The sequence below is a fragment of the Kaistia geumhonensis genome (assembly GCF_030815145.1).
Classification (GTDB): Bacteria; Pseudomonadota; Alphaproteobacteria; order Rhizobiales; family Kaistiaceae; genus Kaistia; species Kaistia geumhonensis.
The window spans coordinates 2,646,194-3,096,988 of the sequence record NZ_JAUSWJ010000001.1 but is presented as its reverse complement, the minus strand read 5'-3'; the positions used below and the strand labels follow the sequence as shown (position 1 = coordinate 3,096,988).

Sequence of the window (450,795 nt, the reverse complement as noted above, 5' to 3'; positions counted from 1 at the left end):
GCCGCTTCGAGGTCGCGAAGGGCTAGGCGCCGGCTGCCGGGCCTCCGTCATGGCCGCATGCGCTGCGGCCATCCGCGACCTGCCCCGGCGACACGCCTCACCGCCAGAAACGTAGATGCCCGGGACAGGCCCGGGCATGACGCTGCGTGGTTCTCAGGCTTTACCGCCCGAGGTGTTACCGCCCGATCCTCAGGCGGCCTGCTTGCGCGGCTGGATCAGCTTGCGGTTGACCAGCACCTCGGCGATCTGGACGGCGTTCAGCGCCGCGCCCTTGCGCAGATTGTCCGAGACGACCCAGAGATTGAGGCCGTTCTCGACCGTAGCGTCCTCGCGGATGCGGGAGATGTAGGTCGCGTCCTCGCCGGTCGCCTCATAGGGCGTGATGTACTGGTTCTCTTCCGGATTATCGATGACCAGGCAGCCCGGCGCCTCGCGCAGGATGTCGCGCGCCTCGTCCGCGGTGATCGGCTTCTCGAACTCGATGTTGACCGATTCCGAATGCGAGATGAACACCGGCACGCGCACGGCGGTGCAGGTCAGCTTGATCTTCGGGTCGAGGATCTTCTTGGTCTCGGCCATCACCTTCCATTCTTCCTTCGTGTAGCCGTCCTCCATGAAGACGTCGATGTGAGGAATGAGGTTGAAGGCGATGCGCTTGGTGAACTTCTCCATGACGATCGGATCGTTCACGAAGACCGCGCGGGTCTGCGTGAAGAGTTCGTCCATGGCTTCCTTGCCGGCACCGGAGACCGACTGATAGGTCGAGACCACGACGCGCTTGATCGTCGCGACGTCGTGCAGCGGCTTCAGCGCCACCACGAGCTGCGCCGTCGAGCAGTTCGGGTTGGCGATGATGTTCTTCTTGGTGAAGCCCTTGATCGCGTCAGCGTTCACTTCCGGCACGATCAGCGGCACCTCGGCGTCGTAGCGCCAGGCCGAGGAGTTGTCGATCACGACGCAGCCGGCGGCCCCGATCTTCGGCGACCATTCCTTCGACACCGTGCCGCCCGCCGACATCAGGCAGATATCGGTATCGGAGAAATCGTACTGGTCGAGCGGCTTGACCTTGAGCGTCCGATCGCCGAACGAGACCTCGGTGCCCTGGCTGCGGCGCGAGGCGAGCGCCACGACCTCGTCGGCCGGAAAGCCCCGCTCGTCCAGAATGTTCAGCATCTCGCGGCCCACATTGCCCGTGGCACCGACGATGGCGACCTTGTAACCCATGGTGATCCTCATTCCTTCGTTCGCGTCGCTCTCCCGCGCCGCCGGACGCTTCCCGCTGCGGGAAGTCGTCGGCCGGCTCATCTCCCCCTCGGACCCCAAGGGAGAGACGATGGGGCACGGGAGGGACGATCAGCCGGTCGTCGCGGTTTTCGGGGTGGTGGTGACGGTTTTCGGGCGCGCGGGCGCGTGCGGGCGCGCCCCGGTGACGGCAGCCACCCGGCCCGTTAGGATCGCACTGGCACGAAGAGGCGCGGCCATCGGCAAGCCCGATTGAGATTGCGCTGCTTGTGACGCCAAATCGGCGCCGGAGTCAACAGCGAGCCGAAGGTTCGCCGCTGGGAGGTTTCCTTGCATCGCCCGTTCCGGATCCTCGCGCTGGTCGCCTTGCTCGCCGCTTCCCCTGCCGCATTGGCCGGCGAGAAGCTCGGCGAGGCCGAAATCGCCCCGACCTTCCGCGGCATGACGCTCGACGGAATCTATCGCGACGGCGAGTTCTTCAGCGAGACCTACAACGAGGACGGCTCGATCCGCTATCACGGCCAGACCGGCGCCGACAGCGGCGAGTGGACGGTGGAAGACGGGCGGTTCTGCACCTTCTACGAGGGAGCCGAGGGCGCCTGCTTCTTCGTCGAGCGCGACGGCGCCAACTGCTTCACCTTCACCGCGCCCGAGGACAGGGACGGTCCGCCGGTGCCGCAGAAGGACTGGACCTCGCGCGGCTGGGACCGCACGAAGCCTTCGACCTGTCCCACGGCACCGGAAATCGAGTTGTAGCCGTCAGGCGACCTCCGCCAGATCCTCGATCGTCTCGAGTTCCGCGCGCGTGAGGGACGCGGCGCTCGCCGCGGCGGCGTTGGCGGCGATCTGCTCGGGCCGCGTCGCGCCGGCGATGACCGAGGCGACGGAGGGTCGCGCCAGCAGCCAGAGAAAGGCGATGTCGAGCAGCGAGCGGCCGTTGACGGACGCGAAATCCTCGATCGCGGCCGCGAGCTCGCGGTTTCGCTGCGTGAGATAGCGGTCGCCGAGACCCGTCCAGGCTGCGAAGCGGGTGCCCTCCGGGCGATCCTCGCGGCGATACTTGCCGGTGAGCAGCCCGGCGGCCAGAGGGAAGTAAGGGATGAGCGACAGGCCTTCGGCCTCGATCTCGGGGAGAAGCTCCGCTTCGATGCCGCGCGCGACGAGGCTGTATTCGTCCTGGCTGGAGACGAAGCCTGTCGCGCCCGCGGCCTTGGCCGCAGCCTTCGCGGCGCGCAGGCCCTCGGCAGTGAAGTTCGAGGCGCCGTAGAAGCGGATCTTGCCCGCCGCGACCAGTTCCTCCAGCGCGCCGATCGTCTCCTCGATCGGCGTCTCCGGATCCGGCTCGTGCATCTGATAGAGATCGATGCGTTCCGTGCGCAGCCGCTTCAGCGACGCATCGGCCGCCTTCAGGATATAGCCGCGCGAACCGCGCCGCGGCTCCGCACTGCCGGCGATCGGCTTGCCGAACTTCGTCGCCAGCACGACCTTGTCGTATCGCCCTTCCAGGACCTCGCCGATGATCGTTTCCGAGCGCGTGTCGGCATAGATGTCGGCGGTATCGAGGAAGGTGACGCCATGGTCGAGGGCGGCGTCGATTACGCGGCGCGACTCTGCCGCGTCGATGCGGCCGCCGAAATTGTTGCAGCCGAGGCCGAGGACGGAGACGAACAGGTCTGACGACCCGAGGCGGCGGGTTTCCATGGCGGGCTCCTTCGCGATGACGGGATGGGCAGTCGCGACGGAGGATAGTGCGCCGGTCGTCAGGCTGCCAGACTTTCCGCCCGCGTCTCGTAGACGTGATCGACGAGGCCGAAAGCCTTCGCTTCCTCGGCATCGAGGAAGGTGTCGCGGTCGAGGGCGCGCTCGACCTCCTCGAGCGTGCGTCCGCAATGCCTGGCATAGAGGGCATTCAGCCGCCGCTTGGTGCGGGTGATGTTTGCGGCATGCCGCTCGATGTCCGAGACCACGCCCTGGAAGCCGCCGGACGGCTGATGCACCATGATCGAGGAATTCGGCAGCGCGATGCGGCGGCCGGGCGTCCCGGCCATCAGCAGGAAGGAACCGGCCGAGCAGGCCGTGCCCATGCAGACCGTCGAGACCGGACTGCCGATGAACTGCATCGTGTCGTAGATCGCGAAAGCGCTGGTGACCGAGCCGCCGGGCGAGTTGATGTAGAGCGCGATCTCGCGGCTCGGGCTCTCGGATTCGAGGAACAGCAGCTGCGCCGAGACGAGCGCCGACACCGTGTCGTCGATCGGCCCGTTGAGAAAGACGATCCGCTCGCGCAGGAGCCGCGAATAGATATCGAAGGCGCGGTCGCCGCGGCTCGACTGTTCGACGACCATCGGGACGAAACTGGTCATGGCGCTCTCCTCAGGCGGCAAGGCGGAGGGTGGTCGGACAGGCGCCGCGATGGCGCGCCTGCGGGCGGGGACGGCGGATACGGCGGCGCCCGACAAGGGTGGCGAGCGGCAGCAGCACGACGGCATCCTCCTCGATGGTGACGACGCGATCGACCGGCTGCTCGACCGGGACGACGAAACCGTCATGCACAAGCCGAAGCCGGCTACGGCGCTCGTCGATCGGCGTGAGCTCGAAGCGCACCGTGCTGTCGAGGCGCGTGCCACCCTCCTCGTGCCGCCAGCGCCAGACGAGACGATGCGGCCGGTTGCTCTCGACGATCTCCGCGGTGATGCCGTCGCCGAGCGCGGGATCGGCGAGGCGCAGGACGCCGTCCGGGCCCGGCGTCGCCGCCATCAGCCATTGCGAGACGATGGATGCATCGGTGAGCGCCCGCCACACCCGGTCCGCCGGCGCATCGAGATCGGTCTCGAGCACGAGTGCGACGGTCTTCGTCTCCCTTGCCGGCTCACGATCATTCATCGTCCAGTCCTTTCAGGATGTCCTTGAGGCGATCGATCCGCTCCGGCCAGAAGCTGCGATAGCGGTCGATCCAGTCGGCGAGTGGCGCCAGCCCTTCCGGCGCCGCCCGGTAATAGGCGAAGCGGCCCTCGCGCCGCTCGGTGACCAGGCCCGCCGCCTTCAGCGTCGCGAGATGCTGCGAGATGGCCGGCTGCGAGACATCAAAACGCGCCGTGAGCTGGCTGACGCTCATCTCGCCCGTCGCGAGCCGCTCGAAGACGGCGCGGCGGGTCGGATCGGCGAGGGCGCGAAACGTATCGGGCAGCATCATGCGCAATACATAAGCCACCACTTATGTGATTCGCAAGCGCCCGGTGGCACGACGCTACGTTGGGAGCGACGGTCCGAGCGTTGCACGAATCAGAACAATCGCCGCCAGAGGCCCGCGGCGCCTGCGATCCGCGCCTGGCCAAAGCGCAGGCACGGAAGGCCGTGCCTTTCGCGTTGACATTCATCGACGCGCATTCCTAAATGCGAATAGTTCGCATTTTCATCTGGGATAGGACCATGCGCGTGCTGGACAGTGAGCAGCAGGGCGAGGCGACGGGCTGGCGACGAGCGCGCGGCCTCCCCTCGATGTCGGAGGTGCATGGTTCGGTCGCGGTCGCGGCGTCCGGACCCGGCTGGCGCAAGGCAGCCGCCTTTCTCGGGCCGGGCTATCTCGTCGCCGTCGGCTACATGGATCCCGGCAACTGGGCGACGTCGCTCGCGGGCGGCTCGTCCTTCGGCTATGCGCTGCTGTTCGTCGCGCTGCTCTCGAACATCATGGCGATCATCCTGCAGGCGCTTGCGGCCCGGCTCGCCGTCGCGACCGGCCGCGATCTAGCCCAGGCCTGCCGCGACGCCTATCCCGCCCCAGTCGCCTTCGTGCTGTGGATCCTCGCCGAGATCGCCATCTGCGCCACCGACCTGGCAGAGGTGATCGGCACCGCGATCGGCCTGAACCTGCTGTTCGGCATTCCGCTCGAAATCGGCGTCATCATCACCTCGCTCGACGTCTTCCTCGTCTTGTGGCTGCAGGCGAAGGGCTTCCGCTTCGTGGAGGCGCTGGTCATCACGCTGCTCGGTGTGATCGCCGCTTCATTCTTGGTGCAGATCATGATGGCGAGCCCGGACTGGGGCGGCGTCATCCGCGGTTTCGCCCCGACCACCGAGCTCGTCACCAACCCGGACATGCTCTATCTCGCGCTCGGCATCATCGGCGCGACGGTCATGCCGCATAATCTCTATCTGCATTCCGGCATCGTGCAGACCCGAGCCTATGCGACGGACGAAGCCGGCAAGCGCGACGCGATCCGCTATGCGACGATCGACTCGACGCTCGCGCTCATGTTCGCGCTGACGATCAACGCGTCGATCCTGATCCTCGCCGCCTCCGCCTTCCATGCGCGCGGCGAATACGACGTCGTCGAGCTCGACAAGGCCTATGCGCTGCTGCATCCGCTGCTCGGATCGGCGCTCGCCCCGACGCTCTTCGCCGTCGCGCTGCTCTGCTGCGGCCTCAACTCGACAGTGACGGCGACCATGGCCGGCCAGATCGTCATGGAGGGCTTCATCAATATCCGCCTGCAGCCATGGCTGCGGCGGCTCATCACGCGCGGCATCGCCATCGTGCCGGCAGCGGCGGTGACGATCGCCTATGGCGCGGAGGGAACGGGAAAGCTGCTGATCCTGTCGCAGGTCATCCTCAGCCTGCAGCTTCCCTTCGCGGTCGTGCCGCTGGTGATGTTCACGGCCGAGCGCCGCAAGATGGGCGTCTTCCTGGCGCCGCGATGGCTGACGGCGGTCGCGGCCGTGACGGCGGCGATCATCATCGTGCTCAATCTGAAGCTGCTCTACGACGTCGCGACGGGCTGAACGTCCGCCGCGACCTGAGAGAATGCGCCGCGGCTGCCCACCGCCGCGGCGCGACTCGAGGCGAGCCCTACTTCACGAACTCGCTGACATTGGCGGCCGTGACTCGATCGAGACCGGTATAGATGATCTCGTCGACCTTCTCGCCCTTCTTCAGCTTCAGCAGCGTCTGCATGGCGACGACGCCCATCTCGTGCGGCCGCTGGCCGACCAGCGCGTTGGCGTAGCCGTCCCGGAGCAGCTCGAGCTGGACCGGCAGCGTATCGGCAACGACGAGCGCCAGCTTCTTCGAGGCGACATCGGCCTTGAACGGCTCGACGAAGTTCTTCCAGCCGTCGGGCGCGAACATCGGCCAGCCACCGACCGGCACGATCGCGGCGATGTCCGGATTGGCGGTCTTGAGATCACCGGCCTGCTGGACGGCGAGCGTCACGTCGTCGTTCGAGAAGGTGGGCGAACCGGGCACTTCGGTCCACTTCGAGCCCTTGAGCGCCTCGCGGACGCCATCGACGCGAAGGGCGAGGTTCGGAGCAGCGGCGCCGCCCGAGATCATGCCATAGGTGCCGCCTTCCGGCTTCAGCTTCAGCAGCTCCTCGCCGAGCGCCTTGCCGAACTCCTTGTTGTCGGTCCCGACATAGGCGGAGCGCTTCGATTCGGCCGCGTCCGAATCGAAGGTGATGACCGGAATGCCGGCTTCCACCGCCTTGTTGATCATCGTCGTCGCGGCGGCCGCATCGGACACCGAGATGGCGAGGCCGTCGACCTTCTGCGTGATCAGATCGTCGATGATCTGCGCCTGCGTGGCCGGCTCGTGCTCGACCGGGCCCTGGTAGATGCACTCGATATTGCCGAGCTTCTTGGCCTCTTCCATGCAGCCGTCGCGGGCGAGATCGAAGAACGGATTGTTCATCGCCTTCGGAACGACGGCGAACCTGTAGCTGTCGGCGGCATGGGCGACGCCCGACAGGGCGACCGACGCGAGCGCGACGGCCGCGAGCGATTTCAGGATGTTCATGCTCTCCTCCTTGTGACCCGGATGTGCCGGGCTCCCCCACATATGCGGGCGGCGTTCGGCCGCCCGCTCGCTCCGCCGCGGCCCCTCAGCCGCTGCGCAGTGATCTGAAGCGGTCGACGAGGACCGCCGCGACGATGATGCAACCGACGAGCGTCTGCTGCCAGTACGGATCGACCCGCGCGAGCACCAGGCCGTTGCGGATGACCTCGATCAGGATGCAGCCGATGATCGCGCCCGAGGCGCCTCCCACGCCGCCGGCGAGGTTGGCGCCGCCGATGACGGCCGCCGCGATGATGGTGAGTTCGTAGGCCTGGGCGAGATTGGCCGGCGCCGAGCCCAGCCAGCCCGAGATGATGATGCCGTTGAAGCCGGCCGCCAGCGAACAGAGCACGTAGACCTGGATCTTCACCCGGTCGACGGCGACGCCTGTCAGCCGGCCGGCCGCCTCGTTGCCGCCGATCGCATAGACATGGCGGCCCCAGGCGGTGTGGTTCAGCACCACCCACATCAGCACGGCGAGGATGACCAGATAGAGGAAGCTGACGGGAATGCCGCCGACCTGGCCCGAGGTGATCGCGAGGAACAGCGCCTTGTCCGGCCCGGTCGGCGCCGTTCCCCGCCCCTGCGTCGCGACATAGGTCAGGCCGCGCACGATCGACAGCGAGCCGAGCGTCGTCACGAAGGGCGACAGCTTCAGCTTGGCGATCGCGAAGCCGTTGGCGAAGCCGATGATCGCCGCGGTTCCGAAGCCGGCGAGAAGCGCGAGGATCAGCTGCGATCCGGGAAACGGATAGAAGCCGGCGGCGCTGAGCCCGACCATGGTCAGCGAGGTCGTCGTCGCCGACAGCGCCATGGTCGATCCGACCGAAAGGTCGATGCCGCCGGTGATGATCACCAGCGTGATGCCGAGCGTGGCGATGGCGATGAAGGAGAAGTTGCGGACGATGTTCGAGACATTGCCCGGTGAAAGGAAATTGTCCGACGCGAAGCTCATCGCGACGATGAGGACGACGAGCGCCAGCAGCACATAGGCCGTCTGGCTGGCGAAGAACCCACGCTGCCAGAAGCGGCTGCGACGGACGTTGGAGAAACCCTGGACCGTATCGACCATCATGCCGCCTCGAGCGCACCGGTGATGAGCGCCGTGACTTCCTCGGGCGAGGAGCCGGCGATGGGCTTGTCGGCGACCTTGGAGCCGCGCCGCATGACGATGACGCGCTCGCAGACGGCGAACACGTCCGGCATGCGATGCGAAATCAGGATCACGGCGATGCCCGCGTCGCGCAGGCGGTGGATGAGGCCGAGCACCTCGGCGACCTGGCGAACCGAGATTGCCGCCGTCGGCTCGTCCATCAGGATCACGCGCGCATCGGTGAGACGGGTGCGCGCGATCGCGACCGCCTGCCGCTGCCCGCCCGACATTTGTCTGACGAGATCGTCGGCGCGGGTCTCCGATTTCAGCTCGGCGAACAGCTCGACCGCCCGCGCGTTCATCGCCCGGTGGCGCAACAGCTTGAACGGACCCAAGCCGGCCTTCAGCTCGCGCCCGAGAAAGATGTTGGCCGAAGCCGTCAGGTTATCGGCGAGTGCGAGATCCTGGTAGACGGTCTCGATACCGAGACGCCGTGCCTCGCCCGGCGAATGAATGTGGGCCCGCTCACCGCCGAACAGCAGTTCGCCATGCGTCGGCTGGTAGATCCCCGACATGATCTTGACGAGCGTCGACTTGCCGGCGCCGTTGTCCCCCATCAACCCGACGATTTCGCCCGGCTTGACGGTGAAGCTCACATCGTTCAGCGCACGGATGGCGCCGAAATCCTTGCTGACATTGCGTAGTTCAAGAAGCGCCAACTCTCCCTCCCCGGTTGGCAGATCGCCTCCGCCTGCGCCCGTCGGGCAGCCGCCGGGTGCCGCGGCACCCGATCACGCAGAGGCATGCCGGACAGGGCCTCCTCTCCCGGCCCGGCAACTAGTACTATTATAAGACGGATATTGCCCAAGCGGTCAACCGCCTTGATGAGCGTACCTCAAAATGGGGTTCGAGTCGCCGCCCGCCGAGCAGGCGCGGAAGGGTGCCGAATGCCGGCGGAACACGAAAAAAGCGGCCACGACAGGTCGTGACCGCTTCCTTGATGGTCGAATAAGGCGTGAGGCCTGCGCCGCAGGCGCTACATCACGGCGCCGATCTGCCAGGGCACGAACTCCGCATCGCCATAACCGAGTTCCTCGGACTTCGAGTGCTTGCCGGAGGCGACGGCGATGATCTCCTCGAAGATCTCCTCGCCCTTCTTCTCGATGGAGACACCCTCGAGGATGTCGCCGCAATTGATGTCCATGTCTTCGGTCATGCGCGCATAGAGATCGGAATTGGTGGCGAGCTTGATCGAGGGCGTCGGCTTGTAGCCGGCGGCCGAGCCGCGGCCGGTGGTGAAGACGATCATGTTGGCGCCGGACGCGATCTGGCCGGTCACGGCCGCCGGGTCGTAGCCGGGGCTGTCCATGTAGACGAAGCCATGCGCGTCGATTGGCTCGGCATAGCGGTAGACGCCGCGCAGCGTCGCGGTGCCGCCCTTGGCGGCGGCGCCGAGCGACTTCTCGAGGATGGTGGTGAGGCCGCCCGCCTTGTTGCCCGGCGAGGGATTGTTGTTCATCTCGCCCTGGTTGCGCTCGGTGTAGTCTTCCCACCAGTGAATGAGATCCACCAGCTTCTCGCCGACCTCGCGGTTGGCCGCGCGGCGGGTCAGCAGGTGCTCGGCGCCATAGATTTCCGGCGTCTCCGAGAGAATGGTCGTGCCGCCATGCTTCACGAGGAGGTCGGAGGCATAACCGAGCGCCGGATTGGCGGTGATGCCGGAATAGCCGTCGGAGCCGCCGCACTGCAGGCCGACCATGATGTCGGCGACTGGCTGCGTGGTGCGGGTGAAGGCGTTCGCCGCCGGCAGCATTTCGCGGATCATGTCGACGCCGCGCTCGATGGTCCGACGCGTGCCGCCCGTCTCCTGGATCGTCATGGTCCGGAAGCCGTCATGCTCGACGAGATTGTAGGACTTCATCAGCCGCGGGATCTGGAATACCTCGCAGCCGAGCCCGACCACCAGCACGCCGGCGAGGTTGGGATGGCTGGCATAGCCCCACTGCGTGCGCTCGAGCGTCTCGTAGCCCTCGCCGGAGCCGCCCATGCCGCAGCCGGTGCCATGCACGAAGGGCACGACGCCGTCGACATTGGGGAACGCATCGAGCAGGCCCGAGCGGTTGAACGCTTCGGCGATATGGCGCGCGACGGTGGCCGAGCAGTTCACGCTGGTCAGGACGCCGATATAGTTGCGCGTGCCGACCTTGCCGTTCGGACGCTTGTAGCCCTCGAAGGTGCGGCGCTCGCTCTCCGGCAGCATGCCGTCGTCATGAGCCCCTTCCGCGAACTGATAATCGCGGTCGAAGTCGTGCATGCCGCAATTGTGCTCGTGAATGTGCTCGCCGGGCGCGATCGGCTGCTTCGCGAAACCGATGATCTGGCCGAACTTCAGCACCGGCGCGCCTTCCGCGATCCCGGCGATCGCCATCTTGTGGCCCTTGGGGATGCGCTGGACCGCGGCGATGCCCTCGACGAGCGTGCCCGGCATGATGGTGTCGATCGCGACGCGCACATTGTCGGCGGCGTTGAGGCGAAGCGTGCGGGGCGGAGCTGTCGTGGTGGCGGTCATCGGGTTCTCGATCGGCTGGCGTTCGGCCTGGTGTCAGACGGCATATCGGGATCGCGGCTGGCCGCCGCAATGGAAACGACGCCCACGGACGCAGAATTCATTCACTGGTGAACTGAATGGAATCTCTACAGGAAGTGCCGGCCGCTTGTCACGGAAAAGAAGGGGCTCCGGCCAGCGCCTCCTCGATGGCGGCGCGGCGCGGGAAACTGGGCTGGGCTCCCGCCTTCGTGCAGGACAGCGATCCGGCCGCCGCGGCGAACTGCAGCGCCGTCTCGAGGCTCTCGCCCTGGTCGAGCAGAGCCGCAAGCACGCCGGCGAAGGTGTCTCCCGCCCCGGTGGTGTCCACGGGAACCACTTCGAGCGCCGGAACGGCGATGGTCGCGCCCTCGCTCGCGGCGACGGCCCCCTCGGCACCGAGCGTGGCAATGACCGCGCATCCGAGCGCCCCGGAGAGGGTCGCCACCGTCTCCGCGCCGCCGGAACCGACGGGGAGGCCGAGATGGCGCGCGAGATCGGCGGCTTCCGTCTCGTTGACGAGGATGATGTCCGCCTCTGCGAGCGCCTCGCGTTCGATCGGCAGGAAGGGCGCGATCGACAGAAGCACACGCGCGCCCGCGGCCCGGGCGGCCCGCGCCGCAGCGAGGCTCTCCGCGAAGGGCACTTCCATCTGAAGGAGCAGCGTATCGCCGGCGCCCGGGCGAACGGCGTCGAGATCGGATGCCTTCAGGCGCGCATTGGCCCCCGGCGAGAGCACGATGGTGTTCTCGGCATGCGAATCCACCGTGATCACCGCCATGCCGGTCGTCGGGCCGCGCCGCACCAGCGCGCCGAGATCGACGCCGTCGCGCTCCAGTTCGGCCAGCGCGATCGCCGCCATGTCGTCGCCGCCGACCGCCCCGACCATGCGCACCGACGCGCCGGCCCGCCGTGCCGCGAGCGCCTGGTTGGCGCCCTTGCCGCCCGGGATCAGCTCGTAATCCGAACCGGGCACGGTCTCGCCCGGCCGCGGCAGATGCGCCGTGCGGCAGACGAGATCGATGTTGATGGATCCGAAGACGGTGATCATGTCGTTCCCTCGCGTTTTCTCGCGCGAGGGTGTCGAGACGCCGCGGCCCGGTCAAGCGGGCGGCGGCGCGCTGGGAGAAGCGGTCGCCGGCTCGTTGATTTCGCGACGCAGCATCGGCATTTCGCCGCCGGCGAAATGCCGCTAGGATCGCCACATCGGGACCCTCGCTCGACATGCGGAGGGAAGGTCCGGAACCATCGACGAGGTGAACCAAATCGGCTACGCCATAGCCGAGTTTGGAGATCGTCGAGAGTTTGCCACGATCATCCCGTTACTGCGACTTCGGTCCGGACCAGACAGACAAGATGATGACAGCTTCGTATCAACTCACCCGTCGGCGTCTCCTCGCTTCGGCAGCGGCCACCGCGGCGGCGGCCGCGCTCGGCACGCTCCTGCCGGGTCAGGCGCTCGCCCAGACGACCAATGTCGCAGCCTCGCTGGCCACCGATGGGCCGTTCACGCGCTCGACGGTGACAGAGATCGCCCGCCGCCTGTCGCGCGTGCCCTTCGCGGCGCCGGCCTCGCGGCTGCCCGACGTGCTGCAGAACCTCACCTACGACCAGTATCGCGACATCCGCTTCAAGACCGCCGCCTCGGTCTGGCAGGGCTCCGGCCTTCCCTTCACGCTCCAGCTGTTCCATCCCGGCTTCTACTTCAAGGAGCCGATCGAAGTCGCGATCGTGAAGGAAGGCGAGGCGAAGCACCTTCCCTATTCGACCGACCTGTTCGATTTCGGGCCCCTGGTGCCGAAGGGCATTCCCAATACCGATATCGGCTTTGCCGGCATCCGCATCCACGGGCCGCTGAACAAGCCGGACTACTTCGACGAGATCGTCGTCTTCCAGGGCGCGAGCTATTTCCGTTCGCTCGGACGCGGCCAGGTCTACGGCATCTCGGCGCGCGGCCTCGCCGTGAAGACCGCCGAGCCCGAGGGCGAGGAGTTCCCGATCTTCCGCGCCTTCTGGGTCGAGACGCCGATCCAGGACAGCGACACCATCGTCCTCTATGCGCTGCTCGACAGCCCGAGCGTCACCGGCGCCTATCGCTTCACGATCCGTCCCGGCCTTCCGACGGTCATGGATGTCGAGGCGGACCTCTTCCCGCGCGTCGACATGGCCAAGGTCGGCCTCGCGCCCGGCACCAGCATGTTCTTCTTCGGCCCCAATGACCGCACCAATGTCGACGACTTCCGGCCCGAGGTGCATGATTCGGACGGCCTGCTGATGGTCAACGGCCGTGGCGAACGGCTGTGGCGACCGCTCTCCAATCCTTCGACGCTGCAGATCAGCGCCTTCGTCGACGCCGGTCCGCGCGGCTTCGGCCTCATCCAGCGCGACCGCGACTTCGTCACCTACGAGGATCTCGAGGCCGTCTACGAGAAGCGGCCGAGCCTCTGGGTCGAGCCGGTCGGCGACTGGGGCACGGGTGCCGTGACGCTCGTCGAGATCCCGACCAATTCCGAGATCCACGACAACATCGTCGCCTACTGGCAGCCGAAGGACCCGATTCCGGCCGGTTCGGAATACTCCTTCGCCTACCGCCTCTCCTGGGGCGGCGACCCGGCCTATGTCGCCGGTGGCATGGTGGTCCATGGAACAATGGTGGGCCGGGCACAGTTGGAGGGCGACGGCCCCGCGCGCCGGTTCGTCATCGACTTCGCGCCCTACCAGGTCCTGGAGGGCAAGCCTGCCGAGGAGCCCAAGGCAACCGTGACCGCTTCGGCCGGCAAGGTCAGCAATGTCGTCGTTCAACCGAACCCGCTGATCGGCGACGGCCAGGGTTGGCGCGTCAATTTCGAGATCGATCCGGAAAGCGCCAATCTCATCGAGCTGCGCACCGTGCTGACCTTCCCTGACGGCCGCGCCTCGGAAACCTGGGTCTATCGATGGACGGCAACGGCGTGACGGAGGTTCTGGCGGAACGGAGGGCGGACGCGGACACCGCATCGCCCCCGCCGCCGGATTCGGTTGTCGCCGAGAAGCCGAAGCCGCCGGCCGCCGAACCGCGGGGCATGCCTCCCGAGGTCGCGTCCGACATGCCGGTTCAGTCGTTGTGGCGGTTTCGCCGCCGCAACCGCCGGAGTTTCGTCGATCCCCGCCGCTCGCGTTCCTCGATCCTGCGGCGCGTGTCGGTGCTTGGCGGCGCCTTCGCGCTGGCCGCCATCGCCGTCTACGAGATGGAGCAGGTCCTGGAGGTCGGAGGTCTCACGCCCGTCGAGATCGCGGTCCTCATCCTCTTCGCGCTCAATTTCGGCTGGATCGCGATGGCCTTCACCAGCGCCATCGCCGGTTACGGAATGATCATCGGCCGTCTCGGCGCGCCGCCGGTCGGCCCGACGGGGCCGCTCGCCTCGCGAACGGCGATCCTGATGCCGACCTACAACGAGGACCCGTCCCGGGTCTTCGCGGGCATCGAGGCCATGGCGGAAGGACTCGCCGCGCTCGGCCATGGCGAGGCCTTCGACTGGTTCGTGCTCGCCGATACGACGGATCCCGATGTCGCGCTCGCCGAGGAAGCCGCGGTGATGGCGATCCGGGAGCGTCTCGGGGATCGGGCACGCATCTTCTATCGCCGCCGCCGCCGCAACGTCGCCCGCAAGGCCGGCAACGTCGCCGATTTCTGCATGCGCTGGGCCGGCGCCTACGAGTATATCCTCGTACTCGACGCCGACAGCCTCATGGCGCCGGAAACCATCGTCGAGCTCGCGCGGCGCATGGAACGCGATCCCGACGCCGGACTGATCCAGACCATTCCGAGCCTCGTCAACGGCACCACGATCCTCGCACGCCTGCAGCAGTTCGCCGGCCGCGTTTACGGGCCGATCGTCGGCGCCGGGCTCTCGTTCTGGACGGGATCCGAAGGCAATTACTGGGGCCACAACGCGATCATCCGCAGCCGCGCCTTCCTCGACGCCGCCGGATTGCCGGACCTTCCCGGCCGTCCGCCCTTCGGCGGCCATATCCTCAGCCACGACTTCGTGGAAGCGGCGCTTCTGCGGCGCGCCGGCTGGACGGTCCGCATCGCCGACGATCTCGTCGGATCCTACGAGGAAAGCCCGCCCTCGATCATCGATCTCGCCGTGCGAGACCGCCGCTGGTGCCAGGGCAATCTGCAGCATCTCTTCGTTCTGCCGGCCCGCGGCCTCCACTGGGTGAGCCGCATCCATCTCCTGACGGGGATCGGCTCCTACCTGGCCTCGCCGCTCTGGCTGCTGCTGATCCTCGCGGGCCTCGCCTTGTCGCTGCAGGCGCATTTCATCCGTCCGGAATATTTCACCGACGAGTTCCAGCTCTTCCCGACCTGGCCGGTGATCGATGCCGAGCGCGCCCTCCGCCTGTTCGCCCTGACGCTGGCGGTCCTCTTCGCACCGAAGATCATGGGCCTCATCGCCTTCCTGCGCGATCGCGACGCCCGGCGCGCCGTCGGCGGCTTCCGCACCATCGCGAGCTTCTTCTTCGAGATCCTCGTCTCCGCGCTGATGGCGCCCATCATGATGCTGGTCCACACCGGCGCCATCGTCTCGATCCTGATCGGCCGCGACTCGGGCTGGAAGCCGCAGCGGCGCGACGACGGCGGCGTTCCGCTGCGCTCGCTTGTCATCCGCCATCGCTGGCACGTCCTGACGGGCCTCGCTCTCCTGTTCGCCGCCTCGCTCGATTCCTGGGTGCTGGTCGCGTGGCTGGCGCCGGCACTGCTCGGCCTCATCCTGGCCGTGCCGATCTCCGGCATCACCGGCTCCAACCGGGTCGGCCGGATCGTCAGACGGATGGGCCTCTTGCGCACGCCCGAGGAAGCGCAACCGCCGCCGATCGTGAGCGCCGCGACGGCGCTTCGTCCCGTCTACGAGACTGCGGTCGCCAACAGGCCGTCCATGGCAGATCTCGTCGCCGACCCACGCTGGCGCGCCGCCCATCTTGCGCTGGTCGACCGCGTTCCGGAACGTCCTCGCGGTGTGATCGATCCCGTCGAAGCGCTCGCCGCCGCAAAGATCTCCGAAGCCGACACCGCCACGGAAGCCGTCGCCTTCATGACGGAAAAGGAACGCGCGATGGTGCTCGCAACGCCCTTCCTCCTGGTTCGGCTCGCCGAGCTGCCGGCAGGCTAGTCCTTTTCCGCAACGCCAAACTGCCGCATCTGTGGGCAGTGCAGCGCAACTGACTGATCTTTTCGCACTCGCACAAAACCGCTAACATCGGGCCGGTCGTCCGCCATGCCGGGTGGATCGGAATCGGGGGTTCTGGTGGCAATCAAGAAGATTCTCGTCGCTAACCGGTCGGAAATCGCCATCCGCGTGTTCCGCGCCGCCAACGAATTGGGGCTAAGGACGGTCGCGATCTTCGCCGAGGAAGACAAGCTCGCGCTGCATCGCTTCAAGGCTGACGAGGCCTATCAGGTCGGCAAGGGCCTCGGTCCGATCGAAGCCTATCTGAACATCCCCGACATCATCCGCATCGCGCGCGAGGCGAAGGCCGACGCCATCCACCCCGGCTACGGCCTCCTGTCCGAGAGCCCCGAATTCGCCGAAGCCTGCGCCGAAGCCGGCATCACTTTCATCGGTCCCTCGCCGGACACGATGCGCATGCTCGGCAACAAGGTCGCGGCGCGAAACCTCGCCATCGCCGCCAGCGTGCCTGTCATGCCGGCCACCGACCCGTTGCCGGACGATGTGGAGTTCATCAAGGCCGAGGCGAAGCGCATCGGCTACCCTGTGATGCTCAAGGCCTCCTGGGGTGGCGGCGGCCGTGGCATGCGCGTCATCCGCGACGAGGAAACGCTGCTCAAGGACGCCGTGACGGCGCGGCGCGAGGCCAAGGCGGCCTTCGGCAAGGACGAGATCTATCTCGAAAAGCTCGTCGAGCGCGCCCGCCATGTCGAGGTGCAGATCCTCGGCGACCGGCACGGCAACATCGTCCATCTGTTCGAGCGCGACTGCTCGGTGCAGCGCCGTCACCAGAAGGTCGTGGAGCGCGCGCCTGCGCCCTATCTTTCCGACGCCGAGCGCAAGGAACTCACCGACTACGGCCTCAAGATCGGCCATGCCGCGGACTATTACGGCGCCGGCACGGTCGAATTCCTGATGGATGCCGATACGGGCAAGTTCTATTTCATCGAGGTCAATCCGCGCATCCAGGTCGAGCATACCGTCACCGAGCAGGTGACGGGCATCGATATCGTCAAGGCACAGATCCACATCGCCGAGGGCGCCACGATCGGCACGCCCGCGTCCGGGGTGCCCGCCCAGGTTGATATCCGCCTCAACGGCCACGCGTTGCAGTGCCGCATCACGACCGAGGATCCGGAGCAGAACTTCATTCCGGACTATGGCCGCATCACCGCCTATCGCGAGGCATCTGGCTTCGGCATCCGCCTCGACGGTGGCACGGCCTATTCCGGCGCGGTGATCACCCGCTTCTACGATCCGCTGCTGGAGAAGATCACGGCCTGGGCGCCGACGCCCGAGGAGGCGATCGCGCGCATGGACCGCGCGCTGCGCGAGTTCCGCATCCGCGGCGTAGCGACCAACCTGACCTTCGTCGCGAACATCATCAACCACCCGAAATTCCGCGACAATTCCTATACGACGCGATTCATCGACACGACGCCGGAGCTGTTCTCCTCGGTGCGCCGGCGTGACCGCGCCACCAAGCTGCTGACCTATATCGCCGACGTGACGGTCAACGGCCATCCGGAGACGCGCGGCCGCGTGAAGCCGAAGGCCGATGCGCTCGCCAAGGTCATCCCGCATTTCGCGGCAGAGCCGGCGCCGGGCACCAAGCAGTATCTCGAGGCGCATGGCCCCGAGGCGCTGGCGAAATGGATGCGCTCCGAGACGCGGACCCTCGTCACCGACACGACGATGCGCGACGCGCACCAGTCGCTGCTGGCGACGCGCATGCGCACGCACGACATCGTCGGCATCGCCGACAGCTATGCCCGCGGCCTGCCGGGCCTGTTCAGCCTCGAATGCTGGGGCGGCGCGACCTTCGACGTCGCGATGCGCTTCCTCACCGAGGACCCGTGGGAGCGCCTCGCGATGATCCGCGAGCGGGCGCCCAACATCCTGCTGCAGATGCTACTCAGGGGCGCGAACGGTGTCGGCTACACCAACTATGCCGACAATGTCGTCAAGTTCTTCGTCAAGCAGGCGGCAGCCGGCGGCATCGACGTCTTCCGCGTGTTCGACTGCCTGAACTGGGTCGAGAACATGCGCGTCTCGATGGATGCAGTGCGCGAGGAGGGCAAGGTCCTCGAGGCCGCCATCTGCTACACCGGCGACGTCCTCGATCCGGACCGCGCGAAATACGACCTCAAATACTACGTGTCGCTCGCGAAGGACCTCGAAAAGGCCGGCGCGCACATCATCGGCATCAAGGACATGGCCGGCCTGCTGAAGCCGGCCGCGGCCAAGAAGCTCGTCTCGACGCTGCGTTCCGAGACCGACCTGCCGATCCACCTGCACACGCATGACACGTCGGGCATCTCGGCCGCGACTGTTCTCGCCGCCGTGGAAGCGGGCGTCGATGCGGTGGACGCGGCGATGGACGCCCTGTCGGGCCTCACGTCGCAGCCCTGCCTCGGCTCGATCGCCGAGGCGCTCAAGGGGACCGACCGCGACACCGGCCTCGACCCGGACGCGATCCGCCGCATCTCCTTCTACTGGGAAGCAGTGCGCGCGCAGTATGTCGCCTTCGAGAGCGACCTCAAGGCCGGTGCATCCGAGGTCTATCTCCACGAGATGCCGGGCGGCCAGTTCACCAATCTCAAGGAGCAGGCCCGCTCGCTCGGCCTCGACACCCGCTGGCACGAGGTCGCGCAGGCCTATGCCGACGTGAACCGCATGTTCGGCGACATCGTGAAGGTGACGCCTTCGTCCAAGGTGGTCGGCGACATGGCGCTCATGATGGTGAGCCAGGGTCTCACCGTCGCCGATGTCGAGGACCCGGCCCGCGACATCGCCTTCCCGGATTCCGTCGTGCAGATGATGCGCGGCGATCTCGGCCAGCCCCCCGGCGGCTGGCCGGCCGGCATCCAGAAGAAGGCGCTGAAGGGCGATACACCGTCGACGGCCCGCCCCGGCTCGCTGATCAAGGCGGCGGATCTCGAGGCGGAGCGCAAGGCAGCGGCCGAAAAAACCGGCAAGCGCGTCATCGACGATTTCGCCCTCGCTTCGTACCTCATGTATCCGAAGGTCTACACCGACTTCGCTAAGACCGAGGATACCTACGGCCCGACCAGCGCGCTGCCGACTCCGGTCTATTTCTATGGCCTGCCCGTCGGCGAGGAGATCCATGTCGAGCTCGAGAAGGGCAAGACCATGGTCATCCTCTGCCAGGCGATCGGCGACGCCGACGAGGAGGGGCTCATCCGTGTCTTCTTCGAACTGAACGGTCAGCCGCGCGTGGTGAAGGTCCCCGACCGCGCCAATGCCGGCGCCGTCGTGGCGAAGCGCAAGGCCGAGGAAGGCAATCCGAATCATGTCGCGGCGCCGATGCCGGGCGTCGTCTCGACGCTGGCAGTGCGCGCCGGCCAGGCGATCAAGGCGGGCGACGTGCTGCTCTCGATCGAGGCGATGAAGATGGAGACCGCCATCCACGCCGATCGCGACGGCACGATCGCCGAAGTGCTGGTCCACGCCGGCAGCCAGATCGACGCGAAGGATCTGTTGGTCGTTCTGGGCTGAGTGCCAAACCCAACCGGAAGACATGTGCCGGGACCCTGTCCCGGCACTTTGTTCTTGTCGGCCTGCGATGCGGAGACCGCCGGCGTGGCGCGCCGGAGACGCGCGCGAGAAAAGGCCGATGCGGAGCGTTGCGCCTGCCCCCGGCGATGCCTCTTCGCCATTGACAGGCTAGATCGACAGTCTATTTACCACGCGCCTTCAGGATCATTGCCCGGCAGCGAGTCGGCTGACGTGGATTCTGTTCATTCGGCCGCGGCAGACATGAGCGGCCGATGCGGAGCGACGAGAACCGGAACATGGCCGTGTCTTCCGACGATCATTCCATGTTCGATCTGGCGCCGATCCCGCTCTGGCTCGAGGATTACAGCGCACTCCGCACTCTGTTCGACGAATGGCGCGCTGCGGGCGTCACCGACATCGTCGGCTTTCTTCGAGCCGACCCGTCGCGCATCCAGGCCTGCACCAGCCGGATCCGTCTCGTCGGCGTCAATCGCAAGACTCTGGAGCTCTACCGGGCGCCGGACGTGGAGACGCTGCGCGGCTCGCTCCCAAGCGTGTTCCGCGACGCGATGTTCGAGGCGCATATCGGCGAACTGGAGCGGCTCTGGCACGGCGAGCGCGACTTCGCCAGCACCACGGTCAACTACACGCTGACGGGCGAGCGGCTCGACATCCAGCTCAAGGGTACGGTGCTGCCGGGCTCGGAGGACAGCTGGGCCCGTGTCCTGGTATCGACAGAGGACGTGACGGAGCGCGAGAGCGCGCGCCGCAGCCTCGCCGCCAGCGAGGCCTATGCGCGCGGGCTGTTCGACCATTCGCCGGTCTCGCTTTGGGTCGAGGATTTCAGCTCCGTCAAGCTGCTGCTCGACGATCTCAGGATGCGCGGCATCGTCGATTTCCGCATCTTCACCGACGTGCATCCCGAATTCGTCACGCGCTGCATCAGCGAGATCCGGGTCATCGACGTGAACCGCCACACGCTCGAGCTCTTCGCCGCGCCCGACAAGCCGACGCTGCTCCACCGCCTCTCGGACGTCTTCCGGGACAATATGGAGCCGAACTTCCGCGAGCAGCTGATCGACCTGTGGAACGGCAAGCTGTTCCAGTTGCGCGAAGTGGTGAACTACACGCTGGACGGCCGCGAATTGCACGTGCTGCTGCAGTTCTCGGTACTGCCGGGCCATGAGAAGGACTGGTCGCTGGTCCAGGTCGCGCTGACCGACATCACGGCGCGCAAGGCCGCGGAAGCCTATCTCGAATTCCTCGGCAAGCACGACGCGCTGACGAAGCTCTACAACCGCTCCTTCTATATCGACGAGATGAGCCGGCTCCAGCGCAACGCGCCCTATCCGGTGACCATCATCATGGCCGATCTCAACGGTCTCAAGGAGACGAACGACCGGCTCGGGCATGCGGCGGGCGACGAATTGCTGCGACGCGTCGGCGAAGTCCTCGGCAAGATCGTCGAGAAGCCGGCCCATGCGGCCCGGATCGGCGGCGACGAGTTCGCGATCATCCTTCCCGGCGCCGACGAGCGCGATGCCGAGACCATGATCGACAGCGTGCATCGGCTCGTCGACATCAACAACCAGTTCTACTCGAACCTGCCGCTGACCCTCTCGATGGGCGCCGCCACCGGACGTCCCGGCGAGCGTCTCGACGATGTCGCCAGGCGAGCCGACGCTCTCATGTACGAGGCGAAGCGCGCCTTCTACCAGATGGCCTGACGCCGTCCCCGTCAGCCCCCGCGCGGACGCGGCAGAGGCGTGGGCGGCGGCAGGGGTTCCGGCGGAAGGGGCGGTTGCGGCATCGGGGCCGCATAGGGCTGCGGCTGCGCCAGACGTCCCGGCGGCACTGGCGGTTGCACGGGCGCCCGAGCCTGCGTGGCGGCAGGGGACTGCGGGACGGCGGGAAGCTGCGGCACGACCGGAAGCATCGGCGCGGCGGGTGGTGGCTGTGCCTCCGTCGAGCGACAGACCGAGCCGAAGAGATAGTCCGGAAACGGCATGCCGCGGATGCCGACCAGATCGACGAGCCGCGGCAGCCAGAAGACCACCGCCTTGCCGAGGCGCATCGCATAGTCGCGGTCGGCCCCGAGCCGGATGAGGTCGATCGGCGGACCGAGTGGCGGTGACGCGCCGTCGTCGAGCACGACGGGGGCGCGGCAGGGCGTGTTGTTGATCTGCACGAACAGGATCCCGGCCCCGAAGAGGCAGTAGAGAAAGGCCAGCCGGATGAGATCGAACAAGGCGCGGCTCCGCTGCCGGTCAGATGCGCATCGGGCGGCGACGCGGAAGCGGGACCATCGAGCCCCTCAGGCCGTGCCGAAGCCGAGCCGTTCGATCATGCCTGCGCCCCAGCCCCAGAGGAAGATGCTGAGCTCGGCGCCGAAGAAGATGATTGCCCCGTTCCAGGCGAGAGCGAGGACCGAGATGATGGCGCCGGCCAGGATCGCGACGCCATCGCGCTCGATGAAGCCGAAAGCGAAAGCGATGACCGCTAGCGCCGGCAGCTGGTTGCCGAGCGGGATCGGCAGCAGGATCATCACGGAATGGACGAAGATCGGCAGAGCCAGAATAAGCTGCGCGCGCCGTCCCGACAGCCCGCTGAGGCGGGGCCGGAGCATCCACTCGATCTTGCGGAACCAGGGCGCGATGAACGCGCCGCCCCGAACGACCGGATCGCGCGGCATGCTGAACCTGCGGATCCAGCCCGGCAGGATCAGCTTGTCGGCGCCGGTCAGCACCTGCAGCGAGAGAATGGCGAGGGCCGTCCCGAAGACGAAGCCTGTGGGCAGGCCCGGGATGGGAATGAAGGAGGGCAGCGCCAGCATCAGGATCGTGATGCCGAGGCCAGAGCGCCCCAGCGCATCGCTCATCGCGCCGACCGATATCCTTTCGCCATCGATCAATTCGTCCAGCTTGCCCAGCAGAGTCGATGCCGAGCGCGGTCGCGACATGTCCTCTGCGTCCGCCGATGTAATGCCTTCGCTTGCCAAATCCTTCTCCGGTTCCCTCGAACCTCGTGACGGCGCATATGGGCAACGCGGATGGCGCCGTCCAGTCGCAGGCCGCCCGAATCTGATACGCCTCGTGCTTGAAGATCTGATTGCAAAGGCGGCCGCCCTGATGTCGTCATCATTGCCCCTAAGGTCGGCAGGGCCGGCGAAAGCGGCAGGGAGGGCGGCGTGACGCGCATCGAAGGCATCGGATCGGCGATCCGGCGGGTCGTGCTCGCGCTCGTGACGCTCGCCATGCTGGCGGTCGACGTCGCGCCCGCGCTCGCCGTCATCGACACGTCCGCCGATGCTGCCGATACGCAGGCCCTGCTCGACCGCTGGAACTCCGATCTGACGCGCATCGACATGGCGCTCGATCGCGTCGGCGTCAGCGACTACGATTTGAGGAACCTGCGCGAGCAGACGGCCGCGATCGTCAACAGTGCATCGGCCTTTGCCGACGGGTTGACGCCGCAGGTCGCCGCCGCCGCGGCTCAGGTCAAGGAACTGTCGCCGGTGCAGGGCGCCGATGCCGCCGTGTCGGACGCGATCAAGGACGAACTCGCGTCGGCGCAGAAGCTCTATGCCGATCTGTCCGGCAGCCAGCAGCAGGCGCAGGCGATCGCGGTACACGGCACTTTCACGAACAGCCAGATCAACGACCGTCGCCGTCGCCTGTTCACCGGCCGCCTTTTGGAGCGCAATGCGAGCCTGATCGATCCGACGCTGTGGAGCGACGCCGCTGCCGAGGTTCCCGGCGTCGCTGCGCGCTCCAACGAGCTCATCTCCGGATGGGTTCGCGTCCTCCAGGTGCGCAACGACCGCACCGCGATCGCCCTCGTCCTCGCTGTGATCGCGGCCATGTTGCTGCTGCTCGTCCCCGGACGGCGAATGCTCATCCGCCGCGTCCGCAGCGCATTGCCCGAGCCCGGCAAATCGAGCGACCGGCGATCGCGCGTCATGGTGGCGACGACGGTCGTCGCGCTCAACACGCTGGTGCCGACCGGCGTGCTCGTGGGCGGCCACGCGATCCTCGACGCGCTCGACCTCTCGCCGGGCCGTATCGACCAGCTCTGGTGGGGCGTCACCTCCGCGGTGGCGCTGTTCTCGCTCGGATTCGGCGTCTCGCGCGCTCTTCTGGCGCCATGGCGTCCCGATCTTCGCCTGGTCGAGATCGAGCACGCGATCGCGCGGCGCATCTTTCATTTCACGGTCGCGATCGCGGCGATGCAGGCCCTTTCGGTCTTCATCGAGCGCTTCTCGCGCGTCGCCTATACCGGCCTGCCGCTGATCATCGCGGCCGACGGACTGCTGTCCACGGTGAGTTCGGTGCTGATCATCATGACCGTGCGAATGCTGAACCACCGCCCGCCGGCCGAGGAGGAAGAAGAAGACCCGGCCGAGGAGCCGATCCTGCGCCGCATGGCGCTGGTCGTTGCCGCCATGGCCGCCGCCGTGGCCATCGTCGCCAACCTGATGGGCTATGTCGCGCTCGGCCGCTTCATCACGGCACAGATCGCCTGGGTATCGACCATCGTCGCGCTGCTCGTACTCCTCATCATGCTCGCCGACGAGCTGACCAGCGCCTGGTTCCGCCGAGAGGGTGTCGTCGGCAGCCGCCTCATCGCCTCGATCGGATTCGCGCCCCGCTCCATCACGCAGGCCGGCGTGCTCTTCAACGGACTCGTGCGTGCGCTTCTCGTCGCCGGCGCGGTGCTGGTGGTGATTGCGCCCTGGGGCGTCGATTCGACCTCGGTCTTCGAGAGCGTCCGGCAGGTCTTCTTCGGCTTCCGCGTCGGATCGATCTCGATTTCCTTCTCGACGATCATCGCTGCGCTTGCCGTGTTCGCCATCGGCTTCGTGATCACGCGGGCGATGCAGAACTGGCTCGAGACCCGCTTCCTGCCGACGACGCGGCTCGATTCGGGCCTGCGCAATTCGATCCGCACCAGCGTCGGCTATCTCGGCACCATCGCGGCGGCAGCTTTCGCCTTCGGCTATGCCGGCCTCGATCTCTCCAACGTCGCCATCGTCGCCGGCGCGCTCTCTGTCGGTATCGGCCTCGGCCTGCAGGCGATCGTCAACAACTTCGTTTCCGGCCTCATCCTGCTCGCCGAGCGGCCCATCCGGGCCGGCGACTGGATCGCCGTCGGCGCCGAGGAAGGCATCGTCAAGCGCATCAACGTGCGCGCCACCGAGATCGAGACCTTCGACCGGGCCACGCTGATCGTGCCGAATTCCACGCTGATCACGGGCCAGGTCAAGAACATGGTGCTCCGCGACCGGTCCGGTCGCATCATCCTGCCCGTGACGGTGGCGAAGACGACCGATCCTGAGCGGGTGCGGGCCGTCCTGCTCGAGATCGCGAAGGCGCATCCGCTGGTGCTCGCCTATCCGGCGCCGAGCGTGCTCTTCACGGCTTTCAACAATGTCTCGCTCGATTTCGAGCTCAGATGCTATCTCTCCGACATCGCACAGGGCATGCAGGTCCGCTCCGACATCCGCTTCGAATGCCTTGCCCGCTTCCGCAACGAAGACATCTCGCTCCCGTGAGCCCCGTTGCCCCGCCACGCCAGATCGGCCACACCCGCGCGCATTCCGCGCCTCCTGCCCGGCACCGGGCCAACCGCCCAGCAGGGTTTGTCCCGAAGAAGGTCCATCCATGAAGACATCGCTCCGCCGCGCGGCCCCGCTCATCGCCGCAGCGTCGCTCATCGTTCTCCTCGCGGCCTGCGCCAAGGAGCCGGAGGCGCCGCGCTCGCCGGTATTCTACGATCGGCTGGACGCGGCCGGCGCCACGGTCAGCCCGGAAGCGGCCGCGAGCATGATCAGCGGCTATCGTGCGACGCGCGGCCTCTCGGCGGTGGTTGCCGACCCGGTGCTGAACAAGCTGGCCGCCGACCAGGCCCGCGCGATGGCCGCGGTCGATCAGGTCGGCCACAACGTGAAGGGTGGCGGCAGTTTCGAGAAGCGTCTCGCCGCCTCGGGCTTTGACGCCGGCGTCGCGGTCGAGAATGTCGGCGCGGGCTACAGAACCCTCGCCGAGGCTTTTTCGGGATGGCGCGATTCGCCCTCGCACAACGCCAACATGCTGAAGGCCGGTGTTACCCGGCTGGGGATCGGCACGGCCTATGCGCCGAAGAGCAAGTACAAGGTCTACTGGTCGCTGATCCTCGCCAAGCCCTACGAGCCGCCGCCGGCAGCCGCGGCTGCCGCGCCGCTGCCGGCCGATGGCCGCACCGTGGTTTCGATCGGCGGAGCCGTCGTCTCGCAATAGCGATCCCCCATTCAGCGTATGATCGTATTTTATCCCGCCGCCGCCGCCCCCGCCGGCGGCGGGCGATCGATTGCGCCTGCGCGCTTCCCCGATTCCCATTGACGGCCGGCCTTCGCCGCAGCTAGCTAGCCGGGCTGCGCGATTGGTCCGGCCTGCCGGCGTCGGGTCGATGATGGGGATGCGCTGCCCACGGAATGTGCTGGCAAATTATCGAGAGTCGAATTAAAGAGAGTTCGCGTATGGCGCCGGCCGTGAATTCGCGGCGAAACGTCATACAATTGGGGAGAGGATACATGAAGCTTATCAAGTCAGCGCTCGCCGCGCTTGCGCTCGGCGTGGTCGCTCTGTCGCCGGTTGCTCACGCCGAGGACAAGGGCCTCATCGGCGTCCTGATGCCGACCAAGACCTCGCAGCGCTGGATCAATGATGGCGACGCCGTCAAGTCGCAGCTCGAGGCCAAGGGCTACACCGTCGACCTGCAGTACGCCCAGGACGACATTCCCAACCAGCTCAGCCAGCTCGAGAACGTGATCACCAAGGGCCCGAAGGCCCTGATCATCGCCTCGATCGACGGCACGACGATGGGCGACGCGCTGCAGAAGGCGGCCGATGCCGGTGTCGTGGTGGTCGCCTATGACCGCCTGATCAAGAAGACCCCGAATGTCGACTACTACACGACCTTCGACAATTTCGGCGTCGGCGTGATCCAGGCCAATTCGCTGGTGAAAGGCCTCAAGGAGCGCTTCCCGGACACGAAGCCCTGGAACGTCGAGCTGTTCGGCGGCTCGCCCGACGACAACAACGCCTTCTTCTTCTACAACGGCGCCATGTCGGTCCTGCAGCCGCTGATCGACGACGGCTCCATCAAGATCGTGTCCGGCCAGACCGGCATGGACAAGGTCGGTACCCTGCGCTGGCTCGCCGCCACCGCCCAGGCCCGCATGGACAACCTGCTTTCGGCCTACTACTCGGACGGCAAGCGCGTCGACGGCGTCCTGTCGCCCTATGACGGCCTGTCGCGCGGCATCATCGCCTCGCTCCGCGGCGTCGGCTACGGCACCGCCGACCAGCCCTGGCCGATCGTGACCGGCCAGGACGCCGAGACCGCTTCGGTCAAGGCGATCATCGCCGGCGAGCAGTATTCGACCGTGTTCAAGGACACGCGCGACCTCGCCAAGTCGACCGTCGAACTCGTCGACACTGTCCTCTCGGGCAACACGCCGGCCAATCTCGACACGACCACCTACAACAACGACGTCAAGGTCGTTCCCTCGATCCTGCTGACGCCGGTCGAGGTCGACAAGACCAACTACGAGAAGATCGTCGTCGAGTCGGGCTACATCAAGCCCGACGAGCTGAAGTAATCTTCCAAACGACCTTGAGGCCCCGCCCCGGCGGGGCCTCTTCTCGTCAGGCGAGCGAGACGCTAACCTCGCCCGGTCCGTAGCCCCTTCGGGAGCGGCTATCCATGCCCTCATACATTCTCGAGATGCGCGACATCACCAAGACCTTTCCGGGGGTCAAGGCGCTGTCGAACGTCAACCTCAAGGTCGAGGAAGGCGAGATTCACGCCATCTGCGGCGAGAACGGCGCCGGCAAGTCGACCCTCATGAAAGTCCTCTCCGGCGTCTATCCTGCCGGCGACTACGAGGGGCAGATCATCTATCGCGGCAAGGAATGCCAGTTCCACGGCATCCATGACAGCGAACAGATGGGGATCGTCATCATCCATCAGGAACTGGCCCTGGTCCCGATGCTGTCGATCACCGAGAACATCTTTCTCGGCAACGAACAGGCCAGATGGGGCGTCATCGACTGGAACGCCAATGAGCGCCGCACCCGCGAGCTGCTCGGCAAGGTCGGCCTCGTCGAAGACCCGAACACCCTCATAACCGATATCGGCACCGGCAAGCAGCAGCTCGTCGAGATCGCCAAGGCGCTCAGCAAGAATGTCGAGCTTCTGATCCTCGACGAGCCGACCGCCAGCCTCTCCGAGAAGGACAGCCAGGCGCTGCTCGATCTCCTGCTCGAATTCAAGAAGCAGGGCATCACCTCGATCCTGATCTCGCACAAGCTGAACGAGATCAACCGCGTCGCCGACCATGTGACCGTCATCCGCGACGGGCGCACCATCGAGACGCTCGACCGCAGCGAGATCTCCGAGGACCGCATCATCACCTCGATGGTCGGCCGCTCGCTCGAGGACCGCTATCCGCCGCGCGATCCGAAGATCGGCGACGTCATCTTCGAGGTCCAGAACTGGTCCTGCTATCACCCGCTCCATGCCGACCGGCAGGTGATCAAGAACATCGACATCAAGGTGCATCGGGGCGAGGTCGTCGGCATCGCCGGCCTCATGGGCGCCGGCCGAACCGAATTCGCGATGAGCCTGTTCGGCCGCAGCTACGGCCGAAAGATCTCCGGCGAGGTGCGCCTCAAGGGCAAGCCGATCGACGTCTCGACGGTCGGCCGTGCCGTCGACCAGGGCATCGCCTATGTCACCGAGGACCGGAAGGTCTTCGGCCTCAATCTGATCGACGACATCAAGAACAACATCACCCTCGCCAATCTGAAGGGCGTGGCGCGTGCCGGTGTCATCGACGAGCTGCGCGAGCTCGACGTCGCCAACGACTACCGCAAGAAGACGAACATCCGCTCGTCGAGCGTCTTCCAGAAGACCGGCAATCTCTCGGGCGGCAACCAGCAGAAGGTCGTGCTCTCGAAGTGGCTGTTCGCCAGCCCCGAGGTCCTGATTCTCGACGAGCCGACTCGCGGCATCGACGTCGGCGCCAAATACGAGATCTACACGATCATCGCCCGCCTCGCCGCCGAGGGCCGGGCCGTCATCGTCATTTCATCCGAGATGCCCGAGCTGCTGGGCATCACGGACCGGATCTATGTGATGAACGAAGGGCGCATCGTCGGGGAGATGGCCGCCAGCGAGGCCAGCCAGGAGAAGATCATGCGCGCCATCGTGCGCGGAGAAGGAAGAGCTGCATCATGACCGACACTCCCACCCCGCAGTCCGGCGTCGCTCAGGACGTGCCGAGCGGGCCCCGCGTGCCCGTCTCGTCCGTCGTCGCCAATATCCGCGACTACGGCCTCGTGCTGGCGCTGATCGCCATCATGGTGTTCTTCCAGCTCACGACCGGCACGCTCTTCAAGCCGGTCAACCTTTCCAACCTCGTGCAGCAGAACAGCTTCATCATCGTGATGGCGCTGGGCATGCTGCTGGTCATTGTCTCGGGCCATATCGACCTCTCGGTCGGCTCCGTCGCCGGCTTCATCGGCGCGCTGGCGGCGATGATGATGGTGATCTGGCCACTCGGCTTCCTGTCCAATCCGCTCATCGTCTCGATCGTCTGCCTCGTGATCGGCGGCGCGATCGGCGCGGCGCAGGGCTACTGGATCGCCTATCACCGCATCCCGAGCTTCATCGTCACGCTGGCCGGCATGCTCGTGTTTCGCGGCATGTGCCAGGGCCTGCTCGGCGGCGGCTCCTCCGTCGGCCCGCTGCCCGACAGCTTCAAGCAGCTATCCTCCGGCTTCCTGCCGGACGTCTTCGGCCCGATCACCATCGTTCCGCCGATCGTCAACGCCGCGGGCAAGACGATCGTCGGCTCGGGTATCGTGCTGCATTCGACGACCATGCTGCTCGGCCTGATCGGCGTCGCGCTGTTCATCATCGCCGGCATCCGCGCCCGCCGGACGCGCGAGCGTCACGGCTATGCCGCCGAACCCTTCCCGCTCTTCCTCGTGAAGACGGTGGTCGTCTCGGCGCTGGCGCTGTTCCTCGTCTACCAGTTCGCGCTCTATCGCGGCTTCCCGATCGTCCTCGTCGTGATGGGCATCCTGATCGCGATCTTCGTCTTCATCACTAAAAAGACGACGGTGGGCCGGCGCGTCTATGCGATGGGCGGCAACATCAAGGCCGCGCAGCTCTCCGGCATCAAGACCGAGCGGCTGACGCTGCTCGTCTTCGTCAATATGGGCGTGCTGTCGGCGCTGGGCGGCCTCATCATCGCCGCCCGCCTCGGCCAGGCGGTCCCTGCGGCCGGCCTCGGCAGCGAGCTCGACGTCATCGCGGCCGTGTTCATCGGCGGCGCCTCGGCGATGGGCGGCGTCGGCCAGGTGATCTCGACCGTGGTCGGCGGCTTCATCATGGGCGTCATGAACAACGGCATGTCGATCATGGGCGTCAATGTCGACTGGCAGCAGGTCGTTAAGGGCCTGGTGCTGCTCGGCGCCGTCATCTTCGACGTCTACAACAAGAACAAGGGCTGACGCGGCAGCGCCGCCGGCCTGGGAAACGACAAAGGGGCGGCCCGCGGGACCGCCCCTTTCCATTTGGAGCCGCTCGATCAGGCCTTGCTTCCGTAGAAATAATTGGCCGAGCGGCCGAACAGCAGGCCGCGCAGCGCGCGGCGCATCGCCTCGCCCCGCCGGAGCGGCTCCAGCGGAAGCCGCGCGATGTCGTAGAGTGCCACCTTGGCGCTATCGAGCGCCGGCACCTTGCCGGGGGCGGGCTGCGGCATGCCGAGACGGCGCAATACGGCATTGGCGAAATAGAGCTTGTTCAAGCGGAGATCGGCGGCCGATTTCCAGGTGATGGCCATCGAGATCGACCAGTCGGCGCCCGTCTCCACCCAGTGCGGCCAGGTATAGGGCAGGAACATGCCCTCGCCCGCCTTGAAGGAGAACACCGTCTCGCGCGCCGCGAAGGCGTCACGGTAGCGATGGTTGCGGTGCTTGCCGGGGAAGGATTCGAGGCCCTCCTCGTCGATCACCGAGCGGTCGCGGTTGTCGAAGACATGCATGGCCTTGTCGCCGTGCAGGTGGACGAAGAAGTTCTCCTCGTAGTCGAGGTGGAACGGCGTCACCGAATGGGCCGAGGACACGAAGATGAAGCCCATCGGCTCCTTCATCCCGGCGGCGCGATGATCGGCATGGCCGGCGGCGCGGGCGGCCTCGTCGAGGACACGGTGGATCAGGCGTCCATATTCGGGAATCGTCTCGACGTTTTTCAGGACCATCCAGGCGCCGGCCGTCTCGATCTGGCGCACGATCTCCGTCGGCTCGAGATCGACGGTAGGGGTCTCTTCCGGCTTCTGGTCCACCTTGAGGCGGCCGGAATTGTATTCGAGGCGGTCGCGCGGCAGGCGCCCGGCGAGGGCAGCAAGGGCGCCGAGCTGAAGCAACGGTTCGGCGGCGAGGGCGTGGCGATAAGCGAAGGGTTCTGCGGGGAACTGGCGCGCCATCAGCGCGGGATCGAGCGCGATCAGCCGGGCGGACGCGGCTGCGGCGTCGGGACGATCCGTCATGAGGTGTCCTCCTTGGCTCGGCCGGACCGTGGGGTCCGGCGGATCAGCGCGCGCAAGTTCGCGCGTGCGCGGACTTCCCCATGAGCAAGAAGGACGCCAGCCCGGAAGGCAGTGCTGCCGCCGACCGGCCCGAGCACGGCGAGGCCCATCGACTGCCGGTCCGGCCAGAGCCGGTCGATCATCGGATGGCCGGCGCTCGCCAGCGAGTCGACGAGCAGCACCGATGGATCGGCCTCGAAGATCTCCGACGCCTGGAGCATGACCTGAACACCCGGCGAATAGCGGCCGAGCGCCTCGTCATGGGCGATCTTCCATGTCACCACGGTACCGCCCGTGCGGAGCGAGCCGAGCATCGCGACCGCCCGTCCTCCGATCGTCAGCGCATCGATCCGGGCCTCGCCCGGCGCCGCCCCCTCGAAGACGGCGCGCGTGAAGGCGAGTGCGTCGGCACGGTCGCGCAGGGCCGTCCGGCGCCGGCCCTTCCACCCGGCGGCTTCGAGAGCGAGGAACGCGTCGAGCAGTTCGGCGCGCTCGCCGGGCGTCGTGGCGCTGCACCAGTCGAGCCGACCGAGATCGCCGAGACGGCGCAGTTGCCGCGCGAGTTCCTTGCGCGACTTTCCCGGCAGGCCCGAGCGGACCCGCTCGGCCATCACTCGCGGCCGGAGGATGGCGCGCTCATGGCCGCCGATCACCGCGAGAGGCCGGCCGGTCCTGGCGGCGAGAGCGCACAGCGCCATCCCGGCAACACCGTCGACCGGCAGGTCTGGAAAGAGCAGGATCCGTCCGCCGGGCCGGCCGCCGTCCATGACGCCGACGAGGCGCGCCATCGCCCCGTCCGGATCGGCCGGATCGAGCAGCGGCGTTCCGAGCGGGCCGTAGAGATGGGTGTAGACGGAGAACGCCGGGACGAGCCGGCCGAGCCGGGCCGGGCCGACCGGCACCAGTGCGAGCAGACGGCCGGCGTCATCCTCCGCGACGGCGATTGAGACAGCCGCCGGAGCGAGGTGTTCCAGCGCCGCACCGAGGATCGCAGGCGAAAAGAACGGATTGGCCTCGGGCGCGTCCCGGGCGAGGCGCCGCCATTCGGTCATGAGGCCCGCCGGCGGCAGTGATCGCTTGGCAGGCTCGGACAGCCTGCGGGGCTCAACCGGCTCGGATGGCGCTTCGCGGGCACTCATGACGCCCTCCCCTCGCGGATGACGATGGAGCTGCCCGGGACCAGCACATGCACGATCGAGCAGCGCAGCCGCATGCGCCAGCGCACCGCGAGATAGACGGCGATCGCTTCCACGGCGAGCGCCGTCGAGGTCGCGATCGCCGCGCCCTCGAGGCCGAGATGCGGGATCAGCGTGTAGTTGAGCACGAGATTGACGACGAAGGTGCCGGCATAGACGGCGGCGCAGATGCGCTGCTCCCCAGCCATGGTCAGGATGCTCTCGGCCGGCCCGATCGAGGCGCGGAAGAGAAGCCCGATCGAGAAGATGAACAGGAGGCCATAGCCGGCGACGAAGCTCGCGCCGAAGAAGGAGAGGAGCAGCCGCCCGGCGACGAGCAGCACCAGCACGGCGCCGACCGACGGCCAGAACGTCCAGTGCAGCGAATCCCGCACCACCGCCTCGAAGCGCAGCCGGTCGCCGGCGGCATAATATTGCGAGAAGCGTGGCATCAGCGCCGCCCGCACCGCGAAATAGACGAAATGGACGAGCGCGAGCGTCTTCACCGCCGCGAAATAGACCGCGACCTCCTCCGGAGGGCGCAGTTGCCCCACGATGAGGATGTCGACATTGGTCAGGAGGTTGAAGAAGCCTTCGACCAGGAAGATCGGCAGCGCGATGGTGATCCAGGCGAGCGAAGTGAAGCGGCGCGGACCCGTGGGAACAGCCCTGGCCGTGCGCCGGCGGATCGCCCACATCTGCCAGAGCGCCGTCGCATAGGTGGCGACGATCGCCGTCGCCATCGCGGTCGTGGCGTCGGGCGCGGCGCCGAGCCGGATCGCCGTCCAGGTGAAGAGAATGATGAGGATAGGCCGGATGATGAAGGTCGGCCACAGTGCGAGGTCCGGCCAGTTGAAGCCGCGCGCGAGCCCGTCCTGGATTTCGCCGATCGCCAGCATCGGGATGCAGATCGCCGCGAGATAGAGCGGCATCACATAGTAGCTCTCGACATGCTCGCCAAAGAGCAGCAGTCCGACGATGCCGAACCCGGCGATCGCGGTCGAGGTGACGATCCCCTGCACGCGGCTGCCGAGAAGGATGCCGCGCAAGAGGTCGAGTTCACGCCGCTCGCCATATTCCGGGATGAAGCGGACGATCGCCGTCTGGATACCGAAGCAGGCGAGGCCGCCGATGATGACCGCGCCGACCCAGACCACGACATAGACGCCATAGTCGAAGTCGCCCATCCAGCGGGCGAGCAGGACCTGGCTCAGATAAGCGATGAAGGCCGAGACGACGCGGACGAGGAAGGTCGTGACGGCGATCCGCTGCGTAACCGCCCGCTCGTCCTTGCCCGAAGCGATGGAATCGATCCCCGACGCCAGGCCCGAAAGCGGCGCCTTCAGCCGGGCCGGAGCCCAGCGATCGACGATGCCGGCAAAGGATAGGCGCAACGGGTCGCGGCTCCTCGACGAAGTCGGCTGCCCTTGGAGGGAGGCCGTCGCTGAAATGCCTATAATTTTCTGCTTTAAGAAAGCGTTGGCCGCGCCGAAATCGAACAGGGTCCAGGCGCGCGGACGGCCAACGTCGCTAAATTTGCGTAAAGGAATCGATGTGCAGGCGGATGCGGAGCTGGATGCGATCGGGCTCGAATGCCCGCTACCGGTCCTGAAGGCGCGCAAGCGCCTGTCCGCCATGCGGCCGGGGACGCGTTTGCTCGTTCTCGCCACCGACCCGATGGCGGCGATCGACCTGCCGCATTTGTGCACCGAAGACGGCCACCGGCTGCTGTCACGGACCAGCGAGGAACGCTACGGGACCACGGTCCTCGCATTCCTCGTGGAACGCGGTCCGGACCGCGCGGCCTGATCTCGACCGGACGCGGCTTTTTGCCTAGCTTTGGGCAGATCAGGATTGGCCCGCCGGTCGGCGGCGCGGAGGACATATGACGAAACGCAAGATCGCGATCATCGGGCTCGGCAAGATCGCGCAGGACCAGCATCTTCCGGTCATCGACAAGAGCGACAGCTTCGAGCTCGTGGCGGTGACCAGCCAGCGCGGCCTCACCCATCGCGGCGTGCCGACGTTCAAGACGCCGGCCGAGATGTACCGCGCCATCCCCGATCTCGAGGCGGTGTCCATCTGCACGCCCCCCGATGTCCGGCACGGCTTCGCCATCGAGGCGCTCGACGCGGGGAAGGACCTCCTGCTCGAGAAGCCGACCGCGGCGACGCTCGCCGAGGCGGCCGACATCGCCGCCCATGCGAAGAAGCGTGGCCGGGTGATCTTCGCGACCTGGCATTCGCAGTTCAATCCGGCCGTCGACGAGGCGACGGCGCTGCTCGCCGGCGCGGGCGTCAAGTCGCTGCGCATCGAATGGCGCGAGGATGTCCGCAAATGGCATCCGGGACAGGACTGGGTCTGGGAGCCCGGCGGCTTCGGCGTTTTCGATCCCGGCATCAATGCGCTGTCGATCTTCGTGAAGATCCTGCCTTTCACGCCCTTCGTGAAGAGCGCCGAGCTCACCTATCCCGCCAATCGCCAGACGCCGATCGGCGTCAAGGTCGCCTTCTCGGGCACCGATCCGGACTCGCCCGCGCTCTCGGCCGATTTCGACTGGCGCGAGCAGGGCGACGAGAAGTGGCATATCGAGATCGAGTCGAAGGGCGGCCACAAGCTGCGCCTCTTCCGCGGCGGCGCCTCGCTCAGCGTCGACGGCCATGTGACCGTCGAGCAGCCGAGCGAGGAATATGAGCGGATCTACGAGCGTTTCGCAGAGCTTCTCGATCGCCGCGAGAGTGACTACGACACCTCGCCGCTCCAGCTCGTCGGCGACGCGATGATGGTCGGCCGCCGCCTCACCACCGACCCGTTCGACTGGTAGGCGCAACCCCGCGCCGCCGCCCCGCGTTCTTGTCTTTTGCAGGGGACGGGGGAGGCGGCGGCATGGCATCGACATCAAGACGGGCGGTCATCGCCGCCGCGGTGATCGCCACCCTCGCCGGTGCCGATGCTTCGCCCGCCTTCGCAGTCTCCGTGAAGGACATCCTGCAGGAGATCATTCCGAAGCAGCCGAAGGCGCAGACCGGAAGGCCGCGGCCCTCGGCGCCGCGCCCGCCGCTGCCGCAGCCGAAACCCGATCCTGCCCTCGCCGGCCAGGAGGCTCTGCCGCCGCTGCCGCAGGCGGATCCGACCTCGGCCGGCAAAGATGCGGCGACACCGCCTCTGCCGGAAGCCGACCCGCGCGGTCCCGAGGCCCCGCCTCTGCCGCCGCCCTCGCCGCAGCCGGCCGAGGCACCCGCCCCTCCGCCGGCGGAGGCCGAGGCGCCCGCGACCGTCGAGGAGCCGCCTGCGCTTTCGGTCGGACCGGTCGTGGAGCCGACACCGCCGCATGTCGAGGACGGGACGCCGGCCCTTCCGGCGGCGCCCGGACCGGCCGGAGCGCTCGGCCCCACAGTCACGCCGGCCCCTGCCGCGCCCTCCCCTGCCCCGCACACCGAGCCGGCAATGGCACTGCCAGCCCCGCCCGAGCCTGCCGGCGAAACGGCGCCGCCGCGCATCCTGCCGACGCCCGAGGAACTGGCCAGCTGCAAGGCCGGCATGGCCGCGCTGGGCATCGTTTCGGAAGCGCAGCCCCCGCTCTTCGAGGGCGAATGCGGCGCAGCCGATCCCTACCGTGTCACTGCGCTGTCGGGCGGAGCCGTGACAATCGAGCCGGCCGCAACGGTGGACTGCGCCGTGGCGAGCGCCCTCGCCCGCTGGGTCGACGAGGATATCCAGCAGGCCGCGAAATCGGCCTATGGCGTGCCGTTGACGCGCCTCTCCATCGCCGGCTCCTATGTCTGCCGCACCCGCAACCATGTGCCCGGTGCCCGCATGTCGGAGCATTCCTACATGAACGCGATCGATATCGGAGGCTACACCATCGCCGGCCGGACGATCACCATTGCCGACGACGGCAAGCGGACCGCGGCCGACGGCACCTTCCTCGATGCGGTGCGCAAGGCGGCCTGCGCCCGCTTCACGACCGTCATCGGCCCCGGCACCGATGCCGATCACGAGGACAATCTCCATCTCGACATGATCCGCCGCGGCCGCAACGGCGACGGGCGCATCTGCGAGTGAGCCGCATGGCCGATGCGGCTCGCCTCCTGTAGCCTCGCCGTATGAGAGAGCGATCGATCCTCATAACCGGGGCCTCGTCCGGCATCGGCGAGCACGCTGCGCTGACGCTGAAGGCGCGCGGCTGGCGGGTATTTGCGACGGCGCGCAAGGACGAGGACCTGGCGCGGCTGCGGGCAGCCGGCATCGAGGCTGTTCCGCTCGACTATGCCGACGAGGCCTCGATACTCGCCGCCGCGACATCGGTGCTCGAGGCGACGGGCGGCCGGCTCGATGCGCTGTTCAACAACGGAGCCTATGGCCAGGTCGGCGCCGTCGAGGATCTCACGACCGCCGTCCTGCGGCGCCAGTTCGAGGTGAACCTCTTCGGCTGGCACACGCTGACCTGCGCGGTTCTGCCGGCTATGCGGCGGGCGGGACACGGCCGCATCATCCACTGCTCCTCGGTGCTCGGGATCGTGGCCGGCAAATACCGCGGCGCCTATGTCGGCTCGAAATTCGCGCTGGAAGGCCTCGCCGATTCGATGCGCATCGAGCTTGCCGGCTCCGGAATCCACGTGGTGCTCATCGAGCCGGGGCCCATCGCCACGCGCTTCACCTTGAACGCGCTCGCGAATTTTCGCGCCACCATCGACATTGAGGCGTCGCCGCACCGCGCCGGATACGAGGCCCAGCTCGCCCGCCTCACCGGGGCGCGGCGGCCCTCGCGCTTCAGGCGCGGCCCCCAGGCGGTCACGGCCGCGCTGATCGAAGCGCTGGAGAGCCCGCGTCCGCGGCTGCGCTATCGCGTCACCACGCTGACCACGCTCGCTGCGCTAATGAAGCGGATCCTTCCCGGCCGCTGGCTCGACATCCTGATCGCGCGGAATTCGTGAGGGAACCGGTCATCACACGGCGCGTTGGCCATCGTTGCAGCGCAGAATCGAGTAGCCCATGTCCGCCCCGACCACCGGCCCCCGTCTCGCGTCCACACGGGGGACGTCCATGAGCGGCCGCAATGCGTCGGCCGTGACGCTCATCGTCTGTCTTCTCGTCACCTTCGCGGCGGCGGCCATCGGTTCGGCGGCGACGCTGCCTTCGATCCCCACCTGGTATGCGGGTCTCACCAAGCCGGACTTCAATCCGCCGAACTGGGTGTTCGGCCCTGTCTGGACGCTGCTCTATGCGCTGATGGCCGTGGCGCTCTGGCGGGTGCTTGGACGCTCGGAAGGCGGCGAGCGCCGGCGCGCGGCGGCGATCTACGGTGTTCAGCTCGTCCTCAACGCGGCCTGGTCGGTCGTGTTCTTCGGGCTGCACTCGCCGCTCGGCGGCCTCGTCGTGATCGTCGCGCTGGCCGGGGCGATCATCGCCACCATCGCCGCATTCAGCCGCATCGACAGGCTGGCCGCGGGCCTGCTGGTCCCCTACCTTCTGTGGGTCGGATTCGCCTCGCTGCTCAACCTCGCCATCCTGATCCTTAACTGAGTGGTCGGGCACTTGAGGGTCCGAACGGGCTGATCCGGCCGAGCACGGTCCGGAGCCTGAGACCAACGGTGCCTCGATGAACAGCTTTCTCCACTACCTCGTGCCGATCGCGCTCGCCGCGGTCGCGATCGTGCTTCTCCTCGGCCTCTTCAACATGATGCGCGGCGGCTCCTCCGAGCGCTCGCAGCAACTGATGCGCTGGCGCGTCATCCTGCAGTTCGTCGCGATCGTCATCATGATGGCGACGCTCTATTTCGCGTCGCGCTGACGGAGACATCATGGTCGCGCTCAACCGCATCTACACCCGCACCGGCGACGACGGCACCAGCGGCCTCGTGACCGGCGAACGCCGATCCAAGTCGGACCTGCGCTTCGAATGCATCGGCACCATCGACGAGGTGAATGCCTTCATCGGCGTCGCCCGCTGCGATCTCTTCGAGGAGCCCGTGGTCGACGCGATGCTCGGCCGCATCCAGAACGACCTCTTCGATCTCGGGGCCGATCTCGCAACGCCGGAGGAGACGCTGAAGGAAGGCCGCGACGCGCTTCGCGTCGTCGAGCGGGAAGTCGAGCGCATCGAAGGCGATATCGACGAACTGAACGCGGACCTGACGCCGCTGCGGTCCTTCGTATTGCCCGGCGGGTCGCGGGCGGCGGCCTCGCTGCATGTCGCGCGCACCGTCGCCCGGCGTGCCGAGCGCGGCATGGTGGCGCTGGCGGAGCGGGAGAGCGTCAATCCGTCCGCATTGCGCTACATCAATCGCCTGTCGGATTTTCTTTTCGTTGCGGCCCGATTCGTGAATGATCGGGGAACAGGCGACGTCCTCTGGGTGCCTGGCCAGAATCGCTGACCCCCGAGCCCCCGGCGACCGATGTTCGTTCCGCTGCACGACCAGAATCCGCTGCGCTTCATCCGCTTTCCGTTCATCACGCGCAGCATCGTCGTGCTGAACGTGCTGATCTTCATGTTCTACCAGCGCGGCGGCAACGCCGAGGCCGAGGCGGCCTCGGTCATGGCCTTCGGGCTCATCCCCTCGACGCTGATGGGCGTGCATGTCCGAACACCGGGGATCTTCCACGCTCCGGAATGGGCGACCTTCATCACCTCCAGCTTCCTGCATGGCGACATCTGGCACCTCGCCGGCAACATGCTGTTTCTCTGGGTCTTCGGCGACAATGTCGAGGACGCCATGGGCCACTGGCGCTTCCTGCTGTTCTACATCCTCTGCGCCATCGGAGGCGGCCTCGCCCATGTCGCGGTCGCGCCCGGTTCCGATCTGGCCCTGATCGGCGCCTCGGGGTCGGTCGCCGGCGTGATCGCCGCCTATTTCCTGCTCCACCCGCGCGTCAAGATCTGGATCCTGCTGCTCTTCCGCATCCCGCTGCGCCTACGAACGGTCTGGGTGCTCGGCTTCTGGATCCTGCTGCAGCTCTACAATTTCCTGTTCGGGCCGCCCGGAGAGATTTCCTGGGCCGCGCATCTCGGCGGGCTTCTCACCGGCGCCGTGCTCATCCTCCTGATGCGCCGTCGCGGAGTTCCGCTGCTCGCCCGCGAGGAGCCGGAGCTGATCGCCGCCGAACCGGTCGTCTAGCCGGCGCGTTGACGCGCCCGCCCCTCGCCGATACGGTCGCCGCCCGATCGAGGCCGCGCGCGGTCGTCGAGAGTTGACGTCGAAGCCCCCACCGATTGAAGCGCCCATGAAGATTCTCGTGCCCGTCAAGCGGGCGGTCGACCGCAACGTCAAGGTCCGCGTCAACGCGGACGGCACCGGCATCGACCTCGCCAATGTGAAGATGGCGATGAACCCCTTCTGCGAAATCGCCGTCGAGGCGGCGCTCCGTCTGAAGGAGGCCGGCCAGGCCAGCGAGGTCGTCGTCGTGTCCATCGGAACGGAGAAATCCGCCGAGACGCTGCGCACCGGCCTCGCGATGGGCGCCGATCGCGGCATCCTCGTGAAGACCGACGCGCCGCGCGTCGAGCCGCTCGCCGTCGCCAAGCTCGTCAAGGCGGTGATCGACGCCGAGGCCCCGCGCCTCGTGATCCTGGGCAAGCAGGCGATCGACGACGACAGCAACCAGACCGGGCAGATGCTCGCCGCGCTGATGGGCTGGCCGCAGGCGACCTTCGCTTCGAAGATCGAGCTTTCGGCCGACGCCGTGACCGTCACCCGCGAGGTCGACGGCGGCACCGAGACACTGCAGCTCGCCCTTCCGGCGGTGATCACCACCGATCTCCGCCTCAACGAGCCGCGCTATGCCTCGCTGCCCAACATCATGAAGGCAAAGAAGAAGCCGCTCGACGAGACGACGCCCGAGGCGCTCGGTGTCGACATCGCGCCGCGCCTCGCGGTGCTGAAGGTCGCCGAGCCGCCGCGCCGCGCCGGCGGCGTCAAGGTCGCCTCCGCCGCCGAGCTGGTCGCGAAGCTCAAGGAAACGGGAGTGCTGTGATGCGCACGCTGCTCATCGCCGAGATCGACCCGGCGGGCCTCAACGAGGCGACCGCCAAGGCACTCACCGCCGCCGCGAAGCTCGGCAGCCCCGTCGACATCCTCGTCGCCGGCAGCGGCGACCGGGCAGCGGCCGAGGCTGCCAGCCGTCTCGACGGCGTCGCGCGCGTGCGCCTCGCCGACGATCCAGCGCTGGCTCACCGTCTCGCCGAGCCCCTCGCCGAACTCGTCATCTCCATCGCGGCGGACTATGACGCCATCGTCGCGCCGGCGACCGCCGCCGGCAAGAACGTCCTGCCGCGCATCGCGGCGCTACTCGACGTAATGCAGGTCTCGGAAGTGACGGCTGTGCTCGGCCCGGACACGTTCGAGCGGCCGATCTATGCCGGCAATGCGATCGAGACGGTGCAGTCGCGCGATCCGGTCCGCGTTCTCACCGTGCGCACCGCCGCCTTCCCGCCGACGGCGGAGGGAACCGGCGCCGCTCCGATCGAGACGCTCGGCGTGGCGCCGACGCCGGCGCTGTCGAACTTCGTCGGCGAGGCGCTGACGACATCGGCCCGGCCGGAACTGGCCGGCGCCCGCATCGTCGTCTCGGGTGGCCGCGCGCTCGGCTCGTCGGAGGGCTTCGAGACCGTGATCGCGCCGCTGGCCGACCGCCTCAACGCCGCGATCGGTGCCTCGCGCGCCGCCGTCGACGCCGGCTTTGCCGGAAACGACCTGCAAGTCGGCCAGACGGGCAAGGTGGTCGCGCCGGACCTCTATGTCGCCGTCGGCATCTCGGGCGCCATCCAGCACCTCGCCGGCATGAAGGATTCCAAGGTGATCGTCGCGATCAACAAGGATCCCGAGGCCCCGATCTTCCAGGTCGCGGACTATGGCCTGGTCGAAGACCTCTTCACCGCCGTCCCCGCTCTCGTGAAGGCGCTGGACGACTGAGCCCTTCGCCTTGGACGCAGCCTCTCCTTTGCACTAAAGTCTCCGGCAAAGGGCAGGCAAGGGGCGGCGTAGGACAATGGCAGAGGCGATATCGAAGGTTGGGGTGATCGGCGCCGGGCAGATGGGCAATGGCATCGCCCATGTCAGCGCGCTCGCCGGCTTCGACGTCGTGCTGCACGACATCGCCGAGGAGCGGGTCCGCAAGGGCCTCGCCACGATCGACGGCAACCTGTCGCGCCAGGTCCATTCCGGCCGCATCACCGAGGAAGACCGCAAGGCCGCTCTGGCGCGCGTGACCGCCGCCCCTTCGGTGGACGCGCTCGGCAGCTGCGACCTCGTCATCGAGGCGGCGACCGAGGACGAGCAGGTCAAGCGCAAGATCTTCGCCGGCGTCTGCCCGGTGCTGCGCCCCGATGCGATGCTCGCGACCAACACCTCGTCGATCTCGATCACCCGCCTCGCCTCGGCCTCCGACCGGCCGGAGCGCTTCATCGGCATCCACTTCATGAATCCGGTGCCGGTGATGCAGCTGGTCGAGCTCATCCGCGGCATTGCCACCGGGGACGAGACCTTCGAGGCCGCCAAGGCCTATGTCGCCCGGCTCGGCAAGACCGTGGCGGTCGCCGAGGATTTTCCCGGCTTCATGGTCAACCGCATCCTGCTGCCGATGATCAACGAGGCGATCTACGTTCTCTATGAGGGCGTCGGCTCGGTGGACGCCATCGACACGGCGATGAAGCTCGGCGCCAACCATCCGATGGGACCGCTGCAACTGGCGGATTTCATTGGCCTCGACACCTGCCTCTCGATCATGCAGGTGCTCTATGAGGGACTGGCCGATTCCAAGTATCGACCATGTCCGCTGCTGGTCAAATATGTCGAAGCCGGCTGGCTCGGCCGCAAGACCAATCGCGGCTTCTACGACTATCGCGGCGAGACGCCCGTCCCGACCCGGTAGCACTGGGGGCGCCCGCCGCGCCCCACCCGATCCATCTGCACATTTAGACGGAGGTCCGCCATGACGCGGTCCCTCAACCCGCATGCGCTGTTCGCCCTCGTGGCCGGGACGACGCTGCTCGGCATCGCCGGAACAGATCTCGTCCTGCCGGCCGTCCCGAGCCTGCCGGAGGCCTTTGGAAGCTCAATCGAGCGCGCGCAGATGGTGCTGGCCGCCTATGCGCTCGGCACGCTCGTCGGGCTCCTCGCCTTCGGCGAACTCGGCGCGCGCCATGACCCGCGGGGCCTCCTCGTCTGGTCGCTCGGCCTCTTCACGCTGGCCTCGTTCGCCGCAGCCTTCGCGCCCTCCATGGAATGGCTCGTCGCCCTCCGACTGGCGCAGGGCGCGTTCGGAGCGGCGCCTGCCGTCTTCGCGCCGGGCTTCATCAAGGGCATGTTCGCGGAGGACCGCGCCGCGGCCGCCATCGGCCGCCTGGGCTCGGTCGAGGCGCTCGCGCCCGCGCTGGCGCCCATCGCGGGAGCCTCGCTCCTGACGCTCGGCGGCTGGCAGGTTTCCTTCTTCGTTCTCGGCGGGCTCGGTCTCGTCCTGACGCTGACGCTGGTGGCCCTCTCGGGCAGGCTTCCGGGACGGGCCGAGGCGCTGGAGCGTCACAAGACCTATTGGACGATTCTCTCCAGTCGGCGTTTCCTGCGCTATGCGCTCAGCCAGTCCTTCGCGCTCGGCGGGCTGCTCGTGTTCGTCTTCGGCGCACCGGCGGTCATCACCGGACCTCTCGGCCTCGGAATCCGCGAATTCGTCATCCTGCAGGTCGTCGGCATCACGTCCTTCATCGTCGGCGCCACGCTGTCGAGCCGTCTGGCCGTCCGCTTCGGGGTCGAGCGGGTGATCGTCTCCGGCACCGCGCTCCTTGCCGCCGCTTTCCTGGTGCTGCTGCTCTATGCGGCGACAGGCGGCACGAGCCTCGTCGTGGTGGTAGCGATCTGGATCTTCGTCAATCTCGGCTTCGGGGTGCGGGGACCGGTCGGCTTTCACCAGGCGATCATGGCCGCGGAAGGCGATCATTCGCGGGGTGCCGCACTGGTCGTCGCCGGCATCCTCGCCACCGCCGCCGCCGGAACGGCGCTCGTCGCGCCGTTCATCGCGCTCGGTCTCTGGCCGCTGGCGCTCGGCGGCGCGGTCATCACCGGGCTGGCGACGCTCCTGCTGGGGGTGCTCGCGGACCGTTCCTGATCCAGCGACGTCGGGCGCCCCGGCTGTGACGCCTGTCATAGCCGGGCGTCCGGCCTTGGGCTTTCCTGCTCTGCATCAACCTTTTCGCTGATGCACATTGCAGGATGGGAAGCCGACCATGGACGCCCTCGTCAAGCCTGCCTTCGTCGACGTCGCCGCCGACCGCCGCGTGGCGGCCGCCCTGATCGCCTCCGGCCAGCCGCTGGCGCATGCCTTCGGCAATATCTACGCGCTGTCGATGCGGCCGGATGCCGGGAGCGTCGCGCGCGCCAATCTCATGAAGGGCCGCCCGGCCGGACAGACAGGCAGTGCGCTGACGACGCGGCGGCACATGGAGGCCCTGTTCGACTGGGACGCCGTGCCGCGCGTCTTCCCGCGGCCGGCCCTGCTCTCGCTGTTCGACGAGCTTCTCGATGCTGGACCGATCGGCCTGCGGGGCCCGGCGGCGGCATCGATCCCCACCCATCTCGCCGGCGAGGACGGCGGCCGGCGCACGGTGCAGTTCGTGTCGCCCGGCAGCCGATGCCCCTCCAACATCATGGTGGCGGCAGCGACGGAGATGCTGGGCACCCGCTATCTCTGCGTAACCTCCGCCAACCGGTCACATCATGCGACCGGCGCGGCCGAGGAGCCGGCCCATTTCGAGGCGCTGCCGCTGGCGCTCGACTTCGCCGGCACGCGGCTACCGATCCTGCGTCATCGCGACGAGGCCGCGGTCCGCGCCGCCCATCCGCGCCATGCGCCGATCTCGACATCGATCCTCGCCTTTCATCGCTATGCCGGGCTCGGCCCCGAGGGCTGCCCGGCGCTGACGCTCGAGCGGCACGGCTCGCTCGACATCGTCGATCTCGTGCCGATCCTCGCCCGGCACGGGTTCGCGCTCGCGATCGGCGCCGGGGCGAGCCGGCGGCTCGGCCAGCGCCCGCTGTTCTCGCTCGGCGCCGCGGCCTGACGGGGATCAGGCGCCGTTGCGCGCGGCGGCGATCAGCGCCTTCGCGTCGGCCGAGTCCCATTCCGCAGGCCCCGAAACGACGCCAAGCGCGCAGCCCTTGCCGTCGATCAGCACCGTCGTCGGCAGGCCGACGGCCATCGCCTCGCCCTTCAGCGCCGAGAAGATCTTGGTGCTCGGATCGACATAGAGCGGCAGCGCCTTGACGCCGATCTCGCCGAGGAAGGCCTTCGGCTTGCCGGGGTCCTGGGTGTCGATCGAGACCGGGACGACGGCGAAATCCGTTCCCCCTTCCGCTTCCGCCAGCCGGTCGAGGGCGGGCATCTCCTTGCGGCAGGGCACGCACCATGTCGCCCAGAGATTGAGAAGAACCGTCTTGCCGGCGAAGTCGGCGAGCGTCGCAGCGCTGCCATCCGCCTTCTGGAAGGCGAGATGGGCGAGCGACACCGGACGGTCGGCGACCTGGAAGGCCGCCACCTCGCCCTTGGCCAGCGGCGCCAGAGCCGCCGCGGCCTTGACGGCACCGGCGCAATCCGAAACCGCGGTCGCGGCTTGGTTGCCACGCCCCCCTTCCCTCACGTATACGACCGCCACACCCGCGGCGATCCCTGCGACCGCCGCCAAGCCCAGCACCAGAGGAAGGCGCTTCCCGCCGCCTCTTGTCACCATGTCGGATCATCCTTCCCGAAGAGAGCGTTCATGAGCAATGCGATGTGGGGCGGCCGCTTCTCCGAAGGGCCCGCCGCGATCATGGAAGAGATCAACGCGTCGATCGATTTCGACCGGAAGCTCTACCGCCAGGACATCGCCGGCTCGAAGGCCCATGCGATGATGCTCGCACGCCAGGGTATCATCGGCGCGGACGATGCCGAAAAGATCGTCGCAGGTCTAGACACGATCCTGCGAGAGATCGAGGAGAGCCGCTTCAACTTCTCGCGTGCGCTCGAGGACATCCATCTCAACATCGAGTCGCGCCTCAAGGAACTGATCGGCGATGCCGCCGGCCGCCTGCACACGGCCCGCTCGCGCAACGACCAGGTCGCGCTCGACTTCAAGCTCTTTGTCCGCGACTGGCTCGACGGCGTCGACGTGGCGCTCGCCGCGCTGCAATCCGCCCTCGCCGACAAGGCCTTCGAGCATGCCGGCCTTGCGATGCCGGGCTTCACCCATCTGCAGAGCGCGCAGCCGGTAACCTTCGGCCATCATCTCCTCGCCTATGTCGAGATGATCGCGCGCGATCGCGGCCGCTTCGCCGATGCCCGCGCCCGCCTCAACGAGAGCCCGCTCGGCGCGGCAGCGCTCGCCGGCACCTCGTTCCCGATCGACCGCGCCATGACCGCGAAGGCGCTCGGCTTCGACAGGCCGACCGCCAATTCCCTCGACAGCGTCTCCGATCGCGACTTCGCCATCGAGGCCCTCGCGGCGGCGAGCCTCTGCGCCATCCACCTGTCGCGCTTCGCCGAGGAGATCGTGATCTGGTCGTCGGCGCAGTTCCGCTTCATCCGCCTTTCGGACCGCTTCACCACCGGCTCCTCGATCATGCCGCAGAAGCGCAATCCCGACGCGGCCGAGCTGGTGCGCGCCAAGACCGGGCGCATCATCGGCGCCGAGACGGCGCTGAAGATCGTGATGAAAGGGTTGCCGCTCGCCTATCAGAAGGACATGCAGGAAGACAAGGAACAGGTCTTCGACGCCTTCGAGAGTCTGGAACTCGCCATCGCCGCCACGGACGGCATGGTGCGCGACATGGAGCCTGAGGCCGCCGTCATGAAGAAGGCCGCCGGCTCGGGCTTTTCCACCGCGACCGATCTCGCCGACTGGCTCGTGCGCACGCTCGGCATGCCGTTCCGGGAGGCGCATCACGTCACCGGCCGGATCGTGGCGCTGGCGGCCGAGCAGGGCGTCGAGCTGTCGCGCCTGCCGCTCTCGGCGCTGCAGGCCGTGCATGGCGCCATCGACGACCGCGTCTATTCCGTCCTGACCGTCGACAAGTCGGTGCGCAGCCGCACCAGCTATGGCGGAACCTCGCCCAAGAATGTCCGCGCGCAGGCGAAACGCTGGCAGCGTGCGCTGGAACGCGAGGCGAAGGCCAGGGGATGACATCCCCGCCGCCGCTGTCGATTTTGTCAATCGACAGCGATGGACAAAAGACTACGATGCGCGGCCGTTCGTCAGACCTCGAGGATCCGCCTTGGCCATGGTGACCCGCCTTCTCCTCCTCGCCGCCGCGCTCGCGCTTTCGGGCTGCGGCGTCAAGGGCGCGCTCGAGCCGCCGCCAGGCGGCGCCCAGGCGAAACAGGCCGAGGAAGCACAGAAAACCGGTCAGAAACTCGACACCACGGCGCCCATGGTCCCCGACCGCAAGCTCTGGATCGACCACCTGATCTGACGGGCGCCCGCGCGGCCCGAACCTCCGATCTTCCTTCCCTTCGAGCCTCGCCATGAACCATTTCGAATATCGCGACGGCGTCCTCTTCGCCGAGGACGTCCCGGTCGAGACGATCGCTGCGGCCGTCGGCACGCCCTTCTACTGCTATTCGACCGCGACCCTCGTGCGCCACTATCGTGTCTTCCGCGATGCGCTCGCCGGGCTCGACACGCTTGTCTGCTACGCCATGAAGGCGAACTCCAACCAGGCTGTGCTCAAGACGCTGATCCGCGAGGGCGCCGGCATGGACGTCGTCTCCGAGGGCGAATTGCGGCGCGCGCTCGCTGCCGGTTGCGATCCGGCGAAGATCGTCTTTTCCGGCGTCGCCAAGACCGACCGCGAGATCGCGCTGGCGCTCGACTCCGGCATCCACGGCTTCAATGTCGAGAGCGAGCCCGAACTCCTGCGCATCTCCGAGATCGCATCGTCGAAGGGCGCCACCGCCCGCATCTCGATCCGCATCAATCCCGATGTCGATGCCAAGACGCATGCCAAGATCACGACCGGCAAGGCGGAGAACAAGTTCGGCATTCCCTGGCAGCGCGCCAGGCAGGTCTATGCCGAGGCCGCGCGCCTCCCGGGCCTCCTCGTCTCCGGCGTCGACATGCATATCGGCAGCCAGATCACCGACATGGAGCCCTATGACGCCGCCTATGGCCTGCTCGCCGAGCTGGTGCTGATGCTGCGCGAGGACGGCCATGCGATCGACCATGTCGACGGCGGCGGCGGGCTTGGCATTCCCTACCGCCTCGACGATCCGCCGCCGCCCGATCCGGTCGCCTTCGCGGCGATCGTCCGCAAGCGGCTGGGCAATCTGGGCGCGAAGATCCTGTTCGAGCCGGGACGCATGATCGTCGGCAATGCCGGCATCCTCGTCGCCAGCGTCGTCTATGTGAAGGAAGGCTCGTCCAAGACCTTCGTCATCGTCGATGCCGGCATGAACGACCTGATCCGGCCGACCCTCTACGAGGCACATCACGACATCCAGCCGGTGCGCCTGCCGGCGGCCGGTGCGCGCCGCGTCGTGGCCGATGTCGTCGGCGGCGTCTGCGAGACGGGCGACTATCTGGCGCTGGACCGAGACATGGCAGTCCCTGTCGCTGGCGACCGCATCGCCGTGATGACGGCCGGCGCCTATGGCGCCGTGCAGGGCTCGACCTACAACACCCGGCCGCTGGCGGCCGAAGTCCTGGTCGACGGCGACCGATTTGCCGTGGTGCGCCCGCGCCAGACCTATGACGCCCTGATCGGCATGGACACGGTGCCTGACTGGCTCGCCTGACGCGGCGACTCTGATTCTTCGGCAGGGCTGTCGGCCCGCCTCTTCCCGCATCGTCCTTGGTCCGACGAGGCACGATGCGGGAGAGGGCGATGTCGCAATCCTATCGATGGGTGATGGTCGGGCTTGGAGCGCTGATGGGCTGCGTCGCGATCGGCGCGATGTTCTCCCTCGCGGTCTTCCTCGAGCCGATGGCGGCCAGCACCGGCTGGTCGCATGCCGGCATCTCGACGGCGATGACGCTGAATTTCCTGGTCATGGGCTTCGCCGGCTTCGGCTGGGGCATTGCGAGCGACCGGTTCGGGCCGAGGATCGTGGTGCTGATCGGCGCGGCGCTGCTCGGCCTGGCGCTCGTGCTGGCGAGCCAGGCGACCTCGCTGCTCGCCTTCCAGATTACCTTCGGCGTCCTGGTCGGCCTTTCGGCGAGCGCTTTCCTTGCCCCGATGATCGCCGCCGTCGCCGGCTGGTTCGATGCGCATCGCGGCCTCGCCATCTCGCTGGTCTCAGCCGGCATGGGCATGGCGCCGATGACGGTCGCGCCCTTCGCCCGCTGGCTGATCACCGCTTATGACTGGCGCTTCGCGATGCTGGCGATCGGTATCGGCGCCTGGCTCATCACCATCCCCGCCGCGCTTCTGGTGCGCCGCCCGCCCGTGGCAGGCGCGGCGGCACCGGGCGAGGCCGCCCCGGAAGCCGGCATGAGCGCCTCTGCCGCGCTGCGCTCGCCGCAGTTCCTCGTGCTCGGCCTTACCTTCTTCGCCTGCTGCGCCGCCCATTCCGGGCCGATCTTCCACATGGTGAGCTACGCCACCCTCTGCGGCATCGCGCCAATGGCCGCGGTCGGCATCTACAGCATCGAAGGTCTCGCCGGGCTCGGCGGCCGGGTGCTGTTCGGCGTCCTTGCCGACCGCATCGGCGTCAAGCCGGTGCTCGTCGCCGGGCTCTTCGTTCAGGCGGTCGCGATCTTCGCCTACAGCCTCGCGCGCGACCTCTCCCAGTTCTACACGCTGGCCGTCGTCGCCGGCGCAGCCTATGGCGGCGTGATGCCGCTCTACGCTGTGCTGGCACGCGACTACTTTGGACAGGCGCGGCTCGGCACCGTGCTCGGCGCCGCGACGCTGCTCTCGAGCCTCGGCATGGCGGCCGGCCCGCTCGCCGGCGGCTGGATCTATGACCGCTTCGCCGACTATAGCTGGCTGTTCATCGGCTCCGCGATCGTCGGCCTCGGCGCCGTCGCCGTGGCGCTCGCCTTCCCGAGGACCGGCACGCCGCGTCTCAGCCCGACCGGAGCCCACTGATGATCCCGAACGCGATCGAAGTGATCACCCTCTTCGTCGGCGACATCGCCGCCGCCAAGGCCTTCTACACGCGGGTCTTCGCCCCGGAGATCGTCTATGAGGACGATGTGTCCGCGGTGCTCGCCTTCTCGGGCGCCATGGTCAATCTCCTCGCCGCGTCGGAGGCGCCGCCGCTCGTCGAGCCGCGCCCCGTCGCGCCATCCACGGCCGGCGCCGGCATGCTGCTCACCATCCGCGTTGCCAGCGTCGACGACACCGCAAAGGCGCTTCAGGCCGCCGGCGTCGCGCTCCTGAACGGCCCGGTCGACCGCCCCTGGGGCCGCCGCACCGCCGCCTTCGCCGATCCCTCGGGACATGTCTGGGAGGTGGCCGAAGAGATCGCGTGACGGCTCCGCCCTTCCCTTTCCGCTCGCGCCGCCCCATTTCCGCTGCTAGTCTCGCAGCGGGCGGGCTTGGAGGACGAAGGACGCGGATATGGCCGAGCCTGCCGTCGACAGGCCGAATGCGACCGGCGGCATGCCGCCGAAGGATGGAAGCGTCGCCGCCGAGGCCGTGACGGCCGAGTCTCTGGCCGCCGCGCGGATCGAGGCGGCGCTGCTCCGTGCCCGTCTGGCGCTGGTCTGGGAGGCGCTCTGGCCGCGCCTCGTGCCGCTGCTATGCCTCGGCGCGCTGTTCCTCGTCGTCTCCTGGCTCGGTCTCTTCCCGGCGCTCCCCGATTTCCTGCGCTTCGGTCTTGTCGCCCTGTTCGGCGTAGCGGCTCTCCTGCTGCTCGTTCCCCTGCTCCGCATCCGCCTGCCGGACCGCGCCGCCGCCATGGATCGGCTTGTGCGCGAGAGCGGCACACCGCACCGGCCGGCCGCCGCCTTTTCCGACCGGCTTGCCGCGCCGAGCGATGACCCGCTGACGCTGGCTCTGTGGCGGGCGCATCGCGAGCGGCTGCTCGCCGGCCTCGGCCGCCTCAGGGCGGGCTGGCCGTCGCCCGGCATGGCGGCGCGCGATCCCTATGCGCTGCGCTATCTCGTGCCGCTGCTGCTGGTCGTCGCCTGGATGGCGGCGTCAGGCGACCGCGGGCCACGCATCGCCGATGCCTTCCGCCCCGGCATCACGCCGGTGGAGGCCGCTCCGCGCATCGACGCCTGGGTGACGCCGCCGGCCTATACCGGGCGTCCGCCCGTCTTCCTCACCGGCGACGCCGCCCGCGCCGCGTCAGGTGAGGGCCGCGTGACTGTTCCCGAAGGCTCGATCGTCACGATCCGCATGCCCGAGGACGGCACCATGGCCGTCGACGCCACGACGGCGGACGGCAAGCCGATCCCCCTCGAAGTCGCCCGCCCGGCGTTGAAGGGCGCAGCGGCAACGCCGGAAGGACCTGCACAGGGCGAGCGCCGCTTCGCTCTGGCGAGCTCCGCCGCCGTCGAGATCGCCCGCAGCGGCCGGTCGCTGGCGCGGTGGACCTTCGATGTCACGCCCGACAACCCGCCCTCAATCGAACTGACCCGCGAGCCGGGCGCGACCGCCTCCGGCGCACTTTCCCTCGCCTATGCCGTCAAGGACGACTATGGCATCGTCTCGGCGAAAGCGGAGATCACGAGCGCCGAGCCGCAGCCGGCGCGTGATGCGGCGCGGCCGCTGGTCGCGGCTCCCGAGGTTCCGCTGGCCCTGCCGCGCCTCCGCATGCGCGAGGGCAACGGCGAGACCATCCGCGACCTTTCGGCCCATCCCTGGGCCGGTGCCAGGGTGACGATGGTGCTGGTCGCCACCGACGAGGTGGGCCAGACGGGGCGTAGCAAGCCGGTCACGTTCGTGCTTCCGGCGCGCAGCTTCTCCAATCCGATCGCGCGGGCCGTCGTCGAGCAGCGCCGCCTGCTGGCGCTCGACGCCGCTCAGGCTTCCCATGTCGCCGACATGATCGACGCGATCACCATCGACCCCGCAAAATACGAGAATGGCGGCGCCTATCTGTCGCTCCGCGCCGCCTATCACCGTCTGACCGGCGCCCGCAGCGACGAGGACCTCGTCTCGGTCGTCGACTTCCTGTGGGAGATCGCGCTCGGCCTCGAGGACGGCGACATGTCGCTCGCGGCCGAGGACCTGCGGGCGGCGCAGGAGCGGCTGCGCCAGGCGATCGAGAACAACGCCTCCGATGCCGAGCTCGAAAAGGCGATGCAGGAACTGCGCGAGGCGATGAACCGCTATCTCGAGGCGCTCGCCCGCACCGCGCAGCAGAACCCGCAGCCGAACCGCCAGCAGGCGGACCGCAACACGCGGACGCTGACGCAGCAGGACCTGCAGAAGATGATGGACCAGATCGAGAATCTGGCCCGAAGCGGTTCGCGCGAGGCCGCCCAGCAGATGCTCTCCGAGCTCCAGCAGATGATGGAGAACCTGCAGGCGGGCCAGCAGCGTCAGGCGCAGCAGGGTCAGGGCGACCCGATGAACCAGGCGCTCGACAAGCTCGGCGACATGATCCGCCGCCAGCAGGAGCTGATGGACAAGACCTTCAAGCTCGATCCCGACACGGATGGCAGCGGCGCCACCGCGCCCGAGATGACGCCGGAAGAGCGTCAGCAGGCGCTCGACCAGCTTCGTCAGGGCCAGCAGGACCTCGCACAGGCTCTGGAGCAGTTGCAGAAGGACATGCAACAGCAGGGCATGCAGCCCGATGGCAAGCTCGGGCAGGCCGGCCGCTCGATGGAAGGGGCCGCGCGGCAGCTCGGCGAAGGTCAGCCGGGCGCCGCCGTCGGCCGCCAGGGCGAAGCGCTTCAGGCGCTGCGCGAGGGCGCACGCGGCATGGCAGAGCAGATGGCGCGCCAGAACGGCACCGGCACGCGGCAGGGCGCCAACGGCACGATGCCGGGGCAGGACCCGCTCGGCCGCGAGCGCGAGCAGAATGGCCGCGGCACCGATCTCGGCTCTTCGGTCAAGGTTCCCGACGCGATCGACGCCCAGCGGGCGCGTGAGATTCTGGACGCGATCCGCCGTCGCCTCGGCGACGCCGCCCGCCCGCTTCTCGAACGCGACTATCTGGAACGGCTACTGCAGCCCTACTAGGCGACAGCCCTTTCGCGGCCGGCGGCCAGCGCGCCGCCGACGGCGGTGCGGATCTCGGACAGCGAGAACGGCTTCGGCACCACGTCATGCACGATGCGATCGAGGCCGTCGGCGCGCTCGCGCTGGTCGGCGAAGCCGGTCATCAGGAGGATCGTGAGTTCGGGGAACTCAGGCGCCGCTTCCATGGCGAGGGCGATGCCGTCCATCATCGGCATGCGGATGTCGCTGAGGAGCAGATCGAAGGCGCCGCCGACCGCACGCAGCCGGTCGAGCGCGTCGGCGCCGTCCTCGGCGGTATCGATCTGATGGCCGTCCAGCGTCAGCGCCCGCGCGACGAAGGCGCGGACCGAATCGTCGTCTTCCGTGACCAGGATGCGCGCCATGCGCCTCTACTCCTCGACAACACCGACAAAAGGCAGTTCCCGGAAGGCATGCGCCGCATCCATGCCGTAGCCGACGACGAAAAGGTCCGGGCAGACGAAGCCGATATGCTCGGCATCGATGGCGACGGCGCGCTTGCCGGGCTTTTCCAGCAGCACCGCGATGCCGACGCGGCGGGCGCCGCGCTCCTCCATCAGCGAACGCGCAAAGGACAGCGTGCGGCCGGATTCGAGGATGTCGTCAATGAGCAGAACGTCGCGTCCGGCGACGTCGCTCTCGATATCCTTGACGACCCGGACGGAGCCGCTCGACTGGGTGCCGGCGCCGTAGCTCGACAGCGAGATGAACTCGACCTCGGGAGCGAGGCCCGAGTCGTGCAGCGCGCGGATCAGGTCGGCTGCGAAGACGAAGCTGCCCTTCAGGATGGAGATGACGAGCAGATTGTCGTAGCCGCTTGCGGCGATCTCGGCCGCCAGCTCGGCATTGCGGGCCTTGATGGCCGCTTCGTCATAGAGAACTCGGATCGAACGTCCGCGCACGACGGGCATCGGGTCATCCCTTCGTCCCGGGCGAGGCGAAGCTCACCGAGACTTTCCTGGCTTGATCGGGCGGCGAAGCGAGCCGCGTACGGAATTTCTGGCTTTCGCCGGGGGCGAGCCGCGTGAGGGTCGGCTCGGCCTGCCAGCCGCCGACGCGTTCGCCGGAGGCATCGAGAAGCGTCAGCCGAAGCGAGGGCACATCGACCTTTCGGCTCGTGACATTGACGATCGTGCCCTCGACGACGAGGCCGGGAGCCCCGCCCTCGACATCACGTGATGGGTAGATGTCGACGAGGTCGAGGCCGACGACGTTCACCGGCACGCCGACGGCAGCATAGAGGCGGGCGAGGCCCGGCGCGGCGCCGACGAGCGCCGTGCGGCCGAGGACCGCGACCGCCACCACGATGACGAGGAGGGCGAGCGACAGCAGCGTCGGAACGGCCGAACGCCGTTGCCCTGCCTTCTCACCTGCCGCGCCGCGTGCCGACACTCGAGCGTTCCCCGATCCGGACGGCATTCCCTCGCCGCCGCCATCATCATGCATCCGATTCGCTAAGGACAGCCTAGCGAGCGCTCCGCGCCGCCGCGTCTTCGCCTTGATCGGGTGCGATTTCCCGTTTCATCACGTCTTTCATTCCCATGACTGATGGGACGTTCGCAAATCGTTAACGCTGATATCCTCAAGGTCGGATGCGATGGCGGCAGCCGCCCTGGCGGCGGCGCGCCGGCTCCAGCGCGCGGAAAGCCCCGCGCGAGGGTGCAATCAGGGACGCAGCATTGATCCGCTTCGAGAATGTCGGCCTCAGATACGGAATGGGTGCGGAAGTGCTGCGCGACCTCTCCTTCGAGATCGCACCGCGCTCCTTCCAGTTCCTGACCGGTCCTTCGGGCGCCGGCAAGTCGACGCTGCTGCGCCTCCTGTTCATGTCGCTGAAGCCGACGCGCGGCCTCATCCAGATCTTCGACCGCGATGTGGCGACGCTGCCGCGGACGGAGCTGCCGGCGCTTCGCCGCCGCATCGGCGTGGTCTTCCAGGATTTCCGACTGCTCGACCACCTGACCACCTTCGAGAATGTCGCGCTGCCGCTGCGCGTGCTCGGCCGCGACGAGGCGAGCTACCGGGCGGACGTAATCGAGCTGCTGAAATGGGTCGGCCTCGGCGATCGCGTTCAGGCCCTGCCGCCGATCCTCTCGGGCGGCGAGAAGCAGCGCGCGGCGATCGCCCGCGCCCTGATTGGACAGCCCGAGATCCTGCTCGCCGACGAGCCGACCGGCAATGTCGATCCGCCGCTCGCGAAGAGGCTGCTGCGCCTCTTTGTCGAGCTGAACAAGCTCGGCACATCGGTCGTGATCGCCACCCACGACATCGGCCTCATGAACCAGTTCGACGCCCGTCGGCTGGTGCTGCACGAAGGACGGCTGTCGATCTATGAGTGAGCGAAACGCCATCCGCGCCCCCGTGATGGGCGGCCGCCGTTCCACGACGCGCTCCAAGGCGCCGCCGAGCCCGATCGTGCCGGCGGGATCGATCGCGGGACGATCGCTGATGATCGTCGTCGCCATCATGAGCTTTCTCGCCTGCCTGACGCTCGGCGCGGTGACGCTGGTGCGTGACGCCTCGCTCGACTGGCAGTCGGACATCGTGCGCGAGATCACGGTCCAGGTCCGTCCCGTGGACGGGATCGACACCGACGCCGAGGCCGCCAAGGCGGTCGCGATCGCAACGGCGACGACCGGCGTCGCCAGCGCCCGCCAGCTGTCGTCCTGGGAGAACGCGCAGCTGCTCGAGCCCTGGCTCGGCAGCGGTCTCGACATGAGCGACCTGCCGATTCCGCGCCTCATCGTCGTCGAGCTCGCGAGCCCCGATACCGTCGACCTCGCGGCACTGTCCGAGCGGCTCGGCAAGGAAGTGAAGGGGGCGAGCCTCGACGATCACCGCAGCTGGACCGACCGGCTGAAGGCGATGGCCAACGCCACCGTCATCATCGGCTTCTCGATCCTCGCGCTCGTCTTCGTCGCGACCGTGCTCTCGGTCGTGTTCGCGACGCGCGGCGCCATGGCCTCCAATCGGGACATCGTCTCGGTGCTTCACTATGTGGGCGCCGAGGCCGGGTTCATCGCGCGCGAGTTCCAGAGTCACTTCCTGATCCTCGGCCTCAAGGGTGGCCTCTGGGGCGCGGCCGGGGCGACGCTCCTGTTCCTCGTCCTCTCCTTCCTGTTCGGCCGATCGATCGCGACGCCCGAGGGCGATCAGGTCTCGGCCCTGTTCGGCCGCTTTGCCATCGGCCCGACCGGCTATCTCGGCGCGCTCGGCATCGCCATCCTGATCGCCCTGATGACGGCCATCACCTCGCGCCTCACCGTCTTCCGCCACCTCGCGAGCATCGAATGACCGCCTTCGCGCATTGGATGTCGTGCCGGGAGAGCGCCGGAGTTCCGGCCGGTCTCTTGGGCAATGGCCACGATCTGCTAGAATCGCGCGACTCATGACCGACGCCTTGCGCCCTCCCATGGATCTCGGGAGCCGCCGATCCGGCAAGGATCGGGCGGCGGGACCGGCGTCGCGGCCGGCGCAGACGCGCCGCCCGCCGCTCTTTTCGGGCCGCTTCCTGGTCTTCGCGCTCGTCTTCCTCGCCGGGCTCACGCTCTTCGATTTCGTACGCTTCTCGGACGGCGTTGCCCGCCTCGCCCCGCCCGCCGGAATCAAGGCCGAGGGCATCGTCGCACTGACGGGCGGCGCCGCCCGGATCGATGGCGCGCTGGCGCTTCTGGCCGACGGCCGTGGCGAAAGGCTGCTCATTTCCGGCGTGAACCCCGCCGTCGGCCGGCGCGAGATCGCAAAGAAGACGGCCGGCGACCAGATGCGCATCCTCAATGGCGACGTCGATCTCGGCCACGCGGCGCGCGACACGATCGGCAATGCCGACGAAGCCCGCGACTGGGCGATGAAGAACGGTTTTCGCTCGCTCATCATCGTGACGAGCGACTATCACATGCCGCGCAGCATGATCGAACTCGCCGGCGCCATGCCCGACACCGCGCTCATTCCCTATCCGGTCTCCAACCCGCAGCTCGACATGACGCGCTGGTGGCGACACACCGCCTCTCTCAAGCTTCTCATGGCCGAATACGTGAAGTATACGCTGGCGCGGGCGCGGCTCGCCGTCGAGTCGCCGTGGGGGGCAACACCGGCGGCGACGCCGGTCCGGTCCGCCGCGGCCAAGGCGGAGGCCGACGCCCGCTGACGCCGTCCCCTCGACGCCGGAGCAGGCCGTCCGAATGCTGATCGTCCGTTCGTTCCTGTTCCAGGTCGCGTTCTACGCGATCATGGCCGTCATCATCGCCGTCACCCTCCCCTTCTATTTCTTCCTGCCGCATCGGGCCGCGATCGGCGTCGTGAAGCTCTGGACCGGCGCCAGCATGTGGGCGCTGCGCGTCGTCGCCGGCACGCGGATCGAGATCCGTGGCCTCGAAAGGCTGCCGCACGGCGCCGCTCTGATCGCGCCGAAGCACCAGTCCGCTTTCGAGACCATGGCGCTGTTCCCCCTGCTCGACGACCCGACCTTCGTCATGAAGCGGCAGCTGATGATGATCCCGATGTTCGGCTGGTACACCTGGAAGGCCGGCATGATCGCGGTCGACCGGGCCGGCGGCTCCAAGGCGCTCCGCAAGCTCGCCGCCGACAGCCGCGAGGCCGCAGCGGCGGGTCGCCAGATCATCCTCTTCCCGGAAGGAACGCGCCGTCCGGTCGGCGCGCCGCCGGACTACAAGTTCGGCATAATCCACCTCTACCGCGAACTGAAGGTGCCAGTCGTCCCGATTGCGCTCAATGCCGGGCTCTACTGGCCGCGGCGCAGCTTCCTGCGCTATCCGGGCACGATCATCGTCGAGGTTCTGGAGCCGATCCCGCCCGGCCTCGATTCGAAGACCTTCCTCGCCCGCCTCATCGCAGCGATCGAGCCGGCGACCGATCGCCTCGTCACCGAGGCGCTGGCATCGCCGAACCCGCCGCCGGTGCCCGCCGCCACCGCCGGACACGGGGCCTGAAAGGCGTGCCGATCCGCTCAGGCGCTGCGACCGCGCTCGCCCGAGAGTTCGCCCGCCAGCCAGACGAGCAGCTGGTCGTTGATGCCGACGCTGGCGAGATGCTCGGCCGTCGCCAGCACATAATCGCGGTTATGGCCCGAGACGCCGGCACTCTCCCGCACCAGCGCGAGCACAGCGTCGCGGCCGAGCTTGCCGGCATATTGCGGATGGCTGCGGTCGACGACATAGGTCACCGCCCGCACCTCGCCGCCGCCGGCGAGACGGACCGGCCGCGTCACCTCGCGATAGACATTGGTGACGAGCTCGCGTTCGCGCAGATAGGACATCACGGCGTCGCGTTCGGCCTCGAGGATGCGAAAGGCGACGCCGCGGCACGAGCCGCCTTTGTCGAGCCCCAATACGAGCCCAGGCTTCTCGCGCGTGCCCCGATGGACGTAGGACAGGACACAGAGAGCGCGATGCTCGCCGCGAAGACGTGCCGGAACGGCCTCGGCATAGCTGAAGCCCGGCCGCCACATCAGCGAGCCGTAGCCAAACACCCAGAGATCGGACATCGGTGCGAATTCCGCGAAAGGCGCCTCCCGCCTAGCAGCGGAACCACCGGACTGCAACCAGGAGGCCGCCCGTGACCGACCAGTCCAAGACCAGCCCGTCCGGCGCAGGCGGCGCCACGCCGACCGCCCCGAAGGCGCGGGGGCGCCGACGCTTCCGGATCGTCGTCGGCGTCGTGGTCGCGCTTGCCCTGCTGTGGACCGCCGGCTGGTTCGGCCTCAGCCACTATCTGGGCGGCAAGATCGATGCCCTCGAGGCGCGCGCCGCGGCCGAAGGCGCCACGCTCTCCTGCGGCGGGCGGTCGATCGGCGGATTTCCCTTCCGCATCGACGTGACCTGCATGCCCGTCGCGGCGGCCTGCCCCGCCGAGGACGTCTCGATCGACCTCGCCGGCTTCGAGGCGCTCGGCCTCGTCTACAATCCCGGCCATGCGCTCTTCGCGGCCAAGGGCCCGATGACTCTGAAGGGCCCCGGCGGCGCGAGCCTCGACGCCAACTGGACGTCGCTGCAGTCGAGCCTCCGGCTCGGCCTTTCCGGCCTCAAGCGCTATTCGCTGGTCGCGGACGGGCTCGACGCCCGCATCGCCGCGCCGGCGCTCATGGACGGCGCGGTGCCGCTCAGCGCCGAGCATGCCGAGTTGCATCTGATGCCGGAAGACGGCGGGCTGCTGGACATTGCCCTCAGCGTGACGCGGCTCACGGCGGCTCCGCCCGGCCGCCCCTCGCTCCCCGCCATCGATGCCGACATCGCCGCGGCTGTGCCCGAGGCGATGGCGCGGGCTCGGAACGGCGAGGATGCCGCCGCGGCCTGGATCGCTTCCGGCCAGCCGATTCGTATCGATCGCCTGCTGACCACGATCGGCGGCGCCTCGGCCGACATCTCGGGTGCGCTCACGCCCGGCGCCGATGGGCTGCTCAATGGCCGGCTTACCGTGCGGCTCGACCAGATCGAGAAGCTGCCCGACGTCGTCGATGGCCTGAAGCCCGGCAGCGGCGACAAGGCGCGGCAGATGATCGGCCTAGTCTCGGCGCTGCTGAAGCCGGTGACCGTGGACGGCCGGACCTGGCGCGAGGCAACCGTCACCATCGCCTCGGGCCGCGCCTCTCTCGGCTTCATTCCGCTCGGAACACTGCCGCGCATCGGCCCGGCCCCGCTCGAGCCCGTAGCGCCGCCGCCGCCGGCCAGCGCGGAACCCGCACCGACCGGGCCAGTGGCAAGCGCGGAGCCCACCGGGCCTGCTGCCGCCATCGCGCCCGGCGGAGAGACCGCAGGCCGCTCGCTTGGGGAGATGTCCAGTCCCGAACCGGCGATCGAGGCGCCGGCTATGATGGCGCTGAAGCGCTGCGCCGTCTCGTCCTGAGCGAGCGACAGGCCGCGCTCAGCCCTTGAAGGGAACGAGCGGCAGTCCCTTCGCCCCGGTGCCGTGGATGGCGAACAGGCCGCCGGGGTTCTTCTGGCTGGCGAGGATATCGGCCGGGCGGCGCAGCGTCGCGCTCGTGACATAGAGCGTATCGAGCGCCTCGCCGCCGAACTCGCAGCAGGTCGGCAGGTCGACCGGCAGGTCGATCGTCAGCATCAGCCTTCCGTCTGGGTCATAGCGCATGACCTTGCCCTTGAAGGGGACGGTCAGCCAGTAGCAGCCGTCCGCGTCGACGGTGGAGCCATCGACGATGCCGTCCATGAAGGACAGGTCGACGAAGTCGCGCCGGTTGGCCGCTTCGCCGGTGACGGGGTCGAAGTCGAAGGCCCAGACGATCGGGGTGTGGCTGTCGGTGTAGTACATCGTGCGGCTGTCGGGGCTCCAGGCGAGCCCGTTCGAGCAGCCGACGCCCTCGACGACTTTGTGGCAGGAAAGGTCGGTGTCGAGGCGATAGAGCGAGGCGATCGGACGCATCGGCTTGCCGGGCGCCTCAAACATCGAGCCCGACCAGAAGCGTCCCTGCCGGTCCGTCTTGCCGTCGTTGAAGCGCGTATCGTCGATCCCGGTCTCCGGATCGACGATCGGCGTCAGCTGCCCGTTCGCCGGATCGAGGAAATGGAAGCCCGTCTCCATCGTGATGACGAGCCCGCCGGCCTCGCGCACGGCAAGGCAGCCGGGATATTCCGGAAGGGCGACCGTATCGTCCTGCCGCGTCTCGGGATCGAAGCAGTGGACGGTCTTGCCGTAGATGTCGATCCACCACAGCACCTGCTCGTCGACATCCCAATAGGTGCTCTCGCCGAGCAGCGCTCCGGCATCGACGACGCATTCGATCTCGACCATGGAACCCCCGTCCGTCAGGAAGCGGCACCGTCGCCGCGGCGCGCGCGGCGGAAGCTGCCGAGAAAGGCGGCAAGCGACTCGCTGCCGAGCGAGACGGTCACCAGGATCACGACGCCATAGACGACGAGCAAGGCGCCGTTGGAAAGATTGAGCGCGGGCAGGAGGCCGGTCAGGATCGTCAACACAAGCGCGCCGGCGATGGTGCCGATATAGTTGCCGCTGCCGCCGAGGATCGAGGCGCCGCCGATGGCCACCGCCGCGATCGAGGTGAAGAGATAGGGATCGCCCATGCCGAGATAGGCCTGCGCCGTGTAGCCCGTGAGCAGCATGCCGGCCAGCGCTGCGGCGAAGCCGGAGAGCGTATAGGCGGCGACCGTGGTCGCGAGCGTCGGCACGCCGGAAAAGGTCGCGACCGCGGCGCTCGAGCCGACGGCATAGAGATAGCGGCCGAAGGCGCTCCGCGATAGCAGCAGCGTCGCCACCACCGCGATCACGACCCACAGGATCAGGATGACGGGGAAGCCGGCGATGCGGCCGACGGCGAGAAACTGGATGGCCGGCGGCGCCGTCGCGGTCGGCGCGCCGCCCGTGAAGACGAGGATGCCGCCCTGCAGGATGACGTTGACGGCGAGCGTCATGATGATCGGCGGCACGCCGAACAGCGCCACCCCGAGCCCGTTGATCGCGCCGACCAGCGCGCCGGCGACGAGGAGGAGCGGCACGATATAGAGCAGCGGCCCGTTCTGGCCGGCGGCTGCCAGCGTCATGAGCACGGCCGCGGCGTTCAGCACCCAGGGTACCGAGAGATCGATGCCGCCGCCGATGATGACGAAGGTCTGCCCGAGCGCGACGATGCCGATGAAGGCAGCGAGAACCACGGTGCTGCGCAGATGCGCCGCCGAGAGGAAGCCCGGCGCGACCACGCTCGTGAGGAGCAGCAGCAGCAGCATGCCGAGATAGGCGAGCAGGATGGCGCGGTGGCGGCGCAGATTGATCATGTCAGGCTCCGCCGGGCCGAGCGTTCGGCGATCGAGCTGGCGAGAACGGCGATGAGCAGGATGACGCCGGAGACGATCGGCTGCCAGTAGCTGGAGATCGACAGCACGAAGACGAGATTGCCGATGATCGTCAGGATATAGGCGCCGATGATGGTGCCGATGAGCCCACCACGGCCGCCGAACAGGCTGATGCCGCCGATCACCGCCGCCGCGACCGAGGGCAGGATGTAGTCCTTGCCGATGGTCGGCGAGCCGGCGCCGGTCTGTGTCGTCAGATAGAGCGCCGCCATCGCCGCGAAGAGGCCGGACAGGGCATAGGTGGCGATGTTGATGCCGAGCGGGGAAACGCCGGAAAGGAAGGCCGATCGCTCGTTGGAACCTGTAGCGCGGATGGCTATGCCGAGCCGCGTGCGGCGGAACCAGACCCAGAACAGGACGAGCACCGCCAGCAGCCAGACGGCGCTCGAAAGGCCGAGCCAGTTCCCCGAGCCAAACGCCATCCAGAAGGCCGGCAGCCCGCCGCCGTCGATGGGCAGGATGATGAGCGCCGTGCCGGAAAGGATCGACCAGGTGGCCAGCGTCACCAGGAAGGGCTGCAACCTGAGCGCCGTGATGAGGACGCCGTTGACGACCCCGACCAGCGCGCCGATGACGAGGATGATCGCGGTCCAGAGGACGACATGGGCCGGATCGTCGCGAAACTGCGTCGCCGCGAGTACGGTGCCGAGGCTGATCGTGCCGCCGATCGAAAGATCGATGCCGCCGCGGAGGAGCACGATGGTCTGCCCGGTCGCCGCCAGCACCAGCGTCAGCGCCGCCGCGGTGTCGAGATTGAGTTCGTCCAGCGTGAACACGCCTTCGCGGAGGCTCGCATAGATCGCGACGAGCAGGACCAGCATGGCGACCGGGATCAGGATCGGCGCCCGGTCGACCAGCTTCGCCTTCAGCGAGGGAGAGAGATCCGGCATGGCGCGTCTTTCGCGGCGGTCGGCGGCGAGCATCGTCATGCGGCCCTCGGCTCGATCATGGCTGCGCGCAGGATGCCGTGCTCGGAATTGTCGTCGCCTTCGAGCACGGCGGCAAGGCGGCCGTTGCGCAGCACCGCCACACGGTCGGCGACATGCACGAGCTCGGCGAGATCGCTCGAATAGAAGAGGATGGCATAGCCCTCCGCCGCGAGGCGGCGCATCAGCGTGAAGATCTCGCCCTTGGTCCCGACATCAATGCCGCGCGTCGGGTCGTAGAGCAGCAGGATGCGGGCCTCGGTCAGCAGCATCTTGCCGAAGATGACCTTCTGCTGGTTGCCGCCGGAGAGCGTCCCGGCCGGCTGCTCGGGGGAATCCGCCTTGATGCGCAGCGTCCGGATCATCTCCTCGACGAGCGCCTGTTCGCGCCTCGGATCGGTGAGGCCGAAGCGGGTGAACCGCCGGACGACCGAGAGCGTCAGGTTCTCGCGGATGCTCTTCGCCAGCATCAGCCCATGACTGCGGCGATCCTCGGGGACGAGCGCGAGCCCGTCGCGCCCGGACAGCGCGGCGCGTGGCGAACGGATGTCGCGCGGCTTGCCCCAGAGCGTGACGGAGCCCTCGGCGCGGCCGAGGCCGAACAGCGCCTGGAACAGCTCACGCTGGCCATGTCCTTGAAGGCCTGCGACGCCGAGTACCTCGCCTTCCTTGAGGTCGAGATCGATGCCGGAGAGCTTGGACCCGGCCCCGAATCCCTTGAGGCCGAGCGCGACGCGGCCCGTCGATGTGGCGACGCGCGGAGGGTAGAGGCGGTCCATCCGGCGTCCGAGCATGTCGGCGATGATGGTCTCGTCGTCCACGGCCTGCGTCTCGTAGGCCGCGACCGTCTCGCCGTTGCGGAAAACGGTGATGCGGTCGGCGATCGCCCGCACCTCGCCGAGCCGGTGCGAGATATAGATGACGAGCGTGCCGGCGGCGGCGACGCTCCGCGCGAGGCCGAGCAGCCATTCGGTTTCCGCCGGGGGCAGCGCCGAGGTCGCCTCGTCGAGAATCAGCACGCGCGGATCGCGCGACAGCGCCTTGCCGATCTCGACCACCTGCCGCTCGGCAAGCGTCAGGCGGCGGACCTCGCGATCCGGCCGGATATCGGGAAAGCGGTAGCGCGCGAAGAGTTCGGCCGTGGCGGCGTTCAGAGTTGACGCGCGCACGGTGCCGAGCGGCGAGAGCGGCTCGTGGCGGAACCAGACATTCTCGGCCACCGTCAGGTCGGGGATCAGCGAGAGTTCCTGGAAGACCGCGGCGACGCCGGCGGCCTGCGCCGCTTCCGGGCTGCGCGGCCGATAGGCCTGGCCGCCGAGCGTGATCGTGCCGGAATCGGCCCTCACCGCGCCGGCGAGGATCTGGATGAAGGTGCTCTTGCCCGCGCCGTTCTCGCCGAGCAGGGCATGCACCTCGCCCGCCCGCGCCGAAAGATCGGCCCGGCCGAGCGCGACGATGCCGCCATAGCGCTTGACGACCGCGGTCGCCTCCAGGAAATCGGTCATGAATCCGCCGGCTCAGGGGCGCCGCGAGAGAGGCGCATCGTTGCGAAAGGGCGCCGCCCGGCCCGACGAGGACTGCGGGCGGCGCGATCGCGCGGGCGGCTCAGCCGCCGGCCGCTTCCTCGGCCGTGATCTCGACCCACTCGGGCGTGATCGGCAGCGTCAGGCCCGGCGGACGGTCCGGCCAGGCATTCTTGCCGATCTCGATCTTCTGGATGACGGCGTCGGGATAGAGCGTCGACGTCCACTCCCCGCCATTCGTGGCGAGGAAGTCGCCGTTGACGAGGATGTGGCGGTCGGCCGGCTTCGGCTTGCCGTCGAGGATGTCGACCGCGAGCTTGATCGCCTCTGACGAGAGATAGGCCGGGTTGGAGCCGAGGATGCAGGCGGCGCCTTCGGTCTGGGCGCAGGTCGTCGCAGCGACATTGTAGGAGAAGGCGGTGACCGGCACGATCTTGCGACCGGCATCCTGCAGCGCCTTGATCGCACCGCTGCCATAACCCTGGGTCAGGATGCCGTCGACTTCGGGATGTGCGGCGAGCAGCGAGGCGACGCCGGCCTGCTCCGGCCCGAGCGCATATTCGCCGTTGTAGTTTCCGATCACCTCGATGCCCGGATATTTCGCCAGAACATCGAGATAGCCCTTCTCGAGCTGGGCCGAGATCGGCGCGCCGGCGAGACCGCGGTCGACGAAGACCTTGCCCTTGCCGTTCAGCTGGCTCGCCATCCATTCCGCGAGCACGGCCGGGATGCGGGTCCAGTCGGATTCGAGCGCATAGGCGCAGGGCTCGCTCACCACCTGGTCGAAGGAGATGACGACGATACCGGCGTCGCAGGCCTTCTTGATGGTGGGGTTGAGCGCCTCGGCCGAGGCCGCGTCGATCAGGATCGCGTCCGGCTTGGAGCGGATGATATTGTTCAGCGAGTTGATCTGCGCCTGGACCGTGCCTTCGACATTCTCGATCTTGAGATCGACGCGTCCGGCGAGCGGCCCCTTCTTCACCGAGACCTCGGCGACGCGCTCCATCTGCTGGCGCCAGTCATTGCCGACGAAATTGTTGGAGAGATAGATCTTGTAGGGCTTGCCCTCGGCCATGGCAGGCGGGGCGGCGGCGAGCGCCGCCGTCGCAGTCGCCAGGGCGACAAGCGTGGCTTTCAGTTTCACGGCGTTCCTCCCTCGAGAGCGTTCCTCGACAATGCGGGCGCTTCTTGTGGGCACCTCGCATGATAACGGTACCATCATCGCCACGGCGTGCAAGCCCGGCTTTGTCGGCGGCGGCAATCGACGTCGTCCGCACGCCACAAGATAATGCTATTATAATCTTATGAGACTGTCCAGCGAACCGCTAGACGAGGTCGTTCGGAGCATCATAGGAAAGGCTGAACAGGTCGGCCCGATTGCGGTTGATGGTGAGTTCCACGGGATCGCCGGCTTCTGAGAGATAGAGCATCTCGATGACGAGGATCGGGCCTCCGACGACATAGTCGAGCGCCTTGGCAAGGCTCTCGTCGGCGACATCGGCGCGGACCGTGATCCGGGCGCCGGAGAGCTTGATGCCGAGATGGCGCTGCACCGAGCGGAAGACGACGACATCGTCGAAATCGGAGCGCTTCATACGCGCGCCGATCTCGGGCGGGAAATAGAAGGTCGTCAGCCCGGTTGGCACATTCTCCATGTGGAGCGTCGCGCGGAGGCAGTAGAGCGCCTCGTCGGAGTCGAGGCCGAGCGCCGCGCTGGCCGCCGCCGAGCGCTCCTTGCGATAGCTGTGAATGTCGAGCCGCCGGTCGCGGGTCGAGGCCGCGATCTCGGCGAAGCTCTGGAAGCCGAAGCTGCGCTTGCGGCCCTCCTGCGGCCCCGCCACCACCGCCGGCTTGGCGGCGCGCTTCTTGATGAGGCCCTCGTTCTCGAGGTCGCGCAGCGCCTGGCGGACCGTGATGAGGCTGATGCCGAAGCGCTCGGCGAGATCGGCCTCGCGCGGCAGCGACATGCCGGCCACGATCGTGCCCTCGGCGATGGGTGCGCGCAGGATGGCCGCGAGCTGCCGGTAGAGGGGTCCGTCATCGCGCGACAGTGCCCGCGGCGGGAAAAGCTCCAGCACCGCTCCGCCCTGCGCGTCCTCGGCGGCGCCGGCGCCTGATCGGGCGCCGTCCCTGCCGCTCTCCTCACGGTCGTTCACACGCACGTCCGCCACCCGTCTTCACCATTTCCTGCGAAACTAACGGAAACCGCCGTGCGCCGCCAATCGCGGTGACAGCCGCCGATCATCATTATAGTATCATAATAGTGAGAGCTTTTGGGGGAGGCTTCGACGATGCGCTGCGATCTTTCCGGCAGGGTGGCCTTCGTGACCGGCGCCGCCGGCGGCATCGGTCGCGCGATCGTCGATCGCCTGGCCGCCAACGGCGCCGCGATCGTCGTCGCCGATGTCGATGGCGAGGGAGCGGCGCGCGTCGCCGCCGGTCTGCCCGACGCGATCGCCGTCGAGGTCGACATCCGTAACGAGGCGGCGGTCGCCGCCGCCGTCGAGCAGACGACCAGGGCCTATGGCCGACTCGACATCCTCGTCAACAATGCCGGCGTCAATACACTCGCGCACCGCGTCGGCATCGATCAGTTTCCCGTCGAGGAATGGCACCGCATCGTCGGCGTCGATCTCGATGGATTGTTCCTGATGAGCCGCGCGGCGCTGCAGCCGATGATCGCGGGCGGTCGGGGCGGCAGGATCGTCAACATCGCGTCCGTGGTCGGCCTCGCCGCGATGCGCCTGCAGAGCCCGTTCGTCGCTGCCAAGGCCGGCATCATCCATCTGACGCGATCGATGGCGCTGGAGCTGGCGCCGCATGGCATTCTCACCAATGCGATCGCCCCGGGATCGATCATGACCGAAGTGACCCGCAAGCTCTTCTATGGCGAGGAAGGCAGCTTCCACGCCCGGACCGAGGCGTTCATGCGCCATATCCCCCTCGGGCGACCGGGCGCGCCTGAAGAGATCGCCGAAGCGGTCCTGTTTTTGGCCGCGCCCGAAGCGAGCTACGTCAACGGCCAGGTGCTCGCCGTCGATGGCGGCTGGACGGCCGGCTTCATGATGTGATCGCCGGTCGGGCGGCGGCGCTCGACTATACCAGCAGGCGGAGCGGCGCCTCGGCGAGCGCACGGATCTCGGAGAGCACTGCCGCCGCCTCCGCCGTAGGGATCGCCTCCTCGTCATGGACGAGCAGCAGGTCGGCCCAGGTCCCGTCGATGACGGCGATCAGCCGCAGCACGGCCGATGACGGCAGCGCCGCGCCGACCGGACGGATGCCGGCCGCCTCAACGATCTCGACGATCATCGCGGCATCGGCTTCCGTACCATCCGCATGCCGGGCCGCAATCGCGCGGGGAGAAAGGCCGCCCGCGTCCTCGACGAGGCTGGCCCTGCCGGCCCGATCGCGCAGCAGGAGGACCCGACCTAAGTTCCCTGCGCCGCGCGCCGCAGCCTTGGCGAGGAAGGGTTCGGTCGCGAGCTCCGTTCCCGAGGCAGCGATCAGCGTGGCGAGAGCCGAGAGATCGACGCTTGCCTGGAAAGCCCCGACGGCGCGCGTCGCGGCCGGAACGGGCGTCGCAGGCGCGGGTGGCGGCGAGACCAGCACTTCGGCCACGTTCGGCGCAGCCGGTTTGGGCACGAAGGCGAGGATATCGGCGGCGACGATGCGGCCATGTGGCCCGCTGCCGCCGATCTCGACGAGAGCGAGGCCGCGCTCGCGCGCCAGCCGCCGCGCATAGGGCGTCGCAGGGGTCCGCCGGGGAGCGTTCATGCTCAGCCCACCCTGACGCTGCCGATGCGCCCGCCCATCGGGACGACGGCGCCGGCATCCTGCTCGATCGGCCCGAGCCTGCCCGCGACCGGCGCCTCGATCTCGACCACCGCCTTGTCCGTCTCGATCTCGGCCACGACCTCGCCGGCGGCGACGCTGTCGCCTTCCGCTTTCAGCCAACGCACGAGACGACCCTCACTCACGGTGAGATCGCCGAACGGCATGGTGATCGGCTCGCCGTCTCCGGCGCCACCGGACTGCGGCGCGACAGCAAGTGGCGGCCTCGCCTGGGGTGGCGGCGCGGAAGGAGGAGGAGGCGTTGCCGCCGCAGGCGCGGTGCTGCGGCCCCCGAGTGCGCGCCAATGGCGCGGCACCGGCGCCTCGCCGGCAATCACCGAACGGATGGCGGCGACGAGCTTCGGCGTATCGACCAGCATGGCCCGCTCGAGGGCAGGCGCGAGCGGATGCGGCTGCGGGTCGCTGTGCAGCCGCGCCACCGGCCCGTCGAGATCGTCATAGGCGAGTTCGTTCATGGCCTGCGCCAGTTCGGCACCGACGCCGAACGCGCCCCAGCCCTCGTCGGCGACCAGAAGCCGATGCGTCTTGCGCACGCTCGCCGCCACCGTCTCGACATCGAGCGGCATGATGGTCCGCAGATCGATGACCTCAACCTCGACGCCCTCGGTGGCCAGTTGCTCGGCTGCCTCGAGCGCGCGATGGACGATCTGCCCGGCGGCGGCGATGGTGATATCGCGTCCGCTCCGCGCGATGCGGGCGAGGCCGAACGGAACCAGATGATCGCCGACCGGCACTTCGCCCTTGCTGGCGAACAGCGCCTTCGATTCCAGCATCAGCACCGGATCGCCGGCCCGGAGCGCCGTCTTCATCAATCCCTTGGCATCGGCCGGCGTTGAAGGCAGCGCGACGATCAGGCCGGGAATATGCGCCCAGGACGGATGATAGACGCCGGAGTGATGCGGGCCGGCGCTGCGCACCGTGCCGGCGCCGACGCGGACCACGAGCGGCGCATTCATCTGCCCGTTCGACATGTAGCGAAGCTTCGAGGCCTGCAGCACGATCTGCCCCGCCGCCTCGAACAGGAAGTCGGCGAACATCAGGTCGGCGATGACCCGCGTCCCCGTCGCCGAGGCGCCGATGGCAGCGGCGGTGAAGCCCTGCTCCGAGATCGGCGTATCGACCATCCGCTCGCCGCCGAATTCGGCGAAGAGGTTCTTCGTATGCGCGAAGGTGCCGCCCCGCTCGCCGGTGCCTTCGCCGAAATAAAGGATGCGCGTGTCGCGGCGCATCTCCTCGGCGATGCCGTCGCGGACGGCGTCGAGCCAGCTCTGCGTGACCGTCACCGACGGCGCCGCCTGGACGAGCGCGTCCGGCGGATTGATCGGCTCGGCGAAGACATGCAGCGAGGAGGTCGCGGCGTCCGGCTCGGGCGACTGCCGCGCGAAGGCGAGCGCGTCCTGCACCACCCTCTCGACCCGGGCATCGATCGCGGCGAGTTCGTCGTCGGTGGCGCAGGCGAAACCGCCGGTGAGGCGGGCGCGGAAGGTGGCGATCGGATCGCGCGCCGCCCAGGCATCCACCTCTGCCTGCGTCCGGTAGGTTCCCGTCACCGGGTCGCCTTCGTGATGGCCGACGGTGCGATAGGTCTTGGCCTCGATGAGCGTCGGACCATCGCCGGAGCGCGCGCGCCGGATGGCCTCGGCCATGACCTGCCAGACGGCGACGACATCGTTGCCGTCGACGGCGACGCCCGGGATGCCATAGGCGGCGGCCTTGGTCGCGATCTCCGTGTTGAGCGTCGCGGCGGCGAGCGGCGTCGCGGTGGCGTAGAGATTGTTCTCGCAGATGAAGACCGCAGGCGCCCGCTGGATGCCGGCGAAATTGAGCGACTCGTGGAAGCCGCCGTGATTGACGGCGCCATCGCCGAAAAAGGCGACGCCGACGCCGTCGGTTCCCTGCACGCGGGCGCTGATGCCGGCGCCGACCGCATGGCCGATGCCCGCGGCGACGATGCCGTTGGTACCGAAGAGGCCGACCGAGCGATCATAGAGATGCATCGTGCCGCCGCGCCCCCCGCAGCAGCCATCACGCTTGCCGAACAGCTCGGCCATCAGGATGTTGGGATCCATGCCCTTGGCGAGCGCATGGCCATGGCCGCGATGGGTGGAGGTGATCCAGTCGGTCGGCCGCAGATGGGCGCAGACGCCCACGGCGGTCGCCTCCTCGCCGATATAGAGATGCAGGAAGCCGGGCGTCTCGCCCTTGCGGCAGGCGACCTGCGCGACGCTTTCGAAGCGGCGAAGCAGCACCATGCGCTCGTAGAGATCGATCAATGCGGCGGCCGCGAGCCCGGCCGGCAGATTGCCCGCCCGCGTGGCGGCCGCGCGGCGTCCCGATGCCGGTGCGCTCATCTCTCTCCTCCCTCGGAGCCCTGCGGCGCAGCGATGGTCTGCGCTCAAGAATTATAATAGCATGATGTTATGTTACCCGCGGACGGCTTGCCAAGTCCGATTCGCCCGGAAATGCGAATTGCCTGCCGCCCGCTCTTGTCGCCGGTCGCTATCCGGCCTTTCATCACCCTCGGGAGGACGGCAATGCGGATCGATCTCGAAGGCGGGCGCGTCGTGATCGGCGGCTTTCGCCATGCGCTGGCGGAAGCGGCGGCCGCGGCCCTCGCGCAGAACGGCGCCACGGTCGCGTTCGGCGGCGAGAGCGAAGCCGACATCCTCGTCGTCGCGCATCCGCTCGATCTCGACGCGGCCTACCGGCCCGATGAACTGATTGCGCTCGCCGAGACGGCCGCCGACGCCATGATGGCGCGCGGCCGGGGACGAATCCTGCATCTCGTTCCGGCGGTGGCGGTGCTGGCCATGCGCCGCCATGCGGCGGCCGGTCCGGCGCTCGCCGCCGTCGTCGCCGCGATGCGCGGGCTCGCCATGCGCGCCGCGCCGACGGTGCTGGTGAACGCGCTCGCGACGGGATGGATCGGGGACGGCGCCTCGGGCGATCCGGCGATGGGGACGCATGTGCCGCTCGGCCGGCCCGGCCGGATCGAAGAAGCGATCGCCGGGCTGCTCTTCCTCGCCGATCCGATGAACACCTATACGACCGGCCAGGTACTGGCCGTGGACGGCGGCTGGACGGCCGGCTATGGCCGCGATTTCTGAGGGGGATGGAATGATCGAGCTTGCCCATGGCGGGGTTTCGCTGGGCCTCGTGCCGGAACTGGGCGGGAGCATCGCCTTTTTCCGCATCGAGGGCCGCGACGCGATGCGGCCGCTGTCGGCCGAGGACGCCGCCGCGGGCAATGTGCTCGGTGTCGCCAGCTTTCCGATGATCCCCTATGCCAACCGGATCGACGGCAACGCCTTCACCTTCGAGGGCCGGACCTACCGCGTCGCGCCCAACAACGGCGCCGAGCCGTTCAACGTCCACGGCAGCGGCTGGAAGAGCGCCTGGACGATCGAGGAAGCGACCGCGACGAGCGTTGTGCTCGTGCTCGATCACGACGGGGGCACCGAGGACCCCTACACCTACCGCGCCGTGCAGCGTTTCGCGCTCGCGGACGGCGCCCTGTCGCTGACGACCAGCATCGAGAACCGCGGGGCGGCGCGCATGCCCTTCGGCTTCGGACACCATCCCTGGTTTCCGCGCGATGCGGACGTCACCCTCAGGTTCCGCGCCCGCGACTTCTGGCTCGAGGGACCGTTCGGCGTGGTGAGCGACCGCATCAGCGTGGCGCCCGAGCTCGACTTCTCGGAGCATCGACCGCTGCCCGAGGGCTGGCGCAACAACGATTACGGCCGCTGGGACGGGCGCGCCGAACTGCGTTTCCCGGCACGCGGAGTCGGCCTCGCGATCGAAGCCGGCCCGCTCTACGAGAATCTCATGTTCTATGCAGATCCGAAGCGCGACGTCTTCTGCCTGGAGCCGCAAACCAACGCCTCCTGCGCCCTCAACAGGACGGAGCCCGATCTCGGCGTCATCGTCCTCGGACCCGGCGAGAGCATGCAGGAGCGGGTCGCTTTCAGGCCATTCCTGATCTGAAGCGTTCAGAGCACCAATGCCGTCAGCCCGCCATCGACGACAAAGCCGCTTCCCGTGACGAAGGACGCGTCGTCGGAGATGAGGAAGCCGATGGCGCGGGCGATCTCCTCGGGGTCGGCGATGCGCGGGGCGCGGTTCTTCTCGAAGGAGAGGCCGATCGCCTCGGCGCCGCCGGCGGCCTGGAGCCCGTCCAGCGTCATGCGCGTGGCCACCGAGCCGACGATCACCGCGTTCACGCGGATGCGGTCGACGGCATAGTCGAGCGCCATCTGCCGCGACAGGCCGAGCACGCCGGCCTTGGACGCCGCATAGGCCGGCACGCCGGGCACCGTCGCCAGCGCATGCACCGAGGAGATGTTGACGACCGAGCCGCCGCCGGCCGCGCGAATGTATGGCAGCACCGCCCGGCAGACGCGGAAGATCGCGGTCAGGTTGACGGCGATGGTGCGGTCCCAGTCGGCATCGGAGAGGTCCTCGAGACGCTTGCCGGTCTCGTAGATGCCGGCGGCGTTGACCACCGCGTCGATGCGGCCGAACGCGTCGATCGCCGCGGCGACGCCGGAACGCACGGCCGCTTCGTCGGTGAGGTCCGCCTCGCGGAAGCGGAAGGCGAGACCGGCGGCGGCGGCGCGCGCTTCGAATGCACGGCCCTCCGCGCCGTCGAGGCCGATTCCGAACACCGAGGCCCCGCCGGCGGCCAGATGCTGCGCCGTGGCACGGCCGATGCCGGTCGCCGCGCCAGTAACGAGCACCGACCGCCCCCCGAAACGCCCCTCGGCAAGACGCCCGCTCATGTCAGCCGATCCTTCCGCTCGCTGGAAGTGCCGTGGCCATGGTGGCTGCCGCCTGCGCCGCGGCGACCGCGCGCAGGACGCGATCCTCGCTGCCCTCGCCGCGCTTGAACTCGTCCACGATGCGGCCGTCCGCCACGACGAGGCATCGGTCGGCGATGCCGATGATCTCCTCCAGTTCCGAGGCGACCACCACCAGTGCGACGCCCTTCTCCGCGAGATCGACGATCAGCCGGTAGATCTCGTGCCGTGTCGAGGCATCGACCCCCTTGGTCGGCTCGTCGAGCAGCAGCACGCGCGGCCCGCTCATCAGAACCCGCGCGAAGAGGAGCTTCTGCTGGTTGCCGCCGGAAAGATGCGCGACGGAAGACTGCGGCGATCGCGCCTTGACCGCGAGCGAGCGCATCGCCGCGAGCACGGCGCTCTTCTCCTTGCGATCGCTGACGATTCCGCGCGACGCGAGCGGACCGAGATTGCCAATGGTGATGTTGGCGCCGACCGGCAGATTGAACAGGAGGCCGTCGCGCTTGCGGTCCTCGGTCAGGAGCGCGATCCCGGCGGCGCGTGCATCGCCCGCCTTGCGGATGGTGACCGGCCGGCCGGCGATGGCGATTTCGCCGGCAAAGGGAATGCGGCCGTAGATCGCGTGAAGGATCTCGGTGCGTCCCGAACCGAGCAGGCCGGCGAGGCCGAGGATCTCGCCCGGCCGGACGTCGAAGCCGACATCGCTGACGCCGCGATTGACGCCGAACCGACCGGCGATGGTGAGATTGCGCACAGAGAGCAGCGGCGGGGCGGGCGGGGGCGGCTCGTGATGGGGATAGAGTCGTTGCAGCCGCTGGCCGGACATGGCGAAGATGAAGCGCTCCGCGTCGAACGCCTCGCGGCCGATCTCGGCCGCGACCCGCCCGTCGCGCAGCACCGTCGCCCGGTCGCAGATCGCCAGCACTTCCGGCAGGCGATGGGTGATGAAGATCATCGTCGAGCCCTGCGCCTTGAGTCGCCGCAGCACGGCGAACAGCCGCTCGACCTCGACGCCCGAGAGGGAGGCGGTGGGCTCGTCCAGCATCAGCACGCGCGGGCGGAACGACAGCGCCCGCGCGATCATGACGAGATGGCGCTGCGCGGCGGTGAGGCTCGCCACCAGCGCCCTGGGATCGATGGCAAGGCCAATCTCGGCGAAAAGCGCGCGCGTCCGCTCCTCGAGCCGGCGCTGGCTGACGAGGACGCCGGCGCCGAGGCCGGTCTGGCCGGCGAAGACGTTCTCGGCAACCGTCAGCTGCTCGAGAACCTCGATCTCCTGCGGCACATAGCCGACGCCTTCGGCGCGCGCGTCGGAGGTCGAACGGAAGCTCACCGGCCGCCCGGCGACGCGGATGTCGCCGCTGAAGGATCCGGCGGGATGGACGCCGTTGAGGATCTTCACGAGGGTGGACTTGCCGGCGCCGTTCTGGCCGAGCAGGGCATGGATTTCGCCGGCACGCACCGTGAGATCGACCCCGCGCAGCGCCTGGACGCCGGCGAAGCTCTTCACGACGGCCCGCGTCTCGATGACGGGTGGCGACGCCGTGTCGCCGCTCACGCCAAGATACGCTGATGACGTCCTGTCTTCCATCATGGTCACCCGTCATGCCCGGACCTGTCCCGGCCATCCACGTCTTGCCTTGCCGCGGCGGAGAGGAAGTCGTGGATGGCCGGGACAAGCCCGGCCATGCCGACCTTCCAAGGCACTCTTCTTCGGGACGGACTACTGCCCGGCGCTGTCGAGCATCTTGTAATAGGGCTCAAGATCGCCCGCCGTCAGCACGGCCGCCGGCAGCGGATTGAGGTAGGGAACCGTCTTGCCCTCGGCGAGGTGGTTGGCGAGCTCGGCCGTCTTGGCGCTTTCCTCGTAGAGCGGCTGCGCCACCACGCCCCAGGCACCGCCCGCCTTCACGATGTCGAGGTTCTGGCGGATATAGTCCATGCCGACGATGACGAGACCCTCGCGGCCGGCCTTTCGCGCCGCGCCCGACCAGGTCTGGATGCCGTTGCCGGTCGTCGAGAAGGCGGCGTTGACGTCGGGATTGCCCTGCAGCAGGGCCACGGCCTTGGCCTCGGCGGAGGACGGCTCGAAGCCTTCCATCTGCGTGTCGAGGATTTTGATGTCGGGATACTTCTCGGCCATCGTCTTGCGGAACGAGTCCGACATGACGTTCTCGGTGTCGTTGGACGAGCCCTGAGTCAGCGCGATCACGCCCTTGCCGCCGAGCTTGGCGCCCATGGCCTCGGCCGCCGCCTTGCCGGCGCTCGGAATGTCCTCGCCGGTCGCGGCCTTGAGGCCGGGCACGCTGCCCTCGGCCGGCAGAACGTGCCAGGTCACGACCGGAAAGCCTTCCTGGCCGAGCTTGCCGATGAAGGGATAGATTTCCGGGCCGGGGCCATAGACGGCGATGGCGTCGAACTTGGTCCGGGCCATGGCCGCTTCCGCGAGCGGGATCGAGGCCGAGACGTCGTAGTTCGTCGCCGAGGGGTTGCCCACGACCTCGCAGGTGTTGCCCAGTTCCTTGCACTTGGCGAGGAAGCCGGCCTGCATCAGCCGGTGCACGGGATGGTCGCGCATCGGCTGGACCCAGAGGATGTTCTTGCCTTCGGCCAGCGCGGCGCCGCCGCTGCCCGCGAGCGCCGCCAGCGCCGTGAAGCCGGCCAGCGCGATGCGGATGGTCCTGGATGTGGTCTGCATGCTCTCCTCCCTGTGATCGGCCCGGCGCGACCGGGCCTTCTTCTTGGTTCCCTCCGGGCGTCGAAGGCCCGGTATTCCCTAGGGCTTGGCGGGGCTCGCCGGCTCGGCCGGCGGCTCGCTGCCGGAGCCGGCGATGAAGGTGCGGCGGCGCAGCACGTCGAGACCGACGGCGATCACCATGATCAGGCCGACGGCGATCTGCTGCCAGTTGGCGTTGACGCCGATCACCACGAGACCGCTGGTGACGACCTGCAACAGCAGGATGCCGATGAGGCCGCCCGCCATGGTGCCGGCGCCGCCGAACAGGCTGACGCCGCCGACCACCACGCCGGCGATGACGGTGAGCTCCCAGCCGGAGCCGATCGATGTGGTGCCGCTGGACAGATCGGCCATGACGAACATGCCGGCGACGGCCGCGAGCATGCCGACGGTGACGAAGGCGCCGATCTTCATGCGCGCGGTATCGATGCCGACGAGGCGGGCCACCTCGGGATTGCCGCCGGTCGCATACATGTTGCGCCCCAACACGGTGCGGCGGAGGACGAAATCGGCGCTGATGGCGGCGACGACGAAGAAGACGAAGCTCCAGCCGAGGCCGAACACGAAGCCGGCCATGCCGATCTCGCCGATCACCTTGGGCAGCGGATAGACCGGATAGCCATTGGTCACGACCTGGATCAGCCCCTGGCCGATGAAGAGCATGCCGAGCGTCTGGATGAAGGCCGGTATGCGCAGCCGCACGACGGCAAGGCCGTTGACGAGGCCGACGAGGCCTCCGACCGCGACGCCGCCGAGAAGCGCGATCGGCACGGGCAAGGCCAGCGCCGTCATCAGCTTGGCACTCACCACGGCCGAGAGGCCGGCGACGGCGCCGACGGAAAGATCGAACTCGCCGCAGACGAGCAGCAGCGTCTGGCCGATGGCGATGATGCCGACGAAGGAGACGACGCGCAGGATGGCGCGGATGTTGCGCTCCGACAGGAAGGCCGGCTCGAGCACGAAGAAGAAGGCGACAATGACCACGAGCGCCAGCAGGACGCCGACCTCGCCGACGGCGACGAGTCGCGTCAGCCGGTCACGCATCGCGCGGCCGGAAGTCTCGGCCGTGGCGGGCCGTCCGACAGTTCGTTCCATTCACCCCTCCCTCGCCGGCCTCGCGTCCTCCACGCATCCTGGCCGACAGAGGCCGGTCTGACGCCGGCCTGCTCACATAACATCATGCTATTATAATTTTCTCAACCGGATTCGTGGGCGTTGAAGCACGACGGACCCGCCCTTCCCTGCGCGGGCGGAGAGCCTACACTGGACCCGCCGATTCACCGCCGGCGCGGCGGGGCGGCGCGAAGGATCGGGGCGGATCGGACGACCATGGCCGACAAGGGCAGCGACGACAGCGGCGAGGCCGGATCCCGGCCGTCGGAGGGCGGCGCGGCGGATGGGGAAACGCCGAAGAGGCGCAGCCCCAAGGGGCAGCAGCGGCTCGGCATGCGCGAGATCGCGCGCCGGGCCGGCGTCGCGCCCATGACCGTGTCGCGCGCCCTGGCCGATCCCGACAAGGTCTCGCCCGAGACGCGGGCACGGATCATGGCGGTGGTCGAGCGCGAAGGCTTCATCCGCAACCAGCTCGCCTCCTCCATGTCGTCGCTGAAGAGCCGACGCCGCATCATCGGCACCATGGTGCCGCCGCTGATCAATTCCGGCATCGCCGAGCAGGTGCAGGGCATGTCGGATGCCTGCCACGAAGCGGGCTACCAGCTGCTGCTCGTCCAGGGCGATTTCGACCGCGACGCCGAGGATCAGGCAATCCGGGCGCTTCTCGGCTGGCAGCCGGCCGGCCTCATCCTGCAGGCCTTCGTGCAGGCGCCCGGCGCCCGCCAGCTTCTCGAGGATGGCGATGTCGCCGTGGTCGAGATCAGCGAGGTCCGAGGCCGCGATCCGATCGACATGGCGGTCGGCGTGTCGAACTTCGACACCGCCCATGCGATGACCTGCCATCTCGTCGACAAGGGCTATCGCCGCATCGGCTTCGTCTCGACGCCCGCCCATGGCAACGACCGTCTGCAACAGCGCCGCATCGGCTACCGCCAGGCGCTGATCGACCGCGGCCATGTCTATCCCGCCAGCCTCGAGATCGAGGTTCCGATCACCTCCGCCGGCGGCGCCGAGGCGGTATCGGCGCTCGTCGCCCGCGACGCGGCGCTCGACGTCATCTTCTGCTCGAGCGACACACTCGCCATCGGCGCCGTGCAGGAATGCCACCGGCGCGGTTGGGCAATTCCCGGCCGCCTCGCCATCGCCGGCTATGGCGATGTCGACCTCGCCGCCCAGCTCTATCCGCCGCTCACCACCGTCCGCGTCGATCGCTACGGCATGGGCCGTCTCGCCGTCGACCAGCTGCTGAAGCGGCTGCGCGGCGAGGAGAACCTGCCACGCATCGTGCCGGTCGGCTTTTCGATTGTCGACCGCGCCAGCGCCTGACATCTAGCTGTTGCGCCGCGAACCGAGCCGCCGTTCCCACCCCTCCGAATGGATGTCGAGATAGGCCTTGGGGTCGTAGGGATGCGCCCGCGCGACCTCCTCGTTGAGCTCGATGCCGAGCCCCGGCGCATCGGGCAGCGAGAGATGGCCAGTCGCGGGATCGATCGACGGATGCCAGGTGACGAGGTCGCGCGTCCACGGGTCGTTGAAGGCGTCGAAATGTTCCTGGATCAGGAAGTTCGGCACCGCGGCGGCGAGCTGCAGGCAGACGGCGGTCGCGACCGGACCGCCCGACTGGTGCGGCGCGATGTAGCTGCCATGGGCAAGCGCGAGATTGGCGACGGCGAGCGTGTTGCCGATACCACCGAGCGACATCGGTTCCGGTTGAAAAATGTTGACTCCGCCTCCCTCTGCGAGCGTGAAGAACTGGCCCACCGTGTCGTACATCTCGCCGGTCGCGACCGGAATCGGGCTGGCGCGACCGACCGCATGCACCGTCTCCTGCCGGTCCCGCGTCGTCGGCTCCTCCCACCAGTAGAGATCGAGCGGCGCCAGCCGATGCGCGGCGCGGATCGCCTCGACCTCGGTGAACCGGGCATGCACGTCGATGAGCAGCAGCGTGCCGGCCGGAAGTTTCTCGCGCAGCGTCCGCAGGATGTCGTAGGCGAGGTCGAGGTCGTGCTTGCCGATGAAGCCGGAGGCGGTCCCGAACGGGTCGAGTTTCATCGCCTTAAAGCCCTTGGCGATCACCGCTTCGGCAGCGGCGAGAAAGGCCTCCGGGCTGCGCTCGGTCCGGTACCAGCCATTCGCATAGCCGAGCACGGTGTCGCGCATGCGCCCGCCGATGAGCTGGTGGATCGGTACGCCGAGCGATTTGCCCAGGATGTCCCAGCAAGCGACCTCGATCGTCGCGATCGCCGTGCGATGGATGTGGCCTCCGTCCAGCGAAACGCTGTCGAGCATCCGCTTGGCCAGCGCCGTGATGCGTCGTGGATCCTGGCCGATGACGAGATGCTCCAGCTCCCGGACCGCCGCCTCGGTGGTGCGAATGAAGCCGTTGAGCGTGCCCTCGCCGAGGCCGGTGATGCCGGCATCGGTGTGAACACGGACGAACAGCCAGTTCTTCCAACCCGCGCCGACGGTGAAGGTCTCGATCCCGGTGATCCTCATGCCCGTTCCTCGGCGCTGGCGACGATGTCGTCGACGGTGATGCGATAGCGTTTCTGCAGCGTCGGGACGGCGCCGCATTCCATGAAGCGGTCCGGCAAGCCGATGCGGCGGACGGAGCGCTGGATGCCGCGCTCGTGCAGCGCCTCGACGACCAGCGAGGCGAGGCCGCCGCGCATGACGTGGTTCTCCGCGGTGACGATGCGGTCGCAGCGCAAGGCGAAATCCGCGACCGCCTCGGCGTCGAACGGCTTCAGGCAGGGAACGTGGAGAACGCCGGCGGCAAGACCGAGCGCATCCAGCCGGTCGGCGGCGTCGAGCGCCCGCTCGGTCATGAAGCCCGTGGCGATGATGCCGACATCGCCGCCCTCGCGGAGCAGCCGCGCCTTGCCGATCTCGAAGAGGAAGCCTTCGGGCTGGAACACGACCGGCACCTTGCCGCGCAGCAGCCGCAGATAGACCGGCCCCGGATGCTCGGCCGCTGCCCGCGTCGCCGCGGCGATCTCGGTCGCGTCGCAGGGATCGATCACGACGAGGCCAGGAATGAGGCTCATCAGCCCAAGATCCTCGATCGCCTGGTGCGTGCCGCCATAGCCGGTGGTGAGGCCGGGCAATCCCGCCACGATCTTCACGGGAAGGCTTGAATGGGCGACGGCGATGGCGACGAAGTCATAGGCGCGGCGGGAGGCGAAGACGCCATAGGTCGTCGCGAAGGGCATGAAGCCGGTCCGCGCGAACCCGGCCGCGGCGGCGACGAGATTCTGCTCGGCCATGCCCATGTTGAAGAAGCGGTCCGGGAAGGCGTCGCGGAAGGGCAGGATGTCGGTGTATTTGCCAAGATCGGCCGTCATGCCGACGATCTCGGGCCGCTCGGCGCCGAGCGCCGCGAGGGCATGACCGAACGGCGCCTCGACGGTCGGGCGGACCCCGCTCACCTCGTCGACGCCCATCGCCCGGGTGAAGATGCGCTCAGTCATTGCGGACACCTTCCCGTTCCAGCTCGGCGGCGAGGGCGTCCCATTCGCCGGCATCGACGCGGATGAAATGGGCCTTCTCGCGGGCCATGAGGGTCGGAATGCCGAAACCCGGCCGCGTTCGGAGGACGATGGCATGCGGCCTGCCGTCTCGCTGCCGGGTGCGGGCGAGCGCGGCGACGACCGCTGCCATGTCGTTGCCGTCGATCTCTGCGGTCGAGAATCCGAACGCACGCCATTTCTCTGCCACCGGCTCCATGTCGAGCACGACGGCGCCATCGGCCTGGATGCCGTTGCAATCGATCAGGGCGACCATCCCGTCGAGGCCGAAATGCGACGCCGACATCGCCGCCTCCCAGGTCGCCCCCTCCTGCATCTCGCCGTCCGAAAGCTCGCAGAAGATGCGCGCGGGAGATCCGGCGAGGCGCAGGCCGAGTGCCATGCCGACCGCCTGGCCCAGCCCATGCCCGAGCGAGCCACCGATCATCTCCACGCCCGGCGTCGTGTCGAGCGTCGACATATCGAGCCGGCTGTCGTCCGCGCCATAGGTCGAGAGCTCGGAAAGCGGAAACACGCCGGCTTCCGCGAGCGCCGCCCAGAGCGCGATCGAGTAGTGCCCCGTCGAGAGCAGGAAGCGGTCGCGGTCGGGCGCGGCGAGATCACCCGGGTCCCAACGCAACTCGTGGAAATAGAGCGCCGCGAGCACGTCGGCGATGCCGAGCCCCTGCCCGACATAGCCTTGGCCGGGTCCCCGCGCCATGGTCAGCATGTGCCGTCGCATCGACAGCGCACGCGCGGCAAGCGCTCGGAGATCCGCACTTTCAGGCGGATGATTAGCTGGCAAAGCCATTGTCAGTCCCTGTCCAGTCCGCCGGAGAGGTTGAGCCGTTCGGCGGTCACATAGGGAGGCGCGTCCAGCGCGAGCCACAGGACACCTGCCGCGACCTCGTCGATCTCCGCGCGGCGGCCGAGGGGGACGCGGCGCGTGCGCTCGTCGAGGAAGGCCTCGACGTCGCTGCGGCCCTCGATCCTCGCGAGGTCGAGCTCCGTCGAGCGCTGCATCTCGGTGTCCATCATGCCGGGCGCCAGCGAATTGACGAGCACACCGAAGGGCGCGAGCGCCAGAGCGGCGGCCCGCGTCACCGCGTCGACACCTGCCTTGCTGGCGGCATAGGCGGTGTAGTTCGGCAGCGCCATGCGCGAGGCGGGCGAGGTGATGTTCACGATGCGGCCCGAGCGCTGGTCGCGCATCACCTCACCGGCCGCGGCCGTCATCATCGCCAGCGCGACGAGATTGATCGACAGCGTCTTGTGCCAGAGCGCAGCCGTCATGCCGAGAAACGGCTCGATGGCGCCATAGCCGGCATTGTTGATGAGGATGTCGAGGCGGCCGAACGCGTCGACGACCTGCTTTACGGCGGCGGCCGGGGCGCCGTCCGCGGTGAGGTCGGATGTGATGGCAATGGCAGAGGCATCGGCGGGGAGGAGCTTGAGCGTCCGCTCGAGGCCCGGGGCGCTGACATCGGCAAGGGCCACGGCGAGCCCCCGCTCGGCGAGCAGGGCGGCAAGGCGCTGGCCGAGCCCCGCCCCAGCGCCCGTTATCAGTACCGTTCTCACCTGATCCGTCACACCCGCCCCTCCATTTCGAGCGATGGTAACGGTACCATGTTCGCTTTGTCAACGCGGCAGACAGGCTCGACCGGCCACGCGCCTGATCGGCGGCAACACTTTTTGCGTGACTTATACAATTTAAGGTTGTATATCTGGTTGCAGATGGCGGGCACGTCACGTCAGACGCGTGGATCGCGCTCCGTCATCCCGAGAATCGGCGGACAGGATCGAGCCTGCACGCGATGTCTCCCGTGAGCGGCGCCCGCCATAGCGGCCCCCCGAAGAAGCAGAGGATTCCAATGCCATTCCGTGCCGACAAGTCCATCTGGCGGGGCAACAATTCGCCCGCCCTGGTCTGGACGATCCCCGAGGACGTGCCGATCACCGGCTCGACCTTCTATCTCACGATCGGCGCGTCGGGCTCGCTGCTCGTCGTGAAGGACACCGTGAGCGGATCGCTCGTGCTCAACCCGACATTGCGGGAGCTGCGCTGGACCTACACCACCGCTGAATCCCGGCTGATCCCCGCCGGCCAGATCGCCGAATACGAGATCGAGCGCCGCGCCGACGGGATCGAGATCACCGAGCTTTACGGCTTCATGACCGGCCTCGGTGGTCTCAACACCGATGCGAGTCCCGGCGAAGAGGCCTCGCTCGACTTCTCCAACCCCGACAATTCCAACCTCCAGCTGATGGGATGGATCTGACCATGACCGCTACGCTCACGACCAAGCAGATCAAGGACGGCGCCGGCAACGTCTTCGTCCAGCGCGTGCTCGACGTCTCCGGTACCGGCGAGGGTCCGTTCCTGCCGCTGACCGGTCTGGCGGACCCCGACGGCGACGGCCCGATCGATGTCGAGGCGCTCGCCAACGCCATCCTCGCCAAGCTCTCCGCCGACCCGGCCACCCAGACGACCCTCGCCGCCCTGCTCGCGGCGGTCCAGGCCCAGAAGACGGGCGCAGCCGGCGATCCGCAGGTCTCCGTCGGCCCCGCCAAGATCGTGACGGCGACGCTCACCCGTCCCGCCGATACCGCCACCTATGCTACCGGCGACCTCATTGCCAACTCGACGTCGGCCGGCTCGGTCACGCCGATCGCCATCGCCGCTGCGCGGGCCAACGACGCCACGGGTATGGTGCGCAAGGTACGCCTCGCCACCAGCAACGCCGCCTGGGCCAACAACACCGTCCGCGTTCATCTCTTCCGCAGCGCGCCGACGAGCTCGGTGGGCGACAACGGCGTCTTCGCCGGCTCCGTCAACGGCATCGCCTCGGTCCATCTCGGCTATCTCGACGTGACCTTCGACGCCGCCTTCTCGGACGGCGTCAAGGGCGAGGGCGTGCCGAACGCGGGCAGCGAGATCAACTTCGATCCCGCATCGGGCACGGCCAACATCTATGCCCTGCTCGAGGTGCGCGGCGCCTATGTGCCCGCGTCCGGCCAGACCTTCGCGCTCGCGCTCGAAGTCCTCCAGAACTGAGAGGGATCCATGTCTTCGCTCAACCAGAGGCGAGCGGCATTGTCCGGGGCGGCCAGACGGCCGTCCCGGTCCATGCAGTTCCGTGCCATGGCGGCGACCCGTCTCGTCGCCGAGATCGCCATGGGCAACAGCCAGCAGATGAAGGACGGCTACGGCTGGGACTATGGCTGGCCCTATGCGATGAACCAGTTCGTCCCGATCTACGCGACCTCGGTCTTCCCGCGTGGCGCAGAGAGCGCGGCCGGCTACAACGCCTCCTACGGTCAGCCCTCGAATGACGGCACGCGGCCGAGCCAGTTCGATCCGTTGCTCCTCCCCGGCCAGAAGGATCCGGCGCCGGGTCCGCTCGATGCCGGCTTCGGCTACCAGGAAACGGGCGACCCGGGCGACGGCGCCCGCCTCTTCGCCACGGGCGGCGGCGCCGACGGTCTCGACCACCGTCATCGTCTCCGGCTGCACTTCGCCTACGGCACCTTTCCGTCCGGCTCGGGAACGCTCCGTCCCCAGATCCGCATGGAAGCGTCGCCCTATACGCAGATCGCACAGTCGCCCGTCATCAATACCAATACAGGCGCCTACGGCATCACACGGGGCACGCTCGATCTGCCCGCCGATCCGGCGCGCACCTACGCGCTCGGCGCCCGGTGGCGCGCCACCGGATCGACGCTCACGGCGCCGGCGCTGCAATCCTGGATGCAGCTCGAGGACCGGGACGTTGCGGTCGGCTATTGCCTGACATCGATGTTCGCCGAGGGCGGACAGACGATCGAGGGAATGGCCGCCTACATCGCCAACATGGCCGATGCACAGCTGCGCAACATGATCACGGCCTGCGTGCAGATCCAGCTCGACCGCGGCCTGGTGCCGATGGCGATCTTCGCCATCCACGAGGGCGAGAACGCCCGCAACATGACGGACTCGAGCGCCGTCAACTATGTCGCGCAGTTCCGCATCATCTGGGAACGCTTCAAATATGGCTGGGAGAAGCTCTGCGGCTTCCCGCTGGCCAACCTCGCCTGCGAGGTCCGCTGCGGCGTGCCGATCTCCTTCCCGCAGGACGTCAAGATGGCGGCCTATGACGCGGCCATGGCGCGCTATTCACTGACCGATCCGATGGTCAGCCATTTCCGCTACGAGGATTCGACCTCGTACCAGTCCATGGTGGACAGCGGGCTGTTCCTCGACGGGCTGCATCTGACGCCGCTCGGCTATCAGGTGCTCGCGCTGAACGACCTGACGCGGAACATGCCGAAGGTGCCGGCGATCAACAAGGACCTTCCCGGCATCGGCGGCGTCCGCGGCCTCGGCCGCACGCTGACCGTGATCCCCGGCACCTGGTTCCAGTCGCCGACGCTGACCTATCAGTGGTTCGCCGACGGGATCCCGATCGCCGGCGCGACGGGATCGACCTTTGTCGAGACGTCCGCGGAGGCCGGCAAGGCACTGATGGTCGTCGAGACGGCAACGATCGCCGGCTTGCGGGCGACGGCGACGTCCCCGGAACTGCTCGACTTCACGTCGCTCGTCGCCAATTACCAGTCCGGGACCTACATCCTCGGATCGACGACCTATGCCGACGAAACGTCGTTCAACACGGCCGCCGGCATCACGAAGTCGGGCATCACCCGCGTCTCGACACCGGCGATCATCGGCCCCGAACTGATCGTGAACGGCACCTTCGACACCGACACGTCCGGCTGGACGGCGCAAGCCACCGTCTCGATCGCGGCCGTCTCCGGCAAAATGCGGGTCACCCGGCCCTCCGCAGGCCAGACCCAGTATGCCTACTACGGCGTCCCCGCCGAGATCGGCAAGGCCTATGTCGCCAAGTTCGATTCCTACTCGGTCAGCGGAAACATGGCAGACTGCCGGTGGGGCAACTCGGCCGGCAACAATCTGTACTTCAACACGGCTGTGCCGGTCGTCGGTTCCGTTCAGCACATTCCGAGCCGCGCAACGGCACTCTTCTTCGCAGCCGGCGACGCCAACGCGGCCCGTTCCGGTGTCAGCGATGTCGACAATATCTCGGCGCGCGAAGAGGCTCCGTTCCCGACCTATTCGGGCATCGCTCACACCGTCTATATCGAGGCGGTCACGGCCGGAACGCTTCCGAGCGGCGCCCACCAGGTTCTCTACCAGGAGGATATCAGCGCCGAGTCCAACAGGCGCCGGATCGTCTGGGAAACGGACGGCCACATCTGGGTGCGCTACACTGTGAACAATACGGATGTCGCCGCCCTGGATCTCGGAGCGGTCGCCGCCTCGACGGCGATCAGGATCGCCACGGCCTATGACCAGAACGACTTCGCGGCATCGTTGAATGGCGGCGCGGCAGTCACCGATACCGCCGGCAACTGCCCGGCGGCGGCGTTCCTGCGCATCGGACGGTCGTTCACCGGCGAGACCTGGGCGGGGAGCATCAATCTCGTCCACCACCGCAACACGCGTCTCTCGAACGCCAATCTCGTGCTGCTGACGAGCTGACGCGCAGGGAGGCGCCCCATGAGCGCCACGGACGCGCGGGCCGGCGGGACATCCTGCCGGCCCGCTCTTTTTTGGGCGTGCGCAGGCTCAGGACCGGCCGTGGTCGCGACGGCCGAAATCCGGCTCTGCCGTGTCCTGGCCGATCGCGACGATCGAGCGGCGGATCGCCCGGGTCCGCGTGAAGAGATCGAAGAGCGTGTCGCCGTCGCCGTTGCGGATTGCGCGGGTGAGCGTCGACAGATCCTCGTTGAAGCGGCCGAGCATCTCCAGCACCGCTTCCTTGTTGGCGAGGAAGATGTCGCGCCACATGGTCGGGTCCGAGGCGGCGATGCGGGTGAAATCGCGGAATCCGGAGGCCGAGAATTTCAGAACCTCGGACCGGATGCCCGATTCGAGATCCGAGGCCGTGCCGACGATGTTGTAGGCGATGAGATGCGGCAGATGGCTGGTGATCGCGAGGACCAGGTCATGGTGCTCCGCCGACATCATCTCGACATTGGCGCCCATCGCGCGCCACAACCGCGCGAGCCGGTCGACGGCCGCCGGATCGACGCCCGGCGCCGGCGTCAGCACGCACCAGCGGTTCTGATAGAGCTCGGCGAAGCCGGCATCCGGGCCGGAATGCTCGGTGCCGGCGATCGGATGACCCGGCACGAAGTTCACATGCGCGGGAAGATGCGGCGCCATAGCGCGGACGACGGCTGCCTTCACGGACCCGACATCGGAAACGACGCAGCCCGGCTTCAGATGCGGGCCGATCGCCTCGGCGACGGCGCCGCAGGCGCCGACGGGAACGCAGACGATGACGCAATCGGCGTCGCGCACCGCCTCGGCCGGATCGGCGAAATAAGCGTCGCCGAGGCCGAGTTCCTCGGCGCGCTTCAGCGTCGCCGGGCTGCGGGTGGAAATGGCGATCGAGCCGACGGTGCCGGCCTTGCGGCTCGCCAGCGCGATCGAGGCGCCGATGAGGCCGATGCCGATCAGCGCGAGGCGCGGGAAGATGATGTCGGTCATATGCGCCCGCCGTGGTTGCCGCCGCTCATGAATGCCTTCAGCCCCGCGATCGCCGCCTCGTTGGCCTCGGCCGAGCCGATGGTCATCCGGAGCGCGTTTCGAAGGCCGTAGCCCGCCACGCCGCGCAGCACGACGCCGCGCTCGAGCAGGAAGAGCTCCGCCTCGGCAGCCGTGTGCCCCGGTGTCGTCGGGAAGTGGATCAGCACGAAATTCGTGACGCTCGGCGTCACCTCGAGGCCGAGCGTCTCCAGGGCATGGCTGACGCGCAGCATCCATTCGTCGTTATGCGCGACGGACGCCTCGACATGGGCGCGGTCGCCGAGCGCCGCGACGCCCGCCTTGATGGCCGGGACCGAAATGTTGAACGGCCCACGGACACGGTTCAGCGCGTCGACGATCGCCTCCGGACCATAGAGCCAGCCGATACGCAGCGAAGCGAGGCCGTGGATCTTCGAGAAGGTCCGCGTCATCACCACGTTCTGCGACTGGCCGACCAGCTCGATGCCGCTCTCGTAGTCGTTGCGCCGGACATATTCGGCATAGGCCGCGTCGAGGACGAGCAGCACATGCGGCGGCAGCGCGGCATGCAGGCGGCGGATCTCGCTGAACGGCACATAGGTGCCGGTCGGGTTGTTGGGATTGGCGAGGAAGACGGCCCGGGTGCGGGGCGTCAGGCAGTCGAGGATGCCGTCGACATAGGTCGTGTAGTTCTTCTCCGGCGCGGCGACCGGTGTCGCCCCAGCCGCGCGAATGGCGATCGGATAGATGAGAAAGCCGTATTCCGTGTGGATCGCCTCGTCGCCCGGTCCGAGATAGGCGCGCGCAACCATGGCCAGCAGCTCGTCGGAGCCGTTGCCGCAGACGATGCGCGACGGCAAGATGCCGTGCGCGGCACCGATCGCATCGCGCAGTTCCGGCGCCGAGGCGTCGGGATAGATCTCGAGCCCGTCGCGGCAGGCGAGGAAGGCGGCGGCGGCTGCCGGGCTCGGCCCCAGCGGCGTCTCGTTGGCGGCGAGCTTGTAGAGCTTCGCCCCGCCGGTTGCCGTCGTGCGGCCCGGATCATAGGCGGCGATGTCGAGAATGCCCGGACGCGGCTCGGGGCGATCGCCCGGCTTGCGGATGTCGGGATCGCGCTTGGTCATCCGGTCAGTCTCCGTTCACGGCCCGGTACAGCACGGGATCGGCATCGGCCCCGCCGACGACGATACCCCGCGACAGCGCGCCGACGCGGGCGACATCCTCGAAGCCGGCATGCGCGGCGAGACTCGCCACCGCCGTCTCGACCGGCAGCGCGATCAGCAGTTCCCGTCCCGCCGCTGCGAGTACCGTTCCGCCGGCGCCGCGGATGGCACGTTCCGTCTCGCCGCCGATCGCCGTGACGGCGAAGACATGAAGATCGGGCGGCGTCGGATCGGCGAGTTCGGGGGCGAGCACGAGCGCGGGCGTCTCGGCCGGCCGCCCGGCGACGACGATGAAGGGCGAAAGGGCGATGATGCGTGGCCCCGAGGGGCGCCCGAGCGCCCGCCACCAGGCGCCGGCCTCCGGCGGCTGGCCGAGCGCGACCACGCCGAGATCGGTGCCGCTCTCGCGGATATGATTGACCGTGTCGAGCGCGCCCTGCTGGCGGTGCAGCGCGACCGTGAAGCCGAACAGGAATCGGGCGACGTCGCGCATGGCATCGGCATCGCCGCCGGCGTCATAGGCGACGTCGAACGGCGCCTGCATGCGCGTGAAGGTGGTGATGATCTCGCGCCAGATATGTTCGGCGGTCCACAGCGGCAGTGCCCCGGCATGGCGGCCGACCAGGCGGCGCATCATGTCGGCCTCGCGCCCGGGCCGGAAGGCGGCACCGGGGCGGCTGGTCCCCTTGACCTTGATGAGGGTGCCGATCGCCGTGCCGCGCTCGATCAGCCTCTGATGCATCTCGGCATCGAGCCGGTCGATCGTGGCGCGGATCGCGGCGAGATCCGCGGCGTCCTTTTCGGTTACGCTAGTCGTGTCTGTACCGGCCATCGGAGAGGGATTCTTCATGCGCGGGAATGCGGCGCGAGGACAGCCGCGGACGGGGGCCGATTCATAGGCAAGCGTCTGAACGAAAGCAAAGAAAACATTGACAGCGCCCGAGCCCGGACCCTAGCTAGGCGCCTCTTACCTTGCGGTCGCGAACCGAACCATGGCCTCTTCCAGGCACAGTCTTCCCGCCGGCGCCGGCGCCGCGCGCGGCGAAGCCGACACCCCCTCCAGCCATGTGATGCGCTTCGGGCTCGATCAGCCCCTGCGGCTCGATTCGGGCCAGAGCATCGCGCCGCTGCAGATCGCCTACCAGACCTACGGCACGCTGAACGCCGACCGCTCCAACGCCATCCTCGTCTGCCATGCCCTGACCGGGGACCAGCATGTCGCGAGCGACAATCCGGTGACCGGCAAGCCGGGCTGGTGGGAAACGGTGGTCGGGCCGGGCAAGCCGATCGACACCGACCGCTTCTTCGTCGTCTGCTCCAATGTCGTCGGCGGCTGCATGGGCTCGACCGGCCCGGCCTCGACCAACCCGGCGACGGGACAGCCCTTCGGGCTCGACCTGCCGCTCATCACCATCCCGGACATGGTGCGGGCGCAGGCGATGCTCGTGGACGCGCTGGGCATCGACCAGCTCTTCTGCGTCGCTGGCGGCTCGATGGGCGGCATGCAGGTCCTGCAATGGTCGGTCGCCTATCCCGAGCGCGTGTTCACCGCGCTGCCGATCGCCACCGGGCCGCGCCATTCCTCGCAGAACATCGCTTTCCACGAGGTGGGCCGCCAGGCGATCATGGCCGATCCCGACTGGCGCGGCGGCCGCTACCTCGCCGAGGGCACCAGCCCGCGCAAGGGGCTCGCGGTCGCACGCATGGCCGCTCACATCACCTATATGTCGGACGAGGGCCTGCACCGGAAATTCGGCCGCGCGCTGCAGGATCGCGAGCGCGTCGCCTTCGGCTTCGACGCCGACTTCCAGGTCGAATCGTATCTGCGCCACCAGGGTCTTTCCTTCGTCGAGCGCTTCGACGCCAACTCCTATCTCTATGTCACGCGGGCGATGGACTATTTCGACATCGCCGCCGACTATGGCGGCCGCCTCGCCAATGCGTTCCGAGGCTCGCGCACGCGGTTCTGCGTCGCGTCCTTCACCTCCGACTGGCTGTTCCCGACCATCGAGAGCAAGACGGTCGTCCGCGCGCTGAATGCGAGCGGCGCCTCCGTGAGCTTCGTCGAGATTGAGACAGACCGCGGCCATGACGCCTTCCTGCTCGACGAGCCGGTCCTCTTCGCCACCATCCGCGGCTTCCTGACCTCCGCCGCCGCGGCGCGCTGGGGCTGACATGACGCCAATCGACATTCATTCCCGCGCCGATGTGAAGCGCATCGACCTGCTGGTGATCGCCGGTCTGGTCGCGCCGGGCAGTCGCGTGCTCGATGTCGGCTGCGGCGACGGCGAATTGCTGGCCCTGCTCCAGAAGGAGCGCCGCGTCGAAGGACGCGGGATCGAGCTGTCGCAGGCGGGCGTCAACGAGAGTCTCGCCCGCGGCCTTTCGGTGATCCAGGGCGATGCCGATACCGACCTCGTCGACTATCCCGACGCCTGCTTCGACTACGTGATCCTCTCCGATACCATCCAGGCCATGGTCCGGCCGAAGCAGGTCCTGACCGAGATGCTGCGGATCGGCCGCAAGGCGATCGTGTCCTTCCCGAATTTCGGCCACTGGACGGTGCGCGCCTCGCTCGGCTTCAAGGGCCGCATGCCGGTCACCGAGAACCTGCCCTACAGCTGGTACGACACGCCCAACATCCATTTCTGCACGCTGCGCGATTTCACCGGCCTCTGCGGCGAGGTCGGCGCGAAGATCGAGACACCGATCGTCCTCGATGCCGGCGGCCGGCGGATGACGAGCGCCCCGTGGTGGTTCTGGAACCTTCTCGGCCAGCAGGCCGTCTTCCTGCTGTCGCGGTGAACCGCGTCGCAGGCCGGCGCGGCGACATGCTATAGTCGCCGGCGCAAGCGGGCTTCGACCGCGGGAGGAGGAGCCGATGCGTCGCCTTCGCCGAGCCATCGCGGCATCCGCCATCGCCGCCCTGCCGCTGGCCGCCGTTATGGCAGTCTTGCCGCTGCATGCGCTCGCCGTCCAGGCGCCGCGCCAGGAGACGACCTCGGCCGGGTCGGATGCGCGGTCGCGGGAAATCGCGGCGGCTGTCGTCACCTGCGAGACCGGCGCGGCCTTCCCGCTCGATCGCAAGGCCATCGCGCCCGCCATCCAGTTTCCAGAGCTTCTTTCAGCCGGCTTCGATCCCGCTCCGATCGAGGCGCTGATCCGGGCCTGCACGACCGCCCGCGATGCGCATCCCGACGACGACCGGCTGCGGCTGATGGCGCTGAGGGCCGAGGCGGCCAAACCCGGCACGTCTCCCGACCGACTGGTCGGCGCGCTCCGAGCGTTGTCGCTGAAGGGCTTCGCCGAGGCCGACTATCTCCTCTACGCGCTGCATCGCCTGCCCGTTCGGGATGACGAGCCCGAGGGTCACGGCATCGCCCGCGAGGAGGCAGTGGACGCCCTGCTCCGTGCCGCCAAGGCCGGACACCAGCAGGCCCTTCTCGACCGTCTCGACGAGCAGCGTCGCGGCCCGCTCATCCGCCGCGACCCGGCCGGCGCCATCGCCACGGCGCGCGCGCTAGAGACGCTGCCGCCGCAGGGGCCGAAGGGCGGCGTCTCGGAGGCGGAGGCGCGCGACCTCGGCACCAGTCTCCTCGCCACGCTCATCCTGACGACGCCCGGCCTCGATGCGACGACCTATGCCGAGGGCTACCGTCGGCTGACTGCGATCCGCACTGTCGATCCCGATGCGCTCGAATGGCCGCTCGCCGCCGCGCTCCGTTATGGACGGGGCACCGGGCAGGATCCCGCCGCCGCGCGCCGCCTGCTCGAAGGGGCGGTCGCGGACGGGCGCTTCCAGGGCGCAGGCATGCTCGGCGAGATGCTCGTCACAGGCGAAGGCGGCCCGGCCGATGGCAAGCGGGCGATCGCGCTCCTCTCTCAACCGAAGGCGGGCCGGTCGCCCGGCGCCGCGGCGCTGCTCGCGACCCTCCTCACCGACAATCGCTTCGTCGGCCCGGATCCCAACCGCGCGGCCGCGACGCTGGCCGGCTCCGGCGACATCGACGATGCGATCCGCGCCGTGTCGCTTCTCTCGGACTACGCGACCCCGCTGCCGCGCCCCGTCGTTTATCTCCGCCGCCTCGAGGACGCCGCCGATGCCGGCGAGCCCGGCGCCGCCCGCGCCCTCGCCGAATTGCGCCTCTCCGCTCATCCCGCGTTCCGCGACGAGACGGCCGGCCGCGCCATCCTGATCCGCCTCGCCGCATCGGGCGACGGCGATGCCGCCTGGCGTGTGGCCGAGACGCAATATGGCGATCTCGACGGGCGCAGCGGCCGGCCCTTCCGCCGCGATGGCGGCCCCTCGGACGACGCCATCCGCGCCATGATCGACAGGGGCATCGCCACGAAGGACGCCCGCGCCTATCTCCTCTATGCGAGGCTGGCGCGGCGCGGCACCGTCTATCCGCAGGACGACAAGGCGGCCACCAGTGCGCTGATCAGCGCCGCCAATCTCGGCAACGTCGAGGCGATGGTCCTGCTCGGCGACGCCTATGACCAGGGCCTCGGCATCGGGAAGGATCCGCGCGAGCGGCTCCGCGCCTGGCGGGAGGCGGCGAAGCAGGGCTCGCTCGCGGCGCGGCAGAAGATCGCCTCGGCCTTCACCTTCGACGGCTTCGACAAGCTGATCACGCTGCGCGAAGGCGTTTCCGAGCGGGTCGCGCTGCACAACAACGACCTTTCCGGCCAGTTCCCCGGCTTTTCCTCGGCCGCCGCCTTCGCAGGACTGTTCTCGGGCGGCCGCGCCGCCGATGCCGGTACGGTGGCGCTGGCCGGCGCGGTGCTCGACGGTTTCCGCCTGGCGCCGGCCGGTCTCGAGGAGGGCCCGCTCGTCGAGACGACGCGGGCGATGCCGGAAGAGATCCGCCTCGCGATGGAGGCGGCGCTGGTGCAGCAGGGTTTCCTGAAGCGGGCCGCCGACGGCACGTTCGGCCCCGACGGCCGCGATGCACTGAGGTCATGGGTCGAGGCGAAGGGACCGCTCGCCGATGCCGCGGCGCCGTCGGCCGCATCCCCGGCCGGGGCCGATGCGCTCGACCCTACGACGCTGGCGCGCGCCCGCGACCGCATCTACGCCGCCGTCAAGTCCGTCAGGTCCAGGGAAGATCGGAGGACGGCGGTCCGCGGCCTCAACAGCCTCGCCCGCTACGGCGACGCCTCGGCGCGCTGGGCTCTGCTCGTCAACTATGACGACGCCGATTTCGTCCGCAACAATGTGACGCCGGCCGAACTGACCCGCTACGGGCTCGACATCCTCGTCGCGCGCCCGGCCGGCATGGAGAAGCCGGATTTCGAATTCGTCTTCGCCCTCGGCACGCTGCTGTCGGCCGGCGAGATGGGCAGCTTCGGAACCGCCACGCTGGACGCGATCCGCGACGATCCGCGGCTGCAGGATCCGCTCGCCCTCGGCGGCGTGCTGCAGGCGCTCGTCTTCGCTCCCGGCGCCTGCGACGCCATTCTCGAAGCGGCGCGGAAATCGGGCGTGGCCGGGCTCGGTGCGGAAGGGTGCGACGAGGCGACGAAGGCGGCGCTGATCGGCTTCGCCCATGTCGCGGGTCCCGCCGGCGTCGCGGCCTCCGAAAGGCGAGCCGGCGCCGCGGAACTGGCGGCCATCGCCGGCGGGCCCTAGGCGTCAGCCCGACGGATCGGCCGCCCGCGCTTCGAGGCTCTCCCGCCGGCTGCCGGCCGGCAGCAGCGCCGGGGAGAGCACCGGCATGCGGCGACCGGTGCGGCGGGCGGGAACGCCCTGATAGACCAGCTTCACCGCCTCGACGATCAGCACGCCGGGAAAGGCCGGCCAGAGCAGGCGCCCGAGCCGGTCCCAGCCACGGCCCGAGCCGAGGAACAGCCGGCGCGAGGAGGGCGGCGCGAACAGCGCGCCCGACCAGGCGACCTCGCTGAACTGCGTCTCGCGCAGGAGGCTGGCGATCTGCCCGCGCGAGAAAGGCCGGCCATAGCCGAACGGCGTGCGCTCGACGCGCGCCCAGATGCCGCGCCGGTTCGGCACCGCGATGATCAGCCTGCCGCCCGGCGCCAGCACGCGCCAGAGCTCGCGCAGCAGATCGCGCACATTCGCCGTCGTCTCGAGGCAGTGGATCGCGAGAATCCGGTCCATCGAGGCATCGGTGAGCGGCAGCATGTCCTCATGCACCAGCGCCGCGACATTGCCGCCATCGGCCGACCAGTTGATGACGCCCTGAGCGGCCGGCATGAAGGCGAGCACCCGCTCGGCCCCGCGCGCGCAATGGCCGAGATAGGGCGTCGCATAGCCGATGCCGAGCACGCGGTCGCCGCTCGCATTCGGCCATAGCGCCTCGATGCGGGCCGCGATCAGGCCACGCGCCACCATGCCGAGCCGCTCGCCATAGAAGCTGCGCAGATCGATGATGTCGGGCGAGATCGTCTGGCCTTCTTCCACGCGGCACTCCCTTCGCAAGGGCATCGAATCTAGGCGAAGCCGGCGCGGCGCGCCACCGGCGCGCGGCGTGGCCGATGCGCGCTTTGCAACACCCTCGCCAGTGTCTAGTTAGGGAAGGAACCGAAAAGCGAATGGCGGAGCGTTCCATGGCCCTCTCGATCGTGCAGTTTCCTTGCCTCAGCGACAATTACGGCGTGCTGATCCATGACGAGGCCTCGGGCCGCACCGCGTCCATCGACGCCCCGGAGGCGGAGCCCGTTCTCGCCGCGCTGAAGGCGCAGGGCTGGAAGCTGACCGACATCTTCACGACCCATCATCATCCCGATCATGTGGACGGCAATCTCGAGCTGAAGGCAGCGACTGGCTGCACCATCACCGGGCCTCGCGAGGAAGCGGACCGCATCCCCGGCATCGACATCGAGGTCGGCGACGGCGACAGCTTCGACTTCGCCGGCCACCCCGTCCGCGTCATCGCGACGCCGGGACACACGCTTGGCCACATCATCTATCATCTGCCCGAGGACAAGGTGGCCTTCGTGGGCGACACGCTGTTCGCGCTCGGCTGCGGCCGCGTTCTGGAAGGAACGCTCGAGCAGATGTTCGAGTCCGTCGAGAAGGTCGGCGCCCTCCCCGAGGACACGGCCCTCTATTGCGGCCATGAGTATACCGAGGCCAACTGGCGGTTCGCGATCACCCGCGATCCGGACAATGCCAGGCTGATCGCCCGCGGCGACGAGATCCGCCGGCTTCGGGCCGACGGGCTGCCGACGCTGCCGACCACGGTCGCGATCGAGCTCGAGACCAACCCCTATCTCCGCACCCGCACGCCGGCGCTCGCCGTCTCGGCCGGCCTCCCGGCCGGCACGCCTTCCGAGATCTTCGCCGCCACGCGCCGCGCCAAGGACGTCTTCAAGGGATGACGCCGTCTGCGAACCTCTCCGCCGAGGCGGTCATCGCGATGCTCGGCCTCGCGCCCCATCCCGAAGGCGGCCATTACCGCCAGACCTTCGCCGACACGGTCCTGCTGGACGGACGCCCCGCCTCGACGGCGATCTACTATCTGCTCGCGGCCGGCGAGCGGTCGCACTGGCACAAGGTGGATGCCGTCGAGATCTGGCACCACCATGCCGGGGCGCCGCTGGCGCTTTCGCTCTCCGAAGACGGCCGGGCGCAAGATACCCTGACCCTCGGGCCGGACCTCGCCGCGGGCGAGCGGCCGCAGGGCATCGTGCCGCGCGGCTGGTGGCAGTCCGCCGTCTCGCTCGGTGCCTGGACGCTGGTCGGCTGCACGGTCGCGCCCGGCTTCCGCTTCGAGGGCTTCGAGCTCGCTTCGCCCGGCTGGTCGCCGGCGGGCTGAAAGGCGGCCATTTCGGCGCTTTCGGCTGGACTTTCGCGGCATGATCGGCTAAGTGCCCGCAGCCGTCCGGGGATAGTCGAAGGGCGGCGACCCAACTGAAAACAGCGCACCGAAACGCTCGCGCGGCCGGAAAGGTCACGCATCGGCAGGAGTTGAGACCATGGCAAACATCATCGACGAGCTCGATCGCGAGCAGATCGAGAAGATCACCGCGCTTCGCGCCGTTCCGGATTTCGCCCCCGGCGATACCGTGAAGGTCAATGTGAAGGTGGTGGAAGGCACGCGCAGCCGCGTCCAGGCCTATGAGGGCGTCGTGATCGCCCGCGCCGGCGGCGGCCTTTCCGAGAATTTCACCGTCCGCAAGATTTCCTATGGCGAAGGCGTCGAGCGCGTCTTCCCGGTCTATTCGCCGCTGATCGATTCGATCGAGGTTGTGCGCCGCGGCAAGGTCCGCCGCGCCAAGCTCTATTACCTCCGCGATCGCCGCGGCAAGTCGGCCCGCATCGTCGAGAAGACCGAGCCGCGCAAGGACAAGGCGAAGGTCTGACCTTCGGCCCGCCACGCGGCCAGGCAGTTTCGGGGCGGACCATCGGTCCGCCCTTTTTCGTTTCGGGATGGTCAATCATGGACGCCTTCAAGCTCAGCAACCGGCAGAACTGGGACGAGCGCGCGGACATCCACGCCGCCGACCGGACCGGCTTCTATGCCGTCGACGCATTCCTCGCCGGCGAGGATACGCTCTATCCGATCGAGCAGGCCGAGATCGGCGATGTCGCCGGCGCGCGGCTCGCCCATTTCCAGTGTCATATCGGCATCGACACGCTCTGCCTCGCCCGCCGCGGCGCCGAGGTGACCGGCATCGACTTCTCGTCCCGCGCCGTCGCCCACGCCCGCACGCTCGCCGACCGCGCCGGCATCGCGGCGACGTTCATCGAGGGCGAGGTCTATGACGCGCCGGAGCTCACCGGCGGCGGCTTCGATATCGTCTACACGACCTGGGGCACCATCACCTGGCTCGACGACATCCGCGCCTGGGCCCGGGCGATCGCCGGTACGCTCAAGATCGGCGGCCGCTTCTATTTCGCCGACACCCATCCCGCCGCCGCCGTGATGGAGGACCGCGACGGCGTGCTGCTGCCGGCCTATGACTGGCGGTCCGCCAAGGACACGCCGCAGCGCTTCGACGCACCCTTCACCTATACCGGCGACGACACACCTCTCGCGACGGCGCATAATTTCGAGTGGATGCGCGGGCTCTCGGACGTGATCGGCGCGCTGCTCGAGGCCGGCCTGCGGCTCGATTTCCTGCACGAGCACGAATTGCTGCCCTACAAGCATTTCTCGATCATGATCCCGGCCGGCCGGCGCATGTTCGCGCTGCCGCCGGGCCTGCCGAGGATGCCGCTCGCCGTCTCGCTGCAGGCGACGCGGACGCGATGACCGAAAACGGCCCGCGCGGCGGAGGATTGTCGTCTCCCGCCGCCGCTGCTATCTAGAACAGTTATGAACGCCGCCCGACCCAGGATGGAGCATTGCCCGACGACCGCGGATTTCGCGTCGATGGACGATCATGCGCGCCTGCCCTGGCGGTTCTTCGCGCGTCTCCAGGCGACCGAGGACCGCGGCCGACTTTGACGGGGCGGGCGCGAGCCCGGCCGGCTCCAGCCCTTCGTCGCCCCTCTTCCCGCGCCGCATCCTTATCCCTTCTGCCAGGAATGACGTCATGACCGCGTCCGAAAAGCCCCGCACCCTCTATGACAAGATCTGGGACGACCACGTCGTCGAGGAGACGCCGGACGGCACCGCGATCCTCTATATCGACCGACACCTCGTTCATGAGGTGACGAGCCCGCAGGCCTTCGAAGGGCTGCGCATCGCGGGCCGCAAGGTTCACCAGCCGAAGAAGACGCTCGCCGTCGTCGATCACAACGTGCCGACGACCGACCGCTCGCACGGCATCGCCAATCCGGAATCGGCGCTGCAGGTGGCGACGCTCGCCGAGAACGCCGCCGATTTCGGCGTCGAATACTATTCCGAGCGCGACCATCGGCAGGGCATCGTCCATATCGTCGGCCCCGAGCAGGGCTTCACGCTGCCCGGCATGACGATCGTCTGCGGCGACAGCCACACCTCGACGCATGGCGCCTTCGGCGCGCTCGCCCATGGCATCGGCACCTCCGAGGTCGAGCATGTGCTCGCCACGCAGACGCTGATCCAGAAGAAGGCGAAGAACATGCGCATCACCGTCGACGGGAAGGCTCCCGCCGGCGTGACCGCCAAGGACATCATCCTCGCCATCATCGGCGAGATCGGCACGGCCGGCGGCACCGGCCATGTCATGGAATATGCCGGCGAGGCGATCCGCGCCCTCTCCATGGAAGGGCGGATGACCGTCTGCAACATGTCGATCGAGGGCGGCGCCCGCGCCGGCCTGATCGCCCCGGACGCGACGACGTTCGACTACATCAAGGGCCGTCCGAAGGCGCCGACCGGCGCCACCTGGGACCAGGCGCTCGCCTATTGGGAGACGCTGGTCTCCGACGAGGGTGCGCGGTTCGACAAGGAGATCCGGCTCGACGCGGCCAACCTGCCGCCGATCGTCACCTGGGGTTCCTCGCCCGAGGACGTCATCGCCATCACCGGCGTCGTGCCCGATCCCGACGCGATCCCGGACGAGAACAAGCGCACCTCCAAGTGGCGCGCGCTCGACTATATGGGCCTGAAGCCGGGTACGCGGATGGTCGACATCCCGATCGACCGCGTCTTCATCGGCTCCTGCACCAATGGCCGCATCGAGGACCTGCGCGCCGCGGCCTCCATGATCGGCGGCAAGAAGGTGCGCGAGGGCGTCAACGCGATGGTCGTGCCGGGCTCCGGTCTCGTCAAGGAGCAGGCCGAAGCCGAGGGCCTCGACGCCATCTTCAAGGCGGCCGGCTTCGAATGGCGCGAGCCGGGCTGCTCGATGTGCCTCGCGATGAACGAGGATCGCCTGAAGCCGGGCGAACGCTGCGCCTCGACCTCGAACCGCAATTTCGAGGGCCGGCAGGGGTTCAAGGGCCGGACCCATCTCGTCTCGCCGCAGATGGCGGCGGCAGCGGCGATCGCCGGCCACTTCGTCGACATCCGCGACTGGCATTGATGGAACGCCGGGCCCGCGAGGCGGGTCCGGCATTCGCCTCTACCAGTAGGGCCGCGGGGGATAGCACCGCGTCCCGACCTTCACCGACTCCCAACCGCCGCCGAAGGGTCCGTAGACCCAGACCTGGCGATAGACGGGACGGCAGCGGGGCGGCGGGGGATACCAGGCCCGAGGCGGCGGCCCCCAGGCTGGCGGCGGTGGCGGGGGTGGACCCCAGGCCGGCGGCGGAGGGCCCCATCCGGGCGGGGGCGGCGGGGGCGGGCCCCAGCCGCCATAGGGCTGTGCCGACGCTTCGCTCGGCGACAGAACACCCATCGCGAGCGTCGTGGCGACACCAAGGGCGAGTAGCGCAGGCTTGAACATGATGGACCGTCCCTTTCGCATGTCGAGGCTGACGAGCATCGGCCGGTGGCCAGAGGAGCATCAGCCGGCTGAACCGGCGCTGATCGCCCCGTTCATTCGCCGTTCAACGGCCGCGATGGATGGCCCGAAGATGGGCGGAGAGAAGGCATGAGCGGGTCCGAGCCGTCACAGCATGGTGAACTCGCCGAGGCCAAGGCGCCGTCGCTCGACGATTTCGCCGCGCTCGGCCATGCGGCCCTGGCCTCGCTTCCGGAGGCGTTCCGGACGCTGGTGGGAACGGTGGAGATTCGCGTCGACGATTTTCCGACCCGGGAAGTGCTCGATGATCTCGGCATCGAGTCGGAGTTCGACCTGCTCGGCCTTTTCCACGGCGTCGGCCTCGCCCATGCCGAGGCGATCGCCGGCACCGGCGCGCTGCCGAACCGCGTCTGGCTCTATCGCCGGCCGATCCTCGACTACTGGGCTGAACATGACGAGACGCTCGGCGCCATCGTCACGCATGTGCTCGTGCACGAGATCGGCCATCATTTCGGCCTCTCCGACGACGACATGGAAGCGATCGAGGAAGCCGCAGATTGACCGACGCGCCTTACGGGCGCATCACCCTTTTGAACACCTCAGGACAGACCGAGGAACCGCCGATGGACAAGTTCACCACGCTGACCGGTGTCGCAGCGCCGCTGCATCTCATCAATATCGACACCGACATGATCATCCCGAAGGACTATCTGAAGACGATCAAGCGCACTGGCCTCGGCAAGGGCCTGTTCGCCGAGATGCGCTACAAGGATGACGGCAGCGAGAATCCGGACTTCGTGCTGAACAAGCCCGCTTACCGCCATGCGTCGATCATCGTCGCCGGCGACAATTTCGGCTGCGGCTCGTCGCGCGAACATGCCCCCTGGGCGCTGCTCGACTACGGCATCCGCTGCGTGATCTCGACGTCCTTCGCCGACATCTTCTACAACAACTGCTTCAACAACGGCATCCTGCCCATCCGCGTCTCGAAGGAAGACCTCGAGAAGCTGTTCGACGACGCCGAGCGGGGCGAGAACGCCCGCCTCACCGTCGATCTGGCGGCGCAGGAGATCCGCGGCCCTGACGGTGGCGTCGTCACCTTCGAGATCGATCCCGAGCGCAAGGAAAAGCTCCTGAACGGGCTCGATGATATCGGCCTCACCATGGTGAAGCAGCCCCAGATCGCCCGTTTCGAGGAGACGGTCTCCGAGGCTCGGCCCTGGGCCTGACGGAACCGCCGGCACAAACAGAAACGGCGTCCGGTCTTTCGACCGGGCGCCGTTTTGGGACTGACCGGAGAGGAGTCAGTTCTTAGTTGACGTCGCCGTCGCGCTGGGCCGGATGCGGATCGAAGGCACCGATGCCCTGCGCGCCGTTGGCCGTTACGCCGACTGCCTGGCCGGGAAGCAGGCCATAAAGGACGGTGCCGTTGGCGAACTGGAAGCTCTGGCCCGACTTCAGGGTCAGCGTGCCGGCAGCCGGATTGACCGTCTCGACGGTACCCTCGATCTGCTCGGCGGCGAAGGCAGCGGCGCCCGAGGCGAGGAAGGCGACCGAAGCCGCAGCGATGGCAAACTTGCGCATGATGATTATCCTTGAGTTCTCGTGTGTCGGAATGAGGCTGGCGACTTAGTTGACGTCGCCGTCACGCTGGGCCGGATGGGGATCGAAAGCGCCGATGCCCTGGGTGCCGTTGGCGGTCACGCCCACTTCCTGGCCCGGAAGCAGCCCGTAGAGCACGGTGCCGTTGGCGAACTGGAAGCTCTGGCCCGACTTCAGGGTCAGCGTGCCGGCGGCGGGGTTAACCGTCTCGACGGTGCCCTGATACTGCTCGGCGGCGAAGGCAGAGGCGCCCGTGGCGAGGAAGGCGACCGAAGCGGCGGCGATGGCGAACTTACGCATGATGAATGTCCTTATGTGTTGATTTTTGTGGATCGGGTGCGGGGATTAGTTGAAATCCGCGCCGTCACGATCCGCCGGATGGGGGTTGAAGGCGCCGATGCCCTGCGAACCGTTGGCGGTGACGCCGACGGCGTCGCCCGGCATGAGGCCGTAGAGCACGGTGCCGTTGGCGAACTGGAAGCTCTGGCCCGACTTCAGGGTCAGCGTGCCGGCAGCCGGATTGACCGAGGCGACCTGGCCTTCGATCTGCTCGGCGGCGAGCGCGGCTGCGCCCGAGGCGAGGAAGGCGATCGAAGCGGCGGCAATAGCGAACTTACGCATGATGTTGGTCCCGTATGTTTGTCTTCCTGGCGGCGCTCGTCGGGTTCTTTTCGAAGCCCGTCGGCTCGTCGCCGGTGACGCTGATATGGGGCCGGCAGTGGCAGCCGCAACTCACGCGATTGTGTGACACCCCCATCTTGAAGCGTGATGATGCACGTTTCTTCTACTGAACGCCCGATTTCGCGATCATTGCGCGTCATATCGGAGCGAGATTAGGAATGCAGTGCTCCCGCGATGCGGGATTGTTCACCATTCTCGCATCGTCTGTTTATGAAATAGCGACGCTTATCATAAGCTTCCAATATTTTCTGTAATCACATGTCTCGAGCCGTCTCGCCGGCGCGCCTCGCAATCGTCCTCGCGCGCGCGAGAAGGCGGCCCGCCGCCTCCGCATGCAGCCGCTCGACCATGCGCCCGTCATGCGCGACGACGCCCCGATCCCGGTTCTCCGGCCGGTCGAACAGATCCACGATGGCCTCCGCCGCAGCGATCGCGGCATCGGACGGCGCAAAGGCGCGGTTGGCGATCTCGATCTGCGCGGGATGGATCAGCGACTTTCCATCGAAGCCGCAATCGGCTGCAAAAGCGCATTCCGCGGCGAGCCCATCCAGATCGCCGATATCGTTGTGCACGGCATCGATGACGTCGAGCCCGCCGGCCCTTGCCGCCGCGAGCACACCCATCATCAGCGGCAGGAAGGCCGCCCTCCCCGGCGCCAGCCGCGTGCCGAGGGCGAGCGAAAGATCGTTGAGGCCGAGCACGAGCGCCGCGAGCGGCAGCACGCCGTCCTGCGCGAGGGCGATCGGCAGCGGATCGGCCACGGAGCGAGCGGTCTCGATCATGGCCCACAGCGTCGTTCCCGTCTCGACGCCTTGCGCCAGGGCGACCGCGCGGACGGCAGCAAGATCGTCGGGGACCGCGACCTTCGGCAGCAGGACGCCGTCCGGCGCCGCCGGCAGCACGGCAGCGAGGTCGGCCGCGCCTTCGCCCTCCGCCAGCGCATTGATCCGCACCACGAGCTCGGGACCGTTGTCGCGACGCGGCGCGCCCAACACCGCCGCGACACGGTCTCGCGCTTCCGCCTTCATATGGGGGGCAACGGAATCCTCGAGATCGAGGATCACCACATCGACGGCAAGGCCCGGCAGCTTGGCCAGCGCCCGTTCGTTCACGCCGGGAACATAGAGCACCGAACGACGCGGGCGGCTGGACGGCACGGCATCACCTCTCGGAAAGGCGCGGCCCTGTTCAAGCAAGGGGTCTGGCAGTAGGGTCCGCGCCGTCCAGCAAGGGTAGCAGCCGATGCCGACCGAACAGAAGCCCGCGATGCTCGTCGCAACCTCCGAAGTCGTTCGCGGCGCCGTCGGCGGACGGGCGGCCGGCTTCGCGCTGGAGCGGCTCGGCTTCCCGCTCTGGACGGTGCACACGGTGACGCTGCCCTGGCACCCGGGGCATGGCCGCGCAAGCCGTATCGTGCCCGACGACGCCGCCTTCGAGGCGCTCGTCGACGATCTGATCCGCGCGCCCTGGCTCGGCGAGATCGGCGGCGTCCTGACCGGCTATCTCGGCGCCGCCTCGCAGGCGCCCGCGCTCGCCCGCCTCGTCGATGCGATCAGGGCCGTCCGGCCCGACATGATCTATCTCTGCGATCCGGTCATGGGCGACAACGGCGCACTCTATGTGCCCGAGGCGACGGCGGCGGCGATCCGCGATCATCTTGCCCCGCGCGCGGACATCCTGACGCCCAATCTCACCGAACTCGGCTATCTAGCCGGCTCGGCGCCCACGACACGCGACGCCATCATCGCCGCCGCCCGCGCCCTGCCGGCCGGAAAGGTCGCCGTGACCTCGGCGCTGCGCGCCGGCGGCGAGACGGAGACGCTCCTGGTGACGGCAGACGGGATCATGGCGGCGCGCCATCTTCTCGTCGACGGGCGGGTACCGAACGGGACGGGCGATCTCTTCGCCGCATTGCTGCTCGGCCGCCAGGTCTCCGGTGCCCGCGACGCTGAGGCGCTCCGGCTCGCGACCGCGACGCTGGTCGACCTCCTCGGCGCCGCCCGCCGTCTCGGCGCCGACGAACTGCCGATCGCCGCGATGCAGGCGAGCATCGTCGCGCCGGAGGCGAAGGTGGCTCTGCTCGAAGAAGCAGGCCTCGCCCCGTGAGCGAAACCGCCTGCGGTATCGATGGCTGCCGCGCCGGCTGGATCGGCGTTCTACTGCCCGAGGCCGATGCGCCGATCGCCGCCGTGACGTCCGATCTCGTCGAGTTCCTGCATCACCCCCTCGCCCCGCCCGTCATCGCCATCGACATGCCGATCGGCCTGCCCGAGCGTGTCGGCGCCGGCGGTCGCGGACCGGAGCGCCATGCCCGCGCGGTTCTCGGCCCCCGCCAGTCCTCCGTCTTCTCGATCCCCTCCCGCGCCGCCGTCATGTCCGGGGATTATGGCGAGGCCTGTCGCTTGGCGCTCGCGACGTCGGAGCCGCCGCGCAAGGTTTCGCGTCAGGCCTTCGGTCTCTTTCCGAAGATCCGCGCGCTGGATGCGCTGATGACACCCGATCTGGAGGGGCGGATCTTCGAGAGCCACCCCGAGCTCGCCTTCCGCCAGCTGAACGGCGGCGCGCCGATGAGCCTGCCGAAGAAGGTAAAGAACGTTCCGCACCCGCCGGGCCTCGACGAGCGGCGCGCCCTTCTGGTCCGGCATGGCTATCCGCCGGCCTTCCTCGAACGCCCGCCGCGCGGCGCCGGGCTGGACGATCTCCTCGACGCGGCGGTGCTGGCTCTGGTCGCCCGGCGCATCGCGCGCGGCGAAGCGGAGTGCTTCCCGCCGGTGCCGGAGCGGGACGGGCGTGGACTGCGCATGGCAATCTTCGCCTGAGCCTTTCACGGCTTGACCGCGACCCCGCCGCCGCGCCAATGATCGTCGCCGGAGGCGGAGGGCGAAGAGTGCCGGTCCGCCCGCGCCACAGCCAGAGGACGTCAGCATCGCCATGAGCAGAGTAAAGATCACCGCCGGTCCCTACACCTTCTTCGGCCGCTTCGAGGAAGAGGCTGCGCCGAAGACCGTCGCGGTGTTCAAGAAGCTGCTGCCCTATCGCGAGAAGATCATCCATGTGCGCTGGAGTGGCGAAGGCTGCTGGATTCCGCTCGGCGACCTCGATCTCGGCCTCTCCTACGAGAACCACACCTCCTATCCGGCGCCGGGCCAGTTCATCCTCTATCCCGGCGGCATCAGCGAGACCGAGATCCTGCTCGCCTATGGCGGCGTGCATTTCGCCTCCAAGCTCGGCCAGCTCGCCGGCAACCATTTCCTGACCATCACCGAGGGGCTCGAGAATCTGGTTCCGCTCGGCAAGGCGACGCTCTGGAAGGGCGCGCAGGATATCCTCTTCGAGATGGTCGACTGAGCCCCGCCGGGAGGAGACTGCCATGACCGACGATGCGACTCTGCTCGAGACTCTGCTCGAGCAGGAGCGGCGGCTCGTCTTCGACCGCTTCGACAACGACACCGCCATCGCGCTTGGCCAGAAGATCCTGGAGCGGGCACGCGCCAACCGGCAATCGATCGTCGTCGACATCTCGCGCGGCGACCAGCGCCTGTTCTACGCGGCGCTGGCGGGGACCTCGGCCGACAACGAGTTCTGGGTGGCCGGCAAGGTCGCGGTGGTGAAGCGCTTCGGCCACTCGTCCTTCTATGTTGGTCAGAAGGCGCGCCTCAAGGGCGTCGATTTCGCCGACGGCGCGCTGGTCGACCGCGCGACGTTCCGCGCCCATGGCGGCTCGTTCCCGATCATCGTCGCCGGCGTCGGCATGGTCGGCACGGCGACGGTCTCCGGCCTGCCGCAGGCCGAGGATCATGCGCTGGTGGTGGCCGTGATCGAGGAATTCCTCGCCGAGACCGGCATGGGCGGCGGGCGGCCGGAGGTCTGGACCGCCTGAGGGGACCCGCTCAGTCCGCGACGATCTTGACCTTCTGGCCCGGGGCGGGCAGCGCGCCGCTCGGCGGGAGGTCGTTCAGGATGCGGAAAAGATCTTCCGGCCGGTCGACGCCGCGCATGCGAGCCGAGAGGGAGGCGACGGTGTCGCCTGCGCCCACCGTGACGATGCGGATGCGCAGGGGCTGCAGCGAGGCCGCTTCCTGCGGCGTCAGGCGGCGGAAGCTGGTGATCGTCGCCTCCGCGGCACGCTGCAGGCCGGGCGTGTCGCTCTCGTTCGCGAAGATGAAGCGATAGGTGGCGTTGTCGCCGGCCCGCACCACGGCGATGCGGAACACCCAGCCCTTGGCCTCGGCGCGCGCCGAGGCCGCCTCGAGACCGTTGATCGAGAAGGTCTTGATCGACGACGTGTCGAGGCCGTTCACCCAACCGGAATCGAGATAGGCGGCGAGCGACGAGCCAGACGGCAGGTTGGCACCGTCGAAGCGTAGCGCCGTGCCGTCGGGTCCCGTCGCCAGAACCGCGTCGGACGTATTGTCGAGCACGAAGCCGTCCGGCACCGTGAAGGCGACGCCGAGGCTCGGATGCAGGAAGGTGCGGCCCCGCACGAAGCCCTGCGAAGGATCGTCGCCATAGACGATGCCGTTGATGCCGGCGAGATAGCGGTCGCGGTCGACCTCGCCGATGCCGGGCGCGCCGAACTCGCGCGCGGCGCGGATCGCGAACTCGACGCGCTGCGGCGTCGCCGGATGGCTGGCGAGAAAATCGGGCCGCTTGTCCTGCACGCTGCCGGCCGACTTGTAGGCGGCGTAGCGGCCCATCAGCTGCAGGAATCGGGCGGCGGCGAAGGGATCGTAGCCAGCCTTGCCGATGGTGCGCACGCCGATGGCGTCGGCTTCCAGTTCCTGCTGCTGCGAGAAGGCGGCGAGCGTCCTCTGGCTGGAGGCGAGCGCCAGCTTGCCGGCCTCGCCGTCCTGCAGCACGTCGCTGACGACACGACTGACCAGCACCGCCGTCTGCGCCTTGTTCTGGCGCTGCATGGCGTGGTTCGCCGTGACATGGCCCATCTCATGCGCGATGACGGCCGCGACCTCCGAGGAGTCGTTGGCGAGCGCCAGCAGACCGCGCGTGACATAGAGATAGCCACCGGGCAGCGCGAAGGCGTTGACCGAGGGGCTGTTCAGGATTGTGATCCGGTAGGACTGCGACGGGTCGTCGGAAGCGGCGACGATCCGGCCGACGATGCGGGCGAGCGTCTGCTCCAGCTTGTCGTCGTGATAGACGCCGCCATAGCTGGCGACGATGCGCGGGTGCTGCTCCGCGCCGATGCGCGCCTGCTCGGGATCGACCGGAGGCGGCGCGGCGGCGCCGGCCACGGTGGGTGTCGGGCCATAGGTGCCTTCGAGCGACGAGGTCGTGCAGCCGGCGAGCACGAGCGCGGCCAGAAGCGCGGGCGCCAGCGCGGCCGCGATGCCACGCGTCCGCCTGCTCCTCGCCGATCCCCCCGCCTTAGCCCTGATCTCAGCCATCAACCACCGTCGTCCAACAGCTCGAGCTGGCCGGGATCTGTGATCCTGAGGCTCGGCCCGTCCTTCTGCTCGATCCATCCGCGCAGCCGCACGCGCCGGCCCTCGAGCGAGGAAACCGGAACGCCGCGCGCGGCGAGCGCCTCGCCCGCCGGGCCGCTGACCACCGCCGTGAAGTCGGTGCGCCAATCGCGGCCGAAATCGAGATAGGCGGTCGGCCCACGTTCACCGACGGAAAGGATTCGTCCCTCCACCAGATCGTAGGCGTCTTCGCGTTCGGCAAGGGCGGGATCGCGCGCGGCGCGGATGGCGTAATACGGTTCGGCCCAAAGGCCAAGCCGCTTTTCGCGCGCCTCGCGTTCACGTGAGAAGAGCGCGGCGAGGCAGGAGGGCGCCTCTCCGGCCGGCATTGCCCGCGCGAGCCCGATCGCGACCATCGCCTCGGAAAGCGACGCCGGGCCATCTACGACACCGACAAGGGCGACGCCGCGGCCATAGCGATCGGCGCCGGCGGGCGTTGCGGCGACGGTGACGGCGCGCCCGAGCGCCAGACTTCCGAGCGCTGTCCTCGCGGCCGTCGCGATCGGCCACTCCTCCGCGTCGCGGCCGAGCGGCGGCTCGGGGGCGAGAATGCCCGCCAGCCGTACGATCCGGCCACTATCGAGCGCCAGCGTCGCACCATCCAGGACGGCGGCCACGGTGGCCTGCTCCGCCGCCTGGCCGGCGCAGGCGTCTTCAGCAGCCGCGCCATGTACCATCGCTCCGGCAAGCCCGAGGCCGGCACAAAGGCCGAGAACGTGGCGGTGCAGGGCGGTGACGCGCATGACCCAAGTCTCGCATGCGCGTGGCGCGAATTGAACCGCGCCAGCCGCGCTGCGGCATTGCGTGCCACGCAGGACCGGCGATCGGGGGGCGAGGAAAGGGGTGCACGAGCCGCCGCGACCATGATAGACAGTCGCGCCGCAAGCACGCACCGGCCCGCGTCCCGGTAGCTCAGCAGGATAGAGCAACGGTTTCCTAAACCGTAGGTCAGGGGTTCGAATCCCTTCCGGGACGCCAATCCGGGTGGCGGGCCGAGTGGCGCTCCGGCTGCTCGTGGAACCGCCGCGGTCCGGCGGCCGCGCTCGACGTGCCGCGATCTCGACCTCTTCCCACGGCGTCCTCCTGACAGGATCAATCAGCGCTTGCTGCCGCTCCTTTCTTGCGAGCCACAGTTGACAGCCGGCGCCGCGTTTTTGACCATTGCGGGGATTCGCCGCCGCGAACCGTGTTCGCGGCACATCTTGTCGGTTTGGGGGCCGACTTCAGCCGGTCTGGGGGGACCGGAGCGGATCGTGATCCGCAACGGAGCTGGGAAAGTGCACGGGGCTCACATCTGGCTGGCGGCTTCAGTGGCCGTCGCTCCTCTAGCAGCGATCGCAACGGCCGAGGCGCAATCGGCTTCCGATTTCAGGACACCGGAATATTACGCGGGCCGTTTCCTGGACCCGCTCGATCTCGCCTCTGTCTATGCGCAGGGCATTACCGGCAAGGGTGTGATGGTTGGCGTTGCCGATAGCGGCATCGATGCCGGACACCCCGAACTCAGCGCCCGAATCGCCTATGGCTGGGACTTCGACAAGAACGCACCGATCCTGCCTGGCGAGGATCATGACACCCTGACCCATGGAACCCATGTCAACGGCATGATCGGCGCCGCCCGGGACGGCTATGGCATGCATGGCGTCGCCTTCGGAGCCACTCTCGTCCCCACCACGCTCGACAACACGGTAGACGACTACGACGATCTCGCACCCGGTGCGTGGCACCATCTCGCTGATGTCGGGGTACCGATCATCAACAACTCGATCGGTTACGACGATTGCAGGGCTGGACCGGATCGACGCTGCAACGTGACCGCGTTCACGACAGGCATTGTCGAAACGTTGTTTCCTCGGACGCTCGAGTCGTTCCGCTACGTCACCGAGCACGATGTGCTGATGGTATTCTCGGCCGGCAATTCCTCGGAGCCGCACGCCGGCGTGCTGGCGGGCATGCCGTATCTGTTTCCGGAGTTCGAGCGGAATTGGCTTGCCGTGGCTGCGCTGGATGAGGAAGGAACGATAGCCGACTACTCCAATCGCTGCGGTGTCGCGATGGGCTGGTGCGTCTCTGCGCCAGGCTATGGATGGTCGAGCGTTCCTGTCCGGTCCAATCCGAACGAGCCCTACGACTTTTACGATGGCACCTCCATGGCAGCCCCCATCGTCTCGGGCGTCGCGGCGCTGGTGAAGGAGGTCTATCCCTGGTTCACCGCGCATGACCTGCAGCAGACCATCCTGACAACCGCGACCGATCTCGGCCCGGTCGGCGTCGACCCAATCTACGGTTGGGGCATGGTCAATCCCGGTCGCGCCGTGCAGGGCTACGGCATGTTCGTCGAGACGGCATTTCTCGACACGCGTGGATATGATTCAACATTTTTCAACGATATTTCCGGTCCCGGCGGGCTGGTGAAGCTCGGCGAGGGCACGCTGTCGCTGACCGGCGCAAGCAGCTATCTCGGCACCACCTTCGTCGAGGAGGGCGGGCTCGCCGTACAGGGCTCGATCGAGAGCGATGTGGTGGTCGAGCGCTCCGGAACGCTGAGCGGCAACGGCCAGGTCGGCTCGACCTGGGTCGGGGCCGGCGGCACCATCGCACCCGGCAATTCCATCGGCACGCTGACGGTCGCCGGCGACTATGTCCAGGAGGCGGCCGGCACCTACGCATTCGAGTTCGACGGCGGATCGGGCGACCAGATCCGGGTCGGCGGCACCGCCTTCCTCGACGGCAGGCTCGACATGATCGCGCTGTCGAACGATTTCCGGCTCGGCACGCAATACGACCTCCTCCTCGCCGAGGCCGGCGTCACTGGCGGCTTCTCGGAGATCGTGGGCCCGTCCGCCTTCCTCGGTGGCGACCTCGCCTATGGTCCCGCCGGAGCGACGCTGACGCTGGTCCAGTCCCGCTCCTTCGCCGACGCCGCCGCGACCCGCAACGAGGCCTCGGTCGGCCGCGCGCTGGATACGCTGTCCGCCGGCGAGGTGCAGAACGCCTTCCTGATGCTGCCGACGCTGGAGGCGGCTTCGGCGGTGCTCGGTCCGCTCTCGGGCGAGATCAATGCCTCCGCGAAGACGGTGATGATCAATGACGGCACGCTCGTCCGCGACGCCGTCTTCGGCCGGCTGACCACGCTCGACGGATCCCCCGCAAGCTCGGGTGCGACCGTGGCACCCGTCGGCGGCGGAATCGGCGACGCCGCGGTCTGGGCACAGGGCTTCGGCGCCTGGGGCTCGATTTCCGGCGACGGCAACGCCGCCGGGCTCGACAGCGACACCGGCGGCTTCCTCGTCGGCGCCGATGCCGAGTTGCAGCAGGCCTGGCGTCTCGGCCTTCTCGGCGGCTACAGCCGCACCACCTTCGACAGCGAGGCCACTGCCGGCTCGGGAAGCACCAGCACCGTCCATCTCGCGCTCTATTCGGGCGGCGCGGTGGGGCCGGTGCGGCTGCGCGGCGGCGCCGCCTATGGCTGGAGCAGCGTCGAGACGGCGCGTTCGGTGATCTTCCCCGAGGCGGCCGGTTCCTCGGCCTCCTATGACGCCACCACGGGCCAGCTCTTCGGCGAGATCGGCTATGGCATCGCCGCCGGCCGGGCGGAGTTCGAGCCCTTCGCCGGGCTTGCCTATGTCAGCCTCGACACCGACGGCTTCACCGAGCAGGGCGGGCCGATGGCGCTTTCGGCGGGGAGCGGCACGACCGATACCGGCTTCACGACGCTCGGGCTGCGCGCTTCCTCCGCCTTCGACCTCGGCACGGCCAAGGCCGGGGTGAAGGGCATGCTCGGCTGGCGCCACGCCTTCAACGACGTCGTGCCGACCACGACCTACCAGTTCGCGGCCGGAAGCGCGGCCTTCGAGGTCGCCGGCCTTCCCGTCGCAAAGGATGCGCTGGTGCTCGATCTCGGCGTCGGCGTCGGCCTTATAAAGGCGGCGCGGCTCGATCTCTCCTATGCCGGCCAGTATGGCGACGGCGTCAGCGCGCAGGCGCTGAAGGGAAGCCTCGGCTGGTCGTTCTGAGCGGCGGCAACGATCCGGTCCCGCCGGTCCATCGAGACCGGCGGAGCCGATTGAACGGGCTCAGCCGAAACGGCCGCTGAAGCCGGAGATGGCGAGGGGATTGGCGGCGAGCGTCTCTGCGTCGGCGCGGTCGATCGCCGGCAGGCCGGCAAAGGCCTCGCCGATCGCCTGCTCGGCGGCCTCGCTCATGTCGTGGACGATGAGCACAAGGCGCGAGCGGCGGTCGTCGCTCGGCCAGGACTCCAGACGGGCCGGCGGATGAAAGATCGTCTGCGCCGCCTGCACCAACAGCGGACGCTCCTCGTCGCCGGCGATACGCACGAGCCCCTTCACGCGGAGCAGCGCCGGGCCGTGCTCGCGGGCCAGCCGATCGAGGAAATGCTCCAGCGCCGCGCGACCGATCGGCCGTTCGCGGATCGCCGTGAAGCTGCGAATGCGCGCGTCGTGGCGGCTGACGTCGTGGTGATGATGGTGATCGTGATGGTGGGCATGGTCATGGTGATGGCCGTGGTGGTCATGGCCGTGATCATGATCATCATGGTCATGATGCCCGTCGTCGGCCGCCGCTGACAGCCAGGCCTCGACATCGGCGATCTTGCCTTCGGTCGAGAAAGGCTGGCTGTCGAAGAGGCGGGGCGCGGCGGCCTCGCCTCGGGCCGCGTCGAGGATCGGCGCGGCGGGATTGAGCGCGCGGATCGCGGCCCGGGCCTCGGCGGCCCCCTGATCCGATGCGAGATCTGTCTTGGTCAGCACGATCCGGTCGGCCACCGCGACCTGCCGCGCTGCCTCCCAATGGGCGGCGAGCGTACGTGCGCCATTGACCGCATCGACCACCGTGACCACGCCATCGAGACGGTAGCGAAGCGACAGATAGGGATGCAGCAGCACGCTCTGCAGCACCGGCGTCGGATCGGCGAGACCGGTCGTTTCCACGACGACGCGATCGAGCCGGGCGATGCGACGGTTGTCGAGCGCGCGCAGGAGATTTTCGAGCGTCGTCGCGAGCTGGCCGCGGATGGTGCAGCAGAGGCAGCCCGACGAGAGCTCGACGATCCCGTCTTCGGACGCGCCGACGAGGAGATGGTCGAGCCCGACCGCGCCGAACTCGTTGATGATGACCGCCGTTCCGGCCAGCGCCGGATCGATGAGAAGAGCGTTCAGGAGCGTCGTCTTGCCGGCGCCGAGAAAGCCGGTCAGGACGGTGAGCGGAACCGGCGGCCGCCTGCCCTTCTGTCCCGCCGCCACGGCGCTCAATGCAGGCCGCCGGCTTCGGGAAGCGGCGCGATCTCGGTCGAATCGAACGGAACGCCGATCTCGAGCTTCACCGGCGCCTTGCCCGCCTTCGTGCCGCTCGCCTTGACGGGCGGCGTCGGGTCCGCATCGCCGGCCGCGCTCGCCGGCAGGACGGCGGCCTCGTCGGTGGCGGGCGCCGGATCGGCGGGCTTCTTCGTCTTCTTGGCGGTCTTGCTGGTCTTCTTGGCCGGCTCGGTCTTCTGGGCGGCCGTCTTGGCGGCCGGCTTCTTGGACTTGGTGGCGGCCGGCGCGTCTGCGACGTCGGTCGCCGCCTTGATCGAGCCGTCCGGCTTCACGACGCCGAGCGTGGTGACGGTGATCGGATCCATCAGCTTGAACTTAGGAACCAGCGCGCTGACCTGCTCCTCGTCGTCGGTCTCGTGCTCGCCGCGATCCTTTTTCATGCAGATCTCGGGCTTCATGTCGATGACATAGGGCGCCGGCGAATTGCCCTGGAGACCGGCCAGCGTCGGACCGGGCCGCGCCCGACCCTCGAAGCCGTCATTGAACAGCCGCGCCGCGAGTTCCGCCCGCTCCAGCGCGCTCGGCATGCCGAGCACCACGGCGAGCAGCACGCGGTCGCCTCGCTGCGCCAGCGCCACGACATTGAAGCCCGACGAGCAGATGAAGCCCGTCTTCATGCCGAGCGTTCCGGGATAGCGCTCCAGCAGGTTGTTGGCCGATTTCAGCACCCGCTTGCCGGACTTGATGGCGGTGATGCGATAGATCGGCCGCCACTCCGGAAAGTCTCTCCACAGCGCCTGACCGAGCACGGCGAGATCGCGCGCCGTCGTATACTGCCCGGCGCCAGGCAGGCCGTTCGGATTGACGAAATGCGTCGAGCCCATGCCGAGCCGCGCCGCCTCCGCGTTCATCCGGGCGATGAAGGCCGCCTCGCTGCCGCCCACCGTCTCCGCGACCGCCACGGCGATGTCGTTCGAGGAATGGACGAGCATCATCTTGATGGCGTTGTCGAGGTCGATCGCGGTGCCGACCTTGAAGCCCATCTTGCTCGGCGGCTCGGCGAGCGCGTTCTTCGAGACGACGACCCGCGTCGACAGCGAGACCTCGCCGGCCCTGATCGCCTTGAAGGTCACGTAGGCGTTCATCAGCTTGGTGACGGAGGCGGGATACCAGAGCTGGTTGGCGTTGCGATCGGCAAGGACGCGCCCGCTGCCGAGATCGAGCACCAGATAGGGCGTCTCGACCGCCCGGGCCGCCAGTGCCCCCGTCAGCGTGAACAGGAAGGCGGCGAAAAGGCGGGCGAGGCAACGCGTCACGGGCGGAATCCTGGTTGTTCGGGCAAGCAGGCAGAACAAGCGAAAAGGGCGATCGGCCAAGGGCTTTCGGGCCCCGGGCGGCCACGTTCCCGCCCTTCATAGACCAGAAAGGCGGCAATTGGCAAAAATGGGTACCGTTGCTGCCCGTCCGAAGCGCTTGCGCGGCCCCGGCCGGCGTGAAATCCTCATGGAAATTCATCCCCTTCGCCGCTGACGAAGGCCCATCGCCCCGCGAGGCGGAGACCCGATCACGACCATGGACGGCGAGACCATCCCCGCAGGGCGTCGCCCGGAGCCCGATGCGGCGCCGGTCCGCATGCAGCGCGCCGAGGGGCGGGCGCGGATCGGCTTCCGCCGGGACGGCCCGCATGTCCGCCTGACGGAATTCGTGCAGCAGGGCTGCTGCAAGATCCGCCTGCCGCGACCGGAGCCGGGCGTGCCGCCGGATGCCGTTCTTCTCAACACCGCCGGCGGCATCACGAGCGGGGACGTGCTCGTCTACGAGGCGGCGATCGGCGACGGCGTCGACGCCACCGTGACCACGCAGGCGGCCGAGCGCATCTATCGCGCGGTGCCCGGGGCGGCGCCGGCTCGGGTGGAGAACCGCGTCAGCATCGGCGCCGGCGCCCATATCGACTGGCTGCCGCAGGAAACGATCCTGTTCGACCGTTCGGCGATCAGCCGATCGCTCGAGGTCGACCTCGCCGCCGATGCGACGGCGCTGCTGCTCGAGGCCTATGTGTTCGGACGCACGGCGATGGGCGAGCGCGCGACGGCGCTGACCCTCGCCGACCGCTGGCGCGTCCGCCGCGCCGGAACGCTCGTCTATGCCGACGGCATCGCGGTCGACGGCGATGTCGCGGCGCTGATGGAGCGGGGCGCGACCGCCGGTGGCCAGGTGGCGATCGCGAGCCTCGTGCTCGTCGCGCCGGATGCCGAGGACAAGCTCGGCGCGGTGCGCGAGAGGCTCGAGACGTGCATGGGAGAAGCCGGGGCCAGCGCCTTTCGCGGACTGCTCAGCCTGCGTTTCCTCGCCCCTTCGGGGCAGGTCTTGCGGCGCGATCTCGAAAGCGTGATCTTGGCCTTGCGCGGGCGGCCGATGCCGCGCGTCTGGTCGTGCTGACCGGAATAGGGATGCTGGAGGCTTTGGACCGATGAATCTGACACCGCGCGAGAAGGACAAGCTTTTCATCGCCATGGCCGCGATCGTCGCCCGCAAGCGGCTGGAGCGCGGCGTCAAGCTGAACCACCCCGAGGCGATCGCACTGATCACCGACTATGTCGTCGAGGGCGCGCGCGACGGTCGCACCGTCGCCGACCTGATGGAGGCCGGCGCCCATGTCATCACCCGCGCGCAGGTCATGGACGGCATCGCCGACATGATCCACGACGTGCAGGTCGAGGCGACCTTCCCCGACGGCACCAAGCTCGTCACCGTCCACCAGCCGATAAGGTAGCGGCGATGCTCGAGCTCAGGCCCAATTGCGAATGCTGCGACCGCGACCTGCCGCCGGCGGCCGACGCGATGATCTGCAGCTTCGAATGCACCTTCTGCCCGGACTGCGCGGCGACCGTCTTCGGCGGCCTCTGCCCCAATTGCGGCGGCGAACTGGTCCGGCGGCCGGTGCGGCCGGCCGGCAAGCTCGCCGCCAACCCGCCCTCGGCACGCCGCGTGCTGGGGAACGACGAGCGCTGCACGGAACGGCGCGGCCTCGCGGCCTGACGGAACCAGGGGAAAGACACCATGATCCCAGGCGAGATCATCACCGGCCATGGCGACATAGAGCTCAATGCCGGCCTTGCGACCGTCACGCTCGACGTTTCCAACACCGGCGACCGGCCGATCCAGGTCGGCAGCCACTATCATTTCTTCGAGACCAACAACGCGCTCGCCTTCGATCGCGACAAGACGCGCGGCATGCGCCTCGACATCGCGGCCGGCACGGCGGTCCGCTTCGAGCCCGGCCAGACGCGCACGGTGACGCTCGTGCCCTATGGTGGCACGCGCACCGTCTACGGCTTCCAGAACAAGATCATGGGCCCGCTGGGCTGACGGAGACGGTCATGGCCAAGATATCCCGCCACGCCTATGCCCATATGTTCGGGCCGACCGTCGGCGACAAGGTCCGCCTCGCCGACACCGACCTCGTCATCGAGGTCGAGCGCGACCTCACCACCTATGGCGAGGAGGTGAAGTTCGGCGGCGGCAAGGTGATCCGCGACGGCATGGGCCAGAGCCAGGTGACACGGGCCGGTGGCGCCGTCGACACCGTCTTCACCAACGCGCTGATCCTCGACCACTGGGGGATCGTCAAGGCCGACGTCGCGCTGAAGGACGGCCGCATCGCCGCGATCGGCAAGGCCGGCAATCCCGACGTGCAGAGCGGCGTCGACATCGTCATCGGCCCCGGCACCGAGGTGATCGCGGCCGAGGGCAAGATCCTCACCGCCGGCGGCATCGACAGCCATATCCACTTCATCTGCCCGCAGCAGATCGAGGAGGCGCTGATGTCGGGCGTCACCACCATGGTCGGCGGCGGCACCGGCCCCGCGCATGGCACGCTCGCCACCACCTGCACGCCCGGCCCCTGGCACATCGCCCGCATGATCCAGGCGATGGACGCCTTCCCGATGAACATCGCCATCGCCGCCAAGGGCAACGCCTCGCGGCCCGAGGCGCTGGTCGAGATGATCGAGGCCGGCGCCTCGTCGCTGAAGCTGCACGAGGACTGGGGCACGACCCCGGCCGCGATCGACTGCTGCCTGTCGGTCGCCGACGACTACGACGTGCAGGTGATGATCCACACCGACACGCTCAACGAGTCGGGCTTCGTCGAGGATACGATCGCCGCCTTCAAGGGCCGCACGATCCACGCCTTCCACACCGAGGGCGCCGGCGGCGGCCATGCGCCGGACATCATCCGCGTCGTTGGACTGCCCAACGTCATCCCGTCCTCGACCAATCCGACGCGGCCCTATACGCGCAACACGCTCGAAGAGCATCTCGACATGCTCATGGTCTGCCACCACCTCGATCCGTCGATTCCCGAGGACGTGGCCTTCGCCGAGAGCCGCATCCGCAAGGAGACGATCGCCGCCGAGGACATCCTGCACGATCTCGGCGCCTTCTCGATCATGTCCTCGGACAGCCAGGCCATGGGCCGCGTCGGCGAGGTTCCGCTCCGGACCTGGCAGACGGCGCACAAGATGAAGGTGCAGCGCGGGCGCCTCGCCTCCGAGACGGGCGACAACGACAATGAGCGGGTGAAGCGCTACATCGCCAAATACACGATCAACCCGGCCATCGCGCAGGGCCTCGCCCGCGAGATCGGCTCGATCGAGGTCGGCAAGCGCGCCGATCTGGTGCTCTGGTCGCCCGCCTTCTTCGGCGTGAAGCCCGACTATGTGCTGCTCGGCGGCATGATCGCCGCGGCGCCGATGGGCGATCCCAACGCCTCGATCCCGACGCCGCAGCCCGTCCACTATCGCCAGATGTTCGGCGCCTTCGGCAAGGCGCTGACCGCGTCCTCGGTGACCTTCGTCTCCAAGGCGGCGGTGGCGAATGGCCTGCGCGACAAGCTCGGCGTCGACAAGGACCTCGTCGCCGTCGAGAACACGCGCGGCGGCATCGGCAAGGCGGCGATGATCCGCAACAATGCGACGCCCGACATCGAGGTCGACCCCGAGACCTACGAGGTGCGGGCCGACGGCGAACTGCTCACCTGCGAGCCCGCCGACGTGCTGCCGATGGCCCAGCGCTACTTCCTGTTCTAGATTGGGACGATGAGCACGCGGACCGCGACGAAAACAGCCTCTGCCTACGACGACGATTTCTATGCATGGACGCAGGACCAGGCCGAGAAGTTGCGGGCCCGCCGCCACAACGAAGTGGACTGGGAGAATGCCGCCGAGGAGATCGAGGGCTTGGGACGGAGCGACCGACGCAGCATCGGCAGCAATCTGAATGTCGTGCTCGCCCACCTCCTGAAATGGAATTACCAGCCGGATCGACGCGAGGGTGGCTGGGTCGCCTCGATCATCGAACATCGGGATCGACTCCGGCGTATCCTCGGCGACAGCCCGAGCCTCAGGCCCTATCCCGCCGAAATTCTCGCGGTGGAATATGTGAGCGCCAGACGTATTGCCGCCGCAGAGACCGAATTGCCGCTTCGCCTTTTTCCCGAAACCTGCCCGTTCTCCGTCGAGGAGGTTCTGGATCCGGCGTTTCCGCCTGACCTCTACCAGGATCTGCCAGAATGATCCGCGCCGTCTCCGTCTATCCCGCCGGCCTGTGGTCGAAGGCGGCCGTCGATACCGTCGTGCTCGATTTCGATGCGCGCCATCGCCGGCGCGTCGCGATGTCGGCGAAGGGCGGCACCGCCTTCCTGCTCGACCTGCCCGGCGCGGTGGCGCTGCGCCATGGCGACGGGCTGCTGCTGGAGGACGGGCGTATCGTCGCCGTCGAGGCCGCGCCGGAGGCGCTCGCGGAGGTGACCGCCCGCGACGCGGCGCATCTGGTGCGCGTCGCCTGGCATCTCGGCAACCGCCATCTGCCGACCGAACTCATCGGCGAGAAGCTCCGCATCCGGCGCGATCATGTGATCGAGACGATGCTGGAAGGGCTCGGCGCGACGGTCACCGCCGTCGAGGCGGCGTTCAATCCGGAAGGCGGCGCCTATGGCCACGGCCGGGTGCACGGCCATGATCACGGTCCCGCCCCTGTCGAAGAGCACGGCTATGCGCATGATCATGAGCATGGCGGGCAAGACCACGACCATGACCATGACCATGACCATCACGATCATGACCATCACCACGGTCACGACCATCACCACGGTCACGGCCACCGGCGGGATCGTCCGTGACGCTGCGCGAGGCTCCCCGGTCCGACCTCGTTGATCCGGCGGCGCTGCATCGCCTTCTCGCCTGGCTGTCGCCGTCCTTTCCGGTCGGCGCCTTCAGCTACAGTCACGGCCTCGAATGGGCGATCGAGGACGGGACGGTGCGCGACGCGCCGGGCCTGGAGGCCTGGATCGCCGATATCCTGCTCCACGGCGCCGGGCGCTCGGACGCGATCCTCTTCGCCCATGCCGCCGGGGCGATCGACGATCCGGACCGCCTGGCCGAGGTGGCGGAACTGGCAGCCGCGCTGGCGCCGGGCGCCGAGCGGCGGCTCGAATCCCTTGCGCAGGGCCGCGCCTTCATGATCGCCGTCACCGCCGCCTGGCCGAACGCCCCGCTCGCCAGGGCGGCGGAGCGGCTCGCCGGCGACGAGGGTCCCGCCTATCCGGTGGCCGTGGCCGTGGCCGCTGCGGCGCATGGCGTGCCGCGCCGGCCGGCCGCCGAGGCCTATCTGCACGCCTTCGCGGCCAATATCGTCTCGGCTGGCCTCAGGGCCGTCCCGCTCGGCCAGACCGACGGGCAGAAGATCATCGCGCGCCTGTCGCCGGTCGTCACCCGCGCGGTGGACCGGGCGGAAGGCCAGCCGCTCGAGGCGGTCGGCGGCGCGGTCTTCCGCGCCGACATCGCCAGCATGAAACACGAAACGCAGTATACGAGGCTGTTCCGCTCATGACCCGCTCCCCCAACGGCCCCCTGCGCGTCGGCGTCGGCGGCCCCGTCGGCTCCGGCAAGACCGCGCTCATGGATGCGCTCTGCAAGCGGCTCCGGGAGCGCTACGACATCGCGGCGATCACCAACGACATCTATACGAAGGAGGACGCCGAGTTCCTCACGCGCTCAGGCGCGCTGGCGGCGGACCGGATCCTCGGCGTCGAGACGGGCGGCTGCCCGCATACCGCGATCCGCGAGGACGCCTCGATCAACCTCGCCGCGGTCGCCGATCTCAACCGCCGCTTCCCCCGCCTCGACGTGATCCTCATCGAATCCGGCGGCGACAACCTCGCGGCGACCTTCTCGCCCGAGCTCGCCGACATCACGATCTACGTCATCGACGTCTCGGCGGGCGACAAGATCCCGAGGAAGGGTGGCCCCGGCATCACCCGCTCCGATCTCCTCGTCATCAACAAGATCGATCTCGCGCCGATGGTCGGCGCCTCGCTGGAGGTGATGGACCGCGATTCCCGCCGCATGCGCGGCCAGCGGCCCTTCGTCTTCACCAATGTCCGCGCCGGGCACAATGTGGACGAGGTCGTCGCCTTCATCGAGCGCGCCGGCGGGCTTCAGGCGGTGGCGTGATTTTCTGTTGCGGTGCAGCTAAAGTGGTCCTTTAGGACGCTCCGGAGTGCCCGATGCCGATCATCAACCGCCTCGCCGAGTTCCAGCACGACATCGTCGCCTGGCGGCATGATCTGCACCGCCATCCCGAACTGCTCTACGAGGTGCATCGCACGGCCGCGACCGTGGCCGGCCTGCTGCGCGACTTCGGTGTCGACGCGGTCGAGACCGGGATCGGTCGCACCGGCGTGGTCGGCGTCATCAAGGGGGCGAAGGGCGACGGCCGCGTCATCGGGCTGCGCGCCGACATGGACGCGCTGCCGATCCTCGAGACGACCGGCAAGGACTACGCTTCGACGGAGCCCGGCAAGATGCATGCGTGCGGCCATGACGGCCACACGGCGATGCTGCTCGGCGCCGCCCGCTATCTCGCCGAGACGCGCAATTTCGCCGGCACGGCCGTGGTGATCTTCCAGCCTGCGGAGGAAGGCGGCGGCGGCGGCCGCGCGATGGTCGAGGACGGGCTCATGGAGCGCTTCGGCATCGACGAGGTCTACGGGCTGCACAACATGCCCGGCCTCGATATCGGTCATTTCGCCATCCGCCCCGGCCCGATCATGGCCGCGACCGACGAATTCTCCCTCGAGATCACCGGCCATGGCGGCCATGCCGCGAAGCCGCACATCACGATCGACCCGGTCGTCATCGGCGCGCAGCTCGTCACGGCGCTGCAGACCATCGTCTCGCGCGGCGTCGACCCGATCGAATCCGTCGTCGTGTCGGTGACGCGCTTCAATGCCGGCCATGCCCACAACATCATTCCCGGCTCGGCGCGGCTGGGCGGCACCGTGCGCACGCTCAAGGCGGAGCTGCGCGACTTCGCCGAGGAGCGCATCATGCGCATCGCCTCCGGCATCGCGCTCGCGACGGGCGCGACCATCGCGGTGGACTATGACCGCAACTATCCCGTGACCGTGAACCACGCGGCGCAGACGGATTTCGCCGCGAAGGTGGCGGGCGAGGTGGCCGGCGCCGGCAATGTCGACACCGATGTCGCGCCGATGATGGGCGGCGAGGACTTCTCCTACATGCTGGAGAAGCGGCCCGGCGCCTTCATCTTCCTCGGCAACGGCGACACCGCCGGCCTGCACAATTCCGACTACGACTTCAACGACGAGGCGATCCCGGTCGGCTCGTCTTATCTGGCGCGGCTCGTCGAGCGGGCGCTGGACCCCGCCTGAGCGCCGCCCGGGGGGCTGACCCCGGACGGACCTTTGCCCTGCCCTTTTCCGGCACCGGCCGCCCCGTGACCGGGACGGCCGCGCTGCCGGTTGCGCGTCAGGAGCCGGCCTTGAGGTCGTGCGCGGCGGCCGCGGCGTCTTCCGCGCGCGTGCGCCAGAGCGAGACGATCACGCCGCCACCGAGCAGGCCGACCGTGAGGCCGAGCGAGACGAGGGAATCGACCGGTCCGACGAGATGCGTCCAGTAGATCTTGGCGCCGACGACGATCAGCACCAGCGCCAGGGCATATTTGAGATAGTGGAAACGGTGCACCGCGGCGGCGAGCGCGAAATAGAGGGCGCGCAGGCCGAGGATCGCGAAGATGTTGCTCGTGTAGACGATGAACGGGTCCTGAGTGATCGCGAACACCGCCGGCACGCTGTCGACCGCGAAGACGATGTCGATGATCTCGATCGTGACGAGCGCCAGGAAGAGCGGCGTCGCCGTCCAGACGAGCCGGCCGCTGCGCCGGCTCGGCGCGCGCACGAAGAAGTGATGGCCGTGCAACTCGCTGGTGACCGGGATGAACTTCCGCACCAGACGGACGACCCGGTTCTTCTCGATGTCCGGCTCCTCGTCGCCGGCCATCAGCATCTTGATGCCGGTGAGGACGAGGAAGGCGCCGAACACGTAGAGAATCCAGCCGAACTGGCTGATGAGCGCCGCGCCGAGGCCGATCATGATGGCGCGCAGCACGACGACGCCGACGATGCCCCAGAACAGCACCCGGTGCTGGTAGGCGCGCGGCACCGCGAAGGCAGTGAAGATCAGCGAAATGACGAAGATGTTGTCGAGCGCGAGGCTCTTCTCGACGACGAAGCCGGTCAGATAGTCCATGCCGGACTTCGGCCCCATCGACCACCAGACATAGCCGCCGAAGATCAGCGCGATGGCGATGTAGAGCGCGGAGAAGAGAAGGCTGCGGCGGATGCCGATCTCATGGTCGCCCTTGTTGGCGAAGCCGAGATCGAAGGCGAGCAGCGCGACGATGATGACCAGGAAGGCGAGCCACACCGCGACGGTCTGGCCGAGGAAATCGGAGAAAAGGAATACGGATAGGGCTTCCATGAAACGAGCCGCAGGTCGCCGTGCCTCATGGCCAAAGGGTCCGACATCGCGGTGGGCGACGCACCGCCAGAGGGGCCCGGACCCCGCTCGTTGGGCGGAAGATGGCGGTGTCCTCGCAGCCTTTCAAGAGGCCTGTCGCGGCCATTTTCACTCGACAGGCATCGTATTCTGGTGCAACGAAACTATCTTCCCGGTCGCGGCCCGCACCACCGGCCGCCGAGATGGTCCCCACGGGAACCCTGTTCGTCACGCGAGGTCTCCATGCCTGCCTATCGCTCCCGCACCACCACCCACGGCCGCAACATGGCCGGCGCCCGCGGCCTCTGGCGCGCGACGGGCATGAAGGACGGCGACTTCGGCAAGCCGATCATCGCGGTGGTGAATTCGTTCACGCAGTTCGTGCCCGGCCACGTCCATCTCAAGGATCTCGGCCAGCTCGTCGCGCGCGAGATCGAACAGGCGGGCGGCGTCGCCAAGGAGTTCAACACGATCGCCGTCGACGACGGCATCGCGATGGGCCATGACGGCATGCTCTATTCACTGCCTTCGCGCGAGATCATCGCCGACAGCGTCGAATACATGGTCAATGCGCATTGCGCCGACGCCATGGTCTGCATCTCCAACTGCGACAAGATCACGCCCGGCATGCTGATGGCGGCGCTGCGGCTGAACATCCCGGCCGTCTTCGTCTCCGGCGGGCCGATGGAGGCCGGCAAGGTCGTCCTGCACGGCCGCAAGGTCGCGCTCGACCTCGTCGACGCCATGGTCGCCGCCGCCGACGAGCGCACCTCGGACGAGGACGTCGCCACCATCGAGCGCGCGGCCTGCCCGACCTGCGGCTCCTGCTCCGGCATGTTCACGGCGAATTCGATGAACTGCCTCACCGAAGCGCTCGGCCTGTCGCTGCCCGGAAACGGCTCGACGCTCGCCACCCATTCCGACCGCAAGCGGCTCTTCGTCGAGGCGGGCCATCTCATCGTCGACCTCGCCCGCCGCTACTACGAGCAGGACGACGAGACCGTGCTGCCGCGCAACGTCGCCGGCTTCGGCGCCTTCGAGAACGCGATGACGCTCGACATCGCGATGGGCGGCTCGACCAACACCGTGCTGCACATCCTCGCCGCCGCCCATGAGGCGGGCATCGATTTCGGCCTCGACGACATCGACCGCCTGTCGCGCCGCGTGCCGGTGCTCTCCAAGGTCGCGCCGGCCAAGCAGGACGTCCACATGGAGGACGTCCATCGCGCCGGCGGCATCATGGCGATCCTGGGCGAACTGGCGCGTGGCGGCCTGCTCAACACCGACCAGCCGACGGTGCATACCGCGACGCTCGGCGAGGCCATCCAGCGCTGGGACATCCGGCAGACCAATTCCGAGAGCGTGCGCGAATTCTTCCGCGCCGCGCCGGGCGGCGTGGCGACCCAGGTCGCCTTCAGCCAGTCCTCGCGCTGGGACGAGCTCGATCTCGACCGCGAGGCGGGCGCCATCCGCGACATCCCGCACGCCTTCTCGAAGGACGGCGGCCTCGCGGTTCTGAAGGGCAATCTCGCGCCGAACGGCGCCGTCGTGAAGACGGCCGGCGTCGACGAGTCGATCCTGAAATTCACCGGCCCGGCCGTGATCTTCGAGAGCCAGGACGATGCGGTCCACGGCATCCTCAACAAGAAGGTCAAGGAAGGCGACGTCGTCGTCATCCGCTACGAGGGTCCGAAGGGCGGTCCCGGCATGCAGGAGATGCTCTATCCGACGAGCTATCTGAAGTCGCGCGGCCTCGGCAAGGCCTGCGCGCTCATCACCGACGGCCGCTTCTCGGGCGGCACCTCGGGTCTCTCCATCGGCCATGTCGCGCCGGAGGCCGCCTCGGGCGGCGCCATCGCCCTGGTCGAGCCCGGCGACATGATCGAGATCGACATCCCGAACCGCAGCATGCGGATCGTGATTTCGGACGAGGAACTCGCCCGCCGCCGCGCCGCGATGGACGCCAAGGGCAAGGCCGGCTGGAAACCCGCCGCGCCGCGCAAGCGGGCCGTCTCGACGGCGCTGCGCGCCTATGCCGCCATGGCGACCAGCGCCGACCGCGGCGCGGTGCGCGACGTCACGCAGATCGAATAGGTTCGGTAATCACGACGAGAAAAAGGGGCGCGGCTTCGACGGCCGCGCCCCTTCTTCGTTTTCACTCGTGGGTCAGAGCGGCCGCGCCTCGGGGCCATGGTCCCGCAGCAGCGCCGCCTTGAGCTTCTCAATCGCGCGGCTCTCGATCTGGCGGACGCGTTCCTTGGAGATGCCGAGCGCGGCGCCCAGTTCCTCCAGTGTCGCGCTCTCCTCGCTCAGGCGCCGGGCCTTGAGGATGCGGATCTCGCGCGGATTGAGTGCGTCCATCGCCTCGTGCAGCCAGGCCGACCAGCGCGCGCCGTCGATCGCCTCGCCGACCCGCTCGTCGGGCAGCGGGGTGTCGTCGACGAGAAAGTCCTGACGGTCGGACGCCGAGGCGTCGCCCTCGCCCACCGGCGCGTTGAGCGAGGTGTCGGAACCCGACAGGCGCGCATCCATCATCGCCACATCGTCGGTCGAGACGCCGATGGTCGATGCGATCTGCTGGTAGATCTCGCGGTTGCTGACCCCTTCCTGCGTCCGGGCGAGACGGGCGCGGAGCCGGCGCAGGTTGAAGAACAGCGCCTTCTGCGTGGAGGAGGTGCCGCCACGGACGATCGACCAGTTGCGCAGCACATAGTCCTGGATCGCGGCGCGGATCCACCAGGTGGCGTAGGTGGAGAAGCGGATATCGCGCTCGGGCTCGAAGCGGGCCGCCGCCTCGAGCAGGCCGACATTGCCCTCCTGGATCAGGTCGTTCATCGGCAGGCCGAAATGGCGGAAGCGGGCCGCGATGGCGATGACGAGGCGCATATGCGACTGAGTCAGCTCATGGAGGGCGGCCGCGTCGCTCTCGCCGCGCCATTTCTCGGCAAGCGACTTCTCTTGCCCGCGTTCGAGATAGGGGGCCTGCATGGCCGCCCGCACGAACTGGCGGCCGGAATTCGTCGACATCGCCATGGCGCTGCTCCCGTCCTTTGATCCGCTTGCTGTCCTTCGTCATACGGACGGGATCGTCGGTTGGTTGCGCGCGACGCGCACAAATCGGCGTGATGAGGGTCTTGAAAAAGCGAACGCCCGGCCTTGCGGCCGGGCGCTCTGCATCACTGTCGGCAGCCGCGCCCGGGGGCGCGGCGAAGCGGCTCAGGCCGCCTCGTCATGCGTCTCGTCGTGATCGTCCTCGGGCTCGGCCTCGCCGGTCGCGTCCTCGGCCTTGGCGCCGCGGCGCGGGCTCTTGGCGAGGTTCTGCTCGATCTGGCGCACGGCCTCGGTCTCGGAGATCTCGCTCACCGCCGCGATCTCGCGCGACATGCGGTCGAGGGCCGCCTCGTAGAGCTGGCGCTCGGAATAGGACTGCTCCGGCTGGCTCTCGGAGCGGAACAGGTCGCGCACGACCTCGGAAATGGCGATGAGATCGCCGGAATTGATCTTGGCCTCGTATTCCTGGGCGCGGCGGCTCCACATCGTGCGCTTGACGCGCGCGCGGCCGCGGATCGTCTCCAGAGCCTTCTTGACGGTAGCGGCATCGGACAGCTTGCGCATGCCGACGGCCGTCGCCTTGGCGACCGGGACGCGCAGCTTCATCTTGTCCTTCTCGAAGGCGATGACGAACAGTTCGAGCTTCATGCCGGCCACTTCCTGTTCCTCGAGACCGACGATCTCGCCGACGCCATGCGCCGGATAGACGATGCGCTCGCTCGTCTTGAAATCGGAACGATGAGTGGTCTTCTTGATTGCGGCCATACTCGTCTCAACTCCTTGCGGTTACGGTCCCGGCTCGCCAGACCGGAGGCCGGGCCGGGCGCACCCGCGCCAGGCCCATCGCTCCATGCGACCGGGCAGCTGCCGGGAAAAACGCATCCCGGCGGCGAACCACCCGGATCCGCCTCTCACACCTGTCAGCCGATGGAAAAAATCGCTGGCCCGCCGAAAGGCAGCTGGCGCCACGCACAATGGGTCGCGGATGTCCGCCGGCGGCGCCGGGGGGCACCACCAGAGGTTCATCGACTACCGAAAGTGGGGGCTTACCACCAACCAAACACCGATCTGGTGCGGCAACGCCGAAGGTTTTTACCGACTGTGTTGGTTATGTATCACAAAAGGGCGGAAAAACAAAGCTTTAACGCGCGGGTTCTCGCCCGCGCGCCGCCAGGAGGCGAATCGGTCGCAGTCCGGTGGCGCCAGCGGCGCCTGTCTCAGTCGCCCTCGCCGGGCTTCTCCGAGAAGTACTGCTCGAGCTTTCCATCGACGCCGTCAAAGGTCGCCGCGTCGGCCGGCGGCTCCTTGCGCAGCGTGATGTTCGGCCACTTCTCGGCATATTCGGCGTTGAGCTTCAGCCATTTGTCGAGGCCCGGCTCGGTGTCCGGCTTGATCGCCTCGGCGGGGCATTCCGGTTCGCAGACGCCGCAGTCGATGCATTCGTCGGGATGGATGACCAGCATGTTCTCGCCCTCGTAGAAACAGTCCACGGGGCAGACCTCGACGCAGTCGGTGTATTTGCAGCGAATGCAGTTATCGGTCACGACATAGGGCACGGCGATCTCCTCGCCCGCGGCGCGCCAGCCTCTCGGGCAGGGTTCTCGCAGGCAGGGTTTGGGTAAACAATTTGACCGGACGGTGCAAGGACGCCCCGGTGCGCCGGGACGCCGCGCCGAGAAAAGAACATCTAGTCTTCGCCCCCGTCCGCGACCGGCATTCCCGGAAAGCCGCCGCCCGCGCCATGAAGCGCATCGAGGGCCCGCCGGTCACGCTTCGTCGGCCGCGGACCGCCGCCGCTGCGGGCGACCGGGGCCGGCGGCGTCACTTCCTCATAGAGCTCCTGCGCCTCGCTGGCAGGGCCGCGACGCTCGCCGCTCGACAGCACCCGCACCACGCGGATCTGATGCTCGAGCGCGACCGTCAGCACGTCGCCCGGCTTCACCAGCCGGCTGGCGCTGTCGACCCGCTCGCGGTTCACGCGCACCGAGCCGGCCGCCACCAGCTTCTGGGCGAGCGTACGGGTGCGCGCGAAGCGTGCGAACCACAGCCACTTGTCGATGCGCTGCCGCTCTGGAGCCTCGGACATGGCCCTCCCGCGTCCCTGCCCTGCGCCGGGTCGGGCGATTCGCCGGCCTGACGCGGCGATGGTCGAGCGGTGGTGGCCAAATGTCCAGCGCAGGCTCAGCCGTGCCGAAGCACGATCCTCGGCGCACCATGGAGGGTGTTGCTGACAGTACAGAGCTCTTCCGCCCGCGCGGCGATCCGGGCGCGCTCACCCTCGTCGAGATCGCCCGCGATGGTGAGTTCCACGTGGAACGCCTCGACCCGGGACGGACCCTCCACGGCCTTTTCGCCATTCACGCGCGCCGTCGCCGTCTCGAAACGGTCGAGCAGCCCGAGTTCGCCCGCCGCGCTGCGGGCGCTGACGACGAGGCATCCGGCCAGCGCGGCGAAGAGCAGATCGAGCGGGCTGAAGCCGGCCTCCGACGGGCGCGTCGCGATCGGCATCGCGCCGCCGGTGACGCTCGTCACGCGCGGCGCGCCGAGGCGGCCCACCTCGGCCAGCGCGCCGGTCTCCCTCGTCCTGATCCTGCCGGGCACGCCGTCGCCCTTCCTCGAGCGCGGCTCAGCCGCCGCGCCCGGCTGACGCGCTCAGCTTCCGCGCTTCTTGGCCTCGAGATCCGCCTTCAGCGCCGCCAGCGCGGCGAAGGGCGAATTGGGATCGATCGGCCGCTCGCGGCGCGGCTCGTCGCGGCGCTGCTGCTGCGGCGCCGGGCCGCGACGCTGATCGCGATCGCCATGACGCTCGCCATGACGACGGTCTGGACGATCGCCCTCGGCCTCCGGGCCACGCTCGTTGTTGCGCCGATCCTGACGCGGGCCGCGATCCTCGCGGCGCGGACCCTTGGCCTCGCCACCGCGATTGTCCGGGCGGCGTCCCTCGGCGGGCGCGCCTTCCCCGCGCGGCTGGCCATGCTGCGGACGGCCGTCGCGACGCTGCTGTCCGCCCTCGCGGCGCTGCTCGCCGCCTTCGCCGCCAGCGGCCTGTTGCGGTCCGCGATGGCGATGGCCCCCGCGCCGCTCGTTCTGCTCGCGCGGCGGACGGCGATCGAAGCGGCCCGGCCGCCAGATCTCGATCATCGCCGGCTCCTCCGGCGCGGCCGCGGCGGCATCGTCCGTGGCGGCTGTCGCCGCCTCGACGGGCGCATCGGCCGGAGCCTCGGCTTCCGTGACCTCGGCGACGGGGGTATCCGCCTCGGCTTCTGCCGAAACGGCTTCGGCGGGCGCCTCGGCCGGCTCCGCAGGAGCCTCCGCAACGTCGGCCTCGCTCGCGGCCGGCACGGCGGCCTCGGCGGCCTCGCCCTCGGTCACGGCGTCCGAGACGGCCGCTTCTGCAGGCGCTTCGTCCGCCACGGGAGCGGCTTCGGACGCAGCCTCGACCGGCGCCGCGGGTGCCTCGACCGCGACAGGTGCGGCCGGCTTCGGCGGGGCCGGACGGCGCTCCATGCGGTAGCCGAGCGATTTCAGCACGCCGGCGAAGTCCTCGCCCGAGCAGCCGAGCAGCGACATCATCGAGACGGTGACGGTGAAGCCGTTGCCGTCGACCGCGCCATCGGGGGGCACCAGATTGTCGGGCGTCGGCTTCCAGGCGATCAGCGGGCGGATGATGTCGGCGAGGCGCTCGAGAATATCGAGGCGGACGGCGCGGTTGCCGGCGATGCGATAGCCGACGACCTTGTAGAGCGGCCGCGCGAAGGTGGGATCGACGAGGATCGTCGTGCGCCCGGACGAGGAGAGCTGCGGCAGTTCGGCGAGGCCGGGCGTATCGAGGCCCTGATTCTTCAGCGCCCAGAGCAGCGCGTTGAGCGCGCTCGGCGCCGGCTTCAGCAGCGCCGGCACATAGACATGGTAGGCGCCGAAGCGCACCCCGAGCTTGCGAAGGCCGGCGCGCGACTCCTGGTCGAGCGCCTTCAGGTCCTCGGCGATCTCGGACCGGTCGAGCACGCCCTGGCCTTCGACGAGGCGGAAGGCGATGCCGCGGGCGGGCGCGGTGAGCTCGGCGCCGGCAAGGAGGTCGAAGAGCGGCTTCAGCAGCGTCTCGATATGGCTCTTCAGCCAGAGATCGACCCGGTCCTGCACCCGCTCGCGCGACGGGCCGGTCAGCCCTTCATCGGCGAGAAGCAGGAGACGCGGCTTGAGGACATCGTCGGTCGAGATGATCTTCGCCACCGGCGCGCCCAGCCAGCGCAGGGTGCCGTCGCTCGACAGGGCGAATTCGGGATTGGGCGCCCGGCCGATCTTCTCGGCCCGCCGTTCCAGTTCGCCGGAAAGAGCCCGGTGCGCGACAGCCGCGATCGCCTTGGCGTCCGGTCCGTCGGCCTTGGGATCCGGCGTGAAGCGGAACCCCTGCAGGCTTCCGACATGCTGCCCCTCCACCAGCACGTCGCCGGACGAGGTGATTTCTGCTTCGAGCATCGCGTTTTCTCTCAGCCGCTTCATGAGGACGCTGGTGCGCCGGTCGACAAAACGCTGCGTCAATCGCTCGTGCAGCGCATCGGAAAGACGATCCTCTATCGCGCGCGTGCGCTCCTGCCAATGCCGAGGATCACGAAGCCAGTTCGGACGGTTGGCGGCGAAGGTCCAGGTCCGGATATGGGCGATGCGATTGGCGAGGGTATCGATGTCGCCGTCGGTGCGATCGGCGAAGGCGACCTGCCGGGCAAACCAGTCGTCCGGCACCGCCCCGTTGCGCGCAACGAAGCCGAAAATCTCTGTCACCAGTTCGGCGTGATTGGCCGGCGCGATGCGCCGGTAATCCGGAATCTGGCAGATATCCCACAAGAGCTGGACGCGCTCGCGCCGGTCGGCCAGCGCCTTGACCTCGGCATCACGCGCGACCCGCTCCAGAACGGCGACATCGACGGAAGGCGGCGCCTTGGAAAGGCCCTCCATCGCCGGCGGCTTCTCGAGGCTGATGCGCAGCGTGTCGAGCGTGCGGAAATCGAGTGACCGGTTGCGCCATTGAAGCGTACGCACCGGCTGAAACTGGTGATTCTCCAGCGCCTCGACGAGATCGTCGTCGAGCGGATCGACCTGGCCGGTGACGCCGAAGGTGCCGTCGCGGGTGTGACGGCCGGCGCGGCCGGCGATCTGCCCGAACTCGGACGCCGTCAGGCGGCGATACTGATAGCCGTCGAACTTCCGCTCCTGCGCGAAGGCGACATGATCGACGTCGAGATTGAGCCCCATGCCGATCGCATCGGTGGCGACCAGAAATTCGACATCGCCGTTCTGGAACAGTTCGACCTGGGCGTTGCGGGTGCGCGGCGACAGCGAACCGAGCACAACGGCGGCGCCGCCGCGCTGACGACGGATCAGCTCGGCCACCGCATAGACCTCATCGGAGGAGAAGGCGACAATGGCCGAGCGGCGCGGCAGGCGGGTGATCTTCTTCGAGCCGGAATAAGTGAGAAGCGACATGCGCGGCCGTGTGATGACGGTCACACCCGGCAGGAGCTTCTCGATGATGCCGCGCATGGTGGCGGCGCCGAGCAGCAGCGTCTCGTCGCGGCCGCGCAGATTGAGGATGCGATCGGTGAAGACATGGCCACGCTCGAGATCGCCGGCGAGCTGGATCTCGTCGATGGCGAGGAAGGACGCGTCGGTCTCCGACGGCAGCGCCTCCACCGTGCAGACCCGGTAGCGCGGATGAGCCGGAATGATCTTTTCTTCGCCGGTGATGAGCGCCACCGCCTCGGTGCCGACACGCGCGGCGATGCGGCCATAGACCTCGCGGGCAAGGAGGCGCAGCGGCAGACCGATGACGCCGCTCGAATGGGCGAGCATGCGCTCGATCGCGAAATGGGTCTTGCCGGTATTGGTCGGACCGAGAACGGCCGTAACGCCGCGGCCGCCTGCTCCGGCGCCCGTGGCTCTGATGCTGTCCGTCATGGGGCGGGTGGTCTCACCTCGGCATTGGGCGGAAGGATCGTCGGAGCGCCCGAAGACAGGACCACATCCGCCGCTACGAACAACTCAGGAACAAAAGCGGCCCGAATCGCTGACCGGCACGGCTTCCCGTTCTGTTCCCGCCGCGACATGAACAAGTATATGGGGAGTGCCGGGCCGCAATCTACCGCCAAACCGGCCCATGCGGAAAAAAGCCGGCGCGCCGCCTCGCCGCCGAAGGTTAAGGAAGGATGAGCGGGATCGCGACGAATTGAGCGATCGGCCTTAACCTTCGGTCCGGAGCGGGAACAGAGCGCGGACGAATCGCTGGGAACCCCGGTTTCCCGCTTCGTTCCTCCGATATCTCGCGGCTCTTCCCGAGCCGGCCACCATATCTCGACACAGCCCGACGGCGGTCGCGAGACGATGGATACGAGAACGCCGGCCGCGCGTTCACGAAGCGCGGCCGGCGTCCCGAAATCGGACAGGTTCAGTTGGAGGCGGCGCGCTTCACGTCGTCGCCGTTCGCCGCGAAGCGCGAGGCGTGGATGGTGAGCACGCCGGCCTCGGTGCCGATCTGCATGCGATAGGGCAGCATCACCCCGACATCGGCGGCGGGCGCGAGCCAGACCTCGAGATTGGTGTTGCGCTCCATGAACTTCACCGCCTCGCGGCTCGGCCGATGGCCGGCGACCGGCACATAGCGGGCGCCGCAGACATAGACCGTCCCCGAATAGGAGCCGTTCTCGCCCTTCACCTCGGCGGTCGACTTGTAGAAGAGGCGGATGTCGAAGCGCTGCCAGCCGTCGAAGACGGGAATCGTGCGGTTGCAGGCGCGCGCCATATTGGCGGGATAGAGCGGCGCGATCATCGCGGACAGCGGATCGACGATGTGGTGCTTGTGCTGCGGCAGCAGCGGCACGCGGTCTTCCCTGATCGGCAGGGGCGGCAGCGCCGTCGCCGAGACGATGGTGCCCGAGCGCATGCGCATGTCGACGATGCTCGAGGTCTCGCCGTTCTCGGTGGTGTCGAGGTAGTAGCTGGCCGGCAGGATGGCGCCGCCCGCGAGGCGGCCGCTGCTCTTGAGCAGGCCCGTGCCGTCGGAGACGAGGCGCGAGATGCCGCTCGTCGTTCCCTTGATGGTGATCGCATAATTCGGCTGGTCGACGGTGGCGTCCAGCCTGAAGCGGCCGATGGTGATGCCGTTGAGGCCCATGGTGTAGGTGGCGGAAACCGAACCGCTGCGCGGCGCGGCGAGCCCCTTCTTGGGCGAGGCGGCGTCGGCGGGGGCGCCGGCGGACACCATCAAGGCAAGCATCCCCGCGAGCGCCCCGGCCGCGAAGCCATGGCCGACCCTCCGCCGCTCAGCCGGCTGCGCCTCGTGCGTCCTCGCCATCGGGGTCATGCTTGCTGCTCCACGCTTCTACCCGCGCGCCGCAGCCGCGGCCCGCCATTCATGCTCGCATCACTTCATTAACCATGATGCGCGCAAAGTTCTGACCAAAGTGTTAGCCTTCCCGTATCGATCGATGAAGGAACGCGGCCGCGCCGGTCTCGCGCCGATACCCGGCAAAGCTTGACGGACGCGGCTTCCCTCTCTATGAGAAGCGCCACTTTCGAAAGAACTGGCCGTGTTGGATGCCGAGGCCGGCGCGCGCGGCAGATGAGAAGGATTTTCGTAATGTCGCGAGTTTGCGAGCTGACCGGCAAGGCCGTGCTGACCGGCAATACCGTCAGCCATGCCAACAACAAGAGCCGCCGCCGCTATCTGCCCAACCTCGTCAATGTGACGCTGATGAGCGATGCGCTGGGCCAGAGCTTCAAGCTGCGTGTCTCGGCCTATGGCCTGCGCTCGGTCGAGCATCGTGGCGGCCTCGACGCGTTCCTCGCCAAGGCCGACGAGAGCGAGCTTTCGGATCGCGCCCGCGTCCTGAAGCGCAAGATTGCCGACAAGCAGTCGGCCGCCGTCGCCGCCTGATCGGCCGGCACCAACGGAATTCGGAAAGGCCGCCGCGAGGCGGCCTTTTTGTTTGCGGGCGTCAGTTAAGCGCGGTGGACGGGCCGAGCCAGACGAATTCGAGCAGCAGCGTGCGCTGGAACGGGTTCTGGTTGTCGTCGGAGACGAGCGTCACGCGCATGCGGCCGTCGTCATCGGTCGAGACCGCGAGACCTTCCATGTTGTCGATCTGGTCGGCCATCGAGGCCTCCATCATCACCGGACCGTCGACCACCGCGCCGGGCCGGATCGCGCCGGCCGGAATGCGGCGGAGCCGCATGTTGACGCCGACCGGCAGCGCCGTGACGCGCCGTTCGAGCAAGAGCAGGTCGCCGTCCGGCATGAAGGCGCCGTCGGTCACGTCGTAATCATCGCTGCGGACGACGGAGAAGGCGCCGGCGCGCGGGCCGCGCACCACCCAGGCCCGATGATTGCCGGCGGCGTCCAGCGACTGCTCGGAGACGATGACCGGCGACCCGGCCAGCGGCCCCGAGGCGGGCGCGATCGCCACCGTCTCCAGCCCCTGGTTTCCCACCATGCCGCGCGCGCTCTTCGGCAGCGCGACGGGCGTCGCCCGCGCGAGCGAGGGATCGGTCTTGAAGCGGTAGAACTTCAAGGTGTTGCTCTGCTCGAAGGTGACATAGGCGCCGCTGCCGTCGGGCGCGAGGCGCACGGCCTCTGCATCCGCCCTGGAGCGGCGGAGAAGAGGGCGGCCCTTGTCGTCGAGCATGACGCCGGAGCGCGTCTCCTCGACGCCGACGAGATGGCCGCTGGCGCGCACGAGCCGACCCGTCAGCCAGCGGCCGATATCGGCGACGGCGATGAAGCGACTGCCGTCCGGGCCGATATCGATGCCGGAAAAGCTGCCGAAGCGGCGCTCGTTCGACGAGAGGATCAGCCCGCCGCGGAACTCGAACTCGCCGAAGCGGGTGGCGTCGCCATTGCGCTGGAAGCGCTGGATCGGTTCGGCATGGACCGTGACCGGCCGCATGCCGGGCTTCTGGTCGCTCGCGGCGAGGGCCGGGGCGACCAGCCCGGGAGCGGACGAAAGTGGCGCCGCGAGGGCGGCGGCCAGAGCTAGAGCCAGGGCGGCGCGAAGCGGATGCCTCACGCGGCCCGCCTCCCGCGACCGGGCTGCGCGCCGCCGGTCCCCTTCTCGTCGAAGAGCTCGGCGAGCTTCTCGGTCATCGCGCCCGCGAGTTCCTCGGCATCGACGATGGTGACGGCACGCTTGTAATAGCGCGTCACGTCGTGGCCGATGCCGATGGCGATCAGTTCCACCGGCGAGCGGTTCTCGATCTCGTCGATGACGAAGCGCAGATGCCGCTCGAGATAGTTGCCGGTGTTCACCGAAAGCGTCGAATCGTCGACCGGCGCGCCATCCGAGATCATCATCAGGATGCGGCGCTGCTCGGAGCGAACGAGCAGGCGCTTGTGCGCCCAGTCGAGCGCCTCGCCGTCGATGTTCTCCTTGAGGAGACCCTCGCGCATCATCAGGCCGAGATTGCGCCGCGCACGGCGCCAGGGCGCATCCGCCGCCTTGTAGATGATGTGGCGCAGATCGTTGAGCCGGCCGGGCGAGGCGGGCTTGCCGGCCTGAAGCCAGGCCTCGCGCGACTGGCCGCCCTTCCAGGCGCGCGTCGTGAAGCCGAGGATCTCGACCTTGACGCCGCAGCGCTCGAGCGTGCGGGCGAGAATGTCGGCGCAGGTCGCGGCAACCGTGATCGGCCGACCGCGCATCGAGCCGGAATTGTCGATCAGCAGCGTCACCACCGTGTCGCGGAAGTCGGTGTCCTTCTCGATCTTGAAGGAGAGCGGCTGCATCGGATCGGTCACGACGCGGTGGAGCCGCGCCGGATCGAGGATGCCCTCCTCGCGGTCGAAGTCCCAGGACCTGTTCTGCTGCGCCATCAGGCGGCGCTGCAGGCGGTTGGCGAGACGGCCGACCGCGCCCTGGAGATTGGCGAGCTGCTTGTCGAGGAAGCCGCGCAGCCGGTCGAGCTCGGCGGAATCGCACAGATCCTCGGCCTTGATCGTCTCGTCGAAACGGGTCGTGAAGGCCTTGTAGTCGGTCGAAGGCAGCGGCCGGGTCAGCGGCGGCTCGGGGCGGCGCTCCTCGCCGGCATCGCGGGCGTCCTCCGACTCCTCGCCCTCGGTGTCCTCCTCGGTCGAGCTCTCGGTCGTCTCGGTATCGCCGGCGTCGGTCTCGTCGCCGGTCGCCTCCGATTCCTCGGCCGCCTCGCTCTCGGCCTGCTCGGCCTGTTCCGACGCGCTCTCCTGCTCGGCGCCCGAATCGTCGCTCGCCTCGCCGTTCTGCTCGTTCTCGTCCTCGCCGCCCTCGCCGAGCTCGTCGCCCATCTCGAGCGAGGCCAGCAGCGAGCGGACGGCCGAGGCAAAGCGCTTCTGGTCGCCGACGGTGTTCTCCAGCCGGTCGAAGCCGTCGCCGGCCTTGTCCTCGATCCAGTCGCGCCAAAGATCGACGATCTTCCGGCTCGATTCCGGCGGCGCGAGGCCGGTCAGCTTCTCGCGGACGAGCAGCGCGACGGCATCCTCGAGCGGCGCCTCGGAGCGCTCCGTGATGTCCTGGAAATTGCCGCGATGGTAGCGGTCCTCGAGCATCGCCGAGAGATTGCTGGCGACACCGTCCATCCGCCGCGCGCCGATCGCCTCGACGCGGGCCTGCTCGACGGCGTCGAACACGGCGCGGGCATTCTTGCCCTCCGGCGCGACGGTGCGATGCAGGGCCTGGTCGTGGCAGGCGAGGCGCAGCGCCATCGAATCGCCGAGGCCGCGCGTCACCGCGATCTCGCGCGCCGTCGGCTTGCGGCCGGGCTCGGGCAGGCGCGCCCGGAGCCCGGTCAGCGCCGGACGGTCGTTCGAATAGGTGACCTCGAGATCGGCCTTGCCGGAGATGGCGCGCACGCAGCCGGCGACGGCCCGCTTCAGCGGCTCCGTCACAGGCTCGCCGGCCTTGCCCTTGGCGTCGATGTTGGATCCGCTCATCGCGACCCCAGCCTTACGAAAGGACGACGTTCGCCGCCGATTCCGCCAGCTCCTCGCCGAAGGCGCGCTGGTAGAACTCGGCCACCAGCGTGCGCTCGAGCTCGTCGCACTTGTTGAGGAAGGTCACGCGGAAGGCGAAGCCGATATCGCCGAAGATCTCGGCATTCTCGGCCCAGGTGATGACCGTGCGCGGGCTCATGACGGTCGAGAGATCGCCGTTCATGAAGGCCGAGCGGGTCATGTCGGCGAGGCGCACCATGCGCCCGACCAGCGCCCGCCCCTTCGGATCGGCGAAATGCTTCGCCTTGGACAGGACGATCCCGACCTCGTTGTCATGCGGCAGGTAGTTGAGCGTCGTGACGATCGACCAGCGGTCCATCTGGGCCTGGTTGATCTGCTGCGTGCCGTGATAGAGGCCCGACGTGTCGCCGAGGCCGACCGTGTTGGCGGTGGCGAACAGGCGGAAGGCCGGATGCGGGCGGATGACCCGGTTCTGGTCGAGCAGCGTCAGGCGACCCGAGCTTTCCAGCACGCGCTGGATCACGAACATGACGTCCGGGCGGCCCGCGTCATACTCGTCGAACACGAGCGCGACGTTGTGCTGATAGGCCCAGGGCAGGATGCCGTCGCGGAATTCCGTGACCTGCTTGCCTTCCTTGATGACGATCGCGTCCTTGCCAATCAGGTCGATGCGGCTGATATGGCTGTCGAGATTGACGCGGATGCACGGCCAGTTGAGGCGCGCGGCGACCTGCTCGATATGCGTCGATTTGCCCGTGCCGTGATAGCCGGTCACCATCACGCGGCGGTTGCGCGCGAAGCCGGCGAGGATCGCCAGCGTGGTGGCGCGGTCGAACAGATAGTCGGGATCGGCATCCGGCACATGCTCGTTCGGCGCCGAGAAGGCGGGAACGACAAGCTCGCTCTCGAAGCCGAACAGCTCCTTGACCGACACCTTGATATCGGGAAGGGAGGCGCGGTCGCTCGTGGTCTCAGTCATATTGGCTCCGTCGCGCCCGGAGGACGCTTCAGGTCGGTTCTTCGCGAGGGGAGAAACCGGGGATTAAGGGAGGCCTCCAAGGCCATCATGGCGTTCTAGCAGAAGCCGGCGGCCTTGAGGAAGTTGTAAGCCTGGATGATTTCTCGAAGGCGGTCCTCCGAGGAGCGGTCGCCGCCATTCGCATCCGGGTGGTAGAGCTTCACGAGGCTCTTGTAGCGGGCCTTGATCGCCTCGGCCGTTTCCGACCCCTCGAGGTCGAGCGTATCGAAGGATTTCTTCTCCAGCGTCTTCAGCCGCCGCTTCGGCGCGGCCTCGGCGGCCGGATCCGGCTTGAAGCCGCGCTCGAACATGTCGAACGGATCGCGCAGCCCCCCGGTCCAGTCGCGCGTCGAGGCGCGGCGCACATTCTCGCGCTGCTCGCCGGCCGAATTGACGCCCATGGTCCAGGTCGGCCGGTGGCCGGTGATGGAATCCTTCTGATAGGCGGCGATGTCGTCGTCGCCCATGCCGGAAAAGTAGTTGTAGGACTTGTTGTAGAGGCGGACGTGGTCGATGCAGAAATGGTGATACTGCCCCTCGCGGCCGCGACCCTTCGGGGCCTTGTGCGTACCCGCGGCATCGCAGCCCTCCCAGCCGCAGCGGAAGGCCGACTCGCGCGGCATCGCATCGCCGGGCGGCTTGATGCGGATGCGATCGAAGATTTTTGAATCGAGCTTCATCGGTCGATTATGCTGGCCGCGCATCGGCCGGACAAGGCGATGCAGGCGATTGAGGTGAACGGAGCGTCGGATGGATACGCGCGAGAGGATCGCGAGGCGGCTGGAGGAGGCCCTGCAGCCGGAGACCCTAGATGTGATCGACGAGTCGGATCTGCACAAGGGCCATCATGGCGCACGGCCGGGCGGCGAGACACATTACCGCGTCCGCGTCACGGCGGCAGCCTTCCGGGGCAAGAGCCGCGTCGAGATGCACCGGATGATCAACGCGGTGCTCGCCGACGAGCTCGCCGACGGCGTGCATGCGCTGGCGATCGAGGCGAAAGCCGCCTGATCTAGCGCGCGGGGCGCGTGCGGGCGCGGTTCGAGGCGACGAGCTTTCGCGCCAGCGCCGAGCCGATGGCATGGTAGACGCCGGCCGCGAGGCGCGGATCGGCCTCGCCGGCCGCCTTGAGCTGCCCGGCATCGAGCGCGATCACCTGCAGGGGCGTCAGTGCGCGGACGCTCGCCGTCGCCGGCGCACCGGCGAGGAAGGCGACCTCGCCGATGAAGGCGCCGCGCGCGAGGCGGGCGAGCCGCGCTCCGTTCGCCGCCACGACCTCGGCCTCGCCGGCCACGACCAGATAGACGGCGGTCACCGGGGCGCCCTCCGCCACCAGCGGCGCGCCGGGATCGAGATCGACCAGCTCGCCGAATTCCACGATCCGCGCCAGTTCCTCGTCGTCGAGTTCGGTCAGGCTGTCGCGCAGCAGCGCTCCGCCGCTGACATGGTCGACGAGCCGCCGCGCGGCGACGAGCGTCCAGAGGCGATAGAGATTGATGAGGATGAACAGCGTGCTCCAGGCGATGCCCGTATAGAGCGGCACCGGCGCCAGCGCGTAATAGACGATGAGACAGGCGAAGGAGAGGATCAGCAGCACCCGCAGCCACACCATGTTGGTGAGGAACAGCGAGATGGCCATGAGCAGGAAGCCGGCATGCCCCGGCAGGTCGAGCGCATTGCCGAAGAAGAGGCTGAGCACGTCGAGCATCGCCTCTTCCTTCGTCAGAGCGTGTCGGCGAGGAAATCCCGCACGGCGGAGGGCGGCACGTCCTTTGCGATGAAGGCCTGCCCGATGCCGCGCGTGAGGATGAAGGTCAGCGTGCCGCGCGACACCTTCTTGTCCTGCGCGATCAGCGCCATGAGCCCGTCGGCATCCGGTAGATCGCCCGGGATCTCGGAAAGCTCGGTCGGAAGGCCCACCGCGCGAAGATGCGTCGTCACCCGTGCGGCATCGTCGGGCGAGGCGAGATTCATGCGCGCCGAGAAGCGATGCGCCAGCACCATGCCGATCGACACCCCTTCCCCATGCACGAGGCGCTGCGAATAGCCCGTCGCCGCCTCGAGGGCGTGGCCGAAGGTGTGGCCAAGATTGAGGAGGGCGCGATCGCCGGTCTCGGTCTCGTCGGCGCCGACGACCTTCGCCTTGGCGCGGCAGCTCGTCGCCACCGCATGTTCGCGCTCGGGTCCGCCGGCAAAGACGCCGCGCCAGTTCCCCTCCAGCCAGGCGAAGAAGGCGGGATCGTCGATCAGCCCGTATTTGGCGACCTCGGCATAGCCGGCGCGGAATTCGCGCGGGGTGAGCGTATCGAGCAGCGCCGTATCGGCGATGACGAGGCTCGGCTGGTGGAAGGCGCCGACGAGGTTCTTGCCCTCGGGCGTGTTGATGCCTGTCTTGCCGCCGACGGAGCTGTCGACCTGCGCCAGCAGCGAGGTCGGCACCTGCACGAAGCGCATGCCGCGGCGGACGATCGCGGCGGCGAAGCCGGACAGATCGCCGATCACGCCGCCGCCGAGCGCCACGACGATGTCGCCGCGCTCCAGGCGGGCGGCGAGGATGCCGCGCACCACGCTTTCGAGAATGGCGAAGTTCTTGGAGCCTTCGCCGGCCGGCACGTCGATGCCGACCGAGGCGATGCCGGAGGCCTCCAGCGCATCGGCGAGACGCTGGCGATAGAGCGGCCCGACATGGGCATCGGCGACGATGGCGGCCCGAACCTTCGGCAGGCGCCGCGCGATCTCGGCTCCGGCGTCGTCGATCAGGCCACGCCCGATCAGGATGTCGTAGGAGCGCGCGCCGAGGTCGACACCGACGCGGATGGCGGCGGAGGAGGAGGCCGGATGGGTCACGTGGAAGCACTTTCGGAAGGCGCGGCGTCCGCGGGCGGGACGGCCAGGAAGGTAGCGAGCGCGGTCACCACCTCCTCCGCCACCACGTCATGCGGCACGTCGCGCGAGAGGATATGGATGTCCGAGGCGGCATAGACGGGATAGCGCTCGTCCATCAGCCGCCGCATGGTCGCCTCGGGGTCGGCAGTCTGGAGGAGCGGCCGGTTGGAGCGCTTCCTGACCCGCGCCATCAGAATGTCGAGCTCGGCGCGCAGCCAGATCGAGACGCCGCCCGCCGCGATCGCCGCGCGGGTCTCGGCGTTCATGAAGGCGCCGCCGCCGGTCGCGAGCACCTTCGGCCGGCCGTCGAGCAGGCGGCGGATCACCCGCCGCTCGCCGTCGCGAAAATAGGCCTCGCCATGGCGGGCGAAGATCTCGGGAATGGTCGCGTCCGCCGCCTTCTCGATCTCGGCATCGGCATCGACGAAGGGGAGGTGCAGCCGCGCAGCGATCCGCTTGCCGACCGAGGTCTTGCCGGCGCCCATCAGCCCGACCAGAACGATCGAACGGCCGCCGAGCGCCTCGACGAGCGCGCTCTCGGCCGTCACACCGCCTCTGTTCGTGTCCTGCTGCATCCGTCCCCGCCATGAAAGTCCCGTGCGGACGCCTCTGGTAGAGCGGCAGCGGCGGAAGCTGTCAAGCGAGCGCGGCCATGCGGTCTTGTCATCGCCGGCGCGCCTGTCCTATCGAGAAGCTGCCCGGAGGAATGCCCTCGCCATGCCGACGCTGACGCGCTTCGCCCTGCTTCTCGTGCTGGTCGGCCTCGCGCTCTATGGCGCGGTGTTCGCGCTCGCCACGTTCATCGAGCCTAAACCGCGCGAGATCACAATCCGCGTTCCGACGGACAGACTGCTGAAGGACTGACCATGGCCGCGATGGAGCCCGCTCCGACCGAGGAGGCCGCGCAACGGGCTCTGCGGGGCTCGCTCGGCAGCGATCTCGAGACCTTCCTCGAGATGATGAGCGCCGAGCGCGGCGCCGCGCCGAACACGCTCGATTCCTATCGCCGCGACGTCGAGGACTATGGCAGCTTCCTCGCCCGGCGCCGGACCAGCCTCCGCACGGCATCGCCCACCGATATCCGAGCCTATATGGCCGAGCTCGAGGCGCGCGGCTACGCCGCCTCCTCGGCCGCCCGGCGCCTCTCGGCCCTCCGCCAGCTGCACCGCTTCCTCTTCGCCGAGGGCATCCGCACCGACGATCCGACCGGCATCGTCGCGGCACCGAAGCGAAAGCCGCCGCTGCCGAAGATCATGTCCGAGGCGGAGGTGGAACGGCTGCTCACGGAGGCCGAGGCTGCCGTCGCCCGTGCCGATACGCCGCCGGCGAGGCTGAGGGCGGCGCGGCTCGCGGCGCTGCTCGAGACACTCTACGCCTCGGGCCTGCGCGTCTCCGAGCTGGTCGCCCTGCCGGCGACGGCGGCACGGCCCGACCTCCGCATGCTCATGATCCGCGGCAAGGGCGGGAAGGAGCGCATCGTGCCGCTCACCGAGCGCTCGCGCGCCGCCATCGGCCGCTTCATGATGCTCCGCCGCGAGGCCGAGGGCGACAAGCCCGCCGGCCCGTGGCTCTTCCCGGCGATCAGCGAAAGCGGCACGCTGACCCGCCAGGCCTTCGCACGCGACCTGAAGGCGCTCGCGGCGAGCGTCGGCATCGCCCCGGCGCGCGTCTCGCCGCATGTGCTGCGCCATGCCTTCGCCAGCCACCTCCTGCAGAACGGCGCCGATCTCCGCATCGTCCAGCAGCTGCTCGGCCATGCCGACATCTCGACGACGCAGATCTATACACATGTGCTGGAGGAGCGGCTGAAATCGCTCGTCGCCGACCATCACCCGCTGGCGCGGACCGCCGCCGACTGAATCACCAGGCAAGCAGGCGGCGACCGATCACGGCGCCCACGGCGGTGACCGCGGCGATGCCGATTCCGTACCAGACGAGCACGAAGAGCGGCGAATCGTCGGTGCAATGGAAGGCGTAGAGCGTCGCGCCGATGCCGCCGGCCGCGAGGCCTGCCACGGCCCCCGCCAGCGCCGGCCGCGTCGGGGCCCCCTGCCGAAATGCGATGAGCAGCGCGGCGAGGACGGGCGCCGCCATCAGCGGCACGAGAACCACGCAGTAGCGGGCATTGTGGCCCATGAGCCCCGGCATCCAGCTGTCGGGTCCCATCGCGCCGAGCTCTCCCGCGACGCCGAGCGCGAGGATGCCGAACGGCAGGAACAACGCCACCGCGCGCGGCGCCGAGCGCTGACCGGGCCGCACCATCGCCAGCACCACCGCCATGGCGGCGATCGCCAGCGAGACGGTGAAGCCGAATTTCACCATGAGCCGCGGCGTCATCATCGCGCCGGCGAGATCGGGCCGTACGCGCAGGAAGAGGACGAAGAGCAGCGCCGCGCCGATCAGCCCGGCCGGAAGCAGAAGCGCAACCGCCCTTGCCGGAGCCGGCGCGCGGCGCTCGTCCTCCGCCATCGCCCTGATGAGATCGTCCGTCCTCATGATGCGGTCCTCATTCTGCTTCCGCGGCGCGCAGCCGCGCGGCGAGACCGGCAAAGGCCCGGTGCAGCGTCACCCGCACGGCGCCCGGCGTCATGCCCTCGCGTTCGGCGGTCTCGCCCACCGATGCGCCGTCGACGGCGAGCGCCTTCAGCACGGCGCGCTGCTTGTCCGGAAGCATGGCGAGATGGCGCTCGACCTCGGCCGAATCGGCGCCGGGCCGCTCCTCCGCCGCCGGGATGACCTCCACGAAATCCTCGATCGGCAGTTCCACCCGCCGGCCGCGGCGCCGCACGTGATCGACGAGCTTGTTGCGCGCGACGGTGTAGAGCCATGGGCCGAACGGATCGGCAGGCCGCCAGGTGTGGCGCTTCAGATGGATCGCGAGCAGCGTCTCCTGCACGATATCCTCGCTTTCGGACGGAGAGAGGCCCATGGCGGCGAGCCTGCGCCGCGCCGTCGCCCTCAGGACAGGCGCAAGCTCGGCGAGAAGACGGCGATAGGCCGCCTGGTCGCCGGCGAGCGCATCGCGCATCAGCCGGGCCCATGCCTCGTCGCGTCGATCGGCTGCTGCCCGTCCCGTCATTCCATGCGTCCGACATCCATTACGCGGCCGTGACCGGGAACGTTACAGGCCCGACGCGATTTCCGCGATGGGCATGCTGTCCGGCGGATGGATGCCGCGGAACCGCGTGCGCCCGGCGTCACGGATCGTTTGGCGTCGACCGGCATTGAGAGCGTTGCGCGGCGCCGGGCCGCGTTACGCCGCCGGGGGCGCCGACCGATGTCCGATCCGATCGTCAAGTTCGAGGTGCCGACCACCGAGACGGAGCCGCTGGAGGCGCCCGAGCTCACGCAACCGGAAGGCCCGCTCCCCGCCAACCCCATCGTGACGATGCTGGCGCTGCTGCTCGCCATGGCGATCCTCACGGTCTGCTATTTCGCATCGCCGATCATCCTGCCGATCATCCTCGCGGTCGTGCTGAAGATGCTGCTCCAGCCCGGGATGCGGCTCTTCGATCGGCTGCGGGTGCCGCGCAGCATCGGCGCGCTGCTGCTCATCTTCGGGGTCTTCGCCGTGATCGTCGGTTTCGGCGCGGCGATGTCGGGCCAGGCCGCCGGCTGGGCGGCGCGGCTTCCCGAGGGCATGGCGCGGATCGAGGAGCGCCTCGCCTTCCTCGCGCGGCCGCTGCAGACGCTGCAGACCTTCCTGCACCAGTTCGACGGCAACGCCGCCGGTGGCAGCGGCGGTCCCTCGCTGACCGAGACGCTGATGAAGGGGACGCAGCATTTCGCGAGCGGCTTCTTCGAGACGCTGCTGATCCTCTACTTCCTGCTGATCTCCGGCGACACCTTCCTGCGCCGCATGGTCGAGATCGTGCCGAGCTTCCGCGACAAGCGCCGCGTGGTGGAGATGTCGCAGCAGATCGAGGACAATGTCTCGGCCTATCTGACGACGATCACGCTGATGAACGCGCTGGTCGGCGTCGCCACGGGCGTCGCGATGTGGGCCTGCGGCCTCGGCGATCCGCTGCTCTGGGGCTTCGTCGCCTTCGCGCTCAACTATGTGCCGATCATGGGCCCGGCGCTCGGCGTCGTGCTGTTCCTGATGGCCGGCCTCCTGACCATCGATCCACTGTTCCAGGCGCTTCTGCCGGCCGGGCTCTATCTACTGATCCACGTCGTCGAGGGCGAATCGGTGACGCCGCTGCTGCTCGCGCGCCGCTTCACGCTCAATCCGGTGCTGGTGATCATCTCGCTGATCTTCTGGTTCTGGATGTGGGGCGTGCCGGGCGCCATCCTGGCGGTGCCGATGCTCGCCATCGCCAAGATCATCTGCGACGGCGTCCGCCCGCTCAATTCGCTCGGGCGCTTCCTGGAAGGGTAGCGCCTACCAGCTCTCGCCGGCCTTCTCGACATGGGCGGCGCCGATGATCGCGCCAGGGCCGCCGTCGGCCGCCTCCTCCTGAAGGAAGACGGCGCAGCCATCCGTGCCGGTCTCGCGATACTCCGCCATCGGCAGGTCGACCTTGAGCGGCTCCCCGCGCCACACCGCGATCGGGCGAAGACGGCGCACGACATTGTAATAGGAGAGCGTGCGACCGCGGTTCTCGCCGCGCTCGATCGGCACCTTCACATGCCGCTCGTAAAGGGCCAGCACGAGGGTCGCCTTCTTGGGCTCGCCCTTGCCGGCCGCGCCGACCGAGACGCGGATCGCATCGCCCATCATGCCGACCGAGATCGGAACGGACGGCGCCGGGCCCTCGGCGATGGCGCGCTCGATGGCCTCCTCGTTGCTGCCGACGACGTGGACGCGGCCGTTGACGATCATCTGCGGGGTATAGACCTGCCGGTCGCCACGGGCGCTGGCATAGGCCTTCTGGCGGCTGGTGAAGGCATGCTCCGCGAGCGTGTCCTTCCAGCCCTGGTAATCCCAGTAATCGACGGAGAGCGAGAGCGCGACGATATCGGCACGCTTGGCGAACGACTCCAGCGCCTCGTCGGCCGGCGGACAGGAAGCGCAGCCCTGGCTGGTGAAGAGCTCCAGCACCGCCGTCACCTTCTCGCCCTCGGCGCCGGCGGAGCCGGGGACGAGGCTCGACAGGACGATGAATGCCATGGCGGCGGGAATACGGGACATGCGCCTGACGTGTGCTTGGGGAGCGCGATCGCGACAGGATCGGGACGGATGATCCCATACGTCCGCGCCCGATCGCGGACCAGTCAATTCGCGGTGACCGGCGCCGGAGCGCCGGTCACGCCGAAGCTCAGCCTCAGGCGACGAGCGCGCGCAGCACGTATTGCAGGATGCCGCCGTTCCTGAAGTAGTCGAGCTCGTCCAGCGTATCGATGCGGCACAGCAGCGGCACGATCTTCTTCGAGCCGTCGGCGAAGGTGATCTCCGCGTCCAGCATCTGGCGCGGCTTGAGATCGCCGGCGATGCCGCGGATCGTCACCGTCTCGTCGCCCTTGAGGCCGAGCGTCTGCCAGGAGGTGCCCTCCTCGAAGACAAGCGGCACGACGCCCATGCCGACGAGATTGGAGCGGTGGATGCGCTCGAAGGACTGAGCGATCACCGCGCGGACGCCGAGCAGGTTGGTGCCCTTCGCCGCCCAGTCGCGCGACGAACCGGTGCCATATTCGCGGCCGGCGAAGATGACCAGCGGAACGCCGTCGGCCTTGTACTTCATCGCCGCGTCATAGATCGGCATCTCGACGCCGTCCGGCTCGTGCAGCGTGAAGCCGCCTTCCTTGCCGCCCAGCATCTGGTTCTTGATGCGGATATTGGCGAAGGTGCCGCGCATCATCACTTCGTGATTGCCGCGCCGTGTGCCGTACTGGTTGAAGTCGACCACGGCGACGCCGTTGTCGGTCAGATAGCGGCCCGCCGGCGAGGCCGGCTTGATCGAGCCGGCCGGCGAGATGTGGTCGGTCGTGATCGAATCGAGGAAGAGGCCGAGAACGCGCGCGCCGACGATATCGGTGATGGCGCGCGGCTGGCGCGTCATGCCGACGAAATAGGGCGGGTTCTGCACATAGGTCGAGTGATTGTCCCAGGCATAGGTCTCGCCCTTGGGCGCCTGGATCTTCTGCCAGTTCTCGTCGCCCTTGAAGACGTCGGCATATTTCGACTTGAACATCGCCTGCGTGATGTTGGCGGCGATGAAGGCGGCGATCTCCTTGGACGAGGGCCAGATGTCCTTGAGATAGACCGGCTCGCCGTCCTTGCCGGTGCCGAGGGGCTCGGAGGTCAGGTCGATCTGCATCGAACCGGCCAGCGCATAGGCGACGACGAGCGGCGGCGAGGCGAGATAGTTCGCCTTCACGTCCGGATTGACGCGGCCCTCGAAATTGCGGTTGCCCGACAGGACGGCGGCCGCGACGAGGTCGTGTTCGTTGACCGTGCGCGAGATGTCGGGCGGCAGCGGGCCCGAATTGCCGATGCAGGTCGTGCAGCCGAAGCCGACCAGGTTGAAGCCGAGCGCGTCGAGATCGGCCTGCAGCCCCGACTTGGCGAGATATTCGGCGACGACCTGGCTTCCGGGCGCGAGCGAGGTCTTGACCCACGGCTTGCTCGAAAGACCCTTGGCCAGCGCGTTGCGGGCGAGCAGACCGGCGCCGATCAGCACCGACGGGTTCGACGTGTTGGTGCAGGAGGTGATGGCGGCGATCGTCACCGCGCCATGGCCGAGCTCGAAATCCTTGCCCGCGACGGCGGCGCGCTTGCCGGCCTCGCCCGGCTTCTTGAACTCGCCCTCGAGAGCGGCGAGGAAGCCGGACTTCGCATCCGACAGAAGCACGCGATCCTGCGGGCGCTTCGGGCCGGCGAGCGAGGGCATCACCGTGCCGATGTCGAGCTCCAGCGTGTCCGTGAACACCGGATCGGTAGCGGCCGCGCCGTCATGCCAGAGGCCCTGCGCCTTGGAATAGGCCTCGACGAGCGCGATGCGCTCGGCCGTGCGGCCGGTCTCGGTCAGGTAGTCGATCGTTTCGCCGTCGACCGGGAAGAAGCCGCAGGTCGCGCCGTATTCCGGCGCCATGTTGGCGATGGTCGCGCGATCGGCGAGCGAGAGATGGCTGATGCCCTCGCCATAGAACTCGACGAACTTGCCGACGACGCCCTTCTTGCGCAGCATCTGCGTGACGGTCAGCACGAGGTCGGTGGCGGTGATGCCCTCGCGCAGGCGGCCGGTCAGCTTGAAGCCGACGACCTCGGGCAGGAGCATGGAGATCGGCTGGCCGAGCATCGCGGCTTCGGCCTCGATGCCGCCGACGCCCCAGCCGAGCACGCCGAGGCCGTTCACCATCGTCGTGTGGCTGTCGGTGCCGACCAGCGTGTCCGGATAGGCGATCTCGGCGCCGTCCTCGGTCTTCGTCCAGACGGTCTGGGCGAGATATTCGAGATTGACCTGATGGCAGATGCCGGTGCCGGGCGGCACGACGCGGAAATTCGAGAAGGCCGACTGGCCCCATTTCAGGAAGCGGTAGCGCTCCTGGTTCTGCTCATATTCGCGATCGACGTTCTGCTTGAGCGCGGACGAGTTGCCGAAGAAATCGACGACGACCGAATGGTCGATGACGAGATCGACCGGGACGAGCGGGTTGATCTTCTCCGGATTGCCGCCGAGCGACCTCATCGCGTCGCGCATGGCGGCGAGGTCCACCACCGCGGGAACGCCCGTGAAGTCCTGCATCAGCACGCGCGCCGGACGGAAGGCGATCTCGCGGTCGCTCTTCCTCGTCTTCAGCCATTCGGCGACGGCGCGGATGTCGTCAGCCGTCACGCTGCGTCCGTCTTCGCTGCGCAGGAGATTCTCGAGCAGCACCTTCAGCGAGAAGGGCAGCGAGGCGATCCCGGGCAGTCCGTTCTTCTCGGCATCCGGCAGGCTGAAATAGACATAGTCACGGGCGCCGACCTTGAGGGTCTTGCGGGATTTGAAGCTGTCGGGATGCTCGATGCTCACGATGGATCTCGTCCTCGGTTCGATCGCGTAGGAAGCCTGACCGAAGAGGATGCACGTTCCATGCCCGCCTCGATCCGGCAAGACCGGCGGGCGCCAGCGCCACGCTGCGGCAGCCGGTAGGCGTCGGTCCGGACGGCTCGTCCTGGCCGCGGCGCGGCCCCCGCGCCGGGTTGCAGGGCTTATAATGAATTTCGTAAGGAGAAGCCATAACGAGCGAACTCGCCGTGGCTGGAACGGTTCTCGAAACCGCGGCGGGACGGTCGCAGCCGCTTCGGCCGGGGGTATGCGTGGCGCGTCTCGAGGTAAGCGGCCTGGTGGTGAAGCGGGGGGGCCGCCCCGTGCTGGAGGGCATCGGCTTCACGCTCGCGCCCGGCGAGGCGCTGGCGGTCACCGGCCGCAACGGGGCCGGCAAATCGACGCTTCTGCGTGCCGTGGCCGGCCTTGTGCCGCGCGAGGCGGGCCGCGTCGGCTGGACTGACAAAGACGTGCCGCTCGTCGAGGCGACGCATTATTTCGGCCATCTCGACGCGCTGAAGCCGACGCTCTCGACGGCCGACAATCTCGCTCTGTGGTCAAAAGTCGCAGGCGCTCCGGGCCTTCCGGTGATCGAGGCGCTGGAGGCGGTCGGCCTCGACCATCTCGAGGACCTCCCGGCCGCCTATCTCTCGGCCGGCCAACGCCGGCGCGTCGCCTTCGCGCGGCTCCTGCTGGTGCGGCGGCCCCTCTGGCTGCTCGACGAGCCGACCGCCGCGCTCGACGCGGCGGCCGAGGCGACCTTCGGCGCGCTGCTCGCCGATCACATCGCCTCGGGCGGACTGGCGCTCGTGGCGACCCATCGCCCGCTGCCCGTCGCCGCGCGCGCGCTCGCGATCGGAGCCTCCTGAATGGCATTTCTCCTCGCCCTCGCCGGACGCACGGCGCGGCTCTCGCTCGGCGCCGGCGGCGGCGCCTTCACCGGCCTCGTCTTCTTCCTTTCGGTCGTCGCCGTGGTTCCGTTCGGCGTCGGTCCCGACCTGCCGCTTCTCGCCCGCATCGGTCCGGCGATGCTGTGGATCGCGGCGCTGCTGGCGACGCTGCTCGGCCTCGACCGCCTGTTCCAGGACGATCGCGACGACGGCAGCCTCGACCAGATGCTGCTCTCGGGCCAGCCGCTGGAGCTGATCGTGCTCGCCAAGGCCGCTGGACACTGGCTGGCGACGGGGCTGCCGCTCGTCATCGGCGCACCGCTGTTCGGGCTCATGCTCGGGGCCGGCGGCGAGGCGATCGCCCTCGTGACGCTGACGCTCCTGATCGGCACGCCGGCGCTCACCTTCATCGGCGCCATCGGCGCCGCGCTCATCACCGCGATGCGGCGCGGCGGCCTGATAGTCGCCGTGCTCGTCCTGCCCTTCACGATCCCGGTGCTCATCTTCGGCGTCAGCGCCGTCGGCGCGGCCGAGGGGGGACAGGGCGCCGCGACGCCGCTGATGATCCTCGCGGCGCTGACGCTCGCGAGCAGCGTCGCCGGCCCGATCGCCGCCGCCGCCGCGCTCCGCGCCGCGCTGGACTAGAACCGCGCCCTATCCGGGCCCGCACAGACGGTTTCGGCCCGCCGATTTCGCCCGGTAGAGCGCCGCATCCGCCTCCGCGAGGATGGCGTCGGCATCGCTTCCGGCACGGCATGCGAGCGCGACGCCGACGGAAAGCCCGACCGTGACCTCGTTCGTCCCGAACCGGAACGGCGGCGCCATCGCCGCAATGAGCCGGCTTCCGAGTTCCTCCGCCTCGTCGGGAGCATGGCCGAGGCGGCGGATCGCCACGAACTCGTCACCGCCCACCCGCGCGACGATGTCGTCCTCGCGGACCACGCTGCGGAAGCGGGCCGCGGCCTCGACGAGCACGGCATCGCCGGCCGGGTGGCCGTATCGGTCATTGACCCACTTGAAGTGGTCGAGGTCCATCCAGAGCAGCGCGAAGGGCGGCCCGCCGCGTTCGAGGTCGTCGACGGCCTGGAGCAGGCGCTCGCGGAAGAGCTTGCGGTTCGGAAGGCCCGTCAGATCGTCGTGATCGGCGCGCCGCGCGAGCTCCGCCTCGATCGCCTTCCGGTCTCCCACGCCCCGCACCGACGTCACATAGCCGTCGGGCTGGCCGGTGACCGGATCGCAGGTCACGCGCAGATGAGCCTCCATCCAGACCCAGGAGCCGTCCTTGTGACGCTGCCGCATCTCGCTGCGCCCCCGGCTGATCGTGCCCTCGCGCACCTGCCGCATCATCGCCGCGAACGGCTCGATATCATCGGGATGAACCAGCTCGATTGCCCGCCGCCCGATCACCTCCTCCGGCTCGTAGCCGAGCAGTTCCTTGATCGAGGGCGACACATAGACCCGGATGCCGTCCAGCGTGCCGCGGACGATCGTGTCGGTCGAGGCTTCGGTGAGGAGGCGGTACAGCGCCTCGCGCGTCTCGGCGGCCTCGGCGCGGCGGGAGAGGGCCAGCATCGTGCCGGCGAGCGCCGCGATGCCGGCGAGCTCTTCGCGCTCGCTCTCGGCAAGGCCGCGCGGCGTCGCGTCGAAAAGGGCGAGCCGCCCCTCGCCTCCGGCTCCGAACGGAAAGCTGGCGAAGAAGCGCAAGTCCGGCCGTCCGACGGTAGCCGCCCATCGCGCCAGATCCGGATCGGCGGAGACATCCTCGCAGACGATCGGCGAGCCGGACGCATCCGGCCGGCCCTCGAGCGTCGCTCCGAACCGCCACCCGTCGAGCCCGCTCTCGCTCGCGACATCGATGGCGCCCCTCTGCCCGTCGGCGCAGCAGACCGAAACGGCCGCGACATCGAAGCGGCACCGTGCCATCCGGCAGAGCGCGAGGAACTCCGGAGCGCCCGACGCAGTCCCGGCCAGGCCACCCGCGATGGTGTCTGCTCCTGTAATGTACATTGCCACCGAACTCTGCGGCGGGCTCCCAACCCGTCCTGCCACCCCGAAGGCGGAATGATAGGGTGTTTCCAGCCGCCGTCGAGGCTTCATGAAGGGCGCGAGCCGGGCGGTCGGCGCAACCGCCCTCGCCAGGGTGAGCGGGCGCCTACCCGATCGACATCAGGCTGGCGTTGCCGCCGGCCGCCGCGGTGTTGACGCTGACCGCCACCTCCTCGACGAGCCCGTCGGCATAGAAGGCCTCCCGGCCGCCGGCGAGGCCTTCCGAAGACACGGAATGGACGGCGGCGATCGGCCCCTCGCGGGCGGCGATCCGCGCCGACAGCACTTCGAGACGGTCGGCGTCGCCCTCATGCAGAACGACATCGATCCGGTCGTCGTCCTCCGCCGTGGCGAGATCGATCCTGCGGGCGAGCGGCGGCGGCAGCGACCGGACGAATTCATCGCTGTCCGGAGTGCGGGCCAGCACGACACGGTTGCCCGCGGCGAGCGCCACGCCGATCGCCACCGCGCGACCGAACGGCGTCTGCGCCTCGACGAGAACGCGGCCGCGCGGCCTCAGCCGGTAGCTGTCGCGCTGCCCGACCGGACCGGCGAGCACCGCCTCGCCGCCGATGGCGATCCGCGCCGCGGCCGCCTCGACGCGGCGCGCCGCCTCCTCCTCGCCTGCCCCGGCGAGGAACCGCGCGAAATCGGTGGCCGCCGGATCGGGCGCACCGGCCGCGATCCCGGCGCCGCCGACGCCGGGCAGGGGCTGCACAAGCCGGCCGAGATAGAGCGGGCCGCCGGCCTTGGGGCCGGTGCCGGAAAGGCCGTTGCCGCCGAAGGGTTGCACGCCGACCACGGCGCCGACGATGTTGCGGTTCACATAGACATTGCCGGCATCGATCCGCGCCGTGACGGAGGCGATCGTCTCGTCGATGCGGGTGTGCAGGCCGAAAGTGAGGCCGTAGCCGGTGGCGTTGATCGCATCCACCACCATGTCGAGTGCGTCGCGGCGGTAGCGGAGCACATGCAGGACCGGGCCGAACACCTCGCCCGGCAGGTCCTCGACGGCGCCGATCTCGATGAGCGTCGGCGCGACGAAGCTGCCATGACGCGCCGCCTCCGGCGTTTCGAGGCGATGGACGGCGAAGCCGCGCGCGCGCATCGCCTCGACATGGGCTTCGAGCCGCTCCGCGGCCTCCATGGTGATGACCGGGCCGACATCGGTTGCGAGCAGCGCCGGATCGCCGATGGCGAGCTCCTTCATCGCGCCGCGCAGCATGGCGAGCGTCCGCTCGGCGACATCCTCCTGGATGCAGATGAGGCGGAGCGCCGAGCAGCGCTGCCCGGCGCTGTCGAAGGCCGAGGCGATGGCATCCGCGGTCACCTGCTCGGCGAGCGCCGAGGAATCGACGATCATCGCATTGACGCCGCCGGTCTCGGCGATGAGCGGGATCGTACGGCCTTCCGGGCTCAGCCGGCCGGCAAGCGCGCGGTTGATATGCCGCGCGACCTCGGTCGAGCCGGTGAAGACCACGCCGCGGACACGCGGATCGGCGACGAGCGCCGCGCCGACATCGCCGGCGCCGGGAAGAAGCTGGACGGCGGATTCGGGCACCCCGGCCTCGCGCAGGATGCGCACGGCTTCAGCGGCGACGAGCGGCGTCTCCTCGGCCGGCTTCGCGAGCACCGGATTGCCGGCGGCGAGCGCGGCCGCGACCTGGCCGGTGAAAATGGCGAGCGGGAAATTCCACGGGCTGATCGCGACGACCGGACCGAGCGGGCGATGCGTGTCGGCGGCGAAGCGGGCGCGCGCCTCGGAGGCGTAGTAGCGCAGGAAATCCACCGCCTCGCGCACCTCGGAAACGGCATTGGCGATCGTGCGTCCCGCCTCGCGGACGACGAGCCCGACCAGCACGGGAAGCCTAGTCTCCAGAGCATCGGCCGCCCGCTCCAGCGCCGCGGCGCGCTCGTCCGGCGGCGTCGCGCCCCAGATCGGCGCGATCGCGACCGCTTCGGCGAAGGCGGCATCGACGGCCTCCGCGCTGGCGACGACCACGCTGCCGACGCGGTCGCGCCGGTCGGCCGGGTTGACGATCTCGGCCGCTTCGCCGGTGAAGGAGCGGCCGGCGACCATGGGCTCGGCCCGCCATGGCGCGGCACCGCTCGCGACCAGCGACACGGCGAGCGCCGAGAGCCGCTGCTCGCTCGCAAGGTCGAGCCCGGCCGAATTGAGCCGCCCCACGCCATAGAGATGGCGCGGATGCGCGATCCGCTGATGCGGCGAGCCGACCGGATCGAGCGCCAGGGCCTCGGCGACCGGATCGGCGATCAGCGTCTCGACCGGCACCGCGGGATCGGCGATCCGGTTGACGAAGGAGGTGTTGGCGCCGTTCTCGAGCAGGCGGCGCACCAGATAGGCGAGCAGCGTGTCATGCGTGCCGACGGGGGCATAGATGCGGCAGGGCCGGCCGAGCTTCTCCTCGCCGACCACCTCCTCGTAGAGCGGCTCTCCCATGCCGTGCAGGCACTGGAACTCGTACTGGCCCGCATAATAGTTCGGCCCCGCCATCTCCATGACAGCGGAGAGCGTCTGCGCATTGTGGGTCGCGAATTGCGGGAAGATCGCATCGGGCGCCGCCAGCAGCTTCCGCGCGCAGGCGAGATAGCTGACATCGGTGTGGATCTTGCGCGTGAAGACGGGAAAATCCTCGAGCCCCGCTTCCTGGGCGCGCTTGATCTCGCTGTCCCAGTACGCGCCCTTGACCAGCCGCACCATCAACCGCCGCCGGCTGCGCCGCGCGAGGTCGACCAGATAGTCGATGACGAGGGGACAGCGCTTGCCATAGGCCTGGATCACGAAGCCGATGCCGTTCCAGCCTGAGAGCTCGTCGTCGAAGGCGAGCGCCTCGAGAAGGTCGAGCGAGATTTCGAGCCGGTCGGCTTCCTCCGCGTCGATGTTGAGCCCGATGTCGTAGCGGCGGGCTAGCAGTGCCAGATGCTTCAGTCGCGGCAGCAGCTCGGCCATGACGCGGGCGCGCTGGGCCCGTGAATAACGGGGATGAAGCGCGGAGAGCTTCACCGAGATCCCCGGCCCGTCATAGATGCCGCGCCCGGCCGCCGCCTTGCCGATGGCATGGATCGCCTGCTCGTAGTCGGCAAGATAGCGCGCCGCGTCCTCGGCGGTCATCGCCGCCTCGCCGAGCATGTCGTAGGAATAGCGGAAGCCCTTCGCCTCCATCCGCCGGGCATTGGCCAGCGCCTCGCCGATCGTCTGGCCGGTCACGAACTGCTCGCCGAGCAGCCGCATCGCGATCTCGACACCCTTGCGGATCAAGGGCTCTCCGCCCTTGCCGATCAGCCGCGTCAGCGCGGAGGAAAGGCCGCGCTCGCTGTTGGTGGTGCTCAGCGTGCCGGTGACGACGAGGCCCCAGGTGGCGGCATTCACGAAGAGCGACGGGCTGTGGCCGATATGGGCGCGCCAGTCGCCAGCCGCGATCTTGTCGCGGATCAGCGCCTCGCGGGTCGGCCGGTCGGGAATGCGCAGCAGCGCCTCGGCAAGGCACATCAGCGCGACGCCCTCCTGCGTGGACAGCGCATATTCGCGCACCAGACCGTCGACGCGTCCCGCCGGCTCCTTGCCCCGAAGCGCCTCGACGAGCGACCGCGCACGAGATCGCGCCCGCTCCGCCTGATCCGGGGCGAGGCTCGCGCCGGCGATCAGCAGCGGAACGCATTCTGTCTCCGGCATGCGCGTCGCCGCCGTGATGCGGGCGCGCAGCGCGCTCTGCGGCGCGAGATCGCGGACGAAGCCGAGAAAGGGACCCTCCCCGACGGACGCCGGCGCCGCATCGCCATCGGCATCGTCGAAGCGTTCGCCGCGCTCGGCGCGCTCGATCGCCGCGATGACGCCCTGACGCGCGAGCCAGTGCGGCGTCCGCCCCACAAGAGCCGCCGCGCCCTTGAGCCGTGCCCTGAGCGTTTCATCGATCTTGATCGCGATGGTGCCGTTCATGTCGTCCCCCGGGATGGTCGCTCGGTATTACCACACGGCAGAGATGGTGTCACCTTTGCGTCCCATTGCACGCCGCCGCAGTATCACCTCGCGCCATCCGGCAAACCGCTCCTCCGCGCCGCCTCCGGCAGGGTTTCGCGCCGCCTCGCGAGTTGCGATGGTGCCGATGCTGTGCTAACGACAGCGCGGCTTTCGGGCGGGCCTTTCTCGACGGCTTCCAGTCGTCTCGACAAAATCCAATCCGTTCAGTGCGTTGCGGTAATGCGACCGGAGCGGGGCGAAGGCCCGGTGGTGGCGGCTTTAAGCGAGGATCAGGTGGCGGAAGAGAAAAGCATCGTCTCAGGGGTGTCCGGGCGCTACGCCACGGCCCTTTTCGAGCTTGCGCAGGGCAGCGGCCAGCTCGACGCCGTCGAGGCCGACCTTTCCCGTTTCACCGCCCTGCTCGCCGAAAGCGAAGACCTTACCCGCCTCGTGCGGAGCCCCGTCTTCGCCGCCGACGACCAGGTGCGGGCTGTGACCGCCGTCCTGCAGGCGGCCGGCATCGGCGGCCTCGTCGCCAACTTCATCAAGGTCGCGGCCGGCAATCGTCGCCTGTTCGCCGTGCCCGCCATGATCGCCGACTTCCGCCGCCTCGCCGCCGCGCATCGCGGCGAGACGGCCGCCGAGGTGACCAGCGCCGAGCCGCTCAGCGCATCCGCCGAAGCCGCCCTCAAGGACGCGCTCAAGGCGAAGCTCGGCAAGGATGTCACCCTGTCGTCCAAGGTCGACCCGTCCCTGATCGGCGGCCTCGTCGTCAAGGTCGGCAGCCGGATGGTCGATACCTCGCTGCGCACCAAACTCAATTCACTCAAGATCGCCATGAAAGAGGTCGGCTGATGGACATCCGCGCCGCTGAAATCTCCGCAATCCTCAAGGAGCAGATCAAGAATTTTGGCTCCGAGGCTCAGGTTTCCGAAGTCGGACAGGTCCTGTCGGTCGGTGACGGCATCGCCCGCATCTACGGCCTCGACAATGTCCAGGCCGGCGAGATGGTCGAGTTCCCGGGCGGCACGCGCGGCATGGCGCTGAACCTCGAGACCGACAATGTCGGCGTCGTGATCTTCGGCTCCGACCGCGACATCTCCGAAGGCGAGACGGTGAAGCGCACCGGCGCCATCGTGGACGTGCCGGTCGGCAAGGGCCTGCTCGGCCGCGTCGTCGACGCCCTCGGCAACCCGATCGACGGCAAGGGCCCGATCGAGGCGACCGAGCGCCGCCGCGTCGACGTCAAGGCGCCGGGCATCATCCCGCGCAAGTCCGTGCACGAGCCGATGCAGACCGGCCTCAAGGCGATCGACGCCCTGATCCCCGTCGGTCGCGGCCAGCGCGAGCTCATCATCGGCGACCGCCAGACCGGCAAGACCGCCGTGGCGCTCGATACGATCCTGAACCAGAAGTCGGTGAACGACACCGGCGACGAGTCGAAGAAGCTCTATTGCGTCTATGTCGCCATCGGCCAGAAGCGCTCGACCGTCGCGCAGTTCGTGAAGGTGCTCGAGGAGCGCGGCGCGCTCGAATATTCGATCGTCGTCGCCGCGACCGCCTCCGACCCGGCTCCGATGCAGTATCTGGCGCCCTTCGCCGGCTGCGCCATGGGCGAGTATTTCCGCGACAACGGCATGCATGCCCTGATCGTCTATGACGATCTCTCCAAGCAGGCCGTCGCCTACCGCCAGATGTCGCTGCTGCTCCGCCGCCCGCCGGGCCGCGAAGCCTATCCGGGCGACGTGTTCTACCTGCATTCCCGCCTGCTCGAGCGCGCGGCGAAGCTCAATGACGACAACGGCAATGGTTCGCTGACCGCCCTGCCGATCATCGAGACGCAGGCCAACGACGTGTCGGCCTACATCCCGACCAACGTGATCTCGATCACTGACGGCCAGATCTTCCTCGAGACCGACCTGTTCTACCAGGGCATCCGCCCGGCGGTGAATGTCGGCATCTCGGTGTCGCGCGTCGGCTCGTCGGCCCAGATCAAGGCGATGAAGCAGGTCGCCGGCCCGATCAAGGGCGAGCTGTCGCAGTATCGCGAGATGGCTGCCTTCGCGCAGTTCGGCTCCGACCTTGACGCCACGACGCAGCGCCTCCTGAACCGCGGCGCCCGCCTCACCGAGCTCCTGAAGCAGCCGCAGTTCTCGCCGCTCCGCGTCGAGGAGCAGGTGGCGGTGATCTTCGCCGGCGTGAACGGCTATCTCGACAAGCTGCAGGTCAGCCAGGTGAGCGCCTTCGAGCAGGGCCTGCTGGCGCTGCTGCGCACCGAGCACAAGGCGCTGCTCGAGACGATCCGCGACAAGCGCGAGCTCAACGACGAGACCCGCGGCAAGCTGAAGAGCGTCATCGACGCCTTCGCGAAGACCTTCGCCTGAACCCACGGTCGGGCCGGCCCGCGATAAGCAGGCCGGCCCTCATTCCGCTCGACAGGGACGCTCATGCCGAGCCTCAAGGACCTACGCAACCGCATCGCCTCCGTTAAGGCGACGCAGAAGATCACCAAGGCGATGCAGATGGTCGCCGCGGCGAAGCTTCGCCGCGCCCAGGCTGCCGCCGAGGCGGCGCGTCCCTATGCGGAGCGCATGAACACCGTGCTCGCCAATGTCGCCGCCGGCGTCGCCGGCCAGGCTGACGGGCCGCGGCTGCTCGCCGGCACGGGCGCCGACCAGACCCATCTCATGATCGTCTGCACGGCCGAACGCGGCCTCTGCGGCGCCTTCAACTCCTCGATCGCCCGCCTGGCGCGCGACCATGCGCTGGCGCTGAAGCGCGAGGGCAAGACGGTCAAGATCCTGTGCGTCGGCAAGAAGGGCTACGACCTTCTCCGCCGCCAGTTCGCCTCGGACATCATCGAGCTGATCGAGCTGCGCTCGGTCCGCCAGATCGGCTTCACCGAAGCCGACGCGATCGGCCGCAAGGTGCTGGCGCTGTTCGCCGATGGCGGCTTCGACGTCGCGACGCTGTTCTATGCGAAGTTCCGCTCGGTCATCCAGCAGATCCCGACCGCGCAGCAGATCATCCCGGCCGAGGTTCCGGCCCGCGCCGCCGACGCGCCTTCGGTGATCTACGAATACGAGCCGGACGAGGCCGCGATCCTCGACGAGCTGCTGCCGCGCAACGTCTCGGTGCAGGTCCTCTCGGCACTTCTCGAGAACGTCGCTTCCGAGATGGGCGCCAAGATGTCCGCGATGGACAACGCGACGCGCAACGCCGGCGAGATGATCAAGAAGTACACGCTGCGCTACAACCGCACCCGCCAGGCGATGATCACCAAGGAACTCATCGAGATCATTTCGGGCGCCGAGGCGCTCTGACCGGATATTGGGAAGGCAAGACATCATGGCGAACACCAACCAGCAGACCGGTCATTCGGGCCGCATCACCCAGGTCATCGGCGCCGTCGTCGACGTTCAGTTCGAGGGTCACCTGCCGGCCATCCTGAACGCTCTCGAGACCAGCAACAACGGCAACCGCCTCGTGCTCGAGGTCGCCCAGCATCTCGGCGAATCCACCGTCCGCTGCATCGCGATGGACGTGTCGGAAGGCCTGGTGCGCGGCCAGGAAGTGCGCGACACGGGCCTGCCGATCGAGGTTCCGGTCGGCGTCGGCACGCTCGGCCGCATCATGAACGTCATCGGCGCGCCGATCGACGAGGCCGGGCCGATCGAGGCCGAGGGCCTGCGTCCGATCCACGCTCCGGCTCCCTCCTATTCCGAGCAGTCGACCGAGGCGCAGATCCTCGTCACCGGCATCAAGGTCGTGGACCTGCTCGCTCCCTACGCCAAGGGCGGCAAGATCGGCCTGTTCGGCGGCGCCGGCGTGGGCAAGACCGTGCTCATCCAGGAGCTGATCAACAACGTCGCGAAGACCCATGGCGGCTATTCGGTGTTCGCCGGCGTCGGCGAGCGCACCCGCGAGGGCAACGACCTCTATCACGAGTTCATCGATTCCAAGGTGAACGCCGATCCGCATGACAAGGACTCGACCGTCAAGTCCAAGTGCGCGCTGGTGTTCGGCCAGATGAACGAGCCGCCGGGCGCCCGTGCCCGCGTCGCGCTGACCGGCCTCACCGTCGCCGAGCATTTCCGCGACCAGGGCCAGGACGTGCTGTTCTTCGTCGACAACATCTTCCGCTTCACCCAGGCGGGCTCGGAAGTGTCGGCTCTGCTCGGCCGCATCCCCTCCGCGGTGGGCTACCAGCCGACGCTGGCCACCGACATGGGCCAGCTGCAGGAGCGCATCACCACCACCCACAAGGGTTCGATCACCTCCGTGCAGGCCATCTACGTGCCGGCCGACGACCTGACCGACCCGGCGCCGGCCACCTCCTTCGCCCATCTCGACGCCACGACCGTTCTGTCGCGCGCCATCTCCGAGAAGGGCATCTATCCGGCCGTGGACCCGCTCGACTCGACCTCGCGCATGCTGACACCGACCGTTGTCGGCGAGGAGCACTACACGGTCGCCCGTCGCGTGCAGCAGATCCTGCAGCGCTACAAGGCGCTCCAGGACATCATCGCGATCCTCGGCATGGACGAGCTCTCGGAAGAGGACAAGCTCACCGTCGCCCGCGCCCGCAAGATCGAGCGCTTCCTCTCGCAGCCGTTCGACGTCGCCGAGGCCTTCACCGGCTCGCCGGGCGTTCAGGTCCGCATCGAGGACACGATCAAGGGCTTCAAGGGCCTCTGCAACGGCGACTACGACCATCTGCCGGAAGCCGCCTTCTACATGGTCGGCACGATCGAGGAAGCCGTCGCCAAGGCCAAGAAGCTCGCGGCTGCCGCCTGATTCCCTGCTGACGACGCTGGAGCACGCCGAACATGGCTGAATCCTTCAACTTCGAGCTCGTCTCGCCCGAGCGCCTGCTCCTTTCGGAGCAGGTGGCCCAGGTGGTCGTGCCCGGCGCCGAGGGCGAGTTCACCGTCCTCAAGAACCATGCGCCCTTCATGTCGACGATCAAGCCGGGCGTGGTCACCGTGACCCCGACCTCGGGCGCGCCGCAGCGCTATTTCGTGCGCGGCGGCTTCGCCGATGTGAGCGAGAACGGGCTGACCATCCTCGCCGAGCAGGCGGTGCCGGTCGACAGCCTGGACGCCGCCACGATCGCCCAGCAGATCCGCAATGCCGAAGAGGATCTCGCCGACGCGCGCGACGACGCCTCGCGCACGGCCGCGGCCACGAAGCTGGCGCAGCTCAAGGACGTCGCGGCCGCGCTCGGCCACTGACGGATCCTCGACACAGAATGGAAAAGGCCGCCTTCGGGCGGCCTTTTTGTTTTTGAGCCGGAGCGCCGGAAGGGTTTGAGCGACGGCCCGGCGTTGCCAGGCCGGGCCTTACCCCGGCCTTCCCGCGCGTCGATCAGCCCGCGAGATGGCTGAAGGCGCGGACGACCTGCTCGTAGACCTTGCGCTTGAACGGCACGATGAGCGCAGGCAGGGCCTCCAGCCGCTCCCAGCGCCAGGAGATGAACTCCGCCTCGTGCTTGCCGCCGCCCGGCGCCAGCACATCGATCTCGCTCTCGTCGCCCTCGAAGCGGAAGGCGAACCACTTCTGACGCTGGCCGCGATACTTGCCCTTGAGCGCGATGCCGACCAGGTCGGCTGGAAGGTCGTAGTCGAACCAGCCTTCTGCCTCCTGCATCAGCGTCACCGACCGGATGCTGGTCTCCTCGTAGAGTTCGCGAAGCGCCGCCGGCAGCGGCGCCTCACCCTCGTCGATGCCGCCTTGCGGCAGCTGCCAGACCGGATCGCCCGGAACAAGCTCGGCATTCGGCGCCCGTTCGCCGATGAAGACGAGCCCGGCGCGGTTGAACACCACGGTGCCGACGCAGGGGCGGTATGGCAGCGTTGCCGGATCGACCGGCTTCTTCTTGGACATGACAGTCTCCTTCGCCGGCGCGAGGCTAGGGCATGAGGCTGACAGCCGCGCGACGCGTGGTCGTCAGGGATCGCGGATGATGATCTGGCCGTCCGGATCGTCCGGCGGCTGCTCGGCAGGCGGCGGTGTCGCGTCGACCGGGGCCACCGGCGGCGGGGCGGGCGGCAGATCGACGACGACGGAAGGCCGGCCACCGCCGGGATCAGGCGAGAGCACCGCCCACAGGCCCAGCGCAACGACGAGGAGCACGCTCGGGCCGAACAGGAACGGCCAGATCGGCATCCCCCGCCGCGGCGGTCCGGGCCGGTCGAGCCCGAGAGGGGCGCTGTAGTCGTCTTTCACGGAGAGGCTCGGCAGCGGCGGATGGGAGAACGACGCCCGCGGGCGCCGTCCTGCAATGGTCTCAGTTCGGCACCGCAGCCTTCGGGTTCGGCGGGAACGCGGCATTGGCGATCTTGCCGTCGAGCAGGCCGATCGCCTGCTGCAGCTGCTTGTCGTCCTTCGGATCCGGCGGCACATAGGCCTGCGAACCCTTGCCCTCGTCGCCGCCCGACTCGTTGGTGAGATGGCCCTTCAGCGAGGCTTCGCCCTGGGTCGAGGTCACCTGGTCCTTCAGCTCCGGCGGCAGGTCCTGCACGACCTCGATATCCGGATCGATGCCCTTCGCCTGAATCGAGCGGCCGGCCGGCGTGTAGTAGCGCGCCGTCGTCAGGCGGATGGCGCCGTTCGAGCCAAGCGGAATGATCGTCTGCACCGAGCCCTTGCCGAACGAGCGCGTGCCGAGGATCGTCGCGCGCTTCTGGTCCTGCAGGGCCCCGGCGACGATCTCGGACGCCGAGGCCGAGCCGCCATTGATGAGCACGATCACCGGCTTCTTGTCGGTCAGGTCGCCGTCCCGCGCGTCGTAGCGGGCGTTCTGGTCGGAATGCCGACCGCGCGTCGCGACGATCTCGCCCTGGTCAAGGAAGGCGTCGCCGACCGCCACAGCCTGATCGAGCAGACCGCCGGGATTGTTGCGGAGATCGAGAATGTAGCCCTTGATCTTGTCCTCGCCGATGTCCTTGTCGAGCTTGGCGATCGCGTTCTTGAGCCCGTCGAACGTCTGCTCGTTGAAGCTCGAGATGCGGATATAGCCGATATCGCCCTCGGCGCGCGACTTCACCGACTGGATGCGGATCACGTCGCGGACGACCTTGACGTCGAACGGCTTGGCCGTGCCCTTGCGCTCGATCTGGAGCGTGATCGGCGTGTTGACGGCGCCGCGCATCTTCTCGACCGCCTGGTTGAGTGTCAGATTCTGCACCGGCTCGCCGTCGATGGCGATGATGAGATCGCCCGCCTGGATGCCCGCCTTGGCCGCCGGCGTATCGTCGATCGGCGACACGACCTTGACCACCCCGTCCTCCATGGTCACCTCGATCCCGAGCCCGCCGAACTCGCCGCGGGTCTGGACCTGCATGTCCTTGAAGTCTTTGGGGTTCATGTAGCTCGAATGCGGATCGAGCGAGGTCAGCATGCCGTTGACGGCCGCCTCGATCAGCGCGGAATCATCCGGCTTCTCGACATAGTCGGCGCGGATGCGCTCGAACACGTCGCCGAACAGATTGAGCTGTCGATACGTATCGGATGCGGCGGCATAAGCCACGCCGGGGACCAGGCTGGGGACCTGAGAGACCGTGAGGGCCGCCGTTGCGCCGATGATCGTACCGGCCAGGAGCAGGGAAGCATTGCGAATCATCCGCCAACCTTTTCGTCGCTGGACCGCGCCCACCATGGGGCCGGGTCGATCGAAGTTCCGTCTTTTCTGAATTCGACATAGAGCAGGGGCTGCTGGACGCCAGTCCCCTCGGCGCCGACGCTCGCGAGCTGGCGGTTGCCCATCACGCCGACAGGCTCGCCCGCGAGAACGAATTGCCCCAGTTCGACGTTGATCCGCTCCATGCCTGCCAAGAGGACATGATATCCGCCCCCGGCATTGATGATCAAGAGTTGCCCGTAGGAGCGGAACGGGCCGGCATAGACCACCCAGCCATCGCTGGGCGAGGAAACGCCGGCGCCGCCGCGCGTCGCGATCTGGATGCCCGCCGTGGTCCCGCCGAGCCCGTCATCCTCGCCGAAGCCCTTGACCTCGGCGCCGTTCACCGGACGCGGCAGCAGGCCGCGCGTATCGGCGAAGGCGACGGCCGGCTCGATGCGGTTGGCGGCGCCGAGATTGTCGGGCCGGCGTGGGGCCGACCCCGATTCCACTGCCGCCTGGTTCTTCGCCTCGGCAGCCTTGGCCGCAGCCGCGGCGTCAGCCGACGCGACGACCTGCTTCTCGAGCGTGTCGATCAGGTCCTGCAGGCTTGACGCCTGCGCCGCCAGCGCCTCGGCGCGCTTCTGTTCCTCGGAAAGCAGCTGCTCGGAGTCCGCACGCGCCTTCTTCTTCTCGGCAGCCAGCAGTTCGATGCGCGTCCGCTCCTCGGCGAGCGCCGTGGCATCGGCCCGGACGCGATCGCGCTCGCGCGCCTTCTCCTCCTTGAGCGCCAGGAGATGCTGGAGGTCGCTCGAGAGCGCCGCCGCCTCGGTGCGCAGTTCGGGAACGACGGCGCCGAGCAGCATGGCGCTGCGCACGGCGGCTAGCGCGTCCTCCGGTCGAACGACGATCGCCGGCGGTGGCTTGCGCCCCATGCGCTGCAGCGCCGCCAGCACATTGGCGAGCACGCTGCGCCGAGTGGCCAGCGAGGCGCGCACGCCGCTTTCCTCGTCCAGCAGGCCGCCCATCCGCGCCTCGGCCTCGTCGAGCTGCCTCTCGAGCTGGGCCGCCCGCTCGCCAGTCTCGACCATGCTCTGCGCCAGCGAGGCGCTGTCCTTGTCGAGCTTGTCGATCTCCGCCTTCAGCGCATCCTGCCGTTCGCGGGTGACTTGGATGTCGTGTGTGATGGCGTCGAGTTCGGCGCGGCGCTTGCTGCGCTCGTCCTGCTCCGTCGGCGGCGTCGTGGCGGCCGGTTCCGCAGCCGCGGCCCCGTCCGGCGCCTCCGTCTGGGCACGCAGCAGCGCGGGACCACCGGCGAGACCGGCGACCGTCAAGACGGCGACGAGCAGGATGTGGAGCGGAAGCGGCAGCGTTCGGATCAAGGAAGGGCCCGGAAGCGGACACCGGAAACGGCGACACCCGCGCCGCCGGACACATCATGCATGCTGCGCGCCAATTGCGGCCGAAGCTGGACGCCGCCCGGGCAACCGGGAAAGGCGCCGGCGTCAGGCGCGATGATAGGGGTGGCCCGAGAGAATGGTCGTCGCGCGATAGACCTGCTCGGCGAGGAGAATGCGGACCAGCTGGTGCGGCCAGGTCATCGCCCCGAAGGCCAGCAGCCGGTCGGCCCGGCTGCGCACCGCGGCGCCATGTCCGTCGGCGCCGCCGATGGCGAGGACGATCTCGCGCTGGCCGCCGTCGCGCTCGCGGCCGAGCCAGCCGGCGAAAGCGTCGCTGGTCATCGTTTCGCCGCGCTCATCGAGAGCGAGCAACCGTGCCCCGTCGGGCACGAGCTCAAGGAGCGCCGCCGCTTCCTGCGCCATGCGCTCGTCCGCGCGCTGCGCCCGGCTCTCGCCGAGCTCGCGCAGACGCACGCTCAGGCCAAGAGCGCGGCCGGTCTGCCCGGCGCGCTCGATATAGCGGTCGAAAAGCTCGCGCTCGGGACCGGCCTTCAGCCGGCCCACGGCGGCGATCGTGATCTGCATCGGTTTCCGGAGGCTCAGGCCTCCGGCGCCTCGCTCACGGCCTTGGGCGCCTTCAGCGCGGGACGGCCGCTTTCAGCCGACTCGGCGGACCACATCTTCTCGAGATTGTAGAAGCTGCGGACCTCGGGGCGGAAGACATGGACGATCACGTCGCCGGCATCGATCAGCACCCAATCGCAATGGGGCATGCCCTCGATGCTGCCGACACGACCGCCGGCCGCCACGATGTCGCGGTCGAGATGATCCGCGATGGCGCCGACATGACGCTGCGACCGGCCCGTGGCGACGACCATGTAGTCCGCCAGTGCCGATTTGCCCGCGATGTCGATCGATACGATGTCCTCGGCCTTCGAGTCGTCGAGGCTCTCGAGGATGGCTTTGAGAACGTCGTCCGCCGCAATCTGCCGGCGAACCGCCGTCTTTTGAGGCATGCGATCAGTCGCGGCCTCGGTTTGGATTGCCGTCGTCAGTGGTTGGTCCTTTCGCCATCAGGCGCGCCTGCCCCGATCATGGGCTGATACGGTCTCGCTCCCCGCGGCTCAGCAAGCCGCATGCACTCAAGATAGGCACGAGCCGGTGACGCTTTCAAGACTTCGTCGTTCCGCCGGCGCGGAGCGCGGTCGAGGAAAGCGATACCAGGGGCCCGTGCAGAAACACCCAGGCCGGGGGTGTCGTTCCCGGCAACAGGGCGGCGTCGCGTTCGTCCAGCCGGTAGCGCGCGAGCGTCCGCGCCGCCGGCGAGGCGATCGCCCGCAGCGTGCTGCCCGGCCGGTCATAGACGGCGAAGGGCATGGTCGCGGCGATGCGCCGCCAGTCGCGCCAGCGGTCGAACTGCACGAGATTGTCCGCGCCCATCAGCCAGACGAGGTCGACGCCAGGGAGCCGCGCCGACAGAAGCGAGAGCGTGTCGGCGGTGTAGCGCGTGTGGAGCGCGGCCTCGACCGCCGTCACCACGATGCGCGGATCACGCGCCATCGCCTTCGCGGCCGCGATCCGGCGCGCCAGTGCGCCGGGCTGGTGGCCCTTCAAAGGGTTGCCCGGCGTCACCAGCCACCAGACGGCGTCGAGCCCGAGGCGCGTCAGCGCCATCCGGCTCAGCATCAGATGGCCCCGGTGCGGCGGATCGAAGGACCCTCCGAACAGGCCGATGCGCTGGCCACGCATCGCGAACGGCAGGCGGAGCGCCGAGGCCGGCAGCCTTTCGGCGGCGTCAGCCTCGGTCACGGCCGCATCTGCCCGCGGCCGTGCACGCGATATTTGAACGACGTGAGTTGCTCCGTGCCGACCGGACCACGGGCATGCATGCGGCCGGTGGCGATGCCGATCTCGCCGCCGAAGCCGAACTCGCCGCCATCGGCGAACTGCGTCGAGGCGTTGTGCATGACGATCGCCGAATCCACCTCGGCGAGGAAACGCGCCGCGGCCGCCTCGTCATCGGTCAGTATGCAGTCGGTATGGTGCGAGCCATAGCGCTCGATATGGTCGATCGCCTCGTCGATCCCGCCGACGACGCGGACCGAAATGATGCTGTCGAGATATTCCGTCGACCAGTCGGCTTCCGACGCGGGCTCGGCTTCCGGCAGCAGCGCGCGGGCCTCGGCATCGGCGCGGATCGTGCAGCCCGCCGCCACGAGCGCCTCGGCGATCGCCGGCAGATAGGCGGCGGCGACGGCACGGTCGATGAGCAGCGTCTCGGCCGCGCCGCAGACGCCGGTCCGCCGCATCTTGGCGTTGACGATCAGCGGGATGGCCATCGAAAGCTCGGCCTTCTCATGCACATAGATGTGCACGATCCCTTCGAGATGGGCGAAGACCGGGACACGCGCCTCCTCCTGGACGCGGGCGACCAGGCTCTTGCCGCCGCGCGGCACGATGACGTCGATGGCGCCCGCAAGGCCGGACAGCATGGCGCCGACGGCGGCGCGGTCGGCGGTCGGCACCATCTGGATGGCGTCGGCCGGCAGGCCCGCCTCGGCCAACCCGCGCTGCAGTGCGGCATGGATCGCCCGCGAAGAGCGGAAGGAATCGGAGCCGCCGCGCAGGATCGAGGCGTTGCCGGCCTTGAGCGACAGCGCGCCGGCATCGGCGGTGACGTTCGGCCGGCTCTCATAGATGATGCCGATGACGCCGAGCGGCGTCGAGACACGCTCCAGCCAGAGGCCGTTCGGGCGCTCCCAGCGCGCGGTGACGACGCCGACGGGATCGGGCAGCGCCGCGATCTCCTCGATGCCCGCCGCCATCGCCTCGATGCGCTTTTGATCGAGCGTCAGGCGGTCGACGAAGGAGGGCAGCGCTCCTGACGCCTTCACATCGGCGACGTCGAGCGCGTTGACTTCTAGGATCGACGACGCATCGGCACGGAGCGCGGCGGCCATGGCGCGGAGCGCGGCGTTCTTCTGCTCCGGCGGGGCGAGGGCGAGGCGACGCGCGGCGGCGCGGGCGCGCCGTCCGAGATCGTTCATCACCGCCGGAACGTCGTCGGCCCGTTCGCCGCCGGACATGTTCCTGTCGATCGCCGTCACGCTCATCATCGGCTCCTGCCGTCTTCCTATTCGCCCCGAAGGACCATGTCGTCGCGATGCACCATGGCGGTCCTGCCGGCATAGCCGAGGATCGCCTCGATCGCGCTCGAATTGCGGCCCGCGATCCGCTCGGCATCGGCCGCGTCATAGGCGACGAGGCCGCGGCCGATCTCCTCGCCCGCCGGGCCGAGGATCACGATCGTATCGCCGCGCTGGAAGCGGCCCTCGACCCGCCGGACGCCGGCCGGGAGAAGGCTCTTGCCGGCCCGGAGCGCCCGCACGGCGCCGTCGTCGATGGCCAGCGTGCCGCGCGGCTCGAGATGACCGGAAATCCACTTCTTGCGCGCCGTCACCGGATTGGCCTCGGCGAGGAACCAGGTCGCGGGGGCGCCCTCGCTGATCCGGCGCAGCGGGTTCTGAGGCTTGCCGAGCGTGATGACCATGGTGCAGCCGGCGACCGTCGCGATCTTGCCGGCCTCGACCTTGGTACGCATGCCGCCGCGCGAATATTCCGACGCCGCGCCGCCCGCCATCGCCTCGATCTCGGGCGTGATCCGCTCGACGACAGGGATCAGCCGCGCGGACGGGTCCGTATGCGGCGGCGCCGTATAGAGCCCGTCGATGTCGGAGAGCAGCACCAGCAGATCGGCGCCCATCATCGAGGCGACGCGCGCCGCGAGGCGGTCGTTGTCGCCATAGCGGATCTCGCTGGTCGCCACGGTATCGTTCTCGTTGATGACCGGGATGGCGCCCATGCGCAGCAGCGTGGTGATCGTCGAGCGGGCGTTGAGATAGCGGCGCCGTTCCTCGGTATCGCCGAGGGTCAGGAGGATCTGGCCGGCCGTGATGCCGTGACCGCCCAGCATCTCGGAATAGGCGCGGGCGAGCGCGATCTGGCCGACCGCCGCCGCGGCCTGGCTCTCCTCGAGCTTGAGCACGCCCGCGGGAAGACCGAGCACGCCGCGGCCGAGCGCAATGGCGCCGGACGAGACGATCAGCACCTCGCGGCCGCCCGAGGCGAGCGCCGCGACGTCGTCGACGAAGGCGGCGAGCCATTCCTGGCGCAGCGCCCCCTTGGCCCGGTCGACGAGCAGCGCGGAGCCGATCTTGATGACGATGCGGCGGAAATTCTCAGGCCGCAGCTTCGACTGCCCGTCCGCGCCTGACAGCGCGGCGGTAAGGGGCATTTCGGGCTCACGGATCGTGGCGGTCATGACGGCGACGCCTTCATCGGATGGTCTTCGGGAGAATGTCGCCGGTCAGGGATGCCAGCTGTCGGGGCGCGGCGACGGCACGTCGTTCGGATCGGCGATGCGTCCCTCGTCGATGACGCGGCCGAGCGCCCGCAGCGCGCTGTCGACGCCCTGCCTGGTGGCCGCGGACAAGACGAGCGGTACCTGACCGCAGGCGCGCTGCAGCGCCTTGCGCTTGTCCTCGAGTTCCTCGGCGGGGATCGCGTCGGCCTTGGAAAGGGCGACGATCTCGCGCTTCTCGGGGAGGCCGGCGCCATAGGCGTCGAGCTCGCCGCGCACGATGCGATAGGCCTCGGCGGGATCGTCCTGCGTGCCGTCCACGAGATGCAGCAGCACGCGGCAGCGCTCGACATGGCCGAGGAAGCGGTCGCCGAGACCGACGCCCTCATGCGCGCCCTCGATCAGGCCCGGGATATCGGCGAGCACGAATTCGCGTCCGTCGCTGCGCACGACGCCGAGGCCGGGATGCAGCGTGGTGAAGGGATAGTCGGCGATCTTGGGCCGCGCGGCGGTCACGGTCGCAAGGAAGGTCGACTTGCCGGCATTGGGGAGGCCGACGAGGCCGGCATCGGCGATGAGCTTCAGCCGCAGCCAGATCCAGCGCTCGAGCCCCTCGAGGCCGGGATTGGCGCGGCGCGGCGCCTGGTTGGTCGAGGTCTTGAAATGGGCGTTGCCGAAGCCGCCATTGCCGCCCTTGGCGAGCAGGATGCGCTCGCCGACCCGCGTCAGGTCGGCGATCATGGTCTCGCCGTCCTCGTCGAGGATCTGCGTGCCGACGGGCACTTTCAGCGTGACATCGGCGCCCTTGCCGCCGGCCATGTTGCGGCCCATGCCGTGCATGCCGGTCTTGGCCTTGAAGTGCTGCTGGTAGCGGTAGTCGATGAGCGTGTTCAGCCCCTCGACGCATTCCGCCCAGACATCGCCGCCGCGGCCGCCATCGCCGCCGTCGGGGCCGCCGAACTCGATGAACTTCTCGCGCCGGAACGAGACGCAGCCCGCTCCGCCGTCGCCCGAGCGGATATAGACCTTGGCCTCGTCGAGGAATTTCATCGCTTTTGCTCTTTGTGACGCGCGCGCGTCAGATGGGTGTCGATATGCGCAAGATCGCGGCCGAGCGCAAGGTTATGCACATGCGAGCGGCCGGAAACGACGAAACCGTAGCGCTTCTGGATCGCCAGCGACCGCTCGTTGCCCTCGAAGACGCCGGAACGCACGCCACTGACCAGCGGATCGGCGAAGGCGAGATCGAGGATCGGGCCGACCGCCTCGGTCATCAGCCCCCGCCCCCAGTGGCGCCGCGCCAGCCAGTAGCCGAGCACCGGCTCTGCGCTCCGGCCGCGCAGCGAGACGATGCCGGCGAGATCGCCGTCATGCTCGATCGCGACGACGCGCTCCTCGCCTTCGTGCCGGACGCTGCGCTCCCAGACGATGAAGCGCCGCGCCTCGGCCAGCGTGTAGGGAAAGGGGACGCGCGACAGCCATCGCGCGACCTCGATATCGCCGAGCCCCGCGACGAGCGCCGCGGCGTCGCGATCCTCGACGGTCCGCAGCGTCAGCCGCGCCGTCTGCATCTGGCCGTCAGGCAGCATCGCTCGTCTGTCCTTCCACGCCTGCGCTTTCAGGGCCGCGTCCGAGACGGGACGCCTCGCGGCCCCAGGCCTTGAGGCTGGTCCAGACCCGCCGCTCCAGCACGAAGCGCTCGACCGGAACGGTGCCTCGGGTCGCAAGCGAGCGCACGAGGCCCGTGTCGCGGAACTGGAAGCCGCACTTCTCGGCCACCCGCCGCGCCGGGCCGGAGGTGACGCGGATCGCGCACCACAGCCGCTCCGCCCCGCCGCGCTCGAAGGCGTCGTCGATGACGGCATGCGCGATCTCGGTGCCGAAGCCGCGGCCCCAGAACGGCTCGGCAACCCAGAACGAGAGCTCGAAACCATCCGGCCAGGCATCGCTCGGCCGATGGAATCCCGCGCCGACCAGCGCCGCATCGCAGTGACGGAACGCCACCAGCGTCGTGCCGGGCGACCGGCTCGGCACCCGCGCCCGCTCGATCCAGCCTTCCGCGTCGGCATGGGCATAGGGATAGGGCACGTCGAAAAGGCTCATCGCGACACGGGGGTTGCCCACGGCGATCGCCAGCGCCGCCGCATCGCGCTGCCGCGGCAGCCGCAATGCCAGCCGGCCGGTGACATGAACCGGCCTCTCGTCTTCGCTCGTCTCGTCCGCTTCAAGCATAGGTGCCTCCCGATCAGGCAAAGAAAAAGGGGAGATGGTGCCCCATCTCCCCTCGTTCCTTGACCGTCACGGTCCACCGGGTCGATGCGACACCGGCGTTCCATGGGAATGGCCGGTTATTCTGCAGCCTCCATCGCCGCCGGGGCGACGGATACGTAGGTGCGGCCATTGGCTTTGCGGCGGAACTCAACCTTCCCATCCGCAACGGCGAAGATCGTGTGATCCTTGCCGAGGCCGACACCCGTACCGGGATGCCACTGCGTACCACGCTGGCGCAGAATGATGTTGCCGGCGACGACAGACTCGCCACCGAACTTCTTCACGCCCAGACGACGGCCGGCCGAGTCACGGCCGTTGCGCGACGAACCGCCTGCCTTCTTGTGTGCCATGATCTACTCCAGTCTCTCTTCGATCGCCCGTTCCGGGCGACGGCTCATGGACCCAAGAGGGCCGCGGAGCCGATGAATCTCTGCCTTCGGACGCAATGTCCGGTCAGGCGGCCTCGATCCCGGTGATCTTCACGACCGTCAGCGACTGACGGTGACCGCGGCTGCGCTTCGAATTCTGACGCCGGCGCTTCTTGAAGACGAGGATCGTGCGGGTGCGGATCTGCTCGACGATCTCGGCCTGGACGCGCGCGCCGGCCACCGTCGGGGCGCCGACCTTCACGCCGGCGTCGTCGCCGACGAGCAGCACTTCGTCGAAGGAAACCGAATCGCCAGCCTCACCGGCCAGCAGCTCGACCTTGAGCTTCTCGTTGGGGGCAACGCGGTACTGCTTGCCACCCGTCTTGATGACTGCGAACATTGTTCTTTCCAGTTGTTCAGCCGCGCCTCTGAGGGCGAGCTTCTTCAGTCAGGTTTGCGAATGAAAACGGCGCGGGATCGGGAGACCGCGCCGGATCGGTCGCTTTATAGGCCGGGAGGCGCCGCTGTCAAGGCAAAACCGGCCGGAAGCAAGCGTTTCGGACGCCGATGGCGCCGCGGCGCCGGCTCACCGATCGAGCAGATCGGGACGGCGGAGCCGCGTGATCCGCTCCGCCTCGGCGCGGCGCCAGCGGGCGATCGCCGCGTGATCGCCGGAGAGCAGGACCTCGGGGATGGTGCGGCCTTCCCATTCGCGCGGCCGCGTATAGTGCGGATATTCGAGCAGGCCGCTTTCGAAGCTCTCCTCGGTGCCGGACTCCGTCGCGCCCATGACGCCCGGCAACAGGCGCACGACGGCATCGACCAGCACCATGGCCGCGAGTTCGCCGCCCGAGAGGACATAGTCGCCGATCGAGACCTCCTCCAGCGACCGGCCCTCGATCACCCGTTCGTCGACACCCTCGAAGCGGCCGCAGAGAATGACGACGCCCTCGCCTTCGACGAGCGCGCGCACGCGCCGCTGATCGAGCGGCCGGCCGCGCGGGCTCATAAAGAGGCGGGGCCGCGTGTCGCCGGGCGGTGCCACGGCGTCGATCGCGCGCCCGAGCACGTCGGCGCGCATCACCATGCCCGGCCCACCGCCGGCCGGCGTGTCGTCGACATTGCGATGCTTCGACGTGGCGTGGGCGCGGATGTCATGCGCTTCGAGCGACCAGAGGCCCTCGGCGAGCGCCCGGCCGGCCAGCGAGGCGCCGAGCGGACCGGGAAACATCTCCGGATAAAGGGTGAGGATGCTGGCCCGGAAGCGCGACGGCGCGGCACCGGTCACGGAGCATCCTCCGCTTCACCCTCGCCGTCTGCTTCGCCATCCCCCTCCCCGCGCGCCTCGACCTCGGGCGGCGGCGCGACGACAACACGGCCGCCCTTGACGTCGACGACCGGCACGACGGCGCGTGTGAAGGCGAGATAGACGGTGCGCCCGCCCTCGGAGGCCCGGATCTCGAGCAGATCGCCGGCTCCGAAGTTCTGCACCGCGATCACGGTGCCGAAGAGCGAGCCGTCCTCGAGTTCGGCCCTGAGGCCGACAAGATCGGCATGATAGAAATCGTCCTCCTCCTCGAGCGCCGGGAGGGCATCCCGCTCGACGGAAAAGCGACGATTGCGCAGCAGTTCGGCGGCGTTGCGGTCTGCGACGCCCTTGACGCGGGCGACGACGCCGTCGCCCTGTGGCCGCACCGAGACGAATTCGACGATGCGGCCATCGTCGAGTGTCACCGGCCCATAGTCGGCAACGGCGAGCGGGTCCTCGGTATAGGCGAGCACCTTCACCTCGCCGCGGATGCCATGCGCAGCGCCGAAATGGCCGAGCACGATGCGGTGTTCGTCAGCCAACGCAGACCTCGACTTCAGGAGGAGCGCCAAGGCCCCATCCCCGGCCCTCCCCCGCTTCGCGGGAGAGGAGGAGCTTCTCTCCGGGCGCCCGACCACCGAAGCCAGGCTTTCGATGACGTGCGCGCCCGGCCCTCCCCCTTCGTGAGGGAGAGGCGCAGAAGGGGGCGGCCAGCCTTACTCGGCGGCTTCGGCCGCGGCGGCGGCCTTCTTCGCCTTCTCGGCGGCGCGCTCCTGGGCCTTCTTGCCCGGAACGGCCTTCTCGGGATTGTTCTTCGGGGCGCGCTTCAGCAGGCCGGCCTCGTCGAAGAAGCGCTCGACACGATCGGTCGCCTGGGCGCCGACCGAGAGCCAGTGCTTGGCGCGCTCGAGATCGATCACGACGCGGCCGGCATTGTCCTTGGCCAGCATCGGGTCGAACGAGCCGATGCGCTCGATGAAGCGGCCGTCGCGCGGGGCCCGGGCGTCGGCGACGACGATGCGGTAGAACGGACGCTTCTTGGCGCCGGCGCGGGCGAGGCGGATCTTGAGGGACATTTTCTTCTTCCTTTCGATGCGAACTGGTCTTGTGTCGATTGAACTGGATCGGCTGCGCGCCGTGGCGGGAACCCCCGCCGCGTCGCGCCCCTATTTCTTCTTGCCCGGATAGGGCGGCAGGCCACCGCCGCCGCCGAGGCCCGGAAGGCGGCCGCCGCCGAGGCCAGGCAGACCGCCGGGAAGTCCTGGAATTCCCTTGGGCAGCGCGCCCGGCATGCCGCCGGCGCCGCCCATCTGCTTGGTGAGCCGCTCGAGCTCGGCCGGATCGATATTGGGCATGCCGCCCATGCCACCGCCCATGCCGCCGCCGCCCAGCGCGCCCATCATCTTGCCGAGGAAGCCGCCGCCCTTCTGCTTGCCCATGGCCTTCATCATGTCGGCCATCTGGCGGTGCATCTTGAGCAGGCGGTTGACCTCCTCCACCTTGGTGCCCGAGCCGGCGGCGATGCGCTTCTTGCGGCTGGCCTTCAGGATGTCGGGGTTGCGGCGCTCTTCCTTCGTCATCGACGAGATGATGGCGATCTGGCGCTTCATCATCCCGTCACCGAGATTGGCGCCCTCGATCTGCTTCTTGATCTTGCCGACGCCGGGCATCATGCCGAGCATGCCCTGCATGCCGCCAATCTTCTCCATCTGGCGGAACTGGTCCGCGAGATCGTCGAGATCGAAGATGCCCTTGCGCATCTTCTCGGCCGCCTTGGCGGCCTGTTCCATGTCGATGTTCTGCGCCGCCTTCTCGACGAGCGAGACGATGTCGCCCATGCCGAGGATGCGGTTGGCGACGCGGCCGGGATGGAAATCCTCCAGCGCGTCCGACTTCTCGCCCGTGCCGAGCAGCTTGATCGGCTTGCCGGTCACGGCGCGCATCGAGAGCGCGGCGCCGCCGCGGCCGTCGCCGTCGGCGCGCGTCAGCACGATGCCGGTGATGCCGACTCGCTCGTCGAAAGAACGCGCGAGATTGACGGCGTCCTGGCCGGTGAGGCTGTCGGCGACGAGCAGGATCTCGTGCGGCTTCGCGATGGCCTTGATCTCGGCCATCTCGATCATCAGCGGCTCGTCGATATGCGTGCGGCCGGCGGTGTCGAGGATGACGACGTCATAGCCGCCGAGCCTGGCGGCCTGCAGCGCGCGCGTGGCGATGGCGGTCGGCGACTGGCCGGCGACGATCGGCAGCGTGTCGATGCCGTTCTGCTCGCCGAGCACGCGCAGCTGCTCCTGCGCCGCCGGACGGCGCACGTCCAGCGAGGCCATCAGCACCTTGCGCTTCTGCTGCTGCGTCAGGCGGCGGGCGATCTTGGCCGAGGTCGTCGTCTTGCCCGAGCCCTGCAGGCCGACCATCATGATCGGCACCGGCGCGGGCGCGTTGAGGTCGATCGGCTCGGCCTCCGAGCCCAGCATCTCGACGAGCTGGTCGTGGACGATCTTGACGACCATCTGGCCCGGCGTCACCGAGCGGATCACGTCGGCGCCGACAGCGCGGCTGCGCACCTTGTCGGTGAAGGAGCGCACCACGTCGAGCGCGACGTCGGCCTCGATCAGGGCGCGGCGCACCTCGCGCATCGCTTCCGTGACGTCGGCCTCCGACAGCGCACCGCGGCGGGTGAGCTTGTCGAATATGCCGGAAAGGCGCTCGGACAGGGTGTCGAACATCGGACCTTCTTCCTCAAAGGGTTCGCGACCGATCCGCCGCGGCAAATGCCATCGGCGCCCGCGGGCGCAACGCGCTGGCGGACGTGGACCTCCGGACTCTCAGTCCGGTCGGCGGCTCGGAGGAACCCTCTTCGCGAATATCCGCGGCTTCTACGTGGAAGCCGCGGCAAAGTCAATCAAGGCCCCAGGATCGGCCGCACGGACCGGCCGGCGGGCCTTGCAAGGGGCCGATCAGCCGCCTGCCACGGGGCAGTTCTTGGCCACCGCGTCGAGCGAGGCGGAGATGCCCGAGAGGGAATAGGTGTCGGTGGTGTTGGTGCCGCGGCGCGAGGTGCCCGAGACCGACATCGCCCGGCCCTTGCGCAGCGCCGCGAGCAGCGCCGTCTCCTCGGCGGCGTTCTCCACCCAGGCGCCGTCTTCCTTGGTGAACATCGCGAATTTCTGTCCGTCGACGTCGATCGTCACCTTCGAGCCTTCCTTGAAGGGATAGCCGATGATGACGGAGACCTCGCTCCTCACATTCTCCGACGGGCGCGCGGTGATCATGAAATAGGCCGGATCGCGGTTCAGCCCGTCCGGCTTCTGGCTCTTCGGCTGCGAAGCCGCGTAGCAGACCTTGCCCTTCTTGTCGGCATAGGCATAGGCGCTCCAGTCCTTGAAGGTCCCGACCCGGTTCGGGGTCTGCGCCTCGGCGACGCCGATCGTGCCGGCAGCGACAAGCACGGCGGTCGTGATCCTCAATGCTTTCATGTCTCTTCCACCCAATGACCAGCCGCCCCGCGCCGGGCCGTATGCCGGGCGCTCCCATGCCTCAAACTGCAAATTCGATCTTAACATTGCGTGAACCAATGGGCATCGACGCGCAATCGGGCCGGGAAAGAGCGGATTCCCTTGGCAATGGGGCGAGACTATGGCCTCGCCGGCCCTTCCTCGCCACCGGCGAGCGCGCGACGGGCGGCCTCGCGGTGATGCGGCTTCAGATGCGCGCCGAGCATGGTCAGCGCCGTCATGAGGACGGTCGCGTCGTCGGCAAAGCCGAGACCGACCAGAAAGTCCGGCACGGCATCCACCGGCATCACGAAATAGGCCAGCGCGCCGATCAGCATCGCGCGAACGCGGAACGGCGTCGCGGTGTCGAAGGCGCAGTAGTAGGCGGCGACCGCATCCTCGGCGAACGGAATCCGCTTTGCGCTCCGCCGCAACACCTTCCAGAAGTCGCGCCGCACGCGTTCGGCCCGCGCGTCGTGATCGCGGCCCGTCGGATCGTCCTTGCCGAGTATCTCGCCGTCCAGAGGACGCACCATCGCCGTCATCCCCTCAAAGCCGCGCCAGCCACCGGGCGCGCGCGACGATGATATGGGACGTCCGGCGCCGCGGCACAACGCCGTCGGCCTCGCGGGCCATCGGCGTCGGCTTCCGTTCAGCCCTTGCTGCCGGCGAGCTGGTCGATCTTCTTCTGCATCTCGTCGAGCTGACGCTTCAGCGTGTCGAAGTCGCCGTCGGGCCGCAACTCCGCCTTCGGCTCGGGCCGGGGCGCCGGTGGGGCGGCGGGGGCGTCGCCACGGCCGCCGCTGAACGGCAGGAACATGCGCATCGCCTGCTCGAACATCTCGGTGTTGCGCCGCACCGTCTCCTCAATCGCCGTGAAGGCGCTGGGGCCGAAGGCGTTGGCCATCTGGCTCCTGAGCTTGTCCTGATCGCGGGTCAAGCTGTCGATCGAGAAGTCGAGATAGGTCGGCACCAGATTCTGCATCGAATCGCCATAGAAGCGAATCAGCTGGCGCAGAAAGGTGATCGGAAGAAGATTCTGACCCTTGTTCTCCTGCTCGAAGATGATCTGCGTCAGAACCGAGCGGGTAATGTCCTCACCCGTCTTGGCGTCGTAGACGACGAAATCCTCTCCGGTCTTCACCATGACGGCGAGATCTTCGAGCGTCACATAGGTCGATGTGCCGGTATTGTAGAGACGACGATTCGCGTATTTCTTGATCGTCGTCGGTTCCTGTTCCTTGGCCATGCCCGCTCCCGATGTCGCCGCCGGCCCGACCGGCCCGGCCAGGCAGGACCGGCCCCCGGCCGGTCTGGCGGAAATCCTCCCCGCAACCTGCAAGATAGGAACTTTTCTGCACCACCGCCAACGTTTTGTGCGACGCATTGCTGCAGCTTTGCTGCGCACACGATGCGGCGCAGCACGCCCGCCGGCGGCGCCTCGGTTGACAAGCCTCGCGGGGCCGGGCTTGGATCGAAACCGAGACAGCGCCGCATCGGGGGATGAGGCGAATGGCCGGAAGGCCGCAGGCATCCGCCCGGCCGGAAGGCCGCAGCCATCGAGGAGAAGGCCATGGCTCATTCGAACGACATCGTCATCGCCGCGGCGGGCCGCACGGCCGTCGGCGCCTTCAATGGCGGCTTCGCCGCGACGCCCGCCCATCAGCTGGGCGCGACCGTGATCAAGGGTGTGCTCGAGCGCGCCGGCGTCGACGCCGCCGAGGTCGACGAGGTGATCCTCGGCCAGGTGCTCACGGCCGCCCAGGGCCAGAACCCGGCCCGCCAGGCCTCGATCGCCGCCGGCCTGCCGATCGCCACCACCGCCTGGGGTCTCAATCAGGTCTGCGGATCGGGCCTTCGCGCCGTCGCGCTCGGCATGCAGCAGATCGCCTCCGGCGACGCCGCGATCGTGATCGCGGGCGGCCAGGAATCGATGTCGCTGTCGCCGCATGCCGCGCATCTGCGCTCCGGCACCAAGTTCGGCGACATGAACTTCATCGACACGATGATCAAGGACGGCCTCTGGGACGCCTTCAACGGCTACCACATGGGCGTCACGGCCGAGAATGTCGCCCGCGAGTTCCAGATCAGCCGCGAGGACCAGGACAATTTCGCCGTCGCCTCGCAGAACAAGGCCGAGGCGGCGCAGAAGGCCGGACGCTTCAAGGACGAGATCATTCCCGTCGTCATCCCCGGCAGGAAGGGCGACACGATCGTCGACAGCGACGAGCATATCCGCGCCGGCACCACCATCGAGGCCCTCGCCAAGCTGCGGCCGGCCTTCGCCAAGGACGGCTCGGTGACCGCCGGCAACGCCTCGGGCCTCAATGACGGCGCCGCAGCGCTGGTGCTGATGACGGCCGAGGAAGCGGCGAAGCGCGGCATCACCCCGCTCGCCCGCATCGCCTCCTGGGCAACCGCCGGCGTCGATCCGAGCGTGATGGGCACCGGCCCCATCCCCGCCTCGAAGAAGGCCCTGGAGAAGGCCGGATGGTCCAGGGACGATCTCGACCTGATCGAAGCCAACGAGGCCTTCGCGGCGCAGGCCTGCGCCGTCAACAAGGGCGTCGGCTGGGATCCGGCCAAGGTCAACGTCAATGGCGGCGCCATCGCCATCGGCCATCCGATCGGCGCCTCGGGCGCGCGCATCCTCGTGACGCTGCTGCACGAGATGGCGCGGCGCGATGCGAAGAAGGGCCTCGCCACGCTGTGCATCGGCGGCGGCATGGGCATCGCGCTCACGGTCGAGCGCTGAGCGAAACCGCCGGGAAAAGCCGGCAGCGTCTGCAGGGGGAGGATTCATGAGCAGAGTTGCGCTCGTCACGGGCGGCACGCGCGGCATCGGCGCGGCCATCGCCACCGCGCTCAAGGCCGCGGGCTACACCGTCGCCGCGACCTTCGCCGGCAATGTCGAGAAGGCGAACGCCTTCAAGGCCGAGACCGGCATCGCGGTGTTCCAGTGGGACGTCGCCGATCCGGCGGCCTGCGAAGGCGGCATCGCCGCCGTGACGGCCGAGCTCGGGCCGGTCGACATCCTCGTCAACAATGCCGGCATCACGCGCGACGGATGGTTCCACAAGATGGACCACGCCGCCTGGAAGGCGGTGCTTTCGACCAATCTCGATTCGATGTTCACGATGTCGCGGCCGGTGATCGACGGCATGCGCGAACGCGGCTTCGGCCGCATCATCAACATCTCGTCGATCAACGGGCAGAAGGGCCAGCTCGGCCAGGTCAACTACGCGACCGCCAAGGCCGGCGTCATCGGCTTCACCAAGGCGCTGGCGCTCGAGAACGCCCGCAAGGGCGTGACCGTCAACTGCATCTGCCCGGGCTATATCGATACCGACATGGTCGCCGCCGTGCCTGAAAAGGTCCTGGAGGGGATCATCGCGCAGATCCCGGTCGGCCGGCTCGGCAAGGCCGAGGAAATCGCCGCCGCCGTGGTCTATCTCGCCTCCGACGCCAGCGCCTTCATGACCGGCGCCGTGCTGACCATCAATGGCGGCCAGTACATGGCCAACGGCTGATCGCGGCGACAGCGGAGCGGCGCCTGACGCCGCTCCCGTCACGCAACGGCCGGTCAGAGCCTATTTGCGGTTCTCGCTCAGGCTGGCGAGGATGCGCTTGAAGTCGAGGTCGAGATCGCTCTCGAGCGTCTCGCCCGGCTTCGCGCCTTCGGCACCGGCGCGGGCCGGCTTGATCTCCTCGGTGATCGCGGCCAGCAGCGACAACTCGAACGGATCGAGCTCCGCCTCGGCCGCCGGCACCGGCTTCGGCGGCGCCGGGCGGGCGACCGGCGGACGGACCGCGGGTACGACGCGGGCCGTCGGCACCTCGTCGGCGGCGGTCACATCGTCGGTGGCGGTCACCTCGTCTCCGTCATCGGTCGCGTCGGCCAACGCGCGAAGCTCTTCCTCAGTCTCCGGCGCCGGTGCGGGCACCGCCACGGCCTCGACGTCGGTGACCGTCACCGCGACGGCTTCCGCCTCGGCGATCACGACCTCGTCCGACACCGCTTCCGCGACCTCTACAGCAACCACCTCGACAGGTGGCGAGACGTCGCTGTCGGCTGCAGCCGGAAGCTCGGCCAGATCATCCGCCGCGCTCTCCGGGGGAGCCGGAATCGACGGCGCCGGTTCGGCGACCGTCTCGGCCTCGAGCGGACCGGCGAGGATATCGGCTGCCTCGGCAATCGGCGACTCGACAGGCGATGGCTCGGCAAGCGACGGCTCGACAGACGGCTCCTCGGCGGCTGCCGGGGTGGCGTCTTCGGGGATGTCGGGCTCGGACGGCGCGACGACATGCGCTGCCTCGGCCTGTTTCGGTTCCGACGGCTCGGCGCTCGAGACGCCGCCGGCGATCCATGCGCCGATCTGCCGCTCGACACGCGGATCGATCGCGATGCCGGCCTGGCGGGCGAGATAGAGCACCTGCTCGCGGAAGACGTCGGCGAGCTTCTCCGGCGTATCGCCGTCCGAGAAGACATGGCCCTTCAGCGCCAGACCCTTGACCACGAAGGCGATCTGCCGGCGCGGGGCGCGGCGCCCGGAGGCGATCAGCCGCGCGGCGACATTCTCGGCGGTGGACAGGAAATGATAGCCGTTCTCCGCGATCTCGTCCTTCAGGGCGCGAAAGAGCTCGGCATAGACCTTCGGCGGGAAGAGCGGGACATTGGTCGCAGCATGAACGCGCCGCGCCAGCGCGGCGAGATCCTCGCGCGCCGGCAGCGCCTTCGGCGTTTCCTCGTCCTCGGCCTCGCCGGCATCCGGAATGTCGAGGCCCTGGAGCAGCGTGACCAGCGCCTGCTCCTCGATGATGCCGTCGGCGATGGCGCGGTAGCCGGAGGCGGTCTGTCCCGGCGCGAAGATCGTCGCGGCGCGGTTGTGCGCCTTCAGCCGATAGATCAGGGGCGAGAAGTCCGACTCCGCCGCCAGCAGGATGAATTCGTCGAAGGCCGTCGGATGGCCGAGAGCGTCGATCGTGTCGAGCGTGATCTGCACCTCGGCGGAATTGCGCTCGCGACCGGACAGCGTCGGGCAGTCGACGATCTGGAAGCCCTGCATGACGAAGGCGTCGCGCCCGCGCCCGATCAGCCGCGGATCGGCATAGCAGCGCCGCATCAGCACGCGGCGGCGGACATTGCCGAGCGAACCGGAACCGACCAGGGCGCCGGCCTCGATGGCGTCGAGCAGCGCGCCGGGGCGGGCCGCGAGCCGCCGCGCGAACTGCGGATCGCGGGCATGCAGCGCGAGATGCAGGCTGTCATAGTCGACGAAGAGGACGCTCTTCAGAAGATCGGTCATGAAGTCTCCCCGGGACTGCCGGCGATACGCACTGGGACTCGTCCGGCGGGGGATTGCCGGCGGGCGGCGCCCGCGGCTCCCAGGGGAGCGGCGGGACGGGTCGGAACCTTGGTCCGCTTGGCCGGCAGCGTCAATGCCGGAAATGGCGCATGCCGGTGAACACCATGGCGAGGCCGGCCTCGTCGGCCGCCGCGATCACCAGATCATCGCGCATCGAGCCGCCGGGCTGGATCACTGCGGTCGCGCCTGCCGCCGCCGCCGCGAGCAGGCCGTCGGCGAAGGGGAAGAACGCATCCGACGCCACGACCGAACCGATGGCGAGGCTCTCGTGCAGACCGGCCGCCGTCGCCGCCTCGGCCGCCTTGCGCGCCGCGATGGTGGAGGAATCGACGCGGCTCATCTGGCCGGCGCCGATGCCGACGGTGGCGCCGTCCTTGGCATAGACGATGGCGTTCGACTTCACATGCTTGGCGACGCGGAAGGCGAAGAGGAGATCGTCCAGCTCGGCCGCGCTCGGCTGCCGCTTCGTGACGACCTTGAGGTCGGCGCGCGCGACATGGCCGGCATCGCGGTCCTGCACCAGCATGCCGCCCGAGACGGAGCGGAAGGAGAGGCCGCCGGCGGTCGGGTCCGGCAGTCCGCCGGTGACGAGCAGGCGGAGGTTCTTCTTGGCCGCGACGATCGCGACGGCTTCCTCCGTCGCGTCGGGAGCGATGATGACCTCGGTGAAGATCTCGACGATCTTCCGCGCGGCCTCGGCATCGAGCGTCCGGTTGAGGGCGACGATGCCGCCGAAGGCCGAGACCGGATCGCAGCGGAGCGCCCGTTCATAGGCCTCCACGAGGCTCGCGCCGGTCGCGACGCCGCAGGGATTGGCGTGCTTGATGATGGCGACGGCCGGCGCGGCCGCCGGATCGAACTCCGCCACCAACTCGAAGGCGGCGTCCGTGTCGTTGATGTTGTTGTAGGAGAGCTGCTTGCCCTGGAGCTGCCGCGCGGTCGCGACGCCGGGCCGCTGCTCGCCCGTCACGTAGAAGGCGGCGCGCTGATGCGGGTTCTCGCCATAGCGCAGGCTCTCCGCGAGCTTGCCGCCGAGGGCACGCCAGGCCGGCGCGGGTTCGTCCAGCGCAGCGGCGAACCAGGTCGAGACGGCGGCGTCATAGGCCGCGGTGCGGGCGAAGGCCTTCGCGGCGAGGCGGCGGCGATAGGCGAGCGTCGTCGCGCCGCCATGCGCCGCGAGTTCGGCGAGCAGCCCGTCATAATCGGCCGGATCGACGAGGATCGACACGAAGCCGTGGTTCTTGGCGGCGGCGCGCGTCATGGCCGGGCCGCCGATATCGATGTTCTCGACGAGGGTCGGCAGGTCGCTGGTGGCCGCGATCGTCTTCTCGAACGGATAGAGGTTGGAGACGACGAGGTCGAAGGGCTCGATGCCGTGCTCGATCAGTTCGGCGGCATGCACGGGGTCGTTGCGCAGCGCCAGGAGGCCGCCATGCACCTTCGGATGCAGCGTCTTAACCCGCCCGCCGAGGATTTCGGGAAAGCCGATCAGGTCGGCGATGTTCATCACCGGCAGTCCCGCCGAGACGATCGCCTTGGCCGTCGAGCCGGTCGCGAACAGGCGAACTCCGGCCGCGTGGAGCGCACGCGCGAGATCGATCGCGCCGGTCGTATCGAACACCGAGAACAGCGCGCGCTGCATCGCAACGAGATCGGGCAGGTCGACCTTCGGCGGGGGAACGGCCATCTTCACCTCTGGGCAGGAAGTCTCAAGCGGAAACGGGACGGGCGCGCGATAGCACGATTTCCCGCCGCCCGCATCCCCGCTCAGGACTTGGGCGCGACCTCCGCCTCGACGTTCCCGGCGAGATCGGTCTCGGCAAAGGCCACCGGCTCTTCGTCGCTCATGCCGGCCTCGGCCTCCATCGGCTCCTGCTGCTCCGGCCAGGCCTGATCCTCGGGCCAAGCCTGATCCTCGGGCCACGCCTGCTCCTCAGGCCAGGCGTCGGCGACATAGTGACCCGGACCCGCCACCTGCTCGAAATGCCAGCGCACGGCAGGGAACTGCATCGCACGACCATGCACGACGATCTGCTCCGCCCGGCGGTTGCCGCGGATGTCGGAGAGACGGATGCTCTCCTCGATCATCACGTCGTGGCCGGGCGCTTCGAACACGAAGCCCGAACCGTCGGGCAGCACGAGCAGCACCCCCTGGCCCGTCTCCAGCCGGCTCGCCTCGACGGCCGGATGGAGGTGGAAGCGGATCGCGAAGGCATCCTTGCCGCCAAGCGCCAGCGGCGCGCCCGAGGGATTGGTGAAGCTGTCCTTGCCGTCGAGGCGCAGGCCGTCCGGCCGCATGGCGAGGCGGCGCTCGTGGCGGATGCCGTAGCGGTCGACATAGCCGTCATGGGCGGCGGTGATGCGGGTCTGCCGCTTCTCGTCGAGCCGTGTCAGTTCCACCTTGCCGGGCCCGGCCACGATCACCTCGCCGAGCCGGCTCGCCAGCACGCCGCCGGTCAGGAAGCGGCAGGACGAAGCGTCGTTGAAGGTGACGGTCGAATGGGCCGCGGTGGCGCGGGCGAGGCGGCGGAGCGCGATGGCGCCGGGGCCTGGAATGCCGCAATTGACGACGATCGGCTGGCGGCCGACGCTCATCTCGAATGCGAGGCAGCCGGCATGCGCCTCGCGCGACAAGGCGGGCGGCGGCGGCGCTCCCGTATCGGCGATGAGCACGGTGTCGCCGGCTTCGATGCGCTGGTAGCCGGAATGAGGGGCGTTGCGGACCGGGGAGCCGCGCGCGTCGTCATAGGCGAGGACGGCGGCCAGAAGGCCGAGCTCCGTCTCGCCCATACCGTTGAACTTCGCGAAGGCGCCATCGCCGAGCCGGAAGAAACGCAGCATCGGCATCATGCGGTCGATGGCGCCGAGCAGGGCCGGCGAGGGCTGCATGCCGCGCGCCGTGAAGGCCTGCCGCAGCGGCAGCAGATCGACCAGGATATCGAGGACGGCGCCGGGATTGCGGCTGACATGGCCGCCATCGGGCAGGATCTGCCGCGTCAGTTCCTGATCGACGAAGCGCGCGGCCTGGCGCACGAAGCGGTTCTGGTCGGCGAGCGACAGTGCGGCGGCGGCGAGTGCCATGGCGACCGAGAGGCGCGGCCGGCCGGGCGGCACGTCATGCGCGACGCGGCGAAGCGACCGAACCTGCCGCGTCAGCGCCCGCATGAAGCGGCGGTAGAAGCCGTGATCGCAGCCTTCGAGCACCAGCGGCGTCTGCGCCAGCCAGGACGAGATGCGCCGCGCCGTCACGACCGGGTCATGCGCGACGCGGTCGTGGCTCTTCTGGAAGCGGATCCACTCGTCGATCAGCGCGCGCGCATTCTGCCGCGAGACCGCGAGGTCGGAGGCGCGGAGATGCCGCAGCCAGCCGAAGCCGTGCAGCCCGGCCGCCCAGGCCCGCGACGGGGGCTCGACCTCGAACACCGAGAAGCCGGAAACATCCACCGCTTCGCCGGCGAAGACATAGCGCCCGGCATAGATGTCGTGCGCGATGGTCGGATCGGCGGTGCGAAGGTCTGTCGGCGCGATGACGAGCCGGTCGGGCGCCGGCCCGAGATAGCGCCAGCCATAGAGCGGACCGGCATGGAAGGCGTAGCGCGAGCGGCGCCAGGCCGAAGCCAGCGCGAAGCGGACGACCCGCCCCTGCCCTGCCCCTCTTCCAAACGCCATGCCGCTGGATTCCTTTCCGCCGCTCGAATCATCCCCCGCGGGGCCGCGCCAATCTATCGGCCGCGGCAGGCGAATTGAACCGCCTTGCCCGTCACCGACCGGACGCCGCTGGAGCAGCCGGATTTTCCGTCAATTTTTCACGAAGCGGGCCGCAAAGAAACCGTCGAGGCCCGAAAGTCGCGGCTCGTCCGCCGGAAGATCGGAGGGAAGGCTGCGCAGATATCCGCCGCGGCAGAGCGCGTCGAGGCCGCCGATCTCCGCCGGCTGCATGGGACTGGGGGAAAGCGGCAGCGTCCGCAGCGCCCATTCCGCCTGCGCCTCGCCCTCGGCCGGCTCCAGCGAGCAGGTCGAATAGACGAGGATGCCGCCCGGCCTCAGCAGCGAGACAGCGCGCGCGAGCAGCTTCCGCTGCAATTCGGCCAGCGCCGCCACATCGGCGGGACGCTTCAGGAGCGCCACGTCGGGATGGCGGCGGATCGTGCCGGACGCCGAACAGGGGGCGTCGAGCAGGACGGCGTCGTAGAGTTCGCCTGGATCGAAGGCCAGCGCATCGGCGGTGACGAGACGGGCCGAAAGACCGGTGCGGGCGAGGTTCTGTTCGACGCGCTTCAGCCGCTCGGCCGAGTGATCGACGGCGGTGACCAGTGCGCCGGCCGCTGCGAGCTGCAGCGTCTTGCCGCCGGGCGCCGCGCAGAGATCGGCGACGGCCCGGCCGGCGACATCGCCGAGCAGGCGGGCCGGCAATGCCGCAGCGGCGTCCTGGACCCAGAACGCGCCTTCGGCGAAGCCGTCCAGCGCATCGATCGCGCCGCCGGGCAGAAGCCGCACCGTGCCGGTCGGGAGCAGCGTGCCGCCCAGCCGTTCGGCCAGAGCGGCGGCGTCGCTGCGCGCCGTGAGGTCGAGCGGCGCTTCCTCGAGATGGGCGAGCGCGATGGAGAGGGCGGACTCGGCGCCATAGGCGGCTGTCCAGCTCGTGGAGAGCCAGCGCGGCGTGTTGAGCACGGCCTCGTCCTGGTCGGCGAGGATCGCGTCGCGACCCTCTGCAAGTCGCCTCAATACGGCATTGGCGAGGCCCTTGAAGTGCTGGGCGTCGCGATCCTGGCCCGCGAGATCGACGGCGATCGAAACGGCGGCGTGGTCGGCAACGTCCATGAACAGGATCTGCGCCGCAGCGACCTCGAGGATCGAACCAAGGGGGCCGGACTTCTTGGGCAGCGCCTTGTCCAGGAAGCGGCCGAGCGCATCGCGGATCTGGCCGTGCCGGCGCAGCGCGATGCCGAGAATGGCGCGGGCGAGGGCACGCTCGCGCGGCTCCAGCGTTGCGAACGGACCGGAAGGATCGTCGAGAACGGTATCGGCGGGACGGTGATTGGCCGTCACCGCGTGGAGCGCGGCGACGACGGCGATGCGCGCGGCGACGCCAGGCGCCGGCTTCGGCGGCCGACGCTGGCCGCGCGGGCGTTGGCGGTCGGAGGCGGGGCCCCTGGCTCCCCGGCCGTTCAACCCCAGGGCCCCCGGCGCGGCGCGGCCGAAGCCGCGGCCGGGCGGGAACCGAAGCCGCCGGGAAGGCCGACACCGCGGCCGGCCGGCGCGGAGCCGCGGCGATTCATGTCGCGGTCGAGCTCCATCAGCGCCGCGATGCGGTTCTCCGTCGCCGGATGGGTGGAGAACAGATTGTCCATGCGCTGGCCCGACAACGGATTGATGATGAAGAGATGTGCCGTCGCGGGATTCGCCTCCGCCGCGGCATTGGGGATCTGATGCGCCGCGCCGGCGATCTTGGCAAGCGCCGAGGCGAGTGCCCGCGGATTGCCGCAGATCTCGGCGCCCGTCCGGTCGGCGGAATATTCCCGCGTCCGGCTCACCGCCATCTGCACCATCATGGCCGCGATCGGCGCGAGCAGCGCCGCCGCGATGGCGCCGAAAGCCCCCAGCGGGCTGCGCTCGTCGCGATGGCCTCCGAAGAAGAAGGCGAAATTGGCGAGCATCGAGATCGCGCCCGCGATGGTCGCGGTGATGGTCATGGTCAGCGTGTCGTGATGCTTCACATGCGCCAGCTCATGCGCCATCACGCCGGCGACCTCCTCGGCCGTCAACGCCTGCAGCAGGCCGGTCGAGGCGGCAACGGCGGCGTTCTGCGGATTGCGGCCGGTAGCGAAGGCGTTCGGCTGCGGCGAGTCGATGATGTAGACCTTGGGCATCGGCAGGCCGGCGCGGGCCGCGAGCTCGCGCACCGTCGCGTAATAGCGCGGCGCCGTCGCCTCGTTCACCTCGCGCGCGCCATACATGGAGAGCACCATGCGGTCGGCGTTCCAGTAGGTGAACACGTTCATGCCCGCCGCGAACAGCAGCGCGATCAGCATGCCCGACTGGCCGCCGACCAGATAGCCGACGCCCATGAAAAGTGCGGTGAGGACCGCGATCAGGACGGCGGTCCGCATCATGTTCATGCGACAGAGCCGCCCGACGGACGGCCTCCCTCTTGTGCCTCGCCCATATGATGGTAGTGCATACCGCCCTGGGCAAGCCTCGCTGGGGGGCTGCAGCGGCAAGCGGGGGCCTCATGAGCGGACGGACGGCGGGCGGACGGACGGAGCGTTTCGCGGCGCTGATCGCTCATATCCGCGACGTGATGGGCATCGGCCTTGCCTTCCGCCTCTGGGACGGGACGCGCATTCCGGCAGACGCCTCAGACGACGCGCTCACCGTCGCCATCGCCGACGAGGGGGCCGTGGCCGGCCTCTTCCGCAGCCCCAAGATCGACACGCTCATCAATCTCTATGTGTCGAAGCGGCTCGACCTCCTGAACGGGACGTTGTTCGACCTTGTCGCCGAGCGGCCGAAGGTTCGCTCCCGCGAGGTGCGGCGCCTGCTCGACAAGAAGCTGCTGCTGCGCTCCTTCGCCGATTTCGTCTTCTCGCCGCGCGGCGGGCCCTGGCCGCTCGAGCAGATCCGCGGCGACCGCGCCCAGCGCGACGGCTCCGAGACGGCGAACAAGGAGAACGTCCACTACCACTACGACGTCTCCAATGCCTTCTATGCGCTCTGGCTCGATCCGGAGATGGTTTACACCTGCGCCTATTTCCGCGACTGGGACAACGACATCGCGACGGCGCAGCGCGACAAGCTCGACATGATCTGCCGCAAGCTGCGGCTGAAGCCGGGAGAGACGCTGCTCGACATCGGCTCGGGCTGGGGCGCCCTCGTCTGCCATGCGGCGCAGCATTACGGCGTCAACGCCGTCGGCGTGACGCTTGCCGACGAGCAATATGTGTTCGCGCGCGAGAAGGTCGCCCGGCTGGGCCTGCAGGACCGCATCCGCTTCGAGCTCAAGGACTACACCCAGGTCCAGGGCCAGTTCGACAAGATCGCCTCGATCGGCATGTTCGAGCAGGTCGGCATCCCGAACTACCCGACCTATTTCAGCACCGTGCATCGCCTGCTGAAGCCCGGCGGCCTCTATCTCCACCACGCGATCGCCCGCCCGGCCAAGATGACCGAGAAGGCGTTCCGCCGCACCAATCCCGAATACGCCGCCATCCGCCGCTACATCTTCCCGGGCGGCGAACTCGACCATCTCGGCATGTCGGTCGCCAATCTCGAACGCTTCGGTTTCGAGGTGCATGACGTCGAAGGCTGGCGCGAGCATTACCGCATGACGCTGCGCCATTGGCACGACCGGCTGCTCGCCCGCTACGACGACGCGGTGCGCGAGGTCGGCGAGGTCAAGACGCGACTCTGGCTCGCCTATATCGCCGGCTGCTCCGTCGCTTTCGAGCGCAATTCGGTGACCATCAACCAGACGCTCGCCTCGCGCCGCCAGCGCGGCCCCTCCGGCCTGCCGCCGAGCCGCGAGGACATCTATCGCGACTGGCCGGCCGCGCCCGACGCTTGACGCGCGGCGAAGGCGGGCCACATCAGCGGTGATCGACAATCGGGAACCGATGCGATGAACCAGAGTGAAACGCCGGCCGACGCGGCGCCGCGGCCGCTGAGCCCGGCGGCCCAGCGCGCGCTCGACGAGGCCAGGGCTCGCCGTGCGGAAATCGACGCGGCGGCCGACCTGCCGCGTGAAATCCTCGGGCGCGCCGGCCCTGAGCCGGTGCGCTATGGCGACTGGGAAAACAAGGGCATCGCCAGCGACTTCTGACGACTGCCGTTCGGCGCCCCGCGACGAGGCAGGGCGCCGTGATGCTCAGACCGCTTCCTTGCGGCGGTTCTGGCGGTTGGCGATCAGGTCCTCGACCACCGCCGGATCGGCGAGCGTCGAGATGTCGCCGAGCGCCGAGAACTCGTCCTCCGCAATCTTCCTCAGGATGCGGCGCATGATCTTGCCGGAGCGGGTCTTGGGCAGGCCGGGCGCGAACTGGACGAGGTCGGGCGAGGCAATCGGCCCGATCTCCTTGCGCACCCAGCCGACAAGCTCCTTGCGCAGCGCATCGCTCGGCTCGACGCCGGCCATCAGCGTGACATAGGCATAGATGCCCTGCCCCTTGATGTCGTGCGGATAGCCCACCACCGCCGCCTCGGAGACGTTCTGATGCGCGACCAGCGCGCTCTCGACCTCGGCCGTGCCCATCCGGTGGCCGGAGACGTTGATGACGTCGTCGACGCGGCCGGTGATCCAGTAATAGCCGTCCGCATCGCGCCGGCAGCCGTCGCCGGTGAAGTACATGTTCTTGTAGGCCGAGAAATAGGTCTGCTCGAAGCGCTCGTGGTCGCCATAGACGGTGCGCATCTGGCCAGGCCAGGAATCGAGCAGCACGAGATTGCCCTCGCAGGCGCCCTCGAGCAGCCGGCCTTCGGAATCGACGATGCCGGGCTGCACGCCGAAGAACGGCCAGGAGGCCGAGCCCGGCTTCAGCGGCGTCGCGCCGGGGAACGGCGTGATCAGCACGCCGCCGGTCTCCGTCTGCCACCAGGTGTCGACGATCGGGCAGCGGCCGTCGCCGACGACGCGGTAGTACCACTCCCACGCTTCGGGGTTGATCGGCTCGCCGACCGAGCCGAGCAGCCGCAGCGAGGCGCGCGAAGCCACCTTGACCGGCTCGTCGCCCGACTGCATCAACGCGCGGATCGCCGTCGGCGCGGTGTGGAAGATCGTGACCTTGTGCTTGTCGACGACCTGCCAGAAGCGGCTGTTGCTCGGATAGTTCGGCACGCCCTCGAACATCACCGAGGTGGCGCCGTTGGCGAGCGGGCCATAGACGATATAGGTGTGGCCGGTGACCCAGCCGACATCGGCGGTGCACCAGAAGATGTCGTCTTCCTTCAGGTCGAAGACGATCTCGTGCGTCATCGCGGCATGCAGCAGATAGCCCGCCGTCGTATGCAGCACGCCCTTTGGCCGGCCCGTCGAGCCGGAGGTGTAGAGGATGAACAGCGGGTCTTCCGCATTCATCTCGGCCGGCGGGCAGTCGGCGGAAACCTCGGCGGAAACTTCGTGATACCAGTAGTCGCGTCCGGCATGCATGGCCACTTCGGCGCCGGTGCGGCGGATGACCAGAACCTTCTCGTCGCCGATCGTCTTGGCGAGAGCGAGGTCGGTATTGTGCTTCAGCGGCACCTTCTTGCCGCCGCGCAGCCCCTCGTCGGCCGTGATGACCAGCGTCGAGTGACAATCGCCGATCCGGCCGGCGAGGCTGTCGGGCGAGAAGCCGCCGAAAACCACCGAATGGATGGCGCCGATGCGGGCGCAGGCGAGCATCGCCATCGCCGCCTCCGGGATCATCGGCAGATAAATGGTGACCCGGTCGCCCTTCTCGACGCCGAGCTTCTTCAGCACATTGGCGAAGCGACAAACCTCGGCATGAAGCTCGCGATAGGTGATCGCTCGGCTCTCGGAGGGATCATCGCCCTCCCAGAGGATGGCCACCTTGTCGCCGCGCGTTTCGAGGTGCCGGTCGAGGCAGTTGGCCGCGACATTCAGCGTGCCGTCCTCGAACCACCGGATCGAGACGGCGCCGGGCGCGAACGAGGTGTTCTTGACCACCGTGAACGGCTTGATCCAGTCGAGCCGCTGCGCCTGTTCGGCCCAGAACCCGGCCGGATCCTCGACGGAGCGCCGGTAAAGGCTGTGATAGTCATCGATATCGACATGCGCCGAGGCGGCCCAGTCCTGCGGGACCGCGTGAACGATCTCGTGCATTCAATCCTCCCTCATCCCCATCCGCGCACGCCTGCGAATGCGGCAACCTCCAGCGGCCACTTAATCCGTTCTCATGCCACCCCGCAACAGAGCGACCGGCTGTCGGCACGCTCTGTCGCACCCTTGCGCAGGCTCAATGCGGATCGATGGCGAGGATCCGCACCCGCTTCTGCGGTGCATCCTCGAGCGCCGGTTCCGTCGGAACCGTGAGCGTCGCGAGGACGCGGATGCCGCCTTGCGGACAATAGCGCCGACCCGGATCGCCGACGAGAACATGCGTGCCTCGTGCCGCGAGAGCGCGCATCCAGGGCAGCACATGAGCGGTCATGGCGCGGTCGTAGAAGACGTCGCCGCAAAGGACGAGATCGACATCGAGGGGGCTTCCGACGCGATCGATGCAGGCGACGTCGAGCGCCGCGCCATTGGCCTCGGCGTTGAGCCGGCAGGCGGTGACCGCGAACGGATCGATGTCGACGGCCTCGACCAGAACCGCCCCGGCCTTTGCCGCCGCGATGGCGACGAGCCCGGAGCCGGTCGCAAAGTCGAGCACGCGTCGGCCGCGAACGAGATCGGGGCTGTCGAGAACAAAGCGGGCGAGACCACGCCCGCCCGCCCAGGCGAAGGCCCAGAAGGGCAGCGGCGCACCGGCGGCGCCGAGCTGGTCTTCCGATCGCGACCAGAGCGCCGTCGCGTCGTCGGCGAGGTGGAGGCTGATCTCGGGCAGCGAGGGCACGGCCATCAGCCGCGTCTCGGCGCTGACGAAGCGCCGCCTCGCCTCTTCGGCCGCCGCCTCTTCCGCCGCCTCGCCGGTCAGGGGTCGACGCCCGTCAGTTCGCACACGATCGCCCATTCGGCATCGGTGACCGGCTGCACCGAAAGGCGCGAGTTGGAGACGAGCGCCATGCCCTGGAGGCGCGGCTCCGCCTTGGCCTCGGCGAGCGTCAGCGGGCGGGCGACCGGGCGCACGGCGCGGATGTCGACGCACTCCCAGGTGCCGCTGTCGTCGGTCGAATCGGGATGGACTTCGCGCACCACCTCGACGAGGCCGACGATCGCCTTGCCCTCGTTGGAATGATAGAAGAAGCCGCGGTCGCCGCGCTTCATGGCGCGCATGTGATTGCGCGCCTGATAGTTCCTGACGCCGTCCCATTCCTGCCCGGCCTCGCCCTTCGCGGCGAGGTCGTCATAGGAGAAGACGTCCGGTTCGGACTTGTAGAGCCAGTGCGCCACGCTCCGCTCCTCAGGCCGGCTTGCCCCAGCCCCAGCGCCACGCCCGCAAATCGAGCGACTTGAAGAGCCCGGCCTTGGCGAACGGGTCCTCGGCGAGAATGGCGCGCGCCGCCGCCTCGTCCTCGGCCTCGATGATGACCATGGTGCCGATCATGTCGCCCTTTTCGTCGAGGAACGGGCCGGCGATCGGGATCGGCGCGGTCTTGAGCCATTCGAGATGCGCCGGCCTGTGCGCCATGCGAACGGGGAGAGCGCCGTCGTGATCGGCGAGAATGGCGACGAAATGCATGGGAAATCCTCCGAAAGTTCGGCGGGAGGTTAGGTCGGCCGCGCCCGGCCGTAAAGCCTCGACGAAGCGGGACGTTCAGTCGGTCTCGTGCCTGAGCGGCCGGCTCATGAGGGCGGCCATGGCACCTTCGATATCGGTCTCGCCCTCGACGATGGCGGCCACCTGCGCGGTGATCGGCATCTCGACGCCGAGCTTCGCCGCCAGCATGCGCGCGACGCCGGCCGTCGCCGCGCCCTCGACCAGGACCGCCGCCGGCGCGGTGCCGCGGCCGAGCGCGACGCCGTAGGAGAAATTGCGCGACTGCGGCGAGGCGCAGGTGAGCACGAGGTCGCCCAGCCCCGAGAGCCCCATCAGCGTATCTGGCCGCGCGCCGAGGGCGGCGCCGATGCGGCGCAGTTCCGCGAAGCCGCGCGCCGTCAGCGCGGCGGCGGCACTGGCGCCGAGCCCGCGGCCCGCGACGATGCCGACCGCGATGGCCAGAACGTTCTTGAAGGCGCCGCCCACCTCGACGCCGATCATGTCGGTCTCGGCATAGGGCCGGAAGCTCGCCGAGCCGAGCGCGCGACAAAGGGCCATTGCGAGCGGCGCCTCGGCGGCGGCGACGGTGACCGCCGTCGGCAGGCCCGCCGCAACGTCGGCAGCGAAGCTCGGACCCGACAGAACGGCAGGCGCCGCCGGCGGCAGGGCCTCGCCGAGAACCTCGGTCGGCCGAAGCCCCGTCCCGCGCTCGAGCCCCTTGGCACAGAGCACCACCGGCGTGTCGTCGGCGATGCCGCCGAGCAGCGAGGCGACGGCGCGGATCGTCTGCGTCGGTGTCACGACGAGGATCGCGTCGGCGACGACGACGTCGGCGAGCCGGTCGGTGACGGCGATCGTCTCGGGGATCGCGATGCCCGGCAGATGGGCGGCATTCTCGCGGGTCGCGGCGATGGCGGCGACGTCACGGCCCCAGAGCGTCACCCGCCGCCCGGCCCGCTCGGCCGCGAGCGCGAGCGCCGTGCCCCAGGCGCCGGCACCGACGACGGCGACATGCTCGATGCTCATTCCCGCCCCCTGACATCGAGGCCGAGGCGCCGGTAGAGCTCGGGAAAGAGCGCATCGAGCCGCCCGAACAGGACCGGCACCGGAACGAGCGGCACGAAGCGGTGGCGCATCAGGATCGGTCCGCCGCCGCCGTCCGGCGTCTGCTCGGTCCAGTCCCAAGGCGCTGTCGGCGCCTCGTCGAGCACGACGTGGAAGAAGCTGCGGTGGTGCTGGAAGCGCACGGCGCCCGCCTCGAAGGTCTCGGAGCGGAAAACATAGGTCATCTCGCCGATCAGCGCGAACGCGCCCGGCGGCGTCAGCCCGGTCTCCTCGGCCAGCTCGCGGCGCGCCGCCGCCTCGAGATCCTCGCCTTCCTCGACGGTGCCGCCCGGCACCTGCATGCCGGCCTCCGGATGATCGGGCTCGGTGAAGGCGAGCAGCGATGCGCCATGCGTCGCGTAGATCACGACCTTGCGGCGGAAACGGACGGGCTCGCGGGTCATGCCTTGGCCCCCTTCATGCCGGAGCCGATCATCGGCGCCGCGATCTGGTCGAGCGGCCAGCGTGGCCGGGCCGGCGCATCGAGGCCGTCGAGAAGGCCGAGCGCGAGACGCTCCGCCCCCGCCCAGGCTATCATGGCGCCATTGTCGGTGCAGAGCTTGAGCGGCGGCGCCACCAGACGGAAGCCTGCCGCGGCGGCCGCTTCGGCCAGCGCCGTGCGCAGCCGGCGGTTGGCGGCGACGCCGCCGGCGACGACGAGCGCCGGGGCGGCGATCTCGGGGAAGGCGGCCCTGAACCTCTCGAACGCATGCGCGATGCGATCCGCGACGACGGCGGTAGCGGTCACCTCGAAGGCGGCGCAGAGATCGGCGACGTCCTGGTCCGACAGGGGTGCCACCGCCTCGGCCTGCTGGCGAAGCGCCGTCTTGAGCCCGGAGAAGGAGAAATCCGAGCCGGGCCGCCCGATCATCGGTCGCGGCAGGACGAATCGCGCCGGGTCGCCTGTCTCCGCCGCCCGCTCTACGGCCGGCCCGCCCGGATAGGGCAGACCGAGCAGCTTGGCGGTCTTGTCGAAGGCCTCGCCGAGCGCATCGTCGATCGTGGTGCCCCAGCGCTCATAGACGCCGACGCCGGAGACGAGAAGGATCTGCGTATGGCCGCCCGAGACGAGCAGCAGGAGGTAGGGAAAGGCGAGGCCGTCGGTGAGACGCGCGGTCAGCGCGTGCCCCTCGAGATGGTTGACGGCGATCAGCGGCAGGCCGGCGGCGAGCGCGATCGCCTTGGCCGTGGTGAGGCCGACGATGACACCGCCGATGAGGCCGGGGCCCGCCGTCGCGGCCACTGCGTCGAGATCGCCGAAATCCGCTCTCGCCTCGGCCAGCGCCGCGGCGACGACCTGATCGAGCGCCTCGACATGGGCGCGCGCGGCGATCTCCGGCACGACGCCGCCGAAGGCCGCGTGATCGGCGATCTGCGACAGCACGACATTGGAGAGGATCGTGCCGCGGCCATCAGCGTCGCGCGCGACGACCGAGGCGGCCGTCTCGTCGCAACTCGTCTCGATGCCGAGCACCAACTGTCGGGCTGTCACGGAAACCTGCCTTTCGCAGCGCGGATCGGGGCGGCGCGCAGAAGGATTGCCGCAGCCCCTTCCATCGACGGGGCGAGCGACTAGACTGCGCCGCTTCATCGTCCCCCTAACACCCAGAGCCGATCGCGTGCAATCCGCCACTCCCGCCCCCGTCCTCGTCATCGGCACGCGCGGTTCGCCCCTCGCCCTCGCCCAGGCGAACGAAACGCGGGACCGCATCGCCGCCGCCAGCGGCCTCGATCCCGCCGCCATCGCGATCTCCGTCATCCGCACCTCGGGCGACCGGATCCAGGACCGGCCGCTGTCCGAGGCGGGTGGCAAGGGCCTTTTCACCAAGGAAATCGAGGAAGCGCTCGTCGCCGGCCGGATCGATCTCGCTGTCCATTCCTCGAAGGACATGCCGACTCTCCTCCCTGAGGGGCTTGAGCTCTCCGCCTTCCTGCCGCGCGAGGATGTACGCGATGCCTTCCTTTCCCCGGTCGCGGCCAGCCTCGCCGACCTGCCCGAGGGAGCGGTGCTCGGCACCTCGTCGCTGCGCCGCCGAGCCATGGCGCTCCGCCTTCGTCCCGACCTCAAGACCGTCGAGTTCCGCGGCAATGTCGAGACCCGTCTGCGCAAGCTCTCCGAGGGCGTTGCGCATGCGACGCTGCTCGCCATGGCCGGTCTGAATCGCCTCGGCCTTTCCGGCCACGCCACCGCCGTCATCGCGACGGAGGATTTCCTCCCTGCCGCCGGCCAGGGCGCCGTCGCGATCGAGACACGCATTCATGACGAGCGCGTGCTGCGCCTCGTTCGCGACATCGATCACGCGCCGACATCGACCGCGCTGCATGCCGAGCGCGCCTTCCTTGCCCGCCTCGACGGGTCCTGCCGCACGCCCATCGGCGGCCTCGCCACCATCGCGGACGGCACGATGACCTTCCGCGGCATGGTCCTCTCCCATGATGGCCAGCGCTCGGAACAGGTCCGTCTCGAAGGGCCGGTCGCGGAGGCGACAGCGATCGGAATCTCGGCCGCCGAGGCGCTGCTTGCCCGCGGCGTCGCCGATTACTTCCGCGAGGGACCCGCGGGGTGAGGCTGCTCGTGACGCGCCCGCAGCCGGAGGCGGAGCGGACCGCCGCCGAACTCGTGCGACGCGGCCACGAACCCGTCCTGGCGCCCTTGCTCGTCACGGAGTTTCTCCCCGCCCCCGCCTTCACTGCGCCGGCGGCCCTGCTCTTCACCAGCGCAAACGGTGTCCGCGCGGTCGATGCCTGGCCTGGCGAGCGCGTGTCGCGGGCGATCCCGGCGCTCTGCGTCGGCGCCCGCACGGCGGCGGCGGCGCGGGTGGCCGGCTTTACAGATGTGCGCTCGGCCGACGGCGACGGCGACGATCTCGCGCGGCTTGTTCTGGCCACGCTCGATCCGGCCGCCGGCCCGTTGCTCCATCCGACCGTCGCCCGTCCCGCCCGCGATCTCGCCGTACTGCTCGGCGGCGGCGGCTTCACGGTCGAGACCGTCGAAGCCTATCGCATGAGCGAGGTGGAGGCTCTTCCGGATGCGGTCGAAACGGCGCTGCGAAGCGGGGCGATCGACGGCGTCCTGCTCTATTCGCGCCGCACCGCCGAGACCTTCGCGCGGCTGACGCAGGGGCTGCGGCCGCATCTTGCCGCAATGCCCGTCTATTGCCTCTCGGCCGATGTCGCGGCCGGCGCGGGCGGCGGCCGCATGCTTGTCGCCGCCGCGCCGAACGAGGCCGCGCTTCTGGCGCTTGTCGGGAACGGAACATCGGCCGCAGGCATCCATTGACGGATTGGTCTATAGTCGGGTTCGCTTGAAACGAGATCGAGGGTCATGGCCGCAGAGGACGACAATCCATCCGCCACCGAATCGCCGGCCGCTCAGCGTCAGAAGCGGCCGCCGGTGACGATCGACCTCGAGGCGGAGAGCGTGCCGCCGCCGGCCGATGCCGAGCCGCAGCCGGCCTCTGCGCCGGTCGAAGCGGCTGCCGACCGGCCGGCCGATCCGCCTGCGAGCCCGGCGCGCAGTCTGCTGCCGCTCGCCGCGGCCGCGATCGCGGGCGGCGTGGTCGGTGGCATCGTCGCCGCCTTCCTGTTCGCGCCGCCGACCGACACGGTCACGGATGCCAGCATCGACAGCCGCTTCGCGACCGTCGCGAGCCGGCTGGACGCGCTGGAGGCCAAGCTCGCCGAGGCCGGGCCGACCGCCGCGACACCGACTGTCGATCCCGCGCGGCTCGATGAGCTGGAAAAGAGAGTCGCCGCCTTGCAGGCCGAACCACCGGCGTCTGCATCGTCCTCGGCACCCGACCTCACCCCGATCGAACAGCGGCTCGCGGCCCTCGAGAACCGTCCGGCAGCCGAACCGGCACCGACGGTCGACCTCGCTCCGATCGAGCAGCGGCTCGAGCAGATGGCGGCGCGCGTCGCCGACATTGAGGCCAATCCGCCCTCCGATCCCGCAACCGAGGCCGCCGCGCGCACCATCTCGCTGACCGCGCTGCGCCAGGCGGCGGCGAGCGAGAAGCCCTTCGCACCCGAACTCGACGCGGTCCGCACGCTGGGCGGCGACGAGCCGGCCCTCGCCGCGCTCGCGCCCTTCGCCGGCCAGGCGACGCCGTCGGCCGCCGCACTCCAGGCATCGTTCCCGGATTTCGCGGAGCGCATCCGCGTCGCGAGCCGGCAGGTCGATCCCCAGGCCGGCATCCTCGACCGGCTCGGCGCCTCGGCCTCCGCCCTCGTCACTGTGAAGCCGTCCGGTCCAGTCGCCGGCACCTCGGCCACGGCGATCGTCTCGCGCATGGAAGACGACGTCGCCAAGGGCGACCTTTCGGCAGCATTGACCGAGGGCGAGGCGCTCGACGGGCCGGCCAAGGCGGTTCTCGCCCCCTGGGCCGAGGCGGCGAAGCGGCGCATCGCCATCGACGCGGCGCTGGCGACGCTCGGCAGCGGCGCTGCCGCGCCCAGCAAGTGACGGAGCGCGCATGATTCGCATCCTCGTCTATCTCGCGCTCATCTTCGCCGCCGCGGCGGGCTTCGCCTGGCTGGCCGACCGGCCGGGCGAGATCAGCCTCGTCTGGCAGGGCTACGAGATCACGACCAGCCTCATGGTTGGAGCGGTGGCGCTCGCGGCGCTGTTCGTGCTGCTGGCGCTGCTGCTTTCGGTGCTGATGGCGGTGCTCAGGGCGCCGCGCCTGCTCGACGGCTGGATCACCGGCCGCCGCCGTGACCGCGGCTACCGCGCGCTGTCGCGAGGCATGATCGCCATCGGCGTCGGCGACGTGAAGAGGGCGAAGCGCAGCGCCTCCGAGGCGGCGAAGCTGCTCGACCACGAGCCTCTGACCCTGCTCCTCGCGGCGCAGACCGCACAGGCGACCGGCGACGGCGCCGGCGCGCGCGCCGCCTTCGAGGCCATGCTGCCGACCCAGGAGACCAAGCTGCTCGGCCTGCGCGGCCTTTACGTCGAAGCCGAACGGGCGGGCGAACACGAGGCGGCGCGGCATTTCGCCGAGGAAGCCGCCAAGACGTCGCCCGGCCTCGCCTGGGCCGGCGAGGCGTTGTTCGCCTATCAGTCCTCGTCCGGCGAGTGGCAGGGTGCCCTCCAGACGCTGGGCTCCAACCTGCAGGCAAAGCTCATCGACCGCACCGCTGCCCATCGCCTGCGTGCCGTGCTCCTGACAGCGCGCGGCCTCGAACTCGAAACCGGCAATCCCGAGGAAGCGCTGGCCGCGGCGCTCGAGGCGGTCCGGCTTGCGCCGACGCTGGTGCCGGCAGCGACGCTCGCCGCGCGGCTCGCCGGCCGTCAGGGCGATATCAAGCGGGCCATGAAGATCAGCGAGGCCGCCTGGAAGCAGGGTCCGCATCCGGAGCTGGCCGAAGCCTATCTCTCCGTTCGCCCCGGCGATGCGGCCGGCGACCGGCTGAAGCGCGCCCAGCGCCTCGCCGAACTCGCGCCGTCGCATCCCGAGAGCCACTTCGCCGTCGCCCGCGCCGCGATCGACGCCCGGGAGTTTACCGAGGCGCGGCGCGCGCTCTCCGGCATCGCCGAAGCGGCGAAGACCGAGCGTTACTGGCTGCTGATGGCCGAGATCGAGGACGGTGCCGAGGGCGACCGCGGCCGCGTGCGCGAATATCTCGGCCGCGCCGTCCGTGCCCCGCGCGATCCGGTCTGGATGGCCGACGGTTACGCCTTCACGGCCTGGGCGCCGCGCTCGCCGGTCAGCGGCAAGCTCGACGCCTTCGAATGGCGCACGCCGAGCATGGCGCTCGCCGACGATCCGCGTCCGCTGCTCAATCTCGATCTCTCGCCGGCTGCGGCGGATGCGTCCGCTCCGCCAGCCGCAGAACCCCAGCGGCCGGTGGCGCTGGAACTCGCCGCGACGCCAGTGGCGTCCGCGCGCGAGCCCGCGCCGCCCGCTCCGAACGGCACAGTGGCCAAGGCCACGGCAGAGCCGCCGATCCCGGACGATCCCGGCGTCGACGACGGCACCGCGCCGCGCATCGACCGCATGCGCCTGCAATAGCCGGGCACTCGGGCGCAGACGCGCCCGGTGTCCTTTGTCCCGGCTCCGATCGCTCCGATGGTCGAGCCGCTTGCAACGCCCGCCGATTCTGGCTATCAACGCGCCGTCCCGGCCGGGCGTCGCCCCGGTCCGGCGGATGCCGCTTTAGCTCAGCTGGTAGAGCACATCATTCGTAATGATGGGGTCACAGGTTCGAATCCTGTAAGCGGCACCACTCCTCCCCTTTCCGACGACAACGCCAGATGCGTCCCTGCGACGCTCGGCTACATGAGCCCTGCCTTGCGCAAGGCATCCTCGATGACCCCCTGGATGCCGCTGGCCTTGCCGCTCCCCGACGCGGGCGTCGAGCGCACGCCGTCATCGGCCTTCGGTCGCGGTGAACGGATGGGCATCTCGTCGGTGACGAGCAGTTCGTCCGCATCGAGCGCCCGGCCGACTGCCTCGGATCGCATGGCCGGGTCGGAGGCGAGCCCCCATGACCTGGCGATGTCCCGGGTCGAGGAGATGCCGACATCCAGCATATAGGGCCGGGCTGTGCCGAGGCGATCGGGGCCGCTTGCGGCGATCGGCGTCCCGTGTCCCATGCCCTCGATCAGGACCTGCTCGACGCCGACCCGGCCCTGTCCATCGCGCCAGATGCGACGCGTCATGCGCGCGGACTGCCGTTGCTCCACGGGTTCGGACGGGAGGTCGTGGATCTGGCGCCATTGTTCGGCCAGCGCGCCCGCGTTCGCCATGTCGACGGTCTGGTCCGCGGTTCCATGCCAGATGGAAATCGACGGCCACCCGCCGGCGTCGGGCGCCGCGCCGGCAACGAGGCGCCCGAGCGCCGCTGCTTCCGGCAGGCCGTGGCCGCGCATCCGGTCGAAGGCTTCGGGGATGGTGGTAGCGACGCCATAAGGGAGGCCGGCGATGATCGCGCCGCCGGCGAAGACCTCGGGATAGGTCGCCAGCATCACGGCCGCCATGGCGCCACCCGCGGAAAGGCCGGTGATGTAGACCCGGTCGCGGTCGATGGCATGCGACGCGATCATCCGGTCGATCATATGGCGGATAGATGCGGCCTCGCCGGCGTCGCGACGGATATCGCCGGATTCGAACCAGTTGAAGCAGCGATTGAGGTTGTTGGCCTGCGCCTGTTCCGGGAACAGGAGGGCGAATCCCGCCTCGTCGGCGAGTTCCGACCAGCCGGAGCCGCTGTCATACTGCGCGGCGGACTGGGTGCAGCCATGCAGCACCACGACAAGCGGCATGCTCCTTTCCGCGGTGCGGGGCACATGAATGCGCCCCTGCAGCGCGCCGGGGTTAGGACCGAACGGACCGAGCTCCGACAGCCGATCGACGACCGGGGACGCCGCGGACTGCCGCTTCGCCGCCTTGATGGCGGTCAATCGGGCGATGGTGTCGGAGAGAGTGCGCATGCCAGCTCCTGTGCGGCCGGCCGCCATGATGGACCCGCCTTTCGTGGTGCGCACGAGCGACGCCCGATGTTGCACTGCACAATAACATGGGAAGGGTGCCTTAAGTTGCCACCGTCGATTCGCGAGAGGGGCATCGTCGAACAGGTGGGACGCCGAGCGACGCGCCGTGATGATACTGGCGATGGGTGGCACGCTCTCGCGCGGCCCGAAAAACCATGCGAGGCACACGCCTTGTGCTACGATCTGCGATGGCTCGTCTCCACTAATGGTTGAACATCCGCAACCCGGCTCGATCTGCGCCGTTGAGATCGCTGGACGCGCGACGCGCCTGCCGCTGAAGGAAGATCGATCCATGGTCGGGCCTGCCCAGGACGCCAAGGCCCTGCTGAAGAGTCTGTCCCGCTACAGGGAGACGAGGACGCTTCGAAGCGGTGTCGAACTCACGATAACCGCGCTGCCGCTGGTGGGGCTCTGGCTGGCGATGTGGTTCGCGCTGGATGTCGGCTACTGGCTGGTGCTTCTGCTCGCCGTTCCCGCCGCCGCCTTCCTGATGCGCCTTTTCATGATCCAGCATGACTGCGGCCATGGCGCATTCTTCAGGCGGCGCGCCAGCAACGACTGGACCGGCAGGCTCATCGGCGTCGTGACGCTGACACCCTATTCGGTGTGGCGGCGCACCCATGCGACCCATCATGCCAATGTCGGCAATCTCGACCGGCGCGGCATCGGCGACATCGATACGCTGACCGTCGCGGAATATCTCGCCCTCAGCCCCAGCGGCCGGCTGCGCTACCGGATCTATCGCCACCCGGCGATCATGTTCGGGGCAATCCCGGCCTATCTCTTCCTGGTCCACCAGCGACTGCCGTTCGGGCTGATGCGATCCGGACCGGGCCCCTGGATCAGCGCGATGGGCACCAATCTGGCGATCGCAGCGATCATCACGGCGACCATCCTGCTCATCGGGATCGGGCCTTTCGTGATGATCCACGGACCGGTCGTCCTGATCGCCGGCTCCCTGGCCATGTGGTTCTTCTACGTCCAGCACCAGTTCGACGGCACGCAGTGGACGCATGACGAGACCTGGTCGTTCCACGAGGCGGCGCTCAACGGAAGCTCGCACTACGAACTGCCGCGACCGCTCGCCTGGTTCACCGGCAATATCGGCGTCCACCACGTCCATCATCTCTGCAGTTCCATCCCGTTCTACCGACTGTCGGAAGTGCTACACGACCGGCCCGACCTCATCGGGGTCGGCCGCCTCACCCTGCGCGAGAGCTTCCGCTGCGCGACGCTGGCCCTCTGGGACGAGGGCGACGGCCGGCTCATCTCCTTCCGCGAGGTCAAGCAGCATCAAAGTCGTCGCGACGAGGCGAAGGCCGCGGCCTGAGCCGAACGGCGGAAGGAATTCTCTCGGACCGGAACAATCGGGCAACCCGGCGGTTTGGCGGATGGATAATCCGAAATCGCTGGAGGTATTGCCATGTTCCTGAGAGTGAACAAGCTGCAGGTGGATCTGCCTGCTCCGAAGAGACAAGACGCCAACGCCGCCGCAGCTTTGCAGGAACTGCTCGGCGGTAAATACGGAGAAATGTCCACGCTCGGGAACTACATGTTCCAGAGCTTCAATTTCCGCAGCAAGGACAAGCTGAAGCCGTTTTACTCGCTGGTCGCCAGCATCACCGCGGAGGAGCTCGGCCATGTCGAGCTGGTCAGCAATGGCGTCGCGATGCTGAACAACGGCCCCGACAATGACAGCGACGAGACCGACGGCGGCGACATCTCGGGCGCGCCCTTCGAAGACATGAAGGATATCCGCCTCGCCGCGGCTTTCCTTTCGAATGGCGGCGGCGCGACGCCGGTCAACAGCAACGGCGCGAGCTGGAACAACGATTTCATCACGACCACCGGCAACGTGATCGTGGACCTTCTGCACAACTTCCATCTCGAATGCGGGGCCAGGCTGCACAAGCTGCGCGTCTACGAGACGCTGACGGACCCAACCGGCCGCGAGGTCTGCGGCTATCTCCTCGTGCGCGGCTCCGTTCACGCCCACGCCTATGCGCTGGCACTGAAGAAGGTGACGGGCGTCGAAATCGAGAAGATGCTGCCGACACCCAACATCAACCTCTCCAACATCCCGGAATGCCAGAAATACCTGGCCGAGGGCTCGCATCGCCGCCTCTACACCTTCAGCCCGGACGACTATCGCGACATGGCCGGCATCTGGGAGGGCGAACAGGCCCTGCCCGGAGACCCGCCCGGCGAGCTCGAGATTGTCGAAGGCATGCCGGAGGGGGGCAAGATCCACCAGCTGACCGGCGTTCCCTCCGCCTTCACACCCGACTATGCGCCCGAGGAAATGTTCGAGATCGCGACCCAGCTCTACAAGAAGTCGCGCTAGCGGGACCGCGCTGCCATCGCGAGGGGTGCCGACCGATTCGGCCTGATTTCTCGCGGCGGCCCTCGTCGATCAGACTGTCTTGCCTGCCGCCCTCGATACCGGGCGGCAGGCTTTTCTTTGCGCGGACGAAAAAACTTCGGCGTCGCGAGCGAGCCCCCTCGCCAGACGACGGCGTCTGCGCTAGGGTCATTTCAATATTCCTTGAAGGATAGGATCAATCGATGAACACGGCGGATGCCGTCGGGGCCTTCGCGGCGCTGTCGCAGGAGACGCGGCTTGCCATGGTGCGTGCGCTCGTGCGGGCCGGACCCGACGGGCTCGCGGCGGGCGCGGTCGCGGACGCGGTCGCCGTCACCCCGTCCAGCGCTTCCTTCCATCTCGCCAGCCTCGAGCGCGCCGGGCTTGTCCGGTCGCGGCGCGAATCCCGGTCGATCGTGTACAGCGCCAGCTACGACACGCTGTCGAACCTCGTCGATTTCCTGATGCGCGACTGCTGCCAGGGACATCCCGAGATCTGCGCGCCCGCCGTCGACGCGCTTTCCGCCCCATCGCCCACGACCTGCTGCGCTCCGAAGGAAATCGGCCATGGCTGACCGCATGTTCAATGTCCTCTTTCTCTGCACCGGCAATTCGGCCCGGTCGATCCTGGCGGAGAGCATCCTCGCCAGGGACGGACAGGGACGCTTCCGGTCATTCTCGGCCGGCAGCCATCCCAAAGGCATCGTTCACCCGCTGGCCCTCAAGACGCTCGAGCATTTCGGCTATCAGCATGAGGGGTTCCGCTCGAAGCCCTGGGACGAGTTCGCCGTGCCCGGCGCGCCCGTCATGGACTTCGTGTTCACCGTTTGCGACAACGCCGCCGGCGAGGCCTGCCCGGTCTGGCCAGGACAGCCGATGACCGCGCATTGGGGCATCGAGGATCCCGCCGCCGTCGAAGGCAGCGAGTTGGAGCGCGAGGCCGCCTTCGCCGCCGCGTTCCGCTACATGAAGAACCGGATCTCGACCTTCGCCGCGCTGCCCATCCGCAAGCTCGACAGCGTCGCGCTCGGCAGCAGGCTGAAGGAAATTGGCCAGCTGGAAGGCACCTCCTCGCCGCGGCCGAACGTGGCCTGAGGACCCGCCGATCCATGACCCTTTTTGAACGCTATCTCACCGTCTGGGTGGCGCTGTGCATCGTCGCCGGCGTCGCGCTCGGGCATCTGTTCCCGGGCCTTTTCCACGCCATCGGCGCGGCCGAGATCGCCAAGGTCAACCTGCCGATGGCGGTCCTGATCTGGCTGATGATCATTCCGATGCTGCTGAAGATCGACTTCGCAGCGCTGGGTCAGGTGGGCCGGCACTGGCGCGGCATCAGCGTCACGCTCCTGGTCAACTGGGCGGTGAAGCCGTTCTCGATGGCGCTGCTCGGCTGGCTGTTCGTCGGCTGGCTGTTCCGGCCGCTGCTGCCGGCGGACCAGATCGACAGCTACATCGCGGGGCTCATCCTTCTCGCCGCCGCGCCCTGCACCGCCATGGTGTTCGTCTGGTCCAACCTCATCAAGGGCGAGCCGCATTTCACGCTGAGCCAGGTGGCGCTCAACGACGTCATCATGGTGGTGGCATTCGCGCCCATCGTCGGCCTGCTGCTCGGCCTCTCGGCGATCACCGTGCCGTGGGACACGCTCGTCCTGTCGGTAGTACTCTACATCGTCGTCCCGGTCGTCATCGCCCAGCTCTGGCGCCGCCGGCTGATGGCACGCGGCGGGCAGGCGGCGCTGGCTGCCCTGCTGCGCCGGCTGGGGCCGCTTTCGCTGGTGGCGCTGCTCGCGACCCTGGTGCTTCTGTTTGGCTTCCAGGGCGAGCAGATCATCGCCCAGCCGCTGATCATCGCCCTTCTCGCCGTGCCGATCCTGATCCAGGTCTATTTCAATGCCGGCCTCGCCTATCTGCTCAACCGCGTTTCCGGCGAGGAGCACTGCGTCGCCGGACCCTCGGCCCTGATCGGCGCGAGCAATTTCTTCGAGCTGGCGGTGGCCGCCGCCATCAGCCTGTTCGGCTTCCAGTCGGGAGCGGCGCTCGCCACCGTCGTCGGCGTGCTGATCGAGGTTCCGGTGATGCTCTCGGTGGTCTGGATCGTGCAACGCTCCAAGGGCTGGTACGAGCGCGGCGACGCCGTCCGCTCGGTTGCCGCCAGGGAAGGGCATGCGCGATGACCATCACGATCTACCACAATCCCGACTGCGGAACCTCGCGCAACACGCTCGCCATGATCCGGGCCAGCGGCGAGGAACCCGTCGTCGTCGAATATCTGAAGGCGCCGCCGACGCGCGCGCGGCTGCTGGAGCTCATCACCGCCATGGACATTCCGGTTCGCGCCCTGCTGCGCGAGAAGGGAACGCCCTATGCGGAGCTCGGCCTCGCCGACCCTTCGTGGAGCGACGACGCGCTCGTGGACCAGATGCTCGCGCACCCCATCCTGATCAACCGGCCGATCGTCGAGACGCCGCTCGGCACGCGCCTTTGCCGGCCCTCCGAGGCCGTCCTCGCCATCCTGCCAAATCCGCATTTCGGCACCTTCGTGAAGGAGGACGGCGAGATCGTGGAGACGGGCGCCGCAGCGGCGCCGTGAGCGCAGCGCGTGATCGCCTGCCCGTGGTCGCGGCGCTCGGCATCGTTCAGATCTTCGCCTGGGGCTCGTCCTATTATCTGCCGGCGATCCTCTCGAAGCCGATCGCCGCCGATACGGGCTGGGGCCTGCCGCTCGTCTCGGCCGGGCTGTCGCTGGCCCTCCTCGCCTCCGCCCTGCTGGCGCCCGGTATCGGCCGCCTGATCCGCGACCGCGGCGGCCGCGACGCCGTCATCGGCGGCCTCGCCCTGCTCGCGGTGGGTCTCGCCATGCTCGGATCGGCATCGACAGTGCCGGTCTATTTCCTCGGCTGGATCATCATCGGCGCCGGAATGTCGGGCACTCTCTACGACGCTGCCTTCAGCACGCTCGGGCGCTACTACGGCCATGACGCGCGCAGCGCCATCACGACGCTGACGCTCTTCGGCGGCTTCGCTTCGACGATCTGCTGGCCGCTCTCCGCCGCCCTGCTCGATCATGCCGGCTGGCGTGCGGTCTGCTTCGCCTTCGCCGCGCTGCATGTGCTCGTCTGCATCCCGCTCGCGCTCCGCTTCCTGCCACGCGTCGAGCGACCTGCCGCCGAACCAGACTCGGCTCCCAAGGAGCCGCGCCGGGCGCGCCTGGCCGGCACGGAGCGGCGCGCCTTCCTGCTCCTCGCCGTGATCGTCACCACCGGCGGCACGCTCGCGACCGTCGTCTCGGTCCATCTGATCCAGATCCTGCAGGCGCGCGACGTCTCGCTCGCAGCGGCGGTCTCGTTCGGCGCCCTCATCGGCCCCTCGCAGGTCGCCGCCCGCGTCGTCGACATGGCGATCGGCCGCCGGCTCCCCGCGGTCGTGAGTTTGGCGACCGCATCCGCTCTGATCGCCGCCGGCATCGCGGCGCTGTCGATCGGATATCACACCGTCGCTCTCGCTCTGGTCCTCTACGGGGCCGGCAACGGCATCTGGTCGATCGCGCGCGGCGCGGTGCCCCTGGCGCTGTTCGGTCCCGAGCGCTTTCCCGTCGTCATGGGCGGCCTTGCAATGCCCAATCTCGTCGCGCAGAGCCTCGCGCCGCCTCTCAGCGCGGCGATCATGCAGGCTTCCGGTGCCGAGCGGGTGATCCATCTGCTCGCCGGCGTCGCGCTCGCCAACGTCGCGCTGACGCTGCTCCTGGCGTGGATCGCCACGAGGTCGCGCAAGGCCGTCGCGGCCTGAACGGCATCGCCGGGAACACAAGCGCTTCGTTCGCCGTTATCGGAGATTATCTCCGACCGTCCGGGAGGCCGCCATGGCGCCGCGCAGTTTCTGGAAGGGCTATCTGAAGCTCTCGCTCGTTACCTGCGCGGTCTCGATGACGCCGGCGACCGGCGAAAGCGGCAAGATTCGCTTCCACACTCTGAATCGCGCCACGCATAACCGGGTCGAGAGCCGGTATGTCGACGCCGTCAGCGGCAAGGCTGTCGACGAGGATGACATCGCCCGCGGCTATCCGCGCGGCGAGGACGATTATGTGCTGCTCGAGGACGACGAGCTCGACGCCGTCGCGCTCGACAGCACGCGGACCATCGACATCGAGACCTTCGTCCCCGCCGATTCGATCGCCTGGATCTGGCACGACAAGCCCCATTACCTCGCGCCGGACGACGAGGTCGGCGAAGAAGCCTTCTCGGTCATCCGGGCCGCGATGGAAGCGACGAAGACGGTCGGCATCGCCCGCGTCGTGCTCTATCGCCGCGAGCGGGCCGTGATGCTGGAGCCGCGCGGCAAGGGCATCGTCCTGTGGACGCTGCACTATGGCGACGAGGTGCGGCCTTCGGACGACTACTTCTCGGCCATCCCGAAGGAGAAGCCGGAGCGCGACGAACTCGCGCTGGTGAAGAAGCTCATCGCCGCGCGCAAGCAGGACTTCGATCCCGAGCGGCTGCAGGACCCCGTCGAAGAGCGGCTGCACGAGATGATCGCGGCGCGCAGCAAGGGCCGGAAGCGACGGAAGGCTGCCGAGCCGAAGGCGGAACCGGCTGGCGACAATGTCGTCAACATCATGGATGCGCTGCGCCGCAGCCTCGAAACCGAGAAGAAACCCGCCACGCGGAAGCGCTGATCCGCGGCGATCTACGTCTTGCGCCGCGACGGCGCCGCCAGCGGGGCGGCGGCTGCCGTGAAGTCGGCGAACGGATCGGCGGCGCGGGCGGCGATATGGCCTGGCGTGTTGTCGACCGTGAAGCGGGCCGGGCCGAGATCGGGTCCAAGGTCGTCCCACTCGACCGGCATCGACACCGGCGCGCCAGGGCGCGCGCGGGTCGAATAGGCGGCGACGGCGGTGGCGCCGCGCTGGTTGCGCAGATAGTCGATCAGGATCTTGCCGCCGCGCTTGGCCCTGCTGATCGTCGCGACATAGAGCTCCGGGCTGTCGGCGGCCATAGCCTCGGCGAGAGCCTTGGTGAACGCCTTGGCGGCGGGCCAGTCGGCAGCCGGCTTCAGCGGCGCGATGACATGGAGGCCCTTGCCACCCGACGTCTTCACGAAGGCCGCAAGGCCCGCCTCCTCCAGCCGCGCCCTGATCTCGCGCGCGGCATCGATCACGGCGCTCCACGCCACGCCCTCGCCGGGATCGAGATCGAGGATGATCCGGTCCGGCCGCTCCCAGTCGGCGAGCGTCGAGCCCCAGGGATGGATTTCCAGCGTCGCCGCCTGCACGAGGCCGATGAGCCCGTCGAGGCTGTCGATCGCGACGAGCGGCGGCTCCTTCTTCTCCTTCGGATCGGGCACGAGACGGATGGCCGGGTTCATCCCCTTCCAGGCGTGCTTCTGGAAGAAGCGCTCGCCCTCGATGCCCTCGGGACATCGGACCAGCGCCAGCGGCCGGCCGACGATATGCGGCGCTATCTGCGGCCAGACCTCGGCGTAGTAGTCGGCGAGCCCCGCTTTGGTGAGCCCCGTATCCGGCCAGTAGATGCGATCGGGATGGGTGAGCTTCACCGACCGGCGCGCCGGCTTGGCGGCGTCCGGTTTCGCGTCCGCAGATGGCTTGCCCTTGGGAACCTCGCGCACGATTTCCGACGCCGGCTTGTCCTCGCGCAATCCTCTGAACGAGGCGTGGCGCAGGTGATTGTCGCCGGTCCAGGCGCGGAATTCCACTTCCGCGACGAGTTCCGGCTTCACGAACGTGGCGCCGCGGCGCTCTTCGGCCGTGAGCTTCCCGGCAAAGGGACTGGCATCCGCCAGCAGCGGTTGCAGGCGGCGGTAGAGATCACGGGCGACAGCGGCGGCGAAGCCGGTGCCGACCCGGCCGACATGGCGAAGCCCGCCATCCTCGTTGACGCCGAGGATCAGCGAGCCGATCGCGTCCTTCATCGCCGTCGACGGCACATAGCCGCCGATGACGAATTCCTGCCGCGCGGAGCATTTCGACTTCACCCACAGCCTTCCGCGCCCGCCGCGATACGGGGAATCGGCGCGTTTCGACACGATCCCCTCGAGGCTGAGGCGACAGGCATGGCGAAGCACTATGCTGCCGCTCTCGCGGAAATGCCCGCTATAGCGGACCGCTTCCGGCGCTGCCGCGAGAAGCTCCTCGAGCTCCTGTTTGCGCTCGGTCAGCGGCAGCCTGGTCAGATCGCGGCCGTCGCGATGGAGGAGGTCGAAGGCATAGAAGGTGAAGCGGTCGTGGCGCCCGGCGGAGAGGTCGGCCTGCAGCGCCGAGAAATCCGACGCACCCGCCGATCCCTCGACCACCAGCTCGCCGTCGATGATGGCCATCTCCACGGGAAGCGCCGCGAGCGCCTCGGGAACGACGGAGCCGAACTTCGCCGTCCAGTCGAGGCCGCTCCGGGTCAGGAGGCGCACCTTGCCGTGATCGATCCGCGCCAGGAGGCGATAGCCGTCGAACTTGATCTCGTGCAGCCATTCGGCGCCCGGCGGCGCGACGGAGACCAGCGTCGCCAGCATCGGCTCGACGAAGTCCGGCAGGGGCGCCTTCCGTCCGACAGGCTTCGCCGGCGCGTCCCCGGCCGGCGCCGCCTTGGTCATCCGAGCGCGCTTTTTTGCCGGCTCATCATCTGGCGCCGGCGCGTCGATGCGACCGGTCCTGGAGGACCAGCCCGGCGCCTCGCCGGCCACATCCCCCATCTCTCGGCCTGTCTTCACAGACCGCGTCGCGCCCAGAATGTCGGGGGCGTCCTCCGTCCGCGCATATCGATCGTCGCCCTTGATGAGCAGCCAGTTCTCGCGTTTTTCGCGCGGCTTGCCATGCATGCGGACGAGGTGCCAGCGGCCCTTCAGCCGCTCGCCGTGCAGCTCGAACTCGAGATGACCCTTGGCATAGCCCTTCTCGGGATCGCCGATCGGCGACCAGGTTCCGCGGTCCCAGACGATGACCGTGCCGCCGCCATATTCGCCCTTCGGGATCGTGCCCTCGAAGCTGCCATAGTCGAGCGGGTGATCCTCGACATGGACGGCGAGGCGCTTTTCGGTCGGAACGAGGCTCGGCCCCTTGGTCACGGCCCAGCTTTTCAGGACCCCGTCCATCTCGAGGCGAAAATCATAATGGAGCCGCGTCGCGTCGTGCTTCTGCACGACGAAGCTGTTGCCGCCCGTCGCGCCTGCCTCGCCTTCCGGCTCCGGTGTCGCCGCGAAGTTGCGCTTGCTGCGATAGGTCTCGAGCGCCATGGCGGGCGATCCTCATCCGGCCTTTCGGCGTGTGGCCGCGCTCCGGCTCTTGCGCTGCGGCGCTCCCTTCGCGGCGGTCCTGCCCTTGGCCGATCCCCGCCCCGGCTTGCCGCCGACACCGGCGCTCTCGCGGAGCGCCGCCAGCAGATCCGACGACTTGGTCCGCTCGACCGGCTTCGGCTTCGGCAGTTCCCGACCCTCGATCTTGGCCTTCACGAGCTCGGCCAGAGCCGCGTCGTAGCGGTCGTCGAAGGCGGCGGGATCAAAGCGGCCCGCCTTGGAGCGGATGATGTGCTCCGCGAGTTCCAGCATCTCGCCCTCGATGGCGGGCTCGGCGATCCCCTCGAAGGCCTCGGCGGCCGAGCGCATCTCATAGGCGAAATGCAGTGTGGTCGCGATCATGCCGTCGCCCTCGGGGCGGATGAGCAGCAGGCGGGCGCGCCGAAACAGCACCGCCCGCGCCAGCGCCGCCACCTTCTCCGCCCGCATCCCTTCCCGCAACAGCGCGAAGGCCTCTTCGGCATGGCGGTCGGCAGGGGCGAGGTAGTAGCTGCGGTCGAGATAGATGTCGTCGATCTCGGCGCATGGGATGAACGCATCGACCGCAATCGTCTTGTCGCTCTCGGGCATCGCGGCGGCGATCTCTTCCGGCTCGAACACGATCGGATCGCCGCCGGTGTCGTAGCCCTTCACCTGGTCGTCGCGATCGACGGGCTCGCCCGTCTCGCTGTCGACGAAATGCCGCTCGATCCGGTGGCCGGTCCTGCGGTTGATCATGTTGAAGGAGACACGATCGGACGTCGTCGCGGCGGAATAGAGCGCGACCGCGGCTGCGAGCTCGCCGATCTTCAGATGGCCTTTCCAGTTCGCTCGTGGCGCCACGCGTCGACTCCGCTTCGTCGGAGTCGTCAATGCACGGCAGGACCCTTCGTTCCGGAACAGCGGCGCGGCGCCGGTCGTTGGAGACTTCGAGGATGGAGGATCCACGATGACCACGAGAACCGGCGGCTGCCTCTGCGGCGGTGTGCGCTACGAACTCGAGGGCGAGCCCTTCCTGATCGGCATCTGCCACTGCGCGGATTGCCGCAAGGAGAGCGGCAGCGTTTTCGTCAGCTATGCCAAATGGCCGATCGAGGCCTTTTCCTGCGAGGGCAGCTACGCGACTCACAAGGGCCGAAGCTTCTGCCCCGATTGCGGCGGCCGGCTGTTCTCGCTGCACGAGCGCGATGTCGAACTGCGGTTCGGCAGCCTCGACGAGGCTCCGGCCACGATCGGCGCACCGCAGCACGAGGGCTGGATCAAGCGGCGCGAGGCCTGGCTCGCCCCGGTTCACGACGCCACGCAGAACGCCGAGGATCCGCCGCCGGCTTGATCAGGAGGCGATCTGCGTGTCGTCGGATCGCCAGATCCGGATGCGGTCACGACCGGCGAGCTTGGCGGCGTAGAGCGCCGCATCGGCCCGCGCAAAGAGTGAGGCGGGGCTGTCGCCGGCCTCCGCCGCGGTGACGCCGGCCGAAAACGTATAGGCGAGATCGGGCCGGTCGGGCAGCGGGCGTGTCATGCGGATGAGGCTCGCCATGCGCTCGAGGATGAGCACCCCCTGTTCGAGGCCGGTATGCGGCAGGACGAGAACGAATTCCTCGCCGCCGAACCGGCCGAAACAGTCCGTGCGCCTCACCTGCGTCTGGATGCGCCGGGCGAAGTCTTTCAGGATCGCATCCCCGGTCGCATGGCCAAACCGGTCGTTGATGACCTTGAAATGGTCGAGATCGATAAGCGCTACGCACCCGGCCGGCCGACCTGGTTCTGCGGCCTCCATCATCTCCTCGATGCGTCCCGACACGAAGCGGCGATTGGCGATGCCCGTCAGCTCGTCGGTAAACGAGGCCTTGATCGCGAAGTCCCGGTCCTGCCGCACGGTGCGCTCGTCAGGGCGCAGCGAGGTGACGTCGGACGCGATGCACAGCATCCAGCCGTCGGCCTCGACCGTCTCCGTCATCCAGAGCCAGCGGCCGTCATGGAGATCCGTCTCGAAAGCGCGGAAGCCAAGCTTGCCGCGCCGCGACTGGGTGCCGACAAGCCATTCCTCGAAATCCGGCGCACGGATGACCGTGCCGCGCCGGGCCGAGAAGTTGCGCCGCATGATCTCGGACCAGAGCGGCTCCTCGCGCTCGTCGATGAAGAAGGCCGAGCGGAATGCGGCATTGGCGTAGCGGAGGCGATCGAAACCGTCATAGGCGGCGACGAGAACCGGCGTCGAGCCGGTCAGTCCCGCAAGTCTCTTCAGCAGGTCGTTCATGAACGGCGCTGCGCCCCCTCCGGACCTCCAGACCGATATCCGGCCGATTCGCTGGTGAAGCGAATAGTGCCACGACCGCCGCCATTCTCAAGCGCGCCGGCGGTTCGCTCAGCTCGTGGAGCGGGGCGGCAGCCCGCCCTTGACCATCTCGTCCGGGATATCGTCGAACGAGGCGTAGTTCATGCTGTAGAGGCGGGCATAAAGCCCGTTCTTGCGCATCAGGGCGTCGTGATTGCCGCTTTCGAGCAGCGATCCGTTCTGGAGGACGATGATGCGGTCGGCACCCCGGATCGTCGCCAGGCGGTGGGCGATGACGAGGCCGGTGCGCCCCTCGAGCAGGACCGTGAGCGCCCGCTGGATCTGCCGCTCGGTATAGCTGTCGATATTCGCCGTCGCCTCGTCCAGAACCAGGATCTTCGCGTCGGCGACCAGCGCGCGGGCGAAGCTGATCAGCTGGCGCTGCCCCTGCGAAAGGTTGCTGCCCCGCTGCTCCAGATCGGTGTCGTAGCCCTTGCGCAGGCGCATGATGAACTCGTGCGCGCCGACCGCTTTCGCCGCCGCGACGACCGCGGCCCGCGTGGCCTCGGTCTTGTGATAGCGGATATTGTCGAAGATGCTGCCGCTGAACAGGAACGGCTCCTGCAGCACCATGGCGATGTGCCGGCCGAGCGAGTCCTGCGTGACGTCGCGGACATCGCGTCCGCCGACCATGACCGAGCCTTGCCAGACATCGTAGAAGCGGTGCACCAGCGCCATGGCGCTCGTCTTCCCCGAGCCGGTCGGTCCGACAAGCGCGACGGTCTCGCCCGGATTGACGCGGAAGGAGACGTCCTTGAGCACCGGCAGGCCGGGACGGTAGCCGAAGGTGACGCTACGGAACTCCACCGACCCGTCCATGTCGTCCGGGAGCGGCGCCGCATCGGCCTTGTCGGTGACGTCGACCGGCACGTCGAGCACTTCCGATATCCGCTGCCCGGACGCCATCGCGCGCTGCATGACGCTGTATTGCAGCGTCAGCGAACGGATCGGATCGAAGAAGCGCTGGATGTAGAAGAGGAAGGCGACCATGACGCCGATATCGAGGGTGCGGCCGAGCACCATCGAGCCGCCGACCACAATGACCGTCGCCATGGCGATGCCGGTGAGCGTATCGACGATCGGCACCATGACCTGCGCATATTTCGCGGCCTTGAGATTGGCGTTGAGATGCGCGCGCACCTTCTCGTCGTAGAGCTCGAAATTGACCCGCTGCCGGCTCATGTTCTGGACCGTGCGCACCCCGTGGATGCCTTCGGCGAGCGCGCCATTGGCGATCGAGCTCGTCTCGTGCGCCTCCATGAAGGACTGCTTGGCGAGCGGTAGCCAGAACAGGCGCACGATGAAGAGGATCGGCATGGTCGCCATGGTCAAGAGGCCGAGGCGCGGGTCGAGCCACAGCAGCACCCCGACGATGCCGACGAGCAGCGCGATGTCACCGATCGAGAGAACCGAGGTCTCCATGAACTCCTGCATCGAGTTCACGTCGCCCTGCAGGCGCGACATCAGCCGGCCGACCTCGGTCTTGTCCATGAAGGAGAGCGACACGCGCTGCAGGTGGCCGAACATCGCGCGGCGCATGTCGAACAGCACATGCTCGGCGGCAATGCCAACCACTGTCTCCTGCACGTAGCTGGCGGCATAGTTGACGAGGATGGTGACGGCGAAGGCGGCGGCGCACCAGACGAGGACGCGATGGTCGGCGATGCCGCCGGCCATGCCGCGGTCGATGGCGGTGCGGATGATGAGCGGGATCGCGAGCTGCGTCGCCGTGAAGACGAGCACGGCGACGACCGAGATGATCACCTGCCGTCGATAGGGCGCGACGAAGCTCCAGATGCGGCGGACGATCTTCGGGTCGTAGACGGCGCCGAAGATCTCCTCCTTCTCGCGATGGGAGCCGACGACGGCGCGGGCCGGGCGCGGCGCCCCAGCGATCATGGTCTTTTCCGAGCGCAGGCTCACTCCGCCGCTCCCTGAAGCGCATCCTCGGCCGGCCGCAGCTGGAGATCGTAGAGCGCGCGGTAGCGGCCCCCGGCGGCGACCAGCGCGTCATGCGTGCCCCGCTCGACGATCCGCCCGTCCTCTATGAACAGGATCTGATCGGCATGCATCAGCGACGACAGGCGATGCGAGATGACGATCGTGACGCGGTCGGCGGCGTGGACGCGGAGCGCGCTGCGGATGCGCTGCTCGGTCGCTGCATCGACGGCGGCGGTCGAATCGTCGAGCACGAGCACGCTCTGATGCAGCATGAGGCTGCGCGCGATGGTGAGACGCTGGCGCTGGCCGCCGGAGAGCGATGCGCCACGCTCGCCGACCACCGTTTCGTAGCCGGAGGGCAGGCCGACTATATAGTCGTGCAGCTGCGCCGATTCAGCGGCGCGCTCGATGCGGTGTTCCTCGGCCCATGGATCGCCATAGGCGACATTGTTCTCGATCGTCGTCGTGAACAGGAACGCGTCCTGCTGCACCACTCCGGCCGCCCGGCGCAACGATTCGACGGTCACGTCGCGGATATCCTGACCGTCGATGGTGATGCGGCCGGAGGTCACGTCGTAGAAGCGCGGGATGAGATGGGCGAGCGTCGACTTGCCGCTGCCCGGCGGGCCGACGATGCCGATCGTCTCGCCGCGGCGGGCGGTGAAGCTGATGTCGGCGAGCGCCGGCTTGTCCGTGCCCGGATATTCGAAGCCGACATTCTCGAAGGCGAGCGTTCCGTCGGTGATCGAGAGCGGTCTGGCGCCCGGCCGGTCGGCGATCGTCACCTCCTGGTCGAGCAGCTCGAACAGCCGCCTGCCGCAGGTCGAGGCGCGGGCGAAGGAGTTGACCATCAGGCCGAGCTGGCGGACCGGCATCTGCAGGATGGTCATGAAGGTGAGGAACGAGGCGAGCGTGCCGACCGTCATCGAGCCGCTGGCCACCCGGCCGCCGCCGACCCACAGCACCAACCCCATGGCCGCAAAGAACGAGAAGTTCATCGCGCTCGTATTGCGCACGCGGATCAGCACGCGCTCATGGGCGAGTTGCAGCGCCTCGCTTGAGATGCGGTCGAACTTCGTCATCTCGAAAGCCTGGGCCGAGAACGCGCGGACGACGCGAATGCCGCCGAGATTCTCGTCCATGACGCGCGTCAGCACCGCGAGCTTCTCCTGGACGGTGAGCCAGGTCGAGCGCAGCAAAAGCTGCGTGACCGACGAACGCCATGCGACGAAGGGGACGAAGGAGAGGCTGAGCAGCCCGAGCACCGGATCGGTCGAGATCAGCATGAAGGCGCCGAAACCGATCAGGATGGTCAGGAGAACCATGCGCACGAGGCCGGTGTTGAAGAACATCCGGACACCTTCGATGTCGAGGATGCCGAGCGTGATCAGATCGCCCGTATGGACGCGGTCGTGGAAGGAGAAGGAGAGCTGCTGCAGCTTTTCATAGGCGGCGAGGCGCAGCTCGTAACCGAGATGGTGGCCGACGGCGTCGCCATAGTAGTTCTGCGCCATGGTGAAGATGCCGCGAAGGATGCTGACGCCGAGCAGCGTTCCGGCCGTGACCAGCAGCGCATGCTGCGCGGCGACGGCGGTATCGGCGCTGAGGATGCCCTGCGCCTCGTCGACGGCGCGGCCGAGCAGCCGCGGAATGATGAGCTGGAAGGTGCAGGCGATGATCGTCGACAGGATGGCGATGCCGGCCTGCCAGGGATGGCGCATCGTCAACCGGGTGATCCGGTAGAGCGTCCCGAGACCTTTCCCCCATTCCGCCGCCTTCACATGGGCGAGCGGATTATCGCGCCCGTCTGCGCGCGTTGCAGCACTGCGTGTCACCGGAGTCTGTCCAGACTGACGTTTCGGATGGTCCCCACGAGGAAGGCGGAGGACAAAGACGTCGGCTTCGAACCGCTGGCGCGGCCCGGGGTCGGCGGGTGGGAGTTTGCGCCCCTGAATCGATCAATCCAAGATCGCTAAGGCTCACGATCGAAATCGTGAGCGCGATTCGTGTCAGCTTGAGGGCAGGCGTGGCATCGATGACACAAAACTTTCGCGAGCAGCCGGCTCAGGCGGCATTGCGGCGCGCTGCTAGGCTCTGCGCGAGGGCGACCACGTCGTGGACGAAGGTATCCGAGCCGTAGCGCGCTCGCAGCTCCCCGATCAGCCCACGCATCCGGGCAAGCCGCTCCTCGTCGGCGGCGAGCCGTTGCAGAATTCCCGGCAGCCGTCGCAACGCATCGCGGGTTCCATCGGCGCTCAGCGTTCCGTGGCGCCAGAGTGCCAGATCGCCGGGCGGCTCGTAGAGCGGGGAAATGATCACGGGGATCGCGCCGCAGTCGATCGCCTCCCAGAGGCGTAGGCTGTTCGGGCCGGTTCCGCTCGGGCAGAGCACGAAAATGCTCTCGGCCATCACTTCCCGATACTCGGCCGCGGCCGCGTTGCGAAGCGGATCCTCGATCGCCGCGACGGTCTGGCGGATCTGGTGCTCGTAGACAGCCTGATGAAAGTGCCATTCGTCGCGAGAAATCACGAGGCCGTCCGGCACGTCCGATAGTTCGTCGAAGATGAAAGGGCGCGCGTCATCCATGTAGAACGGGTTCGGACGCGCGCCTACGAAGCTGAAGAGATGCCGCTTCGGCACGCAACGCGCCTCCGGCCCCGGCGAGTTGACCGGGAACAGCGGGAAGGGGGCGATCGTGATGCCGTCGAACCCCTCGCCCACAGGTCCTTTCCGAGCATGCGCCCAGAAGATGTCCGTTACGCCGGCCTGGCGGAACAACGGGCCGCAGAGACCCATGAAGACATGTTGGCAGACCGTGACGACACGATCATGGCCGCGCGCGACCACCGCGAGTGCGTCAAGAGCCTGCTGCAGCCGCGACGAATCCCGGCCCTGCTGGATCTGGTCGATGAGCGTCGCCCAGGGAAAGGCGAGATAGGCGACACCAGCTGCCGCCGGCATCGACTCGAACGCGCGACAATAGGCATGCGCCTCGGTAATCGCGGGCGTCTGCCAATCCGCGTCATGCACCAGGAAGGTGCCACCCTGTCGACCATTCTCGATCAAAAGCAATTCCGGCAGGACAGTTGGCCGGCCCGTTTGTCGCGGATCGACCGATCCACAACCACTCCTCCCAAAGCATTTTAGAACTTACCCAACGAAGCACTGCACTCAACCAATCTAAAATTGCATCGACGGCGATTGCCCTCGCTTCAATCCCTTGTCTTCGCGCGATTCTGCTCGGAGATCCCGGCGATGTCCGGCACCGGCAGGTCGCCTTCGAGAAGCGCCTCTTCGCGTGCCTTCCGCTCCTTGGCCGCGCGCTCGCTGTCGGGCTCCGGCGCATTCACCTTTTCGGCTTCGCTGTCGCGAGGAATGACGACGGGCGGTATGACGGGGTTCGACATGACGATCCTCCTTCGCTCGCCGCAGGAACATGCGGCCTCCGAAGGGCAACGGGCGGCGGCAAGCAGGGTTCCCTGCCCCAAGGCGGCGCATGCTTAACCGCTTCTCAACTTCGCTCGTGCAATCTTGGTGATGTGGACGCGTTCCGTGTGTTTTTCCGGCTGTCCATGACGCTCAAGGCAGCCATCCCGGCGAAGGTCGGGATGGCTGTCCTGTTTCAGGCGACCGGTGGCAAGCCCGCGATTTAGCCGGCGAGGCGGACGATCACCGGCACATGGTCCGACGGGCGGTTCCAGCCGCGGGCCTCGCGCTTCACCTCGATGCCGAGCAGGCGCCCGCCGAGCGGCGGCGTCACCCAGACATGATCGAGCCGCCGACCACGGTCGGACGCCTGCCAGTCCTGCGCGCGGTAGCTCCACCAGGTGTAGAGCTTGCGATCCTCGGGCACGAAATGGCGCATGGCATCGATCCAGCCGCCGGAGGCGATCACCGCCTTCAGCAGGTCGGTCTCGACGGGCGTGTGGCTCACGACGCCGAGCATCTGCTTGTGCGACCAGACGTCGTTTTCCAGGGGCGCGACATTGAGATCGCCGACGAGGACGGCCGGACCGAGCGTTTCGGCACCGGTCAGCCAGTCGCGCATCTCGCCGAGAAAGGCGAGCTTGTGCGCGAATTTCTCGTTCGCGGCGGGATCAGGCTCATCGCCGCCGGCGGGAACGTAGAAATTGTGCAGAGTCAGCGGCAGCCCGCCGGCCTCGAGGCTGACCGCGACATGGCGCGCGTCGTCCTTGCCGCAGAAGCCGCGCCGCACATGTTCGCGGATCGGCACACGCGAGACCGTGGCGACGCCGTGATAGCCCTTCTGCCCGTGCACGACCTGATGGTGATAGCCGAGCTTGCGGAACGCGGCCGCCGGGAAGTTGGCCTCGATGCACTTGATTTCCTGCAGACACAGGATGTCCGGCCGCTCCGCCTCGAGGAAGGCGGCGACGAGATCGATCCTGAGGCGGACGGAGTTGATGTTCCAAGTGGCGATGGAGAGTGGCATGGGGGCTTCCGACGGCGGGACGGCCAAGCAGTAAGCCCAACGCCGCCCGGTGCCAACCAGTGCGGCGGCCGGAAAAGGAAACGCCCAGCCCCGGGGGGAGGCTGGGCGTTGCGCTTCTCAGCGCCTGCGCCGTCGCGGCTGTAACCTGCGGCGCTCGGGCGGGGCCATCTCGGCGAGACGGGGGGCACTGCCGGGACGATGGCTTGCCGCTCGCCCCATGAGATGGCCATCACGGGCCATGTTTCAAGACCCTCGTCAGGCTGCCTTAGCGTTACCCCTTCACAACCGCGCGAGCGAAACGGGCAGCGCTTCGCTCACTTCGAATTGGGCAGGTAGTAGTCGATCTTGAAGTTCTTGGGGTTGGCAGGCTTGCCCGTCTCGACCTCGTAGATGGCGACAGACGTGTCGAGGCCCTGCGAATCGGTGACGATCCACTGCTTCAGGGCAAGGGTCTGCCGATCGAAGATCAGCTTCAGGCTGCCGTCGCCGAAAGCGGAGCTCTGCGTCAGCAGAAGCGTGACGAGATCGGGTTCGACGCCGAGACCGCGCACGATATTGGCCGAGGTGAGGTCGATCTGGTCGGCGAGCAGATAGCGCAGCGGCGTCTTCGACAGCGGATAGAGATCCTGCGTCATCACCTTCGCGTCGACGATGGCGACCTGGTTGCCGTCGCAGATGACGTCCATCTTGACCGGCGGGCTATAGTGGAAGCGCAGCTTGCCGGGACGGCTGATGAAGAACACGCCTTCCGACTGTTCGCCGTTCGGCCCGTACTGGATGAAGCGCCCCTGCATGGTGCGGATGGCGTTGAAGCTGGCGCTGATCTTCGCGAGGAGGGCCGCCTGCTCGGCCGTGAAGGCGGCAAAGGCCGGCCGCGTCAGCATTCCGGCGGCGAGGGCGGCGGCGCCGCCGAGGAGGAGGCGTCGGGAAAGGCTAGGGGGCCTGGCGAGCATCACGTCGTCATGTCCTTCTTGTGGGGCCGCGCGAGGCGGCCAGCTTCCCGTCCTCACCCGCAGCTAGGGGCCCAGCATGGCGATTTCGCGGCGCGGCGGTCAGAACCGCTCCTCTGCGCCCTCGACGAGGATCTCGCGCTTGCCGGCGTGGTTGGCGGGTCCGACGAGGCCCTCCTTCTCCATGCGCTCGATCAGCGAGGCGGCGCGGTTGTAGCCGATGGCAAGCCGCCGCTGGATATAGGAGGTCGACGCCTTCTTGTCGCGCAACACGACGGCGACGGCCTTGTCGTAGAGATCGTTCGATTCCTCGCCGCCGAAGCCGCCGCCCGTACCGGTCTCGCCTGCCCCCTCGCCGTCCTCGCCGTCGTCCTCGGTGATCGACTCGAGATAGTCCGGCCGCCCCTGCGCCTTCAGATGCGCCACGATCTTCTCCACCTCCTCGTCGCTGACGAAGGGGCCGTGCACGCGCTGGATGCGTCCGCCGCCAGCCATGTAGAGCATGTCGCCCTGCCCGAGCAGCTGCTCGGCGCCCTGTTCGCCGAGAATGGTCCGGCTGTCGATCTTGGACGTGACCTGGAAGGAGATGCGGGTCGGGAAATTGGCCTTGATCGTGCCGGTGATGACATCGACCGACGGGCGCTGCGTCGCCATGATGACATGGATGCCGGCGGCGCGGGCCATCTGGGCGAGACGCTGCACCGCGCCCTCGATGTCCTTGCCGGCGACCATCATCAGATCCGCCATCTCGTCGATGATCACGACGATGGTCGGGATCGGATCGAGAGGCAGCGTCTCCTGTTCGTAGATCGCCTCACCGGTCTGCTTGTCGAAGCCGGTCTGGATGGTGCGCGTGAGAACCTCGCCCTCGGCGCGGGCCTGGCCGACGCGGGCGTTGTAGCCGTCGATGTTGCGCACGCCGAGCTTCGACATCTTACGATAGCGATCCTCCATCTCGCGCACCGTCCATTTGAGCGCGACGACCGCCTTCTTCGGATCGGTGACGACCGGCGTCAGCAGATGCGGGATGCCGTCATAGATGGAGAGTTCCAGCATCTTCGGATCGATCATGATCAGGCGGCATTCCTGCGGCGTCAGCCGGTAGAGCAGCGACAGGATCATGGTGTTGATCGCGACCGACTTGCCCGAGCCGGTGGTGCCGGCGACGAGCAGGTGCGGCATGCGGGCGAGATCGACGATGACCGGCTCGCCGCCGATCGTCTTGCCGAGCCCGATGGGCAGGCGCGCCTTTGAGGACGAGAAATCCTCCGAGGCCAGCATCTCGCGCAGCGAAACGAGTTCGCGCCGCTGGTTGGGCAGCTCGATGCCGATCGCGTTCTTGCCGGGGATCACCGCGACGCGGGCGGCGACGGCACTCATCGAGCGCGCGATGTCGTCGGCGAGACCGATGACGCGCGAGGACTTGATGCCCGGCGCCGGCTCCAGTTCGTAGAGCGTCACGACCGGTCCCGGGCGGACCTGGACGATCTCGCCGCGGATGCCGAAATCGTCGAGCACGCCCTCGAGCACGCGGGCGTTCTGATCGAGCGCCTCCGTGTTGAGCTTCGTGCGCGGATCGGGAAGCCGGGGCTCGCTGAGGAGCGCGAGCGGCGGCAGATCGAAGCCGCCGTCCCGCGCAGCGGCTGCCGGTTCGGCGGCGCGGCGCCCGCTCCGTCCGCGCGGCGAGCGGGGGGCCGGGACCGGCGCGGTGTCGATATTGTCGTCGCCGGCACCGGACTCCAGATCGGCCGGATCGCGCTCGCTATCCGCGGCACCGGCGAGGCGCGGCTCGACGCGGCGGCGACGGGCAGGCGCGGTTGCGGCGGGGCCGGGTTCGGCGGGACCGCGGCCGAGGAGCCGGCCGAGGCTGGCGCGAGCCGAGAAGCCGAGATGCGCCAGCGCACCGAGCGGCACGGCGAAGAAGCCGCCCCCCTCGTCCGCATCGGCGGCGAACGCATCGACTGGAGGCGCGGCCCGGCGGCCGCGCGGCGCCGCTTCCGCCTCGATCTCTTCGGGTCGCCGGCGACGCCGCAGGAAGCCGGCGGCGTGGACGAGAAGGAACCCTGCCAGGATCACATAGGCCGTCTGCGCGATGGTGGCCGCCCGGTCTTTCGGCGGCGCCCCAAGAATCTCGGCCGGCAGCCGCGCGACGATGTCGCCGAGGACACCGCCCATGCCGGACGGCAGCGGCCAATGGGCCGTGACGGGAACGAAGGAAAGCGCGCCGGAGACGGCCAGTGCGCCGAACAGCCAGCTGGCCAGCATGGTCTTGGCGAAGCGGCGTCCGCCGAAGACGAGGCGCCAGCCCCAGAACACGACCGGCAGCAGCAGCGCGATGGCGCCGAGCCCGAAGAACTGCATCAGGAGATCGGCGATGATGGCGCCCGGGAAGCCCAGAATGTTGGCGACCGGCTTGGCCGCGGCATAGGAGAGCGACGGGTCGTCCACCGTCCAGGTTGCGAGGCTCGCCGCAACGGCTGCGACCGCTGCGAGGAGCGCCAGGCCGAGAGCCACGCCGATCTGGCGACCGACGAAGCGGTGCATCGCGCTGCCTTCGGAAGCGGGCATCGGCAGGGTGGCGGTTCGGTTGGCACGCATGCGGATCAGTCTTCCTCGATATCAGCCGAGCACGCGCGCCATGCGGCGCAGCGCTTCGGTGGTGGTCTCGATGTCCTGGACCATGGCGACGCGCAGATAGGGCCGGCCGGGATTGTCGCCGCCGGCCGAGGGCAGGCAGAGATAGGCGCCCGGAATGGTTCGCACGCCAGCCTCGCGCCAAAGCCGCACGGCGGCGTCTTCGCCGTCGCCCACCTTCAGCCAGAGGAAGAAGCCGCCCTCCGGCACATCGGCGCCGAGAAACTCGCGGGCGAGCGCGAACTTCTCGTTGTAGAGGGCCCGGTTCTCGGCGACGTGCGCCTCGTCGCCATAGGCAGCGACCGCGACGGCCTGGATCGGCCCCGGCACCTGCGGCGCCGCCATGTTGCGCAGCCGCGTCCAGGCAGCGATGAAGGCGGGATCGCCGGCGACGAAGCCGGCACGAAGCCCCGGCAGGTTCGAGCGCTTCGACAGCGAATGGAAGGCAAGGACATTGCCGAAGCCGGCCCCGATCGCCGCGGCCGCCTCGAGGACACCGGGCGGCGGGGCTGAGCGATAGATCTCGCTGTAGCACTCGTCGGCAAAGATCATGAAGCCGTGGCGGCGCGCGGCCCGGATGAGCGCCGTCCAGTCGGCGAGCGTCGCGACGCCGCCCTGCGGATTGGTCGGCGAGGCGACATAGAGAGCGACCGTGCGGGCGAGGATGTCCGGCGAGACCGTGCCGAGATCCGGCATGTAGTGCGTGTCCGGACCGGCATCGAGCAGCACGATCTCAAGCCCGGCCGCCTCGGCACCGGCCGCATAGGCCTGGTAGAACGGATTGGGCAGGAGCACGACCGGCCGTTCGACACCGGCGGCGCGCTCGCGCGCGCCAAGCGCCGCGAAGAAGAGACCCTCGCGCGAGCCGTTGAGCGGCAGGACCATGGTCTCGGGATCGATCGGCGATGCCGCGAGGCCGTAGCGGCGGTCGAGCCAGGAGGCGACCGTAGCGCGGAAGGCATCGGTGCCCCGGATGGCCGGATAGCGCCCGAAGAGGTCGAGATTGGCGGCGATGACCGGCCCGACGAAGGGCGGGATCGGATGCTGCGGCTCGCCCAGCCCGAGATTGATCGGCGCCTGACCGGGCGCGATGCCGGCGAGACGGTCGTTCAGCTTCTGAAACGGCGAGATCGCCTTGGCGGCGCTCGTCGGCGCACCCATGAGGCCGCCCTTCCCTCTGATTGATCGATCGGAAGCGAGCCTAGGCCGGGGTTGGTTAAAGGCGTTTTAACCATCCCCCCGTCCAGGCGGTGTCGCGAGGGACCGGGCAAAAAAGAGGGCCCCGAGGGGCCCTGCAGTCTTGGGAGGAAGAAACCCGGCCTTCGCAGGCGGCGGGCGAGCCGGCTCCAGGAGAACCGGTGGGTGGAGGCCGGCGCCCGCGGGCGCCGGCCATCCGGTCAGCTGTGATAGGCGCGCTCGCCATGCTCCACGATGTCGAGACCTTCGCTCTCGATTTCCGGACGCACCCGGAGACCGACGATGATGTCGACAATCTTGTAGAGGATCAGCGAACCAACGCCCGACCAGACCAACGTGGTCAGGACGGCCTGGATCTGCACCCAGACCTGGTGGCCCATCGCATAGTCCGCGACGCCGACGCCGCCGAGGGCCGGCGCGACGAGGATACCGGTGCCGATGGCACCGACGATGCCGCCGACGCCGTGGACGCCGAACACGTCGAGGCTGTCGTCATAGCCGAACGCGCTCTTCACCGTGGTCACGAAGAAGAAGCAGATGATCGCGGCGATGAAGCCGAGGACGATCGCACCGACCGGACCGATCAGGCCGGCGGCCGGCGTCACGGCGACGAGGCCGGCGACGACGCCCGAGATCGCGCCGAGCATCGAGGGCTTGCCGCGGGCGAGCCACTCGACGAGCGACCAGCCGATCGCCGCACCGGCGGTGGCAACGAAGGTGTTCATCATGGCGAGCGCGGCGCCGCCATTGGCCTCGAGCGCCGAACCGGCGTTGAAGCCGAACCAGCCGACCCACAGAAGCGAGGCGCCGATCATGGAATTGGTCAGCGAGTGGGGCGGCATCAGATCCTTGCCGAGGCCCTGGCGCTTGCCGAGCATGATGGCGCCGACGAGGCCCGCCACACCGGCGTTGATGTGCACCACGGTGCCGCCGGCGAAGTCGAGCGCGCCAGCCGCGAACAGCCAGCCGGTCGACTGCCAGACCATGTGGGCGATGGGGAAGTAGACGAACGTGACCCAGAGGATCATGAACAGAAGCACGGCCGAGAACTTCATGCGCTCCGCGAAGGCGCCGACGATCAGCGCCGGCGTGATGGCCGCGAAGGTCATCTGGAAGGCGATGAAGACATATTCCGGGATCTCGTAGCCGGCCGAGAACGTCGCGGCGCGGCTGTCCGGCGTCACGCCGGCGAGGAAGGCCTTGGAAAGGCCGCCGATGATGCCCGAGCCGTCCGTGAAGGCCAGCGAATAGCCGTAGAGCACCCAGATGATCATGACGACCGAAGCCGTCATCAGAACCTGCATCAGGACGGAAAGCATGTTCTTGGCGCGCACGAGGCCGCCATAGAAGAGCGCGAGACCCGGCACGATCATGAGCATGACGAGCACGGTCGAGATCAGCATCCAGGCCGTGTCGCCCTTGTCGACGACGGCGGCGGACGCGGCGGCCGCTGCATCCGCCGCGGGGGCGGCGGCATCCTGGGCGTATGCGAACGCCGTCAGCGAGAACAGCGCGCCGGCTGCCCCTAGAAGAGAGTATTTGGCACTACGCAGATTCATCAGACCTCTCCTGTCGGACCGCCCATCCGGTCGACCCTTCCCGTCGGCGATGGGTCGACCCATCCCGCTGCTCGATGCTGAAAACTGGCTTGCGTTCGTCATCGCTCGCTCCGCCCCGTAATCCTGATCCGCGCGCTCAGAGCGCGTCGGTATCGGTTTCGCCCGTGCGGATACGGACCGCCTGGTCGATCGAATAGACGAAGATCTTGCCGTCGCCGATCTGGCCGGTCTTGGCGGCGCCCGAGATGGCGTCCACGACCTTGTCGACCGTCTCGGACGGCACGGCGACCTCGATCTTGAGCTTCGGCAGGAAGCTCACGGCATATTCGGTGCCGCGATAGATCTCGGTATGGCCCTTCTGCCGGCCGTAGCCCTTGACCTCGGTGACGGTCAGTCCCTGCACGCCGATCGCCGTCAGTGCGTCGCGGACCTCGTCGAGTTTGAATGGCTTGATGATCGCCATCACGATTTTCATGTCTCAGATCCCGTCTCTTGCCGCGGCCGGGGGAGACCGAGGCGAACGATAGGTCGACCGGCAAGCCGCCCGATTGACGCCATTGCGCCGGGCACTAGGAATCAAATGCCGTGCCAACTTTCGCTCAGCACAAGAGCAGGCCAAAAATCGCGCAATCCGCAGCGTTTCGAGTCGCGAAAGGCAAAGCGGTACGCCCCTCACGACGGGTACGTCACGCTGTTTGCCTAATCGTTGTGCATTTGACTGCCCGCGAAGCGTCAGGATGTCACAATCGCGTCACTTTTCTGCCTGTCGCGCGAGCCGCACGAGTCCTTCCTGGGCGACGGAGGCGACGAGCCGGCCTTCGCGGTCGAACAGGCTGCCGCGATTGAAGCCGCGCGCGCCGCCGGCGCTCGGGCTGTCGCAGACATAGAGCAGCCAGTCGTCGAACCGCGTCGGCCGGTGAAACCACATCGCGTGGTCGAGGCTCGTCACCATCAATCCCTTGTCGAAGACCCAGCGAGCGGCGGCGATGAGCGTGGTATCGAGCAGCGTCAGATCGGAGGCATAGGCGAGCACCGCACTCGCGATCACCGGGTCGTCGGGCATTGGCATGCGGAAGCGGATCCAGCTCGCCTGGCTGCGATGCGCGCCGGTGCGGCCGAGAAAGGCCTCGGGATCGACGGGCCTGACCTCGATGGCGCGCGGGCTGCGCCAGAAGCGGAGCGCCGCCGCCGGCGCGCGCTCCTCGATGGCTGCGAGGAGCGCCGCCTCGTCGGGAAGCGCCTCGGGCGGCGCGACATCGGGCATCGGCATCTGGTGCTCGATGCCCGGCTCCTCGGCATGGAACGAGGCGGACATCGCGAAGATCGGCTCGCCACTTTGCCGACCGAGAACACGGCGCGTCGAGAAGCTGCCGCCGTCACGGATCCGCTCGACCTCGTAGAGGATCGACTGCTCGGGATCGCCGGGCCTCAGGAAATAGGCATGCAGCGAATGGACACGCCGCGCGGCCTCGACGGTGCGCGACGCGGCCACGAGCGCCTGCCCGATGACTTGGCCGCCGAACACACGCTGCCAGCCCGGATCGGTGCTGCGACCCCGGAAGCGGTTGATTTCGAGAGCCTCGAGTTCAAGTATCCCGATAAGATCGTCGGTCACGCGTCTGGCTCCCCGCCGCGGCGTGCGGCAGGCCGGAGTTGGGAAGGCGGAGGGACGGCTGTCAAGCCGCCGGCCGCAACGGAGTGAAGACCATGCAGAACCCGCGCCTGAACGACGTTCCCGCCTCCGGCGAGAGCCATGACGTCCTCGTCGCAGGCGGCGGCTATGTGGGCCTCTCGCTGGCGCTGGCGCTGAAGCGCGGCGCGCCGCAACTGTCCGTCGCGGTGGCCGACCCGGCCCCGGCCGGCGCCGCCAGCCGCGACGGCCGCGCCTCGGCTGTTGCGGCGGCGGCGCGCGAGATGCTGGCGGCGCTCGGCGTCTGGGACGAGATCGCACCCTCCGCCGAGCCGATCAGCGAGATGATCGTCACCGACAGCCGCACGCGTGACCCCGTGCGCCCCGTCTTTCTCACCTTCTCCCGCGAGGGCGACGGCCCCTTCGCCCATATGGTTCCGAATGGCGCGCTGGTCGGCGCCCTGTCGCGCGCGGCGGATGCCGCCGGGGTCGAGCGGATCCAGGGCGTCGGCGTCAGCGACTTTTCCGCGGATGCGGCGGGGGTCGACATCACGCTCGGCAACGGATCGCGTCGGACGGCTCGGCTGCTGGTCGCGGCCGATGGCGCCAAGTCCCGCCTTCGCGCGCTGGCCGGCATCCCCACGGTTGGCTGGACCTATGGCCAGTCCGGCATCGTCGTCACGGTGGCGCATGAGCGGCCGCATCACGGGCGGGCCGAAGAGCACTTCCTTCCCGCCGGCCCCTTCGCGATCCTGCCGCTGCCGGGGAACCGGTCCTCGCTCGTCTGGACCGAACGGACGGAAGCGGCGGACCGGCTTGTCGCCGCCGACGCCTTCACCTTTGCCATCGAGCTCGAGCGGCGCTTCGGCCATCATCTCGGCAAGATCGAAGCCGTCGACCGGCCGCGCGCCTTCCCGCTCGGCCTCATGATCGCCCGCCGCTTCGTTGGACCGCGCTTCGCGCTCTGCGGCGACGCCGCCCATGCCATCCATCCGATCGCCGGCCAGGGGCTCAATCTCGGCTTCAAGGATGCGGCGGCGCTGGCGGAAAGCGTCGTCGAGGCGGCACGACTCGGCCTCGATCCCGGCGATGGCGACGCGCTCGACCGCTACGAGCGCTGGCGCCGCTTCGACACGGTGCAGATGGGCATGGTGACCGACGTCCTGAACCGGCTCTTCTCCAACGACAATCCGGGCCTGCGCATCCTGCGCGATGTCGGGCTCGGCATCGTCGACCGGCTGCCGCCGCTGAAGCGCCATTTCATCGGCGCCGCCTCCGACGCCGGGCGCACCGCGCCGCGTCTCCTGCGCGGAGAAGCGATCTAGATCGGTTCGCCGACCCCGCCGAAGCTCTTGCCACGGTAGAACACCAGCGGCTCGCCCTCCCCGGCCGTCGCGGCGAGAACGCGGCCGATCACGATCGCGACCCCGCCGTGCTCGACTACCTGCTCGACGGTGCAGTCGAAGGCGCCGAGCGCCGTTGCCAGTACCGGCGCGCCACTCGCGAGCGTCACCCAGTCGCGGCCCTCGAATCGCGCTGCGCCGCCGACGCCGGCGCGGCCGCCGAAGATGTCGACGAGCGCGCCATCGGTGGCGGCGAGTACATTGACCGCGAAATGCCGGGCGGCGAGCACGGTCGCCAGCGCCGCCGTCTTGCGATCGATCGAAACGAGCATCGTCGGCGGGTCGGCGGAGACATGCGCGGCCGAAAGCGCCACCAGACCGGCCGGGCCGGCCTCGTCGCGCGCGGTGACGATGGTCATTCCCGTCGCCCGCTGGCCGAGCACGCGCCAGAAGGTTTTCGCGTCGATGCCGCGGGTGGGGTCGTTGTCGTTCATGGCGAGGCCTTCCTTCGGGGAGACGAGCCGACGACACGGATGGTGTCCCGCCTGCCAAGGCGCGCGAGCAGGAGGCGCATGGTCGGCGGCGTAACGGCGATGCAGCCTTCGGTGGGACGAAAGCCGGGGCGCGCGAGATGCATGAAGATGGCGCTGCCGCGCCGCTGCAGGCGCCGCCGATAGTTCCAGTCGAGCACCACGACGAGATCGTAGAGCGCATCGGCGCGCGCCATGGTCTCATGGCTGCGCGGGTAGGGAAGCGTGACGGGACGGTTGTAGTTGGCGTCGAAGGCGGCGTCGCACCAACCGTCGCGCGGCCCGATCGGATGGACCGGAAGGCGAGTCGCGGGACGAAGGCCGCGGTCGGGCCGCCACAGCACGGCGACGGGCGCCATCCGCCCCACCGGTGTCGCACCGTCGCCCTCACGCTTCGGGCTCCTGATGCCCGAGCGGCCGATGGCGCAGGGAAGCGCCCGCCCGCTCATGATCAGGACGCCTTGCGAAGCGGTTCCCGGACGCCTATTCAGCGTCAACGTGGTGCCGCTTCCCCCGGCGGCGCCCGTCCGCGTGCGCGGGAGGGCTTGCTTGCGCGCGGTGCCGGTTGCGGTCACAATCCGCGCGATCCGGTTTTGACGCTTTCCTTCAAGATCAGGACGTGAGCGGGCTGGGGTTCCCGCAAAGCGAAAAGGCTGCATTTGATGGCTGTACGACGAATCCTCGTTGTTGACGACGACGATTTGCTGCGCGAGAGCCTCGTGGAACAATTGTCGCTCTACGAGGAGTTCGAGCTTCTCGAAGAGCCGACCGCCGCAAAAGGTATATCGCGCGCCCGCGCCGAGCCTGTCGACCTGATGATCATGGATGTCGGCCTGCCCGACATGGACGGACGCGAGGCGGTGAAGCTTCTGCGCAAGGGCGGCTTCAAGGCGCCGATCATCATGCTGACCGGGCATGATTCGGAATCCGACACCATTCTCGGTCTCGAATCGGGCGCCAATGACTATGTGACGAAGCCCTTCCGCTTCGCCGTGCTGCTGGCGCGCCTCCGGGCGCAGCTGCGGCAGTTCGAGCAGAGCGAGGACGCGACCTTCACGATCGGCCGCTACACCTTCCGCCCCAGCGCCAAGCTGCTCCTCGACGAGCGCGGACAGAAGATCCGGCTGACCGAGAAGGAAACCTCGATCCTCAAGTTCCTCTATCGCGCCGGCGAGAAGGTCGTCGGCCGCGACGTCCTGCTGCACGAGGTCTGGGGCTACAATTCGGGCGTCACGACGCACACGCTCGAGACGCATATCTATCGCCTGAGACAGAAGATCGAGCGCGAGCCCTCCGTGGCCGAGCTGCTGATCACCGAGGCCGGCGGCTACAAGCTGGTCCCGTGACGATGCGGATGGAACGATGACGCTCGCGGAAGACATATCGCTCCTCATCAAGGTGCCGCTGTTCTCCGACCTGTCGAGCGATCATCTCCGCCTGCTCGCCTTTTCGTCCATCCGCCTCGAGCTGCCCGCCGGCCGGGTGCTGTTCCGCAAGGACGCGCCCGCCACCTCGGGCTTCGTCGTCATGTCGGGCGAGATCGTGCTCGGCGAGGGCGGGGACCCCGAGGCTCCGCCGCTCGGTCGCTTCGGCCCCGGCGCTCTGCTCGGCGAGACGGCGCTGTTCATCGCCAGCCGCCGCCCGGCCACGGCCACGGCGGCGGTCGACAGCGAGGTCGTCGAGATCGACCGCACGCTGATGCGTCGCATGCTCGACGAATATCCGGAGGTCGCGGCGCGGCTGCATGCCCGGCTCGTCGACAAGCTGGCAAGCACGGTCGCCGAGGTGAGCCGCGTGAAGACGCGGCTCGACGCCATCAGCTACCCGGTCCGCGCGGACTGAGATCAGCGGCGGAAGCCGCCACCGAACCCACCCCCGAAGCGGCCGCCACCGAAGTCGCCACCTCCGAAGCCACCGCCGAACCTACCACCGCCGAAATCACCGCCGCCGAAGCGGTCACCCCCGAAATCACCGCCGAAGCCGCCTCCGAAACGGTCACCGCCGTCGAAGCCGCCGCGCGAGGCGAAGTCGTCCACCCGCTGCTGGCCGAAATCCTGGAAGCTGCGCTGGTTGTCGAGGTCGCCGATCGTGTCGCGGTCGGTGTCGGCGCTCCACCCGCTCGACGTATGCTGCTGCCAGCCACCGTCGTCGCTGTACTGGTGAACATTGCCGTCGCGGTCGGTGTAGATGTTGCCGTTGTTCCAGGCGACGCCGTTGCCTGTCTTCACATTGCCGGCGACGCCGCGGCTGTCGACATCGACATGGCCGTCATCGACGCTGACGCCCGTCTCGCTGGCATGGCCGCGTCCGGTATAGGGATTGAAGCTCGCCGACTGGCGCCCCGCCGCGCCGTTGCCGGTATAGGGATTGTAGACGGCACCGGACCGGTTGGCGAAATCGGTGCCCCAGCCCGTCGTGCCATAGGCCGAGCGGCCGGCAAAGGCATTGCCCGTCCACGGATTGTAGCCCCAGGCATGGTCGACCGTCGCCCAGCCGCCCCAGCGGCCGTAGATGTTGGTCGCGTTGACGTTGACATGCGTCCACGCCCCGCCCCAGGGGCCGACGCCCCAATAGGGGCCCCACCAGGGCGAGGCGGCCCCGATGGCCCAGCCGGTGGCGAAGCCGAAAGCGAAGCCGGCCGCCGTGTCGAGCGCAAAATCGGCGCCATAGCCATAGGTCACCGGGCAGCCATACCAGATGGTGCCGACATAGCCCGTGCAGCTGTAGCCGGTACCATAGACCACCATCCCGTCGCTGAGCGCGACGCCGAAATAGCCCGGCGTGTAGCCGACGGTGACCGCGTCCGCCGTCGAGGCGTAGACATGGACATAGGTGACGTAGTGGACCGGCGAGGAGACCGGGATCGTGTAGATGACGTCGGGGACGACATCGGCGACGCGCCATGGTCCGAATGGCGAGGCCGCGGTGAACCAGACGCCGTTCGCGACCGCGTAGAAGGCGCCGGCATCGAGCTCGATCACCGGCGTCGCCGTGTTGACCGCGTAGGAAAGCGCCGTGCCCTTGATCGCCTCGAAGCGCGGCGCGCCGTCATAAGCGACATTGAGGGCAGTCGACCGGCTCACCGTGGCGGTCTGCGGGATCGTCGCGGCGATGGCCGCTTCCCTGGCCTGCGGCGTTCCCGGCACCGAGACGAGCACCGAGCCCTTGGGGTCGTTCGGCGAGATCTTCGCGAAGTCGGCCGGCAGGCTCGACGGCGGCACGAAGGCCCAGGGACCCTTGAGATCGCCCGCCTTGAACCAGCGGCCGGAGATCAGGACATAATACTGGTTGCCGTTCGGATCCATGAAGACCGCGTGATCCGCGTTGGTCATGGTGAGCAGGCTCGTGCCCGCCACGGGTTGCAGCTCGGCCGTGCCCTTGGTCTGGATGAGTTCGGTCGGCGTGGTCGCGATCATGATCGCCGGCGGGCTGGCCGGCCGCTTGCCGTCCTCCGGCAGCATCGGATCGGGCGCGTCCTCGCGTCCGGCCACCTTCGCGGCGTCGACTACGGAGGACGGCACGCTGCCGATCTCCGCGAAGCTGCCCCCGAGGCGGTCGGCGCGATACCAGTAGCCGGTCGCCTCCAGGAAGGCGGCGCCGTTGCGATCGACGAGGATCAGCGCGCGGCTGTTCATCACACGCTGGAAGTCCGGCGCGCCGGCGACGGGCTTCAGCACCGGATCGCCCGAGACGAGCACCAGCAGCGTGGGCGTCGAAGTAAAGACGATGGCCGGCGGGGTATTGTCGACCGGCTGGTCGAGCTCGGCGTTGAGTTCCTTGGCCGCCGCATAGCTCGTCTGCAGCTGGTCGAGCGCAACGGTGATGCCGGCGGAGGGAATGCGCGACTGCAGGGCGCTCTTGAGACGCGCGGCCTGCGAGGGATCCGAGGGAACGTCGACGCGGTCGACGCTGATCGGCCCAAGATGCGCCTGCCGCGACGGCTTGTCGACGGCGACGCGGGCCGAGAATCGCGCGGTGCCATAGACCGGCGAACCATCCTTCGGCCCGAGCGCGATCGCGGCGCGGCCGGAAACCTGGTCGCCCGACCAGCTCTCGATCAGCGGCTGGTAGACCTGCAGCGTGTCCGCGCCGACATCATAGCTCTTCGGCCAGGCGGGCACCGGCTGCGCGGCGGGCTGGGTGGCCGCGGGCCGGGCGGCGTCCTGCGCCCATGCTGCGGGCGACATGGGCGAGACCGGCGAAAGGGCGGTCGCCGCAAGGGCGAGAGCCAGAAGACAACGATACGGCGACATTCGAAATTCCCCCGTGTAACGCCGCGCGCTGGCCGGCAGGACGGGGAGGCTAACGCCTGCGCAGCCTCGCGGCCAGCCTCCGGATGCCGTGGCGTGGCAGTCAGCGACCCTCCGCGATCCGCATGGCGGAAGCGTGACGGTCGCCGAGCTGGATGAGGCGCAGGAAGGCAGTGTCGTCATTGTCGAGGCCGACGCGCTGCAGCTCGATATAGTCGAGCGATTCCGCGCGGTTGAGGCCGCGGAAGCTCTCGACGCCGGATGCATCGTAGGAAAAGTCGGCGCGGACGTAGTGGCGGCGCTCCGCCTCGGTGAGCGGCAGCGGCACGACGGCGGCCGGGCGCGAACGTTCGCGCAGTCGGAACAGCGCCGCGGCACGGCCGGCGATGGGCGGCCCGCTCCGGAGCGCCTTGAGGACGGCGCCACCGTCCCGTTCGATCTCGACTTCGCGCTGCATGGCGTCCGCTACTCCACATGGACCGACGGACTCCATTCCTAGCCGGTGAACCTTTACGAATGGCGAATCGGTCAGCCCGTCAGGGTACGTCGCACCGCGTCCCGCCAGCCAGCGATGCGCCGCGTCCGCTCTTCCCGATCCATGCCCGGCTCGAAGCGGTGTTCGCGTCGCCACGAGGCGGCGAAGCCCTCTTCGCCCGGCCACACGCCGGTCTGTCGGCCCGCCAGCCAGGCGGCGCCGAGCGCGGTCGTCTCGAGCACGATCGGCCGGTCGACCGGCGCGTCGAGAATGTCGGCGAGGCGCTGCATGGTCCAGTCGCTGGCGACCATGCCGCCATCGACCCGGAGCACCGTATCCTCCGCACCCTGCCAGTCGCGCTTCATCGCCTCGAGCAGGTCTAGCGTCTGAAAGCAGACCGCCTCGAGCGCCGCCTTGACGATCTCGCGCGGTCCGGTGCCGCGTGTCAGGCCGAACAGCGCGCCGCGGGCATGGGCGTCCCACCAGGGCGCGCCGAGGCCGGTGAAGGCCGGCACGAGATAGACGTCCTGGTGGGGATCAGCCTCGGCCGCCATCGGACCGGAGGCTTCGGCGCGGTCGATCAGATGCAGCCCGTCGCGCAGCCACTGCACGGCCGAACCGGCAACGAAGATCGAGCCTTCGAGCGCATAGGTCGTGCGGCCGTCGAGGCGATAGGCGATCGTGCTCAGCAGCCGGTTCGACGAGGGCGCAAGCTCGGAGCCGGTGTTGAGCAGCGCGAAGCAGCCCGTGCCATAGGTCGATTTCATCATGCCGGGCGAGAAGCAGGCCTGGCCGAGGGTCGCCGCATGCTGGTCGCCCGCGATGCCGGCGATCGGGATCGCCGCCCCGAACAGCGCCGGATCGGTCGTCCCGAAGGCGAAGGCGCAGTCCTCGACGCGCGGCAGCAAGGCGCGCGGCACGCGGAAGAGCCGCAGGAGTTCGTCGTCCCAGTCGCCCGTCCCGATATCGAAGAGCAGCGTGCGCGCGGCATTGGTCGCGTCGGTGGCGTGGACCGCGCCGCCAGTGAGCCGCCAGAGCAGGAAGCTGTCGACGGTGCCGAAGGCGAGTTCGCCGCGCTCGGCCTTTTCGCGGGAGCCGTCCACGTGGTCGAGCAGCCAGGCGATCTTGGTAGCCGAGAAATAGGGATCGAGCAGAAGCCCGGTCTTCGCCGTGACCATCGGCTCGTTGCCTTCGGCCTTGAGGCGGGCGCAGAGATCGGCGGTGCGCCTGTCCTGCCAGACGATGGCCTTGTGGATCGGCTTGCCCGTCGCGCGGTCCCAGATCACCACCGTCTCGCGCTGGTTGGTGATGCCGATGCCAGCGATATCCGTGGCGGAGAGCTTCGCGTGCGAGAGCGCGAAGCGGATCGTGTGCACGACCGACTCCCAGATGTCCTCGCCGTCATGCTCGACCCAGCCCGAACGCGGGAAATGCTGGCGGAACTCCTGCTGCCCGACCCCGAGGATGCGCCCGCCGCCGTCGAAGACGATCGCACGCGTCGAAGTCGTGCCCTGGTCGATCGCCAGAATGAATCCGCTCACCTCATCCTCCCTTGTCGGCGCCGACGCTTTTCAAGCGACGCGCCATCTCACGTTGAATTGAGGCAGCCTGCGCCGCCTTGTCGCCGCGCCAACGGTTGCAGCGTGAAGGGGCAGGGGGCAAGTGCGGAAAGCGAGCGGCGGCATCGGGTCCAGGCGATTGAGCGGGACTTTGCCGCGCGCTTCGTTATTCTCGGATGCCCGCGCCGGGCCGAGGGGAGCGATGACGGAACGAATCGAGCCAAACCGGGCCGAACCGGGTGAAGAGGTCGCCGAGGAGCGGCCGAGCGAGACGGCAGAGCTCATCCGGCAGTTCTCCGACTTCGTGCTGGCGCTCTGGCGCTCGTCGGGGCGCAGCACCTTCATCCTGCTCACCGTCGGCATCGTCACGGTGATTCTCGCTACCAATGCGATGCAGGTCGCGCTGAACGCCTGGAACAAGCCGTTCTATGACGCGATCGAGCAGAAGAACATCCGCTCCTTCATCACCTATCTGATGGTGTTCGGCGGCATCGCCGGCGTTCTGCTCGCCCTCAACGTGGCGCAGACCTGGCTCGACCAGATGATCAAGCTTCAGTCGCGCAAGTGGCTGACGCGCGACCTGATCGAGCAGTGGCTGGCGCCGCGCCGCCTCGTCATGATCAGGAATTCCGGCGAGATCGGCGTCAATCCCGATCAGCGCGTGCACGAGGATGCCCGGCATCTCGCCGAGCTCTCAGCCGGCCTCGGCATCGGCCTCTTTCAGTCCTCGCTGCTGCTCGCCTCGTTCATCGGCGTGCTCTGGGTCCTGTCGAGCGGCATCGCGCTCACCTTCAACGGCACCTCGATCGTCATCCCCGGCTACATGGTCTGGTGCGCGCTGATCTATGCCGCGACGGGCTCCTGGCTGTCCTGGCAGGTCGGCCGCCCGCTGATCGGTATCGGCATCGAGCGATATGCGCGCGAGGCGGACCTCCGCTTCGCCATGGTTCAGGTCTCGGAGAATGCAAACGGCATCGCGCTCAATGCCGGCGAGGCCGACGAGAAGAACCGCCTCGGGGAAGAACTGGAGCGGGTGCTGGGCGTCATGCGGCAGCTGGTGGGTGCCATCGCGCGGCTCACCTGGGTGACCGCCGGCTATGGCTGGGTCGGCATCGTGGCGCCGATCGTGATCGCCGCGCCCGGCTATTTCGGAGGCCAGCTCACCTTCGGCCAGCTCATGATGGTGGTCGGAGCCTTCAACCAGGTGCAGGGCTCGCTGCGCTGGTTCGTCGACAATTTCAGCGCCATCGCCGACTGGCGGGCGACGCTCTCGCGCGTCATGACCTTCCGCGAGGCGCTGACCTCGCTCGAGGTGCGCGGCCGCAGCGGCGAACACATCGCCTATGCGAATGATGGCGACCACCTCGCGCTCGACAATGTCCGCATCACCTGGACCGACAGCGGCGCCGAACTCGAGCCGAGAACCGTGGACGTCAGACCCGGCGACCGGCTGCAGATCATCGACGGAACGGGCCGAGGGCGCGGCGCCTTCTTCTCGGCGCTGGCGGGCCTCTGGCCCTTCGGCTCCGGCAAGATCAGCCTGCCGGCGGGTGCGCGGACCATGTTCCTTCCCGAGCGGCCCTATATGCCGGACGGCACGCTGCGGGCGGCCATCACCTATCCGGCATCTCCGTCGGATTTCACCGACGAGCAGCTCAACGCGGCGCTGGCGCGCGTCGACCTCACCCGCCTCGCAAGCTCGCTCGACCGGCGCTCGCGCTGGTCGCGCGAACTCTCCTATGACGACGAGGCGCGGCTCACCTTCGCACGCCTCCTGCTGCTGAAACCCGACTGGATCTTCACCGAGCAATCGATCGATACGCTCGACGAGCGGCAGCGGCGCATCTTCAGCTCGATCCTCGACGACGAACTGAAGCAGGCGGCCCTCGTTACGGTCGCCGGGCGCGGCTCGACGAGCGACTTCTACAATCGTACGGCCGATCTGGTAGCGCTGCCGGCGGCCGAGACGGACAAGGGGGATCCGGAGTGAACATGCGGCACGGCAGGGCGACGGCGCGGCTCTCCGACGAGGCGCTTCTCGACGATGTCCAGCGGCGGACATTCCGCTATTTCTGGGATTTCGCCGACCCGGCCTCGGGCATGGCGCGCGATCGCTTCGGCGGCAATGACGGCTGGCTGGTCAGCGGCGGCTCCGGCATGGGGGCGATGGCGATCGTCACCGCCGTCACGCGCGGCTGGATCACCCGCGCCGAGGCCGTCGAGCGGCTGCACCGCATGCTGCGCTTTCTCGAGCACGCCGACAGCTTCCACGGCGCCTTCCCGCATTTCCTGACCCCGGAGGGACGCGCCATTCGCTTCGGCCGGAAGGACGACGGCGCCGACATCGTCGAGACCGCGCTGCTGATGCAGGGTCTGATCGCGGCGCGCGCCTTCTTCGACGGTGGCGGCAACAGCGAACCCTGGCTGCGCGGCCGCATCGACGGACTCTTCGACGCCGTCGAGTGGAACTGGTTCACCCGCGAGGGACGCGAGGCCTATTACTGGCACTGGAGCCCCAATCACGGCTTCGCCATGAACCACGAGATCCTCGGCTGGAACGAGTGCCTGATCGCGCTGGTGCTGGCCGCGGGCTCCGCGCGCGATCCGATCTCGCCGGCCGTCTATCACAACGGCTTCACCCAGAGCCGCACCTTCCTGAACGGTCGCGACCATGCGGCGAACGAGCATATCCTGCTGCCGCTCGGGCCGGATGGGGGCGGCCCGCTGTTCTTCGCCCATTATTCGTTCCTCGGCCTCGACCCGCGCGGGCTCCGCGATCCCTATGCCGACTATCTCGCGCAGAACGAGGCGCATGTCCGCATCAACCAGGCCTATTGCGTCCGCAACCCGAAGGGCTATGTCGGCTATGGGCCGGACTGCTGGGGCCTGACCGCCAGCGACAATCACGAGGGCTATTCCGCCCACGCCCCCGACAACGATCTCGGCGTGATCGCGCCGACCGCGGCGATCTCCAGCCTGCCCTATGCGCCCGATCTGGTGATGCCGGCACTCCGCCATTTCCACGACGATCTGGGCGACCGCATCTATGGCGAGCTCGGCTTCGTCGATGCTTTCAACGAGACGGTCGGCTGGGCGGCCAAGACGCATCTCGCGATCGACCAGGGGCCGATCATCGTGATGATCGAGAACCACCGAACCAGCCTTCTGTGGGACCTCGTGATGAGCGACGCGACGGTGCGCCGGGGCCTCGGCCGCCTCGGCTTCACCAGCCCGCACCTCGCGACGGCCTGATCTCAGACCGCGGCGGTCATCGCCTCGGCGAAATAGGCCTCCGGGTCGTCGCAGTCCGCGAGCTTGCCGCGCTGGACGCGCCAGAACCGGTTGCCGACGGTCTCCACGAAACGGCGGTCATGCGAGACGATCAGCGCGCCCGCCTCGCCGCGCGTCAGTTCGGCCTCGAGCATCTCCTGACCTCGATGTCGAGATGGTTCGTCGGCTCATCCAGCACATGAAAGCCCGGCTTCTCGAGGCGGAGGATCAGCATCGCGAGTCGCGCCCGCTGACCGCCCGAGAGAACCGAGACACGGTCGCCGTGGCGTTCGACCGGAAAGCCGGCGCCGGCGAGCAACGCACGCGCGCGCTGGTCGCCGACCGGGAAGCGCGAAACGACCGCTCCCTGCAAGGTTTCGTCCGCGCCGAGATGGCTGAGCTGCTGGTCGACGACGCCGGCGACAAGCGATGGATTGGTTCTCACGCCCCGCACCGCCTCGCCGCGGAGCGCGCGGATGACGCTATCGAGGAAGCGCGACTTGCCGGCCCCGTTCGGGGCGAGCAGCACGATCCTCTCGCCCGGCCGGATCCAGCGCCTGCCAGTCTCGAACAGAAGGCGACCGTCCGGAGTCGCCACGACGAGATCGTCGAAGGCAATCAGCACCTTCGCCTCGCTGCCGCGCTCGTCGAGCCGGATGCGGCCGGCCGACTCCTCGAGATGCGCCGGCTTGGCCGCGCTCTCGATCCGCTCCGCCCGTTCCCTCAGCTGCTTCGTCTTGACCGTAAGCAGGTCGGAGCCGGAATTGACGCCGAGATTGTGCAGCTTGGCCGCCTGCCGGCGCAGCTTGGCCCCCTGCTTGAGGTCCGTCTCGTAGCGCCGCGCCGCCGCCTCGTCGGCGGTATCGAGGCTCGCCCGCGCGGCTCCATAGGGCGCGGCATAGACGGCCGAGCCGGTGGAGCGGAGGAACAGCGTCCGATTGGTGACGCCGTCGAGAAAGGCGCGGTCATGGCTGGCGACGAGGATGGCCGTCTCGCGCGGCAGGTCGACTATGAAGCGCTCCAGCGTGCCGATGCGCGCGAGATCGAGATGGTTGGTCGGCTCGTCCAAGAGCAGGAGGTCGGGCTCGGCGAGCGTCGCGGCCGCGAGCATCGCCATCCGCTGCCAGCCGCCGCTGAGCGCCCCGAGCGGACGATCGCGAAGATCGGCCGGGACGGCGAGCGCATCGAGCGCGACGTCGACGCGCCAGTCCTCCCATTCCCGCGTCTCGGGTGGCAGGGCGCCGGCGAGCATGGCGCGCAGCGGCAGCGCCTGTTGTTCCGGCGTCGGCTCCTGCTGCATCAGCGCGATGCGTGTGCCGCGCGTCGCGGTGATCGCACCGTCGGACGGCGGAAGAAGGCCGGCGATCACCTTGAGCAGGGTTGATTTGCCGCGACCATTGGCGGCGACGAGGCCAATGCGGTCGCCCTTCTGGATAGCGAGATCGAGGCCGGTGAAGAGGGGAGCGCCGAGCGTCAGGCCGAGCGCGCGAAGGGTCACAAGGGACATGGGATCGTCTTCGTCCGGAACGGCCGGTCGCGCAGCAAGGCGCACTGGGCCGAGGCTTTCGGGATGAGCCGACCGGAAGAAGACCGTCCTGGGGTCCGTTCCCTGATCAGCCCTGCAAACGCGTCTGCAGGGCCTGGACAGGGCCATAGGTCAGGTGCGGATTCGGATGGATCACACGAGCCTCCCACTGTCCGGGGTCAACGACAGGCGAAGAATAGCCGAAGCCTCCGCGCTAGACCAGCACCGGTTGCCTGGCCCTTGCATCATGGCCGAAGACACGACGATAGCGTTCCACCTCCTCGGCCGGTCCGGTCGCCTTGTTGGCATTGTCCGAAAGCTTCACCGCCGGCCGTCCATTCGCCTCCACGACCTTGCAGACGAGCGAGATCGACTCGAGGCGGTCGTCCTTGCCGTCCGGTGCACAGTCGCGGAAATCGTTGGTGACGTTGGTGCCCCAGCCGATGGAGAGATTGACCCGGCCACGAAGGGCGCGCGAGGCCTCCTCGATCGTATCGATGTCCATACCGTCCGAGAGCACGATCAGCTTCTCGCGCGGATCGCGGCCACGCGCTGTCCACCAGGCGATCGCCTCCTCGGCGCCTTCGATCGGCGGCTTGGAATCCGGGCGGATGCCCTTCCAGTCGAGAATCCAGTCCGGCGCATCGCGCAGGAAGTTGGTCGTGCCATAGGTGTCTGGAAGAATGACGAGCAGATTGCCGTCATACATCTTGGCCCAATCTTTCAAAACCTTGTATGGCGCGGCATGAAGCTCTTCGTCGTTGTTGGCGAGGGCGGCATAAACCATCGGCAGTTCATGCGCATTGGTCCCGATCGCCTCGAGGCCGGCATCCATGGCCATCTTGACATTGGAGGTGCCGACGAAATTGTCGCCGAGCCCCTCCTGCAGCGCCTCGACGCACCACTTCTGCCACAGGAAACCATGCCGGCGGCGGGTGCCGAAATCGGCGACCTTCAGCGGTCCTTCGCGGCCGAGCACACGCAGCCGCTCGATCTTGCCCCAGAGCTTGGCCTTGGCCTTGGCATAGAGCACGTCGAGTTCAAAACGGCTCATGCCCTTCATGGCGGCGCGGGCACGCAGCTCGCAAACGATAGCCAGCGCAGGCACTTCCCAGAGCGTCGTATGGGTCCACGGCCCTTCGAAGAGAAGTTCGTACTGCCCGTCCGCGGTGCGGTGAAGGTCGTATTCGGGCAGCTGGAAATCCTCCAGCCATTCGAGGAAGTCAGGCTTGAAGATCTGCTTCACGCCGTAGAACGTGTTGCCGGCCAGCCAGATCAGCTCGTTTTTCTGGAAGCGCAGCGTGCGGGCATGGTCGAGCTGGTCGCGCAGCTCGCGCTCGTCGATGACGTCGGCGAGCCGCACCGATTTCGTCCGGTTGATCAGCCCGAAAGTCGCATGCACGTCGGGCGAAGTGTGCCGGATCATCTGCAACATCAGGAACTTGTAGAAATCGGTATCGAGCAGCGTCCGCACGATCGGATCGATGCGGAAGCCGTGATTGTAGACGCGGGTCGCGATATCGAGCGTCATCTGAATTCCATGGGCCGGCGATGGGGCAGGATCGGAGGCGGGCCTGGGGACGGGCGGGCGCCAGTTGGCCGGCTCCCCTCCGGCCGCCGCGAAGCGGCGTGTTGTAACGGTTCACGAGAGAAAAGCAGGCTCTGCCCCGCCCCGCAAGCGGCAGGCGCCGCGAGCGGCCGCACCATGTTCCGGGCCTCGCATTTCTCGACCTTTTTCGCCATATAAGAACATCTTTCAACAACGCGGCGGCACAAGACTGCCGAGCCCGGACCCGACATGCCCGCGATCGCCACCAGCCCCGTGCCCTTCGCCAAGATGAACGGCATCGGCAACGAGATCACCGTCGTCGATTTCCGCGCCGCCCCCTGGCGGCTCGACGCGGAGAAGGCGCGCGCCGTCGCGGCCGACGGGGCGACCGCCTTCGACCAGCTGATGGCGCTCGAGCCGCCGAGGACGCCGGGCACGGATGCCTTCATGCGCATCTTCAACACCGACGGCTCGCTCTCCGGTGCCTGCGGCAACGGTACGCGCTGCGTCGCCCTGGTGCTGGCGCGCGAAACGGGCCGGCAGAGCTTCCTGCTCGAGACATCGGCGGGTCTGCTCACGGCCGAGGTCGAGGACGCGGACCGCATCACGGTCGACATGGGCACGCCGCGCTTCGGCTGGCGCGAGATTCCGCTCGCCGAGGCGTTCGCCGACACACGCGCCATCGAGCTGCAGATCGGCCCGATCGATGCGCCGATCCTGCATTCGCCCTCGGTGGTCAATGTCGGCAATCCGCATGCGATCTTCTGGGTGAAGGACGTCGCGGCGTTCGATCTCGGCCGTATCGGGCCGATGCTCGAGAACCACCCGATCTTTCCCGAGCGCGCCAACATCTCTCTCGCCGCCGTCACCTCGCCCTCCTCGCTGACGCTCGCCGTCTGGGAGCGCGGCGCCGGGCTGACGCGGGCCTGCGGATCGGCGGCCTGCGCCGCCGCGGTCGCGGCCGCGCGCACCGGCCGGACCGGTCGGACGGTCGACGTCACGCTGCCGGGCGGCACGCTCCGCATCGACTGGCGCGCCGACGACCATATCCTGATGACGGGCGCCGCCGCCTTCGAACACGAAGGGCGGCTCGGGTTCGACGGGGCCGGGGCGCTGGCGCTGGAGCGGATCGGCGCGGCCGCATGAGGGTGGCCTTTGGCGGCACCTTCCGGCATAGAGGGCGGACCGTCACCCCCGTCCGCGACGCCTCCTGACGCATGAGCCTCGACACCATCTCCTTCGGCTGCCGGCTGAACCTCCTCGAGAGCGAGGTGATGCGCGCCAACGCCCGCGCGGCCGGCTTCGAGGATGCGGTGCTCGTCAACACCTGCGCGGTGACCGGCGAAGCAGTGCGGCAGGCACGGCAGGCGATCCGCAAGGCGCGGCGCGAGCGGCCTGGTGCCCGGATCGTCGTTTCCGGTTGCGCGGCGCAGACCGACCCCGAAGCCTTCGCCGCGATGGCTGAGGTCGACCTTGTTCTCGGCAATGCCGAGAAGCTCGCACCGGACGCGTGGCGGGGGAGCGAGCGCGTCCGCGTCGCCGATGCCGGCACGGCGGCGCTCGCCGCCGGCGAAGCGGTGACGGGCATCGAGGGGCATACGCGCGCTTTCGTCGCCGTTCAGAACGGATGCGACCATCGCTGCACCTTCTGCATCATTCCTTATGGCCGCGGTCCGTCGCGCTCGGTGCCGATGGGCGGCGTCGTCGAGACGGTGCGCAGCCTCGTCGCGCGCGGCTTTGGCGAAGTGGTGCTGACCGGCGTCGATCTCACCGCCTATGGCGCCGACCTGCCGGGACGGCCGACGCTCGGCCGGCTGGTCGCGACGATCCTGAAGCTGGTGCCGGACCTGCCGCGCCTCCGCCTCTCCTCGCTCGATACGATCGAGGTCGACCCGGCGCTGATGGCGGCGATCGCCGGCGAGCCGCGCCTGATGCCGCATTTCCACCTGTCGCTACAGGCCGGCGACGACATGATCCTGAAGCGCATGAAGCGGCGGCACCTGCGCGACGACGCGATCCGCTTCTGCGCCGAGGTCAGGGCGCTGCGCCCCGATGCCGTGTTCGGCGCCGATCTCATCGCCGGCTTCCCGACCGAGACGGATGCGATGTTCGACAACAGCCTCGCACTCGTCGAGGCGTGCGGGCTGACGCATCTCCATGTCTTTCCGTTCTCGGCACGACCCGGCACGCCGGCGGCGCGCATGCCGCAGCTGCCGCACGAAACGGTCAAGGCGCGAGCGGCCGCGCTGCGCACCCTCGGCCGGAGGCGGCTCGACGCCTTCCTCGACGGCGAGATCGGTCATCGCCGGCGCGTGCTCGTCGAGCGCGGCGGGCGGGGCCGGACGGAGCATTTCACCGATGTCGCGATCGAGGGCCCGCCGCCGGGCGCGATCGTCGATGTCCGCATCACCGGGCGCGCCGAAAGCCGGCTGCTCGCCACGCCGATCGCAGGAGCCGCCTGAACCATGACCGAGGAGAAGAAGGGCTTCTTCCAGCGCATCTTCGGCCGCGGCGGCGCGCCCGCCGAGCCGCAGCCGAGCCCCGAGGAGCCGCAGCAGCCGAGGCCGTCGCTCTTCGAGGCCGAGCTCGCGCCGATGACGCCGGAGCCGCCGGTGGCACCGCCACCGCCCGCCCCCGAGCCCGAGCCGGTCGCGGCGCCCGAGCCGCCGCGCGTCTCCTGGTTCCAGCGCCTTAAGGCCGGCCTGTCGCGTTCCTCGAACGCGATCTCGCAGGGCATCGCCTCGGTCTTCACCAAGCGCAAGCTCGACGCCGAGACGCTGGAGGAATTCGAGGACGTGCTGATCCAGGCCGATCTCGGCCTGCCGGCGGCGACCGCCATCACCGCCGCGATCGCCAAGGGCCGCTTCGACAAGGAGATCGAGGGCGACGAGGTCAAGACGATCCTCGCCGAGGAAGTCGCCAAGATCCTCACCCCGGTGGCGAAGCCGCTGGTGCTCGATCCGGCGCTGAAGCCGCATGTCATTCTCGTCGTCGGCGTCAACGGCACCGGCAAGACGACGACGATCGGCAAGCTCTCGGCGAAGCTGCGCGCCGAGGGACGCACGGTGATGCTGGCGGCCGGGGACACCTTCCGCGCCGCCGCGGTGGAGCAGCTCAAGATCTGGGGCGAGCGCACCGGCGCCGCCGTCGTCTCGCGCGCCATCGGCGCCGACGCGGCCGGCCTCGCCTTCGACGCGCTGAAGGAGGCGCAGGCCGCCGGCACCGAGGTGCTCATCATCGACACCGCCGGGCGCCTTCAGAACCGCGCCGAGCTGATGGCCGAGCTCGAGAAGATCATCCGCGTCATCAAGAAGCAGGACCCCGCCGCGCCGCACACCGTGCTGATGACGCTCGACGCGACGACGGGCCAGAACGCGCTGAGCCAGGTCGAGATCTTCGGCCGCACGGCCGGCGTGACCGGCCTCGTCATGACCAAGCTGGACGGCACGGCCCGCGGCGGTATCCTCGTCGCCATCGCCGAAAAATACCGCCTGCCCATCCATTTCATCGGCGTCGGCGAGGGCGTCGACGATCTCGAGCCCTTCGAGGCCGAGGATTTCGCCCGTGCCATCGCCGGCCTCGCCGGCTGAGCACCGCCTCCAGCGTCCGGAAAGAACCATCGATGCCGAGTCTCTTTGAACGCGCGCCCAACGACCCGAAGCACAAGGACCTCAACCCGGTGCTGAAGCTCGCGCTCGAGCTCGGCCCGCTCGGCGTGTTCTTCGTGATGAACGGGCGCAGCGGCATCTACATGGCGACCGGCGCCTTCATGGTCGCGACGCTGCTGGCGCTGGCCGTCTCCTATGCGCTGACCCGCCGGCTGCCGATCATGCCGGTCGTGACCGGCGTCATCGTGCTCGTCTTCGGCAGCCTGACGCTCTGGCTGCACGACGACACCTTCATCAAGATGAAGCCGACCATCGTGAACGCGCTGTTCGGGGTGACGCTGCTCGGCGGCCTCGCCTTCGGCAAGCCGCTGCTCGGCTATGTGTTCGATTCGGTGTTCCACCTCACCGACGAGGGCTGGCGGACGCTCACCTTCCGCTGGGGCCTGTTCTTCCTCGCGCTGGCGATCCTCAACGAGGTGATCTGGCGCGGCGCCGGCCACTTCATCGCCGATCCGACCGCCGCCACCGATCTCTGGGTGAAGTTCAAGGTGTTCGGCATCATGCCGCTCACCTTCCTCTTCACGCTCTCGCAGCTGCCGCTGATCCAGCGGACGACGGTTCCGGACGGGGCCAAGGACGGCGTGAAGGGACGCGACTGAGGCATCGTCACGCTCTCTGACGGCAGCCGGGGGGCGCCATGCAGGAAGTGCTTCTCATCGTCGCCTGCCTCGTGATCGGCATCGTGCTGCGCCGGTCGGGGCGGCTGCCCGAGAACGCGACCAAGGTGCTCGGCGGCTGGGTGATCAATGTCGCGCTGCCGGCCGCGGCGCTGAAGAGCCTCGAACATCTCGCGGTCGACGCCGGCTGGTGGTTCGCCGCCGCGACGCCCTGGCTCGGCGCGCTGGCGGCCATCGCGATCCTCGTTCCCGTCTGCAGGGCGCTCGGCTGGTCGCGCCAGCGCACCGGCGCGCTGCTGCTGGGCGCCGGCTGGGGCAACACCTCCTTCGTCGGCCTGCCGATGATCACCGCCTTCGCCGGGCAACAATGGCTCGGCCTCGGCATCGTCATCGATCTGTTCGGCTCCTATCTGGCGCTCTCGACCCTCGGCCTCGCCATCGCCGCCGTCGCAAGTTCCGGCAAGCTCGACTGGCGCGAGGTCGCACGGCGGATCGTGACCTTTCCGCCCTTCATCGCCATCGTGGTGGCGCTGCTCGTCAACGATGTCGAGCGTCCCCTCTGGCTGACCTCGCTGCTCGACGCGCTGGCCGGCACGCTGACGCCGATCGCGCTGGCCGCCGTCGGCTGCGCGCTGCGCTTCGACCGGCTGAGGGGGCATGCGGCGCCGATCGCCCTCGGGCTCACGCACCGGCTCCTGCTGGCACCGCTGCTGCTGGTCGGGCTCTACGTGGCGATGGGGCAAGCCGGCGATCCGGTCGCCAAGGTCGCGATGCTGGAAATGGCCATGCCGCCGATGCTCGGGGCCAGCATCATCGCCCTCGACCACGACCTCGAGCCCGATCTCGGCGCGCTGCTGATCGGCATCGGCGTGCCGCTGTCCATGGTGACGGCCTGGGCCTGGTGGACGATCATCGCCGCGCTCTGAGCGCAACGAGACGTCAGCCGCCCTCTCAGCCGCCTTTGGCGATCTTCTCGAGCTCGGGGACGAGCTGCGCCGCGACGGCTTCTTCGGTGAGCGGGCCGATGAACTTGAAGCGGATCATGCCCTTGCCATCGACGAGGAAGCTCTCCGGAACGCCATAGACGCCCCAGTCGATCGCGGTGCGGCCGTTCTGGTCGGCGCCGATGCGGGCATAGGGATTTCCGAACTGGCCGAGAAAGGCCCGGGCGTTGTCCGCCTTGTCCTTGTAGTTGATGCCGACGACGGTGAGGCGCGGATCGGTCGCGAGCTTTTCGAGAACCGGATGCTCCTCGCGGCAGGGCGCGCACCACGAGGCCCAGATATTGACCAGCATCGGCTTGCCCGTCGCGAGGTCGGCGCTGGCGAGGCCGGGCACGTCCAGCCCCTCCACCGGCGGCAGCGCGGTCGCCGGCGCTTCCTTGCCGATCAGCACCGAGGGCACCAGCGAGGGATCGCCCCCCTGCTCGAGGCGGACGAGGAACAGCACCGCAAGCGCGGCGAACACCACGAGCGGCGCAACGATGGCGATGCGGCGGCCGAGCCGGCGCTGCGGCTTCGGATCGGCGTCGGTGCCGCTCATGCCCGGCCCTCCCCCGCTCCGCTCTCCGCCTCGCTCCCGGCGCGGCGCGAGCGGCGGCGGATGCCGCGCGCCTCGAGATCGGCGAGGCGGCGGCGCTGCGTGCGGCCGTCCACGACCACCCAGACGACCAGCGCCAGCACGATCAGCGCCGAGAGGCCGTAGGCGGCGAGGATGAACCCGGCATGATCGCCCAGCATGCTCAGGCGGCTCCGACCGGCTGGCTGGCGGCGACGAGGCGGAGCGCGCGGATGCGGCGGCGCAGGATCTCGTTCTTCATCGCCATGAGCACGAGGGCGATGAAGACGAGCGTCGCGCCGAACGCCGAGATCAGCAGTGGATAGAGCATGCTGGCGTCGATGGTCGAGCCGCCCATGCGGAAGACACTGGCGCCCTGATGCAGCGTGTTCCACCAGTCGACCGAGAACTTGATGATCGGGATGTTCACCGAGCCGACGAGGATCAGCACGGCGGCGACGCGGCCGGCGCGGTTCGGATCGTCGATGGCGTTCCAGAGCGCAATGAGGCCGAGATACATGAGGAAGAGCACCAGAACCGAGGTGAGCCGCGCATCCCATTCCCACCAGGTGCCCCACATCGGCTTGCCCCAGAGCGAGCCGGTGACGAGGGCGATCAGCGTGAAGGCGGCGCCGATCGGCGCGATCGAGCGCGCGGCGACATCGGCGAGCGGATGGCGCCAGACCAGCGTTCCGAGCGCCGAGGCCGCCATCAGCCCATAGCCGAACATCGACAGCCAGGCGGCGGGCACATGGATGAACATGATCCGCACCGTCTCGCCCTGCTGGTAATCCGGCGGCGCGACGAAGAGGCCGAGATAAAGGCCGATGCCCAGCACCAGCACCGCCACGACCCAGAGGATCGGCAGCACCCGGTCGGCGAGCGCGATGAAGCGGGTCGGATTGGCGAGGTCGACGAGCGGCATGCCCTTGTCATAGGGGCGCCGCCGCGGAGCCGCAACGGCGCCGATCCGCGCGCCGATCAAAAAACCGCGCCCCGCCGCGCGGCGGAAGCGCGATTTCAGGTCGGCGACGCGGCGCGCCTCAGTTGGGCTGCGCCGCCCTGGTCACGATGACGTTGAACGACGCCGGCTTCAGCTTGACCCGCACGGTCTCGCCGTCGATCGCGACATCGGCATTGGTCTTCGGCGCCACGGTGTTCGGCGCGTCCTTGGTGTTGACCGCCTTGAGGTTCGCATGATGGATCTCGGTCGCGGCGACGAGGCTGCGCTCGGCGCCGAGGCCGCGCAGCTCGATATCGACCTCGAGATTGTCGGAGAGGCTGCGGTTGAGCGCGATCACCGTCGTGGTGCCGTCGGCCGGATTGTCGATCACCGTCGCGTAGAGATAGGGGATCTCCGGGAAGGTCTTGGCGGAATAGCTCGGCGAATCCGACACCGTCCGCATCACGCGGCCATGGCCGTATTTCGAAGCCAGCGCGAAGGGATGGAAGATCGTCTGCCGCCAGGCGGCGCCGCCGGTCTCTGTCATGATCGGGCCGATGACGTTGACGAGCTGCGCGAGGCAGGCGGTCTTCACGCGGTCGGCATTGTTCAGGATGGCGATGAGGGCGCCGCCGACGATCAGCGCGTCCTCGGCGTTGTAGACTTCCTCGATCAGCGGCGGCGCCTCGGGCCAGCCGGGCTTCCTCATATGCTCGATCTTGTGCGTCTTGTACCAGACGTTCCACTCGTCGAGCGACAGCATGATCTTCTTGTAGGAGCGGCGCTTGGCGCCGACCGCGTCGCAGATCGCCGCGACTTCCTTGATGAAGGCGTCGAGCAGCTCGATGACGCCGAAATACTCCGACGCCGAGTCGGCGTTGTTGTTGAAATAGGTGTGCAGCGAGATGAAGTCGACCTCGTCATAGCAATGATCGAGGACCTGGTATTCCCAGGAACCGTAGGTCGGCATGTTGCGATGCGAGGAACCGCAGGCCGCGAGCTGGATCGTCGGATCGACCCAGCGCATCACCTTGGCCGTTTCGAGCGCCACGCGGCCATATTCCTCGGCCGTCTTGTGGCAGATCTGCCAGGGACCGTCCATCTCGTTGCCGAGGCACCAGAACTTGATGTCGTGCGGCTTCTCGTAGCCATGGCTGCGGCGCAGGTCGGAGAGTTCCGAGCCGCCGGAATGGTTGCAGTATTCGAGGAAGCGGCGCGCCTCGTCGGGGCCCTTGGTGCCGAGATTGACGCCGAACATCGGCTCGATGCCGGCCTTCTTCGACCAGTCCATGAACTCGTTGGTGCCGAACTGGTTGGTCTCGGTCGAGAACCAGGCGAGGTCACGGCGCACCGGCCGGTCCTCGCGCGGGCCGACGCCGTCCTCCCAGTTGTAGCCGGAGAGGAAGTTGCCGCCCGGATAGCGGATGATGGTCGCGCCGAGTTCGCGCGTCAGCTCCAGCACGTCGCCGCGGAAGCCCTGCTCGTCGGCGGTCGGATGGCCCGGCTCGAAGATGCCGCCATAGACGCAGCGGCCCATATGCTCGACGAAGGCGCCGAAGACGCGGCGGTCGATGTCGGAGAGTACGAAGTCGCGGTCGACGACGAGGCGGGCTTTCAGCATGGCGGACCTTTGGCGGGTGATGCGGGCGGACCCGGCGGGGCCGGGTCCAGAATGATGGACTTTATCCCTTGATGCCGGCCGACAGCATGATCGCCTGCGTCACGCGACGCTGGAAGATGAGATAGGCGAGCGCGACCGGCAGCGCGGCGAGCACCGCGCCCGAGAGATTGCGGGCATAGGCGAGGCCGAAGGCATCGTCGACTTGGGTGATGCCGACCGTCACGTTCATCTTGGCCTGCTGCGTCACCGCGATGAACGGCCACATGAAGTTGTTCCAGGCGCCGATGAAGGTGATGATCGCCAGCGCGGTGGTGATGCCCCAGTTCATCCGGATGAAGATATGCCAGAAGATCTGGTATTCCTTGGCGCCGTCGATGAGCGCCGCCTCGCGGTAGTCCTTCGGGATCGAATCGAAGAACTGCTTGTAGACGATGATCGTGACCGGAACGATGAGCTGCGGCAGCACGACGCCGGCCAGCGTGTTGATGAGGCCGAAATCGTTCATCAGCACGAAATGCGTGACGATCAGCGTCTGCGTCGGCACCATGAAGCTGGCCAGGATCGCCAGCCACAGCAAGGTGCGGCCGGTGAATTTCAGCTGCGAGATCGCATAGCCGCAGGTCGCGCTGAGGATCAGCACCAGAACCGTCACCGAGACGGAGGTGATGATCGAGTTCATGTACCAGCGGGCGATGTTCGTGTTGAGCAGGACGAACGCATAGCCCCCGATGGTCCAGATCTTCGGGAGCAGCCCGAAGCCGGACTGCACCACCTCGTCCTCCGGCTTCAGCGTCGTGACGGCCGCCCAGTAGAGCGGGAAGGCCCAGACGACGGCGCAGAGCACGGTGAAGACGGAGATCAGTCCGCCGGCGATGTTGAGACGCCTGATCATTTCTGGCCTCGCGAGCGGAGCACCTGGTATTGCATCACTGAGAGGATGACGATCAGCGCAAACAGCGCCAGCGACACCGTCGCGGCATAGCCACCCTTGTTGAGCTGGAAGGCCTGCTTGTAGATGTACTGCACCATGACATAGGTGGCGTTGGCCGGGCCGCCCTGGGTCAGGAGATAGACCTGATCGAAGATCTTCAGCTGCAGGATGAGCTGGATGGTCAGCACCAGCGCCGTGACCGGCCAGATCAGCGGCAGCGTGATGTAGACGAACTGCTTGAAGCGGCCGGCGCCGTCGAGCGCCGCGGCGTCGTAGTAGTCCTGCGAGATGTTGCGAAGACCGGCGATGAAGAGCAGCAGGTTGAAGCCGTTGGTCCACCAGATGGTGATGAAGGCGACCATGGGCATCGCCCAGTAGCGGTCGCGGAACACGGCCACCGGCTTGCCGGTGAAATAGCTGATGATCGGCTGCGCGATGCCGAACTGGGTGTCGAGCACCCACTGCCAGATGAGGATGACCACCGAGACCGGCAGGATATAGGGCAGGAAGAAGCAGGCGAGGACGATGCTCTGGAACCAGCCGCTGAGGCGGTTGACCATGAGCGCCAGCGCCAGCCCGATGATCGTCGTCGGAATGACCGTCAAAAGGACGAAATAGAAGGTGTTGAACACCGACTTCCACATCTGGCCGTCGTTCCACAGCCGGATGTAGTTCTTGAAGCCGATCCAGGCGCCCGCGCCGATCAGGGGTGCGTCCGTGAAGGAGAGATGCACCAGCTGGATCGTCGGATAGATGAAGATCACCAGATAGGCGACGAGAAACGGCCCGGTGAAGAGAAGGGCCGTCAGATTCTGTTTACGGTCCATGCGATCGTCCCGCTCGTTCAGCGCGAAACCGGCCGGATCCTCGTTGGGAGCCGGCCGGCAGCGAGGTCGGGAAAGACTACTCGATCAGGCCCTGGAGCTCGTCCTTGAGGCTCTTGACCGCCTCTTCGGGATCGAGCTGGCCGTTCACGGCCGGCACGAAGTAGTTCTGCATGCCCTCATAGATCGGCGAGGCGACGCCGGCGATCGTCGAGGACGGGTCGAAGACAGCCGTATCGGCCAGCACCGCATAGGTGGCGTTCGGCTGCATGGTCTTGAACTCCTCGCTGTCGCGAGCCGGCAGATAGGCCGGCAGGTGACCGGCAGTCGCCCAGAACAGCGAGTTCTTGTTCATCCAGTCGACAACGGTGAGGACGGCCTTCAGCTTCTCCGGGCTGATTTCCTTGCCCTTGTTGTTCGGGACGGCGAAGGAATGGCTGTCCGCCCAGGTGGCCGGATGGTTGTAGAGGACCGGGATGCGCACCGCGCCCCACTCGAAGCCGAGCTTGCCGTTCTTGGCGAGGTCGGTGAAGGTCGGGACTTCCCAGACGCCGTTGATGTGCATCGCCGCCTTGCCCGAGGTGAACAGGGCGATCGAGGCAGGATACTCGACATTGGCCGGCGTGTAGCCGTCGGCGACCCAGCTCGCCATCTCCTTCAGCGTGTCGACGGCCTTCTGCTCGTCGCCGCCGTCGAGGACCTTGCCGTCCTTCAGGAAGGGAACGTCCTGCTGGCCGAGCAGCGAATAGAAGATGCGCCACTGCGAGTCGCCGGCCGCGGTATGGGTCGAGAGCGGAACCTCGACGCCGTCGGCCTTCAGCTTCTTCAGCGCGGCATTGAAGTTCTCGACGCCGTCGAGACCCTTCGGCAGGCCATCGTCACCGAGCAGGCCCGACTTCTTCAGGAGGTCCTTGTTGTAGTAGAGGACGACCGAATGGATGTCGAAGGGAACGGCATACTGCTTGCCATCGACCTGGGCGGCTTCCCAGTTGGCCGGGGTGAAGTTCTTGGCGTCGATGCCAGCGGCCTTCAGCTCGTCCGGCGTGATCTCGCGCAGCGTTCCGGTCGAGACGCCGAGCGGCAGGCGCGACAGGTGATAGGTCATGATGTCCGGACCCTCGCCGACGGCGGCCGAGGTCTGGACCTTGGTGTAGAAGGGAACGCCCCATTCGAGGGTCGTCGCCTGGATCTCGATGTCGGGATTTTCCTTGTTGAACTTCTCGAGCAGCGCCTTCATGCGCACGCCGTCGCCGCCGCCAAGGAAGTCCCACCAGACCACGGTCTCCTTGGCCTGGGCGCCCATCGTGAGCGCCAGCAGCGCGGCCGTCGCCAGCGCCTTCGTCATCAATCCACGCATTCTTCGTCTCCTCCGTCCTTTGTCGCACTTCCAGGCCTGAACCAGACCCGTCCTCCGGCGACATGCCTCTGTCGGCGCCGTCGGAACCCTCGGTCCTCCGACACCGTCGTTCTGGCGCGCAGCGGCCGCCGGCCATGCACGCTATCCTCCCCCCGGCGGAGCGCGCCGGCGGATATCCATCAAAGCCGAGGTTCAGGTGCTTGTCGCGGGCAAGAATGAAATTCCTTGCCGGCCCCTCCCCATCGCCTCCCCAATGGTATTATCATATGCGGCGATCATCCTGATGATCCGCAGCTTTGTCAACCGGATCGTTTGGCCGCCGAGGGAGGGTGGCCGGCATCGGTTTGGTGTGGCCGGCTCAAGAAAAACCGCGTAGGGGAAGAGACGGTGTCGGGAGAGCGCGGGATGCTGGAGCGCGAGCTTCTATCGGTCGGAACGATGAGCGCGCAGGTTGCCAATCACATCGGCAGCCGCATCGTCTCGGGCGAATTCCTGCCCGGCGCCGCGCTGCCGATCGAGAGCGAGTTGTGCGAATATTACGGCGTCAGCCGCACGACGGTGCGCGAGGCCGTGAAGAGCCTCGCCGGCAAGCGCCTCGTCGAGGTCTCGCCCAAGGTCGGCACGCGCGTCCTGCCCTTCAACGAATGGAACCTGCTCGACCGCGACGTGCTCGCGTGGCGGCTTCAGACCCAGTTCGACGCCAAGATCGTCGAGGACATCTTCGAGATGCGCTTCTGCTTCGAACCGCGCGCCTCGTTCCTCGCCGCCCGCGACGGCACCGACGAGGACCTCGCGCAGATCGAGCATTTCTTCCGCGAGCTCGCGGCGGCGCAGCTCGAGGGGCTGCCGGTCAAGACGATCTCCGAGGCGGCGCTGGAATTTCACCTCGCGATCATCAACGCCTCGCACAACGGCCTGTTCGTGACGATCGGCAGCGCCGTCAAATCGGCGCTGCGCGTCTCGTCGGAAATGCTGCAGCGGCACACCAAGCGGCCGAGCGAGGATGTCGCGCTGCATGACGCGGTGCGCTCGGCGATCGTCGGCCGCCGCCCCGCCGAAGCCGCCAAGGCGATGGAACATCTCCTCGCCGCCTCGCGCGAGCGGCTGCTGCCGCTCACCGTCGACGCCGCCTGACGATCAGCGGACGAGCGGTCGTCCGTCGGCGACCCAGGCCTTGATGCCTCCGGCGAGATGACGGCCGCCATCGACGCCGGCAGCGACGGCCGCCTCGGCGGCGCGCGCCGAACGGGCGCCGGCCGCGCACTGGAAGACGATCGTCCGTCCTTCGGGATCGGGCAGCGCGGCCGGGTCGAAGGTCGAGAGCGGGAACGACACCGCGCCTTCGATATGGCCGGCATCGAACTCGGCCGGCTCGCGCACATCGACGAGCAGGATACGGTCTTCGGCGAGGCCGGCGGCGATCGCCGCCGGATCGAGGTCTTCGAGCATTCCGGCAGTCATCCTTGTTCCCTCCTGGGCAGCGCCGCGCGGCGCCCTCCCGCCAGAGCTAGCGAGCCGGCGCCCGCCTTTCAATCCGTCACGGCTTGACGCCGGCGCGGATCCGCTGATACTTAATGACATGCTTAAGTATCAGGATCGCCTCGACCGGACCTATCAGGCGCTCGCCGACCCGACGCGGCGCGCGATCGTCGAACGGCTGTCGCGAGGCAGCGCCAGCGTGAGCGAACTCGCCGAACCCTTCGCCATCTCGCTGCCGGCGATCGTCCAGCATCTGAAGCTGCTCGAGGAGAGCGGGCTCGTCCGCTCGCAGAAGACCGGCCGCGTGCGCACCTGCACGCTCGACACCGCCGCGCTCAGCGCCGCGGAGACATGGATCGCCGAGCGGCGCGCGCTCTGGGAGCGGAGGCTCGACCGCCTCGATGCACTCCTCGCCGCCACGCGGCCCGCATCGGACCAGGAGGACGACTGATGCCCGGCGCAACCCGGACGGATACCCCGCCCATTTCCGGCACCGCAGGGCGGACTGCCCGCTCCGTGGTGCATGCCAGTTTCACCATCACCCGCTTGTTCGACGCCAGTCCGGCCCGCGTCTTTGCCGCTTTCGCCGATCCTGCGATGAAAGATCTCTGGTTCTTCGGACCGCCGGAATGGGGACCGCCGGAGCGGACGTCCGACTTCCGGATCGGCGGCATCGAGACCAGCCGCACCGGCCCCAGGGGCGGCCCGGCGCATGCCTTCCGTGCCGTCTATCAGGACATCGTCCCGGACGAGCGCATCGTCTACAGCTACGAGATGCATCTCGGCGACCGGCGGATCTCGGTCTCGCTGGCGACCATCGAGCTCTTCGCCGAGGGACGTGGCACCCGACTGAAACTCACCGAACAGGGCGCCTTCCTCGATGGCCACGACGATGTCGTGAGCCGCGAGCACGGCACGCGCGCCCTCATGGAGCAGCTCGCCGCCTCGCTCGAAGGGAAGGAACAGACGCCATGACCGCTCTCGACACCGCCGCCACGGCGCGGCGCTATTTCGCGGCTTTCCAGTCCGCCGACCGGGACGCGATGGAGGCTCTGCTCGCGCCGGGCTTTGCCTTCACCAGCCCGTTCGACGACCATATCGACCGCGCCGCCTGGTTCGAGCGCTGCTGGCCCTTCGCCGGCAGCTTCCGCTTCGCCGCCGCCATGCGGGTCCATGGGGGCGAGGACGAGGTGGTCGTGCTCTACGAGACCGAGGACAAGCCGGGCGGTACCTTCCGCAACGCCGAGTGCTTCCGCTTCGATGCCGACGGGCGCATCCGCTCGATCGACGTCTATTTCGGCTTCCTGCCGCCGGCCATGATCGCGGCGATGCGCGCCGCCGCCGGATAACGGCGCAGCTTTACTCACGCGCGCGCTGCCTGTATCGGAACCCCCGCGCGGGCCTGTCGCCCGCGCGCAAGCGAAGGGCCGAGGCGCTCGATGGATGAACGGCCGGTGGACGGTGGCGGCGGCGCGCCCGAGCTCACGGTCGTGGTGCCCACCTTCAACGAACGCGGCAATGTCGCGGTTCTGGCCGGCCGGCTGGCCGTGGCGCTCGAAGGCCGGCGCTGGGAAGCGATCTTCGTCGACGACGATTCCCCAGACGGAACGGCCGAGGCGGTGCGCGCCCTCTCCTCCGGCGATCCGCGCATCCGCTGCATCCGCCGCATCGGCCGCCGAGGCCTTGCCGGCGCCTGCATCGAGGGCATGCTCGCTGCGCAGGCGCCCGTCGTCGCGGTGATCGACGCCGATCTCCAGCATGACGAGACTGTGCTACCGACCATGCTCGCGCGGATCGAGGCCGGCGCCGACATCGTGGTCGCCACGCGCTATGCCGGCGGCGGCGACGCCTCGTCCTTCGATGCCGCGCGCGGCGCGATGAGCCGGGCCGCCACCACGGCCGCCCGGTTGCTGCTGAAGGTGCCGTCGAGCGACCCGATGAGCGGCTTCTTCATGCTGCGGCGCTCCGTCGTGGAGGCGGCGGCGCCGAAGCTCTCGACGCAGGGCTTCAAGATCCTGCTCGACATCCTCGCCAGCGTGCCGCCCGGGCTCACCGTCGCCGAGGTGCCCTATTCCTTCGGCGTCCGGACGAGCGGTGCCAGCAAGCTCGACAATCGCGTGATGGTCGATTTCCTCGGCCTGCTGCTCTCCAAGGCGACCGGCGGCGCGATCTCGATGCGGTTCGTCTCCTTCGCGGCGGTCGGCGGGCTCGGCCTCGTCGTCCATCTCGCGGCGCTGCGCCTCGCGCTGGTCGGAGGGGCGCCGTTCACCACGGCTCAGACGCTCGCGACCGTCGTGGCGATGACCTTCAACTTCTTCATGAACAACGCGCTGACCTATCGCGACCGCCGCCTGTCCGGCTGGCGGCTCATCCCCGGCCTGCTCCTCTTCTATGCCGTCTGCGGCTTCGGCGCCTTCGCCAATATCGGCGTCGGCAGCTGGGTGTTCATCGAGACCGACCGCTGGTGGGTGGCGGGCCTCGCGGGATCGGTGGTCGGCGCGGTCTGGAACTATCTCTCCAGCACCGCGCTCGTCTGGAGGACCCGTCCGTGACGGACGGCGCGCCGCAAGCTCCGGTCCTTCGCCCGGCGCTGGCGCCGCTGGAGCGGCTGCCGCTCGCGCTCGGCCTCGTGGCACTAACCGTCCTCGCGCGGCTCCTCCTCGCCGCGCTGGTGCCGCTCGTTCCCGACGAAGCCTATTACGCGCTGTGGTCGACGCGGCTCTCGGCCGGCTATTTCGATCATCCGCCGATGATCGCCTGGTTCATCCGGCCCGGCACGATGCTGCTCGGCGAGACGCCGCTGGGCGTCCGCCTCGTTCCGGTGCTCTCCGCCCTGCCGGCGACCTTCTTCATCTGGCGGGCGGCGCGGCACCTCGTCGCCGATCCCCGCGCGGGCGCGATCGCGGCGCTCGTCTTCAACCTGACGCTGCTCGGCTTTTTCGGCCTCGCCGTGGCGACGCCGGATGCGCCGCTGATCCTGTTCTCGGCGGCGATGCTCTATGCCGCCGCGCGGCTGCTCGACGACGAGCGCCCTTTCTGGTGGCTCGCGGTCGGCGTCGCGACGGGGCTGGCGCTGCTCTCGAAATATTCCGCGGCGCTCGCGGCGGCCGGTTTCGGCATCGCGGTGCTGCTGGTCCCCGCCTGGCGGCGACGGCTGCTGTCGCCCTGGCCCTGGGCTGCGCTTCTCGCGGCGCTCGTCGTCTTCTCGCCCAACCTGATCTGGAATGCGCTCAACGGCTGGGCGACGATCATGAAGCAGGGCGGGCGCACGACCGAGGCCTGGCAGTTCCAGCCGCAATATCTCCTCGAATTCCTCGCGGCGCAGATCGGCCTCGCGACGCCGCTCGTCTTCCTCTTCGCCGTCCTCGGCCTGCTGCCCGGCTATCGGAAAGGCTGGCGCGCCAATGGCGCGATGCGGCTGGTGCTGGCGCTCGTCCTCGTGCCGACGGCCTATTTCCTGTTCCACGCGCTCAGAAGCCGCGTCGAGGGCAACTGGCCGGGCTTCCTCTATCCCGCGCTCGCGGTCGCCACGGCGGCGGCGCTCACCCTCGTTCCCGCCGATGCCGGCAATCGCCTTTCGCGGCTCCGGCGCGCGACGATCCCGGTCGCACTCGGCTTCCTCGCCTTCGCCTTCATCTATGCGCTGGTCGTGCCGGTGACGCTGCTCGGCTCCCGCGACCCGATCCTCCGCCTGACATGCGGCTGGCACGGGCTCGGCGAGGCGATCGACACGATCCGGCGCGAGACCGGGGCGCGCTACATCCTCACCTACGACTACCAGCTCAACGCCGAACTGGCCTGGCTGCTGCCGGACGTCCCGGTCGTGCAGGCCAACGAGAGCCAGCGCTACGACTTCCTCGGCCATGACGCCGATGCGCTGGTCGGCCCCGGCATCGTCGTCACGCGCGACCCGATCGAGCAGGAACTCGCCGGCCTCTTCGGCAGCGCCGAGCGGATCGCGGTCGTGCCGCGGCGCTTCCGCGGCGTCACCATCGCCGACTACTACATCGTCCGCATCGACCGCCCGACCGCGACGCCCCTGCCGCAGTGACGTCATCATTGCGTCAATTTCGATCAGAAAGCTGATTGACTGCGATCATCCGCTATGGATTGATTGAGCGGTTCCGGCGCTTTGCCGGGACAACTCCTCAACAAGCGCGGCGTGACGAATGGCGCATGGCGGCGGCATGAAGGTGGGGCGGCTCGACGCGATCCGCAGCCATCTCTACGCGAACGGGCCCTCGACGATCCAGGCGATCGCCGACGCGGTCGGCGCCTCGCTCGCCACCATCCGCCGCGATCTCCAGGTGCTCGAGGACGAAGGCGCGATCGACCGCGTCCATGGCGGCGCCCGGATCGCCGAAGGCTCCAGCGTGGAGGTCGCCTTCCAGCAGCGGGCCAAGCAGAATCTCGGCGCCAAGCGCGCGCTCGCGGCCGCCTGCTACGCGGCGCTGAAGCCGCATGGCAGCGTGTTCCTCGATGCCGGCACGACGGTGCTGCAGCTGGCGCGGCTGCTCAAGGTCAACCCGCTGCCGCTGCGCGTCTTCACCAACGGGCTCGCCGTCGCGCAGGAACTCATCGACGTTCCGAAGCTGCAGGTCGTGATGCTCGGCGGCCAGCTCCGCAGCGAGAACGCCTCGCTGGTCGGCCCGCTCGCCGAAGCGATGCTGGACGGCATCTGGCTCGACCAGCTCTTCCTCGGCGCCAGCGCCATCGGCCCGGACGCCGCGATCTACAGCATCGACGCCGCCGAGGCCTCGCTCAACGCCCATATGCTGACCCGCGCCGCCGAGCGCTATGTCGTGGCCGATTCCACGAAATACGGCACGCTCTCGACCTGGAAGGTGGCGCCGCTGGCGAGCGCCGGCCGCGTCGTCACCGACAGCGGCCTCCCCGAGGAGTGGCAGCGGCGTCTCTCCGAACTCGGCGTCGAGGCGATCATCGCCGAGCCGGCGGGGGACGCGGCATGAGCGGTTCCCATCAACGCGGCCCGCTGGTCCTCGGCATCGATGGCGGCGGTTCCAAGACGCTGATCGCGCTGGCCGATCGCGAGGGTACCATCGTCGCCACCAGCGGCGGCTCCGGCATCAACCCGATGGACCGACCCGACTGGCGCGCCGCGCTCGACGGCATGCTGGCGCCCTATGCCGCCCGCCTCTCCGATATCGGCGCCGTCGTCGCGGGCCTTCCGGCCTATGGCGAACTGCCGCCGCTCTCCGCCGAGCAGGAGGCGGCCATCGCCGCCTTCTTCGGCCGGAAGCCGCAGCGCGTCGTCAACGATGTCGAGGCCGCGCATATCGGCGCCTTCGCGGGGGGACCGGGCGTGCTGATCCTCTCCGGCACCGGCTCCATGGCCTGGGCGCGCGACGCCGCCGGCCATTCGCTGCGCGTCGGCGGCTTCGGCGAGGCGATCGGCGACGAGGGCAGCGCGCACTGGATCGGAATCGAGGCGATCGCCCGCGCCAGCCGCGCCATGGACGGCCGCATCGACGCGCCCGACTTCCTTGCCGCCTTCCTTGCCCATCTCGGCCTCGACCCGGCCTCGCCGCAGGACGGGCTCATCGCCTGGCGCGCCTCGGTCGAGCATGCCCGCTCCGAGATCGCCGCCCTCGCCCGCCTCGTCGACACGCTCGCCGCGAGCGGCGAGCCGACGGCGCTCTCCATCATCGACGCCGCCGCCGAGCATCTCGCCGCCCATGTCGCGGCGGCGCGGCGGCGGATCGGCGATCCCGCCCTTCCCTGGAGCACGGCCGGCGGCACCTTCGCCAGCCGCCTGCTCCGCGAGCGGACCGCGGCCCGCATCGGCTCGGAGCCGGTGCCGCCAAGGCTCCCTCCCATCGGCGGCGCCCTCTACGGCGCCGCTCGAGACCTCGACTGGCCCGTGGACGAAGCATGGATCGGACGGCTGGCCGCCTCGATCGAAAACAATGCGATCCACGCGAGGAACGGCCGCACACCTTCACCAAGACGGGATGATCAGTGATGAACAAGCTGCTTCGAACGACCGTCGCCCTTGCGGCGCTCGCCCTCGCCATGCCTTCCCTTGCCGTGCCTGCCCTCGCCGATGACGCCAAGCCCCTCGCCGGGCAGAGCATCACCGTGCTGCTGCCCTCCGGCCAGTCGCCCAACATCGCCTCGGACTTCGAGAAGGAGACCGGCATCAAGGTCGATCTCCAGATGCTCTCGTGGGACGACATCCGTCCCAAGCTCATCACCGGCCTGATCGCCGGCACGCCGCCGGCCGACGTCACGGAATTCGACTGGTCGTGGACCGGCCAGTTCGGCGCCGCCGGCTGGTACGAGGACCTGACGCCCCTCGTCGACGCCGAGACGATCAAGGACATGCCGACCGCCTCGATCTTCACGGTCGACGGTAAGCTGCTCGGCGTTCCCTATGCCAACGACTTCCGCATCCTGATCGCCAACAAGGACCACCTCGCCAAGGCCGGCATCACCAAGATGCCGACGACGATCGACGAGCTCGTCGCCGACGCCAAGCTGATCAAGGAGAAGGGCATCGCCGAATATCCGCTCGGCGTGCCGCTCTCGCCGACGGAAGGCACCTCGACGCTCTGGTACCTGATGACCTTCGCCTTCGGCGGCGATCTGTTCGACAAGGACTGGAAGCCGCTGTTCACGAGCCCCGATTCCGGCGGCTACAAGGCGTTGCAGTTCTATGTCGACATGCTGAAGGCCGGCCTGATCGACCCCGCCTCGACGGGTCTCAAGGACTCCGACGTCCACCAGATGTTCATGGACGGCAAGGTCACCTTCGACCTCGGCGTCGGTCCGGGCTGGGTCGGCGCCTTCGAGGACAAGACCAAGTCCAAGATCGCCGGCAACACGACGCTCGGCCTCGTGCCGACTGCGAGCGGCAAGACCGTCAGCTACGGCCTGCCCGAGGCGCTCGGCATTCCGGCCGCTTCGGAGAAGAAGGAAGCTGCGCTCGCCTTCGTGAAGTGGATGACCAGCAAGGACGAGCAGATCAAGCTCGCCGCCGAGCAGGGCCTCCTCGCCACGCGCACCTCGGCCTTCGAGGAGCTGAACAAGCAGGGCAAGATCCTCGACGGCGACGTCGTGATCGAGCAGGCCGGCACCGTCGGCCCGCTGTTCAAGCAGGGCACGCCCACCTGGTATCCGCAGTTCTCCAGCGCGGTGAACAACGCGATCAACCAGGCCGCCAAGGGCGAGATCAGCGTCGCCGACGCGGTGAAGTCCATCGCCGACGAAACCGCCAAGGCGCAGCAGCAGTGAGCCTCGGCGCCGTCCTTCCGGCGCGACGCTCCCGGCGCAAGGGCATCGACGGCACCGCCGATGCCTTTCTCGGGCTGCTCCTCGCCGCCCCCATCGTCATCGCGATGGTCGCGCTGGTGCTGTTCCCCGTCGCCTCGACGCTGTGGGACAGCCTGCACCGGGTCAATCCGATGCAGGCCGGCACGCCCTTCATCGGGCTGCAGCACTACCAGGACCTCCTGAAGGACCCGATCGTCAACGAAGCGTGGCGCAACACCTTCATCTATGTGGTGATCTGCGTGACGCTCGAGACCGCCGGAGGAATCGGCGCAGCCCTGCTCATCAACCAGGCCGGCCGCTGGCGCCGTTTCGTGCTGGCGGCCGTCATCCTTCCCTGGGCCTTGCCCGGCGTCGTCAACGCCGTCGTCTGGCAGTGGATCTACAACCCGGCCTTTGGCCTGCTCAACGGGCTGCTCGTCGCCGCCGGGCTCGATTTCGAAAAATATGTCTGGTTCAACGACCGCACCGTGGCGCTGTTCGCCGTGTCGCTGGTGCATGTCTGGCGCATGCTGCCGCTGACGGCGGTGATCGTCCTCGCCGCGCTGCAGTCGATCCCGGCCGATCTCTACGAGGCGGCGCGCATCGACGGCGCCAGCCGGGGGAAGATGTTCACCAACATCACGCTGCCGCTCATCCGTGGCGGCGTGGCGATCGCCATGACGCAGTCGACGGTGGCGGCGTTCAACTTCTTCGACGAGGCCTGGATCCTCACCGGCTCCTCGCGGGGAACACGGCCGATCCTCGTGCAGGTCTATCTCGAGGCGTTCCAGAACCTGCATTTCTCCTATGGCATGGCGCTCAGCGTGCTGGTCATGTTCGCCTCGCTCGCCGTCTCGCTCGTCTATGTCCTGCGCGTCCAGCGCGTCACGAGGATGGACTGATGGAGCTGCGTCTTTCCCAGCGCATCCTGCTCGGCATCGGCTTCGCCGTCCTGATCCTGTGGTCGATCGGCCCGATCTACTGGGCCATCGCCACCAGCCTGACGCCGACCCCCGATCTCATGTCGCAGCCGATCCACTTCTTCCCGCAGCGGCTGACGACCTATCACTACGAGCGCCTCGCCGGCTTCGGCTACATCGCCTCCAACGACGTGACCGTCGCGCTGCAGTTCCGCAAGGCGCTGGTGAACTCGATCATTACATCCTTCGCCGCGACGCTCATCTCCGTGTTCCTGGCGACGCTGGGCGGCTACGCCTTCGCCCGGCTGACTTTCCCCGGCCGCACGGTGATCTTCTTCATCGTCATCGCCACCATCGCCATCCCCGGCTACACGGTGCTGATCCCGCTCTACCGGATTATGATCGGCGCCAAGCTGCTCGACACCTATACCGGCGTCACGCTCATCTATCTCTCCGCCTTCCTGCCGCTGGCGCTGTGGCTGATGCGCAGCGTCTTCCAGCAATTGCCGCTCTCGATCGAGGAAGCGGCCCGCATCGACGGCGCAGGCCGGCTGACGATCCTCTTCCGCATCGTGATGCCGCTTGCCGCGCCCGGCCTCGTCGCCGCCTCGATCATCACCTTCCTCGGCGCCTGGGGCCAGTACATGGTCCCGCTCATCTTTTCGCCGAACAAGACCAAGCCGCTCACGGTGCTGATCCCGGAGTTCTCGACCAAGAACTTCATCGACTACGGGCTCATCAACGCCGGCGGCACCATCGCGATGATCGTACCGATCCTGATCGTGATCTTCCTCAACCGCTATCTCGTGAGCGGGCTGACGGCCGGTTCCGTCAAGTAATCCCGCTTACCAACGACAAGAGACCATCATGGGCATCACCGAACAGACGATCGTCGAGCAGTTCCCCTTCTGGCGCGCCGCGCTGGTTCCGAGGGGCCGGCTGCCGGCGGCGCCGGTCACCGTCTTCGTCGGCTGCGGCACCTCCTACAATCTGGCCCTCTCGCTCGCCGCCGCGGCCAACGGCGCCGGCATCGCCGCCATCGCCGTGCCGGCCCGCGAATGGCTCGACCGGCCGACCGCCTACTGGCCGCGCTGGCAGGAGGCGTCCGTGGTGGCGCTGTCGCGCAGCGGCGAGACGACCGAGACCGTCGCCGCCGCGGCCGCCAGCCGCGCCGCCGGCATCCATGTCACGGGCATCACCTGCGCCGAGGGGTCGAGCCTCGCGGCGGAGTCCGACCGCGTCGTCCATGCCGAGACCCATCCGCTCGAGGGCATCGTCATGACCTCGTCGGCGAGCCTCATGCTGCTGATGGGCCTGCAGATCATCGGCGTCACGGTCGGCGAGGACGTGGTCGCGGCGGCCGAGGCGGCGCTGGCGGCGACGAACACCGCTGCCGACGCGCTCATCGCCGGCCGCTCGCATTTCGTCTATCTCGGCGGCGGCGCGCTCTATGGCGTGGCGCTCGAAGGCGCGCTGAAGCTGCTCGAGATGAGCCAGACCTATGCGCAGGCCTTTCATCCGCTCGAATATCGCCACGGCCCGATCAGCCTGCTCGACGAGCGCACGGTCGCGATCATGCTCTATGGCGACGCGCGGCCCGACGACGAGGCGGTGCTGGTCGGCGAGATGCAGGCGAAGGGCGCCCTCGTGCTCGGCTTCGGCGGACCGGGCGACGTCTCGGTTCCGCTCGGCGTCGCGCCGGCGCTGGCCGGCCTCGCCGCCCTGCCGGCACTGCAGCTGCTGGGCGAGCGGGTCGCCGGGGCCAAGGGGCTCGACACGGTGCAGCCGCGCCACCTCACCAAGGTTGTGATGCTCGCCTCCGCCTGAACGGTGCGTCTCCAATCGCGGCGGTGTCCTGTGACGGCCGTTTGGGATAGGACGGTGCGCTGACGCGCCGCCGCGATTCGCTTGTCGCCCGCGCGAGCGAAGGAGCGATCCGATGTCCGAAGCGCCGATGATCGCGATCGAAGGCCTTTCCAAGACCTACGCATCCGGCTTCACAGCACTCAAGAATGTCTCTCTGACCATCGAGCGCGGCGAGATCTTCGCCCTGCTCGGCCCGAACGGCGCCGGCAAGACGACGCTGATCAGCATCGTCTGCGGCCTCGCGCGGGCGACCGCCGGCCGCGTGACGGTCGGCGGCCACGACGTCGTCACCGACTATCGCGCCGCGCGCAGCCTGATCGGCCTCGTGCCGCAGGAGCTGACCACCGACGCCTTCGAGACGGTATTCGACACAACGAGCCTTTCGCGCGGCCTGTTCGGCAAGCCGCCGAACCCCGCCTTCATCGAGAAGGTGCTCACCGAGCTCTCGCTGATCGACAAGCGCGACAGCCGCATCATGACGCTCTCGGGCGGCATGAAGCGGCGCGTGCTGATCGCCAAGGCGCTGTCGCACGAGCCGGCGGTGCTCTTCCTCGACGAGCCGACGGCAGGCGTCGATGTCGAGCTCCGGCGCGACATGTGGCGCGTCGTGAGGCAGCTTCGCGACGCCGGAACCACCATCATCCTGACGACGCATTATCTCGAGGAAGCCGAGGAGATGGCCGACCGGATCGGCGTCATCAACCGCGGCGAACTGATGCTCGTCGAGGAGAAGACGACGCTGATGCGCCGGCTCGGCGGCAAGCGGCTCACCATCGAACTCGCCGAGCCCGTCGCGGCGGTGCCGGACATGCTGGCGCCTCACGGCTTCGATCTCTCCCCGGATGGCCGCAAGCTGGTGCACAGCTACGACGCGTCGGGCGAGGGCAGCGCGATCGCGCCCATCCTCGCCGCGCTCGCCGGAACGGGACTCGCGGTCAAGGATCTCGGCACCGAGGAATCGACGCTCGAGGAGATCTTCGTCGGCCTCGTCGGAGGAAAGTCAGGAGCGCGACCATGAGCGCATTGTCGCTGAACATCCACGCCATCCGCGCGATCTACGGCTTCGAGATGGCGCGCACGCGGCGCACGCTGCTGCAGAGCATCGTCTCGCCCGTCCTTTCGACCTCGCTCTATTTCGTCGTCTTCGGATCGGCGATCGGCCCGCATATGAACGAGATCGCCGGCGTCAGTTACGGCGCCTTTCTCGTGCCGGGGCTCATCATGCTCGGCCTCTTGACGCAGAGCATCTCGAACGCCTCGTTCGGCATCTATTTCCCGCGCTTCGTCGGCACGATCTACGAGCTGCTCTCCGCGCCGGTCTCGCCGCTCGAAACGGTCATCGCCTATGTCGGCGCGGCGGCGACGAAATCGACGCTGCTCGCCCTCATCACGCTCGGCACCGCGGCGCTGTTCGTCGATCTCAGGATCGACCATCCATTCTGGATGATCGCCTTCCTGCTGCTGACGGCCGTCACATTCAGCCTGACCGGATTCATCATCGGCATCTGGGCCGACAATTTCGAGAAGCTGCAGCTCGTGCCGCTGCTGATCGTCACGCCGCTGACCTTTCTCGGCGGCAGCTTCTATTCGATCGACATGCTGCCGCCCTTCTGGCGCACGGTGACGCTGTTCAACCCCGTCGTCTATCTCGTCTCGGGCTTCCGCTGGAGCTTCTACGGCCATTCCGACGTTCCGGTCGGCATCAGCCTCGGCATGACCTTCGTCTTCATGCTGATCTGCCTCGCCGTCATCTCCTGGATCTTCCGCACCGGATACCGGCTGAAGCGCTGAGCCGCTTGCGCAGCGGGCCGGCCAGCGTCTAGCTAGAGGCGCTCGACCGGGAGAGGAACGATCGCAGCCTTTCGCTTCATCCATGCGGCGGACATCCATCTCGATTCGCCTCTGCGCTCGCTGGCGCTGCGCGACGCCGATCTCGCGGCGCTGATCGGCGACGCCACCCGCCGGGCGCTCACCGCCATCGTCGACCTCGCGCTGGCGGAGCATGTCGACGCGCTGCTCGTCGCCGGCGATCTCTATGACGGCGACCAGACCTCAATGAAGACGGCGCGCTTCCTCGCCACCGAGATGAAGCGGCTCGACGAGGCCGGAATCCGCGTATTCGTCATCCGCGGCAACCACGACGCGCTGTCGAAGATCACCGCCGAGCTGGTGCTGCCCGAGGGCGTCAAGCTGTTCCGTGGCCGCGCCGAGGCGATCGAGATCGAGCGTGGACGGGGCGAGCGCCCGGTCGTCGTGCACGGGCTCAGCTTCCAGAAGCCGCTGGCGCCGGAAAGCCTCCTCCCTTCCTTCCGCCCGCCGGTCGAGGGCGCCGTCAATATCGGCCTCATGCATACGAGCCTCGACGGCGCCCCCGGCCACGACGTCTATGCGCCCTGCCGGCTCGCCGACCTCGATGCCTCAGGCTTCCGCTACTGGGCGCTCGGCCATATCCACCAGCGCGCCGTGCACGAAGGCGCGGCGACCGTGGTCATGGCCGGCATTCCGCAGGGCCGCGACATCAACGAGGCCGGCGCGAAATCGGTGAGCCTCGTCACGGTCCGCGACGACGGCGCGATCACCGTCGAGGAACGGATGACCGGCATCGCCGAATTCCGCCGCGTGCCGCTCGACGCAACCGGGATCGCCTCGTGGACGGATCTGGTCGCGGCGCTTTCGCGGCGGCTCCGCGAGGCGCGGGAGGCGACGGGCACGCCGCATCTCGTCGCGCGGGTCGCGATCACCGGCGCGACGCCGCTCGCCTGGCGCATCCGGCGCGACGCCGACCTGCTCAAGACCGAAGCCGACCAGGCGGCCGCGGCTCTCGGCCAGGCACATGTCGAGAAGCTGGAACTCAGCATCGCCCCGCCGGCGGCCGTCACGCCCATCGCCGGCGACGCGCTCGGCGAACTGGCGCGGCTGATGGCCGGGGACGTGCTGCCGTCCGAAGGATTCCGCACCGGCCTCGGCGGCGTGGCGGCGCAGTTGCGCGGCCTCCTCCCGGCCGAACTGCGCGATCTCCTCGGCGCCGACGAGGCAGGCTCCGACGCGCTGCTCGCCCGCATCGCGGCGGAGGGCAGCGAGGATGTGCTGGCCCGCATCGCGGCGGATGCCGAGGACGGGGAGGGCGGCTGACATGCGCATCGAGCGGCTCGGCCTCACCCGCTATGGGCGCTTCACAGACCACAGCCTCGATTTCGGCCCGAAGCCGGGGGGTGCCGATTTCCATCTCGTCTACGGCCCCAACGAGGCCGGCAAGTCGACGACGCTGGCCGCCTGGCTCGACCTTCTCTACGGCATCGGCGCGCAGAGCCCGTACAGCTTCCTGCATCCCTATGCGACCATGCGCATCGACGCGGTTCTCGAGCTTGGCGGCGCCGAGCGGCGGTTTTCCCGCATCAAGCGGCCGCAGGCGAGCCTTCTCGACGGCGCCGACCAGCCACTGCCCGATGCGGCGATCCTCGCCGAACTCGGCGGCATCGGCCGCGACGCCTACAAGGCGATGTTCTCGCTCGACGAGGAAACGCTGGTCGCGGGCGGCGAGAGCATCCTCGCCAGCCGCGGCGATCTCGGCCAGCTGCTGTTCTCGGCAAGTGCCGGCCTCGCTGCCCTCACCCGCCGCCTCGATGCGCTCAAGGCGAGCGCCGAGGCGTTCCACAAGCCGCGCGCCCACAAGACCGGGCTCGCCGAACTGAAGGCGCGGCTCGCAGCGCTCCGCGATGAGCGGGCCGAGATCGACACGCTCGCCGCCGACCATCACCGGCTGGTCGCGGAGGAAGCCGCCGCCGACACGGCCTATCGCGAGGCGGTGGCGAAGCGCGGCACGGTCAAGGCGCGACTGGAGCGGACCCAGCGCATCCTCTCGGCGCTGCCGCGGCTCGACGCCTTGACCGAGCTTCTCGCGCGGCGGGCGGACCTGCCCGAACTCGTGGCACTGCCGCCCGGCCTCGCCGAGGACCTCCCGCGCCTGCAGACGCTGGAGGTGGAGCTGGCGACCCGCAGCGCGTCGCTCGCCGAGGAAGCCGAAACGCTGGCCTCCGAGGATGCCGCCATCGAGGAAGATCCTGCGGCGCTGGCGCTCGCCGATCGCTTCGCGGCGCTGCAGGAGACGCTCGGATCGCGCGAGCGCTCCGCGGCGCCCGATCTGCCAGACCGCCGACAGCGGCTTGCCGATGCCAGGCAGGCGGTCGCGACGCTGCTCCGCCGGCTCGGCCGGCCGGACGAGGAGCGGCCCGAAGCCCTCCTCATCGATACGGCGCGCACGGCCCGTCTCGACGAGCTGATCGACGCCCGCTCCGGCATCGAGGCGCAGCTCGAGGCAGCGCGGTCGGAGCGCGAGACGTCAGCGGCGCGGCTCGCCGAGGCCGAGGCGGCGATCGCGGCGGGTGCCGGCAATGCATCGCCGCTCGATGCGGCCGTGGCGGCCGAGCTTCGGGCGATCCTCGCGCTCATCCGTGGCGATGACCCGGAAGGGGGACTGGCGCGCGCCACGGCCGAGGCCCGGCGATCCGAGGCGCGGCTCGGCGAAGCGATGGCATTGCTCGTTCCCTTCGCCGGCGACGCCGCCGCGCTCGCCACCATGATCGCGCCGGGGCCGGCGACCATCGCCGACTGGCGCGCGCGCCGCCAGCGCGCCGAGGCGGCGCTTGTCCAGTACTCGGCCGACACCGCCCGTCTCGCCAACGAGATCGCGCGGCTGACGGCGGAGACGGAGGCGCTGGCCGCGCGCAGCAGCGCCCGCGTCGAGAGCGAAGCCGAGGCGGCCCGGACCGCGCGCGACGCGGCCTGGGCGGCACATCGGCAGCGGCTCGATGCCGCGAGCGCCGAGAGATTCGAACTCGCCATGCGCCGCGACGATGCCGCCGCGCTGGCCCGGCTCGCCCATGTCGGCGACGCGGCCCGCCGGGCCGAGATCGCCACCTCGCTCGCGGTGACCCGCGCCGAGGCCGGGCGGGCGGCCACGCTCCGCGGCGAGGCGGAGGCAGAGCTTGGCCGCATAGACGAGACGATCTGCGCCGCGGCAGACGCCATCGCGCCGGGACTGGCCGCGACGGCCGGGCTCGACGGGCTCGAGGAATGGCTGCGGCGGCGCGACAAGGCGCTGGAGGCCTTCGCGGCCGCCAGGGAAGCGCGGGACGAGGTCACGGCGGGCGAAGCCGCCGTCGGCTCGGCGACGGCCCGGCTGGCCGATGCGCTCGCGCGGGCGGGCGACAGCTCCGAGGGATTGACGCTCGCCGCGCTCGTCGCCCATGCCGAGGACCGTCTCGCCCGCTGGTCGGAGCAGAATGCCGATCGTCAGCGGCTCGACGAGCGACGGCGGGAACACCAGCAGCGACTCGCTGCGCTGAAGGACGCCGAAGCCCGCGACGCGGCCTGGCAGGCTGACTGGCAGGCGGCGCTGGCCGCGACATGGCTGGGCAGCGCTCCCGTTCCCCCGACGCCGCGGATCGTCCGCGACAGCCTCACGGTTCTCGGTGAGCTTGCCAAGGCGGCCGAGAATGCCGCGAGCCTCGCCGACCGCATCCGCAAGATGGAGGACGACCGCAGCGCCTATGCCGCTGCGATCCGGGCCCTCGCGGCCGAACTCGGCCTCTCCGGCGACGTCGATGTCGGCGCCCTCGCGGCGAGGATCACGGCGCGCATCGCAGCCGCCGGCATGGCGGCGCGAAAGCGCGCCGAACTCGACGCGCGCCTCGCCCGCCACCGCGAGGCTGGCGCACGGCTGGCCGCACAGCAGGAGGTCCGTAGCCGGCAAATTTCCGCGGTGACAGGCGTCCTCGGCGTCGCGACGCTCGGCCAGGCGGCGGCGCTCCTCGCCCGACTCGCCGACCGGCAGCGCCTCGAAGCCGATATCGAGGCCGCCCGGCGCGACATCCGCGCCCTCCTCGACGCCCCGTCCTTCGAGGAGGCCGAGGCGGTGCTCGCCGCGATCGATCGCGAAGCGCTCGCCGCCGAACGGCCGGCGCTCGAACAGGAGAGCGAGGGCCTCGACCAGCGTTGCAGGGAACTCTTCGCCGCGAAGTCGAAGGCCGAGGACCGGCTGGCGGCGATCGGCGGCGACGGCCGCGTGGCGGCGATCGAGGCCGCGCGGCGCACCGTTCTGGTCGAGATCGAGGAGGGCGCCCTCGCCTTCCTGCGCCTCACCGCCGGCATCGCCGCGGCCGAGACGGCGATCCGCCTCTATCGCGAGCGCCACCGCAGCGCGATGATGACCCGCGCCTCCGACGCCTTCCGCACCATCAGCCGCGGCGCCTATTCCGGCCTCGCCGCCGAGCCGGCCAAGGACGGCGAGCGGCTGATCGCGCTCATCGCCGGCGGCGGCTCGCGCGAGGCGAGCGAGCTTTCCAAGGGCACCCGCTTCCAGCTCTATCTGGCGCTGCGCGTCGCCGGCTATCACGAATTCGCCGCCGGCGGCCGCTCGGTGCCGTTCATCGCCGACGACATCATGGAGAGCTTCGACGACTTCCGCGCCGAGGAGGCCTTCCGCCTCTTTGCCGGCATGGCCGCCGTCGGGCAGGTCATCTATCTGACGCACCACCGCCATCTGATCCCGATCGCGCAAGCCGTCTGCCCCGAGGTCCGCATCCACCGGCTGGAGCAGGCGGCAACCGGCGAGGTTGTTGACGCACTGGCCTCGTGATAGGTTTCCGTTCGTCTTTCGTTCACGGAGCGGGCCGATGACCCGACGCGCGGGAAGTGCCGACCTGCCGCTGCATGGCGGCCGGGTGCCGGCCTGGCTCGGCCAGCGCATGGCCCGGCTCGGGGCCGTCATCACCGAGGCGATCGTGCTGCATTACGGGCGGGAGGAATTCCTGCGCCGCCTCGCCCATCCCTTCTGGTTCCAGTCCTTCGGCGCCGTCATGGGCATGGACTGGCACTCCTCCGGCATCACCACCAGCGTGATCGGCGCGCTGAAGCGCGGGCTCGGCCCCCTTTCCGGCGAACTCGGCATCACCGTCTGCGGCGGCCGCGGCGCGCAGTCGCGGAAGACGCCCGATGAGCTGGTCGCGGCCGGCATGCGCGCCGGCTTCGACGGATCGGCCCTCGCGGCGGCCAGCCGCCTGGTGGCCAAGGTCGACAGCGCCGCGGTCCAGGACGGGTTCGACCTCTATCTGCACGGCTTCATCGTCGCCGATGACGGGCAATGGGTCGTCGTGCAGCAGGGCATGAACGAGGGGACGCGTACCGCCCGCCGCTATCACTGGCAATCGGAGGGGCTGACGAGTTTCGTCGATGCGCCGCATGCCGCGATCGACGGGCGCAATCGCGGCGAGATCGTCAACCTGACCGACCACCGCGCCGAAGCATCGCGGCGCGGGCAGCTCTCGCTGCTCGCCGAATTCGGCCCCGACGGCATCGTGCGCGAGCTCGCCGCCGCGACCGGCCGCTCGGCGGCGCCAAAGCCGCCCGAGGCGCCGCTGCTGCCGCATCTGGTGATGCCCGCGCATCACGACGTCCGGCCGAAGGACGTCATGCTGCGCCGCCTGCATGGCGCGCTCGCCGCCGCCAGCGAGAGCGGGCCGCGCGATTTCGCCGATCTCCTGATGGTTCCCGGCGTCGGGGCCCGCACGGTCGAGGCGCTGGCGCTCGTCGCCGAGGTGGTGCATGGCGCGCCCTGCCGCTTCGCCGATCCGGCGCGGTTCTCGCTCGCCCATGGCGGCAAGGACCGCCACCCCTATCCGGTGCCACTCAAGGTCTATGACGAGACGATCGGCGTCATGAAATCGGCCGTCGCCAGGGCGAAGCTCGGCAATGACGAGCGGCTCGACGCCATCCGCCGGCTCGACGAGGCGTCGCGGCGGCTGGAGCGCAGCGCGAGCGGCCCGTCCTTCGAGGCCTTCGTCGCCCGCGAGCGCGTGCGCTCGCATGGCTATGGCGGCATGAGCGTCTTCGGACCGGAACCGGCGCCCGAAGGCGATCTCTTTGCCGGCTTTGCATCGTCCGATCCGAGACCGCGCGGGAGCGGGTCCCCATGACCGGCGCGGGCGCATCCGACCCGTTCCATCTGCAACGCTTTCGCGACGCACAGGTCCCGGTGATCGACCGCGTCGAGGCGGAACTCGCGGCCGGCCGCAAGCGGAGCCACTGGATGTGGTTCGTCTTTCCGCAGCTGCGCGCGCTCGGCCGCTCGGAGACGGCGCTTTTCTACGGCATCGCTTCGCTGGCCGAGGCGCGGGCCTATCTCGCCGATCCGCTGCTCGGCGATCGGATCCGCCGCCTGACGGAACTGGCGATCGCGGCGGATGCGCCGTCGTTGACGGCGCTGTTCGGCACGCCGGACGATCTGAAATTCCGCTCCTCGATGACGCTGTTCGCGGTCGCCGGCGGGGCGGCGGGAAACGTCTTCGAGCGGGCGCTCACGCGCTGGTGCGGCGGCGATCGGGACGCCGCGACGCTCGATCTCCTCGCCGCGGATTGAGGATCAGGCCGCCGTCGCCCTTGCCCGCAGCGCGCGGTGCTCGGCCATGAAGGCATCGATCGCGGCGATCTCCTCGGCCGAGAGATGCAGCCCGAGCTTGGTGCGGCGCCAGACGACATCGACCGCCTCATGCGCGAATTCATGCGTCATGAGCCAGCGAAGCTCGGCCTCGGTGAGCGTCGCGCCGAAGGAACGGCCGAGATCGGCTTCCGTCTTCGCCTCGCCCAGGATCTCGCGCGCCTCCGTGCCGTAGCCGCGCACGAGGCGGACCGCCCAGCGCTCCGTGAGGAAGGGATAGTCGCGCAGCAGGCCGGCAACGAGATCGGCGACGCCGTCATGCGGGAAGTTGCCGCCCGGCAGCGGCACGCGGGCCGTCCAGCCCGGGCGCGACATGCCAAGCTCACGGCAGAGCTCGTCCACCGCATGTTCCGAAAGCCGGCGATAGGTGGTGATCTTGCCGCCGAAGATGTTGAGCAGCGGCGCGCCGTCGCGGTCGAAGCGCAGCACATAGTCGCGCGTCGCCGCCGTCGCCGAGCTGGCGCCGTCGTCATAGAGCGGACGCACGCCGGAATAGGTCCAGACGACTTCGGCCGCCGTCACCGGCCGCTTGAAATAGCGGCTGGCGAAGTCGCAGAGATAGTCGCGCTCCTCGTCGGTGCAGCGCGCCTCGGAGGGCGAGCCGTGGTGATCCTTGTCGGTCGTGCCGATGAGGGTGAAGTCCTGCTCGTAGGGGATGGCGAAGATGATCCGCCCGTCCGTCCCCTGAAAGAAATAGCAGCGGTCGTGGTCGTAGAGCCGGCGCGTCACGATATGGCTGCCGCGCACGAGGCGGACGCCCTCGCGGGTCGCGATCTTTGTCACGTCATGGATGACCTCGCCGACCCAGGGACCGCCAGCATTGACCAGCGCGCGGGCGGAGAAGGTCTCCTCGCCGGCCGGTCCAGACACGTCGATCCGCCAGAGGTCGCCCTCGCGCCGCGCCGCGACGACCCGCGTCTGCGTCAGGATATGGGCGCCGCGCTCCCTGGCGTCGCGCGCGTTGAGCGCCACCAGCCGTGAGTCCTGCACCCAGCAGTCCGAATATTCGAAGGCGTGGCGGAAGCTCTCCTGGAGCGGCGCGCCGGCGGGATCGCGCGCAAGGTCGAGCGTCCGCGTCGCCGGCAGGATCTTGCGGCCACCCAGCGTGTCGTAGAGGAAGAGACCGAGCCGGATCAGCCAGGCCGGGCGCCGCCCCTTCATCCAGGGCATCACCCGCGCGAGAAGCTTGGATGTCGGCGTTTCCGCCTCGAAACGCATGTCGGAGCGCCAGGGCAGCACGAAGCGCATCGGCCAGGAGATGTGCGGCATGGCGACGAGCAGCGTCTCGCGCTCCTCCAGCGATTCGCGCACCAGGCGGAACTCGAAATATTCGAGATAGCGCAACCCGCCATGGAAGAGCTTGGTCGACGCCGAGGAGGTCCCCTGCGCGAGATCGCCCTGCTCGGCGAGCGCCACCGAAAGGCCGCGCCCGACCGCGTCGCGCGCGATGCCGCAGCCGTTCACGCCGCCGCCGATGATGAAGAGATCGAAAACCGCCACGTTCGGTCATCCCCGGCCAGCCGGGCTCGCGGGTTCGGGACCCTCGCCCGGCGATCGAACCCTGCGGCCATTGCACGATCCTGTCAACGCGGATTTTCGCTTTTCTTCGTTTTGGGCGCATGCGAACATCCCCGCATCAAGGTCGATCACCGAACGACGAGGCCCCCGTGGCGCTCAGCATCCGCCAGGCCGACATTCTCGATCTCGCCCGCAGCGAGGGCCGCGTCGCGGTCGAGGATCTGTCGCGGCGCTTCGACGTGACGGTGCAGACGATCCGCCGCGATCTGGCCGAGCTCTCCGATGCCGGGCTGCTCGACCGGGTCCATGGCGGCGCGGTGCTGCGCACGGGCGTCGCCAATATCGGCTACGACCAGCGCCGGCGCATGAACGAGGCCGGCAAGGCGGCGATCGCCGGCGCCTGTGCCGCGGCGATCCCCGACAACTCGTCGCTGATCCTCAATATCGGCACCACGACCGAGGCCGTCGCCCGCGCGCTCCTCGGCCATCGCAACCTGACCGTCGTCACCAACAACATGAATGTCGCCAACATCCTGGCCGCGAACCCGTCCTGCGAGGTTGTGGTGGCCGGCGGCGTGCTCCGCCGCAGCGATGGCGGCCTCGTCGGCGAACTGACGACGCATGTCTTCGAGCAGTTCAAGGTCGACATCGCGGTGATCGGCTGTTCGGCGCTGGACGAGGAGGGCGACCTGCTCGATTTCGACCTCGCCGAAGTGCGCGTGTCGAAGGCGATCATCCGCCAGGCCCGCCGCGCCTTCCTGGTCGCCGATGCATCCAAGCTCGGGCGAACGGCCCCGGCAAGGCTCGCCTCGCTGGCCGAGATCGACGCCTTCTTCACCGATGCGCTTTTGCCGGAAGACCTCGCGGAGCGCTGCCGGACATGGAGCACGGATGTCGTCGTGGCGGGCGCCGCGCTATAACGGGCGGCCGGCGACGAGGGAGGATGGCATGGTTTCGGGAGAGGTGGCTTCGGGAGCCGCGACATCGGAGGCGAGCGGCTCACCGGCACCAGCCGTCATCGATCTCGACGGTCTGGTGCGACTGCTGGCCTCTCGGCCGCGGGAGACGCGCACCATCCTCGCCATCGCCGGTCCGCCCGGAGGCGGCAAGTCGACCGTCGCCGAGGCGCTGGTCGATCGCCTCAACGCCGCCGAGCCGGGCGTCGCGGCGCTGCTGCCGATGGACGGCTATCACTATGACGACCTCCATCTCGTGCCGGCCGGCCTCAGGCCGCGCAAGGGCTCGCCGGAGACCTTCGATGTCGGCGGGCTGCGCGCCATGCTGGAGCGGCTGGCCCGCGACGACGAGGAGTTCGTGGCGGTGCCGGTCTTCGATCGCGCCATCGAGATCGCGCGCGCCGGGGCGCGGCTCATCCCCCGGACGGCGCGCATCATCGTCGCCGAAGGCAACTACCTGCTGCTGGCCGATACACCCTGGGACGGGCTGGCGCCGTTCTTCGACTTCACGGTGATGATCGAGGTCCCCGAAGAGGAGCTTCGCCGCCGCCTGACCGAACGCTGGCAGCACTATCGCCTGACGCCGGACGAGATCGCCTTCAAGCTCGACGTCAACGACCTGCCCAACGGCCGCTTCGTGGCCGCGGCGAGTCGCGCCGCCGACTACCGCCTTTTGAACGACCGGGCAGGGGCCTGATGGGTCCCGTCGACACGACCCCGAAACGCAAAAGGCCGCGGTGAACCGCGGCCTTTTCGCAATCCGGTGGGTGCCGGAAAATTGGAGCGGGCGAAGGGATTCGAACCCTCGACCCTAACCTTGGCAAGGTTATGCTCTACCCCTGAGCTACACCCGCATCCGTGCCCGGCATCGCCGGACGGCCGCGTTATGGCGCAAGGTTCGGAGGATTGCAACAGGCAATTTGCCGTCGATCCACAGGCTGCCGCGACGGATGCCGGCGCGCCTGCTTCCGCGGGCGCGGACGCCTTGCCTCAAGCTCGCGGATGGCGCATTCGCTTGGCCTCTCGCCTCGACAGGGACCGCGGCGCCATGCCGATGACACGTCACGACCTCCTCGCTTTTCTCGAAACGCTCGGCATCCGCACCGAGACGGTGGAGCATCCGCCGCTCTTCACCGTCGCCGAGGGCAAGGAACTGCGCGGCGCGCTTCGCGGACTGCACAGCAAGAACCTGTTCGTGAAGGACAAGAAGGGCCGCCTGTTCCTCGTCGTCGCCGTCGAGGACAGCGTCATCGACCTGAAGCGTCTGCACGAACTAATCGGCGCCTCGGGCCGGCTCTCCTTCGGCTCGGCCGAGCTTCTCCTCGAAGTGCTCGGCGTCACGCCGGGCTCGGTCACACCCTTCGCGCTCGTCAATGACGCGCCGCCGCGGGTGACGCTGGTGCTCGACCGGCGCATCGCGGAAGGCGAGGAGGCGAATTTCCATCCGCTCGTCAACACGGCGACGACGCGGATCGCCGTCGCCGATCTCCTCGCCTTCGCGAAGGCGACCGGCCATCCGCCGCTCGTTGTCGCCTTCGGCGCGCCCGAGGGCGATGCGGATTTGTAAATCCGCGCCGGACGATCCATCTTCAGCAGCGAAACGGCGCCGGCCCGACCGGCGCGACAGCCATCAGAGGCGGACGCTCATGAACCAGCCCAGCTACAGCTTCGGATCCTCCTATCAGCCGGCGGCGGAGCCGGCCGGCGGCGGCACCGACGACCTCATCCGCGACACGACCACCCAGGCCTTCGCCCGCGACGTCATCGAGGCCTCGCAGAAGCAGCCCGTGCTGGTCGACTTCTGGGCGCCCTGGTGCGGCCCGTGCAAGCAGCTGACCCCGGTGCTGGAGAAGGTCGTCAAGGCGGCCAAGGGCGCCGTGAAGCTGGTGAAGATGAATATCGACGATCACCCGTCGATCGCCGGGCAGCTCGGCATCCAGTCGATCCCGGCCGTGATCGCCTTCGTCGGTGGCCGTCCCGTGGACGGCTTCATGGGCGCGCTGCCGGAGGGCCAGGTGAAGCAGTTCATCGAGCGGCTCGGCGGCGCGGGCGGTGCCGACGAGATCGAGGCGGCGCTGGCCGAAGCGGAGCAGCTGGTGGCGGGCGGCGCGGTCGCCGAGGCCGCGCAGCTCTATGCCGCGATCCTCGCCGCAGAGCCGGAGAACCTGAAGGCGCTGGCCGGACTGGCGTCCTGCCATCTCTCGGCCGGGCAGATCGACGAGGCCAAGGCGCTGCTCGCCGGCGTTCCCGAGGCCAAGGCGGCCGACCCGGCGCTGGCCGCGGTGCGCGCCCAGCTGGCGCTGATCGAGCAGACCGCCGCGCTCGGCGAAGAGGGCGAACTCAGGGCCCGCATCGCCGCCAACCGCAAGGATTTCGCCGCGCTCTTCGATCTTGCCCTGCTGAGGAACGGCAAGGGCGATCGCGAGGAAGCGACCGACCTCCTCCTTGAAATCGTCCGCGCCGACCGCAATTGGGAGGAGGACAAGGCCCGCAAGCAGCTGGTGCAGCTCTTCGAGGCCTGGGGACCGACCGACGAGGCCACGCTCAGCGGCCGCCGCCGCCTGTCCTCGATCCTGTTCTCCTGAGGCGTCGTCGCCGACGAAAGCGTTCATGAAGGCTGGCAAGGCCAACTATCAGGGTCCGCGCGATCTCCCGGACAGCATCCCGGTCTTTCCGCTGACCGGGGCGCTGCTGCTGCCGCGCGGGCAGCTGCCGCTCAACATCTTCGAGCCCCGCTATCTCGCCATGGTCGACGCGGCCATGGCCGGCGACCGGCTGATCGGCATGATCCAGCCGGCCGGCCCCTCGGGCGAGGAAGGGGAGCCTGCCCTCTCGGCGATCGGCTGCGTCGGACGCATCACGTCCTATGCCGAGACCGAGGACGGCCGCACCATGATCGTCCTCACCGGCATCGCGCGCTTCCGCGTGGTCGAGGAGATCGAGGGCCGCAGCGGCTTCCGCATCTGCCGCATCGCGGCGGACGACTTCATCGACGACTTCGCCGAGAATGCCGGCGCCGAGGCCGTGGACCGGGCGCGACTGCTCGACGTGTTCCGCGCCTATCTCGACGCCAACCGGCTGGAAGCCGACTGGGACAATATCGGCCGCACCTCCAACGAGACGCTGGTCAATGCGCTCTCGATGATGAGCCCCTACGGACCGGCCGAGAAGCAGGCTTTGCTCGAGGCCGCGGACCTCAGGACGCGCGCGGAAACGCTGATCGCCCTCACCGAGATGACACTGGCGCGCGGCGGCGACGGCGCTGCCTCGCCCCTGCTGCAATAGGTTCGTCATGGCGCCGCTCGACCGTCCCGCCGCGCGCATCGACGTGAAGCTTCTCGAGATGCTGGTCTGTCCCGTGACCAAGACGGCGCTCGCCTATGACGAGGCGCGGCAGGAACTCGTGAGCCGCGCCGCACGCCTCGCCTATCCGATCCGCGACGGCATTCCGATCATGCTGCCCGACGAGGCACGGCCGCTCGCCGAAGACTGACCTCCCGATCCGACTCTGTTGCAGCGCAGCATGGCAGGCGCCATAGTCGTCGCAGCGCCGATGACGCGGCGCGCCGCGCTTCGGAGTTCTCATGCGCCTCAAAGTCTATCTCGCCGGTCCGGAGGTGTTCCTCCCCGACGCCCGCGCCCAGCAGGACCGCAAGATCGCGCTGACGCGCGCGGCGGGCCTCGTGCCGCTGGCGCCCGGCGATCTCGCCATTCCCCCGCAGCCGAGCAAGCGGGCGCTCGGCCATGCCATCAGCGCCATCGACGAGAAGCTGATGGACGAGGCCGATGCCATCATCGCCAACCTGACGCCCTATCACGGCGTCTCGGCCGATACCGGCACCTGCTTCGAGCTCGGCTACATGTGCGCTCGCGGCAAGCTCGTCTATGGCTATACCAATGTGGCGGCCGACATGCGCAGCCGCTCCGTGGCGCATTATGGCGGCGACGTGCATGTCGACACGGCCGGCCGGCTGCGCGGCGCCGACGGGCTGATGATCGAGGATGTCGACATGGCCGACAATCTCATGATGCAAGGCGGCATCGAGCGGCGCGGCGGCAAGCTCGTCGTGCACCAGGCAGCGCCCGATGCGCTCTATACCGACACGACGGCCTTCGAAATCTGCCTCGCGCTGCTCGCCGAGCGCGCGGGGCTCAGGCCGCGCTCTCTCGCGGCGGGGTGAGGGGCGGCCGGCCGCCGAAGATCGCGGAGCCGACGCGGACATGCGTCGCGCCGAAGGCGATGGCCGTCTCGAAGTCGCCGCTCATGCCCATCGACAGCGCGCCAACGCCGATCTCGCGCGCGAGCTTCGCCAGCAGCGCGAAATGCGGACCGGGCGATTCCTCGGCCGGCGGGATGCACATGAGCCCTTCGATGGCGAGCCCGTGCACGCTGCGGCAGCGGTCCACAAAGGCCGCCGCCTCGCGCGGCGCGATGCCGGCCTTCTGCGGCTCCAGCCCGGTATTCACCTGGACGAAGAGGCGAGGGCGCCTGCCCTGCCGGTTCATCTCGGCGGCGAGCGCGGCGGCGATCTTCTCGCGGTCGACCGTGTGGATCACGTCGAACAGCGCCACGGCCTCGCGCGCCTTGTTGGATTGCAGCGGCCCGATGAGATGGAGTTCGATATCGGGATGCGCGGCGACGAGCGCCGGCCACTTCCCTTCGGCTTCCTGCACGCGGTTCTCGCCGAACAGGCGCTGACCGGCGGCGAGCGCCGGCAGCATGTCCTCGGCCGGGAAGGTCTTCGACACCGCGACCAGCGCGGCCGATCCCTCTGGCCGGCCGGCCTCGCGCTCCGCGGCGGCGATGCGGGCGCAGATGGCCGCGAGACGTTCGGCGACGGTGTCGGTCATCGGCGGATCCTCGACTTTCTCAGATGGCTGCGCCTAGCACGGCCGCCGCGCCCGCTCAACGCATCCGCCAACCGAGAAGGTTGACCGCGAACCACCTTTCTGGTGATGGTCGCAACCTCTCACAGCGCCGCAATTCGGCGCCGTTTCTCCCGCATATCAAAGACGATCATGGCGACAGAACGTTACAACCCGCGCGAGGCCGAACCCCGCTGGCAGCGCGAGTGGGCCGAGCGCGGCATCTTCGAGGCGAAGAACGGCGACCCGCGGCCGAAATACTATGTCCTCGAGATGTTCCCCTATCCTTCGGGGCGCATCCATATCGGCCATGGCCGCAACTATGTGATGGGCGACGTCGTCGCGCGCTTCAAGCGGATGAAGGGCTTCAACGTCCTGCATCCGATGGGCTGGGACGCCTTCGGCCTGCCGGCAGAGAACGCCGCCATCGAGCGCAACAGCCATCCGAAGATCTGGACCTACGAGAATATCGAGACGATGAAGGCGCAGCTCAAGCTGCTCGGCCTCTCGCTCGACTGGAGCCGCGAGATCGCCACCTGCGATCCCTCCTATTACGCCGAACAGCAGCGCATCTTCGTCGACCTGCACGAGCGGGGCCTCGCCTATCGCAAGGAGAGCGAGGTCAACTGGGATCCCGTCGACAACACCGTGCTCGCCAACGAGCAGGTGATCGAGGGGCGCGGCTGGCGCTCGGGCGCGCTGGTCGAGCGGCGCAAGCTCTCGCAGTGGTTCTTCCGCATCACCGAATTCGCCGACGAACTCCTCTCCGCGCTGGACGAGCTGGAGCGCTGGCCGGACAAGGTCCGCCTGATGCAGCGCAACTGGATCGGCCGCTCGGAAGGCCTGTCGCTGCGCTTCGCGCTCGATCCGGCGACGGCGCCGGCCGGCACCAGCGAGGTCGAGGTCTATACGACCCGTCCCGACACGCTTTATGGCGCGTCCTTCCTCGCCATTGCCGCCAACCACCCGCTCGCCGAGGCGCTTGGCGCGGCGAACCCGGCGCTCGCCGAATTCCTGCTCGAATGCCGCCGCGGCGGTACCTCGGCCGAGGCGATCGAGACGCAGGAGAAGAAGGGCTTCGACACCGGCCTCCGCGCCGAGCACCCGCTGGTGCCCGGCTGGATGCTGCCCGTCTATGTCGCCAACTTCATCCTGATGGACTACGGCACCGGCGCCATCTTCGGCTGTCCGGCCCATGACCAGCGCGATCTCGACTTCGCCCGCAAATATGGCCTGCCGGTCAAGGCGGTCGTGCTGCCCGAAGGCGAGGATCCCGCCACGTTCGACGTCGGCGACGTCGCCTTCGACGGCGTCGGCCACCTGTTCCATTCGGATTTCCTGGACGGGCTCTCGATCCCCGCTGCCAAGGAGGCGGTGACGCGCCGCCTCGAGACTCAGGCTCTCGCCGGCAAGCCGCAGGGGCGCCGCCAGGTCAATTTCCGCCTGCGCGACTGGGGCATCTCGCGCCAGCGCTATTGGGGCTGCCCGATCCCGATCATCCACTGCCCGTCCTGCGGGCCGGTCGCGGTGCCGAAGGCCGATCTGCCGGTGCTGCTGCCGGACGACGTCACGTTCGACAAGCCGGGCAACCCGCTCGATCGCCATCCGACGTGGAAGCATGTCGCCTGCCCGCGCTGCGGCACGGCCGCGACGCGCGAGACGGACACGATGGACACCTTCGTGGACTCGTCGTGGTATTTCGCCCGCTTCACCGCGGCGCCCGGCGAGCCGCCGCTGACCCGCGAGGCCGCCGATCACTGGCTGCCCGTCGACCAGTATATCGGCGGCATCGAGCACGCGATCCTGCATCTCCTCTATGCGCGGTTCTTCACGCGCGCACTCAGGAGCGCGGGCCGCATCTCGGTCGCCGAGCCCTTCGCCGGCCTCTTCACCCAGGGCATGATCGTCCACGAGACCTACAAAGACTCAGCCGGCAAGTGGCTGTTCCCGGAGGAAGTGGAGCATCGCGACGGCGGCGCCTTCCGCGTCGGCACCGGCGAGCCGGTGACCGTCGGACCGCCCGAGAAAATGTCCAAGTCGAAGCGTAATGTCGTGCCGCCGGAGATCGTGGCCGACACCTATGGCGTCGACTGCGCGCGCTGGTTCATGCTCTCGGACACGCCGCCCGAGCGCGACAGCGAATGGACCGCTGCCGGCATCGAGGGCGCCTGGCGCTTCACGCAGCGGCTCTGGCGCCTCGTGGGCGAGGCTGCGGAACTCGCAGGCAAGCCGGATCATCCGGTTGCTTTCGGAGCCGAATCGACCGCGCTCCGCCGCGCCGCGCATCGCCTGATCGCGCAGGTCGAGGAGGATTTCGACCGCCTGCGCTTCAACGTCGCCGTGGCGCGCGTGCACGCCTTCGCCAATGTCTTCGGCGAGGCCGTCGCGTCCGCGCGGTCGTCCGGCACCGTTGCGCCCGACATGGCCTTCGCGCTCGACGAGGCGGCCGCCTTCCTTGTCGCCGCGGTGGGCCCGATGGTGCCGCATCTCGCCGAGGAGTGCTGGACCGTGCTCGGTCGTTCGGGCATCGCCGCCGAGGCGGCCTGGCCGCATGTCGACCCCGCCCTCCTCGTCGACGACGAGATCACGCTGCCGATCCAGATCAACGGCAAGAAGCGCGCCGAGATCACGGTCTCGGCAAGCGCCGACCAAGCTGCTATCGAGAAGGCCGTGCTGGAGCTCGACGGCGTCGTCCGCGCGCTCGAGGGCCGCGCGCCGAAGAAGATCGTCGTGGTGCCGAAGAGGATCGTCAATGTCGTCGTCTGACCCGAAGGGCCGCATGCGCCCGCTGCTCGGCGCGGCCGCCGCCGTGATGATCGGCCTCACGCTCGGCGCCTGCACGGTGCGGCCCGTCTATATGGCAACGACGCCCGGCCAGGCGCCGGCGGCAGATCTTTCGGCCATCTCGGTCGGCGATGTCGGCGACCGCGTGGCCCAGCAGGTGCGCAACAATCTCGTCTTCGCCTTCAACGGCGGCAAGCAGGCCCCGCCGGCGCGCTACGACCTCTCGATCAACGTCTCGACCTCCGAGGTCCGGCTCGGCTTCGAGAAGGACGAAACGGCGCCGGCCTACCAGGTGACGGTCGCGGTGAAGTTCCAGCTGACGGAGCGCGGCTCCGGCCGCGTCATCCTGCGGTCGTCGTCGAGCGGCATCGCGAGCTACGACCGCTCGAACCAGAACTTCGCCAATGTGCGCGCGCGCATCGACGCCGAGAACCGGGCCGCGCAGGCGGTCGCCGACCAGATGCAACTCCGCCTCGCCATCGCGCTGGCGAAGGAAGCGAAGGTCACCGTCGCCCCGGTCTATGCGCCGCCGAAGGTCGACGCGCCCGCCATCATCGGGTCCGGCATCTAGCCGGGCCGCCGGGCCCGCTCCGGTCCGCAGCGGCGCCCGATCGGGAGGCGAAGACCCATGGTCCAGATCAGGCCGCAGGAGGCCGAGCGCTTTCTCGCCAGGCCCGATCCCGCTGTGCGGGTCGTGCTCATCTATGGCAGCGACACCGGCCTCGTCTCCGAACGCGCCGCCGCTTTCGCCCAGCGCATCATCGAGGGAAGCAGCGATCCCTTCGCGCTTGTGCGGCTCGATTCAGCCGACATCGCCGCGGATCCCGGCCGTCTCGCCGACGAGGCGCGCACCATCGGCCTGTTCGGCGGCAACAGGGCGATCCGCGTCCGCATTGCCGGAAACCGGACTATCCAGCCCTCGGTCGAGGCCGTGCTGGCCGACCCGCCGAGCGACGCCTGGATCATTCTCGAGGGCGGCGACATCAAGAAGGGCACCGGCCTGCGCAAGCTCTGCGAGGGCGCACGGGGCGCCGCGGCGATCGCCTGCTACGCCGACAGCGCGGCAATGCTCGACGGGCTGATCCAGAGCGAGATCGTCGGCGCCGGCCTGGGGCTCGACGCCGAGGCGCGCGACATCCTGAAGGCCTCGCTCGGCGCCGATCGCCTCGCCAGCCGTTCGGAACTGCAGAAGCTCGCCCTCTACGCCGAGGGCATGGGCACCGTGACCGCCGAGGCCGTCCGCGCCATCGTCGGCGATGCCGGGGCCTCCGCGGTGGACGATGCGGTCGACGCCGTCGCCGGCGGCGATCCCGGCGCGTTCGACCGCAGTTTCCGCCGCCTCGTCGCAAGCGGAACGCCGGCCTTCGTCATCGCCGCCAGCGCGCTGCGCCATCTCCAGCTGATGCACCGCGTCGCCACCGAGATGGGCGAGGGGAGGCCGGCCGAGGCGGCCATCGATGCCGTCGGCGGCCCGATGTTCCCGCAGCGCAAGGCGAAGCTCGCCGCCCAGCTGCGCCTGTGGGGCGCCGACCGGCTGTTCGAGATGTGCGGAAGGCTGGAGCGCGCGATCTTCGAAAGCCGGACCAAGCCGGCGCTCGGCGACGCGGCGATCGAGAAGACGCTGACCGGAATCGCACTCGCGGCCCGCCAGCGCCGCCGGTGACCGGCAGCCGGCTCGGAAGGGCTATTCGCGCTTCAGGAGGCGGCAGAGCTCGTCGAGCTGCTCGAGGCTCGTATAGCGGATCGAGAGCTGGCCGGCCCCGTCGCCCTTGTGATCGATCCTGATCGCCAAGCCGAGGCTGTCGCCGAGCAGCTTTTCCAGGGCGCGCGTATCGGCGTCCTTCTCGCGGCGCGGCTTCGCGGAGGGACGCTCCGCCTTCTCCGTCTGCGTGATGGCCTCGGCCTCGCGGACGGTCAGCCCGCCCTCGACGATCCGCTGCGCCACAGCTTCGGGATCGTCGACCGTGACCAGCGCGCGCGCATGGCCCGCCGTCAGCTTGCCCTCGCGGACATAGGCCTGGACCTTCTCCGGCAGCTTCAGGAGCCGCAGCGTATTGGCGACGTGCGGCCGGCTCTTGCCGATCACATCCGCCAGCGCCGTCTGGCTATAGGCGAACTCGTCGATGAGCTGCTGATAGCCGAGCGCTTCTTCGAGCGCGTTGAGATCGCTGCGCTGGACATTCTCGATGATGGCGAGTTCCAGCGCCTCCTGGTCGGAGACGTTGTTGATCAGGACCGGGACGTCATGGAGCCCGGCGCGCTGCGCCGCCCGCCAGCGGCGCTCGCCGGCGATGATCTCATAGGCCTCGCCCCCGCCCACGACGGAACGGACGAGGATCGGCTGCACGATGCCCTTCTCGCGGATGGACGCCGTCAGATCGGCGAGGTCGGACTCCTCGAAGGCCTTGCGCGGATTGCGCGGATTGGGGCGGAGGAACGCGATCGGCACGCGCCGCGACAGGCGCGAGCGCTCGTTGACGACCGACTCGGTATCGACGTCACCGATCAGCGCCGCAAGGCCGCGGCCGAGCCGACGACGGTTGCCATCCTCCATGGGATCGTTCCTCTTCTCGTTTCGTCGTCAGGCGGCGCGCAGCCGCTTCTCGCGCTGGATGATCTCCGAGGCGAGCCGCAGATAGGCCTGGCTGCCGGTGCTCTTGAAATCGTAGAGCAGCACCGGCTTGCCATGCGACGGCGCCTCCGAGATGCGCACATTGCGCGGAATGACCGTATCGTAGACGGCGTCGCCCATATGCGCTCGGACATCCGACACCACCTGGCCGGCGAGGTTGTTGCGGCTGTCGAACATGGTCAGCACGATGCCGTGCACCGTCAGCTCCGGATTGAGCGCATGCTTCACCTGCTCGACCGTCTGCAGCAGCTGCGACAGGCCCTCGAGCGCGAAGAACTCGCATTGCAGCGGAACCAGGATCGAGTGCGACGCCGACAGGGCATTGATGGTCAGGAGATTGAGCGAGGGCGGGCAGTCGACGAGAACATAGGAGTAGTTTCGCCCGCGAATCGATTCCGCGCGCTGGACATGCGCGGCGATGGAGCGACGGAGCCGGAACGCGCGATCCGAACGGCTGGCGATCTCCAGTTCGACGCCGAGCAGATCCATGGTCGATGGCGCCACCGACAGACGCGGCACCGCGGTCTCCATCGCCACCTCGGACAGGATCGACTCACCGACCATCAGGTCATAGGTCGAACGAAGACGAAGCTTGCGGTCGATGCCGAGGCCCGTCGACGCGTTGCCCTGCGGATCGAGATCGACGATCAGCACCTCTTCGCCGATCGCCGCAAGCGCGGTGCCGAGATTGATCGCCGTCGTCGTCTTGCCGACGCCACCCTTCTGGTTCGCGAGCGCGATCACGCGCGGCGCGGCCGCCAGCAGCGAGGGGGGAGAGAAGGAGTGCGCATCGGACATGGCGTGCCCTCGGAGCCTCAGAGCCTGCGCTCTGCGCGTCGGATTTCCACGATCGAACTCGCCGGATCGATCAAGCTCTTGTGTCTTACCAGATCGAGCGACCAAGATTGAGAGGCTTCCGCCAGCTCCTGATCAAAATCCTCGCCTTTATGGAACGCAGCCGGAACACCGCGGGCGAGAAGCGGCGCCGAGAGATCGAGCAGCTTGTCGAGCGGCGCCAGCGCCCGGGCGCTGATGCGGTCAACAGGGCCGTCCAATTGTTTCAGAACCGATTCGATACGCCCGTCCCGCACTGTCACGGGGGCGCCGGTTTCGCGCGCGACCGTCCGCAGGAAGGCGCATTTCTTCTGGTTGGACTCGACGCAGATGACCGAGGCACCAGGCTGTTCCGCCAGAAGGATTCCGGTGACCAGCCCTGGAAGTCCGCCACCGCTGCCGATATCGACCCAGTGCCGGTCCTCCGGGAACAGCGCGACGAGCTGCGCGGAATCTGCGATATGCCGGGTCCAGAGCTCCGTCATCGTTCGCGGCGAGACGAGGTTCTGCGCCGGCTGCCATTTGCGCAGGAGCTCGACATAGATGTTGAGCCGCTGCTCCGTTTCACGTGAAACAGCAATGATGTCGCGCAGCGCCGCGATGCTCTCCGGCCGCACTGTCATGCCGTCGCCCGCTCCTGGGCTCGTCGCGCCCGATTGACGGCGCCGAGCAGGATGGCGAGGGCCGCGGGCGTCATGCCCTCGACGCGGCCGGCCTGGCCGAGAGTCGCCGGCCGTACCTGCGCAAGCCGCTGCTTGAGTTCGTTGGAGAGACCGGTGACCGACGCATAGTCCAGCTCGCCATCGAGCATGACGCTCTCCTCACGGGCGACTTCGGCGATGTCGGCCTTCTGACGCTCAAGATAGACAGCATATTTCGCGTCCGATTCGATCTGCGCCAGAGCGCCGGGCGAGTAGCGCGCGAGGTTCGGCCAGATGGCTGTGAGCCTGGCCGCGTCGATATCCGGATAGGCGAGCAGGTCGAAGGCGGAGCGCCGAACGCCATCGGCATTGATCGCCAGCCCATGTCGCCCGGCCTCGGTGGGCGTCAACGAGGCCTCCGCAAACGCGCAGCGGGCTGCCTCGATCTCGCCGAGCTTGGCGCCAAAGGCGCGCGCGCGATCGGCGCCGACGACACCGATCTCGATGCCGAGCGGCGTCAGCCGCTGATCCGCATTGTCCGCACGCAGTGAGAGCCGGTACTCGGCTCGCGAGGTGAACATGCGGTAGGGCTCGGTGACGCCGCGCGTCACCAGGTCGTCGATCATGACACCAATATAGGAATCGGCGCGGCTGAAAGTGATTCCATCGTTCCCGGCTGCGCGGCGCGCGGCATTAACGCCCGCGACCACGCCCTGCGCCGCCGCTTCTTCGTAGCCCGTGGTGCCGTTGATCTGGCCGGCGAGGAAGAGGCCGCGGGCGCGCTTGGTCTCGAGCGTGGCCATCAGCTCGCGCGGATCGACATGATCATACTCGATGGCATAGCCGGAGCGCAGGATGACCGCCCGCTCCAGGCCGGGGATCGACGCCACGAGCGCCGCCTGGACGTCCTCGGGCAGCGAGGTCGAGATGCCGTTCGGATAGACCGTCGGGTCATCGAGCCCCTCCGGCTCGAGGAAGATCTGGTGACCCTCACGCTCGCCGAAGCGAACGATCTTGTCCTCGATGCTCGGGCAATAGCGCGGACCGCGGCTCTCGATCTGGCCGGAATAGATCGGCGAGCGCGCCAGATTGGCGCGGATGATCGCATGCGTTTCGGATGTCGTTCGCGTGATGGCGCAATCGACCTGGGTATTGGTGATCGCGCCGGTCAGGGTCGAGAACGGTTCCGGCTCGGCATCGCCCGGTTGGCGCTCCAGCCGCGCCCAATCGATCGTGCGGCCATCAAGACGTGGCGGCGTTCCCGTCTTCAGGCGCCCAAGCGTGAAGCCGATCTTCTCGAAGGATGCGGAGAGCCCCATGGCCGGCTGCTCGCCGACACGGCCGGCCGGGGTGCGCCTTTCGCCGATATGGATCAGGCCACGCAGAAAGGTCCCGGTCGATACGACCACGGCTCTGCAGGAGATCTGCCGGCCGTCCGCGAGAGTCAAGCCTTCGATGGCGCCCGAAGGCGCGATCAGCTCATGCGCGTCGCCCTCGACAACCGTTAAGCCGACCGTATCCTCGACCGCCGCCAGCATGGCCTGGCGGTAGAGCTTGCGATCGGCCTGCGCGCGCGGTCCGCGAACGGCGGGACCCTTGCGGCGGTTGAGCAGGCGGAACTGGATACCGGCGGCGTCAGCAACGCGGCCCATGAGTCCATCCAACGCGTCGACCTCGCGAACGAGATGACCCTTGCCGAGTCCGCCGATCGCCGGGTTGCAGGACATGACGCCAATCGTGTCGCGGCGGTGCGTCAGCAGGGCCGTTCGCGCGCCGAGCCGGGCGGCAGCAGCTGCGGCCTCGACACCGGCATGGCCGCCGCCGATCACCACGACATCAAAGTCCAGACGATTCATTCGCTCACCTCGATCCTTGGGCAGCGCTTAGCGGAACCGGCCACGCCGGTAAAGCACGACGGCTGTTTCACGTGAAACAGGGCCTATTTGCCGATACAGAACGCGCTGAAAATCTCGCCGAGCAGGTCCTCGACACCATAGCGCCCGGCGACACGGCCGAGCGCATCGGCTGCCCGACGCAGCTCCTCGGCGATCAGCTCGGGCGGCTGCGTGTCCTGGATGCCGGCCAGCGCGAGGCACGCCGTCGATATGCCTTGCCGCTGACGCTCACGGACAATCAAGGCATCCGGCCGCCGGTCCGCCAATCCAAGTGCCGTCCCGATCGCCCGCCGGAGATCATCGAGGCCCGCTCCGGTGACGGACGACACCGCAAGCCCCTCGGGCAACGACTCGCGCCGATCGCTCTTGGTGCACACCCGTAAGATCGGAACACCGGAGGGCGGCTCGACCAACGGCTCGTCTCCATCGTCGAGCAACAGAATGAGGTCGGCGTCGGCGCTCCGCCTCTTTGCCCGCTCGATGCCTTCCCGCTCGACGAGGCCCGCCGCCTCGCGAAGACCGGCGGTGTCGACGAGGGTTACGGCATAGCCGTCGATGTCCAGCGCAACTTCTATGAGGTCGCGTGTGGTTCCGGGCTCTGCGGTGACGATCGCTGCCTCGCGACGGGCAAGCGCGTTGAGCAAGCTGGACTTGCCGACATTGGGCGCGCCGAGCAGCACGACGTCGAAACCGGAACGAACCCGCTCGCCGAAGGAACTCGCTTCGATGAGAGCGCCCATTTCCAGCGCCAACCGACTTGCCTCCCGAACGGCGGCATCGATCACCGACGCCGGGACGTCTTCTTCATCGACGAAATCGAGACCGGCTTCGATCATCGCCCGCGCCCGCAGCAGATCCTCCGACCATGCGCGGAGTCGCCTCGCGAGGCCGCCTTCCGCCAGCAGCAGGGCCTGTCGCCGCTGCGCTTCCGTTTCCGCCACGATCAAGTCCGAAAGGCCCTCGACCTCAGTCAAGTCAGCACGGCCGTTCTCGAAAGCGCGGCGCGTGAATTCGCCGGCTTCGGCGGCGCGGTAGCCGGGGAGGTCAGCCAGCGCTGCCAGCACCGCCGCGACCACGGCGCGGCCGCCATGCACATGCAACTCGGCCACATCCTCGCCGGTGAAGCTGCCCGGTGCCGGGAAGAACAGCACCAGCCCGCGGTCGAGCAGGAGACCATTTCGATCACGAATCGGTCGGAGCGACGCGACGCGCGGCCGAGGCGGAGTGCCGACCATTGTTTCGAGTCCGAATCGGACGCCCGGGCCTGATAGCCTGACAACCGCAAGGCCAGCCGGAACAGGGCCGCTCGAAACGGCATAGATGGTGTCGCGCGCCATTCGCCCTATCCTAGTTCACCAGCCGATCGACGGATCCCACCGATGCCCAACCTGCTTCGCTTCGAGACCAGCGCCTATCTCCTCCAGCACAAGGACAATCCGGTGCATTGGCGGCCATGGGGAGCGGCGGCCCTCGCCGAAGCCGCTGCGACGGACCGCCCGATCCTGCTTTCGGTCGGCTATGCCGCCTGCCACTGGTGCCATGTGATGGCGCACGAGTCGTTCGAGGACCCCGAGACAGCGGCGGTCATGAACGCTCTCTTCGTCAACATCAAGGTCGATCGCCAGGAGCGACCCGATATCGACCAGCTCTACATGTCGGCGCTGCATGCCTTCGGCGAGCAGGGCGGCTGGCCGCTTACGATGTTCCTGACGCCCGACGGCAAGCCGATCTGGGGTGGCACCTATTTTCCGCCCGAAGCGCGTTACGGACGCCCCGGCTTCCGCGATATCCTGCGCAAGGTCGCGGGGATCTATCGCGACGACCCTTCCGCCCTCGTCGACCAGGGCGAGCGGGTGGTCGCGCATCTCGCCCGCTCCCGGCCGGCCGGCGCGACGCTCGGCCCCGAGCTCATCGACCGCGCCGCCGAGACGCTCGCGAGCCTCATGGACCCGCAGCGCGGCGGCACCAGGGGCGCGCCGAAATTCCCCAATGCCTCCGTTCAGGACTTCCTCGCGCGGTCGGCCGAGCGCATGACGCGGCCCGATCTCCGAGCGCTCGTCGATGCCACGCATCGCGGGCTCGTCGATGGCGGGATCTACGATCATGTCGGCGGCGGGCTCGCGCGCTACAGTACGGACGCCGACTGGCTGGTGCCGCATTTCGAGAAGATGCTCTACGACAACGCGCAGCTGGTCGAGCAGCTTGCGCTCGACCTCACGCAGGCCGCCGACCCGGCGCTCTACCGTGACCGCATCTCCGGCACGATCGCCTTCATGGAACGCGAGCTGCTCAGACCCGAAGGCGGTTTCGCCTCGGGTCTCGACGCGGACGCTGCCGGCGTCGAAGGCAGCTTCACCGTCTGGGATCACGCGGAGCTGCTCACGCTGCTCGGTGTCGAGGACGGTGCCTTCATGGCCGCACTCTACGACATTGCACCCGGCGGCAACTGGGAGGGCAAGTCCATCCCGAACCGCCTCCACCACCCGGATACGCTTCCCGCCGCCGACGAAGAGCGGCGGCTGAGGCTCCTCGATGAGATGCGGCGCCACCGCGAGACGCGTCCACGCCCGGCCCTGGACGACCAGATCCTCACCGACTGGAACGCGCTGGCCATCGTCGGCCTCGCCACGGCCGGCTTCCTTCTCGAGCGCTCCGACTGGATCGACCGCGCCGAAAGCGTCTATCGCTTCCTCGGCGAGGCGGTCTCGGTCGAGGGACGCCCGGTGCATGTGTTCGCGAAGGGCCGTCGCGGCCGGCTCGGTCTCGCGACGGATCTCGCCGGCCTCGCCCGCGCCGCGCTGGGGCTACATCAGGTCACCGGCAAAGCCGCCTACCAGGCCGACGCGGCCCGCTTTCTCGCGCTGCTCTGGAAGCATCACGGCGACGGGGCCGATGGCTTCTGCCTGGCGCCCGACGATGGCGACAGGCTGATCCTGCGGCGTGCCGAGCGGCTCGACGAGGCGACGCCCAACGCCCATGGCATGGCGGCCGAAGCCCACCTGCGCCTCTGGGCGCTGACCGGCGCCGACGAGCACCGCACGGCGGCCGACGCGATCCTCGCCGCGGCGGCCGGCGACATGATCGCCAATGTCTTCGGCACGGCCAGCCTGTTCTCGTCGCTCGATCTCCGTCTCCGGATCACGACGCTGGTGATCATCCTTCCTGCCGGCACGAGCGCCGACGGCCTGCTGCCCGCGATCCGCCGAAGCTGGTCGCGCAGCTTCGTGCTCGATATCCGGTTCGAAGAGACCGAATTGCCGCCCGCCCATCCCGCGCATGACAAAAAGGCCGTCGGCGGGAAGCCGACGGCCTATGTCTGCCACGAGGGGCGATGCTCGCTGCCTGTCACCGACGCCGCCGCGCTGGCGGCGTTGCTCCCGGCCGGCGCGTGAGCCGCGTCAGGTGTTCATCTGGTCGAAGAAGTCGGCGTTGCTCTTGGTCTGGCGCATCTTGTCGAGTAGGAACTCGATCGCATCGACCGTGCCCATCGGCATCAGGATGCGGCGCAGGACATACATCTTCTTGAGGATGTCGGACGGAACGAGGAGTTCTTCCTTGCGCGTGCCGGAGCGGGTGATGTCGATCGCCGGGAAGACGCGCTTGTCGGCCACCTTGCGGTCGAGAATGATCTCGGAATTGCCGGTGCCCTTGAACTCCTCGAAGATCACCTCGTCCATGCGGCTGCCGGTATCGATAAGCGCCGTGGCGATGATGGTCAGCGAGCCACCTTCCTCGATGTTGCGCGCGGCGCCGAAGAAGCGCTTCGGCCGCTGCAGCGCGTTGGCGTCGACACCGCCGGTCAGCACCTTGCCGGAGGACGGCACGACCGTGTTGTAGGCGCGGCCGAGGCGGGTGATCGAATCGAGCAGGATGACGACGTCGCGGCCATGCTCGACGAGGCGCTTGGCCTTCTCGATGACCATCTCGGCGACGGCGACGTGGCGGGTGGCGGGCTCGTCGAAGGTCGAGGAGATGACCTCGCCCTTCACCGAGCGCTGCATGTCAGTGACTTCCTCGGGCCGCTCGTCGATGAGCAGGACGATGAGGTAGCACTCGGGATGGTTATGGGCGATGGAGGAGGCGATGTTCTGCAGGAACACCGTCTTGCCGGTACGCGGCGGCGCGGTGACCAGCGCGCGCTGACCCTTGCCGAGTGGCGCCACCAGATCCACGATCCGCGGCGTCATGTCCTTGCCCGTCGGAACATCGAGCTCCATGCGGAAGCGTTCGTTCGGGTAGAGCGGCGTCAGATTGTCGAAATGGACCTTGTGACGGGCCTTTTCGGGGTCTTCGAAATTGATCGTGTTGACCTTGAGAAGGGCGAAATAGCGCTCGCCGTCCTTGGGGCTCCGGATATTGCCCTCGACCGTGTCGCCGGTTCGCAGCGAGAAGCGGCGGATCTGGGAGGGTGAGACGTAGATGTCGTCCGGGCCGGCGAGATAGTTGGCGTCGGGAGAGCGGAGGAAGCCGAAGCCGTCCTGCAACACCTCGACGACACCCTGGCCGATGATCTCGACATCGCTCGCGGCCAGCTGCTTGAGGATCGCGAACATCAGTTCCTGCTTGCGCAGCGTGCTCGCATTCTCGACCTCGAGTTCCTCCGCGAAGGCGAGCAGCTCCGTCGGGGATTTGGACTTGAGGTCCTGAAGTTTCATTTCACGCATGAGTTTTGCGAATCTCGCTTGGATTCAGTCGAACGCGTTCATTGAGGGGATTGGCAGAACTTGAGCCTGGATGCGCAGGGGATTGGCATCGGCATGGTGCGTGAGCTGGCCCTTGGGCTCGGCCGACCCGCACCGGTCTGCTTCGATAAGATGGCGCACCTTAATCGCTCGGGCGCCGCGGAGCAAGCCGTCTGCTGAAATGTGACGAAGCCGTTCAGAAGGGCTTCACCACGACCAGGACGACGATCACGATCATCAGCAGCGTCGGGATCTCGTTGGCGATCCGGTAGGTCCTGCCTGTGAGGTCGTTGCGATCCTCGGCGAAGGCCCTGCGGCGCGCTGCAAGCCACATGTGGAACGCCGTCATGACGATCACTAGGGCGAACTTGGCCATGAACCACGGCTCGCGATCGACGCGCAGGATCCCGACCAGCGCCAGCCCGGTCAGCCAGACGACGATCATCGCCGGATTCATGATGATGCGCAGCAGCTTGCGCTCCATCACCTTGAACGTCTCCGACTGCTCGGAGCCGGCCGGCGCGGCCGTGTGATAGATGAAGAGGCGCGGCAGGTAGAAGATGCCCGCCATCCAGCTGATCACCGCTATGATGTGCAGCGCCTTGATCCAAAGATAGTAGTCCGCCATCGGAATCTCCGGCTCAGCCCCGCACGCGGCGGATCAGCTGCTCGACATGGGCGATCGGCGTCTCCGGCACGATGCCGTGGCCGAGATTGAAGATGAAGCGGGCGCCGGCCATCGCTTCCAGGATGTCGTCGATCGCCGCCTCGAGCGCGGGACCGCCCGCGACGAGCAGCATCGGATCGAGATTGCCCTGCAGCGCGCAGCGCCCGCCGAGTTCGTCCCGGACGGCGCGAAGCGGGACCGTCCAGTCGACGCCGACCGCGTTCACGCCCGTCGCCGCGGCGAAGGGCGCCACCGCTCGGTCGATACCCTTCGGAAAGCCGATGATCCGCGCCCCCGGCTTCCGCGCACGGACGCCGGCGACGATGCGCGCGATCGGCTCCTCGCTCCAGCGCCGGAAGGACGGCGGCGCCAGCACGCCGGCCCAGCTGTCGAAGATCTGCACGGCATCGGCGCCCGCGTCGAGCTGGGCGACGAGATAATCGATCGAGGCTTCGACCAGCCGGTCGATCAGCATCGCGAACCGCTCGGGCTGCCGCGCGGCCAGCAGGCGGGCCGGCGCCTGGTCGGGTGTCCCGCGCCCGGCGATCATATAGGTCGCAACCGTGAAGGGAGCGCCGCAGAAGCCGATCAGCGCCGTCGAAGCGGGCAGGCTGCCCCGCACCCGCTCGACGGTCTCCAGCACGCTCGCAAGCCGCGCGACGACGCCCTCGACCTCCAGAGCCTCGATGCCTTCGGCGTCGATCGGTTCGAGACGCGGTCCCTCGCCCTCGGCGAAGCGGACGCTGCGACCCATCGCATGCGGTATGACGAGGATGTCCGAGAAGAGGATCGCCGCATCGAAGCCGAACCGCTCGATGGGCTGAAGGGTGACGCGGGCCGCGCGGGCGGGATCGAAGCAGAGGTCGAGGAAGCCGCCGGCCTCGGCGCGCACGGCGCGATATTCGGGAAGGTAGCGGCCTGCCTGGCGCATCAGCCAGATCGGCGGGGGCGAGACGGCTGCACCGTCGAGAACGGCGAGGAACCGGGAGGCCTCGCGCTGCGTCGTACCGGCGTCCGTCACCACACCTCCTTCATCTCTAAAAAGAGAGCCTTGAATCTTTTGTTTCTTCTTCTTGAGGGGGGAATTAGCGTCATTCGCGGGCATCCACAATCGACCCGCGCTGCGGCATAGGCGCTGGCCAACGGCCGATCCCGGCTGGGGGATTCGGGGACAAGATCCGGAGCGCGCCCATCAGGCCCTTGAATCGACGCAGGTCTTTCAAGGTCGTTAAAATTCGAACCATCCCGGCCATCTTGTTAACCTTTCGTTAAGAAGTGGGGCAACGGACCGCGGATTCACGATTCACTTGTTCGGGGCTCCATTCTTTCCCCAGGCCGAGCCGCTGTTGATCGTCGGCCCCGCATCGGGGAGAAGGGACGGGGGTGACGGGCTTTGGCCCGACTTGTGCGCCCCCATGCACAGGGCTGGGGACAAGGACGTGAAGAACGAGCTTCGGCATCTCCATCTCCACCTCGTCTCCGACGCGACGGGCGAGACCCTCCTGACCGTCGCGCGGGCTGCGACGGCGCAGTATCCCGGCGTTTCGGTCGTCGAGCACATCCACGCCATGACGCGCTCGCCCAAGCAGGTCGAGCGCATTCTGCTCGATATCGAGCGGGAGCCGGGCATCGTTCTGTTCACGCTGGTCGATCGCAGCATCGCCGATCCGCTGGAAGCCGGCTGCCGGCTGATCGCCGTGCCCTGCTTCTCGGTGCTCGATCCGGTGCTGCAGGTGTTCCAGTCCTATCTCGGCGCCTCGTCGGAGGGCCGCGCCGGCGCGCAGCATGCGCTCGACGGCGATTATTTCCGCCGCATCGAGGCGCTGACCTTCGCCATGATGCATGACGACGGGCAGATGCTGGAGGATCTCGACCTCGCCGAGATCGTCATCATTGGCGTCAGCCGCACGTCGAAGACGCCGACCAGCATCTATCTCGCCAATCGCGGCGTCCGCACCGCCAATATCCCGATCGTGCCCGGCGTGTCGCTGCCGGCCGAGCTGGAGCGCGTGACGGGGCCGCTGATCGTCGGGCTCGTCGCGACGCCGGACCGGATCGTGCAGATGCGCGAGAACCGCGTCCTCGCTTTTTCCGGCCTCGGCAGCGACGATCCTTATGTCGACCGCGCGGCGGTCGCCGCGGAGATCGCATCGACGCGGCGCATCTGCGCGCGCAAGGGCTGGCCGGTGATCGACGTGACGCGGCGCTCGATCGAGGAGACCGCGGCGGCGATCCTGTCGTTGCGCAAGGGCGCGGCGCTCGGAGCGAGCGAATGACGGCGCTGATCCTCGCCTCGACCAGCGCGGCGCGCAAAAGCCTGCTCGCCAATGCCGGCCTCGTCTTCGCCAGACTCGCCGCGCCGGTCGACGAACGCGCCCTGGAGGCGCCGCTCATCGCCGCCGGCGAGCCATCGGAGGCGATCGCCCTGGCGCTCGCCCGGGCCAAGGCCGAGGCGGTGCTGGCGCTTCGGCCCGGAGCCGTCGTCATCGGTGCCGACCAGGTGCTGGACCTCGGCGGCCGGCGCCTGGTGAAGCCGGGCGACCGCGACGGCGCCCGCCGGCAGATAGAAGAGTTGCAAGGCAGGACGCATCGGCTCGTCTCGGCCGTGGTCGTCGCCGAGGGGCCGGGCAGCGCCTGGCAGCATGTGTCGGACGCGCGGCTCACGATGCGGCGGCTCTCGCCGGCGGCCATCGAGCGCTATCTGGACGAGGCGGCCGAGGGCATCTTCGGCTCCGTCGGCGCCTACCATCTGGAAGGCGTCGGCGTCCGGCTGTTCGAAGCCATCGAGGGCGATTACTTCACCATTCTCGGATTGCCGCTGCTGCCGCTGCTCGGCTGGCTGAGATCGCGCGGCCTCATCGACCAGGAGAAGAACCCATGAGCGTTTCGACGGCCAGCGGGCCGGTCGCGGCCGTGATCGGCTGGCCGGTCAAACATTCGCGCTCGCCGCTGATCCATCGCCACTGGCTCGCGCGCTACGGCATCGCGGGCGACTATGTCCGCCATGCCGTCGCGCCCGAAGAGATCGACGCTTTCCTCGCGGGCTTTGCGAGCGGACCCTTCATCGGCGCCAATGTCACGGTGCCGCACAAGGAGGCCGCCTTCGCCGCCGTCGCGCGGGCGGATGGCGTCGCCTCGGCGCTCGGCGCCGTGAACACGCTATGGCTCGAAAACGGCCAGCTCGTCGGCGGCAACACCGATGCGCTCGGCTTCCTCGCCAATCTCGACCAGCGCGCGCCGGCTTTCGCTCGCATGGCGGGGCCGGCGCTTGTGCTCGGGGCCGGCGGCGCGGCGCGTGCCGTGCTCTTCGCGCTGAAATCGCGCGGCTTCGGCCCGATCCATGTCGTGAACCGCAGCCGCGACCGCGCCGAGGCGCTGGTCGAACGCTTCGGCGCGCCGCTCGCTGTGGCGGGCTGGGAGGATGTGCCGCGCCTCCTCACCGAGGCCGCGATCATCGTCAACACCACCTCGCTCGGCATGGAGGGCCAGCCGCCGCTTGCGATCGATCTCGGGCCGGCGCGCGACGACTGCCTCGTGACCGACATCGTCTATGTGCCGCTGGAGACGCCGCTGCTCAAGGCGGCGCGGGCGCGGGGCCTTTCGACCGTCGACGGCCTCGGCATGCTGTTGCATCAGGCGGCGCCGGGCTTCGAGCGCTGGTTCGGTGTCCGGCCCGAGGTCACCGAGGAGCTTCGCGCCGTCATTCTCGCCGATATGGGCCACGCCGCGTGATCACGCTCGGCCTCACCGGCTCGATCGGCATGGGCAAGTCGACGACGGCGGCGATGTTTGCCCGCCGCGGCGTCGCGGTCCACGACGCCGACGCGGCGGTGCATCGGCTCTATGGCCGGGGCGGCGCGGCCGTCGCGCCGGTCGGTGCGCTCCATCCGGAAGCCGTTGCGGAGGGCGCGGTCGACCGCGCGGTGCTGGCGTCGATCGTCCAGCGCGACCGCTCTCGGCTCGCGGCGCTGGAGGCGATCGTCCACCCGCTGGTGCGCGAGGAAGAGACCCGCTTCCTCGCCGGGGCCCGCGCCGCCGGCCGCCGCATCGCGCTCGTGGACGTCCCGCTGTTGCTCGAGACGGGCGCCGAACGCCGCGTCGATGCAGTGATCGTCGTCTCGGCGGCGCCGGAAATCCAGCATGCGCGTGTCCTCGGGCGGCCGGACATGACGGAAGAGCGGTTCGAGGCGATCCTGGCGCGACAGATGCCGGATGCCGAAAAGCGTCGGCGCGCGCATTTCATCATCGACACCGGCCGCGGCCTCGCCGCCGCCGAGCGCGCCGTGGCCGATATCCTCACCGCGCTCGCGGCGACGGCCGCCGGCCGGGCGGGATAACGACGCCCAAGCCCTTGCGGCCGGACGATGCAGCCGCCACCATAACTGGCATTTCCGCCAGACCGAACAGGAACCGAGCCGCGTGCGCGAGATCGTCTTCGACACCGAGACCACTGGCCTCGAGCCCTTGAAGGGCGACCGCCTGGTCGAGATCGGCTGCGTCGAGCTCTACAACCATCTGCCGACCGGCCGGCACTTCCATGTCTATATCAATCCCGAGCGGACGATGCCGGTGGAGGCGTTCCGCGTGCACGGCCTCTCCGACGAGTTCCTCGCCGACAAGCCCGTCTTCGCTTCCGTGGCGGGGGAATTCGCGGAATTCATCGGCGACGCGAAGCTGATCGCCCACAATGCCAGCTTCGATATCGGCTTCATCAATGCCGAGTTCGCGCGCCTCGGCATGGCGCCGGTCGGTGCGGAGCGGGTGGTCGATACGCTGATGCTCGCCCGCCGGAAGCATCCGAACGCCCAGAATTCGCTCGATGCGCTCTGCGCGCGCTACGGCGTCGATACCTCGAAGCGCACGCTGCATGGCGGTCTTCTCGACGCGCAGCTTCTGGCCGAGGTGTATCTGGAGCTGATCGGCGGGCGGCAGCCGGATCTCATCCTGGTGCCCGACGAGACGGCGGCCCAGCTGGCGGACGGCACCATGCCCGCCGCGGCGCGTGCCATCCATGTCCGTCCCGTTCCGCTGCCCTCGCGGTTGACGGAAGACGATCGCGCCGCCCATGCCGCCCTGGTGGGCAAGCTCAGCGGCGCGATCTGGCTCGGTTATGCGGAGAAGCCCACAGAGGCGGGCTGAGCGTCAGCTCGGCCGCGTCTGCTGGGTCTGGGCGAATTCCATCAGGCGCTGGCGATAGAGCGCGGTGAAATCGACCGGATCGATCAGGAGGGGCGGGAAGCCGCCATTGCGGGTCATTTCGGCGAGGATCTGCCGCGCGAAGGGGAAGAGCAGGCGCGGGCACTCGATCATGAGCAGCGGCGCGAGGTTTTCCTTCGGCACATTGGCGATGCGGAAGATGCCGGCATAGAGCAGTTCGGCGACGAAGAGGACCTGCTCGCCATCGGTGGCGCGGCCTTCAAGGCGCAGTTCGACCTCGAAATCCTCGGCGTCGAGCGGATTGGCCGAGACATTGATGCCGATATTGATCGCGGGCGCGGTGCGGCGCGGGCCGAGCGAGCGCGGCGCATCCGGGTTCTCGAAGGACTGGTCCTTCACATACTGGGTCAGGACGGAGAGGTTCGGCTGGCCCTGGTTCGGGGCGCCGTCGGCGGGAGTATCGGCCATGATCGCGGGTGTTTCCTCGAACGCGGAACGGCCGCTCCGGCCGGTTCCTTCCAGCGGCTCGCTAACACTTCCGACCCCGTGATACAAGCGATTGAGGGCTGCTAGCGCCCCCGTCCGGACGGGGGGCCTTGACAGCTCGGCCGCGTCCCTGTCTTGAACGGTCGGGGCATCCGGACGCGGTTGCCCTTGGATCGGCGAAGGTCGATACCAGATAAACCGTAAGGTGCGTGCTGCCGTTCGAGGCCGGCTGCGCAGCGCGGGGTAGGACGCCTTCGGCAAGAGCGGTTTTCGTGGACATCTATACGCTGATCTTTCTCGTTCTCGCTGTGGTGATCTTCTGGAAGCTCAGGAGCGTCCTGGGCCAGAGGACCGGCAGCGAGCGGCCGCCATTCGATCCGTTCAGCCGGCGCGGCAAGGATGCCGCGAATGCCGGCGGCAAGACGATCGACGCGCAGCCGACCGAAGTGCGGCCGGGCGACAAGGTCGTGCCGCTGCCGCGACGCGCCGAGGACGGGACCGTGACCGTCGCCCCCGATCCGGCCGCCGAGCGCATCGCAGCCTATGCCCCCGCCGGCTCGCCGCTCGCAGCAGGGCTGGCGGCCGTTGCCGCCGCCGACCGCAGCTTCGATCCCGCGCAGTTCCTCGACGGCGCCCGCACAGCCTACGAGATGATCGTCACCGCCTTCGCGCAGGGCGACCGCAAAGCCCTGAAGCCGCTGCTCGGCCGCGAGGTCTTCGACGGCTTCTCCGGCGCCATCGCCGATCGCGAGCAGAAGGGCGAGACCGTCGAGTTCAGCTTCGTCGGCATCGACAAGGCGGAGATCACCGACGCGGCCGTGCGCGGCCGCTCCGCGCAGATTACCGTGCGCTTCGTGTCGAAGCTCATTTCGGCGACCCGCAACAAGGCCGGCGAGGTCGTTGACGGCGACCCGGTGGTGGTTGCCGACGTCACCGATGTCTGGACCTTCGCGCGCGACACCGGCTCGCGCGATCCCAACTGGCTGCTCGTCGCCACCGAAACCGTCGAATAGCGGAGCCGGTCGTGCCGTCGGGGGAACCGCGTCCGCTGTCGCCGGTCGGCTTCGCCGCGCTCCCCGGATGGGACGAGGACGACCACGCCGCCGCCTGGCGCGCGTTCCGCCTGTCAGCCGCGAGAGCCGTCGAGGCGCCGCCGAAGACCCGGGCGCTCGGCGTCGACGGAGCCAGCCTGGCGCTGGTCGCGGCACGGGCGCTCGAGCTTCCCGAGACGCTCGACGCCACATCGGCCCGCGCCTTCTTCGAAACCCATTTCGAACCGCATGAAGACGAGGCCGGCGACGGCTTCTTCACCGGCTATTACGAGCCGGAGGCCGATGCCGCGCTCGTCCCGGCCGGCCCCTACCGGACGGCGCTCCTGCGGCCGCCGGAGGAACTGGTCGAGATCGACGAGGCCGATCCGCCGCCCGGCCTCGAGCCAGGCATGCGCTTCGCCCGCCGGACGGCGACCGGTTTCGAGCCGTTCTTCGACCGCGGCGCCATCATGGACGGCGCGCTCGACGGCCGCGGCCTGGAGATCGCCTTTCTCGCCGATCCCGTCGATGCCTATTTCATCCATGTCCAGGGCGCTGCCCGCCTCCGCCTCGGGGACGGCCGGCTGATGCGCGTCACCTATGCCGCGAAGTCGGGTCACGCCTATACGCCGGTCGGCCGCGTGCTGATCGAGCGCGGCGCGCTGGAGCGGGGCAAGGTGACGATGCAGTCGATCCGCGCCTGGCTGGCCGCCCATCCGGACGAAATCCGCGACGTCCTCGGCGCCAACCGCTCCTACATCTTCTTCCGCGAGGCCCCGGTCGACGATCCCGCTCTCGGACCGATCGCCGCCGCCAAGGTGCCGCTCACGCCCGGCCGCAGCCTCGCGGTCGATCGCACGCTCCACACCTTCCACGTCCCGGTCTGGATCGACACCGCCATTCCCGGTCCGGCGGGCGGCGGCGAGCCGTTCCGCCGTCTGCTGGTGGCGCAGGATACCGGCTCGGCGATCCTCGGCCCGGCGCGCGGCGACATCTTCTTCGGTTCGGGCGGCTCCGCGGGCGAGATCGCCGGCCGGATGCAGGCGCGCGGCCGCTTCGTGACGCTGGTGCCGCGGGCATGACCCGCCGGCGGCGCGGTCTCTCCGAGGAGGAGCGGACGCTCTGGGCCACGGTGGCGCGGACGGCCGTGCCGCTCAGGCCCGACGACGCCGTCGAGCCGGAAGCGCCGCCCGCCCCTCCGGAGATCGACGCCGCGATGCTCGCGTCGGTGCCGCCGGCCGAGACGACGGGCGCGCCGGCTGCGCGGGCCAAGCCCTCGGTTCCGCCGCTCTCGCCGATCGAGCGCCGCGTCTTGTCGCGTGTCGCGCGCGGAACGCTCGGCATCGACGGGCGGATCGATCTGCACGGCATGACGCAGCATGACGCGCATCTGGCGCTCCGCGCCTTCCTCGTCTCGGCGCAGCTGCGCGGCGCCAAGACCGTCCTCGTCATTACCGGCAAGGGTTTTCGCGAGAGCCGCGGCGAGCCGCATCTTGCTCATGCCAATCTGCATGCGGCGCATTTCGGTGAACAGGAGCGCGGCGTGCTGCGCCGGCGCGTGCCGCAATGGCTGGCGGAGCCGGGCCTTCGCGACATCGTGCTCGGCTTCGACGAGGCGCATCGCAGCCATGGCGGCGGCGGCGCGCTCTATGTCAGGCTGCGGCGGCGGCGGGAGCCGGTGCGGTGACCCCGCTCGGCGCACGGCTCAGGGCGATGCGCGAGCAGCGCGGCCTGTCGCTGAAGGAGATGGCCGAGGGGCTCGGCGTCTCCAGCGCCTATCTCTCCGCGCTCGAGCATGGCCGCCGCGGACGGCCGACCTGGCTGATGATCCAGCGCATCATCGCCTATTTCAACGTCATCTGGGACGAGGCGGAAGAGCTCCAGCAGCTCGCTGCCCGTTCGCATCCGAAGGTGATCATCGACACCGCCGGCCTGCACCCCGCCGCCGGCGAGCTGGCGCACCGCCTGGCGGGCGAGATCGGCCGGCTGAGCCCGGAGGCGCTCGGACGCCTTTCAGCGCTGCTCGACGAGGTGGCGGCCCGCGATCCGCGCGGCAGTTCCGGCTGAGTGATCGGCAAGCGGAAGGGTGCGGCGAGGCTCAGAGCAGGCCGCGCAGTTCCTCGATGCGGTCGTTCACCAGCCAGCCGTAATAGTTCTCTTCCGGCCAGGCCGTTTTCCTCTTGCGCCGTTCGGCGGCGAGGGCGCGCGCGCGGGCCTTCACGTCGCCGACATTGTAGAGGGTCGCCGTGATGCCGGGATTGTCGGAAATGTCGACGCCGGCCGTATCGCGATAGACGTCGATCGACATGCGGATGATCGCCGCCATGTAGTCGAGCGAGGAATCGGGGTCCATGATCGCCTCATAGACCTTAGGCGCCTGTTCCGGATCGAGCAGCGGCAGGCCGCTGGTGCGATGCACGCGGTCGGTGACCATCAGCGCCGTCAGCGGGTTGATCTGGCCGAGGCCGAAGGTTTGACCGGCGAAGAGCGGCTGGAAGAACACCCTGGAGAAGCGGTCGCGCGGATAGGAGACACCATCCACCGTCTTGCCGCGGAACGACTTGTTCCAGACATATTCGCGGCAGGTCCACAGGTCGTAGCTGTCGGAAAGCTTGGCGCATTCCTCGAATTGCGGTCGGGAGACGAAGCTGTCGACGCTCTCGCCCTTGTAGCCGAAGACGAGGTCCTTGGTGCCGAGATAGGCGAGCGCCTTCACGTAATAGGCCTGGGCGTTGTCGACGACGCCGACATTGTAGGTGTGCTCGCCGACGATCGCCCCGATCATGTGGATCGGATCGATGCCGTAGCGGCGGGCCGAAGACTTGATCTGGCGGATGAGGCCCGGGTCGCGGCGAAGCACGCGCAGGATGCGCTTGTACTTCTCCTCGAAGCTCTCCTTCGTCTCGCCGGTGCGCTTGATCGAGCTCATGTCGATCGCGGGCTGCTGCTTGAAGCGGTTGCCCGGCGGCACGTCGACGGCGGCGAAGGCGGGCGCGAGGCCCGACATCAGGAGGCTGAAGGCGATGAGGGCTGCGAGCGCCCCTCTTGTGCGCGACATCGTGACGATCCGCGTTCCCTGTCATCGCCGGCCCTCGGAGCGGCTCGGCAAGCGGGCTGTATAGCATCCGCTCGCCGAGCGGCAACAGTTCGCGCGCCGCCAAGGCGGCGGAGGCGAACGCGGGCCGCCGCCTGTCGCCCGCGGGCAACAGGCGGCGCACCGTCAGAGGATGTAGCGCGACAGGTCCATGTTGCGGGCGAGGTCGCCGATATGCCGCTCGATATAGGCGGCGTCGATCGTCACCGTCTCGCCGCTGCGGTCGGGCGCCGAGAAGCTGATCTCGTCGAGAATCCGCTCCATGACCGTCTGCAGCCGTCGTGCGCCGATATTCTCGATCGAGGCGTTGATCTCGACCGCGATGCGGGCGATGGCGTCGATCGCGTCGTCGGCGAAGGCGAGATTCAGTCCCTCCGTCGCCATCAGCGCGATGTACTGCTTGATGAGGCTCGCCTCCGTCTCCGTCAGGATGCGGCGGAAATCCTCCTCGCGCAGCGCCGAGAGCTCGACGCGGATCGGCAGCCGGCCCTGCAGTTCCGGCAGAAGGTCGGACGGCTTGGCGATATGGAACGCGCCGGAAGCGATGAAGAGGATGTGGTCCGTCTTCACCGGCCCGTATTTAGTCGCCACCGTCGTCCCCTCGATGAGCGGCAGCAGGTCGCGCTGCACGCCCTCGCGCGAGACGTCGCCCGCCCGCCCCTCGCGGGCGCAGATCTTGTCGATCTCGTCGAGGAAGACGATGCCGTCGTTCTCCACGGTCGCGATCGCCTCGGCCGTGATGGCGTCGGTGTCGAGCAGCTTGTCCGATTCCTCGTCGACCAGGATCTTGTGCGAGTCGCGCACCGTCACGCGGCGCGTCTTGGTCCGGCCGCCGAAGGCCTTGCCCAGCATGTCGCCGATATTCATCACGCCGATCGAGGCGCCGGGCATGCCGGGCACCTCGAACTGCGGCGCGCCGCCCTGGTCGCGGACCTCGATCTCGATCTCCTTGTCGTCGAGTTCGCCCGCGCGCAGCTTCTTGCGGAAGCTCTCGCGGGTGGCCGGGCTCGCCGACTCGCCGACGAGGGCGGTCACCACCCGCTCCTCGGCCGAAAGCTGCGCCTTGGCCTCGACATCCTTGCGGCGGTTCTCGCGGGTGAGCGAGAGGCCGACCTCGACGAGGTCGCGCACGATCTGCTCGACATCGCGGCCGACATAGCCGACCTCGGTGAACTTGGTCGCCTCGACCTTGAGGAACGGCGCGCCGGCGAGCTTCGCCAGCCGGCGCGAGATCTCGGTCTTGCCGACGCCGGTCGGGCCGATCATCAGGATGTTCTTCGGCAGAACCTCCTCGCGCATCGGGCCTGTCAGCTGCTGGCGGCGCCAGCGGTTGCGGAGCGCGATGGCGACGGCGCGCTTCGCCTCCTGCTGGCCGATGATGTAGCGGTCGAGCTCGGAGACGATCTCGCGCGGGGAGAAATTGGTCATCTTGGTCTCGTCGGTTCTCCGGCGTCCCGCCCCATGATGAGCGCGGTGCCGTAAATCGTGGTGCGGCGGTCGAGCGGGCGGAACCCGGCCTTGGCATAGGCCCGCAGCGACCGGTGATTGTCCGGATGCGGGTCGGCGATGATGCGCGGCACGCCTTCGTCGAAGCGCGCGCGGGCGAAATGGTCGATCAGCCCCGGCCCGTGACCCTTCCCGACGAGATCCGCCTCGCCGATGAACTGGTCGATCCCGAGCGTCCCCCGGGGCTGGTCGCGATAGGGGTGATCCGCTTCGAGATGCGGATCATAGGATTGCAGATAGGCGGCCGGCCGGCCGTCGATGGACACGAGATAGGCGCGGACCGCCCCGTCGGCGAGATGGCCAGCGATCTTCGGAACGGCGATCGCCGGCGGATCCCACCAAAGCGCGACATGCTCCTCCGTCAGCCAGGCGGCGATCATGGGAAGATCGTCGCCCCGCAGCGGACGGAACAGGTAGCGCGATGCGCTGTCAGGCGGCATCGAGCTGTTCGAGGGTGACGCTGGTATTGGTGTAGACGCAGATATCGGCGGCGATCGCCATCGCCTTGCGGGCGATCTGTTCGGCGCTCTGGTCGGTGTCCATGAGCGCGCGGGCCGCGGCGAGCGCGTAGTTGCCGCCGGAGCCGATGCCCATGACGCCGCCTTCGGGCTCCAGCACGTCGCCCGTGCCGGTCAGCACGAGGCTCGTCGAGCGGTCGGCGACCAGCATCATGGCTTCCAGCCGGCGCAGATAGCGGTCGGTGCGCCAGTCCTTGGCGAGCTCGACGCAGGCCCGCGTCAACTGGCCGGGATATTGCTCGAGCTTGCCCTCGAGCCGCTCGAACAGCGTGAAGGCGTCGGCGGTCGAGCCGGCGAAGCCGGCGATGACGCCGCCCTTGCCGAGCGGGCGCACCTTGCGGGCATTGTGCTTGATGACCGTCTGGCCGAGCGACACCTGGCCGTCGCCGGCGATCACGACCTTGCCGCCCTTGCGCACGGTGATGATCGTCGTGCCGTGCCAGGGGCCGTAGGGGTTTTCGGTTTGAGGATGGGACATGGAACGCTTTCGTGGCGGATCGCCTTGGTCCACGATGGCCCCGCGGCGATCCCGGTGAGTAGGCGACTTATGTAGGCGGCCATCTGGCGCTTGCAAAGCCGCCGGCGGAGGCGGTGGCATTCATGCCCTGCGCCTGCTAAAAGCGCGCCGAACAGTCAGGACTGACTTAGCTTTTCGGGATGGGGCCGATGCGCAGCGCCAGGATCGAGCGCAAGACGAAGGAAACCGAGATCGTCGTCGCCATCGACCTCGACGGCACGGGGCGGGGCGCGATCGCGACCGGCATCGGCTTCTTCGATCATATGCTCGACCAGCTGGCCCGCCATGGCCTCTTCGACATCGAGCTCACGGCGCGCGGCGATCTCCATATCGACCAGCACCACACCGTGGAGGATACCGGCATCGCGCTCGGGCTCGCCTTCCGCAAGGCGCTCGGCGACATGCGCGGCATCACCCGCTATGCCGACACGCATCTGGCGATGGACGAGGCGCTGACGCGCTGCGCCGTTGACGTGTCCGGCCGTCCCTATCTCGTCTGGAAGGTGGGCTTCTCGCGGCCGAAGGTCGGCGATTTCGATACCGAGCTGTTCCGCGAGTTCTTCCAGGCCTTCGCCCAGAACGCCGCGATCACGCTGCACATCGAAAATCTCTACGGCGAGAACAACCACCACATCGCCGAGACCTGCTTCAAGGCGCTGGCCCGCACGCTGCGCGCCGCCGTCGCGATCGATCCGCGCCAGGAAGGCCGCGTTCCGTCCACCAAGGGCAAGCTCGGCGATTGAGGCGGCCATGAAATCCTATGTCGTTCTCGCCCCGCCGCCCGCGCGCAAGGCCGGCGTGCCGGATGCGCTCCGCGTCCTCTTCGTGAAGGACGGCTTCTCGTGGCCGGCGCTGTTCTTCCCGTTCCTCTGGATGGTGTCGCGGCGGCTCTTCCTGGCGGCGGCGATCTATATCGTCCTGTCGTCGGCGCTCGTCGCGCTGTCGGACAGCGTCGGCACGCCCGCGTTCGTGGCGCTGGCTGCCCTTCGCCTCGGCCTCGGTTTCCTCGGCAACGACCTCCGCCGCCATTTCCTCGCGCGGCGCGGCTATGTCGAGATCGGTTCGGCCTCCGGAAAGACCCGCGACGAGGCCGAGATCCGCTTCTTCATGAACCGTCCTGCCGACGCGGTCGAGGCGGCGCTGCCGATCGTCCGCCCGCCGGCGGCGCCCGGCCCGGTCCTCGGCCTCTTCCCCAATCCGGAGGCGGCGCGATGACCATCGCCATCATCGACTACGGCGCCGGCAACCTGCACTCGGTCGGCAAGGCCCTCGAACTCGCCAGCGCCCGCGCGGGCCGCGGCGAAAAGGTCGTCGTGACGGCCGATCCCGACATCGTCGCCTCGGCCGACCACGTCGTGCTGCCCGGCGACGGCGCCTTCGCCGACTGCCGCAGCCAGCTCGACGCCGTCGACGGCATGATCGAGGCCGTGATCGACACCATCGACCGGCGTGGCCGCCCGTTCCTCGGCATCTGTGTCGGCATGCAGCTGCTCGCGACGCGCGGCGTCGAATACGGCGTCTCGCCCGGCCTCGACCGCATCAAGGGCGAGGTTCGCCCCGTCGTGCCGTCCGACCCGGCGCTGAAGGTGCCGCATATGGGCTGGAACACGCTCCATGCCGCGCCGCATCCGCTTCTTGACGGCATCCCGACCGGCGACGCGGGCTGGCATGCCTATTTCCTGCATGGCTACCAGTTCTATGCCGACGACCCAGCCGACGTGATCGCCACGGCGGACTACGGCGGGCCCGTCACGGCCATCGTCGCGACCGGCACCATCGCCGGCACGCAGTTCCATCCCGAGAAGAGCCAGCGCTTAGGTCTGGCTCTTCTCGGCAACTTCTTGAACTGGAAGCCCTGATGCTAAGCCCTCAAGAGCGTCTCGGTAATACGCGCAAGGTTGGCAGTGTCGGGCAATCGCAGGCCCGCCCATTCTTTCGCAACAGCCGTAACAAGCACGCGATCATTCGCATCGATACAGCCAGCGAGATAGTCGCGGATCGCAGCCGCCGACAATTGCGATTGGACGATCCAGACGGACTCCAGGCCATGCCATGCTCCAGCATCAATCGCTCGAATGCCGGAATACAACCGGGAGTAGTCCTTAGTGGGCTTGAGCAGGTCGTAGGTGATCAGGTAGCTTGTCATCATGGATCCTTTCCATGGTCCATATGCAGTGTGGGTCTGCCCTTCCGGCCGCAACACCTAGGGGGCAGACCCGACTCTGCACGATTCGCACAGAGTGTCGAGTCAGCTGGGTTCTTGCTCTGTTCGCAAATCGCGCAGGACCCACAAGAATGATCCTCTTTCCCGCCATCGACCTGAAGGACGGCGCCTGCGTGCGCCTGAAGCGCGGCGCCATGGACGAGGCGACGGTGTTCAACACCGATCCCGCCGCGCAGGCCGCCGATTTCGAGCGCCAGGGCTTCGAATATCTCCATGTGGTCGATCTCAACGGTGCCTTCGCCGGCAAGGCGGTGAACAGTGCGGCGGTCGAGGCGATCCTCGGCGCCGTTTCGATGCCCGTCCAGCTCGGCGGCGGCATTCGCGACCGCGCCGGCATCGAGACCTGGCTGGAGAAGGGCATCCGCCGCGTGATCCTCGGCACGATCGCCGTCCGCGATCCCGATCTCGTGCGCGAGGCCTGCCGCGCCCATCCCGGCCGCATCGCCGTCGGTATCGACGCGCGCGCCGGCAAGGTCGCGGTCGAGGGCTGGGCGGAGACCTCCGAGCTGACGACGATCGAGCTGGCGCGGCGCTTCGCCGATGCCGGCGTCGCCGCGATCATCTACACCGACATCGACCGCGACGGCGTGCTCGAGGGCCTCAATATCGGCTCGACGCTGGCGCTCGCCCGCGCCGTCGATATTCCGGTCATCGCCTCGGGCGGCCTCGCTTCGATCGCCGATATCCGCCGCCTGCTCGAGCCCGACTGCCGCATCCTCGAAGGCGCCATCTCCGGCCGCGCCCTCTATGACGGCCGCCTCGACCCGGACGAGGCGCTGCGACTGATCAGGGCGGCGCGCGAGGGATTGAACTGATGCTCAAGACCCGCGTGATCCCCTGCCTCGACGTCAAGGACGGGCGCGTCGTGAAGGGCGTGCAGTTCATCGACCTGATCGATGCCGGCGATCCGGTCGAGGCGGCCAAGGCCTATGACGCCGCCGGGGCGGACGAGCTCTGCTTCCTCGACATCACCGCGACGCATGAGAACCGGGGCACGATCCTCGATGTCGTGGCGCGCACCGCCGAGGCCTGCTTCATGCCGGTGACGGTCGGCGGCGGCGTCCGCACCGTCGAGGACGTGCGGGCGCTGATGCTGGCGGGCGCCGACAAGGTGGCGATCAACAGCGCCGCGGTCGCCGACCGCTCGATCGTCGCCCGGGCGGCGGAGAAGTTCGGCGCGCAGGCGATCGTCGTCGCGATGGACGCCAAGCAGACCCGGCGCCGCGGCGTCGGCGGCGACAACGAGGATCGCTGGGAGATCTTCACCCATGGCGGCCGCAAGCCGACCGGCATCGACGCGGTCGAGTTCGCGCGCGACGTGGCGAGGCTCGGCGCCGGCGAGATCCTGCTCACCTCCATGGACCGCGACGGGACCCGCGACGGCTTCGACCTTGCTCTGACGCGCACCATCGCCGATGCGGTGAGCGTCCCCGTCGTCGCGTCCGGTGGCGTCGGCACGCTCGATCATCTCGTCGCCGGCGTTCGCGAAGGCCATGCCAGCGCGGTGCTCGCCGCCTCGATCTTCCATTTCGGCACCTACACGATCCAGCAGGCCAAGGCCCACATGGCCGCCGCCGGCATTCCCGTGCGCCTCGACGGCTGAGGAGGGTTTCCATGGACGCGCCGTTCACCCTCGACGATCTCGTCGCCATCGTGCGCGAGCGCGGCCGCTCGGGCGATCCCGGCTCCTATACGGCGAAGCTCATCGCCAAGGGCCCGGCCCGCGTCGCCAAGAAATTCGGCGAGGAGGCGGTCGAGACGGTGATCGCCGCCGTCGAGGGCGACGCCGCCGCCTTGACGTCCGAGGCTGCCGACATGCTCTATCATTTCGCCGTCCTTCTGGAGGTCAGGGGCGTCGCGCTCGATGCGGTCATGGCGGAACTCGCCGGCCGAACGGGCCGCACCGGGCTCGAGGAAAAGGCGTCGCGGCCGCCGGAATAGGCGGCTCAACGGGGGTCGGGACACCGCATGATGGACAGCGCCGCGCGGCCGCAGCTAGCCCCGCACCGCTATTTCACGCGTGAGGAATGGGCGCAGCTGAGGGCCGACACGCCGCTGACGCTCGGTCAGTCGGACCTCGAGCGGCTGCGCAGCCTCAACGATCCCATCTCGATGGACGACGTCATCAGCATCTATCTGCCGATGTCGCGTCTCCTCAACCTCTACGTGGCGGCGACGCAGGGTCTCTACAACGCGACCCGGACCTTCCTCGGCACCTCCGACGGCAAGACGCCGTTCATCATCGGCATCGGCGGCTCGGTCGCGGTCGGCAAGTCGACGACGGCCCGCGTGCTGCGCGCGCTGCTCTCGCGCTGGCCGAACACGCCGAAGGTCGAGCTCATCACGACGGACGGCTTCCTCTTCCCCAATGCCGTGCTGCAACGCGAAGGGCTGATGGAGCGCAAGGGCTTTCCGGAAAGCTACGACCTGCCGGCGCTGCTCTCGTTCCTGTCGGAGGTCAAGGCCGGCGCGCCCGTCGTCACGGCGCCGGTCTATTCGCATCTCGTCTACGACATCGTGCCCGGCGAGCGCGTCGCCATCGACGCGCCCGACATCCTGATCGTCGAGGGCCTCAACGTCCTGCAGGCGCCGCGCCTGCCCCGCGACGGCAAGGCGGTCCCTTTCGTCTCCGACTTCTTCGACTTCTCGATCTATATCGACGCCGACGAGGCGGATATCCACCGCTGGTATGTCGCCCGCTTCAAGCGATTGCGCGACACCGCCTTCCGCGATCCGACCTCCTATTTCAAGCGCTATGCCGAGATCGGCGAGGAGGAGGCGCTCTCGATCGCCGAGCGGCTCTGGGCGCGGATCAACCTCGCCAATCTCCGCGACAACATCCTGCCGACCCGGCCGCGCGCCGATCTGATCCTGCGCAAGGGGGCGGATCATCTCGTCGAGCAGGTGGCGCTGCGACGGCTCTGAAAGTCGCGCGAAAGCTTGGATTGCCACTCGTTCGCAGTTGCGAAGATAGCCGTTGCCGCGCCGCAGCGCGGGTGTTAAGGCGCCGCTGACTTCACGGGATCGCGGGAACGCCCATGCCGGCCAGGATGGACAAGGTGACGCTCGTCGCCGCCAGCTCGATCGTCATCGCGCTGGCGGTGATGGGCATCAAATATGCCGCCTATCTGGCGACCGGCAGCGTGGCGCTCTTCTCCGACGCGCTGGAGAGCATCGTCAATCTCGTCACGTCCATCGCCGCCTTCTGGGCGATCCAGGTCAGCCGCAAGCCGGCCGACAAGGATCACCAGTTCGGCCATCACAAGGCGGAGTATTTCGCCGCGGTGCTGGAGGGCGTGCTGATCGTCGTCGCGGCGCTGCTGATCGCCCGCCAGGCATGGATCTCCTACAATCTCGCGCTCGCGCCCGAGAACACGATGCAGGGCCTCGCCATCAACATCGTGGCGACGCTGATCAACGGCGTCTGGGCGCTGTTCCTGTTCCGCTTCGGCCGCCGTCGCCGTTCGCCGGCCTTCGTCGCCGAGGCCTGGCACCTGACCAGCGACGTGGTGAGCTCGATCGGCGTCGTGATCGGCCTGCTGCTTGTGGTGGTGACCGGCTGGGCCGTGCTCGATCCGCTGGTGGCGCTGATCGTGGCCGTCAACATCCTCTGGTCCGGCTGGAAGGTGATCCGCGATTCGGTGTCCGGCCTGATGGACGAGGCGGTGTCCCGCTCGGTCGAGACGGAGATCCGCACCATCATCTCCGCCGAGGCCGAAGGCGCGCTCGAGGTGCACGATCTGCGCACCCGCAGCGCCGGTCGCGCCACCTTCATCGAGTTCCATCTCGTCGTGCCCGGCTCGCTGTCGGTCTCCGCCGCCCATGCCATCTGCGATCGCATCGAGGCGGCGCTGGTGAAGGCGGTCGAGGGCGCGGAGGTGCTGATCCATGTCGAGCCGGAAGCCGAGGCGCAGCATCACGGCGTGATCGTGCTCTGAGGGAAGCGGCGGCGCCGCCCGGCGACTTGATTTTCGCCGCCCGAGCGCTGATATCGGGCGCAACCCAATCACGAAAGCGAGAGTCAGCGATGACCAACGATCCGAAGCCGATGCAGGACGCGGAACCGGCCGAGACGCCGGCGGCCGATCCTGCCGAAGGCGACGTCGCCGGCGCGACCGACGCCCGCCTCGCCGCGCTCGAGGCCGAGAACGCCGAGATGAAGGACCGCGTGCTGCGCACCATGGCGGAGATGGAGAATCTGCGCCGCCGCACCGAGCGGCAGGTCGCCGATACGCGGCAATATGCGATCGCGGGATTTGCCCGCGACATGCTCACGGCCGGCGACAACCTCGCCCGGGCCCTCGAATCCGTGCCGGACGACGTGCGGAAGAACGAAGGGGTGAAGACCTTCGTCGAGGGCGTCGAGATGACGGAACGTGACCTGCTCAACACGCTCGAGCGCCACGGCGTCAAGAAGCTGGAGCCGCTCGGCCAGAAATTCGATCCCAACCTGCACCAGGCGATCTTCGAGGTTCCGACCGACGACCAGCCGCCCGGCACCGTCGTCCAGGTGATGCAGTCCGGCTATGTGATCGGCGAGCGCGTGCTGCGCCCGGCCATGGTCGGCGTCGCCAAGGGCGCTCCGCGCGCGCGGGAAGCCGCCGACGCGCCGCCCGCTTCCGGCCAGAGCGGCTGACGCCGGATGGGCCTGGACCCGTGGTTGCTCCAGGCCCTCGACTATGCGGGGGTCGTCGTCTTCGCGGCCTCCGGCGCCCTCGCCGCCTCGCGCAAGGAGCTCGACGTCGTCGGCTTCGTGTTCCTGGCGGCGATCACCGGGGTCGGCGGCGGCACGCTGCGCGACGTCGTGCTCGGCCATACGCCGGTCTTCTGGATCGCGACGCCGCAGCCGGTGATCCTGTGCACGATCACCGCGCTCGCGGTGTTCTTCGTCGCGCCCCATATCGAGCATCGCTACCGCTGGCTGCTCTGGGCCGATGCGATCGGCATTTCCGGCTATTGCGTGATGGGCGCCTCGCGCGGCCTCGATGCGGGTGCGAGCCCCTTCGCGGCGATCATCCTCGGCGTGATGTCGGCGACCTTCGGCGGCATCATCCGCGACATCGTCGCCGGCGAGCCCTCGGTGGTGATGCGCCGCGAGATCTACGTCACCGCGACGCTCGCCGGAGCGACGCTCTTCGTCGTCGCCAGCCGCCTTGGCATGCCCTACTGGCCCGCGGCCGTCCTCGGATCCTCTGCCGCCTTCCTGGTGCGCGCAGGCGCGCTCACCTTCGGCTGGACCATGCCGAGCTACCGCTCCCGGCCCGGCCGCCACATCCCGCCGGATTGAGCGTCAGGCGGCGTAGCGTGTCGCTTCGGCGCCGTAGTGATTGACGTAGCGGGCATTGATGGCCGAAACGGGCAGCACGATCATCACGTCCGTCGTGCCGAACTGGCGGTCGACGACCGCGCCGTCGCCGACAAAGGCGCCGATCCTGAGATAGCCCTTCATGAGCGGTGGCATCGCCTGCAGCGCCGCCTTCGAATTGATGGCCTCGGCCGGCAGGCGGTCCATCGCTACGCGGCGGGCGGGCAGCGCGCCGACCCGCCATTCCTCGGGCGCGCGGGCATTGTGATGCAGGAAGGCGAGCGGCAAAGCGAGGCGCTCGGGATCGGTCCCCTCCAGCGAGGCGCAGCCGATCATGACGTCGATGCGGTGGCTGAGCACATAGCTCCAGATTCCGTGCCACAGCAGTTCGACCGTCCGCTTGCTGCGATAGGGCGCGAGCACGCAGGACCGTCCGAGTTCCAGGAATCTGAGGCCCCGGTGGCGTTCCAGCAGCGGCGCGAGATCGAACTCGTTCGCCGTGTAGAAGCCGGAATAGCGCTCGGCGACGTCCTGGCGGAGCAGCCGATAGGTGCCCACGATGGCCGGCTCGCCCGACCTTGTGATCGTGTCGTGGTCGAGCACCAGGAGATGGTCGCAGATGGCGTCGAAGGCGTCGCGGTCGCGGCGCGACACCTGCGCCTGGATGTCGGCGATGGCCGACATCTCCTCGTAGAAGACCTTGTAGCGGAGCCGCTGCGCCTTCTTCACTTCCCGCTGCGTCGTCGCGAGGCGCACTTCGAGAGCGCCCATGCGCCCGAGGGGCGGCGCGACGGAATGCGGAGCCGGCAACAGAACCCTCGGCATCGACTGTCTCAAACCATGCAGCATGCGCCAGGAAAGATCCGGCAGCGCGGCCAACGGCTCCGGGAACGGCCCGATCCGCTTCCGTGGCCCTTCGTCCGCGCGCTTCAGCATAGCATGATCCTCGACGCTCCCAGGCCGCCGTCTCGAATCGAGGCGGGTATCGGTGCATCAGATCACGGCATTCATGCAGTTTGGTGACGGCCGTCCGCCGTCTTGCTTCGCCGGTTCAGCGCCTCCTCGAAGGCGCGGCAGAGCCGCTCGGCCGAGACCGGCTTTTCGAGGAAGAGGTCCGCGCCGGCCGCCAGAGCCGCCTGGCGCGCGGCCGGGTCGACGCTGCCCGACGTCGCGATCAGCGCCGGCCGCCGCGCACCCGGAAGGGCCGCCAGATCGCGGATGAGGGCGAGGGCGTCGCCGTCGGCGAGCCTCAGATCGATCAGCGCCGCGTCGGGCGGCGTCTCCATCCGCTGCCGCGCGGCGGCCTGGCTGCGCGCCTCGTCGACCTCGTGCCCCAGCCGCTCCAGAACGGCGCGGGCGAGAAGAGCCGAGACGGGATCGTCCTCGACGACCAGAACCGTCGCCGGGCGGGTGCCGCGCCGCGGCGGCGGCAGCCGCTCCTCGGAGGAAGCCGGATCGGCGACGAAGCGGTCCGGCCGGCGGATCGCCGCTCCGATCACCGCGACGAGCGAGCGGCGCCGCACCGGACGGATCAGATAGGCATCGAAGCCGTCCGCCTTCAGCGTCTCGGCGGCGCGGCGCTCGCGCGAATCGACGAGGATGGCGACGGCGATCGCGCGCCCGCTGGCCTCCCTCAGCCGGCGCAGCGCGGCGCGGGCATCGCTCGCGATGCGGCCGTCGGCGAGGACCACGCGATAGGGCTGGCCGGCTGCCGCGGCGGCGCCGAGAAGGCCCGCCGCTTCCGCGAGGCTGCCGGCGAGCCGCGCCTCGGCGCCGGCCTCCTCGAGCGCCGCGACCAGCGCCTCGGCCTCGAGCCCGGCCGGAGCGGCGACGAGCACGGCGACGCCCTCGAGCGGGCGCGCGGCGCGCGGCGCGGGACCGATCGGTGACAGAGGCAGCGTGAAATGGAAGACCGTGCCGCCGCCGACCCGCGGCTCCGCGGCGATCGCGCCGCCCATGCGACCGACGATCTGTTGCGAGATGGCGAGCCCCAGGCCGAGGCCCGACCCTCCGGCACCGGCGCGCTCGAAGCTCGAGAAGATGCGCTCGCGATCGGCCTCGGCGATGCCGCGGCCGCTGTCATGCACCGCGAAGGAGAGGGCGAGGCCGCCCTCGCGGCCGTCGTCGACCGGATCGACGGCCAGGAGCACCGAGCCCTGCTCGGTGGCCTCGATCGCATTGGCGACGAGATTGATGAGCACCTGGCGAAGCCGGCCGGAGTCGGTGACGACGGGCGGCAGCCCGGCAGCGACCCGCGTTCCGATGCCGACGCCGCGCTCATGCGCGATCGGCGCCAACAGTTCCGCGACGCTTTCGGCGAGCGTCTCCACGTCGAGCGGCCCCGGCGACAGCGAGAACTGGCCCGTCGCGATGCGCGAGGCGTCGAGGAGGTCGTCGACAAGTCGCGCCAGCGCCCCGGCCGACTGGTTGAGCGCAGCGAGATAAGCCGATTGTTCCTCGGTGAGCGGCGTCGCCGCGAGCAGATCGGTCAGCGCCAGCATGCCGTGCAGTGGCGCGCGCATCTCGTGGCTGACGGTCGCGATCGGCACCACCGCATCCGCCGTCCTGCGGCTCTCGATGTCGCTCAGCTCCCAGGAATGGTCCTGCAAGGCCTCGATCCTCGCCACGAGGGCAGCGGCCTTCGCCCGTTCGTGGCGAAGCCGCAGCGCGAGGCCGAGGCTGCTGCCGATGGCGAGAAAGAGGCCGGCGAGGGCGAAATCGAGCTTGCCGCTCGGCGGGTCGGCGAGGCCCGAGACGAGCGCGGCCATGGCCGGCAGACCGGCGCCGAGCGCCAGCATCGCGGCGGCGATGCGGGGCGGCGCGATCGGATCGCGGCGCGTCTCGCGGGTTTCGGGTGGCATTCCTGTCAGGCTCGGCCGCGGCATGCGGCGACGCCACCCTAGCGAGGCTTGATTGCGAAACCCTTGCCGCAGTGCTGGCGGCTTCGGCGATGGCGGCTCATGCCGCGGCGGCGAGGCGGTCGCCGATGGCGCGATAGCTGAGCGCCTCGGCGAGATGGGTGCGGCCGACGGTGTCGGCGCCGTCGAGATCGGCGATCGTCCGCGCCACCTTGAGCACGCGGTGATAGCCGCGAGCAGAGAGCTTCATCGCCGAGGCCGCCTCGGCCAGCAGCGCCCGCCCGGCGGTGTCGGATGCCGCGAGGCCTTCCATGATCGAGACAGGGCAGCGGGCATTGGTGCCGATCTCGGCCTGGCCGAGCGCCTCGAAGCGCGCCGCCTGCAGCGCGCGCGCGGCGCCGACCCGCGCCGCGACGGCGGCGCTCGCCTCGCCGCGGCCGGGGGCGATCAGATCGGCCGCTGTCACCGACGGAACCTCGATCCGCAGATCGATGCGGTCGAGGAAGGGGCCGGACAGGCGCGCCTGGTAATCCGAAACGCATCGCGGCCCGCGCGCGCAGCTATGCCCGGGTTCGCCGGCCATGCCGCAGCGGCAGGGATTCATCGCGGCCACGAGCTGGAAGCGGGCGGGATAGCTGACGCGATGATTGGCGCGGGCGATCACCGCCTCGCCCGACTCCAGCGGCTGGCGCAGCGAATCGAGCACTTGCGGCTGGAATTCGGGCAGCTCGTCGAGGAAGAGGACGCCGTGATGGGCGAGCGACACCTCGCCGGGCTTCACCCGGAGGCCGCCGCCGACCAGCGCCGCCATGGAGGCGGAATGATGCGGCGCGCGGAAGGGCCGCCGGTCGGTCAGCCTGCCGCCAGAGAGTTCGCCGCCGAGCGAGGTGATCATCGATACTTCGAGCAGTTCGCGCGGCGTCAGCGGCGGAAGAATCGAGGGCAGCCGGCTCGCCAGCATCGACTTGCCGGCGCCGGGCGGGCCGACGAGCAGGATGTTGTGGCCACCGGCCGCCGCGATCTCCAGCGCGCGCTTGGCGAGCTCCTGGCCGCGGATATCGGCGAGATCGGCGAGTTGCGGCGCGTCGCGCATCAGCGCCGGCTCCGGCCGCGTCAGCACCTGCGTGCCCTTGAAATGATTGGCGAGCGCGATGAGGCTGAGCGGCGCCAGGATGTCGAGATCGCGGCTCGCCCAAGCCGCTTCCGGCCCGGTCGCAGAGGGGCAGATCAGGCCGCGCCCCAGCGCATTGGCGCCGATCGCCGCCGGCAGCACGCCCGCGACGGGCGCGATCGTTCCGTCGAGCGCCAGTTCGCCGAGCGCGACATAGGAGGCCAGCCGGTCGCCCGGCAGCGCGCCGATCGCCGCCATCAGCGCCATGGCGATGGGGAGGTCATAGTGGCTGCCCTCCTTCGGAAGGTCGGCCGGGGCGAGGTTGACGATGACCCGCTTCGGCGGCAAAGCGAGCCCCGAGGCGTGCAGCGCCGAGCGGACGCGCTCGCGGCTTTCGGCGACGGTCTTGTCCGGCAGGCCGACCACGATGAAGGCAGGAAGCCCGGGCACGATCTGGACCTGGACGTCGACCGGTACGGCCTCGACGCCCTGGAACGATACCGTCGTGACATGCGAGACCATCGGAACCCCCTTCCGCCTGTCGGAAGACTAGGGGAAGGCGAGGCTGCGCGCAAGAACAGGAAGTGAACAAAAATCGCGCCTGGGTTGCGGCGCCAGGCTCATGCGTCGGGCTGCCATTCGTAGATCGGCAGCCGGCAGCAGTCGCGGAAGCCGAGCCGGCGATAGAGGGCTGCGCCCGCCTCGGACGCGCCGAGCACGGCGGTCGCGATGCCGAGCCTCGCGGCCTCGCCCAGCGCTGCGTTTGTCACGGCGGCGCCGAGCCCGCGGCGCCGAGCCTCCTCGGCCGTGAAGACGAAATAGAGGCCGGCCACGCCGGCGGCGAGGAAGAGCGTCGCCGTCGCGGCCGGGCGGCCGTCGAGCCGTGCGATGAAATGGCGCCAGTCGCTGCCCGGCCCATAGCCGAGCCGTCGCCAGCAGGCGCCGACCCACTCGGCCTCGCGCGCTCCCTCGCCGAAGCCGCGGGCGAGGGTGTCGATCCATCGGGCGATCCCGGCCTCGTCGCGGACCTCCTCGACGGAAACGCCGGGCGGCGGTTCGGTTGGCGACAGCGCCGGAAGATCGGCGGCCATGCCATGTTCAGCGAAACCGGCCGAAAAGCCCGCCGCTTCCAGGCGCGCGCCGAGATCGGGCGGCCGGCTCGACGGGCCGAGATGCCAGCTCCCCGGAACGCCGCGACGGCGCATGATGGAAAGCGATCGCGCGATGGCGCCGTCGGCCTCCTCCGCGGTGAGCCGGGCTCCGAAGGCGGCGTTGTGATAGTCGATCGGCGAGCCGCCGATGGTCCAGGAAAGGTCCGGGCCGAGCCGCTCCTCGCCGCCGCCGGCTCGGCCGAGCGCGAGCAGGAAGGCGTGGAGATTGGCCTCGACGAGCGCGCCGAGCCGGGTGTCGTCGGTTTCTGGCCGCTCCACGCTCACCGCTTCGCTTCGATGGCGTCCCAGACCAGCGCCGCGATGTCGGCGCCGCCGAAGCGCTTCACCTCGCGGATGCCGGTGGGCGAGGTGACGTTGATCTCGGTGAGATAGTCGCCGATCACGTCGATGCCGACGAAGATGAAGCCGCGCCGCTTCAGTTCCGGGCCGATCGCCTCGCAGATCTCGCGGTCGCGACGCGTCAGTTCGATCGGCTCCGGACGGCCTCCGACATGCATGTTGGAGCGCGCCTCGCCGTCGGCCGGCACGCGGTTGATGGCGCCCGCCGCGACGCCGTCGACGAGGATGATCCGCTTGTCGCCGGCCCTGACCGCCGGCAGATAGCGCTGCACGACATAGGGCTGCGCCGGGAAGGCGGTGGAGAAGATCTCGAGCAGCGAGGCGAGGTTCTGGTCGCCTTCCGAGATACGAAAGACGCCGGCGCCGCCATTGCCGTAGAGCGGCTTCACGATGATGTCGCCATGCGCGTTGCGGAAATCGCGGATCTCCTCTGCATCCCGCGAGAGCAACGTCGGCGGCATCAGGTCCGGATATTCGGTGACGAAGATCTTCTCCGGCGCGTTGCGCACCTCGGCCGGGTCGTTGACGACGAGCGTCTTCGGATGGATCCGCTCGAGGAGATGCGTGGTCGTGATGTAGCCCATGTCGAAGGGCGGATCCTGGCGCAGCAGCACCACGTCGAAGGTGGAGAGATCCGCCCGCTCGGTCTCGCCGAGCGTGAAATGGTCGCCGGGCGTGTCGCGCACCGTGACAGTCTCGAGCCGCGCCTCGACGCGGCCGTTGTTCAGCGACAGGCGGTCGGGCGTGTAATGGAAGAGGCGGTGGCCGCGGCGCTGCGCCTCAAGCATCAGGGCGAAGGTCGAGTCGCCGCGGATGCTGATGCGGGCGATATGATCCATCTGGACGGCGACGGAAAGCGACATGGCGATCTCGGATCATGCGGGGCTGGATGGGCCTTGCTTATCGCGCGGCAGGGGGCGTCATGGCAATCGGCGTCATTGCAATCGCCCTCACCGGTCGATGGCGAAGGCGTCCGGCAGATGGCGCGGAAGACGGCCGGGAACCATCAGGACGAGATCGAAGCGCAGCGTCAGCGCCAGCACCTCGGGATGACGGGCGAGATAGGATTCGGCGGCCCGGACGATGCGGCGGCGCGCCTGCGGCGTCACCGCATAGGCGGCGCTCGCCGCGTCGGCGCGGCTCTTGACCTCGACGAAGGCGAGAACGCTTCCGCGCCGCATGACGAGGTCGATCTCCCCGACCGGGCTCCGGTAGCGGCGCGCCACCACGCGGTAGCCCTTGAGGCCGAGCCAGAGCGCGGCGAGCGTCTCGGCGAGGCGGCCGCGCTGCTCGGCGGCGCGGCGGCTGTCAGTCGGCGCCGCCATGCTCGTCCCCCGCCTTCAGCGCCAGCGCCCGCTGGTAGAGGTCGCGGCGCGGCAGGCCGGTCGCCGCCGCCGCGCGCTGCGCCGCCTCCTTGACCGGGAGTTCGGCGAGGAGGCTCTCGAGCAGCGCGTCGAGATCGGAGGCGTCGGGCGCGGATTCCTCCGGCGGTCCGACCAGAAGCACGATCTCGCCCTTGGGCGTGGGCTCGGTGGCGAGCTCGGCCGCCAGCGAGCCGAGCGTGCCGCGCCGCACCGTCTCGAACATCTTGGTGAGTTCGCGCGCCAGCACCGCCGGCCGCTCCGCCCCGAGCGTCTCGGAAAGATCGGCCAGCGCATCGGCCGTGCGGTGCGGGGATTCGTAGAAGACGAGCGTTGCCGGGACGCCGGCGAGCGCGGCGATGCGCTTCTTCCGCGCCACCGTCTTCGTCGGCAGGAAGCCGGCGAAGAGGAAGGCGTCGGTCGGCAGGCCGGCGGTGACGAGGCCGGAGAGGATCGCCGAGGCGCCGGGGATCGGCACGACCTTGTGGCCCGCCTCCGCGACCGCGCCGACGAGGCGGAATCCGGGATCGGAGACCAGCGGCGTGCCGGCGTCCGAGACGAGCGCGACGCTCTTTCCCTCGCCGAGCACCGCCAGGAGGCGCGGCCGCTGCTCCTCGGCATTGTGCTCGTGATAGGCGAGGAGCGAGGTGGCGATGCCATAGTGATTGAGCAGGACGCGGGTCACCCGCGTATCCTCGCAGGCGACGAGATCGGCGCCCGCGAGCACCTGCAGCGCGCGCAGCGTCACGTCGCGGAGATTGCCGATCGGGGTCGAGACGATGTAGAGCCCCGTTTCGAGCGGCGGCGCTTCGAAACCGTGGCCCTCGATCGCATATCGCCGCTTCGGAGTGTCGCTGCCGCTCATCGGTGACGGTTCGGAAACGGCGTTGCGAAATCATCCATGGGCGGTATGGGCTCCCTGCCTCGCGCGGCGGGGCCGCGATCCGCTATCAATAGCGGCAGGACGGGGCCGGGAGAAGGCGCATGCGATCGGGCTGCTTCGCAGGGGTGATCGGGAGACTGGGCGTCGCGGCGCTGGCGCTCGGCATGCTGGCCGCATGCGCGCCGACGGTCGAGCGGTCCGGTCCCGCCGCGCCCACGCCGGCGCAGCCGGCGATGGGCGAGCGCATCGGGAACGGATCGGTCAAGGTGGCGCTTCTCCTGCCGCGCTCGGCGCCCGGCAATGCCGGCATCGTTGCCGCGAGCCTGCGCAACGCCGCCGAGATGGCGGTGCAAGAGACGCCCGGCGCCGACATCACCATCATCGTCGAGGACGACAAGGGCACGCGCGAAGGCGCCCGAGCGGCGGCGGTCGCAGCGCTCGATGCCGGTGCCGAACTCATCATCGGGCCGCTGCTCGCGCCGGCCGTGCGCGGTGTCGCCGAGGTGACGCGGCCGGCCGGCGTGCCGGTGCTGGCGCTCTCCAGCGATGCCACGGTGGCGGCGCGCGGCGTCTATGTGCTCGGCTTCCTGCCGGAGGGCGATGCCGAGCGCATCGCGAGCTTCGCCGAGGCGCGGGGACGCCGCTCGCTTGCAGCGCTGCTCCCGGAAAGCGGCTATGGCGCGGTGTTCGGCGCGTCCTTGCAGCGGACGGTGTCGGCGGGCGGCGGCTCAGGCCTCGTCACGGTCGCCCGCTATCCCGCCGATGGCGGCGCGATCGCCGCGCGGGTCGCCGGGCTCACGCAGCTTGCGCAGGCGGGGAGCATCGACGCCGTGGCGGCGCCGGCCGCCGACGAGGCCCCGCTCCGGCTGGGCGCGGCGCTCGCAGGCGCCGGGCTCTCCGGCCGCATCCAGCTTCTCGGTTCCGGCCTGTGGGACGATGCGCGCATCCTGTCGGCGCCCGGGCTCCAGGGCGGCTGGTTCCCGGCCCCCGACAAGAGCGGCTTCGCCGGTTTCGCCGCGCGCTACGCCGCCGCCTATGGCACCGCGCCGCCACGCCCGGCCGCGCTCGCCTTCGATGCGACCCGGCTCGCCGCCGGGCTCACGTCCCGCTTCGGAACCCGCCGCTTCGCCTTCGAGACGCTGACCAATGCCAACGGCTTCTCGGGCGTCGACGGCGCGTTCCGCCTGCTGCCGAACGGCCTCAGCCAGCGGAGCCTCGCGATCTACGAGATCAGGGGCGGCAGGGCCGAGATCATCGATCCGGCGCCGAAGCGCTTCCCGCCGCCGCCGCAATAGGTGTCAGGCCGCGAGGTCCGCGACCACCGCGTCGAGAACGAAGGCGCCTTCGCGCGTCGCACGGACGCGGTGCGGTCCGAGACGCTCCACCATGCCATGCGCGATGAGATCGGCAAGGCGGCTCGGATCGAGCGGCCTTCCGGCGATGGCGCGGTAGCGGCGAAGATCGATGCCCTCGACGAGGCGCAGCCCCATCAGCAGCATTTCGTCGGCCGATTCCTCGGGCGTCAGAACGTCGTCGGTATCGACGCCGTCGCCCCAGGATTCGACGCGGGAGAGCCATTTTTCCGGCTCGCGCGCCGTCGCCGTCGCATGGCGGCGGCCGTCGACGATGAGGCGGCCATGCGCGCCGGGGCCGATGCCGGCATATTCGCCATAGCGCCAATAGACGAGATTGTGCCGGCACTCCGCGCCCGGCGCGGCGTGATTGGAAATCTCGTAGGCCGGGCGGCCCGCCTCGTCACAGACCGCCTGCGTCACCGCGAAGAGCTCGGCCGCGACATCCTCGTCGGGAATCTGCAGCTTTCCGGCCTCGTAGAGCTTCTCGAACATCGTGCCCGGCTCGATCGTGAGCTGGTAGAGCGAGAGATGATCGGAGGCGCGGGCGAGCGCGGCGCGGAGCTCGGCTTCCCAGAGCGCCGGCGTCTGGCCCGGCCGGGCATAGATGAGATCGAAGGAAAGGCGCGGGAAGGTGGCGCGGGCGATCTCCACGGCGGCGAGCGCCTCGTCGGCGCTGTGCAGCCGGCCGAGCGCCCTGAGATCCGCATCGTTGAGCGCCTGGACGCCGAGCGAGACGCGATTGACGCCTGCCGCGCGATAGCCGCGGAAACGCTCGGCCTCGACGCTCGACGGATTGGCCTCCATCGTGATCTCGGCATCGGGCGCGAGCGTCCAGACCGACGCGACGGCGTCGAGCACGGTGCCGACGGTCGCGGGATCCATCAGCGACGGCGTGCCGCCGCCGAGAAAGATCGAATCGACACGCCTCGGGCCGATGCGCGCCGCCGTCTGTTTCAGCTCGGCGACGAGCGCCGCCGCGAAGCGCACCTGGTCGACGCCCTCGCGCCGCACATGCGAGTTGAAGTCGCAATAGGGGCATTTCGAGGCGCAGAACGGCCAGTGCACATAGACGCCGAAGCCCGGATCGATCGGCTCGTCCGGGGTATGGTCGCTTGCGGCGTCGGCGGGCGTGACCAAGCGGATCAATCCTGCAGCTCGGCGGCGGCGAACAGGGCGAAGGCGCGGGCGCGGTGCGAGAGCGCATCGGTGCGCCCGGCCGACCAGCCATGCTTCTCGTCTGCGCTCATCTCGCCGAAGGTCCGCTCGTGGCCCTCGGGCAGGAACATCGGATCGTAGCCGAAGCCGATGGTGCCGCGCGGCGGCCAGACCAGCGTTCCCTCGACCTCGCCGCGATAATAGCGACGCTCTCCGCCGGGAAAGGCGAGGCAGAGCACGGCAACGAAGCGGCCGGTGCGCGCCTCGGGCGACACGGCCTTCGCCAGCTGCAGCTTTTCCTCGACATTGCGCATGGCGCGCGAGAAATCCTTGTCGGAGCCGGCCCAGTCGGCCGAGTAGACCCCGGGCTCCCCGTCGAGGGCGTCGACGCAGAGGCCCGAATCGTCCGAAAGCGCAGGATAGCCCGAGGCGGTGGCCGCCGCGACGGCCTTGATGGTCGCGTTTTCCTCGAAGGTGGTGCCGGTTTCCGGCGGCTCGGGCAGGCCGAGTTCGCCCGCCGACACCGTCTTGAGGCCGAACGGCTTCAGGAGATCGGCGAATTCGCGCAGCTTGCCCTTGTTGTGGGTGGCGACCACCAGCGTGTCGCCGGGCGAAAGACGCGGCCCGCTCATACGCCCATCGCCTTCTTCTGAAGGTCGACGAGTTCGCCGATGCCGGTCTTGGCGAGGGCGAGCATCGCGGTCAGTTCCGCCTCGTCGAACGGCTTGCCCTCGGCCGTGCCCTGGATCTCGACGATGCCGCCGGAGCCGGTCATGACGAAATTGGCGTCGGTCTCGGCCTCCGAATCCTCGTCATAGTCGAGATCGAGCACCGCCTTGCCGCGATAAATGCCGACCGAGACGGCCGCGACGTGGTCGCGGATGACCTTGGGGCCGACCATGTCGCGCGTCTTCATCCACTGGATGCATTCCCACAGCGCGATGAAGCCGCCGGTGACGGAGGCCGTGCGCGTGCCGCCGTCGGCCTGCAGCACGTCGCAGTCGATGGTGATCTGCTTCTCGCCGAGATGGACGAGATCGACCACGGCCCGCAGCGAACGGCCGATCAGGCGCTGGATCTCGAGCGTGCGGCCGCCCTGCTTGCCGGTCGTCGCCTCGCGGCGCATCCGGTCGCCGGTCGAGCGCGGCAGCATGCCGTATTCGGCGGTCACCCAGCCCTTGCCGGAGCCGCGCAGCCAGGACGGCGGCTTCTCCTCGAGGCTCGCCGTGCAGAGCACATGCGTGTCGCCGAAGCGCACCAGGCAGGATCCTTCGGCATGCTTGGCGACGCCGCGTTCGAACGAGACCGGTCGCATGGCATCGGCGGCGCGCTTGGAGGGTCGCATGGGCTTTCCTTGCTGTGGCTGGACCAGTGCTTGTAGCCGCCGAGGCGAGCCGACGCAAAGCCCCGCTTGAAGCGGCGCGGAAAATCGACACTTAATCCCTGTCAGCACATTCGACAGACGAGACATGGCAAGGGATCGATCGGAAACTCAGGGAGAGCGCGGGCCGGCCGAAGGCGGCAGCGCGTCGACTCTGGCGCGGCTCGACCGCCGCTCGCGCGAGATCTTCCGCCGCATCGTCGACACCTATCTCGAGACGGGCGAGCCGCTCGGCTCGCGCAACCTCGCGCGCATCCTGCCGATGGCGCTGTCGCCGGCCTCGATCCGCAACGTGATGGCCGATCTCGAATATCTCGGCCTCATCTATTCGCCGCACACCTCGGCCGGCCGCCTTCCGACCGAAAGCGGCCTCAGGCTCTTCGTCGATGCGATGCTGGAGGTCGGCGATCTCACCACCGAGGAGCGGCGCGACATCGAGACCCGCGTCGCCGCCGGCGGCCAGCGGCCGGTCGACGATCTCCTCGCCGATGCGAGCCGCATGCTGTCGGGCCTCTCGCGCGGCGCCGGTGTCGTGCTCGCCTCCAAGTCGGACCAGCGGCTGAAGCAGGTCGAGTTCCTGCGCCTCGAGCCGAACCGCGCGCTCGTCGTGCTGGTCGGCGAGGACGGCTCGGTCGAGAACCGGCTGATCGACATCGAGCCGGGCACCACGCCCTCGACGCTGGTTGAGGCGGCCAACTACATCAATGCCCATCTGCGCGGCCGCAGCCTCTCGGAGGCCCGCAGCGAGCTGCAGCTGCGCCAGGAGAGCATGCGCGCCGAGCTCGACCAGCTGACGGCCCGGCTCGTCGACCAGGGGCTCGCGAGCTGGGCGTCGGTCGGCGGCAACCGGCCGGAAACGCTCATCGTGCGCGGGCAGGCCAATCTGCTCGACGATGTCCGCGCCGCCGAGGATCTCGAGCGCATCCGCCTGCTCTTCGACGATATCGAGACGCAGCGCGAGCTGATCGGCCTTCTCGGCAGCGCCGAGGAAGGCGAGGGCGTGCGCATCTTCATCGGCTCGGAGAACAAGCTGTTCTCGCTGTCCGGCTCCTCGCTCGTCGTCTCGCCCTATCGCGATTCCGAGAGCCGCGTCGTCGGCGTGCTCGGCGTCATCGGGCCGACGCGGCTCAACTATGCCCGCATCGTGCCGATGGTCGACTACACCGCCAAGCTGGTGGGCCGGCTGATCCGCTGAAACGGCCGCGCGGCGCGACCCGATGGCGCCTCGACACTGCCGCTGCCACAGACTATTGGAAGGGTTCGAGACAGTCGGCAGGACAGGGCGGCAGGAGCGGAGCATGACGGCGCAGACGGGCAAGCTGGTCACGATCTTCGGCGGGTCCGGTTTCATCGGACGCCATGCGGTCCGTGCGCTGGCGAAGCGTGGCTGGCGGATCCGCGTCGCGGTGCGGCGGCCCGATCTCGCCGGCCATGTGCAGCCGCTCGGCGCCGTCGGCCAGATCATGCCGGTGCAGGCCAATCTCCGCTATCGCTGGTCGGTCGACCGAGCGGTCGAGGGCGCCGACGCCGTCGTCAATCTCGTCGGCATCCTTTCCGAGAGCGGCCGGCAGAGCTTCAACGCCGTGCAGGCCTTCGGCGCCCGCGCCGTGGCCGAGGCGACCCGCGCCGCCGGCATCGCCAATCTCGTCCAGATGTCGGCGCTCGGCGCCCATCCGGATTCGCAGTCGCTCTATGCGAAGAGCAAGGCCGAGGGCGAGGCAGCGGCGCTGGAGACGGTGCCCGGCGCGGTCGTTCTGCGCCCCTCGATCGTGTTCGGCCCCGAGGACAAGTTCTTCAACCGCTTCGCCGACCTGACGCGCTACCTGCCGGCGCTGCCGCTCATCGGCGGCGGCACGACGAAGTTCCAGCCGGTCTTCGTCGGCGACGTCGCCGAGGTGATCGCCCGCGCGGTCGACGGGACGGTCGAGGGCGGCAGGATCTACGAGCTCGGCGGCCCGGAGGTGAAGACCTTCCGCGAATGCCTGGAGCTGATCCTGTCGGAGATCGGCCGCAGCCGGCCGCTGGTGTCGCTGCCCTGGGGCATCGCCCGCGCTCAGGCCTCCCTCATGGAGTGGCTGCCCAATCCGATGATGACGCGCGACCAGCTGAAGCTGCTCGAGACCGACAATGTCGTCTCGGAGAAGGCGGTCGCCGAAGGCCGCACGCTGCAGGGGCTCGGCATCCAGCCGACCAGCCTCGAGGCGGTGCTGCCGTCCTATCTCGTGCGCTTCAAGCCGCACGGCCAGTTCGACCACAAGCGCACCGCCTGATCGCGGCGCCGGTCGACCGGTCTGGACGGGGCCCTCGCGGGCCCCGTTTTCGTTTCGGGGCTCAGCCGAAGGTCAGCACGGCGGCGAGCGCGATGGCGCCGACGACGATGCGCCAATAGGCAAAAGGCGCGAAGCCGCGCTGGCTCACGAAGTCGAGCAGGTGGCGGACCACGAAGACGCCCGCGACGAAGGCCGCGACGAAGCCGATGCCGATATTGATCAGCGCCGCGTCGGTGAGCGCGCCGTGGTTCTTGTAGAGATCATAGGCGAAGGCGCCGACCATGGTCGGCATCGCGAGGAAGAACGAGAACTCGGCCGCCGAGCGCTTGTCGCTGCCGAAGGCCATGGCGGCGACGACGGTGGCGCCCGAGCGCGAGACGCCGGGGATCATCGCGAGGCACTGCACGATGCCGATGGCGAGATACATCGGCAGCGGGAAGTCCATCGCGTCGTGATAGCGCGGGCGCAGGTCGAGCCGGTCGACGACGAGAAGCACGAAGCCGCCGAGAATGAGCGTGATCGAGATCAGCATCGGGCTCTCGAACAGCACCCGCTTGATGAAATCATGGGCGATGACGCCGACCACGACGGCCGGCAGGAAGGCGACGAGCACGCCGATCACGAAGCGGCGGGTGCGCGGGTCGTGCGGCAGGTCCTTCAGGATCTTCAGGATGCGCGCGGCATAGACGGTGAGGATCGCGAGGATGGCACCGAGCTGGATGAGCACCTCGAACGCCCGGCCCGGGCTGTCGAAGCCGAGAAAATGGCCCGCGAGCAGCAGATGGCCGGTGGAGGATACCGGGATGAACTCGGTCAGGCCCTCGATCAGGCCGAGAATGAGCGCATCCAGCATGCTTTTGGGATCCATGGATCACCCTTGATTCGGGATGAGGGGGACGCAGCGCGAATCGGCTTGATCGCGGTGACGATGGCAGCCTATATGCGGGCCGCGAAAGATCGGCGGCAATTGGACGAACTGCCGCAAAATCGCTGCCTTTGCCCGTCACACCACCCCGCGTGTCGATGTCCCAGCTTCACCACCACCCGTTTTCCGCCGCGTCCCGCTATGTCCGCCTCGTGCTGGCGGAGTATGACGAGACCGTCGAATTCATCGAGGAGAAGCCCTGGCTTCGCGTTCCGGCGCTGTTGCAGATGAACCCGGCAGGCACGCTGCCGATCTTCATCGACGACAACGACACGGTGGTGAGCGGCGGGCCGGTGGTGGCCGAATATCTGGTCGAGACCAAGGGCGCGCGGATGGGCGAAGTCCGCCTGATGCCCGAGCATGCCGCCGACCGCGCCGAGGTGCGCCGCCTCGTCGAGTGGTTCTCGCAGAAGCTCCATGGCGAGGTGACCAACTATCTCGTCACCGAGAAGGTCTACAAGCGGCGCATGGCGGCGGGTGAAGGCAACAACTCGCCCGATCCGGCGGCGATCCGCGCAGCGCGCGCCAATATCCGCTATCATCTGCAATATATCGGCTATCTGGCGGGACGCAGGAACTGGCTGGCCGGCCGCGAGCTGTCGCTGGCCGACTTCGCCGCCGCGGCGGAGATTTCCTGCATCGATTATCTCGGCGAGGTGCCATGGGAAGCCGACGAGACGGCGAAGGCGTGGTACGCGCGGGTGAAGTCCCGCCCGTCCTTCCGCTCGCTGCTCGCCGACACGCTCCGGGGCGTCCCGGCCTCGACCCACTACGCGGATCTCGACTTCTGAACGAAGCCGGCATTGATGCCGCTCTTTCGGCCGAGAAGACCCGTCTCGTCGCCGATGCGCGGAGCGAGGGCTTTGATGCCGTGCGCATCGCGGCGCCGGATGCCATCCCCGAGGCCGCCGCGCGGCTGCGGGCCTTCCTCGAAGCCGGCCGTCACGGCTCCATGGCCTGGATGGCCGAGACCGAGGCGCGGCGCGCCGATCCGCGCACGCTCTGGCCCGATGTCCGCGCCGTCGTCATGCTCGGCCTCAATTACGGCCCCGACAGCGACCCCCGCGCCGTCCTGGAGCGGCCCGATCGCGGCGCGATCTCCGTCTATGCGCAGAACCGCGACTATCACGACGTCATCAAGGGCAAGCTGAAGCTTCTGGCCGGCCGCCTCGCGGCGCGCAGCGGCGCCGAGGTCAAGGTGTTCGTCGACACAGCGCCGCTGATGGAAAAGCCGCTCGCCGCAGCCGCCGGCATCGGCTGGCAGGGCAAGCACACCAATCTCGTCTCCCGCGCCTTCGGCTCCTGGCTTTTCCTCGGCGCGATCCTGACGGCGCTGCCGCTGCCGGCTGACGCGGCCGAGCGCGACCATTGCGGCTCCTGCCGCGCCTGCCTCGACGCCTGCCCGACCGGCGCCTTCCCGGCGCCCTACCAGATCGATGCCCGGCGCTGCATTTCCTATCTCACCATCGAGCATTCGGGGCCGATCCCGGCCGAGTTCCGCGCCGCGATGGGCAATCGCATCTATGGCTGCGACGATTGCCTCGCCGCCTGCCCGTGGAACAAGTTCGCCCAGGCCGGCGCCGAGATGAAGCTGAAGGCGCGGCCGGATCTCGCCGCGCCCCGGCTCGCCGATCTCGCCACGCTGGACGATGCCGCCTTCCGCGTTCTGTTCGCCGGCTCGCCGGTGAAGCGCATCGGCCGCGACCGCTTCCTGCGCAACGTCCTGATCGCGATGGGCAATTCGGGCGATGTTGCCCTCGCGCCGCTGGTCGTGGCGCGCCTCGACGACGCGGCTCCGGTCGTCCGCGGCGCCGCCGTCTGGGCGCTCTGGCGGCTCTCGCCGGACATCGCGGCGCGGGAAGCAGGGCTCCGGGCCGGCCGCGAGGCGGACGACGAGGTCCGGGGCGAATGGCTCCCCGCGAAGGCAACGAACGATCCCGCCTGAACAGGCACCGCCTGACGAGCACCCAAAGTGGCGATATCGGCTCCGCCCGCCGCCTTCAGAAGCCGATGCTGAACTTGCCTGTCAGGCCCTGGCTTTCGGTGCCGCTGCCGAACTGACCCGTATAGGAGAGGTTCAGGTCGACATTCTGCGCGAGGCTGGCCGAGAGGCCAGCTTCCACCAGCGCCGCATCCTCGGCGATCGGGACACCGGCGACGGTGAACAGGTCGGAGCCTGCGAAATTGACCGTCGCCGTCGGATCGGTATCGCCGAAGGCGTGGCGCCAGCCGAGCGCCGCCGACGCCGTCAGGTCCATCCCGCGCAGCACGAAGACGCTCGATCCGCGCAGGCCGAGCGTCGAGAAGGTGACGCCGGTGCTGCCGCTCTGTGCGTCGAGCGCGGCGAGCCCGCCCTCCTCCGTGAAGCCGTCGGTCTGGACATCGACATAGGCAAGGTTGGCGAAGGGCTCCATCGAGACCTTGCCGAGCGCCGTCTGGCCGAGGCCGATCTGATAGCCGAGATCGGCGAAGACCTGCGCTGTGCCGGCGCCATAGGAGCTTCCAAGGCTGTCGGCGAAGCCGGGGAAGAGGACGTCGCGGTTCGCCGAGACGTCGCTCCAGGTATAGGCGCCGCCGAGACGAAGGCCGAGCCGGTCCCATGCGGTGCCGCCGTAAAGGCCGATGCTGTAATTGTCGGAACTCGCCGAGGAGTCGCGCTCCGCCACGCCATAGGTGGAGCGGCTGTAGCCGCCGAGGATGCCGAGCCGCCAGCTGTCGAGCACCGGCGTATCGGCGCCGACCAGGAAGCCGCCCGTGTCATGCGAGAGGCTCGCAGTGTTGCCGTTGCCGTCGGTATTGCCCCAGACGCCGTAGCCCTGGGCCCAGAACGCGACGCCGACGCAGTTGGGTCCGACGCGCACGGTGGTCGCGTCGGCTCCGCAGGCGGTGCTGCCGGCCGGGGCCGGCCGTTCGTCGAAGGCCGCGCGGATCCGGTCGATCGCGGCGTTGCGGATGAAGCGGCTGTCCTCCGCCATCGCGCCCTCGATCGAGGGATAGATCTCGCCGGAAAGGCTGTCGAAGGCGGCCTGCGCCAGCGCATCGGTCTCAAGCGCGCCCACCGCCTGCCGCATCGGGTTGAGGACCGAAAGGCTCTGCAGGGCGGCGGCCGTCGCAAACTGGTTCTCGGTCACGGCCGCGTCGACGAACGGACGCCAGAGCAGCACATCCAGCTCGATGGCCGTCGCGCCATAGGTGACGTCGAGCGCATAGAAGGCCGAACTCTCGCCGGTCACGTCATAGGTGCCGGTGAGGCCGCCTGCCGCTGTCAGGATCGTGTAGCGCGTGTCGGCGGAATAGCTGCCGCTGCCATAAATGGAGACGTCGAGCAGCGCGCCGCTCTCGATCGTCGCCTGGCCGCCGACCTGGATCAGGTCGGATTCGGAACTGCCGCCCACGAGTTCGACCGCATAGGTCGATCCGGAGGCCTGGACAAAGTCGCCGGCCACCGTCAGCGTCCCGGGGCTGTTGCCGGGAGCGATGGTCGAGCCCGGCTGCGCGACGACACCGCCGACCGTGCCGGTGCCCGACAGCGTCGTCCCGCCGAGCGCCGTCACGACCGAGCCGGCCAGCGAGCCGTCGACCTGCAGTTCGCCCGCGCTGATCGTGGTCGGCCCGAAGAAGGACGGCGAGGCGCCGGTCAGTTCGAGCAGCCCGGTACCCGTCTTGTTCAGCGGGCCGGTTCCGACCAGCGCGCTCGCGACCGAGAGGCTGGTGTCCGCCGCGGTTTCAAGCGTGCCGCCGCCGGCGTTGAAGCTAAGGGGGTTGGCGAGCGTGAAGCTGCCGGTCGTCTGCAGCGTGCCGCCGTCGAAGACGAGGCTGGCGCCACCGATATTCTCGGCGGCGGCAGCCGAAAGCGTGCCGCCATGCAGCGTCGCCGTGCCGGTATAGCCGCCATTGGCCCCGGCAAGGACGGTCGTGCCCGCATAGGCGTCAATGGTGCCGGTGCCCGAGAGCGATGGGGCGAACACATAGGCGGCGTCGGTGTGGTTGAAGACGATGCCGCCGGCGCCGGAGCCGAAGGCGACCGAATCCGCGACGAGCGCGCCGGCGGAGGTTGCAGCCGCATCGGCGGCGGCACCAATCGCGAGCGTGCCGCTCGATCCGGCTTCGGCCGCGAGCAGGAGGGTTCCGGCGCTCACCGTCGCGCCATCCGCGATGGTCAGCGCGCCGGCGCCGCCGGCGCCGATGGTCAGCGCGCCGGTATTTGTCCAGCCGGAGCCGGCCCCGGTGACGAGCGCCGTTCCCGTCGAGCCGGCGAGCGATCCAAGAGTGGCGTCGGCAGCCTGGACCAGTCCTCCGCTGGCGATCGTCAGCGTGCCGGCGCCGCCAGCGCCGATGGTCAGCGTGCCAGCGTTGGTCCAGCTGGAGCCGGCTCCGGCGACGAGCGCCGTTCCCGTCGAGCCGGCCAGAGATGCAAGCGAGGCGGTTCCGCTCTCGAGCGAGCCGCCGGCCGAGAGCGTGAGGGCGCCGATGCCCTCGCCGCCAATGGTGAGCGCGCCGGAATTGGTCCAGCTGGAGCCGGCGCCCGAGACGACGGCGGAGCCCGACGCATCATAGCTTCCCAGCGTTGCGAACGCGCTGGCGACGGAACCGCCATCGGCGATCGTCAGCGATCCGAGACCCGCACCGCCGATGGTAAGGCCGCCCGCAACCTCGAGGCTCGAGGCGGGGCCCGAGACGCTGACCGTTCCGGAGGCGGTATTCGTATATCCGACGAAGGCCGTTCCCGCCGTTACGGTGCCGCCGTTTTCGACCGAGAGCGCGCCGCCGCCCTTGTAGCCGACGAGCAGGTAGTCGCTGCTCCAGCTGGAGCCGGAATCGGTGACCGTGACGGTGCCCGATCCATCGGCGTCGCGGCCGATATAGCCGTAGTCGTCGCTGACCGCGCCGCCGGCCGCGATCGTCAGTGAGCCGGAGCCGGAATCGCCGACGGTCAGATCGGCGCGGTTGACCCAGCGCGCGCCGGCCCCCGAAACGCTTGCGGTGCCCGTGGAGCCTGCGAACAGGCCGAGAGTGCCGTCGTCGTCTTCGACCTTGCCGCCATCGGCGATCGTCAGAGATCCGGTGCCGCGATTGCCGACGACGACATCCTCGAAATGCGTCCAGTTCGAGCCTTCGCCGGTGACGAGCGCGGTTCCGCTCGAGCCGGCCGCGTCGCCGAGCGTCGCATTGGCGTCGCTGACCGTGCCGCCGTCCGCGATGGTCAGCGTGCCCGTGCCGGCGACGCCGACGGTCAGCTTCCCGCTGTTCGTCCAGACGGACCCCTCGCCGTTGACGGTGGCGGTGCCCGATCTGCCCGCGGCGACGCCGAGCAGGGCGTTGGCGCTGGTGACGCTGCCGCCGTCTTCGACGGTGAGGGTGCCATTGCCACGGTTGCCGATCGTGAGAGTGCCGGTATTTGTCCAGGTCGAGCCCGCGCCCGTGACGAGCGCCGTACCGGTCGAGGGCCGACCAATAGGGTCGACGTCGTCGCCGAGCGTCGCGTTGGCGTCGCTGACTGCGCCGCCGCCCTCGATGGTCAGCATGCCCGTGCCGGCCACGCCGACGGTCAGATTACCGCTGTTTGTCCAGGTGGAGCCCTCGCCACTGACGGTCGCGGTGCCCGAAGTACCGTTGAAGACGCCGAGCAGCGCGTCGTTGTCGGAGACCTTGCCGCCATCGGCGACGATCAGAAATCCATTGCCGGACCGGCCGATGGTCAGGTCGCCGCTGTTGGTCCAGCTGGAGCCCATGCCGGTGACGATCGCAGTGCCCGAAGCCGATCGGCTGCTGTTGCCGAGAACGGCATTGCTGCCGCTGACTGCGGCGCCATCGGCGATGGTGAGTGTGGCGGTGCCTGCGGCGGCCACTTCCAGGTCGCCATTGATCGTCCAGCTCGACCCCGGACCGGTGACCGTCACCGAGCTGTGCGAGGGCCTGAAGTTGCCGATGGTCGCGTTCCCGCTGGCAAGGGTTCCACCATCCGCCACCGTGAGGTCGGCAGAGCCATCGTAGCCGACCCTCAGGGGCCCCTTGATCGTCCAGCTCGACTCTGGTCCCGTGACGGTTGCGGTCCCGTAGGAGCCGTCATAATAGCCGAGTATGGCGACATTCGCCGTCACCTCCGCGCCGTCCTCGACCGTTACTGTGCCATTGCCCGCATAGCCGATGAGAAGATTCTCGTTCTGCCACCGCGAACCGGCTCCTGAGACCGTCACCGTGCCCGATGAGCCGGCATTGGCCGCGAGATAGCTGTAGGAGCCGCCGCTAGCATAACCGCCATTCTCGATCGTCAACGAGCCGGAGCCGGATTCGCCGACATAGAGTTCGCCATTGGTCGTCCAGTTGGAGCCGGCTCCCGAGATCGTCGCGGTCCCTGATGATCCGGCTGCGTAGCCGATCGACGTGACGACATCGAGGACCGTGCCGCCATCCTCTACCGTGACTGCGCCCACGCCGGTCTTTCCGACATAGATGATGCCGTCATAGACCCAGTCCGGACTGTCGGGAGATGGATCGACGTCGCCCGATGCGGTCACGCTCGGATCGGCGAGAGCGCCGAACGACCAGCTGCAGAATGCCATGACGAGCGCCGAGCGGCCCATCGAGCGGCCCATGGACGGGGCGCTCCGCGACTGGCACCCGTGATCGTGCCGCGCAGCCTGCCGCGCCCGACCTCTGTTCCGGCTCATCGCTGACCCCGTGCTTCGGTGGATTCTTGCCGACGTCCCGGCGTCGCTGCGGTGCGTCAGGCTATCTCGCTCTGCACAAGAACATCACGGAAGAGAGGGCGAACGCAACCGCCGCGTGGGCTCTTTCGCCATCACACGGGGAGGCCGGCGCGCTGGCGCCGGCCGTTCAGGTCGAACAGGCTGATTTCAGCCCTTCAGGACCTTCTTCTCGGCCACGGTGGTGTCGGCATTGAGGCGGTAGAGGATGGGAACGCCGGTATCGAGTTCCTGCTTGAGGATCTCCTCGGGCGTCAGGCCTTCGAGCGCCATGATGAGCGCGCGCAGCGAATTGCCATGCGCCGCGACCAGCACCTTCTCGCCGCGCATGACCGGCGGCAGGATGTTGAAGAGGTAATAGGGCCAGACGCGGGCGCCGGTGTCCTTGAGCGACTCGCCACCGGGCGGGGCGATGTCGTAGGAGCGGCGCCAGACATGCACCTGCTCTTCGCCCCATTTGGCGCGCGCGTCGTCCTTGTTGAGGCCCGAGAGGTCGCCATAGTCGCGCTCGTTGAGCGCGAGGTCGCGCACGGTCGGCAGCTCGGGCTGGCCGATCTCCTCGAGGATCAGCTTCAGCGTGTGCTGCGCGCGGGTGAGCACCGAGGTGAAGGCGATGCCGAATTGCAGGTCGAGCGCCTTCAGCCGCTTGCCGGCGGCGCGCGCTTCCTCAACGCCCTTCGGCGTCAGGTCGGGATCGCGCCAGCCGGTGAAGAGGTTCTTGAGGTTCCAGTCGCTCTGGCCGTGGCGCACGAGCACGAGGATGCGGTCCATGGGCTGTTCCTTGGGAGGGGAGGTCAGGAGAGGCCGAGCACGTCGGCCATGGAATAGCGGCCGGGCTTGCGGCCCCTGGCCCAGAGCGCGGCCTTGACGGCGCCGCGCGCGAAGATGGCGCGGTCGGCGGCGTGGTGCGAGAGCGTGATCGTCTCGCCTTCGCCGGCGAAGAGCACCGAATGGTCGCCGGCGACCGAGCCGCCGCGCAGCGTCGCGAAGCCGATCGCCCCTTCGGGCCGCGGGCCGGTATGGCCGTCGCGCACGCGCACCGAGGCCTCGGCGAGCGAAACCTCGCGCCCGTCGGCGGCGGCCTTGCCGAGCAGCAGCGCCGTGCCCGACGGCGCATCCACCTTGTGGCGGTGATGCATCTCGAGAATCTCGATGTCGAAGGACGGGTCGAGCGCGCGCGCCGCCTGCCGCACGAGCACGGCGAGCAGGTTGACGCCGAGGCTCATATTGCCGGACTTGACGATGATGGCATGGCGCGCCGCGGCGTCGATGGCGGCCTCGTCGTCGGCGGAGAGGCCGGTGGTGCCGACGACATGGACGATGCGCGCCTGGGCCGCGATCTCCGCGAAGGCGAGCGTCGCGGCCGGGCTGGTGAAATCGAGCACGCCGTCGGCCCGCGCGAAGACCGGCAGCGGATCGTCGGTGACGGCAACGCCGGCCGGGGGGAGGCCGGCAAGGATCCCCGCATCGGTGCCGAGCGTCTCGGCGCCTTCGCGCTCGACGGCGCCGACGAGCGTCACGCCGTCCGTCTCGTGGATGATGCGGATCAGCGTGCGGCCCATCCGTCCGCCCGCGCCCACGACGACGAGGCCCATATCGGTCATGTTGCGAGGTCCCAGCTTGTCCGCGTCCCTATAGCAGGGGCGGCGCGGCCATGGAAACGCCGGTTATGAGACGGCGCTGTCCAGGCATGCGCTATTTCGAGATCGCGAGTTCGATTTCGGAGAGGATCGAGCGGGCGACGCCGCGCGGATCGGCCGCGGCGATGATCGGGCGGCCGACGACGAGATGGTCGGCACCGGCGGCGATCGCCTCGGCCGGGGTCGCGACGCGCTTCTGGTCGCCGGTCGGCGCGCCGCGCGGGCGGATGCCCGGCGTCACGATCGACATGCCGGCGCCGACGATCGCGCGCATCGCACGCGCCTCTTCCGGCGAGCAGACGATGCCGTCCATCCCGGCGGCGCGCGCATCGGCGGCGCGGCGCGCGACGAGTTCGCCGACGCTGCCGGCGAAGCCTGCGGCGGCGAGATCGGCCTCGTCCATCGATGTGAGCACGGTGACGGCGAGGAGGCGGAGCCCGGCCTCGCCCTTGCCGGCGACGGCGGCGCGCATCGCCTTCGGATAGGCGTGGATGGTGCAGAAGGTCATGCCGAGCCGCGCGATGTTCTCGACGGCGTGCTGGACCGTGTTGTCGATGTCGAGCAGCTTGACGTCGAGGAACACCTTCTTGCCCTGGTCGACGAGCCGGCGGGCGAAATCGAGGCCGCCGGCGAAGGTGAGCTGGAGGCCGACCTTGTAGAACACGACGTCGTCGCCGAGCCTGGCGACCATCGCTTCCGCCTCGGCGACGGTGGGAAGGTCGAGGCCGACGATCAGTTTGTCGCGCATGTCGAGGATGGGCATCGGGCTAGTCTCGCTTCGAAGGACGGTTCAGCTGTCGGGGACGAGGCGCCGCGCGGCGAAGACGGTTTCGCGCGCCAGCGCCTGCAGGCGGGCGGAGAGTTGCGGATCGTCGAGGCGGCCCTTGGCGTCGAAGGCGAGGCCGGCGCGGCCGATGGCGAGCCCGCCGCCGACCAGCGTGGCGGAAAAACCGCGCGCGACGAAGCGCTCGAGATCACCGAGCGCCGACAACGCGCCCGTCTCGTCGTCGGACGCGGCGGCGAGCGCGAAAAGCGGCGCCCCGTTCTTCGGCCGGCCGTGAACGGCGGCGAGCCATTCGAGCGCGTTGCAGAGCAGCGCCGGCATGCCGCCGAAAAGCGAGGGTGTCGCGATGAAGACGGCGCTGTGCGCGCGCAGCATGCCGCCGAGCTTCGCCGCCGCGTCGGGCACGGAAGCCGTGCCGTCGGCATCGCGAAGCGGCATCGAATAATCGGCCAGCGACAGGAGGGTCGCCTCGGCGTCGAGAAACACGATCTCGCGCGCGAAAGCCGCGGCGAGCCTGCTTGCCGGCGAGGCAGGCGCGGTCGACCCTGCAAGAAGGAGAATGCGCGGCGGCGCCATCGTGATTCCCGTGATGGCGCAGCTCTAGAACCTTTCCGGGCCGGAGGGAAGCGCCGAGCGCCCTGGAGGGCCGGCCGCGATCGTCCTGCCGCTGGGTCGTCCGGGTCAGGCGGGAAGTGCCGTTCCGAGCTCTTCCATCCGAGTCCAGGGCGCCATGAGCCGCAGCGGATCGGTGGCGATGACGAGGACATTGCCGCCGCCGCCCGCCTGGTCGTGGCGGCGGTCGATGGCGAACCCGCCCGCATGGCAGAGCAGCAGCGTCCCGACGCCGCCATGCCCCACCATCACGGTGGTCTCGACCCCGGGCTGCTCGGCCAGGATGGCCGTGACCGCGCCGACGATGCGGCGCTGCGCGTCGATCGCCCGCTCCCAGCCGCGGATGCTCGTCTCGGGCTCGGCGAAAAAGCGGTTGGCGGTCGCCTCGAACGCGTCCGGCGGCAGGAAGCCCGTGGCCGAGCGGTCGTTCTCGTGCAGGTCGTCGCGGATTTCGATGGCGAGGCCATGCGGCGCGGCGAGGATTTCGGCGGTCTCGATCGCCTTGTTCTCGCGGCTCGCGACGATGCGGCCGGCGGAAGCGAGGAGGGGATGCGACGCAAAGGCCGAGGCCCGCTCCCGGCCCCTGGCCGAAAGGCCCCAGTCGGGGACCGGGATGGCGGGATCGATCGCCACTTCCGGATGCGAGACGTAGAGGAGGAGCGCCATTCAGGCCGGCCGGCGATAGAGCCAGACGCGGGCCGGCGGAAGGTTCATCACCACCCAGTGCGTGTGTTCGACGGTGAAGCGTCCCGGCTCGGCCGGCACCGGCGGCACCAGCGCATAGGAGAACTGGATCAGCGGCCGTCCGGGCGGCATGCGGTCGAGCGCCTCGAGGATAAGCGCCCGGCGCATCTCTGCCGGTCGCGTGAAGAGAGGCAGCGAGGAAACGACGGCCGAGATCTCGCCGTCGACCGTGCCCTTCAGTGTTTCGCCCAGCGCATAGGCGTCGCCCTCGATGATATGGACGCCGGCGAAGCGCTTGCGCAGCAGCGCGCAGAAATCCGGATTGTACTCGATCGAGACCAGCCGCTCCGGCGCGACGCCACGATCGAGCAACGCCTTGGTGACGACGCCGGTACCGGGCCCGAGCTCGACCACCGGCCGCGGATCGGCGGGATCGACGAAGCTCGCCATCAGCTTCGTCAGCGCTCTGCCGGACGGGCTGACGGCGCCGGTGGTGAGCGGGCGGCCCATCCAGTTGCAGAGGAAGCGGACCTCGTCGGCGACGGCGGATTTCAGCTTGCGCTTCTCGATCGACGACATGCGGCCCTCTCTTTGCGCCGCGCCATCATGCGGCCGAATTCAAGGCAATCCTGTGACAGGCATCCGCCTCACGAGCCGCCGAAGAAGTCCCGGATGCGGGCGAAGAAGCCGGCGGACTCGGGATTGTTCTCTTCCGACGAGGCCTGCTCGAACTCTTCCAGCAGTTCGCGCTGGCGGCGCGACAGGTTGCTCGGCGTCTCGACGACGACCTGGATATACATGTCGCCCATCTGCGCCGAGCGCAGCACCGGCATGCCCTTGCCCTTGAGGCGGAACTGCTTGCCGGTCTGGGTGCCTTCGGGAACCTTCACGCGCGTCTTGCCGCCCTCGACCGTCGGCACGTCGAACTGGCCGCCGAGCGCCGCCGTCGTGATCGAGATCGGCACGCGGCAGAAGATGTCTGCGCCCTCGCGCTGGAACAGCGCATGCGGCTTCACCGACAGGAAGAGATAGAGATCGCCCGCCGGTCCGCCCTTGAGGCCAGCCTCGCCTTCGCCGGAGAGGCGGATGCGGGTGCCGTCCTCGATGCCGGCCGGGATGTTGACCTGGAGCGTACGCTCCTGCGTCTGGCGGCCGGTGCCGCCGCACTTCTCGCACGGGTCGGAGATGATCTCGCCACGGCCGCCGCAGGTCGGGCAGGTGCGCTCGATCGAGAAGAAGCCCTGCGCGGCGCGGACGCGGCCATGGCCGTCGCAGGTGGTGCAGACCTTGGGATGGGAGCCCGGCCGCGCGCCGGTGCCCGAGCAGGTCTCGCAGGCGATCTTGGTCGGGACGCGGATCTCGGCGGTCTTGCCGGAATAGGCCTCCTCGAGCGTGATCTCCATGTTGTAGCGGAGATCGGCTCCCCGCTCGCGGCCGCCGCTCGGCCGCTGGCCGCGCCGCCCGCCCATGAACTCGCCGAAGATGTCGTCGAAGATGTCCGACATCGACGAGCCGAAATCGCCGGAGAATCCGCCCGGCCCGCCGCCGGGTCCGTCGAAGGCGGCATGGCCGAAGCGGTCATAGGCGGCCCGCTTCTGCGGATCGCGCAGCTTCTCGTAGGCCTCGTTGATTTCCTTGAACTTCGCCTCGGCGCCGTGATCGCCCGGATTGCGGTCCGGATGATACTGCATCGCGAGCTTGCGGAAGGCCGCCTTCAGCGTCTTGTCGTCGGCGTCCCGGGCGACGCCCAGCACTTCGTAATAGTCGACCTTGGCCATCGGACGATGTCTAGACCTGTGCCGGAAACGGAAAGGGAAAAGCGATAATCCGGGTCCGGATCATGGAAGACCCGGCGCGTTTCCGCGCCGGGCCCCCAATTCTATCACGGACGCTCTGTATTACGCCGACTTCTTCTTGTCGTCGTCGACTTCCTCGAAGTCGGCGTCGACGACGTCGTCGTTCTTCGCGCCGGTGGACTCGGCGCCTTCGCCGCCCTCAGCCTGCGAGGCGGCATACATCGCCTCGCCGAGCTTCATGGAGACCTGGGCCAGAGCCGCCGTCTTCTTCTGCATGTCCTCGGCATCGTCGCCCTCGAGCGCCGCCTTGAGGTCGGCGACCGCCGTCTCGATCGCCGAACGGTCGGCGGCCGAGATCTTGGAGCCGTAGTCGGCGAGCGACTTCTCGGTCGAGTGGATCAGCGCCTCGCCCTGGTTCTTGGCTTCGACCGCGGCGCGGCGCTTCTTGTCCTCGGCGGCATGCGCCTCGGCGTCCTTCACCATCTTCTCGATATCGGCGTCGGACAGGCCGCCCGAGGCCTGGATGCGGATCTGCTGCTCCTTGCCGGTGCCCTTGTCCTTGGCCGAGACGTTCACGATGCCGTTGGCGTCGATGTCGAAGGTCACCTCGATCTGCGGCACGCCGCGCGGCGCCGGCGGAATGCCGACGAGATCGAACTGGCCGAGCATCTTGTTGTCGGCGGCCATCTCGCGCTCGCCCTGGAAGACGCGGATGGTCACGGCCGACTGCGAGTCCTCGGCGGTCGAGAAGACCTGGCTCTTCTTGGTCGGGATCGTGGTGTTGCGCTCGATGAGGCGCGTGAACACGCCGCCAAGCGTCTCGATGCCGAGCGACAGCGGGGTCACGTCGAGCAGCAGGACGTCCTTGACGTCGCCCTGGAGCACGCCGGCCTGGATCGCGGCGCCCATGGCGACGACCTCGTCCGGATTGACGCCCTTGTGCGGCTCCTTGCCGAAGAACTGCTTCACGATCTCCTGGATCTTCGGCATGCGGGTCATGCCGCCGACCAGGACGACCTCGTCGATCTCACCGGCGGTGAGGCCGGCATCCTTCAGCGCCGCCTTGCAGGGCGCCACGGTCTTCTGCACGAGATCATCGACCAGCGCCTCGAACTTCGAGCGAGTCAGACGAATGGTGAGGTGCTTCGGGCCCTTGGCGTCGGCGGTGATGAAGGGAAGGTTGATCTCGGTCTGCTGGGCCGAGGAGAGCTCGATCTTCGCCTTCTCGGCGGCTTCCTTCAGCCGCTGCAGGGCGAGCTTGTCGCCGCGCAGGTCGATGCCCTGCTCGCGCTTGAACTCGTCCGCGAGATAGTTGACGAGGCGCATGTCGAAGTCCTCGCCGCCGAGGAATGTGTCGCCATTCGTCGACTTCACCTCGAAGACGCCGTCGCCGATCTCGAGGATCGAGATGTCGAAGGTGCCGCCGCCGAGGTCGTAGACGGCGATCGTCTTGCCTTCGTTCTTCTCGAGGCCATAGGCGAGCGCCGCGGCCGTCGGCTCGTTGATGATGCGCAGCACCTCGAGGCCGGCGATCTTGCCGGCGTCCTTGGTCGCCTGGCGCTGGGCGTCGTTGAAATAGGCCGGGACGGTGATGACGGCCTGGTCGACCGTCGTGCCGAGGAAGGCCTCGGCCGTCTCCTTCATCTTCTGCAGGATGAAGGCCGAGATCTGGGCCGGCGAATACTTCTCGCCTTCGGCCTCGACCCAGGCGTCGCCATTGGGGCCGCGCACGATCTTGTAGGGCACGAGGTCCTTGTCCTTCGTGACCATGGGATCGTCGAAGCGGCGGCCGATCAGGCGCTTCACCGCGAAGAAGGTGTGTTCGGGATTGGTGACCGCCTGGCGCTTGGCCGGCTGGCCGACGAGTTTCTCGCCATTGTCGCTGAACGCGACCATGGACGGGGTGGTACGGGCGCCCTCTGCGTTCTCGATGACCTTCGGGGTCTTGCCGTCCATGACGGCGACGCAGGAATTGGTGGTTCCGAGGTCGATACCGATGACCTTAGCCATATGTTCTCTCCTTTTCGGCGGGCCGTGCGGACCCTCGAGGAGGCATCCGCGGAACTGGGCCGGAATTCCGAACGGCCCCCAGCGACATATCGGGTTCGGAACCGCCGCCTTTGCCAGCGCCGGTCCCGGGTTCGACCGCGTATATAAGAAGATGCCCAAAGAGCCGCAAGGCGGCACTACGCGGCGGATTGTGCCGCTTTCGGCCAGCGAGGGGAGAGACGCGATGGGAAGTCCCTTGACCAATGGAGCGGTGGCGGCGGCCTTGCCCGGGGGCGTCGCGCTGCATGACGGGCTGCTGGACCGCCCGGCGCAGGAGCGGCTTCTCGATGCAATCCGTGCGGTCGTCGTCGAGGCGCCGCTCTATCGGCCCGAAATGCCGCGCACCGGCAAGCCTTTCTCGGTGCGGATGACCAATTGCGGTGCGCTCGGCTGGGTGTCGGACCGCGGCGGCTATCGCTATCAGGCGACGCATCCGGTGACCGGACGGCCCTGGCCGCCGATCCCGGACATGCTGCTGGACCTCTGGAGGGACCTCGCCGGATATCCGCACCCGCCCGAGGCCTGCCTCGTCAACTACTACGACGGCGAGGCGCGCATGGGCCTCCATCGCGACGAGGACGAGGAGGAGCGGGCGGCGCCGGTGCTCTCGGTCTCGCTCGGCAACGACTGCCGCTTCCGCATCGGCGGGACGGAGCGCGGTGGCCCGACGCGGTCGGTTCGCCTCGCTTCGGGCGACGTGCTCCTGTTCGGCGGGCCGTCGCGGCTCGCCTATCACGGCGTCGACCGCGTCTATCCGGGCACCTCGACGCTGCTCGAGCGCGGCGGCCGCATCAACCTGACGCTGCGTCGCGTCACCCGGCCGGGTTGACGCCTTCGCGAAAGCGGGGCTTTGATCGGCGACCTTGAACGGCGAGGCCCCCCGTGACGGATTCGTCCAGCGTCCTGATCGTCACCGACATCCAGAACGACTTCCTGCCCGGCGGTGCGCTGGCGGTGGCCGACGGCCATGCGATCATCCCGCTCGTCAACGAGATCGCGCGGAAGTTCCGCAACGTCATCATCACCCAGGACTGGCATCCGGCGGGGCACATCTCCTTTGCCTCGTCGCATCCGGGGCGCAATCCGTTCGAGGTGATCGACCTGCGCTACGGGCCGCAGGTCTTGTGGCCGGACCACTGCATCCAGGGGACGTTCGGCGCGGCGCTGGCCGAAGGGCTCGACATCCCGCATGCCCAATTGGTGATCCGCAAGGGCTACCACGCGCATACGGACAGCTATTCGTCCTTCTTCGAGGCCGACCGCAAGACCCCGACGGGCCTCACCGGCTACCTCTTCGAGCGCGGCATCGAGACCGCCTATGTCGTCGGCCTCGCGACCGATTTCTGCGTCAGCTGGACGGCGCTCGACGCGCGGACGCACGGCTTCGACACGGTCGTGATCGAGGATGGCTGCCGGGCGATCGACACCAACAATTCGCTCGCCGCCGCCACGGCGCAGATGGACGCGGCCGGCGTCCGCCGCATCCTGTCGCACCAGCTCTAGGCGCGGAAGCGCGCGCTCAATCCTCCGCCGCGACGTCGAAGGCCGGCGCGAAGGTGATTTCGCCCGACGGCGCCTCGCCCCTCAGCACGACATGCTGCACGAGCCGCGGGTCGAGGCCGGCATAGCGGAACCTGCCGCTCGCGAAGCCGGAGCCGCGATAGACGGCCGGATCGCCGATCAGGACGCAGCCCCGCGCGCCGTCTTCCGCCAGCCGCCTGAGGCCTTCGGCGATCAGCGCGCGGCCGATCCCCTGCCGCCGCCGGTCTGCCCGCACCGAAATCGGCCCGAGGCCGAACCAGCCGTCCTGAACGCCGTCGATCGAGACGGGCGAGAAGGCGACATGGCCGACGATCGCCCCATCCTCGACCGCGACGAGCGAAAGGGTCAGAGCGCCGGAGGCGCGCAGCGCGCGGATGATGGCCGGCTCGGTGCCGCCGGAATAGGGCATCGGCTGGAAGGCCTCGGCGGTGAGGGCGTGGATGGCGTCCTCGTCACCGTGCCGTTCGTCGCGGATCTCCATGCCGGTGATCGTCAGGCGGAAGGCTGCTCGGGCTTCATCCAGCCCTGCACGGCGCCGCCCGGAATCTGCACGATCGCGATGCGCCCGACGCCCGGAACGTCGAAGGCCGGGCGCACCAGCGAGCCGCCTTCCTTCTCCAGGAGGGCGACGCGCGGATCGACCTCGTCGACCTCGACATAGGAGAACCAGTGCTCCGGCACGCCCTCGAAGTCCGGCCCGCCCATCTCCATGATGCCGGCGACCATGGTGTCGCCCATCATCGCGAGGTGATAGTCGCCCATCTCCCCCATCGGCATGGAGTTGAAGCTCCAGCCGAGCGTCTTCGCATAGAAATCCTTCGCCCGCGCCGCGTCGCGCGTCATCAGTTCGTTCCAGCAGAACGTCCCGTGTCCGGCCATGTCGGTTTCCTCCCGTCCGATCGGTAAGCGGAGGCTAACATAAACCGGACGGATTGCAAACCGATGCCGCGCCGCCGTCACCCGCCGACATTGAAGGCGGCGAGCGCCGCCATGTTGACGATGTCGCTGTCGCGCGCCCCGAGCGAGAGGATCTGCACCGGCTTGTCGAGGCCGACCAGGAGCGGGCCGATCACCGTGGCGCCGCCGAGTTCCTGCATCATCTTGGTCGAGATCGAGGCGGAGTGGAACGCCGGCATCACCAGGACGGAGGCGGGGCCGGAGAGGCGGCAGAACGGATAGGCCGCCATCGCCTGCGGGTTCAGCGCGACATCGGCCGCCATCTCGCCGTCGAACTCGAAATCGACGCGGCGGCGTTCGAGGATCTGCACCGCCTCGCGGACATGGCGGGAGCGCTCGCCCTCGGGCTGGCCGAAGGTCGAATAGGCGAGCATCGCGACGCGCGGGTCGTAGCCGAGGCGCTTCGCGAAGCTCGCGGCCTCCTCGGCGATGTCGGCCAGTTCCTCGCCGGTCGGCATGTCGTGCACGGCCGTGTCGGCGACGACGACGGTCCGTCCGCGGACCAGCACGATCGAGACGCCGATGACGCGGTGGCCCGGCCGGGTGTCGATCACGCGCCGCACGTCGGCGAGCACCGTCGAATAGTTGCGCGTCACGCCGGTCACCATCGCGTCGGCGTCGCCGAGCGACACCATGGTGGCGCCGAAATAGTTGCGGTCGGTGTTGATGAGGCGCTGGCAGTCGCGGAAGAGGTAGCCCTTCCGCTGCAGGCGGGCATAGAGGAAGTCGATATAGTCGGCGTTGCGGCGCGACAGGCGCGCGTTGTGGATCTCGATGCCGTTGATGTCGATGCCGGCATCGCGGGCCGTGGCGAGGACGATGTCCTCGCGGCCGATGACGATGGCGGTGCCGAGCTTCTGCGCGACGAAGCTCGCCGCGGCGCGGATCACCTGCTCCTCCTCGCCCTCGGCGAACACGACGCGCTTCGGATTGCGGCGGACGCGCTCGTAGATGCGGGCGAGCGTGCCGACGATCGGGTCGCGGCGGGCCGAGAGCTGGATCTTGTAGGCCGCCATGTCCTCGATGGGACGGCGGGCGACGCCGGTATCCATCGCCGCCTGGGCGACCGCCGCCGGGATCTCCGAGAGGAGCCGCGGATCGAAGGGCACGGGAATGATGTAGTTGGCGCCGAAGCGCGGCCGGACGCCCTGATAGGCAGCGGCCACCTCGTCGGGCACGTCCTCGCGCGCCAGCTCGGCGAGCGCCTTGGCGGCGGCGATCTTCATCTCCTCGTTGATCGTCCGCGCGCGGACGTCGAGCGCGCCGCGGAAGATGTAGGGGAAGCCGAGGACGTTGTTGACCTGGTTCGGATAGTCGGAGCGCCCCGTCGCCATGATCGCGTCGTCGCGGATCTCGGCGACTTCCTCCGGCGTGATTTCCGGGTCGGGATTGGCCATCGCGAAGATGATCGGACGCGGCGCCATCGAGCGCACCATGTCGGGCGTCAGCGCACCCTTGGCCGAGACGCCGAAGAAGATGTCGGCGCCCTTCATCGCGTCTTCCAGCGTGCGCGCCTCGGTGGCGGTCGCGTGCGCGGTCTTCCACTGGTTCATGCCCTCGGTGCGGCCCTGATAGACCACGCCCTTGGTGTCGCAGAGGAGGACGTTCTCGGACGGCATGCCCATCGCCTTGACGAGCTCGATGCAGGCGATGCCGGCCGCGCCGGCGCCGTTGCAGACGAGCCTCGTCGTCTTGATGTCGCGTCCCGTGAGATGCAGCGCGTTGATCATGCCGGCGGTGGCGATGATCGCCGTGCCGTGCTGGTCGTCGTGGAAGACCGGGATGTCCATCAGCTCGCGCAGACGGCTCTCGATCACGAAGCAGTCCGGCGCCTTGATGTCCTCGAGATTGATGCCGCCGAAGGACGGGCCGAGATAGCGGACGGAATTGACGAAGGCGTCGACGTCCTCGGTGTCGATCTCGAGATCGATCGAATCGACGTCGGCGAAGCGCTTGAAGAGGACGGCCTTGCCCTCCATCACCGGCTTCGAGGCCAGCGGGCCGAGATTGCCGAGGCCGAGGATGGCGGTGCCGTTCGAGATGACGGCGACGAGATTGCCGCGGGTCGTGTATTCGAAGGCGAGGCTCGGATCGGCCGCGATGGCCTTCACCGGCACGGCGACGCCGGGCGAATAGGCCAGCGACAGGTCGCGCTGCGTCGCCATCGGCTTGGTCGGCGTGATCTCCAGCTTGCCGGGCCGCCCCCGCGCGTGGAAGTCGAGGGCCTCCTTGTCCGTGACGGCGGGGCCGCTGCGGGCGGGTTTCTTGATTTCGGTCATCGGATGCTCGGCTCAGGCGTTTCCGGAAGGAGCGGCTCTGCGGCCGCTTCAGGTGTGGCGGACCGCGACGATAGCATTTCATCGGATGATTGGAAGGGAGGACAACCGCCCGGGCGGGATGAAACCGCCCGCCGATGTTGCTAAGGTCGGTCCATGCTGGACACGACAGAGAGCGAAGCGGCGGGCGCGCGCGCCACGCCCATGATGGAGCAGTATCTGGAGCTGAAGGCGGCGCATCCCGCGGCGCTGCTGTTCTACCGGATGGGCGACTTCTACGAGCTGTTCTTCGGCGACGCGGAGATCGCCGCCCGCGCGCTCGGCATCACGCTGACGAAGCGCGGCAAGCATCTCGGCGCCGACATTCCGATGTGCGGCGTTCCGATCCATGCCGCCGGCGACTATCTCCAGAAGCTGATCGCGCTGGGCCACCGTGTCGCCGTCTGCGAGCAGACCGAGGACCCGGCCGAGGCGAAGAAGCGTGGCGGCCGCTCGGTCGTGAAGCGCGACGTCGTGCGCATCGTCACGCCCGGCACGATCACCGAGGAGACGCTGCTGAAGGCGGGCGAGGGCAACTATCTCGCGACGCTCGCCCGCGGCCGCGGCGTCGGGCCGGGCGGGGCCGACGGGCTGGCGCTCGCCTGGGTCGACATCTCGACCGGCGATTTCCGCGTCGCCGCGACCGACCGCCAGCGCCTCGCCGCCGATGTGGCCCGGATCGATCCGCGCGAACTCCTCGTCGCCGATACGCTGCTCTCCGACGAGGCGCTCGGCCCGCTGCTGCGTGCGCTTCCCGTGGAGCCGGGCCCCCTCCCCGCGGCCTTCTTCGACGGCGCGACCGCGGCCACGAAACTCGCCGCCTATTTCGGCGTCGAGACGCTGGACGGCCTCGGCGCCTTCTCGCGCGTCGAATTGTCGGCTGCGGCAGCGGCGCTCGCCTATGTCGAGAAGACGCAGGTCGGCGCGCGGGCGCCCCTCGCACGGCCGCAACGCGAGAGCGAAGGGACGCTTCTCTCCGTCGATGCCGCGACGAGGGCCAATCTCGAGATCATGCGCACCATGTCGGGCGAGCGTCGCGGCAGCCTGCTCGGCGCCATCGACCGCTGCGTGACCGGTGCCGGCAGCCGCCTGCTCGCCGCCCGTCTCGCGGGGCCGGTCACCGATCCGGTCGAGATCGGCCGCCGCCTCGACGCCGTCGAGCGCTTCGTCGCCATGCCCGCGGAACGCGCCGACTGCCGCGCCCGCCTCGCCCGCGCCCCGGACCTTCTGCGCGCCCTGTCGCGTCTGGCGCTCGATCGCGGCGGCCCGCGCGATCTCGCCGCGATCGGCGCCGGGCTCGACGTCGCCGCCGGCCTCGCCGAGGATCTCGCCGGGCTGGGCACGCTGCCGGACGAGCTTGCCGCTGTCATCGAGCTGATTTCCTCGGCGCCTGTCGGTCTCGCGACGCGGATCGGCGCCGCGCTCGCCGACGAATTGCCGCTCCTGAAGCGCGACGGCGGCTTCGTCCGCGCCGGTCATGACGGCGATCTCGACCAGCTCCGCGCGCTCCGCGACGAAAGCCGCCAGGTGATCGCCGCGCTGCAGGGCAGCTACGCCGCCGAGACGGACATCCGCGCCCTGAAGGTCAAGCACAACAACGTGCTCGGCTATTTCATCGAGGTGCCGCAGGTCCATGGCGAGCGGCTGATCTCGGCCGAGTTCGCCGGCCGCTACATCCACCGTCAGACCATGGCCGGCGCCATGCGCTTCGTGACGACGGAGCTCGCCGAGCTGGAGGCGAAGATCGCCTCGGCCGGCGACCGGGCGCTTCAGCGCGAGCTGGGCATCTTCGAGGCGCTGGCGTCCGAGGTGCTGGCCGCCGAGGCGCCCATCCGGGCCGTCGCCGAAGGTCTCGCCCGCCTCGACGTGGCGGCCTCGCTCGCCGAGCTCGCCGAGGCGTCCGACTGGACGCGGCCGGTCGTCGACCGCTCGCTCGCCTTCGAGATCGAGGGCGGCCGCCATCCGGTGGTCGAGGAAGCGCTGCGGCGAAACGGCGAGAGCTTCGTCCCGAACGATTGCACCCTCGGCGGCGCCGAGGCGGAGGCGGGCCGCATCTGGCTCGTCACCGGCCCCAACATGGCCGGCAAGTCGACCTTCCTGCGCCAGAACGCGCTCATCGCGCTGCTCGCGCAGACCGGCAGCTTCGTCCCGGCCCGCCGCGCCCATATCGGCGTCGTCGACCGCCTCTTCTCCCGCGTCGGTGCCGCCGACGATCTCGCCAGAGGCCGGTCGACCTTCATGGTCGAGATGGTCGAGACGGCGGCGATCCTCAACCAGGCCACGGCGCGCTCGCTGGTGATCCTCGACGAGATCGGCCGCGGCACGGCCACCTTCGACGGCCTTTCGATCGCCTGGGCGGCGATCGAGCATCTGCACGAGGCGAACCGCTCGCGGGCGCTCTTCGCGACGCATTATCACGAGCTGACGGCGCTGGCGCAGCGGCTCGACCGGCTCGACAACGCGACCGTCCGCGTGCGCGAATGGCAGGGCGATGTCGTCTTCCTGCACGAGATCGTGCCCGGCGCCGCCGACCGCTCCTACGGCATCCAGGTGGCGAAGCTGGCCGGACTGCCGCCCTCGGTCGTCGCCCGCGCCCGCGCCGTTCTGGAGCGCCTCGAGGAGGGCGACCGCAAGTCGCCGGCCGCGACGCTGATCGACGACCTGCCGCTCTTCGCCGCCCTCCGCGCCCCGCCTCCCGCGCCGGCGCCGTCGGCGGTGGACCCGCTTGGACCGGCGCTCGATGCGCTCAATCCCGACGAGCTGACGCCGCGCGAGGCTCTCGAGGCGCTGTACAGGCTGAAGGGCATGCGGGCGGCGCCGTCCTGACGCGCGCCGCGCGCGCATTGTCGGCGCTGCTTGATGAGGGTAGCTTCGCCCGTCCTGACCCCGCCGGGAGCCGCACCGCCTTGATGTCCCGTTCCGAACCCGCCCTGATCGACGGCCGCGCGCTTTCGGCCGAACTGATCGGGCTCGCGGCCGACGAAACCGACCCGCAGCGCCGCCGCAACCGCGTTCTCGGGCGCCTCAAGGAAGTGCTGCGCGACGGCCGCGCCCTGGCCGAGCAGCGGCTCAGGGCCGGTCAGAACGGCATCGCCTGCGCCCGCAGCCTCTCCGACCTGATGGACGAGATCATCCGTGCCGTCTACGACGTCGCGGTGCACACGGCCTATCCGGTCGACAATCCGTCCGCGGCGGAGCGCATGGCGGTGGTGGCGGTCGGCGGCTATGGCCGCGGCATGCTGGCGCCGGGCTCCGACATCGATCTCCTGTTCGTGCTGCCCTACAAGCAGACGCCCTGGGGCGAGAGCGTCGTCGAATTCGTGCTCTACATGCTGTGGGATCTCGGCCTCAAGGTCGGCCACGCGACGCGCAATGTCGACGAATGCATCCGCCTCTCGGGCGGCGACATGACGATCCGCACCGCGATCCTCGAGGCCCGCTTCATCTGGGGCGACGAGAAGCTCTTCAAGGATCTCGCCCATCGCTTCGATACCGAGGTGGTGGCCGGCACCGGGCCGCAGTTCATCGCCGCCAAGCTGGCCGAGCGCGACGAGCGTCATCGCCGGCAGGGCGCCTCGCGCTATCTGGTCGAGCCCAATGTCAAGGAAGGCAAGGGCGGGCTGCGCGACCTGCACACGCTGTTCTGGATCGCGAAATACTTCTACCGCGTCCGCTCGGGCGATGCGCTGGTCGAGGCCGGCGTGTTCTCGCGCACCGAGCTGACGCTGCTGCGCAAGGCCGAGAACTTCCTCTGGTCGGTGCGCTGCCACCTGCATTTCCTCACCGGCCGCGCCGAGGAGCGGCTCTCCTTCGACGTCCAGCGCGAGATGGCTGTGCGGCTCGGCTACACCGCCCATCCCGGCATGAAGGATGTCGAGCGCTTCATGAAGCACTACTTCCTGCACGCGAAGGATGTCGGCGACCTGACGCTGATCTTCTGCTCGGCGCTGGAGGAGGAGCACGCCAAGCAGACGCCGCTGCTCAACCGCTTCTTCGGTCTCGCCACCCGCCGCCGCCGCCGCAAGATCGCCGGCACCAGCGATTTCGTCGTCGAGCACGACCGCATCAACCTTTCCGAGGGGGACGTGTTCGAGCGCGATCCGGTCAACCTGATCCGCCTGTTCCATCTCGCCGACAAGCACGACCTCGCCTTCCATCCCGACGCGATGCGGGCGGTGACGCGCTCCCTGAAGCTGATCGATGCGGACCTGCGCGAAAATCCGGTCGCGAACCGCCTGTTCCTCGACCTGCTGGCCTCGCGCAACCAGCCTGAGATCGTGCTGCGACGGATGAACGAGGCCGGCGTGCTCGGCCGCTTCGTGCCGGATTTCGGCAAGATCGTCGCGATGATGCAGTTCAACATGTATCATCACTATACGGTCGACGAGCATCTCATCCGCTCGATTGGCGTCCTCGCCGGCATCGAGCGCGGCGAGCGCAGCCAGGACCATCCCCTGGCCAATGCACTGATCCAGACGCTGCAGGACCGCGTCGTGCTCTATGTCGCGATGCTGCTGCACGACATCGCCAAAGGCAGGCCCGAGGATCACTCGATCGCCGGCGCCCGCGTGGCGCGAAAGCTCGGCCCGCGGCTCGGCCTGACCCCGGCCCAGACCGAGACCGTCGCCTGGCTGGTCGAGCACCATCTCCTGATGAGCATGGTTGCCCAGTCGCGCGATCTCGGCGACCGCAAGACGATCCAGGACTTCGCCGCCGTGGTGCAGAGCCTGGAGCGGCTGAAGCTTCTCCTCATCCTGACCATCGCCGACATTTCCGCCGTCGGGCCCGGCGTGTGGAACGGCTGGAAGGGGCAGCTGCTGCGCACGCTCTATTACGAGACGGAGCCGCTGCTCACCGGCGGTCACAGCCAGATCTCGCGCGAGCAGCGGGTGGCGGCGGCCCGGGCCGAACTCTCGAATGCGCTGGGCGACTGGCCGGCGGCCGAGCGCGACGCCTATCTCGAGCGCCACTACCCCGCCTACTGGCTGCGCGTCGACCTGCCGCGCAAGGTCGCGCATGCGGGGCTGATCCGCGCCGCCGACGCGGAAGGCCGCTCGCTCGCGACCGCGGTCACGGTGCGCTCCTTCGAGGCGGTGACGGAGATCACCGTGCTGGCGCCCGATCATCCGCGCCTCCTCTCGATGGTCGCGGGCGCCTGCACGGCGGGTGGCGGCAACATCGTCGACGCGCAGATCTTCACCACCACCGACGGCCGCGCCATCGACACGATCTCCATCGCCCGCGAGTTCGACACCGACGAGGAGGAGACGCAGCGCGCGCTGAAGGTAAGCCGGCTCATCGAGGACGCGCTGTCGGGAACCGTCGCCCTGCCGGAGGCGATCGCGCGCAAGGCCAAGGCCAAGCCGCGCATCATCAAGGCCTTCACGGTCGAGACCCGCATTCTGGTCGACAATTCCTGGTCCAACCAGTTCACCGTCATCGAGGCCTCCGGCATCGACCGGCCGGGCCTTCTCTACGAACTGACGCGGCTCATCTCCGATCTGTCGCTCAACATCGCCTCGGCCCATGTCGCCACCTTCGGCGAGCGCGCGGTCGACGTGTTCTACGTGACGGACCTCACGGGCCGGAAGGTGACCAATGCCAGCCGCGAGGCGGCCATCCGCCGCCGCCTTGCCCAGGTTTTCGACGGACCGCCGGCCGGCGAGAAGACGCCGGTCAAGAAAGCCTAGGCGCGGCGCGGAATGTCGCTGCTGCGCAATCTCGTCACGGTCGGCGGCTCGACGACCTCGAGCCGCCTGCTCGGCTTTGCCCGCGACATGATGATGGCGGCGGCGCTCGGCACCGGCCCGGTGGCCGATGCCTTCCTCGTCGCCTTCCGCCTGCCCAATCTCTTCCGCCGCCTGTTCGCCGAGGGTGCCTTCGCCTCGGCCTTCGTGCCCCTCTTCGCCCGCACGCTGGAGGGCGACGGCGAGGACGCCGCCCGCCGCTTCGGCCGCGAGGCGCTCTCCGCGCTGCTCGCGCTGCTCGCGGTCGTGGTCCTGGTTGCCATGGTCGCCATGGGGCCGCTGATGCATGTCCTGGCGCCCGGCTTCGTCGCCGACCCGCCGAAATTCGACCTCGCGGTGCTGCTGACGCGGATCGCCTTTCCCTATCTCCTGCTCATCTCGCTGACCGCGCTCTACAGCGGCGTCCTCAACGCACGCGGCCGCTTCTTCGCCGCCGCAATGGCGCCCGCCTTCCTCAACATCGTCTTCGTCGGCGCCCTCGCCTATGTCCTCGTCGCGGATGTCGAGAATTCGGAACAGGCCGGCATCCTGCTCGCGGCCGCGACCCTCGTCGGCGGCGTGCTGCAACTCGCCGTCGTCATGGCGGCGGCGGCGCGCGACGGCATGCTGCTCGGGCTCGAGCGGCCGCGGCTGACGCGCGGCGTGCGCCGCCTCGGCGCGCTCGCCCTGCCGGCGCTGGTCGCCGGCGGCGTCACGCAGATCAACATCGTCATCGGCACCATGATCGCGTCCTTCGCGCCGGGTGCGATCGCGGTGCTCGGTTATGCCGACCGCCTCTACCAGCTGCCGCTCGGCATCGTCGGCGCCACCATCGCCGTCGTCATGCTGCCCGATCTCGCGCGGCAATTGCGCGCCGGCCGGTCCGATCTCGCCGACCACATCCAGAACCGCGGCCTCGAATTCGCCATGGCGCTGACGCTGCCGGCGGCGATCGCGCTGTTCGTGCTGGCCGAGCCGATCGTCCAGGTCATCTACCAGCGCGGTGCGTTCGGCGCCGACGACACGCTGGCGACGGCGCGGGTGCTGATGGGCTTCGCCGTCGGCCTGCCCGCCTTCGTGCTCATCAAGGTGTTCTCGCCCGGCTTCTTCGCCCGCGAGGACACGCGCACGCCGATGTGGTTCGCCGCCATCGGCGTCGTGGTCAATGTCGCCGTCTCGCTGGCGCTCTTTCCCTTCTATGCCGAACTCGGCATCGCGATCGCGACCAGCCTTTCGGGCTGGGTCAACGCGCTTCTGCTCGGCGCTGCGCTGCATCGGCGCGGCCATTTCCCGCTCGACGCCAAGGTGCGGCGCAACCTTCCGCTCGTTCTCGTCGCCGCGCTCGCCATGGGCGCCGCCGTCTGGGGCGCCGCCGTCTTCGCCGATCCCTTCTTCGACGATGCGCGGGTGCTGGTCAGGGCCGGCGCGATGGCGGCGATCTGCGCCGCGGGCGTCGTGCTCTTCGGCCTCTTCTGCCAGGCGACCGGCGTCGTCGATGTCCGGGCGGTGCTCGGCGCTCTCCGCCGCCGGCGCGGCTGAGCGGGGAGCCAATCGGCGCTTGCACGCCCGCCCCCGCCGCGCGATAACGCGCCGCCCCGCGACACGAGATCAGCAGGATCGAGCGAGAAATGACCGAATTCCAGCCGCGCGTCTTTTCCGGCGTCCAGCCGACCGGCAATCTGCATCTCGGCAATTATCTCGGCGCGATCGTCAATTTCGTCGCCCTGCAGGAAAGCCATGACTGCATCTACTGCGTCGTGGACATGCATGCGATCACCGTCTGGCAGGACCCGACGGAGCTCTCCCGCCAGATCCGCGAGGTCACGGCGGCCTTCGTCGCGGCGGGCATCGACCCGGTCAAGCACATCGTCTTCAACCAGAGCCAGGTCTCGGCCCATGCCGAGCTCGCCTGGATCTTCAACTGCGTCGCGCGCATCGGCTGGATGAACCGCATGACGCAGTTCAAGGACAAGGCCGGCAAGGACAAGGAGAACGCCTCGCTGGGCCTCCTCGCCTATCCGAGCCTGATGGCGGCCGACATTCTCGCCTACAAGGCGACGCATGTGCCGGTCGGCGAGGATCAGAAGCAGCATCTCGAGCTGACGCGCGACATCGCGCAGAAGTTCAACAACGACTATGCCGCCTCGATCGCCGCGCATGGCTATGGCGACGCCTATTTTCCGCTCACCGAGCCGCTGATCACCGGCCCGGCGACGCGGATCATGAGCCTTCGCGACGGCACCAAGAAGATGTCGAAGTCCGATCCGTCGGATTATTCGCGCATAAACCTGACCGACGATGCCGACCAGATCGCGCAGAAGATCCGCAAGGCCAAGACCGACGCCGACGCGCTGCCCGGCGAGACCGAGGGGCTCAAGGGCCGCCCGGAGGCCGACAATCTCGTCGGCATCTATGCGGCGCTCTCCGGCCTCTCCAAGCAGCAGGTGCTGGATCAGTTCGGCGGGCAGCAGTTCTCGGCCTTCAAGCCGGCGCTCGCCGATCTCGCCGTGCAGAAGCTGGGGCCGATCGGGGCCGAGATGCGGCGCCTGATGGCCGATCCCGGCCATATCGACCAGATCCTGGCGAGCGGCGCCGCGCGCGCCGATGCGATCGCGCGGCCGATCCTCGACGGCGTCAAGGACGTGGTCGGCTTCATCCGCCGCAACTGAGGCCTGCTTGCTGCCGCCCCGTCGGGGTGGCAGCATCGCATCATGCTGAAGCGGCGATCCACAGAGGCCGGTCACCGGCGCAAGTTCCTGGCGGTCATCGACGACACGCCGGAATGCTCGCGCGCCGTCGTCTATGCCGCCCGCAGGGCCGAGCGCACCTCGGGCGGGCTCACCATGCTCTACGTGATCGAGCCGACCGGCTTCCAGCACTGGATCGGCGTCGAGAACATCATGCGCGCCGAGGCGATGGACGAGGCCGAGGCGGTGCTGGCGCGCTTTGCCGACATCGCCCGCCGCCATGGCTCCGTCGAGCCGGAGCTGGTGATCCGAGAGGGCAAGCCCGCCGATGAGATCCTGGCCCTCATCGGCGAGGACGAGGACATCGCGATCCTCGTGCTCGCCGCCGCGACCGACAAGGAGGGCCCGGGCCCGCTGGTCTCGGCCATGGCCGGGCGGCTCGCCGGCCATTTCCCGGTGCCGGTCACCATCGTCCCCGGCTCGCTCGCCGACGAGGACATCGCCGCCATCGCCTGACGTCGACCGGACATGAAAAAGGGCGCCGCGCGGCGCCCTTCTCGTTCCGTCGCCGACGTGAGCCGCTTACTTCCTGGCGGCGGCCTGCACGATCTCGAAGGTGACGTTGCGGCCGTGCTGGCGGGTGTAGAACACGCGCCAGCCATTCTCGAACGGGGTCGGGACGGCGGTGCCGATCAGGCCCTCGACGCTCGGATCGCCATTCGAGACATGGATGCCGGTGATCTCGTTGTCGCCGTCGTTCTGGAACCCGTTCTCCGACGCCTTGGCGCCGAGCGCGGCGTCGATGGTCGCCATGTCGTCGCGGATCTGGGTCAGGAAGCGGACCGGATCGGGCGTCGAGGCCTTGGCGTAGTCGGCGGTCACGTCGACGATATAGCCCGAGTCGAGCGCATTGCGCTGGCCGTGCAGCTTGTCGCCCGCGTCCTCGACGACCAAAAGCTGCGTGTCGGTGAGGAAGGAGAGATTGTCGAGCCCGGTCTTGGTGACGTCGCCGCGGAAGACGATGCCGATCGAGCCCTTGTCGTCGGACGGCGCATCCTGGCTGACGCGGAACACGCCGCCGAAGCCGCCATATTCGGCGCCGGCCTCGGTCTTGGCGTTCGTGTCGCCGGTGGCGGTGAAGTAGAATTCCTTGAAGTCGGTTCCGGGACGGAACTGGCCGTTCTCGGGCCGCTTGAACGGCGTCGCGCCGGCCGCCTTGGCGAGCGCGTTGGCGTCGAAGGCCTCCGTCGCGCCGGCGGCGGTCTCCTTCAGCGTGACCCAGCGCGTCGGCAGCTCGTTGCCATAGGCGTGCAGCAGCTTCTGCTCGAGGGCGAGGATGTCGGCGTCCTGCTGGCCGTCGTGGAAGACGATCGGCTTGCCATAGGCGTCGAGCACCTGCAGCGCCTGCAGCTTGCCGCCCTTGGTGAGGTCGGTCTTGTCGGCCGGCACGAAGCGGTAGACGAAGGAATTCGGCTGCTTGGCGTTCTTGGTCTTCGGGCCGCCCTTGCCGCCCTCGTCCTCGACGAGCCAGATGGCGCCGTTCTTGTCGATCTCGACACCCTCATAGGCGGCGCGGCCGGTGAAGGCCGAGATGTCGGTCACCCTGGACGGGAAATCCACGGTCGCCATCCAGACGCCGCCGTCCTTGCCCTCTTCGGAGGTCAGCAGCAGCAGCTTCGCGAAGGGGTCCCAGGCCGAGCCGTCGATGAGCGGCAGCGGCTTGCCGTCGACATCCTTCGAGGCCATCAGCGTGACCCGATGCGCCTTGTCGGCGTCGAGATTGATGCGGGTCAGGGCGCCATAGGTGATGCCCTCGGCGTCCTTCGGGCCGTTCTCATGGCCCTGGAAGACGAAATGCGTGCCGTATCTGACGCCCTTGGCGGCGCCCTTCTGGCCTTCGAGCACCAGATAGGTGTTCTTGTCGGGCTCGGTCTTGGTCGCCTCGACATTGTGGCCTTCGGCCTGCACGGCGCCCTTCCTGGGGGCCAGCGGGCCGTCATTGCCATAGCCGTAATAGCCGATCTGCTTCGAGGGATTCTCGAGCTTCATGGCGCCTTCGGCGACCGGAACCTCGGCGAGGCCGGGCGAGAGAACGTCCTCGGCCGGCCTGACGACGGCGGAGGAGAGCTTCATCGGCTCGGCAAGCGCCGGCAGTGACAGCGCGACGAGCGCCGTGGTGGTGACGAGCATCAGTTTCATGATCGGATCGGCCCCGTGGTGGTGAGCACCGACTCCGTTAGGCTCGCGGGATTGCGTTTCGATGACAGCCCGGTGGCCGCGGCTGCGGCGCTACAGCCGCTTGAATCATGACTTCAGAAGTACGATTTCTGGTCCCGACGGCGCGAATCCCCCTTGAAGGCACGGGGTCGATCGCCCACAACTCTCTTAGAAGAATTCCAAAGACAGCGGCGAGGCTCCCCCATGTTCATCCAGACCGAAGCGACGCCCAATCCGTCGACCCTCAAGTTCCTGCCCGGCCGCCCGGTCCTTCCCGAGGGAACGGCCGAATTCCGCGACATCGCCGAGGCCGGCCGCTCGCCCCTCGCCGAGCGTCTCTTCTCCGTCGGCGGCGTGTCCGGCGTCTTTCTCGGCCACGATTTCATCAGCGTCACCAAGTCGAACGGCGAGTGGCAGCACCTGAAGCCCGCCCTTCTCGGCGCGATCATGGAGCATTTCACCGCCGGTGTGCCGGTGATGGCGCAGGCCGGTCCGCTGCATGGCGCGCATGACGACGACGGCGAATTCTTCGCCGAGCAGGATGCCGACCTCGTCGAGACGATCAAGGAACTGATCGAGACGCGCGTGCGGCCGGCGGTGGCGCAGGATGGCGGCGACATCACCTTCAAGGGCTTCCGCGACGGCATCGTCTATCTGAACATGCGCGGCTCCTGTGCCGGCTGTCCGTCCTCGACGGCGACGCTGAAGCACGGCATCCAGAACCTGCTGCGCCACTTCGTCCCCGAGGTTCAGGAAGTCCAGTCGATCAACTGACCGACGCCTTCTCATCGTTGCATTCGAAGGCCCGCTCCGGCGGGCCTTCGTCGTTTCTGCGACAGGTGGACCGCATCTCGCACCCGCGCTAGCCTCGCGCGAGCAACGGGGGAGGCCATCATGCAGTCATTCTGGCATCGGCTCCGCGTCGGGGCTTTCGCCGCCCTGGCGCTCGCAATCGCAGGCGCGGCCGCCGCGCTCGCCGCCGACGATCCGCTGCCCTCCTGGAACGACGGCGCGGCGAAGGCCTCCATTCTCGCCTTCGTCGGCAAGGTCACGACGGCGGGCTCGCCGGATTTCGTGCCGGCCGGGGAGCGGATCGCCACCTTCGACAATGACGGCACGCTCTGGTCCGAGCAGCCGGTCTATTTCCAGATCGCGTTTGCCGTCGACCGGCTCAAGGTATTGGCGGCGGTCGATCCCGCGATCGCCGGCAACGAGACCGTCAAGGCGGTGCTCTCCGGCGACCGGGCGAAGCTCGCGGCCGTCGGCGAGAAGGGGCTGCTCGAGATCGTGGCGATGACCCATGCCGGCATGTCGGTCGCCGATTTCGAAGGCATCGTGCGGGCCTGGCTCGCGACGGCGCGGCATCCCCGCTTCGACAGGCCGTACAACGAGCTCGTCTATCAGCCGATGCTGGAACTGCTCGCCTATCTCCGCGCGAACGGCTTCAAGACCTTCATCGTCTCGGGCGGCGGCATCGATTTCATGCGTCCCTGGGCGCCGGCCGCCTATGGCACCCCGCCCGAGCAGATCGTCGGCTCCTCCGGCCGGACGAAATGGCAGCTGGTCGGCGACCGCCCGTCGATCATGAAGCTGCCCGAGGTCGACTTCATCGACGACGGCCCCGGCAAGCCGGTCGGCATCGAGCGCTTCATCGGCCGCCGTCCCGTCTTCGCCGCCGGCAATTCAGACGGTGATCTCGAGATGCTGCAATGGACGACGCTCGACACCGGTCCGCGCTTCGCGCTCATCGTCCACCACACCGACGCGGTGCGCGAATGGGCCTATGACCGCGATTCGCCGGTCGGCCGCCTCGACAAGGCGCTCGACGAGGCGGCGAAGCGCGGCTGGCTGGTGGTGGACATGAAGAACGACTGGAAGGTCATCTACCCTTTCGAGAAGTGACGCTCCGGCCGGTGGTCACCAGCGCTGGTGGACATACGGCCGGATATCCTCGTCATAGATGGCCTTGAGCGCGGCCATGGTCTCGTCCGGGAGTGGCGGCAGTGTCGCCGCGTCGGCATTGGCCAGCGCCTGCTCGGCGTTCTTGGCGCCCGGAATGGCGACGGTCACCGCCTCGAACATCAGGATCCATTTCAGCGCGAACTTCGCCATGGTCGTGTCGCCGACCAGCGGGCGGATCTTCTCGACGGCCGCGAGCCCGACGTCGTAGGGAACGCCCGAGAACGTCTCGCCGACATCGAAGGCCTCGCCGTGGCGGTTGAACTGGCGATGGTCGGAGGCATCGAAGGTGGTCGCGGCCGACATCTTGCCGGTGAGCAGCCCGCTCGCGAGCGGCACGCGGGCGATGATCGCCGTCTCGGTCTCGATCGCGCGCTGGAACAGCCGCTCGATCGGCCGCTGGCGGAAGATGTTGAAGATGATCTGGATCGAGACGACCCCGGGATATTCCATCGCCTTCAGCGCTTCCTCGACGCGCTCGACGCTGACGCCGTAGTCGGCGATCTTGCCGGCCGCCTTCATCGCGTCCAGCGCGGCGAACACTTCCGGATGGTAATAGACGTCGGTCGGCGGGCAGTGCAGCTGCACGAGATCGAGCGTCTGCATCTCGAGATAGTCGCGGCTGCGGTCGACGAAGCCTTGCAGGGCCTCGCCGGTATAGGCGCTGGCGACATGCGGATTGAGCCGGCGCCCCGCCTTGGTGGCGACAAAGGGCCGCTGGCCGCCGCGTGCCTTGAGGACGCGCGCGATCAGCTTCTCCGAGCGGCCGTCGCCATAGACGTCGGCGGTATCGATGAAGGTGACGCCGGCATCGAGCGCCGTCTCCAGCGCGGCGATGGCGTCGTCCTCGCTGACATGGCCCCAGCTCGCGCCGATCGCCCAGGCGCCGAAGCCGATTTCGCTCACCTGGCGGCCGGTTCGGCCGAATGTCCGCGATCGCATGGTCATCCTCCACTCATCTTGGGGAGGCGGAGGTTATCGGCCCGGCGGCTCGTCTGACAAGGCGTCGGTCAGTGATAGTCGGGAATGCCGGGCATGGTGACGAAGCCGGGGAGCGCCCTGACCCGCCGCATCCAGCGCCGCAGCGCCGGATAGGCGTCGTGATCGACGCCGAAATCGCGGGAGAGCGCGATCGCCGGGAAGAGGGCCAGATCGGCGAGGCTCGGCGCCGCGCCGACGAACCACTCCGAGCCGGCGATGCGCCGGGCCGTCATGTGATCTTCCATGACGCGGAAGGCGGCGAGCGCCTGCCGTTCCAGCGCCGGACCGTCGCCGGGAAGCTCGAGCATCGCATGCAGCCGCGCCAGCCCCGCCGCCGCCAGCGGGCCGCGGGCAAAGAAGAGCCAGGACAGCATGCGAGCATGCTCGGCGGCATCCTCGGGCACCAGATCGGAACCGCCCGGAAGAAACCCCGCGCAATGGACAAGGATCGCCTCCGCCTCGGCGAGGACGAGCCCGTCCTGTTCGAGGATCGGCAGGCTGCCGCGCGGGTTGAGCGCGAGATAGGCCGCCGAGCGCTCCTCGTGGCCGGGATGGACGTCGACGGCGACCCGCTCATAGGGCGCGCCGAGCAGGGCGAGCAGCAGCCGCACCTTGTAGCAGTCGGCGTCGAGCTCGTAGTCGTGCAAGACGAGGCGCGGGCTCATGCGGCGAACTCCAGCGAGGCGAAGCGCGACGGCGCCGCCGCCTCGATCGCATGCCGGAGCGCCTCGGCGCCGCGCGAGACCAGCGACCGGTCCCCGGCGCCGTCGATCGTCACATGGAGGCCCGTCCGCTCCGATGTGAAGGGCTGCAGGAAGAGGACCACGTCGGTACCGGCGAGGCGGCCGGCGAAGCTGCCGTCCGGTCCCGGCGCGAAGCGGCCGGCGAGGAGCGCCGCGACCCGCTCCGGCGACGCCTCGACGAAGAGGCTGCGCAGCGGATGGAGGGGGCGGGCCGCCGGCGGTGCCATCCCGCTCGCCCCCATCTCGGACCAGACGAAGATCAGCCCCGAGGCCTCGGCCGAGGCATAGGTCGGCACGCGGATCGTCTCCGGCACGGCGAGGTCGGGATGGGCGGGAATCGCACGGCACTGGCCGGCCGTGTCATAGGCCCAGCCGTGATAGAGGCAGGCGATATGGTTGCCGCGCACGAAGCCGAAGGAAAGGCGCATGCCGCGATGGGGGCAGCGATCCTCCCAGACATGGCTCTCGCCCGCGCTGTCGCGCCAGACGACCAGCTCCTGGTCGTGAAGCCGCGTGCCGGCCGAGGTGCCCGGCTCGATATCGGCGGCGAGCGCGACGGCATGCCAGCCGGGAAGCGGCGCGGCGGAATCGGTCATGGCATCTCCTCGGCTTCGGGCCTTCTCATGCGGCGCGGCGGGAAACATCGGTGACGAGGCAGTCGAGCGGCCCGAGGCTGCAGGCGACCTCGAACATGTCGACCAGCGCGCCTTCGCCCTCCACCGTCACCTCGACGCGATCCGCCCCGAGCCGGCGCGTTTCTGCGCTGACGGAGAGGCGCCGCGCGCGATGGCGCATGAACTCCGCGAAGCTCGCCGGCTCGAAGACGCCGAGAAACACCAGCTCGATCCGCTCTCTCATGCCCGTTCCGTCGCGCGCACGGCCGACGCCCTTGCGCTTCCGCCCAACATTGCGGCATGTCTAGCGCCTGGGCAATGCGACATCAACACGAGGACGAAGCATGGCGCGACCGGCCGAGAAAGCCTCGCTCGACCACTGGTATGTGATCGACGCGCTGCAGGACATTCCGGCCGCGCCGCGGCCGAACCGGCTGCTCGGCCGCGATCTCGTCGTCGCGCGCGACGCGACGGAGACGGTGATCGTGCGCGAGCGTCTCGGGGACGGCAGCCTCGGCGCGCCGCTGCCGACGCATGAGCGCTGGGGCTATCTCTGGACGACGCTGGGCGAGCCGCCGCGCGGCCTGTTCGAGATCCCGGAAGCCGACGAGCCGGATCGCCGCCATGTCGTCTGCGGCGCCGTTCAGGTCAGGGCGTCGGGCCTGCGCATCGTCGAGAACTTCCTCGACATGGCGCATTTCCCCTTCGTGCACACCGATATCCTCGGCGCCGAGCCGCATACCGAGGTGCGCCACTACACGACCGAGATCCGCCGCGACGTCGACGAGGTCTGGGCGACCAATTGCGAGTTCTTCCAGCCGCAGGCGGCGCTGTCGGCCTCGGGCGGCATCATGACGCAATACATGTACCGCGTCGCCGCGCCGTTCCAGACGCTGCTCTACAAGACCTGCCCGGCCGCGGCCAATCGCTGGGACGTCATCTGCCTCTTCGTGCAGCCGCTGGACCATGATCGCTGCCGCGCGCATCCGGTAATGTTCATCGTCGACGACGAGAGCACGCTGACCAGCATGATCCATTTCCAGCAGCTCATCTTCCTGCAGGACCGGATCATCCTCGAAAACCAGCGCCCGCGCCTCCTGCCGCTGGAGCCCCGCGCCGAGATCCCGACGCGCGCCGACATGTCCTCGGTCGCCTATCGCCGCTGGCTCAAGGAAAAGGGCGTCACTTTCGGCACGGCCGAACGCGCCGCCTGAGCGGAAAGGCGCGAGCCGACCGCGCGCGAGCAAGAGCTCCCCTCCAGTTCTCCCCGCCACGCGGGAGAGAGGGCCGCCGGCGTCACAGCGCGGCGAGACGTCGGGATGGCTCGGCCGGATTCCCTCTCCCGCGGGGCGGGGAGGGCCAGGAAAGGGGCGCTTCCCAGCCGGCTCTACGCCACGACCTGCACGATCGCCTCGATCTCGACGCTCATATTGCCGGGCAGCGTCGACATGCCGACCGAGGAGCGGGCATGGCGGCCCTTTTCGCCGAAGACTTCGACGAAGAGGTCGGAGCAGCCGTTGATGACGCCGGGCGTGTCCTCGAACTCCGGCACGCAGTTGACCATGCCGAGCACCTTGCCGATCCGCGCGACGCGGTCGAGATCGCCGAGCGCGTCCTTCATGGCCGAGATCAGGTAGAGCCCCGTCAGCCGGGCGAGCTGGTAGCCTTCCTCGACCGTGACGCCGCCGCCGAGCTTGCCCCTGGCGTTCTCGCCGTTGGGCAGCAGCGGGCCCTGGCCGCAGAGGAACAGGAGATCGCCCATCTGCACGGCCGGAAGATAGGTTCCGACCGGGGTCGGCACCTTGGGCAGCGTGATGCCGAGGTCTTCGAGGCGGCGTTCGATCAGCATGGGGGCTCCGGCGGGCGAATCGGGGGATCCCCCCATGGAATCGAGCGGATCTTAAGAAAGTCGGAAGCCATGACCGTCCGGACGCCGCCTTGCGCCGTCGCGGGGGCCGGTGTAAGCGCGGAGCCGGTCGATCGGATGGTGGGCGGACGCGGCATGGCCGGAACTCTGGCGGGCGAGACGGTGAAGCCCGAAGGCGGGCGCGGCTTCGGCGTGCAGCTCATCTATGACGCGCTCAAGAGCGATATCCTGGAACTGCGCCTGCAGCCGGGCGCCGGCCTCGACGAGACGCGGCTCTCGGAGCGCTTCCAGATGTCGCGCACGCCGGTCCGCGAGGCGCTGGTGCGCCTCGTCGCCGAGGGTCTCGCGACCACGCTGCCCAACCGCAACACCATCGTCGCGCCGATCGATTTCGCCAATCTGCCGGTCTATTTCGATGCGCTGACGCTCATGTATCGCGTCACCACGCGCCTTGCCGCGCTGAAGCGTACCGAGGCCGATCTCGAAAGGCTGCACGAGGGACAGGCGCGGTTTTCCGAAGCCGTGCGCGCCGCCGATGCCGCGGGGATGATCGCGACCAATCGCGACTTCCATGTCGCGATCGCGGAGGCGGGTCGGAACCGATACTACACCGATCTCTTCACGCGCCTGCTCGACGAGGGTCGCCGCATCCTGCGCGTCTACTACTCGTCCTTCGACGACCACCTGCCCGACCCCTATGTCGCCGAGCATGACGAGATGATCGCGGCCATCGCGGCGCGCGATGCCGAGGCGGCCGAGCAGATCGCCGGACGGCACGCCCGGCAGATCGTCGGCCAGTTGCAGACCTTCCTCGCCAGCGGAACGGCCGGCGCCGCCATCAGCCTCGAGGGCTGAGGCGGCCGTGCCGCCCTACGACTGGCTCAGGAACTTCTGGTAGACGAAGCCGCGCTTGTCGCCGGCGACGACCTCGCACCACCCCTTGCAGCCGACGATCTCGACGCTGGTCCCGGTCTTGAGCACGCCGATGACCGGCGCGCCGTTGTCCGGGTTGCTGCGCAGGTTCACACCGCTCGCGATCGTCGCGGCGCCCGGCTGCAGGCCCCCGCTGCTGGCGCCCGCGGGAATCGAGGCGATGACCTTCGGCTCCGTTGCGGCGGGCGCTTCGGACGCCGGCGCGACCGTCGCCTCGGCGGTGCCCGCATCCGGCGCGGCGGTCGCGGGCTGGAAATCACTCGGCAGCGGCTGCGCGGCGGCGATCTGCGGCTCGGCGGCCGGCTCCGGCGCCGGAGCGGTCATCGGGATCGGCGCCGACGCTGCGGGCTCGGGCGAAGCGACCGGTTCCGCCATCGCGACCGGCGCGGGCGCAGTCTCCATCATCGGAGCCGGCTCCGCGAGCGGAGCGGCAGGGGAAACCGTCGCGGATGCCGCCGCCGAACTGTCGGCGGCCAGACGAACGGGCGACGACGATGGCTCCGCCGTCGTGGCGGGTTCCGTCGCAGCCGGCGCGGGTACGGCTGCCGGCGCGGGGGTGCTCGCTTCGGGTGCGGCCGGTGCCGCAGCGACGGCTGTCGTGGCGGTCGCTGTCGCGGCGGTCGCGGTCGGCGTCGTCTCGTTCGAGGCGGTCAGCGCGCGGATGGTCATTCCGGCGCCGATCGCGGCGAGGAGGATGACCGCCGAGGCGGCGATGGCGGGCTTCAGATAGGACCGCCGCTCCGTCGGCAATGTCAGGGCTGGCAGCGGTTCCGCGCGCGGCGGGCGCTGCGCCGCCGGGCGGGCCGTGGCCTTGGCCGCATCCCTCGAAGCCTGGCCGGCGGCGGCCGTCGCCGCGGCGTCCGCGGTCTCCTGCCAGGCCTTGCGCTGGCGCGGCGATGGCGGTGCGAGGCGGCGCTCGCGACCCTCCGGTCGCGGCGAGGCCGGCCGGCGCGGCTGCTGCTGCGGCTGGGGCGGCGGGACTTCGGCGACCGGCTCGGCTACGGGTATCGCGACGATCGGCGCCGCATCGCTCGGCAGGGCGGCCTCGCGCGGAGCACCGTCGCCCTGGCGGATGCTGACCAGCAGGCGCTCCAGCGCCTCCTGGTCCGGATCGGACGGCGCGGCCGCCCTGGAATCGGACGCGTTGCCGTCCCGGGCCGCCTGGTCGAACAGCGCCACCATCGACTCGAGGTCGTTCATGAGCGCCGCTTCGAGCTCGGCCCCGAGATCCGGAGCGGCTTCGGGCGCGGCCGGTGCGGGGACCGGCTTGCGCGGCGCGCGGCTCGCCTCGAAGCTCGGGAAGGAGATGAGACGGTCGTCCGTTCGCGCCTCGCCCCTTGCGGGCGGCCGGGCCACGGGCCGGGGCGGAAGGATGCGGGCCCGCGCCTGTTCCACGCCGTCGGAAGGTTCGAGATCGCCGTTCGAAGCGGATCGCAGCGCCGCTGATTTCGCAGGTGGTGTCATGCTACCCCTCAGACCTGGTGTCGAGCCCGCCCTTCCGGATCCTCCGCCGGCAACTCCGCGACACGCCGATGATCGGACGCACACGGTCGATCATGGCTAAAAATCACTTAAAATGCGCGCTTCTTTTTGGAAGCGGCACGCCTCCCAAAGGCATGCAGGGCCGTATGCGCGGCCTTGCCTCACAAGTCGTGCTCGATAATTGAGGCGAGACTTAGCCAGTTCGCGGCCTTCTCTTGCGGCCCCGCCCGCCGGGGTCGAGCGTGCGCAGCGTGAAGACATAGACGGGAAGGCCCGAAATCAGCACCAGCGCCGCCGCGAAGGGCGCCGCCGCCGCATAGGCGCCGTCGCTGGTCAGCGACCAGACCTCGGTGGCGAGCGTCGCGACGCCGGTCGGCGCCAGAATGAGCGTCGCGGTGAGCTCGCGCATCAGCTCGAGCGCCACCAGCGCGAGCGCGGCGCCGAGGCCCGGCGCCAGAGCCGGCAGCGTCACCGAGACGAAAGCCCGAAGGGCGCCGCGCCCGAGCGTGCGCGCGACATCCTCCATCTCGGGCGAAACCAGCTCGGCCGAGGCGCGCAGCGCCGATTGGGCCAGCGGCATGAACAGGATGGCATAGGCCGCGAACAGCACCGCGCGCGTCTGGTAGACGGCGGGCAGCAGGCGGATCGAGGCATAGACGAGCGCGAGCGCCACCACGAGGCCCGGCAGGCCGTGCACGACATAGGGCAGCCGCTCGGCGATCCGCGCGATGCGCCCGCCGCCGCGCAGCGCCAGCAGCACCAGGGGCAGGGCCACGATGGTGGTGACGATGGTGCCCGGCAGCGCGAGGCTGAGCGAGCCCCAGAGCGCCGGGCCGATCGCCTCGATGCCGCGCCCGGCCGAGACGCCGCGGATCAGCCAGTAGCCGAGGCGGCCGAAGGGAATGCCGAGCGCCAGCACGCAGACGATGGCCGAAAAGCCGAGCGCCGGCCACAGCCACGGCCCGAGCGGCTGCTCGCGCCGGCGGCGCACGGCGCTGCGGCCGACCTTGTCGCGCCGTTCGGCGCCGCGCAGATGGATCTCGCCGAAGGCGACCGGCAGGCAGAAGAGCATCAGCATGGCCGAGAGCACGGCCGCGCTCGCATTGTCGAACTGCAGTTCGTATTGCTGGAAGATCGCCGTCGTCAGCGTCTGCACGCGCAGCAGCGACAGCGCGCCGAATTCCGAGAGCATATGCGCCGCGACGAGCAGCGCCCCGCCGCCGGCCGCCGGCAGGGCGCGCGGCAGGACGATCTTGCGGAAGGTGGCGCCGGGCCCGTGGCCGAGCGAGCGCGATACCTCCTCCGGCCCCGGGTCCATGCTCCTCAGCGCGGCGGCAAGCGGCAGGAAGACGAGCGGGAAGCTCTCCATCGAGAGGATCAGGATGGCGCCGCCGAGCCCCTGGAAGGAGGGGCCGATCGATTTCCATGCGAAGGAGGCGACGAAGGCCGGCATGGCGAGCGGCAGGCAGAACAGCACGCGCCAGAGGCCTCGGCCGGGCAGGTCGGAGCGCTCGGTGAGCCAGGCCGCGGCGCCGCCGATGACGAGCGCCAGCCCGGTGACCGAGAAGGTCAGCACGCTGGTGTTCCAGAACAGCATCAGCGTGCGCTCGCGGAAGAGCTCCGCGGCGATGCCCGTCCAGCCGGCATCGGCCGAGCGGATCAGCACATAGACGATCGGCAGCGCGATGAGAGCGATCGGGATCAGCGCCGCCGCGACGATGGCGGGCGGCAGCGCGCGGGTCCGGCGGGCCCGGCGGGGCCGCGGCGCCGCCGCGATCTCGGCCAGTTCCCCGAACGTGTCGCTCAAGCCAGTTCCGCCTCGCGCAGAAGGGCCAGCGCCGCCTCGGCGTCGCCGAGCTCGTTCGGCGTCACGGGAGCGGGGTCCAGTTCGCCGAAGGGCGTCAGCGGGAAGGGCGAGGTGACGCCGGGCCTCAGCGGATATTCGGCGATGGCCGCGACGATCGCCTTCTGCCCCTCTTCGCTCACCATGAAGGCGACGAAGCGCTGCGCCGCCTCGGCATTCTTCGCCGATTTGAGGACGCCGCCGCCCGAGACGGTGATGAGCGTGCCCGGGTCGCCATGGCCGATATTGTAGATCGCCGACTGGACGTCGGCCTCGCCGATCTCGCGGGCCAGTGCCTGCCAGTAGTAGTTGTTGGAGAGCGCGATCGGGATGTCGCCGCTCTCGACGGCCTCGACGGCGGCGGAATCGGAGTTGTAGACGCGGCCGTACTGGCGCAGGCCCTTGAGCCAGGCGAGCGCCGCCTCGCGCCCCTTGAGGATCATGACCGCCATGATCTGCTGCTGGAAGGCGCCGCTCGCCGGTGCGAAGGCGACCCTGTCGGCATAGGCCTCGCTGGCGAAATCGAGCACGGAGGCCGGGAGCGTCGCGGGATCGACATTCGCCTTGTTGTAGACGACGACGCGGCAGCGCGCCGTGGCGCCGATCCAGGTACCGTCCTTGGCCGAATACTCGGCCGGCACCGCGGCGAGCGTCCCGGCAGCGAGCGGGGCGAGCAGTCCCTTCTCGGCGAGGGCGAAGAGCGAGGGGCTCTCTTCCGACCAGAAGACGTCGGCCGGCGAATGGGCGCCCTCCTCCATCAGCTGGCTGGCGAGCTGCGCGCTGCTGCCGTGCCGGACGGCGACCTCGATCCCGGTCGACGCGGTGAAGGCGGCGATCAGCGCCTCGACGGGCGGTCGATGCTGGCCGTTATAGAGCGCCAGCGGCCCGTCGGCGGCCCGCGCCGGCCGCGAAGCGGCGGCGATGAGCGCGGGGCCGGCGGCGAGCGCGGCGCCGCCGAGGGCGGCTCCCTTGAGAAGCGCACGGCGCGAGAGCGGATACATTAGAATAACTCTATGTTATTGCAGGCGTTTCAGCCTGTCCAACACCCGGCCGCGAAAGCTGTCAAGCGACGCGGTCAATCTCAGGCGCGGATTTTCGTGCCCTGCGGGTCATAGAGCGGGTCGAGATGAACCTCGGCGGCGACGCGCTCGCCCGCCACTTCCAGCGCGTAGCGGCCGGAGAGGACGAAGTCGCGATCGACGCCGGCGGCGCGGCGGACATAGCCGTAGCCGATCGGCTTGCCGATCGTGTAGCCGAAGCCGCCGGAGGCCAGCCAGCCGACCCGCTCGCCGTCGCGATAGATCGTCTCGCGCCCGAGCAGCACGATCTCGGGATCGACCGTCGTGAAGCCGGCGAGAAGCCGGGGCAGCGGCGCCGCCGCCTGTTCCTCGAGCGCGGCGCGGCCCCTGAAGGGAATGTCCTTCCTGAGCTTCGCGAAGGCGCCGAGCCCGGCGACGAGCGGCGAATGGTCGGGTCCGATCTCGGCGCCCCAGGCGCGATAGCCCTTCTCGAGGCGCAGCGACTCGATCGCGCGGTATCCGGCGAGCCGCAGGCCGAGCGGCCGTCCCGCCTCCATGAGCGCCTCGAACAGCGTCAGCGCGAATTCGGTCGGCACATGCAGTTCGAAGCCGAGCTCGCCGACATAGGTGACGCGCAGCGCCAGCACCGGGCAGCCGCCGGCCTGGATGAACCGGGCGCGGCCGAACGGGAAGGCGGCGGACGAGAGGTCGTCGCGGCTGATCGCGGAGAGGATGCGCCGCGCCTCGGGACCCATGAGCACCAGCGTCGCATAGGCCGAGGTGACGTCGGCGACGCGCGCATTGAGCCCCTCGGGAATGGACCGGGTGATCCAGTCGAGATCGTGCGTGGCGAAGCCGGTGCCGGTGACGATGAAGTAACGGTCCTCCGCGAGGCGCGAGACGGTGAGGTCGCATTCGATGCCGCCGGCATCGTTCAGCATCTGCGTATAGACGAGATGGCCGACCGGCCGGGCGACGTCGTTGGCGGCGATGAAGGAGAGCGCCGCTTCCGCGTCGCGCCCGGTGAACTCGAACTTGGCGAAGGAGCTCTGGTCGAACAGCACCGCCGCCTCGCGTGCCGCCTTGTGCTCGCGGCCGACGGCGGCGAACCAGTTGCCGCGCGCATAGGAATAGCGGTCGTGCGGCTCCTCGCCCGCTTCCCTGTCGGCAAACCAGTTGGCGCGCTCGAAGCCGAGCTTCTCGCCGAACACGGCGCCTTCCGTCTTCAGCCGGTCGTAGAGCGGCGAGCGGCGCAGTGGCCGGCCGGCTTCCGCCTCCTCGAACGGCCAGGCCATGGTGTAGTGGCGCGCATAGGCCTCGAGCGTCCGCGCGCGGATGAAGGAGAGGTCGCGGTGATGCCGCCCGAAGCGGCGGATATCGACCGGCCAAAGATCGAAGGGCGGCGCGCCCTTCACGACCCATTCGGCGAGCGCCATGCCTGCGCCGCCGCCCGAGGCGATGCCGAAGGCGTTGAAGCCGGCGCCGACGAAGATGTTCTTCACCTCCGGCGCCTCGCCGAGGATGAAGTTGCCGTCGGGCGTGAAGCTCTCGGGCCCGTTGATGAACTGGCGGATGCCGGCGCTTTCGAGCGTCGGGACGCGGCCGAGCGCCGCCGTCATGATCGGCTCAAAATGGTCGAAATCGTTGTCGAGCAGGCGGAAGGCGAAATCCGCCGGCGGCGGATCGACATCCCAGAGCTTGGGATTGGGTTCGTAGCCGCCCATCACCAGCCCGCCGACCTCTTCCTTCCAGTAGGTGAGCCGGTCGGGATCGCGCAGCGTCGGCAGGCTTGCCGTGACGCCGGCGATCGGCTCCGTGACGAGATACTGGTGCTGGACCGGCACGAGCGGCACGTTGACGCCGGCCATGGCGCCGAGCGCGCGCGACCATTGCCCGGCGCAGATCACCAGCTTCTCGCAGCCGATCCGCCCCTGGTCGGTCTCGACCGCGACGACGCGCCCGCCCTCGACCGCGATGCCGGTGACCGCGACGCCCTCGCGGATGGTGACGCCCTTCATCCTTGCGCCGCGCGCCAGCGCTGCCGTGATGTCGGAGGGAGAAGCCTGTCCGTCGGTGGGCAGGAAGGCGGCGCCGACGAGATCGTCGACGCGCATCAGCGGCCACAGGTCCTGCGCTTCCTTGGGCGTCAGCAGCTGCATCTCGAGGCCGAAGGAGCGCGCGGTCGTCGCCTGCCGCTTCACCTCGGTCCAGCGGTCGGCATTGCAGGCGAGCCGCAGCCCGCCATTCATCTTCCAGCCGGTCGCCTGCCCGGTCTCCGCCTCGAGCCGCCGGTAGAGCGCGACGGAATAGCCGAGCAGCTGCGTGATGTTGGCCGATGTGCGCAGCTGGCCGACGAGGCCGGCGGCATGCCAGGTCGAGCCGGAGGTCAGCCGGTCGCGCTCGATCAGCAGCACGTCGGAATGGCCCATCGCGCCGAGATGATAGGCGACCGAGCAGCCGACGATGCCGCCGCCGATGACGACGATCTTCGCCGAGCCCGGAAGTGAGGAAGCCGTCATGTCCCGATCCTCACGCCTGCTCGAAGGCGGCGAGCGCCGCCTCGAAGCGTCTGAGATTTTCGTGCGTATAGGCGACGTAATCGACCGGCAGGCTGCTGTGGATCTCGGAGACCATGCTCCACATCGTCTCGCGCAGCAGCGAGGCCGCCTGCATCGCCAGCGCCTTGCGCCGGCAGCTGTCGTCGACCGGACGGTCGAGATAATGCTCCAGCAGCCATTCGCCCTGTGCCGGCGTCAGCGAATTGTTGGAGGCGAGGCCGCCGAGATCGAACAGCGGCGAGTTGAAGCCCGCATAGTCCCAGTCGACCAGCCAGACCCGGGTGCCGTCGTCGATGAAGTTGGCGGCGAGCAGGTCGTTGTGGCCGAAGACGAGCTCGATCGGCCCGACCGCCGTCTCCAGCCGGTCGGCGGCGTCGAGCAGGCGCACGAGCATCGGCAGATAGTGGCTCTCGCCTTCCTCCAGCGTGTGCGTGTAGTCGCGGATCACCTGGAAGGGCCAGAACATAGGCGCGGGGCCGCGGAAGAAGCGGGGAATGTCGCGATGCGCGTGGCGGATCAGCGGCACCAGCCGCGCCAGCATGCGCGGATCGCGGATGTCCTCGGGGGTCAGCGTCCTGCCCTCGATATAGTCGAGCACCATGGCGCCGGGCTCGGCATGCACGACGATCGGCGAGATGCCGGCCGCGGCGGCGGCCCGGCTGGCCGCGAGCTCGATCGAGCGCACGATGCCGTGCACCTTCAGATCGCCGCCGATGCGGACGACATATTTGCGGCCGCCGTCCTCGACGAGGAAATTGGTGTTGGTGAGGCCGCCAGGCAGCGGCGCGAGTTCGATCGGCCCGCTCCAGCAGGCGAGCGAGGCGGCCAGCGCCTCGGGATTGACGGGATGCTGCATGGATGCGGTTCTCGACGGATCGGCCGGCGAGGCAGGCTCGCCACACCGTCACTCAAGCCGCAGTCGATGCCGGATGCAAGGTCGCACGTCACAGGCGCGACGAGGCGGATCGGAGAGGGGTTCCGGGGGTCGACAGTTCCCCTCTCCGTCCGGGTCTAGCTGATTACGCAAAACCTGAAGATCAGCCTGATCTTCCTGTCGCAAGCGTCTTGCCAGCGCGCCACCGCGCCACAGGCCACAAGATATGGTTCAAATTGCGTCGATCGCGCCAAGATATCGTCAATCTTAACGAGGTCTTCACGGCGGCGGCCTTGCAATTTGCAAGGCGCGTTGCAGCCTGCGAGGCGAGGGGGAAGCGGCTCTCAGCCTGCGAGGCCGAGTCCGGGCTCGCCGAGGGCCGTGTCGGGTGCGAGCGGTGCGAGGCGCCAGCCGTCGCGGCCGGCGGACTTGGCGGCATACAGCGCGAGATCGGCGCGCCGCATCGCCGCCTCGACCGCTTCGTCCCGGTCGGTGATGGCGACGCCGAAGCTCGCCGTCACGCGCTGCTCCTTGGGGAGCAGCGGGATGGCCGTCATGGCGTTGAGGCCGCGCATGGCATCGACATAGATCTGCGCGGCGACCGCGCCGCAATCGGGCAGCAGCACGCAGAACTCCTCGCCGCCGATACGGCCGCAGAGGCCATCGTCTCCGGCCAGCGCGATGAGATTGGCGCCGACGGCGCGGATGACGGCGTCGCCGGCGGCATGGCCGAAGCCGTCGTTGATCTGCTTGAAATGGTCGAGGTCGCACATGATCAGGGCCATCGGCATGCCGCGCGGCGCGCGGGCCAGCCGTTCGCCCACCGCTTCGAGGAAGGCGCCGCGCGTGAGCATGCCGGACAGTTCGTCGCGCCGCATCCGCTGCGAGGCGGCGGCCATGACCTCGACGGCGACGAGGCCGATCAGGGCGATGCCGAGCAGAAGCGACAGGATGCCGCCCGCCGTCTGCGAATAGAAGGCGTAGTCGCTGGAGAGATAGGCCTTCACGCCGGGGCCGGTTCTCGTCGCGACCGCGATCGCGGCCTTGGCGACGAACTGCAGGGCCGACAGGGCGAGCACCGTCGCGAGCACCAGATCGATCGGCCGGCGCGGGGACAGCAGGAGGATGGCACCGGCGCCGATCGCCGTCATCAGGGCGAAGGGCCCCTGATAGCCGAAGGCGTTGAGCGGCTGGCCGCGCGGCTCGTCGACGAGGACGAAGGTGTTGAACAGCGACGCGGCGATCGCGATCGCGAACAGCCAGCCGATCCGGGCCCGCGCCCGGTAGTGCCGCACGAGGCCGGCCGCAAGCAGCGTCAGGGCCAGCATCAGCATCGAGAAGGACAGCGTCGAGGTGAGGCGCACCGAGGGGATGACCGGCGAGAGCGCCTCCGCGGTCACCGTCGCCGAGGCGGCGAGGAAGCCGGCCGCGCACCAGCGCGACAGCGTGACCGGGCTTCGCCAGGCCAGCGCCAGGAATGCGATGGCGAAGGAGAGGCCGATCGCGAAATTGATGACGAGAAGAAAGGTGGCGCCCACGGGTCGGACCTTGCGCTCGCCGAAAGGTGATCGCGCGCCCGAGCCTTGGTTGCAGCCGCGCTGCTTGTCAAGCGGGGCGCGAGAGGAAGCGGGCGATGATGCCGAGGCTTTCGGCGGCGATGCCGGCGATGAAGGCTTCGCCCTTCTCGGCCGTGGCCGGGCGCGGGTCGCCGAAGACGCCCGAGCGGTTGAAGGTCGAGAGCAGCATCGGCTCCATGCCGAAGGTCTCGGGGAACTCCGGATATTCCGGCGCCGCCTTGTCCATGCGGACGAGATCGGGCGCCAGCGCCAGCATCATCGAGGTCTCCACCTCGTCGGCATGATAGAAGGTCGGCGCGGCGGGCGTGCTGTCGCAGATCGCGCCGGCGATGCGTTCCATGCCCGGATAGTCGAGCGCGAGCACCCTCAGCCCCTCGCCCGTCAGCGCCCGCGCGGCGAGCGCGATCGGCTCGCGGTTGCCGAAATGGCCGTTGACGATGACGAGCGCCGCGACGCCGAGTCGCTTCACCCCGCGGCCGAGATCGATCAGCACGGCGCGCAGCGTGTCGGGCGAGAGCGACAGCGTTCCGGCGAATCCCTCGTTGTTCCAGGCATCGCCATAGGCGACCGGCGGCAGCAGCAGCGCATTGCCGAGCCCCTCGGCGATCCGCCGCGCCACGCCGTCGGCCATCACCGTGTCGGTCGAGAGCGGCAGATGCGCGCCGTGCTGCTCCTCGGCGCCGACGGCGAGCACGGCGACCGCGTCGCCGCGCGCGAGGGCCTCGGCGACCTCGGGCGAGGTGGCGGCGCGAAGATCGAGCATCGGGTCAATCCTTCTTCAGGCGGCGGAACGGAACGCCGAGCGCGGCCGGGGCGCCGCCGCGGCCGGCGAAGCCGGCCAGCACGACGATGGTCAGCACATAGGGAAGCATCAGCAGGAACTGGAACGGAAGCCCGGTCGGCAGGATCTGCGCCCGGAGCTGCAGCGCATCGGCGGCGCCGAACAGGAGCGCCGCGCCGAGCACGCCGAGCGGATGCCGCCGGCCGAGGATGAGGATCGCGAGCGCGATATAGCCGCGGCCGGCGGTCATCCCGTCGAGAAAGACGCCGGTCGCCGCCAGCGAGAGCGTCGCGCCGCCGAAGCCGGCGAGGCCGGACGAGATCGCGACGGAGGCGTAGCGCACGCGCGCCACGTTGACGCCCAGCGTCTCGGCCGCCTCCGGATGCTCGCCGACGGCGCGGATATCGAGGCCGAAGCGGGTCCTGGCGATCACGAACCAGGTGAGCGGCACGAGCGCGAGCGCGAGGAAGGCGAGCAGGTCCTGGCGGAACAGCAGCGGACCGATCAGCGGCCAGTCGGCCAGCGGGCCGAAATCGGGCGGCAGCAGCGTGTCGATGCGCGGGCGGTCGGTCCCGGCGCCGAAGACGAGGCGATAGAAGAAGGAGGTGACGCCGACCGCGACGAGATTCATCGCGATCCCGACCACCACCTGGTTGGCGCCGAGCGTGACCGCGTAGAAGGCGAGCACGATGCCGAACATCCCGCCCGCCGCGATGGCGGCCGGCACCGCGACCGCGATGCTGCCCGTCGCATAGGCGGTGACGAAGCCGACAAAGGCGCCGGTGAGCATCGCCCCTTCGAGGCCGATATTGAGCACGCCCGAGCGCTCGGCATAGAGCCCGCCGAGCGCGGCGAGCAGGATCGGCACGGCGAGTCGCATCGTCGCGGAGAGGAACCCGGCAAAGGCCGGATCGGTGAGGGCAGCCAGCATGTCAGGCCCTCTTCCGTCGCAGCCGCGCGAACGCATCGCCGATCAGCGGGATCGCGTCGCGCCCGATGAGAAAGAGCACGACGAGGCCCTGGATGACGGTGGTGAGCGTCGAGGGAACGCCGGCCGCCGATTCCATCGTCGTCGCGCCGATCTGCAGCGCGGCGAACAGGAAGGCGGCGGCGACGACGCCGAACGGGCTCGTCTGGCCGAGCAGCGCGACGATGATCGCCGTATAGCCGTAGCCGGGCGAGAGGTTCTCGATCATCCGGCGCTGCACGCCGGCGACCTCGGCGAAACCGGCGAGCCCGGCCAGCGCGCCGCAGGCGAGGAAGCCGATCAGAATCGCCCGGCGCACATTCATGCCGGCATTGAGGGCCGCGCGCTGGTTGAGGCCGACGACGCGCAGGCGGAACCCTTCGGTGCGCCGCCACAGGAAGAGATGCGCGAGGATCGCCGCGACGAGCACGATGAGGATGCCGGCATGCAGCCTCGTCCCGCCAAGCAGCACCGGCAGCCGCCCGTCGCTCGTCAGCCGGGCCGTCTGCGCGAGGGCGCCGTTCGGGTCCTTGAGCGGGCCGTGCAGCAGGAAGGAGACGAAGTGGATGGCGACATAGTTGAGCATGATCGTGGTGATCAGCTCGTCGGCGCGGAAGCGCAGCTTCAGCACGGCGGCGATGCCCGACCAGGCGGCGCCCGCGATCATCGCCGCCAGGGCCATGGCGGGCAGCAGCAGAAGCGAGGGCAGGCCGGCACCGGCGACGCCGACCGCGCCGGCCGCCGCGCCGCCGACGAAGAGCTGTCCCTCGGCGCCGACATTGAACACGCCGGCGCGGAAGGCCAGCGCGATGCCGAGCCCGCACAGCGCGAGCGGCACCGTGCGCACCAGCGTTTCGGCGAGACCGTTGGCGCTGCCGAGCGCCGCCTCGAACAGCGCGGCATAGGCGGTGACGGGGCTGACGCCGACGGCCGCGATGAGGGCCGCCCCGACCAGGAAGGCGGCCAGCACCGCGGCGACGCTGCCGGCGAGGCCCGCCGGCAGGCGGGCGAGGACCGCGCTCATGCCGTCCGTCACGCCGCCCATCATGCCGCCTTTCCCGCCATCATCAGCCCGAGCCGCTCGACCGAGATGTCGCGGCGGGCCATGGCGCCGACCACGCGGCCCTTGAAGACGACCAGGATCCGGTCGGAGAGGGCGAGGATCTCGTCGAGCTCGGTCGAGACCAGCAGGATGCCGGCGCCCGCCGCCCGCCGCGCCAGCAGCTGGCGATGCACGAAGGCCGTGGCGCCGACATCGAGGCCGCGCGCCGGCTGCACCGCGACGACGAGCCGGGGATCGCGGCTCAGCGCACGGCCGAGCACGATCTTCTGCTGATTGCCGCCGGAGAGCGTCCCGGCCGTCTGGCCCGGGCCCGAGGCGCGGATGTCGAAACCCGCCATGACGTCGGCGGCGAGCCGCGCCATGGCCCGGCGGTCGATCCAGCCCCTGCGCGAGAGCGGCGCCTCGCCGATCTGCTCCAGCGCGATGTTGTCGCGGATCGGAAGCGGCTCGACCAGCGCCGTGTGGTGGCGGTCTTCGGGAATATGCGCGAGGCCGAGCGTGATGCGCCGCGCCACGGCGGCCCCGGTCACGTCCTCTCCGGCGATTGTGATCCGCCCGGCATCGGCCGCGCGCAGCCCGACGATCGCCTCGGCCAGCTCCTGCTGGCCGTTGCCGTCGACGCCCGCGAGCCCGACAATCTCGCCGGCCCCGACATCGAGGCTGGCGCCGTCGACGCGCGCCACCCCGTCCGCGTCGCGGCAGACGAGGCCGGCGACCGTGAGGATCGGCCCGGCTTCGCTTCTTCCAAGGGAAGAGGGGGGATGGGAAGGCGCGGCGGCCCGTTCGTCGTCCAGCGTCGGCAGGCGCACATCGGCCCCGACCATCTGCCTGGCAAGGGCGCGCGCGTCGGTGTCGGCGGTGCGAAGCGTCGCGGCGACCCGGCCCTGCCGCAGCACCGTGATCGTTTCGGTCAGCGCCATGACCTCGTTCAGCTTGTGGCTGATGAAGATGATCGCCGTGCCGGCGGCCGCCAGCGCGCGGAGGATGCGGAAGAGCCCCTCGGTCTCCTGCGGCGTCAGCACCGCCGTCGGTTCATCGAGGATGAGGATGCGGGCGCCGCGGAACAGCGCCTTCAGGATCTCGACCCGCTGCCGGCCGGCGACGGAGAGATCGGCGATCCGCGCATCGGGGTCGATGTCGAGCGAATGACTGGCGGCGAGGTCGCGGATGCGCCTGCCCGCCGCCTTGAGATCGGGCAGGAAGCGGCCGGTGGACGGCAGGCCGAGGCAGACATTCTCCGCCACGGTCAGCGTCGGCACGAGCATGAAATGCTGGTGCACCATGCCGATGCCGAGCCGCATCGCCTCATGCGGCGAGCCGAGCGGCTCGACCGTGCCGTCGATGCGGACCTCGCCCGCCGCGGGCGCGATCAGCCCGGCCAGCACGCGCATCAGCGTCGATTTCCCCGCCCCGTTCTCGCCGAGCAGCGCATGGATCTCGCCCGCCGCCACGCAAAGATCGACGTCGTCATTGGCGACGACCGGCCCGAAGGCGACGCGGATGCCGCGCATGGAAAGAAGGGCAGGCGCAGAACTCTGCATAGGATCGCGATCTGTCTCCGCCGTCATGCCCGGGCTTGTCCCGGGCATCCACGACTTGCTTGCCGCTCGCGGTCGCGACGGGAAGACGTGGATGGCCGGGACAAGCCCGGCCATGACGCAACTAGGTCTGTCGAGCGCTGACTCTACTCGACGTTCGACGTGTCGAGCGGGACGGTGAAGGCGCCGGACTTGATTGCCTCGAACTTCGCCTGCACGGCCTTCAGCACTTCCGGCGGCACGCCGGCGTCGAGGCCGTGGAAATCGGCGAGCTTCACCGAGCCTTCCGCGATGCCGTAGGACCAGTTCTCGCTCTTCCAGGTCTTGTCCTGCACCGCCTTGGCGACGGCCGTCACCAGCGGGCCGAGATCCCAGGTCACCGAGGTCAGCACGACCTTGGGGCCGAGATGGTTCTGGTCGGTCATGGCGCCGAGCGCGAAGACGTTCTTGGCGATGGCCGCGTCGATGACGCCGACGCCCTGCGCCGAGAGTACGTCGGCCCCCTGCTCCACCTGCGCGATCGCGGCTTCCTTGGCCTTGGGCGGATCGAACCACGAGCCGATGAAGGTGTGCAGTACCTTGGCGTCGGGCACCATCTCCTTGGCGCCGGCTTCATAGGCATGGAGATTGGCGAGCATGTTCGGCGCGGGCATGCCGCCGACCCAGCCGATCGTCTTGGTCTTCGAGGCGCCGGCGCCGAGCATGCCGGCGAGATAGGCACCCTGGTAGTCGGGGTTGGAATAGGTGCCGAGATTGGGCGCCAGTTCCTTGGCGGTGCCGGCCATGAAGACCGTGTCCGGGAAGTCCTCGGCGACGTTGAGCGCCGCGTCGCCGAACGAGAAGGAGTGGGCGAAGACGAGTCCATAGCCGCGCGAGGCGTAGTCGCGCAGGATGCGCTCCGCGTCGGCGTCGGAGACGTTCTCCGAATAGGCGACCTCGATGCCGAGCTCCTTGGCGGCGGCCTGGAGGCCGTTATAGCCGACCGAGTTCCAGTCGTTGTCGCTGATCGGGCCGGGCAGCACCATCGCGACCTTGAGGCCGTCCGCCTCCGCGGCCACGACGCCGCCCGCCACCAGCGGCAAGGCCGCGACCGCGATCCGAAGGCCCTTCTTCAGTCTGTCGAACATCGTCGTCCCCGCTTTTCCTGAAGCCGATCCGACAATGGTCTAGTCGATGCCCGGATTTTGGCCAGCCCGAAATGCGTGCGCCGGTATATCGATTGTGCACAACAGCGAGGCTTTTGTGTGCGGATCACCACACAATCGGATGCGTCGCCCCGGTCGCGACATTGACGAAGCCGTCCGGCGCGAGGGGCGACGGCGCCACCAGCACCCATCGCCAGGGCGCGCAGGTCAGCGTCGCGAAGGAGAGCCGCTCCGGGAAGCCCGGCCACCAGCGCGGCGAGAAGGTCGGCTCGTACATCCAGTCGATCTTCGCACCCTCGGCATAGAGCGCCTGCATCTCGGCATCGAGCACCTCGGCCGGCCGCGCCGTCATCAGACCGCCGACCTCGTAGCCGACCCGCGCGACGATCTCGCCGCCGCTGGCGAGCGCCCAGCCGCCCTGCTGCTCGGCGAGCGCATTGGCGACGAGCGCCATCGCCGCGTCCGACGAGCCGACCACCCAGATATTGTGCTTGTCGTGGCCGAGCGTCGCGCCGAGCGCGGTCTCCGCGTCGCGCGGCCCGGTGCCGAGCCAGAACATCTTCGACACCTTCGCCTCGCCCGAGAAACGGTCGACGATGGCGAATTTCGTGACGTTGCGGCTTGCGTCGCGCTGCACCGCGCCGTCTTCGACCGGCAGCTCCATGGTGATGAAGTCGTCGTGCCAGTGGAAGGGCCGCAGCAGCGCCGCCTTGGCGACCGGCGCGTCGGAGGGCGCCGCGATCCGGAAATCCTCGGCCATCAGCTGCCGGCCCAGCGTCACGGTCTTCGTCGCCCAGTCCGGCCAGTCGATCCTGGGCAGGGCGCCGACATAGCTGCCGCCCTCCGCGGCGATCGTTCCGTCCGCGATCACCTTGGCGATCTTGAGCGACGGCACGTCCTCCAGCAGCACGATATCGGCGAAACGGCCGGGCGCGATCGAGCCGACCCAGGGCGTCAGCCGCATGTGCCGGGCCGGATTGAGCGTCACGCACTGGATCGCGATCTCGGGCGCGAGGCCGTTCTCGATCGCGAGGCGCACATTGTGGTCGGTGGCGCCGATCTTCAGCGTATCGGTCGCGCTGCGGTCGTCGGTGACGAAGGCGATCTGCGACCAGTCGGAAAGGCCCTTGGCGATCAGGCCCTTGATGATGTCGGGCAGCGAATGCGGGCGCAGCTCGACGAAAAGCCCGTGCGAGAGCTTCTCCCAGACCTCCTCGACGAACCAGGCCTCGTGGTCGGAGGCCATGCCGGCCGCGGCGAAGGCGTTGATGGTGGCGAGATCGCGCAGGCCCGCCGCATGTCCCTCGACGACGCCGCGCTTCTCGAAGGTGGCGCGGATCATCCCCCAGAGCCGGTCGTAGGACGGGTTCTCGGGGTTCCACACCGCCGGCCAGTCCATCACCTCGTCGAGACCGGCCACCATCAGGCTCTCGGCGAGGAAGCCCTTCTGCTCGTCATAGCCGAAATGGCCGCCGCCCCATTCATAGGCGGTCGGCGGCACGGCCGAGCCCGGCAGCGGGAAGATCTTCATCGGCGAGCCCATGCGCCGGGCGGTCAGCCAGAATTCGAGATTGCGCGGGCCGTTGACGTTGGAGAATTCGTGGCTCGCCTCGCAGACCCATGTCACGCCATGCGGCATCACGAGAGCGGTCTCGTATTCGGGCGTCAGATGCGAGCTCTCGATATGCTTGTGCGCCTCGCCGAAGCCGGGGACGGCCGAAAGCGACGGCTCGGCGAGCCGCTCGCCCGCCTCGCCCTGCCACGAGCCGGCAGGCCCGACATAGGCGATGCGCCGGCCCTTGACGACGATCTCCTGGTCCTCGCGCCACTGCCGCGAATGGACGTCGAGCAGGCGGCCGACCGTGAGGATGCGGTCGGCCGGGCGCTTGCCGAGCGCGGTCAGCGTCAGGTCCTGGCGGATGGCGATCTCGTCCGCCGCATCGATGAGAAGATCGCCTGGAAGCGGCGCGGCGGGGGGAGCCATCGGAAGCCTCGCTGGTCGGGGGATCGAGGAGACCTAGAAGGGCGCGGCGGGGCTGTAAAGCACCCGAATGGACGCAGCATCGGTGCACGCTGCGTTCGACGGCGCGCGCATTTCCAGCGAGGATGCCGGCGGCTAGCTTCGCCGCATCGTCAACGATGTCGAAACGGGATCAGCCATGCTCGTCAACGGAAAATGGTCGGCGGAATGGGATCCGGTCCAGGCCAAGGACGCGAAGGGCGGCTTCGTGCGCCAGGTCTCGTCCTTCCGCAGCTTCGTCACGCCCGATGGCAGCCCCGGCCCGACCGGCGAGGGCGGCTTTCGCGCCGAGGCGGGCCGCTACCGGCTCTATGTGGCGCTCATCTGCCCCTGGGCCTCGCGCACGCTGATCGCCCGCGCGGTGAAGAAGCTCGAAGACGCGATCCCGGTCACGATCGTCGAGCCGGTCATCGCCGACGAGGGCTGGCGCTTCGGCGACGATGCGGTGTCGCGGCCCGACCCGGTGATGGGCGCCCGCCACATCCACGAGCTCTACACCCGCGCGGCGCCGGATTTCACCGGCCGCGCCACCGTCCCCGTGCTCTGGGACACAGAGCGCGGCACCATCGTCAACAACGAATCGGCCGATATCGTCCGGATGCTGAATTCGGGCTTCGGGGCGCTCGCCGACGAGAGCGTCGACCTCTATCCCGAGCCGCTGCGCGGCGAGATCGACGCCCTCAACGAGCGGATCTATCCGCGGCTCAACAACGGCGTCTACCGTGCCGGCTTCGCGACGACACAGCTCGCCTATGACGAGGCGTTCCGCGACGTCTTCGCGATGCTGGACGAGCTGGAGGCCCGCATGGAGGGGCGCCGTTTCCTGGTCGGCGAGCGCTTCACCGAGACGGATATCCGCGCCTTCGTGACGCTCGTCCGCTTCGACGCCGCCTATCACGGCGTCTTCAAGTGCAATCTGAGGCGCCTCTCCGACTATCCGCGCCTCTCCGCCTATCTGGAGCGCATCCTCGAGATCCCCGGCGTCGCCGATACGGTCAGCATCGACCACATCAAGCGCGGCTACTGGTCGATCAAGGCGCTGAACCCGAACCGGATCATGCCGCTCGGGCCGGAACTGCCGTTCCGCCGTCTCCTCGTGCGGGAGTGAAACCGGGCGGAACTTAGGCGGGGCGGCGGCATTGGTTTCCCGGCTCAACCGCTGGAGACACGCCATGACCTTCCGTTCCGCCGCCACTGCCCTCGTCCTCGTCGCCGTCGCCACCCTGGCCGGCTGCGCCAACACCGTCACCGGCGTCGCGACCGACGTGAAGCAGACCGGCAACGCCGTCGAGCGCGCGGTCCAGTAAGGCCCTCCGGCCATCATGCTCGAACTTCTCGATGCGGCTTTCCTCGATACGCATCTGCCGAAGTCTCATATCGCGCTCCGCCTGGTGGCCGCCTCTATCCTCGGGGCGGTGATCGGCGCGGAGCGCGAATGGCGCTCGCGCCCCGCCGGGCTCAGGACGCACACGCTGACGGCGCTCGCCTCGGCGCTGTTCACCGTGGTGATGCTTGAGATCCTCCATTCCGACACGCTCGGCATGGAGCATGTCGTCGTCGATCCGGTCCGTATCATCGAGGCGGTGACATCCGGCGTCGCCTTCCTCGCCGCCGGCGCCATCATCCAGAGCCGCGGCCGCGTCCAGGGCATCACGACCGGCGCCGCCATGTGGCTTGCCGGCGCCATCGGCGTCGCCTGCGGACTCGGCATCATCGGCATCGCCGTGATGGCAACCGTCGTCGCGCTGGTCGTGATCATCAGCCTTTCCCTTATCGGACGTCACTCCGAGCGGTCCGCCGACCGGGAGTGACGCTCGCCCGGGCTCGCCTCTGGCGCCGCACCGGCCGCAAGCGTTATCTCTCGGGTGGGGCTCCGGAGAGGATGACCGTGCCGGCCGCCGGCTCGCGGACGGCGAACAAGGGTGGAAGAGCATGAAAGTCGGATTCTATACCTCGACCCTCGGCGATCGCCCGATCGACGAGGTGATCGATTTCGCGGCGGAAGCGGGCTTCGACGCCATCGAGATCGATGTGCGCAGCCATATTCCGACCCCGGCCGATCTGGCGCCGATCGTCGGGCGCGCGCGGGCGAAGGGTCTGACGGTCTCCTCGGTCACCTTCTTCGGCAACCAGCTCGACCCCGATCCGAAGGCGCGCGCCGAGCTTCACGCTTTGACGAAGGCGTTCGTCCGCGCCGCCGCCGATGCGAACGTACCGGTCTTCGTCCTCTTTCCGGGCTACGACCCGGCGGTCGGCGAGGACGAGAACTATGCCGGTTTTGCCGCCTTCGCGAAGGAGGTGCTCGCGGAAACCAGCGACTCGCCGATCAGGATCGTGATGGAGAACTGGCCGGGACCGGACAAGAAGTTCATCGCCGTGAATCCGGTCGGCTGGCGCAAGCTGTTCGCCCTCGTCCCCGATCCGCGCCTCGGCCTCGAATTCGACCCCTCGCATCTCATCTGGCAGGACATCGACCCGATGGCGGCCCGGCGCGAATTCGCGAGCCGCATCGCGATCCTGCACGGCAAGGATACGGTGCTCAATCGCGAGATCATCGAGAAGCACGGCAATCCCTGGTACCGCTATGTCCTTCCCGGCCGGGGCCTGCTCGACTGGAAGGCCTTCATTGCCGCCGCGCGCGCCGACGGCTTCGACGGCGTCATCGCGCTCGAGCACGAGGATTCCGATTTCGGCTGGCCGAAAAAGGACCTCGAAGCCCGCCGCGAAGGCCACCGCGTGGCGCTTAAGACGCTGCGCGAAGCGATCGGGTAGCAGCGGCTGCGCCGAACAACCCCCTCCCCGGCACCGCTCCGCGGGAGAGCGGATTTGACGCCCACGGGCCGTTCGCGCGACACCGGTAATGCGCGATGCCCAGCCCTCTCTCCCGCGCTGCGGGGGAGAGAGCGAGAGGGCCCCTGCGCAAGGCAGCCCGCGCGGGCCTCCCAAGGCCTCCAGGGCCTCAGCCGCTCACGCGGCCTTCAACACCGCCGCGAGGCTTTCTGCCGTATCCTTGGTCGGCTTGTATTCGAGCCCGACCATGCCGCGATAGCCGTTGGCTTCCAGCCAGGCGACGCGCGAGCGCCAGTCGAGGCTGCCGGTGCCGGGCTCGTGGCGGCCGGGCGTGTCGGCGAGATGGACATGCGCGACGCGGTCGAGCCGGCCGGCGAGCACGTCCTCGATCGCCTCGCCCATCACCGCCGAATGGTAGATGTCGTAGAGGATGCGGATTTCCGGCCGCCCGACCTCGTCGATGATGTCGAGCCCCTCGGTCGTCGAGGGCAGGAAATAGCCGACATGGTCGACCAGCGTGTTGAGCGGCTCGACGGCGAGCACGACGCCCGAGCCGGCCAGGACATCCGCCGCCTTGCCGAGGCATTCGGTCAGCGCGGCGCGCTGCTCGGCGCGGCTGCGGCCGGGAAGATCGGCGCCGGCCTGCACGATGAGCACCGGCGCGCCGAGACGGTGCGCCGCCTCGATCGACGGCTTCAGCCCTTCGAGGAATTCGGCATGCTTCGCCGGATCGGTCAGCGGAACCATGGGCTCGGCGCAGAAGCCGGTGACCGGAAGGCCGGTCTCGTCCAGAGCGGCGCGGATCGCGCCGAGATCCTTGCCCCGCCACAGCCAGAACTCGACACCGTCGAGCCCGGCCTTCTTCGCATGGCGGATGCGGTCGGCGAAATCGGGCGCCTCGGCGGCGAACAGCCATTCGAGACAGGCGGAATAACGCATGATTGAGTGCTCCGGGCGGATCAGAGTCGGTAGTCGATCAGGACCTGCATGACCTCAGGCGAGCCCTGGTCGAGCAGGCGGTAGCCGCGCGCGGCGTCGGCGAGCGGCACGCGGTGGGTGACGAAGCCTTTGAGGTCGCCGGCATAGGCGTCCATGAACTCGCGCACGATGGCACCGCGCCGGCCCGTCGACCAGAGCGGACCGAGGAACGGATTCACGTTGCCGACCTGCGAGGAGATGATCCGCGGCCGGTTGTGGTGGAATTCGCCGGAGAGCGACAGGCTCTCGAAGGTGCCGCCATACCAGGACATGGCGACGACGGTGCCGTTGTAGCCGGCGGTGCGGATCGCTTCGTTGAGGGCCGGCGCGGCGCCCGAGACCTCGACGACGACATCGGCGCCGCGGCCGCCGGTGAGCGTGCGCACCGTCTCGGCCACCTTGTCGGCGCCGGGCACCAGCACATGGTCGGCGCCGCCCGCTTTCGCGAGGTCGCGGCGAAGGTCGATGCCGTCGACGCCGATGATGGTGCGGGCGCCGTTCCGCTTCAGGAAGCGCACGACCATCTGGCCGATCACGCCCAGCCCGCTGACGACGACATCGGCACCGAGCGGGATATGCGCGTCGAGCACACCGTTATAGGCGGTGTTGAGATTGGCGAAGAAGATGCCGGTCTCAGGGTCGGCAAGGTCGCCGAGCGGCACCACGGCCCGCGCCGGCATGACGGCATGGGCGCCGTGCGGGGCATAGGCGAAAACGATCTCGCCCTCCCTGCGGTCGGTCACCGCGGCGCCGATCCGCTCCACGCGGCCGACCATGGCGTAGCCGTAGCGCGCCGGCCACGTCCAGTCCGAGCCGCCGTCGAGGAAAAGCCGGGTCTCCGGGTCCATGTGCTGGCGCCATTGCGGGGCGAGGCCGCGGAAGACGTTGAGTTCGGTGCCGGCCGAGATGCCCGAGACGATCGCGGCGAGCACGATCTCGTCCGGCCCGGGCTCGCGCAGCGGCTCCTCGCGGATCTCGAGGTCGCGCGGACCCGTGAAATAGAGCGAGCGGGTCGAGCGGGGATTGGCGCTCATGAACTATCCTTTCACGCCGCCGGCGAGCAGCCCGCCGACGAGTTGCCTGCGGAAGATGAGGAAGAGCAGGATGGCGGGCAGGGCGATGATCGTGCCGCCGGCCATGACCTGACCCCAGGAGAAGGAATAGGGATCGAACAGGCCCTGCAGCGCGAGCGGCAGCGTCTTGACGTCCGATTTCGAGATGAGCGCCAGCGCCATCAGATATTCGCCCCAGGAGAGGACGAAGGCGAAGGTGCCGACGGCGATGATCGCCGGGCGGATCAGCGGCACGACGATGCGCCACATCGCGCCGAGCCGGCCGCAGCCGTCGATGAGCGCCGCTTCCTCCAGCTCCTTCGGGATCGCGTCGATATAGCCCTTCAGCATCCACACCGCGATCGGCATGCCGAGCGCCAGATGCGTGAAGATCAGCGCCGTCAGCGTGTTGGTGAGGCCGATCTGGCGGATGATGACGACCAGCGGCACCAGCACCGCGAGGCTCGGCAGCATCTGCGTGCCGAGGATCAGCAGTGCGAAGAAGTTCCGGCCGCCGAAGGAGAAGCGCGACAGCGCATAGGCCGCCGGCATGGCGAGCGCGGTGGTGACGACGGCGACCGCTAGGCCGACGATGAGGCTGTTCTTGAGCGCGATCAGGAACGGCTTCTTGGCGAGGATGGCGGCGTAGTGCTCGAAGGTGAAGCGCGTCGGGATCAGCCCGCCGCCGGTGATGTCGGTCTCCGGCCGCACCGAGGCGACGAACACCCAGAGGATCGGCACCAGCAGCAGGAAGATGACGACGATGGTGGTGGCATCGAGCGCCAGCTCGCGCGTCGGGGAGCGATGGCGCATCAGTGCCTCCTCCTCAGTCTCAGCGTGATCAGCGAGGCGATGAACAGCAGCACCAGCATCACGACCGAGATCGCCGCCGCATAGGCCGGGCGGAGATCGAGGAAGACGGCCTTGTACATCGCGATGCCGACAAGCGTCGTCGCGTCCTGCGGGCCGCCCTTGGTCATGATCCAGGGCAGGTCGAAGGAATAGAAGGCGAGGATGCCGAGCACGAGGCCGACGGTGACGATCGTGTTCCAGATTTCCGGCAGCGTCACATGGACGAAGCGCTGCACGGGGCCGGCGCCGTCGACTTCGGCCGCCTCGTAGAGCTCGTCCGGGATCGACTTCAGCGCGGCGAGGATGGCGATCACCAGGAACGGCGTCCCCTTCCAGCCCGAGATGAAGATGATCATGGCGAAGGCGCCGACGGGATCGTTGAGGATCGAGGAGTCGCCGGCCAGCCCGAGGGCATGCAGCAGCGCATGGATCGGCCCGACGCCGGAATCGAGCAGGAAGCGCCAGCCGAAGCCGAGCACGATGAAGGGCGTCACCCAGGGAAGCAGGATCACCGCCGACGCGGTGCGCGCCACCGCGCTCTCGCGGTTGAGGAGAAGGGCGATCGGCAGCGCCAGCGCCACTTCGACCACCACGGTGCCGATCGTCCAGATCCAGGTGCGACCGAAGGAGGCCCACAGCGCGGTATCGGAGAGGAGCGTGCGGTAATTGACGAGCCCGCCCCAGACCGGGGTCGGCCGCCGCAGCATGTACCAGTCCTGCAGCGACAGCCAGAGTGCGTAGCAGAGCGGAATGATGGCGATGGCGAAGGCGACGAAGACGGCCGGCCCGATCATGCCGTAAGGGAGGAGGCGGTCGGGCAGGATCTGCCGGCGCCGGGGGCGCGCCGTGGCCGGCCGTCTCGTCGTCTGGAGCGTCATCGCCATCAGGCCGCGCCGGTCAGCGGGCGAGCACGTCGTTGATCGCGGTGCAGAGCTCGGCCGTCGCCTCGTCGGTCGACTTCTGCCCAAGCGCCACCGCTTGCACGGCCTTCTGGATCGTGTCGACCTCGAGCTGGCCCATCTGCGGGATGGCTTCGCTCGGATACTGGTAGGCCTTGGCGTCCTGAAGCTGCTCGACGAAGACCGGATAGGGGAACTCGGTCCACGGGACCTGCTTGGCGAGCGCGACATTGCCGGGGATGAAGCCGCCCTTCGTCGCGAGGTTCTTCAGCGCCTCGCCATGGGTCGCGAACAGGATCCACTTGGCGGCGGCTTCCTTGTTCTCCGACGCATCCCACAGCACCAGCGGCCAGCCGCCGAGGAAGCCGGAGCGGTTCTTGGCGCCGGCCGGCACGAAAGCGATCCCGACATCGTCGAGGAAGGGAGCCTTGTCGTTCTGCAGGTCCTTGTAGAGGCCGGGGTCCGACAGGATCATCGCGAACTTGCCGTCGCGGAAGCCCTTGCGGAAGGTGTCGCCGTTCATGGTCGGCGCGTCGGGATGGGTCGCCTTGTCCTTGTAGACGCCGACATAGACGTCGAGCGCCTGCTTGAATTCGGGCGTGTCGAAGCCGCACTTGCCGTCGTCGTTCAACATGCGCGCGCCATAGCCGAGATAGGCGCTCATGAAGTTCTGGACGGTGAAATAGTCGAGGCTCATCGAGAGGCCCGCGCCATAGACGCCGTCCCTGGTGAGCTTCTTCGCGTCGGCGGCGAACTCCTCCCAGGTCTGCGGCGGCTTGTCGGGATCGAGCCCGGCGGCCTTGAACAGGTCCTTGCGATAGTAGAGCGCGCGGGTCTCGACATTCACCGGCGAGGCCCACCATTTGCCGGCCAGGTTGTAATAGCCCTTGTCGCCCGGCCAGACATTGGCGGCGAAGTCGTCGCCGGTCTCCTTGTCATAGGCGGCGATGTAGTCGTCCAGCGGGGCGAGCGCGCCGGCCGCCTGGAACTGCGCCACGACATTGTTGCCGAGCATCGAGACGTCCGGCAGGCCGCCGGCCGAGAGCGCGCTGACGAGGCGCTGCTGCTGCTCCGACCAGGGCACGATCTCCATATTGACCTTGATGTCCGGGTTCGCCTTCTCGAACGCCGCGATCGCGTCGTTCCAGGCGGCGATGTCGGCATCGCGGGTGGAGAACTGCCAGAACGTGACATTGGTCTCGGCCAGGGCCGGCGAAGCGGCGAGGCCGGCGGCGAGTGCCGTGGCGGCGAGGAGCGCCTTGATGCGCATGGGTGTCCCTCCGAATGGGTTCGGTTGGCCGCGATGGCGCGGCGGTGGCGTTTCCTGACGGCGCCTGTCTTTTCGCAGGCTGGATTGGGTGTCGAATGTTGAATCAACACCGTATGTCATCGATGACATATTGAATTTTGTACATTGCGAAACGCATTCGGTCAACGACGACTGAAACGGGTATCGACGAGGGTCAGCGCGCGATGGAGGCGGTGGACCGGCGCAGCACAAGCCGGCTCGGCAGCACGGGAAGTTCGGGGAATTCCCCGCTCTCGATCGCCGCCAGCACGGCGCGGAAGCCGATGCGGCCGAGATCCTCCATCGGCTGCGCGACGGTGGTGAGCTGCGGCGTGAGATTGGCCGCGATCGTGTCGTCGAAGCCGATCACCGAGATGTCGTCCGGCACCCTGAGGCCCGCCTCGTAGACCGCCTGCAGCGCTCCGGCCGCGAGGATGTCGCAGGTGGCGAAGATAGCAGTCGGCCGTTTTTCCAGTCCCAGCAAGGACTTGGCGTGGCGGTACCCTTCCGAGCTCGTGCCGCCGGCCTCGAGGCTGTAATAGCGGCCGAGCCGCATCAGCGCCGGATCGGGCGACAGCCCGGCCGCCGCGAGGCCGCTGCGATAGGCCTCCAGCCGGTCCTCCTCGACCGTCGGCCCGGCGGTCGCGCCGCGCCCGATCAGGTCTGGATCGCCGCCGACAAAGGCGATCCGCCGATGGCCCTGCTCGACGAGATGGCGCATCGCCTCGAGGGCGCCGACCCTGTTGTCGACGCGGATCGCCGGCGCGGCCGGCGTCTTCGAGCGCTCCAGCTGCAAGGCCGGGATGCCGGCGGCGGCGAGCAGGCGCACGTTCTCGGTCGCGATGGCATTGGTGAACAGCACCGCGTCGACCCGCCGCTCGATGAAGCGCTCGATGCCGATCCGCTCGCGCTCGCCGTCGCCGTTGTGATTGAAAAGAAAGGTCTTGTAGCCGTGCTCGAGCGCTTCTTCCTCGGCCCAGTGCGCGACATTGACGAAGAACGGATTGACGATGATCGCGTCCAGCATGTGGCCGATCGTGAAGCTGCGCCGCTGCCGAAGGCCGCGGGCCATCGCGTTTGGCCGGTAGCCGATCGCCTTCACCGCCGCCTCGACGCGGGCCCGCGCCTCGTCCGAGACATAGCCCTTCGCCTTCAGCACGCGCGCGACCGTCGCCGTCGAGACGCCGGCGCGTTCCGCGACCTGCATCAAGGTGGCCGATCTCGAAATCCGGTCGTCGTTCATGACCCGTCAGCGCTCTCCGAAGCTTCCTGTCATAGAGAAGCGCGGCCGGCGCGCAAGCCAGCTCGCTGCCGCGCCGGCATGCGGGCTCTGCCCTCGACAGGGCGGCGGCGGCGCATTATTCCGGCCCGATGATCCTGCTCGCCATCGACACCGCGCTGGAGAACGCCTCGGTCGGCCTCGTCGCCGGCGATCGGCGATGGACGCGGGTTGCCACGATCGGACGCGGCCATGCCGAGATCCTCATGGATGCGATCGCCGGGCTCCTCGCCGAGGCGGCGGTACCGCCCGCTGCGCTGGAGCGGATCGCCGTCACCGTTGGACCCGGCTCGTTCACGGGCCTGCGGGTCGGCATCGCCGCGGCGCGCGGCCTCGCCCTTGTCAGGCGGATCCCGGTGGTCGGCGTGCCGACCCTGATGATCCATGCCGTGCATGCCCTTGCCCTGATGGAAACGCCGCGGCCGGTGCTGGCGCTGCTGCCGGCCCGCGGCGACGAACTCTATGGCCAGGCGTTCGACGCCGATTGCACTGCGCTTTGCCCGCCCTCGGCCCGCAGCGCCGCCGATTTCGTCGCCGAAGCTGCGGCCGGTGGCTTCGCTGTCGCTGGTGCCGGCGCCACGCTGCTCGGGGAGGGCGTCGAGCCCGTTCACCGCGACTCCGCGCCCTCGATCGATACGCTGCTCGATCTCGGCGCCCGGCTCGATCCGGACCTCTGGCCGCCGAAGCCGCTCTATGTGAAGCCGCCCGACGCCGCGCCGCAGGCCGGGGCCAGGATCGCCCGCCGATGATCGATTTCATGCACCCCTTCCTGCCGCAGCCCCGCCTCGCCTATGACGAGCCGCAGAGCGAGACCGATCTTGAGGCCATGGTGACCATCCATGCCGAGGGGTTCCGCCGCGGCTGGAGCCTCGACGAATTCGAGCGGCTGATCGCGGAGAAGACGGTGCGCACGCTCCTGCTGCGCCGCGAATCGGTCTTCGGGACGCGCACCGTGGTCGGCTTCGTCATGCTGCGCGTCGTCGCCGGCGAGGCGGAAGTCCTGACCGTCGCGGTCGGCGAGGCACGGCGCGGCCGCGGCTATGGCCGGCGCCTCATGGAGGAGGCGCTGCGCCGTCTCTACGCCGACGCGGTGGAAAGCGTCTTCCTCGAGGTCAGCGAGGTCAACGACCCCGCGCTCGCCCTCTATCGACGGCTCGGCTTCAAGGAAGTCGGCCGCCGCAAGGGCTATTATGCCGACGGCGCCGGCGGCGCGACCGCGCTTGTCATGCGGTTGCAACTTCGCTAACGCCAGAAAAGGGCCGGGCGTCGGGGGTCACGGAATGGAAGAGCCAGCGGCGGAAGTAAACCAGACGCTCGAGGCGGCCTGCGCGGCGAAGGGCATGCGCATGACCGACCAGCGCCGTACGATCGCGCGCGTGCTGGACGCGGCCACCGACCATCCCGATGTCGAGGAGGTCTATCGGCGCGCCTCGGCCATCGATCCGCGCATCTCGATCTCGACCGTCTATCGCACGGTGAAGCTGTTCGAGGATGCCGGCATCATCGAGCGCCACGATTTCCGCGACGGTCGCAGCCGGTACGAGACGGTTTCGGACGAGCATCACGACCACCTCATCGATCTGCGCTCCGGAGCCGTCATCGAGTTCCGCAGCGAGGAGATCGAGGCTCTGCAGGAGGTAATCGCCAAGCGCCTCGGCTATCGGCTCGTCGACCATCGGCTGGAGCTGTACGCCGTGCCGATCGACGCCCGCGACAAGGGCAAGGGGTGAGCCTCCGCCTCGTCCTGCTCGTCGTCGTGCTGGCGGCGGTGACGCTGCTGTTCCTGCCGCTCCAGCTCCTCGCGATGCGATTCGCGCCCCGACATGCCGGGCTTCTGCCCATGCTCTGGCAGCGCGTCGCCCGCTTCATGCTCGGCATGAAGGTGCGGGTCGAGGGGGTGCCGACGACTGCACGCCCGCTGCTCCTCGTCGCCAACCACGTATCCTGGCTCGACATCGTCACGCTCGGCAGCGTGATGCCCGTCTCCTTCATCGCCAAGCAGGAAGTCGCCGGGTGGCCTGTCGTGCGACATCTCGCGCGCCTGCAGCGCAGTGTCTTCATCGATCGCACCCGCCGCTCGGCGACGGCGGGGGACGGCGCGGCGATCGCCGCGCGGCTTGCGGGCGGCGAGGCGCTGGTGCTGTTCGCGGAGGGAACGACGGGCGACGGCGTTCAGGTGCTGCCCTTCCGCTCGGCGCTGGTCGGCGCAGCGGCCAGGGAGCTGGGCGAGGGCGCGATCACGTTGCAGCCGGTCGCCATCGCCTATACCGCGCTGCAGGGCCTTCCGATCGGGCGGCTGCGCATGAGCGACGTCGCCTGGCATGGCGACATGGACCTCGCACCCCATCTCGCCGCGCTGGTCTCGACCGGTGCGATCGATGCCGTCGTTTCGTTCGGAACGCCGGTGGTGCTGGCAGCTCCCGGCGACCGAAAGCGGGTGACCGCCGCGGCGGAGACCGAGGTGCGGAGCATGGTCCGCGCAGTGCGCGCTTCGCGTGGCCGCACTGCAACGCCTGCCTGAAGGCCGCGTCGCCGCTATTCTCACGCGTGGCGAAAAGCGATAGAAGAAGGCTCGAAACCGCGCGGCATGCCGCCACCCCCTGAGCATCGCGGGATCAATGGCCGCACCAGAGACCAAGAAGCGCGTCTATATCAAGACCTATGGCTGCCAGATGAACGTCTATGATTCCGAGAGGATGACGGACGCGCTGGCGGCTGACGGTTTTGCGCCGACAGACCGGATGGACGAGGCCGATCTCGTTCTCCTCAACACCTGCCATATCCGCGAGAAGGCCGCCGAGAAGGTCTATTCCGAGCTCGGGCGCATCCGCGTCATGAAGGAGGAGGCGGCGCGATCCGGCCGCAACGTGACGGTCGGCGTTACCGGCTGCGTCGCACAGGCCGAGGGCGCCGAGATTGCCCGGCGCGCGCCGGTGGTGGATCTCGTCGTCGGCCCGCAGTCCTATCAGCATCTGCCGCGCCTGCTCGGCGAGGTCGCGTCCGGCCGTCGCGCCGTCGAGACCGAGTTCGCGATCGAGGAGAAGTTCGCCGCCCTGCCCAAGGCGACGCGCTCCCAGACGCGTTCACGCGGCGTCACCGCCTTCCTCACCATCCAGGAAGGCTGCGACAAGTTCTGCACCTTCTGTGTCGTGCCCTATACACGCGGCGCCGAGGTTTCGCGCCCCGTGGCGGCGATCCTCGACGAGGCGCGGCGGCTCGCCGATGCGGGCGTGCGGGAGCTGACGCTGCTCGGCCAGAACGTCAATGCCTGGCACGGCGCCGGCGAGGACGGTCGCGCGTGGGGCCTCGGCGAACTGCTCTTCCGCATCGCCGAGATACCGGGCCTCGATCGCCTGCGCTACACGACCAGCCATCCGCGCGACATGGACGACGCGCTGATCGCGGCCCATCGCGACCTGCCGGCGCTGATGCCCTATCTGCATCTCCCGGTGCAGTCGGGCTCGGACCGCATCCTCGCGGCCATGAACCGCAAGCACAAGGCGGCCGACTATATCCGCCTCGTCGAGCGCATCCGCGCCGCGCGGCCCGACATCGCGCTGTCCTCCGATTTCATCGTCGGCTTCCCCGGCGAGAGCGAGGCCGATTTCGAGGCGACGCTCCGCCTCATTGAGGAGGTCGGTTACGGCTCGGCCTTCTCCTTCAAATACAGCGCCCGCCCGGGAACGCCAGCCGCGCTGAAGGACGGCGCCGTCGAAGAGGCCGTGATGGCGGAGCGCCTCGCCCGCCTCCAGGCGCTCGTCGATGCGCAGGCCGACGCCTTCAACCGCACCGCCGTCGGCCGCGTCATGGATGTTCTCTTCGAGAAGCCGGGTCGCGGCCCGGGCCAGTTGATGGGCCGCTCGCCCTGGCTGCAGCCGGTGGCCGTCGAGGCGCCGCCCGAGCGGATCGGCACGATCGGCCGCGTCGTAATCGACGCGCTCGTCACGCATACCCTGGTCGGCACCCTGGTCGACCCGCCCGCCGGCGCATGGCCGGCCCAGATGGCCCATAGCGCGGAGACTGCCCCTTGACCGCACGCTCGACGACTCCCGGCGGCCCGCCTGCCGGCCGCGTCTCCGAGATGTCGCACGCCTCCGACCTCGCCCATGTGGTGATCGGCTTCGACGACAACCGCCTCGCCAGCGAGCTTTTCGGCCAGTTCGACCAGAACCTCGCGATCCTCGAGAAGCGTCTCGGCATCGAGGCGGTGGCGCGGGGCAACCAGCTCACCATCCGCGGCCGGCCCGAGGCCTGTGCGCAGGCTCGCCTTGCGCTCGACATCCTCTATCTGCGCCTGCAGCAGGGCCACGAGATCGGCCCGGCCGATGTCGAGGGCGCCGTGCGCATGGCCGAGGCCACCGACGAGCAGCTGAACCTGCCGAGCCTGGAGCCGAAGGGTCGTCTCGCGATGGCCCAGATCTCGACGCGTCGCCGCACGATCATGGCCCGCAACCCGGCGCAGGACGCCTATATCCGCGCGATGGACCGCGCCGAGATGGTCTTCGGCATCGGTCCGGCAGGTACGGGCAAGACCTATCTCGCCGTCGCGTATGCTGCGGCGCTGATCGAGCGCGGCGATGTTTCAAGGCTGATCCTGTCGCGTCCGGCCGTCGAGGCCGGCGAGCGGCTCGGCTTCCTGCCGGGTGACATGAAGGAGAAGGTCGATCCCTATCTCCGACCGCTGTATGACGCGCTTTACGACATGATGCCGCCCGAGAAGGTCGAGCGCGGCCTGACCTCGGGCATGATCGAGGTTGCCCCGCTCGCCTTCATGCGCGGCCGCACGCTCGCCAACGCCGTGGTCATCCTCGACGAGGCGCAGAACACCACCTCGATGCAGATGAAGATGTTCCTGACCCGCCTCGGCGAGGGCTCGCGCATGATCATCACCGGCGATCCCTCGCAGGTCGATCTGCCGGCCGGCCAGATCTCGGGCCTCGCCGAGGCCGTCGACCTGCTGCGCGACGTGCCGGGCATCGTCCAGATCCGCTTCACCGATGTCGATGTCGTGCGCCATCCGCTGGTCGGACGCATCGTCCGGGCCTATGACGCCGCCCCGCCCAGGCCGCAGCCGCCGGCGCGGCCGCCACGGTCCGGAGGCGCCGCGTGAGCGGCGCGGTTCCGATCGCGGTCGACCTCCTCGTCGAGGCAGGGGACTGGCCGGGCGAGGACGTGCTCGCCGCGCTCGTCGCGCGCGCCGTCGAGGCGAGCTTCGCGGAGGCGCGGCTCGAGGTCCTGGATGGTTCGGAACTCTCGATCGTCTTCACCGACGACGAGCATATCCGCCTCCTGAACGAATCGTGGCGGCACAAGGATAAGGCGACCAATGTCCTTTCCTTCCCCGGAACGCCGCCCGGAGCCGCTGGGTTCGGCCCGATGCTCGGCGATATCGTGCTCGCCAGCGAGACCGTGCGCGCCGAGGCGAAGGCCGTGGGGATCGCATTCGACGACCACCTCACCCATCTTCTCGTGCATGGCTTGCTTCACCTCTTCGGCCATGATCACATGGAGGATGAAGAGGCAGAGCGTATGGAAGGGCTGGAAACGGCCATTCTCGGCCGGCTCGGGATCGCGGATCCCTATGCCGAGCCGGCGGCCTGAGGCGCGCGAGCGGCGCGACGAAGACGAAACCAGGAACCGATGACCGACACCGACACGTCCGGCCAGGGCGCCGACAACGCCCCCGAACCCTCAAGTAGTCCCGCCTTCGCGCCGACCGAGCGCGAGGCCGAGAAGCGGGAGGACAGCTGGTTCGACCGGCTGCGACAGGCGGTCGGCTTCAAGCCCGCCGGCTCTCTTCGCGACGAGATCGAGGGCGCGCTGGAGGGCGAGGACGCGGCGGCCGACTTTTCCGCTGAAGAGCGGTTGATGCTGCGCAACATCCTCCGCCTGCGCGACGTGCGCGTCGACGATGTCATGGTGCCGCGCGCCGACATTCTCGCCCTCGACCGCGACATGACCCTCGCCGAGGTCATCCGCGCCTTCCGCGAGAGCGGCCATTCCCGCATGCCCGCCTATCGCGAGTCGCTCGACGATCCGGTCGGCATGGTCCACATCAAGGATCTGATGGATTTCCTGACCGGCGTCGCCTGCGCGGCGGGTAGCGCCGTCGATTTCGCCCGGGTCGATCTCTCGGTGAAGCTCGCCGACACGGATCTCATCCGCAGCGTCCTGTTCGTGCCTCCCTCGATGCCGGCCGCGACCCTGCTCTCGACGATGCAGCAGAGCCATGTCCAGATGGCGGTGGTCATCGACGAGTATGGCGGCACCGACGGCCTCGTCTCGCTTGAGGATGTCGTCGAGATCGTCTTCGGCGAGATCGAGGACGAGCATGACGAGGACGACGCGCCGCGGATCACCCCCGAGGCAGACGGTGCGCTCGTGGTCGATGCCCGCGCCGATCTCGACGATCTCGCGGCCGCGCTCGGCACGCCGATCGAGGTCGACGCGGAGCACGACGACGTCGACACCGTCGGCGGCCTCGTCTTCACGCTGCTCGGCCGCATCCCGGAAGCCGGCGAGCATGTCACGCTGCCCGGTGGCATCGCCCTCGAGATTCTCGAATCGGACCGCCGCCGCGTGAAGCGCCTGCGCGTCCGCCGCGAGGACGCCGCCGCCGCTTGACCCCGCGACGGCGGGACCGCAAGTCTCGCTCCGGTCCCGCATTCCCCTGATTCGCGAGCGACGCCATTTCGAGCCCGATGACCCGCCGCAGCCGGTTCGCCGCGCCGGCCGATGCCATCCTCATCAGCTGGGGCTGGCGCCGGGCTCTGATCGGCATCGGCGCCGGAGCCGTCTCGGCGCTCGCGCTGCCGCCGCTCGGCTTCTTTCCCGTCCTCTGGCTCACCGTGCCGGTGCTGGTGCTTCTGGTCGACGGAGCGGCGCCGGCGCCACGCGCGGGCTTCCTTGCCCGCCGCCTTCCGGCCTTCGCGGCGGGCTGGCTGTTCGGCTTCGGCTATTTTCTCGGCGGGCTGTGGTGGATCGGAGCCGCATTCCTGGCCGATGCCGGTGCCTTCATCTGGCTGATGCCCTTCGCCGTCGTGGCGCTGCCGGCGGGACTGGCGCTGTTCTGGGGCCTGGCCACCGCGCTCGCGCGACTCTGGTGGCCGGAGGGCTGGCGCCGCGTCGTGGTACTGGCGCTCGCTCTTGCTTTGGCGGAATGGCTGCGCGGCCATGTTCTCACCGGCTTTCCCTGGAACGCCTTCGGCTACACGCTGATGCCCGTCCCGCAGCTGATGCAGGGTGTCGCCCTGGTCGGGCTCTGGGGCATGACGCTTCTCGCCTTCCTCGTCTTCGGCGCACCGGCGATGCTCATCTCCGGGCGCCATGCTCGTATCGCCGACAAGCTGGCGGTCGCCGTCGTCGCAGCCCTCTTCCTCGCCAATCTCGGCTATGGCGTCATGCGGCTCACCGTCGCCGCCGACGCGAATGTCCCGGGAGTCGCGCTGCGTCTCGTCCAGCCCGTGCTGGCGCAGGACGAGAAATGGACGCCGGAGCGGGACAGCACCGTGCTGCAGCGCTACCTGTCGCTGAGCGGCCAGGGCCTCCGCGACGGCGCCCCGCCGCCCTTCACCATCCTGATCTGGCCCGAGACGGCGCTGCCCTTCTTCCTGACAGACCAGCCGAACGCGCTGGCGGCGATCGGAGCCCTGCTGCCCCCCGGCACGACGCTCGTGACCGGCGCCGCCCGCGACGAGCCGGGGCCCGATCCGGACGCAGAGGGCCGTGTCTTCAACAGCATCTATGTGATCGGCGAGGACGGCGTCATTCGCGACGCCTATGACAAGGTCCATCTGGTGCCGTTCGGCGAATATCTGCCGTTCGACAGCTTCTTCTCGCGTTTCGGCCTGCACCAGATGGTCGCGCTGCCAGGCGGCTTCTCGTCCGGCCGGCGGCTGCGGACGATGGAGATCGACGGAGCCCCACCCTTCGGCCCGCTGATCTGCTACGAGATCATCTTCCCCGGCGCGGCGATCGACGGCCGCCAGCGGCCTGCCTGGCTGCTCAATGTCACCAATGACGGCTGGTTCGGCGACACGCCGGGTCCGCATCAGCATCTGCAGCAGGCAATCGTGCGTGCCGTCGAGGAGGGCCTGCCGCTCGCCCGCGCCGCCAATACGGGCATCTCGGCCATCGTCGATCCCTATGGGCGCGTTCGCGTTTCGCTGGAACTCGGCAAGGCCGGGATCGTCGATGGCGGCCTGCCGGCAGCTCTTCCGCCGACGCTTTATTCCCGGTGGGGAGATCTCGTTTTCCTGGTCCTGGCGGGCCTCGCACTTATGCTTGCGCTTGTCTCTGGTTTCACTCCTGCTAAAACCCGGAATTGACAGGCTGCACGTTGCCCTCCATTTTGGCAACGTGGGCCGGTTGGATGGCGCCGGGAGCAATGCCGTCCAGCAAAGACTGGAATCAGTTCTGCGAGCGACAATTGATGTTCGCCGCCGGGACGAATTGTGCATTTCCGGAGAAAAGAGCCCTCGATGGTCAATAAGAAAGTGCCGAATCCCATCGATGTTCACGTGGGAGGTCGGGTTCGTCTGCGCCGAATGATGCAGAACATGAGCCAGGAGAAGCTCGGGGAGAGCCTGGGCATCACGTTCCAGCAGATTCAGAAATACGAAAAGGGAACCAACCGGATCGGCGCGAGCCGGTTGCAGCACATCGCTTCGGTGCTCCAGGTTCCGGTCTCGTTCTTCTTCGAGGATGCGCCGGGCGCACCGTCCGAGATCGGGTTCGAGGAATCGCGTCCGGCGGCCTTCGTGACGGACTTCCTCTCGTCTTCCGAGGGGCTGCAGCTCAACCGCGCCTTCGTCCGCATCAAGGATCCGCGCGTGCGCCGAAAGGTCGTCGATCTCGTTCGCGCCATCGCAGGCGACGAAGCCGAGGACTGAAACGCACCATTCTTCGGTTCCGGCGCTGCGCTGCTTGCGCGGCGCCGCCGGACGTTGGAATCTTTTTCCGGCCCGCCCTGCATTTGCGCATCGGCCCGCAGTTGCGCTTGACCCCCCGCGCCATCCTATTAAAAACCTGTCCACATTCGCCCCGGGTCAGCGACCCGGCAAAAGATGCGGGGACCCCCGATTGTCTAGAACATCCTATCTCTTCACCAGCGAATCCGTGTCTGAAGGCCATCCGGACAAGGTTTGCGACCGTATTTCCGACGAGGTGGTGGACACGTTCTTCCGCCTCGGGCCGGAGCAGGGGTGGGACCCGAGTCATCTGCGCGTCGCCTGCGAGACGCTCGCGACGACCAACCGCGTCGTGATCGCCGGCGAGACGCGCGGCCCGGCTTCGATCACCCGCGATTTCGTCTCCCATATCGCCCGTCTCGCGATCCGCGACATCGGCTACGAGCAGGACGGCTTCCACTGGGAAAAGGCCGAGATCGACGTTCACCTGCATGCGCAGTCGGTCGACATCGCGGTCGGCGTCGACGCGGCGGGCAACAAGGACGAAGGGGCCGGCGACCAGGGCATCATGTTCGGCTATGCCTGCTCCGAGACGCCGGAGCTCATGCCGGCACCGATCTACTACGCGCACCGCATCCTGAAGCGGCTTTCGGAGGCGCGGCGCTCGAAGGAGACGCTGGTGCTCGGGCCCGATGCCAAGAGCCAGGTCACCGTGCGCTACGAGAACGGCAAGCCGGTCGGCGTCACGCAGCTGGTGCTCTCCACGCAGCATCTCGACGAGAACCTCTCCTCGCAGGATGTCCGCTCGATCGTCGAGCCCTATATCCGCGAGGCGCTGCCCGACGGCTGGATCTCGCCCGCGACGGTCTGGCACGTCAACCCGACCGGCAAGTTCGTGATCGGCGGACCCGACGGCGATGCCGGGCTCACCGGCCGCAAGATCATCGTCGATACCTATGGCGGCGCGGCCCCGCATGGGGGCGGCGCCTTCTCCGGCAAGGACCCGACCAAGGTCGATCGTTCAGCCGCCTATGCGGCGCGCTATCTGGCCAAGAACGTGGTCGCCTCCGGCGCGGCCGAGCGCTGCACCATTCAGCTCTCCTACGCCATCGGCGTCTCGCAGCCGCTCTCGATCTATGTCGACCTTCACGGCACCGGCAAGGTCGCCGAGGCGGCCGTCGAGCGGGTGCTGGCCGAGGTGATGGACCTCTCGCCGCGCGGCATCCGCGAGCACCTTCAGCTCAACCGCCCGATCTATGCCCGCACCTCGTCCTATGGCCATTTCGGCCGGGCGCCGGAGGCGGATGGCGGCTTCTCCTGGGAGAAGACCGACCTGTCGGATCGGATCGCGGCCGCGCTTTGACCGATCCCGTCGAGGGCGGCCGGCGCGATTCCTTCTACGGCCGCCGCAAGGGCCATAGCCTTCGTCCGGCCCGGGCGGACGCCCTGACGCGCGGGCTAGACAGCTACGCGCTGGATCTCGCCGCCGAGCCTCCGGCTCGTCTTGCCGGTCTGTTCAGCGATCCGGTCGATGCGGTGGCGCTGGAGATCGGCTTCGGCGGCGGTGAGCATCTTCTGCATCGCGCCGCGGCCGAGTCTCATGTCGGCCGCATCGGCGTCGAGCCTTTCGTGAACGGCATGGCCAAGGTGGCGGCCGCGCTCGATACTGAGCCGCGTGGCAATGTCCGTCTGTTCGACCGCGACGCGGCGGAGCTTCTCGACTGGCTGCCGGAGGCGAGCGTTTCCGTCGTCGACCTGCTGTATCCCGATCCCTGGCCGAAGCGGCGCCATTGGAAGCGTCGCTTCGTGTCGGACACCAATCTCGCGCGCATCGCCCGGGTGCTGGTGCCGGGCGGTTTCTTCCGCTTCGCGTCCGACATCCCGTCCTATGTCGACTGGACGCTGCTCGCGATCGGCCGCAGCGCCGACTTCGCCTGGACGGCCATGGACGCCGACGACTGGCGGCGGCCTTTCCCCGGCTGGCCGGGAACGCGCTACGAGCAGAAGGCGATCCGCGAGGGGCGGCGGGGAACCTATCTGACGTTTCGCCGCCGCTGATCCGCCCGCGCGCCGGTCAATTGCCGACGAGATAGGGCAGGGCGAGCAGCGAGCTCGAGGCGGCGGTCAGCACGACGAAGGCGGCAAGGCGCAGGGCGATGGATTTCATGGGACGCGGCACCGGGTAAGGACGTTCGGGATCGAACAATTCCGAAAGTGTCGAGAGGCTCCTTAGCAATGTATTGCCACGACCGGAAGCAATCGAAATAAAGGCGAGCGGTTGCGCCGCAGCCACGGCGACGGTACGCCGCCCGACGACGAAGCTTGCATTCCGCGGCCTTCGGGCCTATACGGCTTGCATTCATCTCAAACGACCGGATCGTTGGGGAGTGGGCTTCCGGGCCCGCTCGCGAAGCCTCTTGCAAAAGACGTTGCAGCCGGACTTCGCTCTCATCGCCGGTCGAACCGTTCGGACGGACAGCCTTGGCCGAGCCACAAGCAGAGAGTGACGCCCGCCTCGTCGTCGAGACCGGCGTCGACGCCCGCATCGCGGCGATCGTCGAGCCGATCATCGTCGATCTCGGCTATCGCCTGGTGCGCGTGAAGTCGTCGCGTCGCAACGGCATGACGGTGCAGATCATGGCGGAGCGTCCCGACGGCACGATGTCGGTCGACGACTGCGAAGCGATCAGCCGCAACGTCTCGCCGGCGCTCGATGTCGAGGATCCCGTTTCCGAGGCCTACCACCTCGAGGTTTCCTCGCCCGGCATCGACCGGCCGCTGGTGCGGCGGTCCGATTTCGAGCGCTGGTCCGGCCATGTCGCCCGCATCGAGACGTCGCAGCCGATCGAGGGGCGCCGCCGCTTCCGCGGCACGCTGACCGGTCTCGAGGGCGATGCCACGGGCCTCAAGCTGGAGGATGCGCCGGCCGGAGCGCCCGATCGCGTGACCCTGCCGCTTTCGCTCATCGGCGATGCCAAGCTCGTCCTCACCGACGCGCTCATCGACGACGCGTTGCGCAACCAGAAGGCCCTCGCCGACGGCGATGGCACCGATATCGACGACATCACCGACGGAACCGCGGACGCCTGAGGCGCGCGACCGTCCAACGAGAACAGTGGAGACAGGACGATGGCAGTCAGCGCCAACCGGCTCGAGCTCTTGCAGATCGCCGACGCGGTCGCCCGAGAGAAGGTGATCGACCGGCAGATCGTCATTGCGGCGATGGAAGACGCTATCCAGAAGGCCGCGCGCTCGCGCTACGGCTCGGAGACCGATGTCCGCGCCGAGATCAACCCGAAGACCGGCGAGATCCGCCTCCAGCGCCTGTTGCAGGTGGTCGAGCAGGTCGAGAACCCGGCGACCGAGATCGCGCTCGAACTCGCGACCGACCAGAACCCCGCCGCCCGCGTCGGCGACTATATCGCCGAGCCGCTGCCGCCGATGGATTTCGGACGCATCGCCGCGCAGTCGGCCAAGCAGGTCATCGTGCAGAAGGTGCGGGAGGCCGAGCGCGACCGGCAGTTCGACGAGTACAAGGATCGCATCGGCGAGATCGTCAACGGCCAGGTCAAGCGCGTCGAATATGGCAATGTCATCGTCGACCTCGGCCGTGGCGAAGGTATCGTGCGCCGCGACGAACTTATCCCGCGCGAGACCTTCCGCTACGGCGACCGCATCCGCTCCTATGTCTACGACGTGCGGCGCGAGCAGCGCGGACCGCAGATCTTCCTGTCGCGCACCCATCCCCAGTTCATGGCCAAGCTCTTCGCGCAGGAAGTGCCGGAGATCTATGACGGCATCATCGAGGTGAAGGCCGTCGCCCGCGATCCGGGCTCGCGCGCCAAGATGGCCGTCATCTCGCGCGACAGCTCGATCGATCCGGTCGGCGCCTGCGTCGGCATGCGCGGCAGCCGCGTCCAGGCGGTCGTGAACGAGTTGCAGGGCGAGAAGATCGACATCATCCCGTGGTCGCCTGATCCCGCGACCTTCATTGTCAACGGCCTGCAGCCGGCGGAAGTCGCCAAGGTCGTGCTCGACGAAGAGGCCGAGCGTATTGAAGTCGTGGTCCCGGATGACCAACTGTCGCTTGCGATCGGCCGTCGCGGCCAGAACGTCCGCCTCGCCTCGCAGCTGACCGGCTGGGACATCGACATCCTCACCGAGCAGGAGGAGTCGGAACGCCGGCAGAAGGAATTTCAAGAGCGTTCAACACTTTTCAACACGGCACTCGACGCCGACGAGGTGGTCGGCCAGCTGCTCGCCTCGGAAGGTTTCGCCTCGCTGGAGGAGATCGCCTTCGTCGATTCCGACGAGCTCGCATCCATCGAGGGCTTCGACGAGGAGACCGCGGCCGAGCTGCAGCAGCGCGCCCGCGACTATCTCGAGCGGATCGAGGCCGAGCATGACGAAGAGCGCAAGGCGCTCGGCGTCGCCGACGAACTCAAGGAACTGCCGGGCATGACCAGCTCGATGCTGGTGGCGCTCGGCAAGGACGGGATCAAGACTGTCGAGGATTTCGCCGGCTATGTTCCCGACGACCTGGTCGGCTGGGCGGAGCGCGGCGAAGGCGAGACGAAGCGCCATGGCGGGCTGCTCGACAAGTTCGGCCTGTCGCGCGCCGATGCCGAGCGCATGATCATGACGGCGCGCGTCAAGGTCGGCTGGATCACCGAGGAAGAGGCCGCGGCCGAGACCGAGGAAGCAGCCGAGGAGACCGAGGCCTGAGCGAAGGAAGGGCCACGGGCGCAAGGGTGATGGTGCGACGCAGGGAGCCGACGATCAGAAGCTGCGTCGTGTCGCGGCTGGCGATGCCGTCGGACCAGTTGATCCGTTTCGTGCTCGACCCCGAGGGGCGGGTGGTGCCGGATCTGCGCCGCCGTCTTCCCGGACGCGGCGTCTGGGTGACGGCGCGCCGCGAGATGGTCGCGGCGGCGGAGCGCAAGCGCTTGTTCGCACGCGGCTTCAAGACGGCGGTGACCGTCGAGCCGGGTCTCGCCGATCGCGTGGCGGGGCTGCTGGAGGATGGAGCCGTTCAGGCCCTGTCCTTCGCCCGCAAGGCCGGCGAGATCGTCGCCGGTTTCGCCAAGGTGGAGGCGGCGATCGCCAAGGGCGGCGTCGTCGCCGTGCTGCAGGCGCGCGAGGCGGCCGATGATGGCCGCGCGAAAATCGCGGCGGCGCTCAGGCGCCGCTACGGGAGTGCCGATGCCGTTCCGATTGTCCGGATCTTCCGATCCGAACAATTGGATTTGGCATTGGGGCGGACAAATGTGATACATGCTGCACTGCTCGCCGGCCGAGCGAGCGAGAATGTCATGGAGCGTGTCGCCGCGCTCGCCCGTTTTCTGGGAGAAGACGGGCCTGTCGGCGTTGGCGACGGTGACCTTGGCATCGGCCCTGGCCACGACCTGAAACAGATCGACGGCCCGACAAGCGAATTGCCGGAAGTGCCCGAGAAGATGCGCCGTGACAGGGCGCGAGACCCGCAGGACTGATGACCGAATGAACGATACGAGCAATAGCGGCGACAAGGATGTTGGCGGCGCGAAGAAGACGCTGAGCCTCAAGGGCCGTGACCTCGAGCGCGGGACCGTCAGGCAGAGCTTCTCGCACGGGCGCACCAACACCGTCGTCGTCGAGAAGAAGAAGCGGGTGGTGATCCCCGGCAAGAGCGAGGGACCGCAGGCCGCGGCTCCTGCTGCCGCGTCGGCTCCCGCCGCGCGCCCGGCCGCGCCCGCCCCGCAGCAGCCGGCACGCCCGGCGCAGCCGCAGGCTTCGCAGACTCGGACCATCCAGTCCAACACGCAGGCAAGGCCGACGCCCGCCGCGCCGTCGCAGTCGACGCGGTCCCAGCCGCAGCGCTCCGGCATGGTCCTGCGCCAGCTTTCGTCCGACGAGCTGGATGCCCGTGCCCGTGCGCTCGCCGATGCCCGCATCCGCGATGCCGAGGAGCGGCGCCAGGCCGAGGAAGACGCCAAGCGCCGCGTGATCGAGGAGGCTCGCCTCGCCAAGGAGCGCGAGGAAGCCGCCAAGCGCCAGGCCGAGGAAGACGCACGTCGCGCCGCCGAGGCCGTCGTCAAGGAGCGCGCCGAGGAAGCGGCCCGTCGCCGTCTCGGCGAAGAGAAGCCCCGCGCCGCCACGACGCCGGCCGCTCGCCCTGCCGGCGAACGCGCGCCCGACGCCGCCGAGAAGCCCGGTGCCCGCACCGCCGCTCCCGGCGCCCGCGCCCCCGGGCGTGCCGACGACGAGGAGGATCGCTCCGGCGGTCTGCGTCCGTCCACGACCAAGCGTCCGAAGGCGGTCGATCCGAAGCCCGTCAAGAAGGACGACGGCAAGCCGCGCGGCCGCCTGACGCTTTCGAACGCGCTGGACGATTCTGAGCGCGAGCGTTCGCTCGCCTCGGTCCGCCGCCGCCGCGAGCGTGAGCGGGCCCGCCTCATGGCACAGGGTCCGCGCGAGAAGATCTCCCGTGAAGTGGTCATCCCCGAGACGATCACCATCGGCGATCTCGCCAACCGCATGTCGGAGCGCGCCGTCGACGTCATCAAGTTCCTGATGAAGCAGGGCCAGCTCCTGAAGGCGACCGACGTGATCGACGCCGACATGGCGCAGATCATCGCCGAGGACATGGGCCACACCGTGCGCCGCGTCGCGGAGTCGGACGTCGAGGAGGGTCTGTTCGACCGCCAGGACGCCGATGCCGAGCTCGTCTCGCGTCCGCCGGTCGTCACGATCATGGGCCATGTCGACCACGGCAAGACCTCGCTGCTCGACGCCATCCGCAAGACGAATGTCGTCTCCGGCGAGGCCGGCGGCATCACGCAGCATATTGGCGCCTACCAGGTCGAGCAGGATGGTCAGAAGATCACCTTCATCGACACGCCCGGCCACGCCGCCTTCACGGCGATGCGCCAGCGCGGCGCCCGCGCCACCGACGTCGTCATCCTCGTGGTGGCGGCTGACGACGGCGTGATGCCGCAGACGATCGAGGCGATCCATCACGCCCGCGCCGCGGGTGTGCCGATCATCGTCGCCATCAACAAGATCGACAAGCCTGACGCCGATCCGACCCGGGTGCGCACCGAACTCCTCCAGCACGAGGTGTTCGTCGAATCCATGGGCGGCGAGACGCTCGACGTCGAGGTTTCGGCCAAGACGGGTGCCAATCTCGACCGTCTGCTCGAGACCGTGCTGCTGCAGGCCGAAGTGCTTGATCTCAAGGCCGATCCCCGCCGCGTCGCCGACGGCGTCGTCATCGAGGCCAAGCTCGACAAGGGCCGCGGCCCGGTCGCGACCGTCCTCGTTCAAGGCGGCACGCTGCATCCCGGCGACATCATCGTCGCGGGTTCCGAATGGGGCCGCGTCCGCGCGCTCGTCGACGATCACGGCAAGACCGTGTCGGAGGCGCCGCCGTCGATGCCCGTCGAGGTGCTCGGTTTCCAGAGTGCGCCCGAGGCCGGCGACCGTTTCGCGGTCGTCGAGAACGAGGCCCGTGCCCGCGAGATCGCCGATTACCGCGCCCGCCAGAAGCGCGAGAAGGCCGTCGCCCGCCAGACTTCGGCGCGCGGCTCGCTCGCCGAAATGATGAGCCAGCGCCAGAGCGCCGGCCTCAAGGAATTCCCGCTTGTCATCAAGGGTGACGTGCAGGGTTCCGTCGAGGCGATCATCGGCGCGCTGGACGCGCTCGGCACTTCGGAAGTCGTCGCCCGCATCCTGCATGCCGGCGTCGGCGGCGTCACCGAGTCCGACGTCACGCTGGCCGCCGCCTCGAACGCGGCGATCATCGGCTTCAATGTCCGCGCCAACAAGCAGGCGCGCGACGTGGCCGATCGGGATGGCATCGAGATCCGCTACTACAACGTCATCTACGACCTCGTGGACGACGTGAAGGCAGCGATGTCCGGCCTGCTGACGCCGGAACGGCGCGAGACCATGCTCGGCAATGCGGAGATCCTCGAGATCTTCAACATCACCAAGGTCGGCAAGGTCGCGGGCTGCCGCGTCACCGACGGCACGGTCGAGCGTGGGGCCAATGTCCGCCTCATCCGCGACAACGTCGTCATCCACGAAGGCAAGCTCTCGACGCTCAAGCGCTTCAAGGACGAGGTCAAGGAAGTGCCGGCCGGCCAGGAATGCGGCATGGCCTTCGAGCGCTACGAAGACATGCGCGCGGGCGACGTCATCGAGTGCTACCGCGTCGAGGAGATCAAGCGCTCGCTGTAAGGCGGTCGCTTCCACGAACGGCACGGCCGGGCTCGCCCGGCCGGAGCTGTTTCATGGCCGCCGTTCCCGCGCGAGCGGACGTGGCTTTGGCCGCGACGCGGGCCGAGATGGATCTCTGAAGACGTCCCGGAAGGGACGCTCAGGGCCCGATTGCTGAGGTTTCCCATGGCCAGAACGGCTTCCAACGGCAAGAAGATCGGCACGCCCGGTCAGCGCCAGCTGCGTGTCGGCGAACTCGTGCGCCATGCCCTCGCCGAGATTCTCGCGCGCGGCGAACTGCGCGAGCCCGAGCTCGAGCGCGTCGTGGTGACGATCCCCGAGGTGCGGCTTTCGCCCGATCTCAAGATCGCGACCGCCTATGTGATGCCGCTCGGCGGCCAGAACGTCGAGGGCGTCGTCGCCGCGCTCGATCGCCACCGTCGCTTTCTCCGTGGCGAGGTGGCGCATCGCATCAACATGAAATTCGCGCCCGACCTGCGCTTCCGCGTCGATACCTCCTTCGAGCAGGGCTCGCGCATCGACGCGCTGCTGCGCTCCGATCCCGTCGTCCGCCACGATGTCGAGGCCGCCGCCGAGGACGGGGACGACGATGACGGCGGCGTCGACGAGACGCGCCAGGGCTGAGACAGGAGCACACTCCCGATCATGGGCCAGCGCCAGAAGAAGGGCCGGCCGGTTTCCGGCTGGCTGATCCTCGACAAGCCGCTCGGCATGACCTCGACGCAGGCCGTCTCGGTCGTGAAGCGCCTTTTCGGAGCGCAGAAGGCCGGCCATGCCGGCACGCTCGATCCGCTCGCGACCGGCCTGCTGCCGATCGCGCTCGGCGAGGCGACGAAGACCGTTCCCTATGTCATGGACGGCCGCAAGATCTACGGCTTCACGGTCCGCTGGGGCGAGGAGACGGAGACCGACGACGCCGAGGGTGCGGTCGTCGCGACTTCGGACGCCCGGCCCGACCGAGCCGCGATCGAGGCGCTGCTTCCCGCCTTCACCGGCACGATCATGCAGGTGCCGCCCGCCTTCTCGGCCATCAAGGTCGATGGAGAACGCGCCTATGACCTTGCCCGCGACGGCGAGGAGGTGGTGCTGGAGCCGCGGCCGATCGAGGTACACCGGCTCGATATCGTGGACATGCCGGACGAGCACACCGCCGTCTTCGCCGCCGAATGCGGCAAGGGCACCTATGTGCGCGCGCTCGCCCGCGACATGGGCCGGGCGCTCGGCACGCGGGGCCATGTCGTCCGCCTGCGACGCCTTCTGGTCGGGCCGTTCGACGAGGCGTCCATGGTGACGCTCGACGCCTTGCGCGCCGCCCATGAGGACGGTTCGGAAGCGTGCGACGCGCTGCTCGCGCCCGTCGAGACGGCGCTGTCCGACATGCGCGAGATCCGCATCGGCGAGGCCGAGGCGGCGCGGCTGCGCAACGGCCAGCCCTTCATCCTGCGCGGCCGCGACGCGCCGCTCGCCGGGGAGACGGTGTTCGCCACGCAGGCGGGCACGCTGATTGCGATCGGTTCGGTCGAGCAGGGATCGTTCCATCCGCTGCGCGTCTTCGTCGGCGGCTGAGCGGGGTGTCGGCTCGTCCCGGAAACTTTCCGCTGGCCATCGGCGGCGTCTTCGGGCATATGTCGCGCGCGCCCTGACGGCCCGACGGCCCTCAGGGCGAAGCCCTATGGAGCGGCGACCGTGCTGGACGACATCCCGGCACAGGCCATCGGCTCCGGCGGGCGCGGCGCGTGACGAAGGTCCGCGCCGGGAGAACCGGGCCAAGGTCCCGGATCGTTCATTTTCGGAAAGGATGACCCGATGTCGATCACCGCTGCGCGCAAGCAGGAACTGATCAAGGAATATGCGACGACCCCGACGGATACGGGTTCGCCGGAAGTGCAGGTCGCCGTTCTTTCGGAGCGGATCGCCAACCTGACCGAGCACTTCAAGACCCATGGCAAGGACAACCATTCTCGCCGTGGCCTGCTGAAGCTCGTCAGCCAGCGCCGCAGCCTTCTCGACTATGTCAAGAAGGTCGACGAGCAGCGCTACAAGTCGCTCATCGAGCGCCTCGGCCTGCGTCGCTGAGCGGGGCGGGCGAGGAGCCCGTTCCGGACCACGCAGAGAAAAGGGCGCGGCGGAGACCTGCCGCGCCACACCCGCGCGACGGCATGGGGCCGTCGCAAGTTTGGGCCGCGATGTACGCCCGAGCCATGGCAGGATCGCCGGACGCTCTCCCGAAGAGCCTCTCGCCGTCTTGTCCATGGCTCCTCCGACGCATCCGCGGCGGAAAGGACCATTCATGTTCGACATCCAGAAGGTCGAGATCGACTGGGCCGGGCGCAAGCTCGTCCTCGAGACCGGCCGCATCGCCCGCCAGGCCGACGGCGCCGTGCTGGCCACCTACGGCGAGACCAGCGTGCTCGCGACCGTCGTGGCCGCCAAGGCGCCGAAGCCCGGCATCGACTTCTTCCCGCTGACGGTCAACTACCAGGAAAAGACCTTCGCGGCCGGCAAGATCCCCGGCGGCTATTTCAAGCGCGAAGGCCGTCCGACCGAGAAGGAGACGCTCGTCTCCCGCCTGATCGACCGTCCGATCCGTCCGCTGTTCCCGGAAGGCTTCCGCTGCGAGACGCAGGTCGTCGCGACGGTCCTCAGCCATGATCTCGAGAACGATCCCGACATCGTCGCGATGGTGGCCGCCTCGGCCGCGCTGACGCTCTCCGGCGTGCCGTTCCTCGGCCCGGTCGGCGGCGCGCGCGTCGGCCTCATCGACGGTGCGTTCGTGCTCAACCCGACCCTCGACCAGCACGAGGGCTCGAAGCTCGACCTCGTCGTCGCCGGCACCACCGACGCCGTGCTGATGGTCGAGTCCGAGGCGCAGGAGCTCTCCGAGGAGACGATGCTCGGCGCGGTGATGTTCGGCCATGCCGGCTTCCAGCCCGTGATCGACGCGATCATCCAGCTCGCCGAGAAGGCCGCCAAGGAGCCGCGTGCCTTCGAGGCGCCCGATCTTTCGGCGATCGAGGAGGAGATGCTCGGCATCGCCGAGCAGGAGCTGCGCGCCGCCTATCGCAATACCGTCAAGCAGGAGCGCTACGCCGCCGTCGACGCCGTCAAGGCGAAGGTGATGGCCCACTTCTTCCCCGAAGGCGCCGAGCCGCGCTTCGACAAGGAGAAGGTCGGAGCGGTCTTCAAGGAGCTGCAGGCCAAGATCGTCCGCTGGAACATCCTCGACACCGGCAGCCGCATCGACGGCCGCGACCTCGTGACGGTTCGCCCGATCGTGGCCGAGGTCGGCATGCTGCCGCGTGCCCATGGTTCGGCGCTGTTCACCCGCGGCGAGACGCAGGCGCTGGTCGTCGCGACGCTCGGCACCGGTGACGACGAGCAGTTCATCGACGCCCTGGAAGGCACCTACAAGGAAACCTTCCTGCTGCACTACAACTTCCCGCCCTATTCGGTTGGCGAGACCGGCCGCATGGGCTCGCCCGGCCGCCGCGAGATCGGTCATGGCAAGCTCGCCTGGCGCGCCGTGCGCCCGATGCTGCCGAAGCACCACGAGTTCCCCTACACGATCCGCGTCGTCTCGGAGATCACCGAGTCGAACGGTTCCTCGTCGATGGCGACCGTGTGCGGCTCCTCGCTCTCGCTCATGGATGCCGGCGTGCCGCTGAAGCGTCCGGTGGCGGGCATCGCCATGGGCCTCATCCTCGAGGGTGAGCGCTATGCGGTGCTCTCCGACATCCTCGGCGACGAGGATCATCTCGGCGACATGGACTTCAAGGTGGCCGGTACGTCGGAAGGCGTCACCTCGCTGCAGATGGACATCAAGATCGCCGGCATCACCGAGGAGATCATGAAGGTCGCCCTCGAGCAGGCCAAGGGTGGCCGCGCGCATATCCTCGGCGAGATGGCCAAGGCGATCACCAGCGCCCGTCCCTCGCTCGGCGAGCATGCGCCGCGCATCGAGGTCATCCAGATCCCGACCGACAAGATCCGCGAAGTCATCGGTTCGGGCGGCAAGGTCATCCGCGAAATCGTGGAGAAGACCGGCGCCAAGATCGACATCTCGGACGACGGCACCGTCAAGGTGGCCTCGACCGACGGCAAGGCGATCACCGCCGCGCTGAACTGGATCAAGGGCATCGCCGCGGAGCCGGAAGTCGGCGCCATCTATCAGGGCACCGTGGTGAAGGCCGTCGATTTCGGCGCCTTCGTCAACTTCTTCGGCGCCCGCGACGGCCTCGTCCACATCTCGCAGCTCTCCGACAAGCGCGTCGCCAAGACGCAGGACGTCGTGAAGGAAGGCGACAAGGTCTGGGTCAAGCTGCTCGGCTTCGACGAGCGCGGCAAGGTCCGCCTGTCGATGAAGATCGTCGACCAGGCGACCGGCCAGGAAATCAAGCAGGAGAAGGCCGAGACGGCCGAGGCCGACGCCGAGTAATCGGTCGGCTCTTCCTGTCACATGAAGAAGCCCGGCGAGCGATCGCCGGGCTTTTTCGTGTCTGGCTGATTTCGGTCAACACGCCCAGGCTGCACGGGGGCCATGACTTCGCTTCGTTGAAGCACGGAGCAACGGACATGAAGCGACGGGATGTTCTGGCGCTTGGCGGCGGAGCGGCCGCCGCGATCGGCATCGGCGCCGCGCTCACGCTCCGGAGCACCGCCTCCATGGCTGACTATGATGCGCTGGCACGTCAGGAACGCGAGGCGGTTTCACCCCCGGCGAGCGCGCGCGATCTTGTCCGCCTGGCATCGCTGGCGCCGAACAGCCACAACACCCAGCCCTGGCGCTTCGAGATCAGCGAAGGGCGCATCGCGATCCGCCCGGATTTCGCGCGGCGTACCCCGGCCGTCGATCCCGACGATCATCATCTCTTCGTCAGCCTCGGCGCCGCCGCCGAAACGCTCTCCATCGCAGCCGCGGCAACCGGCCTGCCAGGAACACTCCGCTTCGAGGAAAGCGACGGGGCGATCCTGTTCGACTTCGCCGCAGGGCTGCCGGTCGCCTCCCAATTGTTCAATGCGATTGCACAGCGCCAGTCGACCCGGGCACCTTTCGACGGCATGCCGCTCACGCCTGAGCTGATCCAGCGCCTCGTGGAAGCGGCGGCGATTCCGGGCGTGCGCCTGATCATGCTGACCGCGCCCGCCAAGATCGCGGCTGTTGGCGAGCGGATCATCGATGCCAATACCATCCAGATGACGAATGCGGCTTTTCGCGCCGAGCTGAAGCACTGGATCCGCTTCAGCCCGGACCAGGCGATCGAGACCCGCGACGGGCTGTTTGCCGCATCAAGTGGAAACCCCACCCTGCCCCCGCTGCTCGGCAATCTTCTGTTTGATCTGGTCGTTCGGGCCGGGTCCGAGAACGAGCGCTATCGCGCGCAGCTCGCCACCACGCCGTGCCTGGCCATCATCGTTTCGGAACGGGATGACCGCGCCCACTGGGTCGCGGCTGGCCAGGCCTGTCAGCGCCTGCTGCTTCAGGCGACCGCGCTCGGACTGAAGCAGTCCTTCGTGAACCAGGCGGTCGAAGTCCCCGAGATCCGGCCACTGCTCGCGGCCGATCTCGGCGTCGCGACGGGCGAGCGCCCCGATCTGATCATTCGGCTCGGCTATGGCCCCGAACTGCCGCGATCGCTGCGGCGGCCTGCAGCGGCCGTCATCAACGAAGGCTGAGCGCTGCTGCAACGAAGGCGCGATGCGACAGCCAAGGCCGCATCGCGCGGGGCCCCCTACGCCACCATGCCCGGCGCGGCGTCGACGACCTCCTTGTCGACATGGCGCTCGAACTTCTCGAAGTTTTTCACGAACATGCCGACGAGGCGGGCTGCCTGCGCGTCGTAGCCGGCCTTGTCCTGCCAGGTCTTGCGCGGATGCAGGAGATGCGGCTCGACGCCGGGGACGTCGGTCGGCACCTGGAAGCCGAAATTGCGATCGGTGTAGAAGCGTGCCCCGCCGAGCGATCCCGAGAGCGCGGCGGTGAGCAGCGTGCGCGTCGCCTTGATCGGCATGCGGCGGCCGGTGCCGAAGGCCCCGCCCGTCCAGCCGGTATTGACCAGCCAGCAGGAAACGCCGTGCTCGGCGATAAGCGCGCGGAGGAGATTGCCGTATTCGGCCGGATGGCGCGGCATGAAGGGAGCGCCGAAGCAGGTCGAGAAGGTCGCCTGCGGCTCGGTGACGCCCTTCTCGGTGCCGGCGACCTTGGCGGTGTAGCCCGAAAGGAAGTGATACATCGCCTGCGCCGGCGTCAGCCGGGCGATCGGCGGCATGACGCCGAACGCGTCGGCGGTGAGCATGACGATCGCCTTGGGGTGGCCGGCCGTTCCCGTCTCACTCGCATTCGAGATGAAGTCGAGCGGATAGGCGGCGCGGGTGTTCTCCGTCTTCGCGGCGCTGTCGAAATCGGGGCGGCGGGTCGCCGGGTCGATGACGACATTCTCCAGAACAGTGCCGAAGCGCTTCGTCGTGGCATAGATCTCGGGCTCGGCCTCGGCCGAGAGCTTGATCGTCTTGGCGTAGCAGCCGCCCTCGAAATTGAAGATGCCGCTCGCGCCCCAGCCATGCTCGTCGTCGCCGATGAGCGTGCGCGCCGGATCGGCCGAGAGCGTCGTCTTGCCGGTGCCGGAGAGGCCGAAGAAGATCGCGCTGTCGCCCGCCGGTCCGACATTGGCCGAGCAGTGCATCGGCATGACGCCCTTCGCCGGCAGCGTGTAGTTCAGATAGGTGAAGACCGCCTTCTTCATCTCGCCGGCATAGGACGTGCCCGCGATCAGCACGATTCCGCGCGAGAAATCGCAGGCGATCATGGTCTCGGTGCGAGCGCCGTGGCGGTCAGGGCTGGCCTTGAAGCTCGGCAGGTCGAGGATCGTCAGTTTCGGCACGAAGCTCTGCAACGCGTCCGGCGCCGGCCGGATCAGCAGGTTGCGGATGAACAGCGAATGCCAGGCCTTCTCTGTGAAGACACGGACATTCACGCGTTCGGCGGTATCGGCGCCGGCGTGCAGATCCTGCGCGAAGAGCTCGCGATTGGCCGCATGGGCCAGCATGTCGGCCATCAGGCGGTCGAAATTCTCGCGCGAGACGCCCTTGTTGTTGTCCCACCAGATTTCCGACTCGGTCGCCGCGTCGCGCAGGATGAACTTGTCCTGCGGCGAGCGTCCCGTGTGGCTGCCGGTCTCGACCGCCAGGGCGCCGTCGGCGGTGACGATGCCTTCGCCGCGGCGCAGGGCCTGCTCGTAGAGTTCCGCCGCGCCGAAGTTCCAGTAGAGCGCCGACAGCCACTTCAGGCCGAATGCCTCTGCGCCGAACGAAGGGTTGCGAAGACCAGTCTCGCTCACGGGAACATCTCCTCAGACGGCCGGCTGCCGCCGCGCCGCTCTCGGGCCTACGGCGCCGCTTGCGCCGGCCGGCAATTCACACCGGCGGACGCGAGCCTAGGGCTTCAATACTCGCTCCTGCAAGTAGAGTGTTGGCCTCCAAAGGGCTTTGGATTGATATAATCGGTTTAGCCGGGTGCGGCCAAGCAACGCGCTCCTGATATATCACTATATTTAGAATACCGAAGTATTTAACATCCTGAGTGAAAGCCCGAGATCGTGGCAATTGCCTAGTTTTGGACCTCGGCGAGGCGGCCGCGCGCTGTCTTCGCCCACTGCTTCAGATGGGTGCCGGCCTCGGCAACGGTGCTCGCCCGCGAAGGGAAGGGGAGCCGCGCCCGTCCGAGCCCGGAGACGAGGTCGACGCCCTCGGGATCGCAGCCGCTCATGCGCCAGTCCGCCTCGGGCAGTCCGAGCAGGACCGTCGCATAAAGGCCGATGGCGTCCGCGTGGTCGTCGTTCATGTGCTCGACGACCATGGCTTCGCCGGCGATGAGTCGTTCCGCCCCGGACAGATCGACGAGCAGCTCCGGCCCCAGCGTCACGATGCGGCCGAAGCCGGCGACGAGATGGGCCGAGGCGAATTCCATCCGGTAGGCCCTGAAATCCGCGAAGGCCGGACGGCCGCGTGTGCCATGCAGCGCCTCGAAGCGTCGTGCGGCGGCGGCGTCGTCGGTCGGCGCGATCCGGCCCGACAGCGTCACCCGGGCGCCGGCCAGCGGGTCGCCGTCTTCGCCGCCGGGCGCGACCAGAAGCAGGGATGCGCGGGAATCGGCCGCAAGATTGCGGCTGTGCTGGGCGAGGTCGGAGAGCCAGAGCACCGGCGAGAGGTCGGGCAATGTGGCGAAGCTGACGAGGCTGGCGAAGGGCGCGCCGTCGGCCGCGAGCGTGGCGAGGCTGGCCGTGCGGGCCGTGGCGATCACCGCCCGCGCCGCCGCGACGGGTTCGAAGGAAGCGGCGGGCGGGGTCGCAGTCGCGGCGTCGGCAGGCATCGGTGGTCTCTCCAGGGAACTAAAGCGGAGCCCAATAGTCATGTTTTAGGAGGCGCCTGTCCAGCCCCCGATGGCGCCGGGCCTGCAAAGGGGGTAAGGTCGTCGCCATATTTTCCGCGTATTCCTGCGACCTTAACACGCGGGTCGCCGCTTTCGCGGGTCACGGCATCGATTGGCGACAGTCGAAGCCGGCGCCGGGAAGCCAACCTTCGGGAGATGCCCCGCCTATGCCGACGATTGCTCTCGTCGATGACGATCGCAACATTCTCGCCTCCGTGTCGATTGCGCTCGAATCGGAAGGCTATCGCGTGCAGACCTATACCGACGGCGCCTCGGCGCTGGACGGTTTTCAGCAGTCTCAGCCCGATCTCGCGATCCTCGACATCAAGATGCCGCGCATGGACGGGATGGAGCTGCTGCGGCGTCTGCGCCAGCGCACCGACCTGCCCGTCATCTTCCTGACCTCGAAGGACGACGAGATCGACGAGCTGTTCGGCCTCAAGATGGGCGCCGACGACTTCATCAAGAAGCCGTTCTCGCAGCGCCTGCTGGTCGAGCGCGTGAAGGCTGTGCTGCGCCGCTTCCAGCCGCGCGAGGGCGCGCCGAACGCCAAGGTTCCGGACCAGCAGCGCAATCTCGATCGCGGCGCGCTGTCCATGGACCAGGAGCGCCATACCTGCACCTGGAACGGCCAGCCGGTGACGCTGACGGTCACCGAATTCCTGATCCTCTATGCGCTCGCGCAGCGCCCGGGCGTGGTGAAGAGCCGCAACGCCCTGATGGATGCCGCCTACGACGACCAGGTCTATGTCGACGACCGGACGATCGACAGCCACATCAAGCGGCTGCGCAAGAAGTTCAAGCAGGTCGACGACGACTTCGACATGATCGAGACGCTCTATGGCGTCGGCTACCGGTTCAAGGAGGCCTGACGCGGCGCGCCGCGCGGGTTCGGACGGGAGAATGACCGTCAGCATCGACGAAGGGACGCCGGCGCGCCGGCCGGCGCGGCGGGTGCGTGTTCGCCATCTGCGTCGGCTCGCGACGCGATTCCTGCGCTCGATCGGGCTGCACGCCTTCTCCAGCCTCACGCGCCGCATCGTCATCCTCAATCTCGCGGCTCTGATCGTCCTCGTCTCAGGCATCCTCTATCTCAACCAGTTCCGCGCCGGCCTCATCGATGCCAGGCTGGAAAGCCTGCTGACGCAAGGCGAGATCATCGCCGGCGCGATCGCCGCCTCGGCGACGGTCGAGACCAACAACATCACCATTGATCCCGACAAGCTGCTCGAGCTGCAGGCCGGCGAGAGCATGACGCCGGGCGCCAACGCCATCGAGGGGCTCGACTTCCCGATCAATCCGGAGCGGGTCGCGCCGGTCCTGCGACGCCTGATCTCGCCCACCCGCACCCGCGCCCGCATCTATGACCGCGACGGCATCCCGGTGCTCGATTCGCGCCATCTCTATTCGCGCGGCCAGATCCTGCGTTTCGACCTGCCGGCTGATTCCGACGAGGAGCCGGCGCTGTTCGACCGCATCTGGGAATGGGTGAAGGTGCATCTGCAGCGCGACGACCTGCCGATCTATCACGAGCTCGGCGGCCTCAACGGCCGCGGCTATCCAGAGGTCGCGACCGCGCTGGAAGGCAGTCCGTCCTCGATCGTGCGCATCACAGAGCGGGGCGAACTCATCGTCTCGGTCGCGGTGCCGATCCAGCGCTACCGGTCCGTGCTCGGCGTCCTTCTGCTCTCCACGCAGGGCGGCGACATCGACCAGATCGTGCATGCCGAGCGCATGGCCATCGTGCGCGTCTTCCTCGTCTCGGCCGGCGTCGTGGTCGTGCTGTCGATCCTGCTCGCCGGCACCATCGCCGCCCCCCTTCGCCGTCTCGCCGATGCGGCGGACCGCGTCCGGCGCGGGGTCACCTCGCGGCCGCAGATCCCCGATTTCTCCGCCCGCCGCGACGAGATCGGCCATCTCTCGCAGGCGCTGCGCGAGATGACCGCCTCGCTCTACAACCGCATCGAGGCGATCGAGAGCTTCGCGGCCGATGTCAGCCACGAGCTGAAGAACCCGCTGACCTCGCTCCGCAGCGCGGTCGAGACGCTGCCGCTCGCCAAGACGCCGGCCGCGAAGGCGCGCCTCACCGAGATCATCCAGCACGATGTCCGCCGCCTCGATCGCCTGATCAGCGACATTTCGGACGCCTCGCGCCTCGACGCGGAGATGGCCCGCCAGGACGCGGTGCCGATCGACGTCGCCCGCATCCTCGAGGCCGTGGTCTCTGTACAGCGCGAGATCGCGGGGACGGACGGGCCGGCGATCACGCTCGACATCGCAAAGAGCGACCAGGACGACGCCTATGTCGTGCTCGGCCATGACAGCCGCCTCGGCCAGGTTTTCACCAATCTCATCGACAATGCCCGCTCCTTCACGCCGAAGGATGGCGGCGTGCGGGTGATGCTCCGTCGCAATGGCGCCGCCGTCGATGTCGTGGTCGAGGACGACGGGCCCGGCATCCGTGCCGAGCAGGTGGAGCGCATCTTCGAGCGATTCTATACCGACCGGCCCGAGCAGGAGGCCTTCGGCCAGAATTCCGGCCTCGGCCTCTCGATCTCGCGGCAGATCGTCGAGGCGCATCGCGGTCGCATCTGGGCGGAGAACCGGCTGAAGCCGCGCGCCGCGAAGGACGACGCGCCGGTTGTGCTCGGCGCCCGCTTCACGGTGCGCCTGCCGGGGGCCGCGGCGTGAGCGCCGGCCTCGCGCCGACCATCCATGCCAGCGCCGCCCTCGTCGACGGAACGGGCGTCCTCGTGCGCGGGCCGTCCGGCAGCGGCAAGTCGGCGCTGGTTCTCGCACTGATCCTCGCCGACAGCGCGCGCAACCGCCTCGTCGCCGACGACCGGACGGTCCTTGCAGGCGAGGCGGGCCGGCTCGTCGCCTCGCCGCCGGAGGCGCTGGCGGGTCTGATCGAGCTTCGCGGATACGGCATCCTGCGCCTCCCGTATGTTGCAGCGCAGGAAATCGGGCTGGTGGTCGATCTCGAAGAGGCCGCCGCCGTGCCGCGGATGCCGGAGCGCTCGACGAACCACGCGGCCCTTCTGGGCATCGAAATTCCGAGGCTAGTGCTGCCGATCGGCCATTCCGACGGCGCGGTGCGTGTCCGCGCCGTGCTGCTCGCCGGTTGTCGCACGGTTAACGATGGGTGAACTGCGGCAATGGGCCGTTTGCTTTTTTCTTGCGTTGCGGAATCGTTCGGTCAAGATGCGGGGCCGCCCTCGAAGGGGCTGCCGGAGGCTCGTCCGACCGGCAACCAACGGGGAAGGCGGCTGGCCGGGCGCGGGCCGGGCAACAAGAACAACAGGTAACCAAGGGCATGATCGGGCTCGTCCTCGTCACCCACGGCCAACTCGCCATTGAGTTCCGCGCCGCTCTCGAACATGTCGTCGGGCGCCAGAGCCAGATCGAGACCATCGCGATCGGGCCCGAGGACGACATGGAGCGCCGCCGGCAGGACATCGTCGATGCCGTCAAGAGCGTCGACGACGGCTCGGGCGTTATCCTCCTCACCGACATGTTCGGCGGCACGCCGTCCAATCTCGCCATCTCGGTCATGGAGGCCGGCCGGATCGAGGTGATCGCCGGCGTCAACCTGCCCATGCTGGTCAAGCTCGCGAGCGTGCGCGTCGAGAAGCCACTCGCCATGGCCGTGCAGGGTGCGCAGGAGGCCGGCCGCAAATATATCAATGTCGCGAGCCAGGTTCTGGCCGGTCAATAACAGCGACATCGCGGCGGGGGAGACGATGGGGAGCGATACGAAAGCCGAATATTGCCGAGATCTGGCGATCGTGAACCGTCGCGGGCTTCATGCGCGTGCCTCGGCCAAGTTCGTGCAGCTCGCCGACAGCTTCGAGGCGACGATCACCGTCTCCAAGGATCAGAACACGGTCGGCGGCACCTCGATCATGGGCCTGATGATGCTGGCGGCCGGTATCGGCTCCTCCATCCGCGTCACCGCCGAGGGCCCCGATGCCGGGAAGGCGATCGAGGCGATCGCCGCCCTTGTCGCCAACCGGTTCGGCGAAGAGGAATAGGCGGCACCGCCTCTCCATCACATAAAGACATCTTTATATCCTGATTGCCGGGAGGCGGCGTCTCGGCTATAAGCGCGCCACGACGACAATTGGAGATGGCCATGGCCGAACAGCACGATTACGCGATCAAGGATATCGGTCTCGCCGACTGGGGCCGCCGCGAGCTCGACATCGCCGAGGTCGAGATGCCCGGCCTGATGAGCCTTCGGGCCGAGTACGGCCCCTCGCAGCCGCTCAAGGGCGCGCGCATCGCCGGCTCGCTGCACATGACCATCCAGACGGGCGTGCTGATCGAGACGCTGAAGGCGCTCGGCGCCGACGTGCGCTGGGCCTCCTGCAACATCTATTCGACCCAGGACCATGCCGCGGCGGCGATCGCCGATGGCGGCACGCCGGTCTTCGCCATCAAGGGCGAGAGCCTCGAGGACTACTGGGAATACACGCACCGCATCTTCGAATGGGCGGATGGCGGCGTGCCGAACATGATCCTCGACGACGGCGGCGACGCGACGGCGCTCGTGCATCTCGGGCTCCGCGCCGAGCAGGGCGATACCGCCTTCCTCGACAATCCCGGCAACGAGGAGGAAGAGGTCTTCTTCGCCGCCATCAAGCGCCGTCTGAAGCACAAGCCCGGCTGGTACACGAAGCTTGCGCAGTCGATCCGCGGCGTGACCGAGGAGACGACGACGGGCGTGCACCGTCTCTACGAGATGCAGAAGAAGGGCACGCTGCTCTTCCCGGCCATCAACGTGAACGATTCGGTCACCAAGTCGAAATTCGACAATCTCTATGGCTGCCGCGAGTCGCTCGTCGACGGCATCCGCCGCGGCACCGACGTCATGATGGCCGGCAAGGTCGCCATGGTCGCCGGCTTCGGCGATGTCGGCAAGGGCTCGGCCGCCTCGCTGCGCCAGGCCGGCTGCCGCGTGATGGTCTCGGAAGTCGATCCGATCTGCGCCCTGCAGGCGGCGATGGAAGGCTACGAGGTCGTGACCATGGAAGAAGCGGCGCCGAAGGCCGACATCTTCGTGACCGCGACCGGCAATGTCGACGTCATCACGATCGACCATATGCGCGCCATGAAGGATCGCGCGATCGTGTGCAATATCGGCCACTTCGACAGCGAGATCCAGGTTGCGTCGCTGCGCAACTACAAGTGGCACAAGGTCAAGCCGCAGGTCGACGAGGTCGAGTTCCCCGACGGCAAGCGTGTGATCCTTCTGTCCGAGGGTCGTCTGGTCAATCTCGGCAACGCCATGGGCCATCCGAGCTTCGTGATGTCGGCGTCCTTCACCAACCAGACGCTGGCGCAGATCGAGCTCTTCACCAAGCCCGGCGTCTACGAGAAGAAGGTCTACACGCTGCCGAAATTCCTCGACGAGAAGGTCGCGGCGCTGCACCTCGCCAAGATCGGCGTCAAGCTGACGAAGCTCAACGACAAGCAGTCGGCCTATATCGGCGTTTCGGAGACGGGCCCGTTCAAGCCGGAGCACTACCGCTACTGACGGGGGCGAAGGCGGCGCCAGGCGCCGCTTAACCGCCGGTTAACCATCACCGGTTGAAAGTCCAGGGCCATGCGGTGTTGCACCGCATGGCCCTTTTCTCGTCGCCTGCGGCTTCCCTCAGGATTCCCCGAACCGCTACATTAGGGTGATTCGAGCGCATCGCCGGTGGGTAGCGTCAGGCGTGCGGCGGGTCGTTCCAGGTAACACGTCTTGGCGGAAGGACCTGTCTTTGCCTTGGCATAGCGGGAAATCGGGATGGATTCCGGCCGGCGCGCGCCGCCCGGCCGCTGCCAGGCTCGCCATTCTTGTCGCCACGCTGATGCTCTGGGGTGCCCGCGGCGCCGTTGCCAGCGAGCTCACGGCCGCCTTCCTCGCGCCCGACCGCATCGTCTCGTTCAGCGCCGTGTTCGGCGTGCTCATCTTCGCGCTGGTGGCGATCGCGGTGCTGCTGCGGGCGCGCGACCGCGCCGAGGCCGCCCTCGCCGAGACGCAGATGCGCGTCGCCGACCTTCGCGCCGCTGCCGACCGTGCGGAAGCGCTGGTCAATGCCGACGACCAGCGCCTCGTCGCCTGGAGCGGCCCGGAAGAGCCGCCGCTCGTCATGGGCCGGCTGCCGCGTGCGTGCGGCGCGCCCGAGGACAGGTCGGCGTTCCTCGCCTTCGGTACCTGGCTGACGGGAAGCTCCGCGAGCCGCCTCGATCTCGCGCTCGAGCGGCTGCGCGGACTCGGCGAAACCTTCACCATCGCGCTTGAAACGGCGAATGGCAGCTTCGTCGAGGCGGCCGGGCGCACCGCCGCCGGGCGGGCCGTGGCCCGCTTCCGCGATCTCTCCGGCGACCGGCTGGCGCTGGCCGAGCTCGACGCGCGCCACCGCCGGCTGAGCCAGGATGTCACCGCGATGCGCGCCCTGATCGAGGCCGCGCCGCTGCCCTGCTGGATCCGCGATCGCGACGGCGCCCTGCAATGGGCCAACGCCGCCTATCTGCGCGCCGTCGAGGCGAACAGTCTCGAGGATGCGTTGCGGCGCCGGCTCGAGCTCGTCGATACCGCCGGGCGCCAGGCGATCGTCCGCGCCCATGCGGAAGGCCGCGATTTCGGCCGCCGCCTGCCGCTGGTCGTCGCAGGCGAGCGGCGCATGTTCGATGTCGTGGACGTGGCCTCGGAGGCCGGCAGCGCCGGTCTCGCCACCGACGCGACCGAACTCGAATCGCTCCAGGCGCAGATGAAGCGGCTGGTCGAGTTCCATGCCCGCACGCTCGACCAATTGGCGACCGCGGTCGCCGTATTCGGGCCGGATCACCGGCTGCGCTCGTACAACGCCGCCTTCCGCCAGCTTTTCGGCCTCGAATCCTCCTTCCTCGACCAGCAGCCGGACGAGAGCGCCGTGCTGGAGCGGATGCGTGCCGGCCGCCGCCTGCCCGAGCAGGTCGACTTCAAGAGCTGGCGCAAGGAGCTCTTCGCCGCCTACCAGTCGGTCGATGCGCGGGAGTTCTGGTGGCATCTGCCGGACGGGCAGACGCTGCGCGTCATCGCCAACCCGCATCCGCAGGGCGGCATGACGTGGATCTACGAGAACGTCACCGAGCGGCTCGATCTCGAAAGCCGCTACAACGCCCTGATCCAGGTTCAGGGCGAGACGCTCGACAATCTCGCCGAGGGCGTCGCGGTGTTCGGGTCGGACGGGCGGCTGCGCCTGCACAATCCGGCCTTTGCGCGCATCTGGCGGCTCGATCCGGCGATGCTGGCGGCGCGGCCGCATGTCGGCGACATCGCCAGAGCCTGCAGCGCCGAGACCGACGGCGCCGAGGAATGGGCGCGCTTCACCGCCGAGGTGGCCGGCCTCGGCGAGCGGCGCTCCGGCTTCCACGGCCGCATGGAGCGCCACGACCGGCGCATCATCGATTATGCGATGGTCCCGCTGCCTAACGGCCAGACCATGGTGACCTTCGTCGACGTCACCGACACCGTGCAGGTCGAGCGCGCGCTGACCGACCGCAACGAGGCGCTCGAGGCGGCGGACGGGCTCAAGAACGCCTTCATCCAGCACGTTTCCTACGAGCTGCGCTCGCCGCTCACCAACATCATCGGCTTCGCGCAGCTGCTCGCCGACGTGACCGTCGGGCCGCTCAACGACAAGCAGCGCGAATATACCGGCTACATCCTCTCCTCGAGCGGTTCGCTGCTCGCGATCGTCAACGACATCCTCGATCTCGCCACCGTCGATGCCGGCATCATCACGCTCGACCTCGGCGAGGTGAATGTCGCCGATACGGTCGCCGCCGCCACGGAAGGCGTGCGCGACCGGCTGCGGGAATCGCGGCTCAAGCTGGAAACCCGCCTGCCCGCCGATCTCGGCAATTTCGTCGCCGACGAGAAGCGCATCCGACAGATTCTCTACAACCTGCTCTCCAATGCCGTCGGCTTCTCGCCGGCCGGGGCCACGATCCGCCTTGCCGCCCGCCGCGCCGGCGACATGATCGAGTTCACCGTTTCCGACGAGGGGCCGGGCATTCCGGCGGATTTCATCGCCTCGGTGTTCGAGCGTTTCGAGAGCCGCGCCTCGGGCTCGGCGCGCGGCGGCGCCGGGCTCGGTCTCGCCATCGTGCGCAGCTTCGTCGAGTTGCATGGCGGCAGCGTCGCCATCGTGTCTGAGATGGGCCGCGGCACGACGGTCACCGTCCGCCTGCCGATCCGGCCCGACGCGCTCGACATCGCCGCGGAATGAGCGACGCGGCGCTGGTCCTGACGCTCGCCGACGAGGCGGCGACCCACCGCCTCGCCGAGGCGCTCGCGACGAGGCTCGCCGCCGGCGACGTCATCGCGCTCGAAGGCGATCTCGGCGCCGGCAAGACGACGCTTGCACGGGCGCTGATCCGCGCCGTCGCCGGCGATCCGGCGCTCGAGGTGCCGAGCCCGACCTTCACGCTGGTGCAGACCTATCCGGGTCGCGTGCCGATCGCGCATTTCGATCTCTATCGCCTCGGCTCGCCCGACGAGCTCGACGAGATCGGCTTCGAAGAGGCGGTCGCCGACGGTGCCGTGCTGATCGAATGGCCGGAGCGGGGCGGCGGCCGGATTCCCCGCTCTGCACTGACGATCCGCCTCGACATCGAAGGGGACGGCCGACGCGCCGCCCTTTCGGGTGGGGGCGCCTGGCCGGAGCGTCTCGATCGCCTCGCCGGCATCGCCCGCTTCCTGGACGATGCGGGCTTCGGCACCGCCCGGCGCGCCCATCTAGCGGGCGATGCTTCCGGTCGCAGCTATGAGCGCCTCGTCCGCGCCGACGGAACGCGCGCCGTCCTGATGGATGCACGCGACCGGTTGCCGGGCCCGCCGGTCTGGGACGGGCGCAGCTATGACGATGTCGCCCACCGCGCGACCACCGTCCTCCCCTTCGTCGCGATGAACGAAGGCCTCCGCGCCATCGGCATCTCGGCGCCGCGCATCCTGGCCGCGGATATTCCGGCAGGGCTGCTGCTGCTCGAGGATCTCGGCGACCGGTTCATCGTCAAGGATGGAGCGCCGAGGCCGGAGCGCTGGCAGGCGGCGGCCGAACTGCTCGCCCATCTCCATGCCGAGGCGCGGCCGGCGGAACTGCCCGTTTCGGGCGGGGAACGCTATTCGATCCCCGCTTTCGACCGCGACGCCTTCCTGATCGAGGTCGATCTCCTGCCGCGCTGGTACGCGCCGCTTATCGGCCGGACTCTGGACGAGGACGCCGAAGCCGCGTTCCGCTCGATCTGGACTCGCCTCTTCGAGCGCTTCGACCAGGCGGAAAAGAGCTGGCTGCTGCGCGACTATCATTCGCCCAACCTTCTCTGGCTGCCCGAGCGCACGGGCATCGCGCGGATCGGCGTGCTCGACCACCAGGATGCGATGATCGGCGCCAGCGCCTATGACCTCGCCTCGCTCGGCCAGGATGTGCGTGTCGACGTCGACGAGGCGCTGGAACAGGCGACCATCCATGCCTATGTCGAGGCGCGCCGAACGGCGGGCGCCTTCGACGGCGATACCTTCGCCGCGGCCTATGCCATTTCGGGGGCGCAGCGGACGACCAAGATCCTCGGCGGCTTCGCACGGCTCGCCAATGCCTTCGGGCGGCCCCAATATCTCCGTCACATTCCGCGGGTAAAGGCTTATCTGAAGCGGAATCTGCGCCATGAGGTTCTGTCGCCGCTGGCGCTCTGGTACGATCGTCACCTGCCGCTCGACGATTGACGCGGGCGCCATCCGGGCGCCCGACCCGACAAGAAGAAGAATGCGATGACCGACCCCATTCCGTTCCGCAAGCCCGCAGGACCGCGCCGCGCCATGGTGCTGGCCGCCGGTATCGGCAAGCGGATGCGCCCCGTGACCGCCACCGTGCCGAAGCCGCTGATCGAGGTGGCCGGCCGCTCGATGATCGACCGCGCGCTCGACCGTCTCGCCCGTGCCGGCGTGGAGGAAGCGGTGGTGAACGTCCACTACCTTGCCGATCTGGTCGAGGTGCATGTCCGCAAGCGCAAGGCGCCGAAGGTGCTTGTCTCGGACGAGCGCGGCGCGTTGCTCGAGACGGGCGGGGGCATCGCCAAGGCGTTGCCCCTTCTCGGCAACGAGCCGTTCTATGTCATGAATTCCGACAGCTTCTGGATCGAGGGGCCGAGGCCCAATCTCGACTGGCTGGCCGGCGGCTGGAACGACGCCGAGATGGACGCGCTCTTGATGCTGGCGCCGACGGTCGCCTCGATCGGCTATTACGGGCCGGGCGATTTCCTCATGGACAAGGAGGGCCGGCTGTCGCGCCGCCCCGAGCGCACCATCGCGCCCTTCGTCTATTCCGGCGCCGCGATCCTGTCGCCGCGGATCTTCACCGACCTGCCGGAAGGCGCGTTCTCGCTCAATCTCCTGTTCGACCGGGCGATCGCCGCGCGGCGGCTGTTCGGTGTGCGCATGGACGGCATCTGGCTGCATGTCGGAACGCCGGAGGCGATCCGCGAGGCCGAGCTTTCGGTGGCGGAGAGCGCTGCCTGAGCCGATGGCGGAGCGGGCGCGCGTCTTCACCATTCCAGCCGGCGCCCGGTTCCTGCCGACGCTCGCCGACGCGCTTCTCGCCGGCCGGCTCGGCCCTGTGCCGGATTTCGCGGCCGATCCGCTGGCGCTCGCCGATGTCCGCATCTTCCTGCCCAACCGCCGCGCGGCGCGGGCGCTGGGCGCGGTGCTCGCCGAGCGGCTCGGCGGCGCCGCGATCCTTCCCGTCATCCGGCCGATCGGCGATGTCGACGAGGACGACCTGCTGCTGCAGCCGGTCGAGGACCCCGCCGACCGTCTCGTTCTGCCGGCGGCCATCTCGCGGCTCGACCGGCAGCTAGTGCTGGCGCGCCTGACGCGGGCCTGGGGCGACCGGTTGCGCCAAGCGATGCTGGCCGAGAGCCCCGACGCGCCCGTCACCATTCCCGCCTCCGCCGCAGATGCATTCCATCTCGCCGGCGATCTCGCCCGCCTCGTCGACGACGTGGCGGCGGCAGGGCTCGCCTTTTCCGCGCTCGATCGTCTCGTGCCTGAGGATCTCGCCCGGTACTGGCAGATCACGCTCGATTTTCTGAAGATCGTCGGGGAGGCCTGGCCGGCCTTTCTTGCCGAGACCGAGCTGGCCGATCCGGCGGCGCGGCGCGACCTGCTGATCCGGGCCGAAGCCGGTCGGCTGCGCACGGCGCCGCCTCCGGGGCTCGTGGTCGCGGCCGGCTCGACGGGCTCGGTTCCCGCGACCGCCGAGCTTCTCGCGACCATCGCCCGGCTCGGAAACGGCGCCGTGGTGCTGCCCGATCTCGATCTCGGCCTCGACGAGGAGGCCTGGAATGCCATCGGCGGCGGCGCCGCCGGCGCACCGGGGCATCCGCAATACGGCCTCAAGCAGTGGCTCGGACGGGCCGGCATCCTCCGCGCCGATGTCGAGACGCTGGCGAGCCCGCCGCCGGCGCTCGCCGCACGCGGCCGCCTCGTCTCCGATGCCATGCGGCCGGCCGAGACGACCGAGGCCTGGGCCGTGGCGCCGGACGTCGATCCGCTGGCGACCGAAGGCATCGCGCTGGTCGCCGCCCGCAACGAGCAGGAGGAAGCGCTCGCCATTGCCGTCGTGCTGCGCGAGGCGATCGAGGAACCCGGTGCCAGCGCGGCGCTGGTGACGCCCGACCGCGCCATTGCGGCGCGGGTCGTGGCGGAATTGCAGCGTTTCGGCCTCGACGTCGTCGATTCCGCCGGGCGCGGCCTGCGCGGAACCCAGATCGGCACGCTCGCCCGCCTCACGACCGCCGCCGCGCGCTCCGACGGCGCGCCACTCGATCTCCTCGCGCTCGCCAAGCATCCGCTCGCGACCTTCGGCCTGCCGCGCTCCGTGTGCCGCGCCGCCGCCGAGACGATCGATCTGCTGCTTTTCCGCGGCCGGCTGCTCGCGGGGGGGCTCGCCGGCCTGCCGGCGGCGCTGGCGGCGGCGATCGACGACGCGGCCGATCCCGACAAGCGCCGGCATCCGGCCGTGCGGCGCCTCTCGGTCGCCGACTGCGAGGCGGCGGCCGATCTCGTCGCCCGCATGGTCGCGGCGCTCGATCCGCTCGCTGGCCGGCTGGCCGATGGCGCCAGGAGCGACGCGGCGACCCTGGCCGCGGAGCTTCGCACGACAATTGCCGCCATCCTCGAAACGGAGGACGGCGAAGGCGTCATCGAGGCGGACGAGGACGGCGAAGCCCTTTCCGGCCTGCTCGAGGGTCTCGGCGGCCCGCATGGCGCCACGCTGGCGCTTTCGGGCTCCGAGTTCCCGGATTTCCTCGATGCTGCGATGGGCGGCGTCGCGGTGCCGCCCCGCGGCGGCGGCGATCCGCGCATCGCGATCTGGGGCACGCTGGAGGCGCGTCTGCAATCGGCCGACTGCCTCGTGCTGGCGGGGCTGGACGAGGGCATCTGGCCCGCGGCGACGCGCACCGATCCCTGGCTCTCGCGCTCGATGCGCGCAGCGTTCGGCCTCGAGGCGCCGGAGCGCCGGCTCGGCCAGGCGGCGCACGACTTCGCGGCGGCGCTCGGCAATCCGCGCGTCGTCGTCACCCGCTGCGAGCGGCGCGGCGGCACGCCGACCATTCCCTCGCGCTGGCTGCAACGCATCGATGCCCGCCTCGGCGAGGCCGCGGCGAAGGAGATCGCGGCGCGGGGCGCCGTCTATCTCGACTGGGCCCGCGCGCTCGACGCCGCGCCGGCGCCCGAAGCCATGAAGCGCCCGCGTCCGAAGCCGCCGGTGTCCGCCCGGCCGAAGCGCCTCTCGGTGACCGAGATCGAGACGCTGGTCCGCGATCCCTATGCGATCTATGCGCGTCGCATCCTGAGGCTGGAGCCGCTCGATCCGATCGACGTCGCGCCCGACGCGGCGCTGCGCGGCACGCTGATCCACGAGGCGCTTGGCCGCTTCGCGGCGCGCTGGACGGGGCAATTCGACGGCGCTGCGGAAGCGACGCTGATCGAGGAGGGCCGCGACGTCTTCCACGAGATCGCCGCCTTTCCGGCCGTCCATGCGCTCTGGTGGCCGCGCTTCCTTGCGATCGCCCGCTGGTATGTCGACTGGGAGCGGACGCGCGACGGCATCGCCGAGCGACATGCCGAGATCGACGGCCGTATGCCGCTGCCGGGCGGCTTCGAGCTCACCGGCCGCGCCGACCGCATCGACCGCCGCACGGACGGCGCCTATGAGATCATCGATTTCAAGACTGGTGCGCCGCCTTCGGCCAAGCAGCTCGCGACCGGCCTCGCGCCGCAGCTCGCGCTGGAAACCGCGATGCTGCGCCGGGGAGCCTTTCGCGAGATTCCGCCCGGCGGCTCCGTCGCCGTGCTCGGCTGGATCGGCCTCGGCAAGGTCGGCAAGGGTCAGCCCTTCTCCAGCGCCGTGAAGGACAGGCCGGCCGACGAACTCGGCGACGAGGCCGCCGACCGGCTGGCCCGGCTCATCGCGGCCTATGGGGACGAGGACCGCGCCTATGTCTCGCGCGCGCGGCCGATGTTCGAGACGCGCTGGGAGAGCCCTTACGACCATCTCGCCCGCGTGGCGGAATGGGCGCTCGGCGAGGGGGACGAGACATGATCGCCGTCGATGACGAGACGCGCCGCGTCCAGCGCGAGGCGACCGATCCCGCAGCCTCGGCCTGGGTCTCGGCCAATGCCGGTTCCGGCAAGACCTATGTGCTGGCGCGGCGGGTCATCCGCCTGCTGCTCGCCGGCGCCGATCCCGGCTCCATCCTCTGCCTGACCTTCACCAAGGCCGCGGCGGCGGAAATGGCGGCGCGCGTCTTCAGGACGCTGGCCGAATGGACGCGGCTCGACGACGCGGCGCTCGACAAGGTCCTCGCCGATCATCATGGCGGCGGCGGCGTGAGCGCGGCCGACCGCCTTCGCGCCCGCCGCCTGTTCGCGCGAGCGCTGGAGACGCCGGGCGGGCTGAAGATCCAGACCATCCACGCCTTCTGCGAGAGGCTGCTGCACCAGTTCCCCTTCGAGGCGGAGGTGGCCGGCGCCTTCACCGTGCTCGACGAGCGCGAGGCCGACATCCTCATCGAGACGGCCCGCCGCCAGGTGCTCGCCAAAGCGAGCTCCGAGGGCCACGCCCGGCTCGGCCGTGCCTTCGCCCGGCTGCTGACGGCGGCGTCCGACCAGGGCATCGAATCGGCACTCGACGAGATCATCGCCCGCCGCGCCGCGCTGACGGCGATGATCGAGGCGCATGGCTCGCTCGACGAGGGCCTCGCGGCGCTGAGGGAAAGGCTCGGCCTCTCGCCCGACGACGAGGTCGCGAGCCTCGAGGCGTCGGTCGCCTCCGGTCTCTCCTTCAGCGATGCCGAGATCGCGCGGCTCGTGGCTGCTCTCGCCGCCGCCGGCCCGAAGCATCAGGAACTGGGGGCGATCCTCGCGCCCTTCACCGAGGCCGCCGATCCGCTGACCCGCGCCGGCATCTGGCGCGCCTACATGCTCACGGGGAGCGGCACGATCCGCAAGAGCCTCGCGCCCAAGGCGGTGCTGGATGGCTGGCCGGGCCTCGCCGAGCGGCTGCAGGCGGAAGGCGCGCGGCTGGAGGCATTGCTGGACCGAATCGCCTCAGCGCAGGCGGCCGATGCGACGGAGGCGCTGCTCGTACTCGGCGAGGCCGTCGTGGAGGGCTACGAGACGGCCAAGCGGCGCTCCGGAGCGCTCGACTTCGAGGACCTCGTCGCCCGCACCGACGCGCTGCTGCACCGCTCCGAGGCCTCGCGCTGGGTGCATTACAAGCTCGACCGCGGCCTCGACCATATCTTGGTCGACGAGGCCCAGGACACCAGTCCCGGCCAATGGGGGGTGATCGGCGGGCTCGCCGACGAGTTCTTCGCGGGCGAGGGGGCCAGCGAGCGGCAGCGCACCTTCTTCGCGGTCGGCGACGAGAAGCAGTCGATCTACTCCTTCCAGGGCGCTGTGCCGGCCTGGTTCGCCCGCCAGCGCCAGCGCTTCCGCCGGGCGGCCGATGCCGTCGACGCGACATTCCGGTCGCTGGAACTGCGCCTCTCCTTCCGCTCGACCGCCGATGTGCTCGCGGCCGTCGACGCCGTCTTCGCCGATCCCGACGCGCATCGCGGCCTCACGCGCGATCCGGCGCCGACCGTCCACGAGGCCGCGCGGCGCGGCGAGGCAGGGCGTGTCACGATCTGGGAGCCGATCGCGCCGGAGGAGGTGACGGAACCCGAGGAATGGCATGCGCCGCTCGACCGGCTCGATACCCGCAGCCCGGCTGTCCGCCTCGCAGACCGCATCGCCCGCACCATCGCCGGCTGGATCACGGGGGGCGAGCGGATCGAGGCCACAGGCGCCCCGATCCGGCCCGGCAACATCCTGATCCTGACGCGCACGCGCGGTCCCCAGACCGACGCCATCAACCGCGCGCTCAAGGGGGCCGGCCTCGCGGTGGCCGGTGCCGACCGCCTGGCGCTCGGCCGGCATATCGCCGTCCTCGACCTTCTCGCGCTCGCCGATGCGACGCTGCAGCCGCAGGATGACCTCGCGCTCGCCGCACTCCTGAAGAGCCCGCTGGTCGGCCTCACCGAGGAGGATCTCTTCGCGATCGCGCATGGCCGGCCGGGCTCGCTCGCCACCGCCCTGGCTGCCTCGCCGCTGCCCGCCGCCGTCGCCGCGGCGGAGCGCTTCGCCACCTGGCGGGCACGCGCCGATCGCATGGGCCCGCACGCCTTCTTCGCGCGCATCCTCGGCCCCGATGGCGGACGCCGCGCCATTCTCGCACGGCTCGGCGCGGAGGCGGACGAGGTGCTGGACGAATTCCTCGCCCGCGCGCTCGCCTTCGAGGAGAGCGAAGCGCCCTCGTTGCAGGGCTTCGTCGCCTGGATGCGGGCGGCGGCGACAGAGATCAAGCGCGATGCCGACCTCGCGCGTGACGAGATCCGCGTCATGACGGTGCACGGCGCCAAGGGCCTCGAGGCGGAGATCGTCTTCCTCGTGGATACGGGCTCGGCGCCCGCCCATGCCGGCCACGACCCCGAGCTGGTGGCGCTCGCCGACGATCCCGACGACGCGTCCGGCGCGCCGCTCGCCTATGTGGTGCCCGGCATTCCCCGGCGCGCCGCCGTCAAATCCGCGATCGAGGGGCTGCGCGACAAGGCGCGCGAGGAATATCGCCGCCTGCTCTATGTCGCCCTGACGCGGGCGCGCGACCGGCTCATCGTCTGCGGAACACTGAAGGGGAGGCCGCCCGCCGAGCCGCTCTGGCAGGATCTCGTCCGCCAGGCGCTCGCGCCGGCGGCGCGGGCCGTGCCCGTGACGCTCGGGGAGGACGTCTTCGAGAGCCTCGAATGGCGCCGCGACTGGCAAGCCGAAGCGGCGCCGGCACGCGACGAGGAGCCACCGGCGGAACGCCACCGCGCGCCGTTGCCGCCTTTCCTCGCCGCGACACCACCCCCTGCACCGGCCGAACCGCGCCGCCTGCGGCCCTCCGGCCCGCGCGCACCGGTTCCCGTGGCGGCCGCGGCCCTCGCCCGCGGTGTCATCGTCCACCGCCTGCTGCAGGCGCTGCCCGAGCACCCGCCGGAAAGCCGCGTGGAGGTCGCCGCCGCCTATCTCGCGGCGGTCGCGCCCGACTGGGGCGAGGCCGAGCGGACACGGCTCGCGGCAGACCTCGCGGCGCTGATCGCGGCGCCCGGCATCGCGGCGCTGTTCGGCCCAGGCAGCCGCGCCGAGGTGGCGGTAGAGGGCGCGATCGCGACGCCGTCTGGGCCCCTCGCCGTCTCCGGCCGCATCGACCGCCTCGTCGCAAGCGAAGACCGCATCCTGATCGCCGACTTCAAGACCGACCGCGCGCCGCCGGCCGATCTCGCCGGCATCCCCGAATCGCATGCCGTGCAGCTTGCACTCTATCGCGCGGTGCTGGAGAGGCTCTATCCGGGCCGCGCGGTCGATGCGGTGCTCGTCTATACCGAGGCACCGCGGCTCATTGCCGTGCCTTCCGAGCGCCTCGACGAGCATATCTCGCGCATCACCAGGGCGTGACCCACAAAGCCTTGACCGGCCATGGGCCGCTCCCTACCTTCGGCCCACCTTCCCTCAATCCCGCGCGAGGCTTTTCATGGCGACCGCCAAAGTAACCGACAGCTCCTTCGACACCGACGTTCTCGGTGCCAGCGGTCCCGTCGTCGTCGATTTCTGGGCCGAGTGGTGCGGCCCCTGCCGGATGATTGCGCCGGCGCTGGAGGAGATCCAGCAGGAGATGGACGGCAAGGTGACCATCGCCAAGCTCAACATCGACGAGAATCCGAACATCGCAGTGCGCTATGGCGTGCGCTCGATCCCGACGCTCATCCTGTTCAAGGACGGTGAGCCGGCCGCGATCCAGGTCGGCGCCGCGCCGAAGAACCGGCTGGCCGACTGGATCAAGAACGCGATCTGATCACGGTCTCAGGATCGATCGGAACGGGGCCTGCGGGCCCCGTTTTCATTTCGGCCGCGGTCAGGCGAGCGTCAACCGGGCCAGAAGGGCGTCATAGGCCTTCTGGGCCGTCCAACTGGTGGCCGCGACGATCGGCAGGGCGACCAGGACCAGAATGGCGGTCCGCGCCACGGGGCCGGTGAAAGGGATATGCTGCGCCAGCGCCTGGTAGATGGGGCGGTGCAGCAGATACATGAAGAAGCTGGCCGTGCCGAGTGCCGCGAGGACGGGCGATGGCGGGACCCGATTCGCGAGGGAAAGCGCGAGAAGGAGCAGTGCCAGCGCCAGCAGGGTCGCCATGGGCGCGGACAGGAGCGTACGTTCGATCGCCGGAACGGGTTGGCCGAGCGTCAGGACAATCGAGGCAAGCCCCAGCGCCGCCGATGCGAACAGCATCCATCGCGGCGGGAGCGGTTCGCGGGCGACCGCGAGGCCGATCGCGAAGCTCGGAAAATAGAGGGCGATCCGCGGATCCGTCGCAAGGCCGCCCCAGCCCGACAGCGCCGCGAGCAGCAGCATGACAGCGACCGCGACGAGGGCGCGCCGCGCGGCCGACGATCCGACGGAGAGCAGTGGCGTGATCAGGTAGAACAGCGCCAGCATCGCCACATACCAGAGCGTCAGCGGCGGCGGGCCGACGATCTCGCCGACCAGCAACATGGTGCGGATCGCCGTTGGCCAGGTTGTCAGGCCCATGAGGACGAAGCAGAGCACGGCCAGGACCAGCGGCGGATAGATGCGCAGCATCCGCCGCCGGTAGAAGCTGGCGATCGAGGCGCGTGTCGGCTCGACCGGTCGCAATCCGAGGAGATAGCCCGACAGCATGGTGAAGGTCGCGAGCAGCACGACGGTGACGCGGGTCGTCACTTCGTTGCGATAGAAGCCGCCTGCCACGGCATAGTTCATCAGATGCCAGAAGCCGACGATGTAGAGCATCGACCCGACGCGGAGGATATCCAGCGATGCGATGTGCCGTCTTTGGGCCTCGCGCATCATCGTCGCTCCCCTGACGCGATCGGGCTGGCTCAGCGCGGCGGCGTTCCGTTGAGGTCGAGGACGTCGCCGGCGAGATAGAGCGAGCCGCAGATGAGGATGCGCGGAACGGTGCCGGGCGGCAGCATGCGGCCAAGGGCGGCGAGCGCCGCCGGCACGTCGCTCGTCGCCTCCGCCTCGAGACCGGCCTCGCGCGCCGCCTCGGCAAGCTCGCGCGGGTCCCGGCCGGCCGACGAACTCGCGATGGGCACCGTGAAGACATGCGCGGCGAGACCCGCGAACGGTCGGAAGAAGCCGACCGGATCCTTGGTCTGGAGCATGCCGGCAACGAGATAGAGCGGGCGGGGCAACCGCTCCTCGAGATCGGCCACCGCCTCGGCGATGACCGCGCCGGCACCGGGATTGTGGCCCCCGTCGAGCCAGAGTTCGGCCTCGGGCGGCGCCAGCGCCAGAAGGGCGCCGGTCGAGAGGCGTTGCATGCGGGCCGGCCAGTCGACGCCCGACAGTCCCGCCTCGATCGCCGATTGCGGCACGGAAAGCGAGGAATGGCGGAGCGCCGCTACCGCATTGCCGGCATTGACGAACTGGTGGCGGCCGGGCAGGCGCGGCGCCGGCAGGTCGACGAGGCCGTGCTCGTCCTGGAAGACCAGCCGGCCGCGTTCGGCATGGGCGATCCAGTCGCGGTTGCCGACGAAGAGCGGCGCGCGCTTCCGCTCGGACTCGCGCTCGATTACCGCCAGCACTTCGGAAGTCTGCGGCGCCACGACGACGGGCCGTCCGCGCTTGATGATCCCCGCCTTCTCGCCGGCGATCATCTCGATGCGGTCGCCGAGGAAGCGCTCGTGATCCATGGAAATCGACGTGATCACCGAAACGTCGGGTGCGTCGATGACATTCGTCGCGTCATAGCGCCCGCCGAGCCCCACCTCGAGCAGCGTCACATCGGCGGGATGCGCGGCGAACAGAGCGAAGGCGGCCGCGGTGGTGATCTCGAACTGGGTGATGGGCGCGCCGTCGTTCAGCCGCTCGACATCGGTCAGCGTCGCCACCAGCTCGTCCTCGCTCACATGCTGGCCGCCGCCGGGGCGGCCGAGCCGGATGCGCTCGTGGAAGCTGACGAGATGCGGCGAGGTGTAGACATGGACGGTCCGCCCGCTCGCCTCCAGCATGGCGCGCAGGAAGGCGGTCGTCGATCCCTTGCCGTTGGTGCCGGCGATGTGGAAGACGGTGCCGAGCTTCCTCTCGGGATGGCCGAGCTTCTCGAGGAGGGGCAGCAGCCGCTCCAGCGAGAGGTCGATATCCTTCGGATGCAGGCGGAACAGCCGCTCGAGGATCGCGGCGCTGTAGTCCATGGTCGAAAGTCCTTCGGGCAGGTCTCGGCGGGCCGCAGGCCGCGGCCCGGAATGCGCCGGTGTGCTGTTCGCGCTCCCTAGGTTGCGAGCGCGACGGCCCTGCTCTCGGCGGCGGGCTGCGGCTTCGGCCCCAAAAGGGCGCAGAGCCGGGCGATGGTCGGGCGCAGTTCGTGCCGGTGCACGACCATGTCGACCATGCCATGCGCGAAGAGATATTCGGAGCGCTGGAACCCTTCCGGCAGCTTCTCCCGGATCGTCTGTTCGATGACGCGCGGCCCGGCGAAGCCGATCAGCGCGCCCGGCTCGGCGATCTGGATGTCGCCAAGCATGGCATAGGAGGCGGTGACGCCGCCCGTGGTCGGGTTGGTCAGCACGACGATATAGGGCAGCCGCGCGTCGCGCAGCGCCAGAACGGCCGCGGTGGTGCGCGGCAGCTGCATCAGCGAGAGAATGCCTTCCTGCATGCGGGCGCCGCCCGAGGCGGCGAACATCACGAAGGGCTGCTGGCGCTGGACCGCCGTCTCCATGCCGGCGATCACCGCCTCGCCGGCGGCCATGCCGAGCGAGCCGCCCATGAAATCGAAGTCCTGCACGGCGGCGACGAGCGGCACGCCCTCGACGAAGCCGGCGCCGACCAGGACCGCATCCTGAAGCCCGGTCTTTGTGCGGGCATCCTTCAGGCGGTCGGTGTAGCGCTTCTCGTCGCGAAACTTCAGCGGGTCGATCGCGACTTCCGGCAGGGGGATCGCCTCGTAGCGGCCCTCGTCGAAGAAATGGGCGAGCCGTTTCGGCGCCGTCATGCGCATATGGTAGCCGGAATTCGGCACCACATAGTGGTTGGCCTCGAGATCGCGCAGGAAGACGAGTTCCCCGGACTCAGGATCCTTGATCCAGAGATTCTCCGGGACCTCGCGCTTGTTGAGCAGGCTCTTGATCTTCGGACGGACGACGTCGTTGATCCAGCTCATCTGAAGAACACTCCTTGCTTGCCGGCGCTCACGCGGCGCTGAGGCTGCGGGCGGCGCGGACGCCCTCGGCGAGCTGCGAGACCAGCGCGACGACCGCGGACACCGTGCCCTCCGTCGCCTTGCCGCCTTCGTCGAGCGAGGCCGCGATCGCCTGCACGATCGCCGAACCCACCACGACACCGTCGGCATTCGCGCCGATCGCCGCCGCCTGCTCCGCCGTACGGACGCCGAAGCCGACCGCGACCGGCAGGTCGGTATGCCGCTTGATGCGGCCGACCGCCTCGGCAACGCGCGAGTTGTCCGGCGCCGCCGAGCCGGTGATGCCGTTGATCGAGACGTAATAGACGAAGCCCGAGGTGTTGGCGAGCACCGCCGGCAGGCGGCGGTCATCGGTCGTCGGGGTCGCGAGGCGAATGAAATTGAGGCCCGCCTTCAGCGCGGGAATGCAGAGCTCGTCGTCGGCCTCCGGCGGCAGGTCGACGATGATGAGGCCGTCGACCCCGGCCTCCTTGGCCTCCGCGACGAAGGCTTCCGATCCGCGTGCATAGATGGGGTTGTAGTAGCCCATCAGCACGATCGGGGTCTCGTCGTCGATCTGGCGGAAAAGGCGCACAATCTCGAGCGTCTTCGCCATGGTCTGGCCGCCCTTCAGCGCCCTGAGCCCCGCCGCCTGGATCGCCGGACCGTCGGCCATCGGGTCCGAGAACGGCATGCCCAGCTCGATGACGTCGGCGCCGGCGCCGGGCAGCGCCTTGAGGATCGACAGCGTCGTCGCCTGGTCGGGATCGCCGGCCGTGAAGAAGGTGACGAGCGCCGGCCGGCCCTCGGCCTTGACGGCAGCGAAGCGGCGGTCGATGCGGGTGTTGCTCATGGGTCGTCTCACTCGAAGAATGGCGCCCGCACGCGCGCGGCGGCGGCGATCGGAGGATGCAGGCTGCGGCGGGTGGGGCTCAGAGTTCCAGGCCCGTCAGCTTGCCGACCGTGTGGATGTCCTTGTCGCCGCGTCCGGAGAGGTTGACGAGGATGATCGCGTCGCGGTCCATGGTCGGCGCGCGCTTGATCGCCTCGGCGATGGCATGCGCGGATTCGAGCGCCGGGATGATGCCCTCGGTGCGGGTGCAGACCTGGAAAGCGTCGAGCGCCTCGTCGTCGAGGATCGGCACATAGTCGACCCGGCCGGTGTCGCGCAGCCAGGAATGCTCCGGGCCGACGCCGGGATAATCGAGCCCGGCCGAGATCGAGTGGCCCTCGAGGATCTGGCCGTCCGCGTCCTGCAGAAGATAGGTGCGGTTGCCGTGCAGCACGCCCGGCCGGCCGGCATTCATCGAGGCGCAGTGCTCGTCGCCCTCGAGGCCATGGCCGCCGGCCTCGACGCCCACGATCGCGACCGAGGCATCGTCGAGGAAGGGATGGAAGAGGCCGATGGCGTTCGACCCGCCGCCGACGGCGGCGATGATCATGTCGGGCAGGCGTCCCTCCTGCTCCAGCATCTGCGCCCGCGCCTCGGTGCCGATCACCGACTGGAAGTCGCGCACGAGCTCGGGATAGGGATGCGGGCCGGCGGCGGTGCCGATCAGGTAGTAGGTGTCCTCGACATTGGTCACCCAGTCGCGGAGCGCCTCGTTCATCGCGTCCTTGAGCGTTCCGTTGCCGGCGGTGACGGGCTTCACCTCGGCGCCGAGCAGCTTCATGCGGAAGACGTTCGGCTTCTGCCGCTCGACATCCGTCGCGCCCATATAGACGACACAGGGGAAGCCGAAGCGGGCCGAGACTGTCGCCGAGGCGACGCCGTGCTGGCCGGCGCCCGTCTCGGCGATGATGCGCGTCTTGCCCATGCGGCGGGCGAGCAGGATCTGGCCGAGGCAGTTGTTGATCTTGTGGCTGCCGGTGTGGTTGAGGTCCTCGCGCTTGAAGAAGATGCGCGCGCCGCCGAGATGGCGGGTCAGGCCCTCGGCGAAATAGAGCTTGGACGGCCGCCCGGCATAATGGGTCGAGAGCGCCGAAAGCTCGGCCGCGAAGGCCGGATCGGCTTTCGCATCCTCATAGGCCTTTTCGAGCTCGAGGATCAGCGGCATCAGCGTTTCGGCGACATAGCGCCCACCGAAGATGCCGAAATGGCCACGGTCATCCGGGCCGGTGCGGAACGAATTGGGCAGTTGCGGAGCGGTCACGTGGTGGTCCCCTCGCCGGACGATGCCGGCACGCTGTCGGCGCCGCTGCGCGCGGCCGCGATGAAAGCTTCGATCAGTGCCGCGTCCTTGACGCCCGGCGCGGTCTCGACACCCGACGAGACGTCCACACCGCGGGTGCCGGTACGCGCGATCGCCTCGGCAACATTGCCAGCATCGAGCCCTCCGGACAGCATATAGGGCAGCGCCGGGTCAAGACCATCGAGCAGCGACCAGTCGAAGACGCGCCCGTTGCCGCCCGGCAGCGCCGCACCGGCCGGCGCCTTGGCGTCGAGCAGCAGCCGGTCGGCGACGCCGGCATGGGCGGCCACCTCGGCGAGGTCGTCTGGGCCGCGGATGCCGATCGCCTTGAGGACGCCGAGCCCGAACCGATCCTGCAACGCGGCGACCCGCTCGGGCGGCTCCTTGCCATGCAGCTGCAACCAGTCGGGCCGGACGGCCGCGACGATCGCCGCGATCTCGTCATCGCCCATGTCGACGGTGAGCGCGACGATCTCGGCCCGGCCGGCCACGCGGCCGGCGAGTGCGCTGCCCGCCTCCAGCGAGACCGCGCGCGGGCTCTTGGGGAAGAAGTTGAAGCCGATCATGTCGGCACCGGCGCCGAGCGAGGCCTCGAGGGTCTCGGGCGTGGAAATCCCGCAGATCTTCACGATCACGGGCGGAGTGGATCTAGGACCGGACATGGGTCTCGTTTGCCATGAAAGCCGCGGAGAGTCCAACCGCGGCAGGTCCGGTCGGGCCGGTTCAGGCTGCGTCGCGTCGGACGATCGGGAGCGTCGCGGCGGGAGAGGAAGCGGCGGCGGCGCGATAGGCCTCGTTCTCCCGCTTCACCACCTTCGCCTCGCGCTTCAGGCTGCGCGCCTGGCGACGCCATCGACCCTGTCCGAACCAGGCGCCGACGCCGCCGATGACCACCCCGACCAGCAGGGCGGCGAAGACGAGCACATAGAGCGGCAGCGTGAGCGCGGCGGCCGGCGCGTCGCCGTTGAAGGGATCGAGCGACAGGGTGACGCCATGCCGATTGGCCACCGCCAGCGCCACGAGGACGACGGCGAGCGGGACGAGGATGACGGCGGCGATCACACGCTTCATAGGGCGAGGGGTCCTATTCGTCCGGATTGAGACGCTCGCGCATCTCCTTGCCGGTCTTGAAGAAGGGCACGAACTTCTCCGTGACCTCAACCTTGGTACCCGTCCTCGGGTTGCGTCCCTGCCGCGCGGGCCGGTTCTTCACGGAGAAGGCGCCGAAGCCGCGCAGCTCCACCCGGTCGCCCCGGGCCAGAGCATCGACGATCTCGTCGAGGATCGAGTTCACGATATGCTCGACGTCGCGCTGGTAGAGATGCGGATTCTGCTCGGCAATCCTCTGGACAAGCTCCGACTTGATCATCGCACTGCCCCTTCCGCGCCGCCCTCGGAGGGAGCCTGCCAAACCGAAAGAAGACCGTCAAGCTGCAGCCGGGGCAACCATGAGGGGAGAAGCGCTCCGTCGAGCGCGTCAGGCGCGAGACCGAGCTGGCGCGCGAAGACGCGCAACACCGCCGCGGAGAAGAGGCCGGGCCGGTCGCTCTCCTTCTCCCATTCGACGACCCTGAGGGCCGGGTCGATGCCTTTTTCCTTGACCAGCCAGTCGAGCGCCTCGTCTTCGCCGCCGATGGCGTCGACGAGGCCGGCGGCCTTGGCCTGCTGGCCCGAATAGACGCGCCCGTCGGCCAGCGTCACGGCGGTCGGCCGGTCGAGCTTGCGCCGCTCGGCGACGATGTCGACGAACCAGTTGTAGGTGTCGTCGATGAGGCTCTTGATCACGGCGAGCGATTCCGGGCTGGCCGGCTGGAAGGGCGAGGGCGCGGCCTTGAGTGGCGAGGATTTCACCTCGGTGAGGCCGATCCCGAGCTTCTTCATCGCTTCCGACAGTTCAGGCGACTGGAACAGGACGCCGATCGAGCCGGTGATCGACGAGCGGTAGGCGAAGACCTGATCGGTGGCGATGGCGGCCATATAGGCGGCGGAGGCGCCCAGCGTCTTGATCGAGGCGACGGTCGGCTTGCGGGCGGAGAGGGCGCGCAGCTTGTCGTAGAGCGCCTCGCCGCCGACGGTGGCGCCGCCGCCGGAATCGATCGAGACAATGACGGCGCGCACCGCATCGTTCCTGGCGAGACGGTCGATGAGCTCGAGCTGCTCGCGGTCGTCGGTGATGAAGCCGTCGATCGAGATGCGCGCTACGTGCGGCATCGCCCGCCCGGCAAGCCGCTCCGGCCCCGCGGCGAGCATGGCCGCGACGACGACGGCGGCGATGAAGGCGAGGACGCCCAGCACGCGCCAGAAGACGAGCTTACGCCGCAGGCGCCGCCGCTCGATGATGTCTTCCGCTCCCAAGGCCATCTCTCGCTCCTGCCGCCCGTCCCTCGTCGCGCATTTTGCGACGTCCAGTTAGCCCCTTTGTGGCCGCGACGCAAATGCGCGATCGGCAAGGCTTTGCCGGGAAAGGCTTTTTGACGCCTGAAAAGCGAAACGCCCCGGCCGATGGCCGGGGCGTTCCAGGTTTCTTCCGCAGGAAGCGGGGAGGCTTACTCGTCGTTCTGACGGGCCTTCAGGGCCGCGCCCAGGATGTCGCCGAGCGAAGCGCCCGAGTCGGACGAACCGAACTGCGCCACGGCTTCCTTCTCCTCGGCGATTTCGAGCGCCTTGATGGAGACGGAGACCTTGCGGGCCTTCTTGTCGAAGTTGGTGACGCGGGCGTCGACCTTCTCGCCGGGAGCGAAGCGCTCGGGGCGCTGCTCCGAACGGTCGCGCGACAGATCGGCGCGACGGATGAAGGTGGTGAGATCGGAGTCCGCGATGCGAACCTCGATGCCGCCCTCGTTCACCGCGATGACCTCGCAGGTCACGACGGCGCCCTTGCGGATCTCGCCCGAAGCCTCGACGAACGGATCGCCGCCGACCTGCTTGATGCCGAGCGAGATGCGCTCCTTGTCGATGTCGACGTCGAGCACCTGCGCCTTGACCATGTCGCCGCGGTTGTACTCGTCGATGACCTGCTCGCCCGGACGGTTCCAGTCGAGGTCCGACAGGTGGACCATGCCATCGACGTCGCCGTCGAGGCCGATGAACAGACCGAACTCGGTCTTGTTCTTGACCTCACCCTCGACGATCGAGCCGACCGGATACTTGTCGGAGAAGGTCTCCCACGGATTGGCGAGCGTCTGCTTGAGGCCGAGCGAGATGCGGCGCTTGACCGGATCGACCTCGAGGATGACGACTTCGACTTCCTGAGAGGTGGAGACGATCTTGCCGGGATGGACGTTCTTCTTCGTCCAGGACATCTCGGAGACGTGGATCAGGCCCTCGATGCCCGGTTCCAGTTCGACGAACGCACCGTAGTCGGTGATGTTCGTGACGCGGCCCGAGAACTTGGCGTTGACCGGATACTTCGCCTCGATGCCCGACCACGGATCGGCCTCGAGCTGCTTCATGCCGAGCGAGATGCGGTGCGTCTCGTGATTGACGCGGATGATCTGCACGCGGACGGTCTGGCCGATCGAGAGCACCTCGGTCGGATGGTTGATGCGACGCCAAGCGATGTCGGTGACATGCAGGAGGCCGTCGATGCCGCCGAGGTCGACGAACGCACCGTAGTCGGTGATGTTCTTGACGACGCCCTCGATGATCTGGCCTTCCTCGAGGCTCTGCACCAGCTCCGAACGCTGCTCGGCGCGGGTCTCTTCGAGGACGGTACGGCGCGACACGACGATGTTGCCGCGGCGCTTGTCCATCTTGAGGATCTGGAAGGGCTGCGGCGTGTGCATCAGCGGGCCGACGTCGCGCACCGGGCGGATATCGACCTGCGAACGCGGCAGGAAGGCGACGGCGCCGTCCAGGTCGACGGTGAAGCCACCCTTGACCTGGTTGAAGATGACGCCCGTGACCTTCTCGTTCTTGTTGAACTGCTCCTCGAGGCGGACCCAGCTCTCTTCGCGGCGCGCCTTGTCGCGCGAGAGAACGGCTTCACCGAGGGCGTTCTCGACGCGCTCGAGATAGACCTCGACGACGTCGCCGACCTGGATCGGCTGATCGCGGCCGGGGCCGTTGAATTCCTTGAGGGCGACACGTCCCTCGGTCTTCAGGCCGACGTCGATGACCGCGAGATCCTTCTCGATCGCGACGACGGTGCCCTTGACGACGCTGCCCTCGAACAGGTCTTCCTTCTGGAAGGACTCCTCGAGCAGGGAAGCAAAATCTTCGCGGGACGGATTGGTAGAGGCCATGAAAACTCCTGGTGCCATGACTGGCATGCGCCGGCGGCTCGTGTTTCGGGATCAGGGACTGGCCTCGCCACGCATCAATGCGGGCTGGCCCCGTGAGGGGCGGACCGACGCTTCCGGACCGGCACCTGATGATAAATGGCCGCGCGCGGCGCTTTCGCACCGCCTCGCAGACCCGCGCTCTATATAGGGTGGCCTTGGCCGCGGCAAGCCGATTCCAGCCTTCGGAAGCCGAATTTAGGCCGTATTCGTGCCGATTTGGCCCCGTTTCGCGTCGATGATATCGACGGCGGCGCGGAACACGCCGTCGATATCGAGCGCGCTGGTATCGATGAGCACGGCGTCTTCGGCCTTTCGGAGCGGCGCGGAGGCGCGGCCGGCGTCGCGCTCGTCGCGCTCGCGGATCTCCGCGAGGATGCGTTCATAGTCGACGTCGCGCCCCTTGGCGTTGAGCTCGTCGGTCCGCCGCCGGGCCCTCACCTCGGGCGAGGCGGTGACATAGAGCTTCACATCGGCATCGGGGCAGATCGCGGTGCCGATGTCGCGGCCGTCGAGCACGGTGCCGGGCTTTCGAAGGGCGAAGGCGCGCTGGAACTCGACGAGCGCCGACCGCACCGGGGGGTGCACCGCGACGCGCGAGGCGCGTTCGCCGGCCTCGCGACCGCGCAGTTCCCCTTCCGCGAGATGTGAGGGGTCGAGCGCCCGCGCGACATCACCCGCCGCCGCGGCGTCGTCGAGATCGAGCCCGCGCTCGGCCATCTGGTGGCCGACCGCGCGATAGAGAAGACCGGTATCGAGATAATGGTAGCCGTAATGGGCCGCGAGGCGCGCCGCGAGCGTCCCCTTGCCGGCGCCGGCCGGTCCGTCGATGGCAATGATCATGCTGCTGTACTGTCCGTTGACGCGATGGCGGCTCCGAGCGAGCCCATCGCGACGGCGAAGCCCGGCCAGTCGGCGACCGCGGTACCGGCGTCCTCGATCACCACGCCCTCTTCCGCGCGAAGGCCGAGCACCAGAAGCGCCATCGCCAGGGCGCCATCGCCGGGGGCGGCGAGCCTGGACCCGCCGGCGATCCGTTCGGCGCCGGTGATGGCGAGCGATTCCGGTCCTTCCTCGCAGGCGACGCCGCAGGCCCTGAGGGTGGTCACGAGCGCGCCGATCGGATCGCCCGCCCGTCGCCGCAGCGCGCCGAGGCCCTCGATGACGGTGCGGCCGTCGGCGAAGGCCGCCGCCACGGCCAGTGCCGGAAGGACGTCGAACAGAGCGGCGGCGCGGGCGGGCGCGACGGTGACGGCCTTCAGCGGGCCGGCCGCGACGACGAGATCGGCCACCGGCTCGCCCGCCGCCATGTGCCGGTCCGAGAGCGTGATCGTCGCGCCCATCGCTGTCAGCGTCTCGACGAGAGCGAGGCGGGAGCGACCCATCGCGGCGCCCCTAAGCCTTACCGCCGATCCCTCGACGATGAGGGCGGCGACCATCGGAAAGGCAGCGAGCACGGGGTCGCCGGGAATGACGAGCTTCTGCGGCTTCAGATCGCGCCGTCCCTCGAGACGGAGGGTGCGCGCGCCGTCCGTCGAGTCCTCGATCTCGAGCGCCGCGCCGAAGGCCGGCAGCAGCGTCTCGATGGCGTCGGGCGCCGTCGCGGCTTCCGTGAGGCTGGTCACGCCCGGCGCCGAAAGCGCCGCCAGCAAAAGCGCCGCCTTGGCCTCGGCGGCGGCGTCCGAAAGCTTGAGATCGGCCGGCAGCGGCGTTTCGGGACCGCGCACGGAGAGCGGCAGGCGGTCGCGCGAACGGCTGATGATGCCGACGCCCATGCGGCGCAGCGGGTCGATGATCCTTGTGAGCGACTCGGCGCGCCCCGCGCGGCCGCCGGTGAAAGTCGTCGCGAAGCCGTGGCCGGCCGCGAGGCCGAGGAGCAACTCCGCCGTCGCGGCGCGGTCGCCGCAATCGATCACCGCTTCCGGCTCCAGCAGGCCGCCGACGCCGAGCCCGCGGACCGTGATCCGGTCGTCGCCGGCGTAACTCGCTTCGGCGCCGAAAGCGCGCAGCGCGGCAAGCATCGGGTCGAGATCGGCGGACGGCGAGATGCCGGAAAGGACCGTCTCGCCGATGGCGAGGGCGCCGAGCGCGAGGGCGCGGCTGGCGACGCCCCGATCGCCGGGCAGCGCCAGCGTGCCCGCAAGAGGTCCCGACGGGCGGCTGCCGAGCGCGCCGCGGCTCGCAACGTCGTGCCGCGCGGGAGCGGCAGGGTCCGGAAGGGGTGGTGTCGAGATCATCGGCTCCCCGGCACATGCGCGCCCCGGGATGGAGGCATCGCCTGCTGGTGCGATAGCATGGGGGCCGGAACCCCGCCAGCTTCAGGCCCAGCAGGATCGACGGCGAGGACTTGCTTCTAGACCTTCCATGCATGATTTGCTTTTGACAGGGCGGGGCCGAAGCTTTAAGGGACCCCGCTCGCTCAACCGATGAGGCACGACGTGGCGAAACCGGAACTCGGCACAAAGCGTGTCGACCCCGAGACGGGGAAGAAATTCTACGATCTGAATCGCGACCCGATCGTCTCGCCCTATACCGGGCAGTCCTATCCGCGGTCCTTCTTCGAGGCCGGCCCCGTCCGTGCCCGTCCGTCCACGGCTCGTGACGTCGAGGAAGAGGATCAGGACGAGGAGGAGGCGCCCGAGGCCGCCGAGTTCATCAGCCTCGAGGAGGCCGATTCCGAGGCGGGCGATGCCGGCGCGGTCGAGACGGACAGCGAGGACGAGGATGTTGTGATCGGCGAGGACGAGCCGGACGACGTCTTCATCGAGGAAGAGGAAGAAGAGGGCGACGACGTCACCGACATCATCGGCGGCGTCGACGACGAGGAGCCGTAAGGCTCGCGCCCTCGATCGATGCGTGCCTGTGGGTATCTCGATCGGGGCTTGATTTAGCTGGCGGCGCGGTCTAGAGATCGCGCCGCGCCGGAGGGAGCCCAAGCCCTCCAGGAAACGGCGGGGCCATAGCTCAGTTGGGAGAGCGCTTGAATGGCATTCAAGAGGTCAGGGGTTCGACTCCCCTTGGCTCCACCAATTTCCAGACCGTGACGAACAGGCCGCCTTCGGGCGGCTTTGTCATTTCTGCCTCTCCCCTGTCTTTGACTGGCGGCCATCGGCCGGCAGCGCCCGCGATCGACGGGCGACGATCACTCGGCGCCGCCGCCACCATGCGCATCGGCGAACGCGATGCCGGCCTGCGTTTCCGCGATCGCCTGCTGGACCAGGCGGATCGCCGTCTCCCGGTGGCCGCCCTTGTTCGGCGTCGATTCGCGCAGCGAGGCGAGGGCGTCGTAGAGCGATGACAACGCGCGTTCCATATTGCCCTGATAGGCTTGCGCCTCGGCCGCTCCGGCCGCCACAGCCGCGGTGGCGACGGCGCCGGCGGCAGCGATCCTGAAGACGCCTCGGCGGCTGGGGATATCGTCGGTCATGTCGTTTCCTTCCTGTCGATTCGGAGTTGTCGAGGCGAGCTCACGTCGCGCGATCGGCATATCCCGCGTCGACCGCACCGAGCAGTCTACGTGAAGTTCGCTGCTTGTCGCGTTCCGACCGTGCTCGGCGTCCCGCCCCTATCCGCCTCCGATCCCGAACGGAAAATGGCCGCCCCGGCGTATCTCTCGGCAGGGGACGCCGGATCTCCCTTGCAACGGGGCGCAGGCGTCGCCACATCGTTTCGCGATCGGAGGATTGTCACAGGGCGATGCAGACAGAGCGAACCATCTACATTTCCGGCCGCAGCCGCGGTCTCGGCTGGAAGGAGAAGCTGCAACTGGCGCTTCTCGGCCTCGCCGGCGGTGCAGTGCTCATCGCGGCGTTCGTGTTCTCGCTGGCACTCGCATTGATCCTCGTTCCGATCGGCTTCGTCGCCTGGCTGTTCCGCCGCGCGCTGCTGCGCGCCGCGCTCAGGCGGATGCAGGCGGGGATCGATGCCGCCGCGGCGGGTGGCGCCGGCGCGCCCGGTCGGCCGCCGCGATATGACGAGCCGCAGCGCCCGGGCCCTGCTGCTGGCGGGGTTACCATCGACGCCGACTACACCGTCGTCGAGCCGCGCGACCGCGGCCCGTCGCAGCGCTGACGGAAACATTCGCGCCGACGGGCATTGTCCCTTCGAAAGAAGGAGTCACGCCATGTCCAGCCGTTTCGACAACGACATCATCGACCGCCCGGGTGCAGCACAACGCGACCCGGTGGCCAATGCGCCACGGAAGTCGACCGAAGACGCCCGCCAAGGCGAAACGCGCAACGAAATGCGCTACGTCCTCGGCTTCGGCGTCGCCGGCGTGGTCGTCGCCTTCGCGATCATCTATGCGATCTTCTGGCTCTGACGGACCCGGTCAGGGTTGGGCGGACATGGTCTGCCCGACCTCCTCGGCCACCGTTTCGCCGCTTCCCGCCTTCGCATCCTTCTGCTCGCGCAGGAAAATGTAGAGTCCGGCAGCGACGATGATCAACGCGCCGATGATAAGGTTGAGCTTCGGCGCGTCGCCGAAGAACACATAGCCGAAGAGGCCGGCCCACAGGATCATCGTGTACTGGTAGGGCACGACGACCGAAGCCGGGGCGAGCTTCAGCGAGCGGTTGACGCAGAGGCTGGCGACAAGGGCGACCACGCCCACCAGAGAGAGCAGCCCGAAATCGCGCAGCGTCGGCGTCACCCAGGCGAACGGCGCCGTGACCGCGCCGGCCATCATGGCGGCCGTCGTGGTGAAGGCCAGCAGCGTGCTGTCCTTGGTCCCGCGCAACTGCCGCGTCACCAGCATCAGCACGGCGAACACGAAGGAGCCGGTGATGGCGACGAAGGCTGGCGGCGTCAGGCTCGCCGCCGACGGCTTCAGCACGATGATTACGCCGACGAAGCCGACGAGGATCGCCGCCCAGCGTCGCGCGTCGATCCGCTCCTTGAGCACGAGCGCCGACAGCGCCGCCACATAGATCGGGCCGGCAAGGTAGTAGGTCATGACATCGGCCAGCGGCAGGTAGCGCACCGACCAGTAGAAGAACCCGACCTCGAGCGTCGCCAGCGCGACGCGGGCGAGCTGGACCCATGGCCTGGGCGCCGCCATCAGCCCCCTGATGCCGCCGTCTCGATGGACGAAGGGCGCGAGCAGCACCAGCGCCGCGATCGAGCGGAACAGCAGCACCATGCTCACGGAATAGGTGCCGACCAGCCACTTCCCGAGCGCGTCGTTCAGCGAGAACAGGAAGATCCCGAGGATCATGAGAAGGATGCCGAGCACCGGCCCGGACAGGGCGGCGCGGCGGGATCCGGCGGCGGATGGGGGGGAGGACATCTCTATCAGGGCGGGCGTTCGGGAAGCGGCAGTCTGCATGGAACGATCGCGAAGGCAACCGAAGAGCATGCTGCGATGCGGCATCCCGAGATTCCGGTTGCATTTCCGGCCCCGAGACGGCATATAGCGCTCGACGATCATCGTGATCGCGCTGTCTCATCCACTGTCGGCTCTCGGGAGCCGTGGTCGATGGGTCTTCCCGCCGGACAGGCGGGCACGATCCGGTCCTCTGGCCCCATCGCGCGTGGGCCGGGACATACCGTCGGATGCAGATGGCATCCGCGCAGTTAGGCTTTTTTCTTGAATCAATCGAAAAATTTCGCGGATTTGGCCCTCGCCGAACCGCTGCTGCGTGCGCTTGGCGCGGCTGGTCTCGTGACCCCGACGCCGATCCAGGCAGAGGCGATCCCCGCGTTGCTCGAAGGTCGCGACATGCTCGGCATCGCGCAGACCGGCACCGGCAAGACCGCCGCTTTCGGCCTTCCCCTTCTCCAGCATCTCGCCCGCCGCGCCGAAGGCCTGCAGCCGAAGAGCGTGCGTGCCCTGATCCTCGCGCCGACCCGCGAACTCGCCATGCAGATCGACGAGGAGCTGCGCAAGTTCGGCCGCTTCCTCGGCATCCGCCATGCGCTCGTCTTCGGCGGCGTTGGCCACACCCCGCAGATCCGCGCCCTCGAAAAGGGCGTCGACATTCTGGTCGCGACCCCCGG

The 450,795-nt window shown here is 68.8% G+C and carries 423 protein-coding genes, 4 tRNA genes and 3 pseudogenes (2 of these 430 only partly in view); 218 read left to right on the top strand and 212 right to left on the bottom strand.

Annotated elements, in window-relative coordinates; all coding sequences use genetic code 11:
• Positions 1–26: the final stretch of a carbonic anhydrase gene (locus QO015_RS14690; RefSeq protein ID WP_266278528.1), read on the top strand. The gene continues 634 nt to the left of window position 1, outside the view; 26 of the gene's 660 nt are visible here — the last part of the coding sequence; its start codon lies beyond the left edge, outside the window; the stop codon is at positions 24–26.
• A 163-nt stretch (positions 27–189) separates the two neighbouring features.
• Here QO015_RS14690 and QO015_RS14685 read toward each other — a convergent pair whose 3' ends face one another.
• Positions 190–1,224 (bottom strand): aspartate-semialdehyde dehydrogenase, encoded by a 1,035-nt coding sequence (locus QO015_RS14685; protein ID WP_266278529.1) that lies wholly within the window; start codon positions 1,222–1,224, stop codon positions 190–192.
• Here QO015_RS14685 and QO015_RS14680 point away from each other — a divergent pair.
• Both QO015_RS14680 and QO015_RS14675 read left to right on the top strand, forming a co-directional pair.
• Positions 1,223–1,498: a hypothetical protein gene (locus QO015_RS14680; protein WP_266278530.1), complete on the top strand. Its 276-nt coding sequence runs from the start codon at positions 1,223–1,225 to the stop codon at positions 1,496–1,498. The genes QO015_RS14685 and QO015_RS14680 overlap by 2 nt on opposite strands.
• 74 nt (positions 1,499–1,572) lie before the next feature.
• The gene (locus tag QO015_RS14675; RefSeq protein WP_266278531.1) at positions 1,573–1,998 is read left to right on the top strand and encodes a hypothetical protein; all 426 of its coding nucleotides are present in this window, start codon (positions 1,573–1,575) and stop codon (positions 1,996–1,998) included.
• A gap of 3 nt (positions 1,999–2,001) precedes the next feature.
• Here the strand turns inward: QO015_RS14675 and QO015_RS14670 are convergent, their stop codons facing one another.
• Genes QO015_RS14670 through QO015_RS14655 form a run of 4 tightly spaced genes read right to left on the bottom strand, consistent with a single transcriptional unit; the run spans position 2,002 to position 4,435 of the window.
• Positions 2,002–2,943, bottom strand: coding sequence for an aldo/keto reductase (locus QO015_RS14670; protein ID WP_266278532.1), 942 nt, complete (start codon positions 2,941–2,943; stop codon positions 2,002–2,004).
• A gap of 59 nt (positions 2,944–3,002) precedes the next feature.
• Positions 3,003–3,605 carry an ATP-dependent Clp protease proteolytic subunit gene (locus tag QO015_RS14665; protein ID WP_266278533.1) on the bottom strand — a complete coding sequence of 201 codons (603 nt, stop codon included), beginning with the start codon at positions 3,603–3,605 and terminating at the stop codon, positions 3,003–3,005.
• A 10-nt stretch (positions 3,606–3,615) separates the two neighbouring features.
• Complete coding sequence (locus QO015_RS14660) at positions 3,616–4,125, bottom strand: SRPBCC family protein (RefSeq protein WP_266278534.1); 510 nt, start codon at positions 4,123–4,125, stop codon at positions 3,616–3,618.
• A complete protein-coding gene (locus QO015_RS14655) occupies positions 4,118–4,435 on the bottom strand; it encodes an ArsR/SmtB family transcription factor (RefSeq protein ID WP_266282331.1) in 318 nt (105 codons plus the stop codon). Before QO015_RS14655 ends, QO015_RS14660 begins: the two co-directional genes overlap by 8 nt.
• A 236-nt stretch (positions 4,436–4,671) precedes the next feature.
• On the opposite strand from QO015_RS14655, the gene QO015_RS14650 reads away from it, so the two are divergent.
• A complete protein-coding gene (locus QO015_RS14650; protein WP_266278535.1) occupies positions 4,672–6,021 on the top strand; it encodes an Nramp family divalent metal transporter in 1,350 nt (449 codons plus the stop codon).
• Positions 6,022–6,088: 67 nt separating this feature from the next.
• Here QO015_RS14650 and QO015_RS14645 read toward each other — a convergent pair whose 3' ends face one another.
• From QO015_RS14645 to QO015_RS14625, 5 genes are all read right to left on the bottom strand, one after another.
• On the bottom strand, positions 6,089–7,033 hold the full coding sequence (locus tag QO015_RS14645) for a sugar-binding protein (RefSeq protein ID WP_370877420.1): 945 nt from the start codon (positions 7,031–7,033) through the stop codon (positions 6,089–6,091).
• An 85-nt stretch (positions 7,034–7,118) separates the two neighbouring features.
• On the bottom strand, positions 7,119–8,147 hold the full coding sequence (locus QO015_RS14640) for an ABC transporter permease (protein WP_266278536.1): 1,029 nt from the start codon (positions 8,145–8,147) through the stop codon (positions 7,119–7,121).
• Positions 8,144–8,884 carry an ATP-binding cassette domain-containing protein gene (locus tag QO015_RS14635; RefSeq protein WP_266278537.1) on the bottom strand — a complete coding sequence of 247 codons (741 nt, stop codon included), beginning with the start codon at positions 8,882–8,884 and terminating at the stop codon, positions 8,144–8,146. Before QO015_RS14635 ends, QO015_RS14640 begins: the two co-directional genes overlap by 4 nt.
• Positions 8,885–9,201: 317 nt before the next feature.
• Positions 9,202–10,734 carry a UxaA family hydrolase gene (locus QO015_RS14630; protein ID WP_266278538.1) on the bottom strand — a complete coding sequence of 511 codons (1,533 nt, stop codon included), beginning with the start codon at positions 10,732–10,734 and terminating at the stop codon, positions 9,202–9,204.
• Positions 10,735–10,882: 148 nt separating this feature from the next.
• The gene (locus QO015_RS14625; RefSeq protein ID WP_266278539.1) at positions 10,883–11,800 is read right to left on the bottom strand and encodes a ribokinase; all 918 of its coding nucleotides are present in this window, start codon (positions 11,798–11,800) and stop codon (positions 10,883–10,885) included.
• Positions 11,801–12,105: 305 nt separating this feature from the next.
• Here QO015_RS14625 and QO015_RS14620 point away from each other — a divergent pair, with 305 nt between their 5' ends.
• From QO015_RS14620 to QO015_RS14605, 4 genes are all read left to right on the top strand, one after another.
• Positions 12,106–13,704, top strand: a complete 1,599-nt coding sequence (locus QO015_RS14620) for an OpgD/OpgG family glucan biosynthesis protein (RefSeq protein ID WP_266278540.1) — start codon at positions 12,106–12,108, stop codon at positions 13,702–13,704.
• Entirely contained in the window at positions 13,686–15,905 is a 2,220-nt protein-coding gene (gene mdoH / locus QO015_RS14615) for a glucans biosynthesis glucosyltransferase MdoH (RefSeq protein ID WP_266278541.1), read from the top strand. Before QO015_RS14620 ends, mdoH begins: the two co-directional genes overlap by 19 nt.
• 135 nt (positions 15,906–16,040) lie before the next feature.
• Positions 16,041–19,481, top strand: a complete 3,441-nt coding sequence (gene pyc, locus QO015_RS14610) for a pyruvate carboxylase (RefSeq protein WP_266278542.1) — start codon at positions 16,041–16,043, stop codon at positions 19,479–19,481.
• Between the two features lie 296 nt (positions 19,482–19,777).
• Positions 19,778–21,208 (top strand): sensor domain-containing diguanylate cyclase, encoded by a 1,431-nt coding sequence (locus QO015_RS14605; protein ID WP_266278543.1) that lies wholly within the window; start codon positions 19,778–19,780, stop codon positions 21,206–21,208.
• Positions 21,209–21,219: 11 nt separating this feature from the next.
• Here the strand turns inward: QO015_RS14605 and QO015_RS14600 are convergent, their stop codons facing one another.
• Positions 21,220–21,729, bottom strand: a complete 510-nt coding sequence (locus tag QO015_RS14600) for a hypothetical protein (protein ID WP_266278544.1) — start codon at positions 21,727–21,729, stop codon at positions 21,220–21,222.
• Positions 21,730–21,795: 66 nt separating this feature from the next.
• The gene (locus tag QO015_RS14595) at positions 21,796–22,440 is read right to left on the bottom strand and encodes an exopolysaccharide biosynthesis protein (protein ID WP_266278545.1); all 645 of its coding nucleotides are present in this window, start codon (positions 22,438–22,440) and stop codon (positions 21,796–21,798) included.
• 228 nt (positions 22,441–22,668) lie between these two features.
• Here QO015_RS14595 and QO015_RS14590 point away from each other — a divergent pair, with 228 nt between their 5' ends.
• The 5 genes from QO015_RS14590 to mmsB all read left to right on the top strand — a co-directional run bounded on the left by QO015_RS14590 (position 22,669) and on the right by mmsB (position 30,040).
• Entirely contained in the window at positions 22,669–25,032 is a 2,364-nt protein-coding gene (locus QO015_RS14590; protein ID WP_266278546.1) for a DUF3772 domain-containing protein, read from the top strand.
• Positions 25,033–25,141: 109 nt separating this feature from the next.
• Positions 25,142–25,756: a CAP domain-containing protein gene (locus QO015_RS14585; RefSeq protein WP_266278547.1), complete on the top strand. Its 615-nt coding sequence runs from the start codon at positions 25,142–25,144 to the stop codon at positions 25,754–25,756.
• A 293-nt stretch (positions 25,757–26,049) separates the two neighbouring features.
• On the top strand, positions 26,050–27,120 hold the full coding sequence (gene chvE / locus QO015_RS14580; RefSeq protein ID WP_266278548.1) for a multiple monosaccharide ABC transporter substrate-binding protein: 1,071 nt from the start codon (positions 26,050–26,052) through the stop codon (positions 27,118–27,120).
• A 104-nt stretch (positions 27,121–27,224) separates the two neighbouring features.
• Entirely contained in the window at positions 27,225–28,760 is a 1,536-nt protein-coding gene (mmsA, locus tag QO015_RS14575) for a multiple monosaccharide ABC transporter ATP-binding protein (protein ID WP_266278549.1), read from the top strand.
• A complete protein-coding gene (gene mmsB / locus QO015_RS14570) occupies positions 28,754–30,040 on the top strand; it encodes a multiple monosaccharide ABC transporter permease (RefSeq protein WP_266282334.1) in 1,287 nt (428 codons plus the stop codon). Before mmsA ends, mmsB begins: the two co-directional genes overlap by 7 nt.
• 77 nt (positions 30,041–30,117) lie before the next feature.
• Here the strand turns inward: mmsB and QO015_RS14565 are convergent, their stop codons facing one another.
• The 3 genes from QO015_RS14565 to QO015_RS14555 form a co-directional block, all read right to left on the bottom strand.
• A complete protein-coding gene (locus tag QO015_RS14565; protein WP_266278550.1) occupies positions 30,118–31,077 on the bottom strand; it encodes a cupin-like domain-containing protein in 960 nt (319 codons plus the stop codon).
• On the bottom strand, positions 31,074–32,168 hold the full coding sequence (locus tag QO015_RS14560; protein WP_266278551.1) for a GNAT family N-acetyltransferase: 1,095 nt from the start codon (positions 32,166–32,168) through the stop codon (positions 31,074–31,076). Before QO015_RS14560 ends, QO015_RS14565 begins: the two co-directional genes overlap by 4 nt.
• An 83-nt stretch (positions 32,169–32,251) precedes the next feature.
• Positions 32,252–33,685: a lipopolysaccharide biosynthesis protein gene (locus QO015_RS14555; protein ID WP_266278552.1), complete on the bottom strand. Its 1,434-nt coding sequence runs from the start codon at positions 33,683–33,685 to the stop codon at positions 32,252–32,254.
• Positions 33,686–33,740: 55 nt separating this feature from the next.
• Between QO015_RS14555 and QO015_RS14550 the strand changes: the two genes are divergently transcribed.
• The 13 genes from QO015_RS14550 to QO015_RS14490 all read left to right on the top strand — a co-directional run bounded on the left by QO015_RS14550 (position 33,741) and on the right by QO015_RS14490 (position 44,343).
• Positions 33,741–34,100, top strand: coding sequence for a sulfurtransferase TusA family protein (locus QO015_RS14550; RefSeq protein WP_307290308.1), 360 nt, complete (start codon positions 33,741–33,743; stop codon positions 34,098–34,100).
• Positions 34,101–34,176: 76 nt separating this feature from the next.
• Positions 34,177–35,115 carry a Gfo/Idh/MocA family protein gene (locus tag QO015_RS14545; protein WP_266278553.1) on the top strand — a complete coding sequence of 313 codons (939 nt, stop codon included), beginning with the start codon at positions 34,177–34,179 and terminating at the stop codon, positions 35,113–35,115.
• Between the two features lie 62 nt (positions 35,116–35,177).
• Positions 35,178–36,356: an extensin-like domain-containing protein gene (locus QO015_RS14540; RefSeq protein WP_266278554.1), complete on the top strand. Its 1,179-nt coding sequence runs from the start codon at positions 35,178–35,180 to the stop codon at positions 36,354–36,356.
• Positions 36,357–36,397: 41 nt separating this feature from the next.
• The gene (locus QO015_RS14535) at positions 36,398–37,228 is read left to right on the top strand and encodes an SDR family oxidoreductase (RefSeq protein WP_266278555.1); all 831 of its coding nucleotides are present in this window, start codon (positions 36,398–36,400) and stop codon (positions 37,226–37,228) included.
• A 109-nt stretch (positions 37,229–37,337) separates the two neighbouring features.
• Entirely contained in the window at positions 37,338–37,817 is a 480-nt protein-coding gene (locus QO015_RS14530) for a TspO/MBR family protein (RefSeq protein WP_266278556.1), read from the top strand.
• 76 nt (positions 37,818–37,893) lie between these two features.
• The gene (locus QO015_RS14525; RefSeq protein WP_266278557.1) at positions 37,894–38,085 is read left to right on the top strand and encodes a twin transmembrane helix small protein; all 192 of its coding nucleotides are present in this window, start codon (positions 37,894–37,896) and stop codon (positions 38,083–38,085) included.
• 10 nt (positions 38,086–38,095) lie between these two features.
• Complete coding sequence (locus QO015_RS14520) at positions 38,096–38,668, top strand: cob(I)yrinic acid a,c-diamide adenosyltransferase (protein WP_266278558.1); 573 nt, start codon at positions 38,096–38,098, stop codon at positions 38,666–38,668.
• A gap of 21 nt (positions 38,669–38,689) precedes the next feature.
• Positions 38,690–39,409 carry a rhomboid family intramembrane serine protease gene (locus QO015_RS14515; protein WP_266278559.1) on the top strand — a complete coding sequence of 240 codons (720 nt, stop codon included), beginning with the start codon at positions 38,690–38,692 and terminating at the stop codon, positions 39,407–39,409.
• Positions 39,410–39,515: 106 nt separating this feature from the next.
• Positions 39,516–40,265 (top strand): electron transfer flavoprotein subunit beta/FixA family protein, encoded by a 750-nt coding sequence (locus QO015_RS14510; protein WP_266278560.1) that lies wholly within the window; start codon positions 39,516–39,518, stop codon positions 40,263–40,265.
• Complete coding sequence (locus tag QO015_RS14505) at positions 40,265–41,203, top strand: electron transfer flavoprotein subunit alpha/FixB family protein (RefSeq protein WP_266278561.1); 939 nt, start codon at positions 40,265–40,267, stop codon at positions 41,201–41,203. The genes QO015_RS14510 and QO015_RS14505 overlap by 1 nt, the downstream gene beginning before the upstream one ends.
• Positions 41,204–41,279: 76 nt before the next feature.
• The gene (locus QO015_RS14500; protein WP_266278562.1) at positions 41,280–42,161 is read left to right on the top strand and encodes a 3-hydroxybutyryl-CoA dehydrogenase; all 882 of its coding nucleotides are present in this window, start codon (positions 41,280–41,282) and stop codon (positions 42,159–42,161) included.
• Between the two features lie 60 nt (positions 42,162–42,221).
• Positions 42,222–43,391, top strand: a complete 1,170-nt coding sequence (locus QO015_RS14495; RefSeq protein ID WP_266278563.1) for an MFS transporter — start codon at positions 42,222–42,224, stop codon at positions 43,389–43,391.
• A gap of 118 nt (positions 43,392–43,509) precedes the next feature.
• Positions 43,510–44,343 carry a hypothetical protein gene (locus tag QO015_RS14490; RefSeq protein WP_266278564.1) on the top strand — a complete coding sequence of 278 codons (834 nt, stop codon included), beginning with the start codon at positions 43,510–43,512 and terminating at the stop codon, positions 44,341–44,343.
• Between the two features lie 6 nt (positions 44,344–44,349).
• Here the strand turns inward: QO015_RS14490 and tlpA are convergent, their stop codons facing one another.
• Positions 44,350–45,009, bottom strand: a complete 660-nt coding sequence (gene tlpA, locus QO015_RS14485; RefSeq protein ID WP_266278565.1) for a thiol:disulfide interchange protein TlpA — start codon at positions 45,007–45,009, stop codon at positions 44,350–44,352.
• Between the two features lie 30 nt (positions 45,010–45,039).
• Here tlpA and argH point away from each other — a divergent pair, with 30 nt between their 5' ends.
• From argH to QO015_RS14455, 6 genes are all read left to right on the top strand, one after another.
• Complete coding sequence (gene argH, locus QO015_RS14480; RefSeq protein WP_266278566.1) at positions 45,040–46,440, top strand: argininosuccinate lyase; 1,401 nt, start codon at positions 45,040–45,042, stop codon at positions 46,438–46,440.
• A 97-nt stretch (positions 46,441–46,537) separates the two neighbouring features.
• Entirely contained in the window at positions 46,538–46,729 is a 192-nt protein-coding gene (lptM, locus tag QO015_RS14475; protein WP_266278567.1) for an LPS translocon maturation chaperone LptM, read from the top strand.
• Between the two features lie 52 nt (positions 46,730–46,781).
• Positions 46,782–48,050, top strand: a complete 1,269-nt coding sequence (gene lysA / locus QO015_RS14470; protein ID WP_266278568.1) for a diaminopimelate decarboxylase — start codon at positions 46,782–46,784, stop codon at positions 48,048–48,050.
• Positions 48,051–48,139: 89 nt separating this feature from the next.
• Positions 48,140–49,345 (top strand): MFS transporter, encoded by a 1,206-nt coding sequence (locus tag QO015_RS14465; protein WP_266278569.1) that lies wholly within the window; start codon positions 48,140–48,142, stop codon positions 49,343–49,345.
• Positions 49,345–49,731 (top strand): VOC family protein, encoded by a 387-nt coding sequence (locus QO015_RS14460; RefSeq protein WP_266278570.1) that lies wholly within the window; start codon positions 49,345–49,347, stop codon positions 49,729–49,731. Before QO015_RS14465 ends, QO015_RS14460 begins: the two co-directional genes overlap by 1 nt.
• Before the next feature lie 88 nt (positions 49,732–49,819).
• Positions 49,820–52,396, top strand: a complete 2,577-nt coding sequence (locus QO015_RS14455; protein ID WP_266278571.1) for a TIGR02302 family protein — start codon at positions 49,820–49,822, stop codon at positions 52,394–52,396.
• Here QO015_RS14455 and QO015_RS14450 read toward each other — a convergent pair.
• From QO015_RS14450 to QO015_RS14440, 3 genes are read right to left on the bottom strand one after another with little or no spacing between them, the layout of a single operon-like run.
• Entirely contained in the window at positions 52,393–52,779 is a 387-nt protein-coding gene (locus QO015_RS14450) for a response regulator (RefSeq protein ID WP_266278572.1), read from the bottom strand. The genes QO015_RS14455 and QO015_RS14450 overlap by 4 nt on opposite strands.
• Before the next feature lie 6 nt (positions 52,780–52,785).
• Entirely contained in the window at positions 52,786–53,325 is a 540-nt protein-coding gene (gene hpt / locus QO015_RS14445) for a hypoxanthine phosphoribosyltransferase (protein WP_266278573.1), read from the bottom strand.
• A gap of 4 nt (positions 53,326–53,329) precedes the next feature.
• Positions 53,330–53,806 (bottom strand): FxLYD domain-containing protein, encoded by a 477-nt coding sequence (locus QO015_RS14440; protein ID WP_266278574.1) that lies wholly within the window; start codon positions 53,804–53,806, stop codon positions 53,330–53,332.
• Between the two features lie 287 nt (positions 53,807–54,093).
• Here QO015_RS14440 and ftsE point away from each other — a divergent pair, with 287 nt between their 5' ends.
• From ftsE to QO015_RS14420, 4 genes are all read left to right on the top strand, one after another.
• On the top strand, positions 54,094–54,753 hold the full coding sequence (gene ftsE, locus QO015_RS14435; protein ID WP_266278575.1) for a cell division ATP-binding protein FtsE: 660 nt from the start codon (positions 54,094–54,096) through the stop codon (positions 54,751–54,753).
• A complete protein-coding gene (locus tag QO015_RS14430) occupies positions 54,746–55,708 on the top strand; it encodes a cell division protein FtsX (protein ID WP_266278576.1) in 963 nt (320 codons plus the stop codon). Before ftsE ends, QO015_RS14430 begins: the two co-directional genes overlap by 8 nt.
• Positions 55,709–55,826: 118 nt before the next feature.
• On the top strand, positions 55,827–56,561 hold the full coding sequence (locus QO015_RS14425; protein WP_266278577.1) for a YdcF family protein: 735 nt from the start codon (positions 55,827–55,829) through the stop codon (positions 56,559–56,561).
• A 34-nt stretch (positions 56,562–56,595) separates the two neighbouring features.
• Entirely contained in the window at positions 56,596–57,363 is a 768-nt protein-coding gene (locus tag QO015_RS14420; protein WP_266278578.1) for a lysophospholipid acyltransferase family protein, read from the top strand.
• A gap of 17 nt (positions 57,364–57,380) precedes the next feature.
• Here the strand turns inward: QO015_RS14420 and QO015_RS14415 are convergent, their stop codons facing one another.
• Positions 57,381–57,917 carry a gamma-glutamylcyclotransferase gene (locus QO015_RS14415; protein ID WP_266278579.1) on the bottom strand — a complete coding sequence of 179 codons (537 nt, stop codon included), beginning with the start codon at positions 57,915–57,917 and terminating at the stop codon, positions 57,381–57,383.
• A gap of 71 nt (positions 57,918–57,988) precedes the next feature.
• Between QO015_RS14415 and QO015_RS14410 the strand changes: the two genes are divergently transcribed.
• Positions 57,989–59,275, top strand: coding sequence for a DUF2125 domain-containing protein (locus QO015_RS14410; protein WP_266278580.1), 1,287 nt, complete (start codon positions 57,989–57,991; stop codon positions 59,273–59,275).
• Between the two features lie 18 nt (positions 59,276–59,293).
• Here the strand turns inward: QO015_RS14410 and QO015_RS14405 are convergent, their stop codons facing one another.
• From QO015_RS14405 to QO015_RS14380, 6 genes are all read right to left on the bottom strand, one after another.
• Positions 59,294–60,178, bottom strand: coding sequence for an SMP-30/gluconolactonase/LRE family protein (locus QO015_RS14405; protein ID WP_266278581.1), 885 nt, complete (start codon positions 60,176–60,178; stop codon positions 59,294–59,296).
• 14 nt (positions 60,179–60,192) lie between these two features.
• The gene (locus QO015_RS14400; RefSeq protein WP_266278582.1) at positions 60,193–61,176 is read right to left on the bottom strand and encodes an ABC transporter permease; all 984 of its coding nucleotides are present in this window, start codon (positions 61,174–61,176) and stop codon (positions 60,193–60,195) included.
• Positions 61,173–62,183 (bottom strand): ABC transporter permease, encoded by a 1,011-nt coding sequence (locus tag QO015_RS14395; protein ID WP_266278583.1) that lies wholly within the window; start codon positions 62,181–62,183, stop codon positions 61,173–61,175. Before QO015_RS14395 ends, QO015_RS14400 begins: the two co-directional genes overlap by 4 nt.
• On the bottom strand, positions 62,180–63,685 hold the full coding sequence (locus QO015_RS14390; RefSeq protein WP_266278584.1) for a sugar ABC transporter ATP-binding protein: 1,506 nt from the start codon (positions 63,683–63,685) through the stop codon (positions 62,180–62,182). The genes QO015_RS14395 and QO015_RS14390 overlap by 4 nt, the downstream gene beginning before the upstream one ends.
• Positions 63,686–63,785: 100 nt before the next feature.
• Positions 63,786–64,847: a substrate-binding domain-containing protein gene (locus tag QO015_RS14385; RefSeq protein WP_266278585.1), complete on the bottom strand. Its 1,062-nt coding sequence runs from the start codon at positions 64,845–64,847 to the stop codon at positions 63,786–63,788.
• 181 nt (positions 64,848–65,028) lie between these two features.
• Complete coding sequence (locus QO015_RS14380; protein ID WP_266278586.1) at positions 65,029–65,859, bottom strand: GntR family transcriptional regulator; 831 nt, start codon at positions 65,857–65,859, stop codon at positions 65,029–65,031.
• Positions 65,860–65,994: 135 nt separating this feature from the next.
• Here QO015_RS14380 and QO015_RS14375 point away from each other — a divergent pair, with 135 nt between their 5' ends.
• A complete protein-coding gene (locus QO015_RS14375; protein WP_266278587.1) occupies positions 65,995–66,774 on the top strand; it encodes an SDR family NAD(P)-dependent oxidoreductase in 780 nt (259 codons plus the stop codon).
• Between the two features lie 25 nt (positions 66,775–66,799).
• Here QO015_RS14375 and QO015_RS14370 read toward each other — a convergent pair whose 3' ends face one another.
• Both QO015_RS14370 and QO015_RS14365 read right to left on the bottom strand, forming a co-directional pair.
• Positions 66,800–67,477, bottom strand: a complete 678-nt coding sequence (locus tag QO015_RS14370; protein WP_266278588.1) for an E3 binding domain-containing protein — start codon at positions 67,475–67,477, stop codon at positions 66,800–66,802.
• A gap of 2 nt (positions 67,478–67,479) precedes the next feature.
• Complete coding sequence (locus QO015_RS14365) at positions 67,480–69,906, bottom strand: thiamine pyrophosphate-dependent enzyme (RefSeq protein ID WP_266278589.1); 2,427 nt, start codon at positions 69,904–69,906, stop codon at positions 67,480–67,482.
• A 183-nt stretch (positions 69,907–70,089) separates the two neighbouring features.
• Here QO015_RS14365 and QO015_RS14360 point away from each other — a divergent pair, with 183 nt between their 5' ends.
• The gene (locus QO015_RS14360) at positions 70,090–70,662 is read left to right on the top strand and encodes an SDR family oxidoreductase (protein WP_266278590.1); all 573 of its coding nucleotides are present in this window, start codon (positions 70,090–70,092) and stop codon (positions 70,660–70,662) included.
• 10 nt (positions 70,663–70,672) lie between these two features.
• On the top strand, positions 70,673–71,542 hold the full coding sequence (locus QO015_RS14355) for an aldose 1-epimerase (RefSeq protein ID WP_266278591.1): 870 nt from the start codon (positions 70,673–70,675) through the stop codon (positions 71,540–71,542).
• Positions 71,543–71,547: 5 nt separating this feature from the next.
• Here QO015_RS14355 and QO015_RS14350 read toward each other — a convergent pair whose 3' ends face one another.
• The 4 genes from QO015_RS14350 to QO015_RS14335 all read right to left on the bottom strand — a co-directional run bounded on the left by QO015_RS14350 (position 71,548) and on the right by QO015_RS14335 (position 76,189).
• Entirely contained in the window at positions 71,548–72,336 is a 789-nt protein-coding gene (locus QO015_RS14350) for an SDR family NAD(P)-dependent oxidoreductase (protein ID WP_266278592.1), read from the bottom strand.
• Position 72,337: 1 nt separating this feature from the next.
• Positions 72,338–73,915, bottom strand: coding sequence for a sugar ABC transporter ATP-binding protein (locus tag QO015_RS14345; protein ID WP_266278593.1), 1,578 nt, complete (start codon positions 73,913–73,915; stop codon positions 72,338–72,340).
• A gap of 165 nt (positions 73,916–74,080) precedes the next feature.
• Positions 74,081–75,055, bottom strand: coding sequence for a sugar ABC transporter substrate-binding protein (locus QO015_RS14340; protein ID WP_266278594.1), 975 nt, complete (start codon positions 75,053–75,055; stop codon positions 74,081–74,083).
• 78 nt (positions 75,056–75,133) lie between these two features.
• A complete protein-coding gene (locus QO015_RS14335; protein ID WP_266278595.1) occupies positions 75,134–76,189 on the bottom strand; it encodes an ABC transporter permease in 1,056 nt (351 codons plus the stop codon).
• A gap of 234 nt (positions 76,190–76,423) precedes the next feature.
• Here QO015_RS14335 and QO015_RS14330 point away from each other — a divergent pair, with 234 nt between their 5' ends.
• A complete protein-coding gene (locus tag QO015_RS14330) occupies positions 76,424–77,533 on the top strand; it encodes a substrate-binding domain-containing protein (RefSeq protein ID WP_266278596.1) in 1,110 nt (369 codons plus the stop codon).
• A 3-nt stretch (positions 77,534–77,536) separates the two neighbouring features.
• Here QO015_RS14330 and QO015_RS14325 read toward each other — a convergent pair whose 3' ends face one another.
• From QO015_RS14325 to QO015_RS14310, 4 genes are read right to left on the bottom strand one after another with little or no spacing between them, the layout of a single operon-like run.
• Entirely contained in the window at positions 77,537–78,703 is a 1,167-nt protein-coding gene (locus QO015_RS14325; RefSeq protein ID WP_266278597.1) for a mandelate racemase/muconate lactonizing enzyme family protein, read from the bottom strand.
• The gene (locus QO015_RS14320) at positions 78,700–79,677 is read right to left on the bottom strand and encodes a transketolase family protein (protein ID WP_266278598.1); all 978 of its coding nucleotides are present in this window, start codon (positions 79,675–79,677) and stop codon (positions 78,700–78,702) included. Before QO015_RS14320 ends, QO015_RS14325 begins: the two co-directional genes overlap by 4 nt.
• Positions 79,670–80,524: a transketolase gene (locus QO015_RS14315; protein WP_266278599.1), complete on the bottom strand. Its 855-nt coding sequence runs from the start codon at positions 80,522–80,524 to the stop codon at positions 79,670–79,672. Before QO015_RS14315 ends, QO015_RS14320 begins: the two co-directional genes overlap by 8 nt.
• Before the next feature lie 2 nt (positions 80,525–80,526).
• The gene (locus QO015_RS14310; RefSeq protein WP_266278600.1) at positions 80,527–81,303 is read right to left on the bottom strand and encodes an SDR family NAD(P)-dependent oxidoreductase; all 777 of its coding nucleotides are present in this window, start codon (positions 81,301–81,303) and stop codon (positions 80,527–80,529) included.
• 281 nt (positions 81,304–81,584) lie between these two features.
• On the opposite strand from QO015_RS14310, the gene QO015_RS14305 reads away from it, so the two are divergent.
• The 3 genes from QO015_RS14305 (at position 81,585) to QO015_RS14295 (ending at position 85,252) form a co-directional block, all read left to right on the top strand.
• Positions 81,585–81,992 (top strand): hypothetical protein, encoded by a 408-nt coding sequence (locus QO015_RS14305; protein WP_266278601.1) that lies wholly within the window; start codon positions 81,585–81,587, stop codon positions 81,990–81,992.
• 2 nt (positions 81,993–81,994) lie between these two features.
• Entirely contained in the window at positions 81,995–82,768 is a 774-nt protein-coding gene (locus tag QO015_RS14300; protein ID WP_266278602.1) for a hypothetical protein, read from the top strand.
• A 72-nt stretch (positions 82,769–82,840) separates the two neighbouring features.
• Complete coding sequence (locus QO015_RS14295; RefSeq protein ID WP_266278603.1) at positions 82,841–85,252, top strand: hypothetical protein; 2,412 nt, start codon at positions 82,841–82,843, stop codon at positions 85,250–85,252.
• Positions 85,253–85,339: 87 nt separating this feature from the next.
• Here the strand turns inward: QO015_RS14295 and QO015_RS14290 are convergent, their stop codons facing one another.
• The 3 genes from QO015_RS14290 to QO015_RS14280 are packed head-to-tail and all read right to left on the bottom strand — an operon-like array spanning position 85,340 to position 88,279.
• Positions 85,340–86,266 carry a prephenate/arogenate dehydrogenase family protein gene (locus tag QO015_RS14290; protein WP_266278604.1) on the bottom strand — a complete coding sequence of 309 codons (927 nt, stop codon included), beginning with the start codon at positions 86,264–86,266 and terminating at the stop codon, positions 85,340–85,342.
• Entirely contained in the window at positions 86,263–87,408 is a 1,146-nt protein-coding gene (locus QO015_RS14285) for a pyridoxal phosphate-dependent aminotransferase (protein WP_266278605.1), read from the bottom strand. Before QO015_RS14285 ends, QO015_RS14290 begins: the two co-directional genes overlap by 4 nt.
• A 4-nt stretch (positions 87,409–87,412) precedes the next feature.
• A complete protein-coding gene (locus QO015_RS14280; RefSeq protein WP_266278606.1) occupies positions 87,413–88,279 on the bottom strand; it encodes a chorismate mutase in 867 nt (288 codons plus the stop codon).
• A gap of 160 nt (positions 88,280–88,439) precedes the next feature.
• On the opposite strand from QO015_RS14280, the gene metX reads away from it, so the two are divergent.
• The 3 genes from metX to QO015_RS14265 all read left to right on the top strand — a co-directional run bounded on the left by metX (position 88,440) and on the right by QO015_RS14265 (position 93,079).
• Positions 88,440–89,621 (top strand): homoserine O-acetyltransferase MetX, encoded by a 1,182-nt coding sequence (metX, locus tag QO015_RS14275; RefSeq protein WP_266278607.1) that lies wholly within the window; start codon positions 88,440–88,442, stop codon positions 89,619–89,621.
• Between the two features lies 1 nt (position 89,622).
• Entirely contained in the window at positions 89,623–90,252 is a 630-nt protein-coding gene (metW, locus tag QO015_RS14270; protein WP_266278608.1) for a methionine biosynthesis protein MetW, read from the top strand.
• A gap of 76 nt (positions 90,253–90,328) precedes the next feature.
• On the top strand, positions 90,329–93,079 hold the full coding sequence (locus QO015_RS14265) for a tetratricopeptide repeat protein (RefSeq protein ID WP_266278609.1): 2,751 nt from the start codon (positions 90,329–90,331) through the stop codon (positions 93,077–93,079).
• Between the two features lie 3 nt (positions 93,080–93,082).
• On the opposite strand, the gene QO015_RS14260 is transcribed toward QO015_RS14265, so the two are convergent.
• The gene (locus tag QO015_RS14260) at positions 93,083–93,868 is read right to left on the bottom strand and encodes a class I SAM-dependent methyltransferase (protein WP_266278610.1); all 786 of its coding nucleotides are present in this window, start codon (positions 93,866–93,868) and stop codon (positions 93,083–93,085) included.
• 131 nt (positions 93,869–93,999) lie between these two features.
• Between QO015_RS14260 and gloB the strand changes: the two genes are divergently transcribed.
• The 7 genes and pseudogenes from gloB (at position 94,000) to leuD (ending at position 99,974) form a co-directional block, all read left to right on the top strand.
• Positions 94,000–94,788, top strand: coding sequence for a hydroxyacylglutathione hydrolase (gene gloB, locus QO015_RS14255; RefSeq protein ID WP_266278611.1), 789 nt, complete (start codon positions 94,000–94,002; stop codon positions 94,786–94,788).
• Positions 94,785–95,225, top strand: coding sequence for a cupin domain-containing protein (locus QO015_RS14250; RefSeq protein WP_266278612.1), 441 nt, complete (start codon positions 94,785–94,787; stop codon positions 95,223–95,225). The genes gloB and QO015_RS14250 overlap by 4 nt, the downstream gene beginning before the upstream one ends.
• Before the next feature lie 160 nt (positions 95,226–95,385).
• Positions 95,386–95,760: pseudogene (gene rplS, locus QO015_RS14245) on the top strand (50S ribosomal protein L19); the annotation flags it as partial.
• A gap of 89 nt (positions 95,761–95,849) precedes the next feature.
• Entirely contained in the window at positions 95,850–96,665 is an 816-nt protein-coding gene (locus QO015_RS14240; protein ID WP_266278614.1) for a class I SAM-dependent methyltransferase, read from the top strand.
• A gap of 283 nt (positions 96,666–96,948) precedes the next feature.
• Entirely contained in the window at positions 96,949–98,364 is a 1,416-nt protein-coding gene (gene leuC, locus QO015_RS14235) for a 3-isopropylmalate dehydratase large subunit (protein ID WP_266278615.1), read from the top strand.
• Positions 98,365–98,874: 510 nt separating this feature from the next.
• A complete protein-coding gene (locus QO015_RS14230; RefSeq protein WP_266278616.1) occupies positions 98,875–99,306 on the top strand; it encodes a metallopeptidase family protein in 432 nt (143 codons plus the stop codon).
• A 62-nt stretch (positions 99,307–99,368) separates the two neighbouring features.
• Positions 99,369–99,974 carry a 3-isopropylmalate dehydratase small subunit gene (gene leuD / locus QO015_RS14225; RefSeq protein ID WP_266278617.1) on the top strand — a complete coding sequence of 202 codons (606 nt, stop codon included), beginning with the start codon at positions 99,369–99,371 and terminating at the stop codon, positions 99,972–99,974.
• Positions 99,975–100,056: 82 nt separating this feature from the next.
• On the opposite strand, the gene QO015_RS14220 is transcribed toward leuD, so the two are convergent.
• From QO015_RS14220 to QO015_RS14205, 4 genes are all read right to left on the bottom strand, one after another.
• Complete coding sequence (locus tag QO015_RS14220) at positions 100,057–100,329, bottom strand: hypothetical protein (RefSeq protein ID WP_266278618.1); 273 nt, start codon at positions 100,327–100,329, stop codon at positions 100,057–100,059.
• 45 nt (positions 100,330–100,374) lie between these two features.
• Entirely contained in the window at positions 100,375–100,647 is a 273-nt protein-coding gene (locus QO015_RS14215) for a hypothetical protein (protein ID WP_266278619.1), read from the bottom strand.
• Positions 100,648–100,692: 45 nt separating this feature from the next.
• A complete protein-coding gene (locus QO015_RS14210) occupies positions 100,693–100,968 on the bottom strand; it encodes a DUF1344 domain-containing protein (RefSeq protein ID WP_266278620.1) in 276 nt (91 codons plus the stop codon).
• 314 nt (positions 100,969–101,282) lie between these two features.
• Positions 101,283–102,185, bottom strand: coding sequence for an HpcH/HpaI aldolase/citrate lyase family protein (locus QO015_RS14205; RefSeq protein WP_266278621.1), 903 nt, complete (start codon positions 102,183–102,185; stop codon positions 101,283–101,285).
• Between the two features lie 85 nt (positions 102,186–102,270).
• Here QO015_RS14205 and pdxY point away from each other — a divergent pair, with 85 nt between their 5' ends.
• From pdxY to QO015_RS14185, 4 genes are all read left to right on the top strand, one after another.
• On the top strand, positions 102,271–103,134 hold the full coding sequence (pdxY, locus tag QO015_RS14200) for a pyridoxal kinase (RefSeq protein WP_266278622.1): 864 nt from the start codon (positions 102,271–102,273) through the stop codon (positions 103,132–103,134).
• A complete protein-coding gene (locus QO015_RS14195) occupies positions 103,131–103,847 on the top strand; it encodes a DUF429 domain-containing protein (RefSeq protein ID WP_266278623.1) in 717 nt (238 codons plus the stop codon). The genes pdxY and QO015_RS14195 overlap by 4 nt, the downstream gene beginning before the upstream one ends.
• Positions 103,848–103,959: 112 nt before the next feature.
• The gene (locus QO015_RS14190; RefSeq protein ID WP_266278624.1) at positions 103,960–104,376 is read left to right on the top strand and encodes a DUF3830 family protein; all 417 of its coding nucleotides are present in this window, start codon (positions 103,960–103,962) and stop codon (positions 104,374–104,376) included.
• A gap of 22 nt (positions 104,377–104,398) precedes the next feature.
• Positions 104,399–104,908, top strand: a complete 510-nt coding sequence (locus tag QO015_RS14185; protein WP_266278625.1) for a heme-degrading domain-containing protein — start codon at positions 104,399–104,401, stop codon at positions 104,906–104,908.
• A gap of 10 nt (positions 104,909–104,918) precedes the next feature.
• Here QO015_RS14185 and QO015_RS14180 read toward each other — a convergent pair whose 3' ends face one another.
• Both QO015_RS14180 and QO015_RS14175 read right to left on the bottom strand, forming a co-directional pair.
• Positions 104,919–106,433: a M48 family metalloprotease gene (locus QO015_RS14180; protein ID WP_266278626.1), complete on the bottom strand. Its 1,515-nt coding sequence runs from the start codon at positions 106,431–106,433 to the stop codon at positions 104,919–104,921.
• The gene (locus QO015_RS14175; protein ID WP_266278627.1) at positions 106,433–107,254 is read right to left on the bottom strand and encodes a thermonuclease family protein; all 822 of its coding nucleotides are present in this window, start codon (positions 107,252–107,254) and stop codon (positions 106,433–106,435) included. The genes QO015_RS14180 and QO015_RS14175 overlap by 1 nt, the downstream gene beginning before the upstream one ends.
• 158 nt (positions 107,255–107,412) lie before the next feature.
• Between QO015_RS14175 and QO015_RS14170 the strand changes: the two genes are divergently transcribed.
• A tRNA-Arg gene (locus tag QO015_RS14170) sits at positions 107,413–107,489 on the top strand.
• Positions 107,490–107,788: 299 nt separating this feature from the next.
• A complete protein-coding gene (locus QO015_RS14165; protein WP_266278628.1) occupies positions 107,789–110,527 on the top strand; it encodes an autotransporter serine protease in 2,739 nt (912 codons plus the stop codon).
• 60 nt (positions 110,528–110,587) lie between these two features.
• Here QO015_RS14165 and QO015_RS14160 read toward each other — a convergent pair whose 3' ends face one another.
• A complete protein-coding gene (locus QO015_RS14160; RefSeq protein WP_266278629.1) occupies positions 110,588–111,772 on the bottom strand; it encodes a CobW family GTP-binding protein in 1,185 nt (394 codons plus the stop codon).
• A 5-nt stretch (positions 111,773–111,777) separates the two neighbouring features.
• Positions 111,778–113,100 carry a D-alanyl-D-alanine carboxypeptidase family protein gene (locus QO015_RS14155; protein ID WP_266278630.1) on the bottom strand — a complete coding sequence of 441 codons (1,323 nt, stop codon included), beginning with the start codon at positions 113,098–113,100 and terminating at the stop codon, positions 111,778–111,780.
• Positions 113,101–113,356: 256 nt separating this feature from the next.
• Between QO015_RS14155 and QO015_RS14150 the strand changes: the two genes are divergently transcribed.
• From QO015_RS14150 to QO015_RS14105, 10 genes are read left to right on the top strand one after another with little or no spacing between them, the layout of a single operon-like run.
• On the top strand, positions 113,357–114,223 hold the full coding sequence (locus tag QO015_RS14150) for an urease accessory protein UreD (protein ID WP_266278631.1): 867 nt from the start codon (positions 113,357–113,359) through the stop codon (positions 114,221–114,223).
• A gap of 31 nt (positions 114,224–114,254) precedes the next feature.
• Entirely contained in the window at positions 114,255–114,557 is a 303-nt protein-coding gene (locus QO015_RS14145; protein WP_266278632.1) for an urease subunit gamma, read from the top strand.
• Between the two features lie 5 nt (positions 114,558–114,562).
• Positions 114,563–114,823: a DUF1272 domain-containing protein gene (locus QO015_RS14140; RefSeq protein WP_266278633.1), complete on the top strand. Its 261-nt coding sequence runs from the start codon at positions 114,563–114,565 to the stop codon at positions 114,821–114,823.
• Positions 114,824–114,844: 21 nt separating this feature from the next.
• Positions 114,845–115,153 (top strand): urease subunit beta, encoded by a 309-nt coding sequence (locus tag QO015_RS14135; protein WP_266278634.1) that lies wholly within the window; start codon positions 114,845–114,847, stop codon positions 115,151–115,153.
• Positions 115,154–115,164: 11 nt separating this feature from the next.
• Positions 115,165–116,874 (top strand): urease subunit alpha, encoded by a 1,710-nt coding sequence (gene ureC, locus QO015_RS14130; RefSeq protein WP_266278635.1) that lies wholly within the window; start codon positions 115,165–115,167, stop codon positions 116,872–116,874.
• A 9-nt stretch (positions 116,875–116,883) separates the two neighbouring features.
• Positions 116,884–117,360 carry a DUF29 domain-containing protein gene (locus QO015_RS14125; protein ID WP_266278636.1) on the top strand — a complete coding sequence of 159 codons (477 nt, stop codon included), beginning with the start codon at positions 116,884–116,886 and terminating at the stop codon, positions 117,358–117,360.
• On the top strand, positions 117,357–117,965 hold the full coding sequence (locus QO015_RS14120; RefSeq protein WP_266278637.1) for an urease accessory protein UreE: 609 nt from the start codon (positions 117,357–117,359) through the stop codon (positions 117,963–117,965). Before QO015_RS14125 ends, QO015_RS14120 begins: the two co-directional genes overlap by 4 nt.
• Positions 117,962–118,675, top strand: coding sequence for an urease accessory protein UreF (locus QO015_RS14115; RefSeq protein ID WP_266278638.1), 714 nt, complete (start codon positions 117,962–117,964; stop codon positions 118,673–118,675). The genes QO015_RS14120 and QO015_RS14115 overlap by 4 nt, the downstream gene beginning before the upstream one ends.
• The gene (ureG, locus tag QO015_RS14110) at positions 118,672–119,298 is read left to right on the top strand and encodes an urease accessory protein UreG (protein ID WP_266278639.1); all 627 of its coding nucleotides are present in this window, start codon (positions 118,672–118,674) and stop codon (positions 119,296–119,298) included. Before QO015_RS14115 ends, ureG begins: the two co-directional genes overlap by 4 nt.
• A 53-nt stretch (positions 119,299–119,351) precedes the next feature.
• On the top strand, positions 119,352–120,518 hold the full coding sequence (locus tag QO015_RS14105; protein ID WP_266278640.1) for a M20 aminoacylase family protein: 1,167 nt from the start codon (positions 119,352–119,354) through the stop codon (positions 120,516–120,518).
• A 97-nt stretch (positions 120,519–120,615) separates the two neighbouring features.
• Here QO015_RS14105 and QO015_RS14100 read toward each other — a convergent pair whose 3' ends face one another.
• Positions 120,616–121,626 (bottom strand): TerC family protein, encoded by a 1,011-nt coding sequence (locus QO015_RS14100; RefSeq protein ID WP_266278641.1) that lies wholly within the window; start codon positions 121,624–121,626, stop codon positions 120,616–120,618.
• Between the two features lie 261 nt (positions 121,627–121,887).
• On the opposite strand from QO015_RS14100, the gene ilvD reads away from it, so the two are divergent.
• Positions 121,888–123,738 carry a dihydroxy-acid dehydratase gene (ilvD, locus tag QO015_RS14095; protein ID WP_266278642.1) on the top strand — a complete coding sequence of 617 codons (1,851 nt, stop codon included), beginning with the start codon at positions 121,888–121,890 and terminating at the stop codon, positions 123,736–123,738.
• A 72-nt stretch (positions 123,739–123,810) separates the two neighbouring features.
• Here ilvD and QO015_RS14090 read toward each other — a convergent pair whose 3' ends face one another.
• The 7 genes from QO015_RS14090 to QO015_RS14060 all read right to left on the bottom strand — a co-directional run bounded on the left by QO015_RS14090 (position 123,811) and on the right by QO015_RS14060 (position 132,049).
• A complete protein-coding gene (locus tag QO015_RS14090) occupies positions 123,811–124,677 on the bottom strand; it encodes an RNA polymerase factor sigma-32 (RefSeq protein ID WP_370877419.1) in 867 nt (288 codons plus the stop codon).
• 183 nt (positions 124,678–124,860) lie between these two features.
• Positions 124,861–125,460 (bottom strand): CarD family transcriptional regulator, encoded by a 600-nt coding sequence (locus tag QO015_RS14085; RefSeq protein ID WP_266278643.1) that lies wholly within the window; start codon positions 125,458–125,460, stop codon positions 124,861–124,863.
• A gap of 452 nt (positions 125,461–125,912) precedes the next feature.
• Positions 125,913–126,251 (bottom strand): ferredoxin FdxA, encoded by a 339-nt coding sequence (fdxA, locus tag QO015_RS14080; RefSeq protein ID WP_266278644.1) that lies wholly within the window; start codon positions 126,249–126,251, stop codon positions 125,913–125,915.
• Between the two features lie 131 nt (positions 126,252–126,382).
• The gene (locus tag QO015_RS14075) at positions 126,383–126,781 is read right to left on the bottom strand and encodes an RNA-binding S4 domain-containing protein (protein ID WP_266278645.1); all 399 of its coding nucleotides are present in this window, start codon (positions 126,779–126,781) and stop codon (positions 126,383–126,385) included.
• 95 nt (positions 126,782–126,876) lie between these two features.
• Complete coding sequence (locus QO015_RS14070; protein WP_266278646.1) at positions 126,877–127,296, bottom strand: OsmC family protein; 420 nt, start codon at positions 127,294–127,296, stop codon at positions 126,877–126,879.
• 51 nt (positions 127,297–127,347) lie between these two features.
• The gene (locus QO015_RS14065; RefSeq protein WP_266278647.1) at positions 127,348–130,647 is read right to left on the bottom strand and encodes a helicase-related protein; all 3,300 of its coding nucleotides are present in this window, start codon (positions 130,645–130,647) and stop codon (positions 127,348–127,350) included.
• Positions 130,648–131,134: 487 nt separating this feature from the next.
• The gene (locus tag QO015_RS14060) at positions 131,135–132,049 is read right to left on the bottom strand and encodes a DUF3108 domain-containing protein (RefSeq protein WP_266278648.1); all 915 of its coding nucleotides are present in this window, start codon (positions 132,047–132,049) and stop codon (positions 131,135–131,137) included.
• 276 nt (positions 132,050–132,325) lie between these two features.
• Here QO015_RS14060 and rpmB point away from each other — a divergent pair, with 276 nt between their 5' ends.
• A complete protein-coding gene (rpmB, locus tag QO015_RS14055; protein WP_266278649.1) occupies positions 132,326–132,622 on the top strand; it encodes a 50S ribosomal protein L28 in 297 nt (98 codons plus the stop codon).
• Positions 132,623–132,683: 61 nt separating this feature from the next.
• On the opposite strand, the gene QO015_RS14050 is transcribed toward rpmB, so the two are convergent.
• The 4 genes from QO015_RS14050 to QO015_RS14035 all read right to left on the bottom strand — a co-directional run bounded on the left by QO015_RS14050 (position 132,684) and on the right by QO015_RS14035 (position 137,362).
• The gene (locus QO015_RS14050) at positions 132,684–133,751 is read right to left on the bottom strand and encodes an esterase-like activity of phytase family protein (protein WP_266278650.1); all 1,068 of its coding nucleotides are present in this window, start codon (positions 133,749–133,751) and stop codon (positions 132,684–132,686) included.
• Positions 133,748–135,643 (bottom strand): cobaltochelatase subunit CobT, encoded by a 1,896-nt coding sequence (gene cobT / locus QO015_RS14045; protein WP_266278651.1) that lies wholly within the window; start codon positions 135,641–135,643, stop codon positions 133,748–133,750. The genes QO015_RS14050 and cobT overlap by 4 nt, the downstream gene beginning before the upstream one ends.
• Positions 135,644–135,656: 13 nt before the next feature.
• A complete protein-coding gene (cobS, locus tag QO015_RS14040) occupies positions 135,657–136,643 on the bottom strand; it encodes a cobaltochelatase subunit CobS (protein ID WP_266278652.1) in 987 nt (328 codons plus the stop codon).
• Positions 136,644–136,738: 95 nt separating this feature from the next.
• Entirely contained in the window at positions 136,739–137,362 is a 624-nt protein-coding gene (locus QO015_RS14035) for a J domain-containing protein (RefSeq protein ID WP_266278653.1), read from the bottom strand.
• A 70-nt stretch (positions 137,363–137,432) separates the two neighbouring features.
• Here QO015_RS14035 and QO015_RS14030 point away from each other — a divergent pair, with 70 nt between their 5' ends.
• Positions 137,433–137,693, top strand: a complete 261-nt coding sequence (locus tag QO015_RS14030) for a BolA family protein (protein ID WP_266278654.1) — start codon at positions 137,433–137,435, stop codon at positions 137,691–137,693.
• Between the two features lies 1 nt (position 137,694).
• Here the strand turns inward: QO015_RS14030 and QO015_RS14025 are convergent, their stop codons facing one another.
• Genes QO015_RS14025 through QO015_RS14015 form a run of 3 tightly spaced genes read right to left on the bottom strand, consistent with a single transcriptional unit; the run spans position 137,695 to position 140,143 of the window.
• Positions 137,695–138,390 carry a Crp/Fnr family transcriptional regulator gene (locus QO015_RS14025; RefSeq protein WP_266278655.1) on the bottom strand — a complete coding sequence of 232 codons (696 nt, stop codon included), beginning with the start codon at positions 138,388–138,390 and terminating at the stop codon, positions 137,695–137,697.
• A gap of 14 nt (positions 138,391–138,404) precedes the next feature.
• Complete coding sequence (gene aroB / locus QO015_RS14020) at positions 138,405–139,529, bottom strand: 3-dehydroquinate synthase (RefSeq protein WP_266278656.1); 1,125 nt, start codon at positions 139,527–139,529, stop codon at positions 138,405–138,407.
• Positions 139,526–140,143: a shikimate kinase gene (locus QO015_RS14015; RefSeq protein WP_266278657.1), complete on the bottom strand. Its 618-nt coding sequence runs from the start codon at positions 140,141–140,143 to the stop codon at positions 139,526–139,528. Before QO015_RS14015 ends, aroB begins: the two co-directional genes overlap by 4 nt.
• 142 nt (positions 140,144–140,285) lie before the next feature.
• On the opposite strand from QO015_RS14015, the gene QO015_RS14010 reads away from it, so the two are divergent.
• Together QO015_RS14010 and QO015_RS14005 are read left to right on the top strand one after the other, a co-directional pair.
• Positions 140,286–140,432 carry a histidine kinase gene (locus QO015_RS14010; RefSeq protein ID WP_266278658.1) on the top strand — a complete coding sequence of 49 codons (147 nt, stop codon included), beginning with the start codon at positions 140,286–140,288 and terminating at the stop codon, positions 140,430–140,432.
• An 11-nt stretch (positions 140,433–140,443) separates the two neighbouring features.
• Positions 140,444–141,427: a site-specific tyrosine recombinase XerD gene (locus QO015_RS14005; protein ID WP_266282339.1), complete on the top strand. Its 984-nt coding sequence runs from the start codon at positions 140,444–140,446 to the stop codon at positions 141,425–141,427.
• A gap of 1 nt (position 141,428) precedes the next feature.
• Here QO015_RS14005 and QO015_RS14000 read toward each other — a convergent pair whose 3' ends face one another.
• Both QO015_RS14000 and QO015_RS13995 read right to left on the bottom strand, forming a co-directional pair.
• Positions 141,429–142,064: an NrsF family protein gene (locus QO015_RS14000; RefSeq protein ID WP_266278659.1), complete on the bottom strand. Its 636-nt coding sequence runs from the start codon at positions 142,062–142,064 to the stop codon at positions 141,429–141,431.
• Positions 142,065–142,074: 10 nt separating this feature from the next.
• Positions 142,075–142,647, bottom strand: coding sequence for a sigma-70 family RNA polymerase sigma factor (locus QO015_RS13995; RefSeq protein ID WP_266278660.1), 573 nt, complete (start codon positions 142,645–142,647; stop codon positions 142,075–142,077).
• A 198-nt stretch (positions 142,648–142,845) separates the two neighbouring features.
• Here QO015_RS13995 and QO015_RS13990 point away from each other — a divergent pair, with 198 nt between their 5' ends.
• Positions 142,846–143,949: an AI-2E family transporter gene (locus QO015_RS13990; RefSeq protein WP_266278661.1), complete on the top strand. Its 1,104-nt coding sequence runs from the start codon at positions 142,846–142,848 to the stop codon at positions 143,947–143,949.
• A gap of 3 nt (positions 143,950–143,952) precedes the next feature.
• Here the strand turns inward: QO015_RS13990 and QO015_RS13985 are convergent, their stop codons facing one another.
• Positions 143,953–144,702, bottom strand: coding sequence for a DUF1223 domain-containing protein (locus tag QO015_RS13985; RefSeq protein WP_266278662.1), 750 nt, complete (start codon positions 144,700–144,702; stop codon positions 143,953–143,955).
• A gap of 133 nt (positions 144,703–144,835) precedes the next feature.
• A complete protein-coding gene (acnA, locus tag QO015_RS13980; protein ID WP_307291186.1) occupies positions 144,836–147,520 on the bottom strand; it encodes an aconitate hydratase AcnA in 2,685 nt (894 codons plus the stop codon).
• 293 nt (positions 147,521–147,813) lie between these two features.
• Between acnA and ccmA the strand changes: the two genes are divergently transcribed.
• A complete protein-coding gene (gene ccmA / locus QO015_RS13975; RefSeq protein ID WP_266278664.1) occupies positions 147,814–148,410 on the top strand; it encodes a heme ABC exporter ATP-binding protein CcmA in 597 nt (198 codons plus the stop codon).
• Complete coding sequence (gene ccmB / locus QO015_RS13970; RefSeq protein ID WP_266278665.1) at positions 148,411–149,076, top strand: heme exporter protein CcmB; 666 nt, start codon at positions 148,411–148,413, stop codon at positions 149,074–149,076.
• Between the two features lie 9 nt (positions 149,077–149,085).
• Here ccmB and QO015_RS13965 read toward each other — a convergent pair whose 3' ends face one another.
• Together QO015_RS13965 and putA are read right to left on the bottom strand one after the other, a co-directional pair.
• The gene (locus QO015_RS13965; RefSeq protein WP_266278666.1) at positions 149,086–150,438 is read right to left on the bottom strand and encodes a diguanylate cyclase domain-containing protein; all 1,353 of its coding nucleotides are present in this window, start codon (positions 150,436–150,438) and stop codon (positions 149,086–149,088) included.
• Between the two features lie 145 nt (positions 150,439–150,583).
• Positions 150,584–154,435 carry a trifunctional transcriptional regulator/proline dehydrogenase/L-glutamate gamma-semialdehyde dehydrogenase gene (putA, locus tag QO015_RS13960; RefSeq protein WP_266278667.1) on the bottom strand — a complete coding sequence of 1,284 codons (3,852 nt, stop codon included), beginning with the start codon at positions 154,433–154,435 and terminating at the stop codon, positions 150,584–150,586.
• A 315-nt stretch (positions 154,436–154,750) separates the two neighbouring features.
• On the opposite strand from putA, the gene QO015_RS13955 reads away from it, so the two are divergent.
• The 5 genes from QO015_RS13955 (at position 154,751) to QO015_RS13935 (ending at position 159,690) form a co-directional block, all read left to right on the top strand.
• Entirely contained in the window at positions 154,751–155,311 is a 561-nt protein-coding gene (locus QO015_RS13955; protein WP_266278668.1) for a F0F1 ATP synthase subunit delta, read from the top strand.
• Complete coding sequence (gene atpA / locus QO015_RS13950; protein WP_266278669.1) at positions 155,311–156,840, top strand: F0F1 ATP synthase subunit alpha; 1,530 nt, start codon at positions 155,311–155,313, stop codon at positions 156,838–156,840. Before QO015_RS13955 ends, atpA begins: the two co-directional genes overlap by 1 nt.
• A 63-nt stretch (positions 156,841–156,903) precedes the next feature.
• Positions 156,904–157,779, top strand: coding sequence for a F0F1 ATP synthase subunit gamma (locus QO015_RS13945; protein WP_266278670.1), 876 nt, complete (start codon positions 156,904–156,906; stop codon positions 157,777–157,779).
• A gap of 25 nt (positions 157,780–157,804) precedes the next feature.
• The gene (gene atpD / locus QO015_RS13940; RefSeq protein ID WP_266278671.1) at positions 157,805–159,253 is read left to right on the top strand and encodes a F0F1 ATP synthase subunit beta; all 1,449 of its coding nucleotides are present in this window, start codon (positions 157,805–157,807) and stop codon (positions 159,251–159,253) included.
• A gap of 32 nt (positions 159,254–159,285) precedes the next feature.
• Positions 159,286–159,690, top strand: coding sequence for a F0F1 ATP synthase subunit epsilon (locus QO015_RS13935; protein ID WP_266278672.1), 405 nt, complete (start codon positions 159,286–159,288; stop codon positions 159,688–159,690).
• A 133-nt stretch (positions 159,691–159,823) separates the two neighbouring features.
• On the opposite strand, the gene QO015_RS13930 is transcribed toward QO015_RS13935, so the two are convergent.
• The 21 genes and pseudogenes from QO015_RS13930 to phaR form a co-directional block, all read right to left on the bottom strand.
• Positions 159,824–160,342 (bottom strand): RNA pyrophosphohydrolase, encoded by a 519-nt coding sequence (locus QO015_RS13930; protein ID WP_266278673.1) that lies wholly within the window; start codon positions 160,340–160,342, stop codon positions 159,824–159,826.
• A gap of 63 nt (positions 160,343–160,405) precedes the next feature.
• Positions 160,406–160,684, bottom strand: coding sequence for a hypothetical protein (locus QO015_RS13925; RefSeq protein ID WP_266278674.1), 279 nt, complete (start codon positions 160,682–160,684; stop codon positions 160,406–160,408).
• Between the two features lie 61 nt (positions 160,685–160,745).
• Positions 160,746–162,080 carry a S41 family peptidase gene (locus tag QO015_RS13920; RefSeq protein ID WP_266278675.1) on the bottom strand — a complete coding sequence of 445 codons (1,335 nt, stop codon included), beginning with the start codon at positions 162,078–162,080 and terminating at the stop codon, positions 160,746–160,748.
• A complete protein-coding gene (locus QO015_RS13915) occupies positions 162,077–163,459 on the bottom strand; it encodes a murein hydrolase activator EnvC family protein (RefSeq protein ID WP_266278676.1) in 1,383 nt (460 codons plus the stop codon). Before QO015_RS13915 ends, QO015_RS13920 begins: the two co-directional genes overlap by 4 nt.
• A 123-nt stretch (positions 163,460–163,582) precedes the next feature.
• Entirely contained in the window at positions 163,583–164,062 is a 480-nt protein-coding gene (gene rlmH, locus QO015_RS13910; RefSeq protein ID WP_266278677.1) for a 23S rRNA (pseudouridine(1915)-N(3))-methyltransferase RlmH, read from the bottom strand.
• A 14-nt stretch (positions 164,063–164,076) separates the two neighbouring features.
• Entirely contained in the window at positions 164,077–164,493 is a 417-nt protein-coding gene (gene rsfS / locus QO015_RS13905; RefSeq protein ID WP_266278678.1) for a ribosome silencing factor, read from the bottom strand.
• Positions 164,494–164,647: 154 nt separating this feature from the next.
• Complete coding sequence (locus QO015_RS13900) at positions 164,648–165,226, bottom strand: nicotinate-nucleotide adenylyltransferase (RefSeq protein ID WP_266282340.1); 579 nt, start codon at positions 165,224–165,226, stop codon at positions 164,648–164,650.
• A 56-nt stretch (positions 165,227–165,282) separates the two neighbouring features.
• A complete protein-coding gene (locus QO015_RS13895; protein ID WP_370877463.1) occupies positions 165,283–166,563 on the bottom strand; it encodes a glutamate-5-semialdehyde dehydrogenase in 1,281 nt (426 codons plus the stop codon).
• Between the two features lie 47 nt (positions 166,564–166,610).
• Positions 166,611–167,771: a glutamate 5-kinase gene (gene proB, locus QO015_RS13890; RefSeq protein WP_266282342.1), complete on the bottom strand. Its 1,161-nt coding sequence runs from the start codon at positions 167,769–167,771 to the stop codon at positions 166,611–166,613.
• Between the two features lie 72 nt (positions 167,772–167,843).
• Positions 167,844–168,887, bottom strand: a complete 1,044-nt coding sequence (obgE, locus tag QO015_RS13885; RefSeq protein ID WP_266278679.1) for a GTPase ObgE — start codon at positions 168,885–168,887, stop codon at positions 167,844–167,846.
• The gene (locus QO015_RS13880; protein ID WP_266278680.1) at positions 168,884–169,426 is read right to left on the bottom strand and encodes a GNAT family N-acetyltransferase; all 543 of its coding nucleotides are present in this window, start codon (positions 169,424–169,426) and stop codon (positions 168,884–168,886) included. The genes obgE and QO015_RS13880 overlap by 4 nt, the downstream gene beginning before the upstream one ends.
• Positions 169,416–170,069: a GNAT family N-acetyltransferase gene (locus QO015_RS13875; protein ID WP_266278681.1), complete on the bottom strand. Its 654-nt coding sequence runs from the start codon at positions 170,067–170,069 to the stop codon at positions 169,416–169,418. The genes QO015_RS13880 and QO015_RS13875 overlap by 11 nt, the downstream gene beginning before the upstream one ends.
• A 116-nt stretch (positions 170,070–170,185) precedes the next feature.
• Complete coding sequence (rpmA, locus tag QO015_RS13870) at positions 170,186–170,458, bottom strand: 50S ribosomal protein L27 (protein WP_266278682.1); 273 nt, start codon at positions 170,456–170,458, stop codon at positions 170,186–170,188.
• 115 nt (positions 170,459–170,573) lie between these two features.
• Positions 170,574–170,876: pseudogene (gene rplU, locus QO015_RS13865) on the bottom strand (50S ribosomal protein L21); the annotation flags it as partial.
• Between the two features lie 186 nt (positions 170,877–171,062).
• Positions 171,063–171,764 carry a tRNA (guanosine(37)-N1)-methyltransferase TrmD gene (trmD, locus tag QO015_RS13860; RefSeq protein ID WP_266278683.1) on the bottom strand — a complete coding sequence of 234 codons (702 nt, stop codon included), beginning with the start codon at positions 171,762–171,764 and terminating at the stop codon, positions 171,063–171,065.
• Positions 171,761–172,327 carry a ribosome maturation factor RimM gene (gene rimM, locus QO015_RS13855; RefSeq protein ID WP_266278684.1) on the bottom strand — a complete coding sequence of 189 codons (567 nt, stop codon included), beginning with the start codon at positions 172,325–172,327 and terminating at the stop codon, positions 171,761–171,763. Before rimM ends, trmD begins: the two co-directional genes overlap by 4 nt.
• A gap of 174 nt (positions 172,328–172,501) precedes the next feature.
• Positions 172,502–172,861, bottom strand: a complete 360-nt coding sequence (gene rpsP / locus QO015_RS13850; RefSeq protein ID WP_266278685.1) for a 30S ribosomal protein S16 — start codon at positions 172,859–172,861, stop codon at positions 172,502–172,504.
• 90 nt (positions 172,862–172,951) lie between these two features.
• Complete coding sequence (ffh, locus tag QO015_RS13845) at positions 172,952–174,511, bottom strand: signal recognition particle protein (RefSeq protein WP_266278686.1); 1,560 nt, start codon at positions 174,509–174,511, stop codon at positions 172,952–172,954.
• 231 nt (positions 174,512–174,742) lie between these two features.
• Positions 174,743–175,261, bottom strand: coding sequence for an invasion associated locus B family protein (locus tag QO015_RS13840; RefSeq protein WP_266278687.1), 519 nt, complete (start codon positions 175,259–175,261; stop codon positions 174,743–174,745).
• A gap of 158 nt (positions 175,262–175,419) precedes the next feature.
• Complete coding sequence (locus tag QO015_RS13835) at positions 175,420–175,815, bottom strand: YkvA family protein (RefSeq protein ID WP_266278688.1); 396 nt, start codon at positions 175,813–175,815, stop codon at positions 175,420–175,422.
• 116 nt (positions 175,816–175,931) lie between these two features.
• A complete protein-coding gene (phaR, locus tag QO015_RS13830) occupies positions 175,932–176,528 on the bottom strand; it encodes a polyhydroxyalkanoate synthesis repressor PhaR (protein WP_266278689.1) in 597 nt (198 codons plus the stop codon).
• 324 nt (positions 176,529–176,852) lie between these two features.
• On the opposite strand from phaR, the gene QO015_RS13825 reads away from it, so the two are divergent.
• Positions 176,853–178,034: an acetyl-CoA C-acetyltransferase gene (locus tag QO015_RS13825; RefSeq protein WP_266278690.1), complete on the top strand. Its 1,182-nt coding sequence runs from the start codon at positions 176,853–176,855 to the stop codon at positions 178,032–178,034.
• 46 nt (positions 178,035–178,080) lie between these two features.
• The gene (gene phbB / locus QO015_RS13820; protein WP_266278691.1) at positions 178,081–178,809 is read left to right on the top strand and encodes an acetoacetyl-CoA reductase; all 729 of its coding nucleotides are present in this window, start codon (positions 178,081–178,083) and stop codon (positions 178,807–178,809) included.
• A gap of 60 nt (positions 178,810–178,869) precedes the next feature.
• On the opposite strand, the gene QO015_RS13815 is transcribed toward phbB, so the two are convergent.
• From QO015_RS13815 to htpX, 5 genes are all read right to left on the bottom strand, one after another.
• Positions 178,870–180,585, bottom strand: coding sequence for an NYN domain-containing protein (locus tag QO015_RS13815; protein WP_266278692.1), 1,716 nt, complete (start codon positions 180,583–180,585; stop codon positions 178,870–178,872).
• Positions 180,586–180,715: 130 nt separating this feature from the next.
• Complete coding sequence (purH, locus tag QO015_RS13810) at positions 180,716–182,332, bottom strand: bifunctional phosphoribosylaminoimidazolecarboxamide formyltransferase/IMP cyclohydrolase (RefSeq protein WP_266278693.1); 1,617 nt, start codon at positions 182,330–182,332, stop codon at positions 180,716–180,718.
• An 80-nt stretch (positions 182,333–182,412) separates the two neighbouring features.
• Positions 182,413–184,314, bottom strand: a complete 1,902-nt coding sequence (locus tag QO015_RS13805; RefSeq protein ID WP_266278694.1) for a heparinase II/III family protein — start codon at positions 184,312–184,314, stop codon at positions 182,413–182,415.
• A 129-nt stretch (positions 184,315–184,443) separates the two neighbouring features.
• Positions 184,444–185,817 (bottom strand): RsmB/NOP family class I SAM-dependent RNA methyltransferase, encoded by a 1,374-nt coding sequence (locus QO015_RS13800; protein ID WP_266278695.1) that lies wholly within the window; start codon positions 185,815–185,817, stop codon positions 184,444–184,446.
• Positions 185,814–186,764 (bottom strand): zinc metalloprotease HtpX, encoded by a 951-nt coding sequence (gene htpX, locus QO015_RS13795; RefSeq protein WP_266278696.1) that lies wholly within the window; start codon positions 186,762–186,764, stop codon positions 185,814–185,816. Before htpX ends, QO015_RS13800 begins: the two co-directional genes overlap by 4 nt.
• A 113-nt stretch (positions 186,765–186,877) precedes the next feature.
• Between htpX and QO015_RS13790 the strand changes: the two genes are divergently transcribed.
• Both QO015_RS13790 and QO015_RS13785 read left to right on the top strand, forming a co-directional pair.
• Entirely contained in the window at positions 186,878–188,209 is a 1,332-nt protein-coding gene (locus QO015_RS13790) for a class I SAM-dependent methyltransferase (protein WP_266278697.1), read from the top strand.
• Positions 188,210–188,263: 54 nt separating this feature from the next.
• On the top strand, positions 188,264–188,464 hold the full coding sequence (locus QO015_RS13785; RefSeq protein WP_266278698.1) for a DUF1674 domain-containing protein: 201 nt from the start codon (positions 188,264–188,266) through the stop codon (positions 188,462–188,464).
• 45 nt (positions 188,465–188,509) lie between these two features.
• Here QO015_RS13785 and acs read toward each other — a convergent pair whose 3' ends face one another.
• The 7 genes from acs to tsaD form a co-directional block, all read right to left on the bottom strand.
• The gene (gene acs, locus QO015_RS13780; protein WP_266278699.1) at positions 188,510–190,462 is read right to left on the bottom strand and encodes an acetate--CoA ligase; all 1,953 of its coding nucleotides are present in this window, start codon (positions 190,460–190,462) and stop codon (positions 188,510–188,512) included.
• 133 nt (positions 190,463–190,595) lie between these two features.
• Positions 190,596–191,312, bottom strand: a complete 717-nt coding sequence (locus QO015_RS13775; RefSeq protein WP_266278700.1) for a class I SAM-dependent methyltransferase — start codon at positions 191,310–191,312, stop codon at positions 190,596–190,598.
• Positions 191,273–191,692, bottom strand: coding sequence for an EVE domain-containing protein (locus tag QO015_RS13770; protein WP_266278701.1), 420 nt, complete (start codon positions 191,690–191,692; stop codon positions 191,273–191,275). Before QO015_RS13770 ends, QO015_RS13775 begins: the two co-directional genes overlap by 40 nt.
• Before the next feature lie 10 nt (positions 191,693–191,702).
• Positions 191,703–191,981, bottom strand: coding sequence for a YciI family protein (locus tag QO015_RS13765; protein WP_266278702.1), 279 nt, complete (start codon positions 191,979–191,981; stop codon positions 191,703–191,705).
• 75 nt (positions 191,982–192,056) lie between these two features.
• Positions 192,057–193,025: an NAD(P)H-dependent glycerol-3-phosphate dehydrogenase gene (locus QO015_RS13760; RefSeq protein WP_266278703.1), complete on the bottom strand. Its 969-nt coding sequence runs from the start codon at positions 193,023–193,025 to the stop codon at positions 192,057–192,059.
• Positions 193,022–193,507: an NUDIX domain-containing protein gene (locus QO015_RS13755; protein ID WP_266278704.1), complete on the bottom strand. Its 486-nt coding sequence runs from the start codon at positions 193,505–193,507 to the stop codon at positions 193,022–193,024. Before QO015_RS13755 ends, QO015_RS13760 begins: the two co-directional genes overlap by 4 nt.
• Positions 193,504–194,595: a tRNA (adenosine(37)-N6)-threonylcarbamoyltransferase complex transferase subunit TsaD gene (gene tsaD, locus QO015_RS13750; RefSeq protein ID WP_266278705.1), complete on the bottom strand. Its 1,092-nt coding sequence runs from the start codon at positions 194,593–194,595 to the stop codon at positions 193,504–193,506. Before tsaD ends, QO015_RS13755 begins: the two co-directional genes overlap by 4 nt.
• A gap of 127 nt (positions 194,596–194,722) precedes the next feature.
• Between tsaD and hemC the strand changes: the two genes are divergently transcribed.
• The 5 genes from hemC to QO015_RS13725 all read left to right on the top strand — a co-directional run bounded on the left by hemC (position 194,723) and on the right by QO015_RS13725 (position 199,331).
• Entirely contained in the window at positions 194,723–195,670 is a 948-nt protein-coding gene (hemC, locus tag QO015_RS13745) for a hydroxymethylbilane synthase (protein WP_266278706.1), read from the top strand.
• On the top strand, positions 195,667–196,383 hold the full coding sequence (locus tag QO015_RS13740) for a uroporphyrinogen-III synthase (protein WP_266278707.1): 717 nt from the start codon (positions 195,667–195,669) through the stop codon (positions 196,381–196,383). Before hemC ends, QO015_RS13740 begins: the two co-directional genes overlap by 4 nt.
• Before the next feature lie 45 nt (positions 196,384–196,428).
• Complete coding sequence (locus QO015_RS13735) at positions 196,429–197,568, top strand: COG4223 family protein (RefSeq protein WP_266278709.1); 1,140 nt, start codon at positions 196,429–196,431, stop codon at positions 197,566–197,568.
• Between the two features lie 10 nt (positions 197,569–197,578).
• On the top strand, positions 197,579–199,117 hold the full coding sequence (locus QO015_RS13730) for a heme biosynthesis protein HemY (protein ID WP_266278711.1): 1,539 nt from the start codon (positions 197,579–197,581) through the stop codon (positions 199,115–199,117).
• Positions 199,118–199,255: 138 nt separating this feature from the next.
• Positions 199,256–199,331, top strand: a tRNA-Thr gene (locus QO015_RS13725).
• A gap of 49 nt (positions 199,332–199,380) precedes the next feature.
• Here the strand turns inward: QO015_RS13725 and QO015_RS13720 are convergent.
• Positions 199,381–200,538 (bottom strand): extracellular catalytic domain type 1 short-chain-length polyhydroxyalkanoate depolymerase, encoded by a 1,158-nt coding sequence (locus QO015_RS13720; RefSeq protein WP_266282343.1) that lies wholly within the window; start codon positions 200,536–200,538, stop codon positions 199,381–199,383.
• Positions 200,539–200,890: 352 nt separating this feature from the next.
• Here QO015_RS13720 and QO015_RS13715 point away from each other — a divergent pair, with 352 nt between their 5' ends.
• The 8 genes from QO015_RS13715 (at position 200,891) to ku (QO015_RS13680) (ending at position 207,632) form a co-directional block, all read left to right on the top strand.
• On the top strand, positions 200,891–201,928 hold the full coding sequence (locus QO015_RS13715; RefSeq protein ID WP_266278712.1) for a fatty acid desaturase: 1,038 nt from the start codon (positions 200,891–200,893) through the stop codon (positions 201,926–201,928).
• Between the two features lie 93 nt (positions 201,929–202,021).
• Positions 202,022–202,942: a manganese catalase family protein gene (locus QO015_RS13710; RefSeq protein WP_266278714.1), complete on the top strand. Its 921-nt coding sequence runs from the start codon at positions 202,022–202,024 to the stop codon at positions 202,940–202,942.
• A gap of 221 nt (positions 202,943–203,163) precedes the next feature.
• Positions 203,164–203,535 carry an ArsR/SmtB family transcription factor gene (locus QO015_RS13705; protein WP_266278715.1) on the top strand — a complete coding sequence of 124 codons (372 nt, stop codon included), beginning with the start codon at positions 203,164–203,166 and terminating at the stop codon, positions 203,533–203,535.
• A complete protein-coding gene (locus QO015_RS13700) occupies positions 203,528–204,055 on the top strand; it encodes an arsenate reductase ArsC (RefSeq protein ID WP_266278717.1) in 528 nt (175 codons plus the stop codon). The genes QO015_RS13705 and QO015_RS13700 overlap by 8 nt, the downstream gene beginning before the upstream one ends.
• A gap of 14 nt (positions 204,056–204,069) precedes the next feature.
• Positions 204,070–205,134, top strand: coding sequence for an ACR3 family arsenite efflux transporter (arsB, locus tag QO015_RS13695; protein WP_266278718.1), 1,065 nt, complete (start codon positions 204,070–204,072; stop codon positions 205,132–205,134).
• Positions 205,131–205,550: an arsenate reductase (glutaredoxin) gene (gene arsC / locus QO015_RS13690; protein WP_266278719.1), complete on the top strand. Its 420-nt coding sequence runs from the start codon at positions 205,131–205,133 to the stop codon at positions 205,548–205,550. Before arsB ends, arsC begins: the two co-directional genes overlap by 4 nt.
• Positions 205,547–206,746 (top strand): MFS transporter, encoded by a 1,200-nt coding sequence (locus QO015_RS13685; protein WP_266278720.1) that lies wholly within the window; start codon positions 205,547–205,549, stop codon positions 206,744–206,746. The genes arsC and QO015_RS13685 overlap by 4 nt, the downstream gene beginning before the upstream one ends.
• A gap of 73 nt (positions 206,747–206,819) precedes the next feature.
• Positions 206,820–207,632 carry a non-homologous end joining protein Ku gene (gene ku / locus QO015_RS13680; protein ID WP_266278722.1) on the top strand — a complete coding sequence of 271 codons (813 nt, stop codon included), beginning with the start codon at positions 206,820–206,822 and terminating at the stop codon, positions 207,630–207,632.
• 11 nt (positions 207,633–207,643) lie between these two features.
• Here the strand turns inward: ku (QO015_RS13680) and ligD are convergent, their stop codons facing one another.
• Both ligD and ku (QO015_RS13670) read right to left on the bottom strand, forming a co-directional pair.
• Complete coding sequence (ligD, locus tag QO015_RS13675) at positions 207,644–210,199, bottom strand: DNA ligase D (protein ID WP_266278724.1); 2,556 nt, start codon at positions 210,197–210,199, stop codon at positions 207,644–207,646.
• Between the two features lie 12 nt (positions 210,200–210,211).
• Positions 210,212–211,081, bottom strand: a complete 870-nt coding sequence (gene ku, locus QO015_RS13670) for a non-homologous end joining protein Ku (RefSeq protein WP_266278725.1) — start codon at positions 211,079–211,081, stop codon at positions 210,212–210,214.
• Between the two features lie 106 nt (positions 211,082–211,187).
• Between ku (QO015_RS13670) and QO015_RS13665 the strand changes: the two genes are divergently transcribed.
• Positions 211,188–211,571 (top strand): GFA family protein, encoded by a 384-nt coding sequence (locus QO015_RS13665; protein WP_266278726.1) that lies wholly within the window; start codon positions 211,188–211,190, stop codon positions 211,569–211,571.
• On the opposite strand, the gene QO015_RS13660 is transcribed toward QO015_RS13665, so the two are convergent.
• The 4 genes from QO015_RS13660 to QO015_RS13645 form a co-directional block, all read right to left on the bottom strand.
• On the bottom strand, positions 211,572–212,498 hold the full coding sequence (locus QO015_RS13660; protein ID WP_266278728.1) for a GGDEF domain-containing protein: 927 nt from the start codon (positions 212,496–212,498) through the stop codon (positions 211,572–211,574).
• Positions 212,499–212,606: 108 nt separating this feature from the next.
• Entirely contained in the window at positions 212,607–214,475 is a 1,869-nt protein-coding gene (locus QO015_RS13655; RefSeq protein WP_266282344.1) for an ABC transporter ATP-binding protein, read from the bottom strand.
• 20 nt (positions 214,476–214,495) lie between these two features.
• Positions 214,496–216,352, bottom strand: a complete 1,857-nt coding sequence (locus QO015_RS13650) for an ABC transporter ATP-binding protein (RefSeq protein ID WP_266278730.1) — start codon at positions 216,350–216,352, stop codon at positions 214,496–214,498.
• 229 nt (positions 216,353–216,581) lie between these two features.
• Positions 216,582–217,238 (bottom strand): exostosin domain-containing protein, encoded by a 657-nt coding sequence (locus QO015_RS13645; protein WP_266278732.1) that lies wholly within the window; start codon positions 217,236–217,238, stop codon positions 216,582–216,584.
• 15 nt (positions 217,239–217,253) lie between these two features.
• Here QO015_RS13645 and QO015_RS13640 point away from each other — a divergent pair, with 15 nt between their 5' ends.
• Positions 217,254–217,664, top strand: a complete 411-nt coding sequence (locus tag QO015_RS13640) for a hypothetical protein (RefSeq protein ID WP_266278733.1) — start codon at positions 217,254–217,256, stop codon at positions 217,662–217,664.
• A gap of 65 nt (positions 217,665–217,729) precedes the next feature.
• On the opposite strand, the gene QO015_RS13635 is transcribed toward QO015_RS13640, so the two are convergent.
• From QO015_RS13635 to QO015_RS13600, 8 genes are all read right to left on the bottom strand, one after another.
• Positions 217,730–217,924 carry a hypothetical protein gene (locus QO015_RS13635; protein ID WP_266278735.1) on the bottom strand — a complete coding sequence of 65 codons (195 nt, stop codon included), beginning with the start codon at positions 217,922–217,924 and terminating at the stop codon, positions 217,730–217,732.
• A gap of 242 nt (positions 217,925–218,166) precedes the next feature.
• Positions 218,167–218,970: an exodeoxyribonuclease III gene (xth, locus tag QO015_RS13630; protein ID WP_266278736.1), complete on the bottom strand. Its 804-nt coding sequence runs from the start codon at positions 218,968–218,970 to the stop codon at positions 218,167–218,169.
• A 314-nt stretch (positions 218,971–219,284) separates the two neighbouring features.
• Positions 219,285–219,923 carry a LolA family protein gene (locus QO015_RS13625; RefSeq protein ID WP_266282345.1) on the bottom strand — a complete coding sequence of 213 codons (639 nt, stop codon included), beginning with the start codon at positions 219,921–219,923 and terminating at the stop codon, positions 219,285–219,287.
• Between the two features lie 99 nt (positions 219,924–220,022).
• Positions 220,023–222,518: a DNA translocase FtsK gene (locus tag QO015_RS13620; protein ID WP_266278738.1), complete on the bottom strand. Its 2,496-nt coding sequence runs from the start codon at positions 222,516–222,518 to the stop codon at positions 220,023–220,025.
• A gap of 21 nt (positions 222,519–222,539) precedes the next feature.
• Positions 222,540–223,715, bottom strand: coding sequence for an aminotransferase class I/II-fold pyridoxal phosphate-dependent enzyme (locus tag QO015_RS13615; protein ID WP_266278740.1), 1,176 nt, complete (start codon positions 223,713–223,715; stop codon positions 222,540–222,542).
• Between the two features lie 236 nt (positions 223,716–223,951).
• Positions 223,952–225,310 (bottom strand): ammonium transporter, encoded by a 1,359-nt coding sequence (locus QO015_RS13610; protein WP_266278741.1) that lies wholly within the window; start codon positions 225,308–225,310, stop codon positions 223,952–223,954.
• Positions 225,311–225,446: 136 nt separating this feature from the next.
• Positions 225,447–225,785 (bottom strand): P-II family nitrogen regulator, encoded by a 339-nt coding sequence (locus tag QO015_RS13605; RefSeq protein ID WP_266278742.1) that lies wholly within the window; start codon positions 225,783–225,785, stop codon positions 225,447–225,449.
• A 276-nt stretch (positions 225,786–226,061) separates the two neighbouring features.
• Complete coding sequence (locus QO015_RS13600) at positions 226,062–226,925, bottom strand: acyl-CoA thioesterase (RefSeq protein ID WP_266278743.1); 864 nt, start codon at positions 226,923–226,925, stop codon at positions 226,062–226,064.
• Between the two features lie 92 nt (positions 226,926–227,017).
• On the opposite strand from QO015_RS13600, the gene QO015_RS13595 reads away from it, so the two are divergent.
• Positions 227,018–228,265 carry a ubiquinone biosynthesis hydroxylase gene (locus tag QO015_RS13595; protein WP_266278745.1) on the top strand — a complete coding sequence of 416 codons (1,248 nt, stop codon included), beginning with the start codon at positions 227,018–227,020 and terminating at the stop codon, positions 228,263–228,265.
• On the opposite strand, the gene QO015_RS13590 is transcribed toward QO015_RS13595, so the two are convergent.
• Both QO015_RS13590 and QO015_RS13585 read right to left on the bottom strand, forming a co-directional pair.
• Positions 228,262–228,777: a flavin reductase family protein gene (locus tag QO015_RS13590; RefSeq protein ID WP_266278747.1), complete on the bottom strand. Its 516-nt coding sequence runs from the start codon at positions 228,775–228,777 to the stop codon at positions 228,262–228,264. The genes QO015_RS13595 and QO015_RS13590 overlap by 4 nt on opposite strands.
• Positions 228,774–229,262 carry a L,D-transpeptidase family protein gene (locus QO015_RS13585; protein WP_266278748.1) on the bottom strand — a complete coding sequence of 163 codons (489 nt, stop codon included), beginning with the start codon at positions 229,260–229,262 and terminating at the stop codon, positions 228,774–228,776. Before QO015_RS13585 ends, QO015_RS13590 begins: the two co-directional genes overlap by 4 nt.
• A gap of 213 nt (positions 229,263–229,475) precedes the next feature.
• Between QO015_RS13585 and QO015_RS13580 the strand changes: the two genes are divergently transcribed.
• Positions 229,476–230,159, top strand: a complete 684-nt coding sequence (locus QO015_RS13580) for a response regulator transcription factor (RefSeq protein WP_266278749.1) — start codon at positions 229,476–229,478, stop codon at positions 230,157–230,159.
• Positions 230,160–230,175: 16 nt separating this feature from the next.
• Complete coding sequence (locus QO015_RS13575; RefSeq protein WP_266278750.1) at positions 230,176–230,655, top strand: cyclic nucleotide-binding domain-containing protein; 480 nt, start codon at positions 230,176–230,178, stop codon at positions 230,653–230,655.
• A gap of 2 nt (positions 230,656–230,657) precedes the next feature.
• On the opposite strand, the gene QO015_RS13570 is transcribed toward QO015_RS13575, so the two are convergent.
• From QO015_RS13570 to glpK, 3 genes are all read right to left on the bottom strand, one after another.
• Entirely contained in the window at positions 230,658–233,066 is a 2,409-nt protein-coding gene (locus tag QO015_RS13570) for a carbohydrate-binding family V/XII (protein WP_266278751.1), read from the bottom strand.
• 100 nt (positions 233,067–233,166) lie between these two features.
• On the bottom strand, positions 233,167–233,520 hold the full coding sequence (locus QO015_RS13565; protein WP_266278752.1) for a hypothetical protein: 354 nt from the start codon (positions 233,518–233,520) through the stop codon (positions 233,167–233,169).
• 71 nt (positions 233,521–233,591) lie between these two features.
• Positions 233,592–235,079, bottom strand: a complete 1,488-nt coding sequence (gene glpK, locus QO015_RS13560) for a glycerol kinase GlpK (protein WP_266278754.1) — start codon at positions 235,077–235,079, stop codon at positions 233,592–233,594.
• 220 nt (positions 235,080–235,299) lie between these two features.
• Between glpK and QO015_RS13555 the strand changes: the two genes are divergently transcribed.
• A complete protein-coding gene (locus QO015_RS13555) occupies positions 235,300–237,087 on the top strand; it encodes an ABC transporter ATP-binding protein/permease (RefSeq protein ID WP_266278755.1) in 1,788 nt (595 codons plus the stop codon).
• Positions 237,088–237,089: 2 nt separating this feature from the next.
• A complete protein-coding gene (locus QO015_RS13550) occupies positions 237,090–238,349 on the top strand; it encodes a glucoamylase family protein (protein ID WP_266278757.1) in 1,260 nt (419 codons plus the stop codon).
• A gap of 2 nt (positions 238,350–238,351) precedes the next feature.
• On the opposite strand, the pseudogene QO015_RS13545 reads toward QO015_RS13550, so the two are convergent.
• Together QO015_RS13545 and QO015_RS13540 are read right to left on the bottom strand one after the other, a co-directional pair.
• A pseudogene (locus QO015_RS13545) lies at positions 238,352–239,874 on the bottom strand (ATP-binding cassette domain-containing protein).
• Positions 239,875–240,106: 232 nt separating this feature from the next.
• Complete coding sequence (locus QO015_RS13540) at positions 240,107–241,423, bottom strand: nicotinate phosphoribosyltransferase (protein WP_266278758.1); 1,317 nt, start codon at positions 241,421–241,423, stop codon at positions 240,107–240,109.
• A 267-nt stretch (positions 241,424–241,690) separates the two neighbouring features.
• Here QO015_RS13540 and dapF point away from each other — a divergent pair, with 267 nt between their 5' ends.
• From dapF to QO015_RS13515, 5 genes are all read left to right on the top strand, one after another.
• Positions 241,691–242,587 (top strand): diaminopimelate epimerase, encoded by an 897-nt coding sequence (gene dapF, locus QO015_RS13535; RefSeq protein WP_266278760.1) that lies wholly within the window; start codon positions 241,691–241,693, stop codon positions 242,585–242,587.
• A 71-nt stretch (positions 242,588–242,658) separates the two neighbouring features.
• Positions 242,659–243,903 (top strand): tRNA (N(6)-L-threonylcarbamoyladenosine(37)-C(2))-methylthiotransferase MtaB, encoded by a 1,245-nt coding sequence (gene mtaB / locus QO015_RS13530; RefSeq protein WP_266278762.1) that lies wholly within the window; start codon positions 242,659–242,661, stop codon positions 243,901–243,903.
• A gap of 3 nt (positions 243,904–243,906) precedes the next feature.
• Positions 243,907–245,031 (top strand): signal recognition particle-docking protein FtsY, encoded by a 1,125-nt coding sequence (gene ftsY / locus QO015_RS13525; protein ID WP_266278764.1) that lies wholly within the window; start codon positions 243,907–243,909, stop codon positions 245,029–245,031.
• Positions 245,032–245,063: 32 nt separating this feature from the next.
• Positions 245,064–245,708, top strand: coding sequence for a septation protein A (locus tag QO015_RS13520; RefSeq protein ID WP_266278765.1), 645 nt, complete (start codon positions 245,064–245,066; stop codon positions 245,706–245,708).
• 38 nt (positions 245,709–245,746) lie between these two features.
• Complete coding sequence (locus tag QO015_RS13515) at positions 245,747–246,652, top strand: AEC family transporter (protein ID WP_266278766.1); 906 nt, start codon at positions 245,747–245,749, stop codon at positions 246,650–246,652.
• A 25-nt stretch (positions 246,653–246,677) separates the two neighbouring features.
• Here the strand turns inward: QO015_RS13515 and QO015_RS13510 are convergent, their stop codons facing one another.
• The 7 genes from QO015_RS13510 to QO015_RS13480 all read right to left on the bottom strand — a co-directional run bounded on the left by QO015_RS13510 (position 246,678) and on the right by QO015_RS13480 (position 252,959).
• Positions 246,678–247,268 (bottom strand): DsbE family thiol:disulfide interchange protein, encoded by a 591-nt coding sequence (locus tag QO015_RS13510; protein ID WP_266278767.1) that lies wholly within the window; start codon positions 247,266–247,268, stop codon positions 246,678–246,680.
• Positions 247,265–247,465 (bottom strand): heme exporter protein CcmD, encoded by a 201-nt coding sequence (gene ccmD, locus QO015_RS13505; protein ID WP_266278768.1) that lies wholly within the window; start codon positions 247,463–247,465, stop codon positions 247,265–247,267. Before ccmD ends, QO015_RS13510 begins: the two co-directional genes overlap by 4 nt.
• Positions 247,466–247,467: 2 nt before the next feature.
• The gene (locus QO015_RS13500) at positions 247,468–248,208 is read right to left on the bottom strand and encodes a heme ABC transporter permease (protein WP_266278769.1); all 741 of its coding nucleotides are present in this window, start codon (positions 248,206–248,208) and stop codon (positions 247,468–247,470) included.
• A 118-nt stretch (positions 248,209–248,326) separates the two neighbouring features.
• Entirely contained in the window at positions 248,327–249,844 is a 1,518-nt protein-coding gene (arfA, locus tag QO015_RS13495) for an arabinosylfuranosidase ArfA (RefSeq protein WP_370877462.1), read from the bottom strand.
• A 64-nt stretch (positions 249,845–249,908) separates the two neighbouring features.
• A complete protein-coding gene (locus QO015_RS13490; protein WP_266282346.1) occupies positions 249,909–250,736 on the bottom strand; it encodes a carbohydrate ABC transporter permease in 828 nt (275 codons plus the stop codon).
• On the bottom strand, positions 250,736–251,605 hold the full coding sequence (locus QO015_RS13485) for a carbohydrate ABC transporter permease (RefSeq protein WP_266278772.1): 870 nt from the start codon (positions 251,603–251,605) through the stop codon (positions 250,736–250,738). The genes QO015_RS13490 and QO015_RS13485 overlap by 1 nt, the downstream gene beginning before the upstream one ends.
• A gap of 76 nt (positions 251,606–251,681) precedes the next feature.
• On the bottom strand, positions 251,682–252,959 hold the full coding sequence (locus QO015_RS13480; RefSeq protein ID WP_266278773.1) for an ABC transporter substrate-binding protein: 1,278 nt from the start codon (positions 252,957–252,959) through the stop codon (positions 251,682–251,684).
• Positions 252,960–253,364: 405 nt separating this feature from the next.
• Between QO015_RS13480 and QO015_RS13475 the strand changes: the two genes are divergently transcribed.
• On the top strand, positions 253,365–254,093 hold the full coding sequence (locus QO015_RS13475; protein WP_266278774.1) for a FadR/GntR family transcriptional regulator: 729 nt from the start codon (positions 253,365–253,367) through the stop codon (positions 254,091–254,093).
• Positions 254,094–254,096: 3 nt separating this feature from the next.
• Here QO015_RS13475 and QO015_RS13470 read toward each other — a convergent pair whose 3' ends face one another.
• The gene (locus QO015_RS13470) at positions 254,097–254,420 is read right to left on the bottom strand and encodes a rhodanese-like domain-containing protein (RefSeq protein WP_266278775.1); all 324 of its coding nucleotides are present in this window, start codon (positions 254,418–254,420) and stop codon (positions 254,097–254,099) included.
• A gap of 118 nt (positions 254,421–254,538) precedes the next feature.
• On the opposite strand from QO015_RS13470, the gene QO015_RS13465 reads away from it, so the two are divergent.
• From QO015_RS13465 to QO015_RS13385, 17 genes are all read left to right on the top strand, one after another.
• Positions 254,539–254,889: an ArsR/SmtB family transcription factor gene (locus tag QO015_RS13465; protein ID WP_266278776.1), complete on the top strand. Its 351-nt coding sequence runs from the start codon at positions 254,539–254,541 to the stop codon at positions 254,887–254,889.
• Positions 254,889–255,413, top strand: coding sequence for an SRPBCC family protein (locus QO015_RS13460; RefSeq protein ID WP_266278777.1), 525 nt, complete (start codon positions 254,889–254,891; stop codon positions 255,411–255,413). The genes QO015_RS13465 and QO015_RS13460 overlap by 1 nt, the downstream gene beginning before the upstream one ends.
• Positions 255,410–255,787, top strand: a complete 378-nt coding sequence (locus QO015_RS13455) for a nuclear transport factor 2 family protein (RefSeq protein ID WP_266278778.1) — start codon at positions 255,410–255,412, stop codon at positions 255,785–255,787. The genes QO015_RS13460 and QO015_RS13455 overlap by 4 nt, the downstream gene beginning before the upstream one ends.
• A gap of 90 nt (positions 255,788–255,877) precedes the next feature.
• Positions 255,878–256,990 (top strand): glycosyltransferase, encoded by a 1,113-nt coding sequence (locus QO015_RS13450; RefSeq protein WP_266278780.1) that lies wholly within the window; start codon positions 255,878–255,880, stop codon positions 256,988–256,990.
• The gene (locus QO015_RS13445) at positions 256,987–258,489 is read left to right on the top strand and encodes a glycosyltransferase family 39 protein (RefSeq protein ID WP_266278781.1); all 1,503 of its coding nucleotides are present in this window, start codon (positions 256,987–256,989) and stop codon (positions 258,487–258,489) included. Before QO015_RS13450 ends, QO015_RS13445 begins: the two co-directional genes overlap by 4 nt.
• A gap of 118 nt (positions 258,490–258,607) precedes the next feature.
• Positions 258,608–259,408: a DeoR/GlpR family DNA-binding transcription regulator gene (locus QO015_RS13440; protein WP_266278783.1), complete on the top strand. Its 801-nt coding sequence runs from the start codon at positions 258,608–258,610 to the stop codon at positions 259,406–259,408.
• Complete coding sequence (locus QO015_RS13435; protein WP_266278784.1) at positions 259,405–260,421, top strand: N-acetylglucosamine kinase; 1,017 nt, start codon at positions 259,405–259,407, stop codon at positions 260,419–260,421. The genes QO015_RS13440 and QO015_RS13435 overlap by 4 nt, the downstream gene beginning before the upstream one ends.
• Positions 260,421–261,692, top strand: a complete 1,272-nt coding sequence (locus QO015_RS13430) for an ABC transporter substrate-binding protein (RefSeq protein ID WP_266278785.1) — start codon at positions 260,421–260,423, stop codon at positions 261,690–261,692. Before QO015_RS13435 ends, QO015_RS13430 begins: the two co-directional genes overlap by 1 nt.
• Positions 261,689–262,612 (top strand): carbohydrate ABC transporter permease, encoded by a 924-nt coding sequence (locus QO015_RS13425; RefSeq protein ID WP_266278787.1) that lies wholly within the window; start codon positions 261,689–261,691, stop codon positions 262,610–262,612. Before QO015_RS13430 ends, QO015_RS13425 begins: the two co-directional genes overlap by 4 nt.
• On the top strand, positions 262,612–263,469 hold the full coding sequence (locus tag QO015_RS13420; RefSeq protein ID WP_266278788.1) for a carbohydrate ABC transporter permease: 858 nt from the start codon (positions 262,612–262,614) through the stop codon (positions 263,467–263,469). Before QO015_RS13425 ends, QO015_RS13420 begins: the two co-directional genes overlap by 1 nt.
• Before the next feature lie 28 nt (positions 263,470–263,497).
• Positions 263,498–264,457 (top strand): SIS domain-containing protein, encoded by a 960-nt coding sequence (locus QO015_RS13415; RefSeq protein WP_266278790.1) that lies wholly within the window; start codon positions 263,498–263,500, stop codon positions 264,455–264,457.
• Between the two features lie 112 nt (positions 264,458–264,569).
• On the top strand, positions 264,570–265,514 hold the full coding sequence (locus QO015_RS13410; RefSeq protein WP_266278791.1) for an ABC transporter ATP-binding protein: 945 nt from the start codon (positions 264,570–264,572) through the stop codon (positions 265,512–265,514).
• Positions 265,511–266,287 carry an ABC transporter permease gene (locus QO015_RS13405; RefSeq protein ID WP_370877418.1) on the top strand — a complete coding sequence of 259 codons (777 nt, stop codon included), beginning with the start codon at positions 265,511–265,513 and terminating at the stop codon, positions 266,285–266,287. Before QO015_RS13410 ends, QO015_RS13405 begins: the two co-directional genes overlap by 4 nt.
• A gap of 60 nt (positions 266,288–266,347) precedes the next feature.
• A complete protein-coding gene (locus QO015_RS13400; protein ID WP_266282348.1) occupies positions 266,348–267,628 on the top strand; it encodes a metallophosphoesterase family protein in 1,281 nt (426 codons plus the stop codon).
• Between the two features lies 1 nt (position 267,629).
• On the top strand, positions 267,630–271,133 hold the full coding sequence (locus QO015_RS13395; protein ID WP_266278793.1) for an ATP-binding protein: 3,504 nt from the start codon (positions 267,630–267,632) through the stop codon (positions 271,131–271,133).
• 37 nt (positions 271,134–271,170) lie between these two features.
• Positions 271,171–272,469, top strand: coding sequence for a DUF763 domain-containing protein (locus tag QO015_RS13390; protein WP_266278794.1), 1,299 nt, complete (start codon positions 271,171–271,173; stop codon positions 272,467–272,469).
• On the top strand, positions 272,466–272,912 hold the full coding sequence (locus tag QO015_RS13385; RefSeq protein WP_266278796.1) for a DUF1810 domain-containing protein: 447 nt from the start codon (positions 272,466–272,468) through the stop codon (positions 272,910–272,912). Before QO015_RS13390 ends, QO015_RS13385 begins: the two co-directional genes overlap by 4 nt.
• 3 nt (positions 272,913–272,915) lie before the next feature.
• Here the strand turns inward: QO015_RS13385 and glpD are convergent, their stop codons facing one another.
• Positions 272,916–274,490: a glycerol-3-phosphate dehydrogenase gene (glpD, locus tag QO015_RS13380; protein ID WP_266278797.1), complete on the bottom strand. Its 1,575-nt coding sequence runs from the start codon at positions 274,488–274,490 to the stop codon at positions 272,916–272,918.
• Positions 274,491–274,657: 167 nt separating this feature from the next.
• On the opposite strand from glpD, the gene QO015_RS13375 reads away from it, so the two are divergent.
• Together QO015_RS13375 and QO015_RS13370 are read left to right on the top strand one after the other, a co-directional pair.
• Positions 274,658–275,428, top strand: a complete 771-nt coding sequence (locus tag QO015_RS13375; protein WP_266278798.1) for a DeoR/GlpR family DNA-binding transcription regulator — start codon at positions 274,658–274,660, stop codon at positions 275,426–275,428.
• A 28-nt stretch (positions 275,429–275,456) separates the two neighbouring features.
• The gene (locus tag QO015_RS13370) at positions 275,457–276,161 is read left to right on the top strand and encodes a nucleoside/nucleotide kinase family protein (RefSeq protein WP_266278800.1); all 705 of its coding nucleotides are present in this window, start codon (positions 275,457–275,459) and stop codon (positions 276,159–276,161) included.
• 82 nt (positions 276,162–276,243) lie between these two features.
• Here the strand turns inward: QO015_RS13370 and QO015_RS13365 are convergent.
• A tRNA-Gly gene (locus tag QO015_RS13365) sits at positions 276,244–276,318 on the bottom strand.
• A gap of 194 nt (positions 276,319–276,512) precedes the next feature.
• Here QO015_RS13365 and QO015_RS13360 point away from each other — a divergent pair.
• The 5 genes from QO015_RS13360 (at position 276,513) to QO015_RS13340 (ending at position 279,645) form a co-directional block, all read left to right on the top strand.
• A complete protein-coding gene (locus tag QO015_RS13360; RefSeq protein ID WP_266278802.1) occupies positions 276,513–277,031 on the top strand; it encodes a prolyl-tRNA synthetase associated domain-containing protein in 519 nt (172 codons plus the stop codon).
• Positions 277,032–277,110: 79 nt separating this feature from the next.
• Positions 277,111–278,049: a thioredoxin gene (gene trxA, locus QO015_RS13355; RefSeq protein WP_266278803.1), complete on the top strand. Its 939-nt coding sequence runs from the start codon at positions 277,111–277,113 to the stop codon at positions 278,047–278,049.
• Positions 278,050–278,074: 25 nt separating this feature from the next.
• Entirely contained in the window at positions 278,075–278,749 is a 675-nt protein-coding gene (locus tag QO015_RS13350; protein WP_266278804.1) for an LON peptidase substrate-binding domain-containing protein, read from the top strand.
• A gap of 7 nt (positions 278,750–278,756) precedes the next feature.
• Positions 278,757–278,957, top strand: coding sequence for a Trm112 family protein (locus QO015_RS13345; RefSeq protein ID WP_266278805.1), 201 nt, complete (start codon positions 278,757–278,759; stop codon positions 278,955–278,957).
• A 91-nt stretch (positions 278,958–279,048) separates the two neighbouring features.
• A complete protein-coding gene (locus QO015_RS13340) occupies positions 279,049–279,645 on the top strand; it encodes a nucleoside 2-deoxyribosyltransferase (protein ID WP_266278806.1) in 597 nt (198 codons plus the stop codon).
• Here QO015_RS13340 and QO015_RS13335 read toward each other — a convergent pair.
• Positions 279,617–280,315 carry a YggS family pyridoxal phosphate-dependent enzyme gene (locus QO015_RS13335; RefSeq protein WP_266278808.1) on the bottom strand — a complete coding sequence of 233 codons (699 nt, stop codon included), beginning with the start codon at positions 280,313–280,315 and terminating at the stop codon, positions 279,617–279,619. The two genes, QO015_RS13340 and QO015_RS13335, sit on opposite strands and share 29 nt — an antisense overlap.
• Positions 280,316–280,483: 168 nt before the next feature.
• Here QO015_RS13335 and leuS point away from each other — a divergent pair, with 168 nt between their 5' ends.
• Genes leuS through holA form a run of 3 tightly spaced genes read left to right on the top strand, consistent with a single transcriptional unit; the run spans position 280,484 to position 284,777 of the window.
• A complete protein-coding gene (gene leuS, locus QO015_RS13330) occupies positions 280,484–283,096 on the top strand; it encodes a leucine--tRNA ligase (RefSeq protein ID WP_266278810.1) in 2,613 nt (870 codons plus the stop codon).
• Positions 283,083–283,685: an LPS assembly lipoprotein LptE gene (gene lptE, locus QO015_RS13325; protein ID WP_266278812.1), complete on the top strand. Its 603-nt coding sequence runs from the start codon at positions 283,083–283,085 to the stop codon at positions 283,683–283,685. Before leuS ends, lptE begins: the two co-directional genes overlap by 14 nt.
• A gap of 57 nt (positions 283,686–283,742) precedes the next feature.
• Positions 283,743–284,777 (top strand): DNA polymerase III subunit delta, encoded by a 1,035-nt coding sequence (gene holA / locus QO015_RS13320; RefSeq protein WP_266278814.1) that lies wholly within the window; start codon positions 283,743–283,745, stop codon positions 284,775–284,777.
• Between the two features lie 21 nt (positions 284,778–284,798).
• Here holA and QO015_RS13315 read toward each other — a convergent pair whose 3' ends face one another.
• The 5 genes from QO015_RS13315 to mnmE all read right to left on the bottom strand — a co-directional run bounded on the left by QO015_RS13315 (position 284,799) and on the right by mnmE (position 290,453).
• Positions 284,799–285,668 carry a ParB/RepB/Spo0J family partition protein gene (locus QO015_RS13315; protein ID WP_266278815.1) on the bottom strand — a complete coding sequence of 290 codons (870 nt, stop codon included), beginning with the start codon at positions 285,666–285,668 and terminating at the stop codon, positions 284,799–284,801.
• Positions 285,669–285,695: 27 nt separating this feature from the next.
• On the bottom strand, positions 285,696–286,544 hold the full coding sequence (locus QO015_RS13310) for a ParA family protein (RefSeq protein ID WP_266278817.1): 849 nt from the start codon (positions 286,542–286,544) through the stop codon (positions 285,696–285,698).
• Positions 286,545–286,561: 17 nt separating this feature from the next.
• Positions 286,562–287,203 (bottom strand): 16S rRNA (guanine(527)-N(7))-methyltransferase RsmG, encoded by a 642-nt coding sequence (rsmG, locus tag QO015_RS13305; RefSeq protein WP_266278818.1) that lies wholly within the window; start codon positions 287,201–287,203, stop codon positions 286,562–286,564.
• Positions 287,200–289,077, bottom strand: coding sequence for a tRNA uridine-5-carboxymethylaminomethyl(34) synthesis enzyme MnmG (gene mnmG / locus QO015_RS13300; RefSeq protein ID WP_266278819.1), 1,878 nt, complete (start codon positions 289,075–289,077; stop codon positions 287,200–287,202). The genes rsmG and mnmG overlap by 4 nt, the downstream gene beginning before the upstream one ends.
• 83 nt (positions 289,078–289,160) lie before the next feature.
• The gene (gene mnmE, locus QO015_RS13295; protein ID WP_266278820.1) at positions 289,161–290,453 is read right to left on the bottom strand and encodes a tRNA uridine-5-carboxymethylaminomethyl(34) synthesis GTPase MnmE; all 1,293 of its coding nucleotides are present in this window, start codon (positions 290,451–290,453) and stop codon (positions 289,161–289,163) included.
• Positions 290,454–290,495: 42 nt separating this feature from the next.
• Between mnmE and QO015_RS13290 the strand changes: the two genes are divergently transcribed.
• The gene (locus tag QO015_RS13290; RefSeq protein WP_266278821.1) at positions 290,496–292,508 is read left to right on the top strand and encodes a thioredoxin domain-containing protein; all 2,013 of its coding nucleotides are present in this window, start codon (positions 290,496–290,498) and stop codon (positions 292,506–292,508) included.
• 6 nt (positions 292,509–292,514) lie between these two features.
• On the opposite strand, the gene rho is transcribed toward QO015_RS13290, so the two are convergent.
• From rho to hemE, 3 genes are all read right to left on the bottom strand, one after another.
• Positions 292,515–293,780 (bottom strand): transcription termination factor Rho, encoded by a 1,266-nt coding sequence (gene rho / locus QO015_RS13285; protein WP_266278822.1) that lies wholly within the window; start codon positions 293,778–293,780, stop codon positions 292,515–292,517.
• Between the two features lie 214 nt (positions 293,781–293,994).
• The gene (gene hemJ, locus QO015_RS13280; protein WP_266278823.1) at positions 293,995–294,426 is read right to left on the bottom strand and encodes a protoporphyrinogen oxidase HemJ; all 432 of its coding nucleotides are present in this window, start codon (positions 294,424–294,426) and stop codon (positions 293,995–293,997) included.
• Positions 294,427–294,439: 13 nt separating this feature from the next.
• Complete coding sequence (gene hemE / locus QO015_RS13275) at positions 294,440–295,486, bottom strand: uroporphyrinogen decarboxylase (protein ID WP_266278825.1); 1,047 nt, start codon at positions 295,484–295,486, stop codon at positions 294,440–294,442.
• Between the two features lie 418 nt (positions 295,487–295,904).
• On the opposite strand from hemE, the gene QO015_RS13270 reads away from it, so the two are divergent.
• The 5 genes from QO015_RS13270 to dnaQ all read left to right on the top strand — a co-directional run bounded on the left by QO015_RS13270 (position 295,905) and on the right by dnaQ (position 299,604).
• The gene (locus QO015_RS13270) at positions 295,905–296,741 is read left to right on the top strand and encodes a pyruvate, water dikinase regulatory protein (RefSeq protein ID WP_266278827.1); all 837 of its coding nucleotides are present in this window, start codon (positions 295,905–295,907) and stop codon (positions 296,739–296,741) included.
• A complete protein-coding gene (locus tag QO015_RS13265) occupies positions 296,738–297,346 on the top strand; it encodes a Maf family protein (RefSeq protein WP_266278828.1) in 609 nt (202 codons plus the stop codon). Before QO015_RS13270 ends, QO015_RS13265 begins: the two co-directional genes overlap by 4 nt.
• Positions 297,343–298,197, top strand: coding sequence for a shikimate dehydrogenase (locus QO015_RS13260; protein ID WP_266278829.1), 855 nt, complete (start codon positions 297,343–297,345; stop codon positions 298,195–298,197). The genes QO015_RS13265 and QO015_RS13260 overlap by 4 nt, the downstream gene beginning before the upstream one ends.
• A complete protein-coding gene (gene coaE, locus QO015_RS13255) occupies positions 298,194–298,802 on the top strand; it encodes a dephospho-CoA kinase (RefSeq protein WP_266278830.1) in 609 nt (202 codons plus the stop codon). Before QO015_RS13260 ends, coaE begins: the two co-directional genes overlap by 4 nt.
• Positions 298,803–298,884: 82 nt before the next feature.
• A complete protein-coding gene (gene dnaQ, locus QO015_RS13250; protein WP_266278832.1) occupies positions 298,885–299,604 on the top strand; it encodes a DNA polymerase III subunit epsilon in 720 nt (239 codons plus the stop codon).
• A 3-nt stretch (positions 299,605–299,607) separates the two neighbouring features.
• Here the strand turns inward: dnaQ and secB are convergent, their stop codons facing one another.
• A complete protein-coding gene (gene secB, locus QO015_RS13245) occupies positions 299,608–300,090 on the bottom strand; it encodes a protein-export chaperone SecB (RefSeq protein WP_266278833.1) in 483 nt (160 codons plus the stop codon).
• A 290-nt stretch (positions 300,091–300,380) separates the two neighbouring features.
• On the opposite strand from secB, the gene QO015_RS13240 reads away from it, so the two are divergent.
• Genes QO015_RS13240 through QO015_RS13225 form a run of 4 tightly spaced genes read left to right on the top strand, consistent with a single transcriptional unit; the run spans position 300,381 to position 303,206 of the window.
• A complete protein-coding gene (locus QO015_RS13240; RefSeq protein ID WP_266278835.1) occupies positions 300,381–301,121 on the top strand; it encodes a Tim44/TimA family putative adaptor protein in 741 nt (246 codons plus the stop codon).
• 11 nt (positions 301,122–301,132) lie between these two features.
• Positions 301,133–302,221 carry a murein transglycosylase A gene (mltA, locus tag QO015_RS13235; RefSeq protein WP_266278836.1) on the top strand — a complete coding sequence of 363 codons (1,089 nt, stop codon included), beginning with the start codon at positions 301,133–301,135 and terminating at the stop codon, positions 302,219–302,221.
• Positions 302,218–302,826: a Smr/MutS family protein gene (locus QO015_RS13230; protein WP_266278857.1), complete on the top strand. Its 609-nt coding sequence runs from the start codon at positions 302,218–302,220 to the stop codon at positions 302,824–302,826. Before mltA ends, QO015_RS13230 begins: the two co-directional genes overlap by 4 nt.
• Positions 302,823–303,206 carry a helix-turn-helix domain-containing protein gene (locus QO015_RS13225; protein ID WP_266278859.1) on the top strand — a complete coding sequence of 128 codons (384 nt, stop codon included), beginning with the start codon at positions 302,823–302,825 and terminating at the stop codon, positions 303,204–303,206. Before QO015_RS13230 ends, QO015_RS13225 begins: the two co-directional genes overlap by 4 nt.
• 31 nt (positions 303,207–303,237) lie before the next feature.
• Here the strand turns inward: QO015_RS13225 and QO015_RS13220 are convergent, their stop codons facing one another.
• The 4 genes from QO015_RS13220 to hslV form a co-directional block, all read right to left on the bottom strand.
• Positions 303,238–304,197, bottom strand: coding sequence for a DUF1402 family protein (locus QO015_RS13220; protein ID WP_370877417.1), 960 nt, complete (start codon positions 304,195–304,197; stop codon positions 303,238–303,240).
• Positions 304,198–304,359: 162 nt separating this feature from the next.
• A complete protein-coding gene (gene hslU / locus QO015_RS13215; protein ID WP_266278862.1) occupies positions 304,360–305,661 on the bottom strand; it encodes an ATP-dependent protease ATPase subunit HslU in 1,302 nt (433 codons plus the stop codon).
• A complete protein-coding gene (locus QO015_RS13210) occupies positions 305,658–306,179 on the bottom strand; it encodes a GNAT family N-acetyltransferase (protein ID WP_266278864.1) in 522 nt (173 codons plus the stop codon). Before QO015_RS13210 ends, hslU begins: the two co-directional genes overlap by 4 nt.
• Positions 306,169–306,735 carry an ATP-dependent protease subunit HslV gene (gene hslV / locus QO015_RS13205; protein WP_266278866.1) on the bottom strand — a complete coding sequence of 189 codons (567 nt, stop codon included), beginning with the start codon at positions 306,733–306,735 and terminating at the stop codon, positions 306,169–306,171. Before hslV ends, QO015_RS13210 begins: the two co-directional genes overlap by 11 nt.
• A gap of 188 nt (positions 306,736–306,923) precedes the next feature.
• On the opposite strand from hslV, the gene hisB reads away from it, so the two are divergent.
• Genes hisB through hisH form a run of 3 tightly spaced genes read left to right on the top strand, consistent with a single transcriptional unit; the run spans position 306,924 to position 308,633 of the window.
• Entirely contained in the window at positions 306,924–307,517 is a 594-nt protein-coding gene (gene hisB / locus QO015_RS13200) for an imidazoleglycerol-phosphate dehydratase HisB (protein WP_266278868.1), read from the top strand.
• Positions 307,518–307,524: 7 nt separating this feature from the next.
• Entirely contained in the window at positions 307,525–307,989 is a 465-nt protein-coding gene (locus tag QO015_RS13195; protein WP_266278870.1) for a DUF2628 domain-containing protein, read from the top strand.
• Positions 307,986–308,633, top strand: a complete 648-nt coding sequence (gene hisH / locus QO015_RS13190) for an imidazole glycerol phosphate synthase subunit HisH (RefSeq protein ID WP_266278871.1) — start codon at positions 307,986–307,988, stop codon at positions 308,631–308,633. The genes QO015_RS13195 and hisH overlap by 4 nt, the downstream gene beginning before the upstream one ends.
• 2 nt (positions 308,634–308,635) lie before the next feature.
• On the opposite strand, the gene QO015_RS13185 is transcribed toward hisH, so the two are convergent.
• Positions 308,636–308,923, bottom strand: coding sequence for a hypothetical protein (locus QO015_RS13185; protein ID WP_266278872.1), 288 nt, complete (start codon positions 308,921–308,923; stop codon positions 308,636–308,638).
• Positions 308,924–309,069: 146 nt separating this feature from the next.
• On the opposite strand from QO015_RS13185, the gene hisA reads away from it, so the two are divergent.
• From hisA to QO015_RS13150, 7 genes are all read left to right on the top strand, one after another.
• Complete coding sequence (hisA, locus tag QO015_RS13180; RefSeq protein ID WP_266278874.1) at positions 309,070–309,813, top strand: 1-(5-phosphoribosyl)-5-[(5-phosphoribosylamino)methylideneamino]imidazole-4-carboxamide isomerase; 744 nt, start codon at positions 309,070–309,072, stop codon at positions 309,811–309,813.
• Positions 309,813–310,601 (top strand): imidazole glycerol phosphate synthase subunit HisF, encoded by a 789-nt coding sequence (gene hisF, locus QO015_RS13175; RefSeq protein ID WP_266278876.1) that lies wholly within the window; start codon positions 309,813–309,815, stop codon positions 310,599–310,601. Before hisA ends, hisF begins: the two co-directional genes overlap by 1 nt.
• Positions 310,602–310,612: 11 nt before the next feature.
• Positions 310,613–310,939: a phosphoribosyl-ATP diphosphatase gene (locus tag QO015_RS13170; RefSeq protein WP_266278878.1), complete on the top strand. Its 327-nt coding sequence runs from the start codon at positions 310,613–310,615 to the stop codon at positions 310,937–310,939.
• Between the two features lie 30 nt (positions 310,940–310,969).
• Positions 310,970–311,923, top strand: coding sequence for a type I pantothenate kinase (coaA, locus tag QO015_RS13165; protein WP_370877461.1), 954 nt, complete (start codon positions 310,970–310,972; stop codon positions 311,921–311,923).
• Between the two features lie 113 nt (positions 311,924–312,036).
• Positions 312,037–312,936, top strand: coding sequence for a cation diffusion facilitator family transporter (locus QO015_RS13160; protein WP_266278881.1), 900 nt, complete (start codon positions 312,037–312,039; stop codon positions 312,934–312,936).
• Positions 312,937–313,025: 89 nt separating this feature from the next.
• On the top strand, positions 313,026–313,634 hold the full coding sequence (gene grpE / locus QO015_RS13155) for a nucleotide exchange factor GrpE (RefSeq protein WP_266278882.1): 609 nt from the start codon (positions 313,026–313,028) through the stop codon (positions 313,632–313,634).
• A gap of 24 nt (positions 313,635–313,658) precedes the next feature.
• Complete coding sequence (locus tag QO015_RS13150) at positions 313,659–314,285, top strand: trimeric intracellular cation channel family protein (protein ID WP_370877416.1); 627 nt, start codon at positions 313,659–313,661, stop codon at positions 314,283–314,285.
• A 3-nt stretch (positions 314,286–314,288) separates the two neighbouring features.
• Here QO015_RS13150 and olsB read toward each other — a convergent pair whose 3' ends face one another.
• From olsB to rsmI, 7 genes are all read right to left on the bottom strand, one after another.
• Positions 314,289–315,128: a l-ornithine N(alpha)-acyltransferase gene (gene olsB / locus QO015_RS13145; protein WP_266282350.1), complete on the bottom strand. Its 840-nt coding sequence runs from the start codon at positions 315,126–315,128 to the stop codon at positions 314,289–314,291.
• A 182-nt stretch (positions 315,129–315,310) separates the two neighbouring features.
• Complete coding sequence (locus tag QO015_RS13140; RefSeq protein ID WP_266278885.1) at positions 315,311–317,164, bottom strand: ATP-binding protein; 1,854 nt, start codon at positions 317,162–317,164, stop codon at positions 315,311–315,313.
• Between the two features lie 97 nt (positions 317,165–317,261).
• Positions 317,262–318,794, bottom strand: coding sequence for a YifB family Mg chelatase-like AAA ATPase (locus tag QO015_RS13135; protein WP_266278887.1), 1,533 nt, complete (start codon positions 318,792–318,794; stop codon positions 317,262–317,264).
• A gap of 98 nt (positions 318,795–318,892) precedes the next feature.
• A complete protein-coding gene (locus tag QO015_RS13130) occupies positions 318,893–319,702 on the bottom strand; it encodes a GNAT family N-acetyltransferase (RefSeq protein WP_266278888.1) in 810 nt (269 codons plus the stop codon).
• 2 nt (positions 319,703–319,704) lie between these two features.
• A complete protein-coding gene (gene gshB / locus QO015_RS13125) occupies positions 319,705–320,646 on the bottom strand; it encodes a glutathione synthase (RefSeq protein WP_266278889.1) in 942 nt (313 codons plus the stop codon).
• A gap of 87 nt (positions 320,647–320,733) precedes the next feature.
• On the bottom strand, positions 320,734–321,108 hold the full coding sequence (locus QO015_RS13120) for a YraN family protein (RefSeq protein ID WP_266278890.1): 375 nt from the start codon (positions 321,106–321,108) through the stop codon (positions 320,734–320,736).
• Positions 321,092–322,009 carry a 16S rRNA (cytidine(1402)-2'-O)-methyltransferase gene (rsmI, locus tag QO015_RS13115; RefSeq protein ID WP_266278891.1) on the bottom strand — a complete coding sequence of 306 codons (918 nt, stop codon included), beginning with the start codon at positions 322,007–322,009 and terminating at the stop codon, positions 321,092–321,094. Before rsmI ends, QO015_RS13120 begins: the two co-directional genes overlap by 17 nt.
• Positions 322,010–322,128: 119 nt before the next feature.
• On the opposite strand from rsmI, the gene QO015_RS13110 reads away from it, so the two are divergent.
• Positions 322,129–323,322 carry a penicillin-binding protein activator gene (locus tag QO015_RS13110; RefSeq protein WP_266278893.1) on the top strand — a complete coding sequence of 398 codons (1,194 nt, stop codon included), beginning with the start codon at positions 322,129–322,131 and terminating at the stop codon, positions 323,320–323,322.
• Positions 323,323–323,325: 3 nt separating this feature from the next.
• Here QO015_RS13110 and hemW read toward each other — a convergent pair whose 3' ends face one another.
• From hemW to rph, 3 genes are read right to left on the bottom strand one after another with little or no spacing between them, the layout of a single operon-like run.
• Positions 323,326–324,519, bottom strand: coding sequence for a radical SAM family heme chaperone HemW (hemW, locus tag QO015_RS13105; protein WP_266278895.1), 1,194 nt, complete (start codon positions 324,517–324,519; stop codon positions 323,326–323,328).
• A gap of 5 nt (positions 324,520–324,524) precedes the next feature.
• The gene (rdgB, locus tag QO015_RS13100) at positions 324,525–325,169 is read right to left on the bottom strand and encodes an RdgB/HAM1 family non-canonical purine NTP pyrophosphatase (RefSeq protein WP_266278896.1); all 645 of its coding nucleotides are present in this window, start codon (positions 325,167–325,169) and stop codon (positions 324,525–324,527) included.
• A complete protein-coding gene (gene rph / locus QO015_RS13095; RefSeq protein WP_266278898.1) occupies positions 325,166–325,882 on the bottom strand; it encodes a ribonuclease PH in 717 nt (238 codons plus the stop codon). The genes rdgB and rph overlap by 4 nt, the downstream gene beginning before the upstream one ends.
• A 124-nt stretch (positions 325,883–326,006) precedes the next feature.
• Between rph and hrcA the strand changes: the two genes are divergently transcribed.
• Positions 326,007–327,113, top strand: a complete 1,107-nt coding sequence (gene hrcA, locus QO015_RS13090) for a heat-inducible transcriptional repressor HrcA (protein WP_266278900.1) — start codon at positions 326,007–326,009, stop codon at positions 327,111–327,113.
• 103 nt (positions 327,114–327,216) lie between these two features.
• Complete coding sequence (locus tag QO015_RS13085) at positions 327,217–328,188, top strand: complex I NDUFA9 subunit family protein (protein ID WP_266278902.1); 972 nt, start codon at positions 327,217–327,219, stop codon at positions 328,186–328,188.
• A 61-nt stretch (positions 328,189–328,249) separates the two neighbouring features.
• On the opposite strand, the gene QO015_RS13080 is transcribed toward QO015_RS13085, so the two are convergent.
• Complete coding sequence (locus QO015_RS13080; RefSeq protein WP_266278904.1) at positions 328,250–329,056, bottom strand: undecaprenyl-diphosphate phosphatase; 807 nt, start codon at positions 329,054–329,056, stop codon at positions 328,250–328,252.
• 155 nt (positions 329,057–329,211) lie between these two features.
• Here QO015_RS13080 and QO015_RS13075 point away from each other — a divergent pair, with 155 nt between their 5' ends.
• On the top strand, positions 329,212–329,904 hold the full coding sequence (locus QO015_RS13075) for a glutathione S-transferase family protein (protein WP_266278906.1): 693 nt from the start codon (positions 329,212–329,214) through the stop codon (positions 329,902–329,904).
• A complete protein-coding gene (gene queG, locus QO015_RS13070; protein WP_370877460.1) occupies positions 329,901–331,058 on the top strand; it encodes a tRNA epoxyqueuosine(34) reductase QueG in 1,158 nt (385 codons plus the stop codon). The genes QO015_RS13075 and queG overlap by 4 nt, the downstream gene beginning before the upstream one ends.
• Positions 331,059–331,113: 55 nt before the next feature.
• Here queG and QO015_RS13065 read toward each other — a convergent pair whose 3' ends face one another.
• The 9 genes from QO015_RS13065 to dnaK form a co-directional block, all read right to left on the bottom strand.
• On the bottom strand, positions 331,114–335,709 hold the full coding sequence (locus QO015_RS13065; protein ID WP_266278909.1) for an autotransporter domain-containing protein: 4,596 nt from the start codon (positions 335,707–335,709) through the stop codon (positions 331,114–331,116).
• A gap of 261 nt (positions 335,710–335,970) precedes the next feature.
• Entirely contained in the window at positions 335,971–336,591 is a 621-nt protein-coding gene (locus QO015_RS13060) for a 2,3-bisphosphoglycerate-dependent phosphoglycerate mutase (RefSeq protein ID WP_266278910.1), read from the bottom strand.
• A gap of 23 nt (positions 336,592–336,614) precedes the next feature.
• Positions 336,615–337,424 carry a 4-hydroxy-tetrahydrodipicolinate reductase gene (gene dapB / locus QO015_RS13055; RefSeq protein ID WP_266278911.1) on the bottom strand — a complete coding sequence of 270 codons (810 nt, stop codon included), beginning with the start codon at positions 337,422–337,424 and terminating at the stop codon, positions 336,615–336,617.
• A gap of 91 nt (positions 337,425–337,515) precedes the next feature.
• Positions 337,516–338,223 (bottom strand): orotidine-5'-phosphate decarboxylase, encoded by a 708-nt coding sequence (pyrF, locus tag QO015_RS13050; protein ID WP_266278912.1) that lies wholly within the window; start codon positions 338,221–338,223, stop codon positions 337,516–337,518.
• Positions 338,224–338,250: 27 nt separating this feature from the next.
• Complete coding sequence (locus tag QO015_RS13045; RefSeq protein ID WP_266278914.1) at positions 338,251–338,820, bottom strand: NADPH-dependent FMN reductase; 570 nt, start codon at positions 338,818–338,820, stop codon at positions 338,251–338,253.
• A gap of 105 nt (positions 338,821–338,925) precedes the next feature.
• Positions 338,926–339,522, bottom strand: coding sequence for a histidine phosphatase family protein (locus tag QO015_RS13040; RefSeq protein ID WP_266278915.1), 597 nt, complete (start codon positions 339,520–339,522; stop codon positions 338,926–338,928).
• Positions 339,523–340,119: a class I SAM-dependent methyltransferase gene (locus QO015_RS13035; protein WP_266278917.1), complete on the bottom strand. Its 597-nt coding sequence runs from the start codon at positions 340,117–340,119 to the stop codon at positions 339,523–339,525. It lies immediately after the preceding gene.
• Between the two features lie 68 nt (positions 340,120–340,187).
• Positions 340,188–341,318 (bottom strand): molecular chaperone DnaJ, encoded by a 1,131-nt coding sequence (gene dnaJ, locus QO015_RS13030; protein WP_266278918.1) that lies wholly within the window; start codon positions 341,316–341,318, stop codon positions 340,188–340,190.
• A gap of 120 nt (positions 341,319–341,438) precedes the next feature.
• On the bottom strand, positions 341,439–343,346 hold the full coding sequence (gene dnaK / locus QO015_RS13025) for a molecular chaperone DnaK (RefSeq protein ID WP_266278920.1): 1,908 nt from the start codon (positions 343,344–343,346) through the stop codon (positions 341,439–341,441).
• A gap of 223 nt (positions 343,347–343,569) precedes the next feature.
• On the opposite strand from dnaK, the gene QO015_RS13020 reads away from it, so the two are divergent.
• Positions 343,570–344,214 (top strand): alpha-ketoglutarate-dependent dioxygenase AlkB family protein, encoded by a 645-nt coding sequence (locus tag QO015_RS13020; protein ID WP_266278922.1) that lies wholly within the window; start codon positions 343,570–343,572, stop codon positions 344,212–344,214.
• A gap of 53 nt (positions 344,215–344,267) precedes the next feature.
• Positions 344,268–344,888, top strand: a complete 621-nt coding sequence (gene pncA / locus QO015_RS13015) for a bifunctional nicotinamidase/pyrazinamidase (RefSeq protein ID WP_266278923.1) — start codon at positions 344,268–344,270, stop codon at positions 344,886–344,888.
• Positions 344,889–344,904: 16 nt separating this feature from the next.
• On the opposite strand, the gene QO015_RS13010 is transcribed toward pncA, so the two are convergent.
• The 3 genes from QO015_RS13010 to QO015_RS13000 all read right to left on the bottom strand — a co-directional run bounded on the left by QO015_RS13010 (position 344,905) and on the right by QO015_RS13000 (position 348,163).
• Positions 344,905–345,408 carry a GNAT family N-acetyltransferase gene (locus tag QO015_RS13010; RefSeq protein WP_266278925.1) on the bottom strand — a complete coding sequence of 168 codons (504 nt, stop codon included), beginning with the start codon at positions 345,406–345,408 and terminating at the stop codon, positions 344,905–344,907.
• An 11-nt stretch (positions 345,409–345,419) separates the two neighbouring features.
• Positions 345,420–345,806, bottom strand: a complete 387-nt coding sequence (locus tag QO015_RS13005; RefSeq protein ID WP_266278927.1) for a VOC family protein — start codon at positions 345,804–345,806, stop codon at positions 345,420–345,422.
• Between the two features lie 77 nt (positions 345,807–345,883).
• On the bottom strand, positions 345,884–348,163 hold the full coding sequence (locus tag QO015_RS13000) for an NADP-dependent malic enzyme (protein WP_266278929.1): 2,280 nt from the start codon (positions 348,161–348,163) through the stop codon (positions 345,884–345,886).
• A gap of 153 nt (positions 348,164–348,316) precedes the next feature.
• Here QO015_RS13000 and mutS point away from each other — a divergent pair, with 153 nt between their 5' ends.
• The 5 genes from mutS (at position 348,317) to QO015_RS12975 (ending at position 357,128) form a co-directional block, all read left to right on the top strand.
• The gene (gene mutS / locus QO015_RS12995) at positions 348,317–351,025 is read left to right on the top strand and encodes a DNA mismatch repair protein MutS (protein ID WP_266278930.1); all 2,709 of its coding nucleotides are present in this window, start codon (positions 348,317–348,319) and stop codon (positions 351,023–351,025) included.
• A gap of 83 nt (positions 351,026–351,108) precedes the next feature.
• Positions 351,109–353,889 carry a [protein-PII] uridylyltransferase gene (locus QO015_RS12990; RefSeq protein WP_266278932.1) on the top strand — a complete coding sequence of 927 codons (2,781 nt, stop codon included), beginning with the start codon at positions 351,109–351,111 and terminating at the stop codon, positions 353,887–353,889.
• Positions 353,890–353,901: 12 nt separating this feature from the next.
• Positions 353,902–355,464 (top strand): murein biosynthesis integral membrane protein MurJ, encoded by a 1,563-nt coding sequence (gene murJ / locus QO015_RS12985; RefSeq protein WP_266278934.1) that lies wholly within the window; start codon positions 353,902–353,904, stop codon positions 355,462–355,464.
• A gap of 89 nt (positions 355,465–355,553) precedes the next feature.
• Positions 355,554–356,594, top strand: a complete 1,041-nt coding sequence (trpS, locus tag QO015_RS12980; protein ID WP_266278935.1) for a tryptophan--tRNA ligase — start codon at positions 355,554–355,556, stop codon at positions 356,592–356,594.
• Between the two features lie 39 nt (positions 356,595–356,633).
• On the top strand, positions 356,634–357,128 hold the full coding sequence (locus tag QO015_RS12975) for a universal stress protein (protein ID WP_266282351.1): 495 nt from the start codon (positions 356,634–356,636) through the stop codon (positions 357,126–357,128).
• A 66-nt stretch (positions 357,129–357,194) separates the two neighbouring features.
• Here QO015_RS12975 and QO015_RS12970 read toward each other — a convergent pair whose 3' ends face one another.
• A complete protein-coding gene (locus QO015_RS12970; protein WP_266278936.1) occupies positions 357,195–358,811 on the bottom strand; it encodes an alkaline phosphatase PhoX in 1,617 nt (538 codons plus the stop codon).
• A gap of 222 nt (positions 358,812–359,033) precedes the next feature.
• On the opposite strand from QO015_RS12970, the gene QO015_RS12965 reads away from it, so the two are divergent.
• The gene (locus QO015_RS12965; protein ID WP_266278937.1) at positions 359,034–359,603 is read left to right on the top strand and encodes a NifU family protein; all 570 of its coding nucleotides are present in this window, start codon (positions 359,034–359,036) and stop codon (positions 359,601–359,603) included.
• A 120-nt stretch (positions 359,604–359,723) separates the two neighbouring features.
• Positions 359,724–360,731, top strand: a complete 1,008-nt coding sequence (locus QO015_RS12960; RefSeq protein ID WP_266278939.1) for an HAD family hydrolase — start codon at positions 359,724–359,726, stop codon at positions 360,729–360,731.
• A 15-nt stretch (positions 360,732–360,746) separates the two neighbouring features.
• Here QO015_RS12960 and QO015_RS12955 read toward each other — a convergent pair whose 3' ends face one another.
• The 4 genes from QO015_RS12955 to QO015_RS12940 form a co-directional block, all read right to left on the bottom strand.
• Positions 360,747–361,730: an aldo/keto reductase gene (locus tag QO015_RS12955; RefSeq protein WP_266278940.1), complete on the bottom strand. Its 984-nt coding sequence runs from the start codon at positions 361,728–361,730 to the stop codon at positions 360,747–360,749.
• Between the two features lie 68 nt (positions 361,731–361,798).
• On the bottom strand, positions 361,799–362,434 hold the full coding sequence (locus QO015_RS12950) for a glutathione S-transferase family protein (protein ID WP_266278941.1): 636 nt from the start codon (positions 362,432–362,434) through the stop codon (positions 361,799–361,801).
• A complete protein-coding gene (locus QO015_RS12945; protein WP_266278942.1) occupies positions 362,431–363,108 on the bottom strand; it encodes a Rieske 2Fe-2S domain-containing protein in 678 nt (225 codons plus the stop codon). The genes QO015_RS12950 and QO015_RS12945 overlap by 4 nt, the downstream gene beginning before the upstream one ends.
• 25 nt (positions 363,109–363,133) lie before the next feature.
• A complete protein-coding gene (locus tag QO015_RS12940) occupies positions 363,134–363,370 on the bottom strand; it encodes an acylphosphatase (RefSeq protein ID WP_266278943.1) in 237 nt (78 codons plus the stop codon).
• A 100-nt stretch (positions 363,371–363,470) separates the two neighbouring features.
• On the opposite strand from QO015_RS12940, the gene QO015_RS12935 reads away from it, so the two are divergent.
• Entirely contained in the window at positions 363,471–364,340 is an 870-nt protein-coding gene (locus QO015_RS12935) for an aromatic ring-hydroxylating oxygenase subunit alpha (protein WP_266278945.1), read from the top strand.
• A gap of 173 nt (positions 364,341–364,513) precedes the next feature.
• On the opposite strand, the gene QO015_RS12930 is transcribed toward QO015_RS12935, so the two are convergent.
• The gene (locus tag QO015_RS12930) at positions 364,514–364,975 is read right to left on the bottom strand and encodes a RidA family protein (protein WP_266278947.1); all 462 of its coding nucleotides are present in this window, start codon (positions 364,973–364,975) and stop codon (positions 364,514–364,516) included.
• Positions 364,976–365,128: 153 nt separating this feature from the next.
• Here QO015_RS12930 and QO015_RS12925 point away from each other — a divergent pair, with 153 nt between their 5' ends.
• Positions 365,129–365,848 (top strand): GntR family transcriptional regulator, encoded by a 720-nt coding sequence (locus QO015_RS12925; RefSeq protein WP_266278949.1) that lies wholly within the window; start codon positions 365,129–365,131, stop codon positions 365,846–365,848.
• A 15-nt stretch (positions 365,849–365,863) separates the two neighbouring features.
• Here the strand turns inward: QO015_RS12925 and QO015_RS12920 are convergent, their stop codons facing one another.
• The 12 genes from QO015_RS12920 to QO015_RS12865 all read right to left on the bottom strand — a co-directional run bounded on the left by QO015_RS12920 (position 365,864) and on the right by QO015_RS12865 (position 382,757).
• Positions 365,864–367,390, bottom strand: coding sequence for an SH3 domain-containing protein (locus QO015_RS12920; RefSeq protein ID WP_266278950.1), 1,527 nt, complete (start codon positions 367,388–367,390; stop codon positions 365,864–365,866).
• Between the two features lie 211 nt (positions 367,391–367,601).
• The gene (locus QO015_RS12915) at positions 367,602–369,215 is read right to left on the bottom strand and encodes an ABC transporter permease (protein ID WP_266278951.1); all 1,614 of its coding nucleotides are present in this window, start codon (positions 369,213–369,215) and stop codon (positions 367,602–367,604) included.
• On the bottom strand, positions 369,212–370,252 hold the full coding sequence (locus QO015_RS12910; RefSeq protein ID WP_266278952.1) for an extracellular solute-binding protein: 1,041 nt from the start codon (positions 370,250–370,252) through the stop codon (positions 369,212–369,214). The genes QO015_RS12915 and QO015_RS12910 overlap by 4 nt, the downstream gene beginning before the upstream one ends.
• 80 nt (positions 370,253–370,332) lie before the next feature.
• Positions 370,333–372,789 (bottom strand): GcvT family protein, encoded by a 2,457-nt coding sequence (locus QO015_RS12905; protein WP_266278954.1) that lies wholly within the window; start codon positions 372,787–372,789, stop codon positions 370,333–370,335.
• Positions 372,790–372,799: 10 nt separating this feature from the next.
• Positions 372,800–373,684, bottom strand: a complete 885-nt coding sequence (locus QO015_RS12900) for a choline/ethanolamine kinase family protein (protein ID WP_266278955.1) — start codon at positions 373,682–373,684, stop codon at positions 372,800–372,802.
• A 362-nt stretch (positions 373,685–374,046) separates the two neighbouring features.
• Positions 374,047–375,240, bottom strand: coding sequence for a GGDEF domain-containing protein (locus QO015_RS12895; RefSeq protein WP_266278956.1), 1,194 nt, complete (start codon positions 375,238–375,240; stop codon positions 374,047–374,049).
• Positions 375,241–375,307: 67 nt separating this feature from the next.
• Entirely contained in the window at positions 375,308–376,042 is a 735-nt protein-coding gene (locus QO015_RS12890) for a creatininase family protein (RefSeq protein ID WP_266278957.1), read from the bottom strand.
• A 4-nt stretch (positions 376,043–376,046) separates the two neighbouring features.
• Positions 376,047–376,991 carry an ABC transporter permease gene (locus QO015_RS12885; RefSeq protein ID WP_266278958.1) on the bottom strand — a complete coding sequence of 315 codons (945 nt, stop codon included), beginning with the start codon at positions 376,989–376,991 and terminating at the stop codon, positions 376,047–376,049.
• 1 nt (position 376,992) lies between these two features.
• Positions 376,993–378,075: an ABC transporter permease gene (locus QO015_RS12880; protein WP_266278959.1), complete on the bottom strand. Its 1,083-nt coding sequence runs from the start codon at positions 378,073–378,075 to the stop codon at positions 376,993–376,995.
• The gene (locus QO015_RS12875) at positions 378,072–379,631 is read right to left on the bottom strand and encodes an ABC transporter ATP-binding protein (RefSeq protein ID WP_266278961.1); all 1,560 of its coding nucleotides are present in this window, start codon (positions 379,629–379,631) and stop codon (positions 378,072–378,074) included. The genes QO015_RS12880 and QO015_RS12875 overlap by 4 nt, the downstream gene beginning before the upstream one ends.
• 143 nt (positions 379,632–379,774) lie before the next feature.
• On the bottom strand, positions 379,775–380,755 hold the full coding sequence (locus tag QO015_RS12870) for a BMP family protein (protein ID WP_266278962.1): 981 nt from the start codon (positions 380,753–380,755) through the stop codon (positions 379,775–379,777).
• 124 nt (positions 380,756–380,879) lie between these two features.
• A complete protein-coding gene (locus tag QO015_RS12865) occupies positions 380,880–382,757 on the bottom strand; it encodes an adenine deaminase (protein WP_266278963.1) in 1,878 nt (625 codons plus the stop codon).
• Positions 382,758–382,932: 175 nt separating this feature from the next.
• Between QO015_RS12865 and QO015_RS12860 the strand changes: the two genes are divergently transcribed.
• The 4 genes from QO015_RS12860 to QO015_RS12845 all read left to right on the top strand — a co-directional run bounded on the left by QO015_RS12860 (position 382,933) and on the right by QO015_RS12845 (position 385,565).
• The gene (locus QO015_RS12860) at positions 382,933–383,901 is read left to right on the top strand and encodes a glutathione S-transferase family protein (RefSeq protein ID WP_266278964.1); all 969 of its coding nucleotides are present in this window, start codon (positions 382,933–382,935) and stop codon (positions 383,899–383,901) included.
• A 64-nt stretch (positions 383,902–383,965) separates the two neighbouring features.
• Positions 383,966–384,100 (top strand): entericidin EcnAB, encoded by a 135-nt coding sequence (locus QO015_RS12855; protein ID WP_266278965.1) that lies wholly within the window; start codon positions 383,966–383,968, stop codon positions 384,098–384,100.
• Between the two features lie 15 nt (positions 384,101–384,115).
• Entirely contained in the window at positions 384,116–384,604 is a 489-nt protein-coding gene (locus tag QO015_RS12850; RefSeq protein WP_266278966.1) for an MgtC/SapB family protein, read from the top strand.
• Positions 384,605–384,725: 121 nt separating this feature from the next.
• Positions 384,726–385,565: a sugar phosphate isomerase/epimerase family protein gene (locus QO015_RS12845; protein ID WP_266278968.1), complete on the top strand. Its 840-nt coding sequence runs from the start codon at positions 384,726–384,728 to the stop codon at positions 385,563–385,565.
• Between the two features lie 195 nt (positions 385,566–385,760).
• On the opposite strand, the gene QO015_RS12840 is transcribed toward QO015_RS12845, so the two are convergent.
• The 6 genes from QO015_RS12840 to QO015_RS12815 form a co-directional block, all read right to left on the bottom strand.
• The gene (locus tag QO015_RS12840; protein ID WP_370877415.1) at positions 385,761–386,522 is read right to left on the bottom strand and encodes a hydroxypyruvate isomerase family protein; all 762 of its coding nucleotides are present in this window, start codon (positions 386,520–386,522) and stop codon (positions 385,761–385,763) included.
• 20 nt (positions 386,523–386,542) lie between these two features.
• Complete coding sequence (locus tag QO015_RS12835; RefSeq protein WP_266278970.1) at positions 386,543–387,595, bottom strand: zinc-binding dehydrogenase; 1,053 nt, start codon at positions 387,593–387,595, stop codon at positions 386,543–386,545.
• Between the two features lie 3 nt (positions 387,596–387,598).
• Positions 387,599–388,426 (bottom strand): carbohydrate ABC transporter permease, encoded by an 828-nt coding sequence (locus tag QO015_RS12830; protein WP_266278971.1) that lies wholly within the window; start codon positions 388,424–388,426, stop codon positions 387,599–387,601.
• Positions 388,426–389,349, bottom strand: coding sequence for a carbohydrate ABC transporter permease (locus tag QO015_RS12825; RefSeq protein WP_266278972.1), 924 nt, complete (start codon positions 389,347–389,349; stop codon positions 388,426–388,428). The genes QO015_RS12830 and QO015_RS12825 overlap by 1 nt, the downstream gene beginning before the upstream one ends.
• A gap of 13 nt (positions 389,350–389,362) precedes the next feature.
• Positions 389,363–390,634, bottom strand: coding sequence for an ABC transporter substrate-binding protein (locus tag QO015_RS12820; RefSeq protein WP_266278974.1), 1,272 nt, complete (start codon positions 390,632–390,634; stop codon positions 389,363–389,365).
• 193 nt (positions 390,635–390,827) lie between these two features.
• The gene (locus QO015_RS12815; protein ID WP_266282353.1) at positions 390,828–391,859 is read right to left on the bottom strand and encodes a LacI family DNA-binding transcriptional regulator; all 1,032 of its coding nucleotides are present in this window, start codon (positions 391,857–391,859) and stop codon (positions 390,828–390,830) included.
• Positions 391,860–392,023: 164 nt separating this feature from the next.
• Here QO015_RS12815 and tsaB point away from each other — a divergent pair, with 164 nt between their 5' ends.
• The 21 genes from tsaB to QO015_RS12710 all read left to right on the top strand — a co-directional run bounded on the left by tsaB (position 392,024) and on the right by QO015_RS12710 (position 414,733).
• Complete coding sequence (gene tsaB / locus QO015_RS12810) at positions 392,024–392,680, top strand: tRNA (adenosine(37)-N6)-threonylcarbamoyltransferase complex dimerization subunit type 1 TsaB (protein ID WP_266278976.1); 657 nt, start codon at positions 392,024–392,026, stop codon at positions 392,678–392,680.
• Positions 392,677–393,177: a ribosomal protein S18-alanine N-acetyltransferase gene (gene rimI, locus QO015_RS12805; RefSeq protein WP_266278977.1), complete on the top strand. Its 501-nt coding sequence runs from the start codon at positions 392,677–392,679 to the stop codon at positions 393,175–393,177. Before tsaB ends, rimI begins: the two co-directional genes overlap by 4 nt.
• Positions 393,178–393,211: 34 nt before the next feature.
• Entirely contained in the window at positions 393,212–393,661 is a 450-nt protein-coding gene (locus QO015_RS12800; RefSeq protein ID WP_266278979.1) for a Fur family transcriptional regulator, read from the top strand.
• Positions 393,658–394,452: a lyso-ornithine lipid O-acyltransferase gene (olsA, locus tag QO015_RS12795; protein WP_266278980.1), complete on the top strand. Its 795-nt coding sequence runs from the start codon at positions 393,658–393,660 to the stop codon at positions 394,450–394,452. Before QO015_RS12800 ends, olsA begins: the two co-directional genes overlap by 4 nt.
• A 97-nt stretch (positions 394,453–394,549) precedes the next feature.
• Positions 394,550–395,962, top strand: a complete 1,413-nt coding sequence (gene miaB, locus QO015_RS12790) for a tRNA (N6-isopentenyl adenosine(37)-C2)-methylthiotransferase MiaB (protein ID WP_266278981.1) — start codon at positions 394,550–394,552, stop codon at positions 395,960–395,962.
• Positions 395,963–396,012: 50 nt separating this feature from the next.
• Complete coding sequence (locus tag QO015_RS12785) at positions 396,013–397,041, top strand: PhoH family protein (RefSeq protein ID WP_266282355.1); 1,029 nt, start codon at positions 396,013–396,015, stop codon at positions 397,039–397,041.
• Entirely contained in the window at positions 397,038–397,532 is a 495-nt protein-coding gene (gene ybeY, locus QO015_RS12780; protein ID WP_266278982.1) for an rRNA maturation RNase YbeY, read from the top strand. Before QO015_RS12785 ends, ybeY begins: the two co-directional genes overlap by 4 nt.
• Before the next feature lie 39 nt (positions 397,533–397,571).
• Positions 397,572–398,555, top strand: coding sequence for a transporter associated domain-containing protein (locus tag QO015_RS12775; RefSeq protein WP_266278983.1), 984 nt, complete (start codon positions 397,572–397,574; stop codon positions 398,553–398,555).
• A 77-nt stretch (positions 398,556–398,632) separates the two neighbouring features.
• Positions 398,633–400,258 (top strand): apolipoprotein N-acyltransferase, encoded by a 1,626-nt coding sequence (lnt, locus tag QO015_RS12770; protein WP_266278984.1) that lies wholly within the window; start codon positions 398,633–398,635, stop codon positions 400,256–400,258.
• A 153-nt stretch (positions 400,259–400,411) separates the two neighbouring features.
• Positions 400,412–400,822, top strand: coding sequence for a helix-turn-helix domain-containing protein (locus QO015_RS12765; RefSeq protein WP_266278986.1), 411 nt, complete (start codon positions 400,412–400,414; stop codon positions 400,820–400,822).
• Between the two features lie 190 nt (positions 400,823–401,012).
• Positions 401,013–402,203, top strand: coding sequence for a methionine adenosyltransferase (gene metK, locus QO015_RS12760; protein ID WP_266278988.1), 1,191 nt, complete (start codon positions 401,013–401,015; stop codon positions 402,201–402,203).
• Positions 402,200–402,898, top strand: coding sequence for a tRNA (guanine(46)-N(7))-methyltransferase TrmB (trmB, locus tag QO015_RS12755; RefSeq protein ID WP_266278989.1), 699 nt, complete (start codon positions 402,200–402,202; stop codon positions 402,896–402,898). The genes metK and trmB overlap by 4 nt, the downstream gene beginning before the upstream one ends.
• Before the next feature lie 423 nt (positions 402,899–403,321).
• Positions 403,322–403,930: a ribosome maturation factor RimP gene (gene rimP / locus QO015_RS12750; RefSeq protein WP_266278991.1), complete on the top strand. Its 609-nt coding sequence runs from the start codon at positions 403,322–403,324 to the stop codon at positions 403,928–403,930.
• Positions 403,931–403,969: 39 nt separating this feature from the next.
• Positions 403,970–405,565 carry a transcription termination factor NusA gene (gene nusA / locus QO015_RS12745; protein ID WP_266278992.1) on the top strand — a complete coding sequence of 532 codons (1,596 nt, stop codon included), beginning with the start codon at positions 403,970–403,972 and terminating at the stop codon, positions 405,563–405,565.
• 29 nt (positions 405,566–405,594) lie between these two features.
• On the top strand, positions 405,595–406,332 hold the full coding sequence (locus QO015_RS12740) for an RNA-binding protein (RefSeq protein WP_266282356.1): 738 nt from the start codon (positions 405,595–405,597) through the stop codon (positions 406,330–406,332).
• Between the two features lie 7 nt (positions 406,333–406,339).
• On the top strand, positions 406,340–409,060 hold the full coding sequence (gene infB / locus QO015_RS12735; RefSeq protein WP_266278993.1) for a translation initiation factor IF-2: 2,721 nt from the start codon (positions 406,340–406,342) through the stop codon (positions 409,058–409,060).
• Between the two features lie 165 nt (positions 409,061–409,225).
• The gene (gene rbfA / locus QO015_RS12730) at positions 409,226–409,684 is read left to right on the top strand and encodes a 30S ribosome-binding factor RbfA (RefSeq protein WP_266278995.1); all 459 of its coding nucleotides are present in this window, start codon (positions 409,226–409,228) and stop codon (positions 409,682–409,684) included.
• Positions 409,685–409,705: 21 nt separating this feature from the next.
• On the top strand, positions 409,706–410,626 hold the full coding sequence (truB, locus tag QO015_RS12725) for a tRNA pseudouridine(55) synthase TruB (RefSeq protein WP_266278996.1): 921 nt from the start codon (positions 409,706–409,708) through the stop codon (positions 410,624–410,626).
• A gap of 240 nt (positions 410,627–410,866) precedes the next feature.
• The gene (gene rpsO, locus QO015_RS12720) at positions 410,867–411,136 is read left to right on the top strand and encodes a 30S ribosomal protein S15 (protein ID WP_266278997.1); all 270 of its coding nucleotides are present in this window, start codon (positions 410,867–410,869) and stop codon (positions 411,134–411,136) included.
• Positions 411,137–411,350: 214 nt separating this feature from the next.
• Positions 411,351–413,495 carry a polyribonucleotide nucleotidyltransferase gene (pnp, locus tag QO015_RS12715; protein WP_266278998.1) on the top strand — a complete coding sequence of 715 codons (2,145 nt, stop codon included), beginning with the start codon at positions 411,351–411,353 and terminating at the stop codon, positions 413,493–413,495.
• A 137-nt stretch (positions 413,496–413,632) separates the two neighbouring features.
• Positions 413,633–414,733, top strand: coding sequence for an Acg family FMN-binding oxidoreductase (locus QO015_RS12710; RefSeq protein WP_266278999.1), 1,101 nt, complete (start codon positions 413,633–413,635; stop codon positions 414,731–414,733).
• A 56-nt stretch (positions 414,734–414,789) separates the two neighbouring features.
• On the opposite strand, the gene QO015_RS12705 is transcribed toward QO015_RS12710, so the two are convergent.
• On the bottom strand, positions 414,790–416,394 hold the full coding sequence (locus tag QO015_RS12705; protein WP_266279000.1) for a phosphoenolpyruvate carboxykinase: 1,605 nt from the start codon (positions 416,392–416,394) through the stop codon (positions 414,790–414,792).
• Positions 416,395–416,663: 269 nt separating this feature from the next.
• Positions 416,664–417,425 carry a HugZ family pyridoxamine 5'-phosphate oxidase gene (locus tag QO015_RS12700; protein WP_266279001.1) on the bottom strand — a complete coding sequence of 254 codons (762 nt, stop codon included), beginning with the start codon at positions 417,423–417,425 and terminating at the stop codon, positions 416,664–416,666.
• A gap of 227 nt (positions 417,426–417,652) precedes the next feature.
• On the opposite strand from QO015_RS12700, the gene QO015_RS12695 reads away from it, so the two are divergent.
• The 12 genes from QO015_RS12695 to trxA (QO015_RS12640) all read left to right on the top strand — a co-directional run bounded on the left by QO015_RS12695 (position 417,653) and on the right by trxA (QO015_RS12640) (position 434,956).
• Positions 417,653–418,357 carry a response regulator transcription factor gene (locus QO015_RS12695; protein ID WP_266279002.1) on the top strand — a complete coding sequence of 235 codons (705 nt, stop codon included), beginning with the start codon at positions 417,653–417,655 and terminating at the stop codon, positions 418,355–418,357.
• A 31-nt stretch (positions 418,358–418,388) separates the two neighbouring features.
• A complete protein-coding gene (locus QO015_RS12690; RefSeq protein WP_266279004.1) occupies positions 418,389–420,176 on the top strand; it encodes a sensor histidine kinase in 1,788 nt (595 codons plus the stop codon).
• The gene (locus QO015_RS12685) at positions 420,173–420,634 is read left to right on the top strand and encodes an HPr kinase/phosphorylase (RefSeq protein WP_266279005.1); all 462 of its coding nucleotides are present in this window, start codon (positions 420,173–420,175) and stop codon (positions 420,632–420,634) included. Before QO015_RS12690 ends, QO015_RS12685 begins: the two co-directional genes overlap by 4 nt.
• A 167-nt stretch (positions 420,635–420,801) precedes the next feature.
• Complete coding sequence (locus tag QO015_RS12680; protein ID WP_266279007.1) at positions 420,802–421,203, top strand: PTS sugar transporter subunit IIA; 402 nt, start codon at positions 420,802–420,804, stop codon at positions 421,201–421,203.
• A gap of 25 nt (positions 421,204–421,228) precedes the next feature.
• Positions 421,229–421,519: an HPr family phosphocarrier protein gene (locus QO015_RS12675; protein ID WP_266279009.1), complete on the top strand. Its 291-nt coding sequence runs from the start codon at positions 421,229–421,231 to the stop codon at positions 421,517–421,519.
• 101 nt (positions 421,520–421,620) lie between these two features.
• The gene (gene ahcY / locus QO015_RS12670) at positions 421,621–423,024 is read left to right on the top strand and encodes an adenosylhomocysteinase (RefSeq protein ID WP_266279010.1); all 1,404 of its coding nucleotides are present in this window, start codon (positions 421,621–421,623) and stop codon (positions 423,022–423,024) included.
• 229 nt (positions 423,025–423,253) lie between these two features.
• On the top strand, positions 423,254–425,749 hold the full coding sequence (locus QO015_RS12665; protein ID WP_266279012.1) for a sensor histidine kinase: 2,496 nt from the start codon (positions 423,254–423,256) through the stop codon (positions 425,747–425,749).
• Positions 425,746–427,242: a tRNA (adenosine(37)-N6)-threonylcarbamoyltransferase complex ATPase subunit type 1 TsaE gene (gene tsaE / locus QO015_RS12660; protein ID WP_266279013.1), complete on the top strand. Its 1,497-nt coding sequence runs from the start codon at positions 425,746–425,748 to the stop codon at positions 427,240–427,242. The genes QO015_RS12665 and tsaE overlap by 4 nt, the downstream gene beginning before the upstream one ends.
• A 45-nt stretch (positions 427,243–427,287) precedes the next feature.
• Positions 427,288–428,034 carry a nucleotidyltransferase family protein gene (locus QO015_RS12655; protein WP_266279015.1) on the top strand — a complete coding sequence of 249 codons (747 nt, stop codon included), beginning with the start codon at positions 427,288–427,290 and terminating at the stop codon, positions 428,032–428,034.
• Between the two features lie 4 nt (positions 428,035–428,038).
• The gene (addB, locus tag QO015_RS12650; protein ID WP_266279016.1) at positions 428,039–431,122 is read left to right on the top strand and encodes a double-strand break repair protein AddB; all 3,084 of its coding nucleotides are present in this window, start codon (positions 428,039–428,041) and stop codon (positions 431,120–431,122) included.
• Positions 431,119–434,559 (top strand): double-strand break repair helicase AddA, encoded by a 3,441-nt coding sequence (gene addA, locus QO015_RS12645; RefSeq protein ID WP_266279018.1) that lies wholly within the window; start codon positions 431,119–431,121, stop codon positions 434,557–434,559. The genes addB and addA overlap by 4 nt, the downstream gene beginning before the upstream one ends.
• Positions 434,560–434,635: 76 nt before the next feature.
• The gene (gene trxA, locus QO015_RS12640; RefSeq protein ID WP_266279020.1) at positions 434,636–434,956 is read left to right on the top strand and encodes a thioredoxin TrxA; all 321 of its coding nucleotides are present in this window, start codon (positions 434,636–434,638) and stop codon (positions 434,954–434,956) included.
• Positions 434,957–435,016: 60 nt separating this feature from the next.
• On the opposite strand, the gene QO015_RS12635 is transcribed toward trxA (QO015_RS12640), so the two are convergent.
• The 12 genes from QO015_RS12635 to QO015_RS12580 all read right to left on the bottom strand — a co-directional run bounded on the left by QO015_RS12635 (position 435,017) and on the right by QO015_RS12580 (position 447,035).
• A complete protein-coding gene (locus QO015_RS12635) occupies positions 435,017–435,991 on the bottom strand; it encodes an acyltransferase family protein (protein ID WP_266279022.1) in 975 nt (324 codons plus the stop codon).
• 29 nt (positions 435,992–436,020) lie between these two features.
• Entirely contained in the window at positions 436,021–437,340 is a 1,320-nt protein-coding gene (locus QO015_RS12630; protein WP_266279024.1) for a bifunctional folylpolyglutamate synthase/dihydrofolate synthase, read from the bottom strand.
• A 77-nt stretch (positions 437,341–437,417) separates the two neighbouring features.
• Positions 437,418–438,308, bottom strand: coding sequence for an acetyl-CoA carboxylase, carboxyltransferase subunit beta (gene accD, locus QO015_RS12625; RefSeq protein ID WP_266279026.1), 891 nt, complete (start codon positions 438,306–438,308; stop codon positions 437,418–437,420).
• Positions 438,309–438,336: 28 nt separating this feature from the next.
• Positions 438,337–439,179: a tryptophan synthase subunit alpha gene (gene trpA, locus QO015_RS12620; RefSeq protein ID WP_266279028.1), complete on the bottom strand. Its 843-nt coding sequence runs from the start codon at positions 439,177–439,179 to the stop codon at positions 438,337–438,339.
• A gap of 79 nt (positions 439,180–439,258) precedes the next feature.
• Entirely contained in the window at positions 439,259–440,479 is a 1,221-nt protein-coding gene (trpB, locus tag QO015_RS12615; protein ID WP_266279030.1) for a tryptophan synthase subunit beta, read from the bottom strand.
• Complete coding sequence (locus tag QO015_RS12610; RefSeq protein WP_266279032.1) at positions 440,476–441,180, bottom strand: phosphoribosylanthranilate isomerase; 705 nt, start codon at positions 441,178–441,180, stop codon at positions 440,476–440,478. Before QO015_RS12610 ends, trpB begins: the two co-directional genes overlap by 4 nt.
• Before the next feature lie 61 nt (positions 441,181–441,241).
• Positions 441,242–441,589, bottom strand: a complete 348-nt coding sequence (locus tag QO015_RS12605; protein ID WP_266279033.1) for a lipopolysaccharide assembly protein LapA domain-containing protein — start codon at positions 441,587–441,589, stop codon at positions 441,242–441,244.
• Positions 441,590–441,602: 13 nt separating this feature from the next.
• Complete coding sequence (ihfB, locus tag QO015_RS12600; RefSeq protein WP_266279034.1) at positions 441,603–441,887, bottom strand: integration host factor subunit beta; 285 nt, start codon at positions 441,885–441,887, stop codon at positions 441,603–441,605.
• On the bottom strand, positions 441,884–442,879 hold the full coding sequence (gene sppA, locus QO015_RS12595) for a signal peptide peptidase SppA (protein WP_266279036.1): 996 nt from the start codon (positions 442,877–442,879) through the stop codon (positions 441,884–441,886). The genes ihfB and sppA overlap by 4 nt, the downstream gene beginning before the upstream one ends.
• Before the next feature lie 185 nt (positions 442,880–443,064).
• Positions 443,065–444,762 (bottom strand): 30S ribosomal protein S1, encoded by a 1,698-nt coding sequence (gene rpsA / locus QO015_RS12590; protein WP_266279038.1) that lies wholly within the window; start codon positions 444,760–444,762, stop codon positions 443,065–443,067.
• 234 nt (positions 444,763–444,996) lie between these two features.
• The gene (gene cmk, locus QO015_RS12585; protein WP_266279039.1) at positions 444,997–445,641 is read right to left on the bottom strand and encodes a (d)CMP kinase; all 645 of its coding nucleotides are present in this window, start codon (positions 445,639–445,641) and stop codon (positions 444,997–444,999) included.
• On the bottom strand, positions 445,638–447,035 hold the full coding sequence (locus QO015_RS12580) for a carboxyvinyltransferase (protein WP_266279041.1): 1,398 nt from the start codon (positions 447,033–447,035) through the stop codon (positions 445,638–445,640). Before QO015_RS12580 ends, cmk begins: the two co-directional genes overlap by 4 nt.
• Positions 447,036–447,236: 201 nt before the next feature.
• On the opposite strand from QO015_RS12580, the gene QO015_RS12575 reads away from it, so the two are divergent.
• Together QO015_RS12575 and QO015_RS12570 are read left to right on the top strand one after the other, a co-directional pair.
• Positions 447,237–447,632: a TIGR02300 family protein gene (locus tag QO015_RS12575; protein ID WP_266279042.1), complete on the top strand. Its 396-nt coding sequence runs from the start codon at positions 447,237–447,239 to the stop codon at positions 447,630–447,632.
• A gap of 119 nt (positions 447,633–447,751) precedes the next feature.
• A tRNA-Ala gene (locus tag QO015_RS12570) sits at positions 447,752–447,827 on the top strand.
• 113 nt (positions 447,828–447,940) lie between these two features.
• Here the strand turns inward: QO015_RS12570 and QO015_RS12565 are convergent.
• The gene (locus QO015_RS12565) at positions 447,941–448,225 is read right to left on the bottom strand and encodes a hypothetical protein (protein ID WP_266279044.1); all 285 of its coding nucleotides are present in this window, start codon (positions 448,223–448,225) and stop codon (positions 447,941–447,943) included.
• A 269-nt stretch (positions 448,226–448,494) separates the two neighbouring features.
• Between QO015_RS12565 and QO015_RS12560 the strand changes: the two genes are divergently transcribed.
• A complete protein-coding gene (locus QO015_RS12560; protein ID WP_266279045.1) occupies positions 448,495–448,869 on the top strand; it encodes a hypothetical protein in 375 nt (124 codons plus the stop codon).
• 52 nt (positions 448,870–448,921) lie between these two features.
• Positions 448,922–449,119 carry a hypothetical protein gene (locus QO015_RS12555; protein WP_266279046.1) on the top strand — a complete coding sequence of 66 codons (198 nt, stop codon included), beginning with the start codon at positions 448,922–448,924 and terminating at the stop codon, positions 449,117–449,119.
• Between the two features lie 9 nt (positions 449,120–449,128).
• Here the strand turns inward: QO015_RS12555 and QO015_RS12550 are convergent, their stop codons facing one another.
• Positions 449,129–450,085: a DMT family transporter gene (locus tag QO015_RS12550; RefSeq protein WP_266279048.1), complete on the bottom strand. Its 957-nt coding sequence runs from the start codon at positions 450,083–450,085 to the stop codon at positions 449,129–449,131.
• A 300-nt stretch (positions 450,086–450,385) separates the two neighbouring features.
• Between QO015_RS12550 and QO015_RS12545 the strand changes: the two genes are divergently transcribed.
• Positions 450,386–450,795, top strand: partial view of a DEAD/DEAH box helicase gene (locus QO015_RS12545; RefSeq protein ID WP_307289999.1) — the start only. 859 nt of this gene lie beyond the right edge of the window; 410 of the gene's 1,269 nt are visible here — the first part of the coding sequence; it begins with the start codon at positions 450,386–450,388; its stop codon lies off the right edge, out of view.

What these genes read in the sequence shown, in the direction of transcription:
- QO015_RS14680 (WP_266278530.1), top strand. Translation starts at nt 1,223, where the DNA reads ATGGTGATCCTCATTCCTTCGTTCGCGTCGCTCTCCCGCGCCGCCGGA.
- QO015_RS14685 (WP_266278529.1), bottom strand. Translation starts at nt 1,224, where the DNA reads ATGGGTTACAAGGTCGCCATCGTCGGTGCCACGGGCAATGTGGGCCGC.
- QO015_RS14670 (WP_266278532.1), bottom strand. Translation starts at nt 2,943, where the DNA reads ATGGAAACCCGCCGCCTCGGGTCGTCAGACCTGTTCGTCTCCGTCCTC.
- QO015_RS14665 (WP_266278533.1), bottom strand. Translation starts at nt 3,605, where the DNA reads ATGACCAGTTTCGTCCCGATGGTCGTCGAACAGTCGAGCCGCGGCGAC.
- QO015_RS14660 (WP_266278534.1), bottom strand. Translation starts at nt 4,125, where the DNA reads ATGAATGATCGTGAGCCGGCAAGGGAGACGAAGACCGTCGCACTCGTG.
- QO015_RS14655 (WP_266282331.1), bottom strand. Translation starts at nt 4,435, where the DNA reads ATGATGCTGCCCGATACGTTTCGCGCCCTCGCCGATCCGACCCGCCGC.
- QO015_RS14650 (WP_266278535.1), top strand. Translation starts at nt 4,672, where the DNA reads ATGCGCGTGCTGGACAGTGAGCAGCAGGGCGAGGCGACGGGCTGGCGA.
- QO015_RS14645 (WP_370877420.1), bottom strand. Translation starts at nt 7,033, where the DNA reads ATGAACATCCTGAAATCGCTCGCGGCCGTCGCGCTCGCGTCGGTCGCC.
- QO015_RS14640 (WP_266278536.1), bottom strand. Translation starts at nt 8,147, where the DNA reads ATGATGGTCGATACGGTCCAGGGTTTCTCCAACGTCCGTCGCAGCCGC.
- QO015_RS14630 (WP_266278538.1), bottom strand. Translation starts at nt 10,734, where the DNA reads ATGACCGCCACCACGACAGCTCCGCCCCGCACGCTTCGCCTCAACGCC.
- QO015_RS14625 (WP_266278539.1), bottom strand. Translation starts at nt 11,800, where the DNA reads ATGATCACCGTCTTCGGATCCATCAACATCGATCTCGTCTGCCGCACG.
- QO015_RS14620 (WP_266278540.1), top strand. Translation starts at nt 12,106, where the DNA reads ATGATGACAGCTTCGTATCAACTCACCCGTCGGCGTCTCCTCGCTTCG.
- mdoH (WP_266278541.1), top strand. Translation starts at nt 13,686, where the DNA reads ATGGACGGCAACGGCGTGACGGAGGTTCTGGCGGAACGGAGGGCGGAC.
- QO015_RS14605 (WP_266278543.1), top strand. Translation starts at nt 19,778, where the DNA reads ATGGCCGTGTCTTCCGACGATCATTCCATGTTCGATCTGGCGCCGATC.
- QO015_RS14595 (WP_266278545.1), bottom strand. Translation starts at nt 22,440, where the DNA reads ATGTCGCGACCGCGCTCGGCATCGACTCTGCTGGGCAAGCTGGACGAA.
- QO015_RS14585 (WP_266278547.1), top strand. Translation starts at nt 25,142, where the DNA reads ATGAAGACATCGCTCCGCCGCGCGGCCCCGCTCATCGCCGCAGCGTCG.
- chvE (WP_266278548.1), top strand. Translation starts at nt 26,050, where the DNA reads ATGAAGCTTATCAAGTCAGCGCTCGCCGCGCTTGCGCTCGGCGTGGTC.
- mmsA (WP_266278549.1), top strand. Translation starts at nt 27,225, where the DNA reads ATGCCCTCATACATTCTCGAGATGCGCGACATCACCAAGACCTTTCCG.
- QO015_RS14565 (WP_266278550.1), bottom strand. Translation starts at nt 31,077, where the DNA reads ATGACGGATCGTCCCGACGCCGCAGCCGCGTCCGCCCGGCTGATCGCG.
- QO015_RS14560 (WP_266278551.1), bottom strand. Translation starts at nt 32,168, where the DNA reads ATGACCGAATGGCGGCGCCTCGCCCGGGACGCGCCCGAGGCCAATCCG.
- QO015_RS14550 (WP_307290308.1), top strand. Translation starts at nt 33,741, where the DNA reads ATGCCTATAATTTTCTGCTTTAAGAAAGCGTTGGCCGCGCCGAAATCG.
- QO015_RS14545 (WP_266278553.1), top strand. Translation starts at nt 34,177, where the DNA reads ATGACGAAACGCAAGATCGCGATCATCGGGCTCGGCAAGATCGCGCAG.
- QO015_RS14540 (WP_266278554.1), top strand. Translation starts at nt 35,178, where the DNA reads ATGGCATCGACATCAAGACGGGCGGTCATCGCCGCCGCGGTGATCGCC.
- QO015_RS14535 (WP_266278555.1), top strand. Translation starts at nt 36,398, where the DNA reads ATGAGAGAGCGATCGATCCTCATAACCGGGGCCTCGTCCGGCATCGGC.
- QO015_RS14530 (WP_266278556.1), top strand. Translation starts at nt 37,338, where the DNA reads ATGAGCGGCCGCAATGCGTCGGCCGTGACGCTCATCGTCTGTCTTCTC.
- QO015_RS14525 (WP_266278557.1), top strand. Translation starts at nt 37,894, where the DNA reads ATGAACAGCTTTCTCCACTACCTCGTGCCGATCGCGCTCGCCGCGGTC.
- QO015_RS14520 (WP_266278558.1), top strand. Translation starts at nt 38,096, where the DNA reads ATGGTCGCGCTCAACCGCATCTACACCCGCACCGGCGACGACGGCACC.
- QO015_RS14515 (WP_266278559.1), top strand. Translation starts at nt 38,690, where the DNA reads ATGTTCGTTCCGCTGCACGACCAGAATCCGCTGCGCTTCATCCGCTTT.
- QO015_RS14510 (WP_266278560.1), top strand. Translation starts at nt 39,516, where the DNA reads ATGAAGATTCTCGTGCCCGTCAAGCGGGCGGTCGACCGCAACGTCAAG.
- QO015_RS14505 (WP_266278561.1), top strand. Translation starts at nt 40,265, where the DNA reads ATGCGCACGCTGCTCATCGCCGAGATCGACCCGGCGGGCCTCAACGAG.
- QO015_RS14500 (WP_266278562.1), top strand. Translation starts at nt 41,280, where the DNA reads ATGGCAGAGGCGATATCGAAGGTTGGGGTGATCGGCGCCGGGCAGATG.
- QO015_RS14495 (WP_266278563.1), top strand. Translation starts at nt 42,222, where the DNA reads ATGACGCGGTCCCTCAACCCGCATGCGCTGTTCGCCCTCGTGGCCGGG.
- QO015_RS14490 (WP_266278564.1), top strand. Translation starts at nt 43,510, where the DNA reads ATGGACGCCCTCGTCAAGCCTGCCTTCGTCGACGTCGCCGCCGACCGC.
- tlpA (WP_266278565.1), bottom strand. Translation starts at nt 45,009, where the DNA reads ATGGTGACAAGAGGCGGCGGGAAGCGCCTTCCTCTGGTGCTGGGCTTG.
- argH (WP_266278566.1), top strand. Translation starts at nt 45,040, where the DNA reads ATGAGCAATGCGATGTGGGGCGGCCGCTTCTCCGAAGGGCCCGCCGCG.
- lptM (WP_266278567.1), top strand. Translation starts at nt 46,538, where the DNA reads ATGGTGACCCGCCTTCTCCTCCTCGCCGCCGCGCTCGCGCTTTCGGGC.
- lysA (WP_266278568.1), top strand. Translation starts at nt 46,782, where the DNA reads ATGAACCATTTCGAATATCGCGACGGCGTCCTCTTCGCCGAGGACGTC.
- QO015_RS14465 (WP_266278569.1), top strand. Translation starts at nt 48,140, where the DNA reads ATGTCGCAATCCTATCGATGGGTGATGGTCGGGCTTGGAGCGCTGATG.
- QO015_RS14460 (WP_266278570.1), top strand. Translation starts at nt 49,345, where the DNA reads ATGATCCCGAACGCGATCGAAGTGATCACCCTCTTCGTCGGCGACATC.
- QO015_RS14455 (WP_266278571.1), top strand. Translation starts at nt 49,820, where the DNA reads ATGGCCGAGCCTGCCGTCGACAGGCCGAATGCGACCGGCGGCATGCCG.
- QO015_RS14450 (WP_266278572.1), bottom strand. Translation starts at nt 52,779, where the DNA reads ATGGCGCGCATCCTGGTCACGGAAGACGACGATTCGGTCCGCGCCTTC.
- hpt (WP_266278573.1), bottom strand. Translation starts at nt 53,325, where the DNA reads ATGCCCGTCGTGCGCGGACGTTCGATCCGAGTTCTCTATGACGAAGCG.
- QO015_RS14430 (WP_266278576.1), top strand. Translation starts at nt 54,746, where the DNA reads ATGAGTGAGCGAAACGCCATCCGCGCCCCCGTGATGGGCGGCCGCCGT.
- QO015_RS14425 (WP_266278577.1), top strand. Translation starts at nt 55,827, where the DNA reads ATGGATCTCGGGAGCCGCCGATCCGGCAAGGATCGGGCGGCGGGACCG.
- QO015_RS14420 (WP_266278578.1), top strand. Translation starts at nt 56,596, where the DNA reads ATGCTGATCGTCCGTTCGTTCCTGTTCCAGGTCGCGTTCTACGCGATC.
- QO015_RS14415 (WP_266278579.1), bottom strand. Translation starts at nt 57,917, where the DNA reads ATGTCCGATCTCTGGGTGTTTGGCTACGGCTCGCTGATGTGGCGGCCG.
- QO015_RS14405 (WP_266278581.1), bottom strand. Translation starts at nt 60,178, where the DNA reads ATGGTCGAGATCGAATGCGTCGTCGATGCCGGAGCGCTGCTCGGCGAG.
- QO015_RS14400 (WP_266278582.1), bottom strand. Translation starts at nt 61,176, where the DNA reads ATGATCAATCTGCGCCGCCACCGCGCCATCCTGCTCGCCTATCTCGGC.
- QO015_RS14395 (WP_266278583.1), bottom strand. Translation starts at nt 62,183, where the DNA reads ATGACGATGCTCGCCGCCGACCGCCGCGAAAGACGCGCCATGCCGGAT.
- QO015_RS14390 (WP_266278584.1), bottom strand. Translation starts at nt 63,685, where the DNA reads ATGACCGATTTCCTGGAGGCGACCGCGGTCGTCAAGCGCTATGGCGGC.
- QO015_RS14375 (WP_266278587.1), top strand. Translation starts at nt 65,995, where the DNA reads ATGCGCTGCGATCTTTCCGGCAGGGTGGCCTTCGTGACCGGCGCCGCC.
- QO015_RS14370 (WP_266278588.1), bottom strand. Translation starts at nt 67,477, where the DNA reads ATGAACGCTCCCCGGCGGACCCCTGCGACGCCCTATGCGCGGCGGCTG.
- QO015_RS14365 (WP_266278589.1), bottom strand. Translation starts at nt 69,906, where the DNA reads ATGAGCGCACCGGCATCGGGACGCCGCGCGGCCGCCACGCGGGCGGGC.
- QO015_RS14360 (WP_266278590.1), top strand. Translation starts at nt 70,090, where the DNA reads ATGCGGATCGATCTCGAAGGCGGGCGCGTCGTGATCGGCGGCTTTCGC.
- QO015_RS14355 (WP_266278591.1), top strand. Translation starts at nt 70,673, where the DNA reads ATGATCGAGCTTGCCCATGGCGGGGTTTCGCTGGGCCTCGTGCCGGAA.
- QO015_RS14350 (WP_266278592.1), bottom strand. Translation starts at nt 72,336, where the DNA reads ATGAGCGGGCGTCTTGCCGAGGGGCGTTTCGGGGGGCGGTCGGTGCTC.
- QO015_RS14340 (WP_266278594.1), bottom strand. Translation starts at nt 75,055, where the DNA reads ATGCAGACCACATCCAGGACCATCCGCATCGCGCTGGCCGGCTTCACG.
- QO015_RS14335 (WP_266278595.1), bottom strand. Translation starts at nt 76,189, where the DNA reads ATGGAACGAACTGTCGGACGGCCCGCCACGGCCGAGACTTCCGGCCGC.
- QO015_RS14330 (WP_266278596.1), top strand. Translation starts at nt 76,424, where the DNA reads ATGGCCGACAAGGGCAGCGACGACAGCGGCGAGGCCGGATCCCGGCCG.
- QO015_RS14325 (WP_266278597.1), bottom strand. Translation starts at nt 78,703, where the DNA reads ATGAGGATCACCGGGATCGAGACCTTCACCGTCGGCGCGGGTTGGAAG.
- QO015_RS14320 (WP_266278598.1), bottom strand. Translation starts at nt 79,677, where the DNA reads ATGACTGAGCGCATCTTCACCCGGGCGATGGGCGTCGACGAGGTGAGC.
- QO015_RS14315 (WP_266278599.1), bottom strand. Translation starts at nt 80,524, where the DNA reads ATGGCTTTGCCAGCTAATCATCCGCCTGAAAGTGCGGATCTCCGAGCG.
- QO015_RS14305 (WP_266278601.1), top strand. Translation starts at nt 81,585, where the DNA reads ATGCCATTCCGTGCCGACAAGTCCATCTGGCGGGGCAACAATTCGCCC.
- QO015_RS14300 (WP_266278602.1), top strand. Translation starts at nt 81,995, where the DNA reads ATGACCGCTACGCTCACGACCAAGCAGATCAAGGACGGCGCCGGCAAC.
- QO015_RS14295 (WP_266278603.1), top strand. Translation starts at nt 82,841, where the DNA reads ATGCAGTTCCGTGCCATGGCGGCGACCCGTCTCGTCGCCGAGATCGCC.
- QO015_RS14290 (WP_266278604.1), bottom strand. Translation starts at nt 86,266, where the DNA reads ATGACCGACATCATCTTCCCGCGCCTCGCGCTGATCGGCATCGGCCTC.
- QO015_RS14285 (WP_266278605.1), bottom strand. Translation starts at nt 87,408, where the DNA reads ATGACCAAGCGCGATCCCGACATCCGCAAGCCGGGCGATCGCCCCGAG.
- QO015_RS14280 (WP_266278606.1), bottom strand. Translation starts at nt 88,279, where the DNA reads ATGGCCGGTACAGACACGACTAGCGTAACCGAAAAGGACGCCGCGGAT.
- metX (WP_266278607.1), top strand. Translation starts at nt 88,440, where the DNA reads ATGGCCTCTTCCAGGCACAGTCTTCCCGCCGGCGCCGGCGCCGCGCGC.
- metW (WP_266278608.1), top strand. Translation starts at nt 89,623, where the DNA reads ATGACGCCAATCGACATTCATTCCCGCGCCGATGTGAAGCGCATCGAC.
- QO015_RS14265 (WP_266278609.1), top strand. Translation starts at nt 90,329, where the DNA reads ATGCGTCGCCTTCGCCGAGCCATCGCGGCATCCGCCATCGCCGCCCTG.
- gloB (WP_266278611.1), top strand. Translation starts at nt 94,000, where the DNA reads ATGGCGGAGCGTTCCATGGCCCTCTCGATCGTGCAGTTTCCTTGCCTC.
- QO015_RS14250 (WP_266278612.1), top strand. Translation starts at nt 94,785, where the DNA reads ATGACGCCGTCTGCGAACCTCTCCGCCGAGGCGGTCATCGCGATGCTC.
- QO015_RS14240 (WP_266278614.1), top strand. Translation starts at nt 95,850, where the DNA reads ATGGACGCCTTCAAGCTCAGCAACCGGCAGAACTGGGACGAGCGCGCG.
- leuC (WP_266278615.1), top strand. Translation starts at nt 96,949, where the DNA reads ATGACCGCGTCCGAAAAGCCCCGCACCCTCTATGACAAGATCTGGGAC.
- QO015_RS14230 (WP_266278616.1), top strand. Translation starts at nt 98,875, where the DNA reads ATGAGCGGGTCCGAGCCGTCACAGCATGGTGAACTCGCCGAGGCCAAG.
- leuD (WP_266278617.1), top strand. Translation starts at nt 99,369, where the DNA reads ATGGACAAGTTCACCACGCTGACCGGTGTCGCAGCGCCGCTGCATCTC.
- QO015_RS14220 (WP_266278618.1), bottom strand. Translation starts at nt 100,329, where the DNA reads ATGCGCAAGTTTGCCATCGCTGCGGCTTCGGTCGCCTTCCTCGCCTCG.
- QO015_RS14215 (WP_266278619.1), bottom strand. Translation starts at nt 100,647, where the DNA reads ATGCGTAAGTTCGCCATCGCCGCCGCTTCGGTCGCCTTCCTCGCCACG.
- QO015_RS14210 (WP_266278620.1), bottom strand. Translation starts at nt 100,968, where the DNA reads ATGCGTAAGTTCGCTATTGCCGCCGCTTCGATCGCCTTCCTCGCCTCG.
- pdxY (WP_266278622.1), top strand. Translation starts at nt 102,271, where the DNA reads ATGCCGACCGAACAGAAGCCCGCGATGCTCGTCGCAACCTCCGAAGTC.
- QO015_RS14190 (WP_266278624.1), top strand. Translation starts at nt 103,960, where the DNA reads ATGAGCAGAGTAAAGATCACCGCCGGTCCCTACACCTTCTTCGGCCGC.
- QO015_RS14185 (WP_266278625.1), top strand. Translation starts at nt 104,399, where the DNA reads ATGACCGACGATGCGACTCTGCTCGAGACTCTGCTCGAGCAGGAGCGG.
- QO015_RS14180 (WP_266278626.1), bottom strand. Translation starts at nt 106,433, where the DNA reads ATGGCTGAGATCAGGGCTAAGGCGGGGGGATCGGCGAGGAGCAGGCGG.
- QO015_RS14175 (WP_266278627.1), bottom strand. Translation starts at nt 107,254, where the DNA reads ATGCGCGTCACCGCCCTGCACCGCCACGTTCTCGGCCTTTGTGCCGGC.
- QO015_RS14150 (WP_266278631.1), top strand. Translation starts at nt 113,357, where the DNA reads ATGGACGGCGAGACCATCCCCGCAGGGCGTCGCCCGGAGCCCGATGCG.
- QO015_RS14145 (WP_266278632.1), top strand. Translation starts at nt 114,255, where the DNA reads ATGAATCTGACACCGCGCGAGAAGGACAAGCTTTTCATCGCCATGGCC.
- QO015_RS14140 (WP_266278633.1), top strand. Translation starts at nt 114,563, where the DNA reads ATGCTCGAGCTCAGGCCCAATTGCGAATGCTGCGACCGCGACCTGCCG.
- QO015_RS14135 (WP_266278634.1), top strand. Translation starts at nt 114,845, where the DNA reads ATGATCCCAGGCGAGATCATCACCGGCCATGGCGACATAGAGCTCAAT.
- ureC (WP_266278635.1), top strand. Translation starts at nt 115,165, where the DNA reads ATGGCCAAGATATCCCGCCACGCCTATGCCCATATGTTCGGGCCGACC.
- QO015_RS14125 (WP_266278636.1), top strand. Translation starts at nt 116,884, where the DNA reads ATGAGCACGCGGACCGCGACGAAAACAGCCTCTGCCTACGACGACGAT.
- QO015_RS14120 (WP_266278637.1), top strand. Translation starts at nt 117,357, where the DNA reads ATGATCCGCGCCGTCTCCGTCTATCCCGCCGGCCTGTGGTCGAAGGCG.
- ureG (WP_266278639.1), top strand. Translation starts at nt 118,672, where the DNA reads ATGACCCGCTCCCCCAACGGCCCCCTGCGCGTCGGCGTCGGCGGCCCC.
- QO015_RS14105 (WP_266278640.1), top strand. Translation starts at nt 119,352, where the DNA reads ATGCCGATCATCAACCGCCTCGCCGAGTTCCAGCACGACATCGTCGCC.
- QO015_RS14100 (WP_266278641.1), bottom strand. Translation starts at nt 121,626, where the DNA reads ATGGAAGCCCTATCCGTATTCCTTTTCTCCGATTTCCTCGGCCAGACC.
- ilvD (WP_266278642.1), top strand. Translation starts at nt 121,888, where the DNA reads ATGCCTGCCTATCGCTCCCGCACCACCACCCACGGCCGCAACATGGCC.
- QO015_RS14090 (WP_370877419.1), bottom strand. Translation starts at nt 124,677, where the DNA reads ATGGCGATGTCGACGAATTCCGGCCGCCAGTTCGTGCGGGCGGCCATG.
- QO015_RS14085 (WP_266278643.1), bottom strand. Translation starts at nt 125,460, where the DNA reads ATGGCCGCAATCAAGAAGACCACTCATCGTTCCGATTTCAAGACGAGC.
- QO015_RS14075 (WP_266278645.1), bottom strand. Translation starts at nt 126,781, where the DNA reads ATGTCCGAGGCTCCAGAGCGGCAGCGCATCGACAAGTGGCTGTGGTTC.
- QO015_RS14065 (WP_266278647.1), bottom strand. Translation starts at nt 130,647, where the DNA reads ATGACGGACAGCATCAGAGCCACGGGCGCCGGAGCAGGCGGCCGCGGC.
- QO015_RS14060 (WP_266278648.1), bottom strand. Translation starts at nt 132,049, where the DNA reads ATGACCCCGATGGCGAGGACGCACGAGGCGCAGCCGGCTGAGCGGCGG.
- rpmB (WP_266278649.1), top strand. Translation starts at nt 132,326, where the DNA reads ATGTCGCGAGTTTGCGAGCTGACCGGCAAGGCCGTGCTGACCGGCAAT.
- cobT (WP_266278651.1), bottom strand. Translation starts at nt 135,643, where the DNA reads ATGAGCGGATCCAACATCGACGCCAAGGGCAAGGCCGGCGAGCCTGTG.
- cobS (WP_266278652.1), bottom strand. Translation starts at nt 136,643, where the DNA reads ATGACTGAGACCACGAGCGACCGCGCCTCCCTTCCCGATATCAAGGTG.
- QO015_RS14035 (WP_266278653.1), bottom strand. Translation starts at nt 137,362, where the DNA reads ATGAAGCTCGATTCAAAAATCTTCGATCGCATCCGCATCAAGCCGCCC.
- QO015_RS14030 (WP_266278654.1), top strand. Translation starts at nt 137,433, where the DNA reads ATGGATACGCGCGAGAGGATCGCGAGGCGGCTGGAGGAGGCCCTGCAG.
- QO015_RS14025 (WP_266278655.1), bottom strand. Translation starts at nt 138,390, where the DNA reads ATGCTCGACGTGCTCAGCCTCTTCTTCGGCAATGCGCTCGACCTGCCG.
- QO015_RS14015 (WP_266278657.1), bottom strand. Translation starts at nt 140,143, where the DNA reads ATGCAGCAGGACACGAACAGAGGCGGTGTGACGGCCGAGAGCGCGCTC.
- QO015_RS14010 (WP_266278658.1), top strand. Translation starts at nt 140,286, where the DNA reads ATGCCGACGCTGACGCGCTTCGCCCTGCTTCTCGTGCTGGTCGGCCTC.
- QO015_RS14005 (WP_266282339.1), top strand. Translation starts at nt 140,444, where the DNA reads ATGGAGCCCGCTCCGACCGAGGAGGCCGCGCAACGGGCTCTGCGGGGC.
- QO015_RS14000 (WP_266278659.1), bottom strand. Translation starts at nt 142,064, where the DNA reads ATGAGGACGGACGATCTCATCAGGGCGATGGCGGAGGACGAGCGCCGC.
- QO015_RS13995 (WP_266278660.1), bottom strand. Translation starts at nt 142,647, where the DNA reads ATGACGGGACGGGCAGCAGCCGATCGACGCGACGAGGCATGGGCCCGG.
- QO015_RS13990 (WP_266278661.1), top strand. Translation starts at nt 142,846, where the DNA reads ATGTCCGATCCGATCGTCAAGTTCGAGGTGCCGACCACCGAGACGGAG.
- QO015_RS13985 (WP_266278662.1), bottom strand. Translation starts at nt 144,702, where the DNA reads ATGTCCCGTATTCCCGCCGCCATGGCATTCATCGTCCTGTCGAGCCTC.
- ccmB (WP_266278665.1), top strand. Translation starts at nt 148,411, where the DNA reads ATGGCATTTCTCCTCGCCCTCGCCGGACGCACGGCGCGGCTCTCGCTC.
- QO015_RS13965 (WP_266278666.1), bottom strand. Translation starts at nt 150,438, where the DNA reads ATGTACATTACAGGAGCAGACACCATCGCGGGTGGCCTGGCCGGGACT.
- putA (WP_266278667.1), bottom strand. Translation starts at nt 154,435, where the DNA reads ATGAACGGCACCATCGCGATCAAGATCGATGAAACGCTCAGGGCACGG.
- atpA (WP_266278669.1), top strand. Translation starts at nt 155,311, where the DNA reads ATGGACATCCGCGCCGCTGAAATCTCCGCAATCCTCAAGGAGCAGATC.
- QO015_RS13945 (WP_266278670.1), top strand. Translation starts at nt 156,904, where the DNA reads ATGCCGAGCCTCAAGGACCTACGCAACCGCATCGCCTCCGTTAAGGCG.
- atpD (WP_266278671.1), top strand. Translation starts at nt 157,805, where the DNA reads ATGGCGAACACCAACCAGCAGACCGGTCATTCGGGCCGCATCACCCAG.
- QO015_RS13935 (WP_266278672.1), top strand. Translation starts at nt 159,286, where the DNA reads ATGGCTGAATCCTTCAACTTCGAGCTCGTCTCGCCCGAGCGCCTGCTC.
- QO015_RS13930 (WP_266278673.1), bottom strand. Translation starts at nt 160,342, where the DNA reads ATGTCCAAGAAGAAGCCGGTCGATCCGGCAACGCTGCCATACCGCCCC.
- QO015_RS13920 (WP_266278675.1), bottom strand. Translation starts at nt 162,080, where the DNA reads ATGATTCGCAATGCTTCCCTGCTCCTGGCCGGTACGATCATCGGCGCA.
- rlmH (WP_266278677.1), bottom strand. Translation starts at nt 164,062, where the DNA reads ATGCAGATCACGATCGCCGCCGTGGGCCGGCTGAAGGCCGGTCCCGAG.
- rsfS (WP_266278678.1), bottom strand. Translation starts at nt 164,493, where the DNA reads ATGCCTCAAAAGACGGCGGTTCGCCGGCAGATTGCGGCGGACGACGTT.
- QO015_RS13900 (WP_266282340.1), bottom strand. Translation starts at nt 165,226, where the DNA reads ATGCGTGGCCAGCGCATCGGCCTGTTCGGAGGGTCCTTCGATCCGCCG.
- QO015_RS13895 (WP_370877463.1), bottom strand. Translation starts at nt 166,563, where the DNA reads ATGTCCGGCGGCGAACGGGCCGACGACGTTCCGGCGGTGATGAACGAT.
- proB (WP_266282342.1), bottom strand. Translation starts at nt 167,771, where the DNA reads ATGCCCCTTACCGCCGCGCTGTCAGGCGCGGACGGGCAGTCGAAGCTG.
- obgE (WP_266278679.1), bottom strand. Translation starts at nt 168,887, where the DNA reads ATGAAATTCCTCGACGAGGCCAAGGTCTATATCCGCTCGGGCGACGGC.
- QO015_RS13880 (WP_266278680.1), bottom strand. Translation starts at nt 169,426, where the DNA reads ATGCTGCCTGACGGCCAGATGCAGACGGCGCGGCTGACGCTGCGGACC.
- QO015_RS13875 (WP_266278681.1), bottom strand. Translation starts at nt 170,069, where the DNA reads ATGCTTGAAGCGGACGAGACGAGCGAAGACGAGAGGCCGGTTCATGTC.
- rpmA (WP_266278682.1), bottom strand. Translation starts at nt 170,458, where the DNA reads ATGGCACACAAGAAGGCAGGCGGTTCGTCGCGCAACGGCCGTGACTCG.
- rpsP (WP_266278685.1), bottom strand. Translation starts at nt 172,861, where the DNA reads ATGTCCCTCAAGATCCGCCTCGCCCGCGCCGGCGCCAAGAAGCGTCCG.
- ffh (WP_266278686.1), bottom strand. Translation starts at nt 174,511, where the DNA reads ATGTTCGACACCCTGTCCGAGCGCCTTTCCGGCATATTCGACAAGCTC.
- QO015_RS13840 (WP_266278687.1), bottom strand. Translation starts at nt 175,261, where the DNA reads ATGAAAGCATTGAGGATCACGACCGCCGTGCTTGTCGCTGCCGGCACG.
- QO015_RS13835 (WP_266278688.1), bottom strand. Translation starts at nt 175,815, where the DNA reads ATGGTGCGTCCTCTGGACGGCGAGATACTCGGCAAGGACGATCCGACG.
- phaR (WP_266278689.1), bottom strand. Translation starts at nt 176,528, where the DNA reads ATGGCCAAGGAACAGGAACCGACGACGATCAAGAAATACGCGAATCGT.
- QO015_RS13825 (WP_266278690.1), top strand. Translation starts at nt 176,853, where the DNA reads ATGGCTCATTCGAACGACATCGTCATCGCCGCGGCGGGCCGCACGGCC.
- phbB (WP_266278691.1), top strand. Translation starts at nt 178,081, where the DNA reads ATGAGCAGAGTTGCGCTCGTCACGGGCGGCACGCGCGGCATCGGCGCG.
- QO015_RS13815 (WP_266278692.1), bottom strand. Translation starts at nt 180,585, where the DNA reads ATGACCGATCTTCTGAAGAGCGTCCTCTTCGTCGACTATGACAGCCTG.
- purH (WP_266278693.1), bottom strand. Translation starts at nt 182,332, where the DNA reads ATGGCCGTTCCCCCGCCGAAGGTCGACCTGCCCGATCTCGTTGCGATG.
- QO015_RS13805 (WP_266278694.1), bottom strand. Translation starts at nt 184,314, where the DNA reads ATGGCGTTTGGAAGAGGGGCAGGGCAGGGGCGGGTCGTCCGCTTCGCG.
- htpX (WP_266278696.1), bottom strand. Translation starts at nt 186,764, where the DNA reads ATGAACATGATGCGGACCGCCGTCCTGATCGCGGTCCTCACCGCACTT.
- QO015_RS13790 (WP_266278697.1), top strand. Translation starts at nt 186,878, where the DNA reads ATGAGCGGACGGACGGCGGGCGGACGGACGGAGCGTTTCGCGGCGCTG.
- QO015_RS13785 (WP_266278698.1), top strand. Translation starts at nt 188,264, where the DNA reads ATGAACCAGAGTGAAACGCCGGCCGACGCGGCGCCGCGGCCGCTGAGC.
- acs (WP_266278699.1), bottom strand. Translation starts at nt 190,462, where the DNA reads ATGCACGAGATCGTTCACGCGGTCCCGCAGGACTGGGCCGCCTCGGCG.
- QO015_RS13775 (WP_266278700.1), bottom strand. Translation starts at nt 191,312, where the DNA reads ATGGGCGATCGTGTGCGAACTGACGGGCGTCGACCCCTGACCGGCGAG.
- QO015_RS13765 (WP_266278702.1), bottom strand. Translation starts at nt 191,981, where the DNA reads ATGCATTTCGTCGCCATTCTCGCCGATCACGACGGCGCTCTCCCCGTT.
- QO015_RS13760 (WP_266278703.1), bottom strand. Translation starts at nt 193,025, where the DNA reads ATGAGCATCGAGCATGTCGCCGTCGTCGGTGCCGGCGCCTGGGGCACG.
- QO015_RS13755 (WP_266278704.1), bottom strand. Translation starts at nt 193,507, where the DNA reads ATGACCCGCGAGCCCGTCCGTTTCCGCCGCAAGGTCGTGATCTACGCG.
- QO015_RS13735 (WP_266278709.1), top strand. Translation starts at nt 196,429, where the DNA reads ATGGCCGCAGAGGACGACAATCCATCCGCCACCGAATCGCCGGCCGCT.
- QO015_RS13730 (WP_266278711.1), top strand. Translation starts at nt 197,579, where the DNA reads ATGATTCGCATCCTCGTCTATCTCGCGCTCATCTTCGCCGCCGCGGCG.
- QO015_RS13720 (WP_266282343.1), bottom strand. Translation starts at nt 200,538, where the DNA reads ATGCGCACTCTCTCCGACACCATCGCCCGATTGACCGCCATCAAGGCG.
- QO015_RS13715 (WP_266278712.1), top strand. Translation starts at nt 200,891, where the DNA reads ATGGTCGGGCCTGCCCAGGACGCCAAGGCCCTGCTGAAGAGTCTGTCC.
- QO015_RS13710 (WP_266278714.1), top strand. Translation starts at nt 202,022, where the DNA reads ATGTTCCTGAGAGTGAACAAGCTGCAGGTGGATCTGCCTGCTCCGAAG.
- QO015_RS13705 (WP_266278715.1), top strand. Translation starts at nt 203,164, where the DNA reads ATGAACACGGCGGATGCCGTCGGGGCCTTCGCGGCGCTGTCGCAGGAG.
- QO015_RS13700 (WP_266278717.1), top strand. Translation starts at nt 203,528, where the DNA reads ATGGCTGACCGCATGTTCAATGTCCTCTTTCTCTGCACCGGCAATTCG.
- arsB (WP_266278718.1), top strand. Translation starts at nt 204,070, where the DNA reads ATGACCCTTTTTGAACGCTATCTCACCGTCTGGGTGGCGCTGTGCATC.
- arsC (WP_266278719.1), top strand. Translation starts at nt 205,131, where the DNA reads ATGACCATCACGATCTACCACAATCCCGACTGCGGAACCTCGCGCAAC.
- ku (WP_266278722.1), top strand. Translation starts at nt 206,820, where the DNA reads ATGGCGCCGCGCAGTTTCTGGAAGGGCTATCTGAAGCTCTCGCTCGTT.
- ligD (WP_266278724.1), bottom strand. Translation starts at nt 210,199, where the DNA reads ATGGCGCTCGAGACCTATCGCAGCAAGCGCAACTTCGCGGCGACACCG.
- QO015_RS13665 (WP_266278726.1), top strand. Translation starts at nt 211,188, where the DNA reads ATGACCACGAGAACCGGCGGCTGCCTCTGCGGCGGTGTGCGCTACGAA.
- QO015_RS13660 (WP_266278728.1), bottom strand. Translation starts at nt 212,498, where the DNA reads ATGAACGACCTGCTGAAGAGACTTGCGGGACTGACCGGCTCGACGCCG.
- QO015_RS13655 (WP_266282344.1), bottom strand. Translation starts at nt 214,475, where the DNA reads ATGATCGCTGGGGCGCCGCGCCCGGCCCGCGCCGTCGTCGGCTCCCAT.
- QO015_RS13640 (WP_266278733.1), top strand. Translation starts at nt 217,254, where the DNA reads ATGCGCCCAGAAGATGTCCGTTACGCCGGCCTGGCGGAACAACGGGCC.
- QO015_RS13635 (WP_266278735.1), bottom strand. Translation starts at nt 217,924, where the DNA reads ATGTCGAACCCCGTCATACCGCCCGTCGTCATTCCTCGCGACAGCGAA.
- xth (WP_266278736.1), bottom strand. Translation starts at nt 218,970, where the DNA reads ATGCCACTCTCCATCGCCACTTGGAACATCAACTCCGTCCGCCTCAGG.
- QO015_RS13625 (WP_266282345.1), bottom strand. Translation starts at nt 219,923, where the DNA reads ATGCTCGCCAGGCCCCCTAGCCTTTCCCGACGCCTCCTCCTCGGCGGC.
- QO015_RS13620 (WP_266278738.1), bottom strand. Translation starts at nt 222,518, where the DNA reads ATGCGTGCCAACCGAACCGCCACCCTGCCGATGCCCGCTTCCGAAGGC.
- QO015_RS13615 (WP_266278740.1), bottom strand. Translation starts at nt 223,715, where the DNA reads ATGGGTGCGCCGACGAGCGCCGCCAAGGCGATCTCGCCGTTTCAGAAG.
- QO015_RS13610 (WP_266278741.1), bottom strand. Translation starts at nt 225,310, where the DNA reads ATGAATCTGCGTAGTGCCAAATACTCTCTTCTAGGGGCAGCCGGCGCG.
- QO015_RS13605 (WP_266278742.1), bottom strand. Translation starts at nt 225,785, where the DNA reads ATGAAAATCGTGATGGCGATCATCAAGCCATTCAAACTCGACGAGGTC.
- QO015_RS13595 (WP_266278745.1), top strand. Translation starts at nt 227,018, where the DNA reads ATGCAGAACCCGCGCCTGAACGACGTTCCCGCCTCCGGCGAGAGCCAT.
- QO015_RS13590 (WP_266278747.1), bottom strand. Translation starts at nt 228,777, where the DNA reads ATGAACGACAACGACCCCACCCGCGGCATCGACGCGAAAACCTTCTGG.
- QO015_RS13585 (WP_266278748.1), bottom strand. Translation starts at nt 229,262, where the DNA reads ATGAGCGGGCGGGCGCTTCCCTGCGCCATCGGCCGCTCGGGCATCAGG.
- QO015_RS13580 (WP_266278749.1), top strand. Translation starts at nt 229,476, where the DNA reads ATGGCTGTACGACGAATCCTCGTTGTTGACGACGACGATTTGCTGCGC.
- QO015_RS13575 (WP_266278750.1), top strand. Translation starts at nt 230,176, where the DNA reads ATGACGCTCGCGGAAGACATATCGCTCCTCATCAAGGTGCCGCTGTTC.
- QO015_RS13570 (WP_266278751.1), bottom strand. Translation starts at nt 233,066, where the DNA reads ATGTCGCCGTATCGTTGTCTTCTGGCTCTCGCCCTTGCGGCGACCGCC.
- QO015_RS13565 (WP_266278752.1), bottom strand. Translation starts at nt 233,520, where the DNA reads ATGCAGCGCGAAGTCGAGATCGAACGGGACGGTGGCGCCGTCCTCAAG.
- QO015_RS13555 (WP_266278755.1), top strand. Translation starts at nt 235,300, where the DNA reads ATGACGGAACGAATCGAGCCAAACCGGGCCGAACCGGGTGAAGAGGTC.
- QO015_RS13550 (WP_266278757.1), top strand. Translation starts at nt 237,090, where the DNA reads ATGCGGCACGGCAGGGCGACGGCGCGGCTCTCCGACGAGGCGCTTCTC.
- QO015_RS13540 (WP_266278758.1), bottom strand. Translation starts at nt 241,423, where the DNA reads ATGACGCTCGATATCGCGACCCGCGTCTACAATCACGGCTTCCGCATC.
- dapF (WP_266278760.1), top strand. Translation starts at nt 241,691, where the DNA reads ATGCCCGCGATCGCCACCAGCCCCGTGCCCTTCGCCAAGATGAACGGC.
- mtaB (WP_266278762.1), top strand. Translation starts at nt 242,659, where the DNA reads ATGAGCCTCGACACCATCTCCTTCGGCTGCCGGCTGAACCTCCTCGAG.
- ftsY (WP_266278764.1), top strand. Translation starts at nt 243,907, where the DNA reads ATGACCGAGGAGAAGAAGGGCTTCTTCCAGCGCATCTTCGGCCGCGGC.
- QO015_RS13520 (WP_266278765.1), top strand. Translation starts at nt 245,064, where the DNA reads ATGCCGAGTCTCTTTGAACGCGCGCCCAACGACCCGAAGCACAAGGAC.
- QO015_RS13515 (WP_266278766.1), top strand. Translation starts at nt 245,747, where the DNA reads ATGCAGGAAGTGCTTCTCATCGTCGCCTGCCTCGTGATCGGCATCGTG.
- QO015_RS13510 (WP_266278767.1), bottom strand. Translation starts at nt 247,268, where the DNA reads ATGAGCGGCACCGACGCCGATCCGAAGCCGCAGCGCCGGCTCGGCCGC.
- ccmD (WP_266278768.1), bottom strand. Translation starts at nt 247,465, where the DNA reads ATGCTGGGCGATCATGCCGGGTTCATCCTCGCCGCCTACGGCCTCTCG.
- QO015_RS13500 (WP_266278769.1), bottom strand. Translation starts at nt 248,208, where the DNA reads ATGCCGCTCGTCGACCTCGCCAATCCGACCCGCTTCATCGCGCTCGCC.
- QO015_RS13485 (WP_266278772.1), bottom strand. Translation starts at nt 251,605, where the DNA reads ATGGACCGTAAACAGAATCTGACGGCCCTTCTCTTCACCGGGCCGTTT.
- QO015_RS13480 (WP_266278773.1), bottom strand. Translation starts at nt 252,959, where the DNA reads ATGCGTGGATTGATGACGAAGGCGCTGGCGACGGCCGCGCTGCTGGCG.
- QO015_RS13475 (WP_266278774.1), top strand. Translation starts at nt 253,365, where the DNA reads ATGCTGGAGCGCGAGCTTCTATCGGTCGGAACGATGAGCGCGCAGGTT.
- QO015_RS13470 (WP_266278775.1), bottom strand. Translation starts at nt 254,420, where the DNA reads ATGACTGCCGGAATGCTCGAAGACCTCGATCCGGCGGCGATCGCCGCC.
- QO015_RS13465 (WP_266278776.1), top strand. Translation starts at nt 254,539, where the DNA reads ATGCTTAAGTATCAGGATCGCCTCGACCGGACCTATCAGGCGCTCGCC.
- QO015_RS13460 (WP_266278777.1), top strand. Translation starts at nt 254,889, where the DNA reads ATGCCCGGCGCAACCCGGACGGATACCCCGCCCATTTCCGGCACCGCA.
- QO015_RS13455 (WP_266278778.1), top strand. Translation starts at nt 255,410, where the DNA reads ATGACCGCTCTCGACACCGCCGCCACGGCGCGGCGCTATTTCGCGGCT.
- QO015_RS13450 (WP_266278780.1), top strand. Translation starts at nt 255,878, where the DNA reads ATGGATGAACGGCCGGTGGACGGTGGCGGCGGCGCGCCCGAGCTCACG.
- QO015_RS13440 (WP_266278783.1), top strand. Translation starts at nt 258,608, where the DNA reads ATGGCGCATGGCGGCGGCATGAAGGTGGGGCGGCTCGACGCGATCCGC.
- QO015_RS13435 (WP_266278784.1), top strand. Translation starts at nt 259,405, where the DNA reads ATGAGCGGTTCCCATCAACGCGGCCCGCTGGTCCTCGGCATCGATGGC.
- QO015_RS13430 (WP_266278785.1), top strand. Translation starts at nt 260,421, where the DNA reads ATGAACAAGCTGCTTCGAACGACCGTCGCCCTTGCGGCGCTCGCCCTC.
- QO015_RS13420 (WP_266278788.1), top strand. Translation starts at nt 262,612, where the DNA reads ATGGAGCTGCGTCTTTCCCAGCGCATCCTGCTCGGCATCGGCTTCGCC.
- QO015_RS13415 (WP_266278790.1), top strand. Translation starts at nt 263,498, where the DNA reads ATGGGCATCACCGAACAGACGATCGTCGAGCAGTTCCCCTTCTGGCGC.
- QO015_RS13410 (WP_266278791.1), top strand. Translation starts at nt 264,570, where the DNA reads ATGTCCGAAGCGCCGATGATCGCGATCGAAGGCCTTTCCAAGACCTAC.
- QO015_RS13405 (WP_370877418.1), top strand. Translation starts at nt 265,511, where the DNA reads ATGAGCGCATTGTCGCTGAACATCCACGCCATCCGCGCGATCTACGGC.
- QO015_RS13395 (WP_266278793.1), top strand. Translation starts at nt 267,630, where the DNA reads ATGCGCATCGAGCGGCTCGGCCTCACCCGCTATGGGCGCTTCACAGAC.
- QO015_RS13390 (WP_266278794.1), top strand. Translation starts at nt 271,171, where the DNA reads ATGACCCGACGCGCGGGAAGTGCCGACCTGCCGCTGCATGGCGGCCGG.
- QO015_RS13385 (WP_266278796.1), top strand. Translation starts at nt 272,466, where the DNA reads ATGACCGGCGCGGGCGCATCCGACCCGTTCCATCTGCAACGCTTTCGC.
- QO015_RS13370 (WP_266278800.1), top strand. Translation starts at nt 275,457, where the DNA reads ATGGTTTCGGGAGAGGTGGCTTCGGGAGCCGCGACATCGGAGGCGAGC.
- QO015_RS13360 (WP_266278802.1), top strand. Translation starts at nt 276,513, where the DNA reads ATGCCGATGACACGTCACGACCTCCTCGCTTTTCTCGAAACGCTCGGC.
- trxA (WP_266278803.1), top strand. Translation starts at nt 277,111, where the DNA reads ATGAACCAGCCCAGCTACAGCTTCGGATCCTCCTATCAGCCGGCGGCG.
- QO015_RS13350 (WP_266278804.1), top strand. Translation starts at nt 278,075, where the DNA reads ATGAAGGCTGGCAAGGCCAACTATCAGGGTCCGCGCGATCTCCCGGAC.
- QO015_RS13345 (WP_266278805.1), top strand. Translation starts at nt 278,757, where the DNA reads ATGGCGCCGCTCGACCGTCCCGCCGCGCGCATCGACGTGAAGCTTCTC.
- QO015_RS13340 (WP_266278806.1), top strand. Translation starts at nt 279,049, where the DNA reads ATGCGCCTCAAAGTCTATCTCGCCGGTCCGGAGGTGTTCCTCCCCGAC.
- QO015_RS13335 (WP_266278808.1), bottom strand. Translation starts at nt 280,315, where the DNA reads ATGACCGACACCGTCGCCGAACGTCTCGCGGCCATCTGCGCCCGCATC.
- leuS (WP_266278810.1), top strand. Translation starts at nt 280,484, where the DNA reads ATGGCGACAGAACGTTACAACCCGCGCGAGGCCGAACCCCGCTGGCAG.
- lptE (WP_266278812.1), top strand. Translation starts at nt 283,083, where the DNA reads ATGTCGTCGTCTGACCCGAAGGGCCGCATGCGCCCGCTGCTCGGCGCG.
- holA (WP_266278814.1), top strand. Translation starts at nt 283,743, where the DNA reads ATGGTCCAGATCAGGCCGCAGGAGGCCGAGCGCTTTCTCGCCAGGCCC.
- QO015_RS13315 (WP_266278815.1), bottom strand. Translation starts at nt 285,668, where the DNA reads ATGGAGGATGGCAACCGTCGTCGGCTCGGCCGCGGCCTTGCGGCGCTG.
- QO015_RS13310 (WP_266278817.1), bottom strand. Translation starts at nt 286,544, where the DNA reads ATGTCCGATGCGCACTCCTTCTCTCCCCCCTCGCTGCTGGCGGCCGCG.
- rsmG (WP_266278818.1), bottom strand. Translation starts at nt 287,203, where the DNA reads ATGACAGTGCGGCCGGAGAGCATCGCGGCGCTGCGCGACATCATTGCT.
- mnmG (WP_266278819.1), bottom strand. Translation starts at nt 289,077, where the DNA reads ATGAATCGTCTGGACTTTGATGTCGTGGTGATCGGCGGCGGCCATGCC.
- mnmE (WP_266278820.1), bottom strand. Translation starts at nt 290,453, where the DNA reads ATGGCGCGCGACACCATCTATGCCGTTTCGAGCGGCCCTGTTCCGGCT.
- QO015_RS13290 (WP_266278821.1), top strand. Translation starts at nt 290,496, where the DNA reads ATGCCCAACCTGCTTCGCTTCGAGACCAGCGCCTATCTCCTCCAGCAC.
- rho (WP_266278822.1), bottom strand. Translation starts at nt 293,780, where the DNA reads ATGCGTGAAATGAAACTTCAGGACCTCAAGTCCAAATCCCCGACGGAG.
- hemJ (WP_266278823.1), bottom strand. Translation starts at nt 294,426, where the DNA reads ATGGCGGACTACTATCTTTGGATCAAGGCGCTGCACATCATAGCGGTG.
- QO015_RS13265 (WP_266278828.1), top strand. Translation starts at nt 296,738, where the DNA reads ATGACGGCGCTGATCCTCGCCTCGACCAGCGCGGCGCGCAAAAGCCTG.
- QO015_RS13260 (WP_266278829.1), top strand. Translation starts at nt 297,343, where the DNA reads ATGAGCGTTTCGACGGCCAGCGGGCCGGTCGCGGCCGTGATCGGCTGG.
- secB (WP_266278833.1), bottom strand. Translation starts at nt 300,090, where the DNA reads ATGGCCGATACTCCCGCCGACGGCGCCCCGAACCAGGGCCAGCCGAAC.
- QO015_RS13230 (WP_266278857.1), top strand. Translation starts at nt 302,218, where the DNA reads ATGACCCGCCGGCGGCGCGGTCTCTCCGAGGAGGAGCGGACGCTCTGG.
- QO015_RS13220 (WP_370877417.1), bottom strand. Translation starts at nt 304,197, where the DNA reads ATGTCGCGCACAAGAGGGGCGCTCGCAGCCCTCATCGCCTTCAGCCTC.
- hslU (WP_266278862.1), bottom strand. Translation starts at nt 305,661, where the DNA reads ATGACCAATTTCTCCCCGCGCGAGATCGTCTCCGAGCTCGACCGCTAC.
- QO015_RS13210 (WP_266278864.1), bottom strand. Translation starts at nt 306,179, where the DNA reads ATGCCGCCTGACAGCGCATCGCGCTACCTGTTCCGTCCGCTGCGGGGC.
- hslV (WP_266278866.1), bottom strand. Translation starts at nt 306,735, where the DNA reads ATGTCCCATCCTCAAACCGAAAACCCCTACGGCCCCTGGCACGGCACG.
- hisB (WP_266278868.1), top strand. Translation starts at nt 306,924, where the DNA reads ATGCGCAGCGCCAGGATCGAGCGCAAGACGAAGGAAACCGAGATCGTC.
- QO015_RS13195 (WP_266278870.1), top strand. Translation starts at nt 307,525, where the DNA reads ATGAAATCCTATGTCGTTCTCGCCCCGCCGCCCGCGCGCAAGGCCGGC.
- hisH (WP_266278871.1), top strand. Translation starts at nt 307,986, where the DNA reads ATGACCATCGCCATCATCGACTACGGCGCCGGCAACCTGCACTCGGTC.
- QO015_RS13185 (WP_266278872.1), bottom strand. Translation starts at nt 308,923, where the DNA reads ATGATGACAAGCTACCTGATCACCTACGACCTGCTCAAGCCCACTAAG.
- hisA (WP_266278874.1), top strand. Translation starts at nt 309,070, where the DNA reads ATGATCCTCTTTCCCGCCATCGACCTGAAGGACGGCGCCTGCGTGCGC.
- hisF (WP_266278876.1), top strand. Translation starts at nt 309,813, where the DNA reads ATGCTCAAGACCCGCGTGATCCCCTGCCTCGACGTCAAGGACGGGCGC.
- QO015_RS13170 (WP_266278878.1), top strand. Translation starts at nt 310,613, where the DNA reads ATGGACGCGCCGTTCACCCTCGACGATCTCGTCGCCATCGTGCGCGAG.
- coaA (WP_370877461.1), top strand. Translation starts at nt 310,970, where the DNA reads ATGGACAGCGCCGCGCGGCCGCAGCTAGCCCCGCACCGCTATTTCACG.
- QO015_RS13160 (WP_266278881.1), top strand. Translation starts at nt 312,037, where the DNA reads ATGCCGGCCAGGATGGACAAGGTGACGCTCGTCGCCGCCAGCTCGATC.
- grpE (WP_266278882.1), top strand. Translation starts at nt 313,026, where the DNA reads ATGACCAACGATCCGAAGCCGATGCAGGACGCGGAACCGGCCGAGACG.
- olsB (WP_266282350.1), bottom strand. Translation starts at nt 315,128, where the DNA reads ATGCCGAGGGTTCTGTTGCCGGCTCCGCATTCCGTCGCGCCGCCCCTC.
- QO015_RS13140 (WP_266278885.1), bottom strand. Translation starts at nt 317,164, where the DNA reads ATGCCACCCGAAACCCGCGAGACGCGCCGCGATCCGATCGCGCCGCCC.
- QO015_RS13135 (WP_266278887.1), bottom strand. Translation starts at nt 318,794, where the DNA reads ATGGTCTCGCATGTCACGACGGTATCGTTCCAGGGCGTCGAGGCCGTA.
- gshB (WP_266278889.1), bottom strand. Translation starts at nt 320,646, where the DNA reads ATGTCGCTTTCCGTCGCCGTCCAGATGGATCATATCGCCCGCATCAGC.
- QO015_RS13120 (WP_266278890.1), bottom strand. Translation starts at nt 321,108, where the DNA reads ATGGCGGCGCCGACTGACAGCCGCCGCGCCGCCGAGCAGCGCGGCCGC.
- rsmI (WP_266278891.1), bottom strand. Translation starts at nt 322,009, where the DNA reads ATGAGCGGCAGCGACACTCCGAAGCGGCGATATGCGATCGAGGGCCAC.
- QO015_RS13110 (WP_266278893.1), top strand. Translation starts at nt 322,129, where the DNA reads ATGCGATCGGGCTGCTTCGCAGGGGTGATCGGGAGACTGGGCGTCGCG.
- rdgB (WP_266278896.1), bottom strand. Translation starts at nt 325,169, where the DNA reads ATGAGCGGGCCGCGTCTTTCGCCCGGCGACACGCTGGTGGTCGCCACC.
- rph (WP_266278898.1), bottom strand. Translation starts at nt 325,882, where the DNA reads ATGCGACCCTCCAAGCGCGCCGCCGATGCCATGCGACCGGTCTCGTTC.
- hrcA (WP_266278900.1), top strand. Translation starts at nt 326,007, where the DNA reads ATGGCAAGGGATCGATCGGAAACTCAGGGAGAGCGCGGGCCGGCCGAA.
- QO015_RS13085 (WP_266278902.1), top strand. Translation starts at nt 327,217, where the DNA reads ATGACGGCGCAGACGGGCAAGCTGGTCACGATCTTCGGCGGGTCCGGT.
- QO015_RS13080 (WP_266278904.1), bottom strand. Translation starts at nt 329,056, where the DNA reads ATGGATCCCAAAAGCATGCTGGATGCGCTCATTCTCGGCCTGATCGAG.
- QO015_RS13075 (WP_266278906.1), top strand. Translation starts at nt 329,212, where the DNA reads ATGTCCCAGCTTCACCACCACCCGTTTTCCGCCGCGTCCCGCTATGTC.
- QO015_RS13065 (WP_266278909.1), bottom strand. Translation starts at nt 335,709, where the DNA reads ATGGGCCGCTCGATGGGCCGCTCGGCGCTCGTCATGGCATTCTGCAGC.
- QO015_RS13060 (WP_266278910.1), bottom strand. Translation starts at nt 336,591, where the DNA reads ATGGACCGCATCCTCGTGCTCGTGCGCCACGGCCAGAGCGACTGGAAC.
- dapB (WP_266278911.1), bottom strand. Translation starts at nt 337,424, where the DNA reads ATGACCGATATGGGCCTCGTCGTCGTGGGCGCGGGCGGACGGATGGGC.
- pyrF (WP_266278912.1), bottom strand. Translation starts at nt 338,223, where the DNA reads ATGCCCATCCTCGACATGCGCGACAAACTGATCGTCGGCCTCGACCTT.
- QO015_RS13045 (WP_266278914.1), bottom strand. Translation starts at nt 338,820, where the DNA reads ATGGCGCCGCCGCGCATTCTCCTTCTTGCAGGGTCGACCGCGCCTGCC.
- QO015_RS13040 (WP_266278915.1), bottom strand. Translation starts at nt 339,522, where the DNA reads ATGGCGCTCCTCCTCTACGTCTCGCATCCGGAAGTGGCGATCGATCCC.
- QO015_RS13035 (WP_266278917.1), bottom strand. Translation starts at nt 340,119, where the DNA reads ATGTCGTCGATCGAGAAGCGCAAGCTGAAATCCGCCGTCGCCGACGAG.
- dnaJ (WP_266278918.1), bottom strand. Translation starts at nt 341,318, where the DNA reads ATGGCCAAGGTCGACTATTACGAAGTGCTGGGCGTCGCCCGGGACGCC.
- dnaK (WP_266278920.1), bottom strand. Translation starts at nt 343,346, where the DNA reads ATGGCTAAGGTCATCGGTATCGACCTCGGAACCACCAATTCCTGCGTC.
- QO015_RS13020 (WP_266278922.1), top strand. Translation starts at nt 343,570, where the DNA reads ATGGGAAGTCCCTTGACCAATGGAGCGGTGGCGGCGGCCTTGCCCGGG.
- QO015_RS13010 (WP_266278925.1), bottom strand. Translation starts at nt 345,408, where the DNA reads ATGGAGATCCGCGACGAACGGCACGGTGACGAGGACGCCATCCACGCC.
- QO015_RS13005 (WP_266278927.1), bottom strand. Translation starts at nt 345,806, where the DNA reads ATGGCCGGACACGGGACGTTCTGCTGGAACGAACTGATGACGCGCGAC.
- QO015_RS13000 (WP_266278929.1), bottom strand. Translation starts at nt 348,163, where the DNA reads ATGACCGAAATCAAGAAACCCGCCCGCAGCGGCCCCGCCGTCACGGAC.
- mutS (WP_266278930.1), top strand. Translation starts at nt 348,317, where the DNA reads ATGCTGGACACGACAGAGAGCGAAGCGGCGGGCGCGCGCGCCACGCCC.
- QO015_RS12990 (WP_266278932.1), top strand. Translation starts at nt 351,109, where the DNA reads ATGTCCCGTTCCGAACCCGCCCTGATCGACGGCCGCGCGCTTTCGGCC.
- murJ (WP_266278934.1), top strand. Translation starts at nt 353,902, where the DNA reads ATGTCGCTGCTGCGCAATCTCGTCACGGTCGGCGGCTCGACGACCTCG.
- trpS (WP_266278935.1), top strand. Translation starts at nt 355,554, where the DNA reads ATGACCGAATTCCAGCCGCGCGTCTTTTCCGGCGTCCAGCCGACCGGC.
- QO015_RS12970 (WP_266278936.1), bottom strand. Translation starts at nt 358,811, where the DNA reads ATGAAACTGATGCTCGTCACCACCACGGCGCTCGTCGCGCTGTCACTG.
- QO015_RS12965 (WP_266278937.1), top strand. Translation starts at nt 359,034, where the DNA reads ATGTTCATCCAGACCGAAGCGACGCCCAATCCGTCGACCCTCAAGTTC.
- QO015_RS12960 (WP_266278939.1), top strand. Translation starts at nt 359,724, where the DNA reads ATGCAGTCATTCTGGCATCGGCTCCGCGTCGGGGCTTTCGCCGCCCTG.
- QO015_RS12955 (WP_266278940.1), bottom strand. Translation starts at nt 361,730, where the DNA reads ATGCGATCGCGGACATTCGGCCGAACCGGCCGCCAGGTGAGCGAAATC.
- QO015_RS12950 (WP_266278941.1), bottom strand. Translation starts at nt 362,434, where the DNA reads ATGAGCCCGCGCCTCGTCTTGCACGACTACGAGCTCGACGCCGACTGC.
- QO015_RS12945 (WP_266278942.1), bottom strand. Translation starts at nt 363,108, where the DNA reads ATGACCGATTCCGCCGCGCCGCTTCCCGGCTGGCATGCCGTCGCGCTC.
- QO015_RS12940 (WP_266278943.1), bottom strand. Translation starts at nt 363,370, where the DNA reads ATGAGAGAGCGGATCGAGCTGGTGTTTCTCGGCGTCTTCGAGCCGGCG.
- QO015_RS12935 (WP_266278945.1), top strand. Translation starts at nt 363,471, where the DNA reads ATGGCGCGACCGGCCGAGAAAGCCTCGCTCGACCACTGGTATGTGATC.
- QO015_RS12930 (WP_266278947.1), bottom strand. Translation starts at nt 364,975, where the DNA reads ATGCTGATCGAACGCCGCCTCGAAGACCTCGGCATCACGCTGCCCAAG.
- QO015_RS12925 (WP_266278949.1), top strand. Translation starts at nt 365,129, where the DNA reads ATGGCCGGAACTCTGGCGGGCGAGACGGTGAAGCCCGAAGGCGGGCGC.
- QO015_RS12920 (WP_266278950.1), bottom strand. Translation starts at nt 367,390, where the DNA reads ATGACACCACCTGCGAAATCAGCGGCGCTGCGATCCGCTTCGAACGGC.
- QO015_RS12910 (WP_266278952.1), bottom strand. Translation starts at nt 370,252, where the DNA reads ATGTATCCGCTCTCGCGCCGTGCGCTTCTCAAGGGAGCCGCCCTCGGC.
- QO015_RS12905 (WP_266278954.1), bottom strand. Translation starts at nt 372,789, where the DNA reads ATGACGGCTTCCTCACTTCCGGGCTCGGCGAAGATCGTCGTCATCGGC.
- QO015_RS12900 (WP_266278955.1), bottom strand. Translation starts at nt 373,684, where the DNA reads ATGCAGCATCCCGTCAATCCCGAGGCGCTGGCCGCCTCGCTCGCCTGC.
- QO015_RS12890 (WP_266278957.1), bottom strand. Translation starts at nt 376,042, where the DNA reads ATGCTCGATCTTCGCGCCGCCACCTCGCCCGAGGTCGCCGAGGCCCTC.
- QO015_RS12885 (WP_266278958.1), bottom strand. Translation starts at nt 376,991, where the DNA reads ATGCTGGCTGCCCTCACCGATCCGGCCTTTGCCGGGTTCCTCTCCGCG.
- QO015_RS12880 (WP_266278959.1), bottom strand. Translation starts at nt 378,075, where the DNA reads ATGATGGGCGGCGTGACGGACGGCATGAGCGCGGTCCTCGCCCGCCTG.
- QO015_RS12875 (WP_266278961.1), bottom strand. Translation starts at nt 379,631, where the DNA reads ATGCAGAGTTCTGCGCCTGCCCTTCTTTCCATGCGCGGCATCCGCGTC.
- QO015_RS12870 (WP_266278962.1), bottom strand. Translation starts at nt 380,755, where the DNA reads ATGTTCGACAGACTGAAGAAGGGCCTTCGGATCGCGGTCGCGGCCTTG.
- QO015_RS12865 (WP_266278963.1), bottom strand. Translation starts at nt 382,757, where the DNA reads ATGGCTCCCCCCGCCGCGCCGCTTCCAGGCGATCTTCTCATCGATGCG.
- QO015_RS12860 (WP_266278964.1), top strand. Translation starts at nt 382,933, where the DNA reads ATGCTCGTCAACGGAAAATGGTCGGCGGAATGGGATCCGGTCCAGGCC.
- QO015_RS12855 (WP_266278965.1), top strand. Translation starts at nt 383,966, where the DNA reads ATGACCTTCCGTTCCGCCGCCACTGCCCTCGTCCTCGTCGCCGTCGCC.
- QO015_RS12850 (WP_266278966.1), top strand. Translation starts at nt 384,116, where the DNA reads ATGCTCGAACTTCTCGATGCGGCTTTCCTCGATACGCATCTGCCGAAG.
- QO015_RS12845 (WP_266278968.1), top strand. Translation starts at nt 384,726, where the DNA reads ATGAAAGTCGGATTCTATACCTCGACCCTCGGCGATCGCCCGATCGAC.
- QO015_RS12840 (WP_370877415.1), bottom strand. Translation starts at nt 386,522, where the DNA reads ATGCGTTATTCCGCCTGTCTCGAATGGCTGTTCGCCGCCGAGGCGCCC.
- QO015_RS12835 (WP_266278970.1), bottom strand. Translation starts at nt 387,595, where the DNA reads ATGAGCGCCAATCCCCGCTCGACCCGCTCGCTCTATTTCACGGGTCCG.
- QO015_RS12830 (WP_266278971.1), bottom strand. Translation starts at nt 388,426, where the DNA reads ATGCGCCATCGCTCCCCGACGCGCGAGCTGGCGCTCGATGCCACCACC.
- QO015_RS12825 (WP_266278972.1), bottom strand. Translation starts at nt 389,349, where the DNA reads ATGGCGATGACGCTCCAGACGACGAGACGGCCGGCCACGGCGCGCCCC.
- QO015_RS12820 (WP_266278974.1), bottom strand. Translation starts at nt 390,634, where the DNA reads ATGCGCATCAAGGCGCTCCTCGCCGCCACGGCACTCGCCGCCGGCCTC.
- QO015_RS12815 (WP_266282353.1), bottom strand. Translation starts at nt 391,859, where the DNA reads ATGCAGGTCGCGGAACGCGCCGGCGTCTCGACGGCGACGGTCGCGCGC.
- tsaB (WP_266278976.1), top strand. Translation starts at nt 392,024, where the DNA reads ATGATCCTGCTCGCCATCGACACCGCGCTGGAGAACGCCTCGGTCGGC.
- rimI (WP_266278977.1), top strand. Translation starts at nt 392,677, where the DNA reads ATGATCGATTTCATGCACCCCTTCCTGCCGCAGCCCCGCCTCGCCTAT.
- QO015_RS12800 (WP_266278979.1), top strand. Translation starts at nt 393,212, where the DNA reads ATGGAAGAGCCAGCGGCGGAAGTAAACCAGACGCTCGAGGCGGCCTGC.
- miaB (WP_266278981.1), top strand. Translation starts at nt 394,550, where the DNA reads ATGGCCGCACCAGAGACCAAGAAGCGCGTCTATATCAAGACCTATGGC.
- QO015_RS12785 (WP_266282355.1), top strand. Translation starts at nt 396,013, where the DNA reads ATGTCGCACGCCTCCGACCTCGCCCATGTGGTGATCGGCTTCGACGAC.
- QO015_RS12775 (WP_266278983.1), top strand. Translation starts at nt 397,572, where the DNA reads ATGACCGACACCGACACGTCCGGCCAGGGCGCCGACAACGCCCCCGAA.
- lnt (WP_266278984.1), top strand. Translation starts at nt 398,633, where the DNA reads ATGACCCGCCGCAGCCGGTTCGCCGCGCCGGCCGATGCCATCCTCATC.
- QO015_RS12765 (WP_266278986.1), top strand. Translation starts at nt 400,412, where the DNA reads ATGGTCAATAAGAAAGTGCCGAATCCCATCGATGTTCACGTGGGAGGT.
- nusA (WP_266278992.1), top strand. Translation starts at nt 403,970, where the DNA reads ATGGCAGTCAGCGCCAACCGGCTCGAGCTCTTGCAGATCGCCGACGCG.
- QO015_RS12740 (WP_266282356.1), top strand. Translation starts at nt 405,595, where the DNA reads ATGGTGCGACGCAGGGAGCCGACGATCAGAAGCTGCGTCGTGTCGCGG.
- infB (WP_266278993.1), top strand. Translation starts at nt 406,340, where the DNA reads ATGAACGATACGAGCAATAGCGGCGACAAGGATGTTGGCGGCGCGAAG.
- rbfA (WP_266278995.1), top strand. Translation starts at nt 409,226, where the DNA reads ATGGCCAGAACGGCTTCCAACGGCAAGAAGATCGGCACGCCCGGTCAG.
- truB (WP_266278996.1), top strand. Translation starts at nt 409,706, where the DNA reads ATGGGCCAGCGCCAGAAGAAGGGCCGGCCGGTTTCCGGCTGGCTGATC.
- rpsO (WP_266278997.1), top strand. Translation starts at nt 410,867, where the DNA reads ATGTCGATCACCGCTGCGCGCAAGCAGGAACTGATCAAGGAATATGCG.
- pnp (WP_266278998.1), top strand. Translation starts at nt 411,351, where the DNA reads ATGTTCGACATCCAGAAGGTCGAGATCGACTGGGCCGGGCGCAAGCTC.
- QO015_RS12710 (WP_266278999.1), top strand. Translation starts at nt 413,633, where the DNA reads ATGAAGCGACGGGATGTTCTGGCGCTTGGCGGCGGAGCGGCCGCCGCG.
- QO015_RS12700 (WP_266279001.1), bottom strand. Translation starts at nt 417,425, where the DNA reads ATGCCTGCCGACGCCGCGACTGCGACCCCGCCCGCCGCTTCCTTCGAA.
- QO015_RS12695 (WP_266279002.1), top strand. Translation starts at nt 417,653, where the DNA reads ATGCCGACGATTGCTCTCGTCGATGACGATCGCAACATTCTCGCCTCC.
- QO015_RS12690 (WP_266279004.1), top strand. Translation starts at nt 418,389, where the DNA reads ATGACCGTCAGCATCGACGAAGGGACGCCGGCGCGCCGGCCGGCGCGG.
- QO015_RS12680 (WP_266279007.1), top strand. Translation starts at nt 420,802, where the DNA reads ATGATCGGGCTCGTCCTCGTCACCCACGGCCAACTCGCCATTGAGTTC.
- QO015_RS12675 (WP_266279009.1), top strand. Translation starts at nt 421,229, where the DNA reads ATGGGGAGCGATACGAAAGCCGAATATTGCCGAGATCTGGCGATCGTG.
- ahcY (WP_266279010.1), top strand. Translation starts at nt 421,621, where the DNA reads ATGGCCGAACAGCACGATTACGCGATCAAGGATATCGGTCTCGCCGAC.
- tsaE (WP_266279013.1), top strand. Translation starts at nt 425,746, where the DNA reads ATGAGCGACGCGGCGCTGGTCCTGACGCTCGCCGACGAGGCGGCGACC.
- QO015_RS12655 (WP_266279015.1), top strand. Translation starts at nt 427,288, where the DNA reads ATGACCGACCCCATTCCGTTCCGCAAGCCCGCAGGACCGCGCCGCGCC.
- addB (WP_266279016.1), top strand. Translation starts at nt 428,039, where the DNA reads ATGGCGGAGCGGGCGCGCGTCTTCACCATTCCAGCCGGCGCCCGGTTC.
- addA (WP_266279018.1), top strand. Translation starts at nt 431,119, where the DNA reads ATGATCGCCGTCGATGACGAGACGCGCCGCGTCCAGCGCGAGGCGACC.
- trxA (WP_266279020.1), top strand. Translation starts at nt 434,636, where the DNA reads ATGGCGACCGCCAAAGTAACCGACAGCTCCTTCGACACCGACGTTCTC.
- QO015_RS12635 (WP_266279022.1), bottom strand. Translation starts at nt 435,991, where the DNA reads ATGATGCGCGAGGCCCAAAGACGGCACATCGCATCGCTGGATATCCTC.
- QO015_RS12630 (WP_266279024.1), bottom strand. Translation starts at nt 437,340, where the DNA reads ATGGACTACAGCGCCGCGATCCTCGAGCGGCTGTTCCGCCTGCATCCG.
- accD (WP_266279026.1), bottom strand. Translation starts at nt 438,308, where the DNA reads ATGAGCTGGATCAACGACGTCGTCCGTCCGAAGATCAAGAGCCTGCTC.
- trpA (WP_266279028.1), bottom strand. Translation starts at nt 439,179, where the DNA reads ATGAGCAACACCCGCATCGACCGCCGCTTCGCTGCCGTCAAGGCCGAG.
- QO015_RS12610 (WP_266279032.1), bottom strand. Translation starts at nt 441,180, where the DNA reads ATGTCCGGTCCTAGATCCACTCCGCCCGTGATCGTGAAGATCTGCGGG.
- QO015_RS12605 (WP_266279033.1), bottom strand. Translation starts at nt 441,589, where the DNA reads ATGAAGCGTGTGATCGCCGCCGTCATCCTCGTCCCGCTCGCCGTCGTC.
- ihfB (WP_266279034.1), bottom strand. Translation starts at nt 441,887, where the DNA reads ATGATCAAGTCGGAGCTTGTCCAGAGGATTGCCGAGCAGAATCCGCAT.
- sppA (WP_266279036.1), bottom strand. Translation starts at nt 442,879, where the DNA reads ATGGCCTTGGGAGCGGAAGACATCATCGAGCGGCGGCGCCTGCGGCGT.
- rpsA (WP_266279038.1), bottom strand. Translation starts at nt 444,762, where the DNA reads ATGGCCTCTACCAATCCGTCCCGCGAAGATTTTGCTTCCCTGCTCGAG.
- cmk (WP_266279039.1), bottom strand. Translation starts at nt 445,641, where the DNA reads ATGATCATTGCCATCGACGGACCGGCCGGCGCCGGCAAGGGGACGCTC.
- QO015_RS12580 (WP_266279041.1), bottom strand. Translation starts at nt 447,035, where the DNA reads ATGATCTCGACACCACCCCTTCCGGACCCTGCCGCTCCCGCGCGGCAC.
- QO015_RS12565 (WP_266279044.1), bottom strand. Translation starts at nt 448,225, where the DNA reads ATGACCGACGATATCCCCAGCCGCCGAGGCGTCTTCAGGATCGCTGCC.
- QO015_RS12560 (WP_266279045.1), top strand. Translation starts at nt 448,495, where the DNA reads ATGCAGACAGAGCGAACCATCTACATTTCCGGCCGCAGCCGCGGTCTC.
- QO015_RS12555 (WP_266279046.1), top strand. Translation starts at nt 448,922, where the DNA reads ATGTCCAGCCGTTTCGACAACGACATCATCGACCGCCCGGGTGCAGCA.
- QO015_RS12550 (WP_266279048.1), bottom strand. Translation starts at nt 450,085, where the DNA reads ATGTCCTCCCCCCCATCCGCCGCCGGATCCCGCCGCGCCGCCCTGTCC.